Source organism: Acidovorax sp. GW821-FHT11A03 (genome assembly GCF_058809075.1).
Window position 1 is genome coordinate 167,523 of record NZ_JBXASG010000002.1, and the last position, 453,873, is coordinate 621,395.

Genomic DNA, 453,873 nt, shown 5'->3' on the forward strand with positions numbered 1-453,873 from the left:
AGGCAAGCGGGCTTCGCGGGTTGCAGGCCAGGCGGGCCTGCCTGGGGCGGGATCAGCCCTCGCTGGGCTGCACCCACCAGTAGATCAGCACCAGCACACCGATGCCGGTCAGGGTCAGCAACTGCCACCAGCCCGAGCGGCCGATGTCATGCAGGCGGCGCGCGCCCACGGCCAGCCCGGGCAGCACCAGCGCGAGGGAGACGATGCCGGAGATCACGTCGCCCAGGAAGCTGGCGACCACCATCACCGCGACCTGGAACAGAAAGAACCACCAGAACTCGGAGCGCACGGCGCGACCCGAGAAACCCGCGTACTGCGTCAGGCAGCTTTTGACAGCCGAAACAAAATCCATACAGAACTCCCTCTCTTTGAAACGTGAAGCCGTTGTGGCAGGGCCAAGCCCCGCGCCATGATAGGGGCGCACAGGGCATCCAGTCCACACGTCCCACCACCCCATCGGCGGCCCCACGCCCGGCAGCCGGGCCACAGGGCAAATTTTGCTTCTTTTTTTATAGCTTGCAGCGCTTGCCGGATAAGCGCTGACGGCCTATTTGAGCATGAATCCTGGTGCTCACGCGGCCTTGCGCAACGCATGCGTGTCGCGCGCCAGCTGGGTGATGCGCGCCCAGTCGCCCGCACGCACGGCGTCGGCGGGCGTCAGCCACGAGCCGCCCACGCAGCGGACGTTGGGCAGCGCCAGGTAGTTGGACGCGGTGGCCTGGGTGATGCCCCCCGTGGGGCAGAAGCTCACCTGGCCGAACGGGCTGGCCCAGGACTTGAGCAGCGGGATGCCGCCCGCGGCCTCCGCCGGGAACAGCTTGAGGAACGAAAACCCGTCCGCCAAGGCCGCCATGATCTCGCTGGACGTGGCCACGCCCGGCAGCAGTGGCAGGTTGAGCCCCTTGCAGGCGCTGCCCACCTCGGACGTGTAGCCAGGGCTCACGGCAAAACGCGCCCCGGCCTCGCTGGCGCGCCGCGCATCGTCGGCGTTGAGCACCGTGCCCACGCCCACCACCGCTTCGGGCAACTGGCGCGCGATGGCGGCGATGGCGGGCAGGCCGGCGGCGGTGCGCAGCGTCACCTCCAGCACCTTCACGCCACCGGCCAGCAAGGCCTCGGCCAGAGGCAGCGCGTCTTCCACGCGGTCGATCACGATGACGGGAATGACCGGGCCATGGATGGCGATGTCGAGAGGATTCATGGGTTTGTGCTCCTTGGTGTGTTCGGTGTCGGATGCCGCAAGCGGCCTACAAAACTAGCGCGGCGCGATGCCAGTGCACCCGTGGAACGGGCTTTGCCAGGCCACCGGGTGCGTCCCCCTCCCGCGCAGGGAGGGAGGAGGAAGCCGCGCAGCGACTCAGGGGGTGCATCCTGCTACAGCCATGTGCAGGCGCCTTGTTCCGCACCGCCCGCGTGGCGGCGGAAGTTGGTGAAGAGTTCGCGGCCGAAGCCGGTGGCGGGGGGCGCGGTGTAGGGCGCCAGGGGGCGGGCGGCCCAGGTGGCCTCATCGACCAGCACATCCAGCGTGCCGGCCACGGCATCCACCCGCACGATGTCGCCGTCCAGCACCTTGGCCAGCGGGCCGCCGGCCAGCGCCTCGGGCGTGACGTGGATGGCGGCGGGCACCTTGCCCGACGCGCCGCTCATGCGGCCGTCCGTCACCAGCGCCACCTTGAAGCCCTGGTTCTGCAGCACCGCCAGCGGCGGGGTGAGCTTGTGCAGCTCGGGCATGCCGTTGGCCTGCGGGCCCTGAAAGCGCACCACGGCCACCATGTCCTGCTGCACCTCGCCCGCGCTGAACGCGGCCAGCAAGGCCTCCTGCGAATCGAACACGCGCGCGGGCGCCTCGATGACGTGGCGGTCTTCGGGCACGGCCGAGACCTTGATCACCGCGCGGCCCAGGCGCCCCTGCAGCAGGCGCAGGCCGCCCGTGGGGGAAAACGGATGGGACACCGGGCGCAGCACGGTCTCGTCGCCCGACACCGCCGGTGCGCCCTGCCCGCCCGCGGCGATGCCGCCCGCGTTCACACTGCCCACGCCCGGGTGCATGAAGCCCCCTTGCAGCAGTTCGCGCAGGATCCATGCGGGCCCGCCCGCGGCCTGGAACTGGTTCACGTCGGCATCGCCATTGGGGTACACGCGGGCCAGCAGCGGCACGGCGGACGACAGCTCGTCAAAGTCCGACCAGTCGATCAGGATGCCCGCGCTGCGCGCAATGGCCACCCAGTGGATCAGGTGGTTGGTGGAGCCCCCCGTGGCCAGCAAGGCCGCCATGGCATTGACGATGCAGCGCTCGTCCACCATCCGCCCGATGGGCGTGAAGCGCTGGCCGCGCTTGCCGATGTCGAGCACGGTGCGCACGGCCTGGCGCGTGAAGGCTTCGCGCTCCTCGGTGCCGGGCGGTGCAAAGGCCGCGCCGGGCACGTGCAGGCCCATGGCCTCGAGCAGCATCTGGTTGCTGTTGGCCGTGCCGTAGAAAGTGCAGGTGCCAGGGCTGTGGTACGCGGCGGACTCGGCCTTGAGCAGTTCGTCGCGCCCCACCAGCCCTTGCGCGTACTGCTCGCGCACCTTGGACTTGTCCTTGTTCGACAGCCCCGTGCCCATGGGGCCCGCGGGCACGAACACGCAGGGCAGATGCCCGTAGTGCAGCGCGCCGATGAGCAAGCCGGGCACGATCTTGTCGCACACGCCCAGCAGCAGCACGCCGTCGAACACATCGTGGGACAGCGCTACCGCAGTGGCCATGGCAATGGCGTCCCGGGAGAACAGGGACAACTCCATGCCGGGCGTGCCCTGCGTCACGCCATCGCACATGGCGGGCACGCCGCCCGCCACCTGCGCGGTGGCGCCGTGGCGCGCGGCCTCGTCACGCAGGATGGCGGGGTAACTCTGGTACGGCTGGTGGGCCGACAGCATGTCGTTGTAGGCCGTGACGACGCCGATGTTGGGCGCCTTCTCCACGGTGACCTTGAATTTTTCGGCGCCGGGCAGGGCCGCGTAGGCATGGGCCAGGTTGGCGCAGCCCATGCGGTCTTGCGCGGGCTTGCGGGCGATCATGGCCTCGACGCCGGCCAGATAGGCGGCGCGGGTGTCCTTGCTGCGCTCGATGATGCGGGCCGTCACGCGCGCTACGACTGAATGCATGGGATGCTCCATCGGTGGGTTGGGCCTGGGCACCTGTTCCGGGGCAGGCCACTGTTTGAGGCCCTAGAATGTAACTCGATAACCATCCCATTTCAACCCATGACCTTGCAGTGCCTGCCCCTTGCACCCTCCGAACTGGGCGAATCGCCGTTCTGGCACCCCGAGGAAAAATGCCTCTATTGGTGTGACATACAGGGACTGGCGGTGCACGCCTGGACCCCGGGGGACGGCCGCCACCGGCAATGGAAGACCCCCAGCGAACCCGGCTGCTGCGCGCCCGCCGCCGACAAAAAAATAGTAATCGGGTTACGGGACGGCTTTTACCTGCTGGACACCACCACCGGCGCGTTCACCCTGCTGGCCCTGCTGCCCCCCGACCGACACGACACCCGCGTGCTGCGCCTGAACGATGGTCGCTGCGATGCGGCGGGCCGGTTCTGGGCGGGGTCGGTCATCAGCCCGCGCACGGCCCCCGACGCCGCGCTCTGGCGCCTGGAGGTGGCCGAGGGTGGTTACCGCGTGCACTACATGGCGGGCGACAACTTCACCGCCAACGGCCTCGCGTTCAGCCCCGACAACCGGTATCTGTACTGGTCCAACACCCCGGAGCACCGCATCGACCGGTTCGACTTCGATGTGGCGACGGGCGCCATCGCCAACCGACAGCCCTGGGTGCAGTTCGGCCGCAAGGTGGAAGGCCAGCCCTACGGCGGCCGGCCGGATGGCGCGGCGGTGGATGTGGAGGGCAACTACTGGGTGGCGATGTACGAGGGGGCGTGTGTGCTGCAGCTGTCTCCAGCGGGGCAAGTGCTGCAGCGCATTGAAGTGCCAGTGCAGTGCCCGACCATGGTGTGTTTTGGAGGGGCGGATTTGCGGACGCTGTACATCACGTCGGCGCGGGCGGGAAGGCCGGTGGAGGAACAGGAGGCGGCGATTCCTGCGGGGTCGCTCTTGAGCGTACGGGTCACGGTAACCGGTCTTCCGGTGAACCGCTTCAAGGCCTGAACCGGGCAGGCAAAGGCGCGCGGGGCGGGGCCTCGCGGCACATTGCCCATTCAAAGTTGAGCGCAGTAGACGTCGCGGCGGCTGAACTTACCGGGTGAGCACCGGGCGGGGGCCAGCGCGACTTTTCAATCCTTGCTCCCAGTCCGTCCGCCGCGTCCGCATCAGGATCAGCACACCCAGAACCGTTCCGATGGGGAATGCAAAAAGCAGCAGGATTCCGAGAGTTCGCGATAAATTCCGACCCCACAAATGGCCGGAGCGGACACCACGCAATGCGGCGCAATGAAGCACGAAAGGCGTGCCGAAGATGCCCGCAAGAATCAACACTCCGCTTCCACTCGCGTTGTCATCGGCCAAGTAAATGATGCAAAGCAGCGCCGCGCCGATGCCGTAGAAGATTGACAGCCCGAAGTGGATTCGGGCGAGCGACCTGTTCATGAACTGCTCCTTTTGGCGGGATCGTTCCTGTGCACCATAACCGACCCGCCATGCATGCGCCGCCGCAGCCGCGTGCGGTGCCAGCCGAGGCGACGAAGCCCACGGCTCAATCACCCGTTTTCATCGCCCCCAGCACGTCATAACACGCCCCCATGTTGTGATAGTCCACCTTCCCCGCGTTGCTCTTCTCGCGCGTGTGATTGCGGTTGGCGCCGTCGAGGACGCGAAACCACGCGCCGTGTTCGTGGTCCACGAAGTGCTCCCAGCAATACGCCCAGATTCGGTCGTACCAGTCCCAATAGCGCTCGTCGCCCGTGCGCACAGCCAGCACCGCCGCAGCCGCCATGCTCTCGGCCTGCACCCAGTGGTATTTGCCGTCGTCGCAGATGCTGCCGTCGGGCGCCATGCCGTAGACGATGCCGCCGTGCACGGCATCCCAGCCCTTCTCCAGCGCTGTGTCGAAGAGGAAGCGCGCGCAAGGCAGATGCCAGTCCGCCGGCGCCAGGGCGTCCAGTTGCAGCAGCAGCTTGGCCCATTCGGTCTGGTGGCCGATCTGGTAGCCCCAGGGGCGGAAGATGTTGCTGCGGTCGTGGCGGTTGTAGTCCCAGTCCACCGACCAGTCGGCGTGGTAGTGCTCCCACACCCAACCCTCGGCAGCAGGGGCCGAGGTGCGGTCCGACAACGCGGCCTGGCGCTGGCAGATGCCCTGCGCGAGCTGTTCGGCGCGCTGGATATAGCGCTGCTCGCCGGTGGCGCGAAAAGCCGAGATCATGGCCTCACAGGCGTGCATGTTGGCGTTCTGGCCCCGGTAGTCCGCCAGCACCCAGTCGGGCGACGCCTCATCGGCGTACAAGCCCTGCGCGGGCTGCCAGAAGTGCTGCCCGGCGGTGTCGAAGGCATCGGCCAGCCAGCCGCGTGCCTCGGGCACTCCGGCCTCCAATGCCCGTGCATAGGCCAGCATCACGAACGCCATGCCGTAGCAATGCCGCGTGCCATCCAGCACCGTGGCACGGCCGCCCTGCCAGTCGATGAGCCAGGCGTAGCCGCCGGTGGCGGGGTCGAGGAACGCAGTGCGCAGAAACTGCAGCGCGTGCACCATGCCGCTCTGGTAGCGCGCCTCGCCCGTGGTGCGGTAGAGCATGGCATGGGTGACCACAAAACGCGTGGCGCTGACCAGGTGGCGGGTGCGCGCGTCGTACACCGTGCCGTCGTCCAGGAAGAAGTGGTACATGCCGCCGCTCGCGTCGGTGGCCACGGGCTCGTAGAACGCCATGGTCTGGCGGATGTGCGCGCGCAGGAAGTCGGCGGACCGGAAATCCGGCCGGGGTGCGGTCATGGTGTCTCCTCGAAAAATCGCCAGTGCCCGTGGTCGCGCCGCCGCAGGACGGCCGCCACCGGTCTTTGTCAAATGCCGGCGCGCAGCTGGGCGAGCAACCCGGCGGTGGAGCCGTCGAGCCCTGCGGCATCGCCGCTGGCCAGGCGCGCCTCGATGTCCTTGGCCAGCACCTTGCCCAGTTCCACGCCCCACTGGTCGAAGCTGTTGATGCCCCACAGGCTGCCGCTCACGAACACGCGGTGTTCCTGCAGCGCGATCAGCGCGCCCAGCGACGCGGGGGTGAGCGCATCCAGCAGCAGGAAGGTGCTGGGCCGGTTGCCCGGGAAGTGGCGGTGGCCGTCCTCCCCGTCCTTGCCCACCATCAGCGCCTGGGCCTGCGCCAGGGCGTTGGCCAGCAGCTTGTCGTGGTGGCCTTCCAGGGGATGGGTGGGCTGGCGCACGGCGATGAGCTCCAGCGGCAGCACGTCGGTGCCCTGGTGCAGCATCTGGAAGAACGCGTGCTGGCCGTTGGTGCCCGGCTCGCCCCACAGCACGGGCGACGTGGCATAGGGCAGCGGCTGGCCGTCCAGCCCTACGCGCTTGCCGTTGCTTTCCATCTCGAGCTGCTGCAGATAGGCCGGCAGGCGGCGCAATGCCGCGTGGTAGGGCGCGATACAGCGGCTGGTGAAGCCATGGAAGTTGCGGTACCAGATGTCCAGCAGGCCCAGGCGCACCGGCAGGTTCTGCGCCAGGGGCGCCGTGCGAAAGTGCTCGTCCATGGCGTGCGCTCCGGCGAGCAGATCGCGGAAGCCCGCCGAGCCAATCGCGATCGCGATGGGCAGGCCAATGGCCGACCACAGCGAATAGCGCCCGCCCACCCAGTCCCAGAAGCCGAAGGTGGTGGTGATGCCCAGCGCCTTCGCGGCATCGACATTGGTGGTGAGCGCCGCAAAGTGGCGCCCCACATCCTGACCGCCTTGCGCCGCAAACCAGGCCAGCGCCGAGCGCGCGTTGGTCATGGTTTCTGCGGTGGTGAAGGTCTTGGAGGCGATGAGGAACAGCGTTTTCTCGGCCTTGAGCGACTGCAGCACCGTGTGCAGTTCGTGGCCGTCCACGTTGGAGACAAAGTGCAGCCGCTTGCCCCGCGCGCGGAACTGCTCCAGCGCCAGCACCGCCATGTGCGGGCCCAGGTCCGAACCGCCGATGCCGATGTTCACCACATCGGTGATGGCGCCATCCGCACGCACCGTGTCGGCATAGGCCAGCATGGCATCCAGCGTGGTGTGCACCTGGGCCAGCTTCTGCGCGATGTCCGGCCCGTCGCCGGGCAGCGCCAGGCCCCGGGGCCGGCGCAGCAGCGTGTGCAGCACGGCGCGCCCTTCGGTGCTGTTGATGGGCAGGCCGCCGAACATGGCGTCGCGGTGCTGTTCCAGGCCACAGGCACGGGCCATGTCCAGCAGCAGCGTCTCGGTGGCGGCGTCCCACAGGTTCTTGGAAAGATCCGCAAACACCTCGGGCGCGTGCTGGCTGAAGTGCCCAAACCGCTGCGCATCGCTGGCAAAGGCCTCCCGCAGGTCCAGACGGCTGCCATCTGCGGTGAACGCGGCCTGCAACTGAGGCCACTCTAGGGTTTGGTCGCAACGGAGGGAGGGCATGGTGGATTCAGGATATCGGGGAGGTGAAAACCGGCGAGATAGTAACTTGATTACACAATTTTTCTGATACTTTTCTGCGCACGAACTGTCAAAAAACGTTTACAGCCTCTACAGCTACACAACCCAATGTAACGAGATTACAATTTCCAGCCTCAGACGCACAACAACACCCTGATATGGAGACCCCATGAGTTTTGACCTTGTCCTGTTCGGTGGAACAGGTGATCTGGCGTGGCGCAAACTCATGCCGGCGTTGTTCCAGGCGTTCCGGCACGGAACGCTGCCCGAGGGAGGCCGCATCATTGCGGTGGCGCGCGACGAGCTGAGCCATGAACAATACCGCAGCCTGATCCAGTCGCGCTTTGACAGCGTGGATCTGGCCAAGCGCCCCACCCCGGACGAGTTCGAACGCTTCGGCGCCCTGCTGCACTACCTGCGCATGGACCTGTCGCAAACGCAGGACTACGCGCGCCTGGCCACCTTGCTGCACGAGCGCGCCGCCGACACCGTGGTGATGTACGTGGCCACCGCGCCCAGCCTGTTCACCAACGTGTGCGAACAGATCGCCGCCGTGGGCCTGAACGGCCCCGCCACCCGCGTGGTGCTGGAAAAGCCCCTGGGCCACGACCTCAAATCCAACCAGGCCATCAACGACACGCTGCGCCGCGTGCTCAAGGAAGAGCAGGTCTTTCGCATCGACCACTACCTGGGCAAGCCCGCGGTGCAGAACCTGTTTGCGATGCGCTTTGGCAACGCGCTGTTCGAGCCACTGTGGCGGCGCGAGAACATCGCCAACATCCAGATCACCATCGCCGAGGAGCTGGGCGTGGAAACGCGCGGCGCCTTCTACGACCAGACCGGCGCGCTGCGCGACATGGTGCAGAACCACGCGCTGCAGCTGCTGTGCGCCATCGGCATGGAGCCGCCCATCAACTCCAGCGCCAATGCGATCCGCGACGAGAAGCTCAAGGTCCTGCAGTCGCTCAAGCCCTGGAGCATGGAGACCATTGGCCAGCATGTGATCCGCGGCCAGTACGCCGCGGGCAAGACCCACGGGCACAACGTGCCGGGCTACCTGCAGGAAAAAGGCGTGGCCAGCGACAGCACCACCGAGACCTTCGTGGCGCTGCGCACCGAGATCAGCAACTGGCGCTGGGCCGGCGTGCCGTTCTACATCCGCACCGGCAAGCGCCTGGCGGGGCGCGACGCGCACATCGTCGTCAACTTCCGCCCCGTGCCGCACCCCATCTTCAAGATGCCCTCGGGCGCGGTGAACCGGCTGGTGATCAACCTGCAGCCCAGGGACGGCCTGGAGCTGCACCTGCTGGCCCAGGGCGCGGCCCAGCACCAGACCGAACCCGCGCTGTCGCAGGTGGCGCTGAACCTGGACTTCGACCAGCGCTTCGGCACCGAGCGCGTGGGCGCGTACGAGCGCCTGCTGCTGGACGTGATCGCCGGGCGGCTGAACTTGTTCGTGCGCAGCGACGAACAAGAAGAAGCCTGGCGCTGGGTGGAGCCCATCCTGCAGCACTGGAAGAACGACCCCGCGGGCCCGCGGCCGTACGCACCGGGCAGCTGGGGCCCGAGCGCCGCCAGCGCCATGATCGCGCGCGACGGGCATTGCTGGAGCGAAGAGATGTGATGCCATGGAAAAGAAAGGCCCTGCGGGGCCTTTCTTGCTCCCGGCCCCAGCGGTCTAGCGCCTGACGGGCCCCGGCCCCACCAGCTCGATCGGCAGACCGTCCGGATCGGCGAAGAAAGTAAACGACGCGCCCGTGAACGGATCGATGCGCACCGGCTCTGCCGCCACGCCATGCGCGGCCAATGCCGCCAGGCTGGCGTCCATATCCGCCACGCGCAAGGCCAGGTGGCGCAGGCCGCAGGCCTCGGGATACGACGGGCGGGCCGGCGGGTTCGGAAAGGAAAACAGCTCCACCTGCGAACCATCGGGCAATTGCAGGTCCAGCTTGTACGACTCGCGCTCGGCACGGAACACCTCGTTCACCACCGGCAGGCCCAGCACCTCGGTGTAGAAGCGGCGCGAGCGTGCGTAGTCGCTGGCGATGATGGCCACATGGTGCACACCGCTGACCTGCAAGGCGGGGCCGCTCATCCTCCGGAGCCCGCGATGTCCAGCGCGCGCGACGCGCCGTGCAGCGCGGGCGTGGCGCTCGGATCGATGACCCAGCAGGGTATCGACGCGAGGTAGGGCTGAAACCGCCCCTTGGCCTCGAACCGCGCGCGGAAGGAGGATTTGTCGAACCACGCGCCCAGGCGCGGCACCATGCCCCCGCCGATGAAGACGCCCCCGCGTGCCCCCAGGGTGAGTGCCAGGTTGCCCGCCACGCTGCCCAGAAAGCCGCAGAAAAGATCCAGCGCCTCCAGCGCCAGCGCGTCGTGGGACTGCAGGGCCAGCTCGGTCACCTGGGAGGCCGAGCTGACCTCCTTGCCACCCCGCTGCGCGAGGCGGCGCAGCGCGTGGTACAGGTCCACCAGCCCCGCACCACACACAGCGCGCTCGGCCGACACATGGCCGTAGCGCTCCTGCAGGATGGCCAGCACATCGAATTCACGCTGCGTCTGCGCCGCCAGCGACACATGCCCGCCTTCGCCCGACAGCGGCACGCCGCTGCTGGAGCCCGGTGGAAACACCAGCCCCGACACGCCCAGGCCCGTGCCCGGGCCCAGCAGCGCTATCGCGGCGCCCGGCACCGCCTCGCCGCCGCCCACGGGGCGCAGCAGGTCGGGCGTGAGCAGGGGCAGCGCCAGTGCCAGTGCGGTGAAGTCATTGATGACTACCAGCCGCTCGAAACCAAACGCCTCGCGCACCGCGCGCTGCGAAAAGCTCCAGCTGTGGTTGGTCATGCGGATCGCGTCGCCCGTGACGGGGTTGGCGATGCCGAACGCCGCCTCGCGCGGCGCGGGCACGCCCACTTCCTTTAGGTAGGCCGCCAGCGCGGCATCCACGGTGGGGAACTGCGCGCAGGGCAGCACCCGCGTGTCGTTCAAAGGACCGCCCGGCTCGTTCTGCCAGGCCAGCCGGATGTTGGTGCCGCCGATGTCGGCGAGAAGGCGCTGAGGGTGCATAGGAAAAAGATGGAGACCAAAGGTCACACGCCCCCGCTGCCCTGCGGCAGACGGCGGCCCGTGGATCATGAATGCTATTATTTATATAGCTATTCGCGCTTTGTGGACAAGCGCTGGAGCCTCTTTTTACCTGAATTACCTCTCCAGGCAAAGACCAAAGCCCCTTCTTGCGGCGACCCAGCGGCGGGAGGCTCATCCTTCTCAGCCCGTCAATCGCTCTTCGGACTTCGCATCGAACCAGTGGGCGTTGGCCGGTGCCACCGTCAGGCCCACCTGGTCGCCCGGCTGCACCCGGGTTTGTGCGTCGGTGCGCAGCGTGACGCTGCCTGCGGCGGTGTCCACCATCACATAGGTGTCGGGGCCCGTGGGCTCCACCACGCTCACCTGCCCGCGCCAGGGCGCATCGTCCTGCAGTTGCAGGTGCTCGGGGCGCACGCCCAGCAGCATCTCCGCGGCGCCCGTGGGCGGTGCCAGGTCCAGCGCAGCGCCCACGATGCCAAACTGACCGCCGGCCTGCACGCCACCGCGCAGCAGGTTCATGGTGGGCGAGCCGATGAAGGTCGCCACATAGGTGTTGGCCGGGCGGTTGTAGATCTCGTCGGGGGTGCCCAGCTGCTGGACCACGCCGCCCTTCATCACCGCGATGCGCGAGCCCAGGGTCATGGCCTCGACCTGGTCGTGCGTCACGTACACGCTGGTGATGCCGCTGGCCTGGTGCAGGCGCTTGATCTCGGCGCGCATCTCCACGCGCAGCTTGGCATCCAGGTTGGACAGCGGCTCGTCGAACAAAAAGAGCTGCGGCTGGCGCGCCAGCGCCCGGCCCATGGCCACGCGCTGACGCTGGCCGCCCGAGAGCTGGCTGGGGCGGCGGTCCAGCAGGTGGCTGATCTGCAGCATGGTCGCCACTTCGTCGATGCGCTTTTGCCGCTCGGGCCTGGGCATCTTGCGCATCTCCAGCGCAAAGCCGATGTTGTCGGCCACGGAGAGCGTGGGGTACAGCGCGTAGCTCTGGAACACCATGGCGATGTCCCGGTCGCGCGGGGGCATGCCCACCACGTTCTTGCCGGCGATGCGGATCTCGCCCTCGGTGGGCTCGTCCAGGCCCGCAATGATGTTCAGCAGCGTGGACTTTCCGCAGCCCGAGGGGCCGACCAGGATGAGGAACTCGCCTGGCGCGACGTGGATGTCCACCTTGCGCAGCACCTCCACGCTCTTGTCGCCCTTGCCAAAACGCTTGTTGATGCCTGCGATGTCGAGTGATGACGCCATGATCTCTACTTACCTTCTTAACCTTTGACGGCGCCGGCAGTGAGCCCGCGCACAAAAAACTTACCGGCCAGCACATAGATCACCATCGTGGGCAGGCCCGCGATGATGGCGGCCGCCATGTCCACGTTGTAGGCCTTCACGCTTGAGCTGGTGTTGGCCAGGTTGTTCAGGCCCACGGTCACCGGCTTGGAGTCGGTGCCCGAGAACACCACGCCGAACAGGAAGTCGTTCCAGATGTTGGTGAACTGCCAGATCAGCGTGACCATGATGATGGGCGTGGACAGCGGCAGCACGATGCGCCAGAAGATCTGGAAGAAGCTCGCGCCGTCCATGCGCGCGGCGTTCACCAGCTCTTTCGGAATGGCCGCGTAGTAGTTGCGAAAGAAGAGCGTGGTGCCCGCCAGGCCCGCCAGGCAGTGCACCAGCACCAGGCCGGTGATGGAGCTCGACAGCCCCAGCCAGCCGAGCACCTGGCTCATCGGCAGCAGCACCACCTGGAAGGGCATGAACACGCCGAACAGCAGCATGCCGAACAGCGCATCGCTGCCCCGGAACTTCCACAGGCTCAGCACGTAGCCGTTGAGCGCGCCCCACACGGTGGAGATCAGCACCGCCGGCACGGCCATGGCCACCGAGTTCAGGAAGAACGGGCGCAGGCCGTTGCAGTCCACGCCGGTGCAGGCGCTGGACCACGCGGTGCCCCAGGCCGACCAGTTCAGAGCGGCGGGCAAGGCCAGCAGCGACGTGCTGCGGATTTCCTCGGCGTCCTTGAAAGACGTGACCAGCATCGCGTACAGCGGCAACAGGAAAAAGGCGGTGGCCAGGGCCAGCACCGCGTAGACCAGCAGGCGGCCCACGGAAGGAAATACAGAAGGCTTAGCGGTCATGGGGCTTGGTCCGCAGTTCGCTGTAGAGATAAGGAATGACCAGCGCCGCCACGGTGGCCAGCATCATGGTCGCGCTGGCCGCGCCCAGGCCGATCTGGCCGCGCGAGAACGACATGGTGTACATGAACGTTGCGGGCACGTCGGTGGCAAAGCCGGGGCCACCGGCCGTGAGTGCCATCACCAGGTCGAAGCTCTTGATCGCCAGGTGCGACAGCACCATGAGCGTGGAGAAGAACACCGGCCGCAGCGCGGGCAGCACGATGCGCCAGTAGATGCGCGGCAGCGATGCGCCATCGACCTGCGCGGCCTTGATGATGCTGTCGTCGATGCCGCGCAGGCCGGCGAGGAACAGCGCCATCGCAAAGCCCGCGCTCTGCCAGATGCCGGCGATCACCACGCAGTAGATGGCCATCTCGGTATCGACAAGCCAGCCGAATTCAAAGTGAGGAAAGCCCCAGTCGCGCACCATTTTTTCGATGCCCAGGCCCGGGTTCAGCAGCCATTTCCAGGCCGTGCCCGTGACCACGAAGGACAGCGCCATCGGGTACAGGTAGATCGTGCGCAGCGCGCCCTCGGCGCGGATTTTCTGGTCCAGCAGCACGGCCAGCACCACGCCGATGGCCAGGGACCCGCCCACGTAGCCCACGCCGAAGATGCCCAGGTTCTTCAAGGCCACCCACCAGCGGTCCATCTCCCACAGGCGCTCGTACTGCGCCAGGCCCGCCCACTCGTAGTTGGGCAGCATGCGCGAAACAGTCAGGCTCAATACGCCGTTCCACAGCATCAGGCCGTAGATGAACGCAAAACCCAGAACAAAAGCCGGTGTCACGACCAGCTTGGGCAACCATGTCTCGAACGTATTCTTGGTCATCGCCGGGCCACCCCATGGTGAAGAAACATCCCCCTCGGGGGCAGCGACCCGCGCGGCGGCGGAGCGTGGGGGTCATTTTTCATGGCTGCGAAAAAATTTCTGGCATGTGCCTGCATATGAAAAAAAGGGGGGCACGCACAGAGTGCCCCCCAAAGAACAAAGTCACCTCTGACTAACTCGCTAACTCACTTCACCATTCCATGTCCGGGCCACAGGGGCCGCCGCGCCGGGCCAAGCCCCGCGCCGCGCCTCCCTGCGGCCCGAAGTGGAATCACTTACCACCAGACCTCGTACTGCACACCCACCAGCGTGCGCGAAGTCTTGCCGTTGGCACCGAAGGTGGCCGCATTGGCCACGGCGGCGGCCTGGTTCCAGTTGGCCTTGGTCACATACAGGCGCAGCTCGGGGCGCGACCAGAAATCTTCCGACAGGGCCAGGGCACCCGCCAGCGTGACCTTGGACAGGCGCTGGTCGGGGCCCGTGCCCTTGCGCGTGGTGGTGGACAGCTCGGCCAGCATCTTGAAGTTCTGCGTGAACGCGTACGAACCACGGCCGCCCAGCGAGAAGTCCTTGGTCTCCACGCCGGTCAGGTCGGCCTTGTTGGTCTGGTAGCCAATGAGCGCCTGGCCGCCAAAGGGGCCGCTTTGCCAGTTGATGGAGTCGGCGATGCGCGTGGAGCGCCGGCCGGGCCGGCTGCCGTCGATGGCCTCGAACTCCCCGTCGATGCGGGCATGGCCCCGCGAGGTCTGCAGGTACAGGGTATTGCTGATGCTGGGCAGCAGGAATTCCTTTTGCGTGTGCATCAGCGAGACGCCCGAGCCCGAGCCGCCATTGGCCTGGCCCTTGCCGCCCACGGCCGTCAGCAGCACGCGCAGCTTGCCGCCGGGGTTGGTGTTGATTTCCGACAGGTCGGCGTTGATGCGGTGCGCCTTGACGTTGTTGGGCAGGTTGCCGTCGAACTTGTCGCCGGTGAACACGCCCACACCCAGCTTCATGCCGCCGATCGGCACATCGGTCACGCCGGCGCCGATGTTGTCGCCGTAGTTGAGCAGGAAGTAGTCGACGATGTGCACGTCCTGGATCCGCAGGCGGCGCTGGCCGGCCCAGAACTTGGCCTCGGGCGAGAACGAGAAGCCGCTCATTTCCACGTAGGCCTGCTCGGTGCTGATGTCGCCGCTGCCCCACTTGGCGGGCATGTAGTTCACCTTCCACTTGATGCCGTTGGTCTCGAAGCCGCGCGCGAAGTTGACTTCGATGCCGTTGTCGCCCTCGTTGCCCAGGCGGAACTTCTGCAGCTCGCCGCCGAGCGACAGGTTGCCCTTGACGCCGTCGGAGTGGTTGAACACGGGACCACCCCGCGAGTAACCGTTCATCTCGAAGCCGGCAACTTCCAGTGCCATGGCTCCATTCATCGCGCATGCGGCGGCCAAAGCCACCGCCGTGAGGCGGTTTCTTTTCATCATGTTGATTCCCTCAGTGGTGGTGGTTTATTTGGTCTTCGCGGCGGTCGCGATCTTCTTCATGGCGTCGGCGACGCTCACCTTGTCGTCATTCCAGAACTGGCTGACCACGTCCTTGATGGCGCCTTCCGTGGCGGGCGCGATCGCCATGCCATGGGCCACGCTGGGCAGCAGGCTGCCGCTCTTGGCGGTGTCGGCGAAGTCCTTGGCCGAGGCCTTGGCGCAGTCGTCGAACTTGTCCATCTTCTGGCCGGCGCGCACCGGGATGGAGCCCTTGTTGAGGTTGAACACCTCCTGGAATTCGGGGCTCATGATGGAACTGGCCAGGTCGCTCTGCGCCTTCTGGGCAGCGGCATCCTTGAGCTTGAACAGGATGAACGAGTCCACGTTGAAGGTGAACGACGTGGTCGTGCCCGGCGCCGCGGCGCACAGGAAGTCCTTGCCCGGCGCCTTGTTGGCCGCCAGGAACTCGCCCTTGGCCCAGTCACCCATGAGCTGGAAGCCCGCCTTGCCCTGGATCAGCATGGCCGTGGCCAGATTCCAGTCGCGGCCGGGTGCGCCGGGGTCGGTGTATGACTTGATGCGGCGGAAGGTTTCCAGCGACTTCTTCATGGTGTCGCTGTTGATGGCCTTGTCATCGAGCTTCACCAGGGCGTCCTGGTAGAACTTGGGGCCGCCGACGCCCAGCACCACCGATTCGAAGGTGGTGAAATCCTGCCAGTTCTGGCCCCCGTGGGCCACGGGCACCAGGCCCGCGGCCTTGAGCTTGTCGGCGGCGGCGAAGAACTCGTCCCAGGTCTTGGGCATGGCGGCCACGCCGGCCTTCTTCAGGGCCTCGGAGCTGCCCCACATCCAGTTGACGCGGTGTACGTTGACGGGGGCCGCCACGTAGGCGCCCTTGTACTTCATGACATCGGCGACCACCTTGGGCAGCAGCTCGTCCCACTTCTCGGCCTTGGCCAGGGCGTCCATGTTGGCCAGCACGCCTTCGGAGGCCCATTCCTGGATGGCCGGGCCCTTGGTCTGCGCGGCCGAAGGCGGGTTGCCCGAGATCACGCGGCTCTTGAGCACGGTCATGGCGCTGTCGCCGCCGCCGCCAGCCACGGCGAAATCACGCCAGGTGTGCCCCTTGGCCTGCATGATCTTCTTGAGCTCGGCCACCGACTTGGCCTCGCCGCCCGAAGTCCAGTAATGCAGGACCTCGACCTCCCCCGCGCTGGCGGACATCGCTGCCGCCAGGCCCACCGCCACTGCGGCGATCTTTGTCATCTTCCACATACCCTTGTCTCCTCGATGTTTGAATCCGTTTGGTGCGCAGCAGACCGGTGCCGTTCAGCGCAGTCGGTACTTTAATTACAATAATTAATGAACATATCAGGACTTTCCCGGGGTGTGCTTTCTCCGCCAGGGCTCCACCCTGTTACCGGATTACGTGCGGCGCGCAGGCCCCGCCCCCGCGCCACCCCGGGCAGGCGGACCGGCGCGGCCGCGCAGGCCGCTTTGTTATGCTCAATCCCATGGCCACGATACTGATAGTCGAAGATGATGCCCTGTTGCTGGACGCGCTGACCGGGCAGCTGCAGCAGCTGGAGTTCGGCGTCTGCACGGCATCGAGCGTGGCCGAGGCCACCGCCCTTTTGCAGGCGCAGGCGGTGGACGGCATCATCCTGGACCTGGGCCTGCCGGGCGCCGACGGCATGGAGCTGCTGACCTGGGCGCGCACCCACATCGCCGGCCTGCCGGTGCTGATTCTCACCGCGCGCGACGGCGTGGAGGACCGCGTGCTGGGCCTCAACGCCGGGGCCGACGACTACATCACCAAACCCTTCAACATGCAGGAGCTGCAGGCCCGCCTGCAGGCCATGCTGCGCCGCGCGCGGCAACCGGCGTTCACCCAGGCGAGCAGCGCCGGGACCCCCGGCACCACCATCGGCCCCCTGGCGCTGGACCACGCCAGCCACAGCGCGGCCCTCGACGGCGAGCCGCTGGACCTCACCCAGCGCGAATGGGAGCTGCTGGAGCTGCTCGTGAACCGCTGCGGCGAAGTGGTCACGCGCGACGACGTGCTGGCCGCCTGGCGCGCCAGCCCGCCTGAGCCCGGGCAGACCGCCGCGCCGCTGAACTCCAATGCGCTGGAGGTCTACGTGCACCGGCTGCGCAAGAAGCTCGACCCATCGCCGCTGAACATCCGCAACATCCGGGGCCTGGGCTACATGCTGGCGAAACCATGAACAACCCCCTGAGGCGCTGCGCGCCTTCCCCCTTCTCTCGCGCTGCGCGCGGGAAGGGGGGCGCCGCCAGCGCGGCGGGGCGGCCCTTGCGCGGCGGCCCTGGCATCGGCCGCGCCAGTTTCATACGGCCTGCACTGGGCCACCACTGACATGCGGCAGGTCCCGGGGGTCTCCCTGCAGCGCAAGCTGCTGCTGTGGCTGCTGCTGCCCCAGCTCGTGCTGTGGCTCTCGGGCGGTTTCCTGGCGTGGCGCATCGCGCTGCAGAACGGCGAAAAGGGCATCGACCAGACGCTGACCCAGTCAGTGCGCGCGCTGGCGCGGCAGATCAAGCCCATTGGCGACGGGCTGCTGGTGGATTTCCCCAAGGCCGCGCAGGACATCCTGGAGCAGGACCCGGCCGACCGCATCACCTACATGGTGTCGTCCCCGCCCGGCCGCTTCCTGCTGGGCAATGCCCAGCTGCCCGCGCCGCCACCGGTGGAGGTGCGCGTGGGCGATCCGTACCTCTACCACGCGCGGGTGGACGACCGCCCCGTGCGCGTGGCGCTGCTCGACGTGGACTACGGCACGCCCCAGACGCGGCAGACCCTGCGCGTGCAGGTGGCCCAGAGCCTCACGGTGCGCGAACGCATCGCGCAGGAGCTGCTGGAGCAGATGGTGTTCCCGATGGGGCTGATGGGGCTGGCGCTGAGCGCGGTGGTCTACGCGGGCGTGCTGCGCGGCCTGCAGCCGCTCAAGCGCCTGGAGGCCCAGATCGAGCAGGCCGGCGCCCGGCCCCAGGCGGGCACCACGCCCCTGCCGCCCATCGAGCTGACCTCGGCCCCCCAGGAGGTGCATTCGCTGGCCAGCACCATCAACCGGCTGCTGGAGACCGTGGCTCGCGGACAGCAAAAGGAAAAGCGCTTCCTCAACGATGCCGCGCACCAGCTGCGCACGCCGCTGGCGGGGCTCATCGGCCAGACCGAGCTGGCGCTGCACGAGAGCCATGAGCCCGCGGTGCAGGAGCGGCTGCACAAGGTGCTGTCGGCCGCGCAGCGCAGCGCCCACCTGGTGCACCAGCTGCTACAGCTGGCGCGCTCGGAATCGAACGTGGAGATGCAGTCCATCGACCTGGCGGCGCTCGCGCGCGAGGTGGCCCGCGAATGGGCGGCCCGCGCCCTGGCGCAGGGCATGGATCTGGGCTATGAGGGCGACGACCAGCTGGCGGTGCAGGGCCACCCGCTGCTGCTGCGCGAGGCGCTCAACAACCTCATCGACAACGCGCTGCACTACGCGGGCGAAGGCGCCACCGTGACGGTGCGCGTGGGCCGCGAGGAGCCCGGGCGCTGGGCCCTGCTGGTGGTGGAGGACGACGGGCCCGGCGTGCCGGCCGAGCACCTGGGCGATCTGTTCGCGCGGTTCTGGAGGGGGTCGGACAAGGCGGGCGGGTGTGGGCTGGGGCTGTCGATCGTGGAGGAGATCGCGCTGCGGCATGGGGGCCGGACGGTGGCCGAGGGGGTGGTGCCGAGGGGATTGCGGGTGGGGATGCGCTTGCCTGCGGGGTGAATTTTTAGGTGTTTTGGCTCCTGGCGCTTATCTATCAAGCGCTAGCAGCTATTGTTTTTATAGTTCACGCCGTGCCTAAGTGAAGGGCGGAGGCCGGGGTGTGCGCCCGGCGGCGCAGTAACTTTCTCTTGGGTCGCCAAGAGAAAGTCACCAAGGAGAAGGCAACTCTGCTGTCTGCGACCCCTTCGCTGCGCTGCGGGGCAACCCGGGGTGCTCGGTCACGGGGTGCACCGCAGAACTCGCTGCGCGCCCCAGGCGCATCCAGAAGGAAACTCACGAATCGGACATTCCTTCGGGCCATCGCTGCGCTCGGCCTCGCGGTCGCGGCGCGAAGCGCCCGCGCGTTCCGGGCCGAGCGCAGCGATGGCCCGTATGGCTGTTTGGCTGTTTGGCTGTTTGGCTGTTCGCTCCCCACCCCCATCTGGCTGCGCCTGCGGCGGGGCGGTTGCGGGGTGAGCATGGGCGTCGCAGCGCCCATGCCTCGTGCTCTGACTCGCCGTGGTTGTCCGAGCGGCGCGCGCCAGCGCACAGCGAGTTCCACGGCGCACCCCGCAACCGCACCGACGCAGATTTGCCCCGCAGCGCAGCGCAGGGGTCGCAGACTGTGGGTCGCCTTTCTTTTGGGTACTTTTCTTTGGCGAAGCAAAGAACAAGTACCTCGCCCGCCGGGGCGACATCCCGGCCTCCGCCCTCAAACCAGGCACACAGTCAGACCAACACACAAACCCAGGCGCCTACAAGCGCAGCCCGAACGCGCAAAAGCTACAGAGCCATAAAAACCATAGCGGCCGGCACTTGCCACACAAGCGCCGGTCGCCAAAAACACTCAAAGCCGACTTCAAGCCGCCAGGATCAGCTTCTCCAGCTTCACCGCATCCGCCGCAAACGCCCGGATGCCTTCCGCCAGTTTCTCCGTCGCCATGGCATCTTCATTGAGCGCAAACCGGAACCCCGCCTCGTCATAGTTCACCGCGGGCAGGTCCAGCCCCTTCGCCGCGTCCGCATCGAGCGCGCGCTGCAGCGGCGCATCGCTGGCCGCCAGCTGGGCCAGCAGGTCGGGCGCGATGGTGAGCAGGTCGCAACCCGCCAGCGCCGTGATCTGGCCCACGTTGCGAAAGCTCGCGCCCATCACCTCGGTGGCGATGCCGAAGCGCTTGTAGTGGTTGTAGATCTGCGTGACCGACTGCACGCCCGGGTCGTTGGCCCCCGCACGCGCGGCCTCGTCCCAGCTGGCGCCGGCCTGCTTCTTGTACCAGTCGTAGATGCGGCCCACGAACGGCGAGATCAGCTGCACCTTGGCCTGGCCGCAGGCCACGGCCTGGGCGAACGAGAACAGCAGCGTGAGGTTGGTATGGATGCCCTTGCGCTCGAGCTGCTCGGCGGCCTGGATGCCTTCCCAGGTCGAGGCGATCTTGATGAGCACCCGGTCGATGTGGATGCCTTCGGCCTGGTACAGCTCGATGATGCGCTCGGCGCGCGCGACGGTGGCGCTGGTGTCGAAGCTCAGGCGCGCATCCACCTCGGTGGAGACGCGGCCCGGAATCGTGGCCAGGATCTCGCGGCCGAAGCGCACCAGCAGGCGGTCGATGATTTCATGAATCGGGCGGCCCCGGAACTGCGCCACGGTGTCCTGCAGCAGCGGTGCGTACTCCGGCTTTTGCACGGCCTTCAGGATCAGCGAGGGGTTGGTGGTCGCATCCTGGGGCTGGAACTGCGCCAGTTGCTTGAAGTCGCCGGTGTCGGCAACCACGGTGGTGAACTGTTTGAGGGCGTCGAGTTGGTTCGTCATGGTGTCATTATTCCGCATTGGCCAGGGCGCCATCGGTACTACCAACCACCGATACGCCGTGGGTGCCCAGGCTCAGCAACACGTCCTCGCCCACGGCGAGCACGTCGTCCAGGTCGGACGACACCACGAAGATGCCGCCCAGCGCCGTCTCGAAGGTGTATTCGTGCACTGCCCCCAGGTAGGCCGACTTGGCGAGCCGCGCCGGCAACAGGCCATCGCCCTGGCGGTGGATGCGCCAGGCCTCGGGGCGCACCGCCACCTTCACCGAACCGCCGTGCACCGCCATGCGCGGGCGCAGCGCCAGCGGCCCGAGCAAGACCGAGCCATCGGCTTGCGCAGTAGCCGGGAACAACATCGCCTCGCCCATGAAACCCGCCACGAATTCGCTGTGCGGCGTTTCGTACAGCGCGCGCGGCGAGCCCTTCTGCGCAATCAGCCCCTGGTTCATCACGATGATCTGGTCGCTCACGGCCATGGCCTCGGCCTGGTCGTGGGTGACATACGCCACCGTGAGCGACAGGCGCTGCTGCAGCGCGCGGATTTCCTCGCGCATCTCGCGGCGCAGACGGGCGTCCAGGTTGGACAGGGGTTCGTCGAACAGCAGCACCTCGGGCTCCAGCACCAGCGCGCGCGCCAGGGCCACGCGCTGCTGCTGGCCACCCGACAGCTCGCTGGGCAGGCGGTCGTCATAGCCCACCAGGCCCACGCCACGCAGGGCCTCCACGGCCTTGGCGCGGGCCACGTCCTTGGAGAACCCCGACATGCGCAGGCCGTACATCACGTTCTCGGCCACATTCATGTGCGGGAACAGCGCATAGCTCTGGAACATCATGCTCACATTGCGCTGCGCGGGGCCGAGCGTGGTCACGTCCTTGCCGCCGATGAGGATCTCGCCCGCGGTGGGCGACTCCAGCCCCGCGATCATGCGCAAGGTGGTGGTCTTGCCGCAGCCCGAGGGCCCCAGGATGGTGGTGAGCGTGCCGCGCGGCACCTCAAAGCTGATGCCTTTGACCGCCAGGCCCGCGGACGGGTCGCTGCCGTAGCGTTTGGTGATGTTGCGGAACACGATGCCCGCATCGCTGTTGTTCATGGCGTATCTTCTTTTTGAAAGGTGTCAGTGCGCGGCGGCGGGTGCCGTGCGTGCAGCGCCCCGGCGGCCCAGCTTTCGCTCGCCGACGAGCAGTTGGATCAGGCCGATGGAGGCGGACATGAGCAGGATGAGCACCGTGCAGTACGCGAGTGCCACGCCATAGTCGCCATTGCCCACGCGGCCGATGATGTAGGTGGTGGCCAGCTCGTTTTCGGCCGTGACCAGGAAGATCACCGCGCTCACCGTGGTGATGGCGCGCACGAAGCTGTACACCAGCGCCGCGACCAGGGCGGGCTTGAGCAGCGGCAGCACCACGTGACGCAGCGTCTGCACGCTGCCCGCGCGCAGCATGACGGAGGCCTCGTCCAGCGAGCGGTCCAGCTGCTTGAAGGCCGCCGTGCCCGCCCGCACGCCCACCGGCAGGTTGCGGAACATGAAGCACAGCACGATGATGAGCGCCGTGCCCGTGAGCTCGAACGGCGGCACGTTGAACGCCAGGATGTAGCTCACGCCCAGCACCGTGCCCGGGATGGCGAAGGCCAGCAGCGCCGCGAACTCGAATGCGCCCTGCCCCCGGAACTCGGTGCGCGCCAGCAGCCAGGCGATGCCGATGCCCAGCGTGGCCGTGAGCGGCGCCGAGATGGCCGCGAGCTTGACGGTGGTGAAGAAGGAGTTCCACGCCGTGCCCGCCCACACCACGCCGAACTGGCCCCACTCCACGCTGAACGCGGTGCGAAAGTGCGCCAGCGTGATGGTGTAGTCGCGCCCCCAGGTCTGCACGAAGCCGCCGGCTAGCGCGAACAGGTAGACGATGAGCGTGAAGGCCATCCACGGCAGCGCGATGGAATGCACCACGCGGCGCACGCCGGCGGGCAGCGGCATGGCGATGCCCGCGTCGCCCTTGCCCGACACGGTGGTGAAGTTCTGCTTGCCCAGCAGCCCACGCTGGATGGCGAACACGGTGAGCGCAAAGAACGTGAGGATCCAGGCCAGCGACGCCGCACGCCCCTGGTCGTATTGCGCGCCCACGATGGCGAAGAAGATCTCGGTGGAGAGCACCGAGAACTGCCCGCCCACCACGATGGGGTTGCCGAAGTCGGCCATGCTTTCGATGAAGCCCACCAGGAATGCGTTGGCCAGGCCGGGCTTGAGCAGCGGCAGGGTCACGGTCATGAAGGTGCGGTGCGGGCTGGCGCGCAGGGTCTGCGCGGCCTCCTCCAGGCTGGGCGCCACGCCCTGCACCACGCCGCGCATGATCATGAAGGCGATGGGCGTGAAGGCAAAAGTCTGCGCCACCCACACGCCGAGCCAGCCATAGAACCACCGCGACGGGGTGATGCCGAACGCGTATTCGAGAAACTGGTTGAACACCCCGGCGCGGCCGAACAGCAGGATGAGGCCCAGCCCCACCACGAACGGCGGCGTGATGATGGGCAGCAGCGCCACGATGTTCAGCGGCCGCGCATAGCGGCGCGAGGCGCGCTCGGCCATCAGCGCCATGAAGCTGCCCAGGAGCGTGGTGCTGGTGGCTGTCATCAGCCCCAGGAACAGCGTGTTCCAGGCCACGCCGCAGCGCTGGCCACCGGCCAGGCACGACAGGCCGAAGTTGCGTTCGTGCGCGATGCGCTCCCACACCACGGCCAGCGAGAACGGGCCGTCTTCGAGGAAGAACGCGGCCGACAGCGCCTTGAGCACGGGGAACACGATGAACAGCGCCAGCAGGCTGCCGCAGGTGAGCACGGCCGCCGCCACGAACAGGTCGCCCTTGAAGAACCCACGCCGCGCGACGCCAAATGCCAGCAGCACCAGCAGCGCAGAGAGCACCACGAACCCGCCCCAGCCCATGCCGGGCTGGCGCGCGCCCAGCTCGCCCAGGTAGGTGTTCATCCATTCAAACGCCCAGCCGCGCGCACCGATGGTGAAACCGCTCGCCAGCAGCGCCAGCAACCCCAGCGCGCCCCCTGCGGCCAGCACCGCACCCTGGGTGCGGCCGGCAGGAAGGCAGGCGCCCAGCCCGGCCACGGCCAAGCCGACCAGGCCCAGCCAGAGCCACGACCGGCCGAACAGCGCCGCCTGCATCAGCCCGTTGGCCGCCTGTTCGCTGCTGAAGACCTGTCCCACCGCGAGCAGGCCGTTGGCATCCTGCTGCGCATACCAGGGAAATGCCAGATAGCCCAGCACGCCCACGACCCACCAGACCCACAGGGGCCGGTTGACCGAGGCGCTTCGCGCTGAGGTTCGAAAAGTTGCGTGCGCCGCCGCGGCTGCTGCCGACACCACCATCCCTCAGCGCGCAGCGTTCTGCACGTCTTTTTCCCAGCGCGCGATCAGGCGGCGGCGCTCGGCGCTCGCGCCGTACTTGGCGTAGTCGTAGTTGATGAGCTTCATCTTGGCCGGGTCGGTCATGCGCGGGTCCTTGGGCACCTGCGTGTTGCTGGGCAGCTGGAACTGCTTGGCCGCCAGGCCGAACTGCTGCCCCCCGGGCGTGAGCGCCCATTCGTAGAACTTCTTGGCCGCCTCGGTGTTCGGGCCGTTCTTGACGATGCTCATCGAGCCCACCTCGGCGCCCGTGCCTTCCGAGGGCGTGATGGACCCGACGGGAAAGCCGTTGACCGCCTCGGTGGTCACGTCGTGCACGAAGCTGATGGAGACCGTGGTCTCGCCCCGCGCCGCGGCCTTGACCGGCGCAGTGCCCGAGCGCGTGTAGGTGCTCACGTTGGGGTGCAGGGCCTTGAGGTACTCGAACGCCTTTTCCTCGCCCATGATCTGCACCAGCGTGGCGATCATGGTGTAGGCCGTGCCGCTGGAGGCCGGGTTGGCCATCTGCACCTCGCCCTTGAACTCGGGCTTGAGCAGGTCGGCCCACGACTGCGGCGGGTTGAGCTTGCGCTTGGCCAGCAGCTCCTTGTTGTAGCCGAAGCCCAGCGGGCCCAGGTACACGCCCACGGTGCGGTATTTGGAATCGGTGGCCTGCTTCTGCGCCCAGGGGTAGAGCTGAGCGAGCTGCGGCGATTTGTATTCGAGCGTGAGGCCCTGCTCGGCCGCCTGCAGGTGCGGGTCGCCCGTGCCGCCGAACCAGATGTCGGTCTTGGGGTTGGCCTTCTCGGCATTGAGCTGGGCCAGCGCCTCGCCCGATCCCTTGGCCGTCATGTTGACCTTGGTGCCGGTGGTCTTGGCGTACACCGTGGACATCAGGTTGCACCACTCGGCCTGCACCGAACAGATGATGTTGACCTGGCCCTGGGCCCAGCTGCCGCAGGCCGCGGTCGCAAGGGCCGCTCCGGCCAGCAGGTTCTTCAGCAGAGGTTTGCGCATGAAAGGCTCCTAGGTATCGGGATTACGTGATGCAAGGATGCTATTGCCGCGGCCCTGGCCGGGTCAGGGGGGAACCCCGCAGGCATGGTGCAAGCAGGATGAAAGGCAGGGCCAGCCCCCTCCCCGTGGCGTTTGGAACCAAGTTACATTAGGCGAACATGCGGCACCGCCATCCCCGGCGGCGCCGCCGACCACGAGCCCGCCCATGCCCGCCCTGTCTTGCTCCCCGTCGATGCGCCGCCTTGGCCCGCCCGGCTGCCGGCGCCACTGACACGCCTTCACCGACATGCTCGACCGCATCACCGCCTCCCTGCCCTCGCTGGCCCCCGCCGAACAGCGGGTGGCCAAGCTGGTGCTCACCGACCCCCGCGCGTTCGCACGGCTGCCCGTGCGCGAGCTGGCCGAGCGCGCCCACGTGAGCAAGCCCACGGTGGTGCGCTTTTGCCGCAGCATGGGCTATGACGGGCTGGCCGATTTCAAGCTCAAGCTCGCGGGCAGCGTGAGCGAGGGCGTGCCCTTCATCCACCGCAGCGTGGATGCGGATGACAAGACGGGCGACGTGCTGGTGAAGGTCGTCGACAACGCGGTGGCCGCCTTCCTGCAGTACCGCAACGCGGCCAGCACCGTGGCCATCGAACGCGCGGCCGAGGCGATTGCCGCGACCTGGAAGACGGGCAAGCGCATCGAGTTCTACGGCGTGGGCAATTCGGGCATCGTTGCGCAGGACGCCCAGCACAAATTCTTTCGCCTGGGCGTCACCTCCATCGCCAGCAGCGACGGCCACATGCAGGTGATGAGCGCCACCTTGCTGGGCCCGGGCGACTGCGCGGTGATCATCTCCAACTCGGGCCGCACGCGCGACCTGATGGACGCGGCGGACATCGCGCGCAGGAACGGCGCGACCACCATCGTCATCACGGCCAGCGGCTCGCCCCTGGCCAGCACCTGCCAGATCCACCTGGCCGCCGACCACCCCGAGGGTTACGACCGCTACAGCCCGATGGTGTCGCGCCTGATGCACCTGCTGATCATCGACGTGCTGGCGACCTGCGTGGCGCTGCGCATCGGCAGCTCGCTGCAGCCCATCCTGCAGCAGATGAAGGAAAACCTCCGCGCCAAGCGCTACGCGTAGGCGCCCTGCCGCCCGCAGGATCCGCCACCCTCGGGACATCGGCCCCTGCGTGCCCAGAACCGCCGGCCACCGCCGGCCCGGCCGCGCCGACGGCACACCCTCTGTACCGGCCGGTGCCCGGATGGCTGCCGCTACAGCGGCGTGCACATGGCCGAACAGCCCGGAGTGCCATCACAGACCTCCCCGCCGTTGACGACCCCGTCTCCGCAGTACCCGCCCGTCAGGCTCAACGGCGCCGTGCAGGAGGCGTTGCAGGCCATGCAGGAAGCGCTGCCATAGGGGCAGCTGGTCTCCGTCACGTTGTTGCCGTCGTCACAGACCTCGGCGCCGTTGCGTATGCCGTCGCCGCAGAAGGCGCCCGTGAGGCTCAGCGTCGCCGTGCAGGTGGCGTTGCACCTCATGCAGGTGGCCGTGCCGTCCGGGCAACTGGTCTCCGTCACGTTGTTGCCGTCGTCGCAGACCTCGGCGCCGTTGCGTATGCCATCGCCGCAGAAGGCGCCCGTGAGGCTCAGCGTCGCCGTGCAGGTGGCGTTGCACCTCATGCAGGTGGCGGTGCCGTCCGGGCAGCTGGTTTCCGTCACGTTGTTGCCGTCGTCGCAGACCTCGGCGCCGTTGCGTATGCCGTCGCCGCAGAAGGCGCCCGTGAGGTTCAGCGTCGCCGTGCAGGTGGCGTTGCATGCCTGGCAGGTGGCCGTGCCGTCCGGGCAGCTGGTCTCCGTCACGTTGTTGCCGTCGTCGCAGACCTCGGCGCCGTTGCGAGCGCCGTCGCCACAGAACTGGCCGGTCAGGCTCAGCGTTGCCGTGCAGGTGGCGTTGCAGGTGGTGCAGGACACGGTGCCATAGGGACAGCTGGTCTCCGTGACGGCATTGCCGTCATCGCAGACCTCGGCGCCGGTGCGCACCCCGTCGCCGCAGACGTTGGCAGCCGCCACCTCGACCGTCGCCACGCCCCACCCTCCGGGGGTCAGCCGGTTGTGCGCGCGGTACTCGAAGCGGTAGGTGCCGGGGAGCGTGGGCGGCCCCACGGTGAAGCCACCATCCGGCGCCACCGTCAGCGAGTTGCCCGCGAACGCGACCACCCCGCCCGCTGGCGTGTTGGAGACCGCGCCTTGCACGCGGAACTCGCGGACCTGCAACGGCGGGGAACCAGGCGCATCGTTGGACAGCAGGCCCGGTGCGGGCACGGACAGTGGGGCACCCACGGTGGCGGCGAACGGCCCATCGTCCAGCGGCGCGCCGTCCCGCACGCCGAGGTCCAGGTCATAGCGCAGCTGCAGGGTGCGGCCTTCCAGCCGCCCGTAGACGGCCGCGATCTGGTGCGGGCCGGTGGTGGAAGCCGTCGCCACGGGCGGCGTACCGCCCCAGTCCGACGGCGACCCGTCGCGCACGATCGCGGCCCAGGCCAGGCTCACCACGAGCAACAGGCACAAGGTGGCGCCGGTGGCCGCATAGCGGCGAACGCGGGCAAAGCGGTAGGTGGCAAAGACCAGCGCACAGGCCACCAGCAGCAGGCCGGCCCCGCCCAGTGCGGGCACGGCCACGGCAGCTGCCGCCGCCGCGGCCAGATGGATCGGCGAACCGCCGCTGCCATCAGCCGACAACAGGGCGCTGGGCGGCGCGCTGCCGTCGGTGGTGCTGGCGACGAATCCGAGCCGCACGCCGGACGCCGCCGCACTCACCAGCTGTGCATAACTTTCGACAACGTCCGTGTGCATGCCGGCGGCAGCGACACCCAGAGGCCAGTGCAAGGGCGCGCTGGGCACGAAGCTGGGGTCGGCCACCAGCACTCCGCTCTGGCAGACCTCTCGGGCGACATCCCCCACCGGCTCGGCCGCCAGCAGGTCGATGCGGGTGATGGCAGCCTGATCCACGCCCCCGAAGGCCCCGCCCGGAGTGGCGACGGTACAGCCGGTCGCGGGGTTGTTGTCGCTGTCGATCAGCGTGCGGATCTCCGTGGCGGCATGGGCGGGCGCTGCATGCGCCAGGGAGGCAACGGCCAGCACAGCAACCACGGCATGGAGAAGGCCCCGGCCGCCGCGCAACCACGGCGACCGCCAGAGCACGGTCAATTGTTGAAAAACAATGCGGCGCGCAGAGCGCAGGCGCGTCGCAAGCATGAGAGCGAGCATGGATTCAGAAAAGAAAGGGGTGGACGAGGCCGGTTTCCCCAAAGGGACGCGGTAGCGATCCGGCTCTGCAACATCTGGTAATAAGACATCATACGAACCACTTGCCAACCCACCAAGCGCAATTTGGCAAGCGCGGAGCCCGCAGCCACCGACGCCTGGTGCGCACCGCCGGGGCGACCGCGGGTGCCGCCCACAGGTCGCTGCGGGGCCCAGGCCCCGGCAGCCGGCGTCGGGGGTGTTCCATGGCGCCAAGCCAGGTACTCCCGGCAAGGCGCACACCAGCCAGTTTGACAGCCAGATAGGCCCTCAGCGCTTTCCCATCAAGCGCAAGCAGCTATAAATTCAGGAGCAATCTCTCAGATCCGCCCCTCTTCCACCGCATGGCAGGCGATCCGGATGCCGCCAATGCTGAGCAGCTGGGGCCGTTCGGCGCGGCAGCGGTCGTTCACGTGCGGGCAGCGCGGATTGAAGGCGCAGCCGGGGGGCGGGTTCAGCGGGTTGGGCACCTCGCCCTGCACCGGCGTGCGCGCCTTGCCGGTGTCGTGCATCTTGGGGATGGCATCGAGCAGCATGCGCGTGTAGGGGTGGCGTGGCGTATCGAACAGCGTGTGCTTGTCGGCCAGTTCCACCAGGCGGCCCAGGTACATCACGCCGACCTGGTCGCTCACGTGGCGCACCACGGCCAGGTTGTGGCTGATGAACAGGTAGGTGAGCTGCCGCTCGCGCTGCAGGTCCTTCATGATGTTGAGCACCTGCGCCTGCACCGACACGTCGAGCGCCGAGGTGGGCTCGTCGCACACCAGGAACTCGGGCTCGGTGGCCAGGGCGCGCGCGATGGAGATGCGCTGGCGCTGGCCGCCGGAGAACTGGTGCGGGTACTTGACCATGTCCAGCGGGGACAGGCCCACGGACTTGAGCAGCTCGCCCACGCGGGCCTTGAGCTCGACCTTGTCGGTGATGAGGCCGTGCTCGCGCAGCGGCTCGCCGATGATGTCCTCGACCAGCCAGCGCGGGTTCAGGCTGGCATAGGGGTCCTGGAAGATCATCTGGATGCGCCGGCGCATGGCCTGGGCATCGTTGCCCTTGAAGGCGGCGTGCGCGTCCTGGCCGTCGAAGGTGAGGCCGCCGCGTGTCGGCTCGTACAGGCCCACCAGCAAACGGGCCACCGTGCTCTTGCCGCAGCCCGATTCGCCCACCAGGGCGAGTGTCTTGCCCCGTTCGATCTCGAAGCTCACGCCGTCGACCGCATGCAGCAGCGTGCGGGGCTTGCGCTCGATGACGCGGTTGAGCCAGGGGGCGGAGACATCGAAAGTCTTGGCCAGATCGTGCGCCTGCACGAGGGGCCGGCCTTGGGCGGCGACGGGGGCCTTGCCTGCGGCGGCGGTGGTGGCGGTGGTCGTAGTGCTCATGCGGCCACCTCGGCGTTTTTCGTCGTGGCGCCGGCGTGCAGCCAGCAGGCGGCGCGGGTGGAGCCCGCATCCATCAGGTCGGGACGTTCGGTCATGCAGCGGTCAAAGGTCTTGGGGCAGCGCGGGTTGTAGGCACAGCCCTTGGGGATGGCATTCAAGCGGGGCATGGCCCCGTCGATCTGGTTCAGGCGCTCGCGGTCCACCGCCATGTCGGGGATGGAGGCCATCAGGCCGCTGGTGTAGGGGTGCGATGGCTTGTTGATGACGTCGTGCACGGGGCCGATCTCGGCCACGCGGCCGGCATACAGCACGGCCACGCGGTCGCAGGTCTCGGCGATCACGCCCATGTCATGGGTGATCAGCATCACGGCGGCGCCGCGCGATTTGCAGATGTTTTTCAGCAGCGTGATGATCTGCGCCTGGATGGACACGTCGAGCGCCGTGGTGGGCTCGTCGGCCACGATGAGCTTGGGCTCGGCCGCCAGGGCCAGGGCGATCACCACGCGCTGGCGCATGCCGCCGGAGAACTGGTGCGGGTAGTGGTCGATGCGCTCCGCCGCCGCCGGAATGCCGGTGTCCTGCAGCAGCGCGATGGCGCGCTGGCGGGCCTCGGCGGGCGTGACCGGCAGGTGGGCCAGGATGGTCTCGGTGAGCTGGCGGCCCACGGTGTACAGCGGGTTCAGCGAGGTCAGCGGATCCTGGAAGATGGCGCCGATGCGGCGGCCGCGGATGTGGCGCATTTCCTCGTTGCTGAGGTTGTCGATGCGCTGGCCCTCCAGCAGGATCTGGCCGGATGCCACGCGGCCCGGTGGCTCCAGCAGGCCGATGATGGCGGCGCCGGTGAGCGACTTGCCCGCGCCAGATTCACCCACCACACCCAGGATCTCGCCGGGTGCGATGGAGAAGGAAATGTCGTCCAGGGCGCGCAGGGTACCGCGGCGGCCCGGGAATTCGACAACGAGGTTTTTGACTTCTAGAAGGCTCATGGGGATATCGCTTTTCTTGTTCTTGTTCAGCGCAGGCGCGGATTGAGGGCATCACGCAACCAGTCGCCCAATAGATTCACGGAAAGAGCAATCAGCACCAGCATGGCACCGGGGAACACGGTGATCCACCATTCGCCCGAGAACAGGTAGTCGTTGCCGATGCGGATCAGCGTGCCCAGCGACGGCGATGTGGGCGGCGCGCCCACGCCCAGGAAGGACAGCGTGGCCTCGGTGATGATGGCGGTGGCGACCTGGATGGTGGCCAGCACGAGCACCGGGCCCATCACATTGGGCAGCACGTGCTTGCGCATGATGCGCAGCGACGAGACGCCCGTCACGCGCGCGGCCTGCACGTACTCCTTGTTGCGCTCCACCAGCGTGGAGCCGCGCACTGTGCGTGCGTACTGCACCCAGCCCGTCAGCGAGATCGAGATGATGAGCACGCCAAAGGCCAGCGACTCGTGCGCGTTGGGAAACAGCGCGCGGCCCACACCGGCAATCAGCAGGGCGACCAGGATGGCCGGAAACGACAGCATCACGTCGCACAGGCGCATGAGCACCGCGTCGATCCAGCCGCCGCGAAATCCCGCCAGCAGGCCAAACGCCACGCCCACCACCACCGAGAGCAGCACCGACGCGATGCCCACGACGAGGGAGATGCGCGCGCCGTAGATCAGCGCGGAAAGGATGTCGCGGCCCTGGTCATCGGTGCCCAGCGGGTATTTCATGGAGCCTTCGGCGCTCCAGGCCGGGGGCAGCCGCGCATCGCTGAGTTCGAGCGTGGCCAGGTCAAACGGGTTGTGGGGCGCGACCCATCCGGCGAACACCGAACAGAACACGCAGACCAGCGCGATCGCTGCGGCCAGCATGGCCACCGGCGATGTGCGGAAGCTGTAGCCAACATCGCTGTCGAGCCAGCGGGCAAGGGTAGTTTTCATTGTGGGAACCAGTAAACAGGCACCACCGCCAGGCCCGGGTAGCGGCCTCGCGGTGGTGTGGACTTTCAAAAGAACCGGTTGTCGTTTCTCTTGATTCTTTTGCGACGATCTAGGTACGAAATCTTCTGACCGCTTACTTGCCGATGGTCATCCACTTGAAGTACATGAAGTTGTCGGCCATCTGCACGAGCTTCACGTTCTTGTTCACGCCCCAGGCCAGCGCCTGCTGGTGCAGCGGCAGGTGGCCGATGTCGGCGCTGTGCAGGTCGAAGGCTTCCTTGATCATCGCGTCGCGCTTGGCCTTGTCGGTCTCGACCAGCACCTTCTTCGTCAGTTCATCGAGCTTGGGGTTGCAATAGGCGCCCAGGTTGAACTGGCCGGCACCGCCCTTGTCGTCCGGGCAGATCATGAGCGCGTTGAGCGCGTTGTGCGCGTCGTAGGTCGTGGGCGTCCAGCCCAGCATGTAGAAGCTGGTGTCGCGGCGCAGCACCTTGGGGAAGTAGGTACCCTTGGTCTCGGCCTGCAGGTTGATCTTGACGTTGATGCGAGAGAGGTTGGCGGCCACGGTCTGGCAGATGCGGCCGTCGTTCACGTAGCGGTCGTTCGGGCAGTTCATGGACACTTCGAAGCCATTGGGGTAGCCGGCTTCCACCATCAGCTTCTTGGCGGCTTCGACGTCGTACGGCAGGCGCTTGGTCTCGGGCTGGAAGCCGTTGATGCCAGGGCCCACCATCAGCGCGGAAGGGTTGGAGGCGCCGCGCATCACGGTCTTCTTGATGCCGTCGATGTCGATGGCCTGGTAGAAGGCCTGGCGGACGCGCTTGTCCTTGAAGGGGTTCTTGCCCTTCACGTTGGAGTACAGCAGCTCGTCGCGCTTCTGGTCCATGCCCAGGAAGATGGTGCGCAGCTCGGGGCCGGTCACCGCACGCGTGTTGGGGCTGTTGTTGACACGGTCGATGTCCTGCACCGGCACGGGCTCCATCACATCCACTTCGCCCGACAGCAGCGCCGCCACGCGCGTGGCATCGTTGGCGATGGGCGTGAACACCACTTCGGTCACGTTGCCCTCGATCTTGCCCCAGTAGGAGCCGTTGCGCACGAACACCGAGCGCACGTTGGGCTGGCGCTCGCGCAGGCGGAAGGGGCCTGTGCCGTTGGCGCGGAACGAGGCAGCGTTCTCGATGCCCTTGCGGCGGTCGACGGGCATCACGGCCTGGTTGGTCTCGCACCACTTCTTGCTCATGATGTAGGAGGTCGTGATCACGTCGGGCAGGATGGGCTGCGGCGCCATGGTTTCGATCTCGACGGTGTGATCGTCGATCTTGCGCACCTGCTTGATGTCGCTGTTGGTGGCCTTCATGTCCGAGCCCTCGCCCTTCATGCGGCCAAAGCTGAACACCACGTCGTCTGCCGTGAAGGGGGTGCCGTCATGGAATTGCACGCCCTTGCGCAGCTCGAACCGCCACACGGTGGGTGCGGTTTGCTTCCAGGCCGTGGCCAGCGCCGGCGCCAGGCTCAGGTCCTTGTTGCGGCCGACCAGCGGCTCGTACACATTGCTGGTCACGCTCAGCTGGAGCGATTCGTTGAGCGAGTGCGGATCCATGGAGAGCGCATCGCCCTGGTTGGCAATTCGGATGGTCTGCGCATTGGCGACCATGCTGGTTGCGGCCATCGCGGCAAACAGTGCGGCAAGGGCGGCTTTTTTCTGGAATTTCATGGAAATCTCCTCGTAGTGAAAAGGGGTGCGAAAGGTTGTGGATCCAGGGATTGGATGCTGGCGTTGCGCGAAGGGGACGCAGCCCTCAGGGCACCGCCAGGGGCATGGACTGCTCGATCAGGCTCGCATGCAATGCAGAGCCCAGCGGCAGGATGTCGTCGTTGAAGTCGTAGCGGCTGTTGTGCAGCGCACTGCCGCTGGCGCCGGTACCCTGGCCGATGCGCAGGTAGGCGCCCGGGCGGGTCTGGAGCATGAAGGCGAAGTCTTCCGCGCCCATGCTGGGCTCCAGGTCGCGCACCACGTGGTCCGCTCCCAGCAGGGATTCGGCCACGTCGCCCGCGAAGACGGCCTCGCTCTCGCTGTTGATCGTGGCCGGGTAGATGCGCTCGTAGTGCACCGTGGCATTGGCTCCAAAGCCCAGAGCAATCGCGTTGCACAGTTCCTTGAGGCGCTTTTCCACCATCTCCTGCACCACGGGGTCGAACGTGCGCACGGTGCCCACCAGGGTGGCGGAGCCGGGCAGCACGCTGAAGGCGCCCAGATCGCCTGCCTGCGCGGCGCAGATGCTGACCACGGCACTTTCGATGGGGCGCACGTTGCGCGACACGATGCTCTGCGCCGCCGTGATGATGTGCGCGGCCACCACCAGCACGTCCACCGTCTGGTAGGCATGCGCGCCGTGGCCGCCGCGCCCCGTGATCTCGATGGTGAAGCGGTCGGCCGCCGCCATCATGGGGCCCGGGTTGATGCCCACGGTGCCGGGCTTCATGGCCGGCCAGTTGTGCATGGCATAGATGGACTGCACCGGGAACCGGTCGAACAGGCCGTCTTCCATCATCACGCGGGCGCCCGCCAAGCCCTCCTCGCCTGGCTGGAACACGAGCACGGCCGTGCCGTCGAAATTGCGGGTCTCGGCCAGGTAGCGCGCCGCGCCCACCAGCATGGCGGTGTGGCCGTCGTGGCCACAGCCGTGCATGAGGCCGGGCTTGCACGACTTCCAGGAGAAGTCGTTGTGCTCTGCCAAAGGCAGTGCATCCATGTCGGCACGCAGGCCCACCATGGAGCCGCTGGAGGTGCTGCGGCCGCGGATCACCGCAACGATGCCCGTGCGGCCGATGCCGTCGTGGATCTCGTCCACGCCGCACACCTTGAGCGCCTCTTTCACGCGGTTGCCTGTATAGATTTCTTCAAAGCCCAGCTCGGGATGGGCGTGCAGATCGCGGCGCAGGGCGGTCAGCTCCGGATGGAACTGCGCGATGTGCGCAAACGCCCGGCCACCCGCTTTGTATCGGAGCGACTGCATGTCAGACGCCCGGAAAGCTCGTGCAGCGCCAGCAGCCGGCAAAACCGGCGCGGCCCAGGCCAGTGCTGCCGCGCAAGGGCCGCCCCGCCGCGCTGGGAGCATCCCCCCTCCGGGGGGATGGCGCGAAGCGACTCAGGGGGGAGCTCATTCAATGGCCTCCTGCCTTGCCCACGCGCAGACGGGGGTCCACCGCGAAGTACAGCAGATCCACCACCAGGTTGATCACCACGAAGATCAGCGCGATCAGGCAGAGGTACGCCGCCATCACAGGAATGTCCGCAAAGGTCACGGCCTGGATGAACAGCAGGCCCATGCCGGGCCACTGGAACACGGTCTCGGTGATGATCGCAAACGCGATCAGGCCGCCCAGTTGCAGGCCGGTGATGGTCATCACGGGCACCAGCGTGTTCTTGAGCGCGTGCCCAAAATGGATGGCGCGATTGGACAGGCCCCGGGCCCGCGCGAACTTGATGTAGTCCGTGCGCAGCACCTCCAGCATCTCCGCGCGCACCAGCCGCATGATCAGCGTGAGCTGGAAGATGGCCAGCGTGATGGCGGGTAGCGTGATGTGGTGCCAGCCCTTGGCCTTGAGCAGGCCGGTGCTCCACCATCCCAGCTGCACCACTTCCCCGCGGCCAAAGCTCGGGAACCAGCCCAGGGTCACCGCAAACACCAGGATCAGCAGGATGCCGATCAGGAAGGTGGGCAGCGACACGCCGAGCAGCGAAAGCGTCATGAACATCTGGCTGGTGAAGGTGCCGCGCTTGAGCGCCGCATACACGCCCATGGGCACGCCGATCACCAGCGCCAGCACCGCGGCGACCAGCGCCAGCTCCAGCGTGGCGGGGAAACGCTCGGCAATGAGGCGCGAGACCTTGGCACCCTGGCGCAGGCTCAGGCCGAATTCGCCTTGCGCCGCATTCACGAGAAAGTGCCAGAACTGCACGAAGAAGGGTTTGTCCAGGCCGAGGGAGGCACGCAGCTCCCGGATCTGTTCAGGGGTGGCATCCTGTCCCAGCAGAAACACCACGGGATCTCCCACGTACTGGAACAGCATGAAGGAGATGAAGGCCACCGTGACCATGACAATCACAGCCTGTATCAGGCGGCGCAATATAAAGGCAAGCATCGGGAAGTCGAGTGAGTGTTCGATAAAAGCACCGCGGCCACTTTTGATGGCAGGGGCACTGACTGGCAATACGTCGTCGTCAAACTGAATCAAGGAGAGCAAGGGCCTCGAGGCCCTTGCTCTCAGCGTATCGACAATCGATCAGTTCACCTTGACCGTGCGCATGTCCACGCGGTTGTCGGCGCGGTGGACCAGCTCCACGTTCTTCTTCATAGCCCAGGGTATCACCTGGTCATGCAGAGGAAGGTGGGATACGGTGTCATTGGACAGCTGCAGCGCCTCCGTCAGCATGCGCGCGCGCACGGGAGCGTCCGTCTCGGCCTTGATCCGGTCCACCAGGTAGTCCATGCGCTGGTTGCTGTAGCGGCCCACGTTGTAGTTGCCGTCACCCCCCTGGCCCACGGTGCGTACCAGCGACTGCAGGCTGTACAACGCATCGAACGTCGGCACGCCCCAGCCCAGCATGTAGATGCTGGCTTCGTAGCGCTGGATCATGGGGAAATAGTTCACCAGTGGCAGCGTGCGCAGCTTGGCCTTCACGCCCACACGCGACCACATGGCCGTCACGGCCTGGCAGATGGCCTCGTCGTTGATGTAGCGGTTGTTCGGGCAGGCGAAATCCACTTCGAAGCCATCGGGATAACCCGCTTCGGCCAGCAGCTTCTTGGAGGCTTCGACACTGTAGGGGAAACGCTTGCCCACGGCTTCGGTGTATCCGGCCACCTGGGGCGCCACGATGGTGCCCGTAGGCTTGCCCAGGCCGCGCATGATGTTGCGCGAAATCGTGTCGGCATCGATGGCCTGGTACAGGGCCTTGCGCACGCGCACGTCCTTGAGCGGGTTCTTGCCCTTGATGTTGGAGCCTGGCAGCTCATCGCGGAACTGGTCCATGCCCAGGAAGATGGTGCGGTTCTCCACACCGTCGATCACCTTCAGGTCGGGGCTGGCGCGCAGGCGACCCAGATCCTGGGGCGTGGGGTCCAGCACCATGTCCACTTCGCCCGACAGCAGCGCAGCGATGCGCGTGGCGGCGGACTTGATCGGGGTATAGACGATTTCCGTGACGTTGCCGTCCATCTTGCCCCACCAGTTGGGGTTGCGCTTGAAGACCATCTTCACATCGGGCTGCCACGACTCCAGCGTGTAGGGGCCGGTGCCCATGGCATTGCGGTGGGCAAAGTTCTCATCGCTGCCCTTGATGTCCTTGGGCTCCACGGACTTGTTCTTTTCCGCCCAGGCCTTGCTCATCATGCGCAGTTCGGTCATCTGGCGCAGCAGCACGGGATTGGGGGCTGTCAGGATGACGTCGATGGTTTGCGCGTCGACCTTGTTGACCTTGCTGATGCCCTGGATGTAGGGCGTGAAGTTCGACGTCTTCGCCATCGCGCGCTGCAGCGAGTACACGGCGTCATCGGCGGTGAACGCCGACCCATCATGGAACTTCACTCCCTGGCGCAGCGTGAAGCGCACCTGTGTGGGGCTGACCTCTTTCCAGGAGGTCGCCAGGACGGGCTCCACGTCAAATGTCTTGCTGTTGTAGTAGACCAGGCTCTCATACACATTGGCATGAATGCCGTTTTGCAGTGCATTGTTTTGGGAATGGATATCCCAGGTCGCAATCTCCCCCTGGCTCGCCCATTTGAAGGGCTTGGCATGCAGCGCTGGTGCTGCAAGCAGTGCAGCCATGGCAGCTACCGACAAAAGACTGTATTTGAGTTTCATGGAACCCTCTTGATTAAAAGTTTTACTATGCAGTAAAGGTTGCTCTATAGCCAACGGGAAATCCCTGAATCTCCAGCGCCGAGAAGGGCCTCTGAGGGTGGATTTACGTTGCTTTTGCGTCGTTCCAGCACGCAAGGATGGTGCCAAGAATCTGCACCGGGGCAAAGAAGGGAAAGAAACCACGGAGACAGGGCCAACAAGGCCCTCCGGAAGGTGTCAGACATTGCAGCGGCAGAAGGCATGTACCCGGAGTTACATGCCATGCAGCACTGGATTGTTCACTCGGGCAATCCACAATTCAACTCCCGCAATCAACCGCAGACAAACAGTCAGTCGGTCGGTCAAAAAAAAAGCCGCCCGAAGGCGGCTTTTTAGCTTTGATATCGTCAACTGGCCAAAGGCCAGTCTTGATATTAGAAGCTGTGACGGATACCGAAGTCGTAGCCGTTGGAGTTTTCGCCAGCAGCAGTCACGGAACCGTTCAGGGACTGAGCGGAGCCGTTCTTGTTGCTCACGTGAGCGTACGTTGCGTACAGAGCCGTGCGCTTGGACAGGTTGTGCACGTAGCCCAGAGCCAGCTTGTTGGCGCGGGGATCAGCACCGGGGGTTTCGATCTTGTAGGTGGAGTAAGACAGACGGATTTCGCCTGCGCCGACTGGCACCAGACCACCGATCAGGAAGCCCTTGCCTTCGTTGCCGTTCTTGATGTCGTCTTGGTTGTAGTGAGCCATGATCTTGGCCACGCCCAGATCGTATTGACCGCCCACGTTCACAGCCTTGATGTTGCCGCTCAGGAACTTGGTGTCAGAGAAAGCCAGAGCCACGTTGATGGGGCCGTTGGCGTAACCAGCGCGCAGAGCCAGGCCGTTGCCGTCCTTCTTGTTGGCAGCGTTGCTCAGGTTTTCACCCATGTAGTACTGTGCTTGGCCGTAGAAGCCGCCCAGGTTGCCAGGCAGGAAGTAGCCGATGGCGTTCGAAGCGCGGATGGTGGTTGGGCCACCCAGGCTGGAGTTCAGGGTTTGGGTCGTGCCAACACCGTTCGTGCCGAACGGATCGAACACGGTCAGGTTCCAGAATTGGGGCGTGTAGTCACGGCCCAGACGCACTTCACCGAAGCCGCCGTTCAGGCTGACCGTCGAACGACGGTTGAACGTCAGGCCTTGTTGGCCGTTGCCCAGGGCAGCAGCAGCGCCTTGGTTGGTAGCGTTGGTAGCAGCGCCTTGGCCGTTGTCGTTGTTCAGACCAGCTTCCAGCCAGAACGAAGCGGACATGCCGCCACCCAGATCTTCAACGCCGCGGAAACCCAGACGGCTGCTGTTGTAGCCGGAGTTCGTCAGTTGGGACTTGTTAGCGACGCTGCCGGAACCGTAAGCGTAGGTTGCATCAACCACGCCGAACAGGGTCACGGACGATTGAGCCATTGCAGCGCCGGAAGCAGCCAGCACAGCCAGGGCAATCAGGGATTTTTTCATTGCGAGTTACTCCAAGGTTAAACATAGGGCGCCGGTACGGGGGGTCTATGGTGAAAGCACCTGCACAGTCCCGCCGGTTCCCCGGGCCAACCTCCTGGTGGGGAAGTTGCTCTTATTGCACCAGACCCGGCCGGGTTTCGCAAAGGAATTCACCCACAATCGACCCGAAAGGGGAAAATCGTTGCAGTGTTGCAACATTTCACGGAGCGCCAGCAAAATCGGTTTCGGCACCCTTGCGGCCCCCGTCGGCACCTGCCGAATATTTGTATCCAAGTGAAAATTGTGTTTCCTGCCCCTTGCCATCCTGAAAGCTGCCATGGACCCCTTGCTGACCGCCGCTGACAACGCCCTGCGCACGCTTTTCGCGCCCCCCCGGGCCTGCGAGCCCACGCCCGCCCTGGGCATCGCGGAAGCCGACCTCGACCCCGCCCAGAAGAAGCTGGCGGGGGCATTGATGCGGGTCAATCACGTGGGTGAAGTCTGTGCGCAAGCCCTCTACACGGCGCAGGCCGCGGTCACACGCGATGCCGGGCTGCGCGTGCACTTGCTGGAGGCCGCCCGGGAAGAAACAGACCATCTGGCCTGGACGCGCGGGCGCCTGGAGGCCCTGGGAGCACGCCCCAGCCTGCTCAATCCGCTGTGGTTCGCGGGCGCCTTCGCGCTGGGCCTGGTAGCGGCCAAGGTGAGCGACCGGGCCAGCCTGGGGTTCGTGGCGGAGACGGAAAACCAAGTGGCGGCGCATTTGCAGGGCCACCTTGCGCGGCTTCCCGAGCAGGACCTGGCCTCCCGGGCCGTGGTGGCCCGGATGAAGGACGACGAGGAGCGCCACGCGGCGCAGGCGCGGGCCTCCGGTGCGCTGCAGCTGCCGGCACCCGCCCGCGCCGCGATGAGGGCGGCCGCCAAGGTGATGACCACCACGGCGCACTACATCTGACCGTGCCCCCGGAGCCCTGCACCGGGAAAGTGCGTGCTGCCCGGGCGCCCGCCGCGGTTCGGGGCGGCCGTCAGGCCTCGATCACCTCGAAGCCGGTGGTGATCTCGGCGGTCTTGCCGAGCATGATGCTGGCCGAGCAGTATTTGTCGTGGCTCATGGCAATGGCGCGCTCCACCGCCGAGGCGGGAATCCCCTTGCCCGTCACGGTGAAATGCATGTGGATCTTGGTGAACACCTTGGGGTCGGTCTGGGCACGCTCGGTGGTGAGCTTGACGCTGCAGCCGCGCACGTCGTGGCGGCCCCGCTTGAGGATCAGGACCACGTCATAGGCGGTGCAGCCACCCGTTCCTGCCAGCACTGTCTCCATGGGCCGGGGCGCCAGGTTCTGCCCGCCATTGGCGGGGTTGGCGGCATCGGGGGCGCCATCCATGGCCAGGACATGGCCGCTGCCGGTTTCGGCCACAAAGCCCATGCCGGAGCGTGTTCCTGCCCCTCCTGTCCAACTGACTGTGCATTCCATTTGTGTTTCTCCTGTGTGACACGTGGTTTTTTTCGCACGGAAAACCGAAACGAAAAGAATTTGATGCGAATTTTGCTGCATCGCAACAAGACTCGCGCTAAACTTCGCCCATGCGCTGCCGGTTTCGAACAAAAAGGAAACGGCAGGCGGCAAGAAGTCCGGAATCCGGTACTTGCCCCGCACCGATTGTCTCCTCCATCTCCTCAAAGGATGGATTAGCCCCAGGCCTCACGGCCCGGGGCTTTTTTTTGGCCGGTCCGGCCGCGCGCCGCCCGTGTGGCGTCCGGGCCAGGCCGGAAACCGACGCCCTATGATGTGGCCCCCGCCGCTGTCCAGCGGCGGCCCCACCAGCTCCCGCCATGACCCAGCACCTCACCCCCGCCGACTACCTGAAGAAAATCCTGACCGCCCGCGTGTACGACGTGGCGGTGGAGTCGGCCCTGGAGCCCGCCAAGAACCTCAGCCGCCGCCTGCACAACAAGGTGCTCTTGAAGCGCGAGGACCAGCAGGCGGTGTTCAGCTTCAAGCTGCGCGGCGCCTACAACAAGATGGCGCACCTCACGCCCGAGCAGCTCGCGCGCGGAGTGATCTGTGCCTCGGCCGGCAACCACGCGCAGGGCGTGGCCATGAGCGCCCACAAGCTGGGCGCCCGCGCGGTCATCGTGATGCCAACCACCACGCCGCAGCTCAAGATCGATGCCGTGAAGACGCTGGGTGGCGAGGTCGTGCTGTTTGGCGAGAGCTATTCCGACGCCTACGGCCACTCGGTGACGCTTGAAAAGGAACAGGGCCTGACCTTCGTGCACCCGTTCGACGACCCGGACGTGATCGCGGGCCAGGGCACCATCGCCATGGAGATCCTGCGCCAGCTGCAAAGCCTGGGCAGCAACCAGCTCGATGCCGTGTTCGTGGCCATCGGCGGCGGCGGGCTCATCTCTGGCGTGGCCAACTACATCAAGGCCGTGCGGCCCGAGATCAAGGTGATCGGCGTGCAGATGAACGACTCGGACGCGATGATCCAGTCGGTCAACGCGCACCAGCGCGTCACGCTGCCCGATGTGGGCCTGTTCTCGGACGGCACGGCCGTCAAGCTCGTGGGCGAGGAAACCTTCCGCATCACCCACAGCGGCCTGGTGGACGGCTTCATCACCGTGGACACCGACGCCGTCTGCGCCGCCATCAAGGACATCTTCGTGGACACGCGCAGCATCGTCGAGCCCGCGGGGGCCCTGGCCGTGGCCGCCATCAAACAGTACGTGGCCGAGAACAAGACCCGGGGCGAGACCTACGCCGCCATCCTGTGCGGCGCCAACATGAACTTCGACCGCCTGCGCTTCGTGGCCGAGCGCGCCGAGGTGGGCGAGGAGCGCGAGGCGCTGTTCGCCGTGACCATCCCCGAGGAACGCGGCAGTTTCCGGCGCTTTTGCGAGGTGGTGGGCGACCTGCCCGGCGGCGCGCGCAACGTGACCGAGTTCAACTACCGCATCAGCGACGCCGCCCAGGCCCATGTGTTCGTGGGCCTGACCACCAACGGCAAGGGCGAATCGGACAAGATCGCCCGGAACTTCGGCCGCCACGGCTTCGAGGCGCTGGACCTGACCCACGACGAACTGGCCAAGGAACACCTGCGCCACCTGGTGGGCGGCCATTCGGCGCTGGCGCAGGACGAGCGGCTGATGCGCTTCACCTTCCCCGAGCGGCCGGGCGCGCTGCTCAAGTTCCTGAGCCTGATGCAGCCGACCTGGAACATCAGCCTGTTCCACTACCGCAACCAGGGCGCCGACTACGGCCGCATCCTCGTGGGCATGCAGGTGCCGCCCGAGGACACCGCCACGTTCGACGCCTTCCTGGCCACGCTGGGCTACCCATACGTGGAAGAGACGCTGAACCCGGCCTACCGGCTGTTCCTGCGTTCCAAGTGACCAGGATATGGGTCGAACCGGCCTCCAGCGCTTATCCAACCAGCGCTGGCAGCTATCAAATCTGACATAGCCTCCTCCGCCCGTCCATGCAAGCCCTGCGCCACTACCTGCTGGCCGTGCAGTTCTTCACGCGCATCCCGGTGACCGGGCGGCTGGCGCAGTGGGTGGGCTACAGCCCCGCCATGCTGCGCGCCAGCGCGGCGCACTTTCCGGGCATTGGCTGGTTGGCGGCGCTGCTCGCGGCGGGCGTCTATGCCGCGCTGCACTGGGCGCTGGCGCCCAATCCGCTGGCACCGGCCGTGGCCGCCGTGTTCTGCACCATCGCCACGGTGCTGATGACCGGCGGCTTCCACGAGGACGGCCTGGCCGATGTGGCCGACGGCCTGGGCGGCAGTGCCGACCGCGAGCGGGCGCTGGACATCATGAAGGACTCGCGCATCGGCGCGTTCGGTGCCATGGCCCTGGTGCTGGCGCTGCTGGCCAAGCTCAGCGTGCTGGCGCTGCTGGGCTCCCACAGCCTGCTGGCCGCCGTGGCCGCGCTGGCGGGGGCGCATGTGGTGTCGCGTTTCTGGCCCCTGCTCATCGTGCGCAGCCTGCCGCATGTGGGGGACACCGCCCGCTCCAAAAGCAAGCCGCTGGCCGACCAGATCTCGGGCACTGCGCTGGCGACGGCATTTTCATGGTGTTTTGTGCCGCTGGCGCTTGTCTGGAAAGCGCAATCAGCTACATATTTAATAGCAGCCATTGTGCTGAGCGCACTCGCCGCCGCCTGGATGGCCCGCTGGTTTGCGCGCCGGCTGCGGGGGTTCACGGGGGATTGCCTGGGCGCCACGCAGCAGGTCAGCGAAATCGGCTTCTACCTGGGCGCGGCGCTGGCCCTGCGCTGGATGTGAAGCCCGTGGCCCGACCGCAGCGCGGCGCCCGCCTCTGGCTGGTGCGCCATGCCCAGCCGCGGGTGGCGCCCGGCATCTGCTACGGCGCGCTGGACGTCCCCGCCGACCCCGCCGCCACCCGCGCCGCCGCGGAACGCCTGGCCGCCACCCTGCCACCCGGGATCCAGGTGTTCCACTCCACGCTACAAAGATGTGAGCAGCTTGCGATGGAACTGCAAGCGCTGCGGCCTGATTTGATACCCAAACCCGACGCCCGCCTGCGCGAAATGGACTTTGGCAGCTGGGAAGGGCTGGCCTGGGATGCCATCGCCCGCTCCGACATCGACGCCTGGACGGCCGCGTTCGCCAGCTACCGCCCCGGGAATGGTGAAAGCCTGGCGGCCATGCTGGAGCGCGTGGCAGCCGCGCTGCATTCCCTCCCGCCCGCAGAAGAAACCGCACGGGATGTGGCCTGGATCACCCATGCCGGCGTGATCCGCTGCGTGGCCTGGCTGCAGGCACGTGGGGGCGAGCTGCCGCGCTCCGAAGAATGGCCCCTTGCCGCGCCGGGCTGGGGCGAGTGGGACATGGCCCACCGGGGCATCTGAGAATGGAGGCCCTGGCGGGCGCCTGCGCCCGCCACGCGCCGGGTCAGCGCTTCAGGGGCATGTCCAGCGTGAGCGTGGCGGCGCCTCCCACCTCGGCGCCCAGTTGCGCCTGGCGCGGTCCCAGCGCCTGCAGCACCAGCCCCTCGTCCACCGCCGCGCCCACGCGGAAGGGCCTGGCCGGCTTGCCGTCCACCGCGATCAGCGCGGCACCGCCGCCGCTGCTGCGGCCCGAGAGCACCCCGATCAGCGCGAACCGGCTGGCCAGCGTGGGCGCAGCGGGCGCGGGCGCAGCGCCCGCCGGGGACGCCACCGCCCCGAGGAGGCGGGCCAGCGCCTGCGCGTCGGGCGCCACCGGCGCTGGCAACACCGCGGGCGCGACGATGCCGCCCGCCGGCGCCGACAGGCGCAGGCCCCAGAAGACCACGCTGGCGCCCGCCGCGGCCCAGAGCGCCAGGGTCCCCAGGCGCACGCCCCATTTGCTGTGTGAATTGGTCACCATGCGGGGATTATGATTCACGCGATCCGACCATCCGAGAGACCGCCAGCAGTGAACACTTCCCTCCCCTTCCTCTTGCGCTCCGCCCGCCGCAGCCTCTCCCGGGGCTTCACCCTCATCGAGCTGATGGTGGTGCTCGTCATCATCGGCGTGCTGGCCGCCCTCATCGTGCCCAATGTGCTCGAGCGTGCCGACGACGCCCGCGTGACGGCAGCCCGCACCGACATCACCAACATCATGCAGGCGCTCAAGCTGTACCGCCTGGACAACCAGCGCTACCCCACGGCCGAGCAGGGCCTGCCGTCGCTGATCGTCAAGCCCACCTCGGGCCCGGTGCCCAACAACTGGAAGCTGTACCTCGAAAAACTGCCCAACGACCCCTGGGGCCGCCCGTACCAGTACCTGAACCCCGGCATCAAGGGCGAGATCGACGTGATGTCGTTCGGCGCCGATGGCCAGTCCGGCGGCGAAGGCAAGGATGCCGATATTGGCAGTTGGCAATGAGGGCCGGCCCTTCGCCGTGCACCCCCGCCCCATGACACTGGCGCGCCCCAGGCCGGGGATGCCGTGGAACCGGCCTGGCCGGGCCACCGGTGGCCCGGCCCCTCTGCGGGGACGCCGCGCAGCGGCCCAGGGGGGCTTCACGCTGCTGGAGCTGCTGGTGGTCATCAGCATCATCGCGCTCGCCACGGCGGGCGTGGGCGTGGCGATGCGCGACAGCGGGCAGACGCTGATCGAGCGCGAGGCGGCCCGGCTGGCGGCATTGCTGGAATCCGCGCGCGCGCAGTCGCGCGCCGGCGGCATGCCCGTGCGCTGGCGCACCGAGGCACGCGGGTTCCGCTTCGAAGGGCTGCCGCCCAGCGCGCAGCAGGCGCTGCCCAGCCAGTGGCTGGATGCGGGCACCACGGCGCGCGCCCCCACCGTGCTGGTGCTGGGACCGGAGCCGCTCATCGGCCCGCAGCAGGTGCTGATCACCCACCACGCCCATCCCGAACGCGCGCTGCGCGTCGCCACCGATGGCGTGCGCCCCTTCACCGTCGAGCCGGTCCAGTGAGCAGCCGTCCGCGCCCGGATCGACGCAGCGCGCCGCAGCGCGGCTTCACGCTGGTGGAAGTGCTGGTGGCGCTGGGCATCGTCGCCATCGCCCTCATGGCGGGCCTGCAGGCCACCACCGCGCTCACCCGCAACGCGCTGCGCCAGTCGGACATCGTGCTGGCCCAGCTGTGCGCCGAGAACGAGCTCGTGTACACCCGCCTGTCGCGCCAGATGCCCAGCGTGGGCGACAGCACGCTCGCCTGCGAACAGGCGGGGCGCACGCTCACCGTCGCCGTGAGCGTGCGCCCCACGCCCAACCCGAGCTTTCGCCGCGTGGACGCGCAGGTGCTGGATGGCGACAACTCCATCCTGCGCATCTCGACCATCATTGGAAGGTATTGACCAGATGCCCCCCCTGAGTCGCTTCGCGCCTTCCCCCCAGGGGGACGCCACCCGTGGCCTGGCAAAGCCAGTTCCAAGGTGGCACTGGCGTTGGGGCGCGCCAGGTTCCACGGCCTCCGGCGATGCGCGGCCGCATGTCAGAAGGAACCCGTCATGTCGCACTCACGGTGGCTTCACCTTGGTCGAACTGCTGCTGGCGATTGCGGTGATGAGCCTGCTGGCCATCCTGAGCTGGCGCGGGCTCGATGGCATGGTGCGGGCGCAGGAGATCACGCGCCAGCGGGCGGATGAAATGCTGGTGCTGCAGGCGGCGCTGGGCCAATGGGGCACGGACCTGGATGCGCTCACGCCGATCGCCAACACCACGCCGCTCGACTGGGACGGCCAGGTGCTGCGCCTGACGCGGCGCAGCAGCGCCGTGCCCGACGAAGGCGCCCTGGTGGTGGCCTGGACACGCCGGGGCGCCCAGGGCGAGGGCCAGTGGATGCGCTGGCAGTCTCCCCCGGTGCGCACGCGCGCCCAATGGCAGGAGGCCTGGCAGCTGGCGGCGCAATGGGCGCGCACGCCGGGCGAGGCCGAGCGGCGCCACGAGATGACGCTGCTGCCGCTGGCGGACTGGCAGATCTTCTACTACCGGGGCGGCGCCTGGTCCAACCCGCTCTCCAGCAGCGGCGCCAGCGCGAGCGGCGCGGCGGCCATCCCCGACGGCGTGCGCCTGCAGATCACCCTGCCGCCAGGCCAGGCCCTGGTCGGGCGCCTCACGCGCGACTGGGTGAACCCGGTGCTGGGCGGAGGCAGGTCGTGAGGCGCCGCGCACCACGCACCCATGACGCTGGCACGGCCAACGCCAGTGCCCCCGTGGAACCGGCTTTGCCGGGCCACCGGATGCGTCTCCCTCCCGCGCAGCGAGAGAGAGGGAAGGCGCGCAGCGCCTCACGGGGGGCCGCTTTGCTGCTGGCCATGCTCACCGTCACGCTGGTGGCCACCTTCGCGGCCGCGGCCATGTGGCAGCAGTGGCGCGCGGTGGAGGTCGAGACGGCCGAGCGCGGCCGCGTGCAGTCCACCTGGATCCTGGTCGGCGCGCTCGACTGGTCGCGCCTGATCCTGCGCGAGGATGGCCGCTCGGGCGGCGCCGACCACCTGGCCGAGCCCTGGGCCGTGCCGCTGCAGGAGGCGCGGCTGTCGACCTTTCTCGCGGCGGACAAGAACGTGAGCCAGGTGGACGACGCCAGCACCGACACCACCGAGGCCTTCCTGTCGGGGCAGATCTCGGACATGCAAGGCCGCATGAACCTCATGAACCTGGCGGCCACCGGGCCCGAGCAGGCCGTGGCGATGCGGCAGTTCACGCGGCTGTTCGAACGCCTGGGGCTGCCGCAGCAGGAGCTCGGCCTGCTCGCGCAGGCCCTGCGGCAGGCACAGGCCACAACGGGCAGCGACAGCAGTACGGCGCCACTGATGCCACCCACCGTGTCCCAGCTGGGCTGGCTGGGCCTGGCTCCCGCCACCGTCGTCCACCTGACCCCGCACGTGGCGTTGCTGCCCGTGCGCACCCCGGTCAACATCAACACCGCCGACATCGACGTGCTGCTGGCCGCCATCGACGGCCTGGACATGGCCAGCGCCCAGAAGATCCTGCAGGTCCGCGAGGCACGGCATTTCCGCACCCTGAGCGAAGTGCGCGACCTGCTGGGCGCGAACATCGACATCAATGAAGGCGCCCATGCGGTGGCCTCCTCCTACTTCGAGGTGCGGGGCCGCCTGCGCCTGGGCGATGCGATGGTGGACGAGCGGTCGCTGGTGCGCAAACAGGGTATCGAGGTGACCACGCTGTGGCGCGAACGCGGCGCTTTTGACCGCGAAAACACCGGGGCCGCGCCGCAGCCTCCGCGCTGAGACGCAACACATCCGCAACACATCCGCGGGTTGGGCCCTGCACTGTCAAGCCCGCCCCCTAAAATGGCCCGCAAAACCCGTCCATGAGCACCCTCATCCTTTTCCTGCCGCCCGCCCGCCCGGGCCCCGCCACCGAGTACAGCTACACGCTGACGGCGGACGGCCACACCGCCATCCGACATGCCAGCGCCCCGGCGGCGCTGCTGCCCGAGCCCACGCGCCCTGGCGGCGAGGTCGTGGCCGTGGTGCCCGCGCGGGCGCTGTCGTGGCAGAAGGTGCAGCTGCCCCCCGGCCTGCCCCTGGGCGCCGGGCAGCAGACACCGCGCCTGCGGTCCGTTCTGGAGGGGCTGCTCGAAGACCGCGTGCTTGACGATGCCTCCCAGCTGCACTTCGCGATCCAGCCCGCGGCGCACCCCGGCGAACCCGTGTGGGTGGCCGTGTGCGACCGCGCCTGGCTGCGCGAGAACCTGCAGGCGCTGGAGGCCGCGGGCCGCCGCGTGGCGCGCGTGGTGCCCGAGTTCGCCCCCGGCCCGACCGCCAGCGGCCGCCCCGAACTGTGCGTGCTGGGCACGCCCGAGGACGCCTGCGTGGTCCTGACGGGCCAGGGCGCGGACCACGGCGTGGCCGTGCTGCCCCTGTCGAACATGGCCATGGCGCTGGCCCGCGCGGGCATGCCCGCCCAGGCGGCTTCCGGCGAGGACGGCGACGCTCCCGTCGTGCGCGCCGAGCCCGCCGTGGCGGCCCTCGCGGAACGCACCCTGGGCCAGCGCGCGGCGCTGCACACGGCCAGCCAGCGGGCGCTGGAAGCCGCGCGCGGCGACTGGGACCTGGCCCAGTTCGATCTGGCCAGCACGGGACGCACGCGCGCGCTGCGCAAGGCGGGCAGCGTGGCCAGCGCACTGCTGTACGCCCCCCAGTGGCGCGCGGCGCGGTGGGGTGCCGGGCTGCTTGCCGCGGCCCATCTGGTGGGACTCAACGCCTGGGCCTGGCAGGAGCGCCAGGCGCTGGCGGCCAAGCAGGCCGCGGTGCGCGCCACGCTGACCCAGACCTTCCCCAAGGTGCAGGTGGTGGTGGATGCCCCCGTGCAGATGGAGCGCGAGCTGGCGCAGCTGCGGCAGGCCGCCGGCAGCGTCTCGGCGCGCGACCTGGAGCCCCTGCTGGCCGCCGCGGGCACCGCCCTGCCCAGCGGCCGACAGCCCACCGGCATCGAATACACCCCCGGCGAGCTGCGCCTGCGCGGCGTGGCGCTGGCCCCCGACGAGGAACCCGCGCTCAGCGCCCGCCTGGAAGCCGCGGGCTACCGGGTGCGGCTGGAAGACGGCAGCCTGCTGATGAGCGCCGCCGAAGGCGGCCCACGGCCCCATGCGCAAGGCACCCCATGACACGCAACACCACCGCGCTGCGGGACCGCTGGCAGGCGCTGGCACCCCGCGAACAAACACTGGTCCTGGCCGCGGGCGGCCTGATCGCCCTCGCCCTGCTGTGGTGGGTGGCCGTGGCCCCCGCCCTGTCCACGCTGCGGACCGCGCCCGCCCGCCATGCCGCGCTCGACACGCAGCTTCAGCACATGCAGGGCCTGCAGGCCGAGGCCCAGCAGCTGCAATCCGCCCCGCGCACCAGCACCGGCGACGCGGTGGGCGCGCTGCGCACCGCCCTGACCCAGCGCCTGGGCAACACCGCCCAGCTCAATGTGGTGGGCGACCGCGCCACGGTGACGCTCAAGGGCGCGCCCGCCGACGCCCTGGGCCAGTGGCTGGCCCAGGCGCGCAGCAACGCACGGGCCACGCCGGTGGAGGCGCGGCTGGCCCGCAGCGCCCCGGCCGCCCCTCCCCCGGGCACCGCGGCACCCGCCGTCCTGGGCGCTCCGGCCTCGGCCATGCCACGCTGGGACGGCACGCTGGTCCTCGCCCTGCCAGCCCAGCGCTGACACGGCCCGCCAGACAGACCAGCCGACAGACAGACAGACAGACAGATATTCCCTTACCGTGGCCACCAGCACCCGCACCCGCAAGCCTCCCGTCCGTGCCCCGCGCTCCGCCTGGGGCTGGGCGCTGGCGGGCGCCGTGGCCGGCGTGCTGCCCGCCGTGCTGGCCTTCGCGCCAGCGCACTGGCTGGCGCGGGGCCTGGCCCGCGCCACCAATGGCCAGGTGCAACTGCTGCAGGCGCGCGGCACGGTCTGGACCGGCTCGGCCCAGCTGGTGCTGACCGGCGGCGCGGCGAGCCAGGACCGTGCGGCCCTGCCTGGCAGGGTGGAGTGGCGGTTGCGCCCCGGCCTCGCCGGCCTGCGCGCCCAGCTGCATGCGAGCTGCTGCACGCCCGAGCCCCTGCAGCTGCACGCACAGGCCCGCTGGGCCGGCCCCCGGCTGACCCTGGCCGATGGCCAAAGCCAGTGGCCCGCCGCCATCCTGGCCGGGCTCGGGACTCCCTGGAACACCTTGCAGCCCCAAGGCCAGCTCACGCTGCAGACGCGCGGCCTGGCCTTCAGCTGGACCGCGGGCCGCATGGTGCTGGAGGGCCAGGCCCAGATGGATGCGCGGGCCATGTCCTCGCGCCTGTCCACCCTGCGGCCCATGGGCAGCTACCGGCTGCTGCTGGCGGGCGGCGAGGTGCCCGCGCTCACGCTCAGCACGCTCGACGGCCACCTGCAGCTCAGCGGCACCGGCCAGTGGGTGGGCCAGCGCCTGCGGTTTGCGGGCGAGGCCAGCGCCACCCCCGAGCGCGAGGCCGCCCTGTCCAATCTCCTGAACATCATCGGACGGCGCAGCGGCGCGCGCTCCATCATCACCGTGGGTTGAACCTATGACTTCCTTGTTTTCGCACCGCCCGGGTTTTGCTCTCAAAACAATAGCATTCAGCGCTTTACTGACCTGCGCTGGCGGCCAGATCATTGCGCAGACCGCCATTGACACCAGCACCGGCAGCGTGCGCTCTGGCGAACCGGTCACGCTGAACTTCGCCAATGCCGAGATCGAGGCGGTGGCGCGCACCATGGCCACCATCACCGGCCGCAACGTGGTGGTCGATCCCCGCGTCAAGGGCCAGCTCAACCTGGTCACCGAACGGGCCGTGACACCCGCCGCCGCCTTCCAGCAGTTCCTGGCCGCGCTGCGCCTGCAGGGCTTCACGGTGGTGGAGGCCGCAGGCCTGTACAAGGTGGTGCCCGAGGCCGACGCCAAGCTGCAGGGCGGCAGCGTGAGCGTGGTGCAGGGCAACGCCGGCAGCGCGCCCGGGGGCGGGCAGATCGTCACGCAGATCTTCAAGCTCAACTTCGAGAACGCGGCCAACCTCGTGCCCGTGCTGCGCCCGCTGATCAGCCCCAACAACACCATCAACGTGAACCCTGGCAACAACTCGCTGGTGATCACCGACTACGCCGACAACCTGCAGCGCCTGGCGCGCATCGTGGCGGCCATGGATGTCTCCAACGCCAGCGACGTGGAAGTGATCCCTCTGCGCAACGCCGTCGCCACCGACCTCGCGCCGCTGGTGGCGCGCCTGATCGATGGCGGCAGCGGCGCCACCCCCGGCGCGCCAGGCGCACAGGGCCAGACCGACACCTCGTTCAAGACCACGCTGATCGCCGAGCCGCGCAGCAACGCGCTGATCCTGCGCGCGGCCAACCCGGCCCGCGTGGCCCAGGTGCGCGCGCTGGTGGCGCAGCTCGACCAGGCGCCCGCGCCCGGCAGCAGTGCGGCCACCGGCAACATCCACGTGGTCTACCTGAAGAATGCCGACGCCACCAAGCTGGCCACCACCCTGCGCGCCGCCATGGCGGCCATGGGCGGCAGCGGCAACACGGGTGGCGGCGGCGCGGGCGCAAGCGCCGCACCGGCGGCGCCCAGCGCAGGCGTGGGCGGTGGCAACAACAGCGGCAGCATGCTGTCCACGGGCAGCAGCCTGTCCGGGGGCGGCAGCAACTCCGGCCTGGGCTCTGGCAGCTCCAGCATGGGCACCAGCAGCACCAACAACAACCAGCCCTCCACCGGCGGCCAGATCCAGGCCGACCCGACAACCAACTCGCTCATCATCACGGCGCCCGAGCCGCTGTACCGCCAGCTGCGCACCGTCATCGACAAGCTCGACGGCCGCCGCGCGCAGGTGCTGGTGGAAAGTCTGATCGTGGAGGTGTCGGCCAACAAAGTGGCGCAATTCGGCATCCAGTGGCAGGGCATCCTGGGCAAGCAGGGGGACGGCACGGTGGGTGTGATCGGCACCAACTCCGGCGCGGCCGGCGCCAACATCCTGGGGCTGACCGCCGCGCTGGCCTCGGGCAGTGCCAGCAGCATCGCCACCGCCGCGGGCGGCCTGGGCGGGGGCCTGAACCTGGCGCTCGCGCCGCGCATCAACGGCCAGTACTACCTGGGCGCGCTGGCCAACTTCCTGCAGAACAGCGGCGACGCCAACGTGTTGTCCACCCCCAACCTGATGACGCTGGACAACGAGGAGGCGCGCATCCTCATCGGCGACAACGTGCCCTTCGTCACGGGCTCGTATGCGAACACCGGCAACAGCGGCACCGTGAACCCGTTCAACACCGTGGAGCGCAAGGACGTGGGCCTGATGCTCAAGGTGCGCCCGCAGATCGGCGAGAACGGCACCGTGAAAATGGCGATCTACCAGGAGATCTCCAAGATCGACCGCTCCACCCTGTCCAACGCCACCGGCCCCACCACCAGCAAGCGTGCGGTCGAATCGAACGTGGTGGTGGACGACGGCAGCATCATCGTCATCGGCGGCCTGCTGGAGGACACCTACTCGCAGGGCGAAGACAAGGTGCCCGTGATGGGCGACCTGCCCGTGGTGGGCAACCTGTTCAAGAGCGAGAACCGCTCGCGCCGCAAGACCAACCTGATGATCTTCCTGCGCCCCATCGTGGTGCGCGACAACGCGACCAGCGACGCCCTGGTGGTGGACCGCTACGAAGCCATCCGGGCGCTGCAGCACGCCACCCAGCCCGCCCCTAGCCTGATGATGGGTACGGTATCGGGGGCCCCGGTGCTGCCCGCACTGCCCGTGGCACCCGAACGCACCGCCCCCGCCGCCATGCCGGCGCCCCTGCAGCAGCAACAGCAGCAGCAGCTGACCCCGGTGCCCGCGCCCCAGCCAGTCAACCCCGCCACGGCCCCACAAAGCAGCGCCCCGGCCCAGCCCGGCACCGCCGCCACGCCCATGGCCAAGGTGCCGGTGCCCCTGTACTACGTGAACGTCGGCGTGATGGGCCAGGACGCCCAGTCCAGGAGCGCGATGGCCAAGCTGCGCGACTCCGCGCTGCCGCTGTCCCTGCAGGCGGTGGAAACCAACCGGGGCAAAGCCACCCGCGTGCGCGTAGGCCCGTTCGCCACGGAAGACGCCGCCCAGGCGGCTGCGGCCACGGTGCGCAGCCAGACGGCCTTGAACGCCACGGTGGCGGCCCAGGCGCTCTGAGGACCGAGCCCCCATGCGCCACCCCCTACCCTACGCCTTTGCCCGCACGGCCCAGCTGCTGCTGGAGGACGACGGCCACCAGCTGGTGCTGTGGCATGGCCCCAGCCCCGACGCGGGAGCGCTGTCCGAAGTGCTGCGCAAGCACCCTGTGCAGCAGCTGCTGCCGCTGGACGCCCCGGCCCTGGCCCAGCGCATCAGTGCCGTGTATTCGCACAGCGAATCGAGCGCCGCCACGGTGGTGAGCGAGGTCGAGAGCGACGCCGACCTCTCGCGCATGATGCAGGAACTGCCCGCCGTGGAAGACCTGCTGGAATCGGCTGGCGACGCGCCCATCATCCGCATGCTCAACGCCCTGCTCACGCAGGCCGCGCGCGACGGCGCGAGCGACATCCACATCGAGCCCTACGAGCGCCATTCCAGCGTGCGTTTTCGCGTGGACGGCACGCTGCGCGAGGTGGTGCAGCCCAACCGCGCGCTGCACGCCGCCCTGATCTCGCGCCTGAAGATCATGGCCGACCTGGACATCTCTGAGAAACGCCTGCCGCAGGACGGCCGCATCAGCCTGCGCCTGGGTACCCGCGCCATCGACGTGCGCGTGTCCACGCTGCCCAGCGCCCATGGCGAGCGCGCCGTGCTGCGCCTGCTGGACAAGAGCGAGAGCAAGCTGAGCCTGGAAGCCGTGGGCATGCAGGGCGACACCCTGCGCCGCTTTGAGGGCCTCATCAGCCAGCCACACGGCATCATCCTGGTGACGGGCCCCACGGGCTCGGGCAAGACCACCACGCTGTATGCGGCGCTGGGCCGGCTCGATGCCACGCGCAACAACATCATGACGGTGGAAGACCCCATCGAGTACGAGCTGCCCGGCGTGGGCCAGACCCAGGTCAACAGCAAGATCGAGCTGACCTTCGCCAAGGCCCTGCGCGCCATCCTGCGCCAGGACCCGGACATCATCATGATCGGCGAAATCCGCGACTTCGAGACCGCGCAAATCGCCATCCAGGCCTCGCTGACAGGCCATTTGGTGCTGGCCACGCTGCACACCAACGACGCGGCCAGCGCCGTGACGCGCCTGACCGACATGGGCGTGGAGCCGTTCCTGCTGTCGTCCTCGCTGCTGGGCGTGCTGGCCCAGCGCCTGGTGCGCAAATACTGCAGCCATTGCCATGGGGCAGGCTGCGAGCACTGCGGCCAGACGGGCTACACCGGCCGCACCGGCGTGTTCGAGCTGCTGGTGACCACGGACGCGATCCGCGCCCAGATCCACAACCAGGCCTCCGAGGCCGACATCCGCACCGCCGCGCTGGCCGATGGCATGGCGCTGATGCGGGAGGATGGCGAGCGGCTCATCGCGGCGGGCATCACCAGCCGCGAGGAAGTGCTGCGCGTGACGCGGGACTGATCCCACGGGCCGGCGGCCGCGCCACAGGCCCTCTCGGTGACGGTGCACCACCGGGATCATTTTGCTACTTTTTTAATAGCAATCCGCGCTTGACAATCAAGCGCTAGAGGCCCAAAACGCTTGGGATCAGCGGATCTGCAGCGCGGGGCGCCGGCCCGCCGGTGAAACGGCGGGCGCGGGCGAGGCCAGCGGTGCCGATGAAGGCGAGGAGGGCAGCTCCGAGCCCCCCCCTTGCAGCTTGAACTGGCGGACCGCGCTGGTCAGCTGCACCGCCTGTTCGCGCAGCGATTCCGAGGCCGCGGTGGACTGCTCCACCAGGGCCGCGTTCTGCTGCGTCATCTGGTCGAGCTGCGAGACGGCCTGGCTGATCTGGCCGATGTTGTCGCTCTGCTCGGCCGACGAAGCGGTGATCTCGCCAATGATGTCGGACACGCGGCGCACGCTGCTCACGATCTCGGTCATGGTCTGGCCGGCCTGGCTCACGAGGCGCGAGCCGTCCTCGACACGCTCCACCGAGGAGCTGATGAGGCCCTTGATCTCCTTGGCGGCCTCTGCGCTGCGCTGCGCGAGGCTGCGCACCTCGCTCGCCACCACGGCAAAGCCGCGGCCCTGTTCGCCCGCGCGCGCGGCCTCGACCGCGGCATTGAGCGCCAGGATGTTCGTCTGGAAGGCGATGGAGTCGATCACACCCGTGATGTCGGCGATCTTGCGCGAGCTGGTGGTGATCTGGTCCATGGTGGTCACCACCTGCGACACCACGGTGCCGCCGCGCGCGGCCACCTCGGCGGCCGTGGAGGCGAAGTCGCTGGCCTGGCGCGAGGACTGCGCGCTTTGCTGCACGGTGCTGGTCAGCATCTCCATGGACGAAGCGGTTTCCTCCAGATTGGCCGCCGTCTGCTCGGTGCGGTGGCTCAGGTCGTGGTTGCCGCTGGCGATCTCGGAGCTGGCGGTGGAGATGTTGCCCGCCGTGTCCTGCACCTGGCGCACCAGGCCGCGCAGCGCATCCTGCATGCGCCCCATGGCGGCCACCAGCTGGCCCACCTCATCCTGGTTCATGGCCTCCACATCGCGCGACAGGTCGCCGCTGGCGATGCGGTCGGCCAGCTCCTGCGCCTGGCGCAGCGATCCGGTGATGGAGCGCACGCTGAAGAACGTGAGCGGGATCAGCACGGCCAGCCCCAGCAGCAGGCCGATGCCGATGAAGGCCGACATGGTGGAGGTGCGCGACTCCACGCCCGCGCGGGCCTCGTCCATCTGCGCGCGGGCCGTGGTGGCCAGGCTGGAGAACAGCTTGTCGGTGGCCTCCATGTGGACCTTGAGCCGGTCGGCATAGGCGCCGCCGCCGGCACCATCGAGCTGCGCGCCCTCGATCTTCTCGAAGATGGGGGAAATGCCGGTTTCGTACTGCTTGATCTCGGCCAGCGACTTGTCGATGGACTCGACGAAGGCCGCATCGCCCGACTGCACCTGGCGCACGTCGGCCAGGCTCTTGCGCAGCGCGGCCAGTGTCTTGGCCCAGGTCTCGCGCAGCGCGGAGACCTCGACCGAGTTGTTGAAGTTGATGATGATGTCTTTTTCGGTACGGCGCAGGTCGCCCAGCGTGGTGCGCAGCTCCGACATGTCGGTGAGGGTCTGTACGCGCTGCGAGAACAGCACCTGCAGCGTGCCGCGCGTGCGGTCCAGCGCCACGTAGCCCATGGCGCCGATGACAACAAGCAGGATCAGGGAAAAGACGGTTCCGAAGTAAAGGCGCGTGCGGATGGAGAAGCGGCCCAGAGCATTCATGGCTCTTCCTTACAATTTTTAACAGACAATCCAGCATAGCAAATTTGGTGCCACGCCCTCCCCCCGGTCTTCTGAACCGAGTGTGGCCGGACTATATGCCGGGCTGCCGCCCCCGCCGCACAGGGTAAGCACCGCCCCGGGGCCCTTTGCAGGGAATCCCCGGGGTCAGTAGGCGGGCTTATGCCACCGGTGTCACGGGAATGTAGAACTGCCCGCCGCGCTGCTGGAATTCCGCCGCCTTGGTCTGCATGCCCTGGGCCAGCGCCTCGGCCTCCGCCACGCCCTTCTGGGCGGCAAATTCGCGCACTTCCTGCGTGATCTTCATGGAGCAAAACTTGGGGCCGCACATGGAGCAGAAGTGCGCCACCTTGGCGCTGTCCTTGGGCAGCGTTTCGTCGTGGTATTCCTTGGCCGTGTCGGGGTCCAGGCCCAGGTTGAACTGGTCCTGCCAGCGGAAGTCGAAACGCGCCTGGGAGAGCGCGTCGTCGCGCGCGCGGGCCCCCGGGTGGCCCTTGGCCACGTCGGCCGCGTGCGCGGCGATCTTGTACGCGATGATCCCCTGCTTGACGTCGTCGCGGTCGGGCAGGCCCAGGTGCTCCTTGGGCGTCACGTAGCACAGCATGGCCGTGCCCATCCAGCCGATCATGGCCGCACCGATGGCCGATGCGATGTGGTCGTAGCCCGGTGCGATGTCGATGGTCAGCGGGCCCAGGGTGTAGAACGGCGCCTCGTGGCAGGTCTTGAGCTGCTCGGTCATGTTGGCCTGGATCATGTGCATGGGCACGTGGCCGGGGCCTTCGATCATGGTCTGCACGTCGTGCTTCCAGGCCACCTGGGTCAGCTCGCCCAGCGTGTGCAGCTCGGCGAACTGCGCCTCGTCGTTGGCGTCCGATGCGCAGCCGGGGCGCAGGCCGTCGCCCAGGCTGAACGACACGTCGTACGCCTTCATGATGTCGCAGATGTCCTCGAAATGCTCGTACAGGAAGCTCTCGCGGTGGTGCGCCATGCACCACTTGGCCATGATGGAGCCGCCGCGCGAGACGATGCCCGTGCGCCGCTGCGCGGTGAGGTGGATGTAGGCCAGGCGCACGCCCGCGTGGATGGTGAAGTAGTCCACGCCCTGCTCGGCCTGCTCGATGAGCGTGTCGCGGAAGATGGCCCAGGTCAGGTCCTCGGCCACGCCGCCCACCTTTTCGAGCGCCTGGTAGATCGGCACCGTGCCGATGGGCACGGGCGAGTTGCGCACGATCCAGTCGCGCGTGGTGTGGATGTTCTTGCCGGTCGAGAGATCCATCACGTTGTCGGCACCCCAGCGGATGGCCCAGACGAGTTTTTCCACCTCTTCCTCGATGCTCGACGTGACGGCCGAGTTGCCGATGTTGGCGTTGATCTTGACCTTGAAGTTGCGCCCGATGGCCATGGGCTCCACCTCGGGGTGGTTGATGTTGGCGGGAATGATGGCGCGGCCCCGGGCCACTTCGTCGCGCACGAATTCGGGGGTGATGATCTTGGGGATGCTTGCGCCCATGGGGTTGCCCATCAGCCGCTGCTCGCGGCCAGCGTCGGCCATGTACTGCTCCATCCACTCGCGCTTGCCGTTCTCGCGGATGGCCACGTATTCCATCTCGGGCGTGACGATGCCCTTCTTCGCATAGTGCATCTGCGTGACGTTGGCACCCGCCTTGGCGCGCAAGGGCTTGCGCTGCAGGGCCGCGGCCTCGGCGCGCAGCTGGGCCAGACGGGTGGCGTCTTCGCTCTTCTGGCCATCGTCCAGCGCCACGGGCGCGCGGCCTTCGTAGTGCTCCACGTCGCCACGGCCGGTGATCCAGCCGCCGCGCACTCCCGCCAGGCCCTTGCGCACATCGATCGCAGCCTCGGGGTCGGTATACGGGCCGGAGGTGTCGTACACGCTGACCAGTTCGCCGTTGGTCAGCGCAATGTCGCGCACGGGCACGCGCAGATCGGTGTGCAGGTGGCCGGGGAGGTAGGCCTTGCGTGAGGCAGGAAAGGGTTCGCGCGTGCGTGCGAGCAACTCGGCGAACTTCTCGGGGGTGGCCAGCTTGGCGTGGGGGTCGGGGGCGTTCATGGGCAGGTCTCCTGGTTCCGGTGGCGGTGGGTGCTGCTCCGGAATGGACCTGTGCGCCCCTCGGGTGCGGCTGCACCTGAGGCATGGCGTGCCAGCAGGGACTGCGGGCACGGAGACAAGGAGGTCGGCTCTTCTTCCGCCGGTATGAACCGGATCAAGTTCGTCGGGTTCGCAAGGCCTGCCGAATTTCTTCAGCCACCTCGCATCTCAGCGCTTACGCACACCCCGGAGCAGGCGCGAGTATAGGCCAGAGAGAAAAAACCGCGCCGCGGAGCCTCTCGGTCAGGCGAGGCGCCCGATGAGGACCACCGCAAAGAAGAAGACGGCCGCGATCACCGTCCACTTGAGGATGACGAGCCCCAGGCGCTTGTAGCGCGCCTGCCCCGTGCCGGCATAGAAGGCAAACGACACGGCCGCCGCCAGGAGCAGCAGCATGGCCAGCCAGCGAAAGATCAGCATGTCAGGGACTCCCGGCGCCGTGAAAACGGGCGCGGCACTGGCAGGTGGCTCCGGGCTGTGGCCCGGGGATGGTGCTTCATGCTCACCAGGCGCGCGCCGGCTGGGCAAACCCGCCGGGCGCCTGGCGCTCGTCCTCGAACGTGACGACCTCCCAGGCATCGCGCTGGGCCAGCAGCTCGCGCAGCAGCAGGTTGTTCATGGCGTGGCCCGAGCGGAAGGCGCTGTAGGCCGCGAGCAGAGGCTTGCCGATCAGGTACAGGTCGCCCATCGCGTCCAGGATCTTGTGCTTGACGAACTCGTCGTCGTAGCGCAGCCCGTCGCTGTTGAGCACCTTGTAGTCGTCCATCACGATGGCGTTGTCGAGGCCGCCGCCCAGCGCCAGGCCGTTGGAGCGCATCATCTCCACATCGCGCGTGAAGCCGAAGGTGCGCGCGCGGGCGATGTCGCGGCTGTAGTTGCCTTGCCCCATGTCGAACTCCACGCGCTGGCCCGTGGAATCCACGGCGGGGTGGTCGAAGTCGATCTCGAAGCTGAGCTTGTAGCCGTGGTAGGGCGCAAGCCGAGCCCACTTGGCCGCGGCGCCCTCGCCTTCGCGCACTTCCACCGGGCGGGTGACGCGGATGAAGCGCTTGGGGGCGTTCTGCAGCTCGATGCCCGCGCTTTGCAGCAGGAACACGAACGATGCCGAAGAGCCATCCAGGATGGGCACCTCTTCGGCGGTGATGTCCACATAGAGGTTGTCGATGCCCAGCCCCGCGCAGGCCGACATGAGGTGCTCCACGGTGTGTACCTTCGCATTGCCCACGGCGATGGTGGACGCCAGGCGGGTGTCGGTCACGGCCTCCGCCCGGATGGGGATGTCCACCGGCTGCGGCAGGTCCACCCTGCGGAACACGATCCCGGTGTCCGGCTGCGCAGGCCGCAGGGTCAGCTCGACCCGCTGGCCACTGTGCAGGCCCACGCCCACGGCGCGGGTGATCGTCTTGAGGGTGCGTTGCTGGAGCATCCGGGGATTTTAGTGGGGGGACCCCGCAAAAACCATCCGCCGCTTCCTATGACCCTGATAGAAAACGGAGAGTCGCAGGGGCGGCTTACAAGCTGCAGGAGACGCGTGGGTAGCGCCCCGCAGCGACTGCATACGCGCCACGCGCAACCAGACGGCGGTGACTGCGCAGCTGAGGAGCATACGAGCCAAATAGGAAGCGCGGTGGTGGAAACCGTCACGGCCCAATGCCAGAGACACCGCGCAAGGGCCGCCCCGCCGCGCATGTCGAGAAACCCCTTGCCAGAGTCAAGGGGCGCTCGGTCTGTCCCAGCCCGCGCAGGCGGGCTGGGAGCCGCAGACCTCGCCCCCTCCCGCGCAGCGAGAGAGGGGGTGAAGCGGCGTAGCCGCTCAGGGGGAGTACCGAATCAATCCGCCTGCTTGCGCAGGAAGGCCGGAATCTCCAGGTCGTCCATGCCGCCCGAGGACAGCGCGTCCACGCGCGCCGCGGCCTGGGTGCGGTTGGTACGCCACACGCTGGGCACCGACATGCTGCCGTAGTCGGCCTGCGCGCTGCCGGCATGGCCGCCCTGCACGCCCATGGCCGAGCCCAGGGCCCCCGTGCCCGCGATGGGCATCTGGTAGGCCACGTTGTCCGTGCCGGTGCGCAGGCCGCCCTGCACCACCGAAATCGGCTGGCGGCGCGCGTTGGGGCGCGACAGGCCGGTGGCCACCACGGTCACGCGGATCTCGTCGCCCAGGCTGTCGTCATAGGCAGCGCCGTAGATCACGTGCGCGTCGGGCGAGGCGTAGGCATTGATGGTGCTCATGGCCAGGCGCGATTCGGACAGCTTCAGGCTGCCCTTGGCGGCCGTCACCAGCACCAGCACGCCCTTGGCGCCCGACAGGTCGATGCCTTCCAGCAGCGGGCAGGCCACGGCCTGTTCGGCGGCGATGCGGGCGCGGTCCGGGCCGCTGGCGGTGGCCGTGCCCATCATGGCCTTGCCGGGCTCGCCCATCACGGTGCGCACGTCTTCGAAGTCGACGTTCACGTGGCCGTATTCGTTGATGATTTCGGCGATGCCGCCCACGGCGTTCTTGAGCACGTCGTTGGCATGGGCGAAGGCTTCGTCCTGGGTGATGTCATCGCCCAGGACTTCCAGCAGCTTCTCGTTGAGCACCACGATCAGCGAATCCACGTTGGCTTCGAGCTCGGCCAGGCCGTTGTCGGCGTTGGTCATGCGGCGGCCGCCTTCCCAGTCGAAGGGCTTGGTGACCACGCCCACGGTGAGGATGCCCATTTCCTTGGCCACGCGGGCGATCACGGGTGCGGCGCCCGTGCCCGTGCCGCCGCCCATGCCGGCCGTGATGAACAGCATGTGCGCGCCGTCGATGGCCAGGCGGATGTCGTCCACCGCGGCCTCGGCGGCTTCGCGGCCCTTGTCGGGCTTGCTGCCGGCGCCCAGGCCGCTGCCGCCCAGCTGGATGTGGCGATGGGCCGAGCTGCGGGTCAATGCCTGCGCGTCGGTGTTGGCGCAGACAAACTCCACGCCCTGCACGCTGCGGGCAATCATGTGCTCGACGGCGTTGCTGCCGCCGCCGCCCACGCCGATCACCTTGATCTGGGTGCCCTGGTTGAATTCTTCGGCTTCGATCATTTCGATGGTCATGTTGGAGCTCCTGTTTCTTTCACTGAATTCGTTTGCAATCTCGTGTGCAACTGCCAATGGGTTGTTCGGTATGTCATCGTGCGCAGCGGGGATGGCGGTCCGGTACATCGTCGCCATCGCCCACGCGGTATTCGGTGCGGACTGCCTCTCGCCAGCCAAAGAGGAAATTTCATGGTCAGAAATTCCCCACGATGAAGTCCTTGAAACGGCCAAACGCCGTCTTCATGGAACCGCTTTTCTGTGCCACCTTGAAGCCGCGCAGCCGCGCCAGGCGCGCCTCTTCCAGTAGGCCCATGACGGTAGCAGCCCGGGGCTGTGCCACCATGTCAGACAAGGCGCTGGAATACTTCGGAATGCCGCGCCGCACGGGCTTCAGGAAGATGTCCTCGCCCAGCTCGATCATCCCGGGCATGACCGAGCTGCCGCCCGTGAGCACGATGCCCGACGACAGCACTTCTTCATACCCCGACTCGCGCACCACCTGCTGCACGAGCGAGAAGATCTCTTCCACGCGCGGCTCGATCACGCCGGCCAGCGCCTGCTTGCTGAGCATGCGGGGGCTGCGGTCGCCCAGGCCCGGCACTTCCACCTGCGCCTCGGGGTCGGCCAGCAGCTGCTTGGCGTAGCCGCTCTCGACCTTGATGTCCTCGGCGTCCTTCGTGGGCGTGCGCAGCGCCATGGCGATGTCGCTGGTGATGAGGTCGCCCGCGATCGGGATCACCGCCGTGTGGCGGATCGCGCCGCCGGTGAAGATGGCCACGTCGGTCGTGCCCGCGCCGATGTCGACCACCACCACGCCCAGCTCGCGCTCGTCATCCGTCAGCACCGCCTGGCTGCTGGCCAGGGGGTTGAGCATGAGCTGCTCGACCTCCAGGCCGCAGCGGCGCACGCACTTGATGATGTTCTCGGCCGCGCTCTGCGCACCGGTCACGATGTGGATCTTGGCCTCCAGGCGGATGCCGCTCATGCCGATGGGCTCCTTCACATCCTGCCCGTCGATCACGAACTCCTGCGGCTCCACCAGCAGCAGGCGCTGGTCGCTGCTGATGTTGATGGCCTTGGCCGTTTCCACCACACGCGCCACGTCGGCCGAGGTGACCTCCTTGTCCTTCACGGCCACCATGCCGCTGGAATTAAGGCCCCGGATATGGCTGCCCGTGATGCCGGTGTACACGCGCTGGATCTTGCAGTCGGCCATCAGCTCGGCTTCCTTCAGCGCCTGCTGGATGCTCTGCACGGTGGCGTCGATGTTCACCACCACGCCGCGCTTCAAGCCATTGCTCGGGGCCACGCCCAGGCCTGCGAGCTTGAGCTCGCCATTGGGCAGAACCTCGGCCACCACGGCCATGACCTTGGCCGTGCCGATGTCCAGCCCCACCACGACGTCTTTGTATTCTCTTGCCATATCAGTCTCTGCCCTTCTCTGTTCTGTCCCGCCGCACCCCGGCCTCATTCACGAACCGCCCCGCTCTCCACGCCACGCACCGCTGTTGCTGCTGCTGTTGCATGCCGTCACCTCCTGCGCACGCCACCCGCGGCGCCCATGGCATCGGGGATCACGGTGCTCACGCCGCGCATGCGCAGCGCATACCCCCCGGCGTGCCGCAGGTCCGCGGATTCCAGGGACTCCACGCGCCGGCCGTACTGCGCCGCCACCTGGGTCAAGGTGCGCGTGAAGCGCTGCGTGCGCTGCACCACCTCCTGCGGTGCCCCGCCCCCCAGCTCCACCACCGCGTCGCTGTCGAGCCTGGCGCGCCAGCCGCCCCGGCCGGTCAGTTCCAGGGACTCGACCTCCAGCCCCAGGGGCTTGAACACCGGTTGCAGCAGCCCAAACATCTGCAGCACCTCGGGGGAACTGCCCGCGGGGCCCAGCAGGCGGGGCAGGCCGTCCTGCTCCACATCGCCCACGTTGGCCTCGAACACCTCGCCCTGCCGGTTGACCATGGCCGAGCCGCTCTCCGGTCCCCAGTACGCCACGGCCTCGTGTTCCTGCAGCTCCACCTGCAGGCTGCCGGGGTAGACCCGCCGCACCTCGGCGCGGCGCACCCAGGGCACTTGCTCGAACGCCGCGCGCGCGGCGCGCAGGTCCACCGTGAAGAAGTTGCCCGCGAGGTGCGGCGCCACATTGGCCCGCAGGGTGACGGCGTTGTTGTGCACCAGCTCCCCCTGCACCACGATGCGCGCGATCGCGAAGCCCGGATAGCGCAGCATCCACCAGGCACCCGCCGCCAGCACGAGCAGGGCGCAGCCCACGAACAGGACCGACGCGGTCAGGTTCATGAGCTTGACGTCCAGCGGTGCGGGCAGCGCGGAGTTCATTTGGCGGCGGCTCCTTGCGTGTCGAGCACGGCATCGGCCAGGATGCGCAGGCACAGCTCCTCGTAGCTGATGCCCGCAGCGCGCGCGGCCATGGGCACGAGGGAATGGCCCGTCATGCCCGGCGAGGTGTTCATCTCCAGCAGAAAGGGCTTGCGGTCGCTGGCGCGCAGCATCAGGTCGGCGCGGCTCCAGCCCCGGCAGCCCAGGCTGCGGTAGGCGTCCAGCACGATGCGCTGGATCCCGCGCTCTTCCGCTTCGGGCAGGCCGCTCGGGCATTGGTATTTCACGTCGTCGGTGAAATACTTGTTCTGGTAGTCGTAGGCACCGTCGGGCGCCACGATGCGGATCACGGGCAGCGCGCGCGCGCCGGCGCCCTGGCCCAGCACGGCGCAGGTGACTTCCTCGCCGTCGATGAATTCCTCGCAGAGCACATCGGGGTCGTATTTCGCGGAGAGCTGCACGGCCTCCTGCATGTCCGAATAGCCGCGCACCTTGGTCACGCCGATGGACGAGCCCTCGCGCGGCGGCTTGACGATGAGCGGCAGGCCCAGCTCGTCGGGCACGGTGCGCACCACCTCGCGCTGCTGGCGGTCGGGCGCCAGCCACACGTAGCGCGGCGTGGGCAGGCCCTCGGCCAGCCACACCCGCTTGGTCATGACCTTGTCCATCGCGATGGCCGAGGCCATCACGCCCGGGCCCGTGTAGGGGATGCCCAGCAGTTCGAGCGCGCCCTGCACCGTGCCGTCTTCGCCATGGCGGCCGTGCAGCGCGATGAAGCAGCGGGCATAGCCGTCGCGCTTGAGATCGCCCAGCGGGTTCTGCGCGGGGTCGAACGCATGCGCGTCCACGCCGCGCGAGCGCAGGGCCTGCAGCACGCCGCTGCCGGACATCAGCGACACCTCGCGCTCGGCCGAGTCGCCGCCCATCAGCACGGCCACCTTGCCCAGGGACTTCACATCAAAATTCGAATCAAAAAGGGTCATAGCGCGCTCCCCTCCAGCGCCTTAAGCTCATTATTTTGTAGCAAATCAACCACCTTGCCGGGCACGGCGCCGATGGAGCCCGCGCCCATGCACATCACCACGTCGCCGTCCTTCGCGTTGTCGGCGATGGCCTGCGGCAGGTCGGCCACGTTGTCGATGAACACCGGCTCCACGCGGCCGGCCACGCGCAGCGCGCGCGCCAGTGAACGGCCGTCGGCCGCCACCACGGGCGCCTCGCCGGCGGCGTACACCTCGGTCAGCAGCACGGTGTCGGCATGGCCGATGACCTTCACGAAATCCTCGAAACAGTCGCGCGTGCGGCTGTAGCGGTGGGGCTGGAAGGCCAGCACCAGGCGGCGGCCCGGGAAGGCGCCGCGCGCCGCTGCCAACGTGGCGGCCATCTCCACCGGGTGGTGGCCGTAGTCGTCGATCACGGTGAACTGGCCGCCATCCCGGGCGGGAAGGTTGCCGTAGCTCTGGAAGCGCCGCCCCACCCCCTTGAAGCCGGCGAGCGCGCGCTGCACGGCCTCGTCGGGGATGTTCAGCTCCACGGCGATGGCGATGGCCGACAGCGCGTTGAGCACGTTGTGCTCGCCCGCGAGGTTGAGCACGATGTCCAGGTCGGGCAAGGTGACGCCGTTGCGCCGCTGCACGGTGAAGCGCATCTGCCCCGCCTCGGCGCGCACATTGATGGCACGCACCTGGGCATCTTCGGAAAAGCCGTAGCTCGTGATCGGGCAGGTCACGCTTTGCAGGATGTCGCGCACGGCCGGGCTGTCCACGCACAGCACGGCCGTGCCGTAGAACGGCATGCGGTGCAGGAAGTCGACGAACGCGCCCTTGAGCCGGCCGAAGTCGTGCCCGTAGGTGTCCATGTGGTCGGCGTCGATGTTGGTCACCACGGCCATCACGGGCAGCAGGTTCAGGAACGAGGCATCCGACTCGTCGGCCTCGACCACGATGTAGTCGCCGCTGCCCAGCTTGGCGTTGGCCCCCGCGCTGTTCAGTCGCCCGCCGATCACGAAGGTGGGGTCCAGGCCCGCCTCGGCCAGCACGCTGGTCACGAGGCTGGTGGTGGTGGTCTTGCCGTGCGTGCCCGCGATGGCGATGCCCTGCTTCAGGCGCATCAGCTCGGCCAGCATGAGCGCGCGGGGTACGACCGGGATCTTCTTTTCCCGGGCTGCGAGCACCTCGGGGTTGTCGGGCGTGACGGCCGTGGACGTGACCACGGCATCGGCGCCTTCGATGTGCGCCGCCGCGTGGCCCAGGCAGGTCTTGATGCCCAGGCCCTCCAGGCGGCGCAGCGTGGCGCTGTCGGCCAGGTCGGAGCCCGAGATGCGGTAGCCCAGGTTGAACAGCACCTCGGCGATGCCGCTCATGCCGGCGCCGCCCAGGCCGACGAAATGGATATGGCGAATGGCGTGCTTCATGGTGTTGCAAGCTCCTCGCAGGCAGTCACCACCTCGCGGGTGGCGTTGGTTTTTTGCATGTCTTTAGCTTTAAGCGCCACACCCACCAGGGTGGAACGCTGCATATTCAATAGCATCCCGGACAGCCCCTGGGGCGTCAGGTCGCGTTGCTGCACCAGCCAGCCGCCGCCGGCGTTCACCAGGAACTGGGCGTTGGTGGTCTGGTGGTCGTCCACGGCGGAAGGGAATGGCACGAACACGGCCGCCGCGCCCACGGCCGCGATTTCGGTCACGGTGCTCGCCCCCGCGCGGCAGACGATGATGTCGGCCTCCGCAAACGCGCTGGCGGTGTCGTCGATGAATGGCGTCAGCTCCGCATCGACCCCGGCGGCCGCATAGTGGGCGCGCAGCGCGTCGATCTGCGTCGCGCCGCTTTGGTGGACCACGGTGGGGCGTTGTTCGGCGGGCATCAGCGCGACGGCCTGCGGCACGATCTCGTTGAGGGCCCGTGCGCCCAGGCTGCCCCCCACCACCAGCAGGCGCAGCGGGCCGGAGCGGCCCGCAAAACGTTCGGCCGGGCCGGGTTGCCGGGTGAAGGCGGTGCGCAGCGGGTTGCCCACCCACTGGCCCTTCTTGAACACATCGGGGAAGGCCGTGAACACGCGGTCCGCGACACCTGCCAGCACCTTGTTGGCCATGCCGGCCACGGAGTTCTGTTCGTGCAGCACCAGGGGCTTGCCGGCCAGCACGCCCATCATGCCGCCCGGAAAGGTGATGTAGCCGCCCAGGCCCACCACCACATCCGGCTTCACGCGCCGCACCACGGCCAGCGCCTGCCAGAACGCGCGCAGCAGGCGCAGCGGCAGCAAAGCCAGCGTGACAAGTCCCTTGCCGCGCACGCCCGAGAAGTCGATGAGCTCCAGCGCGAAGCCGTGCTGCGGCACGATGCGCGACTCCATGCTGCCCGGCGCGCCCAGCCAGTGCACGCGCCAGCCGCGTGCACGCAGCTCCTCGGCGACGGCCAGTCCGGGGAAGATGTGGCCGCCGGTGCCGCCGGCCATGATGAGGGCGGTTTTTTGCGTCATACGCGCCCTCCCCTCATCAACAATTTGTTTTCATAGTCCACACGCAAGACCACGGCCAATGCCACCAGATTCATCAAGATGGCGGATCCGCCGAAGCTCATCAGCGGCAGCGTGAGCCCCTTGGTGGGCAGCGCGCCCAGGTTCACGCCCATGTTGATGAAGGCCTGGAAGCCGATCCAGATCGCCACGCCCTGCGCCACGAGGCCCGCGAACACGCGGTCGAGGGCGATGGCCTGGCGGCCGATGTGCATGATGCGGCGCGTCATCCACAGGAACAGCACGATGAGCGTGACCACGCCCACCAGGCCGAACTCCTCGCCGATCACGGCCAGCAGGAAGTCGGTGTGGGCCTCGGGCAGCCAGTGCAGCTTTTCCACGCTGCCGCCCAGGCCCACGCCAAAGATCTCGCCGCGCCCGATGGCGATCAGCGAGTGCGAGAGCTGGTAGCCCTTGCCCAGGGCGTGCTCCTCGCTGAACGGATCCAGGTAGGCGAACACGCGCTCGCGCCGCCAGGGGGAGCTGGCGATCATGATGCCGAAGGCCGCCACCAGCACGCCCGCGATCAGGAAGAACATGCGGGCGTTCACGCCGCCCAGGAACAGGATGCCCATGGCGATCACCGCCACCACCATGAAGGCCCCCATGTCCGGTTCGGCCAGCAGCAGCACGCCCACGATGGCCACGGCCGCCCCCATGGGCAGCACGGCGCGGAAGAACCGCTCCTTCACGTCCATCTTGCGCACCATGTAGTCCGCCGCGTAGATGAGCACGGCGAACTTGGCCACCTCGGAGGGCTGAAAGCCGATGGGCCCGAGCGACAGCCAGCGCCGCGCGCCATTGACCACCTTGCCCACGCCGGGAATCAGCACGGCCACCAGCAGCAGCAGCGCCACCACGAAGAGCCAGGGCGCCATGCGCTCCCACAGCGCCATGGGCACCTGGAAGGCCAGCAGCGCCGCGACGAACCCGACCACGAGGTACATCACGTGGCGGGTGAGGAAATGGGTGGAGGCGTAGTTGGCAAAACGCGGGTTGTCCGGCATCGCGATGGAGGCCGAATACACCATCACCAGCCCCCAGGCGAGCAGCGCCACCACCACCCACAGCAGCGCCTGGTCGAACCCGAGCACGCTCGCCGGCGTGCTGGTGGTGCGGGGCCGGTAGTCGGTGCCGCCCACGCGCACCGGCAGCACGTCCACGGCCTTGCCGGGCAGGCCGCCGAACCAGCCCGCCACGCGCTGCAGGAAGCTGCTGGCCGGTGCACTCATGCCGCGCCTCCTGTCGCATCGTCCGCCAGGGCATGCACCGTGTCGCAGAAGACCTGGGCGCGGTGCTCGTAGCCCCTGAACATGTCAAAGCTCGCGCAGGCGGGCGACATCAGCACCGCATCGCCCGCATGGGCGCGCTGCGAGGCCAGTTCCACGGCCTGCGGCAGGGTCTCGGCGTCGACCAGTGCCACGCCGCTGTCCTGCAGCGCGGCGCGGATCTGCGGCGCATCGCGCCCGATCAGCACCACCGCGCGCGCATGGCGCGCCACGGGCGCGGCCAGCGGAGAAAAATCCTGGCCCTTGCCATCGCCGCCCAGGATGACCACGATGCGGCGCTCCGCGCCCAGGCCGGTGAGGGCCGCCACCGTGGCGCCCACGTTCGTGCCCTTGCTGTCGTCGAAGTACTCGACGCCGTGGATGATGGCCACGGGCTCCACGCGGTGCGGCTCGCCCCGGTACTCGCGCAGCCCGTACAGCAGGGGCGCCAGCGTGCAGCCTGCCGCCGATGCCAGCGCCAGTGCGGCCAGCGCGTTCACGGCGTTGTGGCGGCCCCGGATGCGCAGCGCGTCAGCGGGCATCAGGCGCTGGATGTGGAGGTCCTCTGCGGCCTCGTTGCGGCCACGCTTGCGGGTTTCGTCCGCATCCATGGCGCGCACCAGCCAGGGCATGCCGCTCACCACCTCGATGCCGAAGTCGCCGGGGCGCTGGGGCATGTCGGCGCCAAACGTCAGGTGCTCGCGCACCTGGGGCTTTTGCAGCTTGACCTTGACCGGCGGCGGCAACATCTGCATCACGGCCGCGTCCTCGCGGTTCAGGATCATGAGCCCGGCCTGGCCGAAGATGCGCGCCTTGGCCGCCGCATAGGCCGCCATGTCGCCGTGCCAGTCCAGGTGGTCCTGCGTGACGTTGAGCACGGTGGCCGCCGTGGGCTCGAACCCGGTCACGCCGTCGAGCTGGAAGCTTGAGAGTTCCAGCACCCACACCTCGGGCAGCGTGCCCGCGTCGATGTGGCTGGCGAGCGTGTCGAGCAGCGTGGGGCCGATGTTGCCGGCCACGGCGACGCTCTGGCCCGAGCGCTCCACGAGTTGCCCCGTGAGCGAGGTCACCGTGGTCTTGCCGTTGGTGCCCGTGATCGCCAGCACCGCCGGGGCGTAGCCGTGCGAGGCCTTGAGCGCGCCCAGCGCCATGGAATACAAGCTCAATTCACCACCAGCGCTTATTCCACAAGCGCTGGCAGCTACTAAAACAGGAGCAATTGTCTGAGGACTCAAACCCGGTGAGCGGTAGACCGCATGCAGGTCCTGGCCTTCGACCAGGCTGGCGTCGAAGCCACCGGCCACAAAACGCACCTGGGGCAGCTCCTGCTGCAGCACCGCGAGCTGCGGCGGCGCGGCGCGCGTGTCGGCCACGGTGACCTCGGCGCCACAGCGCACGCACCAGCGCGCCATGGCCAGGCCCGAGGCGCCCAGGCCCAGGATGAGGATCTTCTGGCCCAGCAGCGGACGCAGGCCTTCGCCGGGCCGGCCCAGGGGCTCGGCGGGCCCATCGGCTGGAGCGTCCTGCGTGGCTTCTTCTTCATCAGCCACCTGCGGCAGCGCAGACGCGGCCTCGGGGGCCGCCACCTCGGCAAAAATCTGCGCCACGAAATCGGCGGCGGCCTTGGCGGCGGAGACCGCGGGCGGCTTTTCAGGGTCCCAGGCATTGGCCGCCGCGTTGGCTGCGCGTGCGCCTGTGGCGGGCCCGGGAGCCCCGGCCGTGCCATCGGCGCTTGCCGCAGGTTCCGTCGCGCCGGCCGTGGCGTCCACGGGTTCGGCGGCGGACAGCGCGCCGGGCCCGGCCACGTCGGTCACGCCTGGATCGCCCGGCACCACGTCCGCCGTGGACCGCTCTGGTGGCAGCTCCGCCTCCGGCGTTCCGGCAGGCGCATCCATGCCCGTGGCCGCCACGGGAGGATCGGCTGGTGCCGCCGGGATGAGGGGATCGTCCGGGTTCATCGCAGTTTCAATGTGGACAGGCCGATGAGGCACAGCAGCATGGTGATGATCCAGAAGCGCACGACCACCTGGGTCTCCTTCCAGCCGCTCTTTTCAAAATGGTGGTGCAGCGGCGCCATCTTGAGCAGGCGCCGGCCTTCGCCGTAGCGTTTCTTGGTGAACTTGAACCAGGTCACCTGCAGCATCACGGACAGCGCCTCGACCACGAAGATGCCCCCCATGATGGCCAGCACGATCTCCTGGCGCACGATGATGGCGATGGTGCCCAGCGCCGCGCCCAGCGCCAGCGCGCCCACGTCGCCCATGAACACCTGCGCGGGGTGCGCGTTGAACCACAGGAAGGCCAGGCCCGCGCCCGCCATGGCCGCGCAGAAGATCAGCAGCTCCCCCGAGCCCGGGATGTGCGGGAAGAACAGGTACTTGGAATACACCGAGCTGCCGGTGACGTAGGCGAACACGCCCAGCGCCGAGCCCACCATCACCACGGGCATGATGGCCAGGCCGTCCAGCCCGTCGGTCAGGTTCACGGCATTGCTGGAGCCCACGATCACGAGATAGGTCAGGATCACGAAGCCCAGCACTCCGAGCGGGTAGCTGATTTCCTTGAAGAACGGCAGCTGCAGCCCCGCCTTGGGCGGCAAATCGAGCGAGAAGCCCGATTGCACCCAGCCCACGAACAGCTCCCACACCTTGGCGTTGGAGCTTTCCGAGATGCTGAACACGAGGTACAGCGCGGCGATCAGGCCGATGACCGACTGCCAGAAATACTTCTCGCGCGAGCGCATGCCCTCGGGGTCCTTGTTGACCACCTTGCGCCAGTCGTCCACCCAGCCGATCGCGCCAAAGCCCAGCGTGACGATGAGCACGATCCACACGAAGCGGTTGGACAGGTCGAACCACAACAGGGTCGAGATCGCGATCGACAGCAGGATGAGCACGCCGCCCATGGTGGGCGTGCCGCTCTTGGACAGGTGCGTCTGCATGGCATAGCCCCGGATGGGCTGGCCGATCTTGAGCGAGGTGAGCACGCGGATCACCTTGGGCCCCGCGATGAGGCCGATGAGCAGCGCCGTCATGGCCGCCATCACCGCCCGGAACGTGAGGTACTGGAACACGCGGAAAAAGCCGAACTCGGGCGACAGACCCTGCAGCCATTGCGACAGCATCAGCAGCATGCGGCACCTCCCACGGGCGGCCGCGCCGCACGGACGCAGGCTCCGACTGCCGCTTCCAGCACGCTCTCAATGCGTTGCGCCATGGTGTCCCTCCCGTGCCTGCGTCGGCGGTTGTCGCTCTTGTTGTTCCTGGTTGTCCTGCGCTTGCGCGGCAGAGGCGATCGCCTCCACCACCTGTTCCATCTTCATGAATCGAGATCCCTTGACCAGCACGCTGCCCACCGTGGGCAGGGCCTGGCGCACCGCATCCAGCAGCGCGCCCCTATCGTTGAAATGCCGGGCCACACCGCCGTTGCCCTCGCCAAAGGACGTGGTGGCGTGCACCGATTGGTCTCCCAGCGCAAAGAGGCCGGAGATGCGGGCCGCGCGCGCATGCGCACCGGCCTCCGCATGGAACTGCGGCCCCTGGTCGCCCACTTCGCCCATGTCGCCCAGCACCAGCAGCTGCGGGCCGGGCAGTTCGGCCAGCACGTCGATGGCGGCGCGCATGGAGTCGGGGTTGGCGTTGTAGGTGTCGTCCACCACGGTGACCTCGCGGCCCGCGATGCGCACGCTGAAGGCGCGCGAGCGGCCCTTGACCGGCACGAAATCGTTCAGCCCCTGCGCAATGGCGGCCAGCGGTGCGCCCGCCGCCAGCGTGCAGGCCGCGGCCGCCAGCGCGTTGGCCACGTTGTGGCGCCCGGCAATGTGCAGGTGGGTGGCCACATCGCCCCGCGGCGTGGCCAGCGTGACGGCCCAGGCACCCTGGCCCCACGCAGCCTGTGCGCAGGCCACATCGCCGCCTTCGCCAAAGGTGACGGTGCGGCGCCCCGGCGCCATCGAGCGCCAGAGGGCGGTGTAGGCATCCCCCGAAGGAAACACCGCCACGCCGTCGGCGGGCAGGCTGGCCAACACGGAGCCGTTCTCGCGCGCCACCGCCTCCACCGTGTGCATGAACTCCAGGTGCTCGCGTTGCGCGTTGTTGACCAGTGCCACCGTGGGACGCGCCATGGCGGCCAGCGTGGCGATCTCGCCCGGGTGGTTCATGCCCATCTCGATCACGGCCGCCGCATGGCCGGCACGCAGGCGCAGCAGTGTCAAAGGCACGCCGATGTCGTTGTTGAAATTGCCCTGCGTGGCAAACGCGGCCTCGCCTTTCCAGGCGCGCAGGATGGACGCGATCATCTGCGTCACCGTGGTCTTGCCGTTGCTGCCCGTCACGCCGATCAACGGAAGGCCAAACTGCGCGCGCCAGCCCGCGGCCAGCGCGCCCAGCGCGCCCAGCGCGGCCAGGCTGTCCGGCACCTCGATGCCGGGCAGGCCGGCGGCTTGCAGGCCGCCATGGGCGATGGCGGCGGCGGCGCCACCGGCGCGGGCATCGGCCAGGAAGGCGTTGGCGTCAAAGCGTTCGCCCTTGAGCGCCACGAAAAGGTCGCCCGCCTGCAAGCTGCGCGTATCGGTGTGCACGCGGGCCAGCGGCGTGGCCCCATCGCCCACCAGGCGCGCGGCGGGAATGCGCGGCTGCACCAGGGCCAGCGCCTGCTGCAGGGTCATCATCACGGCCGGGGTGGCGCTCATGGGCGTGCTCCGCGGGCCTGCAGCGCGCTCTGCGCATGGGCCATGTCGGAGAACGGCACGCGCACGCCCGCCGTCTCCTGGGTGTCTTCATGGCCCTTGCCGGCGATCAGCACCACATCGGCGGGCGCGGCCTCGGCCACGGCCAGGGCGATGGCGGCGGCACGGTCGGGCTCGGCACGCACCACGTTGCTGGCGATGGTGCCTTGCAGGATCTGGTGCAGGATGGCCGCGGGGTCTTCGCTGCGCGGGTTGTCGCTGGTCACGACCACGAGGTCGGCCTGCTGCTGCGCCACGGCGCCCATCAGGGGGCGCTTGCCCGCATCGCGGTCGCCGCCGCAGCCGAACACGCACCAGAGCCTGCCGCCGCGCTCCCGGGCCACCGGGCGCAGCGCCTGCAGGGCCTTGTCCAGCGCGTCGGGCGTGTGGGCGTAGTCCACGGCCACCAGGGGTTGCCCGGGGTGGTGGATCCGCTCCATGCGGCCGGGCACGGGCGAGAGCTGGGCGCAGGCGTAGAGCGCGTGCTCCAGCGGCACGCCCAAGGCGCGCAGCCCGGCCAGCACACCCAGCAGGTTGGAGACGTTGTACTGCCCGATCACGCGCGTCTGCAGCACATGCGTGTGCACGCCCTCGGCCACCGTGAAGGAGAGGCCACCCTCGCCCATGGCGATGTCACGCGCCGCGAGCCGCGCGGGGCCGGTGATGGAAACACTCCACAGGTCCAGCAGCCGGTCCGCCAGCGAGGCATGCAGCTCGGCACCGCGCGGGTCGTCGATGTTGACCACCGCGGCCTGCAGGCCGGGCCAGTCGAACAGCATGCTCTTGGCCTGCCAGTAGGCGGCCATGCCGGGGTGGTAGTCCAGGTGGTCCTGCGTGAAGTTGGTGAACAGCGCGACGCGGATGCGCGTGCCCGCCATGCGGTGCTCGGCCAGCCCGATGGACGAGGCCTCGATGGCGCAGGCCGTGCGGCCCGCATCGGTGAACTGCTGGAACGCGCGCTGCAGCCGCACCGGGTCGGGTGTGGTCATGCCCGTGCTGGTGAGTGCGGGCGGTGTGCCCATACCCAAAGTGCCTACCAGCGCACATCCACCTTGCGGAATAAGCTCATTTTTTGATAGCACATTGAGCGCTTCGGCCAGCCACCAGCTGGTGCTGGTCTTGCCATTGGTACCCGTCACGGCCAACACATCCAGGCGCTGCGTGGGCTGCCCGAACCAGTCGGCCGCGATGAGGCCGGTGGCCGCCTTCAGGCCATGGAGCGCCGCCACCGGCAAGCCTTCGAGCGCAAATGCCTCCACGCCCTCATGCTCCACTAGGCAGGCCACGGCGCCGCGCGACAGCGCGTCCGCGATGTGGGCGCGGCCGTCGGTCGCGGCGCCGGGCCAGGCGATGAAACCGTCGCCGGGGCGCACCTGCCGGCTGTCGGTCTGCAGCGTGCCGGTGACCCGCTCGCGCAGCCAGGCGACGGCGTCGTGCACCGAGGCGAGCAAAGGCAAGGCCGTTGTCATAGCGATTCCTCCACCTCTTTGGCCACGATCTGCGGCTTGACCGCCATGTCCGGCTGCACGCCCATCATGCGCAGCGTCTGCTGCACGACTTCGCTGAACACGGGCGCGGCCACGGCACCGCCGTAGAACACGCCGTTGCTGGGCTCGTCGATCATCACGGCCACGATGATGCGCGGCTTGTCGATGGGCGCCATGCCGGTGAACCATGCCCGGTACTTGCCCGAGGCGTAGTTCTTGCCCACCTGCTTGCGCGCGGTGCCGGACTTGCCGCCCACCGAGTAGCCCAGGGTCTGCGCCTTCTGGCCGGTGCCGCCGGGGCCCGCGGCCATCTGCAGCATCTTGCGCACCTGGTCGGCGGTGCGTTCGGAGAACACGGGCACGCCCAGGGCGGGCTCGGAGGTCTTGAACATGGTGGCCGGAATCACGCGGCCGCCATTGGCGAACACCGTGTACGAGCGCGCCATCTGGAACAGGCTGGCCGACAGGCCGTAGCCGTAGGACATGGTGGCCTGCTCCACCGGGCGCCAGGTCTTGTAGGGGCGCAGGCGCCCCGTCACCACGCCAGGAAAATGCAGCTGCGGCTTCTGGCCGAAGCCCGCGGCCGAGAAGGTCTCCCACATCTCGCGCGCGGGCATCTGCATGGCAATCTTGGTGGTGCCCACGTTGCTCGACTTCTGGATCACCCCTTCCACCGTGAGCACGCCGTGGTTGCTGGTGTCGGAGATGGTGGAGCCCGTGATGTTGATCCGGCCCGGATTGGTGTCCACGATGGTGTCGGGCCGCACACGCCCCGATTCCAGCGCCAGGCCGATGGTGAACGGCTTCATGGTCGAGCCGGGCTCGAAAACGTCGGTGAGCGCGCGGTTGCGCAGCTGCTCGCCCGTGAGGTTCTGGCGCTTGTCGGGGACGTAGCTCGGGTAGTTGGCCAGCGCCAGCAGCTCGCCCGTGTGGGCATCGAGCACCACCACGCTGCCCGCCTTGGCCTTGTGCAGCGCGACCTGGTCCCGCAGCTTCTGGTAGGCAAAGAACTGCACCTTGCTGTCGATGGACAGCTGCATGTCCTTGCCATCGACCGGAGGCACGGTCTCGCCCACGCCCTCGACCACCCGGCCCAGGCGGTCCTTGATCACGCGGCGCGAGCCCGCCTTGCCCGCCAGCTCCTTGTCGAAGGCCAGCTCCATGCCTTCCTGCCCGTGGTCTTCCACGTTGGTGAAACCCACCACGTGGGCCGCGGCTTCCCCTTCGGGGTACTGGCGCTTGTACTCCTTGCGCTGGTAGATGCCCTTGATGTCCAGTGCCGCGATCTCCCGGCCCACATCCCAGTCGAGCTGGCGCTTGATCCAGACGAAGGTCTTGTCTTCATCGGCCAGCTTGCGCTGCAGCTCGGCCAATGGCATGTCGAGCAGCTTGGCCAGTTGCTTGAGCTTGGCGCGGACCTCGGGCCTGTCCTGCTCCACGTCTTCCGGAATGGCCCAGATGCTGGCCGCCGGCACGCTGGACGCCAGGATCAGCCCATTGCGGTCCACGATCTTGCCGCGGTTGGCCGGCAGCTCCAGCGTGCGCGCGAAGCGCACTTCGCCCTGGCGCTGGAAGAAGGCGTTGCCAAACACCTGCACGTAGGCAGCGCGCCCCGCCAGCCCCATGAAACCCAGCGCGATCGCCGCCACGATGAACTTGCTGCGCCAGACGGGCGTCTTGCTCGCCAGCAGCGGGCTGGAGGTATAGAGCACGCTGCGGCTCATGGCTGCGCTCCTTCGGTCCGGGACGGCGCCGCACTGGCGGCCGCGGAGGCCGTGGCGGCGGCCACTCCTTGGGGGTCGGACACATACTGCGTGATGGCCGGCGTGGCCGTGCGCATGTTGAGCTGCGCGCGCGCGATCTTCTCCACGCGCAGCGGCGTGGCCTGCGCACGCTTTTCCACCTGCAGGCGCTGGTGTTCGGTTTCCAGGCGGCGCGCCTCGGCGGTGGCGCGGTCGAGCTCGGTGAACAGGCGGCGCGACTCGTACTGGGTGTGCACGAGATAGATCGCGCTGGCCAGCACGGCCACCAGCAAGACGACGTTGAGCCTTGTCATGTCAGTTGCCTGCCATGCCGCAGCATGAAACCGCCACGGCCCCACCCAGGGACACCGGGCCAGGGCCGTTGCGCAGCGAGGGCGTCGTCCCCCTGGAGGGGGAAGGCGCGAAGCGGCTCAGGGGGCGCTTCATCACTGCACCTCGGTGCGCTCGGCCACGCGCATGATGGCGCTGCGCGAACGGGGGTTGGCCGCCACTTCGGCGGCACCGGGCTTGATGCGGTCCAGGGCCACGAGCTTCATGGCCTGGGGCGCGGCAAAGGGCGCGCGGCGGTCGTAGACCTCCTTGGAGTGTTTGGCGATGAACTGCTTGACGATGCGGTCTTCGAGCGAATGGAAGCTGATCACCACCAGCCGCCCGCCCGGCTGCAGCACCGAGAGGCTGGCCTCTAGCGCCTGTTGCAGCTCTTCAAGCTCGGCGTTGATGAAAATCCGAAGAGCTTGAAATGTGCGCGTTGCAGGGTTCTGGCCCGCTTCGCGGGTTTTGACCGCGCCAGCCACGAGGTCGGCCAGTTCGGCGGTGGTTGCAAGAGGACCCTGTTCTTCGCGCCGAGCAACAATCGCCTTTGCAATGGGGCCAGCAAACCGTTCTTCACCGTAGTCACGTATCACCTCCGCAATCTGACCGACTTCGGCCGTGGCCAACCAATCGGCCACGCTTTCGCCGCGCGTGGTGTCCATGCGCATGTCCAGCGGGCCGTCAAAACGGAAACTGAAGCCCCGCTCGGGGCTGTCGATCTGGGGCGAGCTCACGCCCAGGTCCATCAGCACGCCCGCCGCACTGGCGGGCGGAAGGTCGGCCAGATGGCGAAAACCCTCGTGCCGAATGGAAAAACGCGCATCGGTGATGCGCGTTGCTTCGGCAATGGCTTCGGGGTCCTTGTCAAAGGCGACAAGGCGCCCCTGCGGCCCCAGGCGAAGCAGGATGAGGCGCGAATGCCCCCCGCGCCCGAAGGTCGCGTCCACCCAGGTGCCCGCGGGCGTGGCGCCGGCGCCGCCCAGCAGGGCATCCACGGCTTCTTCGAGCAGGACGGTGGTGTGTTGCAAGGAGGATGTCACCGCGCGCCTTAGAAGGAGAAGTCCTTGAAGACATCCGGCATCTCGCCCTGCATGGCCTTGGCCTCCTGCTCGTCGTAGGTGGCCTTGTCCCAGAGTTCGAAATGGTTGCCCATGCCCAGCAGCATGGTGTCTTTGGAGATACCGGCCGCCTCGCGCAGCTCGGGCGAAACCAGCACGCGGCCCGTGGCGTCCATCTCCACATCCATGGCATTGCCCAGGAAGATGCGTTTCCACCACTGGGCGGACATGGGCAGCTGGGCGATGCGCTCGCGGAACTTCTCCCACTCCGGGCGGGGGAAGACCATGAGGCAGCCGTGCGGGTGCTTGGTGATGGTGAGCTGGCCGGACGCCGTGGCCGCGAGGACGTCACGATGCCGGGTCGGCACGGACAGCCGACCCTTCGCATCGAGACTCAGCGACGAAGCACCTTGAAACACGGACGGATTTCCCAACTCGGTTTTTGCGCCTCGCCGGTCCGTGCAATGGACCTGGAGGGCACTTTTCACCACTTAATTGCACTTTTTTGCACTGTAGCAGGAAAAGCACACCGAACAAGGGGGTGTCCAACAAACTTTTGCAATGAAATCAACGACTTAGGCGCGACTATGTAGGCACAGGAAAGCCAAAAGTCGTTGAAAAAGAAGCACTTAGAGAGGCCTATGAAAGTGACCTCTCAAGGCTTGACCGAGTGGTCACAGGATGTAGCGCGACAGATCCTCGTCCTGGCTCAGCGTCTGCAGGCGGGCGTCCACGTAGGCGGCGTCCACGGTGACCGTCTGGCCCGACAGGCGCGTGGCATCAAAACTCACCTCGTCCAGCAGGCGCTCCATGACGGTGGACAGGCGGCGCGCGCCGATGTTTTCGGTGCGTTCGTTCACCTCGAACGCGATGTGCGCCAGGCGCGTGATCCCCTCGGGCGCGAACTCGAGCGTGACGCCCTCGGTCGCCAGCAGGGCCTGGTACTGCTTGACCAGGGAGGCATGGGTCTGCGTGAGGATGGCCTCGAAGTCCTTCACCGACAGGGATTCCAGCTCGACCCGGATCGGGAAACGCCCCTGCAGCTCGGGAATGAGGTCGCTGGGCCTGGACAGATGAAAGGCACCGGAGGCGATGAACAGGATGTGGTCCGTCTTGATCATCCCGTACTTGGTGGACACGGTCGTGCCCTCCACCAGCGGCAGCAGGTCGCGCTGCACGCCCTGGCGCGACACGTCGGCGCCGCTGGTCTCCTGGCGGGCGGCCACCTTGTCGATCTCGTCGATGAAGACGATGCCGTTCTGCTCGGCATTGGCGACGGCCCGGGCCTTGATCTCGTCCTCGTTGACGAGTTTGCCAGCCTCTTCGTCGGTGAGCAGCTTCAGGGCCTCGGCGATCCTGAGCTTGCGCGTCTTGCGCTTGTCCTGCCCCATCTGGCTGAACATGCCGCGCAGCTGCTCGGTCATTTCCTCCATGCCCTGGGGCCCCATGATCTCCAGCTGGGGGCGGCCCTCGGCCACGTCGATCTCGATCTCCTTGTCGTCCAGGGCGCCTTCGCGCAGCTTCTTGCGAAACACCTGCCGCGCCGTGTTGTCCGCCGCGGGCTCGCTGCCTGCCGCGGCCCGGGCCGGCGGGATCAGCACGTCGAGGATGCGCTCCTCGGCCGCATCTTCGGCGCGGGTGCGCACCTTCTTCATCTCGGACTCGCGGGTCTGCTTCACCGCCATTTCGGCGAGATCGCGGATGATGGAATCCACGTCCTTGCCCACATAGCCCACCTCGGTGAACTTGGTGGCCTCGACCTTGATGAAGGGCGCGTCGGCCAGCCGGGCCAGGCGGCGCGCGATCTCGGTCTTGCCCACGCCGGTGGGACCGATCATGAGGATGTTCTTGGGCGTGATCTCCTGGCGCAGGCTGCCCTCGACCTGCTGGCGGCGCCATCGGTTGCGCAGCGCGATGGCGACCGCGCGCTTGGCGCTGGCCTGGCCCACGATGTGGTGGTCGAGTTCGGAGACGATTTCCTGGGGGGTCATGGACGACATACAGGTCTTCCTGGTATCAAATGAGGCTCCAGCGCATGCTCAACAAGCGCCAAAAGCTATAAAAAACAGAGCAAACCGCTCCCGGGCATCCCCGGGGGCAGGACCATCCCGCGCGCTCAGAGCGTCTCGATGGTGTGGTTCATGTTGGTGTAGATGCACAGCTCGCCGGCGATTTCGAGCGATTTCTTGACGATGTCCTGCGCGGACAGATCGGTGTTCACCAGCAGCGCCTTGGCGGCCGAGTGCGCATAGGCGCCGCCCGAGCCAATGGCCACGATGCCTTGCTCTGGTTCGAGCACGTCGCCGTTGCCCGTGATGATGAGCGACGCGCTCGCATCGGCCACCGCCAGCATGGCTTCCAGGCGGCGCAGCACGCGGTCGGTGCGCCAGTCCTTGGTGAGCTCGATGGCCGCGCGCGTGAGGTGGCCCTGGTGCTTGTCGAGCTTGGCCTCGAAACGCTCGAACAGCGTGAAGGCATCGGCCGTGGCCCCCGCGAAGCCCGCAAGCACCTTGCCATGGTAGAGCTTGCGCACCTTGCGGGCCGTGCCCTTGACCACGATGTTGCCCAGGGTGACCTGGCCGTCGCCGCCAATGGCCACTTGGATGCCTGCCGGGGTCTCGCGGCGCACGCTCAGGATGGTGGTGCCGTGGAACACCGGGGATTGGTTTGGTGATGAGTCCATAGCAGCCGCAGATGGGGACAGGCCCCCATTTTGCAAGCACACCGCCACCACGGGCGCTGCGCGCGGCCAGCGGACGCCTTCGAACGGGCCTGGCCCGGCCGCCAGCGTCGTCCGCCCTCCCGCGCGCCGCGCGGCAGAAGGGGCGGAGGCCGCGGTTCCAGGCATGCCTGCCCGGGCAGGGCGGTTCCGAAGAGCCGCCGTCTCTGGCGGCCGCACCGAGCGGAGCAGCCGGCCAGGGCGTGGCCCTAGTTCTTGCGGGGCACCACCCAGGCGTGCTCGTTGATGCCGATCACATTGAAGAAGATGGCCACCAGCCGCTGCAGGTTGTGAAACTGGATCACATGGCCCTGGCCCTGCTGCTCGGCCGCCCAGTTGAGCACCGAGCCCGCAGCGGCAAAGTCCACGCGGATGAGCTTGTCGCACGCAATGGTGAGCGGCACGCCGGGCCGCAGGAGGGCCTGGAAGGGCTCCAGCAGCGGCGTGGCATCGCCGTCGATGTGGCCGCTGAGCTGGGCCACGGGCCCCGTCTCCGCGGGCGCGGGCACCGACTCGCCCAGGTCGGACGCCATGAAGTCGCTGTCCACCGACAGCGGCGCGGCCCCGGAAGACACGCCCTCGTTGTCCGAATATCCGCAGCGCGGCGATACCCAGGAGGGCGGCGACACCTCGTAGGTCACGCAGTAGTCGAGCGCGACCAGTTCGAACTCGTCGGGCTTGCCCATGAGCCGCAGCGCCGCCATGCGCAGGCGCCACCACTCAGGGCTGGTGGCACGGTCTCCGGACTGGGTCTTGGCGTCGAGCAGCGCATTGAGCTTCTCGACCCCCGAAAACACCAGTTGCCCGTCACGCTCGGCCCACTGGGTGAACTGGTCGGCCAGCAAAGGCACCGCGGCTTCGTCGATGGCGGCCAGACGCGTCCAGGACAGCGTCCAGGGGGACGCGGCGCGGGCCAGGGAGGCCTGCAGCGCGGCGACGGACGACACCGCCAGAGAGGCCGGGGCATTCCAGCTGAAATCGCGGCGCGCCGCGCCGGCCGTCACGGCGCCCGTGGCACCAGGCCCCGCCGCGGCGGCAGCCGGCGCCATGCCCAGCTGCTGCGGCATGGAGAACCACAGCGGCGCCGAACGGCTGTACTGTGCGGCGAAGTCGATGGCCAGGGTGTCGAACCGGTCGTGCTGACCGGTTGCGCGGTACAGGTCGAAGAGCGTCATCCAGATTTCGAGTTGCTCTTCGGGATCATCCTGCTGGTGCTGGGCCAGCACGTCGAGCAGGCCGGACTCTGCCCCCGCGTGGTCGCCATTGGCGAACCGGATGGCGGCTTCTTCTAGATCGGGTTCGTGCACGAATTCCTCCGGTTCGGATGCCGGCGCTGGCGTTGCCGCTGTAGCCGCCGCAGGGCTGAAGGACGCTTCGCCCGGGCCTGGGCCCGCGAGCATTTGCGCATCGGTGCCGCCAAACCGGCCAATCGCCATGCTGTCATCGGCAAACAGCGGCTGGACACCGGCGGCCTGGTTGTTGTTGTCGCCCAGCGGCGCAGGCAGGCTGCCGGGCGCGGTGGGCGCGTAGGCCCTGGCGTGCGCGGAATCTGTCGTTGCCGCGCTGGGGGGCTCGGGCATGACGCCCGGCTGGGTGGGCGCCTCGGCCCCTTGCTTGCTCTTCCACCACTGCTGCGACATCTGCGCCTCGATCTCGTCGATCTTCTTGAGCGTCACGGCGCGTTCGTCGGGCGACGCCATGCTGCTCTGGAAGAACGACGGCCTGGCGGTGGGGTCCTCGGTGCGCTGCCCCTGCAGCACCTCGCGCTGGCGCAGCTTGCGCAGCTGATCGAACTCGCGGCGCCGCACGAAATCGTTGCGGCGCTTGCGCTCGATCATCTCCTTGAGCATCTGCTTGCTGTACTGGCTCTCCCGGTCATTCTGCGCGGAGTCCAGCTCCGTCCAGTTGACCGTGGGATTGCGCACAAACCGCACCACCTTCGAAAGCAGTCCGCCAGGGGTGGTTTCTTCCTTGCTCATGGCTCAGGGCGCGCGTGGGGATCAGGCCGGGCGGCCAGGTCAATCACCAAACATCTTCTGCTTGAGTTCGCGGCGCTGCTGCGCTTCCAGCGACAGCGTGGCCGTCGGGCGGGCGATCAGGCGGCCCACGCCGATGGGTTCGCCGGTCTCATCGCAGTACCCATAGTCGCCCGCGTCGATGCGGGCAATGGACTGCTCGATCTTCTTGAGCAGCTTGCGCTCGCGGTCGCGGGTGCGCAGCTCCAGGGCATGCTCTTCCTCGATCGTGGCGCGGTCGGCGGGATCGGGCACGACGACGGTGTCTTCGCGCAGATGCTCGGTGGTTTCGCCGGCGCTGTTGTGGATGTCCTGCTTGAGCTGCACGAGCTTCAGGCGGAAGAACGCCATCTGCTTGTCGTTCATGTACTCGCTGTCAGGCATGGCCATGACTTCGGCGTCGGTCAGCTCGGCGGCGGACTTGGTCTTCCAGTTGTTCGCCAGCTTGGGGTCTTTTTTGGCAGCCGTATAGGTGGGCTGCGCTTGCACGGTCGTGGGCATGGTATGTAGATAACTGGCTTTGGCAGCGGTCGAAGCCACTGTCTGTGCCATGGATGGTACGGTCAATTGGGCCAATCGGGAAGAAGGCCGGGTTGTGCGCACGGGTACCTGCGAACCGGCCTGCAGCACGGGTGCTGGAGCGGGAGTCGCCACGGCCGCCGGGCTGGCGGCGACCTTGGGTGCTGCAGCCGGCTTGGCGGCGGCCTTCGCGCCAGCCTTGGTTGCCGCAGGGGCGGCGGCGGTTTTCGCCGCGGCAGGGGTTGCCTTGGTGGCCCCCTTGGATTTGCTGGTGTCGGCTTTCACTTCCTGGTCTCCTCGCAATACGGGCGGGCCCCAGCCGCATTCGCAGCCAAGGGCGGGTGGCAAGCCTTCCGGGGTTTTACCGGGGCGCGATTGTATCGACCTGGGCTGACGCAAACGGAAACGTTGCAGATACAACACAAACCAGCCGCCAACCCCCTGCCCTCGGGCCGCCCCGCCGGGGTCAGACCAGGCTCTGCTCCAGCCCCTGCAGAAAGATGTCCTTGGGCAGGTCGATGCCAATGAAGACCATCTTACTGGTGCGCGGCTCGCCTTCGGCCCACTGGGGGCCCAGGTCGCTGCCCATGAGCTGGTGCACGCCCTGGAAGATCACCTTGCGCTCGGTGCCCTTCATGTTCAGGACGCCCTTGTAGCGCAGCATGCGCGGGCCATAAATGTTGACAATCGCCCCGAGAAAATCCTCCAGCTTGGCCGGATCGAACGGCCGCTCGGAGCGGAAGACGAAGCTTTTCACATCGTCATCGTGGTGATGGTGGTGGCCGTGCCCGTGGTCGTGCTGGTGCGAGGGGTGGCTGCAGTGCTCGCCATGCTCGTGGTCATGGTCGTGGTGGTCATGGCCGTCGCCCTCTTCCTTGAGGAACTCGGGGTCGATGTCCAGCTTGGCATTGAGGTTGAAGCCCCGCAGGTCCAGCACTTCCGACAGCGGCACCTCGCCGAAATGCACGGCCTTGATGGGCGCGCGCGGGTTCATGTGCTTCAGGCGATGGATCAGCGCGTCGGTTTCCTCGGCGCTGACCAGATCGGTCTTGGACAAAAAGATCTGGTCGGCAAAGCCCACCTGGCGGCGCGCTTCCTGGCGGTCGTTGAGTTGCTGGGGCGCGTGCTTGGCGTCCACCAGCGTGATGATGGAATCGATGAGGTAGGTCTCGGCGATCTCCTCGTCCATGAAGAAGGTCTGCGCGACGGGGCCGGGGTCGGCCACGCCGGTGGTCTCGATGACGATGCGGTCGAACTCCAGCAGGTTCTTGCGCTTCTTGGCGGCCAGCAGCTGCAGCGTCTCGCGCAGGTCTTCGCGGATGGTGCAGCAGATGCAGCCGTTGCTCATCTGCACGATCTGCTCCTTGGACTCGGTCACGAGGATGTCGTTGTCGATGTTCTCTTCGCCGAATTCGTTCTCGATCACGGCGATCTTCTGGCCGTGGGCTTCGGAGAGCAGGCGCTTGAGCAAGGTGGTCTTGCCCGAGCCCAGGAAGCCGGTGAGGATGGTGACGGGGATCAATGCCATGTTTCTTGTCCTTCAAGGGATGAACCCATGCGCTGCACCCGGCACTGCGGGCCGGGTGTGCGTGGCGCAAGGGGTTGTTTTCAGTGTACCGACGCTGTCAAGCCCTTGCCGCGCTCAGCCCTTGCGCATCACCACCAGCCCCTTGAGGTACTCGCCTTCGGGGAATTCCAGGGTCATCGGGTGGTCGGGCGCGCCGCCCAGACGCTCCAGGATGAAGCCGTCCACGCCCGCGTCGGCGCCCGCAGATGCCACGATCTTGTGGAACAGGTCGGCGCTGATGCCGCCCGAGCACGAGAAGGTGAACAGCACGCCGCCCGGCGTGAGCAGCTGCAGCGCCAGGCGGTTGATGTCCTTGTACGCGCGTGCAGCGCGCTCGGCGTGGGCCGCCGTGGGCGCGAACTTCGGCGGGTCGAGCACGATGGCGTCGAAGCGCCGGCCTTCCTTGAGAAACTGGCGCAGCGAGGCGTTCACGTCCGCGTCCAGGAAGCTCGCGTGGTTCAGGTCGAACCCGTTGAGCGCCACATGGGCGCGGGCGCGCTCCAGGGCCGGGCCCGAGGAGTCGATGGACGTCACATGCCCGTCCGCCGATGCGCCGCTGGCGCGCATGCCGGCCAGCGCGGCCACGCTGAAGCCGCCGGTGTAGCAAAAGCAGTTGAGCACATCCTTGAAGCCCAGGCGCTGCGCGTAGTCGGCAAAACGCTTGCGGCTGTCGCGCTGGTCCAGGTAGAAGCCGGTCTTGTGGCCTTCGGCGATGTTCAGCGTCAGGTTCCACTGGTGTTCGTGGATGGTGAGCTCGAGCGGCGGGCCTTCGCCGGCGCCCGGCGCGCCCGTGGGGCCGCCGCGCAGCCAGCCGGTGGCGGGCGGGAGGTCTTCCAGCGCGCGCACGCTGGCGTCCGAGCGTTCATACAGCTTGGCCAGGCCCGTCTCGCGCAGCAGGGCATCGGCGATCACGTCCTTCCAGCGCTCGGTCCCGGCGCTGGTGAACTGCGCGACCAGGGTGTCGCCATAGCGGTCCACGATGAGGCCCGGCAGGCCGTCGGACTCGCCGTGCACCAGGCGCACACCGTCGCTTTGTACATCAAAACGGGCTCTGGCGATGATGGATCGTGCGCAAGCAGCTATGAAAAAAGGAGCATCGATGCGCTGCGCCTCGTCAAAGCTCCACACCCGCGCGCGGATGCGCGAGCTGGGGCTGAACGCTGCCCAGGCCAGGAACTGGCCCTCGTGCGATTCCACGCGCACGGTCTCGCCGCTGTCGCCGCCGCCCTTGGCGATGGCCGATTCAAAGATCCAGGGGTGGCGGCGCAAGAGCGAGCGCTCTTTGCCAGGGCGAAGGCGAAGGGTTTTCATGATGGGGCGATTGTCGCGTGAATGCGCCCCACGCCAGCCCCGGGGCTGGCGCCAGCGCGTCAGAGCGCGTGCCCGATGCGGCCCAGGCGCGGCGCCCAGTTTTCCAGGATGTCGGCCGACACCAGCACGCGCCGCGCCTGGCCGATGAGCAGGTGGCGCGGGACGAAGCCGATGTAGCGGGAGTCCGCGCTGTTGTCGCGGTTGTCGCCCAGCACCAGGTACTGGCCCTCGGGCACCGTCACCGGGCCGAAGCTGCGGTGCGCGGTCACACCCTGCAGCCATTGCACCCGGCGCTCGTGGCCCTGCAGGTGCTCCGTCCAGCGGGTGGCGGGCACCTGCGCGCCCAGCTCGGCCAGGTGTTCGGTCACCGCCTCGGGCGCGTCGTAGCGCGCGGCCTCGCCGTTGAGGTACAGCACCTCGTCGCGCATCTCCACCGTGTCGCCCGGCAGCGCCGCGATGCGCTTGATCAGCCGCGTGCCATCGCGCGGCGACGAGAACGTGACCACATCGCCCCGCGCGGGCTCGCCCAGGCGCGCCAGCACCACATCGGTGAGCGGCAGCTTCAGGTCATAGGCCAGCCGGTTGACGAACACCACGTCCCCTTCGAGCAGCGTGGGCCGCATGGACCCCGAAGGAATCGGATTCCAGTCCGCCACCGCCGTGCGAAAGATGCCGAAGCACAGCAGCAGCACGAGGAACCCACGGTTCGATTTGATCCATTTCAGCAGCATGGCGAGACACTCCAAGGCGCCCTACAGCAAGCACCCCTTGCTCGGATGCACGGCGTCACATCTTGGTTCCGTGGCACCGGCCCACGAGACCGGCCGCAGCCCACCGGCATGCCCGATCAGCGCCAGGAGCCGTCCACACGCCACCAACGCCCGCAGCGCGCACCGCCCCCACCAGTGCACCCGTGGAACCGGCTTTGCCGGGCCACCGGGTGCGTCCCCCTCCGGGGGAAGGCGCGCAGCGCCTCAGGGGGGCTTCTTTCTCGCCCGAGGATGCGCCGCGTCATACACCTTGGCCAGGTGCTGGAAATCCAGCCGCGTGTAGACCTGCGTGGTGGTGATGTTGGCGTGGCCCAGTAGCTCCTGCACCGCGCGCAGGTCGCCGCTGCTTTGCAGCAGGTGGCTGGCGAACGAGTGGCGCAGCATGTGCGGGTGCACCGGCGTGGTCAGGCCCGCCTGCTGGCTGCGCTGGCGCAGGCGCAGCCAGATCGACTGCGCCGTGAGCCGCTTGCCGCGCTGGCCGACGAACAGTGCCGTGTCAAGGCGCGCCGAGCCCTCGCCGCCGAAGGGCGTGGCCCGCAGCCGCAGCCAGGCCTGCAGCGCCGCCGTGGCCGCGCGCCCCACGGGCACGCTGCGGCGCTTGCTGCCCTTGCCGAACACATGGGCCTCGCCGGCCTGCAGGTCCACCCAGCCCCGGCCCAGGCGCTGGGTGTCGGCGTTGGGGATGGCGTCGAGCCCCGCGAGTTCGCCCACGCGCAGGCCGCAGCCATACAGCAGCTCCACCATGGCCGCATCGCGCGCCTCCAGCCAGGGGTCGGCGCCGGTGTTGTCGAATTCGGCCAGCCGCACGGCGTCGTCCACACCCAGCGCCTTGGGCAGGGGCTTGGGCGCCTTGGGGGCACGCACGTCCTGCACAGGGTTGTGCGGAATCAGCCCCTGCCGCCCCGCCCAGATGAAAAACCCGCGCCAGCCAGAGAGGATGAGCGCGATGCCCCGCCCGCTGCGCCCGCCGCTGTGCATCTGCGCCACAAAACGGCGGATGTGCGCGGTCTGCAATTGCAGCAGCGGCACGCCCACCCCCGCCGCAAACTGCGCGAGCTTTTCAAGGTCCAGGGTGTAGAGCGTGAGCGTGCGCGCCGCCAGCCGCTTTTCGACGCGCACATGCTCCAGGTAACGCAGGACGTGCGGGTCCGGGGGAATCTGTGTGGCCAGCATGTCGGACACGGGGCATTACCCAGGCAACTGGCGCGCCCCAAGGCCAGCGCCACCGTGGAACCGGCTTTGCCGGGCCGGGGGTGGCGTCCCCCCGCAGGGGGGAAGCGGCGCAGCCGCACAGGGGGGCATCACTTCAGCCGCAGCAGGGCGGCACTGGCGAGTTCTGCCATGCGCGACAGAAATTCCGTGCCCATCGTGGCATCAAACCGCTGGGGGTCTTGCGAGCCCAGCACCAGCAGGCCGAACGCCGGCGTGGCGCTGTCGATGGCGCCTTCGCGCAGCGGCAGCAGGGCCAGCGACTGGGCGGGTTCGCCCGCCTCGGCCGCGAGCCAGCCTGCGGGCTCGAACCCCAGGTTGGGGCCGCAGAACGGCATGGTCAGCGACGAGGCGAACGCGCGGGCGTCTTCGCTGGCACCCTGGGTGAAGTCGGCATCGATGTACGGCGCGGCCACCTCCCACACGCGCACCGCGGCCTGGGGCACCTCGAACAGGGTGCGCACGCCATCGACCACCGCCTGCGGCAGGTCGAACGGGTCGCGCACCTGCAGCAGCGCGCTCGTCCACTGGTGCACCTTGTGGGCGATGGCGGCGTTTTCGGTGCTGTTGCGCACCATTTCCATGATGCGCTGCTCCAGGCCCTTGATCTTCTCGCGCAGCATCTCGGCCTGGCGCTCCTGCAGGCTCACGGCGCGCGCGCCGTGGGGGCTGGTGATCTGCACGCTGGCCAGCACCTCGGCATGGCGCTCGAAGAAGCCCGGCGTGTTGGTGAGGAACTGGGCGATGTCGTCTTCGGTGATCGGGGGGATGTGGGACGTCATAGGAGGGTGTCAGGAATGTCGATCCGGCCTTCGAACACCGTGGTGGCGGGGCCGGTCATGAAAACGGAATCGGCCTCCTGGCCGCTCCAGGCGATGGTGAGGCGGCCGCCGCGCGTGTCCACATGCACCTCTTTATCAAGCAGACCCAGGCGGATGCCGGCCGCCACGGCCGCGCAGGCCCCCGAGCCGCAGGCCAGGGTTTCGCCCACGCCGCGCTCGAACACGCGCAGCCGCACATGGGCGCGGTCCACGATCTGCAAAAAGCCTGCATTCACGCGCTGCGGAAAACGCGCATGGCGCTCGACCAGGGGGCCCGCTTCCAGCACCGGGGCGGTGTCCACGTTGTCCACCAGCTGCACGGCGTGCGGGTTGCCCATGGAGACAACCGCTACCAAAACAGTAGCTGTCAGCGCTTTACCATCCAGCGCCAGCGGCCATTTTTGTCCTGAACCTTGTGCCACGGCGGTCAAACCACTGGCATCAAACGGCACCCGGGCGGGCTCGAACTGCGGTCGGCCCATGTCCACGGTGACGCGGCCATCGGGGGTGAGGCGGGGGGCGATCACGCCGCTTTTGGTCTGCACCCGCAGGGTGTCCTTGCCCGACAGGCCCTTGTCGTGCACAAAGCGCGCGAAGCAGCGGGCGCCGTTGCCACACTGCTCCACCTCGCCGCCATCGGCGTTGTGGATCACGTATTCGAAGTCGATACCGTCCGCTGGCGAAGGCCGCACCGTGAGGATCTGGTCGGCCCCCACACCGAAGTGGCGGTCGGCGAGGAAACGGTATTGGGCGGCGCCGAGCCCCAGGCGGCCCCGGGTTTCGTCGAGCACCACGAAATCGTTGCCCGCGCCCTGCATTTTGGTAAAGGGAATCTGCATGGCCGGATTATCGTCGGTGGGCCGGCGTGCGCGGCACCCCGCCCGGGGCAACTTGTGACAGAACCCCCACCCCGCCAATGAACCCCGGCCTGCACCGGTTTTTCCGCCGGTTTAGGCTGTGCCGTGTGGCGGCCCGCCCGCGCGCCGGCCGCCGCCTCCCCAACCCCCCCATTCGCCAACGAGGACCCGCATGCCCGATCTCGCCAGTTTTCCCATTACCCGCAAATGGCCCGCCCGGCACCCGGAGCGCATCCAGCTGTACTCGCTGCCCACGCCCAACGGCGTGAAGGTGTCGATCGCGCTGGAAGAGCTGGGCCTGCCCTACGAGCCGCACCTCGTGAGCTTCGAGACCAGCGACCAGACCTCGCCCGAGTTCCTGTCGCTCAACCCCAACAACAAGATCCCGGCCATCCTGGACCCGAACGGGCCCGATGGAAAGCCCCTGGCGCTGTTCGAGTCCGGCGCCATCCTGGTGTACCTGGCGAGCAAGACCGGCCAGCTGATCCCGCAGGACACCGCCGGGCGCTACGAGGCCCTGCAGTGGGTGATGTGGCAGATGGGCGGCGTGGGCCCGATGTTCGGCCAGCTCGGTTTCTTCCACAAGTTCGCGGGCAAGGACTACGAGGACAAGCGCCCGCGCGACCGCTATGTGGCGGAATCGAAGCGCCTCTTGAAGGTGCTGGACGAGCGCCTGAAGGGCCGCCAGTGGGTGATGGGCGACACCTACACCATCGCCGACATCGCCATCCTGCCCTGGGTGCGCAACCTCGTGGGCTTCTACGGCGCGGGCGATCTGGTGGAGTTCGGTCAGTTCAAGGAAATAAAGCGCGTGCTGGAAGCCTTCGTGGCGCGCCCGGCCGTGGCCAGGGGGCTGAACATCCCGGCGCGCGGCTGAGCAGGCCCTGGCTGCAGGGGCCGTGGCACCGGTCAGCCCATGCGCTCCTGCAGAAAATCCAGGAAACACGCGATGCGCGCGGCCAGCTGCGTGTTGCGGTAGTACACGGCGCTCACGGGCTGGCGCACGTCCGCCGTGTCCCTGGCCAGCACCTGCACCAGATCGCCGCGCGCGCGGTCGGCGGCGGTCATGAAATCCGACAGGCACACGATGCCCGCGCCCTGCAGCGCGAGCTGGCGCAGCGTCTCGCCGCTGGACGCGGCGATCTCCGGCACGGTGGGCCACTCGTCGCCATGCGCGCCGCGCAGGGGCCAGCGGTTGAGCGATTCCGGCTGCGTGAAGCCCAGCAGGGTGTGCCGCGCCAGGTCTTCCACCGCCCGCGGCCGCCCCCGGGCGGCCAGGTAGGCCGGGCTGGCCAGCACGCGGATGCGGCTGGTGCACAGCGGGCGCGCGTGCAGGGTCGAGTCGCGCAGGTGGCCTATGCGGATGGCCACGTCGGTGCGGCGCTCGAGCAGGTCGATGTTCAGCTCGTCCGTGTCCAGCTCCAGCGTGATCTGCGGGTAGGCCGCGCGGAACGCCGGCACCAGCGGCACCACCGCGTGCAGCATGAAGGGCGTGGCCGCGTTCACGCGCAGGCGGCCCGCGGGCTGCTGGCGGCGCGCGGCCATGTGCTCCTCGGCGTCGTCGATGGACGCCAGGATGGCGCGCGTGCGCAGCAGGAAGGCCTGCCCCTCCTCGGTCAGCGCGGCGCGGCGCGTGGTGCGGCGCAGCAGCGTGGTATCGAGCTTCTTCTCCAGCCGCGCCAGCGCCCGGCTGATGCCCGAGACGGTCTGCCCCAACTGGTCGGCCGCCGCCGTGATGGAGCCGCCGTCCACCACGGCCACAAAGGCCTGCAGTTCTTCGAGCGTGGTTTTCATGGGCCTCCATTGTTGACTTCAGATCAAGTATCTATGGAGCGTAACGGTATTTTTCTGCAAGACTGAAGCGCCCACACTCCTTCCCATGTCCACAGGAGTGTTTCCATGCCCATTGCCTTGCTCGCGCTGACGCTCAGCGCTTTCGCCATCGGCACGACAGAGTTCGTGATCGTTGGCCTGCTGCCCACCGTGGCGGCCGACCTGTCCATCAGCATCCCCTCGGCGGGCCTGCTGGTCAGCCTGTACGCCCTGGGCGTCGCCGTGGGCGCGCCCGTGCTCACCGCCCTCACCGGCCGCGTGCCGCGCAAGGCGCTGCTGCTGTCGCTGATGGCGCTGTTCACCGCCGGCAACCTGCTGGCCTGGCAGGCGCCCAGCTACGAAACGCTGGTGGCCGCGCGCATCCTCACCGGGCTGGCGCACGGCGTGTTCTTCTCGATCGGCTCGACCATCGCCACCGGCCTGGTGCCGCGCGAGAAAGCCGCCAGCGCGATCGCCATCATGTTCACCGGCCTCACCGTGGCGCTGGTCACGGGCGTGCCGCTGGGCACCTTCATCGGCCAGCATTTCGGCTGGCGCGAGACCTTCCTGGCCGTGTCGGCACTGGGCGTGGTGGCCTTCATCGGCAGCGCGATCTTCGTGCCGCGCAACATCGCCCACACCCCGCCCGCCTCGCTGGTGCAGCAGGCCAGGGTGCTGGCCGAGCCGCGCCTGCTGCTGGTGTACGCCAAGACGGCCATCGGCTACGGCGGCACGTTCATCCCGTTCACCTTCCTCGCCCCCATCCTCACCGACATCGCGGGCTTCAGCGCCGGTGCCGTGGGCTGGGTGATGCTGGTCTACGGCGTCTCGGTGGCGGTGGGCAACATCTGGGGGGGCCGCCTGGCCGACCGGCTGGGGCCCATCCCCGCGCTGCGCATCATCTTCGCGCTGCTGGCCGCCGTGCTGCTGCTGCTGCAGTTCACCGCGCCCCACCCCTGGCTGGCCCTGGCCACCGTGCTGCTGTGGGGCGCCGTGGCGTTCGGCAACGTGCCCGGGCTGCAGGTGTATGTGGTCAAGCAGGCCGAGCGTTTCACGCCCCAGGCGGTGGACGTGGCCTCGGGCCTGAACATCGCGGCGTTCAACCTGGGCATCGCCGGCGCCGCCTGGGCCGGGGGCCTAATCGTGACGCACCTGGGCCTGATGCACACGCCCTGGATCGGCGCCCTGGTGGTGCTGGTGTCCCTGGCGCTCACGCACTACAGCGGCGTGCTGGACCGGCGCAGCGGCATCCCGGTGCGCGGCAGCGGGCCGGTGCCCGTGGGGCACTGAGCAGCCCACGCCCCCTCAACTCTTTCTGTCCCACCCCTTTTTTGCTTCGTTTCAGGAATCGCCATGACTTCTTCCCCTTCCCTTCCCGCCTTCGGCCTGGGCACCTTCCGCCTCCAGGGCCAGGTCGTCATCGACTCGGTGCGCAACGCGCTCGACCTGGGCTATCGCGCCATCGACACGGCGCAGATCTATGGCAACGAGGCCGAGGTCGGCCAGGCCATCGCGGACAGCGGCGTGCCGCGCGGCGAGCTCTTCATCACCACGAAGGTCTGGACCGAGCACCTGGCGGGCGACCGGCTCGTCCAGAGCCTGAAGGACAGCCTGGCCAGGCTGCGCACCGACCAGGTGGACCTCACGCTGATCCACTGGCCCTCGCCCGGCAGCGCCGTGCCCGTGGCCGAGTTCATGGGCGCGCTGGCCGAGGCCCAGGCCCGGGGCCTCACGCGCCTGATCGGCGTGTCGAACTTCAATACCGCCCTGCTGCGCGAAGCCATCGCGGCCGTCGGCGCCGACCGCATCGCCACGCACCAGATCGAGCTGCACCCCTATCTGCAGAACCGCGCCGTGGCGGACTTCGCGCGCAGCCAGGGCATCCACACCACCTCGTACATGACCCTGGCCTACGGCAAGGTGCTGGGCGACCCGGTGCTGGCGGACATCGCGCGGGCCCACGGCGCCACCACCGCGCAGGTGGCGCTGGCCTGGGCCATGCAGCTGGGGTATGCCGTGATTCCCTCGTCCACCCGGCGCGACAACCTGGCGAGCAACCTGAAAGCCCGGCCGCTGCGGTTGACAGGCGAGGACATGGCACGCATCGCCGCGCTGGACCGCGGCGAACGGCTGGTGAACCCCGAAGGCCTGGCGCCCGCCTGGGACTGAACCGCCCCGCCCGTGCGGGGCGCGCCGCGCGCCTCGATAATGGCCCGATGCCCCGCACCAACCAACAACTGCACCCCCACCGCGAACCTGTTGCCACCCGCCCGGCCGCCACCGTGCTGCTGCTGCGCGATGCGCAGGGCGAACCGGGCGGACTGGAAGTCCTCATGACCCGGCGCTCGGCCACGGCCAGCTTCGCGCCCGGGGCCTACGTGTTCCCGGGCGGGGGCATCGACGCGCTGGACGCGCAGGTGCACGCCGCCGCCGACCGCCGCCCCACGCAGAGCGACCAGCACCTCACGCAGGCCATCGCCGCGATCCGCGAGAGCTTCGAGGAGCTGGGCATCCTGCTGGCCCGCCATGCCGATGGGCGCATGGCCGACGCACGGGACATCGCCGCCATCGACCGCCACCAGCCGCTGGCCGCCCAGTGCGGCGCGCGCGGTCTGCGCCTGGCGGCCGACAGCGTGTACCTGCTGGCCCACTGGACGGCCGACCGCGACCTGCCGCGCCGTTTCGACGTGCCGTTCCTCGTGGCCCGCATGCCCGAGGGCCAGGAGCCCGTGGCCGACGAAACCGAGCAGTTCGAGCCCGTGTGGGTGCGCCCGGCCGATGCGCTGGCGCGGCACGCGGCGGGGCAGTTCTTCATGATCTTTCCCACCATCCGCACGCTGCAGCGGCTCGCCCTGTTCGCCAGCGCGCAGGCGGTTCTTGACGCTCTGGCCGATGAAAAGCCGCTGTGGGTGAGCTGCCCGCGCGCCGGCACGCTGGCGGGCCAGGAGGCGCGCTACATGGAAGGCGACGCCCCCTTTGGCGAGCTGGCCCTGGTGTGCCCCGACGGCCAGATCGTGCACGCGCTCGACTGGCAGACCGACCGGCCCGTGCCGCTGCTGCGCAACGTGCAGCGCCTGACCGCGCCCAACCCCGGCGTGATGACCGGACCCGGCACCAACAGCTACCTGGTGGGCGACCCGGCCACCGGCTACATCGCCATCGACCCGGGCCCGGCCGACGCGGAGCACCTGGACAGGCTCTGGCGCGCCGCCGGCGGCGACATCCGCACGATCGTGTGCACCCACTCGCACCCCGACCACTCGCCCGGCGCCGCGCCGCTGCAGGCGATGTGCACCCGGGCCGGGCGCAGCGCCCCCCCCATCCTGGGCCTGCCATCGGCCCCCACGGCGCGCGCTGCCAGCGCATTCACGCCCGACCGCTTGCTACAAAACAATGAGCTGCTCACGCTGGAAGGACAAGCGCCAGAGGGCAAAATCACCCACACCCTGCAGGTGATCCACACCCCGGGCCACGCGGCCAACCACCTGTGCCTGCTGCTCGTGGAAGACGCCCTGCTGTTCAGCGGCGACCACATCCTCAACGGCAGCACCACCGTGGTGGACCCACCCGACGGCAACATGGCCGACTACCTCGACTCTCTGGACAAGCTCGATGCGGTCTGCGCCGCACATGGCGTGGAGTTCATCCTGCCCGCGCACGGCTATGTGCTGGGCGACGCGCGCGGCGCGATCGCCAGGCTCAAGGCCCACCGCCTGGCGCGCGAGGCCAAGGTGCTGGCCGCCATGCAGGCGCTGCCCCAGGGCAGCGTGGACGACTGGGTGCAGCATGCGTATGACGACGTGCCCCCGCGCATGTGGCCCGTGGCCCAGCGCTCGCTGCTGGCGCATGTAGAGCGAATAAGAATGCTCGCCCCCTGAGTCGCCTGCGGCGCCTTCCCCCATCCGGGGGACGACGCCCTCGCTGCGGGTCGGCCCTCGCTTGGCGTCCCTGGCGGAGAGAGCGCCCGCTGCACGCGCCACGAACAACAAGAGGCATGCCCACACAATCCATCCAACAAAGAAAGCCGCCCCCACCCATGAATGACAAAAACCCTGACCCCACCCACATCCGCCTGGCCAAACGCGTGGCCGAGCAACTGAACTGCTCGCGCAGCACGGCCGAGCAATTCATCGAAGGCGGCTTTGTGAGCGTGGACGGCCAGGTGGTGGAAGCCCCGGGCGCGCGCGTGCGCCCCGGCCAGGCCGTGGCGGTGGCCAAGGACGCCAGCCTGCTGGAGCTGACCCCGGTGACCTTGCTGCTGCACAAGCCGGTGGGGTTTGAAGCCGGCCTGGGCCTGCCCGCCGGGCCAGCGGCGCACGCCAGCCGCAGCCAGGGCGCCACGGCCGCCAGCACGCTGCTGGGCGCTGCATCCCACCTGGCCGAGGACGCCTCGGGCATCCGCGTGCTGCTGCGCCATTTCAAGCAGCTCGAATGCTTCACGCCGCTGCCCACCGAGGCCAGCGGCCTGGTGGTCTACACCCAGGACAAGCGCATCGCGCGCAAGCTGGCGGAAGACATCGAGTCGCTGGAGCAGGAATGCATCGTCGAGGTGAAGGGCGATATCGCACCGAACGGGCTGCAGCGCCTGTGCCACGGCCTGTCGTTCAACGGCCGCCCGCTGCCGCCCATCAAGGTGAGCTGGCAAAGCGAGACGAAACTGCGCTTTGCGCTCAAGGGCATCCGCCCCGGCCAGATCCCGGCCATGTGCGACGCCGTGGGCCTGGCCGTGGTCGCCTTGAAGCGCATCCGCATCGGCCGCGTGCCGCTGGCCAAGGTGCCCGAGGGGCAGTGGCGCTATCTGCAGCCCTGGGAGAAGTTCTGACTCCCCCTGAGTCGCCTTTGGCGCCATCCCCCTGAGGGGGACGCACCCGGGGCCTGGCAAAGCCAGTTCCACGGGTGCGCTGGCAGGGGTGCGCCAGTTGCCGGCGGCGGGCGGGGCGGGCCGAACCATCATCAGAACGGTTGCTACCAAAAACATAGCTATCAGCGCTTGATGGAAAGGCGCCAGAGGCCCATCTGGCTTGATATTTTTTCCACAGACCGCTGCTACACTGCGCCACAAACAGGAGGGAGTCCATGAGCCAAGTTCCATCAGACAGAGACGGCGCCGCCGGGCCGATGTCCACGTTCATGCCGCAGAACATCGACGCGCATCCGCTCGAATTCACCGGCAGCGGCGGCGAGTATTTCCGGGTGTGGATCGTCAACGTGCTGCTGTCCATCGTCACGCTGGGCATCTACACCCCCTGGGCCCGGCGCCGCACCGCGCAGTACTTCTACAGCCACACGCTGGTGGCGGGCAGCCCCCTGGAATTCACCGCGCAGCAGCGCAAGATGGTGATGGGCTTCGTGCTGCTGGTGCTGCTCACGCTGGCCTACAACATCGCCGCCAATACCGGACAGGACGCGGCCGTGGGCGTGTTCCTGCTGACCGGCGCCGTGCTCTCGCCCCTGATCTGGGGCAGCGCCATGCGCTTTCGGCTCGGGGCCACGCGCTGGCGCGGCCTGCGCCTGCAGTTCACCGCCAGCTGGAAAGAGGTCTACATCGCCAGCTGGCCCATGTTCGCGCTGGCGCTGGTGTGGTTCGGCGTGTTCTTCGGCATGCAGGTGCTGTCGCCCGGACTGGCCGAGGCGCTCCAGGCCGCCGAGGAAGAAACCACCAAGCGGTCCCTGCCCGCCTTCACCCCCGCCATGGGCGGCCTGCTGCTGCTGGGCCTGGTGCTGACGGTGCTGTGCTTCATCCGCCTCGAATACAACTACAAGAGCCTGCTGGTGCTCAAGGCCCAGGTGGGCGCAGAAAAAGGCCGCTGGAAGCCGGTGTACATGGATTTCGTGAAGGTGTGGCTGGCCACGGTGGCCGTGTTCATCCTGTGCGTGGTCGGCATTTCGGCGCTGATCGGCATCCTGGCGGGCAGCTCCATCGCGCTGGTGGCCAGCCAGAGCGACCGCATGGGTCTGTGGCTGTTCGTGGTGATCATCGTGTCCATCGTGGCGGGCATCTTCATGCTGATCCTGGCCTCGGCCCCCGCCCGCGCGTACCGCGAGGCGCGCATGTTCCAGCTGATGTGGAACAACACCGGCGTGAGCCACGTGGCACGGTTCAAGTGCCACCTGAAGAGCGGGCGCTACGTGTGGCTGCGCATCAAGAACATGCTGCTCACCCTGCTCACGCTGGGGCTGTACCGTCCGTTTGCGCGGGTGAGCGAATACCGCATGAAATGCGAATCCGTCACCCTGCATGTCAAGGGCGGCGTGGAACAGGTGGCGGGCGCCATGGTGCGCCAGCAGCAAGGCGGCCTGGGCGATGCGCTGGCCGATGCGGCGGGCCTGGACCTGATTGGATAGCGGGTAGAGGGCATCCCCCTGAGGCGCTTCGCGCCCCGGTGCGTCCGGCCAGGGCGGCCGCTCGCCCGTGCCGCCGCCAGTTTCACCGGCCCCGGGCCACCTACAACGTGATGGATGACTGACATGAACGACCCCCTTCACGCTGCATCCCTCGTGCCTGGCCGCTGGTTCGACGGCCAGAGCAGCAGAGCCCGCCCCGTGATGGTGGGCCTGCGCCCCACGCCGCGGGGCCCGTCGCTGGTGCTACACCCGCTCTCGCAGCCAGGCGCCGCGCCGGCCGTGTTCGCCTGCAAGGATGTGGGCTGGCCGGAGGCCTGGAACGAGCGCAAGCCCCAGCCCCGCGTGGTCGTGGACCTGCGGGACCACGGCAGCCTGGAGATCGATGCCGTGAACGACTGGCGCGCCGCCCTGGCCGCCGCTGGCGAACGCCCGGGCCTGGCCCAGCGCATGCAGACCCGCTGGCCCGTGCTGCTGGGCGTGGTGGCGGTGGCGGCCATCGGCCTCACGCTGTTCTACCGCTACGGCACCCCCTGGGCCGCCACGCAGCTCACGCGCTTTGTGCCCCTGTCCTGGGAAACCAGCGTGGCCGAGAACGTGCTGCGCCAGATGGACAGCGGCACGCTCAAGCCCAGCAAGCTCCCCAGGGAGCGGCAGGAGCAGCTCAAGGCGCGCTTTGACGCCCTGGTGCAGCACACACCCCCCGGCCTGCGGCGCTACCCCGGCTACCAGCCTCCCCTGAGCCTGGAATTCCGCTCGGGCATGGGCGCCAACGCCTTTGCGCTGCCGGGCGGCAAGGTGGTGATGACCGACGGCATCGTGAAGGCGGCCGCCGACAAGGGACTGGACGACAACGCGCTGGTGGGCGTGCTGGCGCACGAAATCGGCCATGTGGTGCAGCGGCACACCACGCGCATGGTGGTGCAGCAGGGCGTGCTCAGCATGGGCCTGGGGCTGGCGCTGGGCGATGTGTCCGGCATTGTCTCCACCGGTGCCTCGGTGCTCACGGGGCTGGCCTACAGCCGCAGCCACGAGCGCGAAGCCGACTGCTACGCCATCGCGGTGATGGGCCAGGCAGCCCTGCCCACGGCGCCCATGGGCCAGCTGCTGCTGGCCATCGCGAAGGATGAAGAAGAAGCAGAAGAGGAAGAAGACAACAAGAAGAAGGAGAAAGCAGGCCAGGACCAGGCGGCCACAGCGGCCGAACCCGGCGCCAGCAGCCCGGAGCGCTCGCGCAAGCGCAAGATGGCGGAAGACATGGCGTCGCACCCGGTCTGGTCGCTGCTCAGCAGCCACCCCGACACCGTGGAGCGGGCCACGGAGCTGGAGAAGGGGCATGCGCCCCACTGCGCGAAAGGCTGAGCGCGCCGTGGCGTGCTCCGCGCCGGGCACGACCGGCACATCAGCGCCTACACCAGGCTGAGGCTGGGGGAAATAAAGTGTGAAGCGCGCCGATAAGCCGGATTCTGTGCACCACGGTTGCCCGCAGTGTGACCGCCATTAATCTGGGCCGGGTGTCGCCACCACGGCTCGGTGCTACCTACCCGCCAGCTCTGCGGAACCACATCAACGCTGGCCTACTTGGTATTGCTGCGCGTAGAGATTGCCCGTTTCACCCCGAGCGGGCTTGCCCGCTCGGGGTGGCTGTTCGGACCCGGCTTGCGCCGGGTTCGGACAGCTCTCGCTGTCCTCTCGCCAGCTTGCGCTGGCGCCTCACAGAACACTCCGTGGCAGGTAGTTTCCACCCGGACTCGTCTCTGTTGCTCTGATCCTCACCTCACGGTGGGCAGCCGTTAGCTGCTACGCTGTCCTGTGCAGTCCGGACGTTCCTCCAGTGCCTGGTTTCCCAGATTGCACCAGCGGCGGTCTGGCGCGCTTCACGGGGTGGATTATCCTAGAAACGGCAGTTGAATGCGCCCGTCAGTGCCGTGATCGGTGCGTCAGGCAAGGCGAGACGACGCTCCAGGCTCTTGCCTGCAAGGAGGAGCAACGCCGCATGGCACGCCGAGCGCGGTGCTGGCGGGTGTATAGCGTGCCCATCCAACCAGTGAACGCCATCGAAGCAGCACATACCTGACTTCAGATGGCAAGTTGAAGGAAACCAATCGGTCAACTGCCGTTTCTAGGATTACTGCCCAGCGGCAGCGGCGCGCTCCCAGTCCAGGCCGAACCGCGCCAGGTACTTGCGCAGCCGGTCCGCATCGTTGACCACCGTGCGCTGCGTGCGCGAGGCCTGGAACAGCTGGCGCCCCGCGTCCGACAGGGTGCGGGCCTGGCGGCACACCTGCAGCACGGCCGCCAGTTGCAGCTGGTCGAACAGGTCCAGGGCGTGCACCGCTTCCTCGCCCAGCAGGTCCGCCAGATCGCCGCGGCCCACCGCGCCGGGCATGGACGCCAGACCGCTGCGCGCATCGCTGGCGGGCTGCCACAGCCAGCGCAGGCGCGCGATCTCGGCCTCGACCAGGGGCAGGCCGATGCGGCCGCTGTCGGCCAGCGTGGCCAGGCGCGTGACGCTGGCCGAGAGGTCGCGGAAGTTGCCCGTCCACAGCGCCTCGGGCGACTGGGCATAGCGCAGGTAGGCCGCGCGCGCCTCGTTGGAAAAGCGCACGCCGCGGCCCAGCTCGGCGCCTGCGCGGGCCAGCTGGTGGTCCACATTGGGCTCGATGTCCTCGGGCCGCTGCGCCAGGCCCGGCAGCACATAGCTCCAGAGGTTGATGCGCGCATACAGGTCTTCGCGAAAACGCCCCGCCGCCACCTCGGTGCGCAGGTCGCGGTTGGTACCCGCGATGAGCTCGAAGTCGCTGGCCACCTCGCGGTCGCTGCCCAGGGGGTAGAAGCGCTTTTCCTCCACCGCCTTGAGCAGCATGGCCTGCTCATCGAGGCCCAGTTCGCCGATCTCGTCGAGGAACAGCACGCCCTTGTGCGCCGTGCGCAGCAGGCCCGCGCGGTCGGCCGCCGCACCGGTGAAGGCGCCTTTCTTGTGGCCGAACAGCGTGGACGCCGCGCCGTCGCCATGCAGCGTGGCGCAGTTCACTTCCACGAACTCGCCCTCCACCTGGTGGCGCGACTTCTTCAGCTCGAACATGCGCCGCGCCAGGTGCGACTTGCCCGCGCCCGTGGGTCCGGTGAACAGGATGGGCGCACGCGAGCGCACCGCCACGCGCTCCACCTCGTCGATCAGCGCGTTGAAGCGCGCGTTGCGCGTGGCGATGCCGCTCTTGAGGAACTGCACCGCGTCCTGCTGCTCGGCGCCGAAGCGCTGGGCGATCCCGTCGTAGCGCGACAGGTCCAGGTCGATCAGCGTGTAGCTGCCCGGGTCGCCCATCTGCTGGCGTTTGGGCGGCGAGGTCTGCGCCAGCACGCCTGGAATGCGGCGCGATTCCACCAGCAGGAACAGGCAGATCTGGGCCACGTGGGTGCCGGTGGTGATGTGCGTCCAGTACTCCTCGCGCCCGGTGTCGAAGCGGTAGGCCTGCGCCCAGTCAAACAGCCTGGCATACACCTCGCCAAAGTCCCACGGGTCGGCAATGGGCAGGGGCGCCAGATTCACCGTGGTCTCGGGGGACGCAACAGCCATGTCGGCGCGCACCTGCTGCGCCAGGTCCTGATGGGGCGGCGTGTAGAGCAGCTCCAGCCGCTCGATCACCACATCCTCATGCTGCACCAGCGACACCGTGGGGCGCCACTTTTCCCACCGCCCCGCGCCCCTGCCGGCGTCGAGCTGGGTGCCCAGGAAACCGATGACGACTTTGTTTTTGCGCATTCCATTTATCTATTCAACTAGCTTTCATTCTAGTTACTTTATGCACCTCGAATAGACCAAAAAAACAATCGAAGAAATTTCCCCTTACAAATCAACGACTTGAAAGAAATCAAACCACAAGCCACAGGCTGGCACGCATCTGGCAATAAAGAAGACATCCAGCGCAAGCGGTGACCGCTCACAGGCCGGGGTTAGGACACACGTTCGCCCCGCCGGTGCAGGGAATCCGGAGCCTCAGGGCTCTTGTCGATTCCCCGCATGCCGCACGCCGCAAACGCTGGGTAACGGCACGGCCGTGGTAGCCATCCCGCAAGGGATGCCTGGTTCGACTCCAGGCGTGCCTCCATTGGTAGCTCATTGGTAGAGCAACCCCGCAAGGGGTCTGTTGCAGGTTCGATTCCTGCCCAAGGCCGCAAGGCCAGCACTTGGAAGTACCGGTCGAAAGACCACCCGCCGAACGCGGGGAGTTGCCCCAGGGTGGCGTTTTTTGGGAACGCCACCGCAAGGCAAGGCCCCGTCAGCCGGTGGCGGTTTGTGCCAGCACCCGGCACGGCCCGCGCCCGCAGCCAGCCACGCTGCCGCCCTGCTTGCAGGGCAGCCGCCACGGCGCACTGCAAGGCCCGAGGTTGTGCCCCCTGGCACCCCGCCATCGCTGTAACGGCACCCTGATTGCAATGACAGCGAAGTAACGACAACGACAGAACAAGGAGAAGAAAAAATGACGAAGTTGATCCAACGCACCACCGTGAAGAAGAACGAACGCGCCCTGCTGCTGCGCAACGGCAGCTTTGACCGCGTGCTCCACAGTGGCACGCACTGGCTGTTTGCCGGCATGGACCAGCTGCGCGTGGAGACCTTCGCCCTGGAGCAACCCGCCTTCACCCACGGCCTGGCCGACTACCTGATGGCGCAGGAACCCGCCGTGGTGGCGGCAGAGTTTGTGCAAGTGAACCTGTCGGAACAGCAAGTGGGCCTGCGCAGCGAAAACGGCGTGCTGGTCGAGGTGCTGCCCCCCGGCACGCGCCGCCTCTATTGGAAAGGCCTGGTGGAGGTGAGCGTGCAGGTGATCGACCTGCAGGCAGGCCCCGAGCTGCCCGCCGCCCTGGTGGCGCGCCTGACGCAAACGCAACTGCGCCAGCGCAGCGTGGCCGGATTGACCGGCGTGCTGCAGGTGCAGGTGCCCGAGGGCCAGTGCGCGCTGCTCACGGTGGACGGCAAGGTCGAACGCCTGCTGGCGGCCGGCGCCTACGCGTTCTGGAAGTACGGCCGCACCATCGCCGTGGAACTGGTGGACCTGCGCCTGCAGGCCGTGGAGGTCTCGGGCCAGGACATCATGACCCGCGACAAGGTGAGCCTGCGGCTGAACCTGTCTGCCACCTTTCGCACCACCGATGTGCTGCGCGCCTTTGCCCAGCTGCAAAAGCCCGCCGACTACCTGTACCGCGAGCTGCAGTTCGCGCTGCGCGCCGCCGTGGGCACCCGCACGCTCGATGAGCTGCTGGAGAGCAAGACGGTGATCGACGACGTGGTGACCGCGCACATGGCCGCCAAATTGCAGCCCTTCGGCATGCAGCTGGAGAGCGTGGGCGTGAAGGACATCGTGCTGCCCGGCGAGATGAAGGCCATCCTGACCCAGGTGGTGCAGGCCCAGAAGCAGGCCGAGGCCAACGTGATACGCCGCCGCGAGGAAACGGCTGCCACGCGCTCGCTGCTCAACACGGCGAAGGTGATGGAGGACAACCCCGTCGCCCTGCGCATGAAAGAACTGGAGACGCTGGAGCGCGTGGCCGAGCGCATCGACAAGATCTCGGTGTTCGGAGGCCTGGACCAGGTGCTGAACGGCCTCGTGAAGATGCGCTGAGAAAAATGGAAAAAATGGAAAAGCAGGAACTGCCATGAAAAACAAGAAACTGACAGCGAGAGCAAAGCGCCTGCAGCGGGACACCGCATCCGCCACCTGCGCATCCGTCGGCCTGGACCCGGCGGTGTACAGCGCGGCCTTGCGCTACCTCTTCGACCGCCCCGTGCCCGACAAGAGCGGGCAGGAGTGGTATTGGCTGATCGACGAGCCGGAGTTCGACGCCACGCCACTGCAATGGACACACATCCAGACCGTGCTGTTCGCCAACGCGGGCACCGACCTGGCGCCCTACAGCGACGAGCAGGTGGGCATGGGCCTGAACCATGTGATGAGCAACAACGCGGGCGACATCCCGCACATGGCGAACGACCCCTCGGTGCCCTTGGCCGACGCGATGCGCATGATGCGGGCCCTGCCCACCTTGTGGCGCGACTGCCTCGGCCCGCGCCTGGACACCGGGACGAGCCCCATCGGGAGCCGAAGCGACCGCCTCTGCTTCGTGAGCTACATGTGGTTTGACGTGTGGCCCACGTTCTGGAACGCCAAGGACATCCCTGAATGGCGCGACGCGATGTGGCAGGTGTTCTGCGAGATGCTGGCGATGCCGTTCAGGGCCGCACAGGAGTCCGCATTGCACGGGATCGGCCACGAGGGCGTGCGCCTGAAGCGGCCCAAGGAACTGCAGGCGCACATGGACGCCTTCATCCGCCAGGTGAAGAACGACGACGAACTGAAGAACTACGCCCAGGCCGCAGCGCGCGGAATGGTGCAATGAACAACAAAATGCGAAAGAACAATATGACCAACAACAACTACGAACAATACGAAGTGCCGAACGGCGTGCCCGTGAAGATGTGGACGAACGGTGTGCCCGTGGAAGAAGAAGCCCGGAACCAGCTGCGCAACATCGCGCGCCTGCCCATCGTGTTCAAGCACGTGGCGGTGATGCCCGACGTGCACCTGGGAATCGGTGCCACCATCGGCTCGGTGGTGCCCACGCTCAAGGCCATCATTCCCGCCGCGGTGGGGGTGGACCTGGGGTGCGGAATGATGGCGTGCAAGACCACGCTGACCGCCAGCGACCTGCCCGACAACCTGGCCGGTGTGCGCGCCGCCATCGAACGCGCCGTGCCGGTGGGGATGACGCCCAAGCGCTTCGGCCGCGATAAAGGAAGCTGGGACACCCCGCCGGCCGAGACCGACCGCGCATGGTCGGCCCTGGTGGACGAGTTCAAGGAGATCTGCGAGGCGCATCCGCGCATCGAGAAGACCAACAACTACAAGCACCTGGGAACGCTGGGAACGGGCAACCACTTCATCGAGATCTGCCTGGACGAACACCAATCCGTGTGGGTGATGCTGCACTCGGGCTCGCGCGGGGTGGGGAACGCCATCGGCACCCACTTCATCGAGCTGGCCAAGAAGGATGCCGAGATGAACCAGCGCAACCTGCCCGACAAGGACCTGGCGTACTTCGAGGAAGGCGCGCGGTACTTCGGCGACTACGTGAAGGCCGTGGGGTGGGCGCAGAAGTTCGCCGCCGCCAACCGCGAAGTGATGATGGGCCGCGTGATCGCCGCGCTGCGCAAGGTGATCACCAAGCCGTTCGAGACGCACGTGGAAGCCGTGAACTGCCACCACAACTACGTGCAGCGCGAAACGCACTTCGGGCAGGACGTGTTCGTGACCCGCAAGGGCGCAGTGAGTGCCGAGCGAGGCAAGCTGGGGATCATCCCGGGGAGCATGGGGGCCAAGAGCTTCATCGTGCGCGGAAAAGGCCACCCCGAGAGCTTCAACAGCTGCAGCCACGGCGCGGGCCGCACCATGAGCCGCACCAAGGCCAGGAAGATGTACACCGTGGCCGACCAGATTGCCGCCACCGAGGGCGTGGAATGCCGCAAGGACGCCGACGTGATCGACGAGATCCCGATGGCCTACAAGGATATCGACGCGGTGATGGCGGCGCAGCAGGACCTGGTGGAGGTGGTGTACACGCTCAAGCAGGTGGTGTGTGTGAAGGGGTAAAGGGATGAACTGCTACGAACTAAGCATGCTGGACGACGTAATCGACTCTACAGCTCAAGCGGCAGAGCAAGCACAGCGCCTAGGGAAGGGAACTTGCTCGCCCAAGTGGCTTGTCGTGGCAGCGCACTCCGCAGCACAAGCCGCGATGACCTGCTACTTAAATCAGGGCAATGGAATAGCCTCATGGCACAAGAAGGATGCGCAGGCATAGCTGAAAGCACATGAGAAACAGCAAACTGAATCAACGCCGTTTCAAGGCTATCCCGATGTGCGCTTGAACTTTTTCATGGAACTGTATGCAGACGTCAAAGACACGGCGCAAATGAAGCGAGAGGACGACATCACGTTATCCCTAAGCAGGGATATGGATCGTTGGATGAGTGAGTTGAACCAGCTGCGAAATAGCCTCACCCACTTCCAGGCGAATCATCATTTGGTCTTCAAGCAGCACGTTGTAAGCGTAGCTCAGGCCGCATCGAAAACAGTCAATGCGTTGAGTGAAAGTCAGTCCTTTCCGTGGTGGTGGAGCGATGAAGCGGAGCATTCCCGGTCGCTATTGAAACAGCATCTCAGAACGCTTGATACCGCTCTATCTACTATTACCTCCACCTAGACAAACGTATAGACCGAGGCCGGACAACAGAGAGATCTTGTGCTGCATCTGCAGCGTAGAGAGGCCCATTGCCACAGTAGGCAACTATATTTTTTATAGCTGCTAGCGCTTATCCCTAAAGCGCTACAGCCCATTTTCATGCATACAACAGAACAAAAAGAAATGCTGCGCTCCGTCCAGCCGGTGGAGCCCCACATGCGCGCGCAGGTGCTGGAGGCTCTGCGCGACATCGAAGCCCGGCACGATGTGACCGTGCTATTCGCCTGCGAGTCCGGCAGCCGGGGCTGGGGCTTTGCCTCGCCCGACAGCTACTACGACGTGCGCTTCATCTACGTGAACCGGCCGCCCTGGTACCTCACGGTGGCGCCGGGGCGCGATGTGATCGAGGTGCCGATCAGCGGCGACCTGGATATCAACGGCTGGGACCTGCGCAAGGCGCTGGGCCTGATGCGCGAGTCGAACCCCACGCTGCTCGAATGGCTGGGCTCGCCCATCGTGTACCGCGAAGAGGCGGGCACCATGGCGCAGTTTCGCGCGCTGGCGGCGCAGGTGTTCTCCAACGCCAAGGGCTGGCACCACTACGCCTCCATGGCCAAGAAGAACTTTCTCGAGCACCTGCAGGCCGATAAGGTGCGCTACAAGAAGTACCTCTACGTGCTGCGCCCGCTGCTGGCCGCGCGGTGGATACGCACGCAGCCCGGTGTGCCGCCCATGCGCTTTGCCGAGCTGGCCCAGCACACGCTGGACGCCGCGCGGGACGCGGTACTGATCACGGAAATCAACGCACTGCTGGGGGTGAAAATGCGCGCAGGCGAGGCCGCCACCAGCCCACGTTGGCCCGGCATCCATGCGTTCATCGAGGCAGAGCTGGCGCGCAACGCGGCCGAGCCTGTGCAAGCCTTGCCGGTGCCGGGTAATGCCGCGCTGGATGCGCTGCTGCATGACACGGTGTTGCGTTATGACGCCGCACACGCCGCACACGCGGCACACGCGGCACACGCGGCACACGCGGCATACAACTCAGTGTGAAAACAAATGATCGACGCCCTCGTCATCTATGAAACTGAGGCTGAAATGAACCGACTGCACGCTGCTTGCCGCGCTGCAGCCATGCGCCAACGCTCGAACACGGAATCGCGCAAGGAGTACCGGCAGGCTGCCGAGGAGTTTCGGACTTACCAAAGCCCGCTGTGGGAACTTTGGAGTGCACAGGCACAACGCGACATCGTGACTGGAAGCGGGGTGTGGCGTGACGCAGCGATCCTGTACTTGCAGATCAGTCCGAGATTCTTTCGCTCCGGCTATTTGCGCGATGTGGTTTGTACCAAGCTCAAACAGGCGGAATTACAACACCGGGAGCGCACGGACACACAAGAGGCTCTGCTGCGATCCATCGTCCGTCGTCCTTCCACGGGCAGTTTCCGATACGACTGTCGGCTGGCCATTAAGGTGGCAGACAAGCCTTTTATGCAACAGCTGCGAGCCCTATGCAGCAACCGAAACCCATGGATTAGCGGACGAGCGCTGCGCATGGAAAAAGCAATCCAGCGTCACGCATCGTGCGCTTCCGAAACAGATATTTGAGGTCATGTTGAGCGAGAAATACGTTATTCATCCACCGGGCCAGGCAATGCAGAACCCCCTCACCCTCGACGGCACCACCGGCGAAGGCGGCGGCCAGATCCTGCGCACCGGCCTGGCCCTTTCCATGGCCACCGGCCGGCCGCTGCACATCACGCGCATCCGGGCCGGGCGGCCCAAGCCGGGACTGATGCGCCAGCACCTGGCCTGCGTGCAGGCGGCCACCGCCGTGTGCGGCGGGCAGGCCGAGGGGGCGGAGCTGGGCTCCCAGACGCTGCGGTTCACGCCGGGCGCGGTTCGTTCTGGCGACTACCGCTTTCAGATCGCCACGGCGGGCAGCTGCCTGCTGGTGCTGCAAACGGTCTTGCCCGCGCTGATGCTGGCCGACGGCGAGAGCCGTGTGCAGCTGTCGGGCGGCACGCACAACCCGATGGCGCCGCCGTTTGACTTTCTGGAACGGGCGTTTGCGCCGCTGGTGCGGCGGCTGGGGGTGGGGCTGGATCTGCAGTTGCAGCGGCGGGGCTTCTACCCCGCCGGGGGCGGCGAGGTGCTGGCGCACATCACGCCCCCAGCCCAGACCCTGGCCCCGGTGGACGTGCTGGAGCGCGGCACGCTGAAGACCGGGTGGGCCGATGCGCTGGCGCCCGGCCTGGCCCGCAACATCCCCTACCGGGAGCTGGAGACCCTGGGCCAGCGGATGGGCTGGACCTTTGAAGCAGGCCAGTTGCGCCAGCCGCCCACGCGCCAGAACGAGGGGCCGGGCAATGCGCTGATCGCCACGCTGGAGTACGAGCACGTCACCGAGGTGTTCTGCCAGCTGGGCGCGCGCAGCCTGTCGGCCGAGCAGGTCGCCAAGCGGCTGGTGGACGAGGTGCGCGCCTACCAGCGCAGCGGGGGCGCCCTGGGCCCGCACCTGGCGGACCAGTGGATGCTGCCGCTGGCCCTGGCGGTGTGGCGCAGCGGGCAAGCCGCGCGCTACACCTGCACCGAGGTGACGCAGCACACGGCCACCAATGCGCAGACCATCGCGCTGGGCCTGCCGGTGCGGGTGCAGACCACGCCGGTGGACGGGGCCATGCGGGTCGAGATCACACCGGCGTAGCCCGCCCCCCGGGCCCGCCGCGCGGCCGGGGCCGGGGACAACCCCTGCCGGCCGGCCCGCAACCCACAGGCCCCGGCATATCCATATCACCCAGACAGCAGAACAAGTGGTTCAGAATGCGCGTCACACCCCTCTTTGCACCTCACAGGAGACGCCATGAAAGTTGACAACATTCTGCAAACCATCGGCCACACGCCCCACGTGCGCATCAACCGCCTGTTTGGCCCGGCGGCCAACGTGTGGGTGAAGTCCGAGCGCAGCAACCCCGGCGGCTCCATCAAGGACCGCATCGCGCTGTCGATGGTGGAAGACGCCGAGAAGTCCGGCGCCCTGCAGCCCGGCGGCACCATCATCGAGCCCACCTCGGGCAATACCGGCATCGGCCTGGCGCTGGTGGCGGCCGTCAAGGGCTACAAGCTCATCCTGGTGATGCCCGACAGCATGAGCATCGAGCGCCGCCGCCTGATGCTGGCCTACGGCGCGCAGTTCGACCTGACCCCGCGCGAAAAGGGCATGAAGGGCGCGATCGCCCGCGCACAGGAGCTGCAGGCGCAGACGCCGGGCTCGTGGATTCCCCAGCAGTTCGAGAACCCCGCCAACATCGACGTGCATGTGCGCACCACCGCGCAGGAGATCCTGGCGGACTTCCCCGACGGCATCGACGTGCTGATCACGGGCGTGGGCACGGGCGGCCACATCACGGGCGTGGCGCGGGTGCTCAAGGCCAGGTTTCCGAACCTCAAGGTGTTCGCGGTGGAGCCCACGGCATCGCCGGTGATCTCGGGCGGCGCGCCGGCGCCCCACCCCATCCAGGGCATTGGCGCGGGTTTCATCCCCAAGAACCTCGACACCAGCCTGCTCGACGGCGTGATCCAGGTCGATGCCGAACCCGCCCGCGAATACGCACGCCGCTGCGCGCGTGAAGAAGGCATCCTGGTGGGCATTTCGTCGGGCGCCACGCTCGCCGCCATTGCGCAGAAGCTGCCCGAGCTGCCTGCGGGCGCCAAGGTGCTGGGCTTCAACTACGACACGGGCGAGCGTTATCTGTCGGTGGAGGGGTTCCTGCCTGCATAAATTGCCCCCCTGAGGCGCAACCGCTTGGTGCCACCGCCAGAGGCGGTGCCTCTTCGATGCCGTCCAAGCCTGCGCAGGCAGGCTTGGAGCCGCGGCGTCTCAGCCCCCAGGGGGACGCACCCGGTGGCCTGGCAGAGCCAGTTCCACGGGTGCACCGGCCTGGGGCGCGCCAGTTTCCAAGGTGCTGCGGGGGCGGCCGGCCCCTGGTGCCAGCCCCCAGCACGTAGCCAAGGCACGGGTTCAGGGCCGAAAGCCTTTTTCGGCCAGCGCAGCACACACCCACGGCCAGCCGTCCTACAGCGGCGGCGCACTGCGGCCCCAACAATCGTTTCACCCTTCGGCCCGCCCCTGGCGGCGCCCCGCGCCGGAGGGCCCCACAACGATTGTTTGCCCATGGACACCCTCCCCTCACAACCCATCGCGTTCAAGGTGCTCACCGTGAACGTGCACAAGGGCTTCACCACCTTCAACCGGCGCTTCATGCTGCACGAGCTGCGCGAGGCGGTGCGCAGCGTGGCGGCGGACCTGGTCTTTCTGCAGGAGGTCCAGGGCACGCACCACCGCCATGCCAGCCGGCTCGCCAACTTTCCGCAGGTGCCGCACTACGAGTTCCTGGCCGACACCATCTGGTCGCAGTACGCCTATGGGCGCAATGCCGTGTATGACAACGGCGACCACGGCAACGCCCTGCTGTCCAAGTTCCCCATCACGCATTACGAGAACCATGACATCTCGATCAGCGGGCCCGAGCGGCGCGGCATGCTGCACTGTGTGCTGCAGCCGCCCGGCCACCACCTGCCCGTGCATGCCGTGTGCGTGCACCTGGGGCTGCAGGAGGCCCACCGCCAGCGCCAGCTGCAGCGGGTGTGCGAGCTGCTCAAGACCTTCCCGCCCGGCGAGCCCGTGGTGCTGGCCGGCGACTTCAATGACTGGCGCCACCGCGCGCACGCCATCCTGCAGCGGGGGGCGGGCCTGCAGGAGGTGTTCGTGCAGGCCTTCGGCCGGGCGGTGCGCACCTTCCCCGCGTCCATGCCGCTGCTCGCGCTGGACCGCATCTACGTGCGCAACGCGGCCGTGCATGCGCCCCTGTCGCTGCCGCGCAAGCCCTGGGACAAGCTTTCGGACCACGCACCCCTGGCGGCGGAGATCCTGCTATGAGCCTATCTTCCCGCTCGTTTCGCGCACCACGCTCATCCCGCTGGGTGCCGGGCAACCACTTCGATCTGCTGGAAAACGGCGAGGAGTTTTTCCCCCGGGTGTTCGGCGCGATTGAAAAGGCACGGCGCGAAGTGCTGCTGGAGACCTTCATCCTGTTCGAGGACAAGATCGGCCAGGAACTGCACGCCGCCCTGCTCGCGGCCGCCCGGCGCGGAGTGGAAGTGCATGTGCTGGTGGACGGGTTCGGCTCGCCCGACCTGTCCGACGGCTTCGTGGGCAGCCTGGTCGAGGCGGGCGTGCGCTTTCGCATCTTCGACCCGGGCCGCCGCTTCATGGGCCAGCGCCTGAACATGCTGCGCCGCATGCACCGCAAGATGGTGGTGGTGGACGGCGAGCTGGGGTTCATCGGCGGCATCAACTACTCGGCCGACCACGTGGCGGATTTCGGCCCCGAGGCCAAGCAGGACTACGCCGTGCAGGTGCGCGGCCCCATCGTGGCGCAGATGCACCATTTCCTGCGCGAGGCCGTGCAGGAGGGCGCGCAGCGCCGGCGCCCGGGCGGCGCGGCCGCCACGGGGCGGCCCCACGCGGGCACCGCCCATGCCATTTTCGTGACCCGCGACAACCACGACCACCGCAGCGACATCGAACGCCACTACCGCGTGGCCCTGCGGTCGGCACGCCACCGCGTGGTGATCGCCAATGCGTATTTCTTCCCGGGCTACCGCTTCATCCGCGAGATGCGGCGCGCCGCCAAACGCGGGGTCGATGTGCGGCTCATCCTGCAGGGCCAGCCCGACATGGCCATCGTGCGCACGGCGGCCAGCATGCTCTACGACCACCTGCTGCGCGCGGGCGTGCAGGTGTATGAATACTGCGAGCGGCCCCTGCACGGCAAGGTGGCGCTGGTGGACGACGAATGGTCCACCGTCGGCTCCAGCAACCTCGACCCGCTGAGCCTGTCGCTCAACCTCGAGGCCAACGTGATCATCCAGGACCGCGGCTTCAACGCCCAGCTCCATCGCCGCCTGGCGCGGCTGATGGAGAACAACTGCCGGCAGATCGAGGCCCCGCCGCCGGGGCGGCTGGACGGCCTGCGCCTGCTGCGCAGCTACGTGGTCTTCCACCTGATGCGGTGGTTTCCCACCTGGGCCGGCTGGCTGCCCCGCCACGAGCCCACCATCACCATGGTCCGCAAGGCGCCGGCCCCCGCGCAGCCCGCGGGCGATGCCGCCGGCAACGGCAACGGCACCAACAACAACAGCAGCGCGGGCGTGGCCGCCTAGGCGGCCCCGGCATCCCATGGCAGCCACCACCACGACCCCGCGCCACCCGGCCCTGCCGCCCCTGGCCGCGGGCAGGCAGGCCCCCGGTGCCCCTTCCGGCTGGCGCGGCCTCACCCAGCGCCCCTGGTGGCCGTGGCTCACGCGCGGCCTCGCGGCGGCGTTCTTCGGGGGGGTGGCCTGGCTCATCTTCCGGCAGGCGCGCCTGGTGGACTGGCCCGCCGTGTTGCGCGCCCTGCAGGCGTTGCCCGCCAGCGCGCTCGCCGTGGCGGGAGCGCTGGCCCTGGCCAGCCATTTCACCTACGGCAGCTTCGACTGGGTGGGCCGCCACTGCAGCGGCCACCGGCTCACGCGCCGCGCGACGCTGGGCATCGCGATGACCAGCTATCCCTTCACGCTCAACCTGGGCTCGCTGATCGGCGGCGTGGGCGTGCGCTACCGGCTGTACGCGCGGCGCGGGGTGGACGCGGGCACCATCGGGCAGGTGGTGGGCACCAGCGTGCTGACCAACTGGGTGGGCTACCTGCTGCTCGCGGCGGTCCTCCCCTGGCTGTGGCAGCCCCCGCTGCTGGCCGGCTGGGCCGCCACGCCATGGCAATGGCGGCTGGGCGGCGCGGTGCTGGGCTGCCTGCCCGTGGCGTACGTGGCGCTGTGCGCCGCGCGCGGCGGACGGGCCCTCACGCTGCGCGGCCACGCCTTTCCGCTGCCCCGGTGGCCCGTGGCCTTGTGGCAGGTGGCGGCGTCGGCCACGAACTGGATGCTCATGGGCGCGGCGCTGTGGGCCGTGCTGCAGGGCGCGGTGAGCTACCCCGCCGCGCTCGCCACCGTGCAGCTGGGAGCGGTGGCCGGGCTGGTCCTGCGGGTGCCCGCGGGCCTGGGCGTGCTGGAGGCCGTGGGCGTCGCGCTGCTGGCCCACGGCGCGCTGGGCCAGGACAAGGTGCTGGCGGCCCTGCTGGCGTACCGGGCGCTGTACTACTTCCTGCCCCTGCTGCTGGCCGCGTTGGGCTTTGGCGTGGCCGAGCTGCGCTGGCGCAGGGGCGAGGCCACCGGCGACGGAAGATCCGCATAAAAACCGGTTGCAGCGCTTATCCATCAAGCGGTAGCAGCTATCATTTTTGAAAAATCGCCTACCCCACGCCAAGGGCGCCCACGGCAGGCACGGGGCCGCGCGCCAGCGGCCCGGTAAAATCACGGCCCCACGACTTTGCACCCCGCCCGATCGACACGGGCCCGCAAGACCATGATCCGCCTCTCCGAAATCCGGCTGCCCTTCACGGCGGCCGAAGACCCCGACGCGCTGCTGCGCGCCGCCGCCGCCAGGCTGCTGGGCCTGGCCCCGGCCGACATCACCTACCTGCACGTCTTCAAGCGCAGCTTCGACGCGCGCAAGGTGGAGCTGCTGGCGGTGTACATCATCGACATCACCCTCGCCCAGCCAGAGCGCGAGGCCGCGCTGCTCGCGCAGTTCGCGGGCAACCCGCACATCCAGCCCACGCCCGACATGGCCTGGCACCCCGTGGGCCAGGCCCCGGCCGACCTGCCCCTGCGCCCCGTGGTGGTGGGCTTTGGCCCCTGCGGCATCTTCGCGGCGCTGGTGCTGGCGCAAATGGGCTTCAAGCCCATCGTGCTCGAGCGCGGCAAGCCCGTGCGCGAGCGCACCAAGGACACCTGGGGCCTGTGGCGCAAGCGCGAGCTGCATGCCGAAAGCAACGTGCAGTTCGGCGAGGGCGGCGCGGGCACCTTCAGCGACGGCAAGCTCTACAGCCAGATCAAGGACCCGCGCCACCTGGGCCGCAAGGTGATGAACGAGTTCGTGAAGGCCGGCGCGCCCGAGGAAATCCTGTACGTGGCCCACCCGCACATCGGCACCTTCAAGCTGGTGAAGGTGGTGGAGAACCTGCGCGAGCAGATCATCGCGCTGGGCGGCGAGATCCGCTTCGAGCAGCGCGTGACGGACGTGGTCGTCGAAGGCGCCGGGGAGGGCCGCCACCTGCGCGGCCTGAAGGTGCTGAACCAGGCCACGGGCGAGACCACCGACCTGCGCGCCGACCATGTGGTGATGGCCCTGGGCCACAGCTCGCGCGACACCTTTGCCATGCTGTACGACCGCGGCGTCGCCATGGAGGCCAAGCCGTTTTCCATCGGCTTTCGCATCGAGCACCCGCAGGGCATCATCGACCGCGCCCGCTGGGGCCGCCACGCCGGCCACCCGCTCCTGGGCGCGGCCGACTACAAGCTGGTGCACCATGCGCAGAACGGCCGGGCGGTGTACAGCTTCTGCATGTGCCCCGGCGGCACCGTGGTGGCCGCCACCAGCGAGCCGAGCCGCGTGGTCACCAACGGCATGAGCCAGTACTCCCGCAACGAGCGCAACGCCAACGCGGGAATGGTGGTGGGGATCGATCCGAGCGACTACCCTACCGACGCTGCCGCCTTCGACACCCATCTGGGCCACACCCACGGCATCGAAGCTCTGCCGCAGGGCCAGTTCCACCCGCTGGCGGGCATCGTGCTGCAGCGCCAGCTCGAATCCAACGCCTTCGTGCTCGGCGGGCGCGACTACAGCGCGCCGGGGCAGCTGGTGGGCGACTTCATCCAGGGCACTCCATCGAAGCACCTGGGCGATGTGGAGCCTTCGTACAAGCCCGGCGTGGCCCTGGGCGACCTGCACGCCGCCCTGCCCGGCTACGCCATCGCGGCACTGCGCGAGGCGCTGCCCGTGTTCGGCCGCAAGATCAAGGGCTTCGACATGCACGACGCGGTGCTGACCGGCGTGGAGACCCGCACCTCGTCGCCGCTCAAGATCGGGCGCAATGAAAACCTGCAGAGCCTGAACACCGCCGGCCTGTACCCGGCGGGCGAAGGCGCCAGCTATGCGGGCGGCATCCTGTCCGCGGGGGTGGACGGGATCAAGGTGGGCGAGGCGGTTGCGCGTGCTCTGCTGGGCCGTGCCTGACCTGGTGGTGGCATGCCTGCTGCGCTGACGCTCCCGACCCGCGCGCAGTTCGCTGCCGCTGCCCTGGCCATGGCCGCCGTGGTGCTGGCCTCCAACATCCTGGTGCAGTTCCCGATCAACGACTGGCTCACCTGGGGCGCGATCACCTACCCGGTCGCCTTCCTGGTGAGTGAGCTGGTCAACCGCGCCCACGGCCCGCAGCAGGCGCGCCGTGTGGCCTGGGTGGGCTTTGCCGTGGCGGTGGCCGCGTCGCTGGTGCTGGCACCTGCGCGCATTGCCATCGCGTCCGGCACGGCGTTTTTGCTGTCGCAATGGCTGGACATCGCCGTGTTCGACCGGCTGCGCCACGGGACCTGGTGGCGCGCGCCGCTGGTGGCCACGCTGATGGCTGCGGTGCTGGACACGGCAGTGTTCTGGAGCATCGCCTTTGCCGGTAGCAGCGACCCTTGGGTGACGTGGGCGCTGGGGGACCTGGGGGTGAAGCTGGTGCTGGGTGTGGCGCTGCTGCTGCCGTTTAGGCTGCTGGTGGGCCGGGGCGCTGCGCTCTATACGCGGTTGGGTTGAGCCTGTCGAAAACTGGGCGCATCGACCCCCATCCGTTCGGGTTGAGCTTGTCGAAACCGGGGTGCGCTCGCAGGCTCGCTGGTTTGCACCGCGTGCCTGGTTCAAGGGCGGAGGCCGGGAGTCGCCCGGCGTGCGAGTAACTTTCTTTCGCGTCGCCGAAAGAAAGTCACCAAAGAAAGGGCGACCCTACAGCCTGCGTCCCCACTCGCCCTGCGGGCGAGTGGGGCAACCTGCGGTGCTCGGTCGTGGGGTGCGCTGCGGAACTCGCTGCGCGCTGCCGCGCTACGCTCAGACAACCGCAGCGAGTCAGTTCACGATGCGTGTGTCCTTCGGCACACGCTCACCCCACGCCCTGCGCTCCTCGGCGCATCCTGAAGGGATGGGGGAGAGAACATCCACACGGGCCATCGCTGCGCTCGGCCTGGCGGTCGCGGCGCAAAGCGCCTGCGCGTTCGGGGCCGAGCAACGCGATGACCCGTGTGGCTGTTCGGATGTTCGGCTGTCCACCCCCTGCTGGCTGCGCCTGCGGCGGGGCGGTTGCGGGGTGGCATGCGCGTCGGAGCGCGCATGCTTCGTGCACTGACTCGCCGCAGTTGTTTGAACGGAGCGCCAAAGGCGCGCAGTGAGTTCTGCGGCGCACCCCGCAACCGCCCCGACGCAGGTTTGCCCCTTCGCACCGCGAAGGGGTCGCAGACTGGGGGTCGCCTTCTCTTTGGTAACTTTCTCTTGGCGAACCAAGAGAAAGTTACCGCGCCGCCGGGCGCGCACCCCGGCTCCCGCCCTCAACACAGGCATGTCGCATCCATCAGCCAAAGAGCCAACCCAGGTTTCGACAAGCTCAGCCCGCGCAACCTGAAGAGCCCCAACCCCATGCGGCGCCGTCGGCACCAGACCCAGCGCCAAGGCCCACGCCTTACTTGCGCTGCAAGAAATCCACCGCCAGCGCCGCCAGCGTGCGCGCACCCACCGGCAGCTGGTCTTCATCGATGTCGAACAGCGGCGAGTGGTTGGATGGAGCCTTGTTGAAGTCCGCGCCCTTGGGCGGCGCGCCCAGGAAGTAGAAGAAGCCGGGCGCGACCTTCTGGAACTCCGAGAAGTCTTCCGAACCGCTCACCTTGGGGATGATCATCGCCTTGCCCCCCGTGGCCAGCTTGAGCGCGGGCAGCGAGGCGGCCGTCAGCTCGGCCGGGTTGGTGGTCACCGGGTAGGCCACGGGGCCGAAGCGCACCTTGGCCTTGGCGCCGCTCGACGCCGCGATCTGCTCGGCGGTGGTGGTGATGCGCTTCAAGGCCTCCTGGCGCATGCCCTCGTCGAAGGTGCGCAGGGTGCCCAGCAGCTCCACGTTGTCCGGAATGATGTTGTAGCGCGTGCCGCCGTGGATGGAGCCGATGGTGACCACCGCGGGCTCCTGGCTGATGTTGAGCTGGCGGCTCACCACGGTCTGCAGGCCCAGCACCACCTGGCTGGCCGCCACCACCGGGTCCACTGCGTTCCAGGGCGACGAGCCATGGCCGCCGCGCCCTTCCACCTGGATGCTGATGTTGTCCGATCCGGCCATGAGCGGGCCGCTGCGGTAGCCCACCACGCCGGACGGCAGGTTGGCCGTGATGTGCAGGCCGTAGATGGCCTGCACATCCTTCAAGGCGCCCTCTTCCACCATGGCCTTGGCCCCGAAGCTGGGCACCTTGCCGTTGGCGTCGGCCTCCACGGGCGCGCCTTCCTCGGCGGGCTGGAAGATGAACTTGATGGTGCCGGGCAGCTGGGCCTTCATGCCGGCCAGCGCCTCGGCCGCGCCCATGAGCATGGCCACGTGGGCGTCGTGGCCGCAGGCGTGCATCACCGGCACTTCCTTGCCCAGGTAGTTGGCCTTCATCTTCGAGGCAAAGGGCAGGCCGGTGTTCTCGGGCACGGGCAATGCGTCCATGTCGGCGCGCAGCGCCACCACCTTGCCCGGCAGCCCGCCGCGCAGGGTGCCCACCACGCCGGTGCCGCCCACGTTGGTCTGCACCTCCATGCCCAGTTTCTTCAGGTGCTCGGCCACGAGCTTGGCGGTGCGCACCTCCTGGCCCGAGAGCTCGGGGTGGGCATGGATGTCGCGGCGCCAATTGACCATCTTGGGCGCCACCTTGTTCACGGCGGTGTCGATGGCCTGCAGGCCGGCGGCATCGAGCGCCTGGGCGTGGGCCGAAGAGGCGGCGATCAGCCCGCTGGCGGCGAGGCCGGCGGCAAGCGCGATGGCGGAAAGGGGTTTGTGCATGGGCAGATCCATAGGGTGGGTGACAGCTTGCAAGGCTGGAGCAGGGAGCAAAAAGCACGTTCATGCTAAAAGCCGGCACCCTCTTCATGACAAGCGAAAATGGCCATCCAACGAGCCAATACCGCCATGCCGCAGTCACCTTCGTCCTTGCCCCCGAGTCCCGCCAGGCCGCCGGTCTTTCGCGTGGACATTCCGCTGCTGCCCGAGTCCGCCGTGGGCAATGCGCTGCAGTTCATCGACCTGCTGCGCGGCGCCAACCTGCTGGCGGGCCTGCGCATGGGCGCGCAGGCGCCGCGCATGGCCTGGCGGCTGCTCGATGCCGGGGGGCTGCTGCCCCTCGCTTCCCTGCCAGGGCCGCTGGCGGCCTACACGCCGGCCGGGGACACGGCGGCGCCCTCCGCCCCGGCCCACGCGTTGTTCATCCCCTCGTTCCATGCCGCGGACATTCCGGCCATCCGCGCGGTGGCGGCCCGCCACCGCGCGCTGTCGCGGCAGCTGGGCATCGCGCTCGATGCCAGGCAGAAACTGCTCACGGTGGGCAATGGTGCCTGGCTGGCGGCGCAAAGCGGCCGCCTGAACGGGCGCCAGGCCAGCCTGCCCTGGTTCTACATCGCGGGCTTCGAACGGGACTTCCCGGGCATCGGCCACAGCCTGGGCCGGGACCTGTCGGACGACGGCCCCTGGCTCAGCTGCGCGCTGCCGCACAGCGTGAACCTGCTGGCGATCGCCCTGGTGCGCCACGCGCTGGGAGAGGAACTGGCCGCCGCCTGCGAGACCGTGATGGCGCCGGACCACCAGCGTGCGCGCGCGGCCCTGCAGGCCAACGCGCAGCAGCACATCCCGGCCACGCGCGACAGCACCCTGGCGCGCGCCATCGCCTGGATGGAGGCCCACCTGGACCAGCCGTACTCCCTGGCCCGGCTGGCCGAGGCCGCGTCGGTGAGCACCCGCACGCTGCTGCGGCACTTCCAGCAGGAGCTGTCGCAGTCGCCGCTCGACTACCTGCACGGCCTGCGCTGCCACCGCGCCAAGGTGCTGCTGGAAGTGACGCTGGAGAGCGTGCCCAGTGTCGCCGTGGCCTGCGGCTACGCCGACCCGGCGGCTTTCAGGCGCATCTTCGCGCGCTACACCGGCATGGCGCCGGCGGAGTACCGCAAGCGCCATGCGCTGCGCGCGCCGCGCAGGCGCTGGCGGGTGGAAATATCGTGACCGCCCTGTGGCGCCGGCTTGGCCGCGCCAGCCTTGGACGCCGCGCTTCACTCCAGGGAAGACGCCCTTGTCTAGCGCGGCAGCGCGTTGCCAGCCGGCAGGCGGAACGCCTCCACCAGTTCGGCCAACTGCTGCGCCTGCGCGCGCAGGCCCTGCGCGGCGGCGGAGGACTCTTCCACCAGCGCGGCGTTCTGCTGCGTCATCTGGTCGAGCTGCGAGACCGCCTCGCCCACCTGGCTCAGGCCCGTGGTCTGCTCGCGCGCGGCGGTGCTGATCTCGCCAATGATGGTGGCCACCTGCTGCACGGAGCTCACGATCTCGCCCATGGTGCTGCCCGCCGCGTGCACGAGCTTGGCGCCCTCGTCCACCTGGCGCACGCTGTCGCTGATCAGGCCGCCGATCTCCTTGGCCGCCGTGGCCGACCGCTGGGCCAGGCTGCGCACCTCGCCGGCCACCACCGCGAAGCCCCGGCCCTGCTCTCCGGCCCGGGCCGCTTCCACGGCGGCGTTGAGCGCGAGGATGTTGGTCTGGAACGCGATGCCGTCGATCACGCTGGTGATGTCGGCGATGCGGCGGGACGACAGCGCGATGCCATCCATGGTGCCCACCACGCGGTCCACGGCCTCGCGCCCGCGCTGCGCCACGCCGCTGGCGCCCGTGGCCAGGCTGCTGGCCTGCGCGGCGGCGTCGGCGCTGTGGCGCACGGTGGCCAGCAGTTCCTCCATGCTCGCGGCGATTTCTTCGAGGTTGGAGGCCGTGTGCTCGGTGCGGGCCGACAGGTCGCTGTTGCCCGCCGCGATCTCGCTGCTGGCCCCGGCCACGGAAGTGCTGGCCTGGCGCATGCCCACCACCAGAGCGGCCAGGCGTGCCTGCATGCCGCCCAGGCGCGCGAGCAGCGCCTGCAGCTCGTCGCGGTTGCCCGCGCCCGGGGCCGGCACGGCCGAGGTCAGGTCACCTTCGGCGATGCGGTCGGTGACTTCGGACGCACGGGCCAGCGGCCGCAGGATGGAGCGCGACAGCAGCCAGGCACAGGCCAGGCTCAGCAGCAGCCCCACCACGGAACCCGCCGCCAGCAGGGTGATGCCCTGCCGTTCGCTGCGGGCGGCGGCATCGCGGGCCTCGGCCACGCGCTGGCGCTGGAAGTCGGCCAGCTGGTTCACGGCCGCCGCATAGGCGTCAGCCGCCGGGCGCAGGCGCGTGGCGATGGCGTCGGGCGGCAGGGCCTCGCCGTCCTTGCGGCGCTTGACGAGGTCGTCGCGCACGGTGCGAAAACCATTGCCCGCCTTGTCGATGGCATCGAACAGGGCCTGAGAGTCCGGGTCCGCCGCCAGTTCGTCCAGCCGCTTGCGCACGTCGGCGGACCGGGCAGAGGTGACCTTGCGGTCGGCATCGATGCGCGCCGCGTAGGCGGGGTTGTCGATTTCCAGCAGGGTTTCGGCCCGCACGGAGCTGAGCACCACGATGGCGTGCAGCTCGCGCGCCAGCAGTGCGCGCTCGGACGAGGCGCCGCCCAGGTCGTCGGCGATGTCCTGCAGCCCCGCCAGCCGCCAGATGCCGACGGCGGCCGACAGCGACATGACCAGGCAGACAACGCCAAAGGCCAGGGCCAGGCGGACCGCAACACGTGCGTGGGAAATGGACATGGAGTGCTCTCGTGGGAATGAAGGTCAATGATGCAACCGCGCGCCGCACGGCATGCGGGCCTGGGTCGCCACCACCTTATCGACACAAGGTGACAAGCCCTTGAGCCTTGCCACGAGGCGGCCTGCCCACCCCACCAACAAAAAGGCCGCCGCGGGGGCTCCCGCGGCGGCCTGCAGGGGCCGAGGCCCGAGCCGGATCAGCCCTGCTACTGCTGCTGCGCGTTCTGCAGCGCGGCAATGCGCTCTTCAATGGGCGGGTGCGTGCTGAACAGCTTGCCGATGCCGCCGGCGATGCCCATGGCGGCCATGCTCTTGGGCAGCTCGGCCGGGTGCATGCCACCCAGGCGGGCCAGGGCGTTGATCATGGGCTGGCGGCGGCCCATGAGCTGGGCGGCCCCCGCGTCGGCGCGGAATTCGCGCTGGCGGCTGAACCAGGCCACGATCATGGCGGCCACAAAGCCCAGCAGGATGTCGAGCACGATGGTGGTCACGTAGTAGCCGATGCCGGGGCCCGAGCTGCTCTCGTCGTTCTTGCGCAGGAAGCTGTCCACGGCGTAGCCGATGACACGCGACAGGAACACCACGAAGGTGTTCATCACGCCCTGGATCAGCGTCATGGTGACCATGTCGCCGTTGGCGATGTGGGCCACCTCGTGGCCGATCACGGCCTCGACCTCTTCACGCGTCATGCCCTGCAGCAGGCCGGTGGACACCGCCACCAGCGCCGAGTTCTTGAACGCGCCCGTGGCGAACGCATTGGGGTCGCCCTCGAAGATGCCGACTTCGGGCATGCCGATCTTGGCTTCGGTGGCGAACTTGCGCACGGTTTCGACGATCCAGCGCTCGTCGGGCGAGCCGGAGCCGTCGATCACGCGCACGCCCGAGGTCCACTTGGCCATGGGCTTGCTGATGAGCAGCGAGATGATCGCGCCGCCAAAGCCCATGACGAGCGCGAAGCCCAGCAGCGCGCCCAGGTTCAGCCCGTTGGCCGTGAGATAGCGGTTCACGCCCAGCAGGCTGGCCACCACCCCCAGCACGACAACGACGGCCAGGTTGGTCATCACAAATAACAGGATCCGCTTCATGGAATGAATTCTCCGTGGGGTCAACAACAACAGTGTCCGCTGGTCCAGATGGGGGCCGGGGACCGCGCTTCAAGCGGTACGCCCTCGGGCGTGGCGGGCCGCTGCAGCCCCCGCGCCCGCCGCCCATGGCCGCGATTTCATCGCGCTATGGTAGGTGCAAACCTGTGGCGCGGCCTTATCACACAAGCCTTGACGGGAATTAGGGAGCGGGTGCAGCGCGCGGCGGACGGAACACCTGGGCGTCGGCATAGAAGCCCGGCACCTCATTCGCCCGCCACCAGCCGGGCACGCCCAGTACCGGCAGGGGGGTGAAAGGCTTGGCGTCCCAGGTGGGAGATTGCACCCGCCGCGCGAGCCAGGCATCCAAATTCGCTATGGATTCAATAGCTTCAGACGCTGGATAGACATGCGCCACCATGGGTTTTCGGGGTGCCACCAGCTTCTCCAGCAGCGCATGGCCGAACAGCACCAGCCGGGCTTCGCGCCACAGCGGGCGCAGGTCGACGAACAGGCGCTGCCAGTCGCGCGCCCGGAGCGCATCCCACAGTGCGTCGGGCGCCTGCAGCAGCGCGCCGTTTTCATCGAACACCGTGAGCGCATCGCGCAGCGGCCCGCGCACCGCCTGCACGCCGTCGGCGGCGATGGCCTGGGCCTGCAGTTCGTTCAGGCGGCGCTTGGTGAGCGGGAAATGCAGCCACACCAGGCCGTTGAAGAAGTCGTGCAGGTTGTCGCGCGTGGGCACGCGGCGGGTGTCCCAGATGTACTGCTCGTAGGCCACGCCGTCGGGCAGCGCGGCCTGCGGCGCGAACAGCATGGGCACCGCGCCGGGCGCCGCGGACTGCAATGCCTCGTGCACCGCGCCGCCGCCCTGCACCTGCCGCGCGATGGGCTGGCCCAGGCCGCGCCACGGCGCCAGCCAGGGAGCGCTCCAGTCGATGGTGTCGAAGGAGGGGCTTACACCAGCCGCCACGGCAGCGCTTCACCGGAGCGCAGGGGCTTGAGGTTGGCCTCGCCGAAGACGAAGCTCTCGGGCGGCGTCCAGGATTCGCGGCGCAGGGTGATGGTGCCGGTGTTGCGCGGCAGGCTGTAGAAGTCGGGGCCGTGGAAGCTGGCAAAGCCTTCGAGCTTGTCGAGCGCACCGGCGTTGTCGAACGCCTCGGCGTACATCTCCATGGCGGCATGCGCGGTGTAGCAGCCTGCGCAGCCGGTGGAGTGCTCCTTGAGGTGCGCGGGGTGTGGCGCGCTGTCGGTGCCCAGGAAGAACTTGGCCGAGCCGCTGGTGGCCGCTTGCACCAGGGCCACGCGGTGCGTCTCGCGCTTGAGCACGGGCAGGCAGTAGTAGTGCGGGCGCACGCCGCCGACGAAGATCGCGTTGCGGTTGTACAGAAGGTGGTGCGCCGTGATGGTCGCCGCGGTGAAGCGGTCGGACGCCTGCACGTAGTCGGCCGCGTCCTTGGTGGTGATGTGCTCGAAGACGATCTTGAGCTCGGGGAAGTCGCGGCGCAGCGGGATGAGCTGCTGGTCGATGAAGACGGCCTCGCGGTCGAACAGGTCGATGTCGCTACTGGTGACTTCGCCGTGCACCAGCAGCAGCATGCCGGCCTTCTGCATGGCCTCGAGCGTCTTGTAGGTCTTGCGGATGTCGGTCACGCCCGCGTCGCTGTTGGTGGTGGCGCCCGCGGGATAGAGCTTGCAGGCCACCACGCCCGCATCCTTGGCGCGCACGATCTCGTCGGCGGGCAGGTTGTCGGTGAGGTACAGCGTCATCAGCGGCTCGAACTGCACGCCGGCGGGCACGGCGGCCAGGATGCGCTGCTTGTAGGCCAGGGCCTGCTCGGCCGTGGTCACGGGCGGGCGCAGGTTGGGCATGATGATCGCGCGGCCGAACTGCGCGGCCGTGTGCGGCACCACGGTGGAAAGCGGCTCGCCGTCGCGCACATGCAGGTGCCAGTCGTCGGGCCGGGTGATGGTGAGGGAGTCGATGGGGGGGTGGAGGGCGGCGGTCATGGGCAGCATTGTCCCATCGGCTTTGGAACTATCAATTTCATAGCTGCCGGCGCTTGAAAAACAAGGACCAGCAGCCAAAAACAATCACGAACAGCAGGCCAGCACGACCTCATTCAGCCGTGATGCCCGCCTTGCGCACCACCTCGCCGAATTTCACGAGGCGCTCGGACATCATCTTCTCGAAGGCGGCGGGCGCCATCTCCTCGGGGGCGATCACGCCGCGCTCCTTGAGGTTGGCCAGCATCGCGGGCGAGGTGGCGACCTGGCGCACGGCCTTGTACAGCGTCTGCACGATGGCATCGGGCGTGCCGCCGGGGGCCGCCAGGCCTGTCCACGAGGTGAGGTTGAGCTCCGGGTAGCCCACCTCGGCCATGGTGGGCACATCGGGCAGCTGGGCCAGCCGCTGGTCGGCCGCCACGGCCAGGGCACGCACCTTGCCGGCCTGCACGTGCGGCAGCATGATCACCAGGTTGTCGAGGATGAACTGCACTTCGTTGGCCAGCACGGCCGTGATCAGCGGCGTGCCGCCACGGTAGGGAATGTGGGTGGTGAAGGCGCCGGTGGCGGCCTTGAACATCTCGACGTTGAGCTGGCCCATGCTGCCCACGCCGCCGCTGCCGTAGTTGAGCTTGCCGGGGTTCTTCTTGGCGTAGGCCACGAACTCGGCGAACGTCTTGAACGGCAGACTGCTGTGCACCACCAGCGCGTTGGGCTGGCGGCCCAGGATGGCGATGTTCTCGAAATCCTTGACCGGGTCGTAGCCCACCTTGGGCTGGGTGAGCGGGTTGGCCAGGTGGCTGCTTTGCGACGACACGACCAGCGTGTAGCCGTCGGGCTTGGCGCGCGCCACGTACAACGCGCCCACCGAGCCGCCCGCGCCCGCGCGGTTTTCCACGATGATGGGCACGCCCAGCACGCGCGAGAGCGGCTCGGAATACTGGCGGGCCATGATGTCCACCGACCCGCCGGGCGGGAACGGCACCACCAGGGTGATGGGGCGCGAGGGGAATTTCTCGTCCGCCTGGGCTGCTACCGGCGCCAGGCCCGCAAGGCCCAGCCCCAGGCCGGCGGAAAGAACATGGCGGCGGTTGGGTTGTGTGGAATGCATGGGGTCTTCTCTCGAAAAGGAATGGGGAGGGATCAGGGATGGTCCAGGATGGCCAGCGCCACGGCCTGGGCGCGCGGCACGAAGGTGGACAGCTCGCAGTACTCGCGCTCGGTGTGCGGGTGGCCGCCCACGGGGCCGGTGCCGCACAGCGTGGGCGCGCCCACGGAGGCGGTGAGGCCGCTGTCGGCCGCGCCCCCGGTGAATTCGCCCTGCACCTCGAAGCCCAACGACTGGGCGCCGCGCTGGTACAGCGCCAGCAGCGCGTCGGGCGTGGGCTTCATGGGCAGCGTGCGGCGCGATTCGGTGATGCGGCCTTTGGTGCGTGGCACGGATTCCTCCTCCACGATGGCGCGCACCCTGGCGAGCAGTTCCTCGGGGTCGGTGTCCGAGGTGAAGCGCAGGTCCACCGCGGCCTTGGCGTGCGGCGCCACCATGTTGGGCACGATGCCGCCCTGCACCACGCCCACGTTGGCGGTGGTGCCCGTGGCGGGGTCGGTGAGTGCGTGCAGCGCCAGCGTCTTGCGGGCCAGGGCCTCGACGGCGCTCGCGCCCGCCGCGTGGTTGATGCCGGCGTGGGCGGCGACGCCCTCCACCTCGAACTCCACCACCATCGAGCCCTTGCGGCTCGTCACCAGGTTGCCGCTGACGCGGCCGGGCTCGGCATTGAGCACCGCCTTGACGCCGCGCGCCTGGGCCATGATGCGCTCGCGCGTGGCGGGCGAGCCGATCTCCTCGTCGCACGAGAAGAACAGCTGCAGCGGCCCCTGGAGCCCGCCGCAGCGCGCGAAGGCCTCGGCCACGAACACGTTCATCACCAGGCCGGATTTCATGTCGGCCACGCCCGGGCCGTAGGCACGGCCGTCCTCCACGCGGAAAGGGCGCCGCGCCACGGTGCCCGAGGGGAACACGGTGTCCATGTGGCCCATGAGCACGATGGGCGGGCCGTCGGCGGCGCCGGGAACGTGGGCATGCAGCAGCACGCCGTAACCCGGTACGGGCTCGAACCGCACGGCCACACCGGCGGCCTCGAGCCGCTCGCGCAGGACGGTGGCCACGGCCGTCACCCCCGCCTCGTCGCGGCTGCCGCTGTCGATGTTCACGACTTTCTGCAACAGGTCTTGCATGGCCTGCGACTGGCCAGCGAGCCAGTCCAGGATGCGACGGCGCACCTGGGAGCCGCTTGTTTCAAGGGTATCCTGCATCTGTGTCCTTGGGTCCTGCCCCTGAACGCGGGGCGAAAATTGGGCCGAAGTGTTGCACGCGCTGCCTCTGCTTGCAATACATTTTTCATAAAAGAGACATTCATGAAATCATCATTGCAAAAATCCGCCGGCTTGCTGACCGAGCGCCTGGCCCGCCAGGGCGCCGAACTCACGACCAGCGAGCGCGCGCTGGCCGAGGCGCTGGGGCGCGACTACCCGCACGCGCTGCTGGAGTCCGCCACGGCGCTGGCGGCGCGCAACGGCACGAGCGCATCGACGGTGGTGAGGCTGTTCGCCAAGCTGGGCTATGAAAGCTATGCCCAGGCGCAGCGCGAGGCGCGCGGCGAAGTCACGGCGCTGCTGCAAACGGCCGGCCAGCGCGCACCGGTGACCATCGGCACGGAGCGCAGCCTGCAGCAGTGCCTGGACGATGCGCTGCTGCACGACCAGCACAACATCGCCGCCACGCGCGACAGCCTGGACATGGCGGCCTTTGAGGCCATCGCCCGGCGCATCGCCCAGGCCCGGGGCCGCCTGTTCGTGCTGGCCCAGATCAACAGCGCGCCCGTGGCCGCGTGGCTGGCACTGCACCTGAACATGTGCCGCCCCGGGGTGCATGAGCTGGGCGTGGGCGCCGTGGCCACCACCGACCAGCTGCTGTGGGTGCAGCCCGAGGACACGCTGCTGGTCTTCAGCATCCGCCGCTATGCGAGCGGCCCGGTGAAGGTGGCCCAGCGCTTTCGCGACGCGGGCGCACAGGTGCTGGCCATCACCGACAGCGCGGCCGCGCCGCTGGCGCGGCTGGCCCAGCACCGGCTTCAGGTGCGCACCTCCAACGCATCGCCGTTCGACTCGTACACCGCGGCCTTCTTCCTGTGCAACGCCCTGGTGTCGGCCGTGGCCCAGCTGCGCCACAAGGCCGTGTCCGAGGCCCTGAAGCATCGCGACGACCTGTGGACGGATTTTGAGTCGCAGCTCATCGTGGAGGGCAGCCCGCCGGCCGGCCGGCGGGGCAAGCGTTAGCCTGGGCTCCTTGGCATTGCATGCGCCCATAAAAAAAGCGCTCCGAAGAGCGCTTTTTGCTTTTAATCCTGAACACCTGCACGCCACTCGCCGCATGAAACTGGCGCGGCCCAAGCCAGTGCCACCGGGGAACTGGCTTTGCCAGGCCACCGGTGGCGTCCCCCTGAGGGAAGGCGCCGCAGGCGACTCAGGGGGAGCCATCAGTGCTGCAGGATCTTGTTGAGGAAGTCCTTGGTGCGCGGCTGGCGGGCGTCGGGGTTGTTGAAGAAGTCGTCCTTGGAGCAGTCTTCCAGGATCTTGCCGCCCACGTCCATGAAGATCACGCGGTTGCTGACCTTGCGGGCGAAGCCCATTTCGTGGGTCACGCACATCATGGTCATGCCTTCGTTGGCCAGGCCCACCATCACGTCCAGCACCTCACCGACCATTTCGGGGTCGAGCGCGGACGTGGGTTCGTCGAACAGCATCACGATGGGGTCCATCGACAGCGCACGGGCAATCGCCACGCGCTGCTGCTGGCCGCCCGAGAGCTGGCCCGGAAACTTGTCCTTGTGCGCCATCAGGCCCACGCGTTCGAGCATCTTCAGGCCACGCTTCTTGGCGTCGTCCGCGCTGCGGCCCAGCACCTTGATCTGCGCGATCGTCAGGTTCTCCGTCACCGACAGGTGGGGGAACAGCTCGAAATGCTGGAACACCATGCCCACGCGGCTGCGCAGCTTGGGCAGGTCGGTCTTGGGATCGTGCAGGCGGATGCCGTCCACGGTGATCTCGCCCTTCTGGAAGGGCTCCAGCGCGTTGATGGTCTTGATCAGCGTGGATTTGCCCGAGCCCGAGGGCCCGCACACCACCACCACTTCACCCTTGTTGATGGTGGCCGAGCATTCGTTGAGCACCTGCACGGGGCCATACCACTTGGATACGTTCTTGAGTTCGATCATTTCTTTCTCCAATCTCTTCTCTCGTCACTTGTTCAGGGCGCTGCGCATGAGACCGATCCGGCCCCATGCGAGGACGCCGTGGAACTGGCTTTGCCAGGCCACTGGCGCCGTCCCTCTCGGGGGAAGGCGCCGAAGGCGACTCAGGGGGGCTACCGAATAATTGCGATCTTCTGGTGCAGGCGCTTGACCATCCAGGACAGCGCGTAGCACATCACAAAGTACAGGACGGCGGCCGCCAGGTAGGCCTCGATGGGCCGGCCGAAGTTCTTGCCTGCCACTTCGAAGCCCTTGAGCATGTCGTAGGCGCCGATGGCGTAGACCAGCGACGTGTCCTGGAACAGGATGATGGTCTGCGTGAGCAGCACCGGCAGCATGTTGCGGAACGCCTGCGGCAGCACCACGAGCTTCATGTTCTGGCCATACGTCATGCCCAGCGCCTGGCCGGCATGCACCTGTCCGCGCGGGATGGACTGGATGCCGGCGCGCATGATCTCGCTGAAATAGGCGGCCTCGAACGCGATGAAGGTCACCACGGCCGACACTTCCGCGCCGATGGGCCGCCCGATGATGGCGGGCACCAGCAGGAAGAACCACAGGATCACCATCACCAGCGGAATGCTGCGCATGCCGTTGACGTAGATGGTGGCGGGCACGTCGAGCCATTTCTTGCCCGACAGGCGCATGAGCGCGAGCACGGTGCCGAAGATCACCCCGCCAATGGTGGCCACGAAGGTGAGCAGCAGGCTGAAGTACAGCCCCTTGAGCACGAAATTGGAGATGAGATCCCAGTTGTAGAAGGAGAAGTCGAGATTCATATCAATGACCTCCGCCTGCGCTGCTGGCCACGACCATGCCCGGGATGCGCACGCGCTTCTCGATGAACGCCATGATCCGGTTGATGGCAAAGGCCGAGATGATGTAGAGCGCCGTCACGGCCAGGTACACCTCGATGCCGCGCGAGGTTTCTTCCTGCGCCTGCATGGCGAACATGGTGAGTTCGGCCACCGACACGGCAAACGCCACCGACGAGTTCTTGAAGATGTTCATCGTCTCGCTGGTCAGCGGCGGGATGATGATGCGAAACGCCATGGGCAGCAGCACATAGCGGTAGGTCTGGAACGTGGTGAACCCCACCGCCAGGCCGGCATAGCGCTGGCCGCGTGGCAGCGTCTGGATGCCCGAACGCACCTGCTCGGCGATACGCGCCGAGGTGAAGAAGCCCAGGGCCAGCACGACCAGTGCAAACCCCGGAACGCCCTTGAGCACCGGGAACAGGCTCGGCAGGACGTGGTACCAGAGGAAGATCTGGACCAGCAGCGGAATATTGCGGAATAGCTCGACCCAGGCATTGCCCAGCCGAACGATCACCGGCCGGTCCTGCAGAGTGCGCAGCGTGCCGATGAAAGAGCCCAAAACAAGTGCCAGCACAAGTGCCAGCAGAGAAACAGACACCGTCCAGCCCCAGGCCGACAGCATCCAGTCCAGGTACGTGATGTCGCCGCCCTTGCCAAAGCAGCTTTGCACGACTTCCCGGTCCATGGTGTCCTGGCAGAACACCTGCCAATCCCAACTCATAGGAGCACCCCTTTAATTCTTGGTGTTGCGTTGGCCGCTACCGCTCGCGAGCCCAACAAAAAAGCCCCTTCAAACCGGCTGGCCGAAGGGGCACAAGCGCTCAGAAGATCACTTCTTTGCGTAGTCTTCCATGGGCTTGTCGTTAGGCGATGCCCAGGCGGCCTTGGTGGCATCGGAGATCGGCAGGCCGATCTTGGTGTTGGTCGGCGGCACGGGCTGCATGAACCACTTGTCGTACAGCTTGGCCAGCGAACCGTCCGCGATCTGGCGCTTGATGGAGTCGTCCACGGCCTTCTTGAAGGCTGCATCGTCCTTGCGCAGCATGCAGGCGATGGGCTCCACGCTCAGGACTTCACCGACGATCTTGTAGTCGGCGGGGTTCTTGGACTTGGAGATGTTGGCCGCCAGGATGGAGGCGTCCATCACGAAAGCGTCAGCGCGGCCCGTTTCCAGCATCAGGAAGCTGTCAGCGTGGTCCTTGCCGAAGACTTCCTTGAAGTCGATGCCGCCAGCGCGCTCGTGCTTGCGCAGGGTCTGCACCGACGTGGTGCCCGTGGTGGTGGCAATGGTCTTGCCGTTCAAGTCCTTGATCGACGTGATGCCCGAGCTGGACTTCACGGCGGTGCGCACTTCTTCCACATAGGTGGTCACGGCAAACGCCACGTCCTTCTGGCGCGCTGCGTTGTTGGTGGTGGAGCCGCACTCCAGGTCCACGGTGCCGTTGGTCACCAGGGGGATGCGGTTTTGCGAGGTGACGGGCTGGTACTTGACGTCCAGCTTGGGCAGGCCCAGCTGCTTCTGGATGTCGGCCAGGACGACTTCGCCCATTTCGGTGTGGAAGCCCACGAACTTGCCGTTGCCCAGTGTGTAGGAAAGACCCGAAGACTCGCGCACACCCAGCGTCACGCTGCCCGAGGCCTTGATCTTGGCCAGGGTGTCGGTGGCCTGAGCGAAAGCGCTACCTGCAGCCAGGGCGGTCACGGCAACCGCGAGCAAATGCTTCTTCATTGGTATCTCCTTGTGTGTGAAGCGAAAAAAGGGATGGATTCTAGAGATTCGACCCTGCCGGGGGTACCGGCAGACCGCATTCTCCAAAAATGGAAACCTCGACCAGGGATATTAGTCAGAACGGGACCTGGTCGGTAGGGTATTTCCAGAAGTCCCGCAACAAGTAGCTGACCGGAAGGTTCAGCACCGTGTTGTTCGGGGGGATGGGCTTGTTGAACCATTTGTCATAGATCGGATAGATGTCGCGGCTGGTGATCAGGCGGCGCATCTCCTCGTCGATGAGCTTCTTGAACTCGGGGTCGTTCCTGGGCAGCATGATGGCCAGGGGCTCGGTGGTCATGAAGCGGCCCACCACCTTGAGCGCCTTGGGGTCGGGCCGCCCGGCCGCCAGGCCGTACAGCAGCACGTCGTCCATCACGAAGGCGTCGGCCTCGCCCTTTTCCACCATTTCGACGGCCTTGGCATGGTCGGGCGCCTCCACGATGGTGATGCCCATCAGGCGTTCGCGGTTGGCCTGGTCGGCCGCCTTCAGCGGCGTCGTGCCCTTGGTGGACACCAGTTTCTTGCCGTTGAGGTCTTCCACGCGGTCGATGGGGCTGGCGGACTTCACCAGCAGCCGCGCGCCGGTAATGAAGTGGGGGATCGTGAAGGCCACTTTCTGGCGCCGCTCGGCGTTGTTGGTGGTGGAGCCGCACTCCATGTCGGCCTTGCCCTGCTCGATCACCGCGATGCGGTTGGCCGGCGTGACCGCCACGAACTCGACCTCCATGTCCTTCTTGCCGGTCTTCTTGCGCACCACCTCGGCCAGGCGCAGGCACAGATCCATCGCGTAGCCCACCGGCTTGCCGGACTGGGTGTCGATGTACGAGAAAGGCACCGACGATTCCCGGTGGGCGATCACCAGCTTGCCGCCAGCGCCGATGCGCTCGAGCACCGAGGCCTGCGCAGAAGTCGCAAAAGCGCTGCACAGGGCGGCAAGGCCCCAGGCAATTCCCCAATGCTGAACGTTCATACGGTGTCTCGGTGAGTGGATGGATCGGATTTGCAATGTTCGTGCCACCGTGGGGCCTTCAGAGGGCGCGCGCTGCGGTAACCGACCCGTCGATGGCGCAGACTGTACGTGTCGTTACCGTGAAATTCCAATGCCGTTTGCGCGCGCAACTATGCAAAGTGTTTATATCCGTATTTACCCTTAGCATGACCCTGCCTGGGATTGCAGGTAAGTCCACAGGGCCTGCGCCGTGCCCTTGGGGGCTTCCTTGCCCGCGGGCTTTTCGCGGTAGGCGCGCACGTCCATGGTCATCTGCAGTCCTTCGGTATCGGGCGGCGCCGCACTGACCAGGCGGCGCGAGCGCAGCTCCTTCTTCACCGCGCTGTGCGGCAGGAAGGCCACGCCATGGCCCTCGAGCGCCATGGCCTTGAGGCCCTCGGCCATGTCCGTCTCGTACACCCGCTCCAGATGGATGGGCGTGCCGGACTCCTTGAGGATCAGCTCCGTCACGCGCCCCAGGTAGGCACCGGGCGCGTAACCCAGGTAGGGCAGCGGCTGCCCGGCGCGGCCCGGCAGGCGGTGCAGCGGCTGGCCTTCCGCGTCGGCCTTGCTGTAAGGGGAGAGCACCTCCTGCCCCAGGCTCACCATCTCGTAGCGGTCGGCATCGAGCTGGAACGGCTGCGAAGGGTGGTGGTAGGCGATCAGCAGGTCGCAGCCGCCCTCCACCAGCCGCATCACGGCGTCGTGCACGTTCAGGGCGATGAGGCGGCTCTTGAACGGGCCGAACTTGTCGTGCAGGCTGGACACCCAGGCGGGGAAGAAGGTGAACGCGAGCGTGTGCGGCACCGCGAACTCGATCATGTCCTTGCCGGCGCTGGTGTGCGCGCGCAGCATGGCGCGCGTGTTCTGCAGTGCCTGCAGCATTTCCAGCGCCTGGTCGTACAGGGTCTTGCCGGCGGGCGTGAGGCGGGTGGGGTAGGAGCTCCGGTCCACCAGATCGGTGCCCGCCCAGGCTTCCAGGGCCTGGATGCGCCGGGAGAAGGCGGGCTGCGTCACGTGGCGTAACTGGGCGGAGCGGCTGAAGCTGCGCGTTTCCGCAAGACTGACAAAATCCTCTAGCCACTTGGTTTCCATGGGCGCATTATCCGCGCGCGCCCGCGGACGTGCTTCGTAAAGATATGAGGGTTTTCACAGCCCGCCCCAGGCGCACCAATGGTGTGCATGCATAGCAACCATCGCATAATAGAAAGCAGCGCTTACCGCGCTTTTTTTGCGCTCGGGGCGGGATTCGCCCCAGCCCCCGGTGCACAACACCGCCGGGCAGGGCGGCCGGCATTCGCATATGTTTGTTCCCCTCCACCCCTGCTCCCATGTCCTCCTCTCCCCCCCCCGGGCCCGCGGCCGATGCATCGCCCGGCGCTGCCAGCCCCGACGCCGAGCCCCGCTCGCTGCGCCTTGAAGACTGGCTCACCGTCCTCGTGATGGCGGCGCTCGCGCTCATCACGTTCGCCAATGTGCTGGTGCGCTATTTCACCAACTCCTCCTTCGCCTGGACGGAGGAAATCTCCGTGTTCCTGATGATCGTGCTGGCCCTGGTGGCGGGCTCCGCCGCCGTGGCGCGCGACCAGCACATCCGCATCGAGTATTTCGCCGAAGGTGGCTCGGCCCTGCGCAGCAGGCGCCTGGCGCAGCTGGGAGCCATCACCGTGGCCCTGCTGTTCGGGCTGATCGCGGTGCTGAGCGTGCGCGTGGTGTGGGACGACTACCGCTTCGGCGAGACCTCGCCCGGAATCGGCGTGCCGCAGTGGTGGTATTCAATCTGGCTGCCCGTGCTGTCCACGCTGATCGCGGCGCGGGCCGTCGGCCTGCTGGTGCGGCGCACGCGCGCGGCGCCCGGGGCCACCGATGAATCTGCCGAGGACGCCCGGCCATGATCGCCACGCTCCTGTTCGTGGCCTTCCTGGGCCTGATGTTCGTGGGCGTGCCGATCGGCGCCGCGCTGGGCCTGGCGGGCGCCGCCGCCATCGCGCTGGCCAATGCCGACAGCCAGTGGTTCGGCCTGCTGGCCGTGCCGCAGAACTTCTACGCCGGGCTGGGCAAGTACCCGCTGCTGGCCATCCCCATGTTCGTGCTGGTCGGCTCCATCTTCGACCGCTCGGGCGTGGCGCTGCGCCTGGTCAACTTCGCCGTGGCCATCGTCGGACGCGGCCCGGGCATGCTGCCGCTGGTGGCGATCGCCGTGGCCATGTTCCTCGGGGGCATCTCGGGTTCGGGCCCGGCCAACGCCGCCGCCGTGGGCGGCGTGATGATCGCGGCCATGTCGCGCGCGGGCTACCCGCCCTCGTTCTCGGCCAGCGTGGTGGGCGCGGCAGCGGCCACGGACATCCTGATCCCGCCCTCGGTCGCGTTCATCATCTACTCGGTGCTGGTGCCCGGCGCCTCGGTGCCGGCGCTGTTCGCCGCCGGCATGATCCCCGGCATCCTGGCAGGCATCGCGCTGATCGTGCCGGCCGTGTGGATGGCCCGCAAGCACAAGATGGGCGCGCTGGAAGCCACGATGCCCCGCCCCCCGTTCTGGAAGAGCCTGCGCGAGGCCACCTGGGGCCTGGCCGCGCCGGTGCTGATCCTGGGCGGCATGCGCGCCGGCTGGTTCACCCCCACCGAGGCCGCCGTGGTGGCCGTGTTCTACGGCCTGTTCGTGGGCATGGTGATCCACCGCACGATCAAGGTGCGCGACCTGTTCCCCATCCTGCGCGAATCGGGCGAGCTGTCGGCCGTGATCCTCATCGTGGTGTCGCTCGCGGGCATCTTTGCGTATTCGCTGTCCACGCTGGGCGTGATCGACCCGGTGGCCAACGCCATCGTGAACTCCGGCCTGGGCGAGTACGGCGTGCTGGCGCTGCTCATCGTGCTGCTCATCACCGTGGGCATGTTCCTCGACGGCATCTCGATCTTCCTGATCTTCGTGCCGCTGCTGCTGCCCATCATGCAGTTCTACAAATGGGACCCTGTCTGGTTCGGCGTGATCCTGACCCTGAAGGTGGCCCTGGGCCAGTTCACACCGCCGCTGGCCGTGAACCTCATGGTCTCGTGCCGCATCGCCGGCGTGCGCATGGAATCCACCGTGCGCTGGGTGGGCTGGATGCTGTTCGCCATGTTCCTCGTGATGGTGCTCGTGATCGCCTTCCCGCAACTGGCCCTGTGGCTGCCCGCCAAACTCGGTTATTGATTCACACATTGACCCCTGATTTCTACAAGGAGACTGAAACAATGAAACTGCGCACTTTCCTCACTTCCGCCGTCGCCACTGCGGCCGCCCTCGCCTTCACCGCCCCCGCCGCCATTGCCCAGACGGCCTACAAGAGCGAGTACCGCATGTCGCTGGTGCTGGGCACCGCCTTCCCCTGGGGCAAGGGCGGCGAACTCTGGGCCAACAAGGTCCGCGAGCGCACCAGCGGCCGCATCAACATCAAGCTGTACCCCGGCGTCTCGCTGATCCAGGGCGACCAGACGCGCGAGTTCAGCGCGCTGCGCCAGGGCGTGATCGACATGGCTGTGGGCTCCACCATCAACTGGTCGCCCCAGGTCAAGCAGCTCAACCTGTTCTCGCTGCCCTTCCTGTTCCCCGACTACGCGGCGGTGGACGCGGTGACGCAGGGCGACGTGGGCAAGCAGATCTTCCAGACCCTGGACAAGGCGGGCGTGATGCCCCTGGCCTGGGGCGAGAACGGCTACCGCGAGATCTCCAATTCCAAGAAGGCGATCAAGACCCCCGAGGACCTGAAGGGCCTGAAGATCCGCGTGGTGGGCTCGCCCCTGTTCCTGGACACCTTCACCGCGCTGGGCGCCAACCCCACCCAGATGAGCTGGGCCGATGCACAGCCCGCGTTTGCCAGCGGCGCCGTGGACGGCCAGGAGAACCCGATTGCCGTGTACATGGCCGCCAAGCTGCACACCGTGGCGCAAAAGCACGTGACGATGTGGGGCTACGTGAACGACCCGCTGATCTTCGTGGTCAACAAGGACATCTGGGCGTCCTGGACACCCGCCGACCGCGAGATCGTCAAGCAGGCCGCCATCGATGCCGGCAAGGAGGAGATCGCCATTGCCCGCAAGGGCATGGTCGAGGCCGACAAGCCCCTGCTCAAGGACATCGCCGCCAATGGCGTGACCGTCACGCAGCTCTCCACCGCCGAGCGCGATGCCTTCGTGAAGGCCACGCGCCCCGTGTACGAAAAGTGGAAGGGCCAGATCGGCGCCGACCTGGTGGGCTCGGCCGAGAAGGCGATCGCCGCGCGCAAGAAGTGAGCAATGCCATCACCGGCGCACGAAAGTAAGCCGGTGCGTGCAGCATGAAAAAGCCCCGCCAGGGCGGGGCTTTTTCATGGGCGTCCCGTCACTGCCAAATGGAGAGCACCCGGCATGCAACACCGGTGCAGGCGCCCCCCGTTCACTCCAGGTTTTCTGGTGCGGGGTGCTTGACGGCGTTCTTGCGCAGCTTGTGCTCCACCGCTTCGGCCAGGTCCACGCCCGCATGGTCGGCCAGCTGCAGCAGGTACAGCAGCACATCGGCCACTTCATCGGCGATGGGCTCCTTGAACGCCGGGTCGTCGCGCACCAACCGCGACTGCTCGGGCGTCATCCACTGGAAGATCTCGGCCAGCTCGGCCGCCTCCACCATCAGCGCCATGGCCAGGTTCTTGGGGGTGTGGAACGGCTGCCACTGCCGTTCGGCCGCAAACACACGCAGCCGGGCCTGCAGCGCATTCAAATCGACGGACATGAGTCGCTCCTGATGGAATAACTGCCAGCGCTTGTCCAGCAAGCGCCAGCAGCCGATATCACTATTGAACCTTCTGTCACACCACCGTGACGGGCGCCTCGCCCGCCAGATGGCGCCGGGCGTTTTCCATGAACCGGTCCACCGAGGCCTGCACCGCCTCGGGCGACCAGCCCGCCACGTGGGGCGTGAGCACCACGTTGTCCAGGTCCAGCAGCTCGGCCGGGGGCGCGGGCTCGCTTTCGTACACATCGAGGCCCGCCGCCGCGATGCGGCCTTCGCGCAGCGCGGCGGCCAGGGCGGCCGTGTCGATCACGCTGCCGCGCGCGATGTTGACCACCACGCCGCGTGCGCCCAGGGCATCCAGCACAGCGGCATTGACGAGGTGCCTGGTGCCTGCACCACCCGGCGTGGCGACCACGAGGAAGTCCGCCCATCCGGCCAGCGCCGCCACGTCTGCGAAGTAGCGATAGGGCACATCGGTGCGCGCGCTGCGGTTGTGGTAGCCCACCTCGATCTCGAAGCCCAGCGCGCGCTGCGCGATCTTCTTGCCAATGGTGCCCAGCCCGATGATGCCCAGGCGCTTGTGCGACACGTTGGGCGGCAGCGGCAGCGCCGTGCGCCAGATGCCCGCACGCGTGGCCTTGTCCAGCGCCAGGATGCGGCGCTGCGCCGCGATCAGCAGGCCCCAGGTGTGGTCGGCCACGCAGTCGTCGTTGGTGCCCGCGCCCGTGGCCACCACGATGCCGCGCGCCTTGGCGTGCGCAACGGCCACGTTCTCATAGCCTGCGCCCAGCACGCAGATGAGGGTGAGCGCGGGCAATGCGTCGATCTGCGCGGGGCTCAGGCCCACGGCACCGATGGTGAGCACCACGCGCACGCGCCCGCCCTGCTGCGCAATGGCAGCCGCGGCCTGGGGCGCGTCGGGGGCGTAGACCACCTCGAAGGTCTGAGCCATCTGGGTGATGTGCTCTTCGGACAGGAACATGAGGGCAAGCAGGACAGGCTTCATGGGTCAATGCAATGTCAATGGAAAAAACTGCGAGAACAAGAGCCGTGCGGCGTGCATCGTCTCCTTGCGCGCAGAGCGTACAAAAACCGGCGCGGCCCGCGCGAGAGGCACCCGGCAAGGGCCGCCCCCGTGGCAGGGGTGCCGCCCCTCAGGGGGAAAGCGCCGCAGGCGACTCGGGGGGGCTTTCCTGTTGCAAGGACCACATGCCCGCGTAGCGGCCTCCCAGGGCCAGCAGCTGGGCATGCGTGCCGCGCTCGATGATGCGTCCCGCGTCCATGACCAGGATCTCGTGCGCTTCCACCACCGTGGAGAGGCGGTGGGCGATCACCAGGGTGGTCTTGTTCTGCGAGACGTTCTGCAGCTCGGCCTGGATCGCGCGCTCGTTGGCCGAGTCCAGCGCCGAGGTCGCCTCGTCGAAGATCAGGATGGGCGGGTTCTTGAGCAGGGTGCGCGCAATGGCCACGCGCTGCTTCTCGCCGCCCGAGAGCTTGAGCCCGCGCTCGCCCACCATGGTGCCGTAGCCCTTGGGGGTGCTGGCGATGAAGTCGTGGATGCGGGCGGAGCGCGCGGCCGCTTCCACCTCGGCCTGGCTGGCGCCGGGGCGGCCGTAGGCGATGTTGTAGGCCACCGTGTCGTTGAACAGCACCGTGTCCTGCGGCACGATGCCGATCGCCTGGCGCACGCTGGCCTGCGTCACGGCGCGGATTTCCTGCCCGGCGATGGTGATGCGGCCCTGCTGGATGTCGTAGAAGCGGAACAGCAGCCGCGCCAGCGTGCTCTTGCCCGAGCCCGAGGGCCCGACCACCGCCACCGTCTTGCCCGCGGGGATCTCGAAGCTGATGCCCTGCAGGATGGGGCGGCCGCTGCCAAGGTCGCCGCCCTTGCGCACCTCGTAGGCGAAATGCACGTCCTCGAAGCGCACGGCGGGCTGGTCCAGCCCGGCCAGGGGCAATGCGCCGGGGCGGTCGGCCACCTCGCGCTCCTTGTCCATCAGCGTGAACATCTTGTCCAGGTCGGTCAGGCTCTGCTTGATCTCGCGGTAGATCACGCCCAGGAAGTTGAGCGGGATGTACAGCTGGATCATGAAGGCATTGACCATGACGAGGTCGCCCAGCGTCATGCGGCCATCGACCACGCCCTGCGTGGCGCGCCAGAGCATGGCCACCAGCCCGGCGGCGATGATGAGCTGCTGCCCCGTGTTGAGCAGGGACAGCGTCGTCTGGCTCTTGAGCCGCGCGCGGCGCAGGCGCTCCAGGCTTTCGTCGTAGCGGCGGGCCTCGAAGCCTTCGTTGTTGAAGTACTTGACCGTCTCGTAGTTGAGCAGCGAATCCACGGCCTTGGTGTGCGCGGCCGAATCGAACTCGTTGGCCTCGCGCCGGAACTGGGTGCGCCACTCGGTCACCAGCACCGTGAAGACGATGTAGAACGCCAGCGCCGCCAGCGTGATCCAGGCAAACCAGGCGTCGAACTTCACGGCCAGCACGGACAGCACCAGCACCACCTCGACCAGCGTGGCCACCACGTTGAACAGCGTGAAGGAGATCAGCGACTCGATGCCGCGCACGCCGCGTTCGATGTCGCGCGTCATGCCGCCGGTCTGCCGCTCCAGGTGAAAGCGCAGGCTCAGGGCATGCAGGTGCTCGAAGGTCTGCAGCGCGATGGAGCGCGCCGCCCCCTGCGTGGCCTTGGCGAACACCAGTTCGCGCAGCTCGGTGAACAGCGACGTGGACAGCCGCAGCGCGCCGTAGGCCACCAGCAGCCCCACGGGCACCACCAGCAGCGCCGCCGGGTCTCCGGGCTTGAAGCTCATCGCATCGACCAGCGTCTTGAGCAGAAGGGGCACGCCCACGTTGGCCACCTTGGCGCCCACCATGAACACGATGGCGGCGATCACGCGCCACTTGTACTGCCACAGGTAGGGCAGCAGGCGGTTCAGGGTGCTCCAGTCGGACTGTGCAGGCGGTGCAATGGTGGCGGTGGCGGAAGGGGCGGTTTCGCCGTGGTGGCGCATGGGGGACAATTCCAGTTGTTGTTTTTACCGACCCGGCTGATGCCCAGGTGGTTTTTTGCAGGGCGCGAGCCTGTGATGAAACCCCTGGTTCCCCAAGGATTGGCTCAGCCCCAACCGAGATTGTGCCCATGTCTGCCGTTTTCAGCCCGCCCCCCGCCGCATTGCCCTCCGACAAGGAACTGGTGCTCAAGGTGATCCCCATGCCCGCCGACACCAATGGCAACGGCGACATCTTCGGGGGCTGGGTGATGGCACAGGTCGACCTCGCCGGCTCGGTGCTGCCCGCGCGCTACATGCAGGGCCGCATGGCCACCGTGGCAGTGAACGAGTTCATCTTCAAGCAGCCCGTGCGCGTGGGCGACATCCTGTCGTTCTTCTCGTCCATCACGCGCGTGGGCAACACCTCGGTCACCGTGGAGGTGGAGGTGTATGCCGAGCGTTTTGCCGAGCAGGGCCGGTACGTGAAGGTGACGGAGGCGCGGCTCACCTACGTGGCCATCGACGAGCAGGGACGCCCGCGCCCCGTGCCCAAGCTGGCGCCGAATCCGTCGTAGGGGAGAAACGGCCCCGCACGGCCCGGCCTTTGCGCAGGCTTTCCGGGAAGGCCCGGACCGGCATGCGGCCTAGGGCTGCCCGAGCCCCACCAGCCGCATCAGCGTGCCCCGCGCCACCTGCTGGCGCGCGCCAGGCGACAGCTGGGCCAGGAAGCCCTGCACGCTCGCGTACTTCATGTCGTCGCTCGCGGCCGAGCGGTGGCTCGCATCCGTTCCCACCAGAAAGCGCCCGGGCTGCTCCTCGATGAGCGCCAGCCACTCGGGCCAGACGCGCGTGCCATCGCGCAGGATGGTGTAGTCCGGCGAACGGGGATGGTGCGGCCAGGTGCGCGCACTCAGTTCGTAGTAGAGGTTGGGATGCCGCTCCAGCATACGCCGCGCCAGGAACAGCGGCGTATAGCCCCCGTGCGCCCAGATCACGGGCACATCCGGGAACCGCTGCAAGAGCTGTGAAAGCTCCGCCATGCGCGTGCTTTCGACATGCACCATCACCGGCACCTTGTGCTTGCGGGCCAGCTCCAGGATGCCCGCCATCATCGGGCCGGCCACGCCGAAGTCCGTCTCCGCGAAGCCGGCCGAGGGAAAGTGCGCCACCGAGATCTCGCCGATGCCCTTGTAGAGGCCGGTCGCCAGCATGGCGTCGAGCTGTGTGAGCAGCTCGACGCCGTTGTGCTCCCAGTGCGGCCGGTACGCCGTGCGTTCGGGCGATATCGAGGCGAACGGAATCAGCACGCCGGGGTGCTGGCGCGCGGCCTCGGCCACGGACTCATTGCTGCTGCGCCCGCCCCAGAACACCACCGCGTGGCTGGCCCCCCAGCGCGCCATGAGCTCCAGCTGCATCGGCAGGCTGTTGAGGTGCACATGGGCATCCACGAAGGGCGTGAGGACGCCGGCCGGTGTGGGTGCCTGCGCGGGGCCGGGCGCGGCATCGCGCTGCACCGGCTGCCGCGTGGCGCGCCGCACGGGCTCGGACGGCTCGGCCTGCGGCCAGGCGTTGAGCGCAGCCAGGGCAAGGCACGTGGCAAATAGAACTCGTGTCATGGTGGCAATGGCGCGAAGAAAGCGCGCCCGGAGTGCAGGACGACGTGGAAATTCTACAAAGCCATTCCCATGCTGCCTTCTCCGCGCCCGCGCCCCACCACCACCGGCGCGCCGGACGGCACTAGGCACCCGTGAGGGCTCCAGCCAGGCCGGGCTGCCGCGGGTGCCTGAATGCCCTGGTTTATCTGTGTGCCGCGATGCGGATCAGGCCGCCATCGCCGTGGGCTCGGCCCGCAGCGGTGCAGACGCCGTGCGCTGCGCGCCGGACGACGACGCGCCGCTGGCAAAGCCCGCCTCGATCTCGCCCGCGAGCTGCCCGCCCTCCTCCACCACCAGCTTGCCGTAGCGGATCTTGCCGTTGACCTTGCCGGTGCTGTAGATCACGAGCTTCTGGCGCACGGTGAGCGTGCCGTTGAACTCGCCATGGATTTCGGCGATGTCGATCTCGGCCGAGCCGCGGAAGGCGCCGTTTTCAGAGATCTGGATGACGCGCGAATCCATGGTGGCCTCGACCGTGCCTTCGACCACGAGCGTGTCGCAATCGGTGATCTCCACGCCCTTGAGCTTGATGTTGGGGCCCACCGTGAGCTTGCTGCCCGAGGAGTCGCTGGAAGACCGGTTGGCGGCGGTGCCGGCCACGGACTGCGCCGTGGCCGCGCTGCTGGCCGCCGTGCCACTCAGGCTGGAGGCGGCAGATGAGGATGATGAAGTGGTGGCGCCATGGCGGGGTTGGAACGACTCAGGTTCACGCTTGCCAAAGAAGGGGTTTTGCACGGCCATCAGATCTCCTTGAAAAGAAGTCATCGTAGGTTTGGGACCCTGTGAAAGATGCCTTCGTTACGCAAGAACGGTAACCAAACGGTTCGTCCGTAGCATGCGCTTGCAAGGCTTGCGGGATCACACATCCACGCGATGGGGCGCGGCAACGGCCGTGACCTCGCCCCCGTGTCCGAAGAGGGTGCGCGCGCAGCGCGTTGGCGATGAAGCCGCTCAGGGCGCTACGACACGATGTACGCCGCGGCCCCCGCCGACATGATCTCCCCGTCCGGGCCGAGGAATTCCATGCGCGTGCTGGCCACGCGCGAGCCCAGCCGCAGCACGTTGGCGCGCAGCTCGAAGTGGCTGCCGATGCCGGGGCGCAGGTAGTCGATACGCAGGTCGATGGTGCCCAGCTTGGCAAAGCGGTGCAGGCGCTGCTCGGGCGCCTCGTCCATGTGCTTGGCGCCGATGGCCGCCATCACGGCCAGCCCGCCCATGGCGTCCAGCCCCGCGCTGATCACGCCGCCGTGGATGCGGTTGTACGCATAGTGGCCCACCAGGTCCGGCTTCATGTCGATGCGGCCCACCACGCCATCGGGCTTGAGGGAGGTGATCTTGAGGCCCAGCACCTGGTTGAACACGATCTTCTCTTCAAAGATGGCCTTGAGCCCGGCAATGAAGTCGGGCTCGAAGGCTTGCGGGGGCGGTGTGGTGGATTTGCTCATGGGTTTCCTGGGGGAGTGCGCGCGGGCAGCTCGGGCCCACGAACGTCATTTGCTATATTTTATATAGCGCACCGCGCTTTCACGATAAGCGCTGGCGGCCATTTTCACTCAAAACTCACCATGGCGTCCCTTCCCGTCGGCGAACCGCGCCGCTCCCCGCAGGGCGTCGGCCAGGCACGCCCGGCCCCCCGCCCACTCGCGCAGCAGGGCCTCCTGCAGCGGCAGCCCTTCGGCCGCGAGCGCGCTGGCCCGGTCGGCGCGCAGCGTGGCCTGCGGGAATGCTGCGATCTCCCGCGCCAGCGCGAGCGACGCCTGCAGCGCCTGCCCCGGGGGCACCACGCGGTTGCACAGCCCCATGCGCAAGGCCTCCGCCGACCCGACCTTGCGGCCGGTGAGGATGAGGTCCAGCGCGTGCGACAGGCCCACCAGGCGGGGCAGGCGCACGGTTCCGCCATCGATCAGCGGCACGCCGAAGCGGCGGCAAAAGACACCGAAGTACGCGTCCTCCTCCATCACGCGCAGGTCGCACCACAGCGCCAGCTCCATGCCACCGGCCACGGCCGCGCCGCTGACCGCGGCGATCACCGGCTTGGTGAGGTGCAACCGGCTGGGGCCCATCGGCCCCAGCGGCAACGGGGTGTCGGCCGTGAAATCGAGCGATCCGGCCAGCGCCTCGGGCGCCACGCCCTGCGCCTGCAGCCGCGCCCCCGACTGCAGGTCCCAGCCCGCGCAGAAATGCCCGCCAGCGCCATGGAACACCGCCACGTCGGCCGCGCCGTCCTGCTCGAACGCCAGGAACGCGGCGTGGAGCGCTCGCGCGGTCGCCGCGTCCACGGCATTGCGCACGTCGGGGCGGTGCAGTGTCACCAGCGTGACACGGTCCTCGGTCTCTATTTGTACGGACATGGCGTTCTCTCAGAGGGTTTTGCGCGCCTTCCCCGGCCCTGCCGGAGGGCGCCCCGGGGTGCGCCTATCGGACGCAACCCTTATTGCGCCCCGCCGCGCACTGCGTCAATATGCGCCGGGACCGATCAGGGTTAGCCCCGAGTGCGGGATGCGTCCGGCACAGGCACCATTATTTATGCAAAGCAATCGCTTTGTAAAAATATTCTGGAGCGCCAGGGTGCAATTCTTGCAACTGTTGATCAGCGGTATCTCCCAGGGGTGCATCTACGGCCTGATAGCGCTGGGCTTCGTGCTCATCTACAAGGCCACGGAGACCGTGAGCTTCGCCCAGGGCGAGCTGATGATGCTGGGCGCGTTCTGCGGCCTGGCGCTCATGACGGTGCTGGGCTTTCCCTTCTGGGTGGCGGTGCTCGCCAGCATCCTGGCCATGGGCCTTTTCGGCGTGGTGCTCGAACGCGCGGTGATCCGCCCCATCCTCGGTCAGCCCGCGTTCTCCATCGTCATGCTCACCATCGGCATCGGCTACGTGCTGCGCGGGCTGGTCACCATGATTCCCAACATCGGCACCGACACGCACACGCTGCCCGTGCCCTACAAGGACCTGTCGTTCCGCCTGGGCGCGCTGGTGCTCAACGCCGAGCAGCTGGTGGTGATCGGCGCCACGGCCGCACTGTGCGTGCTGCTGTTCGCGATGTTCCGCTACAGCAAGCTGGGCATCGCGATGCAGGCCTCGTCGCAGAACCAGCTGGCCGCGTACTACATGGGCATCCCCGTGCAGCGGCTCAACGGCCTGGCCTGGGGCCTGGCCGCCGCCGTGGCCGCCGTGGCGGGGCTGCTGCTGGCGCCCATCACCTTCGTGCACGCCAACATGGGACTGATCGGGCTGAAGGCGTTTCCCGCCGCCGTAGTGGGCGGCTTTGGCAGCCTGCCGGGCGCCATCGTGGGCGGGCTGGTGATCGGCATCGTCGAATCGCTCTCGGGTTTTTATCTGCCCGACGGCTTCAAGGACACGGCGGCGTACATCGTGGTGCTGATCATGTTGATGGTCAAACCGAATGGGCTGTTCGGCGAAAAGCTGCGCAAGAAGGTGTGACCCCATGAGATTCATCTTCAAGACCAGCTACGAACAAGACCTGCGCCTCGCCAAACATGGCGGGCATGTCTTCTGGTACAGCCTGCTGGCCGTAGGGCTGGTCGCAGCACCCTGGGTGGCGCCAGAGTATTGGCTGGCCCAGCTCACCTTTGTGCTGATCTACGCCATCGTGGGCCTGGGGCTCATGCTGCTGGCCGGGTTCACGGGCCTGTTCTCGCTGGGGCATGCGGCGTTCCTCGGCGTGGGGGCGTACACGCAGGCCGTGCTCACGGGCATGGGCTGGCCGTTCGGGCTGTCGCTGGCCTGCGCGGCGGGGCTGTCGGCCGCCGTGGGCGTGGTGGTGGGGCTGCCCGCGCTGCGCGTGAAGGGCATCTATCTGGGCATGGCCACGCTGTCGTTCGGCTTCATCGTCGAGGAGGTGTTCGCGCGGTGGGAGTCGGTCACCGGGGGCAACTCCGGCAAGCACCTGGTGCCGCCCGAGATCTGGGGCTTCAAGTTCGAATCCACGGAGTCCTTCTACTTCCTGTGCCTCGTGATCGCCGTGGTCAGCACCCTGGCCATCCTGAACCTGCTGCGCTCGCCCACGGGCCGGGCCTTCGTGGCGATCCGTGATTCGGAGATCTCGGCGCAGAGCATGGGCATCCACCTCGCGCGCTACAAGACGCTGTCATTCTCGATCTCGGCGGCCCTGGCCGGCATCGGCGGCGCGCTGTATGCGCACAAGCTGCAGTTCATCTCGCCGGACCAGTTCAACATCCTGCAGTCCATCGACCTGCTGCTGATGATCGTGATCGGCGGCCTGGGCTCGGTGCACGGCGCGTTCCTGGGCGCGATCTTCCTGATCTCGATGCCCCAGCTGATCTCGCTGAGCAAGGACTGGCTGCCCGCCGCCGTGGGCCAGGCGCCGGGCCTGCAGGCGGTGGTCTATGGCGCGGTCCTGATCGCCTTCGTGCTGTTCGAGCCCATGGGGCTGTACGGCCGCTGGCTCAAGGTGCGCACCTGGCTGCAGATGTTCCCGTTCTACCGCAAGGGCCTGTTCAAGCGGCAGAAGTCCTTCCAGAAGTCGGACAGGCTGAGATGAAGCACCCCCTGAGTCGCCTCGCGCCTTCCCCCTCTCTCGACCCGCTGCGCGATTCGGGAGGGGAACGCCCCCAGCGCGGTGGGGCGGCCCTTGCGCGGGGGCACTGGCCTCGGTCACACCAGTCGCAAAGGCAGCGAGCGGCATTCAGCGCAATGGACCAGTGAAATGACCCCAATTGCTGTACCTATGACTGACGACATCTTGCTCAGCGCCCAGAACCTCAGCGTGCGCTTTGGCGGCGTGCTGGCGGTCAACAACGTGAGCTTCGACGTGCGCCGGGGCGAGGTGTTCACCCTCATCGGCCCGAACGGCGCGGGCAAGACCACGGTGTTCAACCTCATCAGCCGCATCTACACGCCCACCACCGGCACCATCACCTACGCGGGCCCGGGCGGCGCGATGCTGCCGCTCACCGACCAGCCGCCGCACAAGGTGGCGGGCCTGGGGATAGCGCGCACCTTCCAGAACATCGAGCTCTTCGAGCACGCGAGCGTGCTGCACAACCTGCTGATCGGCCGCCACACGCGGCGCGAGACCGGCCTGTGGGCCGACATGCTGTTCACCCGCAAGGTGCGCAACGCCGAGGTGCGAGCCCGCGAAAAGGCCGAGCAGGTCATCGACTTTCTCGACCTGCAGCACTACCGCGACACGCTGGTGGCCGGCCTGCCCTACGGCGTGCGCAAGGTGGTGGAGCTGGCCCGCGCGCTGTGCACCGAGCCGCAGCTGCTGCTGCTCGACGAACCCTCGTCGGGCCTGAACGTGGAGGAGACCGACGACATGGCCTTCTGGATCCAGGACATCCAGCACGAGCTGGGCATCACCGTGCTGATGGTGGAGCACGACATGTCGCTGGTCTCCAAGGTGTCCGACCGCGTGCTGGCGATGAACCAGGGCGAGGTCGTGGCCATGGGCACGCCGCGCGAGGTGCAGTCGCACCCCGGCGTGATCGAGGCCTACCTGGGCACCATCGACGATGTGAGCAACCTGCGCCGCCCGGCGGGTTCCCACCTGGGGGTCCGGGCATGAGCGCCGCGCCGGGCCGCCCCCAGCAAGCTCGCACCGCAGTGCGCAGCACGGAGGTTTCCGAATGAGCGCCGTACTTGCCGCCGCCAACACACCAGCCGCCGCGGCGGCCGACCAACCTCTGCTGCGCCTTCAGAATGTGGAAAGCGCCTACGGCCCCATCAAGGCCATCCGGGGCGTGAGCCTGCAGGTGCGGCGCGGCGAGATCGCCGCCGTGCTGGGCAGCAACGGCGCGGGCAAGACCACCATCCTGAAGACCATCAGCGGCATCATCGACCCGCGCAAGGGCTCCATCGAGTTCCAGGGCGCCGACATCACCGCCAACGACCCGGCGGCCATCGTGCGCCGGGGCCTCATGCATGTGCCCGAGGGGCGCGAGGTGTTCGCGCTGCTGTCGGTGCGCGACAACCTGCTCATGGGCGCCTACACCCGCGGCGACGCCGACGCCGTGGCGCGCGACATCGAAACCGTGTACGGCTACTTCCCCATCCTGAAGGAACGCGCCGCGCAGGACGCGGGCCTGCTCTCGGGCGGGCAGCAGCAGATGCTGGCCATCTCGCGCGCGCTCATGGCCAACCCCGAACTCATCCTGCTCGACGAGCCCAGCCTGGGCCTGTCCCCGAAGCTCACCAAGGAGATCTTCGAGATCGTGGTGCGCATCAACCGCGAGCGCGGCACCACCATCCTGCTGGTCGAGCAGAACGCCAACATGGCGCTCAACGCATCGGACTACGGCTACGTGCTGGAGAACGGCCGCATCGTGATGGAGGACAGCTGCGAGCGCCTGCGCGAGAAGGACGACATCAAGGAGTTCTACCTGGGCATGAAGGATGTCGGCGTGCGGGGTGAGCGGCGGTGGAAGAAGAAAAAGACTTGGCGGTGAGGACTACATGAGCAATCTCTGGGACCTCGATCACATCCAGCCCGCCGGCACCGACGTGCTGGCCGGCAGCACCATCTCGGCCATGTTCTGGAACGCCGTGGCCGAGCGCGGCCCGCGCGTGTGGATGCGCCAGAAGGAAATGGGGATCTGGAAGAGCTGGACCTGGGACCAGACCGCCGAGGCCGTGCGCGAGATCGCGGGCGGACTCATGTCGCTGGGGTTTGCGCGCGGCGACTGCGCCTCCATCCTGTCGAGCACCAACATCGAATGGGTGCTGGCCGACCTGGCCGTGCTCAGCTGCGGCGGCGTGTCCAACGGCATCTACCCCACCGACGCGGCCGCCCAGGTGCACTACCTGAGCGAAGACTCCAGCACCAGCGTGCTGTTCGTCGAAGACGATGAGCAGCTCGACAAGGCACTGGAGGTGCGCGCCAACCTGCCGCTGCTGCGCAAGATCGTCGTGTTCGACATGGAGGGCCTGCGGGGCCTTCAGGACCCGGGCGTCATCAGCCTGGATGCGCTGCGCGACATGGGCCGCGCCTGGAACCAGCAGAACCCCGACGCGCTCATGCGCCGGGTACAGGCCTGCCAGCCCGAGGACGTGGCCATCCTCGTCTACACCTCGGGCACCACCGGCAAGCCCAAGGGCGCGATGCACACGCACGCCGCGCTCACCTACACGGTGCGCGGCTACAACACGCTGATATCGCGCACCGAAGACGACGAGGCCATGTGCTTCCTGCCGCTGTGCCACATCGCCGAGCGCATGGGCGGCGAGTACTTCTCGCTGTACACCGGCTCGCGCCTGAACTTTGTCGAGAACCCCGACACCGTGCCCGAGAACGTGCGCGAGATCGCGCCCACGGTGTTCACCGCCGTGCCGCGCGTGTGGGAGAAGTTCTATTCGGGCGTGATGATCGCGCTCAAGGAATCCACGCGCCTGCAGCAGGCGGCCTATGCCTGGTCGATTGGCGTGGGCACCCGCATTGCAGACCGCGTGCTGGCGGGCCAGCCGGTAGGGGGACTGCTGAAGGCGCAGTTCATGCTGGCGCGCTTTCTGGCGCTGAACAACGTGCGCAAGCTCATCGGCATCCACCGCGCGCGCTTCCTCGTCACGGGCGCAGCGCCCATCTCGCCCGAACTGGTGAAGTGGTACCTGGCCCTGGGCGTGCCCATGCTGGAGGTGTGGGGCATGACGGAGACCTGCGGCGCCGCCACCGGCGTGCCCGCCAGCCGCATCAAGCCCGGCTCCATCGGCCCGGCGGCCAGCTACAACGAGGTGCGCATCGACCCCGCCACGGGCGAGATCCTGGTGCGCGGCCCCAATGTGTTCAAGGGCTACCTCAACCTGCCAGAAAAGACGGCCGAGACCATCGACGCCGACGGCTGGCTGCACACGGGCGACGTGGGCACCATCGACGCCGACGGCTACCTGCGCATCACCGACCGCATGAAGGACATCATCATCACGGCCGGGGGCAAGAACATCACGCCCAGCGAGCTGGAGAACGAGCTCAAGTTCAGCCCCTACGTGACGGACGCCGTCGTCATCGGCGACAAGCTCCCCTACCTCACGGTGATCATCATGATCGACCAGGAGAACGTGGAGAAATATGCGCAGGACAACGACGTGCCCTTCAGCAACTACGCCAGCCTGACCCGCGCCCGCGAGGTGCAGGACCTGATCCAGGCCGAGATCGACCGCGTGAACACCCGGTTCGCCCGCGTGGAGCAGATCAAGAAGTTCTTCCTGCTCGACACGCAGCTCACCGCCGAGGACGAGGAGCTCACGCCCACCATGAAGCTCAAGCGCAAGCTGGTGCAGCAGAAGTACGCGCCCCAGATTGACGCCATGTACCGCTAGGCAGCCTGCGCCAGGTGGCGCGCGGCATAGGGAAAGTGCTGGTGCCCCACCCTGGGCATCGTTCTATAACGACTGATCCATTCAAGGAGACGTGCCATGAAACTTCATCACATTGCCGCGCTGGCCATCGTGGCCATGGCCGCAGGTGCTGCGCAGGCGCAGCCCAGCCAGGGCGTGAGCAAGGACACCATCACCCTGGGCTCCATCCAGGACCTGTCCGGCCCGCTGGCGGGCTTTGGCAAGCAGGTGCGGCTGGGCATGATGCTGCGCGTGGACGAGGCCAACGAGCAAGGCGGCGTCAACGGCCGCAAGCTCGACCTGAAGGTGGAAGACTCGGGCTACGACCCGAAGAAAGCCGTGCTGGCCGCGCAGAAGCTCGTGAACCAGGACAAGATCTTCATGATGGTGGCGCACATCGGCACGGCACAGAACCTGGCCGCCATGCCCGTCCAGTTCAGCAAGAACGTGATCAACTTCTTCCCGGTCACCGCCGCGCGCGAAATGTACGAGCCCTTCCACAAGCTCAAGTATTCGTTCGCCGCCACCTACTACGACCAGATCCGCCTGGCCGCACCCAAGCTCATCAAGGAAAAAGGCGCCAAGAAGGTCTGCACCATCTACCAGGACGATGAATTCGGCCTGGAGGTGATGCGTGGCGGCGAGGCGGCGCTCAAGTCCCTGGGCATGGAATTCACCGAGAAGACGTCGTACAAACGCGGCGCCACCGACTTCTCGTCGCAGGTCGCCAAGATGAAGTCGTCGGACTGCGACTTCGTGATCCTGGGCACCATCATCCGCGAGACCATCGGCACCATCGGCGAGTCGCGCAAAACGGGCTTCAACCCCACGTTCCTGGGCTCCAGCGCCGCGTACACCGACCTCATCCACAAGCTGGGCGGCAAGCCCATGGACGGGCTGTACGCCACCATGACGGTGCAGCACCCCTACCTGGACGAGGCCAGCCAGCCCATCCGCTTCTGGGCCAACAAGTACAAGACCAAGTTCAACGAAGACCCCACGGTGTTCTCGGTCTACGGCTACGGGGCGGTGGATGCCTTCATCAAGGCAGCCCAGAAGGCGGGCACCAGCCTTACCACCGACAGCTTCATCAAGGCCATGGACACCATGGTGATCCCGCCCGACATGTTCGGCAGCGCCGAGGCCACCTACGGCCCGCAAAAGCGCCTGGGCAGCGATCTTTCTCGCCTGTCGCAGATCACCGATGGCAAGTGGAAGGTGGTGTCCGACTACGTCAAGCCATGAGGGTCTGACCACCCGCTCCCAAGCCGCCTTCGGGCGGCTTTTGTGTTTCAGGGGGTGCGCTCGGCCCCAGTCGGTGGCAGAATTTAACCAAGCAGTAACTTTGCATAAATAGACCGAATCCACCGCCATGATCGAACGCACCCTCTTCCAGCCCGACCACCAGGCCTTTGCCGACAGCTTTCGCCGCTTCATCGACAAGGAGGTAACGCCCCACCACGCCGACTGGGAAGACCAGGGCTACGTGGCGCGCGAGGTGTGGAGCCAAGCGGGCGCCAACGGCTTTCTGTGCATGAGCCTGCCCGAGGAATACGGCGGCGCCGGGGCCGACAAGCTCTACTCCGTGGCGCAGATGGAAGAGCTGGCGCGCGCCGGCACCACGGGCATCGGCTTTGGTCTGCACAGCGAGATCGTGGCGCCGTACATCCTGCACTACGGCACCGAGGAGCAAAAGCGCCGCTACCTACCGCAGATGGCCAGCGGCGCCATGGTAGGCGCCATCGCCATGAGCGAGCCCGCCGCGGGCAGCGACCTGCAGGGCATCAAGACCACCGCCATGAAAAGCGCAGATGGATCGCACTACGTGCTCAACGGCAGCAAGACCTTCATCACCAACGGCTGGCATGCCGATGTGGTGATCGTGGTCGCCAAGACCGACCCGGCGGCCGGGGCCAAGGGCACCAGCCTCTTTCTGGTGGAGCGCGGCATGCCCGGTTTTGAAAAAGGCCAGCGCCTCAAGAAGATGGGCATGAAGGCGCAGGACACCTCCGAGCTGTTCTTCACCGACGTGAAGGTGCCCGCCGCCAACCTGCTGGGCGGCCCCGCCATGGAAGGGCGCGGCTTCATCTGCCTGATGGAGCAGCTGCCATGGGAGCGCCTGCAGATCGCCATCACCGCCGTGGCGTCCGCGCAGGCCGCCATCGACTGGACGGTGGACTATGTCAAGCAGCGCAAGGTCTTCGGCCAGAGCGTGGCCTCGTTCCAGAACACCCGCCACACCCTGGCCGAGCTGCAGACCCAGGTGCAGGTGGCCCGCGTGTTCGTGGACAAGTGCTGCGAGCTGATCACGCGCGACCAGCTCGACACCGATACCGCCAGCATGGCCAAGTACTGGACCACCGACCTGCAGTGCAAGGTGATGGACGAATGCGTGCAGCTCTTCGGCGGCTACGGCTACATGTGGGAATACCCCATCACCCGCGCCTACGCCGATGCGCGCGTGCAGCGCATCTACGGCGGCACGAACGAGATCATGAAAGAAGTGATTGCGCGCGCCATGGGCCTGGGCAAATAGCACCATGACCAGCGCCACGGACTGCGCCGCGACGGGCGCCCAACACCGTCACAGGTACCAGGCGGCGCGGGCTTCCTCGGGGCTGAGCGGCGCGCCGGGGCGGCGGTCGGTGACATTCAACCAGGAGCGGACACCTTGGCTGCCGCTCAGGGCACGCATCAGCAGCAAACCCGCGCCGATGCCCCGAATCGCCGCCGAGCTGCGGCTGGGTGCCATGAAGGCCGCCACCGCCAGCGCGCTGGATGCGGCCAGTACCACATGGTGTTCCAGCGCAAACCCATCGCGCGTGTCGTCGTATTCCACAGCGCCACGGACCATGCGCTGCAATGCAGAGGATGTATTTCGTTTCATAGCCAAAAATGAGAGAGCAACCGCAGAAAGATAGTGCAAAAACCACCGCACGCGCGTCAGAAAGCGCGCTGTTGTGGTGTGCGCCGCCGAGGCACCGCTCGCTGCCGACCCGCATGGGGCGCGCCTCCCAAGCGCCTGCCCGATCACCCAGCGAGCTTCCAGTTTAAAGACCACCGGAGACCATTCATGACCGAAGCCTATGTATTCGATGCGCTGCGCACCCCGCGCGGCAAGGGCAAGAAGGACGGCACCCTGCACGAGGTCAAGCCCATCGACCTGCTCACCGGCTTATTGATCGAGCTGCAGGCGCGCCACCGCTTTGACACCGCCGCGGTGGACGACGTGGTCATGGGCATCGTCTCGCCCGTGGGCGAGCAGGGTTCGGTGCTGCCCAAAGTGGCCGCGCTCAAGGCCGGGTGGGACTTCCGATGCGCGGGTGTGCAGGTCAACCGTTTCTGCGCATCGGGCCTCGAAGCGGTGAACCTGGCCGCGCAAAAGGTGCGCAGCGGCTGGGAAGACCTGGTGGTGGCGGGCGGCGTGGAGAGCATGAGCCGCGTGCCCATCGGCTCCGACGGCGGCGCCTGGGCGCAAGACCCCGCCACCAATTCGGAAACCCTGTTCGTGCCCCAGGGCATCGGCGCCGACCTGATCGCCACGCTGGATGGCTACACCCGCGCCGACGTGGATGCCTTCGCCCTCGAATCGCAGCGCCGCGCCACCGCCGCGCGCGCAGCGGGCTACTTCAAGAATTCGGTCGTGCCCGTGCGCGACTTCATCGGCCAGACCATCCTGGCGGAAGACGAATTCATCAAGCCCAAGACGACACTCGAAGGCTTGGGTGCGCTCAAGGCATCGTTCGAGCAACTGGGCGGCATGGGCTTTGACGCCGTGGCGCTGCAACGCTACCCGCAGGTGGAGCGCATCCACCACGTGCACCACGCGGGCAACTCGTCGGGCATCGTGGATGGCGCCGCCGCCGTGCTCATCGGCAACGAGGCTGCCGCCAAGGCCCATGGCCTGACGCCCCGCGCGCGCATCGTGGCCACGGCGCTGAGCGGCGCCGACCCCACCATCATGCTCACCGGCCCCGTGCCCGCCGCCAAGAAGGCGCTGGCCCGCGCGGGCATGACCATCGACCAGATCGACCTGTTCGAAGTGAACGAGGCCTTCGCCGCCGTGCCCATGCGCTTCATGCGCGAGCTGGGCGTGCCGCACGACAAGGTCAACGTGAACGGCGGTGCCATCGCCATGGGCCACCCCCTGGGCGCCACGGGCGCCATGATCCTCGGCACCCTGATTGACGAACTGCACCGCCGGGGCCAGCGCTATGGCCTGGCCACGCTGTGCGTGGGCGGAGGCATGGGCATTGCCACCATCGTTGAACGCGTATGAGGAACAACCCCCTGAGCAGCTGCGCCGCTTCCCCCTTCTCTCATCGCTGCGCGATGGGAAGGGGGACGACGCCACTGGCCTGGCAAAGCCAGTTCCACGGCGTCCGCTGGCCTCGGCCACGCTTCATCCAAGGCCGCGCCCCATAGCTGCGCCATGGCGCATTACCGATTCGGAGACATCAGCATGCAAACCATCCGCTACGAACTCATCCCCGCCCAGGACACCGAAGGCCAGGTCGCCGTCATCACGTTTGACGAAACCAACTCCCCCGTTAACACCATGTGCCGCCAGTGGCAGCAAGAGCTGGGCGAGGTCACGGCCCAGGTGCTGGGCGACCGCGAACGCCTGGGCGCCGCGCTCAAGGGCATCGTGCTGGCATCCGCCAAGACCAGCTTCTTTGCGGGTGCCGACCTCAAGGCCACCATGCGCCTGACGCCCGCCGATGCGCCCAACGCGTTTGGCGAAATCGAGCGCATGAAGAAGCACTTCCGCACGCTCGAAACCTTGGGGCTGCCGGTGGTGGCCTGCCTCAACGGCGCCGCGCTGGGCGGCGGGTGGGAGGTGGCCCTGATCGCCCACTACCGCATCGCCGTGGCCGACCCCAAGATCCAGTTCGGCCTGCCCGAGGTCACGCTGGGCCTGATGCCCGGCGCCACCGGCGTGACCAAGATGACGCGCCTGCTGGGCCTGATGGGCGCGCAGCCCTTCATCCTGGAGGGCAAGCTCTTCAACCCCGCCGAGGCGCTGGACCTGCAACTGGTGCACGAGCTGGTGGCTGCGCGCGAACAACTGCTGCCCGCCGCCCTGGCCCACATCGCCACCCACCCGCACGCGGTGCAGCCGTGGGACGACAAGAACTACAAGATGCCCGGCGGCACGCCCGCCAACCCCAAGATTGCAGGCGCCCTCACCGTCGCGCCCGCCATGCTCAAGAAGACCACGCGCGGCCGCTACCCCGCGCCCGAGGCCGCGCTGGCCGCCATGGTCGAAGGCGCGATGGTGGACTACGACACGGCCCTGCGCATTGAAAGCCGCTACCTTGCCCGCCTGATGACCGGCCCCGTGGCACGCAACATGATCAACACGTTCTTCTTCGACATGAACGCGATCAAGAGCGGCAAGTCGCGCCCGGGCTCAGCCCCACGTTACAAGCCGCAAAAGGTCGGCATCCTGGGCGCCGGCATGATGGGCGCGGGCATCGCCTGGGCCCAGGCCAGTCGGGGCATCGCCACCGTGCTCAAGGACGTGAGCGCGGAGCAGGCCGAGGCCGGCAAGGCCTACAGCGCCAAGCTCACGCAGGCCCGCGTGGACAAAGGCCGCATGACCGCCGAGGCGCAGCAGGCCCTACTGGCCCGCATCACGCCCACCGCCAGCGCGGCCGACCTGGCGGGCTGCGACCTCATCATCGAAGCCGTGTTCGAAAGCCGCGACCTCAAAGCCAAGGTCACGCAAGAGGCCGAGCCGCACTTGGCCCCCGGCGGCTTCTTTGCCAGCAACACCTCCACCCTGCCCATCAGCGGCCTGGCCACGGCCAGCAGCAAGCCCGAGAAGTTTGTCGGCATCCACTTCTTCAGCCCCGTGGACAAGATGAAACTGGTGGAGATCATTCGCGGCAAACAGACGGACGACGAGACCGTAGCCCGCGCGTTCGACTACGTGCAGGCCCTTGGCAAGGTGCCCATCGTCGTCAACGACTCCCGCGGCTTCTACACCAGCCGCACCTTCGGCACCTTTGTGATGGAAGGCGCCGCCATGCTGGGCGAAGGCATCCCCGCCGCTGCGATTGAAAACGCCGCCATGCAGGCCGGCCTGCCCGTGGGCCCACTGGCCGTGCTGGACGAAACCGCGCTGACCCTGAGCGTGCACGTGCTGGACCAGACCCGCGCCGACTACGCCGCCGAAGGCAAAACCTACACCGCCACGCCCGGCGAGCTGCTGGTGGAACGCATGGTCAAGGAGCTGAAGCGCCCCGGTCGCGCGGGTGGCGGCGGCTTTTACGACTACCCCGCAGGCGCCAAGAAGCACCTGTGGCCGGAGTTGAAAACGCTGTTCGAAAAGCCCGGCTTGGAATGGAGCGTGCAGGAGATCCAGGACCGGCTGCTCTACCGTCAGGCCATCGAGACCGCGCGCTGCCTGGCCGAGGGCGTGTTGACCAGCGTGCATGACGCGAACATTGGGTCGATTTTTGGGATTGGGTTTCCGGCTTGGACGGGGGGAGCGATGCAGTTCGTTTATGGAACGGGTGTTGAGGCGTTCCTGAAGCGTGCGGATGAACTGGCGGCGAAGTATGGGGCTCAATTTTCGGTGGATACAAAAACGCGCGTTTCAATCGAAGGATCTCGGCCAACATATTGATCAAATGAAGTCGCCTTCCGCGCCAAGGGCAGCAGTTCAGCGCTATGTTCCACTTTCATAGACCCACCGCCATGCAAGGCGTTGCCGAAAAGTTTCCCTTTAGATCACATGAGCCTTAACGCAGCATTCACTTTGTTCCTCGATGAGTATCCGAAAGCCATGGAACGCAAGTTCGCAGGCGACGCGGTGGCTTACTTCATTCGAAACGAAGTACCGAGGGTTTTAAGCGAAGCAGTTGGGCCAAATCCTCGCTATGTGACCCACGGGAGTCCTGGACAAGGAAACTGGGCCCGCGCACCTTGGGCCGCCGTATACGACCGGTTCATCACTGAGAGCGCGCAAGACAGCTACTACATCGTCTACCTAGTGCGCGAAGATTTCAGAGGCATTCATCTCTCGATCAACCAGGGGGTAACAAGCGCTCGGAAGCAGTACGGGGCAGAAGCAAAAAGGGCGCTAAGAGTGAGAGCTGCCGACTTTCTCGCTCGACTGGGCCCTCTAGCTGACGGACTATTGACTGGCGATCTCGATCTTGCTTCTGGAGGCTCGGCCAATCTCAGCTCTTACTACGAGGCGGGTAACGTTTGCTCCATCTACTACCCCAGAGAAGAGCTGCCTAACGACAACGTTCTTGAAGCGGATCTCCGGCGCTTTGTTGATCTCTATTTCGTACTGGTATCGAGAGCGCCAGAGCTTTTCGAACGTGCTGAAGCCGAGGAGGATGAAAGCAACTTAGGGGAAGAAGATCTCAGAAAATTGCGTGAGCACAAAAGGGTTGAGCGAAACCGAAAACTAGCTCATCGAGCCAAGCTAGCCCATGGCTATACGTGCAAAGCATGCGGTTTCGACTTTGAAGCAAAGTACGGGAGCCTTGGGCGAAACTTCATCGAAGCCCATCACCTGCTACCGATCGCCGACTTCAAAGGGCAAAAACTAACTCTGGATGCCAAAAGCGACTTCACGGTACTGTGCGCAAACTGCCACCGAATGATTCACCGCACAGCTCTTGTTCATAGCGCTGAAGAGTTTCGAGCAAAGTACATCATCTAGAAAAGTCGAGCTTAGTCCGGTAGGGGGACAGCGTTGGGTAACTCGGCACCAGCGCCAATCGCTATAGCGGCGTGCCCGCAGCCTTCAACCCCAATATCCCCCGCGCCTCCTGCGGCGAAGCCACCTCCCGCCCCGCATTGCGCGCGTATTGCGCCAACTGTTCAATCAACGGTCCATTTGAATCCGCCTTCGCCCCATCCGGCAGATAGAACGTATCCTCCAGCCCGCTGCGCAAATGCCCGCCCAGCTCGGCCACGCGCTGGTGCACGGGCCAGATCTCGCTGCGGCCGATGACGGTGGCTTGCCAGGGGGCATCCTTGATTTTTAGCTTGAGCAAGATGGGCAGCAGGTCCGGGTCGGCGGGCATGCCGGATTCGACGCCCATCACAAAGTTGTATTCGGGCAGGCGCTCGGTGTACATGCCGGTCTGCACATACATCTCCACGCAGCGCACGATGCCTACGTCGAAGCATTCGAACTCGGGCAGCGTGCCGGTCTCCAGCATCACGTCGATGAAGTCCTTGACCTTGGCGGGCTGGTTGTCGAACAGCATGGGCGGCCAGGCCCAGGTGCCGTTGCTGCGCACCTTCAGGTAGTTGAGCGAGCCCGCGTTGCAAGCGGCCATCTCGGGGCGGGTGGCGCGCAGGCAGTCGAGCGGACCCTGGTAGTGGGGGCCGACCACGCCGGTGGTCTGGTTGATGATCAAACCGGGGCAGGCCTCGCGCATGGCTTGCACGCAGTCGCGCGCTACCTGCGGGTCCCAGCTGGGTAGGTGGCCCTTGCCGGGCTCCTGGTTGCGAAAGTGCACGTGGACGACGGCGGCTCCTGCGTCGTAGGCGCGGCGGGCTTCTTTTGCCAGTTGCTCGGGCGTGACGGGCACATGGTGCTGGCCGGGGTCGGTCAGCACGCCGGTGATCGCGCAGGTGATGATGGCTTTGTTGCCGTGGTCGGTGCTGTGCATGGGGCCTGTCTCCTTCAATCTCTCAAATGCCGAGCTGTCGTGCAGCCAGGTCTTTCATGATTTCTTCCGCACCGCCGCCGATCATCATGACCTTGACCTCGCGGTAGATGCGCTCGCTGACGGTGCCACGCATGAAGCCCATGCCGCCCAGGATCTGCACGGCCTGGTCGGCGCAGAACTGCATGGTTTGGGTGGCGTGGTTCTTGAGCAGGCACACCTGCGCCACCCACTCGGGGCCGGTGCGGCCCACGTCGGCCTGCGCGGCCACGGACTCGCACCACGCGGCGGTGGACTGGATGCGCATCTGCATGTCCACCAGCTTGTGGCGGATGACCTGGTACTCCACCAGCGCGGCGCCAAAGGTCTTGCGCTGGCGGGCCCAGGCCAGGGCTTCGTCGTAGCAGGCCTCGGCAAAGCCAAGGGCCGATGCAGCCAGGCCAAAGCGCTCACCGTTGAAGTTGGCCATGATGATGCGAAAGCCCGCGCCCTCTTCGCCCAGCAGGTAGCGGGCGGGCACGCGCACGTTGTCAAAGCGCAGATGGGCGGTGTCGGAGCACAGCCAGCCCATCTTGTCGAGCTTGCTGCGCGACAGGCCTGCACTGTGGCCGGGGATGAGCAGCATGGAGATGCCGCCAGAGCCCTTGCTGCCGGCATCACCGGTGCGGACGGCCACGGTAATCCAGTCCGCGCGCATGCCGGAAGTGATGAACACCTTTTCGCCGTTGACGATGTAGTCATCACCCTCGCGCCGCGCTGTGGTCTTGAGTTGGGCCACGTCGGACCCGCCACCGGGTTCGGTGATCGCCAGTGCGGCAATCTGCTCGCCCGCCAGCACCGGTGGAATGACCTCGGCACGCACAGCATCGCTGCCATGCGCCAGCACGGGCGGCAAACCGATGTTGTGCGACAGCAGGCTGGCCAGCACACCGCCGCTGGCACCGTGGCGACTGAGCGCGCGCCACAGCGGCAGGCGCAAGGCGTAGCTGGCAGGCGTGCCGCCGTACTGCTCTGGGTAGCCCAGGCCCAGCAGGCCCAGGTCGGCCGCGCGGCGGTACAGGCTGCGGGGGAATTCACCGGCCGCGTCCCATGCGTCCACATGCGGGGCGATCTCGGTGCGGGCAAAGCGGGTGACGGTGTCGGCGAGGGCGGTGCGGTCTTCGTCGCTCACAGGGGCGGCATCGGATGAGGCGGTCATGCGGGCGCTCCTTGCGTGGCAGGTGCAAAGCGGGCCAGCACCTGGCCGGGCGACACCTGCTGGCCGGGGGCCACCAGCAGCTCGGCCACGGTGGCGGCTGCGGGGCTGGACAGGCTGTGTTCGAGCTTCATGGATTCGATGACTACCACCGTGTCGCCCGCCGCCAGCGCCTGGCCTGCAGCCACGGGCAGCCCGACCACCTTGCCGTTGAAGGGCGCGCGCAGCTCGGCCGCGCCGCCCGCCGCATCGGCGCGCGCTGCGGGCTCCCACGATGCGTCCTCCACCCAGCCATCCACACCGCACGACTGCCAGTGCCAGCGCAACGGTCCCACAGCCGCGTAATGCACGCCATGCTGGGACAGTTGCAGCGTGAAGTCGGTGGGCTCAGCCCCGCTCTGCTCTACCTGCAGCCGCCCACCGCCCAGCTCGCGCACGGCGACGGCATGTACCTGGCCCTGGTGGCGCAGGCGCATCGGGCGGGCGAGCGCACAGGGCAATTCAGACGACATTTTTGAAGCAAAAATGGCCTCTACCGCGCAGTGAATAAGCGCTTTCAGCTCCTTTTTTAATAGCGAATTCTGCACATCTGCGGCGTGTTCAGCCAAGAACGGCACCAGCGCCTGCCCACTGGCAAACACCGGGTGCTGCAAGCAGGCAGCCAAAAACGCGCGGTTGGTCGGCAGGCCCAGCACGCGGGTGCCGTGCAGCGCACGCACCAGCACGGCAATGGCCTCGGCCCGGGTAGGCGCGTGCACGATGAGCTTGCCCAGCATGGCGTCGTAGTGAGGCGTGACCTCTGCCCCCTCCTCCAGCGCATGGTCAAAACGCAGCGCGCCCGGCGCGGCCCGTTCAAACGCGGTGGCGGGCGGCGCGCTGAACTGCAGCACGCGGCCGGTGTGAGGGCGGAAGTGCGCGTCTTCGGCACACAGGCGCACCTCGATGGCGTGGCCTTGGAGGCGCACATGGTCTTGCGCGAGTGGCAGCGGTTCGCCCCGTGCCACGCGGATTTGCCATTCCACCAGGTCCAGCCCGGTGAGCGCTTCGGTCACCGGGTGCTCCACCTGCAGGCGGGTGTTCATCTCCATCAAGTAGAAACTGGCCCCCACGCTCCCCGCGTCGCGTGGTTCGCTGCCCCCCGAGGGGGCCTTCGCGACTTGGGGCGGCCCGGCGTCGCTCAAGCCACTGCCATCCAGCAAAAACTCCACCGTGCCCGCCCCCACATAGCCAGCAGACTGTGCCAGCGCCACGGCACAGGCGCCCATGCGTTCGCGCAGCGCGGCGTCCACGGCCGGGCTGGGGGACTCTTCGATGATCTTCTGGTGGCGGCGCTGCACCGAGCAATCGCGCTCGCCCAGGTGGATACATCCGCCGTGGGCGTCGGCAAAGATCTGCACCTCCACATGGCGCGGCTGCAGCAGCGCGCGCTCGATCAGCAGGTCACCACAGCCAAAGCCCGCCAGCGCCTCCGACCGGGCACTGGCCAGCGCGGCAGGCAACTGCGCCAGGTCGGTGACCAGGCGCATGCCACGCCCTCCCCCGCCTGCCACGGCCTTGACCATGAGGGGCGTGCCGATGCGCGCTGCCTCGGCGGCAAAGCGTTCGTCGCTCTGGTCATCCCCCGCGTAGCCGGGCAGGCAGGGCACGCCATGCGCCTGGGCCAGCGCCTTGGCACCGGCTTTGCTGCCGAGTGCACGGATGGCGCCGGGCGGCGGGCCGATCCAGGTCAGGCCCGCATCCACCACGGCCTGGGCGAAGTCGGCGTTCTCGCTGAGGAAGCCATAGCCGGGGTGCACGGCATCGGCCCCGGCGGCGCGGGCGGCGGCCAGCAGTTTGTCGGTGCGCAGGTAGGTGTCGGCGCTGGTCTCGCCACCCAGCGTCACGGCTTGGGTGGCTTCGCGCACATGCAGGGCGTTGGCATCGGGGTCGGAGTAGACGGCAACCGTTTCGATGCCCATACGGTGGGCGGTGTGAATCACCCGGCGGGCGATTTCGCCGCGATTGGCGATAAGGATTTTTTTCATCAGGTCGCACTCCACGGCGGCGCCTTGCGCGCAGCAAACGCCGCCAGCCCTTGCGGCGCCTCGGGGCCACGCAGCGCTTGCGAAAAAGCAATTGCTGCTTCGTCCAGCAGCGCGGGCAACGGCGTTTCGGGCTGGGCCAGCAACAAACGTTTGGTAGCGGCCACGGCTTGCGGCGCTGCGGCAGCGTGGCGTGCAATGGCTGCCTGCAAAGCGACATTCATGTCGCCCTCCACCAGGTCATCGACCAGGCCCAAGCGCTGGGCGGCAGCAGCATCCCAGCGCTCGCCTGTCAGCAAACACCGCCGTGCAGCAGACGGGCCAAGGCGCCGCACCACAAAGGGCGCGATCTGCGCAGGCACGATGCCCAGCGTGACCTCGGGCGTGGCGAACTGCGCGCCGCTGTGTGCCAGCACCTGATCAGCGCAGCACACCAGACCAAAGCCGCCACCCATGGCCGCGCCCTCCACCGCCACGATGAGCCACTGGGGCAACTCACACAGGGCCTGCAGCAGGGCACCAAAGCGGCGGTTCAGGGGCACCAGCGGGTCGGCTTCGCCCGCAGCCAGCGGCTGGCCAATCGTCTTGGCAAAACCGCCCAGACTGCCACCCGCGCAGAAGTGCCCACCGGCACCGCGCAGCACCACGCCGCGCAGATCGGAATCGGCCGCAGCCCGCTCACACGCGGACAGCAGGGCGTCCACCATCGCCTCGGACAGCGCATTGCGGCTGGCCGGGTCGTTGAGCGTCCAGGTTTCCACACAGCCGCTGGCCAGCGGCGCGCGGGTTATCTGTAAAGGCATGTCAGGTCTCCACCGTGCTGCGCGCTACGCACGACATACGAAACTGGCGCGGCCCAGTGCCAGGGCAGCCGAGCAAGGGCCGCCCCGCAGCGAGGGCTGCGTCCCCCTGCCCGCATTGCGCAGCAATGCGGGCAGGGGGAAGCGACGAAGTCGCTCAGGGGGGTGTTGCTCATCTCTTGGCGATGCCCATCAGCTTGGCGAGGATGCCCAGCATCACCTCGTCCGCACCGCCGCCAATCGACGCCAGCCGCCCGTCGCGGTACATGCGCGAGACCTTGTTCTCCAGCGTGTAGCCCATGCCGCCCCAGAACTGCAGGCAGGTGTCGGGCACCTCGCGGTTCAGGCGGCCGGCCTTGAGCTTGGCCATGCTGGCCAGCTCCAGCACGTCCTGCCCGTTCACATACAGGTCGCACGCGCGGTAGGTGAGCGCGCGCAGGGCCTCGACCTCGGTCTTGAGTTCGGCCAGCTTGAACTGCACCCACTGCTGGTCGGCCAGCGTGCTGCCAAAGAGCTTGCGCTCCTGCGCATAGTCGATGGTCCACTGGATGCAGTGGTTCAGCGATTCGAGCGTGCTGGCGGCACACCACAGGCGCTCCTCCTGGAACTGCTGCATCTGGTAGATGAAGCCCTGCCCTTCTGCGCCGATGCGATAGCGCTGCGGCACACGCACCTCGTCAAAGTAGATCAGGCCGGTGTCGCTGCTGTGCATGCCGATCTTGCGGATCTTTTGCGCCACCTCGATGCCCTTGGTGAGCTTGCCGCCGGGGCCATCGCGCAGGGGCACCATCACCAGGCTCTTGTTCTTGTGCACGGGGCCTTCGCCCGTGTTGACCAGCATGCACATCCAGTCGGCCTGCAGGCTGTTGGTGATCCACATCTTCTGGCCGGTGATCACGTAGTCATCACCATCCTTGCGGGCCACGCTCTTGATGCCCGACACATCGCTGCCCGCCGCAGGCTCGCTCACGCCGATGCAGCCCACCATGTCGCCCGCAATCGCAGGGGCCAGAAAGTTGCGCTTGAGTTCTTCGCTGCCGTAGCGCGCCAGCGCGGGCGTGCACATGTCGGTCTGCACGCCAATGGCCATGGGCACGCCGCCGCAGTGGATGTAGCCCAGCGTCTCGGCCATGGCCAGGCTGTACGAATAGTCCAGCCCGGCGCCGCCGTATTCCTCGGGCTTGCACAGACCCAGCAGGCCCAGGTTGCCCATCTTCTTGAAGACCTCGTGCGCGGGGAAGATCTCGGCCGCCTCCCACTCGTCCACGTGGGGGTTGATCTCTTCATCGATGAAGCGCTTGAGGGTCTTCTGGATCTCGCGGTGCTCGTGCGTGAACTGCATGGTGTTTGTCTCCGGTGTTTTGTTTGTGTGGATCTCGATCACGACAACTGGAACTGCCCCAGCGGCTGCGGCCGCCCGTTGAGTACCAGTTCCACCTGGTGCGCGCCGGGGTAGTGGGTGCGCGTGGTCATCTGCTGCAGCGACAGCGTCTTGCCCACGGCCACCGTGGCACCGGGGGCGATGTCCAGCGTTTGCAGCTTGAACACCTTGGGCGCGGCACCGCCGTGGGCCTTGACGTAGTGCACCTTCAGGTCGGCCAGCACGCGCTGGGGCCGGGACGTGGGGTTGTGCAGCTCGGCCTCGATGCGCACCTTGTCTCCGATGCGTGCGCTGGCAGGCAGCACGCGCGCGGCCCGCACGTCCAACGCCACGGCATGCCCCACGCCCAGGGCATCGAGCGCACCAGCGTCGCCACGCTTGATGAGAAAACGCAGGCCGTGGCGCACCAGGGCTTCACGCGGTGCGGATGCGCCCTGCAGCCAGGTGCGGGCGGTGCCTACGGCCAGGTCGGGGTGATCCTTGGCGATGTCGCCCAGGTGGTTGGCCACCGAGCGGCGCACATAGGACGACGGGTCGTCCTTGAGCGCATCGAGCAACGGCAGGGCCAGCTGCGGGTCCTTCTGGAATGCGGGCAGGCGCGGTGCCCAGGGCAGGCGGGGCCGCGTGCCTTCGCTCACCAGGCGGCGCACGTGGGCGTTGTCGTCCTGGGCCCAGTCCCGCAGCCGCGCGAGCGTGGCGCCCTGGTGGTGCAGCAGGTAGGGGCGGATGCAGAACTCGGCGGTAAAGCGCTGGGTCAGCGCGTGCTGCGCGGCCATGGCCGCCTCGAAATGCGGCAGGCCGTGCGTGCCGATGTAGATGCTGTGCGGCAAGTACAGGAAGGCGCTGTAGGGCCGGTCACCCGCATCGGGTTCGCCAGCGGCATCGAGGCCCATGGGTGGGTCCATCGAATCGACCAGCACACCCAGCGCGCGTGGCACGTCTTGCGGCAGGTGCGCCTGCAGGGATTGCGCGATGCGCTGGCCGCGTGCCATCAGCTCCAGCGATTCATAGCCGGGCTCTACTTGCTGCAGAAACGCGGTGGTGTCGAACTTGCGCCACGCGCGCTGCACCATCGCGGCAATGCGCGGCGGCACGGTGTCGTTCAGCAGGTATTTGAGAGGCTCGGCCATCGGGGTGATTGCGTGCTTTGGCGTGGCTCTTACATCCGCGCCACGCCAAAGCTCAGGGGCCGCAGCGTGCGGGCCTGTGCCTCGGCGCAGGTGTCCAGGCAAAACGCCAACACGGCGCGCGTGTCGCGCGGGTCGATCACGCCGTCGTCCAGCAACAGGCCACTGGTGTAGAACGCATCGGCCTGGGCCTCGAACATGGCGACGATCTTGTCGAACTGGGCCTGCGATTCGGCGGGGTCGGGCGTGATGCCTTTGCGCGCGAGCGCCGCCTCGGTCACGATCTGCATGGTGCGCGCAGCCTGCTCGCCGCCCATGACCGCTGTCTTGGCCCCCGGCCAGCTGAACAGGAAGCGCGGCGCATAGCCCCGCCCGCACATGCCGTAGTTGCCCGCGCCAAAGCTGGCGCCGCACTGGATGGTGATCTGCGGCACGGTGGCGTTGGTCACGGCCTGGATCATCTTGCTGCCGTGCTTGATCATGCCGCCCTGCTCGCTGTCCTTGCCCACCATGTAGCCGGTAGTGTTCTGCAGGTAGATGATGGGGTGGCCCAGCTGGCACATCCACTGGATGAAGTGCGTGGCCTTGTTCGCGCCCGCCACGTCGATGGGGCCGTTGTTGCTGATGAAGCCCACCGCGTGGCCGCCAATGCGGCCCTGGGCGCACAGGGTGGCCATGCCGTAGCGCGCCTTGAACTCGAGCAGCTCGGACCCATCCACCAGCCGCGCGATCACCTCGCGCATGTCCACGGGCTGGCGCAGGTCGGCGGGCATCAGCGCCAGCAGGTCGTCGGCCGGCAGTGTGGGCGCAGGTGCTGCGGCGCGCGGCAGCGCGGCCCAGCCGGTCTGCGCGATCACGTCGCGCGCCATGCCGATGGCCTCGCGGTCGTCCAGCGCCAGGTATTCGCCCAGGCCCGAGACGGCGGTGTGCATCTCGGCGCCACCCAGTTCTTCTTCCGTCGCGATCTCGCCCGTCGCAGCCATGAGCAGCGGCGGCCCGGCCAGGAAGGCGCGCGAGCGGCCCTGCACCATGATGACCACGTCCGACAGCCCCGGCATGTAGGCCCCGCCCGCCGTGCCCGAGCCGTGCTGCACCGTGATCACCGGAATGCCCGCCGCCGACAGCCGCGCGAGGTTGCGGAACAATGTGCCGCCGTGCACGAAGCCTTCGACCCGGTAGCGCATGAGGTTGGCGCCCGCACTCTCGACCAGGTGCACGAAGGGCAGGCGCTCGCGCAGCGCGATCTCCTGCACGCGCAGGATCTTTTCCAGGCCCATGGGCTGGATGGCCCCCGCCTCGATGCCGGAGTCGCTGGCCACCACCATGCAGCGCACGCCGCTGACCAACCCGATGCCGGCGATCATCCCGCCGCCGGGCACGGACTTTGCCGGGTCCTTCACATCCTGCAGGTAGCCCGCCAGGGTGCACAGCGGCAGCCAGGGCGCGCCCGCATCCAGCAGCAGCGCCACGCGCTGGCGCGGCAGCAGCTGGCCGCGTTTGTCGAACTGGGGCTGCGACCGGGCCGAGGCGGCGGCGGCACGTTCTTCCAATGCGCGCAGGGCATCGAGGCGCGCGGCCAGGGCAGCGCGGCGCTGTTGCGCATCGGGTGCGCCGGAGTGAAAGCGCGAAGCAAAGGCGGTGGTCATTCAGAGTCCTTGGACGCACTGGAAGCCTGCTCGGCAGACGCTGCAAACACGCGCGGCACCTGTGCGCGGTGAAAGCCCCCGTAGGGCTTCACGGCGGCGCGCTGCTGCGTGGCGGCATCGGGCACGCGCAGCGGCCAGCCCAGGCGCACCTGCGGCCGTGCGCCGTCCACACGCAGCGTGCTGCCGCTGATGAAGCTGGCGGCCGGGCTGAGCAGGAAGACGATGGCCGCCGACACCTCGGCCTCGTTGCCGAAGCGGCCCAGCGGCACGGTCTGCGGCATGGCGCGCAGCGTGTGCGCGGCGGCGGGCGGGTAGTTGTCCATGCCGCTCGATGCGATGTAGCCCGGCGCGACGGCATTCACGCGCACGCCGCTGCAGGCCCATTCGAGCGCGGCGGTTTCGGTGAAGCTGACCATGCCCGCGCGCGCCGCGCCGCTGTGCCCCATGCCCGGCATGGAGCCCCACATGTCGGCCACGATGTTGACGATGGAGCCGCCGTTGGGCGCCATCCACTGCCGGTAGCACTCGCGCGCCACCAGGAAACCGCCGGTGAGGTTGGTGTGCAGCACCGCCTCCCAGCCCTTGGCGCTGATGGATTCGAGCGGCGACATGAACTGCCCGCCCGCGTTGTTCACCAGTCCATCGACGCGCCCGTGCGCGGCCAGCACCTGCTGCACCAGCACTACCACCGCGTCTTCGGAGCGGATGTCGCACGCGTGCCAGGACGCTGCGCCGCCATCCGCGGCGATCTCATCGGCTACGGCCTGCAGCTTCTCTGGCTTGCGGCCCACCAGCACCACCCGCGCGCCCAGGTGCGCCAGCTCGTGCGCTGTGCAGCGGCCGATGCCCGAGCCGCCGCCCGTCACGACGACCACCTGGCCGGCGAACAGGCCCGGGGCAAACACAGACTGATAAACATTCGGAACCGTGGGGGCCATGGTGGTCCAGCCTTTTTTGTATTTTTTTGTTTATGCGCGGATGAAAAGGGCCAGGGCCTCGTCGGTCAGCGCATCGAGCGACTTGCCCTTCTTGGGCGAGAACCACTGCACGGCCCAGTTGAGCGCGCCAAAGATGAACAGCCGCGCCACGCCAGGATTTGCCTGCAGCGCGCCCTGCTGCGCGAGGGCATCGAGCGCGGGCATCCACGCGGCCTCGTAGCTGTCCTTGATGCGCGCAATGCCCTTGCGCTGCGCGGGCGTGAGCGAGCGCCATTCGTAGAGCATCACCGGGATGAAGCTGCTGCGCGGGCCGAGCAGGATCTCGAAGTGGTGGCGGATCAGCGTGCGCAGCTGCGCGCGTGGCGCTGCGCCAGCAGGCAAGGCCTCCAGCGCCTGCTGCTGGCTCTGCGTGGCCATGGTCATGCCCTCGCTCATCACGGCGTAAAGCAGCGCGCTTTTGCTTTCGAAGTGGTAGAAGGGCGAGCCGCTGTGCATGCCTGCGGCGGCGGCAATATCGCGCGTGCTGGTGGCCGCGAAGCCCTGCGTGCGGAACAGTTTGGCGGCGCCGTCCATGAGCTTGCGGCGGCGGTTGCCATCGTCGAGTTCTTCGGCGGTCTTGCGCGGGCGGCCGCGGGGGCGGCGTGGGGGGTCTTCGGCTGCCGTGGTTTCTGTGGGGATGGGGTTGGCGACGAGGGACGCTGCGGCCTTGCCACGGGGGCGGGCCGGGGTTTTCTTTTGCGGGGGGGTGATGGCGCGGGTGCGCGGCACGGGTGAGTCCATGCAGGCACGATAGCAAAACTGTTTATTTTTAGCAAGCAAGTGCTTGGTAAAAATAGGTGCTGCGATTGCGGGTTGTTTTGCCTGGCGGGATTTTGGGTGTTTTTTTGCCTTTAGCGCTTATCCATCAAGCGCTAGAAGCTATTGTTTTTATAGTATGCAGCGTGCCTGAACGAAGGGCGGAGGCCGGGGTGTGCGCCCGGCGGCGCAGTAACTTTCCCTTGGGTCGCCAAGAGAAAGTCACCAAGGAGAAGGCGACCCTGCTGTCTGCGACCCCTTCGCTGCGCTACGGGGCAAACTGGGGTGCTCGGTCACGGGGTGCACCGCAGAACTCGCTGTGCGCCCCAGGCGCATCCAGAAGGGAACCCGCAGCCGGACATCCATTCGGGCCGTCGCTGCGCTCGGCCCAGCCTGCGCAGCGCGTGGCGCGTGGCGCTTGCGCCCGCGAGATGGGGCCGAGCGAAGCAAAGGCCCGTGTGGCTATTCGGCTGTCTGGATATTTGGCGGTCCACCCCCCTGCTGGCTGCGCCTGCGGCGGGGCGGTTGCGGGGTGAGCATGGGCGTCGCAGCGCCCATGCCTCGTGCTCTGACTCGCCGTGGTTGTCCGAGCGGCGCTGCGCAGCAGCAAAGCGAGTTCCAAGGCGCACCCAGCAACCGCCCCGACGCAGGTGGCCCCTTCGCACTGCGAAGGGGTCGCAGACTGGGGGGCGCCCTTTCTTTGGTGACTTTCTTTCGGCGACGCGAAAGAAAGTTACTCGCATGCCGGGCGACTCCCGGCCTCTGCCCTCAAACCAAGCATGCTTTTCAAACCAGCACGCCCTGGCTTCGATGGGCTCAGCCCGAACGGTAGGCAGAAACTCGATAACTATAAAAACGATAGCTGCTAGCGCTTGATAGAAAAGCGCTAGCAGCCAAAACGACCAAGAACCGGGGACCCAGAGTGCGCCGAAATCCAGCCGGCGCTTTTGGCAAAAGATCGTTCAGCCCGCTACGCGGTCTGCACCGCTATCGCGGCGGCCAGATTTCAGCTCTTGCTGAAATCTGGCTTTCTCTTTTCCATAAACGCCGAGAACGCTTCCCGCGCTGCCGGCTCGCGCAGCATGCGACCAAAGCTCGCGCCCTCTTCCGCCATCACCGCCAGCACCTTCCCCGTCTGCCCCCCCTTCATCAGCCGCTTGGTCTCGATCAGCGCCGACAGCGGCTTGGCCGCCAGCTTGCGCGCCTGCGCCTGCGCCACGCCATTGCACTCGGTCGGCGGCACCACGCGGTTGACCAGGCCCACCTCCAGGGCGGCCTCGGCCATGAACGGCTCGCCCAACAGCAAGGCTTCCGCAGCGCGGTGATACCCCAGCATCTGCGGCACCAGCAGGCTCGATGCGGCCTCGGGGCACAACCCCAGGTTCACGAAGGGCATGGAGAACGCCGCGTTGTCGCCCGCATAGACCAGGTCGCAATGGAACAGCATGGTCGTGCCGATGCCCACGGCGGGGCCACACACCGAGGCGATGATGGGCTTGGGAAAGGCCGCGATGCCGTGCAGGAAGCGGAACACGGGCGAATCCTGCGTGGCGGGCGGCTGCTTCAAAAAGTCGCCGATGTCATTGCCCGCGCTGAAGATCGCCACGTCGCCCTGGAACACCACCACGCGCACGCTGGCATCGGCCTCGGCAGCGGCCAGGGCATCGGCCATGGCGGCATACATGGTGGTGGTGATGGAGTTCTTCTTGTCCACACGGTTGAAGGTGATGGTGGCCACACCGGCTTCGGTGTGGACGAGGATGTCTTGGGTGGCGTCGGTCATGGTGGTGAAGGTTCCGGGGTCGGATGGATGAGGACGGGAGGAATGCACGGTGCAGAGCAACAGGCCGACTTCCTATTCCTTGTAGTAAACGATCTGGTGGCTCGTGGCCAGCATGGTGCCAGCCTCGTTCCACAGCTGCACGGTCTGGTCGAAGAAACCGTTGCGAAACTCCTGCCCGCGCGCCTGGCCGAGCAGGTAGCCGGAGCCCGTGGCCTGCAACTGCTCTGCCGTGGCATGGAAGTACACGGTGATGGACACCGTGCCCGCAGGCACCTGGCGCGCACGGCGCAGCCACACGCGGGGGAAGAACACGTCGGCCAGTGCCGCCAGCGAGGTGAAGTCGAGCGGGCGCGGCGGCGCGTCGCGCATCCACAGCTGCGTGAGGCTGTGGTCGCCGCTGCCGTCCCAGGTGCGCGGGATGAAACCCGCGATGGGGCGCATCTCATAGCGGCTGAGCCATTCCACCGCCCCCTTGGGCGCGACGATGGCCTTGTGCTCCGCGGGGGGAGGCACCTCGGGCATGGGCACATCGCCCACGCTCCAGGTCTCACGGCGCACCGCCGTGACGGCCGTGGCGGTGGTGGTGACCACCTGCGCGCCGTCAGCACCGGCCTGCAGGATCGACAGCGTCCAGTGCTGGGTAGAGCGGTTGGTGCGCACGGGCGTTGCCTGCACGGTGAACGCACCGGCTGTCAGTGCGCCCGCGTAGTTGACGGTGAGCGACAACGGGTCGCCGAGCCGGTCAGTGTGCTGCAGGATGGCCTGTAGCAGCGTGGCGGCGGTGATGCCACCAAACGGGCCCACCATGTTCCAGTAGCCGGGGTGGGTTTGCCCTTCGTACTGGCCGGTCGGAGCGGACGAGGCCGTCAGTTGCAGCGCCTCGTCCAGCGGGTGGGCTGCGGAGGACGAAGAAGTGGATGAAGAGGAAGTCATGCTGCGAGTGTGCCGCGAAACGACCGCTCAGGCCGTCGTACCGGAGACTTCGCCGTGGTGCACGCCGCCACCCAGGGCGGCCAGCGCCGCCGCCGCGCGCGGCCACAGGCTCTGGCGAAACTGGTCGCGAAAGAAACCGAAGTGCCCGATGCGGCGCACCTGCAGATCGGCCGGCGTGATGCTCTCCACGCGGCGCTCGGTGTTGGCGTACAAATTCACCAGGTTGTGCGTGCCCCGCAAGGTCATCAGCTCATCGTCGGCCATCGACAGCGCCAGCACCGGGAACCGCACCGCGCCATAACTCTGCGCCACCGCAGGCCCCTCGGCACCCACGCTGTAGGCAGGATGCAAGCACCAGCGCCGCCACTGCAGGATCACCCCCGCAGGCAGGTCGCCCACCTTCTTGAGCGTGCGCCCCGGAAAGTACCCGCACAGCCGCGTGGCCAGCGGCACCAGCACCCACCAGAAATACGGAACGATGCGCTTGAGCTGCGGTGCGTTGTCGCGCCAGTAGCCGCTGCCCGCGGCCACGCTCAGCAAGCCATCCACCTGCTCGGGCTTTTTCAACAGGCCCGGCAACTGCGCCCCCAGGCTGTGGCCCAGCAAGTACAGCGGCTGCGACGGCAGCGCGGCCTTGGCGGCTGTGATCACCGCCTCGTAGTCCTGTGCCCAGTCGAACAGGTCCGCCTTCACATCGCGCATGGCGCCCTGCAACGAATCGCCATGGCCCCGGTAGTCGAACGTGGTGACCCGAAACCCTTGCTGCGCCATCCACAGCGCAAAGGCCTCGTAGAACGACTGCCGCACCCCCATCGCGCCGCCGATCACGACACTGGCGCGCGGAGCGCCCTCGGGTTCGTAGACACGCAGCGCCAATGACACTGCCCCGTTGACCTGCAAAGTTTGCTTGTCCATGTCTGTCTCCTGGGTTCGAAACCGATCTGCGCCGGCTTGAAAAGAAAACTATCGCTGAGGGCAGAACCCTGGCTTCGACAGGCTCAGCCCGAACGGTTTGGGTGAGAGCAATCAAGTCTTACCCCGCCCATTCACCTGCCTTCACACCCCGCCCTCAAGGGCGTAGCGAGCGGGATCAGCTGCTAGGCGGACGGAGCACAGGAACCGGAACGTACTTGCCTAGTACGTGAGGATTCCGAGCACCGCCCAACGACGCAGATGGCCCGCGCAGTAGCCAGCTAACTCAAAGAGCTTCGATGATGCCGGCGGCGCCTTGTCCCGTGCCCACGCACATCGTGACCATGCCGTACTTCAGCTTGTGCCGACGCAGCGCATGCACCACCGTCGCCGCACGGATGGCACCAGTAGCGCCCAGCGGATGCCCCAGCGCAATGGCGCCGCCCATGGGGTTCACGTTCGCAGGGTTCAGGCCCAGCGTATTGATCACCGCCAGCGACTGGGCCGCAAACGCTTCGTTCAACTCGTACCAGCCAATGTCGTCACTCTTCAAGCCCGCATAACGCAGCGCCGCAGGAATCGCCTCGATGGGACCAATGCCCATGATCTCCGGCGGCACGCCACGCGCTGCGTAGCTCACAAAGCGGGCCAGGGGCGTCAGGCCGAATTGCTTCACCGCCTTTTCGCTGGCCACGATCAGCGCACCGGCGCCATCGCTGGTCTGCGAGCTGTTGCCCGCCGTGACGCTGCCGCGCGCGGCGAACACGGGCTTGAGCTTGGCCAGACCTTCGAGGGACGTGTCGGGCCGAGGGCCTTCGTCCAGGTTCACGGTGCGGCGCTTTTCCACCACTTCGCCGGTGGCCAGGTTGGGCGAACGCTCCACGACCTCGAAGGGCGTGATTTCGTCGCTGAACTCACCGGCCTTTTGCGCCTTGATGGCGCGCAGGTGCGATTCCAGTGCGAAGGCATCCTGCGCCTCGCGGCTGATCTTCCACTGCTGCGCGACTTTCTCGGCCGTGAGGCCCATGCCGTAGGCGATGCCCACGTTCTCGTCACGCGCAAAAATTTCTGCGTTGAATGATGGCTTGTTGCCGCCCATGGGCACGAGGCTCATGGACTCGGCGCCACCGGCGATCAGCACGTCGGCCTCGCCCACGCGGATGCGGTCGGCCGCCATCTGCAGCGCGGTGATGCCCGATGCGCAGAAGCGGTTCACGGTCACGCCGCCCACGGGGTGGTCGAACGCCAGGCCCACGGCGATGCGGGCCATGTTCATGCCCTGCTCGCCTTCAGGGAAGGAGCAGCCGATGATGGCGTCCTCGATCGCCTTGGGGTCCAGCGTGGGGACCTGCAGCATGGCGCTCTTGATGGCGGCGACCAGCAGGTCATCGGGGCGGGTGTTCTTGAAATAGCCGCGGCCCGAGCGCCCGATGGGGGTGCGCGTGGCGGCAACGATGTAGGCGTCCTGGACTTGTTTTTGAGCCATGGTGTTGAAACTCCTTCAATGCTTGGCGGGGCGGCTGGAAGGAATCCAGGCCCACGTAAATACACATTCGACCGGCTCCACGCCGGCTTCGTCGGTCACGGTGACGGTGACCTGCACCTCGCCCTTGTCGCTGGCCAACATGGCGGCGCGCTGCTCGGCGGTCAGCGTGGCCACGGCCTTCAAGCCACCCGTGGCGCGCTTCTTGAACGCCATGGACAGCTCCTTGGCCAGCGGTATGCAGTCATCGCGCACGTTCATGCCCACCACCATGCCGGTGGCCGTCTCGGCCAACAGGTTCATGGCCGAGGCGTGCACGCCGCCGATGTGGTTCTGCACGCGGTGCTCATTGGGCAGGCGCACTTCCACACGCTCGGGCGTGAGCGACACGAACTTCACCCCGGCCGTGCCGGTGAAAGGCACGGCCCGGCGCAGGATGATGTTCTGCACGAAGCCGCGCATGAAGGCGGGTGCCTCGTCCAGGCGCATCAGCGAGCGCTGGAGTTTGTTGGGGGCGTGGTCCGTCATGGCGATGGCGGTCAGTTGCGAACAGGCTTGCCTGTCGAGAGCATGCCCAGGATGCGCTCGTGCGTCTTGGGCTGTGCGATCAGGTGGCAGAACACCTTGCGCTCCAGCGTGAGCAAATATTCCTCGCTCACCAGCGCGCCGGCGTCCACGTCGCCGCCACAGACCACCTCGGCGATCATGGTGCTGACCTTGAAGTCGTAGGCGCTGATGAAGCCGCCGTCGCGCATGTTCACGAGCTGCGCCTTGATGGTGGCCAGGCCGCTGCGGCCGGCCACGGGGAACAGGCGCTTGTGCGGCGCGCGCCAGCCACTGGCGGCCATGGACTTGGCTTCGTTGATGGCCACGAACAGCAGCTCATCCTTGTGCGGGACGATGATGTCGGACTCCAGCAGGTAGCCGAGCTTGCGCGATTCGAGCGCGCTGGTGCCCACCTTGGCCATCGCGGCGGCGGTGAAGCCTTCGGTCAGGAAGGGCAGGATGTCCTTGCCGGTAGAGGCCGCCATGTTCTCGGCCGCGCGGCGCGCGATGTAGGTCAGGCCGCCCGCGCCGGGCACCAGGCCCACGCCCACTTCGACCAGGCCGATGTAGCTTTCCATGTGGGCCACGCGCTTGGCGGAATACACGGCCAGCTCGCAGCCGCCGCCCAGCGCCATGCCGTGGATGGCCGCGACGACGGGCACCTGCGCGTAGCGGATGCGCATCATCAGGTTCTGCAGTTCCTGCTCGATGCTTTCGACCGCATCGGCGCCGCCGACCATGAAGGCCGGCATGGTGGCTTCCAGGTCGGCGCCCACGCTGAACGGGGCGTCGCCGGACCAGATGACCATACCCTGGTACTCGGCCTCGGCCAGCTCCAACGCTTCCATCAAGCCTTCCATCACTTCGGGGCTGATGGCGTGCATCTTGTTCTTGATGCTGGCGATGAGTACCTGGCCATCCAGCGTCCAGGTGCGCAGGGCTTTGGACTCTGCAATGGTCGTGCCGGCGGTGCGCCAGTCGGGCAGGTTGGTCTCGCCCAGCAGCGACTCAGGGAAAATCTGGCGCTCGTACACCGGCAGCTGGCGGCGGGGCACGAACTTGTTCTGCGATGCGCTCCACGAGCCTTGCGCGGTGTGCACGCCACCGGCTTCGGCCACGGGGCCCTTGAAGACCCACTCGGGCAGCGGTGCCTTGCACAGCGCTTTACCCGCGTCGATGTCTTCCTGGATCATCTTCGCCACGTCGAGCCAGCCGGCTTCCTGCCACAGCTCGAAGGGGCCCTGCTTCATGCCGAAGCCCCAGCGCATGGCCTGGTCCACGTCGCGCGCGTTGTCGGCGATAGTGCCCAGGTGCACGGCGGCGTAGTGGAAGCCGTTGCGCAGGATGGCCCAGAGGAACTGGCCGGGCGCGCCTTCGGCGTTGCGCAGCAGGCGCAGGCGTTCGGCGGCGGGCTTCTTGAGCATGCGGGCGTACACCTCGTCGGCCTTCTGGCCGGCGGGCACGTACTCTTCGCTGTCCAGCTCGAAGCGCATCACGTCGCGGCCGACCTTCTTGAAGAAACCGGCCTTGGCCTTCTGGCCCAGGTTGCCCAGCTCCAGCAGCTTCTTCAGCACCGCGGGCGTGCCAAAGCTTTCGTAGAAGGGGTCGGTCTCGATGCTCAGGTTGTCCTGCAGCGTCTTGATCACATGGGCCATGGTGTCCAGGCCCACCACGTCGGCGGTGCGAAAGGTGCCGCTCGATGCGCGGCCGAGCTTCTTGCCCGTGAGGTCGTCCACCACGTCGAAGGTCAGGCCGAAGTTCTCGACCTCCTTCATGGTGGCCAGCATGCCGGCGATGCCCACGCGGTTGGCGACGAAGTTGGGGGTGTCGTGCGCGCGCACCACGCCCTTGCCCAGGCCGCTGGTGACGAAGGCTTCGAGCTGGTCGAGCACTTCAGGCTGCGTGGTGGGCGTGTTGATCAGCTCCACCAGCGTCATGTAGCGCGGTGGGTTGAAGAAGTGGATGCCGCAGAAACGCGGCTTGATGCTCTCGGGCAGCACTTCGGAGAGCTTGGTGATCGACAGGCCCGAGGTGTTGGACGCCAGGATGGCGTGCTTGGCCACGTGGGGTGCGATCTTGGTGTAGAGGTCGAGCTTCCAGTCCATGCGCTCGGCAATGGCCTCGATCACGAGGTCGCATTCCTTGAGCAGGTGCATGTGCTCTTCGTAGTTGGCCTGCTGGATCAGCGCCGCGTCGTCGGCCACGCCCAGGGGCGAGGGCTTGAGCTTCTTGAGGCCTTCGACGGCCTTGGTGACGATGCCGTTCTTCGGGCCTTCCTTGGCGGGCAGGTCGAACAGCACCACGGGCACCTTCACGTTGACGAGGTGGGCGGCAATCTGCGCGCCCATCACGCCTGCGCCGAGCACGGCGACTTTCTTCACTTGAAATCGGGACATGGGTTGGTTCCTTGTTGGTGGCCTGGCGCCGCCGCGCGCCGGGCACGGCGCAGGCAGACGGGCAGGCAGGCCACGGGCGTTGGGTTTACTGGACGCGGATCCAGGTCTGCGAGCGGCCGAAGGGGCCGATGGAGCCCCGCACTTCGAGCTTCTTGCCGCCGTCGATGGGGGTCATGCGCAGGGTGTAGTTGCGGCCGTTCTCGGGATCGAGGATCTTGCCGCCTTCCCACACTTCCTTGCCCTCGGCCTTCTTGGCGCCACGGATGATCTCCAGCCCCAGGAGGGGCTTGCCCTTGCGGTCGTCCGAGCATTCGTCGCAGACATCGTCGGGCTTGGCGTCCTTGGACAGGCGCTTTTCCAGCGCCCCGTGCAGCACGCCGCCGCCGATGTCGCGGATGCGGATCTCCGCCTTGGCCTCGCCGGTCTTGTCGTCGATGTTGCGCCACAGGCCTTCAGGCGTCATCTGCGCCCAAGCCGGCAATGCACCCGCTACCAAAACAATAGCTACTACCGCTTTGTACATAAGCGCTCCGTGGCAAAAAGGCTTGAAATCCGCATGATGCACCGATCAGGCCAGGGCCAGATCGGTGTCCATCAGCACCTTGCTGCCGGCACGGGCCGTGCGCATCAGCGTCGCCGTTTCAGGGAACAGCTTGGCGAAGTAGAAACGCGCGGTCTGCAGCTTGGCGCCGTAGAACGGGTCGGTGTTGCCGGCGGCGATCTCGCGCAGCGCGACCTGGGCCATGCGGGCGAACAGGTAGCCAAACACCAGGTGGCCGGCCACGCGCAGGTAGTCCACGGCGGCGGCGCCCACTTCGTCGGGGTTTTGCATGCCCTTGAAGCCGATTTCGGTGGTGAATTTGGTCATCTGGTCACCCAGCATCGCGACGGGGTTGATGAACTCGGCCATCTTCTCGTTCACGCCTTCTTCTTCCACCAGCTTACCGATCAGCTTGCCCAGCTTCTTGAGCGTGGCGCCGTTGTTGCCCAGGATCTTGCGGCCCAGCAGGTCCAGCGACTGCACGGTGTTCGTGCCTTCGTAGATCATGTTGATGCGGTTGTCGCGCACGTACTGCTCCATGCCCCATTCCTTGATGAAGCCGTGGCCGCCGAAGACCTGCATGCAGGCGTTGGTGCTGATGTGGCCGTTGTCGGTGATGAAGGCCTTCACGATGGGGGTGAGCAGCGCCACCATCTCTTCGGATTCGGCACGCACCTTTTCATCAGGGTGGCTGTGCACCTTGTCCAGCAGCAGCGTGCAGAAGATCTGCAGCGCGCGACCGCCTTCGGCGTACGCCTTGGCGGTGAGCAGCATCTTGCGCACGTCGGGGTGCACGATGATGGGGTCGGCGTCCTTGTCCTTGGCCTTCACGCCCGACAGGCTGCGCATCTGGATGCGGTCCTTGGCGTAGGCCAGCGCGTTCTGGTAGGCCACTTCGGTCAGGCCCAGCGACTGGTTGCCCACGCCCAGGCGCGCGGCGTTCATCATCACGAACATGGCGGCCAGGCCCTTGTTGGGCTGGCCCACCAGGGTGCCGATGGCGCCATCGATGGCGATCTGCGCGGTGGCGTTGCCGTGGATGCCCATCTTGTGCTCCAGGCCCGTGCAGAAGATCGGGTTGCGTTCGCCCAGCGAGCCATCGGCCTTCACGTTGAACTTGGGCACGACGAACAGGCTGATGCCCTTGCTGCCCTTGGGCGCATCGGGCAGGCGGGCCAGCACCAGGTGCACGATGTTGGCGGTCATGTCGTGTTCGCCGGCGCTAATGAAGATCTTGTTGCCGGTGATCTTATAGGTGCCGTCGGCCTGCGGTTCGGCCTTGGTGCGCAACAGGCCCAGGTCGGTGCCGCAATGGGGTTCGGTCAGGCACATGGTGCCGGTCCACTCGCCGCTGGTGAGCTTGGGCAGGTAGATCTTCTTTTGCTCGTCGGTGCCGTGGGCGTGCAGGGCTTCGTACGCGCCGTGCGACAGGCCGGGGTACATGGTCCACGCCTGGTTGGCCGAGTTCATCATCTCGTACAGGCACTGGTTCAGCACGAAGGGCAGGCCCTGGCCGCCATAGGCGGGGTCGCACGACAGCGCCGCCCAGCCGCCTTCGACGTACTTGGCGTAGGCGTCCTTGAAGCCCGACGGGGGCTTGACTTCGTGCGTGGCCTTGTCCAGCACGCAGCCTTCGGTATCGCCGCTGATGTTGAGCGGGAAGGTCACTTCGGCGGCGAACTTGCCGGCTTCTTCCAGCACGGCATTGATGGTGTCCACATCCACCTCGGCGTGGGGCGGCATTGCCTTGAATTCATCGCTGACCTTGAGCACTTCGTGCATGACGAATTGCATGTCGCGCAGGGGCGGCGTGTAGGTAGGCATGGGTTTACTCCTTGGAGGTGGTGGTTTGGTTGGAAACTTTGCGGCGCTTGGCGGCAGCAGGGGTGGCTGGCGCGGCGGCGGCCGGCGTGTCGGCGCTGTAGCGCGCCAGGATGTTGTGAAAGCCCTGCACGGCCCGGCCCATGGAGCCGGGGGTTTGCAGGAAGCGCGCTTCGTAATGCAGCGCGAGGATGAGGCCGTGGATCTCGAACAGCATCTGCTCGGCATTGGTGTCCGCGCGCAGCTCTGCGAGGCCCTTGCACTGCTCGATGGCGCGGCGCATGGCGGCGTGCCAGGTCAGCACCGAGCTGGCCAGCGCGTCGCGCACGGGGCCGGTGCGGTCGTCGAACTCGACCGCGCCGCTGATGTAGATGCAGCCCGAGTCGATTTCGATGGAGGTGCGCTTCATCCAGTTGTCGAACATGGCCGACAGGCGCGCCACGCCGCGCGGCGCGGACATCGCGGGGTAGAACACCTCCTGCTCGAAGCGGGTGTGGTATTCGCGGATGACGGAGATCTGCAGCTCTTCGCGCGAGCCGAAGTGGGCGAACACGCCCGACTTGCTCATGCCCGTGACATCGGCCAGCGCCCCGATGGACAAGCCTTCCAGCCCGATGTGCGTGGCCAGGCCCAGCGCCGCCTCGACAATGGCCGCCTTGGTTTGCTGGCCCTTTTGCAGGGCGCGGCCGGTACCGCTGCGGGCGCGCGGGATGCGGGTGACCTGGCTGGATGAAGAGGTGGCGGACATGCTGGCAAATAAAAACGAACGTTCGTTCTATTCTGCAGCAAATTCAGCGACCGGCCAAAACCCCGGGAAAAAATAGGGAGCGGCCCCCAAATCACCCGTTGCGGCGGCGCCACCGCCTGGCGGGCCCGCTCTCCAGCGTGCCGGGGCCCCGCCGGCGGCACCGCCAGCGTGGCGGTGCTAGAGAATCAGCGCGAGGCTGGCTTCCAGGTGCTCGGAAGGCGGGCGCTTGAAACCCGAGCGCGCATAGCGCTGCAGGCGACCCACCGCAAACGCCGTGAGCACGCTGGCCGCCACCTGGGCATCGACCGTGGGCGTCGCGGAGCCCGCCGCGGCCGGGCGCAGGCACTGGCGCAGGGTGGACTCGATGCGGTCAAAGAACTGGTTCATGCGCTGCTGCAGGCGCTCGTGCTCGAACACCAGGGCGTCGCCCACCATCACCCGCACCATGCCGGGGTTGCGCTCGCCAAACTGCAGCAGCACAGCCACGATGCGCGCCGCCTGCCGCTGGCCCACGTCGGGCGGCTGGGCGGGGTCGGGCACCTCGCGGCCGGTGATCTGCTGCACGAGGGTGAACACGGACTGCTCGATGAAGTCGATCAGCCCCTCGAACATCTGCGCCTTGCTCGCGAAGTGGCGGTACAGCGCCGCCTCGCTCACCGACAGGCGCGCCGCCAGCGCGGCGGTGGTGATGCGCTCCGCGCCCGGCTGCTCCAGCATGGCCGCCAGCGCCTGCAGGATCTGCACGCGGCGCTCGCCCGGCTTGGGCCGCTTGCGCGCGGCCGGCGTTTCACCCGCGTCGTCGGTGCTGGCGGGCTCTGGAAGGGGAGAAAGTTCGGACATGCAGGACAGGGGCTCTGGTAGGGCCATGCGGCCAGTGGCACCCGGCGCCCGGTTCACATGCCGGATGGGCATGCACGGGCCAGCGGCAGGCGTAAATCATGTATGGAAATGATTCTCGCACAGGCTTTTGCCCGGCCCGCACACGGACACGCGCAAGGAGCGCGCGGGGGCGGATCTACAGCGGAAACACCACAGCCACCAGCAGCCCGTGCCCCTGGGGGCCCGTCCCGAGCGTCAGGGAGGCGCGGTGCACGCGCGCGATCTCGTCGGCGATGGCCAGCCCCAGGCCCGTGCCCTCCCCCACCGTGCCAGGCACGCGGTAAAAGCGCTGCATGACGCGGGCGCGCTCCGCCTCGGGCACGCCCGGGCCGTCGTCCTCGACCTCCAGGTACACGCGGGGTGGCCCGGTGCGCCCCTGGCGCATGCCGCAGCGGATGGTGACAATGCCCCCCGCCGGCGTGTACTTGATGGCGTTGTCCACCAGGTTGGACAGCAGTTCGCGCAGCAGCCAGCCATGGCCGGTGACATGCACGGGCTGCACGTCGAGCCCCAGGTCCAGCCCCTTGCCGGTGGCCGGATCGAGAAAGGTCTCGAGCAGCGCCTCGCACAGGTCCTTCAGGTCCACGCGCTGCGGCGGCTGCGCATCCAGGCTGCGCGCGTCGGCGCGCGACAGGGCCAGCAGCTGGTGCGCGAGCTGCGAGGTCCGGCGCGTGGCATTGCGCAGCTTCTCGATCTGATCAACTCCTAAAACAATAGCGCCTTTCGCTTGACCATCCTGCGCCAGCGGCATTTGTCGATCAAAATCCGGCAGCGATACCCGCGGGCCGGCGGCCTTGGCCATCATCGCCCAGGCCTCGACCTGCGCCTGCAGGCCCGCCAGCGGGGTGCGCAGCTGGTGCGCCGCGTCGGCCACGAAGCGGCGCTGCCCTTCCGCCTGCGCATTGACCAACGCGAACAGCCGGTTGAGCGAATGCACGAGCGGGCGCACCTCGGCGGGCGACGAGGCCTCGTCGATGGGGCTGAGATCGCGCGGCGAGCGGTGTTCCACCGCTTCGGCCAGATCCACCAGCGGCTTGAACGCACGCCCCACGGCCCAGTGGATGGCCAGCGCGGCGGCGGCCACGAGCACCAGGTTGGGCAGCAGCACGCGCAGCAGAAGCTGCTGCGCCCACTGCTGGCGCGGGTCCGACCCGTCGGCCAGCGCCACCACCAGCTCGCCGGCCCCCGTGCGGCCGCGCTGCACGGCCACCCGGTAGGTCACGCCGCCAAATTCGACGCTGTGGAATTCGGGGGCCTGCGTGGTCGGCACGGCGCTGTGCACCCAGTCGTCCCCCAGCAGCAGGCGGCCGGAGGCGTCGCGCACGCTGTACCCGGCAAACCCGGCGTTCTGGCGCAGGAAGTCCTCGACCGGCGGCGCCAGCAGCAGCAGGGGCGGCTCGTTGTCACGGATCGCGGGGGCCAGTACCGAATCGGCCAGCGCCGGAAGCAGCCGCAGCAGGCGCTGGTCATGCCGTCCGGCGGCCTCATCGGCCGAGCGGTAGTCCAGCCACACGCCCGCGAGCGCGAGCAGGCACAAGGGCAGCACCAGCAAAAGCAGCAGCCGGTTGCGCAGGTCGGAGGTCATGGCGCGCAGGCCAAGCCGCTGGGAAGGAGGGGCCCGGTCCGGCATCGTCATGGTGGGCCTTCACCGGCGCGGGCGCTGAGCCAGACCGATTCCGCTCAGGCGGCCTGGAGTTCCAGCCGGTAGCCGAACCCGCGGATCGAGCGCAGCGCCACGCCATGCGGCTCGAGCTTGCCGCGCAGGCGCGAGACGTAGACCTCCACCGCATTGGGCGTGATCTCCTTGTCCCACCCCGTCAGGGCCTGCAGGAGCTTGTCCTTGCTCGCAGGCTTGGGGGCGTTGATGAGCAGGTATTCGAGCACGGTCCATTCACGGGGACCCAGTTCGATCACCTGCTCCCCTTCGCCGGTGCGGATGCTCGCGCGGCGGCCTGCCGTGTCCAGCTCCAGCGGCCCGAAGCTGAGCACCGCCGTCGTGGCGGCCTGCGAGCGGCGCAGCAGGGCCCGCAGGCGGGCCAGCAGCTCGGGCAGCTCGAAGGGCTTGACCATGTAGTCGTCCGCCCCCAGGTCCAGCCCCTGCACGCGGTCATGCAGGGCATCGCGCGCGGTCAGGATCAGCACGGGCATGGCGGGGCTGATCATGTCGGGACGGCGCAGGCGGCGGGTGAGCTCCAGCCCATCCATGGCAGGCAGGCCGATGTCGATGATAGCCGCATCGAAAGACTCCGTGCGCAGCACCTCTTCGGCGCGCTCCCCGCTGCCGACCCAATCCACGGCGTATCCGGCGTCGGTCAGGCCCAACTTGATGCCGCTGGCCACCATGACATCGTCTTCAACCAACAGCAGGCGCATAGCAGGCTACGAAAAGGGTCAGTGCGAGCGGATCATGGTCCCGTAGGCCTGGTCGGTCAGGATTTCGAGCAGCATGGCATGCGGCACACGGCCATCGATGATGTGCACGGCGTGCACGCCGGCCTTGGCGGCATCGAGCGCGCCCGCGATCTTGGGCAGCATGCCGCCGGAGATGGTGCCATCGGCGAACAGCGCGTCGATCTCGCGGGCCGTGAGGTCGGTGAGCAGGTTGCCCGCCTTGTCCAGCACGCCGGGCGTGTTGGTCAGGAGCATGAGTTTTTCAGCTTGCAGCACCGTGGCCAGCTTGCTGGCCACCACGTCGGCGTTGATGTTGTAGCTCTCGTTGTTTTCGCCGAAGCCGATGGGGCTGATGACGGGGATGAAGGCATCGTCCTGCAGCGCCTTGACCACGCTCGGGTCGATGGCCACGATGTCCCCCACCTGGCCCACGTCGTGCTCGATGCTCGGGTTCTTGTTGTCCACCATCTTGAGCTTCTGCGCGCGGATCATGCCGCCGTCGCGGCCCGTGAGCCCCACGGCCTTGCCACCGGCCTGGTTGATCAGGCCCACGATGTCCTGCTGCACTTCGCCGGCCAGCACCCACTCGACCACTTCCATGGTCTCGGCGTCCGTCACGCGCATGCCCTGGATGAACTCGCCCTTCTTGCCCAGGCGGTTCAGGGCCGTCTCGATCTGCGGGCCGCCGCCGTGGACCACCACGGGGTTCATCCCCACGAGCTTGAGCAGCACCACGTCTTCGGCAAAGTCGGCCTGCAGCGCGGGGTCCGTCATGGCGTTGCCACCGTATTTGATGACCATGGTCTTGCCATGGAACTTGCGGATGTAGGGCAGCGCCTGGGCCAGGATTTCAGCCTTGTCGCGCGGAGCAATCGAAAGAAGGTCGGTCATGGAGGCGGGCCATCCAGAGAAAACGGTGAGGCGCAAATTGTGCCGCATTCGCGCGGCACGCTGGGGTGGCCTGCGCAACAGCCCTCAGTGGCGCAGCCAGTGCGGCACCTTGAACCGCACGATGGCAAGGTACGCCATCACATAGCTGATGACGAACAAGCCGCAAAACGCCATCAGCAGCGGGGTATTGCTCCAGAACAGCACCGCCGGCACCACCGTGAGCAAGGTGAAGCCCCAGAGGTAGGGCGACGTGCGGTTGTTGCGCATCAGCACCCTGCGGGATTCGTCGTCGTGGAAAACGCCCCGCACGATGCGCCGGTAGATCAGCTGGTGAAAATGCAGTGCATCGGCCACGCCGGGGGACACGCCCCGCACCGTCTTGCGATAGATCGAGAAGACCGTTTCCCAGACGGGGTAGATCAGCAAAAGCATGGGGAACCACGGCGACACGTCGGCGTTGCGCTGCACCAGCGAAATGCTGGCCAGGGCGATGACCACGCCCCAGATATACGCCCCGCCATCGCCGGCAAACAGCATTCCCCGCGGGTAGTTCCACACCAGGAATCCCCCGGTGGCGGCGGCGGTGGACACCAGCAGCGCCGCCAGGGCGCGATCCCCCACCTGCAATGCCACGTGCGCCAAGGCCAGGCACACGATCAGTGCGACCATGCCCGCCAGGCCGTTGTAGCCGTCGATGATGTTGAACGCGTGGGGCAGCCCCGCAACGGCAAGTACAACGATGGCGATGCCCAGCCACGGGGCAGCGGCCAGCACGGAGTCCAGCCAGGGCCACCCCATGCGGGGCAGGGACAGGTCCAGCAAGACCACCGCCAGGGCACCGGATGCGCCCGTCAGGCTTAACCGATACCGGACGGACAGGCGCTGGGTCATGTCCTCCGCGATCCCCCCCAGAGCAGCCGGCAGCATGACCACCAGCCAGCCGCCGACCCATGCCCCCAACCTGAGGGAACCAGGATCTCCCCAATGGGACGACTGCAGCATGCCCAGGCTCCAGCTGCACGCGATACCCAACAGCAGCGCGGCCCCGCCCAGGCGGGGAATATCCCCGAGGTGAAACCGCTGCGGCATGCTGCTGCCATACACGGAAGCGTGGCTGCGCATCCACCGCACGATGAACCCTGCCGCCAACGCTGCAACGATGAATGCCACCACAGATAACCAGATCATGAGCGGCCGATGGTACCCGTACTCTGCGCGGATGCCTGTAAGAAAGCGCTAGCTGGCGCCACCCGCACCGGCAGCCCCATGCGGTTGGCTTGGAATACGGCCCCCCACTGCAGGAAGCCGGAAGTGGCGCCCTGGGTGCCCACGCACGGACCCCACCCAGCAGGCCAACGCAGGCACCGACGGATCACGGAAAAGCCCACGCTGCCCGATCCAGGGCCACTACCGGGCCAGACCGCGGTAAAAGCGCATCACCTTTTCCACGTACTGCTGTGTTTCGGGATATGGCGGAATCCGGCGGCCATGCTTGATCACGGCTCCTTCCCCGGCGTTGTAGGCCGCCAGCGCCAGCTCCTTGTCGCCATCGAACATGCGCAGCAGGTCCGCCAGATAGCGTGTGCCGATCTGCGCATTCACCTTGGGCTCCATGGCGGCATGTTCTCCCTCTGAAGGCGGACGGGCCGCGACCCCATAGCGCTCGGCGGTCGCGGGCATCACCTGCATCAAGCCCAGGGCGCCCTTGCGCGAAACGGCCTTCACATTGAAGGCCGATTCCGCAGCGGCAACGGCGATCACGAATGCCGGATCCAGCGACTGCGCCTCCGCCGCCGCCGCCAGGTGCTGCTTGACATCGTCGTAGCCAGGAAACTGCAGTGCGGAGGTGCCGCGCTCCTTGCTCCTCATCACGGAGGCAGGAGGCACACGTTGGAGCCAGACCAGCCCCCGCGACGCGGCCGCCCCCGGCGCCACGTTGCCAATGTGGGTCACTCCATCCTTGTCCACGAACTCCCACACCTGGTCGGCCCAGGAAGAGGCAGGGAGCCCCATCAGGAAGATCATTGTGAGCGCCGCCCTGCGCAGGCTTTCCACCATGTTCGATCCCCATCCGCGCCCGTCGGAGCTTCTGCGAAATTCACTCTTGCTTGTCATTTGGCACCGCGTCCCTGGTACAAGAAGCTCTTCAGCCGGACCCCGACCCGTTCAAACCAGGGGGATGGCACGGGGGCCTGTGCCGCCGGCCATGCATCCCCACGGCGCGAGCGCAGCAGCCGAGCGGGCATTCCCGCCGCCACCATCCCCGCGGGGACATCCTGCCGCACAAGCGCGCCGGCGGCCACCACCGCGCCGCGCCCGATGGTAACCCCCTCGAGCACGATGGCTCCGGCCCCTATCCAGGCGCCGTCCTCCACGACGATCTTTGCGCGGGTGATGCGGTTGCGCGCGATGACCGCATCCCCTTCGTCTATGGCGTGGCCGGCCGACAGCAACTTGACGTGGGGGCCGATCAAAACGTCCTCGCCAATCTCCAAGCCCCCTTCGCCAGACAGATAGCCGCCCACGTTGACAATGGTGCGGGCGCCGATGCGGATCCCCACGCAAGGGTCCGCGACCACATCCCCCAGCACCAGCCTTGTCTGCGCGTAGATGCTGACCCCGTCCGACAGGCACAGCACGCCAGGGCGCTGCCCAAACCGCATGACGGAAACGGACGGATCGATCCGGCAATCCGCACCGATGCTGTCCACGCCGTCATGCGATGCCGTGAAATCAGGAACCCCGAGCAACATGTCCGTTCCGCAATCCGTCACGCGCCGTCCGCGCGGCCCAGGAGTCTGCGCTGCAGCCGCAGCCATGGGCCTGCCGGAGGAGGAGGTTCGGGCTGGGGTTGCGCTTGCAGCGCGGAGAGTTCGGCCTCCACCGCGGTCTTTTCCGTCCGCAGCAGGTCCAGGTCGGCGCGCAGATCCTTGATCTCCAGCTGCATCTTCGCGATGATTTCCTTGGCTTCCGAAAAGGCTTTCTGGTGCTCCAGCAATGATGCGCGCTCACGCTGGTGCACCACCGTGAGTGCCTGCAACTCGTCGCGCAGCCTGTCCGCTGTGCCACGTGCCTCGGCCAACTCCCAGGCGGAAGCGTCGATGGAGGGCGTGACCACCACCATCCACTGGTACACATCGAAATCCTGCCACCCCGCCAGCAAGGCCTGGCGCTGCTCGCCGGGCAGGGCGCTCCAGTACCAGGCGAATTCGCTGCATTCGACAGGCACCCTGTTGGCCTCCCAGATCCGGGGAGCCCACCCGTAGTCCAGCAGTACTTTTTCAATGCTGCGCTTGGTAAAGAACCGGACATGGGTCCTGTCCAGCTGGCCCTTGTCCGAGTAGTCGAAGATGCCATTGCGCATCGCCGCCAGCACCCCGGCATAGGCAATGTTCGGGACGGAGATCAGCAGGCGGCCCATGGGGGCCACAAATTCGCTCAACCGCTGCAGCACGTCCTCCGGTTTTCTGAGGTGCTCCAGCACATCGCAGGCCATCACCGCATCAAACCGCCTGCCCGCGATCGCATCCAGCCAGTCCGTGCCATCCAGATTTCCGGGAATGACCTCCACGCCCAGCGTCTTGAGCACCTCCAGTGCCTCGGGGTCGTTTTCAACCACCGTGACGCGATGGCCCCGCGCCAGCAGGACACGGGTCATGGCCCCGGGCCCGGGGCCCAGCTCCAGCACCGAGCCTCCGTCGGACGGAATACGGCGCAGCAACCGGGCGGCCCACTCCTCGCCGTCCGGATCGAATGCGTAGTCGTATCGCTCAATATTGGTCATGGTTTTCCTTCCGCCTCCGAGGCCGGCTGCCACATCTGATCCCACAGTCCCCACTGCCACCACGCCCAAGGGCGGGCAAGAACGTCCTGTTCCAGTCGCTGGATGACTGTGTCAATCGCGTGGCCGGGATCTGCGGGCAATGGCTCGACGACAACCTTCAGACGGTCTGGACAGTGCGAATAGGTCACGGCATGCAGCAACGGAACGCCCGTGGATTGCGCCAAGCGCTCAATCCCCGTGGGCAGGTTCAGGCACCCACCCAGGAAGGGCCTGCCACGCAAACGGCCAAACTCGGGCCGCCAGGCATCGGCCAGAATCACCCACCCCTGCCCCGCCCTGAGGCTTTCATGCACCGGGCGCAGTCCATCGCTGGTGGTATGCCATTTTCCACCAGTCACCTCGGTATAGCCTTGAATTTTTCGCAGCAAGAAACGGCGCTGCGAGGCCCCAAGCTCCGGGTTGTCCAAGACCGGCATGGTCAGGACGTTGGTGGAGACTCCTTCTCTCGCCAAGGCAACCGGTGCCGTCAGGAGCCGGTCATAGTGGTTGAGGACAAGGATGAAGCCCTTGCCCTGGCGGGCCAGATTCCTGGCGAACTCCACCCCCTGGAGTTCAATCGTCGGCCCTCCGGGTCGGCCCAGCCGGTTGAAGGCCATCGCATCCACCATCTCCTGCGCCAGCATGGCCAGATGGGCCCGCGCCCATTGGGCATGCTCCATCTGAGTGGCCTTTGGGAAAACCCGCGCAAACAGCCCCTCCAGCCAGCCCAGCAGGTGCTCACGCTCTGCCGCAGATTCACGCCCTATCCGCCCAGCCAGCCTCCAGGGAAGGGTCGTGGGCAATCGGGCAATGGAAGGGAAAAGCAGGTCGAGAGACCAGGCACGCGTCATTCCACCAGCACCCACTCGTGCTCCAGCCAGGCCACACCGAACTCGCGGTGCCGCTGGTTCAGCACGGTAAAGGGCTGAATGAGCTCGGCCATGTCCAGCACCTGGATACCCGAATCGTCCAGCACATACACACTCCACAGGTATTCGCCGGACAGCAGCGGCAATCGCGGGAACCGGGCGCGAATACGGTGGCTGCCGATGCCCTGCAGCGGTGTACCGCCGGCGCGGAACTGGGTACTGGTGCCGAAAACATTGTCCTTGTCCGGGCGGACTATCGCAAACAGCACATGGAACGGCGCATCCGCATAGGACTCGATCTCGATCTCCACCGACAGATCCTGGAATGAATCCACCTGCGCAGGGTTGATACCGTCCCCTGTCTCGATCAGCAGGCCCGCAATCTTCACCAAAGGTGCGCCCGAGGCAGCGGCGGCTGCAGGCTGCGCCGCCGCATCGTCCTTCTTTGCGGCCTCATGCGACTCGACGCGCAAATGGGCATACCTGCGCCGCTCGTGCGATTCATAGGCGGTCACCACATCCTCGGTCGACCCGATGGCCTGTATGCGGCCACCGTGAATCCACGCCGCCCGCTGGCACAGGCTGCGCACCTGGTACAGGTTGTGGGAACAGAAAAGCACGGTGGCGCCACGCTCGCGCAGCTCCAGGATGCGGTTCAGGCTCTTCTTCTGAAAATGCAGATCCCCCACCGACAAGGCCTCGTCCACGATCAGCACATCGGGATCGATGGCCGTCGCTGCGGCAAATGCAAGCCGCATGAACATGCCTGAAGAGTAGGTCTTCACCGGCCGTTCGAGTGTCTCCCCGGTCAACTCGGAGAACGCGGTGGCCCGGATGATGAAATCCTCCATGGCACCGCCTTCCAGGCCATGCAGGGCAGCCATGAAGCGGATATTGTCGTAGCCCGACTCCTCCGGGTGGAATCCGGCACCCAGTTCCAGCAGCGCGGCAACACGGCCTTCCTGCGACACCTGGCCATGGGTAGGCCGAATGGTGCCCGCGGCAATCTTCAGCAAGGTGCTCTTGCCCGCGCCGTTTTCACCGATCAGCCCAAACGTTTCTCCTGCCTGGACTTCAAAGTCCACGCCGGTCAGCGCCACGTGCACGCGGTGGCGCTGCCTGCGGGTCACCCACTCCCACAGCCTGTCCTGGGGGCGGCCGTACACCATGTAGGTTTTTTCTATGCCCTCAAAGCGTATGGTCATGGCGTTACAAGGCCTCGCCCAATGCCGACTTCATGGAACGGAAAAACCACCATCCGCCCCCCGCCAGCAGCACGACCCAGACGGCCAGGGCCACCGGAGTTCCCGGCGGGACAGGCATGTGCAGCACCGTGCTTTGCACCATCAGCACCAGGCACGCCAAGGGATTGAAGAGGAACCAGCCATGGAACTTCTCGGGCACCTGGGACAGCGGGTAAACAATGGGCGTCACATAGAACCAAAGCTGCAACGCGAAAGCCACCATCGAACCCACATCACGCCAGAGAAAGTGGGCCATGCTCAACAACAGGGTAAGGCCAAAGGTCAGGGCAATCTGTGCCAGCACCAGCACAGGCAGCCACGCCATCGATGCGTAGGGCCCCACGCCCTGCGCCACGGACAGCACCAGCAGCAACCCATAGCCGATCCCGAGAACCAGCAGGCTCCCGCCCACCGATACCGCAGGCAGGATTTCGGCCGGCATGGGCTGCTTGCGCAGAAAATCCTCATAGGCGGCCAGGCTTCCCACGCCCCGTCCAATCGCATCGGTGAAGGGGAGCCAAACAGCCAGCCCGGCGAGCAAGTGCAGCAGGTAGCCGTTGCCCACATCCAGACCCGGAACGCGCACGGCCAGAACCAGCCCAAACAGGACGTAAAAGATGGCCAGGGTGGCAAGGGGTTGGACGAACGCCCACGCAAAGCCCAGTACCGAGCCCGCATAGCGGGTCTTGAACTCGCGCATCATCCAGTACCGCCACAGCACCCACAACTGGCGCGGATTGCGTGGCGCGGCCGAAGACACGGCGGACGAAGAAGATACAGGACTCGTCATGCCACCGTCCGCAGCCATTCGACCGACTTGGATACCCCTTCATCGAAAGCCATGGCCGGCTTCCAGTGCAGTTCGTCCTGGGCGCGCTGAATGTCCAGCACATTGACGGGCGGATCAAACGGGCGTGCCGGGAATACACGCCGTTCCACAGGGTGACCGATCAATTGTTCCAGCGTGCGCACGATGTCATTGACACTGTGCCCCGCGCCGCCACCAATGTTGAAGACCCGGGCCTCCCCCTCATGGCGCGAGGCGGCCACGAAAGCCCGCCCCACATCGGCGGCATAGACAAAGTCGCGCACCACGGAACCATCCCCCCATACATCCACAGGCAGGGCCTTGAGCGCGCGGTGCGCAAAAACAGCGATCACCCCCTGGACGCCGTGGGGCTGTTGCCATTCCCCATACGGATTGCTCAAACGCAGTATCCGGCACGGCAGGCCGTGTTGCGCCTCCTCGATGCGCAAATGGTGCTCGATCGCCAGCTTGGTGGCCCCATAGGCACCCATGGGCATGGTGGGGTGTGTCTCTGCCAGCGGTACCGACTGCGGCCGGCCATAGACGGCGCCTCCCGAGGATGCGAACAGCAACCTGGGACGTGCAGCCTTCTGACGCAGAGCCTGCAGCAGGCGCAAGGTGCCCACCAGATTGGTCTGCACGTCCTGGATCGGATCTTGACTGGCCGTGGCTGGCACCGTGGAGGAAGCAAGGTGAACGATGACGTCCGCCCCTCCCACCGCATCCCACCAGGAGGGCAAGTCAAAACAGTCCGCCTGCACCGCGCCAGTCAACCAGGGGGCGCTGCCCGACGCGGGCAATGCGCGGTCGACCGACCACACATGTGCTCCTTCGGCCGCCATGGCCCGGCCAATGTGGCGCCCCAGGAAACCCGCTCCTCCGAGAATCGCGCAACGCATCAGGATTCGCCCCGCGGATTCTGGGCCCGGGCATGCAACAGGGCCGACTCGAAGTCCTTCGCCACCATGTCCCAGGTCTGCGCCCGGGCAAACACTTCGGCGCGCTCGCTCAGGGCATGGCGCCGCGCATCGTCCTGCAGCAGCGCGCAAACCGCATTGGTCAAACCCTCCGGAGAAGAATCGGCGAGCATGGCTACGTCGCCGTTGAGCAGCCATTCCACATTGGGGCCCCGGTTGGACACCACGGCGCAGCCGGAGGCCATCAGCTCCAGGGGCAGCAACGAGGCATTCGTCAGCGAGAGCACCAGCGCCACGTCGCACTGGCTGTACAGATCGGGCAAGTCATCCAGCGCCACGGTGCCGCAGGCAAGGTGGGGGAACGGGATATGGTAGCCGGCGGTGTCCCAGCCTGCGAGCACGAACTGCGTATTGGGCATGCGCTCCCACACGGCATTCAGCACCAGCAGGCCGATTTCAAATGCCCGCCGGGGCGTGGGGGGACGCGCATAGAAGAAAACCCGGCGTATCTCGGGCTCCCTGCGCGGCAGGCGCCGGTAGCGCTCCAGTTCCACGCCGAAACCCACAGGATGTGTGACCATCCCATACTCCTGCGCCAGCTTGGTGGCCAGCCAACCCCCTGCCGTGATGCCGAAGAAACCGAAGTGGTAGGTATTCTGCGCCAGCACCGACTCGGACCCCACCGGGTAGAAATGCGGCTCGTAATCCTGCACAAAATACAGCTTGTGCGTGGCACCGGTGAATGCGCGGACCGCGTACGCCGTGTCCCAGCCTGTGGCAACCGCAAATTCGCATGGCGGCAAGTTCTCCAGCCCCAGAAGCACCTGCGCCTGCAGGGGAAAGAAGTGCTCGCGAATGGCATCGCGGGCCTCTTGCGCATCCTGGTGCATGACGGGCGCACCGATCACGATGCTGGACGTGTATCCCATCTGCTCCAGATGCCAGATGGTGCGGAAAATATTCAGATGACCGCCGGAGCCGAGATTGAAGTCCGGGATGAACCACAGCAGCGCCCCCTTTGCGGGCTCGCCCGGCTGGGCCGGCAGGACATAGGGCAACGCAAAGCCGTAGTGCCGAAAGACATCGACATACCGCCCAGGCCCCTGGCGCAGGCGGCGCACCACGGCCCGCAAGGCGGCGAACACCCCTTCCTTGCGCGCCATCTCCTTCACGCGCCAGAGCTTCTTTGACAGGTTCAACGCCATGGTCAGGCCGCCCCCGCGCGCTGCAATTGCTCATCGCGCGACACCGAGCGCAATAGCCATGCCGGCAAGCGGTCGTGCCGGGTGCCCAGGTACTGCCCTGCGACCCGCGCCATTTCCACAAGACTCATGTAGCCCGCGTTCTTGAAGAGCCGCCAGCCGCGCAATCCGCCGCTGCGCAGCCAGCCCAGATCACGCTTTGCAAGGTGCACGCCGGATTTCAAGGCCTGTACCAGGCTGTCCTGAATGCGGTAGCCAAAATAGAGGTTGAAGGAGCGCGCTTCGTCAAAATTGCGCTGCAAAGTCTCCCAGACACCGAAGTCGTGCGAATGGTAAACAACTGCGTCAGGCACAAAGGCCTTCGCGTGCCCGGCCTCGATAGCGCGCAAAGCCCATGTTTGATCTTCTGCAAAAGCCACCTCTGGCAAAGGCAGCTGCTCCCAGACCGCACGGCGAATGCATGAATTGTTGCTGGAGAAAAAGTGAAGCCATTGGCGGTAACCAGGGTCACTGGCGAACCGCACACGGTCTTCCAGACGGACCACTGAGAGCTTGTCCCCAAACCCTGCAAAGTGTTGGTTCAATTCGCAGTGGGTGACATGCCGCGCATGCGGATGCGCGCGATGAGGGCCGAAAGCACCGGCCACACCAGGCTCCGCATCACAGCCTTGGACCATGTTGACAAGCCATTGTGGACTCGCGGGCCGCGCGTCTTGCGTAATGAACACAAGGAATTGCCCCCTTGCCATGGAGGCGAGCAAATTGCGGGTGCGCCCGTGCCCAAATTCTGCAGCTGGAATGCTCTCCACGCGAACACCGCGCTGCCGGGCGCACTTCACGGAGTCATCGGAGGAGCCGGAATCCACCACAATGACCTCAAAGGGCCATGGCGCTTTCTGGGCCAGCACGGCATCCAGCACATCACCCAACAAAGGCCCTCCGTTCTTGACGGGGATCAACACGGAGGCGCGTATTTCAGTCATTGGCAGAACTGCAGGGTCTCACTAGAAAGAGGGCGCTATGCGCCTGATCGTCAGATTGCGCCTTCTAGCAACGATGCCATCGCAATCCGCAAAACCGATCATTGTACTGCGCCCCCTACACAGGACGACTGCCTTGCCCTGCCCGCTGGCTGGCTTTGGCCGCAGTTATTTTGCAGCAGACTGCTTCAAGAACAGCGCACGGATCGCCGCGTTATCCAACTCAACGCCGTACTTCGTGAACAGATCGTTCCGAACTTTCTTTACCCCCTCCTGGCGGCAGAAAGACACTGCCCGGGTCGGCACGGAAACCGCCACCTCCTCCCACGCAAGCTGACGCCCCTCCCGCTTTTCATTCACCTTGAAGAGGTATGTGAAATCACCTTCACGCAGCGGCCCCACCATCTCTCCTTGTTTGGTCGTGGCGAGCACACGCAACACACTGGCATCCTCGTCAAAGAGAGTGATCCAGCCCAAATCCCCTTGAGGGTCAAGCCTGTAAACCGCCTCCGCTTGCTTGACCAGGTCGTCAAACGACTGCTTGCCAGAAGCAACAGCCTCGGCCTTTTTCATAAGCCAAGCCGCAGCAGGCTCCCCCTCCAGATTTTCAGTAGCGGGAAGAATCACACGGCTCAGACGCGCCATGGGAGGCACCCGGAACGCCTGCGGATGATCCTTGAAGAATTGACGCGACGCCGCCTCGTCGGCAGGAGGCGTACACACAGGCACCAGCTTGGAATAGACAGCTTGCGCATAAACGTCGTCAAAGCGCTGGCCTTCCTTCCCCTCCTGGCGTGGCTCGCCCATCCGGGCACCCTCCAGCGACAACACCCGCACCATGGCCATTTCACGCAAGGTGGTTTGCACGCCCCAGACATTGCGGCTGGAAGAACGGAGATCCACCCGTCGCTCCAGGTAAGTCGAGAAATCATCTTGACTGATGGTTTCACCGTTAGAAAGCCGAACCAGTGTCTCCGACGCACCTGCGAGCGAAGCGGTAGCCGCCAAAACACACACCGTAAGGACTCGAATCCAGCCCAGATTACGCAAAGAAAGGGTCATAGCAATATTTACAAGAAAAACACACTCTCACAGGCGCTCTGCAGCGCCATCCCACAGCGGACCGTAGATCACATCTACCACCGCATCAACGGAGTTAAGCACCACCAGGTCGCGCTCGCCATCACCATCGAGATCGATAAGCTGCAAACCGGTGGAGAATCCGCTGGTCTTTATCCAGCGCGTTTCCAACACCTTGGCGTCCGAATCAAGGCGTTGAAGATACATCTTGCCGTCTTCAGCCCATACCACCAGATCATCAGATAGTGGAGCAACTGCAACACTGCCCGTCAGAGGAGACTGGATGTATTGGAGTTCCCCGCTTTGCATGTTGATACGGGCGTTGCGCGACCCCGTCTCCAAAGACACATACAACCATTGACCAGAAGGCGACGGCCGCGCTTGGCGAGCAATTGCACCAAAGGTGGCGAGCACGCGGGGCGCCGCCAAGAGATCTGCGTCAGAAACTGCGACCACTTTACGGTCATCCAGACAAGCTACGGCAAACCCGCCGCTTTGAGTGCCAGGAATTTTGCTCACGCGAACAGGGTGCCATGGCGCCTCGCACCACCGTGTTTTTTTCAATGCAGCAGCTTGACGGTTGTCCTCATGCCAGTCGATCCATGCCACCTCCTTGCCACTGTAAGGTGTTGCCAACAGCTTGTATTGGCCTTGCGACGCACTGGCCACGATGACATCACGCGGAGCGAAACCCACAGGCGCTTGATGGACCCGCACCAGGCGCGCCCCCTCAACCCGAAAAATGTCGAGACTGCCAGTAGCCTCGACGGCAGCCGCCACCAGAGTGTCCGACAACCAGACCGCAGAGTCAGGGTGATAAGCCACAGGCTGGCGATCCAGGAGACGGGAAGTTCTACCATTGATTTGGTGCAATGCCACTTTGCCTTCTTCGTGTTCGACCAACACGAAGCGACATTCGCCACCTGCAAAACAACGCGCCTCTCCACCCCACACCATGGGAGCCTCAAGGACTATTCGTGAGGGAGTCCTTTGAGACATCGGTGCTTTCCCGACAGGCGCAACCGCCCCGTCTACCGACACAGGCTGCATCTGGCATCCCGCCAGCATCAAGGCACCCAGCAAACCCAGTGCGCCTAAAAATGGAAAAGAAACAGAGCAAGACAATTTCATGAGACCCCACACAGACAAAAAAAATGGCGCCAGATGGCGCCATTTTTTATGACAACACCCTTGCAGGTGCCGCCAGATTTTGTTTTTCCTTTTTGCATACAGCGAGGGCGCTGTATGCATTAGGAAAAATTAGTTGTGCGTACCAAGGATGGACTGCACAGCACCGAAGGCAGGCATAGTGATCAGGCTGTACGTGAACACGGAACCACCCAGGTTGTACAGAGCGCCGCTGGCAGCCGATGCAGGCAGGTCAGAAGGCAGGGCAGCTACAGGGCTCCACTCGATGAAACCATCGATGAAGTTAGCAGGACGGCCTGGGATCGTTTCTGGATTGAAGAACGACAGTTCGGCTTCAGCCAGAGAGAAGTTCACAGACTTACGGTTCTGAGCAGAGTCATACATGTTGACCGTGTGGGTACCACGGTGGTCACCAGTCGACCAGACCACGATGCGGGTTTCCAGACCAGCGTTCGCTGCGCTGTCCACTGCATAGCGCATGCTGAAAGCAGGCGTAATGTTAGGACCGGTTGGCACCGTACGGGCACCAGCAACAGACACCAGGCTCAGAGGGCCAAGGGTGGTCAGATTGGAGCCTGAGGCGAAATTCAGAGGACCGTCGATCACAGGAACGTAAGCCACGTCTTGAGTAGCAGTGTTCACGTGGAACGCGCTAGCACCGATACTGCCAACGAAGCCAGGTGCAGCAGGAACAACGGCATTGCCAACCGCGCAAGCGGCAGCAGCAGTCGTGGAACCAGTGTTAGCGCCCACGGCGAACACCAAGTAGCCGCGCGTACCAGCCAAGCCGCTGCCGGACTGTTGCGACCAGATGAAGGGCTCGAAGTCCTTGTTGGTCAGGGGGAAGCAGCCGTCGGTGACGTGGTTGGAGTTCGCGTCGAAGAACGTCCAGAACACAGGCACAACATTGCCAGTTTGATTGACGATACCAACAGCAGTGGTATCGGCATCGCCATTGTGGATCACGTTAGGAACCACGAAACCATTGCTGTACGTACCCACGGTGTACGCCTGCGCCACACCTGCACTCAGCGCAGCGGCTGCAACGGCTGCCATTGCAAATTTTTTCATCTTCTCAGTCCTTAGATAATTGAAGGAAGCTTTCCCACCCTGTGCGGGATCTGCAACCCATCCGTACTCCGTTTGGGTTGATGCAATCTTATACTGATACCTTCGATTTTTTCAACCTATTTCGGCCAGAAAACCACTGTGCGTGCGTTTGTTGCACCCAAACAACGAACCATGACTATTGTGTTGGGAACATGGCACTGCGGCGCTGCACATGGTGCCACGCACCATCAATCCGGCGCCATTCGTCTTCTACAACGACTTCCTGTTTTTTAACACGTAACAGTGGCAGAGAGTAACGCATCCACACATTGACGATAGCGCGATCTCCGTCAATGCTGCGCACGCCACGGACCTCCACCGCGTCGTATGTGATCCCTCCACGCTTGAGATACGCTTCCAGCGTAGCGCTTGAATCTTTGGAGAGTTCCTCGTACGCCCAGGCTCCCACCCGATCATTGGCACGAACGAGCGTCCAGTATGCCTGAGCGCGCTTTAGAAGAGCCGCCTGATCGCCCTCCCCAGCCACCATCGCGCCGCCGGCGGCAGCACAGCCGCCCAGGACAGCCAAGGAGGCGGAAGCAGCCAAGGTCACAACCAATTGACGACGGGTAACAGCTTTTTTCATGTAAAGAATCTCCTAATTGGCTATCTATACTTAGATCTATATATATGCGCCCTGCTTGCTAGGCACAACCCCCCGAGCAGTTCAGCGCGAGGGCTGCAGCGGTGCCTCTGCTGGACGGAAGCTCATTGGCTGCGCCTGCAATGACAAGGAGCGCATGCGTTCGCGCATCTCCGCACTGGCCGAACGCAGCTGATCATCGTCTTCCAAGGCACGGGGCGTCATTAACACCAACAGCTCCGTGCGGTTACGCAGGTTTGACGTATTGGAGAACAGGGCTCCCAACAATGGGACGCTTGCAAGCCCCGGCAAACCGCTACGGGTGTTGCTGTCATTTTCACGGATCAATCCGCCCAGAACGATGGACTCACCGGAACGCACTGCGACACGCGTTTGTATTTGCCGGGTCTGAAAGGACCGCTGTTTCGTCACATCGTCCTCCTCACCCACATCGGTGACTTGCTGAGAGATATCCATGGATATCAACCCCCCCGCATTGACGGATGGCGTGACGGAGAGCAGCACCCCAGTGTCTTTGTATGTAATGGACTGACTGATAAAATTACCGCCAGTAGCGGCCGAAGTTGAACTCAGGATAGGTTGTTGCTGGCCGACCTGAATGTTGGCGGTGTGGTTGTTCAGAACCAAGATAGACGGACTGGACAACAACCGCACCTGGGATTTAGTGGCAACGGCGTTCAGCGCGGCGCGAACTACGTTCGCCTTACTGATGGTGTACGAAAAACCAGGCACTTTGGGGCCTATGCCGCTGGTGCCGAGGTCCAACAGCGCCCCACCTTGGCGGTCCCTGCTAAGACCGTTCTGCAAGTACCACTCAACGCCATATTCCAGGTTACCCGTGAGGCTCACCTCTACGATACTGGCCTCGATCAACACTTGCATTGGGGCCTTGTCAAGTTCGCGCAAGGCCTGTTCAATCCGGCGATATTCAGTTCGCGGCGCCCGGATCAGCAGCGCATTGCGCTTCTCATCGGCAACCACGCGCACGTTACCGTCCAATTGGCTGGTCGACGTCTGTGAGGTGTTGTTGGAAGAGGTTTTGTTACCTCCCGCACCGAGGCCTGCACCGAGCGGACTACTGCCCGTTCCACCATTGCCAGAAAGCCCGGTATTGCCAGAACTGGCCGTACCCAGCCCTCCTCCCAGACCCGCACCCTGCGAGAACTGCGTCGGTGCTGAGCCCGCCGCAACACCGCTCGACTTGGCTTGCCCGGACTGGCCGCCAAACAAACCATTGAGCATTTCCGCCAGTTGCAAGGCAGACCCGTTCTGCACCGGATACACAAAAAGGCTGGCCTCCAGAGTATCGGTAGGCCGATCCAGACGGCGAATCCAGGTCTCGACCTGGGCCAGCAGATGGCTGCGCGGGGTCACAACAACCAATGCATTGAGTCGTTCCACCGGAAACACGCGGATCAAGCCCCCCAGCGGATTGGCCATCTGTGCTGCGGCACCGCTGGCGCCTACACTGGCGCCGGCTCCACCGCCCGAGGCGCCCGGTGCGCTCCCTTGGGATGCACCAGCCCCGCCGCCATAAGGATCGGATCCTTTATCGCTGCCGCCAAGCAACGCCTGCAGGGAGTCACGCACCACATTGACATTGGCGTTTTCCAGCACGAACACCCCCAGCGACATGCCAGAGAGGAAGTCCACGTCAAACGCCTCCACCATTTCCAGCCAGCCGCCCAGCTGGGCCTTGCTCCCCTGCAGCACCAGCAGGTTGCGCATGGGGTCCACATAGACAATGGCTTCACGTGGTGCGATGGGTGCGAGTATCTTGGCCATCTCGGCCGCAGCGATGTGGTTCAGCGGGACGATGACAGTGCCGGCACCCGACAGGTCCTTGAAACGCGAAGCCCCCACCACCGGGCGCGCACCCAGGGTGACCGTGCGCTTGGTGACGTGATAAACCCCTGCGTTGTCGCGCACAATGGCCAGATCGTGGGGCAGAAGCACCGCATCCAGCACGTCTAGGACCTGGCTGCGCAGCAGTGGCTGGCGGGTATGCAGGCTCACCACCGTCTCTCCCCCGGCGTCAATGGTGTAGTTGAGCTTGAGCAGGTCACCCAGCAGAGCCACCGCCAGATTGCCGACCGTGACATTCTCAAAGTTGAGGGAGACCTTGTCCCCCTTTGCGAGAACGGGGTCTACCTGGGGAGCAACATCGCGCTTGAAGAATTGGTCATTTCCAGGAAAAAGGCGCGTGCTGGAAGGTGCGCTCTTTGGCACCGGCGGCTTGGCGGCCGAGGCGGCCTCCGCAGGGCTTGCCGCCGCTGGCGCAGCCGGTACGGGTGCGGTAGTCGGTGCGGGGTTCAGCGAGGTCGCGGCCACCTCTTTGGCCGGTTCCATTTTCGAATCGGAAGAAGGGGCCGCGGCAGGTCCTCCCTGCGTACTGGCGCAACCGGCAGCCAGCAACGCCAGCAAAAGGATGGATGGCCGAATGTTCATAGAGATATAGCTCCAATATGGGATATGCCGCTGTGGCTTACTGATTTGTGGCGGGCCTGCGCAGGCGGTCGCCGATGGGGCCGGCTTTCGGCGCCGCAACGACGCTACCCGCCTCCAGCGGGCGCTCTACGCGTTGGTCGTCAGCCGACACAAACACCGCCTTGCGACCGTCAAATGATTCCACCCGCCACGGTTTGGTTTCCCCAGTTACCTTGAGGGTCGTGCCGTCAGCGCGCAGCAGGATCGCCACACGCTGCGCACCAGACTCCAGCACGGCGGTGAGGCGAGACTGCGACAGCTCCGTGACCAAACTGCTTTTCTTCTCATCCACCACCACCGGGCGCCGGGATGCCCAGAACAAAGGCCGCTCCACGGCCTGCTTCGCGTGAACCTTGATTGGCTGTGGCATGGGCTCGACCTTGGGCAGATCGGGCTTGCGCGGGGACGGCGGACTCCAACGATCTTTTTCGGCATGCCACCAGTACGCACTGGCTGCCAGGGCGGCAATCGCCAGCACGGGACCAAGATACCAGGGCTTGATCATGGCTTGACCTTTTCTGGAGCCAAGGGAGCTTCCAATTGCAGCGTCAGCCGGGCGGTCTGAGGGCCGGGCCCAGAGCTGGCCCCTTCGCGCATGATGTTGGCCGTGCGCACCCAGAAAGGTGCACGCTGTGTCTGCAGGCTTTCCATGAAACTCACGAGTTTGGCCCATTCGCCACTGACGGTAGCCGTCAGGCGGATGCGCGCCAGCTTGCCATCCCCTCCTGGCTCCAAGGCGACCTGCGAGGAAACCAGCGTGCTGCCAGAGGCCATGATCAACTGGCGAAGTTTCTGCTGAATGTCGTTCTGTGCAGTTTCCCCGGCAGGGTGAAGCAAAGGGGCCACGGTGCTGCTGACAGAACCGAGCAGTGTTTCGATTTCGGAACCTGCATTCACCACCCCTTCCAGCCGCTCACTGCGCGGCTCCAACTGGCGGAGTGCGCCATCGTACCGGACCCAGAGGGATCTATAGATCAGTGCTGCACATGCGAGGACGCCTATGAACAGCACCAGGAGCAAGACCATCGAATGGCGCCGCCAAATATTCATCTTCATGGCTTTGCTCCCTCACCTCGCCACCGTAGCTCGATGGTGAAGCGCTCCTTGTTCAACGTGCTGTCCCGCACGTTCGCGGCGGTGGCCCGCACATCGGCAAATCCAGGCTGCCGCCCAAGGTATCCGATGAGCTCTGTGGCATTGGCGGTCAAACCCGTGATCTTCACCTCGGGGCCGTTGACCTCGATGCGATCCAGCCAGGTATCGGAGGGGATGGCAGATGACAGTCCATCAATCACGCTGGCCAGAGGCATGTCAGTCACGATGTTCTTTCGCAAGTCCTCCGCCATTCCAGCCTGATTGCGCAGTTCATCCATCTTTTGCCGAAGAGGGGCTGCCTTGGGCTCAAGCATGCTGACATGCTCCACGGCGCGGACCACCGCCTGCCGCTTCAGCACCAGCGGCATCACGGCAGGCAGCGACAAGGCGAGCAGCAACAGCAGCAAAAATGCCGCGGCGGCGCCATCTATCCAACGCTGGCGGCTGCTCTGCTTTTGCCATGCCGCACCGTGGACAGGGAGAGCGCGCCCTTGGCGCACCATGTACACCGGGGCGTTCCCCGCAAATCCATGCTGCGCCAGTTGCTGCTCCAGGGCACTGCGCCGGCACATGCCCCACTCGACCACCCATCCGCCCTGGGCCTTCGGCTCGGCACGCCAGGCGGCCACGATTTGCTCTGGAGGCATGGGCGAAACCCGCCAAAGGGCTTCCTCCACCCCCCCGACCAGGGAGCGCTGGGGCATGTCCGGCAACTGCACCGTACCCCATAGGCAGTCAGCTTCTGGCAGCAGCAGGCTGGCCGCCTTGCGGCTGTTGATACGCTTGCGCAGGCGTGTGCCTGCAATGGACCAGCGCCCGCCGTCGGGAGCCACGGCTGGATTCGCGAGCGAGGGCCAAGCCCCATGCTCCACCAGGACACGCTTGAGATCACCGAAACCCCAGGCCAGTCGGTCCAGCGCCTTTTGCGCACGAAGAGATAGTTGCCCCCAACCTGTCATGGCTTGAATTCCTGTTCCGGCTTGTTATAGCGGCGTGTCGGCTCCAGCGAGAGCATTGTCCAGGGCGTCAAATTGCCCGGGCGCTCGCTGAGATCAACCCACGCCTCACGCTGCCACCACCGATCGCCCTCAGTCTGCACAAACGCCTTGAGGCGTACGGTCTGCCCACCGCCCGCACGGGCAGGCGAAAAGAATTCAGCGGCTGCTCCCGTCAGGAGTACCCCAGCTCGCGTTTCTGGAGGAGATTTGTGAATGCGCGCCCCCAAGCCTGGCTGCCCTGTCAGGGCGTCGATCAATGCGGGGGGGGCTGAATCGATTTCGATGCGCTGCTGCCCATTGATGCCCAAATGGGGCGCGATTATCTCATAGAGCTCGGACGTCATACCCAGCACCGATCGCAATTCGGCGAGGTCATCAAGCGCCCCGTTGCGCGGCATCGAAGGCCAGCCAGCCCCACGGTACTGAGCCGCCTCAGCGCCCCCTACGCCGCCAGGCGTATCGTCCGGATCAATGTAGTCTTTCACGCGAGAGGTCAAAATTGCGGCCTCGCCCGATGACAATCCGCCAGCCCGTTGAAACAATGCCTGCATCAAGGCTTCACTGGCGACATTCACGTCGACCAGCCCACCGGAAGGCGTGATTTCAACCCATACCTCCTGCGACCCCAGCGGCAGGCGCTGAATGCGGTACCAACTGTCGGCAGTTTTCTCGGACATCGTTCGCTGCGCTGCCAATTCGATTGCAGCATCCAGCACGGACTCCGCGCGCATGCGTTCCATATCCAGCGCAGCGCGCTGCGTTTGTTGGCGCACGCCGCGGGCACTCGCCATCACGACCAACGACAGCGAAGCAACCAGCCATAGCACCAGAATCAATGCGGCGCCCCGGCTACCACGGATACCCTGGACCATCACCGCGCCCTCACCAACGGAAATACCAACGGGGGCCAATCCCCTTGCGCGTCAGCAATTTCAACCCGGATCCGCGCCGGGTACTGCGCCTTGGCGGAATCCCATTGCTGCGTCCATTCACCCGTCTGCCCATCCTGGTAATGCCATTGAAGTGTTCTCACGTCCGCCAAAAGCGTCTCGCGCAAGGCACGACTCCAATCCAGCGCCATCAATGCGCCATCGTAGGGAACAGCTTCAATCGACAGATCGACCCGTCCGTCCTGATGGCGCAGAGGATTTGTACGGAATACATAGAGTCCACCGGCGTCGCCTCGCTCCGGCAGCGGTGCCACCCATATGACGCCTGCAGCATTCCCGCTGAAGAAGTTCACGAAGGTGTTTTCGTTGCGCCGGCTCAACAAACGCAGGGTGTCAAACTTGCGCCCCAGCCATTGGCTCACCACCATCATCCGATCGGACCGGTCGATCACCCGCTGGTTGCGCTCCGCGGAGCGGCCTATCACGCCGACACCCGCAAACATCAGCGCCACCACGGCTGCCGTGACGGCCAGGGCGATCAGCAGCTCCAGCAAGGTGAACCCGCGAGAGGTTTTTCGAAAGGCCTGGCTCATGGCGCAGACCTGTATGGCTTCCAGGTGGTCCACGTCACCGCGGTCATCCCGTCTCTGCTGACCTCCACCGTGACCCTCGCGGCGCGCACCGGCCCTCCTGGCGCAGGACGACCGCTTTCGTCCATCATGGGAACCTGCTCGGGCACCACCTGGATGCGCCAGCGCCACACGCCCGACTGCCCGGAATCCTGCTTGATCAGATCTTCGGCATAAACCCCGGCGGCCAGTGCCGACCTGGCCACCAAAGAGGCCTCCACGCGAGCCTCCACATCCACGACGTTCTTGGAGCTTTGCCCCACGCTTCGATAGAGGCTTGCCAGTGCGATGGAAGCGATGGCCATGGCAACCAGCGCCTCCAGCAGGCTGAAACCCCGCTGCGGTCGAGGCTCTCGCCTGCATTGCTGAAAAAGCGGGTTCAGAAAAAGGGGCAGGCAGCGTTTCACCGTCATGACGGTGCCACGGTCGTGGCTTGCTCCACCGTTCCCAGCAACCAGTTCACGCGAAAAGTGACACCTTGCCCGCCGCGCAGGACCGCCAACCGCCCGCCTCGAGCACCACCGTCTGCACTGAACACAAAAATCGGCTCTCCCGCTGCGCCTGCTGCAGCCTTGGTGGACTTGGGATTGCGTTCGATGGCTTCCCACTGAACCAGCAATGGTCCAGGCACGTCCAGAGTCAACCGTCCGTCCACTACAAGCCTGCGGATTTCCGGCTGATAGGTCACGGTCACCGGCCGGCCCTCCTGGACACTGAGTGCGCGCGCCTTGTTGAGCTGGCTGGAGACGTCCCGCACCACCTGGCTGTAGCGAGACCGCTCCATGTACGCCTGCCCCCCGGCGCCGACCACCGACACGGTAATGGCGGCCAGCACCAGCACGACCAGCATCTCCAGCAAAGTGAAGCCCTGGACGCGGCGCAATGGCGCCATCAAGAGAGGGCTCATGCGAAAGAAACCACCAGGCGGTGCTGCAAACGGGGGCGCGGCTCAGTTAAAAACGTCCGAGTTTTCGCCATCCCCGCCCTGCTTGGCATCGGCCCCCAGGGAAAACACGTCCGGCCCCCCATTGCGGCCCGGGTTCTTGTAAAGATAGGCGGCACCCCATGGGTCAGAAGGCAGACCCTTCTTCAAGTATGGGCCATTCCAGCCCGGCGCTGTCGCGGGCCGGTCCGCCAGGGCGCGCAGCCCCTCGGCGTCGTTGGGGTAACGGCCCACATCCAGTTTGAAGAGATCCAGGCTTTGTTCGATTTCAGAAATCTGAATACGGGCGGTCTTGGACTTGGCGCCGCCAAGCTGATCCAGCACCTTCGGGCCCACCAGCCCTGCAAGCAGCGTGAGGATCACCAGCACCACCAGCAATTCGATCAGTGTGAAGCCCGACGAACGCTTCGCCCGCGCCATTCCGTTGCTGCCAGAATTCTTTACATTCATATCAAATCTCTTAAACAATCAAAATCAAATTGTGTCGTTAATCGACAAGACACCGCCCAGGATTGCAATAATGATGAATGCAACCAAGGCCCCCAGAATAATAATTATCAAAGGCTCCATGGCCGCCAAAACACGCCCCATGGTCCGGCGGCCCTCATCCTCGTAGCGATCAGCCAAGCCCAGCAGCGTAATATCCAGTTGGCCGGTTTCCTCTGCCACGCGAATGAGCTGCGGAGTGCTGGATTTTGCAAAGTAAGGAGACGAAAAACCCGTGGAAAGCCGCTTGCCGGTTTTCACGATACCGACCAGCGGCTCGATATCCTTGCGCAGCGCGGTATTGGTCAACGTATCCACTGCAATGCGCAAGGCATCCACCATCGGAACGCCCCGCTGCAGCAAAATGCCGAAGGTCCGGAAATAGATGGCGAACTGCAGGTTCCGCAGCACCTTGCCGAACAGGGGAAGGTCCAGCAGCACGCTGTCGAGACGCAACCGCCCCGTGGGCGTTGCGCTCCATCGCGAGCCCAGGAACAGCGCAACCGCCAAGCCTAACAGGATCGCCATCCAGTGGGAGCGGATCAGATCGCTGAGGTCGACCACCAGCCGGGTCGAATAGGGCAGCTTGTCGCCCATGGAGTCGAAGATTTCCCGGAACTGGGGAACCACGAACGCCAGCAGGAGAACGACGGACAAGACAGCGACCACCAGCAAGATGACCGGGTACGTCATGGAAGAAATGACGTAGTTGCGCAGCTTGTCCTCTGCCTCGAGCTGGACCGTGAGTTCCTTCAGGACCACATGCAGCGAACCAGAGGTTTCCCCGGCCCGTATCAGGACCAGATACTGGCGCCCCAGGTCCCGCTCGAAAGGCAGCAGAGACTGGTACAGCGATTTCCCGCCCCGTACCCCCTCCTCCACCTTGGCAATGAATGCTTTCAGCCGCTCCGTGTTCGCCGTCTCCTTGAGCATGACCAGCGCCTTGTCGAGCGGCATGTTGGCCTGCTTGAGGTGTGCCATTTCACGGCTGAACAGCAGTATTTCGCTGCGCTTGAGCTTTGCGCCCCGGCCTTGCGGCTCATCCTGGGAGACCGCACCCGATCCATCCGCGATGCGCACCGGTGTCACGCCCTGCCCGATAAGCCGCAGCCGCGCACTTTCCAGATTCAGCGCGCGGACGGTCCCCTGGCAGGCCTTGCCGTCGGACGTGATGCCATCGTATTGAAATTCAATCATTTTGACGAGCGACGCGCAGGACTTCTTCTGCCGTTGTCAGACCCTTGAAGACCTTGGTGGCGCCATCCTGCAACAAGTTCCCCCCGGCATAGGCGCCGTCTTCGCTGCTGAGCTTGGAGCCCCTTTCAAGGACCACCTTCTTGACGTCTTCCGTGAGGACCAGCAGTTCATGGACGGCGATCCGCCCCCGATAGCCCGTGCCCCGGCAGGCGGCACAACCCACGGATTTGTAAATGACCTGCCCCTCTTGCAAAGGCACCCCCAGGGATGCCGCCGCGGCCTGCGCCTGGTCCGGCAAAAGCGGGGTCTTGCACTCCTCGCACAGCTTGCGCACCAGGCGTTGCGCCAGCACGCCGACCACGGATGCCGTGATCAGATAGGGCTCCACCCCCATGTTGATCAGGCGGACGATGGCGCCGAGCGCACTGTTGGTGTGCAGCGTGGACATGACCAGGTGACCCGTCAGCGCGGCCTGCACGGCGATTTCGGCGGTTTCGCCATCGCGCATTTCGCCGATCATGATGACGTCCGGATCCTGGCGCAGGAAAGAGCGCAGCACCTTGGCAAAGGTCAGTCCGATCTGGGGCTGCACCTGCACCTGGTTGAGCCACTGCAACCGGTACTCCACCGGGTCTTCCACCGTCAGGATCTTGAGGTTTTCGCCCTCCAGCTCCTGCATCGAGGCATACAGCGTGGTGGATTTACCCGACCCCGTGGGCCCTGTCACCAGAAAGATGCCATGCGGCACGCTCAGAAGCTGGCGCATGGTTTTCAGCGTGGGCGGCGTGAAATGCAGGCTTTCCAGTGAAAGCAGGTCGAAGTTCTTTTCCAGCAAACGCATGACGACGGATTCGCCGAACATGGTGGGGATGGTGGACACGCGCGAGTCCATTTCCTTTCCATGCACGCGCAGCTTGGTGCGGCCATCCTGGGGCATCCGGCGTTCCGCAATGTCCAGTTGCGAGAGGATCTTGATGCGGGACACGACCGCGGGGGCATCCTTGTTGTCGATCTCGTCGATGGGATACAGCTCGCCGTCCACCCGAATGCGGACCACCGATTTTTCTTCGTAGGTTTCGATATGGATGTCCGAGGCCTGGGCTGCCACTGCCTGTGAAAGGATGTGGCTCACCCGCTGGATGATGGGGGCCTCCGAGGCCATGTCCCGCAGGTGCTCGATGAATTCGGAGGCCTCGAACTGGTCGCCCCCGGTTTCTTCGTTCTGTTCGGGGTCCTGGACGTACCACTCGTTGAGCTGGCTGGATATTTCGGTTTCGAGGCCAAAGAATATCTTCGGCACATCCCCGAACACCAGGCGCAATGCATCGCGCAATGCAGCGCTTCGGGGGTCCACCGATGCAAACTCCGGCATGGAGTCCGCATCCTCCGCATTGCCCAGGGGAAGCAGGTTGTTGGCCAGCAAGAAGCTGGTATTGAGCCGCGACGTGGCGGGCTTTTCCTTGGGGAAGGCGTCCTGGCGCACCAGAGGCAGGTCAATCTGCCTGGATAGTGCGGCGTACACGTCGACCTCGGAAACCAGTCCCAGGCTGATGAGCAGGCGGCCCAGGCGTCCGCCCATGGAGCGCTGGACCTCCAGCGCCCTCTCCAGGTCGTTGCGCGACAATTTCTGGTCCGCAAGGAGCATCTCCCCGAGCCTGGGCGCAGCGACATCAACGCTTTCCACTTCACCTACTTCAGCCGAGAGCTTCATTACCGACGCCTTTGAACATTCTTTCAACAACCAAAATACCCAGGCATGATTTGCATCACCCGCAGGGGCGAATCACTTGAACCACAACAAACAGCGGCTTAATCGATCCAGCTCGGGACCCACATAATATTGGCGATATCCCACAATCCTCGCCACAAGCGGCCCGTCCCTCCACGCCAGGTATTTTGACACGTAGCCCTCGTCCAGCCCCAGGGCTCGCAACCGCTGCTGCAGCGCCCGGGCCTGCAGATAGGTGCCCTCTCCCAGCGACCTGACGCGCCTGACGACCCCGCGGCCGTTGGTGAAAAAGCGCAGCAAGCGCGTCCCCAGGCTGCGGTCCTTGGCGCCCAGTTGATTGGCGCCATGCTGGCGGTACAGGATCTGCGGGGTGCGAAGGAAGCTCCGACGGCCACTCCCGCTCACCAGCGCACACCACCAGTCATGCATGATGGCATGGGGCGGCATGGGCAAGGCCATCTGCAGCAGGGTGCGGTTCACCATCATCGTGCATCCCGTCACCTCGTTCACGCTGAGCAGGGAGAGCGGGGAACATTGCCGGGGATCCATCCTCTGGTACGCGGCGAACGAATCGGAGATCACATTCAGGCTCTCGTCGACCACGGTCAGATCGCCATGGACCAGGCAGGGCAGGCCACGCCCTCCTTCCTCCTCCATCCGCATCATCTCCTGCAACGAAACCTCTATTTTCCGGGGCAGCCAGACATCGTCCTGGTCCGAGAACACGGCCCATTCCGCCAGCCCGTCACGCAGGCTGGCTGCCATGAGATTCTCGAAATTGCGGACAACCCCATGGCCACGCGACGGATGGGGCAGCACCACAAGCCGCTCGCCAAAGCGCTCCTTGTAGCGCGCCAGGATCGCCAGCGTCGCATCCGAGGAGCCATCGTCGCTGACCAGGAGCCGGAAGTTCCTGTGGGTCTGGGCCCAGATCGAGTCGAGCTGGCCTTCGAGGTACTTGGCCCCGTTGTAGGTTGCCAGCAGCACATCCACCAGCGGCAGCGCCGTGCTGGCAGCCCCGCCGGATCCAGCGGGCAAGGAAATGGGCCCATCCGCGTGGGAGATCACGGCGCCCTCGTGCCTGCCGCCGCGCTGCGAGGGCGGCATTCCGAATCCATCAGCGCCTCATAGGCATCCGTGATGCCATCCCAGGTGTAGTGCTCCGCCACAATGCCCCGCGCGCGCTGGGCGCGCCGGGGCCGCAGGGCGTCCGACTCGCGCACCACCAGATCCAGGCTGCGCGCGAGCTGCTCGGGGGTCGCAAAATAGTCGGCCGCATCGCGCGCAACCTCGCGGTTGAACGGGTTGTCGTGCGCTATCACCCAGCTTCCACAGGCCAGGGCCTCCAGAAGCGAAGGGTTCGTCCCCCCCACCGAATGGCCATGCAGGTAGCAGGCGGCATGCACGCGCAGGCTCGCCAGCTGCCCGCCGTCGTAGATGCCCCCGATGAACCGCACGCGCTCACTCGCGTGCTGCTGCAACTGCCGCTGGTAGGCCGTGGCACCCGAGACATCCCCCACGATGACGAGTGGCCAGTCTCCGCCGTGCATCACATGGCCCTGGATGATCTCGAGGATATGGTTCTCTGGCTCGGGCCGCGCCACCACCAGCATGTACCGATGGGCTTGCAGGCCCCAGAGGGAAAGCACGGCAGGGTCCACTTGCCGCCCCTCGACCAGTTCCGCGCCGTAGGCGATGAAGCTCGACGGCGCCCCCCGGGGATAGGTCTGGCGGAACCGCTGCGCAATGGCCTCGGCGTCGGCGATGAGGCGCGTCGCGGCCTTGGTGGTTACCCATTCCATGCAACGCAAATACAGGCGCGCGCCCCGGCCCCATTTGCTGCGGGCCCATTCGAGCCCATCCACGTTGATCCAGACCGGGACACCGAACACCCGGGGCCACCAGCAGGCCCATGCAGCGCCATAGCCCAGCATGTAGACAAGGTCGTAGCCACGGCAGGCATCCCAGAGGCAAGCACAATCGTAGGCCAGGACCGATGCCGCCCCCCACCGCGGACGGCGCTTGTACCGCACGCGAACACCCTGGTAGAAAGTGTCCTGCACCGACGACTCGCCGGTTTCCGCATACACGGTGACCTCATGGCCCCGCGCCACCAGGCGGGTAGCGAGCTGTTCGGCGAATGTCTCGAACCCCCCATAACTCGCCGGAATGCCCCGGGCTCCGAGGATGGCGATCCGCAGCGCGGCCGGATTTGTGCGGGCGCCGGTCGCAAGCACCTGCGTCGGTGCCAAGCTCAAAGGTCCGCCTCGGCGAACCAGCGTCCCGCCTGGTCCTTCGCGGACAGCTGGATGGCGGCATCGACGGCAGGCCAGGCGATGGCCAGCTGTGGATCGTCCCAGCGGATGCAGCGTTCGTGCTCAGGGCTGTAGTAATCGGTGGTCTTGTAGAGGAAATCAGCCGATTCGGACACCACCAGGAAACCATGGGCAAGCCCCGGCGGCACCCAGAGCTGCCGGTGGTTGTCTTCCGTCAGCAGCGCTCCGACCCACTGGCCAAAGGTGGGCGATCCCTTGCGGATGTCAACGGCGACATCAAACGCCGCGCCCCGCACCACCCGCACCAGCTTGCCCTGGGCCCTGGGAGGCAGCTGGTAGTGCAGGCCACGCAGCACGCCCTGGCTGCTTCGGCTGTGGTTGTCCTGCACGAAGTCGCACTGGACACCGGTAGCCTCCTGGAAGGCCTGCTGGTTGAAGCTCTCGTAGAAGAACCCCCGGCTGTCGCCGAACACCTTGGGCTCGATCAGTACGACATCAGGGATGGATTGGCGGATGGAATGCATGGCGGTTCAATAAACTTTGTCGTTCAGCAGGCGCTGAAGGTACTGGCCGTAACCGTTCTTGGACAGAGGCTGGGCCAGGCGCTCGAGCTGGGCACTGTCGATCCAGTTCGAGCGCCAGGCGATTTCTTCAGGGCACGCGATCTTGAGGCCCTGGCGGTGCTCCAGCGTGGCAATGAACTGGCTGGCCTCCAGCAGGCTCTCGTGGGTGCCCGTGTCCAGCCAGGCGTAGCCACGGCCCATGATCTCGACATTCAGCTGGCCCTGGTCCAGGTACAGGCGGTTCAGGTCGGTGATTTCAAGTTCACCCCGTGGCGACGGCTTGAGGCTCTTGGCCATCTGTGCCACCTGGCAGTCATAGAAGTACAGGCCGGTGACGGCATAGCTGCTCTTGGGCTGGGCGGGCTTTTCCTCCAGGGACAGCACCTTGCCCTGCGCGTCGAATTCAGCCACGCCATAGCGTTCCGGGTCGTGCACATGGTAGGCAAACACGCTGGCACCCACCGTGCGCTGCTGTGCATTGCCGAGCAGCTCATGGAAATCATGGCCGTAGAAGATGTTGTCCCCCAGCACCAGGGCACTGGGCGCGCCGTCCAGGAATGCTTCACCGATGATGAAGGCCTGGGCCAGGCCATCCGGGCTGGGCTGCACGGCATATTGCAGGTTCAGCCCCCACTGGCTGCCATCGCCCAGCAGTTGCTCGAAGCGCGGGGTGTCCTGCGGCGTGCTGATGACCAGGATGTCACGGATGCCCGCGAGCATCAGCGTGCTCAGCGGGTAGTAGATCATGGGCTTGTCGTAGACCGGCAGCAGTTGCTTGCTGATGGCCAGGGTGGCCGGGTGCAGCCGGGTGCCAGAGCCTCCGGCGAGGATGATGCCTTTGCGTTGCGTCATGGTCAGGTGCCGTTCAGAGAGTTTCAGCCAGCATGCGCGCCACGCCAGACTGCCAAGGCGGCATCTGCAGGCCAAAGGTGGCCTGCAGCTTGCCGGTGTTCAAGCGCGAGTTGTGCGGGCGCACCGCAGGGGTGGGGAATGCGCTTGTCGGAACTGGCGCCACTTCTGTTGCTTTGATTTCAATAGCAGGTTGTACAAGCTGTGCTTGCGCAAGAACGTATTTTGCGTATTCGTTCCAGTTCGTCTCGCCGGCCGCCACGCAGTGGTAAAGCCCGGCGTCCTGCGGGCGCTGCTGCAGGTGGCGCAGTGCATGGGCGGTCACATCCGCCAGCAGGTCCGCGCCGGTGGGGGCTCCCCACTGGTCATCGATGACGGTCAGGCGATCGCGCTCCTGGGCCAGGCGCAGCATGGTCTTGGCGAAGTTGCCGCCGCGCGCGGCGTAGACCCAGCTGGTGCGCAGGATCAGGTGCTTGGCACCGGCCTCTGCGATCAGCTGCTCGCCTTCGAGCTTGGTGCGGCCGTAGACGCTCAACGGGGCAGGCGCATCGGTCTCCACCCAGGGGCGGCGGCCGCTGCCGTCGAACACATAGTCGGTGCTGTAGTGCACCAGCCAGGCGCCCAGCCGCGCAGCCTCCTGCGCGATGGCGCCGGGAGTGGTGGCATTGAGCGTGCGCGCAAAGTCGGCCTCGCTCTCGGCCCTGTCCACGGCGGTATGGGCCGCGGCATTGACGATGACGTCGGGGCGCAGGGCGCGCACCGTGTCGACCACCCCTGCCGGGTTGGCAAAGTCGCCGCAGTGGTCGGTGCTGTCATGGTCCAGGGCCGTTACCGTGCCCAGCAAGGACAGGCTGCGCTGCAGCTCCCACCCGACCTGGCCGCCCTTGCCAAAGAGCAGGATGTTCATGCGCTGGCGTCCGCGACGGCAGCGGCTGGTGCCTCCTGCGCGTACTGGGTCTGCACCCAGTCGCGGTAGGCACCGGTCTGCACGCTGGCCACCCAGTCGGCATGCTCCAGGTACCACTGCACCGTCTTGCGGATGCCGGTGTCGAAGGTTTCGGCAGGCTTCCAGCCCAGCTCGCGCTCGATCTTGCGCGCGTCGATGGCGTAGCGGCGGTCGTGGCCGGGGCGGTCCTTCACATAGGTGATCTGGGTGCGGTAGCTCTGGCCGTCGGCACGGGGGCGCAGCTCGTCGAGCAGCGCACACACCATGTTCACGATCTCGATGTTGGGCTTCTCGTTCCAGCCGCCCACGTTGTAGGTCTCGCCAGGGGCGCCGGCTTCCAGCACGCGGCGGATGGCGCTGCAGTGGTCCTTCACGTAGAGCCAGTCGCGCACCTGCATGCCGTCGCCGTACACCGGCAGGTTCTTGCCGGCCAGGGCGTTGACGATCATCAGCGGGATCAGCTTCTCGGGGAAGTGGTAGGGCCCGTAGTTGTTGCTGCAGTTGGTGGTGAGCACCGGCAGGCCGTAGGTGTGGTGCCAGGCGCGCACCAGGTGGTCGCTGGCGGCCTTGCTGGCGCTGTAGGGGCTGTTGGGCTCGAAGCCGCGTGTCTCGGCGAAGGCCGGGTCGGTGGGGGCCAGCGATCCGTACACCTCGTCGGTGGACACATGCAGGAAGCGGAACGCCGCGCGCTCGCACTCGGGCAGCGCGCTCCAGTGGGCGCGCACGGCCTCCAGCAGGCGGAACGATCCCACGATGTTGGTCTGGATGAAGTCTTCCGGCCCGTGGATGGAACGGTCCACATGCGACTCGGCCGCGAAGTTGACCACGGCGCGGGGCTTGTGCTCGGCCAGCAGGCGGGCCACCAGGGCGGTGTCGCCGATATCGCCCTGCACGAAGATGTGGCGCGCATCACCCTGAACACTGTCCAGGTTGTGCAGATTGCCAGCGTAGGTGAGCTTGTCGAGGTTGACCACGGGCTCGCTGGAGACAGCAAGCCAGTCAAGAACGAAGTTGGCGCCAATGAAACCCGCGCCGCCAGTAACCAGAATCATAGGGAGGGCTGTGTGAAATGCCAGCTCGGCAGAACCCGCGATTATCCCACCCTGCCCGGCCACCAGGTAACAGAGTTCAACGCATGGGCATCTGCGCGGGGCGGACGGTCGTCAGAAGTGGATGCCGCGCATCATCTGCTGCAGCGCCACCGCCTCGGCCGACAGCTGCGGCTTGGCGCCCTTGTCACCCTTGGCGGCGGCGGTGGAATCCGGGAACATGCGAAAGCTGGTGTTCATCGTGATCTGCGCCACGCGGGGCACCAGCGCATGCAGCAGCTGGCCGGTGATGCCCAGGCGCGTGGCGATGCGCACCGGCTTGAAGATGCAGGCCTGGGCGATCATGTCGGCCGCCTCCTCGGGGCTCAGCGTGGGCACATTGTTGTAGATCTTGGTGGGCGCGATCATGGGCGTGCGCACCAGCGGCATGTTGATGGTGGTGAAGGTGATGCCCTGGTCGGCGAACTCGCTCGATGCGCAGCGTGTCCAGGCATCCAGCGCCGCCTTGCTGGCCACATAGGCCGAAAAGCGCGGCGCGTTGGTCAGCACGCCGATGGAGCTGATATTGACCACATGGCCCTTGCGCTTGGCCACCATGCCGGGCAGAAAGCCCATGGTCACGCGCAGGCAGCCGAAGTAGTTGAGCTGCATGGTGCGCTCGTAGTCGTGGAAGCGGTCGTAGCTCGACTCGATGGCACGGCGGATGGAGCGGCCGGCGTTGTTGATCAGGAAGTCCACGCCGCCGTGGTTGTCGATCAGCAGCTGCACGAAGCGGTCGCAATCGGCCATGTCGGCGATGTCGGCCGAATACGCGATGAAGGCGTAGCCCTTGGCCTTGGCCTCCGCGCACGCCTCGTCGAGCTTGTCCTGGTCACGCCCGCAAATGATGGTGGTCGCACCCGCCTCGGCGAACTTGTGCGCCGCCGCCAGGCCGATGCCCGAAGACCCCCCGGTGATCAGCACGACCTTGCCCGCCACCGTGCCCTTGAGCGTGCGATCGATGAACAGCTCGGGATCAAGATTGCGCTCCCAGTAGTCCCACAGGCGCCAGGCGTAGTCCTTGAGGTTGGGGCAGGTCACGCCCGAGCCCTTGAGCGCCGCCAGCGTTTCGCGGCAGTCGAAGCGCGTGGGGTAGTTCACGAAGGTGAGCATGTCCTCGGGCAGGCCCAGGTCCTTCATGACGGCATTGCGCACGCGGCGCACGGGCGCCAGGGCCATCAGGCTTTTCTTGATGCTCTTGGGGATGAAGCCGAGCAGCGCGGCGTTGACGAACAGGTTCATGCGCGGCGCATGCGCGGCGCGGCTGAAGATGTCGAGCACATCGCCCACGCGGTAGCCGACCGGGTCCACCAGATGGAAGCACTTCTTGCCGATGTCCTTCTGGTGGCTGATGACGTTGAGCGCGTTCACCACGAAGTCCACCGGCACGATATTCACGCGCCCGCCCTCCAGGCCCACGGTGGGCATCCAGGGCGGCAGCAGCTGGCGCAGGCGCTGGATGAGCTTGAAGAAGTAATACGGGCCGTCGATCTTGTCCATCTCGCCGGTCGTGCTGTCGCCCACCACCATGGCGGGGCGGTACACCGTCCAGGGCACCTTGCAGTCCTGGCGCACGATCTTCTCGCTCTCGTGCTTGGTCTGGAAGTACGGGTGGTCCAGGCCCTCGGCCTCCTCGAACATGTCCTCGCGGAACACGCCTTCATACAGGCCCGCGGCAGCGATGGACGAGACGTGGTGAAAGTGCCCGGCGTCGATGGCCTTGGCCAGATCGACCGTGTTGCGCGTGCCCTCGATGTTCACGGCGACCTGGGTTTCCTCGTCTGCGGAGAGGTCATACACGGCGGCCAGGTGGTAGAAGTGGTCGATCTGCCCCTTGAGCTTCTTGACGTCTTCCGCAGCCACACCCAGCTTCTTCGCGGTGAGGTCGCCAAACACGGGAATGGCGCGCGTGGCACCCACGCCCCAGAAGCTGCGCAGGTCGGCCACCTTGTCCGCGCTTTCCTTGCGAAGCAGGAAATGCACCACCGCGCCCTTGCGCTCCAGCAGCTTCTTGACCAGCCGCTTGCCAATGAAACCCGTTGCCCCCGTCACGAAATACTGCATGGAAAACTCCTGTGAGATAGCTTCATTCTTGCCCAAGGCCTGCGCGCACCGATTCAGCAGAAACCCGCGCCGATCCTAGGGCCCGCAGCCCGGCGCGGGCTAGACGGCACGCTCTACATTTTTAGGAGCGCGCGCCTACACCTTGCGCGCCGCGCGGCGTACAGTGCGGCCATGCGTCAGAGGCAATCCGCCCTGGCAAACCCACCCAACCGCACAACGGAGGCCCCATGGTCAAGAAACTGCAGAAACTCAGCGCCGACAAGAAAAAGAGCAACGCCCAACTGTCCAGCACCGTCAAGGACTCCGCCCAGCAGATCTGGCTGGCGGGCCTGGGCGCCTTCTCCAAGGCGCAGGAAGAAGGCGGCCGGGTGTTCGAAGCCCTGGTCAAGGAAGGCCTGACCATCCAGCGCAAGACCCAGGCCGTGGCCGAGGAAAAGATCACCGAGGCCACCAGCCGCGTGACCACCATGGCCAGCGACATCGGCTCCAAGGCCCAGGGCCAGTGGGACAAGCTCGAGAACATCTTTGAAGACCGCGTCGCCAAGGCCCTGTCCAAGCTGGGCGTGCCATCGGCCCGCGACCTGCAGGCACTGAGCGCCCGCGTGGATGCACTGGCCAAGGGCGGCAAGGCAGCCCCCGCCAAGGCCGCAGCTGCCGCAAAGCCCGCCGCCAAGGCCCCGGCCAAGAAGGCCCCCGCGAAAAAGGCGGCCCCTGCCAAGGCGGCTGCAAAGCCCGCCGCCAAGGCCGCTCCGGCCAAGAAGGCCGCCGCCAAGAAGCCTGCCGCACGCGCGGCAGCCGACACCGGCGCCAACACCCCATCGGGCAGCTGATTGCACATCAGGCAGGCGGCAGGCAACACCACCGTGCCGCCCCTGAAAAAAAGGCGGCCAACGCGCGAGAGCGTGTTGGCCGCTTTTTTTGGCCGGAGCCCACGCCTTCGCGCCAGGCCGCCCACGGCAGGGCTACAGCGGCGCTGATATGCAGGCGCGATGCCGCAGTGCAGCATTTCTGTGTCGGTTAGAGTAACCACCAGAGACATCGAAACAACGACGCAAAACGACGCGAAGGGGCCCGCACACATGGTGAAGAAAGCGCCACGCCGCACCGCAGAACGCATTCTGGAAGTGACGCTGGACCTGTTCAACCGGTTCGGCGAACCCAACGTCTCCACCACCCTGATTTCCGCCGAGCTGCGCATCAGCCCGGGCAACCTCTACTACCACTATCCCGCCAAGGATGAGCTGATCAACGCGCTGTTCGACCGCTACGAACGCTCGCTCACCGAACTCCTCACGGCCAGTGACGGCGTGCGCAATGTGGAGGATGCCTGGTTCTTCATGCACACGCTGTTCGAGCTGATCTGGCAGTACCGCTTCCTGTACCGCGACCTGAACGACCTGCTGTCCAAGAACCGGCGCCTGGAAACCCACTTCCAGGCCATCCTCAAGAACAAGACCCGGGCCGTGCGCGCCATGCTCGATGGCATGGGCCGCGCGGACAGCCTGCACATCGACTCGCGCGAGCTGGAAGCCACTGCCACCAGCATGGTGGTGGTGCTGACCTATTGGCTGAGCTTCGAGTACGTGCGCGACCCGCGCCGCGCGCTGGAGCCTGAAAGCGCCCAGGCCGCGCTCCTGCGCGGCGCCCACCATGTGCTGAACCTGCTCATGCCCTACCTCGAAAGCAGCCAGCGGGCCCATCTGCTGGAGCTGGTGGGCGCTTACGCCGCTGCGCCGGGATAGGCGCAGACAGCAAGCACCCGCCTCACGGCAGCACGACAGGGCACCCCCCCTCCCACAAGAACTTCAGGAGACACACACCATGGCCAAATGGACCCCCTTCCCCCACGCAGGCGACTATGCGTTCGACGCCGCGAGCGTCAAGAAGCACTGGGCCCGGCTGCACAGCGGCGATGCCGAGCCCTGCCCCAAGGACACCGCGGTGCTCGAAGCCTGGGCGATGTTCCACAACGGCGACTTCGAGAAGGCAGCGGCGGCCGGCCTGGCGGCTGGCGGCCCTGGCATCACGGTGGCCAACAAGGCAGCCTCCATCTACGCCAACTACCTGGAGCAAAGGGAAAAGACCCGGCTCGACCTCTTCACCCAGGTGGCGGAGCGCGCCGAGGCGCAGGCCGCGGCGGAGCCCGGCAACGCCAATGCCTGGTACTGGCACGCCTACGCCCTGGGCCGCTACAGCCAGGGCATCAGCGTGGCCAAGGCGCTGGCGCAGGGCCTGGGCGGCAAGGTGAAGGAATCGCTGGAAAAGGCCATCGCGCTGTCGCCCAAGCACGCCGATGCACGCATCGCGCTGGGCGCATTCCATGCCGAGGTGATCGACAAGGTGGGCTCGCTGATTGGCGGCATGACCTACGGCGCGAAGAAGGACACCGGACTCAAGCTGTTCCAGGAGGCCCTCAGGCTCAACCCCGGCTCGGCCATCTGCATGATCGAATACGCCAACGCCCTGGTCATGCTCGAAGGCGACAAGAAGATGACGGAAGCCACCGGGTTCTACGAAAAGGCTGCCGCCAGCGAACCCGCCGATGCGATGGAGCGCCTGGACGTGGAGATGGCGCGCGCCGAACTGGAAGATTGAATTCGGAACACCCCCTGGCCTGGCCGCGCCCGTCCTGAAAATCCAGGACCGCCCGTGGCGCCGCGGAATGCGGCCGGGCCGCGAAGCCCGCGCGCTCCAGGTCAGCCGGCAAAGCGGCGCAAGGCAATCTCCAGCAGGCCGTCGAAGATCAGGTTGTCCACCAGTTCGAAAGGGCGCGTCATGCTGGGCGCCATCTTCCAGCCCGCGCCGCCGGTCATCAGGCACGCCGGCTCCTCGCCGCAGTGCTGGATGACGTGCTGCACCATACGCTCCACGGCCCCCGCGATCGCATAGGTGCCGCCGCTGGTGAGGGCATCGCTGGTGTTGGTGGGAAACATGCGCACCTCGCCCGTGGGCACGTGCAGCCCGGCGGTCCCGGACTCCAGCGCGCGCAGCATGATGCCGTGGCCCGGCAGGATGAGCCCGCCCATGAACCGGCCCTCGGTGTCGATGCACTCCACCGTGACCGCCGTGCCCACCATGACGACCACCAGCGGCCGCGCCGGGCCCTGGCGCAGCACATGGTGGCGCGCACCGACCATGGCGACCCACCGGTCGGAGCCCAGGCGCGAGGGATGGTCGTAGCCGTTGGCAAGGCCTGCCTCCTGCGCCGACGACACCACCCACGAGGGCTCGACGTTCCAGATCTCCATCTGCTCCTCGACCCGGCGCTTGACGGCGTCGCCCGCCACCACGCACCCCAGCATGCGCTGGGGGTGCGGCAAGGGCGCCCAGCTGCCCTCGGCCAGGCGGTCGATGTGGTCCAGAAACTCGGCGCCATGCGCCAGCAGCGCAGCCCCGGGGCGGGGAGCGTCGTACAACGCCCATTTGAGACGGGTGTTGCCGACGTCGATGGCCAGAAATGTCATGCGGGGGATTATCCCGAGTTTTGCGGCGCCCCCGCGTACCCGCGGCGACAGGCGCCGGCGGCGGGATGGCGCGGAAAGAATGTCAAAAATCGTTTCGCGCGCCTGTGCGACACACCAGCGCCACGCTTTGCACGCTACAGTGGTCGTTCCTGTTTCTGCAACTTTAGGAGGTACGACATGGGTCTTTTCAGTTTCATCAAGGAAGCCGGCGAAAAGCTGTTCGGCGGCAAGGAGGCCCAGGCAGCCACGGCCGCTGCGCCCACGCAGGATGAACTCAATGCCAAGGCGGCCAAGGCCATCGAGACCTACATCGCGGCCCAGAACCTGGGCGCCAGCAACGTGCAGGTGGCGTTCGACGGCACGCAGGGCAAGGTCACCGTGAAGGGCACCGCCCCCACGCAAGGCGCCAAGGAAAAAGTCACCCTGTGCTGCGGCAACGTGGCCAGCGTGACCAGCGTCGAGAACCTGATGGAGGTGACCAATCCCGAGCCCGAGGCCCAGTACCACGACGTGGTGCGCGGCGACACGCTCAGCGCCATCGCCAAGAAGTTCTATGGCGACGCCAACAAGTACCCCGCGATCTTCGAGGCCAACAAGCCCATGCTGACCCATCCCGACAAGATCTACCCCGGCCAGAAGCTGCGCATTCCGCCGCTTTGAGCAGGGCAAGACGTCCTGACGGGCAAGCGGGCCACCAGGCCCGCTTTTTTTTGGGCGCGCCCATCGCGCGCACCGGCGGGTCGTCTCTCAGTTCTGCCGCCAGGGCAGCCCGTGAAAGCGCCAGCCGCCCTTCCTGCCGCGCTGGCCCTGGGCGTCGGCATCTCCCTCGAAACCTTCCAGGATGTTGTAGGCCGTGAAGCCCAGTTCGGTGGCGCGCCGCGCCGCGGCGATGGAGCGCACGCCGCTGCGGCACAGCATCACCAGCGTGGCGCCGGCGGGTGCGGCCGCGCGCAGCTGGGTGTCGAATCCAGCGTTCAGGGCCATGCCTGGCCACTGCTTCCAGGCCACGGCGGCGCCCCCGGGCACCTGTCCCACCCATTCGCGTTCGGCGTCGCTGCGCACGTCCACCAGCACGGCCTGGCCGGCCTGCATCCACTGCCAGGCCTGCTGCGGCGTGACATCGCCCGCGTAGCCTTCGGCGGGAGTGATCGTTGGGATGGTCATCAGCTAGCTCCTTTCATCTCGGTTAACCGGTCCACGGGACGGGCCCACGGCCCGCCACAGGGGCGAATGCGTCACTCCCACAACGGAGCGGGTTCATCGCGCAGGCGGCTGCGCAGCACCGCGTAGTCGGGCACCACGGTGGCCACGGTGTCCCAGAAGCGCGGGCTGTGGTCCATCACGCGCAGGTGGGCCAGCTCGTGCGCAACCACATAGTCGATGATGGCCGGGCGGTAGTGCAGCAGGCGCCAGTTCAGGCGGATGGAGCCGTCGGCCTTGGCGCTGCCCCAGCGGGTCTGCGCGCTGGACAGGCGCAGGCTGGCCCAGCGCACCCCCAGCAGCGGGGCGAAGTGGTCCAGCCGCGCGGTGAAGTGACGGCGTGCATCGCGCATGAGCCAGGCCTGCACGGCGTCGCGGATCTGGGCGGCGCTGGCACTGTGAGGCAGGCCGATGTGCAGACTGCGGGCGACGGCGATGCCCTCTTCCCCGGCCGAGGGCGGCGCGGACGGCACCAGCGCCCCGCCCCTGCCGGCAAAGCCATGGCTTGGGTCCAGCACCACCGTGAGGGGCTCGCCCAGGTACGGCAGCACCGCGCCATGGGCCCAGACGATGCGGCCGCCTTCCATGCGCTGCTGGCGCTCGCGGGCCTCCGACAGCTTGCGCAGGATCCAGTCCGACTTGTCGCGCAGCGCGGCGTCCACCGCCGAAAGGGTCACCCAGCTGGGCGCGCGCACCGACAGGCCATCCGCGCCCACGGTGAAGCCGATGGTGCGTCGCCGTGCGCGCTGCAGCGCATAGGCGACCACGGCGTCGCCCAGCAGCACTTCGCGGCTGGCCTGCGGGTGGCGGAACTCGGCCGGGGACAGCAGGGACGGCAAGGGCACCGCCGGTGCCGCAGGCCTGCTTGCTATCGTTCTAGGAGCTACCGGCGCTTGATCATTCTGCGCCAGCGGCGCTCCAGGCTTGAAACCTGAAGCCTGCGCCGCCGATGCCGCAACCGGTGCGGCCGGCGGGTCGAAAAGGTCGAGCGCCAATTGCACAAGCCGGTGCATGGAATCAATAGCTCCCCAGCGGCGAGCAGCCATCCAGAGCATCCGGCACCGGCGCCGCCCAGGCCAGCGGCCGCCGCGCCAGGGCCGCCCCGCCACGCTGGCGGCGCCTTGCCGGCATGCGCTGGTGGCGCCCTCGCGCAGCGCGGCACTTCAGGAGAAGCAGCTCAGGGGGTGTTCTCATAGGCCTCGGGGTCCAGGCGGCGCATCTCGGCCTCGATCCAGGCCTCGACCTCGCGCATCAGCTCGTCGGGCTGGCGGCCCACGCTGGAAATGGGTTTGCCGATGGACACGTCCACCACGCCGGGCCGCTTGATGAAGGCCTTGCGCGGCCAGACCTTGGCCGAGGTCACGGCGATGGGCACCACGGGCGCGCCGGTGTCGATGGCCAGGCGCGTGCCCCCGGTCTTGTAGTTGCCCTTGCGCCCGCGCTCGATGCGCGTGCCCTCGGGGAACATGATGATCCAGATGCCCTTGGCCAGCAGGTCCTTGCCCTGCTGCACCACCTTGTTGAACGCCTGCGTGCGCTGGTTGCGGTCGATGTGGATCATGTCCAGGCGGCCAATCGCCCAGCCAAAGAAGGGAACGTAGAGCAGCTCCTTCTTGAACACGTAGGCCAGCGGGCGCGGCATGATCGTGGGCATGAGGAAGGTTTCGTACGTGGACTGGTGCTTGACCAGCAGCACGGCCCCGGCGTTCTCGCCCTGCGGGAGGTTTTCCATGCCGGTCACATGGGCGCGGACGCCCAGGATCACCCGGGCACCGCTGATGCACAGCGACAGCCATGCCCGTGCGATGCGGTACAGCGGCCCTCCCCGCACGCCCAGCAGGGTGCCCAGCATGATGGCCAGCGCATAGGGCACGACGGTGATGCCCATCCAGAGAAGGTGAATGACGGAACGGATAAAAGCCATTTTTAGGAGTTTTCGGCTGCCAGCGCTTTATCATCAAGCGCTAGCAGCTATTAAATTAATAGCATCAAGACGATGGGGCACTGCCGTGCAGGGGCAGGGGAATGGCCGCCAGCGCTGCCGCCGGCACCTGCACCGCGGGCAGCAGCTGGTCCACGAAATCCCCCAGGCTGGCGTGCACCAGCGTGCCCGCCGGAATGCCCGCCGGCAGCGGCCCGCCGGGGTGCACCTGGGCCGACTGCCCCGTGCACACCAGGTGCAGCTGCGCGCCCAGCGCGGCGCCGGCCTGCAGATGGGCGGCACAGCTGCCCACCACCCGCACGTCCTGCCGCTCCACGCCATAGCGGTCGCTGATCTGCTCCAGCAGGCCCGGGGCGGGCTTGCGGCAGGCGCACTCCTCGTCGGCCGCGTGTGGGCAGTAGAACACCGCGTCGATGCGCCCCCCCACGGCGGCCACCTGCCGGTGCATCTTGGTATGGATGGCATTGAGGGCCACCACGTCGAACAGCCCCCGGCCCAGCCCCGGCTGATTGGTCGCCACCACCACATGCCAGCCGGCATGGTTCAGGCGCGCGATGGCTTCGAGCGCGCCCGGCACGGCGGTCCACTCGTCGGCGGAGGTGATGTAGTCCTCCCCCAGCGGGTTGAGGGTGCCGTCGCGGTCGAGGATGGCGAGTTTCATGGGGCTTGGTTACCTTGTGAGAATCGCCAGCCTATCAGCTTGGGCCATCCGGTCAAACGGCCAGGCGCGAGAGGTCGGCCACGCGGTTCATCGCGTTGTGCAGCATCTTGAGCAGACCCAGGCGGTTCATCCGCACATCCAGCTGCTCGGCGTTGACCATCACGTCGTCGAAGAACGCATCCACCGGCGCGCGCAGCACGGCCAGGGTCTGCAGGCTGGCGGTGTAGTCGCCCGCGTCGAACTGGGCGTTGGCCTCGGGCACGAAGCGCTGCAGCGCGGCGTAAAGGTCCTGCTCGGCCTTTTCCTGCAGCAGGTCGGGGTTGACGTGGGCATCCACCGGGCCCTCGATCTCGGCCTTCTTCAGGATGTTGCCCACGCGTTTGTTCGCCGCGGCCAGGGCCGGGCTTTCGGGCAGTGCGGCAAAGGCGCGCACGGCCGCGAGCTGCTTTTCGACCAGGGCCAGGCGCTGCGGGCGCAGGGCCATGACGGCGTCGACCTCCTGTGCGCGGTAGCCCTGCTCGCGCAGGCTGCCGGCGAGGCGGTCGTAGATGAAGTCGGCCAGGGGCGCCGATGCGTCGGTGATCTTGTCGCCAAAGGCGGGCACGGCACCGGCCAGCAGGTCGTTGAGCTGCAGTGGCAGGTCTTTTTCGACCAGCATGCGGATCACGCCCAGCGCATGGCGGCGCAGCGCGAACGGATCGCGGTCGCCGGTGGGCAGGTTGCCGATGCCGAACATGCCGACCAGGGTTTCCAGCTTGTCGGCCAGCGCCACCACCACGCCGGCGGTGTTGCGCGGCAGCGTGTCGCCCGCAAAGCGGGGCTTGTAGTGGTCTTCGATGGCGTGGGCCACGGTCTCGCCCAGGCCGTCGTTCAGGGCGTAGTAGCCGCCCATGATGCCCTGCAGCTCGGGGAACTCGCCCACCATGTCGGTCACGAGGTCGGTCTTGGCCAATTGCGCGGCTTTGTCGGCATCAGCGACCAGCGCAGCATCGCCCAATTGCGTGGCAATGGCTTTGGCTATTGACCTAACGCGCTCCACGCGCTCGCCCTGTGTGCCCAGCTTGTTGTGATAGACCACCTTGGAGAGGCCCTCGACGCGCGAGGCCAGGGTCTTCTTGCGGTCCTGGTCGAAGAAGAACTTCGCGTCGGCCAGGCGCGGGCGCACCACGCGCTCGTTGCCGCCGGTCACGAAGCTCGTGTCTTCGGGGCTGATGTTGCTGACCACCAGGAACTTGTGGGTGAGCTTGCCCGCGGCGTCCAGCAGCGGAAAGTACTTCTGGTTGGCCTTCATCGTGAGGATGAGGCACTCCTGCGGCACATCGAGGAACTCGGTCTCGAACGAGCAGGTGACCACGTTGGGGCGTTCGACCAGCGCGGTCACTTCGTCGAGCAATGCCTCGTCTTCGATGGGGCGCGCGCCGTTGCCCACCTGGGCGGCGGCCGCGGCCAGTTGGCGGGCGATCTCGGCCTTGCGCTCGGCAAAGGAGGCGATCACGGCGCCGTCCTTCTTGAGCGTGGCGGCGTAGCTGTCGGCGTCTGCCAGCACCACGGGCGACACGGCGGCTTCAAAACGGTGGCCCTGCGTGCTGTTGCCCGCCGACAGGCCCAGCGCCTTCACCGGCACCACGGTGCTGCCGTGCAGCGCGACCAGGCCGTGCGCGGGGCGCACGAAGTTCACGCTGGTCCAGCCGGGCAGTTCGCAGTCGGTCTCGAGCTGGTAGCTCATGACCTTGGGGATGGGCAGCTTGGCAATCGCCTCCTGCAGCGCTTTCTGTAGGCCGTCCTGCAGCGTAGCGCCAGGCACCACGCTGTCGTAGAACAGCGCCTCGGCCTTGCCGTCCTGCGCGCGCTTGAGCGCCGCCACGGCGGCTGCCGGGTCGGACACATCCGCGCCGAGGGCCTGCAGCTTTTTGAGCAGTGCCGGGCTCGCGTTGCCGCTGGCGTCGAGCCCCACGGCCACAGGCATGAGCTTTTGCTGCACGGCCTTGTCGGCGGCCTTGTCGGCCACGCCGGTCACGTGCGCGGCCAGGCGGCGGGGCGAGGCAAAGGGCGTGACCACGGACGCTGCCGTGGCCAGGCCCTGCGCCTTGAGCTGGTCGCCCAGCACGGTGGCAAAGGCATCGCCCAGCTTTTGCAGCGCCTTGGGCGGCAGCTCTTCGACAAACAGTTCTACGAGAAGGTTTTGGGTCGTCGTCATGTTCTTGTTCTCTTTCGTCCGCTCAGGCTGCCTTCTTGGCCATTTGCTCCACCCACTCGCGCGGCGCCATGGGGAAGCCCAGGCGCTCGCGGCTCTCGTAGTAGCTTTGCGCCACGGCACGGGCCAGGTTGCGGATGCGGCCGATGTACGCGGCCCGCTCGGTCACGCTGATCGCGCCGCGCGCGTCCAGCAGGTTGAAGCTGTGCGCGGCCTTGAGCACCTGCTCGTAGGCGGGCAGCGCCAGTTGCTGCTCCATCAGGTACTTGGCCTGCTTTTCGTGCGCGTTGAAGGCGGTGAACAAGAAGTCCGCGTCGCTGTGCTCGAAGTTGTAGGTGGACTGCTCCACCTCGTTTTGCTTGTACACGTCGCCATAGCTCAGCGTGTCGGTCCACTTGAGGTTGTAGACGTTGTCCACGCCCTGCAGGTACATGGCCAGGCGCTCCAGGCCATAGGTGATCTCGCCGGTGGCGGGCTTGCAGTCGATGCCGCCGACCTGCTGGAAGTAGGTGAACTGCGTCACCTCCATGCCGTTGAGCCACACCTCCCAGCCCAGGCCCCAGGCGCCCAGCGTGGGGTTCTCCCAGTCGTCTTCGACAAAGCGGATGTCGTTCTTCTTGAGGTCGAAACCGAGGGCTTCGAGCGAACCCAGGTACAGCTCCAGGATGTTGGCCGGCGCGGGCTTGAGCACCACCTGGTACTGGTAGTAGTGCTGGAGGCGGTTGGGGTTCTCGCCGTAGCGGCCGTCCTTGGGGCGGCGGCTGGGCTGCACATAGGCGGCCTTCCAGGGCTCGGGTCCGATGGCGCGCAGGAAGGTGGCGGTGTGCGAGGTGCCGGCGCCCACTTCCATGTCGTAGGGCTGCAAAAGAGCGCAACCCTGCGCGTCCCAGTAGGACTGCAGCTTCAAGATGATTTGCTGGAATGTCAACATGGCGTCTGTGGCACTGGCAAGCCAGGGCCGGGCAAGTAGGAGGAGAAAAGAAAACGATGCAAGGCGTGGGCGCAAGGCCTGCCGACCACCCCGGGCAGCACGGACGGGCATCGCACACGCGAACCGATCATTTTACGGCGCCGCAGCAAGGCCGCCCTGCAAACACCGCGACGCCACCGCCAGTCGCTGCCAGCAGCCAGAGGTCGAAACCGCCCGCCCCATGAAAAAAGGCCAGAGCCCTCGTGGAGCCCCAGCCTTTCCAACCCATCCGCGCCGCCCATAAGCCACCGCGTGCAGGTGCCGCCCTTGCAGGCAACCATCGGTGCACAGCAGTGCACCAAATCAGTAAAAAATCCGTCGCTCGCCACACCCAGCCCGTACAACAAGGCGCGCCGTTATCGCGAGAGCACCCGTGGATCTGGCTCCGCCAGTCCACCGGGTGCGTCCCCCTCAGGGGGGAAGGCGCGCAGCGCCTCAGGGGGGAGCTCAATACTCCCAGAAGATGCGTTGCAGCTCTTTGCTGTCGTTGGTCTTGGTGAGCGCCACCATGGCAAGGATGCGGGCCTTTTGCGGACGCAGGTCATGCGCCACCACCCAGTCGTACTTGTCGTCGGGCTGCTCGGCGTTGCGCAGCACGAAACCGTCGGGCACGCGGGCCGAGCGCACGATCTGCACGCCCGCCGCACGCAGCGCCTTGAGCGAATCCACCGCCTGCGCGGCCACCGAGCCGTTGCCCGTGCCGGCGTGGATCAGCGCCTTCACGCCGGCCTTGCCGTAGGCCTCGATGCCCGTGGTATTCATGTTGCCGTAGCCGTACACGATGTCCACGGCGGGCAGGGCCTGGATCTCGTCGATGTTGAACTCGGAATTGGCGGTGTGGCGCTTGACGGGCGCGCGGAACCAGTAGTTCTTGCCCTCCACCACCATGCCCAGCGGGCCCCACTGGCTCTTGAAGGCCTCGGTCTTGATGTTGATGGTCTTGCTCACGTCGCGGCCGCTCTGGATCTCGTCGTTCATGGTGACGAGCACGCCCTTGCCGGCGGCGTCCTTGCTGGCCGCCACGCTCACGGCGTCGTACAGGTTCAGCGCGCCGTCGGCCGACAGGGCCGTGCCGGGGCGCATGGAGCCGACCACGACGATGGGCTTGTTCGTTCGCACGACCAGGTTCAGGAAGTACGCGGTTTCTTCCAGGGTGTCGGTGCCGTGGGTGATGACGATGCCGTCCACGTCGGCCTGCTTGGACAGGGCCGAGACACGCTGGCCGAGCGTGAGCAGGTGCTCGTTGGTGAAGCTCTCGGAGGCGATCTGGAACACCTGCTCACCCGAGACCTTGGCGACGCTGGTCAGTTCCGGCAGGCCCGCCAGCAGTTTGTCGACCGGTACCTTGGCCGCGGCGTAGGTGGCGCTGTTGGCGGCCGAGGCGCCCGCACCGGCGATGGTGCCGCCCGTGGCAAGCACCACGACATGGGGCTTGGCGGCCTGGGCCATGGCCACGGCCGAGGCGGCGGACAGCAGCAGGCCGGCCAGCCAGCGGTGCACGGGGGGGGAAATGCGCATGACAGAAATCTCCAGACAGTTGTTATGAAGAGGCGGCCAGCGGAATGCGCTGACAACCCGGCCGCTCGTTGGCGGTGCCGGATCGTATGAGAGAGTCACACACATCGTTAGGGAATAATCAGCCTCTTCTTGTGAATTTCACTCATACCCCTACCACTGGACCCTGGCCATGAACCTGCGGCAACTTGAGGTGTTCCAGGCCGTTCTGCAAACCGGCAACATGAGCGCCGCGGCGCGGCTGCTGTGCATCACCCCCTCGGCCGTGAGCAAGGCCGTGGCGCACACCGAGCTGCAGCTGGGCTACCGGCTGTTCGTGCGCACGCCGGCCGGCCTCACGCCCACGCCCGAGGCGCAGGTGCTGGCCACCGAGTCCACGGGCATCCACCGCCAGCTCGACGCCCTGCGCCGCACGGCGCGCAACCTGGGCACCAGCGACACGGGCGACGTGCGCCTGGCGGCCATCCCCTCGATCACGCACGAGTTCCTGCCCCTGGTGCTGCAGGAGCATGCGCTGCGCTACCCGCAGGTGGGCGTGGAAGTGCGCACCATCCACCAGGACCAGATGACGCAGGCCCTGCTCACGCGCAGCGTGGATTTCTGCCTGGGCTTCTACAAGCACCCGCACCCGCAGATCCGCAGCGATCTGCTGGTCAGCGGGCGCATGTACCTGGCGGTGGCGCAGTCCGTGTGGACGCGCGCGCCGCGCGCCGTGGCGCCCAGCGCCCGGCTGGCGCAGGTGCCGGTGATCCGCCTGGTGGGGGACGACCCCATGCGCCAGTCCATCGACGACCTCGCACAGCGCCTGGGCACGCCCGCGGGGCCGGGCCTGCAGGTGCAGACCTCGCGCCTGGCGCTGGACCTGATGCGCCGGGGCATGGGCTGGACGGTGATCGACTTTCTCACCGCCACCCAGCTCGACCCCGGGACCATGGTGGCGCTGGAGCTGCACGAGCTGCCGCCCATGTCGCTGTACAGCTACCACGCCCGCGCCCTGCCCCAGGGCCTGCCCGCCACGCGCATGCTGGCCATGCTGCCGGGGCTGCTGCACCGAGCCCTTTCGGCAAAGGCGGTATGAAAAAACCCGCCCATCCCTCGCAGGATGGCGGGTTGCGCTGAAAACCTCGCGGCTCAGTTATCCCAGCGGCGCAGCACCAGGCTGGCGTTGGTTCCGCCGAAGCCGAAGCTGTTGGACAGTGCCGTGCGGATGGGCGCATCGCGCGTCTCGCGCACCAGGGGCATGCCCTCGGCGGCGGGCTCCAGCGTCTCGATGTGGGCCGAGCCCGCGATGAAGCCCTGGCGCAGCATCAACAGGCAGTAGATCGCCTCCTGCACGCCCGTGGCGCCCAGCGAGTGGCCGGTGAGCGACTTGGTGGACGAGAACGGCGGAATCGCGTCGCCGAACACCTCGCGGATGGCGCGCAGCTCGGGCACGTCGCCCACGGGCGTGGAGGTGCCGTGGGTGTTGATGTAGTCGATGGGTTCGCTCACGGTGGAGATGGCCTGGCGCATGCAGGCGATCGCGCCGTCGCCCGAAGGGGCCACCATGTCGGCGCCGTCGGACGTGGCGCCGAACCCGATGACCTCGCCCAGGATGGTGGCGCCGCGCGCCTGCGCATGCTCCAGGCTCTCCAGCACCACGGCGCCGCCGCCGCCCGACAGCACGAAGCCGTCGCGGTTGGCGTCATAGGCGCGCGAGGCCTTCTCGGGCGTGGCGTTGTAGGCGCTGGACATGGCGCCCATGGCGTCGAACAGCAGGCCCATGCCCCAGGTGACCTCCTCGCCGCCGCCGGCGAACATCACGTCCTGCATGCCCCAGGCGATCTGCTGGGCGGCCGCGCCGATGCAGTGGGCCGAGGTGCTGCAGGCCGAGGTGATGGAGTAGTTGATGCCCTTGATGCCGAAGTTGGTCGACAGGCAGGCGGACACGGTGGAGCTCATGCAGCGCGTGACCTGGTAGGGCCCCACGCGGCGGATGCCCTTGCTGCGCAGGATGTCCGCCGCCTCGATCTGGTTGGCGGGCGAGCCGCCGCCCGAGCCCATGATGAGGCCGGTGCGCGGGTGCGACACCTGCTCGGGCGTGAGGCCCGATTCGGCGATCGCGTTGGCCAGCGAGATGTGCGCATAGGCTGCCGCATCGCCCATGAAGCGCAGCTGCTTGCGGTCGATCAGCTCTTCGAGGTTGATCTGCGGCACGCCCGCCACCTGGCTGCGCATGCCCAGCTCGGTGAACTGCGGCATGGCACGGATGCCCGAGCGGCTCTCCCGCAGCGACTGCGTGACGGTGCCCATGTCGTTGCCGATGCACGAGACAATTCCCGCGCCCGTGATCACCACGCGTTTCATGCTGCGGCTCCTTGTGCGGCGCCATCTTCCTCGCGTTTGAACAAGCCCACACGCAGGTCGTTGGCCACGTAGATTTCCTTGCCATCGGCCAGCAGCCGGGCATCGCCAATGGCCATGACCAGCTTGCGCTTGATGACGCGCTTGATGTCGATTTCGTAGGTGACGAGCTTCACGTCCGGGCCCACTTCGCCGGTGAACTTGACCTCGCCCGCGCCCAGCGCCCGGCCGCGGCCAGGCAATTGCAGCCAGGTCAGGTAAAAGCCGATGAGCTGCCACATGGCGTCCAGCCCCAGGCAGCCGGGCATGACCGGGTCGCCCTGGAAGTGGCAGGCAAAGAACCAGAGGTCCGGGCGCACGTCAAGTTCGGCGCGGATCTTTCCCAGCCCGTGCGCGCCACCATCGCTGTCGATGTGCGTGATGCGGTCAAACATCAGCATGGGCGGCAGCGGCAGGCGCCCGCTGTCAGCGCCGAACAGCCGGCCCTCGCCCGAGGCGATCAGTTGTTCGTAGGAAAAGGAATCAGCCATCTTCAGTCGTGCTCCAGAACAGCGGTGGGCCCGCTTCAAATCATCGTTGTATGCAAACACAAGCCCCCGCTTGTGGGGCTCCATTATCAAGGCAGAGAAAGACACATCCCGGTTTTGGCCCGGCAAGGCACCGGGACACCCCGGCAGCACATGACCTGGATCAATTCCCGCGCACCGTCTGCCACCGCCTCGCCACCAGGGCAAAAACCAGGGCCAGCCCCCCGAAGATCCATAGGGGCACCAGCCCCCAGCGCGACACCCACCACGCGTACGGCGTGATGTGCCAGCCACTGGCGGCATCCATCCCCCGGCCCCACACCTCGCCCTTGAGCACGCCCCGCGTGTGCCGCGCCAGCTGGTGGGTGACCACGCCCCGGTGGTCGATGATGGCGGTGGCGCCCGTGTTGGTCGCGCGCACCATGGGGCGCTCGAATTCCAGCGAACGCATGCGGCTGATGTGCAGGTGCTGGTCGATGGCCACGGTGTCGCCGAACCAGCCGATGTTGCTGAAATTGACGAACACCGTCGGCGCCTGCGCCGGGTTGGCGAACCGCGCGCCCAGTTCCTCGCCAAAAAGGTCTTCGTAGCAGATGTTGGGGGCAATGCGCTGGCCTGCCCAGGCAAACGGGGCCTGGCCCACGGTTCCGCGGTTGAAATCGCCCAGCGGGATGTCCATCATGGCCGTGAACCATCTGAAGAACGGCGGGATGAATTCGCCGAACGGCACCAGGTGGTGCTTGTCGTAGCGGTACGGCGTCTTCTGGTGGCCGGGGCCCATGCCCAGCACCGAATTGGTGTAGCCCAGCGTTTCGCTGCCCAGCGGAATGCCCAGCAGCGCCGCCTGGGAGCCCTGCGCGTAGCGCTGCTGGATGCCTTCCAGGTAGCCCGGCATGAGCTGCTGGGGCAGCAGCGGGATGGCGGTTTCGGGCGCCACCACCAGGTCGGCCCTGGCGTCGCGCAGCGCGTCGGCATACCACTTGAGCGCCATCGGCACGCCGCTGCCCTGCTGGAACTTCTCGTCCTGCGGGATGTTCCCCTGCAGCAGTTCCAGGGTCATCGGCGGCGCCGCGCGGGCCGACGGCGTATGGCACAGGTTCACCGCGCAATGGCGCTCCAGCGTGGCGCCCGCCAGGCCCGCCGCGAGAACGCCGGCCAGCCCCCACAGGCGCCAGTGGCGCAGGTCCCCCGGGCGCCATTGCACGGCCAGCATCGCCAGCATCGCAGCCACCGCCCCGATGCCGTACACGCCCAGGATGCGCGCCAGCACCGCCAGCGGCCCGTCAACGTGGGCGTAGCCGCCCGCGCCCCACGGGAAACCCGTCCACAGCGTGCCGCGCGCCAGTTCGGCCAGCAGCCAGAACGCTCCGAAAACAATAGCTGTCAGCGCCCTGTTGGCAAGCGCCAGGCGGCAAAAAAGCCCCAGCATCACCGCGTAGTAGCTGCCCAGGAACGCCGCGAGGCCCAGCACCGCCGCCACCGCCAGCGGCGCGGCCAGCCCGCCGTAGGTGTGCATGGAGATGAAAAGCCACCAGAACGTGCCCGCGAGCCAGGCCGTGGCGAACAGGCCGCCGATGGCGGCACCGCGCCGCCAGGCCACGGACGCGGTGGCCTGCGGGCGCACCAGCCAGGCCAGCACCGCCATGGAGGCGATCTGCAGCCACCACAGGGGCTCGCCGCTCCACGGCCAGGCCAGCGAGGCGGCCTGCGCGACGCCGGCAGCCACGGCCAGCAGCGCCTGCAGGGCCAGCGGCAGCCCCGGCGTCGTGCGCGCGCGGGCCATCAGCCGCCGGCGCTGGCGTCTTCGACCCGCGACACCTTGAACCAGCGCACGGCGCCGCCCTTGGTGTGCAGCACGACGAAGTGCAGCCCGCCCAGCTGCAGGTGCTCGCCGCGCTTGGGCACATGGCCCATTTCGTGGGCGATCAGGCCACCGATGGTGTCGAAGGTTTCGTCGGGGTCGCTGCCCTGGACCAGCACGTCGAACGCCTCGGAAACCCGTTCGACCGAGGTGTCGCCGCTCACGCGGTAGGTGCGGTCGGCCAGCCCGAAGATGTCGCCGTCGTCCTCGGGAATGTCGAACTCGTCCTCGATCTCGCCCACGATCTGCTCGAGCACGTCCTCGATGGTGATGAGCCCGGCCACGCGGCCGAACTCGTCGATCACGATCGCTAGGTGGTTGCGGTTGCCGCGGAATTCGCGCAGCAGGTCGTTCAGGCCCTTGCTTTCGGGCACGAAGACGGCGGGGCGCAGCAACGCGCGGATGTTCAGCTCGGGCGCCCGCTGCAGCTTGAGCAGGTCCTTGGCCATGAGGATGCCGATGATGTTCTCGCGCTCGCCCTGGTACACCGGAAACCGCGAATGCGCGGTGTTGATGACAAGGTGCAGCAGCTCGTCGAACGGCGCGTCGATGTTGACGAGGTCCATGCGCGGCGCGGCCACCATCACGTCGCCCGCCGTCATGTCGGCCATGCGGATGACGCGCTCGAGCATCACGCGCGATTCGGCCCCGATGACCTCGTTGTCCTCGGCCTCGGCCAGGGTTTCGATGAGCTCTTCCGTGGAGTCCGGCCCCGGATGGATGAACTCGGCCACTTTCTGCAGGAAGGTGCGCTTGTCTTCCCTCTCGGGCAAGCGCCCGGGGTGCGCAGGGTGCGGGTCAGACACTGAGGACGTGCGGGTAGTGAATCAGGCCCCTAGGATAGCGGATTGTTGTGACAGCGCGCCATGGCGCCCGCGCCTTGCGGCCCGGGCCCGCCGCCGGTCACTCGGCGGACTGGTGGCGCGCGTGCTGCACGCCGCTGCGCACTTCCTGCACGCCCGCCAGGAAATCCCAGAACTGCTTGGCCTGCTTCTTGATCTGGTAGTCCACCTCGGCAAACTGCTGCTCCACAATCTCGGCCATGCGCGTGTCCAGGCTGGCGGGCTGGATCTGGAGGTAGGCCTCGGACTCCGAGCCGTCGCGGCGCACGGTGGCGCCCGCCTTGCGGGCAATCTTGAGCATCGCGGTGTTCTCGGACAGCGCATGGATGAAGACCATGTTCACGCCTTCATTGCGCGCATGCATCACCGCGCGCTCGAACAGGCGTGCGCCGAAACCACGGCCCCGCGCCTGCTTGAGCACGGAAACGCCAAACTCGGCGCAGTGCTTGTGCTCGGGATGCTCCGAGAACGCCAGGTGGGCCATCGCGATGAGTTCCAGGCGGCGGTTGTAGATGCCGAAGATCTCGTCGCGGTTGAAATCGAGGTGCTCGGCATACCGGCGGATCTGCTCGTCATTGGCCGCGTAGCCGAAGCGCAGATAACGGTCCGCCGGTTCGAGCTTCAGCAGATGCTGGGTGATCCGCTCGCGGTAGGACGGGCCCAGGGCGCGGATGGGAACCATCATGGGCACCTCCTGCTTTGCGTGGGTGTCATGGGGAGACGGGCCGCCCGTCACCGGGCGCAGCATGTCCCTGCCTGCGTGCCAGGATGCCTTGAGCCAGTCTTTCGTTGCGAACATGGCTGTAAATATAAGGGTTTTCCCTCATTATTTCCAGTACAAATTGCTGCATTGCAGCAAAGTAGTGAGATGCCTCAAATCAAGGCAGAAAATAGCTCTCGGCGCTTTGTCCATGGGCGCGAGAAGCTACCAAATCCATAGCAATTGCCTTGCGCCAGGGCCCACGGATGTCTTCTGCGCGACCCATCCCGGCCCCCGCAGCGCCGGGTGCCGGCCGCCCGCAAGGGTATAGCGGCGGCCATCGCGCGGCAAGCGTCCCGGGGCGCGAGGGCATCACACCGGCACGGCGGTGGTGGCCTTGACCCGGTCGAGCACGAAACTGGTCTTGCAGTCCTGCACGCTGGGGTGCTTGAGCAGGGTGTCCATGATGAAGCGGCTGTAGTGCGCCATGTCCGCCACCACCACGCGCAGCAGGTAGTCCATCTCGCCCGTGAGCGATGCGCATTCCACCACTTCGGGCCACGTCTGCACGCTGGCGCGGAACAGGTCCATGGGGTTGCGCTTGTGGCTTTCGGTGTGCTTTTCCAGTCGCACATTGAGGTAGGCGGTCAGCCCCAGGCCCACGGCCTCGGGGGGCACCAGCGCCACGTAGCGGTCGATCACCCCGCTTTCCTCAAGGCGCTTGACGCGGCGCAGCACCGCGCTGGGCGACAGGCCCACCTGCTCACCGATGACGTCATACGTCTCCCGGCCATTTTCTTGCAGACGGCGCAATATGGCCCTGTCCAGCTTATCGAGTGCGCTTGAGGCTTGCATAGCGCAGGATTTTATGGAATCCGCGCATTTTTCGCTTGCCAGATTGCATGCTGGGGTATGTCCCGATAGTGACACCACGCCCGGACCAGAAGAATGAATCCCGCAAAAACGCACGGTCGTTCGTTTTTTGCAGGCACAAAAACCATATCCAACGGAGACAACCACATGACCGGATTCCTCAGCCGCTTTCTGCGGCGCCTCGCGCTGGCGGCCAGCGCCGGGCTCTTGCTCCTGGGGGCCAGCGCCCAGGCCCAGAGCGGCTACACCCAGACGCGCTACCCCATCGTGCTGGTGCACGGCCTTTTCGGCTTCGACTCGGCCCTGGGCATCGACTACTTCTATGGCATTCCCGACGCCTTGCGCCAGGGCGGCGCGAAGGTCTACGTGGCGCAGGTGTCCGCCGCGAACAGCACCGAGGTCCGGGGCGAGCAGCTGCTGGCGCAGGTCAAGACCATCCTGGCGATCACCGGAGCGGCCAAGGTCAACCTCGTGGGTCACTCCCATGGCGGACCCACCACGCGCTATGTGGCGGGCGTCGCGCCGCAGCTGGTGGCGTCGGTCACCTCGGTGGGCGGGGTCAACAAGGGATCGCGCGTGGCGGACATCCTGCGGGGCGTGGCCCCCGCCGGTTCGGTGTCGGAGGCCGTGGCCAGCGGCGCGGCCAGGGCGCTGGTCAGCCTGATCAACCTCACGTCCGGGGGTTCGGCCCTGCCCCAGATGCCGACCGCCGCGCTCGATTCGCTGACCACCGCCGGGCTCGCGGACTTCAACCGCCGCTTTCCGCAGGCCCTGCCCAGCGGCTGCGGCAGCGGTGCGGAGCTGGCCAACGGCGTGCGCTACTACTCCTGGACGGGCACGCAGCCCCTGACCAACGTGCTCGATGCCAGCGATGGCCTGCTGAGCGTGCTCAGCCTGGTCTTTGGCGAGGCCAACGACGGCCTGGTCTCCGCCTGCTCGTCGCGCCTGGGCAAACACCTGGGCGACTACCGGCAGAACCACCTGGACGAAGTGAACCAGCTGCTGGGCCTGCGCGACTGGTTCTCCACCGACCCGGTGACGCTGTACCGCCAGCACGCTAACCGGCTCAAGACGCAGGGTCTGTAAGCCGTGGAAAAAAGGTCCCGCGCCTTCGCCGCCGCAGTGGCCCTGGCCGCCGCCACGGCCGCCGTGGTCTGGTGGACGGCCCCGCACGGCCTGCAGGGCGCGGAGGACCCGCATCCAGGCGCCGGCGGCGCCGGCCCGCAGGCCGGCAGCGCGCGCCAGAACCCGTCGGGCTCGGCACGGCCGATGGAGAGCAGCTTCTTCGCCGCCCGCCGCGCCGCCGGCCCGGATCGCCACGAAGACCCCCTGCTGGTGCACGGCCTGCGCGATACGCTGGAGGCGCTGCTGATGGAGGCGCAGGACGGCGGCGCGGCGGACCCCGCCACGCTCAAGCAGCGCCTGGCGGGCCTGATGGGCAAGCACTTCCCGGCGGCACTGGCCACCCGGGCGCTGGCACTGGCCGAGCGCTACGTGGACTACCGCGTGGCGCTGGGCCAGCTGCGCACGCCCCCGGACCCGACCGACCCCGGCGCGCTGCGCGAAGCGCTGGAGGCGCGCCACAAGGTGCGCCAGCAGTTCTTTGACGGCCCCGAGCACGACGCCCTGTTCGCCCGCGAGGCGGACCTGGACCGCTACACGCTGGCGCGCCTGGAGATCGAGCGCAACCCCCGGCTCACCGCCGAACAGCGCACCCAGGCCTTGCGCGATGCAGAGAACGAATTGCCCCAGGCGCGCCGCGCGGAGCGCGCAGCGGCCACCGAACACCTGAGCGCGGCGGCCCAGACCGCCGCGTTCAACGCACAAAACACCGACGAACGCACCCGCCACGCCGCGCGCAGCGCGCAGTACGGCGAGGCCGCGGCCCACGCCATGGCCCAGCTGGACCGGGAGGAGCAAAGCTGGCAGCAGCGCCTGGACCAGTACAGCCAGGCCCGTGCCCAGCCGGGCGACGGCAGGGCACTGGAATCATTGCGCCAGCAGCTGTTCTCACCGCAGGAGCAGCAGCGCCTCGATGCCGCCCTGGCGCTGCGAAAGCTCCCGCCGGCCACGCCGGGCTCCTGAGCGCAGGGCGCCGGTGCCATTCGACGGTGCGCCCGGGTGGCGCGCCTGTCCTGCGCCATTTTTTGACCATTCGCAACATTCCTGCAAATCAAAGGCCAAAGCCTCTTGATTTCGCCAGAAACATGAGGCAGGGCACGCCTACAGTCCATGGCATTCCTCAACGAATGCCGGAGACACCCCATGAACGCCGCCTTGCCCCAAACAACCGCCACCCAGCTGGAAGCCTGGGACAACCCCATGGGCCTGATGGGCTTCGAGTTCGTCGAATTCACCTCGCCCACACCCGGCGTGCTGGAAGCCGTGTTCGAGAAGCTGGGCTTCACCCTGGTGGCCAAGCACCGCTCCAAGGACGTGGTGCTGTACCGCCAGAACGGCATCAACTTCATCCTCAACCGCGAGCCCCACAGCCAGGCGGCCTACTTCGGCGCCGAGCATGGCCCGTCGGCCTGTGGCCTCGCCTTCCGCGTGAAGGATGCGCACAAGGCCTACAACCGCGCGCTGGAGCTGGGCGCCCAGCCCATCGAGATCCCCACCGGCCCCATGGAGCTGCGCCTGCCCGCGATCAAGGGCATCGGCGGCGCGCCGCTGTACCTGATCGACCGCTTTGAGGACGGCAAGTCCATCTACGACATCGACTTCGAATTCATCGAAGGCGTGGACCGCCGCCCCGTGGGCCACGGCCTGAACCTGATCGACCACCTCACGCACAACGTGTACCGGGGCCGCATGGGCTTCTGGGCCAATTTCTACGAGAAGCTGTTCAACTTCCGCGAGATCCGCTACTTCGACATCCAGGGCGAGTACACGGGCCTGACGTCGAAGGCCATGACCGCGCCGGACGGCAAGATCCGCATCCCGCTGAACGAAGAGTCCAAGCAGGGCGGCGGCCAGATCGAGGAATTCCTGATGCAGTTCAACGGCGAAGGCATCCAGCACATCGCGCTGATCTGCGACAACCTGCAGGACGTGGTGGACAAGCTGGGCATGGCCGGCGTCTCGCTGGCCACCGCGCCCAACGACGTCTACTACGAGATGCTGGACACCCGCCTGCCCGGCCACGGCCAGCCGGTGGCAGAGCTGCAGTCGCGCGGCATCCTGCTCGACGGCACCACGGCCGACGGCACGCCGCGCCTCTTGCTGCAGATCTTCTCCACGCCCATGCTGGGCCCGGTGTTCTTCGAGTTCATCCAGCGCGAAGGCGACTACCGCGACGGATTCGGCGAAGGCAACTTCAAGGCACTGTTCGAATCGCTGGAGCGCGACCAGATCCGCCGCGGGGTGCTCAACACCTAAGACATCAGACATCCCGGGTTAACCCTGACCAGATGCCTATACTGCGCGCTCCCCGGAACTCAAAAGGATCCCGATGTCGCTCCGTAGCACCTTGTCCAGTGTTGTTCTCGTCCTGCTCTGCGCCGCCACGGCGGCGCAGGCGCAGAACCCGTCCGCCCCCCTCACCATCGTGGTCCCCTACCCTGCCGGCGGCCCGCTGGACACCTCGGCACGCATCGTGGCCGAAGGCGCCGCAGCCCAGCTGGGCTCCATCACCGTGGAGAACAAGCCTGGCGCAGGCGGGGGCACCGGGGCCGACCAGGTGGCCAAGGCACCCAAGACCAGCAACCAGATCCTGATGGGCGCGGTGGCCACGCATGCGGTCAACCCCTGGCTGTACAAGAAGAACTTCCCGTACAACCCGCTCAAGGATTTCAAGCCCCTCGTGCTGGTGGCGCGCACGCCCAATGTGCTGGTGGTGAACGCGGAGCAGGCCGCCAGGCTGGGCATCAAGACAACGCCGGACCTGGTGCAGTACCTCAAGAAGAACCCGGACCAGGCCAAGTACGGCTCGGGCGGCAACGGCAGCATCGGCCACATCTCGGCCGAGATGTTCAAGTCGCTCACCAACACCCGCATGGGCCACACGCCGTTCCAGGGCTCCAAGCCCGCCCTGGCGGCGCTGGAGTCGGGGCAGGTGCTGATGGTGTTCGACAACCTGGCCTCGGCGCTGCCGCAGATCCAGTCGGGCAAGCTGCTTGCGCTGGGCGTGACCACGCTCAGCCGCAACGAGTCGCTGCCCAGCGTGCCCAGCATCAACGACAGCGTGCAGGGCTTCAACGTGTCCACCTGGTTTGGCCTGTTCGCGCCCGCCTCGCTGCCGGACGCCGACGCGCGCCGCTACGCCAACGCGTTCTCGGCGGCCATGCAGTCGCCCGCTGGCAAGGAGAAGTTCAAGAAGATGGGCATCACGCCCGAAGAGCTGACGCTCGACGGGTTCGCGCAGTTCGTGCGCTCGGAAAACAGCAAGTACGAGTTCCTGATCCGGGCCGCAAAAATCAAGATCGAATAACCGCCGCCCGGGCAGGTGCGCGCCACCCGGCGCGCCGCACCAGGACGGCCAAGGAGCACAAAAATGGGACAAGCCCCCGTCGTCTATGGCCAATCCACCCGCCCACCCCGGGGCGACTACTCGCGCGCCAGCGAGGACTACACCTGCCCGCAGGACTACGCGGCCTATACCGCCGCAGACCACGACACCTACCGCCGCCTGTACGAGCGCCAGCGCGCCCTGCTGCCGGGCCTGGCGAGCCAGGCGTTCATCGACGCCCTGCCCTCGCTGGGCGCCAGCGACCGCATTCCGCGTTTTGAGGAAGTCAACGAGCGCCTTTACAAGGCCACGGGCTGGGAGCTGGTGGGCGTGCCCGGCCTGATCCCCGAGGTGCCCTTCTTCACGCTGCTGGCCCACCGCAAGTTCCCGGTGACGGACTGGATCCGCAAGCCCGAGGAGTTCGAGTACATCGTCGAGCCAGACATTTTTCATGACCTGTTCGGCCACGTGCCGCTGCTGTTCAACCCGGTGTTCGCGGACTATGTGCAGCGCTATGGCCAGGGCGGGCTGAAGGCGCAGGGGCTGGGGTCGTGCGAGATGCTGAGCCGCCTGTACTGGTACACGATCGAGTTCGGGTTGATCCGCGAGGCGGGGCAGTTGCGGGCGTACGGCGCGGGGATTCTGAGTTCTTCGGGCGAACTGGCGTATTCCGTGCAGAGCCCGGAGCCACAGCGCATTGCGCTGCAGCTGGAGCGCACCATGCGCACGCGCTACAAGATCGATACGTACCAGCAGACGTATTTCGTGATCGACAGTTTCGAGCAGCTGTTCGAGATGACGGCGGCGGACTTTGCGCCGATCTATGAGCGGCTGCGGGGGTTGCCGGAGTTTGCGGCGGATGAGCGGGAGGCTGTGGCGGCTTGATTTTTGGTGATATTGGCTGCTAGCGCTAGTGAATCATGCATTGACAGCTACGTCTTTGATAGCACCCCTTTTGCACCCAGCAATACTTGGCCGAGGCTGTCGGAGGTTGTGGATGTATCGGTCTCTGTGCCTGGGTTGAGGGCGGAGGCCGGGAGTCGCCCGGCATGCGAGTAACTTTCTTTCGCGTCGCCGAAAGAAAGTCACCAAAGAAAGGGCGACCCTACTGCGCGCGTCCCTTCGCTACGCTACGGGCAACCTGCGATGCTCGGACAGGGGGTGCGCCGCAGAACTCACTGCGCGCTACGCGCTCCGTTCAAACAACTGCGGCAAGTCAGTACACGAAGTGCGTGTGTCCTTCGGCACACGCACGCACCCCCTGCCCTGCGCTTCTCGGCACGCGCAGAAGGGAACCCAAAAACGGACATCCACACGGGCCATCGCTTCGCTCGGCCCCCTCTCGCGGGCGCAAGCGCCACGCGCTGCGCAAACTGGGCCGAGCGCAGCGATGGCCCGAAGGGATGTCCGGCTGTTCGGTTGTTTGGATGTTCTGCTGTCCACCCCCTGCTGGCTGCGCCTGCGGCGGGGCGGTTGCGGGGTGGCATGGGCGTCGCAGCGCCCATGCTTCGTGCTCTGACTCGCCGTGGCTGTCTGAGCGGCGCGCGCAGCGCAAAGCGAGTTCCACGGCGCACCCCGCAACCGACACGACGCAGGTTTGCCCCGGAGCAAAGCGCAGGGGTCGCAGACTGGGGGTCGCCTTTTCTTTGGTGACTTTCTTTTGGCGAAGCAAAAGAAAGCTACTCGCCTGCCGGGGCGACAACCCGGCTCCCGCCCTCAGCAAAGGCATACGGCCAAATCAGCACACCTAACAAAAACTACAAAATTGATAGCTATCAACGCTTTATAGAAAAGCGCAAGCAGTCAAAAAAACTCACAGAATCACCCTCGACCCATCTCCTCCAGACAAGCCTCCATCACCCCAGGGTCAAACGCCATCTGCACATGCGCGACGCCCTCCACCAACCGGTTGTCCGCCCCTGGCAACGCCGCGGTGCTCGCCGGGAACACGATGTTGTCGCAGTTCGAATACCAGCAAGTAAACAACGCCGCCCGCCCCGCCGGCTCGGCCCGCTGCAGCGCCACCACCCAGTCCCCCGCCAGGCTCATCTGCCGCCCATTCACCGCCCGGCTGAAGCGCCCGAGCCACGTGCCCCCATGCGGCGTGCCCAGCGTCAGCACCCGGTGCACCCGCCCGTCCGCCTGGTGCGCGCGCAGCCAGGCCCGCACCGCCAGCCCGCCCATGCTGTGGCACAGCAACACCGGCGCCTGGCCCGTGGCCGCCGTCACCTTGCGCACGGCCTCTTCGATGATGTCGGCGTACTTGTCAATCGAGCCCATCACCGGCTCCAGGTTCACCGCCACATGGGCATGGCCCCGGGCTTGCAATGGCGCGAACCACGGCAACCACAGGCCCCGGTTGCACATGAAGCCGTGCACCAGCACCACGCCGCGCTTTCCGGTCGGCTGCGCAGGCAGCCAGTCGGGCAACGACTGGTGGCGAAACGGCTGGCGCCAGCCAAAGACCATCAATGCCACCCACACCTCGGCCCACCAGGCGGCCAGCACCTGGGAGAGGCGCGCACGGGGCGCGGCGTCCTGGCGGTTGGTGAGGTGCATCAGCACAAACTCCACCGCCATCACCGCGAGGTATATCCCCAGGGGCAGCAACGCCCCCAGCACGGCACGCAAGGGCGAATGCGGCCACTGCCACACCAGCCAGGCGGCCATGGTCAGCAGGATGAACAGGAGCAGGATTCGTTGCCAGCGCGCGATCATGGTGGTGATGGGCAGATGTTGTAATTGACCAGCCGCATTGTGCGGTCTGGGCCCTGCCCTGGCGCCCCCCGCACGTAGAAAGGACCCCGCCCCATGGATGCCGCCCAGACCATCCGCGACTGCATCGCCGACGTCACGGCCCTGCGCCTGCACCGCACCGGCGATGCCGCACTGGGCGCGGCTGTGGGCCAGGTCAAGACCCTGCAGGCACGGCGCTTCAGGGGCACCTATGCCGACCTCATGGGCTCGCCCTCGTTCGGCCCCGCGGCCCGGTTCTTCCTCGAGGAGCTGTACAGCGACACCGACTACACCGAGCGCGACCTGCAGTTCGGCCGCATCGCGGGCACGCTGCAGACCATGTTCCCCCAGCCCGTGGTGGCCACCGCCGTGGCGCTGGCCGTGCTGCATGCGCAGACCGAGGGGCTCGACCAGGAGATGGGCCGCGCCTGGCTCGACGCCTCCGGCGGGGGCGGCATGCCGGACGCCGCCCGCTACACCGCCGCCTGGCGCGCCGTGGGGCAGCGCCATGCGCGCCAGCAGCAACTGCAGCGCGTGCTGGCCATGGGCACCGACCTCGCCCGCCTGACCCGCACCCCCGGCCTGCGCATGATGCTGCGCATGATGCGCGCGCCCGCCCAGGCGGCCGGCATGGGCGCGCTGCAGCGGTTCCTGGAGGCGGGCTTCGACACCTTTGGCCAGCTCGCGCGCCAGCGCGGCGGGGTCGAGCAGTTCCTGGCCACCATCCAGGAGCGCGAAGGCGCGCTGATGGCGCAGCTGTTCGATGCCGATCCTGTCACCTGCGAGACCCAACTGGCGCGCACCCTAGGACAAGCCCGGTAGCTGACTGCACGCCCGCGCTTCCACAATCTGTGCCCACCCTTTCACTGGCGAGCACAAGGAAACAAGCGCATGGAAAAGATCTGGCTCAAGAGCTACCCCCCGGGCGTACCGCACGATGTGCAGCCCGAGCAATACCGCTCCGTGGCCCACCTGCTGGAGGAATCCTTCCGCAAGCACGCAAAGAGCCCCTTCTCGGTCTGCATGGACCGGTGGATGACCTATGGCGAACTGGAGCGCCGCTCGGCCGCGCTGGGCGCCTACCTGCAGAGCCTGGGCCTGGCCCCCGGCGCGCGCGTGGCCATCATGCTGCCCAACATCCCGCAGTTCGGCGTGACCATGGCGGCCGTGCTGCGCGCGGGCTACACCTGCGTGAACGTGAACCCGCTGTACACGGCGCGCGAGCTGGAGCACCAGCTCAAGGACTCGGGCGCCACGGCCATCGTGATCCTGGAGAACTTCGCGCACACGCTGGCCGAGGTGGTGGACCGCACCGCCATCCAGCACGTGGTGATGACCTCGATGGGCGACCTGCTGGGCGCCGCGTTCGGCGCCTGGATCACCTTCGCGGTGCGCCACCTGGCCAAGATGGTGCCGGCCTACGAGCTGCCCCTGACCGGCGGCCGCAAGCTCGTCACCTTCAAGAAGGCGCTGTCGCTGGGCGAGCACAAGTCCCTGGCCCCGAGCCAGGCCACGCTCGACTCCATCGCCTTCCTGCAGTACACGGGCGGCACCACGGGCCTGTCCAAGGGCGCGGTGCTCACCCACCGCAACATCGTGGCCGCCACGCTGCAGGCCGAGGCCTGGTTCACGCCCGCGCTGTCGAAGGTGGGCGACATCAGCAAGGCCAACTCCATCGCCGCGCTGCCGCTGTACCACATCTTCGCGCTCACGCTGTGCCTGCTGGCCATCCGCCAGGGCTCCAGCCTCACGCTGATCCCCAACCCGCGCGACATTCCCAAGTTCGTGGCCGAGCTCAAGAAGCGCCCCTTCCACATGCTGCCCGCCGTGAACACCTTGTTCAACGCGCTGCTGCAGAACCCGCAGTTCCGCACCCTCGACTTCTCGCACCTGTGCGTGTCGCAGGCCGGCGGCATGGCCGCCAGCGAAGGCACGGCCAAGCAGTGGCAAAAGATCACGGGCAGCACCATGATCGAAGGCTGGGGCATGAGCGAGACCTGCGCCATCGGCACCAACAACCCGGTGAACAACACCACCTTCAGCGGCACCATCGGCCTGCCGCTGCCGGGCATCGACATCGCCATCAAGGACGACGCCGGCCACAGCGTGCCCCAAGGCGACCCGGGCGAGATCTGCATCCGCGGCCCCAACGTGATGACGGGCTACTACAACCAGCCCGAGGAGAACGCCAAGGCTTTCACGCCCGATGGATTCATGCGCACGGGCGACATCGGCATCATGGACAGCGAGGGCTACACGCGCATCATCGACCGCAAGAAGGACATGATCCTGGTGAGCGGCTTCAACGTGTTCCCCAACGAGCTGGAGCAGGTCATCAGCCTGTGCCCCGGCGTGGTGGAATGCGCGGCCATCGGCATCCCCGACGAAAAGCAGGGCGAGGCGATCAAGGTGTTCATCATCAAGAACGACCCCACGCTCAGCGAGGAAGACGTGGCCCGCTACTGCCAGGAGAACCTCACCGGCTACAAGCGGCCCAAGTACATCGAGTTCCGCGACGAGCTGCCCAAGAGCAACGTGGGCAAGATCCTGCGGCGGGAGTTGAGAACCGCCGCCTGAGCGGCTCCGCCCCCTTTCCTCTTCTCCTTCCTTTCCCCCTTCTCCTCACGCGCTTCGCGCCAGGGAAAGGGGGCACAACACCGGCGCGGCGGGGCGGGCCTTGCGCGGTGTTTCTGGCAAGGCAGCGCGCAGGTTTCCACGCCCTGGCGCCACGGCCCGGCCCTTGCTCTTCTCTGCGGGGCCCCTCCTCCCATCCACCCCCTCCAAGCCCCGCGAAGCCAGGGCCGGGCTCCGCGCAGGGCGGCACGGCGGCAGAGCCGTTCCCGGCTTTCTCCCCGGAAGGCCATTGGGTGCTATTTCAGGGTTTTCACCAACTAGCAAACGTTTGCGCAAACGTTTGCTTTCGATATGATTCGCGCCGCGGCATCGCTTCGGCGGGTCGCCCGAAGCGTTTTTGTGGGCGCCGCTGGCGCTTGAAGCCCCATTCCAACAGGAGACACCATGCAGTTCACCCGCCGTTCCGTTCAGACCGCCGCCGCCCTTGCCGTCGTGGGCAGCCTGCTGGCCAGCCCTGCGTTCGCGCAGGACAAGCCCAAGATCGCCCTGGTCATGAAGTCGCTGGCCAACGAGTTCTTCCGCACCATGGAAGACGGCGCCAAGGCGCACCAGAAGGCGCACGCCAGCGAATACACGCTGGTGGCCAACGGCATCAAGAACGAGACCGACACCGCCGCGCAGATCAAGATGATCGAGCAGGCCGTGGCGCAGAAGGTCAGCGCCATCGTGCTGGCCCCGGCCGACTCCAAGGCGCTGGTGCCCGTGGTCAAGTCCGCCATCGACAAGGGCATCCTGGTGGTCAACATCGACAACCAGCTCGATGCCGACGCGCTGAAGGAAAAGAACATCACCGTGCCCTTCGTGGGCCCCGACAACCGCGCGGGCGCCAAGCTGGTGGGCGACCACCTGGCCAAGACACTGAAGGCCGGCGACAAGGTGGGCATCATCGAAGGCGTGTCCACCACCTTCAATGCGCAGCAGCGCACGCTGGGCTACCAGGACGCGATGAAGGCCGCCAACATCACCGTGGTGGGCGTGCAGTCCGGCAACTGGGAAATTGAAAAGGGCAACACCGTGGCCGCCGGCATGATGCGCGAGCACCCCGACCTGGTGGCGCTGCTGGCCGGCAACGACAGCATGGCCCTGGGCGCCGTGGCCGCCGTGAAGGCCGCCGGCAAGACCGGCAAGGTGCAGGTGGTGGGCTACGACAACATCGGCGCCATCAAGCCCATGCTGGCCGACGGCCGCGTGCTGGCCACCGCCGACCAGTACGCCGCCAAGCAGGCCGTGTTCGGCATCGAGCTGGCGCAGAAGGCCCTGGCCGCCAAGACACCCCAGGCGCAGCTGCCCGCCCTGGTGAAGACCGACGTGGTGCTCGTGACCAAGGGCAGCAAGTAAGACGCACCCCGACCCCAGCCGCACCCGCTTCGCCCGCCATGCCCCGCACGAACGCCGCCCCCCCCCTGGCCACTCCCCTGCTCACGATCGACGCCGTGGGCAAGGACTACACGGCCACGGTGCTGGACGGCGTGACGCTGGCGCTGAACGCGGGCGAGGTGCTGGCGCTGACGGGCGAGAACGGCGCGGGCAAGAGCACGCTCTCCAAGATCATCTGCGGGCTGGAGTCGCCCACGCGGGGCGGCATGCGCCTGGCGGGGCAGACCTACACCCCCGGCTCCCGCCGCGACGCCGAACGCCAGGGCGTGCGCATGGTGATGCAGGAGCTGGGCCTGGTGCCCACGCTCACCGTGGCCGAGAATCTGCTGATGGGCCGCCTGCCGCACCGCCTGGGCTGGCTGCGGCGCGATGCGCTGCACGCGGCCGCGCGCGCGCAGCTGGACAAGATTGGCCTGCGCGGCATCGACCCCGCCACGCCGGTGTCGCGGCTGGGCATCGGCCAGCAGCAGATGGTGGAGATCGCGCGCAACCTGCAGGACGACACGCGCATCCTGGTGCTCGACGAGCCCACGGCCATGCTCACGCCGCGCGAGACCAACTACCTGTTCGAGCAGATCGCGCACCTCACCGCGCGCGGCGTGGCCATCATCTACGTGTCGCACCGGCTCGAAGAGCTGCGGCGCATCGCCGACCGCGTGGCCGTGCTGCGCGACGGCCGCCTGGTGGACGCGCGCCCCATGGCCGGGATGAGCGAGGACGACTTGGTGCAGCGCATGGTGGGCCGCGTGGTGAGCGACCTGGACCACCGCCCCCGCCGCCCCGCCGGCCCGGTGGTGATGGGCGCCCGGGGCCTGGGCCGGGGCACCGCCGTGCAGGACGTGAGCCTGGAACTGCGCGCGGGCGAGATTTTCGGCATTGCCGGGCTGGTCGGCTCCGGCCGCACCGAGCTGGTCCGGTTGCTGTTTGGCGCCGACCGGGCAGACCGGGGCAGCATCACGCTGCACCCGGAATTTGAGCAAAAACAGCCCCCAGCGCTTGATGGACAAGCGCAAGCAGCTACACAAAACATAGCAAACCAGGCGACCAAGGCGCCCCTCGCCACACCACACACCATTGCGCGTGGCTTCGCATCCCCCCTGCAGGCCATCGCCGCCGGCGTGGGCCTGGTCACCGAAGACCGCAAATCGCAGGGCCTGCTGCTGGCGCAGCCCATCCGCATCAACGCCACGCTGTCCGACCTGTCGGCCGTCTCGCGCGGCGGCTGGCTGCTGCGCGGGCTCGAAAGCCGGCTGGTGCAGGGCTTTGTGCGCACGCTGGGCATCCGCTGCCGCAGCCCCGAGCAACCCGTGGGGCAGCTGTCGGGCGGCAACCAGCAAAAGGTGGTGTTCGCCCGCTGGCTGCACCGCCAGGGCCGCGTGCTGCTGCTCGACGAACCCACGCGCGGCGTGGACGTGGGCGCACGCGCCGAGCTGTATGGCGAACTCGACCGCATGGCCTCGGAAGGCCGCGCGCTGCTCATGGTGTCGTCCGACCTGCGCGAACTCATGGCCATGGCCGACCGCATCGGCGTGATGAGCGCGGGCCGCCTGGTGGCCGTGTTCGAGCGCGGCGAGTGGTCCGAGCAATCGCTGCTGGCGGCCGCGTTTTCCGAGCCCGGCGGCCGTACCGGCACCACCCCTTCCACCCCTTCTCCTGTCACCGCATGAATGCCCCCGCACACTCTGCCGCCCCCGCGGCGGCACCTTCCGCCTCCTCCGTCTGGCGCAGCCAGCTGGGCACCTACTTGGGCCTGCTGGCCGTGCTGGCGGGCATGGTGGCGCTGTTCTCGTCGCTGTCCGACTACTTCTGGAGCGCCGAGACCTTCATCACCATCGCCAACGAGATCCCGGCCCTGGCCGTGATGGCGGTGGGCATGACCTTCGTGCTCATCATCGCGGGCATCGACCTGTCGGTGGGCTCGGTGATGGCGCTGGCCGCCGCCACCTCGGCCGCCGCCATCCTGCAATGGGGCTGGACGGTGCCCGCCGCCGCAGCCCTGGCGCTGGCCACCGGCCTGGTGTGCGGCACCATCACGGGCGCCATCTCGGTGGCCTGGCGGCTGCCCTCGTTCATCGTCTCGCTGGGCATGCTCGAAGCCGTGCGCGGCAGCGCCTATGTGGTCACCGATTCGCGCACGCAGTACGTGGGCGACGCCATCTCGTGGCTGTCGGCACCCTTCTTTGGCGGCATTTCGTTCGCGTTTCTGCTGGCCGTGGTGCTGGTGGTGGTGGCGCAGCTGGTGCTGTCGCGCACCGTGTTCGGCCGCTGCGTGGTGGGCATCGGCACCAACGAGGAAGCCATGCGCCTGGCGGGCGTGGACCCGCGCCCCATCCGCGTCATCGTGTTTGCCATGACCGGCCTGCTCGCGGGGCTGGCGGGGCTGATGCAGTCGGCCCGGCTCGAAGCCGCCGACCCCAACGCCGGCACCGGCATGGAGCTGCAGGTGATCGCCGCCGTGGTGATTGGCGGCACCAGCCTCATGGGCGGGCGCGGTTCGGTGGTGAACACCGCGTTTGGCGTGCTCATCATCGCGGTGCTGGAGGCGGGCCTGGCCCAGGTGGGCGCGAGCGAGCCCAGCAAGCGCATCATCACGGGGTTCGTGATCGTGGCGGCCGTCATCGTGGACACGCTGCGCCAGCGCCGCGCCGCCGCCTGACACCCCTCCCTCCTTGCCCACCGACTTCCTCCCCTCCCAATTTTTTTCTTCTTCCCATGGCCACTATCAAGGACGTTGCGCGCCACGCCGACGTGTCGGTCACCACGGTGTCGCACGTGGTCAACGGCACGCGCCGCGTGAGCCCCGAGGGGCGCGAGCGCGTCGAAAAAGCCATCCGCGCGCTGGGCTACGTGCCCAGCGCCATCGCGCGCAGCCTCAAGAGCAACAACACGCGCACGCTGGGCATGCTGATCCCCAACAGCTCCAACCCCTACTTCGCCGAGATCGTGCACAGCGTGGAAGACCGGTGCTTCGGCGCGGGCTACAACCTCATCCTGTGCAACACCAACGACGAGGCGCACCGCCAGGGCACCTACCTGCAGGTGCTGGCCGAGCGGCGCATCGACGGACTCATCGTCGTCTCCACCGGGCACGACGCCACGCTGCCCACACAGCTGGCGGGCCTGTCCATCCCCACCGTGCTGGTGGACCGCGAGATCGAGATCGCCGAGCAGCCCTGCGACCTCGTCGAGACCGCGCACATGCAAGGCGGGCAGCTCGCCACGCAGCACCTGCTGGACCTGGGGCACCGCCGCATCGCGTGCATCAGCGGCCCCGAGGGCCTGGTGCCGAGCGAGCAGCGCATCGCGGGCTGGCGCGCCGCCCTGTCCGCGGCAGCGGATGCCCGCGGCGAGGCCCCCATGCTGTGCAACGGCCACTTCACCAGCCAGGGCGGCTACGACGCCATGCACGCCCTGCTGCGCGCGGACACGCCGCCCACCGCCGTCTTCGTCTGCAACGACCTCATGGCCATGGGCGCGCTGTGCGCCGCGCATGAACGGGGCCTGCGCGTGCCCGAGGCGCTGTCCATCGTGGGCTTCGACGACATCGAGCTGGCCGCCTTCACCAGCCCGCCGCTGACCACCGTGGCCCAGCCCAAGCAGCGCATCGGCGCGCTGGCGGTGGACATGCTGCTCGAACGCATCGACGGCAAGCGCCAGGACGCGCGCAAGGTGATGCTGCAGCCCGAGCTGCGCGTGCGCGCCTCCACCGCGCCGCCCGCCCTGGAGACCCGCGCATGAGCGCCTCCGCCGCGCGCGTGCCGCGCATCGCCGTGGTCGGCAGCCTGAACATGGACCTGGTGCTGCAGGTGCAACACGCCCCCGGCCCCGGCGAGACCGTGCTGGCCGACGCCCTGCACCTGGTGCCCGGCGGCAAGGGCGGCAACCAGGCCGTGGCCTGCGCCCGCCAGGGCGCCCGGGTGGCCTTGTTTGGCCGCGTGGGCGACGATGGCTACGGCCACACGCTGCGCGCGGGGCTTGACGCCGACGGCATCGACCACGGCGGTGTGCAAACCGACACAGAAACCACCACCGGCGTGGCCGCCATCACCGTGGAGGCCAGCGGGCAAAACCGCATCGTGGTCGTGCCCGGCGCCAACGGCCGCTTTGTGCTGGATGCCACCGCGCTGGGCACCGCACTGCAAGGCGCAGGCGGCCTGGTGCTGCAGTTTGAAACGCCCCTGCCCCAGGTCCTGGCCGCCGCCGAGATGGCGCATGCCGCTGGTTGCCCTGTGGTGCTCAACCCCTCGCCCATCCAGCCCCTGCCCGAAGCCCTGTGGCCGCTGGTGCACACGCTGGTGGTGAACGAATTGGAAGCCACGGCGCTGGCAGACCAGAACGTGACCACGCCCGTGGAAGCAGCCAAGGCCGCGCAAGCCCTGCGCGCCAAGGGCCCGGCCCAGGTGGTGGTGACGCTGGGCGCGGCAGGCGCCGTGGCCGCCGACGCTGCCGGCAGCCGCCACCACCCCGGCAGGGTGGTGCGGGCCGTGGACACCACGGCGGCGGGCGACACCTTCCTGGGCGCGCTGGCCGTGGCGCTTGCGCGCGGCGAGCCCCTGGATGCCGGCGTGCGCGACGGCATCCGCGCCGCCGCGCTGTGCGTGACGCAGCCGGGCGCCCAGCCCTCCATCCCCACCCGCGCCGCCGTGGCGCACAGCCCCCTGCCTCCCGACTGGATCGCCCTGTGAAACGCACCACCCTGCTGCACGCCGAACTCTCCCACGCCATCGCCAGCCTGGGCCACGGCGACATGCTGGTGATCGGCGACGTGGGCCTGCCCATCCCGCCCGGCCCCCGCCGCATCGACCTGGCACTCACCCCGGGCATCCCGGCCGTGGCCGACGTGCTGCGCGTGGTGCTGTCGGAGATGCAGGTGGAAAAGGCCGTGATCGCCACCGAGGCCGTGGAGCGCGGCGCAGGCCATCTGCCCGGCTGGTGCCAGCTCCCGGTGGAGCCGCAGGCCGTGCCCCACGACGACTTCAAGCGCCTGACCCAGCAGGCCCGCGTGATGGTGCGCACGGGGGAGTGCACGCCGTATGCCAACGTGATCCTGGTGGCGGGTGTGACGTTCTGATACAGCCTGGGCCTGCGGGGCCACCAGGCGGAGAAGCTGTTTGCGGGTTTTGGAGGGCTTCGGGCGGCCCCCACCTGCGGTACGCTGGGCAGCAGCCCACGGCGCGGCACGCATGCCCGCCACCGACGCCATCGAATTCCCGCCCCCATGCCCACCACCGCGCCCCACGACCTCCTGCCCCCCGAAATCACCGTCCTCGAACGCGGCTGGCTGTCTGCCAACAACATTCTCTTCATCGGCCACCACGACACCGCGCTGGTGGACACGGGCTACTGCAGCCATGCCGAGCAGACCGTCGCCCTGGTGCGTGACGCGCTGGCGGGCCGCCCGCTGGACCGCGTGCTCAACACCCACCTGCACAGCGACCACTGCGGCGGCAACGCCGCGCTGCAAAAGGCCTGGCCGGGCCTGCTCACGGCCATCCCGCCCGGCCAGGCGGACCATGTGCGCCAATGGGACGCCTATGCGCTGAGCTACACCCCCACGGGCCAGGAATGCCCGCCCTTTCGGGCCGACACGCTGCTCACGCCCGGCTCCTGCGTGCTGCTGGGCGACAAGCCCTGGCAGGTGCATGCCGCCCCGGGGCACGACCCGCATTCGGTGGTGCTGTTCGAGCCCCAGGGCCGCGTGCTGATCTCGGCCGATGCGCTCTGGGAAAGCGGCTTTGGCGTGGTGTTTCCCGAGCTGGAAGGCGACGATGCCTTTGCCGAGGTGGGCGCCACGCTGGACGTGATCGAGAAACTCTCGCCCCAGGTGGTGATCCCCGGCCACGGGCCGGTGTTTGCCGATGCGCCCCGCGCCATCGACGGCGCGCGCCGGCGCCTGGACGGCTTCGTGCGCAACCCGGCCAAACACGCGCTCTACGCCGCGAAGGTGCTGCTCAAGTACAAGCTGCTGGAGTGGCAGCAGATCAGCATGGCCGACCTCACGGCCTGGGCCGAGGCCACGCCCTATTTCGGGATGCTGCGCGAGCGCCACTTCGCGGAGCAGACGCAGACGGAGTGGCTGCGCAGCCTGGCCGATGACCTGGTGCGCTCCGGCGCCGCGCTGCGCCAGGGCGAGGTGCTGCACAACGTGTAAGCCGCGCGGGGGCGGCTGCAGGCGGCCGCGCCACCGCACGCGGCCCGGCGGCGCCCCCCCTGCGGGAAGGCGCGCGGCGCCTCACGGCAGGCTCAATGCTTGTACTGCTTGTCGCACCCCATCACGTGGTTGTAGCTGCTGGACATGCACTGGTAGAACGACTTCTTGTTGCCCGACGCGCCCTGGCAGTCCGACACGCTGTACTTGCCCTTCGCCTCGCGGATCTTGGGCGCCGTCTTGTCGAAGTCGGCCTGGGCCATGTAGCCATCGCGCACATTCTTCTGCCCCACTTCCAGCATGGAGTCGGCCTGGTCGTGGATGTTGCCCACGGCGGCCTGGCAGTTCAGCGGCACCTGCTTGCTGTCGACCGTGCCCAGGGCCTTCGTGGCCCCCTCGGCAAACTCCTGCACGTCCTTGGGAATCTTCTTGGTGCCGTCCGCGTTGTACTGGACGCTGCCGGGCTTGCCGCCCCCTTTGCCGCTCGCACCGGCGCCACCGGTTCCGTTGGTGCCCTGCAGCTTCAGCGGCTCGGCATCCTGCTTGGACGGCGGCGGCTGGGAGCCATAGTGGGTCTTGCCCTCGGCATCCACCCATTTGTAGACCGGCTGCGCCTGGGCACCGGTGCCCAGGACCATGGCCATCACCGCCACCGCCATGGCGGCACGGGCCGCCATCTTTTTGGCATCTCTCATCTCGCTTCCCTCCGTAGTTTTTGATTCCAATGGGCTCCACCGCTTTTCCCCAAAACGCCGACAGCTCATGTTTTTATAGCAATCCCATGCGGCGGCCACCCCCTCCCCGTGTCAGGGAAGGTCCTTGTTCACCTCGGGCGCGGAGGCATCGCGCGGGCCGATGGTGCCCAGGCGGCTCTTGAGCGACTGGGGCTGGCCGGTGAGCATGGCGGCGTAGTTGGTGGTGTTGGCCAGCACTTTCTTCACGTAGTCGCGCGTTTCGGCAAAGGGCACGTTTTCGGCCCAGATGGCGGCGTCGAGCACCGGGCCGTTGCGCCAGCTGCGCGGGCGCCCCGGGCCGGCGTTGTAGGCAGCCGCCGCCATGGGCATGGAGCCCGCGAAATCGTCCAGCGCGAGCTTGAGGTAGGCCGTGCCGATGGTGATGTTGGTGTCGCGGTCGTTGATCTGGTCGGGCGTGAAGTTGGCGAGGCCGATCTTCTTGGCCGTCCAGCGCGCCGTGGCGGGCATCACCTGCATCAGGCCCGAGGCGCCCACGTGGGAGCGCGCATCCATGATGAAGCGGCTTTCCTGGCGGATCAGGCCGTAGACGTAGGCCGGGTCCAGCCCGATGCCGGTGGCGCGCTCCACCACGGCGCTGCGAAACGGCGTGGGAAAGCGCTGCGTGGTATCCACGACGGCCTTGGTGCGCTCGCTGGTGTTGATGCAGCGGTCCCACACCTCGCGCTGGCACGCGAAGTCGGCGGCGGCCAGCAGCTCGCGGTCGGCCATGCCGCCGCTCTGGTGCAGGTTGGTGGTGTAGTTCCACTCGCGCACGCCCTCGCTGCGCAGGCCGAGCAGGATGGCGTACAGCGCGCGGTTCAGGCCCGGGTTGGCGCGGGCTGCCGCCTTTTCTTCCGGCGTGAGCGGCGCGGGCGCGGGCGGCACGGTGATGCGCTGGCCCAGTTCTTCCAGCGCCAGCTGCTCGTAGAAACCGCGCGTGCTGGCAATGCCTTCGAGCAGCTGGCGCGCCTCGGCGCGCTCCGCGTCGGTCACGCGGCCCGCCAGGAGCGAGCGCGCCTTCCAGTACACCCAGGTGCTTTCCTGGCGCGCCTCGGGGCCCATGGCGTCCACGGCCTTGCCCACTGTCTTCCACTGGCCGGCGCGCAGCGCGGCCCGCACCTTCCAGCCCAGCAGGTCGTCGTTCAGGTCGCTGTCGCGCGTCACGTTGGCGAAGTAGCCGTGGGCGTTGCTGGCCAGCTTCTGCGCGGCGGTCTTGCCGATCACGGCCCAGGCCCAGTTGCGCTCCTCGGACGAGAGGTGCACGCCCCACTTGCTGTCGAGCTGGTGGGCAGCGCCTTCCGGGTCGGTGGTGGCCAGCTTCAGGAGCGCGAGCAGCACCAGTTCCTGCCTGGCCTTGCCGGCGGCCGTGGCGCGCGAGAGCAGGTACTTGGCGGGCGCGTCGAGCACCTCCTTGACCTGCGGCAGCGATTCGGGCGAGACGATCTCGACCGCCGTGCGCACGACGCGGGGGCGGTTGGCCTCCACGCCCAGGCGGGCCTTGCGCCAGATGTCCAGGGCCGACAGCTTCTTGTAGCCATGCAGCTCCCGCGCCGCGTGGGTGCAGCCGTCGTCGCCATCGCGCTGGGCGTACCAGTTGCTGCGCACGTCCTCGGCCACCGTGGGGCTGGCCGTGCCCTTGATCTGGTCGATCAGCAGTGCGTAGCAGCGCACCTCGCGGTCGTCCGACATGCGGTAGCCGGGATGCTGCTCGGCGAACTGGCCCCAGTCGCGCCGCTGGCCCAGCAGCAGCAGCCAGTCGTTGCGCAGGCGGTCTTCCTGGTAGCTGCCCGCGTAGCGCTGCAGGAAGGACTGGATCTCCGATGGCGACGCCTCGCCCAGGCGCAGCTTGAGCTCCCAATAGGCCGCCCAGGGCTCCAGCGCATGGCCGCGTGCGGCGGGCAGGAGCTGCTCGAGTTTCTTGCGGTCTCCCTTGCGGAAGGCCTGCTGCATTTCGAGCAGGGTATCGTCACCACGGTTTTGCGCCATGACAAGGGGCGCGGTGGCGGCCAGCAGGCTGGCCGCGACAAGGGGTGTCAGAATCGCTCTGAGAAATTGCATGGGGGAATTATCTGATGGACAAAGCAGCCCTTCGGCGCGCGTTGATAGAAGAACGCCTCAACCTGCCCGACCGCCTACAGCGGGCCGACCTGTTACAGCAGGTGATGCGCATCTGGCTGGTCAACCGGCCCGACACCGTGATCGGCGCCTACTGGCCCATCAAGGGCGAATTCGACCCCCTGCCCGCCCTGCACCGCTGGAAGGAAGACGGCGAGCTGCTCGATGAACCCCAGCTGCGCCGCATCGGCCTGCCGGTGGTGAACAAGCTGCACAAGACCCTCACCTTCCACGCCTGGTACCCCGGCTGCCCCATGGAGGAAGACGCCTACGGCATCCCCAAGCCCAAGGACACCGAGGTCATCGTGCCCACCCTGCTCTTCGTGCCCTGCGTGGGCTACGCGCCGGGCGGCTACCGGCTGGGCTATGGCGGCGGCTTCTACGACCGCACCCTGGCCACGCTGCAGCCCAAGCCGTTCACCGTGGGCCTGGGCTTCACCCATGGCTACCTGGACGACTTCGAGCCCGAAGCGTTCGACCTGCCGCTCGATGCCATCCTGAACGACAACGGCGTGGTCTGGCCGGTCTGACCCGCCAACAGGGCCGGCACGGCCCGTGATGCGTGCCGTGCATCATTGAGGCCGCGTTTTCGCATCGCTGGCGCGCGCCACTGCCGCTAGCATGGCGGGCTGGCTTTCTTTTCTCTGATTTCCATCGGCAGGTGCCCCATGCTCAAGCTCTATATCGGCAACAAGAACTACTCGTCCTGGTCCATGCGCCCCTGGGTGCTGCTCAAGCAGGCGGGCATCGTGTTCGAGGAAGTGCGCGTGCGCTTCGACAGCTTCGACGCCAATTCAGAATTCAAGCGCGCGATTGGCGCCGTGAACCCCACGGGCAAGGTGCCCGTGCTGGTCGACGGCGACCTGGTGGTGTGGGACACCCTGGCGATTGCCGAATACGTGGCCGAAACCCACCCCGCCCAAAAGCTCTGGCCCGCCGATGCCAAGGCCCGTGCACGCGCCCGCAGCATCTGCGCCGAGATGCACAGCGGCTTCACCGCCCTGCGCAGCCACTGCCCCATGAACATCGAGGCGAACCTGGCCGACACCGGCGCCCTGATCTGGCGCGACCAGGCCGGCGTGCGCGCCGACGTGCAACGCCTGGTGGACATGTGGAGCGCGCTGCTGCAGGAACATGGCGGCCCCATGCTGTTTGGCGAGTTCACAGTGGCCGACGCCTACTTTGCCCCCGTGTGCATGCGCCTGCACACCTACGCCCTGCCCGTGCCACCCCACATCGCCGACTACGTGCAGCGCGTGCGCGCCCTGCCCGGCGTGAAGGCCTGGATCGACGACGCCCTGGCCGAGAAGGACTTCCTGGACTTCGAAGAACCCTATCGCCTGCGCCACACGCAAGGCTGAGCAGCGCCATGGCCGTCACCATCTACCTGCGCTACGTGCTCAACACCAGCAAGTTGAAAGAGTTCGAGCACTACGGAAAACTGTGGATCCCGCTGGTCGAGAGATTCGGCGGTAAACACCACGGCTATTTCATGCCCAGCGAGGGCGCGAACAACATCGCACTGGCATTGTTCACCTTTGACAGCCTTGCGGCGTACGAGGTGTACCGCCAGCAGTCGATGCAGGACGCGGACTGCCAGGCGGCGTTCCGCTACGCCGAGGAAACGGGCTGCATCGTGAGCTACGAGCGGAGTTTTTTCAGGCCGGTGTTCAGCTGAACGGGCGCGGGCAGCCCGGCCACGCTACCGAAACTGCTTGCGCAAAAACGGCTTGTGCCGCGCGATGTGCGCCAACTGCGCCGGGGCGACGGTGCCGCCCAGGTCCTCCTCTTGCGCGTTGAGCACCTGGTTGGCATAGGCCAGCGCACGCGCCACCACCTCTTCGTCGCTCACGCCCTGCTGCGCGGCCAGGTCCAGCGCCACGCGCTTCATGGCGCGCTGCGACAGCATCCACATCGCGCCAAAGGCATCCCACGCGGCCATCGCTTCCTTGAACTTGTCGCGGTCGGCCAGGATTTCATTGAGCGGCTTGGCCAGGATCTCCTGCAGGTCGTCCACCTTGGCTTTCAGGGCTTCGAGCTGCGCCTCGCGCTGCAGGGCTTCGGCGGCCGCGTTGGCGGCCGCGTCGGGCGCCGCGGGTACGGGCACGCTGCCGTCGGGGTTGAGCTGGGCGATGGTGAGGTCGGACGATAGGGACATGGTGGGCTGGAATATACGGCCGGGGGGCCCGGCCTAAACTACGCCGATGCAAATCTACATGGTGGGCGGCGCCGTCCGCGACAAGCTGCTGGGCCGGCCCGTGCATGACCACGACTGGGTGGTGGTGGGCGCCACGCCCGAGCAGATGCTGAAGCTGGGCTATCTGCCCGTGGGGCGCGACTTCCCCGTGTTCCTGCACCCCGAGACGCGCGAGGAATACGCGCTGGCCCGCACCGAACGCAAGAGCGGGCGGGGCTACCGGGGTTTTGTGGTGCAAAGCTCGCCCGACGTAACACTGGAAGAAGACCTGTCGCGCCGCGACCTTACTATCAATGCGATAGCTAGCAGCGCCGATGGGACAAACGCCACAGGCCTATTTGATCCCTATCTGGGAGCCAGAGACATCGCGGCGCGGGTGCTGCGCCACGTGACGGATGCCTTTCGCGAAGACCCGGTGCGCATCCTGCGCGTGGCGCGGTTTGCGGCGCGGTTCACCGACTTCACGGTGGCGCCCGAGACGATGCAGCTGATGCGCGAGATGGTGCAGCATGGCGAGGCGGACCACCTGGTGGCCGAGCGCGTGTGGCAGGAGCTGGCGCGCGGGCTGATGGAAGAAAAGCCGTCGCGCATGTTCGAGGTGCTGCGCGAGTGCGGCGCTCTGCAGGTGCTGCTGCCCGAGGTGGCGCGCCTGTGGGGCGTGCCCCAGCGGGCGGAGTACCACCCCGAGGTGGACACGGGCGTGCACCTGATGATGGTGCTGGACATGGCCGCCCGCCTGCAATCCCCGTTGACGGTGCGCTTTGCCTGCCTGGCGCACGACCTGGGCAAGGGCACCACGCCCGCCGACGTGCTGCCGCGCCACATCGGGCACGAGGAGCGCAGCGCCGCGCTGCTCAAGGACGTGGCCGAGCGTCTGCGCGTGCCCGTGGACTGCCGCGAGACGGCCGAGGTGGTGGCCCGCGAGCACGGCCACATCCACCGCAGCAACGAGCTGTCGGCCGCCGCCCTGGTGCGGTTGCTGGAGCGCTGCGACGCCATTCGCAAGCCTGCGCGCTTTGCCGACATCCTGCTGGCCTGCGAATGCGATGCGCGCGGGCGCCTGGGGTTCGAGGAATCGGCCTACCCGCAACGCCCCCGGCTCCTGGCCGTGCTGGGTGCCGTGCAGTCGGTGGCCACGCGCGACATTGCCGCGCAGGCGGCGGCCAAGGGCCTGAGCGGCCCGCAGGTGGGCACGCTGATCCACCAGGCGCGGGTGGCGGCGGTGGCGCGGTGGCAACACACCCGCAGCGACGCTGACTGACCCTGCGCAAAACGCCGCCACAGCGCGGGCAGAACCCTGCCTACAATCCGCGTCCGCTCGCACCCCCTCCGGGGTGCGCCTCTTGCCAGCCCCGGGGGCGCATTTTCGCGCCCCGCGGCCCTCTCCACGCCTCCATGACCACTGTGCACATCCGCCTGGCCACCCCGGCCGATACCGACACCATCGCCCCGCTGTTTGATGCCTACCGGCAGTTCTACGAGCAGGCGCCGGACCTCGCCGGAGCACGGGCATTCATTGCGGAGCGGCTGGAGCGCGCAGAGTCGGTGATCCTGCTGGCGCAGGACGCGTCCCGGGCGGCAGTGGGCTTTTGCCAGCTGTACCCCACGTTCTGCTCGGTGGAGGCGGCGCCCATCTACACGCTGTACGACCTGTTCGTGGCCCCCACGGCGCGCAAGGCGGGCGCCGGGCGCAGCCTGCTGGTGGCCGCCGAGGCCACGGCCCGCGCCCACGGCAAGGTGCGCATGGACCTGACCACGGCGCACACCAACACCGCCGCGCAGGCGCTGTATGAATCGCTGGGGTGGACGCTGGACACGGTCTTTCGCGCCTACAACAGGCGGGTGGCGGCCTGAGCGGCGGCCACCCGCCGGGCCTGCGCCGATAGCGGCTACCAGCGCAGCAGGCGCGGCCCCAGCACGGCCCCCAGCGCCGTCGGGATGGCCATGCCCGCCAGGTACCAGACCGCCAGGAACGGCGCGGCCATCTCGGGGCAATGCAGGGCATACACCAGCGCGCCCAGCGCGCCCGCGAGCAGGCCGGCACCCGCGCCCGTCCAGGCCAGGCGCGTGGGTGCGGCACCCCTCAGGGCCCAGAAGCCCGCGGCCAGCGCAGGCACCGACAGCGCGGCAATATTGAACGGACAGGTGCGCCAGGTGCTGCCCAGGATGAGCGGCACCCGCTCCGCCGCCGTCACCTGCGACAGGGCCAGCAAGGCCAGGGCCCACAGCAGCAGCGGCGGCACCGCCAGCAGCAGCGCCGCAGGCCGCACCGCCATGCCCGGCCGGGCCATGCGGCGCAGCAGCGCCAGCCCGGCGGCGGCCAGTGCAGCGGCAAACACCAGCTTGCCCCAGAACATGGGCTGCGCCAGGGTCGCCGACAGGTCCGGGCGCAGGCCGAACAGGCCCAGCATCAGCACCCCGGCACCGGCGATGCCCACGGCGGCGGCCACGGCAAACCGTTGCTCTATCGCGGTGGCCCGCACCGGTCCGCCATCAGCGGCCAGCAGGTGGATCAATTCATCGGTTTTCATGCCATTCCTCCTGGGACTTGCGCAAATCAGGACGCGCCAACGACCCGTCGGCCGTGGCGGGCGATTTGCGCAAGCCCTGTTTTGCGTGAGTCATATCCCTGATCCTGGCGGCCAGGGCCTTGAGCCCCCGGTGCACGCCGACCTTGACGGCCGACTCCGACAGCCCCGTGAGGCGCGCCGTCTCGACCACCGACAGACCTTCCAGCTTCACGTACTCGATCGGCAGGCGCTGCTTGTCCGGCAAGGTGCGCAGCAGCTGCCCCAGGTCGCGCCGGGCTTCGGCGGCCTCGCTGTCGCTGCTGGCAAACAGCTCGCTGGCATCGTCCAGCGGGTCGTTGCGCCCTTCCTTCACGGCGTGCGAACGCAGCCAGTCGATGAGCTTGTAGCGCGCAATCGCATGCGCCCAGGCCGTCACCGGCATCTCGGGCCGGTAGGTGTGGCGCTGGTTGTGCACCGCCAGCAGTGTTTCCTGCACCAGGTCCTCCACCTCATCGGGCCGCTGCGCCAGGCGGCGGCGCAGGAAGGCGCGCAGGTGCGCGCTCAGCTCCTTCAGAAAGCGCTGGTAAGCGGCTGCATCGGCATCCAGCCCCTGCAGCAGCAAACCGCGCAGGCGCTCTTCCACAATCTCCATGGCGTCTCCCTGCAGGCAATTCGTATGCCGGGGCCAACGGGTTACAGGCACCGCAAAAAATTTTCTTGCACTGCCACCGCATTTTTTTGCGCAGCGCCGTAACCGGCCCGCCGCACTGCGCGAATTACAACGCAGATCGGGCAGCTGGAATCCACCTTCGTGCAGCGCCCCGGTCGGATGCAACCCTCAACCCTTGGAGATCCCACCATGACCACACGCACCCTCAGCCTCGGCGCCCTGGCCCTTGCCGCCCTGGCCTCTGGCGCCGCCATCGCCCAGACCGCCCCGATGGACGGCGCCAAGCCCGCCATGGAGAAGTGCTACGGCGTCTCGATGGCCGGAAAGAACGATTGCGCCGCCGGCCCCGGCACCACCTGCGCCGGCACCTCGAAGATGGACTACCAGGGCAACGCCTGGAAGTTCGTGCCCACGGGCACCTGCGCATCGATCAAGACGCCCAAGGGCATGGGTTCGCTGACACCCGCCAAGGCCTGAGGCCATGGCGCTTCCCACCGCCGGCCTGGGCCTCAAGCCCCCGCACTACGACGAGGCGCTGCGGTGCACCGCCCCCGGCCTGTGGTGGGAGGTGCACCCCGAGAACTACCTGGCCGACGGCGGCCCGCGCCTGGCCTGGCTGGAAGCCATCCGCGCGCGCCACCCCGTGGCGCTGCATGGCGTGTCCCTGTCGCTCGCTGCCGATGAGCCGCCCGACACAGCGCACCTGGCCCGCCTGGCCGCACTGGCGCGGCGCGTGGAACCCGTCCTGGTGTCCGAACACCTGGCGTGGTCCCGCTGGCGCGGGCAGTACCTGCCCGACCTGCTGCCGTTTCCCCGCACGCACGCGGCGCTGCGCCGCATCGCTGGCAACATCGCCCGCACGCAGGACGTGCTGCAGCGGCCCATCGCCATCGAGAACCCCGCGCACTACCTGCACATCGACGGCCACGACTGGGCCGAAACCGAATTCCTGGCCGAGCTGGTGCGCCGCACCGGCTGCGGCCTGCTGCTGGACGTGAACAACGTCCATGTCAGCGCGAACAACCTGGGCTGGCGCGCGCAGGCCTACCTCGACGCATTCCCTCTGCACGCCGTGGCCGAGATCCACCTGGCGGGCCACCACGCCGACCCGGTGCATGGCAACGCCTTGCTCATCGACAGCCACGACGCCCCGGTGGCGCCCGCCGTGTGGGCGCTGTACCAACGCGTGATCGAGCGCACAGGTCCCATCCCCACCCTCATCGAGCGCGATGGCAACCTGCCCTGTTTCAGTGAACTGCTGGGCGAGCGCGACCAGGCCCACCACGCACTCATGGCCGCGCACGCCGGGAAGGCCGCATGCAGCTGACCGAATTTCAGGACGGTTTCTCGGCCGCCCTGCTCGGAACCGGCCGTGCCCCGGCCACCGCGTGGTCAGCGGCCCTGGAGGCCCAGCCTGGCTTTGCCGTGTACCGCAACACCGTGCTCAAGGGCTGCATCGACGCCCTGCAGGCCAGCTACCCCACGGTGTGCCATCTGGTGGGCGAAGACTGGTTCCGCGCGGCAGCGGGGGTGTATGCCCGCGCGCGGCCGCCCCGTGACGGGCTGCTGATGGACTACGGCGCGGGGTTTGGCGGTTTTCTGGCCGGGTTCGAACCGGCCGCCGGGCTGCCCTACCTGCCCGCAGTGGCGCGCCTGGACCGCTGCTGGACCGAATGCCACCTGGCGGCGGATGCCACCGCCGTGGACCGTGGCTGGTGGGCCCGGCAAGCGCCCGGTGCGCTGCCCTGCATGCGGCTGCGGCCGCACCCCGCAGCGCGCTGGCCCTGGTGCGACGAACACCCCGCCTACGCCCTGTGGCAAAGGCACCGCGATGGCCTGGACATCCCCACGCACCTGGCCTGGGTGGGTGATGGCGGCCTGCTCACCCGGCCCCGGGCCGAAGTGGCATGGCGCCCCCTATCGCGTGCGGGGATGGCCCTGCTGGACGCCTGTGCCGGGGGCCTGCCCCTGGAGGCTGCCGCCACCTGCGCACTGGCCACCGACCCCGCCACCGATCTTGCCGCGCTGATGGGCGCCCTGCTGGACGCGGGCGCCCTGGTCCAGCCCCCTTCACACACAGGCTGAGGAGCCCCCATGGCAACAACCACCCACCTCCCCACCGCCCCCGCCAAGGGCCCCCGCGTGCTGCTGGCACGGCTGGCCGATGCCGCCGCCCGCCTCACCCCGCACGGCCTGCTGGCCCTGGTCAACCGGGTGGCGGTGGCGGGCATCTTCTGGCGGTCGGCGCGCACCAAGGTCGAGGGCTGGTTCACCCTCTCCGACAGCGCCCATGCGCTCTTCCGCGAGGAGTACCGGCTGCCCCTGATCGCGCCGGAGCTGGCTGCGCAGATGGCCACCGTGGCCGAACATGTGTTCCCTGTCCTTCTGGTGCTGGGCCTGTGCACGCGCCTGTCCGCACTGGCCTTGCTCGGCATGACGCTGGTCATCCAGGTGTTTGTCTACCCCGATGCCTGGCCCACGCACCTGTCGTGGGCGGGGTTGCTGCTGTACCTGGCGGGGCGCGGCGCGGGCAAGGTGTCTCTCGACCGGGCGCTCGGAATTCGCTGACGCGTGGGCTTTTTTTAGCCCGCCGCCGTCCGCACCCAGCGCACGATGTCCGCCGCGCCAAGCGCCCCCGAGATGCGCGCCACCTCGCGCCCCTGCTGGAAGAGGATCATGGTCGGAATGCTGCGGATCGCATAGCGCGCCGCGATGGCCTGGTGCTCTTCGGTGTCGAGCTTGGCCAAGCGCACGCGCGGCTCCAGCTCGCGGGCGGCCTGCGCGAACGCCGGGGCCATTTGCCGGCATGGCCCGCACCACGGCGCCCAGAAATCGACCAGCACCGGGATGTGGCTTCGGCCCACATGGCGATCAAAAGTGTCGGCGTCGAGCGCAAGCGGCGCGCCCGCGAACAGGGGCTGGTGGCATTTGCCGCAGTCGGGCGCGCTGGCCAGGTCGGCGCCTTGCACGCGGTTGGTGGTGTGGCAGTGCGGGCAGACGATGTGCAGGGCGTCGGTCATGCGGTGGACGTGGTGGGTGGAGGGGTAAGCGGATCGGTTCCTTCTGCACAGTGCGGCCAAGGCGCGGCATTTCAAGCCGCGGCCGGCAACTCTTCGCCCGGCGCAAACCCGCGCACGGCCAGTGGCAGGAAGTTACGCACGATTACCACGGCCAAAGCCCCCTTCCACGGGAGGCGGTTTAGCGCCATCTGCTAAGGTCGTGCCCCATGCAGCTGCTCCCGCTACTGACAACTGCCCATGCGCTTTTTCTCGATTTCGACGGCACGCTGACCGAGTTGGCACCGCGCCCCGAGGCGGTGCGCGTAGCCTCCGGCCTGGTTCCCACACTGGCGTCCCTGCATGCCCATCTGGGGGGGGCGCTGGCCATCGTGACCGGGCGGCCCGAGTCCGACATCGATGGATTCCTCGCGCCGCTGCGCCTGCCGCTGGCCAGCGAACACGGGGCGCAATACCGCCTGGGCGACACCTCCCACCCCGCCATCGAGCCGCCGGACCTGGCGCCCGTCCTGCAGGCTGCGCGGAACCTCGCGGCGCGGCACCCCGGCCTGCTGGTGGAGGCCAAGCGCGCCAGCGTGGCCCTGCACTACCGCCTGGCCCCCCCGCTGGAAGCGTTGTGCCACGACACCCTGGTGCGCGCGATGCAGCACGTGGACGGCGTGGAACTGCTGCGCGGCAAATGTGTCTTTGAAGTCAAGCCCCGTGGCGTCCACAAGGGCCAGGCCATCGTCGACTTCATGACCCAGCCGCCGTTCGCGGGCCGCACGCCGGTCTTCGTGGGCGACGACGTCACCGACGAGGCCGGCTTTGCCGCCGTGCAGGCGCTGGGGGGATGGGGCATCAAGGTCGGCGAGGGGCCGACCATGGCACAACACCGCTGCATGACATCCGCCGCGCTGCGCGGCTGGCTGTCTTCTGCACGCACCACCTGGGAGCGCGAACGATGAACACGCCAGCCACCGAACCCCAGCCCGGGTCCTTGAACCTGGGCATGATTGGCAACTGCGCCATCAGCGCGCTGATCGACGACCACGCCCGCATGGTGTGGTGCTGCCTGCCCCGGTTCGACGGCGACCCGGTCTTCAACGCCCTGCTGCAGCCCGGCGATGAGGGCAGCCACTTCGCCGTCGAACTGGAAGACCTGGCCTCGGCCCACCAGTGGTACGAGCCCAACACCGCGATCCTGCGCACGCAGCTGTTCGACAAGGCCGGCCACGGCATCGAGATCACCGACTTCGCCCCGCGCTTCTACAGCCGCTCGCGCTACTTCCGGCCCATGACGCTGGTACGCCGGGTGCGCCCCATCCAGGGCGCGCCGCGCATCCGCGTGGCGCTCAAGGTGCGCTACGACTGGGGGCAGACGGAACCCCGGATCACGCGCGGCAGCAACCACATCCGCTATGTAGGCGAGGGCATGACGCTGCGCCTGTCCACCGATGCGCCGGTCTCGCACGTGCTGTCGGGCCAGGCCTTCGTGCTCACGCGCGAACACAACTTCCTGCTGGGAGCCGACGAGACGCTGGTGGAGGGCATCGCCGACACCGCCCGCCTGTTCGAGCAGGAAACCACCTCGTACTGGCGCAACTGGACCCGCGCCTTGGCCGTGCCGCTGGAGTGGCAGGACGCGGTGATCCGCGCGGCCATCACGCTCAAGCTCTCGCTGTACGAGGACACCGGCGCCATCGTGGCCGCCATGACCACCAGCATCCCCGAATCCGCCCACAGCGGGCGCAACTGGGACTACCGCTTCTGCTGGCTGCGCGACGCGTTCTTCGTGGTGCGCGCGCTCAACAGCATCTCCGAGGTCGGCACCATGGAGGACTACCTGCGCTGGCTCAGCAACGTGGTGGTGGAAGGCGGCGACGGCCACATCCAGCCGCTGTACGGCATTGGCCTGGAGCACGACCTGCCCGAAAGCCTCGTGCCCCAGCTGGCGGGCTACCGGGGCATGGGCCCCGTGCGCGTGGGCAACCAAGCGGCCGAGCATTTCCAGCATGACGTGTACGGCAACATCGTGCTGGGCGCGGCCCAGGCCTTCCACGACCACCGCCTGCTGCACCGCGCGGGCCTGGCCGAATTCACGCGACTGGAACAGGTGGGCGAGAACGCGGTGCGCGTCTATGGCCAGCCCGATGCGGGCATGTGGGAGCTGCGCACGCGCGCCCGGGTGCACACCTCGTCCGCGCTGATGAGCTGGGCGGCCTGCGACCGGCTGGCCAAGATCGCCGCCACCCTGCAACTGGCCGACCGCGCCAGCCACTGGCAGCAGCATGCGGACCGCATGCGCGCCGAGATCCTCGACAAATCCTGGTGTGAAGCGCGCCAGGCGTTCGCCGAGAGTTTTGGCGGCCATGAACTCGATGCCAGCGTGTTGCTGATGGCCGAGGTCGGCCTCATCGACCCCAGGGACCCGCGCTTCGTGAGCACCGTGGAGGCCATGGAAAAGAGCCTGTGCGACGGCCCCTACATGCGCCGCTACGAGGCGGCCGACGATTTCGGCAAGCCCGAGACCGCCTTCAACATCTGCACCTTCTGGCGCATCGACGCGCTGGCGCGCATCGGCCGCAAGGCCGAGGCCCGCGCCATCTTCGAGACCATGCTGGCCGCGCGCAACCCGCTGGGCCTGCTGTCCGAAGACACGCACCCCGAAACGCGCGAGATGTGGGGCAACTTCCCGCAGACCTATTCGATGGTGGGCGTGATCAACGCCGCCGTGCGCCTGTCCGCGCCCTGGGACAGCGTGATTTGAGGCCGTGTCCGACAGGCGGCGCCCCCCAACCCCGCCGATGATCGGGGAATGAGCCGCCTCGTCGTCGTATCCAACCGCATCGCAGACCCCCGCAAACCCGCAGCCGGAGGTCTGGCAGTGGCACTGGGCGACACCCTCAACCGCACGGGCGGCCTGTGGTTTGGCTGGAGCGGCAACATCGCGGAGGCGGGCACGCCCGGCGAAGGCGAGCTCCAGACCCGCCAGGCGGGCCCCGTGACGCTCGCCACCGTGGACCTGTGCCGCGAAGACCATGACACGTACTACCACGGCTACAGCAACAGCGTGCTCTGGCCGGTGTTCCACTACCGGCTGGACCTGGCGGACTTCAACACCCGCTACATCGCGGGGTACCGGCGCGTGAACCAGATGTTCGCGCGCAAGCTGCTGCCCCTGCTGCGCGACGACGACATCATCTGGGTGCACGACTACCACCTGATTCCGCTGGCCGCCGAGCTGCGTGCCATGGGCTGCAGGCAGCGCATCGGCTTCTTCCTGCACATCCCCATGCCGCCGCCGCTCATCATGGCGGCCATCCCGCAGCACGAATGGCTGATGCGCTCGCTGTTCGCCTACGACCTCGTGGGCCTGCAGAGCGAAGCCGACGTGTCGCACTTCACGCGCTACGTGCGCAACGAAGGCAGTGCCGAGGAGGTGGATGCCCAGCGCCTGCGCGCCTTTGGCGCCACGGTGCACGTCAAGGCCTTTCCCATCGGCATCGACGTGGACGAGTTCACGCGCCTCACGCAGGCCCCCGACGCGGTGGAAACCTACGAGAACATGCGCGACGAGTACTCGCGCCGGCGCCTGCTGCTGGGCATCGACCGGCTGGACTACTCCAAGGGCATACCGCACCGCGTGCGCGCCTACCGGGAACTGCTCGACCGCTACCCCGAGAACCGCAACAGCGCCACCATGATCATGATCGCCTCGCCCTCGCGCGACGACGTGCATGCCTATGCCGACCTGCGCCAGGAGCTGGAGGGGCTGTGCGGCGCGGTGAACGGCGACTATGGCGAGCTGGACTGGATGCCGGTGCGCTACATCCACCGCATGGTGGCGCGCAAGCGGGTGCCGGGCCTGTGCCGCGCCGCCGCCGTGGGCCTGGTCACGCCGCTGCGCGACGGCATGAACCTGGTGGCCAAGGAATACGTGGTGGCGCAAGACCCGGACGACCCGGGGGTGCTGGTGCTGTCCCGCTTCGCGGGAGCGGCCGAGCAGCTCAAGGAAGCGCTGCTGGTGAACCCCTACGACACCCAGGGCATGGCCGACACCATCCAGCAGGCGCTGCAGATGCCGCTGGCCGAGCGCCAGGCTCGCCACCAAAAGCTCATGGCCCGCATCCGCGAACATGACGTGCACTGGTGGCGCAGGTCGTTCCTGCAGGCGCTCCAGGCGGCAGGCGACTGAAGCCGCCACGCGCGGCGGCACATTCTGCCCCGGTGCGCGTGCCGCAGGGGGTCAGAGCAACTTCGTGAGCAGGCTCACCACAAAGCTCAGGAGCAGCGTCGACGCCAAGGGCACGTCCCAGTCCCGGCCCAGCCAGCGAAAGCGCAGGTCGCCGGGCAGGCGGCCAAACCCCATGCGCCTGAGCAGGGGCGACAGCCAGCTCAGCAACATCAGAGCCAGGAAGATGACGAGAAGCCAGCGGATCATGCCCACAGTGTAGGGCTGCAGGCCCGGTCGCCCCCCACGGCGCGGGCATGCGGCGTGCCCTCACGGCATCCCGCGCCACGAGCGCCGGGCTGGCGCCGACCCCTTCAGCGCTGCACGCCCCAGCGCCGCACCGTCAACCGTTCCAGCGTGTGGAAACCCAGGCTCTCCACCGCCAGGCCGATCAGGATCACCAGCACCAGGCCCGCGAACACCTTGTCGGTGTAGAGCTCGTTGCGGTTCTGAAAGATGTACCAGCCCAGGCCGCCCTTGCCCGACGACGCGCCGAACACCAGCTCGGCCGCGATCAGCGTGCGCCAGGCAAAGGCCCAGCCGATCTTCAGGCCCGACAGGATGGAGGGCAGCGCGGCCGGCACCAAAATCTGCAGCACATAGCGGATGCCGGTCAGGCCGTAGTTTCGGCCCGCCATGCGCAGCGTCTCGGGCACGGACTGGAAACCCGCATAGGTGTTGAGCGCCAGCGGCCACAGCACCGAGTGGATGAGCACGAACACCAGGCTGCCCTGCCCCAGGCCGAACCACAGCAGCGCCAGCGGCAGCAGCGCGATGGCCGGCAAGGGGTTGAACATGGAGGTCAGCGTGGACAGCAGGTCGCGCCCGAACTGGGTGGACACGGCCAGCGTGGTGAGCACGAAGGCCCCGAGGATGCCCGCGAGGTAGCCCTTGAGCAGCACCGACAGCGAGATCGCCGTCTTGCCGATCAGCTCGCCCGACGCCAGGCCCTCGACCAGCGCCTTGGCGGTCTGCAGGAAGGTGGCCAGCAGCAGGTCGTTGTCCTGCCAGCGCGCCACCACCTCCCACAGCACGGCCAGCACCGCCAGGATCACGAGCTTGCGCACCCAGGCCTGCTGCCAGATGCGCGCGGCCAGCGGCAGCGGCTGCACGGGCGCAATGCCGCCCAGCGGCTCCAGGCTGCGCTCGAACTCGGGGCGCACGGGAGGGGTCAGCAGGGAGGCGCTCATACGGAAATCTGGAAGGGCAGCGAACCCGCAGGCCGCTGTGGGGGGATGAGCGGCACACCACCACGGCGGCCGGGCGCCAGGGCTTCGGCATCGGCCTGCACCGATCCTGGCACGGCACCGGCGGCGGGTTCGTCGAACAGCAGCCGGTGGATGCGCTGGGCCGTGGCCTGGAACTCGGTACCGCCCAGGCTGTGCAGCCCGAACTGGTGGCTGTTGACCTCGGCGCGCAGCCGCCCCGGATGCGGCGAGAGGATGGCGATGCGGTTGCCCACCACCAGTGCCTCTTCGATGGAGTGCGTGACGAAGATCAGCGTGAAGCGGAACTCGTCCCACAGCGAGAGCAGTTCTTCCTGCATGCGCCGGCGCGTGAGGGCGTCGAGCGCGGCAAAGGGTTCGTCCATCAGCAGCACCTGGGGCTGCATGGCCAGCGCGCGCGCAATGGCCACGCGCTGCTTCATGCCGCCCGAGAGCTGGTGCGGGTGCACGTCGGCGAATTTCGACAGGCCCACCTTGTCGATGTACAGCGCCGCGCGCTCGGCCGCCTCCTTGCGGCCCACGCTGCGCGAGGCCAGCAGCGGGAACATCACGTTCTCGCGCACGGTCTTCCACGGCGGCAGCTGGTCGAACTCCTGGAACACCACCACGCGGTCGGGCCCGGGCCGCGTGACGGCGCGGCCATCCAGCAGGATCTGGCCCTCGCTGGGCGCGATGAAGCCGGCAATCGACTTGAGCAAGGTGGACTTGCCGCAGCCCGAGGCACCGAGCAGCACGAAGCGGTCGCCCGCAAACACGTCGAAGCCCACGCGGTGCGTGGCGCGCACCACGCGCTCGCGCGTGCGGTAGTCGATGCTCACGCCCTGCACCTGCAGCAAGGCGGCGTTGGGGCGGGTGGGCGCGGCGGAGGCACGGCCCTCGCCCATGGCCCAGCCCAGTGCCTGCGCCTCGTCCTCCAGCGCATTGCGTTCGCTCTGCAGCGGCGGCGAAAAGGGGCCCATGCGGAGGGTGTGCTCGCTCATGCCCGAGACTCTCTCAGTTGCCCGACGCCGTGTGCGCGTCTTCGAAGAAATAGTCCTTGAGCGCGGCCGGCTGGTTCTTGATGGCACCCACGCGGTGCAGGAACTGGCCCATGCCCAGCGTGTTCTCGGGACGCACCTTGAACTGCACCTCGGGGTTCTGGATGATCTTGAGCAGCAGGCCCCGGTCGGTATTGCCGCCCGACACCTTGAGGTAGATGTCGGCCGCCTTCTCGGGGTTGGCGGCGACGAACTTCGCGGCCTCGTCGAGCGCATCGACGAAGGCCTTGTAGGTCTTGGGGCTCTCGGCGCGGAATTTCTCGGTGGCGTAGAGCACGGTGGCCGATGCCGGGCCGCCCAGCACGTCGTACGAGTTGAGGACGATCTTCGCCTTCGGGTTGCCGGCCAGCTCCTGCTCCTGGAAGGGCGGGTTGCCGAAGTGGCCGGTGATCTCGGTGCCGCCCTTGATGATAGCGGCCGCCGCGTCAGGGTGCGGCAGCGCCACCTGGTTCTTGTCCAGGCGGTTGAACTCCTTGTCGCCCCAGAGCCTGGCCGAGGCCATCTGCAGCACGCGCGACTGCACCGAGACACCGACGGCCGGCAGCGCGATGCGATCCTTCTCGGTGAAGTCGGCAATGGTCTTCACGGCCGGGTTGTTGCTCACCAGGTAGTAGGGGAAGTTGCCCAGCGAGGCCACGCCCTTGACGTTCTGGCGGCCCTTGGTGCGGTCCCACAGCGTGAACAGCGGGCCCACGCCGGCACCGGCGATGTCGATGTTGCCCGACAGCAGCGCATCGTTGACGGCCGAACCGCCCGACAGCTGCAGGAACTCGACCTTGATGTCCACGCCCGCGGCCTTGCCATGCTTCTCGATGAGCTTGTTCTCCTGCGCCACGTTGAGCAGCAGGTAGACGATGCCGAACTGCTGTGCGATGCGCAATTGCCCTTCGGCTGCATGGGCCGTGGCGCTCAACCCACCGGCCAGCAGCAGGCCCGTGGCAGCGAGCCACGCGGCGGTCCTGCGGCCGAGGCTTCGGCGGTCACAACGGTGGTGGGTGGAGGTGGTCATGGAAGTCCTTCAAATCAAAAATCAAACAAAATATGGCCCCAGCGCTTATCCAACAAGCGCTGAAAGCTATCAAAAACAGAGCAAACTCAGAAAGGCAGGTCGCCTTCGATCGTGGTTCTGTACAGCTTGCGGCGTTCGGTGTCTGGCGTGCCCGCCGCCAGGTGCATGACAGACCGGTTGTCCCAGAACACCAGGTCGTGCGGCTGCCACGGGTGGCGGTAGGTGAATTCGGGGCGCACGCTGGCGGCGAACAGCTCGGCCAGCAGGGCCTGGCTTTCGTCCTCGGGCAGGCCGACGATGCGGGTGGTGAAGTGCTCGCTCACGAACAGGGCCTTGCGGCCCGTCTCGGGGTGGGTGCGCACCACGGGGTGGATGGAGGGCGCCACCTCGGCGATCTGCGCCTGGGTGAGCTTCGGGCGCCAGGGGCTCCTGGCGCGCAGCTCTTCGTACTTGGCCAGGTAGCTGTGCTCGGCCTGGAGCGGCGCGATGCGCGCCTTCAACGCTTCGGGCAGCGCATCGTAGGCGGCATGCTGGTCGGCGAACAGGGTGTCGCCGCCTTCGCCCGGCAGCTCCTGCGCGTGCAGCAGCGAGCCCAGGCTGGGCTTGTCCTTGTACGACAGGTCCGAATGCCAGTAGTGGCCCGCATCGCCCAGGCCGATGGGCTGGCCCGCAGCGTCCTTGATGTTGGAGACGATCAGGATCTCGGGGTGGTCCGCGAGCTGGAAGTTCTTGAGCACGTGGATCTGCAGCGGCCCGAACAGGCGGCTGAAGTCGATGTGCTGCTGCGGCGTGATGCGCTGGTCGCGGAACACCAGCACATGGTGGTCCAGGTGCGCGCGGTGGATGCGCGCGAAGTCCTCGCGGCCCAGCGGGCGCGACAGGTCCAGGCCCAGCACCTCGGCCCCCAGCGGGCCGGCAGAGCCCGCCACAGTGCGGATCACCAGACCTTGCGGTGGCGCGTCGCCATCGGTGGCGGAAAGGGACGGGAATGACGGAACAGCCGACATGGGAGCCTCGTGGGGAATGGGGACAGGCGTGCCCCCGAGGTCTGCACTCTAGGCCGCGTTGCTTATTCAGGGAACGAAGGTTTTCTCAGTTGTTAACAACCAAAACAGCTAACGTGCCCTGTGGCTCCCACCCGCTATGGCGCTCTGCGGCACGCACATGCCATCATCGCCACCGGGCCCACTTCCATCCTTGCCGATGCCTGCGACCTACCACCACACCGTCAGCGGCCAGCGCTGGTCGTTCTGCGACCTGCGCGAGGTGATGGCCAAGGCCACGCCCGCACGCTCGGGCGACACACTGGCTGGCATCGCGGCCGGCTCGGCGGTGGAGCGCATGGCGGCGCGCATGTGCCTGGCCGACGTGCCGCTGGCGCGCTTCCTGAACGAGGCGCTGGTGCCTTACGAGGTCGATGAGGTCACGCGCCTCATCATCGACACGCACGACGCGGCGGCTTTTGCGCCCATCGCCCACCTCACTGTGGGCGGGTTGCGCGACTGGCTATTGGCAGCTGACACGGCCACCCTGACCGCCGTGGCACCGGGCCTGACGCCCGAGATGGCGGCCGCCGTGAGCAAGCTCATGCGCAACCAGGACCTGATCGCCGTGGCGCGCAAGTGCCGCGTGGTCACGCGCTTTCGCAACACCCTCGGTCTGCCCGGCCACCTGGCCGTGCGCCTGCAGCCCAACCACCCCACGGACGACCTGCGCGGCATCGCGGCGTCGATGGTCGATGGCCTGCTGTACGGCGCGGGCGACGCGGTGATCGGCATCAACCCGGCCACGGACAGCATTGCAGCCCTCACGGGGCTGGTGCACATGCTGGACGAAGTCATCACCAAGCTGCAGATCCCCACGCAGTCGTGTGTGCTCACGCACGTGACGAACACGGTGCAGATGATCGAGCAGGGCGCGCCGGTGGACCTGGTGTTCCAGTCCATCGCCGGCACCGAAAAAGCCAACGCCGGCTTCGGCGTGAACCTGGCCTTGTTGCACGAGGCGCGCGAGGCCGCCCTGTCCCTGAAGCGCGGCACGCTGGGCAACAACGTGATGTATTTCGAGACCGGCCAGGGCAGCGCGCTGTCGGCCAACGCCCACCATGGCGTGGACCAGCAGACCTGCGAGGCCCGGGCCTACGGCGTAGCGCGTGCGTTCTCGCCGCTGCTCACCAACACGGTGGTCGGCTTCATCGGGCCAGAGTACCTGTACGACGGCAAGCAGATCATCCGCGCCGGCCTGGAAGACCATTTCTGCGGCAAGCTGCTGGGCGTGCCGCTGGGCTGCGACGTCTGCTACACCAACCATGCCGAGGCCGATTCGGACGACATGGACACGCTGATGACGCTGCTGGGCGTGGCGGGACTGACCTTCATCATGGGCGTGCCGGGGGCCGACGACATCATGCTCAACTACCAGAGCACTTCCTTCCACGACGCGCTGTACCTGCGCGAGGTGCTGGGTTTGAAACGCGCGCCCGAGTTCGAGGCCTGGCTGCAGCGCATGCACCTGGCCGATGGCACGGGCCGGCTGCTGCCCGCCGCGCAGCAGCATGCGGCCATCGCGCACCTGCGGCAGATCGGGATGCAGAGATGAGCGAGTCAGCCCCTCTCACCGGCCCTCTGCCCGACCCCTGGGACGATCTGCGAGCACACACCGCAGCGCGGCTGGCGCTGGGCCGCGCGGGCACGGCCGTCCCCACGCGCGAGTTGCTCAGCTTTGGCCTGGCCCACGCCCAGGCGCGCGATGCCGTGCACCTGCAGCTCGACGCGGACGCGTTGGCGGCGCAACTCAGGGAGTTGGGCTGCAGCACAATGCAGGTCGCCAGCGCCGCGCCCGACCGCGCCACCTACCTGCTGCGGCCCGACCTCGGCCGACGGCTTGGCGATGCGGATGCGGAGCGGCTGCGCGGTCTGGGAGACGGCCACACACGCTGCGACCTGCTTGTGGTCGTGGCCGACGGGCTCTCGTCCGTGGCCGTCGAGCGCAACGCCGTGCCCCTTGTGGAAACCATCGTGCGCACCGCGCCGCAGGGCTGGCGGATCGGCCCGGTGGTCGTCGCCACCCAGGGCCGCGTGGCGCTGGGCGACGAGGTGGGCGCGCTGCTGGGCGCACGCCTGGTGGCGGTGCTGATCGGCGAACGCCCGGGCCTGAGCTCGCCCGACAGCCTGGGCATCTACCTCACCTGGCACCCGCAGGTGGGCCGCAGCGATGCCGAGCGCAATTGCATCTCCAACGTGCGGGCCGAGGGGCTGGCGCCGTCGGCTGCCGCAGCACGCCTGTGGTGGCTGTGCCAGGAGGCCCGGCGCCTGGCCCTGACGGGCGTGGGCCTGAAGGACCGCAGTGATGGCGTGGTGGTGGGGAGCGCGACAGGCAAGGTGTTGCCCGGCGGGCCCGCCACGGCCTGACTACAGCCGGTGCGACCGGTCCCCGTGCACGAACCCCACGGGCTCCCACGCCTCGCCCGCGCCGAGGGCCAGCACCTTGAACAGCTCGCCCATTTCATGCTCCATGATCAATTTGGCCGCTATCGCCCGCTGTGCTTGCGGTAGTTGCTCCATTTCTTGCAGCAACCCGCAGTTGATGAGGAAGTGCGCCTGCGTGGTGTAGCCCAGCACGTTCAACCCGGCCTCCTGCGCGGCCAGGGCCATGGCGGTGAAGTTGACATGGGCGGTGATGTCCTTGCGCCCCACTTCCACCAACGGGTCGCCATCGGCCTGGTGGCCCTGGTGGCACATCACCGTGCCCATGTGGCGCTGGGGGTGGTAGTACTCGCTCTCGCCAAAACCGTAGTCCAGCAGGAAGGCCGCGCCGCGCGTGAGCCGGTCGGCCAGCGTGCGGATGAAGCCCTCGCCCTGGGCGTGGATCTCGGTCAGGTAGTCCTGCGGGCCGTCGATGTCGACGGGCGGGCGCAGGCCGGTGGGGTGGTCGGCCCAGGCAAAGCTGCCGTCAGCCTGCACCACCACGCCGCGCTCGTGCCACGCCCCATTCTGCTGGCCACCGTGGCGGGCGAGCAGCTGCACGGGCATGGCATCGAGCACTTCGTTGCCCACCACCACGCCGCTGAATTGGTCGGGCAGTGCATCCACCCAGCGCAGCTTGTCGGCATGCGCCACCAGCTTGGCCTGCTGGCGGGCCCGCAGGCTGCCCGACAGATCGACGATGGTGTAGCGCCGCACCTGGTCGCCCAGGGCATCCAGCAGTTGCAGCGCCAGCGCGCCTGAGCCCGCGCCAAACTCCCACACCTCGGAGGTACCAGTCTGCGCCAGGGCCTCGCCCACCTGCACGGCCAGCGCCTGGCCGAACAGCGGGGTCATCTCAGGTGCGGTGACGAAGTCGCTGCCGGACTCGGGCATGGCGCCGAACTTGGTGGAATCGTTGGCGTAATAGCCCAGGCCCGGGGTGTACAGGGCCAGCGCCATGAAGCGGTCAAAACCCAGCCATCCACCCTCGGCGGCAATGGCCTGGGCAATGTGCTGGTGCAGGGCGGTCGTTAAACTGTCGGGTCTTTGGGTCACGGCCCGCATTGTCTCCCACCCCACATGTCTCACCCCGCCCCCGCACGCACCGTTCTGGTCACAGGCGCCGCCAAGCGCCTGGGCCGCAGCATTGCGCTGGCCCTGGCGGCGGGGGGCTGGCAGGTGGCGGTGCACTACCGTTCATCCAAGCAGGATGCTATCGATACCGTAGCTGCTTGCGCACAACTGACAAGCGCCAGCGCCCATTTTGACGCTGATTTCGAGGACGAGGCCGCCGTGCGTGGCCTGCTGCCCCGCGTGGTGGCGCACTTTGGCGGCGTGGATGCGGTGGTCAACAGCGCCTCGCTGTTCGAGCACGACAACGCCGCCACCTTTGGCTTTGCCGCGCTCGAAAAGCACCTGCGCAGCAACACCGCCGCCCCCGTGCTGCTGGCCCAGACGCTGCACCAGCACGTGGCCGACCGCGTTGCCAAGGGCGAGGCCGACGCGCAGGGCGCCGTGGTCAACCTGCTGGACCAGAAGCTCTGGAACCAGAACCCCGACTTCGTGAGCTACACGCTGTCCAAGGCGGCGCTCGAAGCCGCCGGCACCATGCTGGCGCTGGCCCTGGCACCGCGGGTGCGCGTGGTCGGCGTGGCGCCCGGCCTCACGATCACGAGCCACATGCTGGCGCAGGAAAAGTTCCAGCAGCTGCATGCGCTGAGCCCGCTGGGCCGATCGTCCACGGCCGAGGACGTGGCCGCGACCGTGAAATTCGCGCTGGAGAACCGCTCGATCACCGGCACCACGCTGCTGGTCGACGGCGGCCAGCACCTGATGAAGTTCGAGCGCGACTTCTCCATGATGTGAGCACATGCTCACGCAGAAAGCATCCATCCATGAACAACGCCGCTGGCACCCAGATCCTCACGCTCACCGGACTGCGCTTTGACGCCAACCTGGGCATCCTGTCGCATGAGAAGACGACGCCGCAGCCCATCCAGGTGGATGCCGAGCTGAGCCTGGGCGTGCAGCCGCTCACGCCGCGCGACGACGACATCCTGCATGTACTGGACTACCGCAAGGTGCGCCAGATCATCATCGACGAATGCCGGGCCGAACATGTGAACCTGCTCGAGAGCCTGATCGGCAAGCTGGCCCACCGCCTCATGCAGCTGCCCGGCGTGCTGGGCGTGCGCGTGAAGATCGCCAAGCTGGAGATTTTTGATGACTGCGAAGTGGCGATTCGCGTAGAGACAGGACAGTGGTGAGGTGACCCCATGAGCGCAGCAACGATGACGATGACGACAGCAACTCACCCCGGTGCCCAGACCCGGCCGGGTTCCACCTGGGCCATGGCGGACGTGCCCGAGGCCGCCGCGCCCGCGGTGCCAGAGGCCGGCGCTCCGGCACGACTGAAGATCGAGCGCGAAACCCACAAGCTCGAGAAGCGCCTGTGCCGCGAGGTCGGCAAGGCCATCGTCGACTTCAACATGATCGAGGAAGGCGACAAGGTGATGGTCTGCATGTCCGGCGGCAAGGACAGCTATGCCCTGCTCGACATCCTGCTCAAGCTCAAGGCGCGGGCGCCCATCCATTTCGACCTGGTGGCCGTCAACCTCGACCAGAAGCAGCCCGGCTTTCCCGAGCACGTGCTGCCCGAGTACCTCCGGAGCACCGGCGTGCCGTTCCACATCGAGAACGAGGACACGTACAGCATCGTCAAGCGCCTGATCCCCGAGGGCAAGACCACCTGCAGCCTGTGCAGCCGCCTGCGCCGGGGCATCCTGTACCGCGTGGCCGACGAGCTGGGCTGCACCAAGATCGCGCTGGGCCACCACCGCGACGACATCCTGCAGACCCTGCTGCTCAACATGTTCTTTGGCGGCAAGATGAAGAGCATGCCCCCCAAGCTGGTGAGCGACGATGGCAGGCACGTGGTGATCCGCCCGCTGGCCTACGTGGCCGAGAAGGACACCGCCCGCTGGGCCGCGCACCGCGACTTCCCCATCATCCCCTGCAACCTGTGCGGCAGCCAGGAGAACCTGCAGCGCAAGCAGGTGGGCGAGATGCTGCGCGAGTGGGAGAAAAAATTCCCCGGCCGCGTGGAGAACATGTTCAACGCCCTGCAGAACGTGGTGCCCTCGCACCTGCTCGACGGCGGCCTGTACGACTTCAAGAATGCCAAGGCCACGGGCGTGGCGAACGAGGACGGCGACAAGGCCTTCGACAAGGAGGAGTTCTCGGCGCCGTCGCCCTCGCTGCCGGGTGTGCAGGTGGTCCAGCTGTCGTGAACCTCCCGGGTGCCGCAGCACTCTGACGGGAATCCCTTTTCCTTCCGCCCAGGAGGCTTCACCATGACGCGCCGATGGATTTCCACCCTGTTCCTGCATGCGGCCGCGGCCGCCCTGATGGGCTGCAGCAGCGCCCCCCGGATCGTCGAGGGCCAGGTGCAGAGCTTTTCCACCCTGGCGGCCCTGCCCACGCCCGCCACCTACCGCATCGAGCGCCTGCCATCGCAACAGACGCCGTCGTTCGACCCGATCGCCACCCTGGCTGACCAGGCGCTGGCGCGCGCGGGCCTGCAGCGCGACGAGACCGCCCCCCGGCTGCTCGTGCAGATCGGCGCCCACGCCGACGCCGTGCCGCGCCACGACCCCTTCCGTCCGTACGGCCCCTACGGCCCCTATCCCTGGGGTTTTGGCGGCTGGTACGGCCGGGGCTGGGGCATGCAGGGCGCCTGGCGGTTCAGCGAACCCACGCCCCTGCACCGCCGCGCGGTCAGCATCGTGCTGCGCGACGCGGCCACGCAGGCCGTGGTGTACGAGACCTCCGCCGTGCACGAGGACGTGTGGGTGAGCGACCCTGCCGTCTATGGCGTGCTGTTCGATGCCGCGCTCAACGGATTCCCCAAGCCGCCCGGCGGGGTACGCCAGGTGCGGCTGCCGCTGGCGCCGCCCGCGCCCTGAAGAACGCTCACCAACCACTGTTTCGTTTCCGCCCGCCCGCCCACACACACCGCCACCTGCATGCACGCCACCCGCATCGTCGCCATCCGCCACGGCGAAACCGCCTGGAATGTGGACACCCGCATCCAGGGCCACCTGGACATCCCCCTCAACGACACCGGCCTGTGGCAGGCCGACCAGGTCGCCCGCGCCCTGGCGGGCGAGCCGATCGCCGCCATCTATACCAGCGACCTGCAGCGCGCCCACGCCACGGCCCAGGCCGTGGCCCGCGCCACCGGTGCGCCCCTCACGGCGGAGCCCGGCCTGCGCGAGCGCAGTTTCGGGCATTTCCAGGGGCGCACCTTCGCGCAGATCGAGGCCGAGCTGCCCGAAGATGCCCTGCGCTGGCGCAAGCGCGATCCGCACTACACGCCCGAGGGCGGCGAATCGCTGGTGGCGCTGCGCGAGCGCATCGAGCGCACCGTGACGGCCCTGGCCCAGCAGCATGTGGGCGAGCAGGTGGTGATGGTGGCGCACGGCGGTGTGCTGGACGTGCTGTACCGCCTGGCCACCCGCCAGGACATCCAGGCGCCGCGCACCTGGCAACTCTCCAACGCGGCCATCAACCGGCTGCTGTGGACCCCGGATGGCCTGACCCTCGTGGGTTGGGCCGACACCCAGCACCTGGACAACGCAGCGCGCGATGAAACCCATTCCTGACGCCCTCCAGGCCACCGTCGGCCTGCGGGTGGACCTGATCGATACCCCTTCCCTCGTCATCGACCTGGACGCCATGGACCGCAACATCCAGCGGATGGCCGACTTCGCGCGCAAGCACCAGGTGCGCTGGCGCCCCCATGCCAAGCTGCACAAGAGCGCCGAACTTGCGCTGCAGCTGCAGCGCGCGGGCGCCCAGGGGGCGTGCGTGCAGAAGGTCGCCGAGGCCGAGGCCCTGGCGGCGGGCGGCGTGGACGACATCACCATCACCAACCAGGTCATCGCCATGCCCAAGCTGCACCGCGTGGCACGGCTGGCGGCCCTGCTGGCGGCACGGGGGGGCCGCCTGGGCCTGGCGGTGGATCACCTGGAGGGCATCGAACGCCTGAACGAGGCGATGGCGCAATCCGGCAGCGACGCGGGCATCGACGTGCTGGTCGAGATCGACGTCGGCCAGGGCCGCTGCGGCGTGCCGCCGGGCGAGGCCGCCGTGCCGCTGGCACTGGCCGTGGCGCGCAGCCCCCGCCTGCGTTTTGCGGGGCTGCAGGCCTACCACGGACGTGCCCAGCACCTGGCCAGCACGGTGGGCCGCAGGGAGGCCATCGCCGCCGTGGTGCGCGCCGCGGAACACACGCGCCAGCTGATCGAGGCCGCCGGCGTGCCCGTGCCGCTGGTCACGGGCTCGGGCACCGGCACGCTGGTGCACGAGGCGGCCAGCGGGGTGTTCGGCGAGCTTCAGGCGGGATCCTTCCTGTTCATGGACGCCGACTACGCGCGCAACGAACGCGAACCCGCGCAGCCCCCGTTCGAGCACGCGCTTTTCATCAAGACCCAGGTGGTATCGGTGCGCGACACCCATGCGGTGTGCGACGCGGGCCACAAGAGCCACGCCATCGACTCCGGCCTGCCCACCGTGGCCCTGCTGCCCCCGGACCGCGCGCTGCGCTTTTCCAATGGAGGCGACGAACACGGCGTGCTCCACGCCGATGGCCCCAAGGCCCGCCTCCCCGCGCTGGGCCGCATGCTGTGGCTCATCCCGGGGCACTGCGACCCCACGGTGAACCTGCACGACTTCATGACCGGGGTGCGCGGCGGCCTGGCCGCGGGCGTGGTCGAGCGCATCATCAGGGTTGATGCCAGAGGCGCATTGACCTGATTGGGGCAAGAATGCTGCGGCATGAGCGCCGCACCGGGCCGCGCCAGCCAGCTCGCACCGCAATGCGCAGCACCGAGGGAATCCAGTGAGCCCCAGCCAGATCATCGTTCTCGCCACCCCCGTCTTCTTCCTGCTGATCGTCATCGAGCTGGTGGTGGGCTACCGGCGCCGGCGCAATACCTACCGGCTGGCCGACGCGGTCAGCAGCATCAGCCTGGGGATGCTCAGCCAGACGAGCGCCGTGTTCACGCGGCTCTTGCGCATCGGCATCTACACCGCCCTGTTCGAGCACGTGGCCCTGTGGCGCAACGACGCGTTCTGGACCAGCCTGCCCGGCTGGCTGCTGGCGCTGGTGTTCTACGACCTGTGCTACTACTGGCTGCACCGCATGGGGCACGAGTCGGCGGTGCTGTGGGCGGCGCATGCCGTGCACCACCAGAGCCAGGACTACAACCTGTCCACCGCGCTGCGCCAGACCAGCTCGGGCGCGCTGCTGGGCTGGATCTTCTATGTGCCCATGGCGCTGGCGGGCGTGCCGCCGCTGGTGTTTGCGGTGGTGGCGCTCATCGACCTGCTCTACCAGTTCTGGGTGCACACCGAGCAGGTGGGGCGCCTGGGCTGGTTCGACCGCTGGTTCTGCAGCCCCAGCAACCACCGCGTGCACCATGCGGTGAACGACGCCTATCTCGACAAGAACTACGGCGGCATCCTCATCGTGTGGGACCGCCTGTTCGGCACCTTCAAGGACGAAGACGACCAGGACCGCTGCGTGTACGGCACGCGCGGCCTGCTCAACAGCTGGGACCCGCTGTGGGCCAATGCCCAGGTGTACGCGGGCCTGGCGCATGACAGCTGGCATGCGCGCAGTTGGGCCGACAAGCTCCGGGTGTGGTTCAAGCCCCCGGGCTGGCGGCCCGCCGATGTGGCAGAGCGTTTTCCCAAGCCCCCCTTCAGCATGGCGCAGATGCAGCTGTACCACCCGCCGATGGCACGCGCGATGCAGTGGTTCGCGCTGGTGCAGTTCGCGCTGCTGCTCACGGGGGTGGCGGCCTTTCTGTGGCAGGCCGACAGCGCGCCGCTGGCCAGGAACGCCGTCTGGTTCGCCACGCTGTTGGTCGCGCAGTGGGCGCTGGGCGCGGTGATGCAGGGGCGCATCGGCATGCTGATGGCCCTGGTGCTGCAAAGCGGCGCGCTCGCCACGGCCACCAGCGCGCTGGGGTTCGTGCAGTGGCACTGGGTGTTCAAGCCGCTGACCGTGGTGATTGCTATTGTCTTGGTAGCTGCCAGCGCTTACCAGTCAAGCGACAGGGGCAGATTTGGATCAAAAACCCTGGCACTGCTGGGTGCCGCGCTGGCGGGGTCGCTGGCGGGCGATGTGTTTCTGATGTTCGAGGGCTTTTTCATCCCCGGACTGGTGAGCTTCCTGGTGGCCCATCTGTTCTATGTGGCGCTGTTCAAGAACGGCCAGCGGTGGTTTCCGCACCGCGGCGCGCTGGCGGGCACGCTCGGTGTCGGCGTGGCGATGTATGCCTTTCTGTGGATGGGCGGGTTGCCCGCCGCGCTGCGGGGGCCGGTGGCAGCCTATGTGCTGGTGATTGCACTGATGGCCGCGCAGGCCATCGGGCGGGCCAGCGTGCTGCGCGATGGAGCGTCGGTGCTGGTGGCGGTGGGGGCGGTGTTCTTCATGCTCAGCGATTCCCTGCTGGCCACCCACCGCTTCGTGCAGCCCCTGCCGTGGTCGCAGGTGTGGGTGCTGGGCACCTACTACGTGGCGCAGGCGTGCATCGTGGCGGGGGTGCTGAAGGCGTTGCTGGTGCCTGCGCTCGAGGCCACGGCGCCTGACAGCCCGCCGGTCGTTGTTGCTTCTGTTCCTGTCGTGGCTAATGCGACCACGTGCGGGCCAGCGCTGCGGCCGGAATGTACGCCGCACCCGCAATGAACAGCACACCGGCGAGGGTGAACGAGCCGGCGCTCAGCAACCACAGCAGGGTGTCGGCGTTGTACCAGCCAGGCCGCGCCTGCAGCAGGGCGGCCATGGCCGCTTCCTGCACGGCAATCAAGCCCCGCCCAGCGGTGTAGTGGTACACGGCGCCTCCCAGGGCCCAGAAGCCGGTCAGCACCAGCGCCAGGCCATAGAAGGCGTACCCGGTGCGCCACCGCTTGGTGGAGCCTGCCGTGCACCACACCCCCAGGCAACCGGCCAGCACCGCACCGGCCACCAGCCAGGCCTGCAGGCGGTCGCTGGCCACCGGCAGCAGCCAATGCCAAGCCCAGGGCAAGGGCGCCAACAGCCATTCCGATTGCGCGGCCAGCCCCGGCCAGCGCTGCGCAGGCAGGTCCATGGAGAAGCGCGGCCTGTCCACCATCCACAGCACAAAGGTCACCGGCACCAGCACGGCGAACAGGATGTAGGCGCTGGCACGCCACACCAGCAGGCGGTGCGACCACGCGGCGGTCGTCCTGCCCCGCTTGTGGCCGTCGATCAGGTGCAGTGCCAGGCCTGCCACCAGTGCGGCCTCGGCCACCGCCGCGCACACGGCGACGCGGCCGCGCAGGTCGGCAAAGCCTTCCAGCACAAAGATGGACAGCTGACCATAGATGAGCGCGCCCAGCGCATGCAATGCGACCGTGCCCGCCAGCAAGGCCACGGCGCAGGACCGCAGGAACTGTTGCTCGGGCACGGTCACGGGTCCGTCCGACCCCGCCCAGCCCCGCGCAGCGCGCGTCCGGGCCTCGGCGCGCAGCTGGCGGCGTCGGTCGCTCTTCTTGGGATGCTTGCGCGGTGTTGCCATGGCGGTGCTGCGCGGCCTGGGCGGCGGCGGACGTGAAGGTCGGTAAGAGGCTTCTCAGGCGCCAAACAACCCCGGAGCCCCGGCGCTGGGCGGCGCCACCCCCAGGTGCCGGAATGCCGCCAGCGTGGCGATGCGCCCGCGCGGCGTACGCTGCAAAAAACCTTGCTGGATGAGATAGGGCTCGATCACGTCCTCGATGGTGCCGGCCTCTTCGCCAATGCTGGCGGCGATGTTGTCCAGGCCCACGGGACCGCCGTCAAAGCGGTGGATCACGGCTTCGAGCAGCTTGCGGTCCATCACGTCAAAGCCCTGCGGGTCCACGTCCAGCATGGCCAGCGCCTTGTCGGCAATGCCTTTGGTGATGCGGCCGTCACCCTTGACCTCGGCATAGTCGCGCACGCGGCGCAGCAGCCGGTTGGCGATGCGCGGCGTGCCGCGCGAGCGGCGGGCGATCTCGAAACCGCCTTCGTCGTCCATGGGCGCGTTGAGCAAGCCAGCGCTGCGCTTGACGATGCGCGCCAGCTCTTCGGATGTGTAGAACTCCAGCCGCGCCACGATGCCGAAGCGGTCGCGCAGCGGGTTGGTCAACATGCCCGCGCGCGTGGTGGCGCCCACCAGGGTGAAGGGCTGCAGGTCGAGCTTGATGCTGCGCGCCGCGGGCCCTTCGCCGATCATGATGTCGATCTGGTAGTCCTCGAGCGCGGGGTAGAGGATTTCCTCGACCACGGGCGAGAGGCGGTGGATCTCGTCGATGAAGAGAACGTCGTTCTTCTCCAGGTTGGTGAGCAGCGCCGCCAGGTCCTTGGGCTTTTCAAGCACGGGGCCGCTGGTCTGGCGCAGGTTCACGCCCAGTTCGGCCGCGATGATGTGGCTGAGCGTGGTCTTGCCCAGCCCCGGCGGGCCAAACAGCAGGACATGGTCAAGCGCCTCGCCGCGCTTCTTCGCCGCGCCGATGAAGATCTCGAGCTGCTCGCGCGCCTTGGCCTGGCCCACATACTCCTGCAGGAGCTTGGGGCGCAGGGCGCGTTCAATGGCTTCTTCCTGAGGCGATGCGGGCGCGGCGGAGATCACGCGTTTGGAGGGCGCAGGGGCGAAATCGTCGGTCTGGATGGTCATCTTTTTGTGTGCGCTCTCGCCGTCTCCGGCATCAGGAACCGGGCATCAACCAGGTCTTGAGAGCCAGCTTGAAAGGCAGGTCGAAGCGCCCGTAGTGGTCAAGGCCCGTGGGCGCCGCGCAACTGGACGATCCGCCGTAGAGCTGGCCGACCAGGTACCGCCTGGAGCCGATGGTGAAGAACAGGCCGGAGCCGCTGCTGCCGCCCTCTGTCGTGCCCTCCGTCCATCCCACCGCGTAGAACTTTCCGTCCTGCTGCGTTTCGGGGAAGCACCGTTCGCCGCTGCAATAGCTGAACTGGGCCACCGAGCCAGCGCTCGTCTTTTGCAGGTCGCCACGGGGATGGTGGATGCCTACCACGGCGGCGGAGGTGTTCACGGACCCGACGTACGAACCCGCATACACAACGCCCTGCGGCGGCGCGCTGTTCAGGCGCATGAAGGACGTGTCAGTCTGCGAGTCGGCAAACAGCAGCTCTGCGCCGCCCCTGACCTTTTGCGTACCGGGATTTGCGATAGCGTTGTTGCAGGCCGACGAGCGGTAGAACCAGTCGGTGGTGAGGGACGATGCGACCGTCTGGGTGGAAATGCAGTGGTGCGCCGACAGGAAGTGCGGCTTCTTGCTCGACGGGGCGTCGTTGAGCAAGGTGCCCGTGCACAGGAAACTGCCGCCCTCGACGACAAACACCATGCGCGCCACCGATCGGCTTTCGGCGCTGAGTTCGGGCTTGCAAGATACGTCGATGTTGCAGGTGCCGGATTCACCCACCTTGGCAAAGCTTGCGGCCGTGGCCTGGTCGGGCGACACGAAGAAGTGCGAGAGCATGGGCACCGCGATGTCCAGTTCCTGCTCCAGCCGCGCGGCCACGGGAACCTCCAGCTCCAGCGTGGTCTCGGCCCCGCCAAAATCCGGACTCCAATAGGTGCGTGCCGCATCGCCGGTGTCGCCGGCATCCAGGTTGCGCTGGATGCTGCGCAGCACTTCGGCACCCGAAACCTGCAACGAATCGCCGCCGGCCTGGGCGTAAAAACGCAGCACCGTGCCAGCGGGCAGTTGGCGCACCACCAGCCCCAGCCGGACGCCGAGGGCGCCCTCTGCTGTGAAACTGATGGCGGCCCGCTGCAGGCCCGCACCTACCGGCTGCCAATTGAGCTGGCCCATCAGGTCGCGCGCCTTGGCGGTGGCTGCCACCGGGCGGGCCACACCAATCTGCTGGGGATCACCCTTGGTGAGCCCCGCGGGTTGCATGGCCTTCTTCACGAGGGCCTGGGTGTCGCCTTCCAGCGGGCCGAGGCGGATGGACGTCGCCTGCACGGCGGTGCCGCTACGCACTGCCACCTTGGCTCCGGCGCTGCTGGCGGATTTGGGAAGCCCCGTGTCGAGCGGCTCGATACGGTCGGTGCTCACCGGCGTTGGCGTGACGGGAACGGTGGGGGTGGTAGGCTGTTCCGGGCCGGCCGGGGTGGTCGGCACCGGGGGCGCTGCAGGTGAATCCCCCCCGCCGCCGCCACCACAAGCCGCCATGGCCAGCGCGACCAGCAGTCCGGCAAATTTGAACGAAGCGCGATACGTCATCTCGGTTATCCCTCCGGTTGAACCCGTTACTTGGCCAGCGCCTTCAGCGCCAGCTTGATCCCGTCACTTACCCCTACGTCCGACGGCAGCGCCTTGAGCGCCGCCGCGGCTTCCTTGTCGTTGTACCCTAACGCCAGCAATGCCTGGAGGATATCCGCCTGCGCGTCGCTGGTGGCGCCACCGTGCACGGCCCCCATGTCGGCCCCCAGCTTGCCCTTGAGCTCCAGCAGCAGCCGCTCGGCCGTCTTCTTGCCGATGCCCGGCACCTTGACCAGGCGGCCCGCTTCCTGCAGCGTGATGGCCTGCGCCAGGTCGGCCACACCCATGCCGGACAGGATGGACAGCGCGGTGCGCGGCCCCACGCCCGAAATCTTGATCAACTCGCGAAATGCCTGGCGCTCCGGCGCCGTGGCGAAGCCATACAGCAGCTGCGCGTCCTCGCGCACAATGAACTGGGTGAGCAGGCTCACCCGCTCGCCCACGGCGGGCAGGTTGTAGAACGTGCTCATGGGCACATTCACCTCATAGCCCACGCCGTGGCAGTCCAGCAGCACCTCGGGGGGATTCTTCTCCAGCAGGGTGCCGGTCAATTTGCCTATCATTGATGTCCTTTGACGCCGCTGGCATGACACCCTGCGCCGTCGTTCTTGCTGTTTTTCCGTTGCCTGACTGGAATTATCCGCGTGATCCTGCGCCACACCTTCACCCCCCACAACAACACCCGGCTCACGCACCTGTGCGGGCCGGCCGACGCGCACCTGCGCACCATCGAAGTGGCCCTGCAGGTGAGCATTGCGCACCGCCATGAGCAGTTCAAGGTCGATGGCCCCAAGGCCAGGGCGACGCAGGCCATGGAACTGCTGCAGGCCCTGTACGAAATGGCGGAACGCCCCATCACCGAGGACTACCTGCAGCTCATGCTGGCGGGTGATACCGCTCTGGTGGAGGCGCCCGAGGGCGCCATCGTGCTCAACACCCGCCGGGCCGACCTGCGCGGCCGTACGCCCACGCAGAACCTGTACCTTGAAAACATCGCCAGCCACGACATCACCTTCGGCATCGGCCCCGCGGGCACCGGCAAGACCTACCTGGCCGTGGCCTGCGCCGTGGATGCGCTGGAGCGCAGCGCCGTGCAGCGCATCGTGCTCACCCGCCCGGCGGTCGAGGCCGGCGAACGCCTGGGCTTCCTGCCCGGCGACCTGGCGCAGAAGGTGGACCCCTACCTGCGCCCGCTGTACGACGCGCTGTACGAACTGATGGGCTACGACAAGGTGCAAAAGGCCTTCGAGCGCAACGCACTCGAAATCGCGCCGCTGGCCTTCATGCGGGGCCGCACGCTGAACAATGCCTTCGTGATCCTGGACGAGGCACAGAACACCACGCCCGAGCAGATGAAGATGTTCCTCACCCGCATCGGCTTTGGAGCCAAGGCCGTGGTGACGGGCGACGTGAGCCAGATCGACCTGCCCAAGGGCGCGATGAGCGGCCTGATCGACGCCGAGCGCGTGCTCAAGCGGGTGAAGGGCATTTCCGTCACCCGCTTCACCTCCGCCGACGTGGTGCGCCACCCGCTGGTTGCGCGCATCGTGGATGCATACGACGCGCCACGCCGTGCGGCGCCCGCTGCGCGCCGCTGAGCATTTACTCCTGTTTTTATAGCTATCCGCGCTTTCCAATCAAGCGCCTGAGGCCCCAATGCCCTTGAACCACCTCTCCCTGTCGCTGCAATTCGGTGCATTTGACGGCGCGGCGGCACACCGCGCCGTGCTGCCGCGCCACAAGGTCACGCGCTGGATCCGCCACGCGCTGGCCATCAACGCCGAGATCACCGTGCGCATCGTGGGTGAGGACGAGGGCCGCCAGCTCAACCACGCGTACCGCAAGAAGGACTACGCCACCAACGTGCTCACCTTCGACTACACGCAGGAACCCGTGGTGACTGCCGACCTGGTGCTGTGCGCCCCCGTGATCGAGCGCGAGGCCAAAGAGCAGAACAAGAGCCTGGAAGAGCACTACGCCCACATGCTGGTGCACGGCACGCTGCATGCGCAGGGGTGGGACCACGAGACCAGCGAAGAAGATGCGCAGGAGATGGAAGCGTATGAGACGGACATCCTGCGCGAACTGGGGTTTGAAGACCCGTACGCGGCCAGCCCCTAGGCGCGCCCGCGGTGGTGCCCGGCCCGCTTCTCACGCCCTGAACCGAGCACATCGGAAACAAAAAGTATCTTCTGATTTCTTTACCAGATGGTATAAAAGTTTTCTACTTTCAGGGAACCAAGAATGATGCACTTGCCAGGCGAGGGAGCACAGCGCGCGCTGTTGCGAACCATTCAATTCACCGCGACGGGCGTTCTTGTTGTTTTGGCGATCAGCGCCTGTGGGGGAGGCGGGGGTGGCGGCAGCGCATCCCTGGACAAGGCAGCCCCCCCTTCGGGCTTCTCGGTCGGTTACGACGCCAAGGGTTATCTTTTCAATTGGGCCGCCAGCGCAGGCGCCACGCACTACGAACTCTTCGAGGACCCTGATGGCGCTGGCCCGCTGCCTGAGGCGCCGGTGGGCAGTGCAATCACCAGTACCAGCCGCGCCCACAGCCTGGCCGCGCAGCTGCTGCACGAGCGCGTGAATGCCAGCTACCGGCTGCGCGCCTGCGACGCCAGCGGATGCGGCGCACTCACCAATGCCTTGGTACCGGATCTGACCCGGGCCATCGGGTACTTCCGGGCCAGCGCGCCCGCCCCCCGACTGCCCGGTCACCTCGGAAACCATGGCTTCGGCGACGGTGTGGCGCTGTCGGCGGATGGTTCCACCCTGGCAATCGGTGCGCCCGGGGACAGCAGCGCGTCGCATGGCATCAATGGCGATCAATCACCGTCCGTCGAATCCATAGGCAGCGGTGCGATCTACGTGTACGCCAGAGCCAATGACCGGTGGAACCAGCAAGCCTATGTCAAGGCCAGCAACCACGGCGGTGGTTTTGGAGCCACCGTGGCCCTGTCGGCGGATGGCAACACGCTGGTCGCAGGCGCGCCGGCCGAATCCAGCAACGCGTCGGGGGTCAATGGCAATCAGGCCGACACATCCGTATTTGGTGCGGGGGCCGTATATGTGTTCACGCGCACAGCGGACACCTGGGCACAACAGGCCTATATCAAATCCGTGCTGGAGGTCTTGCAACCCAGTACCTATTTTGGGTCGGCCCTGGCAATCTCCGCAGATGGCAAGACTTTGGCCGTGGGGTCGCCCGGCGAAACCAACGGTCTCCATACACCCAGTCAGGTCAACTTTGGGGGGGCGGTCCATGTCTACGCGCGCAACAACGACACGTGGACCGTCCATAGCCGGGTCACTTCCAGCGAAGCCGAAGATGATGACCGTTTTGGCTCCCAATTGGCCGTCTCGGGAGATGGGCAGACGCTGGCCGTCGGCGTCCCCCACAGAAAAGGCTTCCTGGTTCCAGATGCCCTCCACCCGAGTGGGCGGTATGTGAGCAGCATGGGGGCGGCCTATGTCCTGACCCGCAATGGTGCCACCTGGACTCAGCAAGCAGCGTTGAAACCCCCGGTCATCGAATCCACGGCTTTCGGCACCGCGCTCGCACTGTCCACCGACGGAAACACGTTGGCGGTGGGCGCTCCCGGATATACCGACGCCGTCACGCCGCGCCCGGTTCCCGCACCGGAGGCCGCGGCTCCGGGAACCGTGTACACCTTCAGCCGGCAGGCCGGCCAATGGAGCCAGCAGGCGCTCCTGCAAGCCACCGTCTCCGAAAAGCTGGAGGGCTTTGGCCGCACGCTCGCGATGTCGGCGGACGGACGCACGCTGGCCGTGGGCGCCCCTGCGGAAATGAGCAAGGCGGTCGGCATCCAGGGCGACCCGACAGACAACTCGGCCAGGCTTGCGGGCGCTGCCTATGTCTTCACGCAAAACGGCAGTGCCTGGAGCCAGCGCGCGTACCTCAAGCCCAGCAACACGGCCAGCTACATCGACTTCGGCAGGGCCATGGCGTTATCGGCCGATGGCAATACGCTTGCAGCGGCTTCCCGCTCGGAAGCCACCAGCGCAACAGACCCCAACACCGTTCAATCGGGAGCCGGAGGAGCGGTGTACCTGTATTGAAGGCGCGGGCGCTTCCAACGCCGAACCGCGATGGGGGCGCCACCGGGCAACACCACGAAGTGCCTGCGGCATGCCAGGACCACCCCTTCCCTTGCAGACGACCGATTCACAGCAGCGAGGCAATACGACATGACGTCAATTTCCACTCCGCGGCAGAAACGCCCTGCCGCGCCCTGCCCGGGAAACAAGCACCACATGCCAAGCCCCATGCCCTGGTCCACCCGCCGGCTCGGCGCCTGGGTGCTGGCAGCACCGCTGGCGCTGGCACTGACGGCCTGCGGCGGCGGCTCCGACTCTTCCGGTCCCATGCCCTCCGGTCCGGGGGCCCCTGCGGGCTTCACCGTGGACTATGACGCCAAGGCCTACAACTTCAGCTGGAGCGCCAGCGCCACCGCCACACGGTACGAACTGTTCGAGGACCCAGACGGTGCAGCCGGCCCCCTGCCCGAAGCGCAGATCGGCGGCGCGCTCAGCAGCAGCACCTATGCCCACAGCCTGGCATCGCAGCTGCTGCACGAGCGGGTGAATGCCAGCTACCGCCTGCGCGCCTGCAATACCAGCGGCTGCGGTGCCTTCACAGCCGCACTGGTGCCCGACCTGACGAAGGCCATTGGCCAGATCCAGCCCCGCCACACCGGCCTGTCGGCCCAATGGGGTGCCAGCGTGGCCCTCTCCGCCGACGGCAGCACCCTGGCGGTGGGGGCGCCGGGTGATGACAGCGGCGCCACCGGCATCGATGGGGACCCCACGAACTCCGCCGCCTCCGGTTCCGGTGCCGTGGTGGTGTTCGTGCGCGGCAGCGGTGGCGGCTGGAGCCAGCAGGCCTACGTCAAGGCCAGCAATACCGCGCTCGGCATGGCATTTGGCTACAGCGTGGCGCTCTCGGCCGACGGGAATACGCTGGCCGTGGGATCCGTCTGGGAACGTGGTGGCGCCACGGGCATCAATGGCGACCAGACGGACACCTCCAAACCGGGCAGCCCGGGAGCAGCGTATGTCTTCACCCGCAGCAGCAGCCAATGGACTCAGCAGGCCTATGTGAAACCGAGCAATACCGGCGTGGCCCAGTCGTTTGGCTCGAGTGTTGCGCTGGCGGCCGACGGCAACACCCTGGCCGTGGGCGCGGTCGGCGAGTCGAGCAACGCCACCGGCATCCAGGGAGATCAGACCAATTCCACGATGCCAACCGCCGGTGCCGTTTACGTGTTCAGCCGTTTTGGAAGCACCTGGAACCAACAGGCGTATGTCAAGGCCAGCAACACCGAGCCGACGCCTGAATACGTGACGTCCCCGCCCTTGTTCACCCCTGTCATCGCCAACGCACAGCAATTCGGCACCAGCCTGGCCCTCTCGGCCGACGGAAACACGCTGGCAGTGGGAGCACCGGGCGAGCGCAGCGCGGCAATGGGTGTCAATGGCAACCAGTCCGACCGGTCCGCGAACAAGGCGGGGGCCGTGTACCTCTTCACCCGCAGCAGCAACAGCCTCTGGAGCCAGCTGGCCTATGTCAAGGCCAGCAACACCAACGCCAACGACTTCTTCGGCCATCGCCTCGCCCTTTCGGGGGACGGGGCCACGCTGGCCGTGGGCGCGCTGGGCGAAGCCAGCAAGGCCACGGGCATCCAGGGGGCGCAGGGCGACAACCCCGCACCAGGCGCCGGGGCGACCTATGTGTACACGCGTGGCAGCGGTGGCTGGGACCAGCAGGCCTATATCAAGGCCAGCAACACCGACGCCGGGGATGTGTTCGGCAATGCGCTGGCGCTGTCGTTTGACGGCGGCACGCTGGCCGTGGGAGCCCCCCAGGAGGCCAGCAACGCCACCGGCATCAATGGCAACCAGGCCGACAACACCGCCTGGCAGGCAGGCGCCGCGTATGTCTACCGCCGCGATGGCGTCACCTGGAGCCAGCGCGCCTACGTGAAGCCTGTGGGCACCAGGATGTCGCTGGCCTTCGGCCGGACCCTGGCCTTGTCGGCCGACGGGCACACGCTGGCCATCGGTGCGGACAACCAGTTCGACGGCGCACTCTACCTGTACTGACCGCCCGGAAAGGAAGCCAGCGATGCTCTGGCCTCCCCGGCGCCAGCGCCCCTTGTTGCTGGCAGCGCTCCTGGTGCTGACTTTGGCCGCCTGCGGCGATGGCTCCGGCAGCGCCGAAACCTCCGGCCCTGCTGCCCCTGCGGGCTTCACCGTGGGCTACGGCGTCAAGGCCTATCACTTCAGCTGGAACGCCAGCGCCAACGCCACACGCTACGAACTGTTCGAGGCCCCCGATGGCGCGGCGGGGCCGATGCCCGAAATGCATATTGGCAGCGCACTCTGCGGCACCTCGTATATCCACAGCCTGGCTCCACAGATGCTGCATGAACGCGTGAACGCCAGCTACCGCCTGCGCGCGTGCGACGCGAGCGGCTGCGGCGCCTTGACGGCAGCATGGGTGCCCGACCTGACCAAGGCCATTGGCTATTTCAAGGCCAGCAACAGCGGCGACCACGACGGATACGGCGCAAGCGTTGCGCTCTCGGCCGATGGCAGCATCCTCGCGGTGGGAGCCCCCGGAGAATCCAGCAACGCGGCCGGCATCAACGGCGACCAGTCCGACAATTCGGTGGAAGGCGCAGGCGCGGTCTACGTATTCGCCCGCTCGGCCAGCGGCTGGAGCCAGCAGGCCTACGTCAAGGCCAGCAATCCCCGCGTCGCCCCCCTCGAAACGGGCTATCCGCCGAGCCTCGGCTGGGCGCTGTTCGGTGCCAGCCTCTCCCTGTCGGCCGATGGCAGTACATTGGCTGTGGGCGCCCCGGGAGAAGCGAGCAATGCGCGCGGCCTCCATGGCGACCAGAACAACTTCGACGCTCCGGGCGCGGGGGCGGTGTATGTGTTTCAGCGCCGCGGCGGTGTCTGGAGCCAGCAGGCCTACATCAAGGCCGGCACCAGCGCGGAAGGCCATTTTGGAGCCAGCGTTGCTTTGGCAGGGGATGGACGGACGATGGCCGTGGGCGGCTGGAAGGATGTGCACGTGTTCACGGGAGACCGTGGGGGCGGGAACCAGCAAGCCCATCTCGAAGGCAGCAAGATGCCACCACCTGCCGGAACGGAGTATCGCATCGGCTTCTTCGGCACCAGCACGGCCATTGCGGCCGACGGCAACACCCTGGCCGTCAACGCTTTGTTTGAGCCATTCCGCCTCGGAGAAACGGGCGTGTACCCCACCGCTTTCGTATTCGTCCGCAGCAATAGGGCATGGTCCCAACGGGCCCAGCTGGAAGTCGCAAAACAAACGGACTTCTGGGTCAGCGCCACCCTGGCACTGTCGTTCGACGGCCAGACGCTGGCCATGGGCGCCGCCGGCGAAGACAGCCAGGCCGCCGACATTCAGGGTGACCCGTCGGACAACAGCAGCGCCGCCAGCGCGACCAGTGCGTACAAGCCCTATGCCAGCTACGGGGCTGTGTATCTGTATTGATTGACTGATTGGCCCTGTGCGCAAAACACCTGCGCCTTCCGGTGGCCCAATCGGCCACACCGCAGCCCGTAGGATCGAACACTGGAGTGACCCATGTTCGAAACCGCCCTGCTGCTCACCGCCGCCTTCGTCGCCGGCGCCCTCAACGCCGTCGCCGGAGGCGGCAGCTTCCTGACCCTTCCCGCCCTGGTCTTCACCGGCGTGCCGCCCGTGGTGGCCAATGCCACGGGCACGGTCGCGCTGCTGCCCGGCTACATGGCTGGGGCGTGGGGGTTTCGGGAGGACACCGCCCCACCGCCGGGGCTCTCCATGCGGCTGCTAGTGGTGTTGTCGCTCATCGGCGGCGCGGCGGGTGCGGCGCTGCTGCTGGTCACGCCCGACGCCACCTTCCGCCGCGTGGTGCCCTGGCTGCTGCTGGCGGCCACGGCGCTGTTTGCATTCGGGCCTCAGCTGCGCCGGATGCTGGCGGGCGGCAAACCCTCCACCGCCAAGGCCACGGTGGGCGTGCTGGCGGTGGCCGCCTATGGCGGCTACTTCAACGGCGGGCTGGGCATCCTTCTGCTGGCGCTGTTCGGCCTGCTCGGGCAGACGAACCTGAACGCCATGAACGGCCTCAAGAACTGGGTGTCGGCCCTGCTCACAGCCATTGCCGTGCTCATCTATGCGGCGGGTGGCGTGGTGCTGTGGCCGCAGGCGCTGATGATGATGGTGGCCGCCACCGCTGGCGGGTACGGCGGTGCACGCGTAGCGCGCAAGCTGCCTGCCAACGTGCTGCGCTGGGGCATTGTGGCTACCGGGCTGGTCATGGCCGCTCTGTTCTTCTGGCGGCAGTGAGCGGCAATCCCCTGCCGTCCTCATCGGCGCCTCCATCCTTGCCCGCGGGCAGCGGCCGGCCATCACCGCGTGCGCTGTGGGCCATGCTGCTTGCGCTGCTCAGCGGGTTTGCACTGAGCCAGGCCTTTCGCACCACCACGGCCATGGTGGCCCAGGGACTGACGGCGGACTTCGGGCTCTCGCCAGGGTCGCTGGGCGCGTTTGCGGGGCTGTTTGGCCTTTCCTTCGGCGTGGCCCAGTTGCTGATGGGCGTGGGGCTGGACCTGTACGGCCTGCGGCGCACGGTACTCACGGCGTTTCCGCTGGCGGTTGCGGGGTCGGCGCTCTCGGCCACCGCGCCGGCCTACCCCTGGCTGATGGCAGGGCAATTGCTGATCGGCGTGGGCTGCTCGCCCGCGTTTCTGGCCTGCACGCTGTTCATTGCGCGGCATTTTCCGGCAGAGCGGTTTGCCTACCTGTCGGGCGTGGCGATGGGTGTGGGTGGCCTGGGCCTGCTGTTCACCGGCACGCCGCTGGCCTGGTTGGTGCAACACGGCGGCGGCTGGCGCACGGGTTATGCCGTGTTGGCGGTGCTCAGCGCGCTGTCGTGGCTGCTGATCTGGCTGCGCGTGCACGAGCCCACCCCGCTGGTGCAGCCCCCGGCACAGCGCGAAACCTGGGGCCAGGCGCTGCTGGGCTTTGGCCAGTTGCTCACGGTGCCGCACACCTGGGGCATCCTGCTGCTGGGCATGTCGGGCTACGCCGCGTTTCTGTCATTGCGCGGCCTGTGGCTGGCACCGCTGCTGATGGACCGCTACCACCTCTCGCTGGTAGACAGTGGCAACGTTGCGCTGGGTCTCTCGCTGATTGCCCTCTTCGCACCGGGTCTGGGCGGTCGGCTGGACCCGGGCATCGCCCGCCGCAGACGCTGGATCGGCAATGCCTCGCTGCTCATGGCGAGCCTGTTCATCGTGCTGGCATTCCTGCACGGGAACGCTTGGGCCAGCGTGGTGCTGATTTTGCTGATGGGCCTGCTGTCGGGCTACGGCGTGCTGCAGTACGCCGATGTGCGGGCCTCCTATCCGCCCACGCTCACAGGCCGGGCACTGTCGGCCTACACCATGGCAATGTTCCTGGGGGTGGCGCTGATGCAGTGGTTCACGGGCATCGTCGCCACCTGGGCGCAGCGCCACGGGTGGGATGCCTACACGGCCGTCATGCTGGCCATTGCCACCTGGCTGGCGCTGGCGTCGGCAGGGTTCCGGGTGCTGCCGGTGTCGCCCTTGGTTTCCCTCGAAAACAAGAAGAAAACAAGGCCATAGCGCTTATCCACCAAGCGCTGAATGCTATCTTTTTTTGACTACCAAGCCGCTCTAGGAGGTATCCGCAGCGGGATGGTCACCGGGCCGTCATTGATGAGATGCACCTGCATATCGGCGGCAAACTGGCCCGTGGCCACCTCGGGGTGCACCTTGCGCGCCTGGGCAACCACATAGTCGTACAGCCGCCGCCCCTCATCGGGTGCAGCCGCCTGGGTGAAGCTGGGGCGGTTGCCGCCGGTGGTGTCTGCCGCCAGGGTGAACTGGCTGACCAGCAGCAGGCCGCCACCGGTGTCCTGCACGCTCTGGTTCATCTTGCCTGCGGCGTCCGAAAAAATGCGCAGCTTGAGGATCTTGGCCAGCAGCTTGTCGGCCTCCATCTCCGTGTCACCGCGTTCAGCACACACCAGCACCAGCAGGCCTGCGCCGATGGCGCCCACGGTCTGCCCGTCCACATCTACGCGCGCTTCGCGCACACGTTGCAATACGCTGATCACTTCACGGCATCCTTCAAATCGTCACGGGGGTCGTCGAAATGCGCTTCCACGTCGGAGGGCAGCAGCTCGATGGTGGCGCGCAGGCCGGGCACGGCGGCCATCAGCGCGCGCTCGACCTGGCCGCGCAGCTCGGCGGCGTGGCGCAGGGTCCAGTGGGCGGGCATGTGCAGGTGCATGTCCACAAACCGGCGCTGGCCCGCGCGGCGGGTGGAGACATGGTCGAACCGCACGGCGCCGGGCGCCTGCGATTGCACGAACTGCTGCAAGGTGGCGTCGATGGTGGCTTGCACCTCGGGTTCCACCGCCGAATCCATGAGGCCCTGGGACGAGCGCCAGACCAGCTCCAGCCCCTCTTTCAGGATGTTCAGCGCCACCACGATCGCCGCCAGCGCATCCAGCCACAGCCAGCCGGTCAGGGCCGCGCCGGCGATGCCCACCAGCACGCCGGCGGAGGTCCACACATCGGTGACAAGGTGGCGGGCATCGGCCTCCAGCGCGATGGAGCGGTGCTCGCGCGCCGAACGGAACATGAGCCAGGCCAGCAGGCCATTGAGCGCCGAGCTGAGCACCGAAAGGCCCAGGCCCCAGCCGACCTGCTCCAGGGGCTGGGGCGCCACCAGGCGGTGGCCTGCCGCCCACAGGATGCCCACGGACACGCCCACGATCAGGATGCCCTCGAAACCCGACGAGAAGTATTCGGCCTTGTGGTGGCCATAGGGATGGTCGTCGTCGGCCGGGCGCTGCGCCACGGTCACCATCGCCAGCGCGAACATCGCGCTGGCCAGGTTGACGAACGACTCCATCGCATCCGACAGCAGCCCGACCGACCCCGTCACCAGCCAGGCCAGGGTCTTGAGCAGGATGGTGACCACGGCCACCGCCACGGAAGCCCACAGCAGGTTGCGGGGCGAGAACCAGCGATGGACCACGGGGGCAGTTGCAGGCATGAGAGAGGCATCCAGACGCGACAGGGGAAACGGAAACCGGCGAGCGCAGCCGATTACACCAGAGCCAGAGAGGCTGCGCCGCGCAGCCACCGCCAGGGCCCCATGCCAGAATCGGCGCATGACCAGGGCATGGCGCCGCCGTTTCGCGCGGGTTCATTTCACCGGCCTGCTGCTGTGGGCCGTGGTGGCCTGCGCGGGCGCGGGCTGGCTGGTTCACGCGCGCCTGCAGCAACTGCGGGAGGCCTTCGAGACCGATGCCCGCATCGTGCACCGGCTCCTGAGCCAGCGCGTGGTGCAGCACGACGCGGTGATGGCCACCCTGGCCCTGCTGCAGCCTCCGGAGCCAGGCGCCACCCCGGATGCCGCGCGCGCCACCGAAGAGGCCACGGCAGCGTCCCCGCTGCCGCGCCTGCCTTCGGTCTACCCGCAGATCCTTTCCGTGCTGCAGCGGCCTGCGGGGGGCGCATGGCCCACCGCGCTGCAGCCGGCCCTGGCGGCCGCCGAGGCCGCATCGCGCCAGTCAGGCCATGCCGAAATGGCACTGCCCGACCTGCCTGCGGGCCGCTACCACCTGGTGCTGGCCAGCACCCCCGCAAGCTATGCGCTGCAGATCGACCTGCGCATGACCATCCCCCGGGACGAATGGCCGATGGCCATGGACAGTAGCCCGGTGCGCGTCACGCTCGCCCAGGGCGGCACGGCCTTCGTCGTGCAGCCGGGCCGCACGGAACCGGGCCGCTGGGGCCTGGGCTGGTCGTATGGTTTTCACAAGCTGCTCGCGGCGCCGAGCCAGCCCCTGGATGTGGTGGCGCAGCGCCATGTGGGCCTGCGCGAGCTTCCCTGGCTGGGCACGCTGGGCTGGTGCGTGCTGACCGCCGCGCTGTGGGCGACGGGCCGGGCGCTGTGGCGCCAGCGCATTGCGCGCCAGCGGGCGGAAGAGCTGCTGCGGCTCGGCCAGGTCGCCCGCCTGAACACCCTGGGCGAGCTGGCCGCGGGCATGGCCCACGAGCTGAACCAGCCGCTCACGGCGCTGCTGTCCAGCACCCAGGCCGCGCAGCGGCTGCTGGCGGACGACCCGCCGGATCTGGAGACGGCCCAGACGGCCATGGCGCGCGCGGTGGAGCAGGCCCGGCGTGCCTCCACGGTGGTGGGCCGCCTGCGCCGCCTGGTGGAGCGACCCGACCTGTCGGCGCAGGCCCAGCCGCTGCACCTGGCCACGGCGCTGCAGGATGTGCTGCACCTGCTGGAGCCCGAGCTGGCGCAGCGCGCCATCGCGGCCGAGGTGATGGTGGCGCCCGACCTGGCGCCCGTGCTGGCCGAGCCCGTGGCCTTGCAGCAGATCATCCACAACCTGCTGATGAACGCCATGCAGGCCATGGAGCAGGTTCCCCCCGCCGAACGCCGGCTCACGCTGCGGCTGTCGGCGCGGGATGGCACGCGGATCGCCCTGTCGGTTCGCGACCACGGCCCCGGCGTGCCGCCCGAGGCCCGCGAGCATCTGTTCGAGCCCTTCTACACCACGCGCTCGGGCGGCCTGGGGCTGGGCCTGACACTGTGCGAAAGCCTTGCCCAGGCCATGGGCGCCAGCCTGGAACTGGCCCCTGCGGCGCCAGGCAACGCCGCCGCCCAACGCGGCGCCGAGTTCGTGCTGGTGCTGCCCGCGGCGCCTGGCACCCCTGCCGCCGCGCCACCCTCTCCGCAGCCATGAGCGACAGCGCCACGTCCCTTTCCCCCCTCATTCACCTGGTGGACGACGACGCCGCCGTGCGCGACAGCCTGGGCCTGCTCATCAGCACCGTCGGGCTGCGCGTGCAGACCTGGGCCGACCCGCATGCCTTCATGGCCGGGTTTGACCGGGCCAGCATCGGCGCCATCGTGCTGGATGTGCGCATGCCCGGCATCAGCGGCCTCGCGGTGCTGGAGCAGCTGCTGGCGCAGGGCGTGGACCAGCCGGTGGTCCTGCTCACCGGCCACGGCACGGTGGAGATGTGCCGCCGCGCCTTCAAGACAGGCGCGGCGGAGTTCCTGGAAAAACCGGTGGATGACGAGGTGCTGATCGAAGCCCTGCAGAACGCCGTGCGCCAGCATGTGCGTTCGCGCGAACGCCACCAGGCCGACCAGCAGGCCCGCGAGCGCTACGCCCAGCTCTCGGGCCGCGAGCGCGAGGTGCTGGGCCTCATCGTCGAGGGCCTGACCAACAAGGAAATCGGCCGGGTGCTGGCACTCTCGCCCCGCACGGTGGAAACCCACCGCGCCAACCTGTTCGCAAAGCTCGGGGCCGAGTCGCTGGCGCAACTGATCCGGCGCTACGCAGCCCTGGTGCAATAGCCAGCCCGCGGGCTGCGGATGCGGCCTTCATCCCGCCCACCGCCTGGCGGGCACTGCGTAGTTCTACGGAGGCTCTGGCGTAGGCGTACGAATGGCCGGAATCCACGCCGTTTCCTACAGTTCTCCCACGGCGCCACAACGGGTGGCACCGGACCCGAAACCACCGAACGCCCACGGAGAACACCATGCAGAACCCCCTTGCCAAAGCCGCCGCCCTCACCCTGTCCCTGGCCGCCTGCGCCGCTGCCAGCGCCGAAGGCGTGCGCACCGAAAAGAACATCTCGCTGGACCTGGCCAACCAGATCGCCGCCCACACCGTGGCCGCGTGCACGGCCTCCGGCTACAACGTGACCGCCACCGTGGTGGACCGCGCCGGCACCGTGCGCGCCGTGCAGCGTGCCGACAACGCCGGCCCCCACACCCTGGAAGCCAGCCGCCTGAAGGCCTACACCTCGGCATCGGCCAAGAACACCACGCTGGCCATCATGGAAGGCTCGCAGAAGAACCCCGCCGCCGCCAACCTGGGCCAGATCCCCGGCTACCTGCTGCTGGGCGGCGGCGTGCCCCTGAAGGTGGGCAATGAAGTCATCGGCGCCGTGGGCGTGGGCGGCGCGCCCGGCGGCCACCTGGACGAGCAATGCGCCATGGCCGCCATCGCCAAGGTGGCGGACCAGCTGAAGTAAGCCCACAGCGCAGCGCCCCGTCCTGGGGCGCTCGCCCGCTGCGCAGACACCCGCCAAAGCACCACGAACCGCTGAACGGACACGCCATGAACCGACACACCGCAATGCCCCTGGCCCTGGCCGCGGCCCTGCTGCTGGCGCAGCCCACCCAGGCGCAGATGGCGCCCACCGCGGCGCAAACGGCGGCCTACCAGGGCCTGCACGCCGCCGCCGCGCGCGGCGATGTGGGCATGCTGCAAAAGCTCGTGGCGGCACGCGCCGATGTGAATGCCCGCGATGCCCACGGCCGCACGCCGCTGCACGTGGCCACGTTCGCCCGCCAGCGCGATGTGATCCGGCAGCTGGTGCAGGCCCGGGCCGATGTGAATGCGCTGGAGAACGACCGCTACGACGCCGTGACCATCGCGGCGGTGGCGGACGACGAAGACACCCTGCGCCTGCTGCTGGCCCTGGGCGCCCGCGCCGGGCAGGTGACGAGCCGGTACGACGGCACGGCACTGATCGCCGCGGCCCACCTGGGGCACGACGGCGTGGTGCGCCAGCTGATCGCCGCCGGCGCTCCGCTGGACCATGTGAACAACCTGCACTGGACGGCGCTGATCGAGTCCATCGTGCTGGGCGACGGAGGCCCGCGCCACCAGGCCACGCTGCAGGCGCTGCTGCAGGCCGGCGCCAGCCATGCGCTGACCGACCGGCAGGGCAACACGCCACTGCAGCTGGCCCGCCAGCGGGGCTTCAGCGAGATGGTGCGGATGCTGGAAGCATCGGGCGCCAGGTAGGTAGCCAGCGGATGCGGGATGCACCCGTGCGGGCGCACTGCCCCCACTTCAGCGGTACAGCGCTGCGCCCGCCATGCGCACCCTGTCGGCGCGTACCGCGCCCAGGGCATTCACCACCGGCTCCCACACACTCGCGTAGGCGGGCATGGAGTCCGGTGCAAATGCGGTATGCGGCCAGTCCGAACCCCACACCAGCCGCTCCCCCGCCAGCCCGGCCACGCGGCGGATCGCATCGTGCAGTTCGGCGTAGGGCGCCGCGGCCTGCAGGCGGTACCAGCCTGACAGCTTGATCCACGCCCCCAGGCCGGCCAGCCTTGCCAGAGCCTGCCAGGCCGCATCGTCCAGCGCCAGGGCCGCATGCATGCCCGCCAGGTGGTCCAGCACGCAGGGCAGGCCCGTTTGCGCATGCAGCTGGGCGATCTGCGCCAGCTGGGCAGGCGCCGCATACCACTGCACATGCCAGCCCAGCGCCTTCAGGCGGGGCGCCAGCGACTGCATGGCCTGCGCCCCGTTGCCCACCGGGGACACCAGATTGAAACGCACGCCGCGCACGCCCAGCGTGTGCATGGTCTGCAGCGCGTCATCGGCAATGTCGGTATCCACCACGACCACCGCGCGGTGCCGACCCGGCTCGCGCGCCAGGGCCTCGAGCACAAGCCGGTTGTCGGTGCCGTACACGCTGGGCTGCACCAGCACGAGGTGCCCCACGCCCAGCCTCGCGGCTTCGGCCTCAATGCGTTCGAGGGGCTGGTGCGCGGGCTGGTAGTGCCCGGCCTGGACCGGGGCGGCGGCATCAAAGACATGGACGTGCGTGTCCCATCCCTCCGGGACATCCCGCAACGGCGCGGAGGGGGCCAGCGCACTCATGGGTCAGCCCACCACGATCTTGCGCTCGCGGATGACCTTGCCCCATTGCGCTTGCTGGGCCTGGATGAACCTGCCCGCGCTGGCCTGGGTCGCGTCGGGAAAGGCATCGCCGCCCAGCGCGCGGATGCGGCCCAGCACCTCGGGGTCGGCCAGCGCCTTGCGGATGGCGTTGACCAGCTGCGTGCGCACCTCGGGCGCAATGCCCGCCGGGGCCAGCACCGGATTCCATTCCAGCACTTCGTAGTCGGCCACGCCGGCCTGCGCCATGGTGGGCACATCCGGCAGCGATCGGGCGCGCAGCGCACTGGTTACCGCCAGCGGCCGCAGCTTGCCCGCCTGGATGTGGCCCAGGGACGAGGCCACATTGGCAAAGAACAGCGGCACCTGCCCGCCCATCACGTCGTTCATGGCAGGGCCACCTCCACGGTATGGAATGTGGGACAGGCGCACGCCCGTGCGCTCTTCAAACAGCGCCCCGGCCAGATGCTGGGCCGAGCCATTGCCGGACGACGCATAGGCAACATCTTCGGGCTTGGCCTTGGCGCGTGCGATGACCTCCCTGACGGAGTTGACACCGAAGCCCGGGTGGCACACCAGCACGTTCGGAAAGGTCGCCAGCACGGCCAGCGGCACAAAGGCGGTGTTGCTGTCGTAGGGCAGCTTGGGATACAGCGATGGATTGACGGCGAACGACGACGCATCGAGCAGCAGGGTCGTGCCATCCGGCGCGGCGCGGGCCACGGCCGATGCGGCCAGCTGGCCGCTGGCGCCGGGCTTGTTGTCCACCACCACGCCCTGCCCCAGCGCCTCGGCCATGCGGGGCGCGATGATGCGCGCCATCAGGTCCGCGCCGCCGCCTGCGGGGTAGGAGACGACCAGGGTCACGGTGCGCCCGCCCCCCACGCCCGCGGCGTGGGTGCGCACCCAGGGCGCTGCCAGCGTGACACCCACGGCAGCCAGCGCCGCACGGCGCGACAGATCTGGTGAATTCTGAGGATCGGATAGATGGTGCATACGGGTCTCCTTGGTTTCGTCTTCAGTCGTTCATGGGAGTGCGCCGGGAGCGGCGCGCCCCAGGCGGGCAGGCGCAGCGGCACGGGCCTTGCCAGGCCCGTGGCATCGCACAGGGATGCCGTTCATGTAATGGTCACGGTGTAGTGAAAGGCGTGGGCATCGCCGCGCGTGGTGCGCCATTCGATGCAGCGCCCGCCCAGGTCGTAGGCGGCCCGTTGCACCACCACGCCCGGATGGCCTGCGGCCAGCCCCAGGTGGACGGCCTGCGGGGCTGTCAGCATGGCAAAGCCAATGTCGTCCACGGCCCGGTGCACATGCACACCGCAGCGGCGCGCGAACATGGGGTACAGCAGGTCGTCCCACTCGGCGGTGTTTCCTTCTGCCAGGGGCGCAAACACATCCAGCGGCAGCCACAGGTCTTCCAGCAGGCAGGGCTGGTCGGCCAGCAGGCGCAGGCGCTGCAGCCGCAGCACCATCTCGCCCGTCGCCAGGCCCAGCCTGCGGGCCACGGCGGCCGGGGCCGCCATGCGCTGGCGCGACAGGATGCGCGAGCGCGGCATTTCGCCGCCTCCGCTGTCAAACCGGAAAAACCGCAGCATCGAGGCGCCGGCAATGCCCTGGCGCACAAAGGTGCCCCGGCCGTGGATGCGCTCCACCAGCCCTTGCGCCACCAGGAGTTCCAGCGCACGGCGCATGGTGCCCAGCGCCACCTGGTGCTCCGTGGCCAGCAGGCTTTCTGCCGGCAGGGCCGAGCCGGGCGGCCATTCGCCGGCCACCACGCGGGCACGCAGTGCAGCCGCCAGGGCGGCGTACCGGCTCAGGCCCGGGGAGGAATCCAGCGCCACGACTTTTGAATGGGAGATCATGGCAAAGAACTATAGTCCTCTATAGGTCTTTGCACAATAAGTGAATACCACAGGCACGGCGGCGGATGCCCAGGCTTCGGGATGGGGTCCCGTTGCGGACGATCAGCTACCCACAAAAAGGAGCAAAAAAAACCGCCGGACAAGGCCCAGCGGCATTTGCCATCCTGATGGGGGGTGCCCCCACCGGCAAGCCGCCATCAATCCGTCACCAGGCGGGCCTTCACGGCCTTGCCCTTCACCCGGCCCTGGTTCAGGCGCTGCACGGCCTGGGCGCCGATGGCGCGGTCCACCGCCACGTAGGTGGAGAAGTCGTTCACGTTGATCTTGCCGATCTGCTCGCGGGTGTAGCCCATCTCGCCGGTCAGCGCGCCCAGCACATCGCCCGCGCGGATCTTCTCCTTGCGGCCGCCGATGATCTGGATGGTGACCATGGGCGGCACCAGCGGGCCGCTGCCCGCGGGCGTGAGCTCCGCCACCGGGAACCAGCGCGACTCCCGGCCCTGCAGCACCTCGATCTTGCCCACGCTGCCCATCTCGTCCAGGCTGGCCAGGTTCAGCGCCAGGCCCTCGGCGTCGCCCCGGCCCGTGCGGCCGATGCGGTGGATGTGCACCTCGGGGTCGGGCGTCACGTCCACATTGATCACGGCCGCCAGGTTGGCGATATCGAGCCCGCGCGCCGCCACGTCGGTGGCCACCAGCACCGAGCAACTCCTGTTGGCGAACTGCACCAGCACCTGGTCGCGCTCGCGCTGCTCCAGCTCGCCGTACAGCGCCAGCGCGCTGAAGCCCTGCGCCTGCAGCACGCCCACCAGGTCGCGGCACTGCTGCTTGGTGTTGCAAAAGGCGATCGACGATTCGGGCCGGAAGTGGTTGAGCAGCTGGGACACCGCGTGCAGGCGCTCGCTGTGCTTCACCTCGTACCAGCGCTGCTCGATCTTGCCCTCGGCATGCTGGGCCTGCACCGTGATCTGCACCGGCGCCTTCATGAACTGGGCGCTGAGCTTGGCGATGCCCTCGGGGTAGGTGGCCGAGAACAGCAGGGTCTGGCGGGCCGAAGGGCACTGGCGCGCCACGGTGGCGATGTCGTCGAAGAAACCCATGTCGAGCATGCGGTCGGCCTCGTCGAGCACCAGGGTGTTGAGCGCTTCCAGCGAGAGGTGCTGGCGCTCCAGGTGGTCCATCACGCGGCCGGGCGTGCCCACGATGATGTGGGCGCCGTGCTCCAGGCTCAGCGTCTGGGCGCGCAGCGGCACGCCGCCGCACAGGGTCACGACTTTGATGTTCTCTTCCGCGCGCGCCAGGCGCCGGATCTCGGTGGTCACCTGGTCGGCCAGCTCGCGCGTGGGGCACAGCACCAGCGCCTGCACGGCGAAGCGGCGCGGGTTGAGGTTGGCCAGCAGGGCCAGGGCGAAGGCGGCGGTCTTGCCGCTGCCGGTGCTGGCCTGGGCGATCAGATCCTTGCCCAGCAGCGCGGGCGGCAGGCTGGCCGCCTGAATCGGAGTCATTTGCATGTAGCCCAGCTGCTGCAGGTTGGACAGCATGGCAGGGCTCAGGGCCAGCGTGCTGAAGTCAGTGCCGGCTTGGTTTTCTTTGGAGGTCATGGCCCGATTATCCCGCCCGGGGTATCCGGGCAACTACCTTGCACGCGCGCAAGGTCTATCGGCTATAACGGAAGAACGTGCTGGCGATCTCCACGGGGCCGCGTGCAGACCGCCACACCTTCTCAGCACCGGGTGGGACATGCCAGATTCAATCAACGCAGCCAACGCCCCTGGCCAGGGGGGCTCCAGCGACTCGCTGCTGCGCCTGATCGCCGATTCCGTGCCCGCATTGATGGCGTACTTCGACCTGCCCGGCCTGCGCTGCCAGTTCGCCAACCAGGGCTACGCCGCCTACAACGGCCACACGACCGAATCGATCCTGGGGCTCACGGTGCAGGAAGCCATTGGCGACAAGGCCTGGCAGGTGATCCAGCCGCATGTGGAGCGCTCCACGCGCCGCGAGCACGTGAAGTACACGCGCGAGCAGATCCTGCCCAATGGCGAGACGCGCATGATCGAGGTCAACCTGATCCCGCACTTCGGCGCCGGCTCGCAGCAGCTGGGCTCGTTCGTGCTGATCACCGACATCACCGAGCGCTGGCGCGCGGAACGCCAGGTGCGCCAGAGCGAAGAGCGCATGCGCAAGTTCACCGAGGCCACGGACGAGGCCATCGTGTTCCACCGCGACGGCATCATCACGGACGGCAACGAGGCGCTCACCCGCCTGGTGGGCTACGGGCTGCAGGAGGTGCTGGGGGTCTCGATCTTCCACTTCATCAGTCCCGAATGGCGGGCCGTGGCGCTGGACTACACCCGCAGCGGGCGCGAAGACCCCTACGAAGTGACCATCCGCCACAAGGACGGGCATGCCATCCCCGTCGAGGTGGTGGGCAAGACCATGCCGCTGCACCATGCGGACTACCGCATCGTGGTGGTGCGCGACATCACCGCGCGCAAGCAGGCGCAGGAGCGCGAGGCCTTCATCGCGCTGCACGACACCCTCACGCAGTTGCCCAACCGGCATTTCCTGATGGAGCAGCTGTCGCAGGTGCTGTCGCTGGCGCGCAGGCGCCACGGCCGCGCGGCCGTGCTGTTCGTGAACCTGGACCATTTCAAGACGGTGAACGACTCGCTCGGCCACCACGCGGGCGACCAGTTGCTGTGCAACGTGGCCGAGCGGCTGCGCCAGGGCGTGCGCGATGCCGACGTGGTGGCGCGGCTGGGCGGCGATGAGTTCGTGGTGGTCCTGACCGACGTGCAAAGCCCCGATGACGCCGCCAGGGTGGCCGACAAGCTGCTCGACTCCATGCACGGCGTGTTCACGCTCGACCAGGTGCCGCTGACCGTCTCGCCGTCCATCGGCATCAGCCTCTTTCCGGAGCATGCCGCCACCGGCGACGCGCTGCTGCGCTGCGCCGACGCGGCCATGCACCACGCCAAGGAAAGCGGCCGGGGCAACCGCCAGTTCTACGAACCCAGCATGGAGGCCAGCGCCATCGATGTGCTGCAGCACGAGCGGCTGCTGCGCGAGGCCATCGTCCACAACGCCTTCGTGCTGCACTACCAGCCCCAGATCTGCCTGGAAGACGGCTCGCTGCGCGGCTTCGAGGCCCTGGTGCGCTGGCGCCATCCCCAGCGCGGCCTGGTCGGGCCGGATGAGTTCATCACCTTCTCGGAATCCCGCGGCCTCATCACCCCCATTGGCCGCTGGGTGATGCGCGAGGCCTGCCGCCAGCTCCGGGAGTGGCAGGACCAGGGCTTGGCCATGGTGCCGGTGGCGGTGAACCTGTCGGCCCTCGAATTCCGCCAGCGCGACGTGGCGGGCGAGATCGCGGCCATGCTGCACGAGACCGGGCTGGCACCGCAGTACCTGGAGATCGAACTCACCGAATCCGTGCTGATGCACCAGACGGGCCAGGTGCTGGACACCCTCAATGCCCTCAAGGCACTCGGCGTCGGAATCTCCATCGATGATTTCGGCACCGGGTACTCATCGCTGGCCTACCTCAAGCGCTACCCGATCGACAAGCTCAAGATCGACCGCTCCTTCGTGGTCGACACCCCGGACAACGCCGACGACGTGGCCATCGTCACCGCCATCATCCAGATGGGCCGCAGCCTGCAGATCAGGACCGTGGCCGAGGGGGTGGAGACACAGGCGCAGGTGGATCTGCTGGCGGGCCTGGGGTGCGACCTGATCCAGGGCCATGTGGTGTCGGTGCCCCGGGACGCCGCGTCCATCCTGCGCTGGATGCGCGACTTCCACGGCCTGGAGCCCCTGCTGGCGGTCAATTCCTGAGGCCCTCCGCGGCCCCGGCGCCAGCCCGTCACACAAACACGTTCCCGGCTTGTGGACAATAGGGGCATGCCCCTCATTCCCGACTTCATCGCCCCCACCCGCCACACCGACCCGGCCGAAGCGCTGGCCCAGGTGCAGCGCATCTACCAGCAACAGATCGGCCACCTGCGCGATGCCATGCAGCGCTTCGTGGCGGGCGAGACGCCCGAAAGCGCGGTGCGCGCGTTCTATCCCTTCGTGCGGGTGCACACCACCACGGTGGCACGGGCGGACTCCAAGCTGGCCTACGGCTTCGTGGAAGGCCCCGGGCGGTACGAAACCACCCTCACCCGCCCCGACCTGTTCGCCAACTACTACGCCGAGCAGTTCCGCCTGCTGCGGGCCAGCCACAACGTCGAGCTGGAGGTGGGCACCAGCGCGCACCCCATCCCCATCCACTTCTCGTTCGCCGAGCACGACCACATCGAGGGCACGCTCACGGCCGAGCGCCGCATGCTGATGCGCGACGTGTTCGACCTGCCGGACCTGGCGGCCATGGACGACGGCATCGCCAACGGCACCTGGCAGGCGCGCCCGGGCGAGGCACAGCCGCTGTCGCTGTTCACCGCGCCGCGCGTGGACTACTCGCTGCACCGCCTGCGCCACTACACGGGCACCGCGCCCGAATGGTTCCAGAACTTCGTGCTGTTCACCAACTACCAGTTCTACATCGACGAGTTCGTGCGCCTGGGCCACGCCGAGATGGCCAGGGAAGACAGCGAGTACGTGGCCTTCATCGAGCCCGGCAACGTGGTCACTCGCCGCGCGGGCCTGCCCGCGCAGCCGGGCGACGAGCTGGGCATCGCCCCGCCGCGCCTGCCGCAGATGCCCGGCTACCACCTGGTGCGCAAGGACGCGAGCGGCATCAGCATGGTCAACATCGGCGTGGGGCCGGCCAACGCCAAGACCATCACCGACCACATCGCCGTGCTGCGCCCGCACGCGTGGATGATGCTGGGCCATTGCGCGGGCCTGCGCAACAGCCAGCAGCTGGGCGACTATGTGCTGGCCCACGCCTACGTGCGCGAGGACCACGTGCTGGACGAGGAACTGCCGCTGTGGGTACCCATCCCGGCGCTGGCCGAGATCCAGATGGCGCTGCAGCAGGCCGTCGCCGACGTGACGCGGGTGCCGGAGGACCAGCTCAAGCGCATCATGCGCACCGGCACCGTGGCCAGCACCGACAACCGCAACTGGGAACTGCTGCCCGACAACATGCCCCAGCGCCGCTTCAGCCAGAGCCGCGCCGTGGCGCTGGACATGGAAAGCGCCACCATCGCGGCCAACGGCTTTCGCTTCCGCGTGCCGTATGGCACCCTGCTGTGCGTCTCCGACAAGCCGCTGCACGGCGAGATCAAGCTGCCGGGCATGGCCAACCACTTCTACCGCGAGCGCGTGGACCAGCACCTGCGCATCGGCATGCGCGCCATCGAGATCCTGCGCAACGGCGGCGTGGACAGGCTGCACAGCCGCAAGCTGCGCAGCTTTGCCGAAGTCGCCTTCCAGTGACGACAAGAAAGAAGCAGCGCCCCGTCTCCCATGCCCCTGGACTTCCTCACGCTCATGGCGGCGATGGCCGCCAACCTGTTCATGATCTCGGCCGTCCTGCCGCTCATCATGGGGCGGGATGTGAGCCGCGCCGCACGCCACGTGCAGGCCAGCATGCTGCTGCAGGCGCTGGCCTGGGCCGCCATCATCGCGTCGTCCTCGCTATGGGACCGGGCGCTGTCCACGCTGTCCATCGCATGCAACGCCGCTGCCCAGTGGATGCTCTACCGCGCGCTGGAAGAATGGCTGGGCCCTCGCCCCCTGCGGCGTGTGCTGCTGGCGCTGGTGGTGGCCGCGCCGCTGGGCTACACGCTGGGTTTTGACCACTACGCCTGGCGCGTGGGCTGGGCCAACGGGCTGATGGCGGTCATCCTGTGCATCGTGGCGCGGGCCACGCTGTACCCGCTGGTGCTCGCCGACGTGCGCTGGCGCAGCCTGCTCCTGGGCTGCCTGGCCACCTCGGCCGCCTTCACCCTGGCGCGCGGGCTGCTGGGCGCCTTCACCGACGAGTACCCCAGCTTTCGCACGCCGCACCCGGTCAACCTGGCCGCGGCGCTGGCCACCAACGTGAGCCTGGTGCTGGGCACCGTCGCCGTGCTGGTGGCCTGGCGGTACGAGGCAGAGCAGAAGCTGCGCACGCTGGCCATGACCGATGGGCTCACGGGCCTGCTCAACCGCCGAGGTTTCACCACCCAGGGCGAAAACCTGCTTTCGCATGCATGGCGCCACCGGCTGCCGCTCACCGCGCTGATGCTGGACCTGGACCACTTCAAGCAGATCAACGACACCCACGGGCACGACGCGGGCGACCGTGCGCTGCAACTGTTTGCGCGGCTGCTGGGCGACACCTGCCGCAGCGGCGACCTGATTGCGCGGCTCGGGGGCGAGGAGTTCGGCGTGCTGATGCTGCACAACACGGCGTCGGCGGGCGTCTCGTTCGACCGGCGCCTGCGCCACAAGCTGCATGACGCCAGCGCGGCAGAACTGGGCTTCATCCTGGACTACAGCGCCGGCATGGCCGTGCTGCAGCCCGGAGAATCCAGCCTGGCGGCCCTGATGGCACGGGCCGACAGCGCGCTCTACGACGCCAAGGCCACGGGCCGCGGCCGGCTGACCGCCGCCACCTGAAGACCACCTCCTGGCAACGGCAGGCGGTCAGGGAACGATCAGCGCCGCGACATCGTGCGCCGCCCCCTGGCGCTCCAGCGCCAGGTGCGCGACGAGGCTGGACCGGTCCGCGGGTGTGCGCTGCTGGGACAGGAAGCGCTTGCCCTCGAGGCGGGTGACTTCGATCTCGAAGCCCCGCAGATGCAGCGCCGCCTCGTCGATGAAGGCGGGCGAGGCATCGTGCAGGGACCACGGCTGGGCGCGGTGCGCCTCCTGGGACGCCGTGAGCGCGGCAAGGTGGTCCCTCATCCAGCCGCCGTCGTCGACGAAGCGGATGCGCCCCCTGGCTTCCACCGCCACATAGTTCCAGCTGGGGGCCAGGCGCGCGCTGCGCTGGCCGTTCACGTACCAGCGCGGAGAAATATAGGCATTGGGACTCTGGAACACCGCGAGCACCTCCGCGCCCTGCGGGACAGACCGCGCCAGCGTGTGCATGCGCGCCACATGGCCCTGAAGCAGCCCCAGGCCGCCGCCTTCGGCCAGCGGCAGCAGCAGCGGAAGCAGGTGGGCCTCCAGGCCCGCGTGCGCCGCCGCGACCACGGTCGCCAGGGGGTAGGAGCGCACCAGGCCCTGCAGTTCGCGGACATCGTCGATGGAGAAGAGGGATTGGCTGTACATCGCACGGGCTCAAAAAAGAGGGAAGTCTGGCCGTTGCGCACGCGCGCGTCTTGAAGGTTTCGGCCAACGCCGTCAGGGCAAGCAGGGCGCCCGCCGGACCAGCGGCGCCGGTGCCGGCGCGGCGGGCGTGAAGCCCCCGTAGCGGCGGAACTCGCGGGTCATGTGCGCCTGGTCGGCATAGCCCGCCGCCAAGGCGGCCTCGCCCAGCGAAGGGCGGCCGGCCTGCAGCAGGTCCATGGCGCGCTGAAAGCGCAGGATGCCCGCCAGGCTCCGCAGGGGCAAGCCCGCCACCGCCGCCATGTCCCGGCGCAGCGTGCGCGAGGAGGGTACGGCCCAGCCGCCACCGCCTTCCTCCACGGTCTGGCCCTGCCGCACCATCTGCTCGATGGCCGCGAGCGCCCGACCCTGGGCCGCTGCCACCGAGGCCCGGGCCGCCAGCGCGCGGGCGGTGGAGCGCAAGGCCTGCTCCACGCCCCGCAGCGTGCGCGCCTGCAGCAAGGGGTTGGTGGCACAAGAAGGACCCAGCATCCGCGCGGCCTCGGCGCCGAAAACCGTCCGGTTGCGCAGCGCCCCGGGCGCCGTGCCCAGGCAGGCGCCGCCCCAGCCCATGTGAAAACGCACCCCGAGGACGACCGTCGCGGCGCGCAGGCTCACGAACGCGGGCTGGTCGGCGGGGCCCGCGATCACCGGCCAGACGGACGCCACCATGCCATCGGGCCGCAGGGCGCAATGCACCACCAGGTCCATCCTGCCGTCCGGCAGCACCAGTTGCCGGCCTTGGGCCGCCGCGTCGTAGCGCCAGACGGCTTCGATCCGGGTCGCATCCAGGGCGTCCAGTGGCAATTCGACATAGCTGGTATCGGCGGGGCTGGGTTTCATGGTGCAGGCAGGATGGCGCATTTCTCGTTCAAAGGGGCGGGCGCTCTGCGGGGGTGCGGCCATCATCCGCCGCGCGGCCCGGGGTGCCAGCATGGCACACAATCAGGCCATGACCGCACTCTTCGAAGCCCTGCAACTGCGCAAGCGCTATGGCAACACCACCGTGGTGGACGATGTCTCCTTTTCCATCGCTCCCGGCGAATGCCTGGGCGTCATCGGCCCGAACGGCGCGGGCAAGACCACCACCATCCGCATGTGCCTGGGCCTGACCGCGCCCGACGGCGGTGCGGTGCACTTCACACCCGGGCCGGGCGGCGCCCCGCTGCACATGCCGCGCGATGCCCTCGCCATCAAGGCCCAGCTGGGCGTGGTGACCCAGTTCGACACCCTGGACCCCGACTTCACCTGCGCCGAGAACCTGCGCGTGTTCGGCCGCTATTTCGGGCTCAAGGGCCCGGTGATGGACGAGCGCGTGCCGCGCCTGCTCGACTTCGCGGCGCTCACGCACAAGGCGAACGCCAAGCCGGGCGAACTCTCGGGGGGCATGAAGCGGCGCCTGAGCCTGGCCCGCGCACTCGTCAACGACCCGCGCCTGCTGCTGCTGGACGAACCCACCACGGGGTTGGACCCGCAGGCCCGCCACCTCATGTGGGAGCGCCTGCAGTTGCTGCTCCAGCAGGGCAAGTCCATCCTGCTGACCACCCACTTCATGGACGAGGCCGAGCGCCTGTGCTCGCGCCTCCTGGTGCTGGACCACGGCAAGAAGATCGCCGAGGGCCGCCCGCGCGAACTGATCGCGCAGCACCTGGAGCCGGACGTGGTGGAAGTGTTCGGCGTGGGCGCCGTGGCGCTGGCCGAGAATGCCGCCCTGCGGGCCCTGGCGGCGCGCGTGGAGATCAGCGGCGAGACGGTGTTCTTCTACACCCAGAACGCAGGGCCCCTGCTGCAGGCGCTGGGCGCGCACCCGCACCTGCGCACCCTGCACCGGCCGGCCAACCTGGAGGACCTGTTCCTCAAGCTCACGGGGCGGCAGATTCGCGAGGATGGCTGAACTGAAGTCTGGATCAGTGCACTCCGGTGCGCCACGCTTCACGCAACGGCGAAAACTGACGCAGCGCAAGCCGGTGCCACCGTGGAACTGGCTTTGCCAGGCCACGGGTGGCGTCCCCCTCCCGCGAAGCGAGACAGAGGGAAGGCGCGAAGCGGCTCAGGGGGTGCGTGGTTTCACCTTGCTGGCCGCCAGCTTGGCATTGGTGCGCGCCGTTTCCACCTCGGCCGCACGCGCCAGTGCCACGCCCATGCGGCGCTTGGCAAAGCTCTCGGGCTTGCCGAACAGGCGCAGGTCGGTGCCGGGCACGGCGAGGGCCTCGTCCACGCCGTCGAACACGATGCCCTGGGCCTCCACGCCGCCGTAGATGACGGCGCTGGCGCCGGGGTTGCGCAGGCTGGTATCGACTGGCAGGCCCAGGATGGCGCGGGCGTGCAGCTCGAACTCGCTCTGGTGCTGGGTGCACAGCGTGACCAGGCCGGTGTCGTGCGGGCGCGGGCTCACCTCGCTGAACCACACCTGCTCGCCCTTGACGAACAGCTCCACGCCGAACAGGCCCTTGCCACCCAGGTTGTCCGTGACCGCCTTGGCGATCTGGCGCGACTTCTCCAGCGCGGCCGGGTGCATGGGGTGGGGCTGCCAGCTTTCCACGTAGTCACCGCTCACCTGCACATGGCCGATGGGGTCGCAGAAGCTGGTGGCGATCTGGCCGTCAGCCCCCACCGAACGCACCGTGAGCTGGGTGATCTCGTAGTCGAAGTCGATGAAGCCCTCGACGATGACACGGCCGTGGCTCACGCGGCCGCCGGCCATGGCGTAGTCCCAGGCCTTTTGCACGTCGGCCGGGCCGTCGATCTTGCTCTGGCCCTTGCCGGAGCTGCTCATCACGGGCTTGACGATGCAGGGGTAGCCGATTCCGGCATCGATGGCCGCCTGCAGTTCCTCAAGCGAGTTGCAGAACTTGTACGGGCTGGTGGGCAGGCCCAGCGTCTCGGCGGCCAGCACGCGGATGCCTTCACGGTCCATGGTCAGGCGCGCGGCGCGGGCGGTGGGGATCACGCGCACGGTGCCGGCGGCTTCCAGCTCTTCGAGCATGGGCGTGGCGATGGCTTCGATCTCGGGCACCACCAGGTGGGGTTTCTCGGCCTCGATCAGGGCCTTGAGCTGGGCCGGGTCGCTCATCGTGATGGTGCGCTGGTGGTGGGCCACCTGCTGGCCGGGGGCGTTCTCGTACCGGTCCACGGCGATGGTTTCCACACCCAGGCGCTGCAGCGCGATCAGCACCTCCTTGCCCAGCTCGCCCGAGCCCAGCAGCATGACTTTGGTGGCATGGGGCGACAGCGGGGTTCCGAGGGTGGTCATGGGAGGTTTTCCAGAAAAAAGTGAGGACGGGCGGCAGAAAGGGTCGTGAAGCCGCGGCGATCGGCCAACTTTAATGCACGGGTTGCGCGCCCCGCCACCCCGGCCACAGGGCGTGCGGACTATTTTTTGCGCCGGGTGGATCCAGGCGGCGCTGGCGCGCGTACTCCCAGGGGCAGCAGACCGTTCTTGGGATCGCTGCGCTTTTTCAACCCACTGAAGAAAAGGGAAATACCATGCACACCCAGCCATTGCGCTCCCGTTTCGCGGCCCTGACGGGCGCACTTGCCGCCACGGCCCTGCTGGCCGCCTGCGGGGCGATGAAGCAGCCCACCCCCAGCCCCAGCCCCATGTTCTCGCAGGACAGCCTGCCGGACGCCATCAAGGTACCCGCCGGCAACCGGGTCGCCATGGAAACCGTCGGCGTGGGCGACATCACCTATGAGTGCCGCGACAAGGCCAACGCGCCCGGCCAGGCCGAATGGGTGTTCGTGGGCCCCAAGGCGGTACTGAACGACCGCAGCGGCAAGCAAGTGGGCACCTACTACGGCCCACCCGCCACCTGGGAGTCGGCCGATGGCTCCAAGCTGACGGCCACCCAACTGGCCGTGGCGCCATCGGGTGCAGGCAACCTGCCCTACCAGCTGGTCAAGGCCCACCCCGCCATGGGCGGCGGCGCGATGGCAGGTGTGACCTTCATCCAGCGCGTGGCCTTGAAGGGCGGCGTGGCGCCTGCCTCGCCCTGTGCGACCGCCAACAAGGGCGAGCGCCAGAGCGTGAAGTACCAGGCCGACTACATCTTCTGGAAAGCGGCGTAGGCCGCTGCCCGCCGCGCCCCGCTCCGCGCATCCATCCGCATTGCGGGGCCAGCGCGTGGGGGTAGGGATTGATGGCACGCCCTAGTACTGCTTGTACGGCAGGAACTTGCCCGACAGCACCACCTTCACGCGGTCGCCCTTGGGGTCGGCCTCGCGCGTGATGTCCATACTGAAGTCGATGGCGCTCATGATGCCGTCGCCGAACTCCTCGTGGATCAGTTCCTTGATGGTCGTGCCATACACGCTCACGATCTCGTACCAGCGGTAGATCAGCGGGTCGGTGGGCACGGGCGTGGGCAGCGAGCCCTTGTAGGGCACGACCTGCAACCACTTCTGCTCCTCGGCCGTGAGGCCGAAGATCTTGCCCAGCACCTTGGCCTGCACGGGCGATGCGGTCATCTGGCCCAGGCACAGGGCGGTGGTCCACTCCTTGGACTGGCCGACCTTCCTGGCAATGGCATCCCATTGCAGGCCCTTGGCGACCTTGGTGCTGATGATCTTCTCGGTGACGTCGTTGCGGTTCATGGGGGCTCCTTGGGGGCGGGTGTCGGATCAGTGCGCTATGGCACGACCGCAAGCAATGCCCGTGCCCGCCGGCCCCACAGGCCGGTGGGGCGGTGGACACGGCCACCTATCCACCCCCGGCCCGACACAGCACAATAAGCCCATGCAATCCGTATCCCCCTCCACGGCAACCGCTGCCGCCCCGCCCCTTGCCTCCGTCTGGCGCGCGCCCAGCCTCTCGGCGCGCTGGTGGCCCGTGTTCCTGCGAAACCTGCTGGTCTGGCGCAAGCTGGCCATCCCCAGCCTGGTGGGCAACATCGCCGAGCCGCTGATGTGGCTGGTGGCGTTTGGCTACGGCATGGGCGCCCTGGTGGGACAGGTGAACGTGGGGACGGCGGGCGGCGCGACGACGCAGGTGCCGTACATCCTGTTCCTGGCCAGTGGCTCGATCTGCATGAGCGCGATGAACGCCGCCAGTTTCGAGGCGCTGTACTCCGCCTTCTCGCGCATGCATGTGCAAAAGACCTGGGACGGCATCATGAACGCGCCGGTGCGGCTTGACGACGTGGTGCTCGCCGAAATGCTGTGGGCCGCCTTCAAGGCGCTGTTCACGGTGACGGCCATCCTGGGCGTGATGCTCGCGCTCTCCATCAGCCACAGCCCCAAGCTGCTCGTGGCCTGGCCGGTGCTGCTCTTCGTCGGCATCATGTTCTCCAGCATCGCGCTCATCTTCAACGCACTCGCCAAGGGCTACGATTTCTTCACCTACTACTTCACGCTGGTGCTCACGCCCATGATGTTTCTGTCGGGGGTGTTCTTCCCGCGCGAGCAGCTGCCGCCCATCGTGCGCGCCATCTCGGACTGGCTGCCGCTGACCAATGCGGTCGAGCTGGTGCGGCCCCTGTTCATGGACCAGTGGCCTGCCAATGCGCTGCGCCATGGGCTGGTGCTGGTGGTGACCACGGTGGTGGCCTTCTGGGTGGCCCTGGCGCTCACGCGCAGGCGCTTCAAGGCCTGAACCGGCGGCACCGCCATGGCCCTTCCCCCGCTGCTGGATCCGGACCGCATGGCCATGGTCGCCAAGGGCGTGTCGGCCATCGTGGCATCGTGCAACGCCCAGCTGCAGCCGAGCATCATGCGCGCGGTCGGCTCCCACATCAGCGCGGACGGGCATCAGGTCACCGTCTTCCTGCGCCGCAGCCAGTCGCGGCAACTGCTGCAGGACATTGCCGAGACAGGGCAGATCGCCGTCGTCTTCAGCGAGCCGTCCACGCACCGCACGCTGCAGCTCAAGGCCAGCCGGGCGGTGCAGCGCCCGGCCGCCGCCGCCGACGCGCCGCTGCTGGAGGCGTACCTGCGCTCCATGGAACACGAGGTGGGCCTGGTGGGGTACGGTCCGCGCTACGTGGGCGCGATGCTGGCAGCGCCGCTGGCGGACGTGGTCGCCGTCAGCTTCACGCCGGCCAGGGCCTTCGACCAGACACCGGGGCCGCGCGCGGGCGCCGCGCTGCCCGCGCCGCAGCCATGAGCCAGCCCCTCCTGTCCCTGCACACGATCCGCCCCTGCCTGGAAGGAGCGATACCGGCCGTCATGGCCACCTGCGACGCCGATGGAACCCCCAACGTCGCCTACATCTCGCAGGCGGTGTACGTGGACGAAGGGCATGTCGCCCTGTCGTTCCAGTTCTTCAACAAGACGCGCCAGAACATCCTGCGCAACCCCCGCGCCTCGGTTCTGGTCCTGGACCCGCGCACGGCCAGCTTCTACCGCCTGCACCTCGTCTACCAGCGCACGGAAGCCACGGGCCCGGTGTTCGAGAGCATGCGCGCGCAGCTGGCGGGCATTGCCTCGCACGCGGGAATGGCGGGCGTCTTCGAACTCAAGGGGGCCGACATCTACGCGGTGGACCGCATCGAATCCGTGGCGGGCGAGAGCCTGCCCCCGCCAGCGCCGCGCCCCGGCATGCTGCACGCGCTGCGGGCCTGCAGCGAGCGCATGGCCCGCTGCACCGCGCTCGACGAGCTGCTGCAATGCACCCTGGGCGCATTGCGCGAGCAGCTGGACATCGAGCACGCGATGGTGCTCCTGCTCGACGCGCCTTCCAGCCAGCTCTACACGGTGGCCAGCTGTGGCTACGCAACCTCGGGCGTCGGATCGGAGATCCGCCTCGGCCAGGGGGTGATCGGCGTCGCGGCCCAGGAAGGGACACCCGTGCGCATCAGCCATTTCACCAATGCCGCCCGCTACAGCCACGCCATCCGCGAGAGCCTGGATGCCCATGCCGGCACCGGCGATCCCCAGCCCGCCCGCGGCCTGGACATTCCCTACCCGGGCCTGGCCCAGCCGCACAGCCAGGTGGCGGTGCCCCTGATGTCCGCCGGACGCCCGCTGGGCGTGCTGTTTGCCGAAAGCCCCCAGGACATGCGCTTTGGCTTCGAGGATGAAGACCTGCTGGTGGCCATTGCGGGCCAGCTGGCTGCCGCCATCGACCTGCTGCAGGCAGCGCCCGATGCGACGGAGCCCCTGCCCGCCCCCGCTGTAGCAACGCCAGTGAGCGGCAGCGCGCTGCGGGTGCGCCACTTTGCGGCCAATGACAGCGTGTTCATCAACGACGACTATTTGATCAAGGGGGTGGCAGGAGCCATCATCTGGAAGCTGCTGCGCGACCACCTGCACACCGGGCGCGTGGACTTCACCAACCGCGAACTGCGGCTGGATCCCACCCTGCGCCTGCCCGATGTGGCCGACAACCTGGAGGCCCGCCTGCTGTTGCTGCAGCGCCGCCTGCAGGAGAACTGCCCGCACATCCATATCGAAAAAACAGGGCGCGGGCGTTTTCGGCTGTGCGTGCTGCGCCCCGTGGTGCTGGAAGACGCCTGACGCCTCAGTGCACCAGACCAGGCACCACCGGCAGGCCCAGGCTGCGCATCAGCTTGGTCCACTCGGGCTGCGTGAGGTGCGGCTGCACTTGCGCCAGCACTGCGGCCAGCACGGGGGCGGGCGCATGCTGCTGCATGTCCGACAGCATGGCCGTGCGCTCGGCCGGTGACATGTAGGGCACCATCCAGCGGGCTACCACCATCATTTCGTGCGGCGGGATCGAGGCCACCAGCGCATCGTGCACACCCGCCAGTTCCGCGTCGGTGTAGCACTGCCAGAGCACGCGGTTGTGCGCAGTCTCTTCCTCGTGCATGTGCTCGAAGTTGTGTGCCACAAACAGCGCCAGCTGGCGGTACAGGGCCAGGGTGGCCGCAGCCCGTGCGGGCTTGGCACAGGCCATGAGGTGGTTCACCCCGTCTGCCAAGGCCGTGATGGCCTGTTCGTGCTCCACATGCTCACCCCCAATGCTCTGGCTGGAGCCGGGCTGGCGCGCCTCCATGGCGGCGTGCACAAACTGGTTCTCGTGGTGCAGGTGCGCGCGGCACAGGTCCAGCAGCTGCATCACACGGTCGCAGGTGTGGGCGAACTCCAGGTCGTCCTCCACATCCATGCGGCCCAGGCCCAGCAGCGTGTCGGCCATGAAGGCGCGCAGCGCCTTGTGGATGCTGGCGTACATGTCCATGCGGGGGGCGGTGGGCTGGGCTTGGGTCAGTGCGGCAATTTCGCGGGCATCAATCTTCATCTGCTTCTTTCATGGCCTCGTGGGGCCTCTCAACACCCTGCTTCTAGGGGTGCCGGGCCGGGTGCACCATGCACCCGCTTCCATGAAAAGAAGTCTAGAAAAGCGCGGCAGGTTTGCCTGTTAAAAACTCCTTAAGCAGACCTTCTTCGAACCTTAAAAACCGCGTTCAGCGCCGCAAATGTGAATTCCTTCACACCCGCGCACGCAGCAGGTCCACCGCCTTCTCCGCGATCATCACCGTCGGTGCGTTGGTATTGCCGCTCACGATGCGCGGCATGATGGACGCGTCCACCACGCGCAGGCCCGACAGGCCATGCACGCGCAGTTCGGCATCCACCACGTCCATGGGCCCCGTCCCCATGCGGCAGGTTCCCACGGGGTGGTAGATGGTGTCGGCGTACTGGCGGATGAACTGCTCGATCTCCACGTCGGTGCGCGCGTTGGCGGATGCCGCCAGCTCCTTGGCGCCGAACTTCGCCAGCGCAGGCTGCGCGAGGATCTCGCGCGTGCGCTGGAAGCCGCGCACCATGCGCCGCATGTCATCGGGGTCGGCGAGGAACTGCGGGTCCACCAGCGGCAGGGCCATGGGGTCTTTGCTCGCCAGCGTCACCGAGCCCCGGCTGCGCGGCTGCAGCAGGCACACGTGGGCCGAGTAGCCGTGGCCGAACACCGTCTTGCGGCCGTGGTCCACGAGCTTGCCGATCACGAAGTGCAGCTGCAGGTCGGGCACGGGCTCGGACGGATCGCTCTTGATGAAGCCACCGGCCTCGGCGAAGTTGGTGGTCAGCATGCCCGTGCGGCTGCGCCGCCATTCGCGGATGCCGCGCAGGGTCTGCGCCATGCCCGAGAGCGACAGCCCGAACAGGTCCTTGAGCGCGGGCGCATCCATGACCTGCACCACGTCGGGATGGTCGTGCAGGTGCGCGCCCACGCCGGGCAGGCCATGCAGCACCGGGATGCCGTGGCTTTGCAGCTGCGCGCCCGGCCCCACGCCGGAGAGCATGAGCAGCTGCGGCGACAGCAGCGCCCCCGCGCTCAGCAGCACCTCGCGCGAGGCCTTCACCTGCCGCAGCGCGCCGCCCTGGCGGTATTCCACGCCCACGGCGCGCCGGCCGTCAAACAGGATGCGGGTGGCCTGCGCGCCGGTGACGACCTGGAGGTTGGGCCGTGCCAGGTGCGGCGTGAGGTAGCCCTTGGCGGCGCTGTGGCGCTCGCCGTTCTTGTGCGTGACCTGGTACGGCCCCACGCCCTCCTGCGTGGCGCCGTTGAAGTCGGCGTTGTACGGATGCCCGGCCTGCACCCCCGCGTCGGCGAAGTACTGGCTGAAGCGGTTTGGCGCGCGCAGGTCCGCCACGTTGAAGGGGCCGCCCTGGGCATGCCAGGCATCGGCGCCGCGCTCGTTGTTCTCGGCGCGCAGGAAGTAGGGTTTCACATCCTCCCAGCCCCAGCCGGGATTGCCCTGGGCGGCCCAATGGTCGTAGTCGGCATGCTGGCCCCGGATATAGACCATGGCGTTGATGGAGCTGGAGCCCCCGAGCACCTTGCCGCGCGGCTGGTAGCCGCTGCGGTGGTTCAGCGCGGCCTGCGGCGTGGTGTTGAAGCCCCAGCCGTTGAGTTCGAACTTGGCCATCACGGCCAGCCCCGCGGGGCAATGGATGAGCACGCTGCTGTCGGCCGGGCCTGCTTCGAGCAGGCAGACCCGCACGGCGGGGTCTTCGGTCAGCCGGCCCGCCAGGACGGAGCCCGCCGAACCGCCGCCAATGACGATGTAATCGAACATGTTGTGTTGCCTCCTGCGCCGTACATGGCGGCGGTGTGGAGGCACGATAACCGAACGGGCGTTCGATTCGCTTTACCATGCTGCCCGTCTGTTTCACTTTGAAGAGAGCTCTCTATATGACGATTCGAACGGTTGGCATCATCGGCGCGGGCACCATGGGCAATGGCATTGCACAGGCCTGCGCGGTCTCGGGCATCGACGTGGTGATGGTCGACATCTCCGATACCGCGGTGCAAAAAGGCCTGGCCACGGTGTCGGGCAGCCTGGACCGCCTGATCAAGAAGGACAAGATCACGGCGGCCGACAAGGACGTGGCGCTGGCGCGCATCAAGGTCTCCACCAGCTACGACGACCTCAAGGCCGCGCAGCTCGTGATCGAGGCCGCCACCGAGAACTACGAGCTCAAGCTCAAGATCCTCAAGCAGGTGGACGCGCTGGTCGCGCCCGAGGTGCTGATCGCCTCGAACACCTCCTCGATCTCCATCACCAAGCTGGCCGCCGCCACGTCGCGTGCCGACCGCTTCATCGGCATGCACTTCTTCAACCCCGTGCCCATGATGGCGCTGGTGGAAATCATCCGCGGCCTGCAGACCAGCGATGCCACGCACGACGCCGTGAAGGCCCTGGCCGAAGCCCTGGGCAAGAGCCCCATCACCGTGAAGAACGCACCCGGCTTCGTGGTCAACCGCATCCTGGTGCCGATGATCAATGAAGCCTTCTTCGTGCTGGCCGAGGGCCTGGCCACGCCCGAGGACATCGACGCGGGCATGAAGCTCGGCTGCAACCAGCCCATCGGCCCGCTGGCGCTGGCCGACATGATCGGCCTGGACGTGTGCCTGGCCGTGATGGACGTGTACCTGACCGAGTTCGGCGACAGCAAGTACCGCCCCTGCCCGCTGCTCAAGGAAATGGTGGCGGCCGGCCGCCTGGGCCGCAAGACCGGCCAGGGCGTTTACACCTACTGAGGACCCCAGGCGCGCTGTCCCCCCGGGGACGGCGCGCCCATCGCGTTGGGTTTTCAATCATGGGCAAGGAGACATTTGCGCCCATGACCAGCAGCATCACCCCCACCACGCCCCCGGCCGAAGGCTGTATCGACACCCAGGTGCTCGGCCACATCCTGCTGATCGGCATCAACCGCCCGGCCAAGCGCAATGGCTGGACGCCGCCCATGTTCCGCCAGCTGGCCGAGGCCTACACCCGGCTCGACGATGACCCAGAGCTGCGCGTGGGCGTGCTGCATGCCTTTGGCGGCCACTTCACCGCCGGGCTGGACCTGCCCGCCGTGAGCGCCTACATGCAGCGCGGCGAAAAAGCCATCCCCGAAGGCATGGTGGAGCCCCACGACTACGGCCTGCCCGGCTACCGGCGCCGCAGCAAGCCCATGGTGGTGGCGGTCAAGGGCATCTGCTTCACGGTGGGCATCGAACTGATGCTGGGCGCCGACATCGTGGTCGCCGCCGATGACTGCCGTTTCTCGCAGATGGAGGTGCAGCGCGGCATCATGGCCACGGGCGGCGCCACGCTGCGCATGGCCGAACGCGCGGGCACCGGCAATGCGCTGCTGCATTTGCTGACCGCCGACGAGTTCGGAAGCAGCGAGGCGCTGCGCTTGAACTTCGTGCAGAAGGTGGTGCCCGCCGCGCAGGTGCTGGACGAGGCCATCGCCATCGCCCGGCGCATCGAGGCCCAGGCGCCGCGGGCCGTGGTGGCCACGCGGCTCAACGTGCTCAAGGCCATCGAGCAGGGGCAGGCCGCCGCGGTGGCCGATTTCATTCCCGTGCAGAAGCAGCTGGCCAACAGCGAGGATGCGGCCGAGGGCGTGCGCGCCTTCGTTGAAAAGCGGCCCGCGCGTTTCACCGGGCGTTGACGGCCCGCCGCGGCCAGGCCGGGCCGGGCCTCTTGCGCCTTGATGGCACGCGCGCCGCGCGCGGATAGCACCGCGGGCGAAAGGCCGCCGCGTCCGTCCGCAAAAACCAATCCAGCAACAAAAGATTACACAATTCAATTGCACACAATTAAATTGCACCGCACAATCCACCCCATGGCACGCAGCAACACTTCCACCACCCCCAGCCCGGCAGCGCTGCGCCTGGACAACCAGGTGTGTTTCGCGCTGTATTCCGCCTCGCTGGCGATGACCAAGCTGTACAAGCCCCTGCTGGAGGCCGTGGGCCTGACCTACCCCCAGTACCTCGTGATGCTGGTGCTGTGGGAGCAGGACGGCGTGACCGTCTCCGACCTCGGCGAGCGCCTGTTCCTCGACTCGGGCACGCTCACCCCACTGCTCAAGCGCCTGGAGACCTCGGGCCTGATCGCCCGCATCCGCGATGCGCAGGACGAGCGCCGCGTGCGCATCAGCCTCACGGCCCCGGGCCGGGCGCTGCGCGACAAGGCGGAAAGCATTCCGCCCTGCGTGCTCGAAAGCAGCCAGTGCACCCTGCCCGAGCTGACCGCCCTGACCGGCCAGCTCAAGACCTTCCGCGACCGGATCAACCCGCCGCGCTGACCCTTTTCTTTCACCGTTCGTTTCCACCCCCCCGTCCGCATCGCGGACATTCATTGACCCACTGCAAAGGAAGACACCATGACGCAACTCGAAAAAGTCCTCTACACCGCCAAGGCCCACGTGACCGGTGGCCGTGACGGCGCCGCCAAGACCGATGACGGCCGCCTGGACGTCAAGCTGTCCTCGCCCGGCACCTCCGGTACCGGCACCAACCCCGAGCAGCTGTTCGCCTCGGGCTACGCAGCCTGCTTCATCGGCGCGATGAAGGCCGTGGGCGGCAAGATCGGCATCCCCGTGCCGCAGGACGTGTCCATCGACGCCGAAGTGGACCTGGGCCCCATCCCGAACGCCTACGGCATCGCCGCGCGCCTGGCCATCAGCCTGCCCGGCCTGGACAAGGCCACGGCCCAGAAGCTGGTGGACGCAGCCCACCAGGTCTGCCCCTACTCCAACGCCACGCGCGGCAACATCGACGTGACCATCACGCTGGTGTAAGCCATGGGCCGGCTGCTGCTTCCCCGCATCGCGGTGGCCCTCGTGGCCATCGAGCATGTGTACATCCTGGTGCTGGAGATGTTCTTCTGGAACAAGCCCCTGGGCCTGAAGACCTTCAACCTGACCCAGGAGCTGGCCGATGCCACCGTGACGCTGGCGGCCAACCAGGGGCTGTACAACGGCTTCCTGGCCGCCGGGCTGTTCTGGGGGCTGTTCACCGGCAACCGGCTGTTCAAGATCTTCTTCCTGGGCTGCGTGATCGTGGCCGGGGTCTTCGGCGCCGCCACCGCCGTGCCCAAGATCTTCTTCACCCAGGCGCTGCCGGCCATCATCGCCCTGGCCCTGGTGCTGGCCCTGGACAAGCCCGCGCGCCAGCGCAGTCTGTAATAGCTACAAAAATCATAGCTTCCAGCGCTTGCCAGCCAAGCGCTGGAAGCTATTCTCACATGCGGCATGGCGCTCCCCGGCGCCCGGCCCGCGCGCTGCAAGCTGGCATTCAGCCACGCGCGCGATGATGGTGCCCAATACTCGCGCCATGAAGACCGCCCTCCTCTCCGACATCCACGCCAACCGCCAGGCCCTGGACGCCTGCCTGCAGCATGCCCGCGCGCAGGGCGCCCAGCGATTCGCCCTGCTGGGCGACCTCGTGGGCTACGGCGGCGACCCCGTGGCCGTGGCAGACCAGGCCATGGCGCTCGCGCAGAACGGCGCGCTGTGCGTGCTGGGCAACCACGACGCCATGGCGCTCGCGCCGCCCGCGACGCCCCGCAACCGCGCAGAGCTGGGCGCGCGGTGGACACACGACCGCCTCGCGTCGCGGCACCACGCCTTCCTGCAGGCCTTGCCGCTGACCGCGCGGCTGGGCGGCAACGCCCTGCTCGTGCACGCCAGCGCCGACGCACCCGCCCAGTGGCGCTACGTGGACGACTCCAACGCGGCCGAGCGCTGCATGATGGCGGCGCAGGCCATCGACCCCGCCATCCGCTATGTGTTCTGCGGCCATGTGCACGAGCAGGTGCTGTACTTCCTCACGCCCACCGCCAAGCTCATGCGCTTTGCGCCCGAGCCCGGCGTGCCCGTGCCCGTGCCGCCACACCGCCAGTGGCTCGCCATCGTGGGCTCCGTGGGCCAGCCGCGCGACGGCGACGCACGCGCCATGTACGCGCTGTTCGACGACGCGGCGGCGCAGATCACCTTCCATCGCGTGCCGTACGACCACCTGGCCGCCGCGGCCGCCATCCGCGCGGCGGGCCTGCCCGGCTTCTATGCGGACCGCCTGGAAAAAGGCCAGTAGGGATGAAACACCCCCCTGAGCGGCCGCGCCGCTTCTCCCGCCCCCGCATCGCTGGGGGATGCGGGCAGGGGGACGGCGCCAGCGCGGCACGCGGCGCAAGGGAAAATCAACATGAAACTGCTTGAGCCCGGCACCGAGATCGACGGCTTTCGCGTGGCCGAGTGCATCCACGCGGGCGGCATGGCGCATATCTATGCCGTGGAGTACGCGCAGGCAGGCCGCAGCCCCGGCTTTCCGATGGCGATGAAGATCCCGCGCATGACCGCGGGCGACGGCGCGGAGAACATCGTGGGCTTCGAGGTCGAACTGCAGATCCTTCCGGTCCTCACCGGCCCCCACGTGCCGCGCTTCGTCGCCGCCGGCGACCTGGTGCGCCTGCCCTACCTCGTCATGGAATACGTGCCGGGCCAGACGCTGCAGCACTGGCTGGACGGCGCCGCCGGTCCGGGCATGGCGCCCACCCCGCCAGAGACCATTGCGCGGCTGGGCGCGGCCATTGCCCACGCCGCGCACAGCCTGCACCAGCAGAACGTCTGCCACCTCGACCTCAAGCCGGCCAACGTGCTCATCAAGAGCGACGGCGACGCCGTGCTGCTGGACTTCGGGCTCTCGTGCCACGCGCACTACCCCGATCTGCTGGCCGAGGAAATGCGCCAGGCCGTGGGTTCGCCCACCTGGATCGCCCCCGAACAGGTGGTGGGCGTGCGCGGCGACCCGCGCAGCGACATCTTCGCCATCGGCGTGATGCTGTACGAGCTGGCCACCGGCGAGCTGCCCTTTGGCTCGCCCACCACGCAGGGCGGCCTGCGCCAGCGGCTGTGGATGACGCCCGCGCCCCCCCGCAAGCACCGCGCCGACATCCCGCCCTGGCTGCAAGAAGCCATCCTGCGCTGCCTGGAGCCCGAGGCCGCCAGCCGCTACCCCTCGGCCGCCCACCTGGCGTTCGACCTGACCCACCCGGCGCAGGTGCCCATCACCGCGCGCGGCCAGCGCACGCAGGGCACGCCGCTCACCACGCACCTGCGCCGCTGGGTGCGCGCGGCGGGCATGCACTACCAGCCCAGCCCCCTGCCCGCGCAGCAGATCGAGGAGACTCCCATCCTCATGGTGGCCGTGCCACATGCCGACGTGAGCGATGCCACGCTGTATTCGCTGCGCCAGGCGGTCGCGCGCTCGCTGGGCATCCGGCCCGGCGCGCGCCTGGCCTGCGTGACGGTGATCTCGCCCTCGGCCAGCAGCACGAGCGACAGCGAACGCAGCGAGACCACGCTGCACCGCCAGCACATGGCGCGCCTGCGGCAATGGGCGCAGGGGCTGGACCTGTCGGGCCACCACGCGAGCTACCACGTGCTGGAAGCCAGCGACGTGGCCCAGGCGCTGGTGCGCTACGCCGCCAGCAACCACGTGAGCATGATGATCCTGGGCGCGGCCACCCACGGCCTGCACACCCAGCGCTTCATCGCGACGGTGCCCATGCGCGTGGCGCGCGACGCGCCCTGCACCGTCATCCTGGTCAAGCAGTCGCTTCCGTTCGAGCAGCTGGCGCACCCCCTGGGCGGCTGAGCGGCCGTGCCGCGCTGTCGCGCAGGCGGCGCGGGCATCTTGAGCCGGCGGGGGGTTTCGTTTAGCGTCGCGGCATGAGCACCACCACCACCCTCCTCGTGCGCCAGGACCAGCTGGCCACCACCCGCCAGTGGGCCGCAGAAGAACCCGCCCTCGCCGAGGGCCAGGTCCGCGTGCGGGTCGAACAGTTCGCCCTCACGTCCAACAACATCACCTATGCCGCGCTGGGGAACATGCTCAACTACTGGCAGTTCTTCCCCACCAGCGAGCCCGGCTGGGGCATCGTGCCCGTGTGGGGGTTTGGCACGGTGATCGAGTCATCGCACCCCGACGTGGCGGTGGGCGAGCGGCTGTACGGCTACTGGCCCATGGGCACCCAGGCGGTGCTCTCGCCCCAGCGCGCCAACGCGGCCGGCTTCAGCGACGGTGCCCCCCACCGCGCGGGCCTGCACGCCGTCTACAACCACTACCTGCGCACCCGCACCGACCCGCTGTACCGCGCCGACAACGAGGACGTGCAGGCGCTGCTGCGGCCGCTGTTCATCACCTCGTGGCTCATCGACGACTTTCTGGCAGACCAGCAGTTCTTCGGCGCCAGGCGCATGCTGCTGTCCAGCGCGTCGAGCAAAACGGCCTACGGCACCGCGTTCCAGCTGGCGCAACGGGGCGGCATCGAGGTCGTGGGGCTGACGTCGCCGGGCAATGTGGCCTTCTGCGAAAGCCTGGGCTGCTACGACCGCGTGGTCACCTACGACGCGCTGGAATCGCAGCTCGACGGCGCCACGCCCAGCGTGTACATCGACTTCGCGGGCAGCGTGGGCCTGCGCCAGCGCATCCACGCCCACTTCACGGGCCTGGCCTACAGCTGCTCGGTGGGTGCAAGTCATGTGGGCGATCTGGGCGGTGCCGGCCAGCTGCCCGGCCCGCGCCCGGTGATGTTCTTTGCGCCCGCCCAGGTCAAGAAGCGCCACGCCGACTGGGGTGCACAGGGCCTCAACGACCGCCTGGTGGCGGCCTGGAACCAGTTCAGCGCCGCCGTACAGACCGCCTCCAACCCCTGGCTGGTGGTGCACAACCATGAGGGGCCCGAGGCCACGCAGGCGCTGTTTGCCGCCGTGCTGGCCGGCAGCGGCGACCCGCGCGCCGGGCACATCGCCACCATGCTGCCCCGCTGACACGCAACGCGCGGGACATGCCGGGGCGGGCGGCGACAATGGGGCATGACCCCATTGCCTCCCGACACCGCGCCCGACACCCGCCCCCCCGCCGACCAGCACCCCTACGCCCGCCTCACCCCCGACCAGGTGCTGGACGCGCTGGCCGGCGTGGGCCTGTATGGCGATGGGCGCCTCATGGCCCTGTCGTCGTACGAAAACCGGGTGTACCAGGTCACCCTGGAGGATGGCGAGCGCGTGGTGGCCAAGTTCTACCGCCCTGGCCGCTGGAGCGAGGCGCAGATCCTGGAAGAGCACGCCTTTGCCGCCGAGCTGATGGCCGCCGAGGTGCCCGCCGTGGGGCCCCTGGTGCTGAACGGCAGCACCTTGCACCAGCACGACGGGTTTGCGTTTTCGGTCAGCCCCTGGCGCGGCGGCCGCCAGCCCGAGCTGGATGACTTCGAGGTGCTCGAATGGATCGGCCGCTTTCTCGCCCGCATCCATACCGTGGGCGCGGCCCGGCCGTTTGTGCACCGCCCGCTGCTGGACGTGCAGACCTTTGGCACGGCGTCGTACGACTGGCTGCTTGCCCGGGAAATCATCCCGCTCGACATGCAGGCCCAGTGGAAGGCCCAGTGCGAAAAAGCTCTTGAATTGATAGCTGCCAGCGCTTATCCATCAAGCGCTGGAGCTCCATTTAGCTTGAAAGATGCCACCCCCATCCGCCTGCACGGCGACTGCCACCCCGGCAACATCCTCTGGACGCCGCTGGACGAATGGGGCCGGGGCGGCCCGCACTTCGTGGACCTGGACGACGCCCGCATGGGCCCGGCCGTGCAGGATCTGTGGATGCTGCTGTCGGGCGACCGGCGCCAGCGCACCCACCAGCTCGGCGCCCTGATCGACGGCTACGAGCAGTTCCGCGGCTTCGACCGCCGCGAGCTGGCGCTCATCGAGCCGCTGCGCACGCTGCGCCTGATCCACTACAGCGCCTGGCTCGCGCGCCGCTGGCAGGACCCGATCTTCCCGGTCAACTTCCCGTGGTTCGGCACCAGCGACTACTGGCGCGGGCAGGTGGACATGCTGATCGAGCAGATCGAGGCCATGCAGGAAGAGCCCCTGTCCGCCTGAGGCAGCCCCGCGGCCTGCGTGCCGCGCCACGGGGTTCGCGCTGCGGGTGCCGGCGATGTCCTTGGCGCCTCTTCATTGCAAACGATTGTCAACCCGTGTGCACGCGGGTGCGATGTCGCGCACCATCAGAAAAACGACCTTCAAGAAGGGCATTTTTCTGACTTGCGAAGGGCCTCCAGGCCCGAAGACTCACACCACCATGCGCATTGCCGTCCTCAACGACGACCCCCTCCTGCCCGACATGATCAAGGGCGCCCTCGAGCGCCTCCACCACGTGTGCCACTTCTATGCCAGCGGCGCGAGCCTGCTCAAGGACGTGCGCCACGAGACCTTCGATCTGCTGATCGCAGACTGGCATCTTCCCGACATGAACGGGATCGAGGTCATACAGCGCATGCGCGAGATGATCGGGCACCAGCTTCCCATCCTGCTGGTCACCCGGCGCAACGAGGAGCGCGACGTGATCGAGGCCCTCAACCGGGGCGCCGACGACTTCATGACCAAGCCGGTGCGCATGGGCGAGCTGGTGGCACGCGTCTCGGCCCTGCTGCGGCGGGCCTACCCGCAGACCATGGGCGAGGCGCTGGTCTTCGGCCCCTACCGCTTCGACGCGGAGCGGCGGCTGCTGACCCTGCACGGTGCTCCGCTGGCGCTGAAGAACCGCGAGTACGAACTGGCCCTGTTCATGTTCCGCAACGCGGGGCGGCTGCTGTCCCGCGCGCACCTGCGCGAAGTCGTGTGGGGCGAAATCAGCGAGGCGGCTTCGCGCTCGCTCGACACCCATGTATCGCGCCTGCGCGCCAAGCTGCAGCTGACCCCGGGCAACGGCTACACGATCACTGCGATCTACGGCATGGGCTACCGGCTGGACGCCGCGGATTCGCGCGGCTAGACGGCCCCCGCGCCCTCCCCCGCCAGCGTGCGGGCCGGCCCACGCGGCGCACACGCAGCCCGCGGCACACACCCGGCGGACCTCCCGCCCCCCCACACGCATCCCGGAATGAAAAAAGGCCAGCACGCAGACAGCGTGCTGGCCTTGGACCGGGCCGCGAGCAGCAGGCTATCCCGGCGCAATCACCACGATAGCCGCTGCCACGCGCGCACTACCGGCGGCGACCCACGGCAGGGTGCTGCCAGGCCATCAGCCCCAGCAGGACCGCCAGCAGGATCAGGCCCCACTCGGACAGCGTGGGGATGCTGCTGGTGGTGTTGGACACCGTGGTCGTGGCGCTGGCCGTGTTGTTGGGCGGGTTGGTATCGCCCGGCGCATCCACGGTGGCGGAGTTCACCAGCGGACGTGCGCCGCTGTAGGGGGACGACAGCATGGTGCTGATCGTGAAGGTGCGCGAAGCCCCTACCGCCAGTGCGCCGACCGCACAGCGCACGGTGCCCGAGGCATTGACGCACCCGGCAGCGGAGACGAAGTTGACACCCGCCGGCAGCACATCCACCACCTGCGCGCCATCGCTGGCCAGCGGGCCGTTGTTGGTCACCACCAGCGTGTAGTCCAGCGCCGCGCCCGGTGCGATCGGGCCTGCGGGCGCCGTCTTGGTCAGGGCCAGGTCCGTGGCCACGGTGAAGCGGCGCGCGGTCGTGTCATGCGTCACCACGTTGTTGGCCAGCGTGGTCTCGGTTTCTTCCACCACCACGCTCGCCTGGTTGAACGCGGTGCCGCTCGTGGCCCCCGCGACGGTGAGGGTTTCCGCGCGCATCACGTAGGTGATGGTGGCGCTCTGGCCGCTGCTGAGCCCTGGGAAGGAGCAGATCAGCGTGCCGCTGGTCGCACCCACCGCGGGCTCGGTGCAGGAGCCGCCCGCATTCACCGTGAGCGAGCCCCGGTAGCTGAAGGTGGCCGTGGGCGAGGAGCCCGGCGCGGGGAACACGTCGGTCATCACCACGTTGGTGCCGAAGGACGGACCGCTGTTGTTCACCGTGATCGTGTACGTCGTCGACTGCCCCAGGTCCACCGGGTCGGAGCTGTCCACCTTGTTCACCAGGATGTCCAGCTGCGGCGCCGTGACGGGCGTCGTGGTGGTGGCGCTGTTGTTAGCCAGGCTCGACTCGGTGGTGGCGGTGGTCGCGGCGACGCTGTTGACCACGCTGCTGCCTGCCGCGTTGCCCAGGGGACGCATGCGGTAGTTCACCGTCTGCTGCACGCCGGCATTGATGCTGGCCCAGTTGCAGGTGAGCGTTCCGCCCACCGTGCCTGCCGCGACGGGGACGCAGCTGCCGCCCCCGCTCACGCTCACCACGTCGATAAAGGCGGCATTGGACGGCAGGGTGTCCACCATCTGCACGGTCTGTGCGGTGGAAGGCCCCGTGTTGCCGATGGTCGCCACGAAGGTGATGGGCGCACCGGCCGCGACCGTGGAGGGCGTGGCCGTCTTGGCGGCGGTCACGTCCACGATGGCCGTGACCTGGCTGGTCACGCTGCCGCTGTTGTTGGCCTGGTTGGGGTCGCCCACGTCGGCGGAACGCACGGTGGCGGTGTTGGTGCGCGGGCCGGTGACGGCGATGCTGGGGCGCACCACCACGGTCACCGTGGCCTGCGCGCCGGAGTTCAGCGTGCCCAGGTTGCAGCTCAGGTTCTGCGGGGTGCCGTTGGTGACGCCGTTGGGCGTGCAGCTGCCCTGCGAGGCCACGGCGGACTGGAAGCCGCCGGTGGTCACCAGGCTGGCCAGCGTGTCCGACACGATGACATTGCTGGCGGACGCCGGGCCGACGTTGTCGACCGTGATGACGTAGGTCAGGTTCTGGCCCGCGACCACGGGGTCCGGCGCTGCGGTCTTGGACACGACGCGCAGGTCGGCCTGGGTGGCGGTGGCGGTGACGCCCACGCCCACGCAGTTGTTCGTCCCGTTGCTGTCCACTCGCGCACCTCCCCCCAGCGCCACACAGGCATTGTTGGTGACGGTACCCGCGCTGGCCAGCACGGCGGACACCGTGACGGCAGGCGCACTGGAGTTCGCGTTCAGGCCCGTGGAGCGGGTGCAGTTCCAGGCTGCCACGCCGTTGCCGACAAAGGGCAGTGCATCGCAGGTCCAGCCCGTGGCGCTGACAAGGCTGTTGAGCGTCACACCGGCAGGCACCACGTCGGAGATGGTGATCGCCTGGCCGTTGGGTACCGCCAAGGGGCCGGTGTTGCGCGCCGTCAGCGTGTAGTTGAACGCCTGGCCCGGCACTACCGGGTTGATGCTGGCCGTCTTGGTCAGCTGCATGTCCGCATCGTTGCTGGCCGTCACGTTGACCGAGTCCGAGTTGTTCGCGGGCACCGGGTCGGCCAGCGGCGTGTTGACGGCGGCCGTGTTGCCCAGCGTACCCGCGCTGTTGGCCGTGGCGGTCACGGTGATGACGGGCATGTTGGTGAAGTTGGCACCGGTGTACTCCGTGCGCGTGCAGGTGATCGTGGCGTCACAGGTCCAGCCCGTGCCCACGGCGGACACGAAGGTGAGCCCCGCGCCCAGCGTATCGGTCACCGTGACGGGCCGGCCCACCAGCGACTCCCCGCCATTGAGGCGCGGCGTGAGCGTGTACACCACGTTGGTGCCCTGGGCCACATTGGAGCTGGCGGCACTCTTGGTGATGGCCACATCGGCACCGGAGGCGGAAGTCACGTCGGCGGAGGTGGTGTTGTTGGAGGTGTTGCCGTCCGGCATGGCCGAGTTGTCGGGCTTGAGGCCGTCGATGGCGAATGCGGCGGTCACCGTGCCGTTGACGTTGGACACGGCGGGGACCGTCAGCACGGCGGCGGACGCTCCGTTGGCGAGCGTGCCCGCGCGGGTGCAGGTCACCGTGCCGCTGTTCAGCGGGTAACCGCCCGAGGCCGTGCACGACCAGCCCGTGCCCGTGGGCGTCGACGTGATCGAGGCGCCGGCCGGCACGGTGAAGCTGATGCGCTGGCTCCCATCGGCCGCATTCGGGCCGTTGTTCGCAGCCTGCAGCGCATAGCTGTAGGCCTGCCCGGCCACCACGTTGGCCGTGGAAGGCGTGGCCACGAGCGCCAGGTCGGCCGCCTGCGTGGCGGTGGTGTCCTGCACGCTGTTGACGTTGTTGCTGGTGTTGGGATCGGACGTGGCGCTGGAGGCCGTGGCGGTGTTGGTCCACACGCCCGCGGAAGGCAGCCGCACGCGGATCGTCACGGTCTGGTTGGTGTTGAACGCGATGTTGCCCACGGCGCAGTTGACGGTGCCGCCGGCCTCGCTGCACGAGCCCGCCGTGGTGTTCACGTCGATGAACGTGGAGCCCGCGGGAAGGGTGTCCACCAGCGTGACGCCGGTGGCGCCGTTCGGGCCGTTGTTGTCGATGCGCAGCGTGTACGTGAAGATGCCTCCGGCGGGCCCCGGGTCCGGGGAATCCGCATGGTTCACCACCAGGTCGGCGGACTGCGCCAGGGCGGCCCCGGCAAACAACCCGCTGGCCAGCAAGAGCCAGCGGAAGCGGCGCACGGCGCGCTGCGCGGGCGCAGCCGCAGGAACCTCGCGTGCCTGCGCGGTGGCATCGCTGGCAGGCTGCATGGACCCGCTGGATGTCTGCGCGCGCCAGGGAGCGCGGCCGCTCGTCCATAGTCGCGTCAATCGATAGGGCATTGAATTCTCCTGAAGTGGATGGCTCGAACTTCCGGCCACGCCGCGACCTCACCAGGCCCCTCAGGGCTGGCAAAAAATGCGAGGGAGTGCGTGAACGCGCCTGGGCCGCCATGGGCAAAGGCAGGGCCTGAATTTATCGAGCGCGGCAGGCGTAATCCGCGCAGAAACAATCGTTAACGTTCGTGAACCGTATTGCGTATTGTTTCCACCACGCAGGCCGTGGCGCGCAGGCGCCCCCGGGCAGTGGACCGGTTCCACGGCACTGGGCTATGCTGCGCCATTCCAGATCCCCCAGCGAGTTGCCCCGGCCATGAAGGATTTGTTCCGCAACCTCTTTTCCATCCGCCAGCAGCGCCGGCCTGCCCCGGTGGGGCCCTTGCCGGCGGTGGGCACGTTCATCATCCGAGGGCCGGTCAAGATGGCGATCACCTGCCCCGTGCCGCCCGAGCTCTGGGACTGGCTGGTGCTCTCGGGCTGGCGCAACCTGCCCGTCAAGAATGACCGGCGCAAGGGGCTGCTGGCGCCGCAGGGCGCGCTCAAGGAGCTGATCGACGCCGACCCGCAGGAGCGCAACCGCGCGCACGACCGCCTGCTGGAGCAGGCGCGGCCGGAGGATTGAGGCGCACCGCCCCCGCCCGCTGGCGCGGAGGACGCCAGCGCCGGCGCAAAAAAACCCCGTGATGCCGTGGCATCGACGGGGTTTGCTCTATTTTTAATAGCTATCGGCGCTTGATGGCCGGGCGCCAGAAGCCTATTTCATCCCTGTCACACCAGCAGCGCGTTCACCCGCCGCACGTAGGCCGCCGGGTCTTCGGGCAGGCCGCCTTCGGCCAGCAGCGCCTGGTCGAACAGGATGTGCGCGAGGTCGTGGAAATGCACGCTGCCGTCGAGCTTCTTGACCAGCGCATGCTCGGCATTGACCTCCAGCACGGGCTTGGTCTCCGGGGCCTGCTGGCCAGCCTGCTTGAGCATGCGCGCGAGCTGGGTGCTCATGCCGTCGTCCTGCACCACCAGGCACGCGGGTGAATCGACGAGGCGCGTGGTCACGCGCACGTCCTCGGCCTTGTCCTTGAGCGCCTCCTTGAGCTTGGCGAGCACGGGCTTGAAGGTCTCGGCGGCCTCTTCGGCGGCCTTCTTCTCGGCCTCGTCCTGCAGCTTGCCCAGGTCCACCGCGCCCTTGGCCACGCTTTGCAGCGGCGTGCCGTCGAATTCGTGCAGGTAGTTCAGCGCCCACTCGTCCACGCGGTCGGTCATGAGCAGCACCTCGATGCCCTTCTTCTTGAAGACTTCGAGCTGCGGGCTGTTCTTGGCCGCCGCCAGGGTGTCGGCGGTGATGTAGTAGATGGCCTCCTGGCCTTCCTTCATGCGGGCCTTGTAATCGGCAAAGCCCACCGTCACGGCATCGCTGGTGGTGGACGCAAAACGCAGCAGCTTGGCCAGGCGCTCGCGGTTGCCAAAGTCTTCGCCCATGCCTTCCTTGAGCACGGCGCCGAATTCGGCGTAGAACTGGCTGTACTTGCCTTCCTTGGCCTTGTCGTCGGCGTCGACCACGTCCGTCACACCGTCGTCGCCCGCCGTGGCCTCATGCTTGTCGTGCTTGGCCAGGTCTTCCAGCATGCTGAGCACGCGCTTGGTCGAGCCTTCGCGGATGGCGCGCACGTCGCGGCTTTCCTGCAGCAGCTCGCGGCTCACGTTCAGCGGCAGGTCGGCCGAGTCGATCACGCCCTTGACGAAGCGCAGGTAGGTGGGCATCAGCGCCTCGGCGTCGTCCATGATGAACACGCGCTTGACGTACAGCTTCACGCCGGCCTTCTTGTCGCGGTTCCACAGGTCGAACGGCGCCTTGGCGGGGATGTACAGGAGCTGCGTGTACTCGGTGTTGCCCTCGACGCGGTTGTGCGCCCAGGTCAGCGGGGCTTCATGGTCGTGGCTGATGGTCTTGTAGAACTCGGCGTACTGCTCGTCCGTGATGTCCTTCTTAGGGCGGCTCCACAGCGCGCTGGCCTTGTTGATGGTTTCCCACTCGCCGGTCTTGACCATGGCGCCCGGCTGGCGGCCGCCGTTCTCGTCCGAAGGGTTGATCAGCTCGCCGTCTTTCCACTCTTCCTTTTCCATGAGGATGGGCAGGCTGATGTGGTCGGAGTACTTGGCGATGACGGACTTGAGCTTCCAGGCGTTGAGGTATTCCTCGGCGTCGTCGCGCAGGTGCAGGATGATGCTGGTGCCGCGCTGCGGACGGTTGATGGTTTCCACCTCGAAGTCGCCCGTGCCGCCGCTCACCCAGCGCACGCCTTCGCCGGCAGGCAGGCCCGCGCGGCGCGACTCGACCGTGATCTTGTCGGCCACGATGAAGCCCGAATAGAAGCCCACGCCGAACTGGCCGATGAGCTGCGCGTCCTGCTTCTGGTCGCCCGAGAGCTTGCCCATGAAGTCCTTGGTGCCGCTCTTGGCGATGGTGCCCAGATGCTCGATGGCCTCCTGCTGGCTCATGCCGATGCCGTTGTCGGTGATGGTGAGCGTCTTCGCGTCCTTGTCGAAGGTCACGCGCACTTCCAGGTTGGGAGCGTCCTCGAACAGCGCGGAATTGTTCAGGCCTTCGAAGCGCAGCTTGTCGCACGCGTCCGAGGCGTTGGAGATCAGCTCGCGCAGGAAGATCTCCTGGTTGGAGTACAGCGAGTGCGTGACAAGGTGCAGCAGCTGGGCCACTTCGGCCTGGAAAGACAGGGTCTGTTTGGTGCTCATGGTGTCTTGGAGATTGCTGTGTAAGGTGCAAGGGAACGCCTTTCACGGGCCACGGGGGTGGCGAGGAAAGGCGTTCGCGCGTGTTCACCTCGGGGCGGACTGGCTGATTTCAAGGGTGTTTCGCACACGGCGGCCTCCGGCGCGGCCTGCCGTCCGTCCCTGCAGACGGCGGGCAGGCGGGGCCGGGCGCTGAAGATTGTTGACAATTTGCAGGCAACTGGCAGTATTTTTTGTCATTTGCCCCCCATAAGATGCACGCGCCGCCGCTGTTCCGAAGGGAGCAGCCTTCCAGAACCCTGTGCCCTTTTTTCTTTCGGAGCCGTCCTGCCATGCCCACATCCCTTCAAAAATGGTCCGCCGAGTTCCTCGGCACGTTCTGGCTGACCCTGGGCGGCTGCGGCAGCGCCGTGCTGGCCGCGGCCTTTCCTCAGCTGGGCATTGGTTTTGTCGGCGTGTCCCTGGCCTTTGGCCTCACGGTGCTGACGGGGGCCTATGCCCTGGGACCGATCTCGGGCGGGCACTTCAATCCCGCCGTGTCGGTGGGGCTGGCGCTGGGTGGCCGCTTCAAGGCGTCCGAGCTGCCCGGCTACGTGGTGGCCCAGGTGCTGGGCGCCATCGCCGCGGCGGGCGTGCTGTACCTCATCGCCACCGGCAAGCCGGGCGCGGACATCGGGGGTTTCGCCACCAACGGCTATGGCGAACACTCCCCCGGCGGCTATGGCCTGGTGGCCGCCGTGGTGACGGAGGTCGTGCTGACGGCCGTGTTCCTCATCGTGATCCTGGGCGCCACGGCCAAACGCGCGGCCAGCGGCTTTGGCGGGCTGGCGATCGGCCTGTGCCTCACGCTCATCCACCTGATCTCCATCCCGGTGACCAACACCTCGGTCAACCCCGCGCGCAGCACCGGCCCGGCGCTGTTTGGCCCGGCCTATGCGCTGTCGGAACTGTGGGTGTTCTGGGCAGCGCCCATCGCAGGCGCGCTGCTGGGCGCCGCCATCTACCGCGCGCTGCTCAGCGACGACTGAGGGGGCGGGCTTCAGCCCTCGATCGTGATGCGCTGCACCAGCGTCTGCAGGATCTTGTCGGCCTTGTCGTTGGCCACCTGGCAGGTGCCCGCGGCCGCATGCCCGCCGCCGCCAAACTCCAGCATGAGGTTGCCGATGTGCACCTGGCTGCTGCGGTCGAGGATGGACTTGCCCGTGGCGAACACCGTGTTCTGCTTTTGCAGGCCCCACATCACGTGGATGGAGATGTTGCACTGGGGGAACAGCGCGTAGATCATGAAGCGGTTGGTGGCCCAGATGGTTTCTTCCTCGCGCAGGTCCAGCACCACCAGCTTGCCGATGCGGATGGCGCAGCGCTGCAGCTGCTCCTGGGCCTTGGGGGCATGGTCTCGGTACAGCTGCACGCGCTCCTGCACGTCGGGCAGGGCCAGGATGTCGGCGATGTCGTGGTCGCGGCAATACTGGATGAGGTCCATCATCAGCGCATAGTTGCTGATGCGGAAGTCGCGGAAACGCCCCAGTCCCGTGCGCGAATCCATCATGTAGTTCAGCAGAACCCAGCCCTGGGGATCCAGGATGTCTTCGCGGGAGTACTGGGCGGAGTCGGCCTGGTCCACCGCCGCCATCATTTCGTCGGTGATGCGCGGAAAGGCCGCCTTGCCGCCGTAGTGGTTGTAGACCACGCGGGCCGCCGACGGCGCATGGGCCTCGATGATGTGGTTTTCGTCGCGCCGGCCCGAGTTGCGCACGGTTTCCGATTCGTGGTGGTCGAAGACCAGGTGGGCCCCCGGCACATAGGGCAGGTTGGTGGTGATGTCGCGGCTGGTGATGGCGATCTTGCCGTCCTGCATGTCCTTCGGGTGCACGAAGGTGATCTCGTCGATGAGATTGAGCTCATTGAGCAGCACGGCACACACGAGGCCGTCGAAGTCGCTGCGGGTTACCAGCCGGTATTTCACGTCGCTCACTAGTTTCTCCTTGTCACATATTCATGGCCACATGGTAGCCGCGGGCCAAGGCCCCACAAGGCCGTTGGCATGGAAAAGCGGACCACCGGACCGCTTTTCTCCCTTTGCCGCTCACGCGGGCCGAAGCCACTGCTCCAGCTGCCGCGCCACGCCCGCATCGCCCAGCAGCGCCAGATGGCCCATCCGGTGGAACACGGCCTGCCGATCCTTGGCAAAACCCAGGGTCCGCCGCGCATCATCGTGGATGCCCAGGGCACTGTGCAACGGCACCAACCCGTCGCCCACCAGCCGCTCAGCCACCGGACTGCGCCGCGCGGCCAGCGTGGCGGCAATGGCATGGCAGGCCACGCCCTCGGGCAGCGGCACCGGAACGCGCCGGTCAGGCTGGCGGTGAAAGCGGTCGCGCCCCTGCCCGTCGGATTCCAGCACGTGGCCGTGGCGCAGGTCGGTGATGCCCGCGCTGCGCAGCTGCGCCAGCCGTGCGAAGGGGCGCGAATACGGCGTGCTGCCCAGCAGGATGTCCACCCAGTGGCCGGCTTTTTCCAGCGGCGCGCCATGGTGGGGCGTGCCCAGGCACACCAGGTGGCGCAGCAGCGCCGGCCAGCCCAGCCCCTGCGCCACCGCCTGGTGGCACGCACTGCGCGCGACCAGCCCGCCCATGCTGTGGGCCAGCACCGCCACCTCCGTCACGGGCACCGGCCAGTCCCTCACGAGGGATTCCAGCTGCGCCGCGAGCTCCGCGCCATTGGCGCAGGTGTGCAGGCCCGTGTTGTAGCGCAGGTAGACCGGCGTGCAGCCCAGCGCCTGCGCGAGGTAGGCGCCATGGTCATGGCCCTGGTGCAGCCACTGCAGATCGTTCATGCACAGGCCGTGGACCAGCACCAGCACCTTGCCGGTGACCGCGCCGCTGGCGGCCAGGGCGGGCAGGTCGAGCGGCAGCCCCTCCCGGTGGAACCCCATGCGGGTGCACAGCGGGTTGCCGTCGCGCTGGAGGCGGTCCCCCATCACGCCGTTGAGGGCGGCCAGCACGGCCTCGCGCTCCCACTGCACGCCGGTGTGCGGCACGGCAGGCTCGAAAAACGGCTCCAGCCGCGCCAGGCCCGCCTGCAGCCCCGCATCCACGAGCCATGTCACGCCCCGAATGCTCTGGTAGACCAGCCCCGTGAGGCCCCGCGCCTGCCCGGGCTGCGCCCCGCCAGGCAAACCCAGGGTGCCCAGCACCGACTGGTGCACGCCCTCGGCCACGCGGCTGATACCCGTGGTGGCCTGCGTGGCCAGCCGCGCCACGCCGCGCAGGTCGGAAACGCGCAACTGCCGCAGGGGGCCAGGCGTGGAGGGTTCGGCGGGCCGCCTTGCCCCGGGGCCGGCTGCATTGGCGCCGCGGCGCGGTGTTGGGGACATGGGTGGAAAGGCTCCGTTCAGGAATGGTCAAGCGACACAGGAAGAAGCCGGGGCGCCCGGCCTGTCAGAACCGTTCGCCGGGAGAAAGGTAGCGCCACTGCCCGACCGGCAGGTTGCCCAGGGTGACGCGGCCGATGCGAATGCGCTTGAGCCCCACCACCTTGAGCCCCACCAGCTCGCACATGCGGCGGATCTGGCGCTTCTTGCCTTCGGTGAGCACGAAGCGCAGCTGCTCGGGGTTCTGCCAGTCGACCTGGGCGTGCTTGAGCGGCTGGCCGTCGAGCGCCAGGCCGTGGCACAGCCGCGCGAGCTGTTCGCGCGGGAAGGCCGACTGCACGTCGGTGGCGACATCGCCGTACTGCACGCGCACGAGGTACTCCTTGTCCACCGTGGAGTCCTCGCCGATGAGCTGGCGCGCCACGCGGCCGTCCTGGGTGAGAACGAGCAGGCCCACCGAATCGATGTCCAGCCGCCCGGCCGGCGCCAGGCCACGCAGCTGCGGCGGCGAGAACCGGTTGCGGCTGGGGTCGTCGCGCCAGTGCGTGCGGGGGTTGATCAACGCCACGGCGGGCGTGTGGCCGTCCTCGGCCTGCCCGCTCACATAGCCCATGGGCTTGTGCAGCAGGATGGTGACGCGCTGCTCCTGGAACCCCTGGGCGACCTTGTCGACCTCGATGCGGTCGGTGGGCAGCACCTGCACGCCCATCTCCGCGACCTCGCCATTGACCTTGACCCAGCCCTGGGCGATCCAGTCATCCGCCTCGCGCCGGGAGCACATGCCCAGCTCGGCCATGCGCTTGTTCAGGCGGGAGCTGACCAGGCCGTTGGGTGCCACGGTGCGTGCGGCAGGCGGGGGTGCCTGCCGCACCGGCGCGACAAAGCCACCCGACGCCGTGCGGTAGGTGGGCGGTGCGGGCGCGCGGGAGGGCCGGGGCGCCGGCGCGGGACGGGCGGGCGCTGCCTTGGCCGCCTTGGCTTCGATGACGGGACGGCGAAGCACGGGGCGCGGCGCGGGTGCGGACGGGCCGCCGGCATCCGGGGCGGGAGCCGCTGCGGGGCCGGCGGGCGGACGGGAACTGGAAGAGGACATTGCGCGTATTTTCGCCTGTGGGTCGCACGGGCCTTGCGGGCCCGGCGCGGAAAGGCCGGCCGGCGGTGCCTCTGCGGCATCCGCCTCCGGTGAAAAACCGGACAGCTTACCCCTGGCGCGCCTGCCAGGCCAGGAAATCATCGACGGGCAGGGGCCGTGCAATGTGGTAGCCCTGCGCCTCGTCGCACGCCAGTGAGCGCAGCCGCTCCAGGATGTCCGCGGTTTCCACGCCCTCGGCCACCACGCTGAGCCCCAGGTTGTGCGCCAGGTCGATGGTCGAGCGCACGATCATCGCGTCGTCCTCGCCCGCCGCCATGCCCATCACGAACGATTTGTCGATCTTGAGCTCGTCCACCGGCAGGCGCTTGAGGTAGGCCAGCGAGGAGTACCCCGTGCCGAAATCGTCGATGGAGAGCTTGAAGCCCTGCTGGGACAGGCGGTTGAGCATGGCCTCGGCGCGCTGGGGGTCGTCCATGATGGCGCTCTCGGTGATCTCCAGGCAGAAGGCGCTGGCGGACACGCCATGGCGCACCAGGATGTCGGCCAGCCGCGCGCTGAGCTCCGGGTCCAGCAGGTCGCGCGTGGACAGGTTGACCGAGACCCTGAGCGGCAGGCCCTGCGTGCGCGGGTCGGCCAGCAGGCGCGCGACCTCCTCGAACATCCACAGCGTGAGCTGGCGCACAAAGCCCGTCTGCTCGGCGAACGGGATGAACTGCATGGGCGGCACCAGGCCGCGCTGCGGATGCTGCCAGCGCACCAGGGCCTCGGCGGCCAGGCCGGGCTGGCCGCGCAGCGCCACCTTGGGCTGCAGGTACAGGCGCAGTTCGCGGTGTTCGACGGCGCGGCGCAGTTCGGTCAGCAGGGACAGGGTCTGCGTGCTGGCCGAATCGAACGACGCGTCGTACTGCAGCGCCCCGCTGAGCTTGCGCTTGGCGGCGTACATGGCGATCTCGGAACGGCTGAGCAGCGTGTCGGCATCGTCCGCGTCGCCTGGCCAGCAGGCAATGCCGATCCCGGCGCTCAGGTCCACCGTCTGGTCCTCGAAGGCCAGCGGCTCCTCGAACGAGCGCGTGATGCGCAGCGCGGTGTCGTGGGCGGCGGCCGCATCGGCGCCCTGCAGCAGCACGGCGAATTCGTTGCCGCCCAGGCGTGCCACCATGTGGCCGGGCAACGGCACCTGCTGGCGCAGGCGCTCGGCCACGGCCTGCAGCAGGCGGTCGCCGAAGGCATAGCCGAGCACGTCGTTCACATGCTTGAACCGGTCCAGGTCGAGCGTGAGCACGGCCAGCGGCTGCGGTGACCCTGCCGCCACGCCGCCCGCGCCCGCGATCGCCTGCACCACCGCTTCGCGAAAGCGCTCCCGGTTGGGCAGTCCGGTGAGCCGGTCCCAGTAGGCCAGGCGGCGGATTTCCGTTTGCTGCGCGCCGATGTCCACGCGCATATGGTCGAACGAGCGCGCGAGGTTGCCGATCTCGTCGCTGCGGGCGGTGTGCGCCAGCGGCACGTCGTACTCGCCGCGCGAGAGGCGCTGCGTGGCGGCCAGCAGCGAGCGCAGCGGCGTGGTCAGGCGCTGCGCCACCAGCCCCGTGCCCACCGCGAACAGCAGCACGCCGGCGACGGTGATGATGGCCAGCAGCACCTGCAGCTGGCGGTAGGGCGCGAGCACCTCGTCCACCGAGCGCAGCAGCAGCGCCTGCACCTCGCCGCCCACGCTGTGCAGGCGGATGGTGCGCGCCAGCAAGGTGCCTTCCGGCGTCTGCAGCTCACCCGAAGCAATGCCCTGGCGCTGCAGCAGCGCCAGCGGGCCGGGCGGCAGCGTGCTCACGGGCACCTGGACCGAGCCGTCCGCGCCCTGGACGACCAGCGCCACATGCACCGACAGCAATTGCCGCATCTCGTCGGCCAGCGGCTGGTGGATGGGAAAGCCCATCAGCACCCAGCCGATGACCACCGGCGCGCGCAGCGGCACCATCACGAACTGGTAGGGCACGCCGTCCATCACCGCGATCTGGCTGCCCTGGGCCTGCGCGGCCAGCGGCGGCACCAGTTCGCGCAGGGTGGCCGGAAACGCCTCCATGCTGCCCGACAGGCTGACCGCGCGCAGCGTGAGGTCGGTGCCCAGCAGCGCCGTCACGGCGGCGCCGATGCGGCTGCCGTGGTTCTCCAGCACGGACTGGATGGTTTCCTCGTCGCCCGAATTCACGGCGGAGCGAAAGCCGTAGTCGGCCGCGAGCAGGGCCGAGCCCTGGCGCAGCTTGTCGGCGTTCTGTTCGAGGAGCCGGCGCCAGACGTTCTCGTCCAGGTCCAGGGCCTGGGCGATCTGGGCGCGCGCATTGCGCTCGATGGTGGCGCGCACCACCGCAAAACCCGCCGCCTGCACGATGAGCAGCAGCAGCAGCGAGAGTCCCACCAGCCGCAGGATCAGGCTGCGCCGCAGCAGGCGCAGCTGCATCAAGGCTGCAACCCCGCCAAACGCACCGACGCGGCGGCGCCGCCGGCGGCGGGCACCGTCAGCGCCTGCTCCTGCGCGGGGGCGCCCACCGGCAGCCGCGTGTGCCAGGCGCGCAGCGTGTAGGTGCCGGGCGGCACATTGTCGAGCTGCGCCCTGCCCGTGGCGGCGGAGCTGCGCGCGTAGTGCGGGGTGTCCACCACCAGGATCCAGCCCACCATCTGGTCGTGGATGTTGCAGCCGAGCACCACCACGCCCGGCCGGTCGAACAGCACGGGATTGGAGGGCGTACCGGTGTAGAGCTTGAGCTCGAATTTCTTGGCGGGCGAGAACGAATAGACGTGGTGGCGCACCGAGTCATGGTTGGGAAAGCGCACCTCGGTGCCCACCGGCACCACGAGCACGCCGGGCACGAACCTTCGCTTCTCCTGCGCCATCTCCACACCGGCCAGCGGCCGGGCCTGCCGGGCCGCGTCGGCCGAGTCGAGGAACACCACGGCGTCGGCCAGCGGCTTGCCCGCGGTGTCCAGCACGTCCACCTGCACCGTGGCACCCCGCGCCGCCGTGGCCAGGCCCGCCATGCACGCACCGGCCAGCAGGAACGCGGCCACCGGGCGCCCGGTGCGGCGCGCGGGAAAGCAGGCATGCGTCATGGTTCGATGGCCATGCCCAGCAAGGGCGCGCCCTCGCCCACCCTGCCCAGCGCACGGGTGGCGCCAGTGTCCAGGTTCACCAGGTGCAGCCGCGTCTGGCCGTCGGCCGGCGTGCGCACGGCGATCAGCGCGGTGTTGCCGACATCCGAGATGTCGAACGACACATCGGTCAGGGGCCCCAGGCCCAGCGGCCCCACGGTGCGCAGCTGGCCGGTGTTGGGCGACACCACGGGCGTGGCGCCTTCCCGCGAGCCCTGCGTCACCAGCACGCCGAGCGCACGGTCGATGGCGTAGTTGGTGGTGAGCTTGCCGTCCTGCGCGTTGTAGGTATAGGCGGCGCCCGCGATATCGGGCGCGCGGCCGGCGTTCGTGTCGCTCCAGGCATAGCGCAGGGCCGGGTCGGGCTGCACGCCCTCGACGGCCGGGTCGCCGTCCACCACGGCGCCGGTGTCCGGGTGCAGCCGCAGGTTCTGGCCCGCGTTCGAGACGACGCGGATGCGGTCGGCCACGGGGTTGAAATCAAAGCCGAAGGCCGTCCCCCGCAGGGCCAGGACGGCCGGCGTTGGGCCCACGGGGCGCAGGGCGCCGGTGGGGATGTCGAGCGTGTACAGCCGCCCCGCCTGCGAGAGCGCATACAGCACGCCGCGCGCCACGCGAAAGTCCAGGCCCACCAGCCGCTCGCCCGGGGCCAGGCCCGTCACGGAGCGGCGCTCCAGGATGCGCTCCGGCTGGCCGGCATGGAAGGTGATGAGCTCGTGCGACGCCGTGACCGCGACGACCAGTTCGCGCTGGTCCGGCCCAGGCGCGGGTGCCGTGGCGCAGCTGGCGAGCGCGGCGACCACCAGCGCGGCGGCGGCGGCGCGGCACGCCAGGGGGAGGGAAAGCGGGTTCATCCTGAGGCCTCACATCTGTAACGGGTTTATACATGATGGGGTGCGCCACCGGGGGCCACCGGCCAACGAAGCACCCGCCAAATGCTACCAATCAAATAGCAAAAAGCCCAATGCAGTACACCGCTTTGCCGTATTTTCCCTCATTTTCCCACAGCCTCCACCCCGCCTCTTGCCCTGCGGGAGTGGTGCACGCCCTGGAAGGCCATTTGTAACAAACACCCATGCACAACGGGCATGGCGCCATCCGCAAGCCTCATGACACTTCTTGTCAATTCTGCCTACACTGCCCTGGGCCGGCGTGCGGGGCGCGGCCGCCGGCCCGGCTGATGCGGGCCCCGTTATTGCTTTGCCTTGTGCATCCCGATCCATTGCACCCAGAGACCTCAAGGAACACCATGCCGGCCGCTTCATCACTCAAATCCCTGTCGATCTCCAGCCGGCTCGGCCTGGGCTTCGGCTGCATGCTGGTGCTGGTGGTGGCCGTCGCTGCCGTGGGCCAGCTTTCCGTGGGCAAGGTGCATGAGCAGATGCGCCAGGTCACCGGTGCCGGCGCCAGCAAGTCCAAGCTCGTCAACGGCATGCTGGAGAGCGTGAGCGCCATCGGCATCCAGAGCCGCTCGGCGGCCATGCTCAACGACATCGACCCCAAGCAGGCACACGAACAGATCGCTGCCATTTCCGCGACGCTCAAGGAATACGGCCGCCAGGAAACCGCCCTGGGCGAACTCCTCACCCCCGCCGGCGCCACGCGCGCCGAGATCAAGCTGCTGGGCGAGGTGCAGGCGCTGGGCCGCAAGGCTCGCCCCGAGCTCGACAACGCGATCAAATCGGCCGACGACGGCGACACGGTGAGCGCGACCCTGGCGCTGATGACCCGCGTGGCGCCCGTGGAAACCGCGTGGCGCGCCAAGCTGCGCGAACTCATCGAGCTGCAGAACAGCCTCAACGCCGACGCCACGGCCTCGGCCGAGCAGACCCAGAGCAACGCCCGCATGGTGGGCGGCCTGCTGGTGCTGCTGGCCATCGGGCTCGGCGCGCTGATCGCGTGGCGCATCACCGCCAGCATCACCGCCCCCATCGGCCGCGCCGTGGTGGTGGCGGAACGCATCGCGCGCGGCGACCTCACCTCGCAGGTGGAAGTGCGCATCCAGGACGAAACCGGCCGCCTGCTGGAAGCCATCGCCGCCATGCAGGAGCGCCTGCGCACGCTGGTGGGCGAGATCGGCCAGACGGCCGACTCCATCCTCGTGGCCAGTTCGGAAGTCGCCTCGGGCAACCTGGACCTGAGCCAGCGCACCGAGCAGACCTCGCACAATCTGCAGGGCGCGGCCACCGCGCTGGTGGACCTGACCGGCACCGTGTCGCAAAGCGCCGACTCGGCCCGCCAGGCCAACCAGCTCGCGTCCACCGCGTCCGACGCGGCCACGCGCGGGGGCGAGGTGGTGTCGCAGGTCGTGCGCACCATGGACACCATCAGCGCCAGTTCGCGCAAGATCGCCGACATCATCAGCGTGATCGACGGCATCGCCTTCCAGACCAACATCCTGGCCCTCAACGCCGCAGTGGAAGCCGCCCGTGCCGGCGAACAGGGCCGGGGCTTCGCCGTCGTGGCGGGCGAAGTGCGCAGCCTGGCGGGCCGCTCGGCCAATGCCGCGCGCGAGATCAAGGCCCTGATCGGCGCCAGCGTCGATCAGGTGCAGGAGGGCAGCACCCTGGTGAACCACGCGGGCAAGACCATCGAGGAGCTGGTGCTGTCGGTGCGCCGCGTGTCCGACATCATGGGCGAGATCACCGCCGCCACGCAGGAACAGAGCCAGCGCATCGGCCACGTGAGCCATTCGGTGGGCGAACTCGAGGAAATGACGCAGCAGAACGCCGCCCTCGTGGAGGAAGGGGCCGCGGCGGCCGACAGCCTCAAGGACCAGGCGGGCCGCCTCACCCAGATGGTGGGCACCTTCCGCCTCACGCGCGATGGCGGCGGCGAGAACCACTGGAGCGGCGGCGCCGCCTCGCCCGCGCCGGTGCCCGTACCGGCGCCCCCGCAGCGCGCCAGCCTGCAGCCCCCTTCGCGCGGCCAGCAACCCTCGCTGCCGGGCTGAGGCCCGCCGCCGCTCAAACGCCCTGCTGCAGCGGGAAGATGCTCGAGCGCAGCGCCAGCAGATCCAGCACGCGCAGGCCGCCGTATTCCACCCGGATCGCGCCCTGCGCCTCCAGCGCCGCCAGCGCCTCGTTCACGCGCTGGCGCGACAGGCCCACCAGATAGGCCAGCTCCTGCTGCGTGATGCGCAGCACCTCCCCCACGCCGGGGTACAGCACCGGGTTGAACAGCGATGCCAGGCTGCGGGCCACGCGCACGTCGGGGTTGTTCAGGCGGTCGATCTCGCGCGCGGCGATGAACTGGCCCAGCCGCTCGTTGAGCTGGTTCATCACGAAGCGGTTGAAGCCGATGGAGTGGTCCAGCAGCCAGTGGAAGCTGTCGATCGGCAACCCGGCCACCACGCTCTTGCGCAGCGCCTGGATGTTGTAGCGGTAGGGTTCGCGCTTCAAGGCCGTGCCCTCGCCAAACCAGCCCCCGGGCGGCAGGCCGGCGTAGGTCATGGTCTGCCCCTGCGCGTTGTCGCTGCTCATCTTGAGCAGGCCCTCCACCACGCCAAACCAGTAGGTCACCGGCCGCCCCACCCGGCAGACGTAGTCGCCCGCGTTGGCGTCCCCCACCAGCAGCGACGCCACGGCCCGCTCGCGCTCGGCGGGCAGCAGCAGGCTCAGCCAGGGTATGCCGCCGAGCTCGTCCACCGTGGGCGGCCGGCGCCGCTGGTGGAGCGAAAGATCCTGGTTCATGCGTGAGTCCATGGCGGTGCGGGTCCGGGGGAGAGCGACAAAGGGGGCATGCGATGCGGGAATACCACGACCCGGATTGTCGTCAGAACGACAAAAAAATGTCAATTGTGACGGGATGATGTCGCCTCCCCAGCAGCCGATGCGCCCGCCTGGGCCACCCGAGGAGACACGCATGCCCGACAACCACCCGCCCGCAGGCCTGGCACGGCCAGCCATCCGCCCTTCGCCACGCCTTGCCCGGCGCCAGCTGCTGGCCGCGGCCATCAGCCTGCCCTGGCTGGGACTGGGCAGCGCCCGCGCGCAGGAAGGGGCCATCCGGATTGCACAGTCCACCGCCCTCACCGGCCCGCTGGGCGATCTCGGCTCGGCCATGCACCAGGGCGCCAAGGCGGCGTTTGCGGGCATCAATGCACGGGGCGGCATCCACGGCAAGACCATCGAGCTGGTCACCCAGGACGACACCTACGACGTGCCCAAGGCGCTGGCCAACATGACGCAGTTCCTGGCCGATCCGGGCACCTTCGCGCTGTTCAACTGCATGGGCACGCCCATGATCGACGCCATGCTGCCCAAGGTGGTCGAGAGCGGGATCCCGTTCTTCGCGCCGTTCACGGGCGCGCAGCTGAGCCGCACCAAGAGTGCCCGCAACGTGTTCAACATCCGCGCGAGCTACGCCGACGAGGCCGAAAAGCTGGTGCAGCACCTGTCCACCATCGGCATCCAGCGCATCGGCATCGTCTACCAGAACAACTCGTTCGGCAAAGAGGTGTTCACCGCCGCCAAGCAGTCGATGGACCGCCTCAAGCTGCCCGAGGCGCTGACCGTGACGGTGGAGAACAATGCCTCGGACGCGGGCACGGCGGCGGCCAAGCTGGCGGGCGGCAACCTCGAGGCCATCGTGATCGGCCTGGCGGGCAAGCCCACGCTGGAGTTCGTGAAGGCGTTCCGCGCCATCAAGCGCGGCGTGACGCTGTATGCGCTGTCGGTGATGGGCACGCCCGCCACCGTGAAGGCCCTGGGCGCGGACGCCACGGGCATGGCGATCTCGCAGGTCGTGCCGCTGCCCTCCAATGCGGTCATGCCGGTGGTGCGGGACTTTCAGGCGGCCTGGAAGGCGGCGGGCGCCACCGCAGAACCTTCGCACCTGGCGCTGGAGGGCTACATCAACGCCCGCGTGTTCGCCGAGGCACTGCAGCGCGCGGGGCGCAACCCCACGCGCGCCGCCTTCATCGATGCCACCTGGAACCTCAAGAAGTGGGACCTGGGCGGCTTCGAGATCCATGCCACCACCCCGGACCGCAACGCCTCGCGTTTTGTCGAGCTGACGCTGGTCGGGCGCGACGGGCGCTTCCTGCGCTGAGCCCGGGCCTCGGCGGCCTTCGGCCGTTCTGCCCTCCCCCGGCCACCGGACGGGCGCCGCCCGCCCCGTGGCGCGGGCGGAATCAGGGCACCTGAACCACCACCGCGGCGGACAGGGGGCCTTCGTTGCCGGACGCATCCAGCATGCTGACCTGGTAGCTGTGGCTGCCGCTGGGCGCGGTGGTGTCGGTGTAGGCCGGATCGGTGACCGTGGCGATCGCCACGCCGTCGCGGTACACCCGGTAGCTGGCGGCACTGCTTGCAATGAAGGACTTCTTGACCGCCTGCATCTGCGGGTTGGTGCCGGACTGCGGCAGATAGCCGTAGTTGATGGTCCACACCAGCGTGCCGCCCAGGCCCTGCTCGCGCACCCATTTGCCCTTCTCGGCGATGGAGCGCTCATCCTCGAAGCTCAGGTAGGTGACCGGCGTGGAGCCCCGGTACCAGGGCTGCGAGTACGTGATGTACCCCTGCTTGGCCACGTCGTCCCAGCGATACGCGGCGCCGGGCTGCCCGAAGGCGTTTTCCTCCACCAGGCGCTGGTAGTTGTTCATCCAGTCGCCGTTGTCCACCCAGCCCTGCATGCCCGTGAGGTCCTGGCGCGGCCCCGTCACCGGACGGGGGTAGTACACGCCGTAGAGCCCGATGCCAATGCCCAGCTTGGTGCGCGGTACGCCCGCGCTCAGGTAGGCCTGCACCGTGGAGGCGATGGACGTGGGGTGCAGGTCGCCCTCGCCGAACAGGGGGGAGTGGTGCCACGACTTCCAGCCCCAGTCGCCCGCCATGCTGTAGGTCATCAGGTTGTACTGGTCCACCAGCTCGGCCACCTGGGCGTGCCAGGGCGTGATGTCCGGCTGGTTCTTGTTCACCCAGAAGCCGGGCCAGCTCAGTTCCAGCGGCGCGTTCGGCGCCTGGTAGCGGGCACGCAGCGCCGAGGCGGCGCGCAGCTCGCGCAGCAGCGCCAGGGCCTGGGCGCGGCCGGCCTCGGTGTCCAGCTTTTCTTCCCAGTCGATGTCCACGCCGTCGTAGTCTTTCTGCACCGCCTTGTCGAGGATGTTCTTGATGAAGCGTGCGCGCACCGTGGGGTTCGCCGTGGCGGCGATGAACCCCGCGCCATCGCTGTCCCCGCCCACCATCATCACCGCCTTGACGCCCGCCGCATGGGCCTTGGCGATCAGCGCATCCTCCACATGGGCCAGGTGGCCCGTTCCGGCGCCCTCCAGCAGATCGCCCGCCTGTCCGCCGGGCAGCGAGCCCAGCGCGGGCGCATAGCGGCCGAACACGAAATGGGTCATGGTGGTCATGTCCACGGCGTCCGGCGGGAACAGGTTCCAGAACCAGCCCGCGTAGTAGCCATTGACCCACTTGCCGCTCTTGGTCACGGGGTTCCAGCCAACACGCACGCCCTGCTGGGTGGCCGTGGCGGTGACGCCGCCCACCGGGGGCAGCGGGTTGCCTGCGTCCACCGTCACGTTGACGAGCGCGCTGGTGGCCTGGCCCGCGCTGTTGACGCACTCCAGCGTGTAGGCGGCGCTGGCGGCAGGACTGACCTGCTCGCTGCCCTGCACCGGGCGCGCACCGCTCCAGCCACCCGAGGCGGTGCAGCCGGAGGCGTTCTGAGACTGCCAGTCCAGGCGCGCGCTTTCTCCCGGCCGGATGCGGCTGGGCGTCGCGGCGAAGCTGGCGATGGTGGGGGGCACCGGCGGCGGCCTGTTGCGCACGAGGATCACCGTGGAGGCCCCGGTGGCATCTCCCTGCGCGTTGCTGCAGCTCAGGCTGTAGGTGGTCGTCACCACCGGGCTGGCGGGGGCGGTGCCGCTGACGGGGCGGTCGCCGCTCCAGCCGCCGGATGCCGTGCACGTGGCGGCGTTCTCGGTGCTCCACGCCAGGGTGCTCGTGGCGCCAGCGTCAATGGTGCCCGGGTCCGCCCCGAACGACAGGATGCGTGGCGGCGCGGGCGGCGGCGGCTCGGCCCCGCCTTCGATGACGAGCTGGGCCAGGCCTTCTCCGCCGGCCTCGAAATACTCCATGCGCACCGTATGGTTGCCGGCCGCCAGGGGCAGTTCGGCCACGTCCATCGTGATGCCGTGCGGGGTCCAGTTGTCGATCACCCGCTGGCCGTTGACGAACACGCGCACGCCATCGTCGGTAAACGTCACGAACCGGGCGGTGCCGGCCGCAAAGGGCACCGAGGCCGTCCAGCGCGCGGAGAAACCATCCACCGGCAGCCGGGGGTCGGGGCTGTCGGTCATCCAGTAGCGGTCGATCGGCCCCTCTTCGCAGCGGGTCAGCGCCGGTGCGCCGGACAGTCCGGTATTGGGAAAGTACTCCGCCAGCCACTGGCCCGGCGCGCAACTGGCCTGCGCTATCGCGCTGCCGCCGGCCAGCATCCAGGAGGCGGCCAATAGCCGCAGCAGGGTCCCTGCATGGCGGGACCGGATGCGCCAGGAACGCGCTGCGCGCTCCCTCGCCGCTGGTAGATGGGGCATGGTGAAATTTCTCCTGGAAGACAAGGCAAAGGGCAAAAGAAAACAAAAACGCCGCGCGGCAGAACGGTGTGATTCCCGAATCAAATGTGGCTTTGACGCTTGTCCCATATTGATTCTTTGCTATTGGATTCATACCGGCAGCAGGCACGGCGCTTTGGCGGCGGCAGGCAGGAACGCAGGCCTTGCAGGCAGCGCTCCGCCACCGGACCCATTGTCCGAAGGGGTGGGCGGCAAATCCATCCGACTGATGTCCTACGACCTTGTGCGCCGGGTCGTAAGACCCGCTCCACCCACCCACCCCGAACACGGCGCGCGGCAGAAAGGCGTGGCCGCCCCGTGCACCGGCGCGGCCCCCCCGGTGGCGCACCGCGGTCCACCGGCCCGCACGGAACCCAGGCGTTCGCCGCCCTGCGGCGGCGGCCAGCCCCGCAAAAGCGCGCTCAGCGCGGCCCGCGCCAGGAGAGCAAAAGAGTCCACGGCCGCGCCACGGGCGGCCCTGGTGGAGCGGCAGGCGTCATGCAGACGCACCGGCCGGCATCCCAGGGGGTGCCGGCGCCCCGGGGACGCCCTATTGCGCGGCCACCGCGTACCGGTAGCCGCGGAAGGTCCAGACCGTGCGCCCCGGCTCGATCTTCTCCAGCACCAGGCCCGGCGCGGCCTGGTCGCCCTCGTGCAGCACCTGCCCGTTGACGATGGCCATGCGGTACACCGGGTTGCTGGAATGCGTGGCCCCCGTGACCTTGAGCGCGGGCAACTGCGCGCGCAGGGTGTCCGGCAGGTCGGTCTGGGCGAACACCGGGCTCGCGGGCGGCGGCGCGGCGCCGGGGTCCTGCGTGGAGCGCGGGGCAGACCCGTTGGCTGGGAGCGGCGCGCCAAGCGACTCACGCGGGCGCGCCGGATCGGCCACCGGCGCCCGTGCGGCGGGTGGTGCCACCACCACCGCGGCCACAGGCCGCTCGCGCTCACGCGCGGTGCCGCCGCGCTTGTCCGCCGCGCGCTTGCTGTCCGCCGGGCGCGGCTCGGGTGCGGGTGCGGGCGCCGGCGGGGCCGTCCGGGCGAGCGCGGGCTCTGGCGGCGGCGCCGGCGCGGGCACGGAAGAAGCCAAGGGGGGCGGCGGCGCCACTGGAGCTGCCGTTGTGACAGGTGCTGTGGGTGTGGCGGGCGCGGCAGGGGCAGGCGCCACCACGGCGGGCGCGGCCGGGGCCATCGCCGTCGCCACCGGGGCCTGCGGCCGCAGGGCCCACCAGGTACCTCCGGCCGCCAGCACGGCCACGCCCACCACCACCGCCGCCACGGCCCAGAGCGGGGCCGGCGCCGCCCGGTGGACGGCGGGCAATTCCCCGGCCGCGGGCGCGGCCTGGGAGTGCAGGCCCGGCACGGCCCCCCGGCCACGTTCGGCGTCGGCACGCCGCAGCGCATCAAGGATGTAGGACATGGTCAGTCTCCGTTGCGCAGGCGCGGCTCGTTCACGCCCGTGGCGCGGTTGAGCAGCATGAGTGTCAGGGGGCCGGCACGGCCATCGGGCGTCACGCCCTGGGCCAGCTGGAAGCGGTGGATGCGCGACTGGCGCAGCGCGGGCGTCACCGGCCGGCTGCCGGAGCCCGTGCCGCCGGCCGCCTTGCTGGCCAGTTGCTGGTCCAGCCAGGCCGCGCCGGCCGGGGTGTCGCTGATCTCGCCGCGATCGGGCATGCCGGCCGGGGTGCGCCACAGCGTGGCGATGTCGCCGCGCCACGCCTGCGCCAGTTCGGCCACCGGCACCCGCAGCGTGCGGCCGCCGCCTTCCAGCGCGGCGGTCTCGCCGTCCAGGCCGCGCAGTAGCACGGAGACCGGGGCCTCGGCTTCATCCGACGGATACAGCGCGAGCAGCACGGGCCGGTCGATCTGCCGCACCAGGTTCAGGCCCGCGCGGCGGTTGCGGTAGCAGCGCAGCCCCTCGCGCGGCAAGGTGGCGCAAGCGTCCGCCCCCGCGGGCAGCTTCACGCCCCAGGCCGAGGCCAGCGCCTGCCAGGCCGGCGCATCGCTGGCGGGCTGCGCCAGCACGAATTGCTCCAGCGCGGAAGGTTGCGCCCCCGGCGGGATGGCGGCCGCGGCCGCCCCCTGCGCGGCGGACTCGGTGGACGCCGCCGCCAGCACCGCGGGCGCCACCAGGGGCGCGGCTATGGGCGGCGGGGGCGTGGCGGCGGGACGGGAGGCCGCGCGCGATGGAGCGGCGGCTCCGGCGCCCGTGGCCGCCTGCGGCCCCGGCTGCGGCGCGGGCCACAGGCCCAGCGCCCAGCCCGCCGCCGCCACGGCCACGGCACCCGCCACGGCGCCCAGGCCCGTGGACGCCCAGCGCGGCAGCGGTGGCCGCGCGCTGCGCGCCGCGGCGGCCGATGCCGGTGCGTCGAACACTTCGCGCGCGGCGCGGTTGACGATGGCCCTGGTGACCTGGCGCGCCCCCGCCGCGTAGGCGCCGAGCAGCGCCCGGTCGCACAGCAGGTTGATGCGCCGGGGCACGCCGTGGGAGAGCGCATGCACGCGCTGGATGGCGCGCCGCTCGAATGGGATCGGCCCGTTGAGCCCGGCCACGGCGAGGCGGTGCGCGATGTACTGCTGCGTCTCCTGCGGGGTCAGGGCGTCCAGGTGAAAGCGCGCGATCACGCGCTGGGCCAGCTGCTCCATCGAAGGCCGCGCCACCATGGCGCGCAGCTCGGGCTGGCCGATGAGAATGATCTGCAGCAGCTTGCGCTCGCTGGTCTCCAGGTTGGTGAGCAGGCGCAACTGCTCCAGCACGTCGGCCGCGAGGTTCTGTGCCTCGTCGATGATGAGCACGTTGTTGCGCCCCGAGGCGTGCGCGGCCAGCAGCGACGCGTTGAGCGGGTCGATGCAGTCCTTGACCGTCTCCACCCCCGGCACGGCCGGCTTGTGCGGCACGCCGAACTCGTCGCAGATGGAACGCAGCAGCTCGCCCACGGTGAGCTTGGGATTGAAGATGTAGGCCACGTTGCAGTTCGCCGGAATCTGCTCCAGGAAACAGCGGCACACCGTGGTCTTGCCCGTGCCCACCTCGCCGGTGAGCAGCACGAAGCCGCCGCCCGCGTCCAGCCCATACAGGAGGTGCGCCAGCGCCTCGCGGTGCCGCTCGCTCATGAACAGGTAGCGCGGGTCCGGTGCTATGGAAAACGGGGGATGCTGAAGACCGAAAAACGGGGCGTACATGCCGTGAGGATACCGCCCCGCCATGAAACGACCCCCGGCCGTACCCGGGCACAGCGCGGGGCCTGCCCGGACAGGGAGGCAGGGTTTCACCCACCGAGTAGTTTCCCGTAAATTGTCGTCGGCAAGACAAGATGGCGTCAAAGTGGGTCCTAGCATTGGACCCAACGCGCTGCCACAAGGCACCCAGCCGCGCCCCGGCAGCCCCCGGGCCGACACCTCTTACTTTTAGGAACCGGAATGAAGACCACGTTCCCGCAATTGCTGCTCAAGCATGCCGCCGAGCGCCCCGACGCGCCGGCGCTGCGCGAAAAAGAATACGGCATCTGGCAGACCCACAGCTGGGCCGACCTGGTGCGCCTGGTGGAACAGGTGGCGGCCGGCCTGCACCTGGCGGGCCTGCAGCGCCACGAGCACATGGTGGTGATCGGCGCCAACCGCCCCCGCCTGTATGCCACCATGCTCGCGGCGCAATCGCTGGGCGCCATTCCGGTGCCCCTGTACCAGGACGCCGTGGGCGCCGAATGCATCTTCCCCCTGAACAACGCCGAGGTGCGCTTTTGCCTGGTGGAAGACCAGGAACAGGTCGACAAGCTGCTCGAGATCCGCGCGCAGTGCCCGCAGATCTCGAACATCTTCTTTGACGATCCGCGCGGCCTGCGCAACTACGAGGAAGAAGGCCTCGCGTCGCTGGACTCGCTGATCGAGGCGGGCAAGGCGCATGCCGCCAGGAACCCCCAGTGGTTCCGCGCCGAGGTGGCCAAGGCCCAGCCCGACGATGTGGCGGCGATGTTCTTCACCTCGGGCACCACGGGCAACCCCAAGGGCGTGGTGCACACCCACAGCACGCTGCTGGACCGCGCATCCGCGGGCGCCGAGTTCGACAAGCTCACCAGCAGCGAAGAGGTGCTGGCCTACCTGCCCCCGGCCTGGATCGGCCAGAACATCTTCAGCTATGCGCAGTGGCTGGCCTGCGGCTACGTGGTGAACTGCCCCGAGTCGGCCAGCACCGTGACCATCGACCTGAAGGAAGTGGGCCCCACCTACTACTTCGCGCCACCACGCATCTTCGAAGGCCTGCTCACCAGCGTGATGATCCGCATGGAAGACGCGGGCACCCTCAAGCGCAAGATGTTCCAGGCCTGCATGGCCGTGGCCCAGCGCGTGGGCCCCGCGCTCATGGACGGCCTGCCGGTGGGCACGCTCGACCGCATCAAGTACGCCCTGGGCAACCTGCTGGTGTACGGCCCGCTGCGCAACAACCTGGGTTTCAGCCGCGTGCGCGTGGCCTACACGGCGGGCGAGGCCATCGGGCCCGACCTGTTCACCTTCTACCGCTCCATCGGCATCAACTTGAAGCAGCTGTACGGCTCCACCGAGACCGCCGTGTTCGTGTGCCTGCAGCCCGACAACCAGGCGCGCGCCGACACCGTGGGCGTGCCCATCCGGGGCGTGGAGATCAAGGTCGCCGACAACGGCGAGATCCTGGTCAAGTCCGCCGGCCTGCTCAAGGAGTACTACAAGAACCCCAAGGCCACGGCCGAGGTGCTCACGGCCGACGGCTGGTACCACACGAGCGACGCGGGCTTCCTCGACGCGCAGGGCCACTTGAAGATCATCGACCGCGTCAAGGACGTGGGCCGCATCAAGGGCGGCGCCAACGACGGCGCCATGTTCGCGCCCAAGTACGTGGAGAACAAGCTCAAGTTCTTCCCGCACATCAAGGAAGTCGTCGCCCTGGGCGACGGCCGCGAGAAGGTGTGCGTGATGGTCAACATCGACTTCGACGCCGTGGGCAACTGGGCCGAGCGCCGCAACCTGCCCTACGCGGGCTACACCGACCTGGCGCAAAAGCCCGACGTGTACGAGCTGATCCGCGAGTGCATCGAGAAGGTCAACGCCGACCTCGCCACCGATTCCATGCTGGCGGGCAGCCAGGTCAGCCGCTTCCTGGTGCTGCACAAGGAACTCGATGCCGACGACGGCGAGCTCACGCGCACCAACAAGGTCCGCCGCGGCTTCATCGCCGAGAAATACGGCGTGCTCGTGGACGCTCTCTACGCGGGCCGCACCGAGCAATACATCGAGACCCAGGTCAAGTTCGAGGACGGCCGCACCGGCAGCGTGAGCGCCACCCTGAAGCTGTCGGACACCAAGACCTTCGCGCCGGTGAAAAAGGCCGCATGACCCCGCACCCCACCCATTGAGTCCAGGCATTCAATCCATGACCAAAAAGAAGATCGGTGACGTCATCCTCGACGTCAAGAACATCAGCCTGCGGTTTGGCGGTGTGAAGGCGCTGACGGACATCTCGTTCAACGTCAAGGAGCACGAGATCCGCGCCATCATCGGCCCCAACGGCGCGGGCAAGAGCTCCATGCTCAACTGCATCAACGGCGTGTACACGCCGCAGGACGGCTCCATCACCTTCCGCGGCAAGACCTTCTCGCACATGAACTCGCGCCAGGTGGCCGAGATGGGCGTGGCGCGCACGTTCCAGAACCTGGCGCTGTTCAAGGGCATGAGCGTGATCGACAACATCATGACCGGGCGCAACCTCAAGATCAAAAGCAACCTGCTGATGCAGGCGCTGCGCATCGGCCCCGCCGAGCGCGAGGAGATCCGCCACCGCGAATACGTCGAGCACATCATCGACTTCCTGGAAATCCAGGCCTTCCGCAAGACCCCCGTGGGCCAGCTGCCCTACGGCCTGCAAAAGCGCGTGGACCTGGGCCGGGCCCTGGCCATGGAGCCCCAGGTGCTGCTGCTCGACGAGCCCATGGCCGGCATGAACGTGGAAGAGAAGCAGGACATGTGCCGCTTCATCCTCGACGTGAACGACGAGTTCGGCACCACCATCGTGCTCATCGAGCACGACATGGGCGTGGTGATGGACATCAGCGACCGGGTGGTGGTGCTCGACTACGGCAAGAAGATCGGCGACGGCAGCCCCGACGAAGTGCGCAACAACGAAGACGTGATCAGTGCCTATCTGGGCACGAGCCACTAAGGGCGGGAGAAAAAAACAATGGCATTCTTTCTCGAAACACTGATCGGCGGCCTCATGGCCGGCATGCTGTATTCGCTGGTGGCGCTGGGCTTCGTGCTGATCTACAAGGCATCGGGCGTCTTCAACTTCGCGCAGGGCGCGATGGTGCTGTTCGCCGCGCTGGCCATGGCCCGCTTTGCCGAGTGGATTCCCAAGTGGACGGGCATCAGCAGCCCCATCGTGGCCAACCTCGCGGCCTTCGTGATTGCGGGCGCCATCATGTTCGTGGTGGCCTGGCTGATCGAGAAGCTGGTGCTGCGCCACCTGGTGAACCAGGAAGGCGCCACGCTGCTCATGGCCACGCTGGGCATCACCTACTTCATGGAAGGCCTGGGCCAGACGCTGTTTGGCAGCGACATCTACAAGATCGACGTGGGCATGCCCAAGGACCCGATCTTCATGCTGGACAGCCTCTTCCAGGGCGGCATCCTGGTGAACAAGGAAGACGTGATCGCCGCCGCCATCGCCGCCGCACTGGTGGCGCTGCTGTCGGTGTTCTTCCAGAAGACGTCCACCGGCCGCGCCCTGCGCGCCGTGGCGGACGACCACCAGGCCGCGCAATCCATCGGCATTCCGCTCAACCGCATCTGGGTGATCGTATGGTGCGTGGCCGGCGTCGTGGCCCTGGTGGCCGGGATGATCTGGGGCAGCAAGCTCGGGGTGCAGTTCTCGCTGACCACGGTGGCGCTGCGCGCGCTGCCGGTGGTGATCCTGGGGGGCCTCACGTCCGTGCCCGGCGCCATCATCGGCGGGCTGATCATCGGCGTGGGCGAGAAGCTGTCCGAGGTGTACCTGGGCCCGTTCGTGGGCGGGGGCATCGAGATCTGGTTCGCGTATGTGCTGGCGCTGGTGTTCCTTCTGTTCAGACCGCAAGGTTTGTTCGGGGAGAAGATCATCGACCGCGTGTAACCCATAACAACAAGAACAGGAAACTTCCATGCTCTACCGCGAAAACGGCCAGTTCAAGACCAGCTACCGCGCCGACCAGCAGATCTTCCCCATCGCGCAGGACCGCATCGCCATCGCGCTGCTGCTGGCCGTCGCCTTCCTGGTCGTGCCCATGCTGGCCAGCGACTACATCTTCCGCGCCATCCTGATTCCCTTCGTCATCATGGCGCTGGCGGCCCTGGGGGTGAACATCCTCGTGGGCTACTGCGGCCAGATCTCGCTGGGCTCGGGCGCGTTCATGGCGGTGGGGGCCTATGGCGCCTACAACTTCTTCGTGCGCTTTCCAGGCATGCCGCTGATTCCGGCGCTGATCCTGGGCGGCCTGTGCGCCACGTTCTTCGGCATCCTGTTCGGGCTGCCCAGCCTGCGCGTCAAGGGCCTGTACCTGGCGGTGGCCACCCTGGCCGCGCAGTTCTTCTCCGACTGGATGTTCCTGCGCATCAAGTGGTTCACCAACAACTCGGACTCGGGCTCGGTCTCGGTGAACAACCTGCAGGTCTTCGGCCTGCCCATCGAGAGCGCCACCAGCAAGTACCTGTTCTGCCTGGCCCTGCTGGTCGTCGTTGCCCTGCTGGCCAAGAACCTGGTGCGCGGCGCCATCGGCCGCGAATGGATGGCCATCCGCGACATGGACGTGGCGGCGGCCGTGATCGGCATCCGTCCCATGTACGCCAAGCTCAGCGCCTTCGCCGTGAGCTCCTTCATCGTGGGCATGGCCGGCGCGCTGTGGGCCTTCGTGCACCTGGGCGCGTGGGAGCCCGCGGCCTTCTCGGTGGAAATCTCGTTCCGCCTCCTGTTCATGGTGATCATCGGCGGCCTGGGCTCCATCTCCGGGGGGTTCTTTGGCGCCGCCTTCATCGTGGTGCTGCCCATCGTGCTCAACCAGTTCCTGCCAGCCTTCATGGGCCTGTTCGGCATCGAGGTGTCCACCGCCGGTGTCTCGCACGCCGAGCTGATGATCTTCGGCGCGCTGATCGTGTGGTTCCTGATCGTGGAGCCGCATGGCCTGGCCAAGCTGTGGTCCACCGCCAAGCAGAAGCTGCGCCTGTGGCCCTTCCCGCATTGATTGATATGCACCCCCCGAGTCGCTTCGCGCCTTCCCCCTCTCCTTCGGGAGGGGGACGCCACCGGTGGCCTGGCAAAGCCAGTTCCACGGTGGCGCTGGCCTCGTGCATGCCAGTGCAAAGCTCGCAGCCCTTGAATCCGTCGGTTTCTTCCCCGTGCTTCAACACATTCATCCAAAGGAGACATCCATGAAGCTTTCGAAACTCGTGATCGCCGCTGCCGTGGTCGCCGCCGGTGCGTCGACCATCACCACCAGTGCCTTCGCACAAGCCAAGGAGCAGTTCTTCCCGCTGCTGTCGTACCGCACCGGCCCCTACGCTCCGAACGGCGTGCCATGGGCCAACGGCAAGCAGGACTACATCAAGATGATCAACGCCCGCGACGGCGGCATCAACGGCGTGAAGCTCACCTTTGAAGAATGCGAAACCGGCTACGCCACCGACCGTGGCGTGGAGTGCTACGAGCGCCTGAAGGGGCGTCCCGGCGTGTCGCTGTTCGACCCGCAGGCCACCGGCATCACTTTCGCGCTGACCGAGAAGGCCCCCGTGGACAAGATCCCGCTGATGACGCTGGGCTACGGCCTGTCGGTGGCGCAGGACGGCCAGGCGTTCAAGTGGAACTTCCCCTTCATGGGCAGCTACTGGACCGGCGCCGACATCCTGATCCAGCACATCGGCAAGGCCGCGGGCGGCGTGGACAAGCTCAAGGGCAAGAAGATCGCCCTGGTGTACCACGACAGCCCGTTCGGCAAGGAGCCGATCCCGCTGCTGCAGGAACGCTCCAAGATGCATGGCTTCGAGCTGCAGATGCTGCCCGTGACCGCGCCCGGCGTGGAGCAGAAAGCCACCTGGCTGCAGGTGCGCCAGAGCCGCCCCGACTACGTGCTGCTGTGGGGCTGGGGCGTGATGAACTCCACCGCCCTCAAGGAAGCCCAGGCCACCGGCTATCCGCGCGACAAGATGTATGGCGTGTGGTGGGCTGGCGCCGAGCCGGACGTGCGTGACGTGGGCGAAGGCGCCAAGGGCTACAACGCGCTGGCTTTGAACACCTCGGGCCAGCAGCCCAAGGTGATCCAGGACATCCTGAAGAACGTGCACGACAAGGGCCAGGGCACGGGACCCAAGGACGAAGTGGGCTCGGTGCTGTACACCCGTGGCGTGATCATCCAGATGCTGGCCGTGGAATCGGTGCGCCGCGCGCAGGAGCGTTTTGGCAAGGGCAAGGTCATGACTGGCGAACAAGTGCGCTGGGGCATGGAAAACCTGGCCCTGGACCAGAAGAAGCTCGACGCCATGGGCTTTGGCGGCGTGATGCGCCCCCTGTCCACGAGCTGCGCCGACCACATGGGCTCCACCTGGGCCCGCGTGCACACCTGGGATGGCGCCAAGTGGAACTTCTCGTCCGACTGGTACCAGGCCGATGAGCAGATCCTCAAGCCCATGATCAAGGCGGGCGCCGACAAGTACCTGGCCGACAAGAAGATGACGCGCCGGGATGCGGCGGACTGCCAGTCTTGATTCGGACCATCCCCCTGAGGCGCTGACGCGCCTTCCCCCTTCTCTCTTGGCGCTTCGCGCTGCGGGAAGGGGGACGCCACCAGCGCGGCGGGGCGGCCCTTGCGCGGTGGCCCTGGCCTGGGCAGCGACCGTTTCAAGGGCCAGTGAACAGCGGTTGCCTCTTTGGCAGCCGCCAATCCAAAGGGTTGTGCAGCAGCTTTTTGGATTGGCACAGGAAGGCAAGACCATGGACTCCAACAGCAACATCGTTCTCAACGTCAACGGCATCGAGGTCATCTACAACCACGTGATCCTCGTGCTCAAGGGCGTCTCGCTGCAGGTGCGCGAAGGCAGCATCGTGGCCATCCTGGGGGGCAACGGGGCGGGCAAGACAACCACGCTGCGCGCCATCTCCAATTTGCTCAAGGGCGAACGCGGCGAGGTCACCAAGGGCAGCATCGAGCTGCGTGGCGAGCGCATCGAGAACCTCTCGCCCGCCGACCTGGTGCAGCGCGGCGTGGTGCAGGTGATGGAGGGGCGGCACTGCTTCGCCCACCTGACGATCGAAGAGAACCTGATGACGGGCAGCTACACCCGTACCAGCAAGGCCGAGATCGCGGCCAACCTGGAGAAGGTCTACAACTACTTTCCGCGCCTGAAGACGCGCCGCACCTCGCAGGCGGCGTACACGTCGGGCGGCGAGCAGCAGATGTGCGCCATCGGCCGCGCGCTCATGGCCAACCCCAGCATGGTGCTGCTCGACGAGCCCTCCATGGGCCTGGCACCGCAGATCGTGGAAGAGGTGTTCAACATCGTCAAGGACCTGAACACCAAGGAAAAGGTCACCTTCCTGCTGGCCGAGCAGAACACCAACATGGCGCTCAAGTACTCGGACTACGGTTACATCATGGAAAGCGGCCGCGTGGTGATGGACGGCGCCGCCAGCGACCTGGCCAGCAACGAGGACGTCAAGGAGTTCTACCTGGGCGTGGGCGGTGGCGAGCGCAAGAGCTTCAAGGATGTGAAGAGCTACAAGCGGCGCAAGCGCTGGCTGGCTTGACGTGCCCCCTGAGGCGCTGCGCGCCTTCCCCCTCAGGGGGACGCACCCGGTGGCCTGGCGAAGCCAGTTCCACGGGTGCGCTGGCGGGAGCAGCGCACTTTCTGAGACCACGGATGAATCCACTCCCAAATTCATAGCTGATTGCGATTGATGGACAAGCGCTAGAGGCCAATTTCACTTCAAACCACTTCACAAGGAACACCAGGCATGAGCACGTTCTATGACGCCCTGGAAACCCGCAGCCCCGCAGAGCGCGAAGCGGCCCTGATGGCCGCGCTGCCGCGGCAGATCGCCCATGCCCAGCAGGCATCGCCCGCGTTTGCCGGCATCCTGGCGGGCGTGGATGCCGCCGCCGTCACCAGCCGCGCTGCGCTGGCGCAGCTGCCCGTCACGCGCAAGTACGAGCTGCTGGAGCGCCAGCAGGCGGGCCGCGCCGCCAACGTGTTCGGCGGGTTCAGCGCGCTGGGCTTTGGCCCCGGCATGACCCGCGTATTCGCCAGCCCCGGCACCATCTACGAGCCCGAGGGCACGCGCCGCGACTACTGGCGCATGGCGCGGGCCATCCATGCCGTGGGTTTTCGCAGCGGCGAGCTGATCCACAACAGCTTCAGCTACCACTTCGTGCCCGCGGGCTCGATGATGGAAACCGGCGCCCACGCGCTGGGCTGCACCGTGTTTCCGGGCGGCACGGGGCAGACCGAGCAGCAGGTGCAGGCCATGGCCGAACTGCGGCCAGCGGGCTACATCGGCACCCCCAGCTTCCTCAAGATCATTGTCGAGAAGGCCGCGGAAATGGGCATCGCGCTGCCCAGCGTGACCAAGGCGCTGGTCTCGGGCGAGGCGTTCCCCCCCTCGCTGCGCGACTGGTTCGCCGAGCGCGGCATCAGCGGCTACCAGTGCTACGCCACGGCCGACCTGGGGCTGATCGCCTACGAGACCAGCGCGCGCGAGGGCCTGGTGCTCGATGAAGGCGTGATCGTGGAGATCGTGCGCCCCGGCACCGGCGACCCCGTGCCCGAGGGCGAGGTGGGCGAGCTGGTCGTCACCACGCTCAACCCCGACTACCCGCTGATCCGCTTTGGCACCGGCGACCTGTCGGCCGTGCTGCCCGGCGACTGCCCCACGGGCCGGACCAACACCCGCATCAAGGGCTGGATGGGCCGCGCCGACCAGACCACCAAGGTGCGCGGCATGTTCGTGCACCCCGGCCAGGTGGCCACCATCGCGCGGCGCTTTCCGCAGGTGCTGCGCGCGCGGCTGGTGGTCAGCGGCGAGATGGCCAACGACCAGATGGTGCTGCAGGTGGAGACCAGCGAAACCGCCGAGGGCCTGGCGCGCCAGCTGGGCGACGCCATCCGCGAGGTGACCAAGCTGCGCGGCGATGTGCAGATGGTGGCCCCGGGCACCCTGCCCAACGACGGCAAGGTGATCGAGGACGCGCGGAGTTACAAGTAGCCGCCTGCGTCGCCTTCGGCGCCTTCCCCCGAGGGGACGGCCCGCTCGCTGCGGGGCGGCCCTTGCTCGGCGCCTCCCGCCTGGCCTGCGCCGGTATCGAGCGCAGAGGACTGAAGCGGTGCGGTGCAAGCGTGCAGGCAGACACACAGGCACCCGGTCACTGGACCACCTGCAGTTTGCGGCAACGCAAGAAATGCCCACTTGGCACGGCGGGTCACCGCAGTGTTTACCCTAATCAATACTCCTTTTTTTATAGCATTTAGCGCTTTATTGACGGGCGCTGCAGGCCTTTTTCACTTAAAGCCCCTGCCCCGGGCGGGCTACGTAATATCCGCAATGTTCCCGTAAACCCCCCTCGCTATCATGGCCCGTCATTCACAGGAGAGACCATGAAAAAGATGCTGAAACTCGCACTGATCGCTGCCGCCGCAGCCACCGCTTTCGGCGCCAGCGCCCAGGAGTTCCCCGCCAAGGACAAGACGATCACGATCGTGGTCCCCTACGCCGCGGGCGGCCCCACCGACCGCGTGGCGCGCGACCTGGCCGAAGCCATCCGCAAGCCCCTGGGCGGCATCAGCGTGGTGGTGGACAACTCCGCCGGCGCGGGCAGCACCATCGGCTCCGCCAAGGTGGCGCGGGCCGCACCCGATGGCTACACCCTGCTGCTGAACCACGTGAGCATGGCCACCATGCCCACCATGTACCGCAAGCTGGCCTTCAACGTGGCCAATGACTTCGAGTACCTGGGCATCATCAACGACGTGCCCATGACGCTCATCGCGCGTCCCTCGATGCCCGCGAACAACTACAAGGAACTGGCTGGCTGGCTGCAGCAGAACAAGGGCAAGATCAACCTGGGCAATGCAGGCCAGGGCTCGGCCTCGCACCTGTGCGGCCTGATCTTCCAGAGCGCCGTGCAGGTCGACATGACGGCTGTGCCCTACAAGGGCACCGCGCCCGCCATCACCGACCTGATCGGCGGCCAGATCGACCTGCTGTGCGACCAGACGACCAACACCACCTCGCAGATCGAGGCCAAGAAGGTCAAGGCCTACGCCGTGACCACCTCCAAGCGCCTGACGACGCCCGCCCTCAAGGACCTGCCCACGCTGGCCGAATCCGGCGTGAAGGACTTCAACGTGACCATCTGGCACGGCCTGTACGCGCCCAAGGGCACGCCTGCACCGGTGCTGACCAAGATCAACGAAGCCCTCAAGGTGGCCCTGAAGGACCCTGAGTTCATCAAGAAGCAGGAAGGCCTGGGCGCCGTGGTGGCCACCGACAAGCGCGTCGAACCCGCCGAGCACAAGAAGTTCGTGCTGTCCGAAACCGAGAAATTCGGCGCCGCCATCAAGGCCGCGGGCTCCTACGCGGACTGATCGGCACCTGCGCCCCCAGCCCGCGACCCTGCGGGCTGCGGTGCTCAGGATTGCTTGAAGGATTGAAGGAAGCAGGCAAGCCACCACGCCCCCCGGGGCCTGGTGGCTTTTTTCCTGCCCGCGCCGCCACGGGCCGCCGCACGCCGCCGCGCTCCGGGTAATCCATGTGAACCCCGGCATGCCGGCCCGCGTAAAAAGGGGACCACCGTGGCATTCTCTTGCCGGCAGATCCTCCCTCACAACGAAAGCCCGCCCATGGCGCAACATCGACAAGCCCACCACCACCTTGCGCGCAGCACCTCCCAGCCCCGCGCCCCGGCGCGCAGCCGCCGCGAGGCCCTGGCGTTCGCATTCACCCTGAGCGCGCTGGGCGCCATGGCCATCGCGGCGGCCGCCACCCTGCTCGCGCCGGGCTCCGCCCACGCCCAGGCCACGCCCGCCGCGGGGGGCTGGCCCACCAAGCCCGTGCGCATCGTCGTGCCCTTCGCGCCCGGCGGCACCACCGACATCCTGGCCCGCGCAATGGCCCCCGAACTCTCGCGCGCGTTCGGCCAGCAGTTCATCGTGGACAACCGCGCGGGCGCGGGCGGCAACGTGGGCGCCGAGATCGTGGCGAAATCCCCCGGCGACGGCTACACCCTGCTCATGGGCACCGTGGGCACGCACGGCATCAACCGCGCGCTGTACGCCAAGCTGCCGTACGACCCCATCAAGGACTTCGTGCCCATCACTCTGGTGGCCGCCGTGCCCAACGTGATGGTGATGAATGCCGACAAGGCCAAGGCCCAGGGCATCCACAACGTGCAGGACTTCATCCGCGTGGCCAAGGCCAGCCCCGGCAAGATGAACATGGCCTCCAGCGGCAACGGCACGTCCATCCACCTGGCGGGCGAGCTGTTCAAGAGCATGACGGGCACCTTCATGCTGCACCTGCCCTACCGCGGCTCGGGCCCGGCCCTCATGGACATGGTGGCGGGCAATGCGGACGTGATGTTCGACAACCTGCCTTCGTCCATGGCGCAGATCAAGGCGGGCAAGCTCACCGCGCTGGCCGTGACAAGCTCGGAGCGCTCCAGCGCGCTGCCCGACGTGCCCACGGTGGAGCAGGCGGGCGGCCCCGCGCTCAAGGGCTACGAGGCCAGTTCCTGGTTCGGCCTGCTGGCTCCCGCGGGCACGCCCCCCGACATCGTCCACCGCATCCAGCAGGAAGTCGCCAGGTCGCTGGCCACGCCCGCGATGAAGGAACGGCTCGTGGCGCAGGGCGCGATCCCGGGCGGCAACACGCCGGCGGACTTCGCCAGGCACATCGACAGCGAGCACAAGAAGTGGGCGCAGGTGGTGAAGACCTCGGGAGCGAAGGTCGACTGACCCGCCACGCCGGCGGCAGGCCCCCGGCGCAGCCGCCTGTCGGTCAAGTCACGGTGGCGCCGAGGGGGGCGCGGCCAGCAAGCGCTTCTCGCCCTGGGCGAACGAGGCCCGCTGGATCCGCCCCTGGGCCACCTCGTAGACGCAGAGCATCTCCAGGGTGCCCAGCCCCTCCGGGAAATTGCGCGTGATCAGTTCGAGGTCCACCACCACGCCGCCCATCACCGTGCGCGACAGCAGCCGCGCATGCAGGTCGGGCTCGGCAAAACGCGCCAGAAAGCGCGGCCGCATTTCAGCATGCCCGTGCGCGAGCCGTTCTCCATGGAGCACATGCTGCTGCGCATCGGCGGCGTAGGTGGCCAGCAGGGCCTCGATGTCCCTGGCGTTGTAGGCATCGAGTTGCGCCTGCACGACGGCCGGCGGCGAAGGGTCGTGGATCATGATGGATGGTGAAACAAGGAAAGCGCAGGAGGGCATGGCACCCGGCCCGCACAGGGGCCCGGCAGGGCGGACAGCGGGAGCCCGCGCTGGCGCGCCGCCACTCCCGCGCGGCCACGCCGCCATTCATGCGGTGCTACACGCCCCAGACCACGTCCACGTCCGCCGCCGCGCTGCGCTTGAGCATCTCGATGAACGGCGCCACCCGCTGGCGCAGGCGCACCGTGTCGGCGCGCTCCTCGGCCACGGCATCGTCGCTGGCGTCCTCGGGCGGGGGCAGCGTTTCCTCCGCCGCCACGGCGGCCTCGAGCGCTGCGATGGCACCCGGGATCTGCGCCGCCGTCACGATGCCGCTCGCACCGGGTGTCTTGCCCATGATGGTCACGATCTGCCGCCCTTGCGGCTCCAGCATGATCAGATCGGCGGCAGCGCGGGACTTGAATTTGTAGAGCATGGTGAAACGTATTCCTCGGTAGGGCTTGAAGCGGCCGGCAAACCCGGCACGGCGATGGTGGACAGGCGTTTGCGGGCCGCTCAGGTTCAGCGGTTGTACATGTAGTCGCGCGTGAACGGATAGTCCGATTGTGCGCCGGCCAGGGCCCCGGCCGCCATCTGGCCGTCGGGCTTCGTGGCCAGCATCTGGTGCAGCGCCATCCAGCCGCGCTCGAACCCCAGCGCGCTGCCCGCCAGATACAGGCGGTAGGCACGCAGCACCTTGTCGCCCTGCTCGGCGCCGGACTGCGCGGCCAGCACCTCGCGCGCCGCGGGCAGGCGGGCCTCCAGCCCGTCGGACCACGCCCACAGGGTGCGCGCGTAGTGGGGGCGCAGGTTCTCGGTGTCCACCATTTCCAGGCCCGCCCGGGCCATGTCGTGCAGCACGGCGCTCACGTGGATCAGCTCCCCCCCGGGGAAGATGTACTGCTCGATGAAGTCGCCCATGCCCGCGCCGAGCTGCGCGTTGTCCACCGCGCCCGCCGTGATGCCGTGGTTCATCAGCAGGCCCCCCGGGCGCAGCAGCCGGGCCACGGTGGCAAAGTAGCGTTCCATCTGCGCGCGGCCCACATGCTCGAACATGCCCACGGACGCCACCTTGTCGAAGGGCCGGTCCGCCTGCAGCTCGCGGTAGTCGCACAGCTGCATCCGCACACGGCCCTGCAGCCCCCGCGCCTCGATGAGCTGCTGCACATGCGCGTACTGGTTGCGCGACAGCGTGATGCCCGTGGCATCCACGCCGTAGTGCTCCGCGGCCCACAGCAGCAGGCCGCCCCAGCCGGCGCCGATGTCCAGGAACCGCTCGCCGGGCGCCAGGCGCAGCTTGCGGCAGATGTGGTCCAGCTTGGCCTCCTGGGCCTGGGCCAGCGACATGCCCGCATCCCGGAAATAGGCGCACGAATAGACGCGCCGCGGGTCGAGCCAGAGCGCGTAGAAGTCGTCCGAGAGGTCATAGTGGAACTGCACCTGGCGGGCATCGCGGGCCACCGTGTGCGCCGCCATGGACCGTGCCCGCGCCAGCACCCGGCGCCACCAGCCGCTGTGCTGCTCGCGGGCCGGGTCGCGGGTGAGCAGGCCCGCCGCGGCGGCCATCAGGTCGCGCATGCCGCCCTCCAGCGCCACGCGGCCCTCGACGATGGCCGCGCCCACGTTGCCGATCTCGCCCATCGCCAGAGCCACCAGCGCCATGCGGTCGCGAAACCGCAGCGTGACGGCGGGCTCGGACGCGCCCAGCTGCTGCCCGGCGGGCAGCTGGACGGCCATGGGCACTGGCAACGCAGCCAGCCGCCCCTCCAGGGTGTGCAGCAAGTGCTTCATGCCGCCTATTTTTGAATGGGTGCTGCACTGCGTCAACACCTCCCCGCACGCCCCCGCCGGGAAGGCCCCATTGACAGTATTTTGTTTAGGTCTAAACTATTTTCACATGAACATCCTCTGCATTGGCGGCGGGCCCGCAGGCCTCTATTTCGCACTGCTCATGAAGCAGCAAAACCCTGCCCACCGGGTCACGGTGGTCGAGCGCAACCGGCCGTTCGACACCTTTGGCTGGGGCGTGGTGCTGTCGGACCAGACGCTCGAGAACCTGCGCGCGGCCGACGGACCGACGGCCGCGCTGATCGGCGATGCGTTCAACCACTGGGACGACATCGAGGTGTTCTTCAAGGGCCGCAGCGTGCGCTCCTCGGGCCACGGCTTTTGCGGCATCGGGCGCAAGCGGCTGCTCAACATCCTGCAGGACCGCTGCCTCGCGGTCGGCGTGGAGCTGGTGTTCGAGACCGACGTGGCCGACGACCAGGCGCTGGCCGCCCAGTACCAGGCCGACCTGGTGATCGCCAGCGACGGCCTCAACAGCCGCATCCGCACCCGCTACGCCGCCACCTACCAGCCCGACATCGACCTGCGCCAGTGCCGCTTCGTCTGGCTGGGCACTCACAAAAAACTCGATACTTTTACGTTTGCTTTCGAGCAGACCGAGCACGGCTGGTTCCAGGCGCACGCCTACCAGTTCGACGCCGACACCTCCACCTTCATCATCGAGACGCCCGAGGTCGTGTGGAAGGCCCACGGCCTGGACCAGATGGAGCAGCCCGAGGCGATTGCATTCTGCGAGAAGCTGTTTGCCAAATACCTGGACGGCAACGCGCTCATCAGCAACGCTACGCACCTGCGCGGCTCGGCCAACTGGATCCGCTTCCCGCGCGTGATCTGCAACACCTGGGTGCACCGCGAGACCATCGGCAGCAAGCGCGTGCCCATCGTGCTGATGGGCGACGCGGCGCACACCGCGCATTTCTCCATCGGCAGCGGCACCAAGCTCGCGCTGGAAGACGCGATTGACCTGGCGAACGAATTTTCGACGGGCCTGCCTATCGATGAGGTGCTCACCCACTACGAGGCGCGCCGCAGCGTCGAGGTGCTCAAGATCCAGAACGCCGCGCGCAACTCCACCGAGTGGTTCGAGAACGTGGGCCGCTACGCCGGCATGGAGGTGGAGCAGTTCGCGTACTCGCTCCTCACGCGCAGCCAGCGCATCAGCCACGAGAACCTGCGACTGCGCGATGCCGCATGGCTGGAGGGCTACGAGGCGTGGTTGGCAGGCGGCAAAGCTGCTATTCCCCCCATGCTCACACCGTTCACGCTCAACGGCCTCACGCTCAAGAACCGCATCGTCGTCTCGCCCATGGCCACCTACAGCGCGGTCGATGGCGTGCCGCAGGACTTCCACCTGGTGCACCTGGGCGCGCGCGCACTCGGCGGCGCGGCGCTGGTGATGGTGGAGATGACCAGCCCCACGCCCGAGGGCCGCATCACCCCCGCCTGCACCGGGCTGTGGAACGACGCGCAGCAGGCCGCGTTCACGCGCATCGTGCACTTCGTGCACGGCAGCAGCACCGCCAAGATCGGCCTGCAGCTGGGCCACAGCGGCCCCAAGGGCTCCACGCGCGTGGGCTGGGAGGGCACGGACGAGCCGCTGCCCCACGGCAACTGGCCGCTGCTGGCGGCCAGCGCGCTGGCCTACGGCGAGCAGAACCAGGCGCCCGCCGCCATGACCCGCGCCGACATGGACCGGATGACCGCCGCCTTCGTGGACAGCGCCCGCCGCGCCGTGGCCTGCGGCTTCGACTGGCTGGAGCTGCACTGCGCGCACGGCTACCTGCTGGCCAGCTTCATCAGCCCCATCACCAACCAGCGCACGGATGAGTACGGCGGTAGCCTGCAGGGCCGCTGCCGCTACCCGCTCGAAGTGTTCGCTGCCGTGCGCGCCGTGTGGCCGGCCGACAAACCCATGAGCGTGCGCATCTCGGCCCACGACTGGGCGCCGGGCGGCACCACGCCGGACGACGCGGTGGAGATCGCGCGCCTGTTCCAGGCGGCCGGCGCCGACCTGATCGACGTGTCGTCCGGCCAGACCACGCGCGCCGCCAGGCCGGTGTACGGCCGCATGTACCAGACCCCGTTCGCCGACCGCATCCGCAACGAGGTGGGCATCGCCACCATGGCCGTGGGCGCGATCACCGAGGCCGACCACGCCAACAGCATCATTGCCGCAGGCCGTGCGGACCTGTGCGCCATTGCCCGCCCGCACCTGGCCGACCCGGCCTGGACGCTGCACGCGGCCGCGCAGCTGAGCTCCGTGGCCGCCGCGCACACCGACTGGCCCGTGCAGTACGCCAGCGGCCGCGACCAGATGCTGCGCGAGATTTCCAAACAAAAACAGCTTGCAGCGCTTGCCAATCAAGCGCAGGCAGCTACCAAAAGCAGAGCACCCGAGGAAGAAGGCTAGCCATGGACCTTGAAGCCCGCCTGCACGACGCCGCCCCCAGCGAGCACCCCGAGGCCCTGCGCCTGTGGCTGCGCATGCTCACCTGCACCCAGCTCATCGAAAAACAGGTGCGCAGCCACCTGCGCGCGCAGTTCGACACCACGCTGCCGCGCTTTGACCTGATGGCGCAGCTGGAACGCGCGCCCGAGGGCATGAAGATGAAGGACCTCTCGCGCCGCATGATGGTGACCAGCGGCAACATCACCGGCATCACCGACCAGCTCGTGGCCGAAGGGCTGGTGGAGCGCATGGACGTGGAAGGCGACCGCCGCGCGTACCTCGTGCGCCTCACGCCGCAGGGCCGCCAGCAGTTCATCGACATGGCGCGCCAGCACGAGCAATGGATCGTGGAGGCCTTCGCCACGCTGGGCGAGCGCGACATCAGCACCCTGCACCGCCTGCTGGGCAAGGTCAAGGAACACACCCAGAACAACTCTTTGGAGACCACGGAATGAAGCATTTCATCGGCGCGAGCAACCCCATGCGCGAGCAGTTCAACCCCCAGGCCAGCTACGTGGCCGAGCATTTCGCGTGGAGCTTCGACGGTGGCGTGGGCACTGTCACGCTCAACCGGCCGGACCGCAAGAACCCGCTCACCTTCCAGAGCTATTCGGAGCTGCGCGATTTTTTCTACGCGCTGCGGTTTGCCACCGACGTGAAGGCCATCGTCGTCACCGGCGCGGGCGGCAACTTTTGCTCGGGCGGCGACGTGCACGAGATCATCGGCCCGCTGACCACCATGACCATGCCCGAGCTGCTGGAGTTCACGCGCATGACGGGTGACCTGGTCAAGGCCCTGCGCGCCTGCCCGCAGCCCGTGCTGGGCGCCATCGACGGCATCTGCGCCGGTGCGGGCGCCATGATGGCGCTGGCCTGCGACATGCGCTACGGCACCGAGGCCACCAAGACTGCGTTCCTGTTCACCCGCGTGGGCCTGGCCGGTGCCGACATGGGCGCCTGCGCGCTGCTGCCCCGCATGATCGGCCAGGGCCGCGCGAGCGAGCTGCTGTTCACCGGCCGCGCGATGACGGCGCACGAGGGCCTGGCCTGGGGCTTCTTCAACGACCTGTATGAAAGCGCCGACCTGCTGGCCAACGTGCAGGCCACCGCGCGCACGCTGGCGGGCGGCCCCACCTTCGCCCATGGCATGACCAAGACCATGCTCAGCCAGGAGTGGAGCATGACCATCGAGCAGGCCATCGAGGCCGAGGCGCAGGCCCAGGCCATCTGCATGCAGACCGAAGATTTCCGACGCGCCTACGAGGCGTTTGCCGCCAGGCAGAAACCTGTGTTCCAGGGAGATTGAGCCCATGCACGTCGCCACCCCCCCGGCCCCCCGCCCGCCCTCGACGGCGCACCTGGCCCTGCCCTTCTTCGACGACGCCCACCGCGCGCTGGCCGAGGGCCTGGTGCCCTGGGCCGCCGCCCAGCAGGTCGATGAGACCGACGACCGCGCCGCCTGCCGCGACTGGGTGCGGCGCCTGGGCGCGGACGGCTGGCTGCGCTACTGCGTGCCCGCCGCACAGGGCGGCGCGCTGCCCGCGCTCGACTCGCGCGCGCTGGTGCTGCTGCGCGAGACGCTGGCCTACCACTCGCCGCTGGCGGACTTTGCGTTCGCCATGCAGGGCCTGGGCAGCGGCGCCATCACCCTGGCCGGCAGCCCGGCGCAGCAGGCGCACTACCTGCAGGGCGTGGCGCGCGGCGAGCTGATCGCGGCGTTCGCGCTCAGCGAGCCCGAGGCAGGGTCCGACGTGGGCGCTATGCAAACAGTAGCTACCAGCGCTTATCCACCAAGCGCTAGCGGCCAAAAAGACTCATATTCCCTCACCGGCACCAAGACCTGGATCAGCAACGGCGGCATTGCAGACTTCTACTGCGTGTTCGCCAAGACCGACCCCGCCGGCGGCACGCGCGGCATCAGCGCCTTCATCGTCGACGCGGACACGCCGGGCCTGGATGCCTCCGAGCACATCCACGTGATGGCGCCGCACCCGCTGGCCACGCTGCAGTTCGACAACTGCACCGTGCCCGCCACTGCCCTGCTCGGCGAACTGCACGGCGGCTTCAAGCTGGCCATGCGCACGCTCGACATCTTTCGCGCGTCGGTGGCCGCCGCCGCGCTGGGCATGGCGCGCCGCGCGCTGGCCGAGGCCGTGCACCACGCGCGCCAGCGCCGCATGTTCGGCCAGACGCTGGCGGACTTCCAGCTCACGCAGGCCAGGATCGGCGAGATGGCCGCGCTGGTGGACAGCGCCGCGCTGCTCACCTACCGCGCGGCCTGGCTGCGCGACGAGGGCGAAAAACGCGGAGGCACCCGCGTCACTGCCGAAGCCGCCATGGCAAAAATGACCGCCACCGAAAACGCCCAGCGCGTGATCGACATGGCGCTGCAACTGCACGGCGGGCGCGGCGTGGAAGTGGGCAGCAAGGTCGAGTCGCTGTACCGCGACATCCGCTCGCTGCGCATCTACGAAGGCGCCACCGAAGTGCAGCAACTCATCATCGGCAAGGCCGTCCTGCAGGAGTGATCCCATGAAAGCCGCATCCGCCCAGCCCGACCATTTCGTGCACGACCGCCTGCCCCCGCCCGGGGCCTGGCCCACGCTGCGCTACGACCTGCCGGAGCAGCAGATCCCCGACCAGGTCAATCTCGTGCACGCCCTGTTCGATCAGGCCGAGCGCGCGGGCCACATCGACCGGCCCCTGCTGCGCGGCCCGCACCGCACATATACCTACCGCGACGCCTGGACCGAGGCCGCGCGCATCGCCGAGGTGCTCACGCAGGACCACGGCCTCGTGCCCGGCAACCGCGTGCTGCTGCGCGGCGGCAACACGGTGGAGATGGCGCTGGCCTGGCTGGGGACCGTCTACGCCGGGCTGGTGGCGGTGGCCACCATGCCGCTGCTGCGCGCGGGCGAACTGGCCAGCATCATCGAGCGCGCCCAGCCCACGCTGGCGCTGTGCGATGGCCGCCTGTTGGCCGAGCTGCAGGCGGCGCAGGCGCAGCACCCGGTGCTCGCCACCATCGTGCCCTTCCACACCGCGCCCGACGCGGCCGACCTCATCCAGCGCGCCCAGGACAAACCCGGCACCACACCGCACTGCCCCACGGCGGCGGACGACATCGCGCTCATGGCCTTCACCTCCGGCACCACGGGCGCGCCCAAGGCCGCCGTGCACACCCACCGCGATGTGCTGGCCGCCTGCGAGGCCTGGCCGCGCCACGTGCTGCGCGCCACGCCCGACGACATCGTGGCCGGATCGCCGCCGCTGGCCTTCACCTTCGGCCTGGGCGGCCTGCTCGTGTTCCCGATGTGGGCCGGGGCCAGCGTGTACTTCCCGGACCAGCCCTACACGCCCCAGACCATGGTGACGCTGATGCGCGACGCGGGCGTCACCATCTGCTACACCGCGCCCACCTTCTACCGGCAGATGGCGCCGTTCGCCCAACAGATCGGCCTGCCCCAGCTGCGCATCTGCGTGAGCGCCGGCGAGGGCCTGCCCGACGCCACGCGCCAGCTGTGGAAGAACGCCACCGGCATCGACATGACTGACGGCATCGGCGCCACCGAGATGTTCCACATCTTTGTATCGTCGGCGGGCGGCGAAACGCGCCCCGGCGCCATTGGCAAGGTCGTGCCCGGCTACACCGCCAAGGTGGTGGACGACGATGGCCATGAGGTGCCACGGGGCACCGTGGGCAAGCTCGCCGTCATCGGCCCCACGGGCTGCAAGTACCTCGACGACCCGCGCCAGGCCAAGTACGTGAAGGACGGCTGGAACTATCCCGGCGACGCGTTCACGCAGGACGCCGACGGCTACTTCTTCTACCAGGCGCGCGACGACGACATGATCATCACCGCCGGCTACAACGTGGGCGGCCCCGAGGTGGAAGACGCCCTGCTGCGCCACCCCGCCGTGGCCGAGTGCGGCGTGATCGGCGTGCCCGACGAGGAGCGCGGCATGGTGGTCAAGGCCATCTGCGTGCTCAAACCCGGCCACACGGGCGACGCGGCCATGGTCAAGACGCTGCAGGACCATGTGAAAGCGACCATCGCCCCGTTCAAGTACCCGCGCGTGGTGGAGTTCGTCACGGCCCTGCCCCGCACCGAGACCGGCAAGCTGCAGCGCTTCAAGCTGCGCCAGGGCGCCGTCGCCGCCACGACCACCACCCCCTCCTCGACCAAGACACCATGAAGAACACCCTTTTGCAACCCGAAGGCTGGGTGACCCCCAAGGGCTACGCCAACGGCGTGGCCGCGCGCGGCACGATGGTCTTCACCGGCGGCCAGATCGGCTGGAATGCGCAGCAGCAGTTCGAGAGCGATGATTTCATCGACCAGACCCGGCAGACGCTGCTGAACGTGCGTGCGGTGCTGGAGGCCGGCGGCGCGGGGCCCGAGCACCTGGTGCGGCTGACCTGGTACGTGGTGGACCGCACGGAATACAACGCACGGCTGAAGGAGCTGGGCGCGGTGTACCGAGAGGTGCTGGGGAAAAATTTTCCGGCGATGGCGTGTGTGCAGGTGGCGGGGTTGATGGAGGAGCGGGCGAAGGTGGAGATCGAGGCGACGGCGGTGGTGCCGGATGCCGGGTGAGCGATATCTTTGCAACGGGATTGGAAGGCAAATCATCGGTTTGCGCCTGTCCTTCAATGGCTGTTAGCTATTGTTCTTATAGTTCACGCCGTGCCTGAGTGAAGGGCGGAGGCCGGGATGTCGCCCCGGCGGGCGAGGTACTTGTTCTTTGCTTCGCCAAAGAAAAGTACCCAAAAGAAAGGCGACCCACAGTCTGCGACCCCTTCGCGTTGCGAAGGGGCAAACCTGCGTCGGTGCGGTTGCGGGGTGCGCCGTGGAACTCGTTTTGCGCTGGCGCGCGCCACTCGGACAACCACGGCGAGTCAGAGCACGAAGCATGGGCGCTGCGACGCCCATGCTCACCCCGCAACCGCCCCGCCGCAGGCGCAGCCAGATGGGGGTGGGGAGCGAACAGCCAAACAGCCATACGGGCCATCGCTGCGCTTGGCCACGCCTGCGCAGCGCGTGGCGCTTGCGCCCGCGAGATGGGGCCGAGCGCAGCGATGGCCCGAAGGGATGTCCGATTCGTGGGTTCCCCTTCTGGATGCGCCTGGGGCGCGCAGGGCGCGGGGTGGCATGTGTGCCGAAGGACACACATGCTTCGTGAACTGACTCACCGCAGTTGTCCGAGTGGAGCGCCAACGGCGCGCAGCGAGTTCTGCGGTGCACCCCGTGACCGAGCACCCCAGGTTGCCCCGCAGCGAAGCGAAGGGGTCGCAGACAGCAGGGTCGCCTTTTCTTTGGTGACTTTCTTTTGGCGAAGCAAAAGAAAGTCACTGCGCCGCCGGGCGCACACCCCGGCCTCCGCGCTCAACCGAGGCACACCACCAACTACAAACCAACAGGCAACAACCAACCCTTATTACCCAGCCAGCTATCCAGCCCGATACCCCACCCACGACGCCCTCCGCGCCACCCACCACCCCTGCAACGCCTTGCCATACAAAATCAACACCAGCGCCGCCCCAATCAAAGGTAACGCCGCAAACACCCACCCCGTCAGCAACTCCCCCCCCAGCGCCACCCCCACCAGCAACGCCACCGCCGGATTCACGAACGAATAGCTCCCCGCCAGCGCGGCCGACGTATTCTGCAGCAGCCACAGGTATGCATTGAGCGCCACCAGCGTGCCAAAGACCAGCAGGTACACCCACGCCGCCCACGACCGGGCGCTCACCTGCCCCAGCGCGCTCACGGGCTCGAAGCACAACGCGGCCACCAGTCCCATCGCGCCGCCCACCAGCCACTGCGCCGCAGCCGCCATGGCCGGCGCGGGCAGCGACAGCTTGCGCGATGCGTACGAGCCCACGCTCCAGCACAGCGGCGCGCCAAAGGCCAGCACGGCCCCCAGCCAGGTGGCGGAAAAGTCGCCCTCCATCGCCAGCAGCAGTGCGCCCACCACGCCCAGCGCCAGGCCGATCCAGCTGGTGGCCGGCACGCGTTCGCCGCCCCAGTGCGTCCACAGCGCCAGCCACATGGGCATGGTGGTGACCACGGTGGCCATGAGGCCGGAGCCGATGCCCAGCTTCTGCGCAAAGCCCACGAGGTTCATCGCGAGGAAGACCATGAGGGCGCCGACGATGGCCGAATTGCGCCACTGCGCGGCCGTGGGCAGCGCATGCCCTTGCCACAGGGCCACCAGCAGCATCACGCCGCCCGCGCACAGAAAACGGATGGCGCTCATGAACAGCGGCGGCATGGTCTGCAGCGCGATGCCGATGGCGAAATAGGTGGTGCCCCACACCACATAGACCAGCAGCAGGGCCACGGCCACCGCCCAGGTGCGCTGTGGGCGGGCTTGCGCATTGAAAATCGCCGGCATATTCTTCACCTTACCGAATAATTTATGGAAACCGCGAGGTTTTCGGAATTTTTACCAAAATCAGGCGGCTATGCAAGCAAATATTCAGACAGATGACATGGACGCCAGAATTATTTCGGCATTGGGTGCGGATGGCCGACGTTCCTATGCCGATGTGGGCGCCGAGGTGGGGCTGTCCACCGCCGCGGTGCACGAACGGGTGAAGAAGCTGCTGGACAAGGGCGTCATCCGCCGTTTTTCGATCAGCGTGGACCCCGAGCGCGTGGGCCTGAACTTCACGGCGTTCGTGGCCATCCGCAACGATGGCGGCATCCACTGCCGCGACGTGGCGCCGCGCCTGCGCGCGATGCCGCAGGTGGAAGAACTGCACAGCGTGGCGGGCGAGTACGACTTTCTGGCCAAGGTGCGCACCACCCACGCGCGCGCGCTGGAAGACGTGATCTACGAAATCAAGGCCATCGCGGGGGTGGCGCGCACCACCAGCACCGTGGTGCTCAACACCGAGTTCGAGGACCGGCCGCTGGACCTGGGGTGGATGGGCAGCGGCAAGGCCCCGCCCTGACGCGGGACACGGCCCGGCCCACCCGCCAGGTCAGCGCACCCACGCGGCCGAGCAGCGGTACGGGTAGGCCACAGGCTTTGCCTGGGCAGGCGCGTGGGCCACACGGCCCATCAGCGCCACATAGTGCTCCAGGGCCGGCGTCGGCAGGCCAGGCACCTTGGCATGGTCGTCGTAGCGGCGCAGGCGAATGGCCTCCTGGGCAAAAGGCAGGGCTTCGAAGCGCATCGCCTCCTGCGCCGTGAAAGGCCCCCCCTGCAGGGCCAGGCTGTGCCGCGACGCGGGCGAGAGCGTCTCCCGGTAGCCCGGCTCCAGGGTGCACAGGTAGCGCTTGGCGTCCACGTGCAGGCGGATGGGCTCCAGCACCGCATCGGGCAGCAGGCCGCGCAGGAACGGGAGGGCCATGTACTGGTGCAGGTCGTCCTGTGCGGTCGCATCGCCACCGGGCGCCAGCAGGTGCCCCAGGTCATGCAGCAGGGCGGCCACCACCGTGGCGGGGGTCTCGCCGGATTTCTCTGCCCATTGCGCGCACTGCAGCGCGTGCTCCAGCTGGCTGACGGCCTCACGGCCGTACTGATGGATGCCCCGGGTGGCCAGCAGGTGGGCGATGTCTTCAAGGCTCAATGCCACGGTGCGCCCCTGTGTCAGACCAGGGCCTTGCGGATGCGCGCCGACACCACGTCGATCGCGCTCACGGTGACCACGATGATGAGCATCACCGCGCAGGTCTCGGCGTACTGGAAGCCGCGGATGATCTCCCACAGCACCACGCCGATGCCGCCGGCCCCCACCATGCCCACCACCGAGGCAGAACGCACGTTGGCCTCGAAACGGTAGAGCGTGTAGGAAATCCACAGCGGGGTCACCTGGGGGATCACGCCGTAGATGATCTCGTGCAGCGCGCTCGCGCCGGTCGAGCGGATGCCCTCCACGGGCTGCGGGTCGATGGCCTCCACGGCCTCGGAGAACAGCTTGGCCAGCGTGCCCGTGGTGTGGATCCACAGCGCCAGCACCCCCGCGAACGGGCCCAGGCCCACCGCCACCACGAAGAGCATGGCGAACACCATCTCGTTGATGGCACGGAAGGCGTCGAGCACGCGGCGCACCGGCTGGTTCACCCACCACGGCGCGATGTTGGACGAGGCCAGCAGCGCCAGCGGCACGGCGGTGACCACCGCGAGCGCCGTGCCCCACAGCGCGATCTGCAGGGTGACCAGCATCTCCTGCACGTAGATCTGCCACTGCGAGAAATTGGGCGGAAAGAACTCGGCCGCGTACTGGGCCATGTTGCCCGAATCCTTGACGAGGTCGAGCGGGCGCATGTCGGCGCCCTTCCAGGAGGCGGCCAGCACCACCAGCAGGATGCCCCAGGAGAGGTACCAGGCGAGGCTGCGCTTGGGCGCGGCGGTGCTCGCCAGGGTCGCGAGCGAAGGGGTCAATGCGGAAGACATGGTGCGGGCTGGCCGGATGCGTTGCGTGCTGACTGGCTTGTTTACTTCAGGGACGCCAGCTGCTGGTCGATCTCGGCCAGGCGGGTCTTCTTGTCGGCGTCGGCCAGCGTGGCATCGGCCTCGATCTTGTTGCGCTTGCCGAACAGGTCGAGCTGGCGAATGGGCGTGAGCTGCGCATTGGTGGATGGCTTGAAGCCCGAGAGCTTGGAGATCTTCATGACGATCTCCTTCTCGCGCGCATCGGTCTTGGCGTAGTTGTAGAAGAAGTCCTTGATCTTGGCCTTGAGCGGCTCGGGCAGGTCCTTGCGGATCACCATGGGGTCGAGCGGAATCAGGGGCGAGGTCCAGATGACCTTGATGTCCTTGAACTTCTCGGGCTGGCGCTCCTTGAGCTTCTCGAGGTTTTCGCTGTTGTTGGTGGCCACGTCGACCTGCTTGTTGGCCACGGCCAGGGCGTTGGTCTCATGGTTGGCGCTGCGCGCGATCTTGAAGTGCGTCTTGGCGTCGACCTTGTTCTGCGCGAAGGCGTAGTAGCCGGGCACCAGGAAACCCGAGGTGGAGTTGGGGTCGCCGTTGCCGAAGCTCAGCGACTTGCCGTTCTTGAGCACGTCGTCCAGCGAAGCCAGGGGGCTGTCCTTGTGCACGATGAGGTGCGAGTAGTAGCCCTGCGTGCCATCGGCGTTGACCATCTGCGCGAACACTTCACCATTGGCGCGGTCCACCGCCTCCATGGCCGACTTGTTGCCCAGCCATGCCACCTGCATCTTGTTGAAACGCATGGCTTCGATGAGGCCCGCATAGTCAGACGCGAAGAAGGCGTTGATCTTCAGGCCCGTCTGCTTGGCCATGTCGTCCAGCAGGGGCTGCCAGTCGGCCTTGAGGTTTTGCGAGGCTTCGGTCGAGATCATGCCAAAGTTGATGGCGTCCTGGGCGAGGGCGCCCGTGGCCAGGCCCAGGCCAAGGGCCAGGGTTGCGCAGAATTTCTTGATCATGGAAGGCTCCGGAAGGTGAAAGCGGGAGGGGAGAAAGGAAAAAAACGAAGGGCGAAGAGACAGGGGACGGCGGGCAGGCCTCAGGCAGCCTGCGCCAGCGGCTGTGCGGCCCAGCCGGGGGTCGGCGCCTGCGCCGGTGCGGGCACCACGGCCAGGGGCAAGGTGGCGCCCAGGATCTCGTCGGCCTGCACGCCATACAGCTCGCGCAGCAGGGCGGGTGTGAGGGCGGCCGAGGGGCCGTCGTAGACCACACGGCCCTGGTGCAGCGCGACCACGCGGGAGCAGTACTTGATGGCCACGTCCACCTGGTGCAGCGAGACGATGACGGTGCTGCCGTCCTCGCGGTTGATGCGCGCCAGGATGTCCATGACCTTGCGCGAGGATTCGGGGTCCAGCGAAGCGATGGGCTCGTCGGCCAGCACCACCCTTGCGCCCTGCACCAGGGTGCGCGCAATGGCCGCGCGCTGCTGCTGCCCACCCGAGAGAGTGGACGCACGCTGCGCATGGCAGTCGGCGATCCCCACGCGGGCCAGGGCCTCGAGAGCCAGGGCGCGCTCATGCGGGCGGAATACGCGCAACCAGCCGCGCCATGGGGGCGTGCGGTGCAGCAGGCCCACCAGCACGTTCATCATCACCGGCAGGCGGTCCACCAGGTTGAACTGCTGGAACACGAAGCCCACCTGCGAGCGCACCTTGCGGATATCGCGGTGGATGCGCCCGCCCTGCTGCACGCAGCGGCCATCGACCTCGATCAGCGAGCGGCTGTCGCCATCGGCCACCACCAGGCCGGCCACATGGCGCAGCAGCGTGGACTTGCCCGAGCCCGAGGCGCCGATCAGCGCCACCATCTCGCCGGCATGCACCGTGAGGTCGATGTCGCGCAGCGCGTGCTTGCCGTTGGCGAAATGCTTGTTCAGTTGTTCGATGCGCAGGGCAATGGGCATGGCGGATTCCAAGTCGTCTATACAAATGCAGTGTGGAAGGCGGCTGTGACAGTGCCTTGACAGTTGCGGGAAATTTGCATGTCAGGCTACGTTCAGAGCACGCGCTGCCCCTCGCGCCAGACACCGCGCACCACGGCCTGCTGTGAGCCATCGGGCAGCTCGGCCATGTGCACCTGGACCAGGTCGGCGCGCAGGCCCGCAGCCAGCTCGCCCCGGTCCTGCATGCCCGATGCGCGTGCCGGGTTGCGCGTGACGGTGGCCACGGCCTCGGGCAGCGTGAGGATGCCGTCGTGGACGAGGCGCATCACCGCGCTCAGCAGGCTGCCGGGCACGTAGTCCGACGAGAGGATGTCCAGCAGGCCCTGGCGTGCCAGGTCGGCCGCCGCCACGTTGCCCGAATGCGAGCCGCCGCGCACCACGTTGGGCCCGCCCATCACGGTGAGCAGGCCGCGCTCGCGCGCGGCCCTTGCCGCCGCCAGCGTGGTCGGGAACTCGGACATGCCCGCGCCTTCGGCATGGGCCTGCTCGACGTGCGCCACCGTGGTGTCGTCGTGACTGGCCAAGGCGATGCCATGGGTGCGGCAGTAGTCCACGAAGTAGGCACGGTGCGGCTCGGCGTACTGCGCCTGCAGGGTGGCCGCATGCTGCACCTGGCGCTCGAACTTCTCGCTGCTCCAGCCCTTCTTGCCGGTGTAGTAGGTGCGCGCCTGCTCGATGTTCTCCCACTGGCGCTGGCCGGGGGTGTGGTCCATCAGCGAGATCAGCGACAGCCGCGGGTGGCCCTGGAAGGGGCCGAACAGGGCGATGGTGTTGGGCGCGGGCAGCTCGCAGCGCACGTGCAGGTGGTGGTCGGCGCGCAGCAGGTTGCGCTCGGTGCAGGTGTCGATGGTGTCGAGCACGCGGTTCCAGGCGCTGCCGCGCAGGCTGTCCACGTCGGCCTCGCCCACGCCCAGGGCGTCGAGCACGGTGGTGATGCCGGCGGCGGCGATCTCGGCATCGTGCGCGAGCAACGCAGGCATCTCGGCCCACTGCACCTTCGGGCGCGGCATCAGGTGGCGCTCGAAGTTGTCGGTGTGCACCTCCACCAGACCGGGCAGCAGGTAGTCGCCCCCGAGGTCCATGCCCTGCAGCGCGGCGGTGCCGCCCGAGGCCAGGGCGGCTATGCGCCCGTCCTGCACCGAGAGCGAGCCCTGCACCACCTCGCCGGGCAGCACCATGCGAGCGTTGTGAAAGACCGCAGCAGCGCTCATGCGGCCACCCCGCGGAAGTCAGCCACGTTCACGCGGCGCGTGGCGACGGCGGCACCCACGTGCGCGTCGTGGAAGATGCCGACCAGGGCGGCGCCGCGCGCCACCGCCTCGCCGATCAGGGCTATCACCGTGTCGGTGTTGGCGGCGTCGAGCGATGCCGTGGGCTCGTCGAGCAGCAAGAGGGGCTTGGGCTTGATCATGTTGCGCGCGATGTTGATGCGCTGCTGCTCGCCGCCCGAGAAGGTGGCGGGCGGCAGGTGCCACAGCCGCTCGGGGATGCGCAGGCGGGTGAGCCACTGGCGAGCGGTCTCGCGCGCGGCTTCCAGTGCGTGGATGTCGTCGCCCGCGTCTTCGGCCAGGGGCTCGGCCACCACGTCGAGCGCGCTCACGCGAGGGATCACGCGCAGGAACTGGCTCACGTAGCCCACGGTGTCGCGGCGCAGTTGCACCAGCGCGCGCGGGCTGGCCTGGGTCACGTCCACCGCCGGGCCGCTGGCGGGCTGCACGGTGATGCTGCCTGCGTTGGCGCGGTAGTTGGCGTAGATCATTTTCAGCAGCGTGCTCTTGCCCATGCCCGAGGGGCCGTCGAGCACCACGCATTCGCCCGCGCCAACGGTGAGGTCCACGTTGCCGAGCACGGGCAGCTCGATGCCGTTCTGGTGGTGCAGGGTGAAGCGCTTGGCCACGCCCTTGAGCTCCAGGATGGGTGGTTGGGTGTTCATCATCATGGTTGCAGTACCGAGGAAACGAGGAGCTGGGTGTAGGGGTGCTGCGGGTCGTCGAGCACCTGGTCGGTCAGGCCCGACTCGACCACCCGGCCGCGCTGCATCACCACCATGCGGTGCGCCAGCAGGCGGGCCACGGCCAGGTCATGCGTGACCACGATGGCGGCCAGCTGCATCTGCCGCGTGAGCTGGCGCAACAGGTCCAGCAGGCGCGCCTGCACCGAGACATCGAGGCCCGAGGTGGGTTCGTCCATGAACACCAGGCGCGGCTGGGTGACCAGGTTGCGCGCGATCTGCAGGCGCTGGCGCATGCCGCCGGAGAAGGCGCGCGGCGCGTCGTCGATGCGGCTGGCATCGATCTCCACGCGCTGCAGCCATTCGGTGGCGGTGGCGCGCAGGCGGCCGTAGTGGCGCTCGCCCAGGCCCATGAGGCGCTCGCCCACGTTGGCCCCGGCCGACACGTCCATGCGCAGGCCGTCGGCCGCGTTCTGGTGCACGAAGCCCCAGTCCGTGCGGGCCAGCAGGCGCTGCTGCGCCTCGCTCATGCCCAGCACGTCCTGCAGGCTGCCGTCACGCGCCTGGAACTGCACGCTGCCCGCATCGGGCCGGCTGCGCGCGGCCACGGCGTTGAGCAGGGTGGACTTGCCCGAGCCGGACTCGCCGACCACGGCCAGCACCTCGCCGGGCCACAGGTCGAACGAGGCATCCTGCAGCGCGACGCGCTGGCCATAGCGCTTGCCGATGCCGCGCACGCTGAGCAGGGGGGTGGGGGATGAAAGGGTGGCGTCCATGGCGATCAGGGTTCGATGGAGAAGCTCAGGCCGTGCTGCGCAAAGCCCAGGGATTCATAGAAGGCATGCGCATCGCTGCGCTTGCGGTGGGACGACAGGGCCAGCTTGTAGCAACCGGCCTCGCGCGCCTGCTGCACGGCGTGGGCCATCATCTGGCGGCCGATGCCCTGGCCCTTGCGGTCGGCCGCGACCACCACGTCCTCGACCACGGCCGAGGGCGCGCCCCGGTGGGCCAGGTTGTGCATGACCAGCAGGGCGTAGGTGCCGACCACGTCGGCATCTTGCTCGGCGCTCTCGCAGGCCACCCAGAGGCGGTAGCTCGGATAGGCGCGGAACTGCGCAAGCATGGCCTTCGCCTCGGCGAGGCTGAGCACCCGCTCGGGGCTGTCCTCGATGCCCTGGTACAGGGCCAGCACCTCATCCAGATCGGCCTCGGTGGCCTCGCGCAGGGTCACGGTGCTCATGCGGGCGCCCCTTCGGACACAGTTGCCGCCGCCGCGGCAGCCTGGCGCTCCTGGCAGTAGTCCGAGTCGGAACAGACGTGCATGCGCGTGCCCTGGTCGTCGGTGATGACCTCGTCGAGGAAACTGTCGGTGGCGCCGCACAGGGCGCAGGCGCAGTCCCAGCGCTGCACCTCGAAGGGGTGGTCCTCGAAGCCCAGGCTCTCCACCGGCGTGTAGGGCGGCACGGCGTAGATGCGCTTTTCGCGGCCCGCGCCGAAGAGCTGCAGCGCCGGGTTCATGTGCATCTTGGGGTTGTCGAACTTGGGGATGGGCGACGGCGCCATCACGTAGCGGCCGTTGACCAGCACCGGGTAGTCGTAGGTGGTGGCGATGTGGCCGTAGCGCGCGATGTCCTCGTAGAGCTTGACGTGCATGAGCCCGTACTCGGCCAGGCCGTGCAGGGTGCGCGTCTCGGTCTCGCGCGGTTCCAGGCGCTGCATGGGCTCGGGCACCGGCACCTGGTAGACGAGCACCTGGCCCTCGGCCAGCGGCGTCTCGGGGATGCGGTGGCGCGTCTGGATCAGCGTGGCCTCGGTGGTGCGCGTGGTGGTGGCCACGCCCGTGGTGCGCTCGAAGAATCGGCGGATGTTGACCGCGTTGACCGTGTCGTCCGAACCCTGGTCGATGACCTTGAGGAAATCGTCCGGCCCGATGATGGCGGCCGTGACCTGGATGCCGCCCGTGCCCCAGCCATAGGGCAGCGGCATCTCGCGCGAGCCGAAGGGCACCTGGTAGCCCGGGATGGCCACGGCCTTGAGGATGGCCCGGCGGATCATGCGCTTGGTGCGCTCGTCCAGGTAGGCAAAGTTGAAGTGCCCGTCGGTGGGCGCGGCATCGGCGGGCAGGCCCATCAGCGCGGGCTCGTGGGGCGCGTTCATGCATCGTCTCCCAGGGTGGTGTCGTCAGAGGGGTTGGCCGCCGCAGTGGCGCGCATGCGGCGCACCAGCTCCAGCTCGGACTGGAAGTCCACGTAGTGCGGCAGCTTCAGGTGCTGCACGAAGCCCGAGGCCTCCAGGCTGTCGCTGTGCGAGAGCACGAACTCCTGCATCTGCGCGGGCGATTCCACCGGCTCGCCCAGCTCGTCGGCGCGCAGGGCGCGGTCCACCAGGCTCATGGCCATGGCCTTGCGCTCGCTGTGGCCGAAGGCCAGGCCATAGCCGCGCGTGAACTGCGGCGGCTGCTGCTTGCTGCCCGCGAACTGGTTGACCATCTCGCACTCGGTGATCTCCATGTCGCCGATGGAGATGGCAAAGCCCAGCTCTTCAGGAACGATCTCCACCGCCACCGCACCCAGGCGCAGCTCCCCGACGAAGGGGTGCGAATGCGCGTAGCCGCGTTGCGTGGAATACGCCATGGCGAGCAGAAAGCCCTCGTCGCCGCGCGCCAGGTTCTGCAGGCGTGTCGCTCGATTGGCCGGAAAGCGCAGCGGCTCGCGCGTCAGGTCGGCGGGGGCCGGATCGCCTTCGGGGATGGGGCGGGTCTCGATCAGCCCTTCCTGGTTGAGCAGGTCCACCACGCGCGGTGTGGTGGCGGGCGCATCGCTCAAAGGTGCGAGGGCGGCCGCTACGGCAGCCTGTGCATCGCCCCGGGCCAGCAGCGTGAAGTCGAGCAGGCGCTGGGTGTAGTCGTAGGTGGGGCCGAGCACCTGGCCGCCGGGCAGGTCCTTGAAGGTGGCCGAGATGCGCCGGGTGAGCGCCATGCGCGCCGTGTCCAGCGGCACCGTGGTGCCCAGGCGCGGCAGCGTGGCACGGTAGGCACGCAGCAAAAAGATGGCTTCCACCAGGTCGCCCGCGGCCTGCTTGATGGCCAGGGCCGCGAGCTCGGGGTCGTAGACCGAGCCTTCGGTCATCACGCGGTCCACGGCCAGCTTGAGCTGCGCGCGGATCTGCGCCACCGAGAGCTCCGGCTCGGCCGTGTCGCCCCGGCGCTGCTCGGCCAGCAGGCGGTAGCTGTTGAGGATGGCGGTTTCCCCGCCCTTGACGGCAACGTACATGCGGCTCAGGCCTCCACGGTGGATGGTGATTCGATGCGGGTGGTGCGCGGCAGGCCGGCGATGTGCGTGGCCGTGGCCAGCACCACGTCCACCCCGCGCGGGAAGGCACCGTGGTTATCAGCCCACTGCGCGCAGAAGTCCTCTGGCAGCCCCGCGACATGCAGGTGCTGCGCACTGCGGATGCCGGGGCCCGCAAGGCGCCAGGCGCCTGCACCCTCCCCAGCCGGGGCCAGCGCCGCCACGTCGATCACGCAGGTGGCGGACTGGTCGGAGTATTCGTCGCTGCCGCGCTGCAGGCGGGCCAGGTCAGGCATGGCATCGCCCGCAGCCACCCAGGCGAAGCGCGCCTGTTCGGGGGCATCGACCAGCACGCAGCCGGTGTGAAAGCGCAGCCACACACCGGCCTGGCTGGCCGCGAGTTGGGGGGACAGCCACAGCGTGCATTCGCTGTCGAGCAAAGCCAGCAGCACGGCGGCCGACGCGGCGTGGCCGGTGGCGGGCACTTCGGCATCGTGCACGATGGCGACCGGATCACCCGGCTGCGACAGGGCCCGCAGCACCGCGCGGAACACGCCCTGGCTGCCCAGGGCCTCGCTGGAAAAGCCCGCACCCAGTGCGGACAGGGAGATCGTCGGGGTGGCGCTCATTCCTGGTCCTCGTCGCTGTCGTCATTGCCACCGCTTTCGCGGGCCACCGTGAAGAAGTCCACCCGTGTGCTGGCCGTGCGGGCCTGGCGCTCGGACTGCACCTGGGCCAGGTGGCGGCGGATGGGGTCGAGCAGGCTGGTATCCAGCGCAGCCTGGCGCACAGGGTCCTGCAGCAGCGCATCGGCCAGGGCCGCCAGTTGCACCTGGCGGTGCGAGCGGCCGAGCACGTAGGCCACGCCCACGGTGGGCTCGCCGCCATCGGCGCCGTCCACGTCCACGCGCAGTGCGCAGCGGGTGACCGTGACCTCACCCAGGTTGAAACGCTCGCCGGTGCCGCCGGCGCGGCCCTGCACCATCATCAGACCGGTTTCGGGAGCGCGCAGCCAGCGGGCGGGCAGTGCGGCGTGGTCGTGCAGCGCGGGCTCCAGAAGGTCGATGGGCGCGCGGGCCAGCAGCGCCATCCAGTGCGCCCGCGAGAGCGGGCGGCCCGGGCCCGGGTTGTCAAAGGCTTGAAACATGGAGGTGGTACTCTTTAAGTTGTATAGACAAATTGAACAACTGGCGCCAGCTTAGACAGCGCGCATGTAGGTTTCATGACAGCCACCACCAGCACACAAGTTCTTGGCAACCCCGTTCCGGCCACACGCCCGGCACGCGACAGCTTCTGGACCCGCATCGCCGCCGAACTGGCCGAGGCCATCGGCAGCGGCATCTACCCCCCGGGCCAGCGCCTGCCCTCGGAGCACGCACTGGCCGAGCAGTTCGGGGTGAACCGCCACACCATCCGCCGCTCGCTGGCCAGCCTGTGCAGCCAGGGGCTGGTGCGCATCACCCAGGGCAGCGGCACCTACGTGGAGGACTTCGCGGTGGACCTGGCGCTGGGCAAGCGCGTGCGCCACCAGCAGGGCCTGGCGCAGGCCGGCCTGCGCGGCAGCCTGGTGGTGCTGCAGGAACAGACGGTGCGCGCCACGGCCGCGCTGGCCAAGGCCCTGCAGGTGCCGACGCGCAGCCCGCTGCTGCAATTGCGCGTGATCGGCCAGGCCGAGGGCCAGCCGCTGCACGTGAGCGAGCGCTACTTTCCCCTGCCCCGCTTCGCGGGCCTGGCGGCCGTGGTGCGCGAGACCGGCTCCATCACCGCCGGCTTCACCGCGCATGGCGTGGCCGACTACACCCGGCGCGAGAGCCGCATCACCGCCGAGCTGCCCGACGCCGCCGTGGCCGCCGAGCTGCGCCAGCCCGCCGCGCGCCCGGTGCTGCTGGTCGAGAGCCTGAACGTGGACCTGGCCGGCACGCCCATCGAGTGGGCGCGCGCCTGGTTCGCGGGCGACCGCGTCAAACTCACCATCACCCATGACGAATAACCACGCCACGGCCCCCACGGCGGCCCACCGCTATGCGGTGTACTTCGCTCCCCACCCCGGCACCCTGGCCTGGCTGGCCGGCAGCCACTGGCTGGGCCGCTGCGCGGCGCTGCTGCGGCCCCTGCCACAACTGGACATCCACGGCGTGGCCAAGGAAGAACTGGAGCGCCTGACCGCCGCGCCGCGCCGCTATGGCTGGCACGCCACGCTCAAGGCGCCGTTCGCGCTGGCGCCGGGGGTGGACTGGCTCACGCTGCAGCATGCCGTGCAGACGCTGGCCGGCAGCCTGCGCCCCTTCAACATGCCGCCCTTGCAGGTCCAGCGCATCGACGACTTCCTCGCGCTGGTGCCCATGCCCTCGCACCCGGCCAACGCCGAGATCCAGGCCGCAGCCGCCGCCTGCGTGACGCAGCTGCAGCCGCTGGCGGCGCCCCTGTCGGCCAGCAACCTGGCGCGCCGCCGCGCGGCCGGGCTCACGCCCCGGCAGGATGCGCTGTTGCAGCAGTGGGGCTACCCCTTCGTGCTGGAGGAGTTCCGCTTCCACCTGTCACTGACCGGCTCCCTCGCGGGCGAGCGTGAAGACACCGTGGAACTGGTGCTCGATGCGGCCGAGCAGTTCTTCGCCGACCTGCCCCCGCTGCGCTTCAACAGCCTGGCCCTGTTCGCCGAGCCCGCGCCGGGCACCGACTTCGTGCTGCTGGACCACCTGGAGCTGGGCGCATGACGGCCCGGCTGGTGTACTTCATGGGCCCTTCCGGCGCGGGCAAGGACAGCCTTCTCGGCTGGCTGCACGCGCACCTGCCCGCCCCCTGCCCCGTGCACTGGGCACAGCGCACCATCAGCCGCCCCGCTGCGCCCGGCGGCGAGGCGCACGAGAGCGTGTCGCCCGAGGCCTTTGCGGCGCTGCGCGGTGAGCAGGCGTTTGCCCTGCACTGGGAGGCCAACGGCCTGGGCTATGGCATCCGGGCCGCGCAGCTCGCGCCACTGGCCCACGGCCAATGGGTGCTGCTCAACGGTTCGCGCGCCTACCTGGCCGATGCACTGGCGCGGTTCCCCGACCTGGTGGCCGTGCACATCACCGCCAGCCCGCACGTACTGCGCGAGCGGCTGCTTTCGCGCGGCCGCGAGACCCCCGGGGAGGTGGAGGCCCGCGTGCAGCGTGCGGCGGCGTTCATGCCGCCCCCGGGCGCGGCCAGCCTGGAAGTGCGCAACGACGGAGCGCTGAACGACGCCGGCCAGCAACTGCTGCACGCGCTGAAGCGGTTGCCGGGCTGGCCCGCGCACGGTGGCAAACTTTCAGGTCTTCACACCGCCCCTTCGTCAGCAAACCACCACGCCCCACCATGACCGCCATCACCATCTATCACAACCCGAAATGCGGCACGTCCCGCAACACGCTGGCCATGATCCGCAACAGCGGCGCCGAACCGGAAGTCATCGAATACCTCAAGACCCCGCCCGATCGCGCCACGCTGCTGGCGCTGATCGCCGCCACGGGCGAGCCCGTGATCAACGCCGTGCGCACCAAGGAAGCGGTTTTCACCGAACTGCAACTGGATGCGCCCGGCGTCACCGATGACCAGCTCATCGACGCGATGCTGGCCCACCCCATCCTCATCAACCGCCCCCTCGTCGCAACGCCGCTGGGCACGCGGCTGTGCCGTCCCTCGGAAAAGGTGCTGGACATCCTGCCCTCGCCCCAGCAAGGCGCCTTCACCAAGGAAGATGGCGAGGTCGTCGTCAACGCCCAGGGCCAGCGTGTCTGAGACCGTGGCGCCTCGCACGGCATGAGCGCCGCGCCACAGCGCTGGACCGTGGCGCGCCTGGGCACGGCCCAGACCCTGGCCTGGGCCTCGTCCTACTACCTGCCCGCCATGCTGGCCGTGCCCATGGCGCGCGACCTGGGCGTGGCCACGCCCACCGTGTTCGCCGCGTTCTCGCTGGCGCTCATCGTGTCCGCCCTGCTGGGGCCGCTGGCGGGCCGGACCATCGACCGCCATGGCGGCCGGCCGGTGCTGGTGGGCACCAACCTGCTGTTTGCCACCAGCCTGGCGGGCATGGCACTGGCACAGGGCCCGGTGGGCCTGTTTGCCGCCTGGGTGCTGATGGGCGTGGCCATGGGGTCGGGCCTGTACGAAGCGGCCTTTGCCACGCTGGTGCGCCTGTATGGCCAGGGCGCGCGCGGCGCCATCACCGGCATCACGCTGATCGCGGGCTTTGCCAGCACGGTGGGCTGGCCGCTGTCGGCCTGGATGGAGGTGCACTGGGGCTGGCGCGGCGCGTGCGCGGGCTGGGCCGCGCTGCACCTGCTGGTGGGCGTGCCGCTGAATGGCTGGCTGCCCCGCACCGCGCCCGGCGAGCATGCCCCGGCCGCACCAGCGGGCGCCGACCCCGCCGCCACGCCGGTGGCGCCCGCAGTGCCTGCGCCAGGCCACGCTGTGCGCACCACCGTGCTGCTGTCCTTCGTTTTCGCCGTCACCTGGTTCACCAGCACGGCCATGGCCGCCCACCTGCCGCGCCTGCTGCAGGCCAGCGGCACCTCGCTGCAGGCGGCGGTGGCCCTGGCCGCGCTGGTCGGCCCGGCCCAGGTGGCGGCGCGGTTGCTGGAGTTCGGCTTCCTGCGCCGCCTGCACCCCTTGCTGTCTGCGCAGCTGGCGGCCGCGGCCCACCCGGTGGGCGCGGCCTTGCTCATGGTGGTGGGCGGCCCGGCCGCGCTGGTGTTCACCGTGCTGCACGGGGCCGGCAACGGCATCCTGACCATCGCCAAGGGCACGCTGCCGCTGGTGTTGTTCGGGCCCGCCGGCTACGGCGCCCGCCAGGGCCTGATGATGGTGCCCGCCCGCGTGGCGCAGGCCTTCGCGCCGGTGCTGTTCGGCATGCTGCTCGATGGCGTGGGCGCAGCCGCCCTGTGGGCCACCACGCTGCTGGGGCTCGCGGCGCTGGCGGCGCTGTGGGTTCTGCGGCCGGTGGCGCGGCCCTGATCAGCCCCGCGGCGGCACAAACTCCGCGCGCGCCCGCAGCGCCGTGGCGCGCGAATGGCAGCCTTCCAGGTGGTCGTTCACGAGCCCCATGGCCTGCATGAAGGCGTACACCGTGGTGGGGCCCACGAAACTCCAGCCGCGTTTTTTCAGGTCCTTGGACAGGGCGATGGACGCGGGCGAAGTGGACAGGGTGCGCGCCACCTCGCGCGTGAGGCGCCCGGGCCGGTCGGCGGAGGAAGGCTCATAGCGCCAGGCGTAGTGCGCCAGCGATCCGAACTCGCGCCGCAGCTCCAGCACGCGCCGCGCGTTGTTGATGGTGGACTCGATCTTGCCCCGGTGGCGCACGATGGCCGCGTCCTGCACCAGGCGCTCGACGTCGGCCGGGCCGAAGGCGGCGACCTGCTCCGCGTCGAAGTGGGCAAACGCCGCGCGAAAGCCCTCGCGCTTGTTCAGGATGGTGAGCCAGCTCAGGCCCGACTGAAAACCCTCCAGGCAGATCTTCTCGAACAGCCGCCGGTCGTCCGCCACGGGGAACCCCCACTCGTGGTCGTGGTAGTGGCGGTAGAAGGGCGTGGCCTGGCACCAGGCGCAGCGCGGGCAACCGGCCTCGTCGGCGAACAGGCCGGCAGGCAGGTCGGGGGTGGGTTCGGCGGTCATGCGCCGCATTCTAGAAACTGCACCGGCCACGCTGCTGACAACCGTGCGCACGCCCGGCGCGATCTTCTGCCCATAAACTGCCCCCATGCGCCAGTTTCTCCCCCGCCTGCGGGCCGTGTCCGCCCCGTTGCTTTGCCTTGCACTGTCCGGGTGTGCCAGCACGACCGGTTCGCTGGGCTACTACTGGCAGTCCATGGTGGGGCACCTGGAACTCATGCAGTCGGCCGAGCCCATCGACCGCTGGGTGGCACGCACCGACATCGCGCCCGCGCTGCGCGAGCGCCTGTGGCTGGCGCAGCGCGCCCGGGCCTTCGCCGTGGCCGAGCTGGGCCTGCCCGACAACGCAAGCTACCGCCGCTACGCCGACCTGAAACGCCCCGCCGCCGTGTGGAACGTGGTGGCCGCGCCGCCCTACGCGCTCACGCTGCACACCTGGTGCTTTCCGGTCACGGGCTGCATCGGCTACCGCGGCTACTTCGCCCAGGCCGACGCCCAGGCCGAGGCCGACCAGCTCGCCGCGCGGGGGCTGGAGGTGGAGGTGTACGGCGTGCCCGCGTACTCCACGCTGGGCTACATGAACTGGGCGGGGGGCGACCCGCTGCTTTCCACCTTCATCGCCTGGCCCGAGGGCGACTTCGTGCGCCTGCTGTTCCACGAACTGGCGCACCAGGTGGTGTATGCCGAAGGGGACACGCTGTTCAACGAGTCCTTTGCCACGGCGGTCGAACGCATTGGCATGGCGCGGTGGCTGGCCACCCATTCCACCCCCCAGGCGCGCGAGGCCTACGCCACCAGCGAGGCGCGGCGCGGCGCGTTCCGCGCGCTCACGCGCGCCACGCGCGAGCGGCTGGCCGCCATCTATGCACAAAAAGATGCCCTGGCGCTGGAGGATCAAGCGCTGAATGCTATTAAAAATGAAGCAATGCAGGCATTCCGCGGGCGCTACGCCCAACTGCGCGCGCAGTGGCTGGGCACGGCTTCGGGCACCCAGCCTTCGGTCACCACGGCCCAGGTGGCGGGCTACGACCGCTGGGTGGCCAAGGCCAACAACGCGAGCTTTGCCGCCCAGGCGGCCTACGACGAACTCGTGCCCGCGTTCGAGGCCCTGTTCGAACAGCAGGGCCGCGACTGGCCCCGGTTTTATGATGCCGTACGGCAGCTGGCGCAGCAGCCCCAGCCGCAGCGCCGCGAGACCTTGCGTGCCCTGCTGCCCGCGCAGCCCCCACAAAAATCCTCTTAAGGAGACACCCTGTGCCTGACATCCACATCCATCGCGAACACCACCTGGGCCTGAAAGAGGCCCGCAAGATCGCCTTCTCCTGGGCCGAGAAGGCCGAGGAAAAATTCGACATGGAATGTGTCTATGAAGAGGGCGACACAGAAGACACACTCACCTTCACGCGCTCGGGCGTCAAGGGCACGCTGCTCGTGGACGCGCGGCAGTTCGAGATGAAGGCCCAGCTGGGTTTTCTGTTCGGCGCGTTCAAGGACCGCATCGAGGCCGAAATTGGCGAACAGCTCGATGCCCTGCTCAATGCGCCCCACCCCGGCACCAAGAAGCCCGCCGCCGACAAGAAGAAACACGCGGCAGAAGCGGGTGCCGGCAAGCCGGGTACCAAGGCGGCGGCCAAACCTGCGGCCAAGGCCAAGAAGGCGTAGCCGCCAGGGCCCGGACCATGACATCCACCGCCACCGGCACCGCCGCCCACAGCCCGGCGTTCGACACCCTGTCCGCGCTGCTTCACACCCGCTACAGCTGCCGCGCCTTTCTGCCCGGGCAGTTGCCTCGCACCACCATGCAAGCCATCCTGGCCACCGCGCAACGCACGGCCTCGTGGTGCAACGCGCAGCCCTGGCAGCTCACCATTGCCAGCGGCGCCACGCTCGAGCGCCTGCGCGGCGCACTGCAGTCGCACATGGCCGCGGCAGCCCCTGCGCCCGACCTGCCCTGGCCCCGCGAATACCGGGGCGTGTACCAGGAGCGGCGGCGTGAATGCGGCTGGGGACTGTACGAGGCCCTGGGCATCGCCAAGGGCGACCGCGAGGCCTCGGCGCAACAGGCGGCACAGAACTTCACGATGTTCGGCGCGCCGCATGTGGCCATCGTCAGCAGCGACGAGGCGCTGGGCGTCTATGGCGCGGTGGACTGCGGCGCGTACGTGTCAAGCTTCATGCTGGCCGCGCACAGCCTGGGCGTGGGCTCCATCGCGCAGGCCGCGCTGGCCTCGTACCCCGGCGTGCTGCGCGAGGTGCTGGGCATCGGCGCGGACCGCACCATCGTCTGCGGCATCTCGTTCGGCCTGGCCGACCCCGCGCACCCCGCCAACCACTTTCGCACCACGCGGGCAGACCCTGCCGACAGCGTGGTGTGGCACGACTGACGGGGCGGGCACGTCCTCAGGCCGCCGCGCGCAGCAAGGGGCCGCGCGCGTGCAGCACGCCAAACAGGTTCTTGGGGTCGGACAGTTCGGGGATGAGTTCGATCGGCTGGCCCACCCCCAGTTCGGCCGCGGCATGGCGCATGAACCGCAGCGCGGAAAAATCCTCCAGCGCGAAGCCCACCGAGTCGAACACGGTCACCTGCGCATCGCTGCCGCGGCCCGGCAGGCGGCCCGCCAGCACCTCCCACAACTCGGTCACCGCGAAGTCGGACGGCAGTTGCTGGATATCGCCCTCGATGCGCGTCTGCGGCGCATATTCGACGAACACCTGCGCCTGGCGCAACACGTCGGCATGCAGCTCCGTCTTGCCGGGGCAGTCGCCGCCCACCGCATTGATGTGCATGCCGGGCGCCAGCATGTCCGGCGTGAGGATGGTGGCGTTGGTCTTGTCGGCCGTCACCGTGGTCACGATGTCGGCGCCGCGCACGGCCTCGGCCGCGCTGGCGCAGGCCACGGTGCGCAGGCCGCCGCCCTGCAGGTTGGCCTGCAGCTTGGCGGTGGCGGCCGGGTCGGTGTCGAACAGCCGCAGCGTGTCGACGCCCAGCAGGTGGTGGAACGCCAGCGCCTGGAACTCGCTTTGCGCACCGTTGCCGATGAGCGCCATGGTGCGCGCGCCGGGGCGTGCCAGGGCACGTGCGGCCACCGCCGACATGGCGGCCGTGCGCAGCGCCGTGGTGAGAGTGAGCTCGCTCAGCAGCAGGGGCGCCCCCGTGGCCACGTCGGCCAGCACGCCGAACGCCATCACGGTCGACAGGCCCAGCCGGGTGTTGCGCGGGTGGCCGTTGACGTACTTGAAGGCATACGTCTCCCCGTCGGCGATGGGCATGAGCTCGATCACGCCGTCCCGCGAATGGCTGGCCACGCGCGCCGACTTGTCGAACGCCTGCCAGCGCAGGAAATCGGCATGGATGTTGTCGGCGATGCCGCGCAGGCAGGCCTCGATGCCCTTGCGGCGCACCAGGTCGATGACATCGGGCGCGCTGAGGTACAGGGTGGTGAAGGTGTTCTGGGAACGCATGGTGCTTGTCTCCGTAAGGGATGGGACAAGTTTCCCGGAGCGCCGCAGCAATGTGAATCGCCAGAACTGCCGCATATTGCAGGCCGGGTTGGCGAAACGGCAGCGCAAACTGCCCTTCTGCCCAATCCCGCGCACCACCTCTGTCTCAGCCTCTTCTGGCTACACCTGCCCGTTCAGGCGGCGTGCCGCCTCCAGCACCGGCTTCACGTAGCGCTCGTCATAGCGGTGCGCGGGCATGGTCAGCGTGACCGCCGCCGCCAGGCTGCCATCGGCATGGAACACCGGTGCCGAGATTCCGGCGACCTCGTCGAGCCGGTCGCCCACGCTGGCGGCATAGCCATCGGCCCGGATGCGCGCATGCAGCGCGCGGTCCCGCGCGCCCAGCACGCGCCCGGGCGCCGGATCGAACGCCACCAGCACCCGCCCGCCCGTGCCGCGCTCGAGCGGCAGCAGATCGCCCGCGCGGATGTGGTCGCGCACGGGGTGTGGCGAATCCACCCGGAACTGGCACAGGCGCACGTCCCCCTGGCGCACGTGGTAGGCCGCGCTTTCGCCCGTCGCGGCCACCAGATCGCGCAGCACCGGCAGCACCACCCGGTCGAGGGAGAACGCGGCGGCGTACAGCGCATACAGCCGCGCCACCTCGGGGCCCAGGGCGTAGCGGCCGTCCGCGAGCCGCTGCACCCACCGTGCATGCTCCAGCGATGCGAGCAGGCGCAGCGCCGTGCTCTTGTGCAGCTGCGTGCGCGCGGCCAGTTCCGCGAGCGGCAGGGCACCGTCGCCCTGCCGGAACGCACCCAGCAGCGTGAGCGCGCGGTCCACGGCCGCCACGCCGCCCGGGGCGGCATCGGCATCGGCCAGGGATTCATGGGCGGATTTGCGGGGCATGCGGGCGCGGGGTGGAAACAGGACGCAGGGGCGGGGGCTTGACGCGAAAGCGCAAACCGTCAATCATTTCAATAGAAAGAACTTCGTTCCATCTATTAGAACGACAACCCTCCGCAGCGTCAAGCCCCGGCGCTCGGCCAGCCCCGCAGGAATCCGCCCATGCCCGTCCCCGACATCCTCATCAGCGAAGTAGGCCCGCGCGACGGCCTGCAGTCCGTGAAAGCCACCATGCCCACGCAGTACAAGCTGCGCTGGATCGACGCGCTCGTGGCGGCGGGCCTGCGCGAAATTGAAGTCGGCTCCTTCGTGCCCGCGCGGCTGCTGCCGCAGATGGCCGACGTGGCCGAGGTGGTGCGCCACGCGCTCACCCACCCCGGCATCACCGTGATGGCCCTGGTGCCCAACCTGCGCGGCGCGGAGGCCGCGCTGGCCAGCGGCGTGCACAAGATCACGCTGCCCGTGTCGGCCAGCGCGGCGCATTCACTGGCCAACGTGCGCAAGAGCCCGGACGCCATGGTGGACGAGCTGCACGCCATCACCCGCCTGCGCGCCGAGACCGCGCCACAGGTGCTGGTGGAAGTGGGCATTTCCACCGCGTTCGGCTGCACGCTGCAGGGCGAGGTGCCCGAGGACGACGTGATCCGCCTGGCCGCCAGTTGCGTGGCGGCGGGCGTGGACGAGGTCGGCCTGTCGGACACCACCGGCATGGCCAACCCCGCGCAGGTGCGCCGCCTGTTCACGCGGCTGCGCAGCGAGATCGGCCCGCGCGCGGGCGCGGCCCACATGCACAACACGCGCGGCCTGGGCCTGGCCAACTGCCTGGCCGCATACGACGTGGGCGTGCGCACCTTCGACGCATCGCTGGGCGGCCTGGGCGGCTGCCCCTATGCGCCCGGAGCCTCCGGCAACGTGGTCACCGAAGACCTGGTGTTCATGTTCGAGGCCATGGGTCTATCCACGGGTGTGGACCTGCACAAGCTCTTCGCGGCCCGCGTGCCGCTGCAGGCGGGGCTGCCCGGCGAACCGGTCTACGGGATGACGCCCGAAGCGGGCCTGCCCAAGGGCTGGACCCAGGAGACACCACATGCCTGAAAACAACGAGAGCGCCCCAGGCGGCGGCCGGACCGCCCTGCCCTACACCGGCATCCGCGTGGTGGAGTTCACCCACATGGTCATGGGCCCCACCTGCGGCCTGGTGCTGGCCGACCTGGGGGCCGAGGTCATCAAGGTCGAGCCCATCGGCCATGGCCGCGAGGGCGATGCCACGCGCAAGCTGCGCGGCTCGGGCGCGGGATTCTTCCCGCTGTTCAACCGCAACAAGAAGAGCCTGGCGCTGGACCTGGAAACCCCCGAGGGCAAGGAGGCCGTGCTGCGCCTGATCGCGACGGCCGACATCGTGAGCGAGAACTTCAAGCCCGGCACCATGCAGAAGCTGGGACTGGACTACGCGAGCCTGAAGGCCCTGAACCCGCGCCTCATCTACGTGAGCCACAAGGGCTTTCTACCCGGCCCGTACGACCACCGCACCGCCCTGGATGAAGTGGTGCAGATGATGGGCGGCCTGGCCTACATGACCGGCCGGCCCGGCGACCCGCTGCGCGCGGGCACCAGCGTGAACGACATCATGGGCGGCATGTTCGGCGCGATCGGCGCCATGGCCGCGCTCGCACAGCGCGAGAAGACCGGGCGCGGCCAGGAGGTGCAGAGCGCGCTGTTCGAGAACAACGTGTTCCTCGTCGCGCAGCACATCATGCAGTTCGCCGTCACCGGCCAGCCTGCCGCCCCCATGCCCGCGCGCATCTCGGCCTGGGCGATCTACGACGTGTTCCAGGTGAAGGACGGCGAGCAGATCTTCCTGGCCGTGGTGAGCGATGGCGCCTGGGCGGTGTTCTGCGATGCCTTCGGCTTTGCCGACCTGAAGGCCGACCCGCGCCTGGCCAGCAACAACGACCGCGTGCGCGAACGCGCCTGGATGATGCCGCTGCTGCGCGAGCGGCTCGCGCCCTACAGCGCCGCGCACCTGGCCGACGTGTTCGAGCGCCACGCCCTGCCCTTTGCGCCCATCACGCGGCCAGAGGACCTGCTCACCGACTCGCACCTGAACGCCACCGGCGCCCTCGCCCCCATGACCCTGCCCGACGGCCGCGCCACCCAGACGGTGCTGCTGCCGCTGGCCATGGACGGCCAGCGCCCCGGCGTGCGCCTCTCGCCGCCCCGGGTGGGTGAGCACAATGCGGAGCTGCTGGCCGAGCTGGGTTACGACGCTATAAAAATTGAAGCACTTGGCGCTTACCCAGCAAGCGGTAGCGCCTGATTTTTCTCTGGTTGCTGAGGACCTGCCAAAAAACAAGCGGCCGAGGCCGCTTGTTTTTGACTCCGCCAGCCCGCCCACCAAGGGGCAGGGCCCAGACCAGTGTCACCGTGGAACCGGCTTTGCCGGGCCACCGGTGGCGTGTCCCCCCTGAGGGGGAAGGCGCGCAGCCCCTCAGGGGGCTACTGGAGTGACGTGATCAGGTCGACATATTGCTGCTTGGCGGCATCCGCTTCAGTGCCCTTGAGCTTTTCCCACGCGTCCCATTTGGCACGGCCCACCATGTCGGAGAAGCTGGGCTTCTTCTCGGTGTTGTCGCCGGCGGTGGCCTGCTTGTACAGCGCGTAGATCTTGAGCAGCGTGGCGTTGTCGGGGCGCTCGCTGAGGTTCTTGGAATTGGCTACGGCGGCTTCGAAGGTGGCGTTCAGGTCGGCCATGTCGGTTGCTCCTTGGATGGAAAACGAAAGAAGGGGAAGGGGGAGGGAAAGAACGGTGTCGGCAAGGGTTTGCTGCGTTGTATCTTACGGGCTGCGCACCGCGCCAAGCGGTGCCATCCATAGAGGCAAGCCCCCAAAAACAACCACAACAGGTGTACATCTGATGGTGACCCGCATCCCAGCCCCCCGCGCCCCGGCCACCGAAGGCGCCGCCAGCCCCCTGCGCAAGGTGCGCGCCCAGGCCCCCGACGTGGCCCGCCGCGCGGCCCAGGCCCTTCCGCCCGCCGCGCGCAAGGCCGCCGGCGTGGTGCAAAAGAACGTGCGGCGTGCCGCCACCGGCATGCTGGGCCTCTCGGGCGAACGCATGAGCAAGGTCGACACGGCCTGGCTGCGCATGGACTCGGCCAGCAACCTGATGATGATCAACGGCGTGTGGACGCTCTCGCCCGGCATCGGCTGGGACGCGCTGTGCGAGCGCGTGCAGCAGCGCCTGCTGCAGTACCCGCGCTTTCGCCAGCGCGTGGTGGAGGACGCGGCCGGGGCCACCTGGGTGGAAGACCGCCAGTTCGACATCGCCGCCCATGTGCTGCGCGAGACGCTGCCCCGCACCCCCGGACAGAGCATGCAGCGCGCCCTGCAGGACCGCGTGGGCGAGCTGGCCATGCAGCCGCTGGACGCGCGCCGCCCGCTGTGGCAGATGCACCTGATCGAGGACTTCGTGGGCGACGACGGCCAGCCCGGCAGCGCCCTCGTGGTGCGCATCCACCACTGCATCGCGGACGGCATCGCGCTGATCTCGGTGACCATGTCGCTGGTCGATGGCGGTGCCGAGCCCCCCAGGCGCAAGTCCCGTGCGGACAAGGAGGCCGCCACGGCAGAGGACTGGATCGCCGACACGCTCATCAAGCCTTTCACCGGCATGACCGTGAAAGCGCTCGATATGGCCGGCGACAGCGCGGCCAGGTCGCTGCAGATGCTGGGCGACCCCGAGAAGGCGATGCAGAACGGCCTGTCGGGCACCCTGGACATGGCGCGCGTGGCCTACCAGCTGGTGAGCGACGCGGCCGCCCTGGCGCTGATGCCCGACGATTCACCCACGCGCCTGAAGGGCCAGCCCGGCCAGGCCAAGCGCGTGGCGTGGTGCCCGCCCATCCCGCTGGAGGAGGTCAAGGCCATCGGCAAGGCGCTCAACTGCTCGATCAACGACGTGCTGCTGTCCTGCGTGGCCGGCGCCATCGGCGGCTACCTGCGCAGCCAGGGCGACGACCCCACGGGGCAGGAGATCCGCGCCATGATCCCCGTGAACCTGCGCCCCATGGAAGAGGCCTGGAAGCTGGGAAACCGCTTCGGCCTGGTGCCGCTGGTGCTGCCCATCGGCATGGCCAACCCGGTGGAGCGCGTGTACGAGGTGCGCAAGCGCATGAATGCGCTCAAGGGCAGCACCCAGCCCATCCTCGCGTTCGCGATGCTCGCCGTGGCGGGCCTGATGATCAAGCCCGCGCAGGACGCGCTGCTCAACCTGTTCGGCCGCAAGACCACGGCGGTCATGACCAATGTGCCGGGGCCCAAGGAGCAGCTCACGCTGTGCGGCGCGCGCGTCACGCAGTGCATGTTCTGGGTGCCGCAGTCGGGGGACATCGGCCTGGGGGTTTCCATCCTGAGCTATGGCGGCGGCGTGCAGTTCGGCGTGATCACCGACACCACGCTGTGCCCCGAGCCGCAGCGCATCATCGACGCGTTCGCGCCCGAGTTCGACCAGCTCTCGCTGCTCACGCTGATGCTGCCCTGGGGCGAATGAAGCGGCACCCTGTGACGCTGCGCGGCCTGGCGGCCCTGGCACGGCGGCCGCGGATGAAGGCAGCCGCACTGCTGGCGGCGCTGTGGGCCGCTGTGCCCCTGGCGCAGGCCGCCGTGCGCGAGGAGCATGCCGAGCGCCCGTACGCCGTGCATGCGGAGCCTGGGGACACGCTGCGCCAGGCGCTGAACGCGGCCACGCCCATCGTCACGGACGGGCAGCGCTTTCACGGCCACACCCGCTGGAACGTGCGCTGGACCTTCCGCTGGGGGCGCGAGGCCTCGTCGGGCGAATGCCGCATCACCGAGGTCACCACACGGCTGCGCACCGAGGTGCAGCTGCCCGAGCTGCGGCGCGCCACGCCGGCGCAGCGGGCGCTGTTCGACCGCTATCTGCCGGCCCTGTCACGCCACGAGCAAGGCCATGTGCAGTTCGGGCGCGACGCCGCCCGCGCCATCGACCAGGGCATTGCGCAGCTGCCCGCCGCGCCGGACTGCGCCACGCTGGAGCGCCAGGCCAACGCGCTGGGCCACCGCCTGCTGCGCGAACACGCCGAGCGCGAGAAGCAATACGACCACGACACGCGCCACGGCGCATCGCAAGGCGCCAGGCTGGAGTGAGCGGATCATCGCCCGGCCTCGGCCAGGCTAGCCCCGCACCGCGCTGCGGAAAGCCGCGGACAGCGCCGCCAGGGCGTCGCGCGGGCGGCCGTCCCTGATGCGGGTGTGCAGCAGCACGGGCAGGCGGGGCAGTGCGGGCAGCGCAAGGCGCGTGCCGACGTCCACCGCGCCCAGGGGCAGCATGCGCGGGGCCAGCGCCGCCACCCCCAGCCCGGCCATCACGGCCGCGGCCACCGCCGCCACGCCGCCGCCCACAAACACCTCGGCCCAGGCCATGCCGGCGGCATCCAGCGACCGCCCCGCCATCGCGCGCACGCCACAGGGCTCGGCCAGCGTGGCCAGGGGCAGGGGTTCGCCCGCGCGGTGCTGCCAGCCGGGGGCCGCGAGCCAGCCGAACTGCTCTTCGGCCAGCAGCTCGCCGTCGCTGCGGCCCACGTGCATGCGGGCCAGCACCGCATCCAGCTCGCGCCGGTCGTAGGCTTGCAGCAGGTCGCCGGACGAGCCGATGCGGATCTCGATCAGGAGCTGCGGGTCCTGCGCGTTCATGCGGGCGATCAGCGCGGGCAGCTCGGGCCCGGCCACGTGGTCGCTGATGCCGATGGTCAGGCGCTGGCGCGCCTGGGCGAACGTGGCGAGCGCGCGGTCGTGCACGGCCAGGAGTTCACGGGCGTGTTCCAGAAAGGCGGCGCCCCGCGCAGACAGCTGCACATGCCGGGGCGTGCGCTCGATGAGCCGGCAGCCCAGGCGGGCCTCCAGCCGCTGGAGCTTGAGGCTCATCGCGGCCTGCGCCGTGCCCATGGCCTCGGCGGCGCGCGTGAAGCTGCCCAGCTCGGCAATGCGCACGAAGGCCTCGACGGCATCGAGGTCCAGGGATCGCTCAACCATTTGAATTTGATATTTCTGAAATAGATATCCATAGCATATTCATATGGATAGCATTTCGCCAGCTTCTTCTTTTGTTGTTCAAAAAGGATCTTGCGATGCCCCTCATCCACATTGCCATGCGCGCCGGGAAGCCCGCGGCCTACCGCCAGGCGATCTTCGACACGCTGTACCGCGCCCTGCGCGAAACCTTCAACGTGCCCGAGGACGACCAGTTCATGACCATCACCGAGCACGAGGCCGCGAACTTCCGCTACAGCCCCACCTACCTGGGCGTGGTGCGCAGCGACGACGTGGTGTTCATCCAGATCACCGCCAACAACACGCGCACTCTGGAGCAGAAGAAGGCGCTGTTTGCGCGCATCGCGCAGCTGCTCGGGGAAAGCCCGGGCCTCAGGCCCGAGGATGTGTTCGTGAACATCGTGGAGGTCGCCAAGGAGAACTGGTCCTTCGGGCATGGCCTGGCGCAGTACGCGTAGCCATCCCTTCCACGGCGCTGCGTGCCGTGGGCGGCGGTGAAGGCGGGTCGGCACGGCACCTGCGAACCAGCCGCCGGGCGGGGTGAACGGGCCGCCATGGCGGCCCGCCGCGTTCAGGACGCCGAGCAGGTAAAGCTCTCGGCCTTGGCGGGGTCGCCCATGCCGTTGTAGCGCGGGAACTGGGGGTACTCGCACACCGGGCGCTGGGCCAGGGGGGTGCTGGTGCCGGGGGCAAATTTCGTTGCCACCAGCTTGTCGGGGGCCGCGCCTTTTTCCACCCAGGCGTCCATGGCAGCGAGCAGGTCGATGGAACGCGGCTCGGTGCCCGCCCCGTCCAGGTCATGCCCGTTGGAAGGCGAGGTGACCATGCGCGCAAAGCCCTGCACCTTGCTCGCGCCCAGGCGCTGCTTCACCGTGTCGAAGTATTCCGCCGTGCGGTACACCGACACGCAGGTGTCGCCCAGGCCATACCAGATCAGCAGCTTGCCACCGTTGTCGGCAAAGGCGGAGATGTCCGGGTCGGTACCGTCGATCATCTCGGCCAGCCGCAGATATTTCGCCTGGTACTGGGTCGGGTCGTGCGTCAGGATGCTGGCGTTGGGGTTGCCTTCCACCAGGCGCGCGGCTTCCGTCACGGCCATGTGGTTGAACGAGTCGGGGTTCTCAAAACTGGTACCGAACATGTACGACTGCCAGTCCGAGGTGGACGCGCCGCCCCGGCCGTAGCGCGGATAGCCCACGGCACCGCGCGACAGGGTCACGGGCGTCTTGTGGTCGCTGTAGATGAGGCGGATGGATTCGATCTGGCCGGCCGTCAGGCAGCTGTCGTTGTCGGCGCCCTGGCACAGCAGATCGGTGGGCACGTAGTTGCATGCCTCGACGTTGCCGATGATGCCGTCCTTCAGGCCATCGAGACCATCACACGCGGCCGTCTCGGCCTTGGCATACAGCGCGATCTTGGCCGGGCTCATCCAGTTCTCGCGGCTCTTGAAGATGTGGCGCAGCACCGTGGGGCCCAGGTTGACCTGGTGCGCCTGCTGGCTGATGGCGGGCTCCATGGCCACCACGCCGTCGTAGTCCTTGGGGTACTTCTGCGTGGAGATCAGACCCGAGCGCCCGCCGTTGGAGTGGCCCATGTGGTAGCGCCGCACGGGGCGCTTGCCGTAGAACTCCGTGGCGATGGTGGTGCCAATCTCCAGCACGAAGTGGTTGGCATCGAACGCATGGTTGCGCAACGCCACATCGCTGTTGCCCCAGGCAAAGCCGCGCACCTGGTGGCCAGAGTCGGAACTGATCTTCACATAGGGATTGGCCGATGGACCCACGAGCTGCTGGTACCACGGGTCATCGGTCGGAATGAACCCGTCGAACCCACCGCCGCCAATCGTCAGCGTCTTGCCGTTCCACTGCGCCAGTGTGGGCAGCTCCACCGCCCAGTTGATCGTCGACTCGGGCGAGGACACGATCTGGCCGCGCACGATGCAGGCGTCCGGGAGCGTGCCCTCGGCCTTGCGCAACTCGGTGCGCGTGACCTTGGCGCCATGGGGCAAGGCGGTGGAGGTGTAGGCGGCGCAGGCCTCGGCCAGGGGCCTGCTGGCCAGGGGCGCGGGGGCATCGCCGCCGCCGCCGCAGGCCGTCAGCGCCACGGCGGCAAGGGCAGTCAGGGTGCAGGCGGCCCACCGCCCCGGGGAGGCACGGTGGTGGACGCGGCGATGGGGTGCCACGCCGGCAAGGAATGGAATCGGGAACATGCGGGAGTCTCCAGTGATGGTGGTTTTCAGGAGCCCAGGCACTGGCAGCAGCAGCAGGACGGCCGCCACCGCAGCCCTTGTGGCTCCGGTGGGGACGATAGGAAAAGAAGGCACCCTTGCAGCCCCTGCAAATGCAGAGGGCCCGGGAAACTACCGAGCAGGCCTGGCTACCCGTTGCGCAGCGCCGCCACCAGCGCCAGCTTGTTGTTCACCCCCAGCACGGCGTAGGCGGTGCGCAGGTAGGTGCGCACGGTGGCGGGGGTGAGCCCCAGGGTGGCGGCGATGTCCTTGTGGGAACGCCCCTGGGCGTAGAGCATGGCGGCGCTCAGCTCGCGCGGGGCCAGTGGGGACTTCTGGTGGCGCGATGCCATGCTGACAGCCACCAGCGGACCGCAGGGTTCGAGCCGCAAGCGGCAGGACTTGCCCACCAACAGGCTGCAGGGAGCACGTGGCAGGGCCTGCAGAACCTCCAGCGGCACGCGGGTTCCCGTCCAGCCGGGGCACGCCTCGCCCAGCGCCATGCTGATGCGCAGGCCCGCAAACAGCAGCTCTCCCGAGGGCTCCGCCAGCGCAAAGCTGTCCCAGGGACGGCTGGCGGACTCGCTCTGCAGCCGCTGCAGCACGTGGTGCCAGTGCTGCAGCAGATGCACCACAAATTCGCCAAACAACACGGTCTCTTCGTCGGTGAATTCCGAACGCGCCTGCGGGCGGTACACCGAGACAAAAAACATCAGTCCGCTGTGGGGCAGCTCGGCGGTGAGCGCCATGCAGTGGTACAGGCCATGGCGCTGGCTGAACGCCACCACCTCGGGGTGTTCCACGATATCGCCCACCACATCGCGCTCGCGGATCACCACGCCCAGCCGGGTCATGGACTGGCGCGCGAACTCGTCCACCGCGGACAGTTCGTTCCATTCCTGCGCAAAGCTCTGGCTCAGGCCGATGCTGCCATGCAGCCAGTTGCGCGGACCGGTGTGCACATCGCCGGCCGACACCTCGCCCCACCAGGCCGCGTCGAAGGGGACCAGCTCCCGCAGCGTCTGCAAGGCCTGGTGCAGCATGTCCTGCGGCGGCGCTTGCTGCGCCCCCCGCGCCAGCGCGAGCAGGCTGCGGCTGAGCGCCCGCAAGGCATCGGCGGGGCCGCGCCCGCCCGTTGCGGAAGGGGGCATGCTCATCGGCATACCGCCGGGGCGTCTTGCGCTGCGCGAAGCGCGTCGTCTGCGTGGGCCATGGCGCCAGTCTCCTGTTTTTTCAGGCGATGGTAGCGGCCACGCACGGGCCGCCACCCCAAGCCCCCCCCGAGGCGGCGGCAGGTGCGTGCGCAGCCCGCTACGCGGCTGCAGCCCGCGCCGGCGCAAATGCTATCATTTTTATAGCTTTCTGCGCTTATTCACAAAGCGCCAGCGGCCAATTCCATTCCATTCCATTCAGCGGGCCAGCCCATCCACCGCCTGGAACATCGACTGCCGCGCCTGGCTGATGATCTGGCCCTTCCATTCATCGGTGTCGGTGTAGAACGCCGCCAGCATCTGCGCCTTGATCTGCGCGGCCTTGTCGGCGGGGGTGCCGGGGTGCAGGTTGAGCCACTGCTCGGCGCGAATCGCGTTCATCACATCGAGCACGGGTACGGTACCGTATTCCATGGCGATGCCGGTGTACTCGGCATGCGGGCATTCGTCGTAGATCGAGGTCCACATGAGGCCGGTGAGGAAGGCCGAGGTGGACGAGCCGTCATAGATGGAGGTGACCGGCGTGGCGCCGCCGCCATCCCACCAGGCGCGTGCGCGCGCCACGGCCACATCGTCGTCGTTGCCGGCGTAGATGCGCTCGCCATGGCCGCTGGGGCCCAGGCCCGTGTGCAGGTCGATCCACGCGATGTGCGACGCGCCCGCGCCATGCTGGCGCAGCACCTGGCGCAGCGTGCGGTTGCTCCAGGTGGGCTCGGTGCCGCCAAAGAACAGGCCTTGCGGAAACTCGTGCTGGCCCCGCGAGATGGCGGCCTGCCAGGCCGCCTCGCCCTTGGTGTCGATGTACTGCTGCACGGCGGCGGCATTCTCGGGCAACGGGGGCCACGCCTCGGGCAGCAGCAGCGGCTGGACTTCGCGGTAGGCCTCGTTCACGGGCAGGGGCTTTGAAAAGTCCTGGAAGTTGCGGTTCAGGTCCACGTTCTCGTGGGTGAAGCGGCGCACGTGCGAAAAACCATAGGGGTTGAGCGCGTGGATGTAAAGCGTGGCCACGCCGGCCGCGCGCGCCTTGTCGCGCCACTCCTGATCGTGCAGCGCAAACACCTGCACGCCGCTGCCGCAGTAGCCTTCCACGCCGTGGCAGGCGCTGCTCACGATGAGCAGCCTGGTCGCATCGGCCGGGCCGTCGCGCACCACGTCCATGGCCAGGTCTTCGCCGTCGCGCCCTTTGAGCGGGTGGGCGTGCGATTCGATGGGCAGGCCCGCAGCGGCCGCGGCCTCCAGAAATTTCTTGCGGGCCTGGGCGTAGCTGGGCGAAAAGGCGCGGGCGATGCCGATCATGGGCGGTGGCTTTCGTGGGTGGGTTGGAAACAAGAGAAAAGAAAGCCCGGGCACGCAGGGGGCCCGGGGCGTCAGGACAGCCAAGAAGCCGGCGTCAGGCCGCCGTTGGCTGCGCCAGCCACTCCTCGGCCAGCTTGACCCAGTAGGTGGCGCCCAGCGGGATCAGGTCGTCGTTGAAGTCGTAGCTCGGGTTGTGCAGCGTGCAGGGCCCGCCGCCATGGCCCATCTCGCGGTGCGCGCCGTCGCCATTGGCGATGAAGCAGTAGGCACCGGGCTTGGCCTGCAGCATGAAGGCGAAGTCTTCCGCGCCCATGGTGGGCTCCTGCACCAGCACATTGGCCTCACCCACGATGCCGGCCATCACCTTGCGCGCAAAGTCGGCCTCGGCCGGCGAGTTCACGGTGGGCGGGTAGTTGCGGTGGAAGTGGAATTCGCAGGTGGCGTCGTGCGCGGCGCAGGTGTGCTCGGCGACCTGCTTCATGCGCTTTTCGATCAGGTCCAGCACCTCGATGGAGAACGTGCGCACCGTGCCCTGCAGCTCGCAGCTGTCGGGCACCACGTTGGTGGCCTCGCCCGCGTGCACCATCGTCACCGAGATCACGCCCGCGTCCACGGGCTTCTTGTTGCGGCTGATGATGGTCTGGAAGGCCTGCACCATCTGGCAGGCGATCGGCACCGGGTCGATGCCGTTGTGCGGCAGCGCCGCATGGCTGCCCTTGCCGCGGATGGTGATCTTGAATTCGTTGCTGGACGCCATCACCGGGCCGGGGCTCACCGCGAACTGGCCCACGGGCATGCCAGGCCAATTGTGCATGCCGTATACGGCCTGCATGGGGAACTGCTCGAACAGGCCGTCGGTGATCATCTCGCGCGCACCGCCGCCGCCCTCTTCGGCCGGCTGGAAGATCAGGTACACGGTGCCGTCGAAATTGCGGTGCCTGGCGAAATGCTGCGCCGCGGCCAGCAGCATGGCCACATGGCCGTCATGGCCGCAGGCGTGCATCTTGCCCTGGTGCTTGCTGGCGTGGGCAAAGGTGTTGAACTCCTGCATGGGCAGGGCGTCCATGTCGGCGCGCAGGCCGATGGCCCGTCCGCTGGCGCCGCCGTCGCGGCCCTTGACGATGCCGACCACGCCCGTGGTGCCCAGGCCCCGGTGGATGGGAATGCCCCATTCGGTGAGCTTTTGCGCCACCACATCGGCGGTGCGCACCTCTTCGAAGCACAGCTCGGGATGCGCGTGAATGTCCCGGCGCACGGCGGCAATACTGGCCGCCTGCGTGACGATGGAATCAATAACGTTCATGATATGTATCCTTACGATCTCACAGTCTAGCCCGCTGGCCTGCCCTGCGCCACCCGGGGTTTATTTGCACTGCAACATGAAGCTCTCCCCACACGCCCTCGAACTCGCGCAAACCCTGGTGCGCATGAACACCGTCAGCCACAACTCCAACCTGGAGCTGATCCATTTCATCCGCGACCACCTCGCCCGGCTGGGCGTAAAAAGCCGGCTGACCTTCAACGAGGACAAGACCAAGGCCAACCTGTTCGCCACCCTGGGCGAAGGCAAGCCGGCCGGCGTGATCCTTTCGGGCCACACGGACACCGTGCCGTGGGATGGGCAGGAATGGACGATGGACCCGCTGAGCGCGCGCGTCCTGGACGGCCCCGAGGGGCCGAGCCTGTATGGCCGGGGCAGCGCCGACATGAAGGCCTTCATCGGCATCGCCGTGTCGCAGGCCGAGCAGTTCCTCCACAGCAACGCGCCCTTCGCCGTGCACCTGGCCTTCAGCTATGAGGAAGAGATCGGCTGCTTCGGCGTCAAGGAACTGATCGCCGACCTGCGCGAAGCGAACATCAAGCCGCTGGCCTGCATCGTGGGCGAACCCACCAGCATGGTGCCCGCCATCGCCCACAAGGGCGTGTACCGCTACAAGTGCTGCGTGCGCGGCAAGGAGGCGCACTCGTCGCTCACGCCCCATTCGGTCAACGCCATCGAGATGGCGGCCCGCGTGGTCGGCCGCCTGCGCGACATGGGCGAGGGTTTCGAGCGCGAGGAGCCCCGCTTCGAGGGCTTCGACGTGCCGTTCTCGACCACCAGCGTGGGCCAGTTCCACGGCGGCATCGCCGACAACGTGGTGCCGCGCGATGCCGAGTTCCGCTATGAATTCCGCGACCTGCCCACGGCCAACGCCGCGCAGATGCAGTCCGAGGTGGTGGCGTATGCGAAATCTCTGGAGCCGCGCATGAAGCAGGTGGCGCCGGCGGCCGGCTTCTCGTTCGAAACCATCTGCGAGATCCCGAGCTTCCTGGGCAGCAAGGACGACCCGGTGACGCGCCTGGCGCAGACCCTGTCGGGCGAGAAGAGCACCACCCTCGTCGCCTTCGGCACCGAGGCCGGCCTGTTCAAGAACGCCGGCATCTCCACCGTGGTCTGCGGCCCCGGCAGCATCCGCCAGGCGCACCAGCCGGACGAGTATGTGAGCCTGGAACAGCTGGCGCGCTGCGAGGCGTTCATGCAGGGGCTGGCGCGCACCACCTCGATCGACTAGCCAAGTCCTGCAAAGCCTCTGGCCAACGCAATCCCCACGCGGGCTGCAACTGGCGCGCCCCAGACCAGTGCCACCGTGGAACTGGCTCCGCCAGGCCACGGGTGGCGTCCCCCTCTGGGGGAAGACGCGAAGCGGCTCAGGGGGATATCAAGTCCTCACGCGTCCGTCCCCCGTCAGCATCGACATCTCGACAAACTTCGACGCCGCGTGGCTGGTGGCGCTGAACGACACCGGAAACCCCGAGATCACCTGGTTGCCGATCGCCTCGGTGCCAGCGATGAAGCTCTCGCGCGTGAGCTTGCCGCCGCCTTGCGCCTGCCGCAGGCCCTCGGTGAAGATGCGGGCGGCCAGGTAGCCTTCCATGCTGGAATAGTTGGGCTGCACCTTGTCGCCCCCCTTCTTGATGGCCTCCAGGAATTCGCGCGTGATCTGGCGCGAGGGCTGGTAGGGCGAGGGCACGACCTGCGAGACCACCACGCCCGCGCCGTCCTTGCCCAGCTCATCGGCCAGGGCCTGCGTGCCCACGAAAGACACGTTGTAGAACGTGCCGCCGTACCCCGCCTTGCGCGCCGCGCGCACGAAGGCCGCGCTGCCCGCATAGGCGGCGATCTGCACCACGGCGTCGGGCTGGGCCGACACCAGCTTGTCCACGGCGGCCTTCACATCGGTGGAATTGCGCTCCACCGTGGCCGTGGCCACCGCCGCGAGCTTGAGCTCGGCCAGGGCCCGGTTCACGCCGTCGAGCCCGGCCTTGCCGTAGGCGTCGTTCTGGTAGAACACGGCGATCTTCTTGAGCCCGAGGTTGGTGAGCTGGCGCACGATGAGCGCGGTCTCGTCGTAGTAGGACGCGCGCACATGGAAGATGAGCCGGTTGAATGGCTGGCGCAGCGCCTCGGCCCCGGTGAAGGGGCCGAAGAACGGCACCTTCTCCCGGGTGAACAGGGGCAGCGCGGCCAGGCTGGTGGGGGTGCCGATGTAGCCGAACAGGGCGAACACCTCGTCGGCGATGAGTTTCCTGGTGTTTTCGGCGCAGCGGTCGGGCTCGTAGCCATCGTCCATGGTGCGGATCTCCACCATGCGCCGGCCCACGCCGCCCTGGGCGTTGAGCTGGTCGAAAAAGAGCTTGGCCCCCAGGTTGAACTGCACGCCCAGCTGCGCCGCCGGGCCGGTGAAGGCAGCCGACTGGCCCAGCACGATGCGGCCTTCGCCCTGGGCACCCACCCTCTGGAAGCCCCCCAGCGCGGCCGCACCCAGGCCGATGGAAAACTGTCTGCGCCCCAATGCCATTTGCTTCATGGTGAAATCCCTCTTCCTGTCAACACAACGAGGCTGACCCCTCGATGCTGCCGGTGAGCAGCCTGCTGGGGAAGCGATGCGCAATTTGATAGATGTTGGTTAGATATGCACGCCGTTTCCAACCCTCTGGCAGTTTAACGACCACCCCACATATGTCCACGCCTTCCGCCACCATTTCTCCGCCAGCTGTCCCCGTCCAGGTGCGTGGCGCCTGCCCGCACGATTGCCCCGACACCTGCGCCCTGATCACCACCGTGGACGACAACGGCGTGGCCACCCGCGTGCAGGGCAATCCCGACCACCGCCACACCGACGGCGCGCTGTGCGCCAAGGTGAGCAAGTACACCGAGCGCAGCTACCACCCCGAGCGCGTGCTCACTCCGCTCAAGCGCACGGGCCCCAAGGGCAGCGGCCAGTTCGCGCCTGTCAGCTGGGACGAGGCCCTGGACGACATCGCCCATCGCCTGCAGTCCATCGCCGCGCGCGACCCCGAGGCCGTGCTGCCCTACAGCTACGCCGGCACCATGGGCATGGTGCAGGGCGAGAGCATGGACCGCCGCTTCTTCCACAAGCTCGGTGCATCGCTGCTCGACCGCACCATCTGCGCATCCGCCGGGGCCGAAGCGCTGACGCAGACCCTGGGCGGCAAGGTGGGCATGAAGGTGGAGTTCTTCGCCGAATCGCAGCTCATCCTGATCTGGGGCAGCAACTCCATCGGCAGCAACCTGCATTTCTGGCGCTACGCGCAGCAGGCCAAGAGGAATGGCGCCCGGCTGGTGTGCATCGACCCGCGCAAGAGCGAGACAGCCGACAAATGCCACGAGCACATCGCCCTGCGCCCGGGCACCGATGCCGCGCTGGCCCTGGCGCTGATGCACGAGCTGATCGCCCACGACTGGCTGGACCACGACTACATCGCGCGCCACACGCTGGGCTGGGACCCGCTGCGCGAGCGCGCCCTGCAGTGGCCGCCCGAGCGCGCCGCCGAGATCTGCGGCATTCCGGTCGAGCAGATCCGCCAGCTGGCCCGGGACTACGGCACCACGAAGCCCGCCGCCATCCGCCTGAACTACGGCATGCAGCGCGTGCGCGGCGGCGGCAACGCGGTGCGCGCCGTGGCCTGCCTGCCCGCCCTCACCGGCGCCTGGCGCCACCGCGCGGGCGGCGTGCTGCTGTCCAGCTCCGGCCAGTTCCCGGCGCAGCGCGCGGTGCTGCAGCGGCCCGACCTGATGCCCCAGGCGGCCTCAGGGCGCGTGCCCCGCACCATCAACATGACGACCATCGGCGACGACCTGCTGCGCGAGGCATCGCCCGCCTTCGGCCCGAAGGTCGAGGCCGTGGTGGTCTACAACAGCAACCCCGTGGCGGTGGCCCCGGACTCGGGCAAGGTGGTGCGCGGCTTTGCGCGCGAAGACCTGTTCACCGTGGTGCTGGAGCACTTCAAGACCGACACCGCCGACTACGCGGACTACATCCTGCCCGCCACCACGCAGCTCGAACACTGGGACGTGCACCTGTCCTACGGCCACACCGACGTGGTGCTCAACCGCCCCGCCATCCAGCCCTTGGGCGAGGCCCGCAGCAACGCCCAGATCTTCCGCGACCTGGCCGCGCGCATGGGCTTTGCCGATCCCTGCTTTGCCGACACCGACGAGGCGCTGTGCCGCCAGGCGTTTGGGGATGCCGTGGACTACGCGCTGCTCGAATCCCAGGGCTTTGCCACCGTGGCCATCCCGGATGCGCTGTTCGCCGAAGGCAACTTTCCGTCACCGTCGGGCAAGTGCGAGTTCTACAGCGCCCGCCTGGCCGCCCAGGGCCTGGACGGCCTGCCCGACCACCTGCCCAACTACGAACTGCAGGGCACGGATGCACGCTACCCGCTGGCGATGATCTCGCCGCCCGCGCGCAACTTCTTGAACTCCACCTTCGTGAACGTGACGAGCCTGCGCAACATCGAAGGCCGCCCGATCCTGGAGATCCACCCCGACGACGCCGAAGCCCGCGGCATCGCCAACGACGCCGTGGTGCGCGTGTTCAACGACCGTGGCAGCTACCAGTGCCACGCCACCGTCTCCCGCCGCGCACGGCCCGGCGTGGTCAACGGCCTGGGCATCTGGTGGCGCAAGCTGGGGCTCGATGGGACGAACGTGAACGAGGTGACGAGCCAGGCACTGACGGACCTGGGGCGCGCGCCGACGTTTTATGACTGTTTGGTGGAGGTGGAGGCTGTGGAGGCAGCGGCAATAGCAGGCTGACCGCGCTCTGCCAGACACGCAGAATGCTCATTTTTTGATAGCTTCTGGCGCTTATTGGACAGGCGCCAGTAGCCATTTTCACTAAAAACCACCTCTCACTGTGCCTGCATGGCATGGGTGCGGCCTGCGTCCCCCGCAGTCAACGCCAGAAAGTGATGCACCACGGGCCGCTCCGCTCCCTGGTGAAACCGCAGCGCCTCCGCCTGCAGGTCCGCGTCCGCCTTGGACACGCGGTGGTGCTGGCGCAGGTGTTCGGCCCAGGATTCGACCAGGAACCACTCGATCACGCGGCCCGGCTCGCCGGTGTGTTCGGCCACGCCCCAGGCATAGGCACCGTCGCGGCGGCGCTCGACCGACAGGCGGTGCATGGCCTGCAGGAAGGCGGGCAGGTCGGGCTTGGCGATGCGGTATTCGATCTGCACCATCACCGGGCCCCGGTCGTGCGCCACGGGTTCGGCCAGCAGGGGCTCGGGCCAGTGGTTGGAGGGCTGCAGGTCGGCGTCGCCGGTGGGCAGCTTCACGCGGTGAAAGATGAGCGACGCCACCACCAGCCCGGCCGCGCCCATCAGCAGCGTGACCGGCAGGCCAGCCTGCCCCGCGATGAGGCCCCAGCCCAGGCTGCCGGCGGCCATTGCGCCGTTGAAGACCATGAGGTAGATGGCCAGGCCGCGGCCGCGCACCCAGTTGGGCAGCACGGCCTGGGCCACGCCGTTGAGGGTGGTCAGCGCGATGATCCAGCCCAGGCCCAGCACCAGCATCAGCGCCACGGCGGCCCACTGGGGCGGGGCCACGGTCAGCACGCCCATGACGGCGGCGGTGAGCAGGGATGCCAGCAGCACCAGGCCGTCGGTGTCGAGCCGCTGGCGCAAACGGGGCAGCAGCACGGCGCCCAGGATGGCGCCCGCGCCCACGGCGCCCAGCATCACGCCGTAAAAGCCTGCCGAGCCGCCCAGCATGCGGCGCGCCACCAGCGGCAGCAGCGCCCAGACGGAGCTGGCAAACAGAAAGAACACGGCCGCGCGCAGCAGCACCACGTGCAGTTCGCGGCTGGCGCGGGCGTAGCGCACGCCGGCACGGAAGGCACCGAAGAACTGCTCGTTCAGGCCTGAGGCCTCGGCTTGGGGGCGCTTCCACCACAGCAGCGCGGCGATCACGAACACATAGCTCAGCACGTCCAGGCCGTAGGCCATGGCCGCGCCGAAGCTGGCCAGCAGCAGGCCGCCCGCCGCCGGGCCGATGGCGCGTGCGATGTTGATGCCCAGCGAGTTGAGCGCCACGGCGCTCTTGAGTTCGCTGCGCGGTACCAGCTCGGGCACGATGGACTGCCAGGTGGGGCCCATGAGCGCAGCGCCGATGCCGCCCACGAAGGTCAGCGCCACCAGCCACTCGACCGTCAGCGTGTGGGTGTTGGCCAGGATGAGCAGCGTACCGCTGACGGCGGCCAGCAGCACCTGCACGCCGATGAGGAAACGGCGTCGGTCCAGGATGTCCGACAGCACACCCGCGGGAATGGCGAGCAGAAAGACCGGCAGCGTGGCGGCCGTCTGGATCAGCGCGACCGCGGTGGGGCTGGACGAGAGCTCGGTCACCATCCAGGCGCTGGCCACGTCGCGCATGAAGCTGCCGATGTTGCCCAGCACGGTGGCGGCCCACAGCACCGCGAAGACGGGAATGGCCAGCGGCGCGAAGCTGCCCGATGCGGTGGTGGTGTCGGGTTTGGTTGGGCGGTGATCAGACATGGCGGCCTCCGAGGTCGTGCCAGGCGACGAGCAGCATGCCGCCCACCAGGCCCCAGTGTTCAAAAAATGCGTTGGCGCTGCGCTGCCGATCGGCGGGCGGCGCGGCCCAGAAGCGGTCTGCCAGCAAGGCGGCGAGCACGGTGAAGCCCGCCAGGGCCAGCGCCCCCAGCCAGCGGTACCAGCCCGACAGGATGAGCGCCGAGGCCGAAAGCTGCAGCACCAGCGTGGCAGCAGCGATGGGCGCGGCGGGCGCCAGACCAAGCGAGCGCACCTCGGCCACGGCGCCCGCAAAGTTGCGGGCCTTGCCGATGCCGCCCTGCAGGTACGCGGCGCAAAGGCACAGCAGCGCCAGCGTCTGCACCCAGGGAGCGGTGGCGGCGGTGTGCAATGCGTGCTGCACCGTCACACCGCCCAGCAGGCGCAGCCGAGCGCACCCCAGAAGCCCTGCAGGTCGGACACGGGCAGCTTGCTGCTCCAGGCCGTGGCATGGGCGTGGCCGTGCAGGTTGCAGTTGCTGGCACAGCCGCAGTTCGCCGCGGCGTTGCGCAGCACGGCCTGCAGCGGCGCGCCGTCCGGCCCGCCCTGAGCGCCCCAGGCGCCGTAGCCGCCGAAGGTGCGCACGGGCGACCAGTCGGGCATGGCGGGCGGCGGGGCCGCGTCATCGAAGCGCGCGAAGTCGCCCACGCCATAGACCACCTTGCCGCCCACCACAGTGAGCAGGGCCGTGGTGTCGGCGATGTCGGACTCGGGGCAGGCAAAGAAGTCGCGGTCGGGCACGACGAGGTCGGCCAGCTGGCCTGCTTCGATGCGGCCCTTCTTGCCCTGCTCGTTGCTGAACCAGGTGACGTTCTCGGTCCACATGCGCAGGGCCTGGTCGCGGGTGAGGCAGTTGCGCTGCGGCGTGAGCTGCAGGCCGCCCACCGTCTTGCCGGTGACGAGCCAGGACAGCGACACCCAGGGGTTGTAGCTGGCCACGCGGGTGGCGTCGGTGCCGGCGGACACGTGGACGCCCTTCTCCAGCATGCGCTTGACGGGGGGCGTGGCCTCGGCCGCCGCAGCGCCGTAGCGCTCCACGAAGTACTCGCCCTGGTAGGCCATGCGGTGCTGCACGGCCACGCCGCCGCCCAGGGCGGCGATGCGGTCGATGGACTTTTCCGAAATGGTCTCGGCGTGGTCGAAGAACCAGTTCAGGCCGGCCAGCGGTGTGTCCTGGTTGACCTTTTCGAACACGTTGAGCGCGCGCTCGATGGTCTCGTCGTAGGTGGCGTGCATGCGCCAGGGCCAGCGGTTCTGCGCGAGGATGCGCACCACCTCTTCCAGCTCGCCTTCCATGCCGGGCGCGAGCTCGGGCTGGGGCTGGCGGAAGTCCTCGAAGTCGGCGGCGGAGAACACCAGCATCTCGCCCGCGCCGTTGTGGCGAAAGTAGTCCGTGCCCTGCTTGTACTGCGAGGTGGCCGTCCAGTTCAGGAAGTCTTCTTTCTCGTGCTGGGGCTTTTGCGTGAACAGGTTGTAGGCCAGGCGGATGGTGAGCTGGTCGGCATCGGCCAGCTCCTGGATCACGTCGTAGTCATCCGGATAGTTCTGCATGCCGCCGCCCGCGTCGATGGCGCCGGTCACGCCCAGGCGGTTGAGCTCGCGCATGAAGTGGCGCGTGGAGTTGACCTGGTAGTCGTGCGGCAGCTTGGGGCCCTTGGCCAGCGTGGCATACAGGATGGCCGCGTTGGGCTTGGCCAGCAGCAGGCCCGTGGGGTTGCCCGCGCTGTCGCGCACGATCTCGCCACCGGGTGGTGCGGGCGTGTCCTTGCCGTAGCCCACGGCGCGAAGGGCGGCTCCGTTGAGCAGCGCGCGGTCGTACAGGTGCAGGATGAACACCGGGGTGTCGGGCGCCACGGCGTTCAGCTCGGCCAGCGTGGGCAGGCGCCTTTCCACGAACTGGTGTTCGGTGAAGCCGCCCACCACGCGCACCCACTGCGGCGCGGGCGTCACCGCCACCTGGGCTTGGAGCATGGCCATGGCGTCGGCCAGGCTGCGCACCCCGTCCCACCGCAGCTCCATGTTGAAGTTGAGGCCGCCGCGGATGATGTGCAGGTGGTTGTCGATGAGCCCCGGCAGCACGCTGCGCCCGCCCAGGTCGATGACCCGCGTCTGCGGGCCGGCGAGCGCCATCACCTCGCGGTCGTCACCCACCTTGGTGAAGCGCCCTTGCGCAATGGCGACCGCACTGGCCGTGGGGTTGGCGCGGTCCAGCGTGGTGAAGCGGCCGTTGCGCAGGATGAGGTCGGGGGTGATGGCGGGTTGGGTCATGATGTTCAGGCCTTCAAGAATTTCAGCAATGGCAGAGCGCAAAAAGGGTGCAGTGGCCGTAGCGAGCGGCCCTAGCCTGCATCGAGGACCGCAGCCGTACAAGCGTACGGCGAGAACCGCAGGTGCGGGATCGGGTCGCGCAGTAGGCCAATGCACCCTTTTTTTAGGATTCTTGGGCGTTGAACATGGTCTTGGCGTAGGTGATGCCCAGGCCGTAGCCGCCGCCGAACTTCCTGGCGATACCCGTCGTCATGTCGTACGTCTCGCCCCGCGCCCAGTCGCGCTGCAGCTCCAGCAGGTACTGCAATGCCGTGATGGGCCGCGCGCCGGCCTGCACCATGCGCTCCATGGCGCGGTTGTGGGCTTCGGCCGAGATGTCGCCGCTGGCGTCGGCGATCACATACACCTCGAAGCCCTGGTCCAGCGCCGACAGTGCCGGGCCCACGATGCACACGCTGGTCCACAGGCCGGCCAGCACGATGCGCGGCTTGCCGATGGCGTTGACACGGGCGATCACGGCCTCGTCTTCCCAGGTGTTCATGGAGGTGCGGTCCAGCAGCGCCTGGCCGGGGAACGGTGCGGTCACTTCCTCGAACATGGGGCCGCTGAAGCTCTTCTCGGCCACGGTGGTGAGGATGGTGTCCACGCCAAACCCGGCGGCCGCGCTGGCCACCAGGCCGGCGTTGGAGCGCAGCGTGATCGCATCGATGGAGTGTGTGGCAAAGGCCATCTGCGACTGGAAGTCGATCATGACCAGCGTGTGGTCGTCGGCGTTCAGCAGCGTGGCGCCGGGTTTGGCGTAGGCGACGGGACGGGCGGTGGCGTTGGCTGCGGTGGCCGTGTGGGCGTTGGTCATGGTGATCTCCCTGGAAATTGAAGATGAAGTAGATCGAGAAGAAAAAAACGCGAGAAAGGAAATGCGGCGGGCCGGGGCGCGGCGAGAGGCAGGGATGGACGGCATCGCCCACCCATTCCTCAGGCCCCGCGTTCGCTCAGTGCGGCATCGTGGGCAGCTCGTTGGGCCGCAGGTCGAACACCAGCACCTCGGCGTCTTCGCCGTTGGCAAAGCGCAGGGCCCCGGCGTCGCGGATGCGGGCGCCGTCGCCTTCGGACAGCCGCTCGCCGTTCACCTCCAGGCTGCCCCGGGCCACGTGCACATACACGTTGCGGCCTGGGCCCACGTCCAGATCGGCCGCTTCTTCGCTGCCGTCGAACAAGCCGGCATAGACCCGGGCGTCCTGGTGCACGGCCAGCGATCCGTCGGCCCCTTCGGGCGAGATGATCTGGCGCAGGCGGCCGCGCTTGTCGGCCTCGCTGAAGTGCACCTGCTGATAGCGGGGTGCGGCGCCGCGGGCACCGGGCACGATCCAGATCTGCAGGAAGTGCACGGGCTCAACGCCCGAGTGGTTGAACTCGCTGTGGCGCACGCCGGTGCCGGCGCTCATCATCTGCACGTCACCGGGGCGGATGACCGAGCCCGTGCCCATGGAGTCCTTGTGCTCCAGCGCGCCTTCCAGCACGTACGAGAAGATTTCCATGTCGCGGTGCGGATGGGTGCCAAAACCCTTGCCCGGGGCCACGCGGTCGTCGTTGATGACCAGCAGGTCGGAGAAGCCTTGCTGGTTGGCGTCGTGGTAGTGGCCAAAGGAGAAGGTGTGGCGCGAATGGAGCCAGCCGTGGTTGGCGTTGCCGCGGTGTTGGGCCTTGCGGATGTCGAGCATGGTGTCTTCCTTTCAATGTCTGTCGATGAATTTCACACTGGGCGTCCGGTTTGAAATTTGCTGTATTTCATTGGGCTTCAGTGCTGCGATGGATGAAGTATCCGGCGCATGAGAAGGCAGCAGGTTGAAAGGTTTTGCCATTCATCATCGATAATTTCGATGATCGAAATTCCGGGCCTGTTGCCATGCTGAAACTCTCCCTCGAAGCCATCGAATTGGTGGATGCGATTGCCCGCTACGGCTCGTTCGCGGGCGCCTCGGAGCGGCTGCACAAGGTGCCGTCCACCATTTCCTATGCCGTGGGCAAGCTCGAAGAGCAGCTGGGCCTGGCCCTGTTCACCCGCAACGGGCCGCGCGTGGCGCTCACGCCCGCAGGGCACGAGCTGCTCAAGGAGGGCCGCTGGCTGCTGGCCTCGGCGCGTCAGCTCGAATCGCGCCTGCGGCAGATCGCCACCGGGTTCGAGTCCGAGCTGCGGCTGGTGCACGACTCGCTGATACCCACCAGCGCGTTCAACGACGACATCGCGGCCTTTGAGGGGCTGGACTGCGGCACGCGCCTGCGCATCGGCTGCGAGGCGCTGACGGGCACCTGGGAGGCGCTGCGCGACGGGCGCGCCGACATCATCGTGGCGGCGGGCGAAGGCCCCGCCGGCGGCGGCTACAAGGCCGTGGCGGTGGGCAGCCTGGACTTCGTGTTCTGCGTGACTGCGTCGCACCCGCTGGCGCGCATGGGCCGGCCGCTCACGCGCAGCGACCTGCTGGAGCACACGGCCGTGGTGGTGGGCGACGGGGCGCGCACGCTGTCGGACCGCACGGTGGGCCTGCTGTCGGGCCAGCGGCGCATCACCGTGCCGTCGATGCAGGCCAAGATCGCCTGCCAGGCCGCCGGGCTGGGCCACGGCTTCGTGCCGCGCGCCTGCGTGCGGGTGGAGCTGGAAAACGGCATCCTGGTGGAGGTGCCGGTGGAAGAGCCCCGCGCTGATGAAACCTTCTGGCTGGCCTGGAAGCCCGAGCACCGCGGCGAGGCGCTCAAGTGGTGGTGCGAGCGGCTGGCACGGCCGCTGCTGCCGGGAATCTTGCCTTACTAGAGGGCCTGGCGAAAGTAGTCACTACACTTTTGATAGCTGCTTGCGCTCGCCAGACAAGCGGTAGGCAGCTTTTTTATCTCAAAACATCAGACTCAGCGCCACTGCTGCGCGAAGAACTGCACCACCTGCGCCTCCAGCACCGCGTGGTAGGCCACGCGGTCGAAGCCCGCAGGGTTGGCGGCGGCATCGCCCGCGTCGGACGGCAGGCTCTGGCTGGGCTGGGCCATGAAGGCGAAGTGGCCGGCGCCCGGCACGGTGGCGGCCTGGGCGGTGGGCAGATTGGCGGCCACCAGCCCGCCGTGGTACTTGCCCGTCAGCACGGCATCCTGCTCGGCCACGCGCAGCAGCACCGGCACGGTCACGGCTTTGAGGCTCTCGGGGGTGAACACCACGGCCATGGGTGCCAGGGCCACGACGGCGCGGATGCGCGGGTCGGGCACGGAGACCAGGGCGCCGTCCGGCACCACGTTGGCGGGCGTGGCAGTGTTGGCAACGGCCAGCTGCGGCGCCTTGGGGCCCTGGGCCAGGCCGCAGAAGCCGGGGTCGTCCTGCACGCTGCGACAGTGCTGCGCGGCGCGGGCGGGCTCGGCCTGCGCGCCGGCCAGGGCCAGCACGGTGTAGCCACCGGCCGAGTGGCCCAGTGCGCCGATGCGGCCGGCCGGAATGCGGGGGCCCCACTCGGGGCTGGCCAGCAGCGCGTCGAGCACGCGGCTGACCTGGCGCGGGCGCTCGCCGAAGTAGCGGCCCGAGGTGATCATGGAGCGGTCCTGCCAGTTGTCGCCCGGGTGGCGAACGGCGGCCACCAGGTAGCCCTCCGCCGCCAGGCGCGTGGCCAGGTTGTGGTGCGCGAGTTCATTGCCGCCCGTGCCGTGCGACACCAGGAGCAGCCCCTTGAGCGGCTCGCCCGACACGGGCGCGCCCAGGCCGACCACTGGGCGCCAGGGGCCCAGCTGCACCACGCCCGCGCTGCGCACGGTGGGGTAGAACAGTGCCACGTTCACCGGCTCGTCGCCTGGCACGACGAGGGTGCGCAGGCCGGCGTGCTGGGCCGATGCGGCGCCGGGCAGCGTGGCCAGCGCCACGACGGCCGCGGCCATGAAGGGGCGGATATGCCGCGCGGCAAAGCGCAGGGCCAGGAGGAGGAGGATGGTCACGGTGCGCCTTTCGTCGGGTGTGCCAGAAGCCGCCACCGTGCAGGAGTGTGGTGGCGGCATGGCGGCACTGTAGGCGCGGCCCCACTGCACGGGGAGCGGCATGCGACGAAATGCCCGTGGGCGACGCGAAACGGTGGGCAAAAGGCGCGGGCGGTGCCCCGTCAGGGCTGCCGTATCACGCCAGCGCCTGCAGCAGGGCCTGCGCCGCAGGCTCTGACGACGCGGGGTTCTGCCCGGTGATCAGGAGCCCGTCGGTGACCACGTGCGGCTTCCAGTCGGCCTGCTTGGTGTACAGCCCGCCGTGGGCCATGAGCATGTCTTCCACCAGGAAGGGCACCACATGCGTCAGGCCGGCGGCGGCTTCCTCGCTGTTGGTAAAACCCGTGACGTTCTTGCCGCGCACCAGGGGCGTGCCGTCGGGCGCCTTGGCATCGCGCAGCACGCCGGGGGCATGGCACACGGCCGCCAGGGGTTTGCCGGCGGCCAGCGTGGATTCGATGAGGGCGATGGAGCGCGCGTCCTGTGCCAGGTCCCACAGCGGGCCGTGGCCGCCGGGGTAGAACACCGCATCGAACTGGGCGGCATCCAGCTCGGACAGCTTCAAGGTGCTGGCCAGTTGCGCCTGGGCCGCTGCGTCGTCCTTGAAGCGGCGCGTGGCATCGGTCTGCGCATCGGGCGCGTCGCTCTTGGGGTCCAGCGGCGGCTGGCCACCCCGGGGGGACGCGAGGGTGACCGAGGCGCCCGCGTCCTGGAACACGTAGTACGGGGCGGCGAATTCTTCGAGCCAGAAGCCTGTCTTCTTGCCCGTGTCGCCCAATTGGTCGTGCGACGTGAGAACCATGAGGATGCGGGGCATTAGGCGTCTCTTTCCTGGGTGCGGTTGAAAATATCGAGTCTCCCACCCTACCCGCAATCCCCACCGCCGCGCCCCCACCCGGCGCAGTTCGCGGCGTTGGCTTACAGCGCCGCTTCGAGAATCCGCCGGCTCACGGCGGGCGTGATCTCGCGCTGCTCGCCCAGCGTGACCATGCCGTGCGCCTCCAGCTGCGCCACCACGGCGCCCACGGTGTCGGCGCCCAGGCCGTAGCCAGACAGGCGCGTGGCGATGCCCATGGCCTCGAAGAAAGCGCGCGTTCGCCCGATGGCGGCGGTGATGCGTTCGTCGTCGGTGCCGGTGGTGATGCCCCACACGCGCTCGCCGTACTGCAGCAGCTTGGCGCGCTTGGGGCCACGGCGCTCGTGCAGCAGCGCGGGCAGCACGATGGCCAGCGTGCGCGCGTGGTCGATGCCGTGCAGCGCGGTGAGCTCGTGGCCGATCATGTGCGTGGCCCAGTCCTGCGGCACGCCCGCGCCGATCAGGCCGTTGAGCGCCATGGTGGCCGCCCACATGAGGTTGGCGCGGTCGTCGTACACGGGCTCGGGGGCGGTCAAGAGGCGCGGGCCGATCTCGATCAGCGTCTGCAGGATGCCTTCGGCAAAACGGTCCTGCACGGGCGCGTTGACCGGGTAGGTGAGGTACTGCTCCACCGTGTGCACGAAGGCATCGACCACGCCGTTGGCGAGCTGCTGGGGCGGCAGGGTGTAGGTCTTGGTGGGGTCGAGCACCGAGAACACGGGATAGGTGTGCACGCTACCAAAGGCCAGCTTCGCGCCCTTGGCGCGGTGGGTGATCACGCCGCCGTTGTTCATCTCGGAGCCCGTGGCGGGCAGCGTGAGCACGGCGCCGAAGGGCAGCGCGGCGGTGACGTTGCGGCCGTGCTTTTCCAGAATGGCCCAGGGATCGCCGCCCTCGAACTTCACGGCCGCTGCGATGAACTTGACCGCATCGATCACCGAGCCGCCGCCCACGGCGAGCAGGAAGTCGAACCCGCCTTCGCGGATCTGCGCCACGGCCTTCATCGAGGTTTCATAGCTGGGATTGGGCTCGATGCCGCTGAAGGTGGCGTGCTGGCGGCTGGCGAGCGCCGTGCGCACCTCGGCCAGCGTGCCGGTCTTCTCGGCGCTGGCGCCGCCCACGAGGATGAGCACCTTGGCGGCGGCGGGCACGAGCTTGTCCAGGTCGGCGATGCGGCCCTGGCCGAACGCGATGCGGGTGGGGTTGTGGAAGTCGAAATTCAGCATGGCAATCCTTGGGTGGGGTGCGGGCATTGTGTCGTGCCCTGGGCCGGGGCGGGCGTCGCCTGCGCAACACGGCGGGCAGGCACACCGGCCCGCCAGCGCGCCATGCCCCTCCCTGCCCCGCCTACCGCAGCACCACCAGCGCCGCAAACCCGAGCAGCAACACCATCGCCAGCGCCACGATGCCGGCGATGCCCACCGTCAGCACCTTGGCCACGGAGAATCCCCCGCTGCGGCGCAGGGTGCCCAGGCCCCGCAGCAGCAGGACCAGCGCGGCACACAGGGTGCACAGCACCATGCCAAAGGCCGCGGCGATGCAATCGAGCCCGAACGTACCGCATGCCATGGCCTGCCCGAAGCCGGTGAGCAAGGCCAGCGACACGCCAAGGCCCACGGCGAGCACACCAAGTCCCGCCCAGACCGGCACCGGCACGCGCGCCGCCGCCGAAGATGTAGTGGTGGTGGTGGCCATCGATCAGCCCTCGGCCTCTTCTCGTGCCGCCTGCCAGGGCAAGGCCGGGTCGGTGAAGGCGGGTTGCCACAGGTCGGCATAGACCGCAAACGCCTGCCGGCGGGTCTCGTCCGACTCCAGCTCGACCGCGGCATCGTCAAGCCCCCGCACGCTCCAGTCGGCCAGCACGGCGTAGCGCCGCTGCGCCGTGTCGATCAGCACCGAATGCAGGGCGTGGGTCGTGCACGCCACATAGCGCCCACCGGGGCTGACCAGGAAGTAACCCACGTCGCCGGGCCGCAGGGCAGCCATTGGCAGGGCGCGGCGCAAGGCATCGGCCCATTCGGGCGGGGCGGGTACGGGCATGGAAGAAAGAAACTCCTGGTGGGGCGCGGAACGTGCGCGCCGCGGTGGCGCGTCCTGCGTGGACCGACTGTAGCGGCAACGGCCACGGCCACGCTGGCGCCGCCCCTCAGGTGCTGCGGTCCCCGGGAGGCCCCGATCAATCCGGCGCCCCTGCCGCCCCACCCCTGGTTTCGCCCTGGCGACCGGACTCCGCGCCCGCCAACACCTGCAGCCGCTGCGCCATGAAGTCGCGCAGCGCGCGCACCAGCGGCGTGAGCTGGCGGCGGCTGGGCGCCACGAGGAACAGGGGCACGGCCTCGGTGGTCCAGCCCGGGCACAGCGGCACCAGGCGCCCGGCGGCAAGGTCGTCCGCCACATCGAAGTACGACTTGTAGGCGATGCCCCGGCCCCGCACGGCCCAGCGGCGCACGGCGTCGCCGTCGTTGGACACATTGCGGCTGCGCACGCGCACCAGCACCTCCTGGCCCGCCGCATCCCAGAAGCGCCAGCGGTCGTGCACGTCCTCGCCGAGCATGAAACACAGGGCGTCATGGCCGGCCAGCGCATGCGGCGTGGCGGGCGCCCCGCGGGCCTGCAGATAGGCGGGCGCGGCGCACAGCACGCGCCGGTGGTCGGCCGCGAGCGGCAGTGCCACCAGGCTCGAATCCTGCGGCTTGCCGTAGCGAAAGGCCGCGTCCACCGGCTCGCTGTAGACATTGGCCATGCGGTCCGACAGCTGCAGGCGGATGTCGATGCCCGGGTGCTCGGCCTGGAAGGCATCCAGCCACGGCAGCAGCACGTTGCGTCCCAGGTCCGAGGGGGCGGCGAGCAGGAGCGTGCCGCGAAATCCGCGGGCCTGGCCGCCTTGCAACTGGCCCCGCACCTGCTGCAGCGCGGCCAGCGCGGGGCGGCAGTGCTCCAGGAACAGCTCGCCCTCCTGCGTGAGCCGCAGGCTGCGCGTGGAGCGCACGAAGAGCGCCACGCCCAGCTCGGCCTCCAGCCGCTTGAGGGCCGCACTGGCCGCCGCCGGGGTGAGGTCCAGCGCCCGCGCGGTGGCCGACAGGCTGCCGCTGTCCACAGTGCGCACGAAGATGTCGAGGTCCTGCAGGCTTTTCATGGGTGGCGTGGGGAGTTTTAGGGCTGGATTTTCAAATTTTCTTTGAATATTGATTCAACCACCAGCCTATTTAAAACAAAAGACAACAGGATCACCATCACGGCCATGTTCCACACCGCTTGCCAAGGCACAACGCCATGACCTCCACCGCCACCGCGCCCGCTCTCGCGCGCCCCTTGCAACTCGGCCCGCTCACCTTGCCCAACCGCATGGTGATGGCCCCCATGACCCGCGCCCGCAGCAGCCAGCCGGGCGGCGTGCCCAACGCGCTCATGGCCGACTACTACGCCCAGCGCGCCAGCGCCGGGCTCATCGTGAGCGAGGCGAGCCAGGTCTCGCCCCAGGGCCAGGGCTACAGCTTCACGCCCGGCATCCACAGCGACGCGCAGGTGCAGGGCTGGCGCCGGGTGACCGACGCGGTGCATGCCGCCGGCGGCCGCATGGTGCTGCAGCTGTGGCACGTGGGCCGCATGTCGCACGCCAGTTTCCACGCCGACGGCCTGCCCGTGGCGCCCTCGGCCATTGCCCCCGAGGCCCGGGTGTGGGTGGCGGACGGCGACGGCGTGGGCCACATGCTCGACTGCCCGGTGCCGCGCGCGCTGCAAGCGAGCGAAATCGCCGGCGTGGTGGACGACTTCCGCCGCGCCGCCGCCAACGCCATGCGTGCTGGGTTCGACGGCGTGGAGATCCACGGCGCCAACGGCTATCTCATCGACCAATTCCTGCGCACCACTTCCAACCACCGCAGCGATGCCTATGGCGGCCCGGTGGCCCACCGCACCCGCTTCGCCCGCGAGGTGGCCGCCGCCGTGGCCAGCGAGGCCGGGGCCGAGCGCACCGGCATGCGCCTGGCGCCGTTCATCACGCAGCGCGGCATGGACTGCCCGGACATCATCCCCACCATCCTGCACCTGGCACGCGAGCTGGACACCCTGGGCCTGGCCTACCTGCACCTGGCCGAAGCCGACTGGGACGATGCCCCCTCCATTCCCGCCGATTTCCGCCAGGCCCTGCGCGCGGCCTATGGCGGCCGCGTGATCGTGGCGGGCAAGTACACGCCCGAACGCGCGCAGCAGATCCTGGATTCGGGCATGGCCGACCTGGTGGCCTTTGGCCGGCCGTTCATCGCCAACCCCGACCTGCCCGCGCGCTATGCGGCCGGGCTGCCCCTGGCCGGCTACGACCCGGGCACGCTGTTCGGCGGCGCGGCCCAGGGGTATTCCGACTACCGCGCGCACGCGGCCGCGGCGTGACGCCTGGCCGCCACCGCATGGACCGCTCTTTTTCCACCTCACTTTTCTGCAAGGACACACCACCATGAAAGCCATTGGCTACCAGGCCCCCCGCGCCATCGACCACCCCGCATCGCTGCTCGACATCACCCAACCCGACCCCGTGGCCACCGGCCGCGATCTGCTCGTGGAAGTGCATGCCGTTTCCGTGAACCCCGTGGACACCAAGGTGCGCAAGGGCAGCGGCCCCGCCGAGGGCCAGGCGTACAAGGTGCTGGGCTGGGACGCCAGCGGCATCGTGCGCGCCGTGGGCCCCGACGTGACGCTCTTCGCGCCCGGCGACCGCGTCTGGTACGCGGGCTCCATCGCACGCCCTGGCACCAACAGCGAACTGCACCTGGTGGACGAGCGCATCGTGGGCCACGCCCCCCAATCGCTGGACTTTGCCGAGGCCGCCGCGCTGCCGCTGACCACCATCACCGCGTGGGAGCTGCTGTTCGACCGCCTGGGCGTGGTGCCCGGCAAGCAGCCGACGAACAGGACCCTGCTCATCATCGGCGCGAGCGGCGGCGTGGGCTCCATCCTCACGCAACTGGCGGCGCGGCTCACCAGCCTCACGATCATCGGCACCGCATCCCGCCCCGAAACGCAGCAATGGGTGCGCGACCTGGGTGCCCACCACGTGATCGACCACAGCAAGCCCCTGACGCAGGAGCTGGCCCGCATCGGCCACCCCTCGGTGGACACCATCGTGAGCCTCACGCAGACCGACGCGCACTTCGACCAGATCGTCGAGGCCATCGCGCCGCAGGGCCAGTTCGCGCTGATCGACGACCCGGTGTCGCTCGACGTGACGAAGTTCAAGCGCAAGTCGGTGTCGGTGCACTGGGAGCTGATGTTCACCCGCGCGCTCTTCGGCACCGCCGACATGATCGGCCAGCACCGGCTGCTGACCGAGGTGGCGCAGCTGGTGGATGCGGGGCTGATCCGCACCACGCTGGACCAACGGTTTGGCACCATCAATGCCGAGAATCTGAAGCGCGCGCATGCGCTCATCGAGAGCGGCAAGGCGCGGGGCAAGCTGGTGCTGGAGGGATGGGCCTGAAGAACTGCGGGCCACGCAGGGGGGCGCAGCACCATCCGCGCGGCAGATTGTGTGCCAGGCTGAAAAACACTGTATTTACAAACAGTATTTCAGGTATAAAACAGGGCACCACAACCCGAGGAGACCTCCCATGCTGGACCACATGACCTTCCGCGTCACCGACATCGCCCGCACCAAGGCGTTCTACACCGCAGTCCTCACGCCTTTGGGCTACAGCCTGTGTTTTGAAGGCAACTACGGCTCCAACATGCTGGGCTATGCCTACCCGGCTCCCTCCGAGCCCGACGGCAAGAAGGCGGATGTGTGGTTCATCGACGGCCCCTCGCCCTACGGCGGCCCGCCTGCGACTACGGGCTGCCATCTGGCGTGGCGGGCCGCCACGCGGGCCCAGGTCGATGCCTTCTACCGCGCCGCCATCGAAGCCGGGGGCCAAGACAACGGCGCCCCGGGCCTGCGGCCCGACTACCACCCCCACTACTACGGCGCGTTTGTCATCGACCCCGAGGGCAACAACATCGAGGCGGTGTGCCACCTGCCTGAATAGTCGATGGGCCTGCTGGGGCCAGCGGCCTGCCAGGCTGAAGGGGTGGCGAGGCCTGTCAAGGCCAGGCGGCCACCCAGTGCACCGTTCCGTGCACCGAGGTGCTGAGGGATCAGTCCAGCTTCACGCCCGCCGCCTTGATGATCTCGCCCCAGCGCTTGGACTCGGCCCGTGCCATGGCGCGGAACTGCTCGGGCGTACCGGGCAGGGCTTCCATGCCGAAGTCGTTCATGCGCTTGACCACGGCGGGGTTGAGCAGGGCCTTGTTCAGGTCGCCGTTCAGGCGCGCCGTGATCGCAGCGGGCAGACCGGCGGGCGCCAGGATGCCCTGGAACGCGAACACCTCGGTGTTGGGCACACCGGCTTCGGCCAGCGTGGGCACGTCGGGCAGCGCGGCCACGCGCTTGGCCGAGCCGATGGCCAGCGCGCGCACCTTGCCCGAGGTGATCACGGGCAGGCCGGCGGCCAGGTCCAGGAACATGCAGGGCACCTGCCCGCCCATCACGTCCTGCAGCGCGGGCGCCGCGCCCCGGTAGGGGATGTGCGTGAGGAAGGTCTTGGTGCGGTTCTTGAACATCTCCATCGCCAGGTGGTGCGGCGAGCCGTTGCCGGGCGATGCGTAGTTGAGCTTGCCGGGGTTGGCGCGCGCGTAGGCCAGGAATTCCTTCAACGTCTTGGCTTCGAACGCCGGGTGCACCACCAGCGCCAGCGGAAAGCGGCTGATGCCGCCCACGTAGGTGAAGTCCTTCTCGGGATTGAACGGCAGCTTGGTGAACAGGTGCTCGTTGTAGGCCAGCACGGCGTTGTCGGCCGACATGAAGGTGTTGCCGTCGGGCTTGGCCGTGGCCACCAGCTGCGCGCCGATGTTGGTGGACGCGCCGGGACGGTTGTCCACGATGATCTGCTGGCCCAGGGTCTGGCGCATGGCCTCGGCCACGGTGCGCGCCAGCACGTCGGTGCCGCCGCCGGCCGGGTACGGCACCACCCAGCGCAAGGGCTGGTCGGGCCACGCGGACTGGGCGGCGGCCCAGGGGGCGGCGGAGGTGGCGCCTGCGGCGGCCAGGGCGGTCAAGAGGGTTCTGCGGTGCATGGGGCTGTCTCCTTTTACTATTCAATTGATAGCTGCTTGCGCTTATATATCAAGCGCTAGAGGCCATTTTGGCTTAAAAATCTCTATACCACACGTTCAGCGCACGGCGCATGAAACGGGCACATCCTCAGGCCAGTGCCACCGTGGAACTGGCTCCGCCAGGCCACTGGTGGCGTCCCCCTGAAGGGGAAGGCCCCGAAGGCGACTCAGGGGGCTGCAATGGTCTGGTCGATCGCGCCGAAGATGCTGGCGCCGTCCTTGCCCTTGACCTCGATGCGGATGGTGTCGCCGAACTTCATGAACTCGGTGCTGGGTTTGCCGTCCTGGATGGTCTCGATGCAGCGCTTTTCGGCGATGCAACTGTAGCCCTTGGGCCATTCGGTACGGCCGCTGGCGTCGGTCACGCCCTTGTTGCTCACGGTGCCGCTGCCGATGATGGAACCGGCGCGCAGGTTGCGCGTCTTGGCCACGTGGGCGATCAGCTGGCCGAAGTGAAAAGTCATCTCGGGGCCGGCGTCGCACATGCCGACCTTGCGGCCGTTCCAGGTGGACTGCACCGTGAGGTTCACGCGGCCGTGGTCCCAGGCGTCGCCCAGCTCGTCCAGCGTCACGGCCACGGGGCCGAACGCGGTGGCGGGCTTGCTCTGGAAGAAACCAAAACCCTTGGCCAGCTCGGCCGGGATCAGGTTGCGCAGGCTCACGTCGTTGGCGATCATCACCAGGCGGATGCCGTCCAGCGCCTGGTCGGCGGTGGCGCCCATCTTCACGTCGCCGGTCACCACGGCGATCTCGGCCTCGAAGTCGATGCCCATGGCCTCGCTGGGCACCACCACCTCATCGCAGGGGCCGATGAAGTCGTCGCTGCCGCCCTGGTACATCAGCGGGTCGGTGTAGAAGCTTTCGGGCACCTCGGAGTTGCGCGCTTTTCGCACCAGTTCGACGTGGTTGATGTAGGCCGAACCGTCCGCCCACTGGTAGGCGCGGGGCAGCGGGGCCATGCACTGGGCGGGGTCGAAGGGAAAGGCGTGGCGCGCGCGGCCGCTGTTGAGCTGGTCGTACAGGTCCTGCAGCTGGGGCGACAGAAAGCCCCAGTCATCCAGCACCTGCTGGAGCTTGCTGGCAATGCCGGTCGCATAATGGGCTGTGCCCAGGTCGCGGGAGACGACAACCAGTTGGCCGTCGCGCGAGCCGTCTTTGTAGGTAGCGAGTTTCATGGTGGCAGGACCTTTGTCTCAAGGGGTTGAAAGTCTTCACCCAGCACGAATTACGCTTGGGTAAATTGATTTAACTAAACAAAACTCGCAAATTTTAGTGCACATGGACAAAGAACGTGCAGGAATTCAATCGGTCGAGGTGGGTTTTGCCCTGCTGGAGGGGCTGACACGCTCGCGCGGACCGCTGATGCTCAAGGATGTGGCGGCCTCGGCCGGCATGAGCGCGGCCAAGGCGCACCGGTATCTGGTGAGCTTTCAGCGCCTGGGCCTGGTCACGCAGGACAGCCGCACCGCGCGCTACGACCTGGGGCCCGCCGCCCTCAAGCTGGGGCTGGCCTCGCTGGCCCGGCTCGATGCCGTGCGCCTGGCGCGCGAGCGCATGCCCGAACTCATGGAAAGCATCGGCCACACCTTGGCGCTGGCCGTGTGGGGCAACCACGGCCCGACCATCGTGCACTGGGAGGAATCGCCCCAGGCCGTGACCGCCAACCTGCGCCTGGGCGACGTGATGCCGCTGCTCTCGTCCGCCACCGGCCGCTGCTTTGCGGCGCACATGGCGCCCGATGTGGTGGCTCCGCTGCTCAAGGACGAGCTGGCCCGCGCCGTGAAGATGCGGCGCACCGACCTGCCCTCCACCATGGCCGAGGTGAACGCACTGCTGGCGGAGGTGCGCACGCGCGGCGCGGCCCGCGTGGTGGACACCCTTCTGCCCGGCATCGTGGCGTTCTGCGCACCGGTGTTCGACGCGGACGGCCATCTGGAGCTGGGCATCACCACGCTGGGCTCCATCGCCACCTTCGACCCGGAATGGGACGGCGCCATCGACGTTCCGCTGCGCGCGGCCGCCGCCCAGCTGTCGAGCGACCTGGGCGCCGGCAGCGCCTGACGCCCCCCCCTGCACGCATCGCTGTAGATGCCACGGCGCGCCCTGGTTCTCATCACCGCCCTGGTACTGGCCCTGCACTGGCTGGTGCTGACAGGGGTGCCCCTGGCGTGGGACAGCCCCCAGCAGCCAGCGGCGGGCCGCGTCTTCAGCACGCGCAGCGTGGCAGCCCCGCCGCCCGCGCCCGCCCCCACCGCGGCTCCAGTGGCCGCGCCCACGCCAACGCCGCCTGCGGCCAAGCCCGTGGTGCGCAGGAAACCTGCGCCGCCCGTCCCCTCCCCGGCCGCGGCAGATCCGCCGGTTGCGGCGCCCGGGGCCTCCGTGCAGGTGGCGGGTGCAGAGGCCAGCGCAAACGCCACCACCGCCGCGCCAGCCGCCGACGTTGCCACGCCAGACGCGGCCACCCCGGCATCCACCCCCCAGGCCGAGGCACCGGCACCAGCAGCTTCGGCACCGCCTGCGGAAGAAACCACCACCACCAACACCATCGCCGGAATCGACATCGCGCCCCCGGGCTCCGGCACAGCGCGCAGCGCGGGTGCCCCGCCGCCGCCCGTGCGCATTCCGGCCCCCACGCGGCTGGCGTTCGACGTGAGCGGGCAGGCCAAGAAGTTCGCGTACAACGCCCGCGCCGAGCTACTCTGGCAGCACGACGGCACCCGCTACGAAGCGCGCCAGGAGGTCAGCGCCTTCCTGGTGGGCAGCCGCATACAGCGCAGCGTGGGCGCCATCACGGCCCAGGGTCTGCTGCCCGAGAAGTTTTCCGACAAATCCCGCAGCGAGCAGGCCGCGCATTTCGACCATGCCAAGGGCCGGGTGACCTTCAGCGCCAACACACCCGAGGCCGCCGTCGGCCCGGGCGCACAGGACAGGCTGAGCCTGTTCATCCAGCTGGGTGCCATGCTGGCGGCCGACCCGGGCCGCTTCGTGCCCGGCACGCAGGTCACCATCACCACCGTGAGCGCCCGTACCGCAGACCGCTGGACCTTCACCGTCGAAGGCCCCGAAACCCTGGACCTGCCCGCCGGCCCCACCCCCGCGCTGAAGCTGCTGCGCCTGCCCCGCAAGGACTACGACCAGAAGGCCGAGCTCTGGGTCGCCCCCGCCCTCAACTACCTGCCCGTGCGCATCAAGCTGACCCAGGCCAACGGCGACTTCGCCGACCTGCTGCTGCGCAGCAGTGGCGCGCCGTGAGGCGTGGTCGCGGCAGGCCGGTTGAAACTGGTCTGCGCAAGAGGGAAGACGGCACAGCAGGCGGCTGCGGCGCCCACTCCTGCATCAAAGTGTTGCGCCCGAGCGCCACCCGAGCTCCGGACCGGTAAAAAACCCCCGGAAGCCCGGCCGCACCGCTTTTTCATGAAATACTGGAACGCAGCAGAGAGCCAAGCCCAGAGCGGGCTTCCCCCTGATCACCGATCCGTAGGACAAGGCGTTACGACCTTGCCAGCGTTTCCCGGAAGCTGCCTTGGGCCTTGAACTCTGCGAACCCGCTGTCATCTGACATCTATATCGACAAGGGGAACACGATGCACATGCTCTACGACTCAGAATCCTTCGTGGTGGTCCACATGCTGCCCGACGCCGTGGAGAAAAAGAGCACCCAGGCGCTCAACGACACCGCCCCCGCCGTTCCCCAGCTCGCACGCCATGGCTTTGAAATCGTGGACAAGCGTTCGGGCAAAGAGGTGTACCTGGACGGCTCCTGGGCCGAGATGTTCCAGGAGCAGATCCTGGCCTGGCAGCGCGACACCCCCACACAGGAAGAAGTGGAAGACGCGCTGGACCGTTATGCGGGGCTGGCGCAGAACCCGGTGGTGGTGCACTGAACCCCTGGGGCCCTGCCGCCTTCGCAGGTTCGCACTGGCCCGAATTGATCAATACCCGCCCTATGGCCGTCCTGGCACGTCCTAAACCTCGATCACCTCGGGCGGCAGGCCCTTTGTATGCCGCTCGTGCATTGCCACATACGCGGCTTCGATGTCTCGCGCGAATTGTCGGCCGTTGAACAGCGGAGACCGGGCTTTTTGCGACTGGAGCTGGTCGCGCAGCGACGCAAGCCTTGCGGGGTCTGTCGCGAGCTGAATCGCCAAGGTTTCGTACTCTGCGGTGCTTCGCGTCACCAGTTCGGGCAGGCCCACCGCATGCAGCAGGCTTGCCGCCACGCGGGCTGCAAATGACTCCCCAAGGCGTGTGAGCACCGGCACGCCCGCCCACAAGGCATCGCTTGCAGTGGTATGGGCGTTGACCGGCAGCGTATCCAGGAACAAATCGGCCAACCGGTGGCGCGCCAAGTGCAATTCGAGAGGCATGCGTTGCGCAAACACCAGCCTGTCGCCAGCGATTCCCCGGGCCTGCGCCTCGCGCCGCAAGTTGCCCGGGATGATGGAGTTGTCCTCAAAGAGCCACAGCACGCTGCCAGGTGTGGCGTGGAGAATGCGCATCCAGCTGTCGAAGACGGCCGGCATGATCTTGTAGTTGTTGTTGAAACAGCAGAAGACAAATCCGGTGGTGGGAAGCCCCAGCTCGTGCCGCGTGAATACCCGGTCACTGATCGTGCGCTGCGAATCATTGACTTGGTAGCTGTGCGGCATGTACACCAATTTTTCGGTAAAGTGAATTTGTGCCTCTGGCGGCACCACCACTTTGTCCGCAATCACATAGTCCATGTAGCCAGCCCCCGTGGTTCCGGGATAGCCCAGGTAACTGACCTGGACGGGCGCGCACCGGTAGGAAAAAATGCCGAAGCGGGTATCGGTGGTGAAGCCCTTGAGGTCGATCGCAACGTCAACGCCCAGCTCACGCGACAGCCGAGCGATCTCTATGTCGGTTTTTTCACTCACATCGATGAACCGGTCAAAGCTTGCAGCCAAGCGTGCCCGCATGTCATCGTTCGCATGGGTGCCGAACGAAAACGCAATCCACTCGAAGCACTCCCGGTCGTGGGCTTCGAACAGCTCGGCCATCAAGTAGGCGGTAGCATGGGTATGAAAATCCGCAGAATAGTATCCAACGCGAATCTTTTCGCCCGCAGTACGACCCATGCTGGGCCCCAGCACCTCGGACGCGGGAAACTCCTGCTTGACGGACGTTTGCGCGACTTGCTTGTGCAGTTCGGGCGCATCAAACAGCGAAAGGGCAATGAAAGGCGTCACGCCCAATTCGCCGTCCCGAATGCTCCGCTCACACAACGCCAGATCGTCTGACAGGTTCATCCAGTCGCCGGCCTTGAGCCGGCTGTAGGCCAGATAGCCCAGCAGATGCTTGATGTCTGGCCTCAGTTCATACGCCGCCACATAGTCGGCAGTGGCTTGCGGCCATCGGTTGGCCCTGAAGTGCAGAACGGCGCGGTTGTAGTACAGATCGGGATTCTTGGGCGCCAACCGGATCGCATGATCGTAGGCGGCCAGTGCTTCCACGTCGCGCCCCGCGTCCAGCAGCGACAGGGCCACATACGACAGAATTTCCACATCGTCGGGGCTCAGCTGGGCTGCCTTTTGAAAGGACCGCACCGCATTCGGAAACTGAAAGAGACAGCGCTGCGCCAACCCAAGGTTTTTGTGCGCCTGGAACAGCTTGTCATCGGCGCGGATGGCCGCTTCAAAGTGCTTTATCGCGGGGCCCCACTGTTCCCGCTCCGCCAAAATCGCCCCCTTGGCATTGTGCGCCTCCGCATGCTCTGGCCGCAAGAAGATGACCTGATCAAAGCACTGCAATGCCTCGTCCTGCCGACCTGCGTTGGCATGGAGTACGCCCATATTCTGGCAGGCGTCCACGTCCTGCGGGTCCAACGCAAAAGCCTGCTGGTAACACTCCAGCGCATTCTCCAGACGTTCGAGCTGGCGCAGAGCATTGCCTTTGTTGTTGTACGCCGCTGCCAGCTGAGGTTGAAGGGCAATTGCCTGGTCGTAGCTTCCCACCGCCTCCAGCGGGCGGGACAACGTGTTCAGCGTAATACCTCGGTTGACATACGCTGCAGCAAACGCCGGCTGAAGGCCGATGGCCCGCTCAAAGTGCGCCAGCGCCTCGTCATGGCGTTTCAAAGCCCCCAAGGCCAGCCCGCGATTGACATGGGGCGCAGCATCCTCCGGAGCCAGCTTGATCGCCTGGCCGATCAGATCGACCGCCATCTGCAGGTGACCCGCCTGGTACGCCAGCACCCCCTGCATGTGCAGGGCGCCAACGTTTTTTGGATCATTCTTCAAAATGGTGTTGTAGAGCTGGTTGGCCTGCGCAATGCGTCCCTGCTGGTGCGCTTGCATGGCTTGCTCCAGCCAGGCGGCTAGCTGGGCTTTCGTTGCTTGGGGAGGGCGTACGCCGAAGTTGTAATGAATGCTCATGGTCTGGGATGTGCAGCGGATGGAAACGCTCACAGACCGTCGCCAGGACAATCCATCAGCGTCAACAAAGGTGGGATTGTGACGCGCCCGCCGCTGTTCAGGCCACGGTGGCGGGGTAGATCCGCCGGTACAGCGGGTCCACCAGCATCAGCACCGCGATCAGCCGGCACACCTGGAACGCCGTGACGACCGGCACGCCCAGCTGCAGCACCTTGGCGGTGATGGCCATCTCGGTGATGCCTCCGGGCGAGGTCCCCAGCAGCAGGGTGACCCAGGGCAGACCTGTCGCCCAGGCCAGCGAGGCCGCGAACAACGCGCACACCCCCATGAGCACCAGGGTGCCCACCGCCACCGACACGAGCCAGCGCGGCGCCGTGTGCAGAAAATCCGCACGAAAGCGGACCCCCAGGCTCACGCCGATGACCAGTTGCGCCGCATTCACCATCGCCTGGGGCACGGCGGACAGGGTGATGCCTGCCATGGTGAGCCCCATGGACACCAGCATCGCGCCCATGAACCACGGGTTCGCCCGGCCCAGCCTGTCCATCAGCAGGGCTCCGGCCCCCGTCAGCAGCGCCATCAGCGCCAGACCGGGTGCGCTCACCACCCGGGCCGTGGGCGGCAGGATATCCAGGCCATGCAGTCCGCTCCATTGCAGCGCGAAAGGGATCGTGACCGTGACGATCAGCAACCGCAGGCTGTGGCTGGCCGCCACGAGGTCGGTGCGGGCGTTCTCGCGTTCGGACAGCAGGGTCATTTCGGATGCCGCACCGATGGCCCCCGAGAAGTAGCTCGTGGCCCGCAGCATCGGCGCAGGCACCCCGTGCATGCGCGGCGCATGCACCCGGTACAGCCAGGCGCCGAACAGCCAGCCCAGGAACAGCGCCCACACAATGCCCAGCGCGATGGCCCACCAGAGCCCGCCAATCAGTCCCACGACCTGGGGCGTGAAGTACAGGCCCAAGGCGGCGCCAATGGTCCACTGCCCCGCATTGCGCAAGGGCCCCCAGCTTTCCGTGGGCCCGCCAGCGATGGACACCACCGAAGTGGCCAGCAGCGGGCCGATCATCCAGGGCAGCGGGGTGTGAAGGGCTGCGCAGCCGATCGCGCAAGCCAGAGCGAGCAACAGGGTCAGGAGGATACGAAGAAACAGATTCATGGCAACGGGGGCTCGATATCGGCATCGGAAAGGACCAAACCCCGGCGGGCACCATACCCGCACCTCCTGCCCCTCGACATGTTCCAAATGGAACGGGGGGCATCGCGGAATGGCACAGCGGGGGCGGATGCCAGGCACGCGCTGGCTCCGCCTCCCGGGGCTCAGCCGGCGTCCGCCTCCTTGAAATAGGCAATGGTCCGGCGCAAGCCCGCGTCAATGTCGACGCGGGGGGCCCACCCCCCCAGCAGCTGGCGCGCCAGCGAAATGTCGGGCTGCCGCTGCCGGGGATCGTCTCCCGGGAGCGGGTGGTAGGTGATCCGCGCGGACGAGCCCGTCCCTGCGAGGATTTTCTGCGCGAGTTCCAGGACGGTGAACTCCCCTGGATTGCCCAGATTGACCGGTCCCGCCACCTCGTCCGGCGTGGCCATCATGCGCACCAGGGCTTCCACGAGGTCATCCACGTAGCAGAAGCTGCGGGTCTGCGTCCCCGCCCCGTAAACGGTCAGATCCGCCCCACGCAGCGCCTGGACGATGAAGTTGGAGACCACCCGGCCGTCATCCGGACGCATGCGCGGGCCATAGGTATTGAACAACCGCACGACCTTGGTGCGCACGCCATGCTGGCGCCGGTAGTCGAAGAACAGGGTCTCCGCGCAGCGCTTGCCCTCGTCGTAGCAGGCCCGCACCCCGATGGGATTGACGTTGCCCCAATAGGACTCTGGCTGCGGATGCACGCCGGGGTCGCCATACACCTCGCTCGTCGAGGCCTGAAGAATCACGGCATGGCACTTGCGGGCCAGCTCCAGCAGATTCATGGCACCCAGCACGCTGGTGCGCAGGGTCCGCAGCGGATCGGACTGGTAGTGCACGGGCGACGCGGGGCAGGCCAGGTTGTAGATCTCGTCCACTTCGGCATCCAGGGCCTGGACGACGTCGTGGCAAAGCACACGAAACCGCGGCGAGGCCAGGAGGTGGGCGATGTTCTTTTCCAAGCCGGTGGAGAAGTCGTCCACGCACAGCACCGCATGGCCATCCTTCAGCAGGCGCTCGCACAGATGGGAGCCAAGAAAGCCAGCGCCTCCCGTGACCAGGATTTTTTTTTCCGTCGTCATGCTGCCATGGCCCCGAGTGCATCCGCAGCGCTGCGGCCCACGGTCAGATAGTCGAACCCCAGGGCCCGCATGGAGCGCGGCTCGTACAGATTGCGCCCGTCCACGACAAGGGGCTGCCGCAGGGCCGCCCGCAGGGCATCGAAATTGGGACTGCGAAACACCTGCCATTCGGTCACGATCAGCAAGGCGTCTGCACCGCGCGCGGCGTCAATGGGATCCTGGGCATAGCTGATGTGCTCGAGCAGTTCGGGCCGGTCGTGCAGATCCTCCTCCAGGCAACGGCGGGCCTCCTGCATGGCCACCGGATCGAAGACCCGAAGCACCGCCCCACGCTCCAGCAATTCACGGACCAGCACCCGGCTGGAAGCCTCGCGCATGTCATCGGTATTGGGCTTGAAGGCAAGCCCCCACACCGCCAGCCGACGGCCGGAAAGATCCGGTCCGAGCCGCTGGGCGAGCTTGTCCACCAGCAGCCGCTTCTGTCCATCGTTGACCTGTGCCACCGCCGCGAGCAATCGCAGCGGCAGCCCGACCTCCTCGCCCATGCGCTGCAACGCAGTCACATCCTTGGGAAAGCAGCTGCCGCCATAGCCCACGCCCGGGTAAAGAAAGCTCTCACCAATGCGCGGATCCGCGCCGATACCAACGCGCACGGGTTCGATGTCCACACCCAGCCGGTCGGCCAGGTTGGCCATCTCGTTCATGAAACTGATGCGCGTGGCCAGCATGGCGTTCGCCGCATACTTGGTGAACTCGGCACTGCGCCGGTCCATGCAGATGACGCGGTCGTGGCCATGCCCGAACGGGCGGTACAACTCACGCATGAGGTTGCCGGCCCGCAGCTCCTGCGGCGTGTCGCCGCAGCCGAGAATGATGCGGTCGGGCCGCATGAAGTCCTCGATCGCGCTGCCTTCCTTGAGGAATTCTGGATTGGACACCACGGCGTAGCCAGGGGCCGGGTCCGCGCCTTCCCCGCGTCGCGCCAGCGTGGCAGCGACAGCACGGTGCACCGCTTCACCCGTACCGACGGGCACCGTCGACTTGTTGACGATGACCTTGAAGCCCGTCATGTGCGTGGCAATGGCACCAGCCACATCGAATACATGGCGCAGATCCGCACTGCCGTCCCCCGCAGAAGGAGTGCCCACCGCGATGAACTGGACATCACCGTGGGCCACTCCGCGCGCCATGTCGGTGGAGAACCCCAGCCGGCCCGCGCGGGAGTTGCTGACGACCAGCTCCTGCAACCCGGGCTCGTAGATGGGCACTTCTCCGCGCTGAAGGGCTGCAATCTTGTCGGCATCCGTGTCGATGCACAGGACATCATTGCCCAGTTCCGCAAGGCACACCCCGGTGACAAGCCCCACATAACCGGTTCCGAACAGGGTGAGATTCATTTTTCGAGTCAGAGCAAAGTTGTGGAATTGGCACGCGCTGCGTACGCACCCGTGACGGCGCCAGCCACCGGTGCTCGGGGCTGCCAAGGAGGGAGCATCACACCTCGATCACATCAGGAGGCAAACCCTGGCACAAGCGGTCGTACATGGTGGTGTATGCCGACTCCACATGGCGTGCGAAGAGCCTGGCATCGAACAGCGGCGACACAGGGCCCTCCCTGCGCAGTTTGCCGCGAATCCGCCCAAGCTGCGAGGGGTCACGGGCCAGCTCAATCGCTCGCGCCTCGAAATCGGCCTGGGTCTGCGTGATGAGTTCCGGCAGTCCCACGGCACACAAGAGACTGGCAGCCACGCGGCTCGCGAATGACTCGCCCATGCATGTCAACACCGGCAACCCCGCCCACAAAGCATCGCTGGCGGTGGTGTGCGCGTTGTAGGGCAGGGTGTCCAGGAACAGGTCCGCCAGCCGCTGGCGCGCCAGATGCTGTTCCATGGGCATGCGCGGCGCAAACACCAGGCGCTCTGCGGAAATTCCCCGGATCCGCGCCTCGCGCTGCAAGTTCCGCGCGGCAATGGGGTTGTCCTCGAACAACCACAGGACACTACCCTCGGTGGCGTGGAGGATACGCATCCAGCCATCAAAGGTCGACGGCATGATCTTGAAGTTGTTGTTGAAGCAGCAAAAGACAAAGCCCGTGGTCGGCAAGCCCAGTTCCTCCCGCGAGAAGGACGGCGCGGCAATCCTGCGTTGAGAATCGTTGACTTGGTAGCTATGGGGCATATAGACCACCTTCTCGGTAAAGTGGGCCTGGGACTTGGGAGGAACCACTATCTTGTCAGCGATCACATAGTCCATATAGCTCACGCCCGTGGTGCCAGGGTACCCGAGATAGTTGACCTGGACAGGCGCACACCGATAGGAAAAGCAACCGAAACGGCTCTGCTGCGTGAAACCCATCAAATCAATGGCGATGTCGATCCCCAACTCCCGCGACAGGCGAGCGATCTCGATGTCGCTACGCTCCCGCACGTCCAGGAAATGGTCAACGGCACCTTCCACACGCTGGCGCATCTCGTCCTGGACATCGGGGCCTACAGAAAAAGCGAACCACTCGAAGCGATCACGGCTGTGCACTTCAAGCAGCTCCACAATGAGATGTGCGATCGGATGATTGCGAAAATCTGCCGAGTAGTAGCCGACACGAATCTTGCCGTCGCCTGTCCGGGGACCAATGGCACCAAGAAGATCGGCGGCCAGCAAGCTGTGCAGTCCAAAAAGGCTTGCCGCTTCCTTATGAAGAGCGGGATCGTCGCACAGAGAAAGGGCGACAAATGGCGCCAGCGCAGGTCTTTGTGCACGGACTTCCTGCTGAAGCTCGCCAATCTCTTCCTGCAGGTTCTGCCAGATACACCCATGCACCTTGGCGGAGACGATTTCGCAGGAAAGCATCGGTATCGCGCCCACTAAACGCTGGGCCAGGTACAGCTGCTGCAATGCTTCGTCGTACCGCTTGACCTCCCGCAGGAGCCGCCCCATGAGAAACCTGGACTCACCTTGCTGCGGACGAAGCCCGATGGCACGGCTGATATCCCCCATCGCCAGCTCGAAGTCCCGGAGCTGCAGATGTGCCTCTCCACGATTGTTATATGCCTCGGCGGACTGCGGCTTGAGCTCCAGCGCCCTACTGAAGGCTGCGACCGATTCTGCATACCGGTCCAGTCTCAGTAAAGCCGTGCCCCGATTGTGGTGAGCCTCAGGGATATATGGTGCACGCTCGATCACCTGATCCATGCAATCCAGGACTTCTCCAAACTGCTTCATCTGCAGATGCACGCAGCCCAGGTTGAAACGCGCCTGCGCATTCCCGGGCTCCATCGCCAGCACGCGGCGGTAGCTTTCCATGGCCTCCGGCAACCGGCCCAGCGTTTGCAGGACGGTTCCGCGGTTGTAGTGCGCCAGCACCAACCCTGGCGAAAGCGCGATGGCCTGGTCGAATGAGGCCAACGCCTCTTCATCGCGCTGCAGGCGCAGCAGGGCGTTGCCGCGGTTGAAGTACGGATCAACGTAGTCGGGCTTGAGTGCGATGGCCCGGTCGTAGGCACGAATGGCGTCGGCGGTCCGGTTGGACAGCAGCCAGTCATTTCCCCGCGTGTTGCAGGCTGTCGCGTCATCGGGGAGGGCTGGCTCAGCGGCGACTCTATTGCCTGATACCAGGCCCGTGCCGTAGTTGATTCCGAACTTGAAACCAGGCAGTGTGGAAGATAGGGATCCCACCTTGAAGGGCTGGCCAAAATGGGGTTTCTTTGCGTCGGTCAAGTTGCGTCCCGGTGCAGATGAGAGAGTGACATCCCGTGATGGTAAACACCTGCACGGCTCCAGTCCCGGTCCGCCCTCCACCCGGGTGCCATCGGCCTCTGGACCTGAGAGGCTCCGGGGACAAGGCTCCGCGCGCTCCGTCTAGTCAACCGCTCCGGAACACGGGTACTGCGGCACCCGGCTCAATCACGGCACACGGGGGCGCTGCAGAGGGCACCACCGTGTCAGGCAGCACCGCGGCGGCGCGCCATCTCCCGTCCCATCCCGTCCAGCGCAGCGGGCTCCAGCAGGTGCAGCGCCGCCGGGTAGGCTTCCTGCTCCTCGCGGCGGATATGGCCTGCATAGCGGTCCGCAAATCGATCAAGGAGCGCCTCCTCCGATTCCGCGAATCCCTGGATGGCTCCTTGTTCCAGCGCCTGCAGCGCAACCCGTGCTGCAGCCCAGTCCGCCACCATGCGGACATGGTCGTCCTGCAGGCTGCGCACCAGCGCCTGGACCCCGGGCTCGGCCTGGGCGAGCAGCAGCGGGAAGACGTGGAGTTCCTCGTCTTCATGGTGCAGCGGTGCGGCGATGTCGAAATACCGCAGCACGTCGCGCGCCGCCTGGCGGGCTCTCTCGTCGGCACCCTGCAGGCGCACATGGGCGCGCAGGCGGCCCAGCAAGGCCAGCGAACGCTGCACGCGCTCATGGCAGGCCTCCAGCATGGCGAAGGGTTGCTCGAACCCGACGGCCGGCGCGCTGAAACCGGGGATATGGCGGGCGGATGGGGCAGGCGAGGCCATCTGCGCCTCAACCGAACCGGACGGGCTGTCCCTGCCGGTCGAAGGGTATATACGCCCCATGGGCCCCGCCCTTGATCGCATCGACCATGCGTTGCAGGGGCGCCTGGGCATCCGCACTGGTGGGTGCCTTGTCCAGCGTGCCCGACAGGGCTGCTGCGAACACCATGGCCCAGTCATGGCCCGGGGCGCTGAACTGGCTGGCCTCTTCCACCAGCGCACTGAACGAAGGCAGCTCCTGCGGCGCCTTGTCCACGCACATCAGTGGCACCAGGGCTCCGCCCTGCCCCGCTTCGAAGCGGGCACGCTGGGCCGGGCTGGCGTCGTCCGGCAGCTCCACCGCGGCAAACACGAACAGGAGGCGCTGGGGCTCGGGCTGCAGGCGCGCAGCCTGCAGCAGGTCGTCAAAACTGGAAATGTCCATGAAGGTTTCTATGAAATGAAATGAAAGGAATCGCCGGGGGCGCGCCCCGCTTCAGAAGCCGGGCAGCACCACGCCCTGCTGCGCGTCGAGCGTGCTCACATAGCTGTCCGCCGCGGGCCGGGCACGCGCGGCCTTGCGCGACTGCACGGTCCCGATGCTGACAAAACACAGCGCCTGCTCCCAGGCAGCCAGCTGGAACAGCCCCCGCAGCCCGCCCGACGTGAGGGCCTTGCCGCTCGTGAGCGCCGACCCATACCCCTGCGCGGTGGCCATGAGCAGCATGTTCTGCACCGCGCATCCCGCGGAAACCAGGCGCTCAGACAGGTCGATGCCGGGGTCGCCGCATTGCCCGTTCACCACCACCAGCATCAGCACCGGTGCCCGGTAGGCCTTCTCGCGCGCCTGCTCGGCCTGCGCCAGCGTGGCTGCGGGATCGCGCTCGCGCAGGGCCTGGGCAAACACATCGGCCAGCGCCGGGCGCGCTGCCTCGGGCACCAGCACGAAGCGCCACGGCACCAGCTGGCCGTGGTCCGGTGCGTGGGACGCGGCGTTGAGGATCTGCGCCAGTTCCAGGGCACTCGGCCCCGGGGCGGCCAGCCGCTTGGGCAGGATGGTCTGGCGCGACTGGATCAGCGCCGCGGCCATGGCGGCGACATCCTCCGGCGCGGCGGCCGCGCGTGCAGCGCCATGCGCCGCAGGGGGCGCGGGCCGGGGCGTGTGGTTCAAAGGCCAGGGAATGACAGCCATGGAATATCCTTGAAAAGGTGCTTCAGCCCGGACGGCCATCGGCCCGCACCCGGCCATACCACCGGCCCAGCCGGAGGCCCCACATGCCCATGGTGACGGCCCACAGGCACGCTGCCAGCGGCAGCAGCCAGGCCCACGCGATACCGAAAACACCCGGCACCGCCGACGCGATGCGCAGCACCGTGGCCGCCTGCAGCAGCCAGAACAGCGACCACGCGATGCGGTCGGCGACCAGCGCCCGGCCACTGTGCCCGCACGACACCCGCGTCACCATGGCCAGCATCAGCGACGCCAGGCAGCCCATGGTCAGCGCGTGCAGCGCGCCCAGGCCCAGCGTTCCCAGGCCAAAGCCCCAGGCCAGCCACTGCGACAGGCCTCCGAGCACGAAAGCCAGCCCCAGCCACAGAAATCCGATGTGCAGCATCGCCAGCAGCCGGTTTCTGAGGCTTTGCACCAGCCCCCATACGCAGGCCAGCCAGACCAGCACGCCCCCCACCACCAGCTGCAGCGTGCCGTGCACCAGCGTCCAGGCGGGCCCCGCCCGGGTGGCGGGCAGCCCGGCCCACTCCAGCCAGGCGGCGAGCACCTGCAGCAGCGCGGCGGCGAGCATGAGCCACAGCACCCAGAAGGGCCGCCACGCCTGCACCATGGGCATGGCGCTGGAGGTGAAGAAGGGGATCATGCGGTGCGCCACCGTGACGTAGACCACGACGACAAACCCCCACAGGCCGGTGAACACCCAGGCGCGGGCGAGCGCATGTGTTCCCACGGCAAGGCTCAGCCACAGGCCCGCGAGGCTGAGGCAGCCCAGCGCGCAGGCGCCCGCGACGACACGCGCATGCAATTGGTCCTGCGCCTGGCTCTGGCGCACACGGCCCCAGAACAGCGCCGACATCCACACCAGGCCAACGGCCGCCAGCGCCAGCCCCGCGAGGGCCGCGCCAATCCGCCAATGCGCGCCCGCCAGCCACAGCAGCCAGCCCGCGGCCTGCGCCACCAGGGGTGCGCGCAACGCCTGCGCCGGCAGGGGCGCCACCCCGAGCCATTTGGGGCCGGCCGTGAACAGGAAACCCGCAAAGAACAGCGGGATGAAGCCGAATGCCATCACGACCGAATGCACGAGCGTGGGGGACAGCGCATAGTAAAGGCCCCACCAGCCGGTGGACCTGGCCACCTGCACCAGCGCCCACCATCCCCCCGACGCCACCAGCACCACCATGGCCAGGAAGAAACCCAGCCGGTGCGGTGCCAGCATGAGGTAGCGCCAGCGCCACCGCGTGTCCAGCGCGGCCAGCACCTCAGGCGATGGTTTTCCCGCCGCGGGGCGCACGGGAATGACCGGCCGGGAGGTCACCCACAGGTCCCCAGGTGTCCACACTGCGTGCAGTAGTCGCAACCGTCCTTGCGGATCACGGCGTGGGCGCCGCATTCGCTGCACTTCTTGCCCGCCATGGCCTGCGGCACGGCCACCGGCGGCGGCGCGGGTTCGTCCAGGGGCAGCTGCTGCTGCACGGGGTCGGCCACGCGGCGCGCCAGGATGTTCTGGATGGCATAGGCCATGGCCGCCACTTCGGAGTCGTGCCACATGGGCACCAGGGTGCCATCGTCCTTGCGGTGCTGCCCCAGGCGCACCGGGCCCCGGTCCCAGGCCACCTTGCGCATGTCGGACAGCGCCCGCTCCAGGAAGCCGCCGCGCGCCGCCAGCGACAGCATGCGCATGCTGGAGGTGATCCACTGCTGCGATTCACCGCTCTGGCCCACGGGCATGAAGAACTCGATGGCGCGGTCCACCGTACCGTTGCCAACCCCCGTGGGCACGGGCAGGAACGACACGATGAGGTACAGCGTCTTGTGGCCTTCCTGCGTCCAGTATTCGAGCTTTTCGGCCACGGCCGAAAGGCCGCCTTGGGGGCGGCTTTCGATCACGGTACGCATGGGGTCCACCGCAGGTGCGGGGGGTGCTACAGATGCTGGTTCAGGCGCGGCATGGGTTTCCAGCACCGATCCCAGGATGGCATTGGGCCGGTAGGTGGCCAGGCCCTTGAGCCTGGCGCGCCAGGCCTGCAGGTACAGGTCCTTGAAACCTTCGTAGGGATAGTCGGCCGGGATGTTCACCGTCTTCGAAATAGCCGTGTCCACAAAGGGCTGCACGGCCTCCATCATCGCAATGTGGCCTTCAGCCGGCATGGCCAGCGCCGAGACGAAGTAGTCCGGCAACGCCTCCACATCGCCGCCCAGCTCGCGGTACAGCCGCCAGGCGTGGTCCTCGACAGCGTACTCCGAGGTGCTGCCGTCGGACTCGCGCTTCTTGCGCTTGTACATCCACGAGAAAGGAGGCTCGATGCCGTTGGAGGCGTTGTCGGCAAAGGCCAGGCTCACGGTGCCCGTGGGGGCGATGGACAGCAGGTGGCTGTTGCGGATGCCGTGCTGGCGGATGGCGGCCTTGAGCGAATCGGGCAGGCGGCTGGCGAACGTGCCCTCCGACAGGTAGGGCTCGGCCTGGAACTTGGGGAACACCCCTTTCTCGCGCGCCAGGTCTACCGAGGCGGCATAGGCGGCATCGCGCATGCACTCGGCGATGCGCGCGGCCATGGTGCGGCCCTCGGGCAGGTCATAGCGCAGGCACAGCATGGCCAGCGTGTTGCCCATGCCGGTGAAGCCCACGCCGATGCGCCGCTTGTCCATGGCCTCGTCGCGCTGCTGCGGAAGCGGCCAGTAGGTCACATCGAGCACGTTGTCCAGCGCGCGCACCTGCAGCGCCACGGCCTTCGTGAACGCATCGAAATCAAACGCGGCCACGCCCCCGAAACCGAAGGGATGGCGCACAAAGCGGGTCAGGATGATGGGGCCGAGGTCGCAGCACCCGTACGACGGCAGCGGCTGCTCGCCACAGGGGTTGGTGGCCGCGATGTCTTCGCAATAGTGCAGGTTGTTGTCTTCGTTGATGCGGCCCAGGAACAGGATGCCGGGCTCGGCGAAGTCATAGGCCGACTTCATGATCGTGTCCCACAGCTCGCGCGCGGGCACCGTGGCGTAGACCCACTGGCCATCGGCGCGCTGGCGGGCTCCCTGGGCCAGCAGGGCAGTGCCGGGGCGTGCCTTGTGCACCAGCTCCCACGGCGCGCTGTTCTGCACGGCATGGATGAACTCGTCGGACACCCCCACCGACACATTGAAGTTGTTCCAGCGCCCCGGCGTGCGCTTGGCCGTGATGAATTCGTGCACATCCGGGTGGTCGATGCGCAGCACACCCATCTGCGCGCCCCGGCGCGCGCCCGCGCTCTCCACGGTGGAGCACGACTGGTCGAACACGTTCATGTAGCTGCACGGCCCCGAGGCCATGGACGCGGTGCCCTTGACCTGCGCGCCCTTGGGCCGGATGCGCGAGAAGTCGTAGCCCACGCCGCCGCCCCGGCGCATGGTTTCCGCTGCCTCGCGCAGCGCCTCGTAGATGCCCGGGAAACCCTCGTCGTCCACACCCTGGATGCAATCGCCCACGGGCTGCACGAAGCAGTTGATGAGCGTCGCCTGGATGTCGGTGCCCGCCGCGCTCATGATGCGGCCCGCCCCGATGGCGCCCGCCTTCAGGTTGGCCAGGAACAGGGTTTCGTACTTTTCGCGGAGTTCTGGTTTTTCGACCGAGGCCAGGGCCCGCGCCACGCGCTGGTACAGCTCGTCGGCGGTGGTTTCCCCGGGTTTGAGGTATTTCTCGCGCAGCACATCCAGGCTGATGGGCTGCAGGGACGAGGTGGGCTTGAGGGGGGGCTGGGGTTCGCGTTTCATGGGGGCCGATGATTTGGGTTTCACGCCAGTGAGGTCTTGCGTTCCATCAAGAGGGACTCATTCCTCGCGGATCTGCCACGAGCATGCCCGACAAGGTCAAAGCTCGTCCAGAAGAACCTGCCCATCATGCTCCACGTACGGATGGTAAGGACCGGTTCCGCTGTTGTCCGCCCGCGAGGCCGGCACAAAACCGCCCGTCTTGACATCAAACACATGGACTTCTCCTTCCTCGATCACATAGTGCCAGCCGTGCAGGCTGATCTGCCCTGACTGCACGCGGCTGCGCACCATGGGGTACTCCATGAGGCGTTCGAGCTGCAGCACCACCGCGCGCTGCTCGGTGCGGCGCAGCACCTCGGGGCCAGCCTGCATCGGCAGCAGGGCCTCGCGCCCCAGGTCCAGCCAGCGGTTCAGGTTGGGCGCTTCGGGCGAAACCTCACCATACATCGCCTTGATAGCCCCACAGTGACTGTGGCCGCACACCACGATGCGGCGCACCTGCAGGTTGAGCACCGCGAACTCGATGGCCGCCGTGGTGCCATGGTGACCGTGAGATCCGTCATACGGCGGGATGAACGCACCCACGTTGCGCACCAGGAAAAGCTCCCCCGGGCCCGCGCCCGTGAGCAGATAGGGCACCAGGCGCGAGTCGGAGCAGCCGATGAACAGGGTGGTCGGGTGCTGCCCTTCGTCCACCAGCGCCTGGAACTGCTCGCGGTACTGGGGAAAGGCGTCGTTGTGGAAGCGGCGCAGGCGATCAAGCAGCTCGTCGGGCATGGGCAGGCAATCGGGTGGCGTGCGGTGCAACTACTGTACAAGCGGCGAGTCGGCCGCGTCCAGCGACACGCCTTCCACCACGGCCGCGCCCGCCAGCACCTGCAGGTACTGGCGCAGGGCGTTCACCCAGGCCTGCTGGCGCAGCGCGAGGGCGATGGCCCGGCGCACTTCCTCGAACGACGGCTGCTGCCCCGGGTCGCGGGCCACCACCTCCACCACATGCAGGCCAAACCGGCTGTGCACCAGGCGTGCCAGCACGCCGATCTCGGCGCTGCCAAACACCTCGCGGGCGAACTCGGGGGCGCAGTCGGCGCGGGTCAGCCAGCCCAGGTCGCCGCCTTGCTGGCCGCTGGGGCAGTTGGACCACTGCGCAGCCGCCTCGGCAAACTTCGCGCCACCATCGTCCGCGCAGCGCAGGTCGATCAACATGGCCTCGGCACGCAGCCGCAGCTGCTTCACGTCCACGCCCGGCGTCACGGCGAACAGCACGTGGCGCAGCTGGGCCCGCTCGCCATGGGCGTGTGCCGCAGGGTGGGCGTCGTGGTAGCGGCGGCAGGCTTCTTCCGACGGGTCGGGGATGGGCAGCTCGCGCTCCAGCAGCTGCTCGATGGCATTCGAGGCCTCGGTGCTGATGGCGCCTTCGACACCCGGCACGTCGTCCTGCGCCAGCAGGCCGCCTTGCTGGGCCGCCTGTCGCAGCAGCTCGGTGCAGGCACGCTGGCGCAGGGCCTCCTCATCCAGCCACTCGGCCGTTGAATTCAATGCCACGCCGTTGATGCGCGCCACCGGGGCCTGCCCCATGGGCTGAGGGGTTGCCATGGCGGGCGAGTCTGCCATGGCAGTCGCTCCTACCGTGGCGGAGAGCGCCTCGTAGGCGGCCGTCTGCTCCGGGGAGAGCATGCTTTGGGGGGCGCTCTGGCTGGTTGCGCTGGTGCCGCAACCGCAGCTACCGGTTCCACATCCGCTCATGGTGTGCTCCTTTTGTGATGCGAAATCAAGCGCCACGGCGGTCTTGCGACTGCATGTGGCCGGGTGGCAGATTCAGGCGGCGCGCACGCACTACCTGATAGGGGCGCAGCACATAGGCCAGCGTGCCAAAGCCGCTCCACACATGCACCAGGCGGGTGAAGGGGAAGATCAGGAAGATGCTCATGCCCAGGAACATGTGCGTCTTGAAGATCCATCCCGCACCGGCCAGCAGGTCGACCGCGCCACTGCGGAAGGTGACGATGCGTTGGCCCCACTCAGCCAGGCGCATCATCATGGAGCCGTCCAGATGTTGTGCCGACAGTGGAATGGTGGCCAGACCCAGCGCCAGTTGCACCCACAGCAGCACCAGGATCAGGATGTCGCTGGTCTTGGAGGTGGCGCGGATACGCGCATCCGACAGGCGGCGGTGCAGCAGGAGGGACAGGCCCACGAAGCCCATCAGGCCTGCAATGCCCCCCGACACCATGGCCATGAGCTGCTTGGCGCCTGCGCCGATGAAGTGCTCATACAAGAAGTGCGGCGTGAGCATGCCCACGGTATGGCCAAAGAACAGGAACAACACACCCACATGGAACAGGTTGCTGCCCCAGCGCAGGCTGCCGGTGCGCAGCAGCTGGGAGGAATCGCTTTTCCAGGTGTACTGGTCGCGGTCGAACCGCGCCCAGCTGCCGATGAAAAAGACAGCGAGGCAAATATAGGGATAGATGCCAAACAACAGGGTGTCAAGCCAGGCGGTCATACGGAGACTCCTTCTGGTGCCCGCTCGGCGCGGGGGGTACGAACAAAATGCAGAGGCTGCGGCTGGTCGGGCTTGGACTGGCCCTGGGTGCTGCAACCGCCAAACGCTTCGGGCTCGGCCCAGGCCTCGTCCATGGACGGCTCGGGCGTGAGCGCCACCGACTGCACGCGCTGGCCCGACACTTCGAGCACCGCAGCAATCACGCTGGCATAGGGGCTGTTGCGCGCCACCAGCGCGCTGAACAGCGCGTTCAGGATGTGGGCCATTTCGCCCAGGAACTCCCTGGCCACTTCCACCGGCTGGGTGGAGGCGAACTCCAGCACCACGGGCAGGTGGTCGGGCAGCTCTTCGGCTTCGAACTTCAGGCCCGCCTTGTCGTAGGTCTGCAGCAGGTCGATGAGCGCCGGACCCCGGTCGCGCGAGTCGCCGTGCACATGCTCGAACAGGTGCAGCGAGGTCTGGCGGCCCCGGTCGAAGTTGTCCACGTAGCGGGCTTCGGCTTCCAGCGGGTCGATTGCCGCAAGGTGCTGGCACACGGCTTCGAGCTCGGCCATGCGCTCGGGGGTCAGGGCCTGCTCCACCTGCAGCGCGTCGATGAGCTGCGGCATCACGCTGCGCAGTTGCGCATCGGGGTAGCTCAGCAGGTAGCCCAGGGCGCGCAGGGTCAGGCGCACGGAGGTCGGGTTCTTTTTGAACATGGTGATTCCTTTGCCTGTGCTTCAGACCGTGGCTTTGATCGGGATCGTGCGGGGCTTCTTTCCGCCGAACATGCTGGTCTCGGTGGCGCCATCGGAACAGCCATTGCCAAACGAGAAGCCGCAACCACCGCGGATGTCGAACGCGTTTTCGGCATATTCGCGGTGGGCCGATGGGATGACAAAGCGGTCCTCGTAGTTGGCAATCGCCATCACGTGGTACATCTCCTCGACCTCGGCCATCGACAGGCCCGCCTGCTTGAGAACACCAAGGTTCTGGCGCTGCTCCACATGCTTGTCGCGCTGGTAGGTGCGCATGGCCAGCATGCGCTCCAGCGCCCGCACCACGGGGCCTGTGTCGCCTGCAGTCAGCAGGTTCGCCAGGTACTGCACGGGGATGCGCAACTGCGACACATCCGGGATGTCGCCATTCACACCGACATGGCCCGCGTTGGCTGCGGCCGTGATAGGCGAGAGCGGAGGCACATACCAGACCATGGGCAGCGTGCGGTACTCGGGGTGCAGCGGCAGGGCCACCTTCCATTGCACGGCCATCTTGTAGACCGGGCTGTTGCGGGCGGCGTCCATCCAGCTGTCCGGAATGCCGTCGATGCGCGCCTGGCGGATCACATCGGGGTCGTTCGGGTCCAGGAAGATGTCGAGCTGCGCCTGGTACAGGTCGCGGTCGCGCTCCACGCTGGCGGCTTCCTGGATGCGGTCTGCGTCGTACAGCAACACGCCGAGATACCGGATGCGGCCCACGCAGGTTTCCGAGCACACGGTGGGCTGGCCCGCCTCGATGCGCGGGTAGCAGAAGATGCACTTCTCGGCCTTGCCCGATTGCCAGTTGTAGTAGATCTTCTTGTAGGGGCAGCCCGAGACGCACATGCGCCAGCCGCGGCACTTGTCCTGGTCAATCAGCACGATGCCGTCTTCCTCGCGCTTGTAGATCGAGCCCGAGGGGCACGATGCCACGCACGCCGGGTTCAGGCAGTGCTCGCACAGGCGCGGCAGGTACATCATGAAGGTGTTCTCGAACTGACCGTAGATGTCCTTTTGCACATCGTCGAAGTTCTTGTCCTTGCTGCGCTTGCTGAACTCGCCGCCCAGGATTTCTTCCCAGTTCGGGCCCCACTCGATCTTCTCCATGCGCTTGCCAGTGATCAGGCTGCGCGGGCGGGCCGTGGGTGCGGCCTTCGTTTCAGGCGCGGACTGCAGGTGGTCGTAGTCGAACGTGAAAGGTTCGTAGTAGTCGTCGATCTGCGGCAGGTTGGGGTTGGCGAAGATGCGCATGAGCAGCTTCCACTTGCCGCCCTGGCGGGGGGCGATGGAGCCGTCCGGGCTGCGTACCCAGCCGCCGTTCCACTTGTCCTGGTTTTCCCATTCCTTGGGGTAGCCGATGCCGGGCTTGGTCTCGACGTTGTTGAACCAGGCGTACTCCACCCCGGGGCGGCTGGTCCAGACGTTCTTGCAGGTGACGGAGCAGGTGTGGCAACCGATGCACTTGTCCAGGTTCAGCACCATGCCGATTTGTGCGCGAATTTTCATCGTGTTTCTCCTTGACTTCAGGCGTGGGCTGCGGTGCTGGACACAGGCTCGTCGTCGAGCCAGTCCACGCGGTCCATCTTGCGCACCAGCACGAACTCGTCGCGGTTTGTACCAATGGTTCCGTAGTAGTTGAAGCCGTAGCTCAACTGCGCATAGCCGCCAATCATGTGGGTGGGCTTGAGCACAATGCGCGTGACCGAGTTGTGGATGCCGCCGCGCGTTCCGGTGATCTCGGAGCCGGGCGTGTTGATGATCTTCTCTTGCGAGTGGTACATCATCACCATGCCGGGGTTCACACGCTGGCTCACCACCGCACGGGCTGCAATCGCGCCGTTGGCGTTGAAGAGTTCGACCCAGTCGTTGTCCACGATGCCTGCGACCTTCGCGTCGTCCTCGCTCAGCCACACCACCGAGCCACCCCTGTTGAGCGTGAGCATCATCAGGTTGTCGCTGTACGTGCTGTGGATGCCCCACTTCTGGTGCGGCGTGATGAAATTCAGCGCGATCTCGCGGTTGCCGTTGGGCTTCTTGCCTTCCACTTCTTCCAGCGTCTTGAGATGCACGGGTGGGCGGTAGCTCACAAAGCCTTCGCCAAAGTCACGCATCCACGGGTGGTCCTGATAGAACTGCTGGCGGCCCGTGAGGGTGCGCCATGGGATGTACTCGTGCACGTTGGTGTAGCCGGCGTTGTAGCTGACCTTTTCGCTCTCCAGCCCCGACCAGGTGGGCGAGCTGATGATCTTGCGCGGTTGCGCCTGGATGTCGCGGAAGCGGATCTTTTCGTCCTCGCGGTGCAGCGCCAGGTGCACGTGGTCGCGCCCGGTTTGCTTGCCCAGGGCCTCCCAGGCCTTGCAGGCCACGTGGCCGTTGGTTTCGGGCGCCAGCATCATCACCACTTCGGTGGCGTCGATGTCGGTCACGATGCGGGGCATGCCTTGCGTCACGCCCTCTTCCTTCACACGGCCGTTCAGGTCGCCCAATTGGCCGACTTCGGTCTGCGTGTTCCAGCCGATGCCCTTGCCGCCGTTGCCTGCCTTGTCCATCAAGGGGCCCAGGGCGGTGAAGCGCTTGTAGAGGTTAGGGTAGTCGCGCTCGACCACCGTGACCTGCGGCGCGGTCTTGCCGGGGATGAGTTCGCACTCGCCGTTCTTCCAGTCGCGCACGCCATAGGGCTGCGCCATTTCACCGGGGGTGTCGTGCATGATGGGCGTGAGCACCACGTCCTTTTCGACGCCGAGGTGGCCCACGCTGACCTCGCTCACGGCCTTGGCGAAACCTTTGTAGATCTCCCAGTCGCTCTTGGCCTGCCATGCAGGGTCCACTGCGGTGGACAGCGGGTGGATGAAGGGGTGCATGTCGCTGGTGTTGAGGTCGTTCTTCTCATACCAGGTGGCCGTGGGCAGCACGATGTCGGAGTACAGGCAGGTGGTGCTCATACGGAAATCGAGCGTGACCAGCAGGTCCAGCTTGCCCTCGGGCGCGTTGGCGTGCCACTGCACTTCCTCGGGCTTGGCTTCGTCCTTGCCCAAGTCTTTGCCCTGCACGCCGTGGGTAGTGCCCAGCAGGTGCTTGAGGAAGTATTCGTGCCCCTTGCCCGACGAGCCCAGGATGTTGGAGCGCCACACGAACATGTTGCGCGGCCAGTTG

At 67.8% G+C, this 453,873-nt stretch carries 410 protein-coding genes, 1 tRNA gene, 1 other RNA gene and 1 riboswitch (1 of these 413 cut by a window edge); of the genes, 167 read left to right on the forward strand and 245 right to left on the reverse strand.

From position 1 onward, the window contains the following. Positions 1-52 precede the first annotated feature (52 nt). The 3 genes from AC1RVY_RS04545 to edd form a co-directional block, all read right to left on the reverse strand. Entirely contained in the window at positions 53-352 is a 300-nt protein-coding gene (locus AC1RVY_RS04545; RefSeq protein ID WP_218293348.1) for a DUF805 domain-containing protein, read from the reverse strand. A 219-nt stretch (positions 353-571) separates the two neighbouring features. Further along, complete coding sequence (gene eda / locus AC1RVY_RS04550; protein ID WP_492805525.1) at positions 572-1,201, reverse strand: bifunctional 4-hydroxy-2-oxoglutarate aldolase/2-dehydro-3-deoxy-phosphogluconate aldolase; 630 nt, start codon at positions 1,199-1,201, stop codon at positions 572-574. Positions 1,202-1,374: 173 nt separating this feature from the next. Further along, a complete protein-coding gene (edd, locus tag AC1RVY_RS04555) occupies positions 1,375-3,144 on the reverse strand; it encodes a phosphogluconate dehydratase (RefSeq protein WP_218293346.1) in 1,770 nt (589 codons plus the stop codon). 99 nt (positions 3,145-3,243) lie between these two features. Here edd and AC1RVY_RS04560 point away from each other — a divergent pair, with 99 nt between their 5' ends. Further along, on the forward strand, positions 3,244-4,149 hold the full coding sequence (locus AC1RVY_RS04560) for an SMP-30/gluconolactonase/LRE family protein (RefSeq protein WP_218293345.1): 906 nt from the start codon (positions 3,244-3,246) through the stop codon (positions 4,147-4,149). An 87-nt stretch (positions 4,150-4,236) separates the two neighbouring features. On the opposite strand, the gene AC1RVY_RS04565 is transcribed toward AC1RVY_RS04560, so the two are convergent. The 3 genes from AC1RVY_RS04565 to pgi all read right to left on the reverse strand — a co-directional run bounded on the left by AC1RVY_RS04565 (position 4,237) and on the right by pgi (position 7,557). Beyond that, positions 4,237-4,587 (reverse strand): hypothetical protein, encoded by a 351-nt coding sequence (locus AC1RVY_RS04565; protein ID WP_492805527.1) that lies wholly within the window; start codon positions 4,585-4,587, stop codon positions 4,237-4,239. Positions 4,588-4,693: 106 nt separating this feature from the next. Beyond that, positions 4,694-5,923 (reverse strand): AGE family epimerase/isomerase, encoded by a 1,230-nt coding sequence (locus AC1RVY_RS04570; RefSeq protein ID WP_492805529.1) that lies wholly within the window; start codon positions 5,921-5,923, stop codon positions 4,694-4,696. A 68-nt stretch (positions 5,924-5,991) separates the two neighbouring features. Continuing rightward, a complete protein-coding gene (gene pgi, locus AC1RVY_RS04575; RefSeq protein ID WP_492805531.1) occupies positions 5,992-7,557 on the reverse strand; it encodes a glucose-6-phosphate isomerase in 1,566 nt (521 codons plus the stop codon). 187 nt (positions 7,558-7,744) lie between these two features. Here pgi and zwf point away from each other — a divergent pair, with 187 nt between their 5' ends. Continuing rightward, a complete protein-coding gene (gene zwf / locus AC1RVY_RS04580) occupies positions 7,745-9,199 on the forward strand; it encodes a glucose-6-phosphate dehydrogenase (protein WP_218293341.1) in 1,455 nt (484 codons plus the stop codon). Between the two features lie 54 nt (positions 9,200-9,253). Here zwf and gloA2 read toward each other — a convergent pair whose 3' ends face one another. The 7 genes from gloA2 to AC1RVY_RS04615 form a co-directional block, all read right to left on the reverse strand. Beyond that, positions 9,254-9,670 carry an SMU1112c/YaeR family gloxylase I-like metalloprotein gene (gene gloA2, locus AC1RVY_RS04585; protein WP_492244375.1) on the reverse strand — a complete coding sequence of 139 codons (417 nt, stop codon included), beginning with the start codon at positions 9,668-9,670 and terminating at the stop codon, positions 9,254-9,256. Continuing rightward, the gene (gene glk, locus AC1RVY_RS04590; protein WP_492805532.1) at positions 9,667-10,644 is read right to left on the reverse strand and encodes a glucokinase; all 978 of its coding nucleotides are present in this window, start codon (positions 10,642-10,644) and stop codon (positions 9,667-9,669) included. The genes gloA2 and glk overlap by 4 nt, the downstream gene beginning before the upstream one ends. A 201-nt stretch (positions 10,645-10,845) precedes the next feature. Further along, positions 10,846-11,913 (reverse strand): ABC transporter ATP-binding protein, encoded by a 1,068-nt coding sequence (locus AC1RVY_RS04595; RefSeq protein ID WP_492805533.1) that lies wholly within the window; start codon positions 11,911-11,913, stop codon positions 10,846-10,848. A 17-nt stretch (positions 11,914-11,930) separates the two neighbouring features. After that, entirely contained in the window at positions 11,931-12,800 is an 870-nt protein-coding gene (locus AC1RVY_RS04600; protein WP_218340419.1) for a carbohydrate ABC transporter permease, read from the reverse strand. Then, the gene (locus AC1RVY_RS04605; RefSeq protein WP_218293336.1) at positions 12,790-13,671 is read right to left on the reverse strand and encodes a carbohydrate ABC transporter permease; all 882 of its coding nucleotides are present in this window, start codon (positions 13,669-13,671) and stop codon (positions 12,790-12,792) included. The genes AC1RVY_RS04600 and AC1RVY_RS04605 overlap by 11 nt, the downstream gene beginning before the upstream one ends. A 275-nt stretch (positions 13,672-13,946) precedes the next feature. Next, a complete protein-coding gene (locus AC1RVY_RS04610; protein WP_255591227.1) occupies positions 13,947-15,134 on the reverse strand; it encodes a carbohydrate porin in 1,188 nt (395 codons plus the stop codon). Between the two features lie 24 nt (positions 15,135-15,158). Further along, positions 15,159-16,409 carry an ABC transporter substrate-binding protein gene (locus AC1RVY_RS04615; RefSeq protein WP_218293335.1) on the reverse strand — a complete coding sequence of 417 codons (1,251 nt, stop codon included), beginning with the start codon at positions 16,407-16,409 and terminating at the stop codon, positions 15,159-15,161. A 239-nt stretch (positions 16,410-16,648) separates the two neighbouring features. Here AC1RVY_RS04615 and AC1RVY_RS04620 point away from each other — a divergent pair, with 239 nt between their 5' ends. Continuing rightward, on the forward strand, positions 16,649-17,362 hold the full coding sequence (locus tag AC1RVY_RS04620; RefSeq protein WP_369641446.1) for a response regulator transcription factor: 714 nt from the start codon (positions 16,649-16,651) through the stop codon (positions 17,360-17,362). Positions 17,363-17,512: 150 nt separating this feature from the next. Next, a complete protein-coding gene (locus AC1RVY_RS04625) occupies positions 17,513-18,907 on the forward strand; it encodes a sensor histidine kinase (protein WP_218293333.1) in 1,395 nt (464 codons plus the stop codon). An 838-nt stretch (positions 18,908-19,745) separates the two neighbouring features. Here the strand turns inward: AC1RVY_RS04625 and tal are convergent. The 4 genes from tal to AC1RVY_RS04645 are packed head-to-tail and all read right to left on the reverse strand — an operon-like array spanning position 19,746 to position 25,101. Beyond that, entirely contained in the window at positions 19,746-20,696 is a 951-nt protein-coding gene (tal, locus tag AC1RVY_RS04630; protein WP_492805536.1) for a transaldolase, read from the reverse strand. A 7-nt stretch (positions 20,697-20,703) separates the two neighbouring features. Beyond that, positions 20,704-21,786: an ABC transporter ATP-binding protein gene (locus tag AC1RVY_RS04635; RefSeq protein WP_218293331.1), complete on the reverse strand. Its 1,083-nt coding sequence runs from the start codon at positions 21,784-21,786 to the stop codon at positions 20,704-20,706. A 24-nt stretch (positions 21,787-21,810) separates the two neighbouring features. Further along, the gene (locus AC1RVY_RS04640) at positions 21,811-24,069 is read right to left on the reverse strand and encodes an ABC transporter permease (RefSeq protein ID WP_492254641.1); all 2,259 of its coding nucleotides are present in this window, start codon (positions 24,067-24,069) and stop codon (positions 21,811-21,813) included. A 3-nt stretch (positions 24,070-24,072) separates the two neighbouring features. Next, positions 24,073-25,101 carry an ABC transporter substrate-binding protein gene (locus AC1RVY_RS04645; RefSeq protein WP_218340423.1) on the reverse strand — a complete coding sequence of 343 codons (1,029 nt, stop codon included), beginning with the start codon at positions 25,099-25,101 and terminating at the stop codon, positions 24,073-24,075. A gap of 286 nt (positions 25,102-25,387) precedes the next feature. On the opposite strand from AC1RVY_RS04645, the gene AC1RVY_RS04650 reads away from it, so the two are divergent. Further along, positions 25,388-26,233, forward strand: a complete 846-nt coding sequence (locus tag AC1RVY_RS04650; protein ID WP_218293328.1) for a MurR/RpiR family transcriptional regulator — start codon at positions 25,388-25,390, stop codon at positions 26,231-26,233. Positions 26,234-26,364: 131 nt separating this feature from the next. Here AC1RVY_RS04650 and AC1RVY_RS04655 read toward each other — a convergent pair whose 3' ends face one another. The 9 genes from AC1RVY_RS04655 to AC1RVY_RS04695 all read right to left on the reverse strand — a co-directional run bounded on the left by AC1RVY_RS04655 (position 26,365) and on the right by AC1RVY_RS04695 (position 39,038). After that, the gene (locus tag AC1RVY_RS04655; RefSeq protein WP_492805539.1) at positions 26,365-28,362 is read right to left on the reverse strand and encodes a hypothetical protein; all 1,998 of its coding nucleotides are present in this window, start codon (positions 28,360-28,362) and stop codon (positions 26,365-26,367) included. A 356-nt stretch (positions 28,363-28,718) separates the two neighbouring features. Next, the gene (locus AC1RVY_RS04660; RefSeq protein ID WP_218293326.1) at positions 28,719-29,771 is read right to left on the reverse strand and encodes an ABC transporter ATP-binding protein; all 1,053 of its coding nucleotides are present in this window, start codon (positions 29,769-29,771) and stop codon (positions 28,719-28,721) included. Then, positions 29,768-30,757, reverse strand: a complete 990-nt coding sequence (locus AC1RVY_RS04665) for an ABC transporter ATP-binding protein (protein ID WP_218340424.1) — start codon at positions 30,755-30,757, stop codon at positions 29,768-29,770. The genes AC1RVY_RS04660 and AC1RVY_RS04665 overlap by 4 nt, the downstream gene beginning before the upstream one ends. Positions 30,758-30,783: 26 nt before the next feature. Then, entirely contained in the window at positions 30,784-31,695 is a 912-nt protein-coding gene (locus AC1RVY_RS04670) for an ABC transporter permease (RefSeq protein WP_218293324.1), read from the reverse strand. 133 nt (positions 31,696-31,828) lie between these two features. Beyond that, positions 31,829-33,412, reverse strand: coding sequence for an ABC transporter substrate-binding protein (locus AC1RVY_RS04675; RefSeq protein WP_218293323.1), 1,584 nt, complete (start codon positions 33,410-33,412; stop codon positions 31,829-31,831). Positions 33,413-33,497: 85 nt separating this feature from the next. Next, a complete protein-coding gene (locus AC1RVY_RS04680) occupies positions 33,498-34,715 on the reverse strand; it encodes a M20 aminoacylase family protein (RefSeq protein WP_218293322.1) in 1,218 nt (405 codons plus the stop codon). A 148-nt stretch (positions 34,716-34,863) separates the two neighbouring features. Continuing rightward, a complete protein-coding gene (locus tag AC1RVY_RS04685; protein WP_218293321.1) occupies positions 34,864-35,844 on the reverse strand; it encodes an ABC transporter permease in 981 nt (326 codons plus the stop codon). Positions 35,845-35,985: 141 nt separating this feature from the next. After that, the gene (locus AC1RVY_RS04690) at positions 35,986-37,566 is read right to left on the reverse strand and encodes an ABC transporter substrate-binding protein (protein WP_218293320.1); all 1,581 of its coding nucleotides are present in this window, start codon (positions 37,564-37,566) and stop codon (positions 35,986-35,988) included. Positions 37,567-37,979: 413 nt separating this feature from the next. Next, entirely contained in the window at positions 37,980-39,038 is a 1,059-nt protein-coding gene (locus tag AC1RVY_RS04695; protein WP_218293319.1) for a porin, read from the reverse strand. A gap of 316 nt (positions 39,039-39,354) precedes the next feature. On the opposite strand from AC1RVY_RS04695, the gene coq7 reads away from it, so the two are divergent. Continuing rightward, positions 39,355-39,972: a 2-polyprenyl-3-methyl-6-methoxy-1,4-benzoquinone monooxygenase gene (gene coq7, locus AC1RVY_RS04700; protein WP_369641441.1), complete on the forward strand. Its 618-nt coding sequence runs from the start codon at positions 39,355-39,357 to the stop codon at positions 39,970-39,972. Positions 39,973-40,042: 70 nt separating this feature from the next. Here coq7 and AC1RVY_RS04705 read toward each other — a convergent pair whose 3' ends face one another. After that, entirely contained in the window at positions 40,043-40,492 is a 450-nt protein-coding gene (locus tag AC1RVY_RS04705; protein ID WP_369641440.1) for an OsmC family protein, read from the reverse strand. Positions 40,493-40,851: 359 nt separating this feature from the next. Here AC1RVY_RS04705 and ilvA point away from each other — a divergent pair, with 359 nt between their 5' ends. The 3 genes from ilvA (at position 40,852) to AC1RVY_RS04720 (ending at position 43,894) form a co-directional block, all read left to right on the forward strand. After that, complete coding sequence (gene ilvA / locus AC1RVY_RS04710) at positions 40,852-42,414, forward strand: threonine ammonia-lyase, biosynthetic (RefSeq protein ID WP_492805540.1); 1,563 nt, start codon at positions 40,852-40,854, stop codon at positions 42,412-42,414. Between the two features lie 86 nt (positions 42,415-42,500). Next, positions 42,501-43,307, forward strand: coding sequence for an adenosylcobinamide-GDP ribazoletransferase (cobS, locus tag AC1RVY_RS04715; RefSeq protein ID WP_218340428.1), 807 nt, complete (start codon positions 42,501-42,503; stop codon positions 43,305-43,307). Then, positions 43,304-43,894, forward strand: a complete 591-nt coding sequence (locus tag AC1RVY_RS04720) for a histidine phosphatase family protein (RefSeq protein WP_492805541.1) — start codon at positions 43,304-43,306, stop codon at positions 43,892-43,894. Before cobS ends, AC1RVY_RS04720 begins: the two co-directional genes overlap by 4 nt. A 43-nt stretch (positions 43,895-43,937) precedes the next feature. Here the strand turns inward: AC1RVY_RS04720 and AC1RVY_RS04725 are convergent, their stop codons facing one another. Continuing rightward, positions 43,938-44,393 carry a type II secretion system protein N gene (locus tag AC1RVY_RS04725; RefSeq protein ID WP_492805542.1) on the reverse strand — a complete coding sequence of 152 codons (456 nt, stop codon included), beginning with the start codon at positions 44,391-44,393 and terminating at the stop codon, positions 43,938-43,940. Positions 44,394-44,402: 9 nt separating this feature from the next. Between AC1RVY_RS04725 and gspG (AC1RVY_RS04730) the strand changes: the two genes are divergently transcribed. The 10 genes from gspG (AC1RVY_RS04730) (at position 44,403) to AC1RVY_RS04775 (ending at position 54,549) form a co-directional block, all read left to right on the forward strand. After that, the gene (gene gspG, locus AC1RVY_RS04730) at positions 44,403-44,894 is read left to right on the forward strand and encodes a type II secretion system major pseudopilin GspG (protein ID WP_370627810.1); all 492 of its coding nucleotides are present in this window, start codon (positions 44,403-44,405) and stop codon (positions 44,892-44,894) included. A gap of 31 nt (positions 44,895-44,925) precedes the next feature. Next, positions 44,926-45,444 (forward strand): prepilin-type N-terminal cleavage/methylation domain-containing protein, encoded by a 519-nt coding sequence (locus AC1RVY_RS04735; RefSeq protein ID WP_255591235.1) that lies wholly within the window; start codon positions 44,926-44,928, stop codon positions 45,442-45,444. Next, complete coding sequence (gene gspI / locus AC1RVY_RS04740; RefSeq protein ID WP_218293312.1) at positions 45,441-45,827, forward strand: type II secretion system minor pseudopilin GspI; 387 nt, start codon at positions 45,441-45,443, stop codon at positions 45,825-45,827. Before AC1RVY_RS04735 ends, gspI begins: the two co-directional genes overlap by 4 nt. A gap of 178 nt (positions 45,828-46,005) precedes the next feature. After that, entirely contained in the window at positions 46,006-46,632 is a 627-nt protein-coding gene (locus tag AC1RVY_RS04745; protein WP_218293311.1) for a PulJ/GspJ family protein, read from the forward strand. Positions 46,633-46,712: 80 nt separating this feature from the next. Next, positions 46,713-47,723, forward strand: a complete 1,011-nt coding sequence (gene gspK / locus AC1RVY_RS04750) for a type II secretion system minor pseudopilin GspK (RefSeq protein ID WP_492805544.1) — start codon at positions 46,713-46,715, stop codon at positions 47,721-47,723. Between the two features lie 83 nt (positions 47,724-47,806). Next, positions 47,807-49,105, forward strand: coding sequence for a type II secretion system protein GspL (gene gspL, locus AC1RVY_RS04755; RefSeq protein ID WP_218293309.1), 1,299 nt, complete (start codon positions 47,807-47,809; stop codon positions 49,103-49,105). After that, a complete protein-coding gene (locus AC1RVY_RS04760) occupies positions 49,102-49,650 on the forward strand; it encodes a type II secretion system protein M (protein ID WP_218293308.1) in 549 nt (182 codons plus the stop codon). The genes gspL and AC1RVY_RS04760 overlap by 4 nt, the downstream gene beginning before the upstream one ends. A gap of 58 nt (positions 49,651-49,708) precedes the next feature. After that, positions 49,709-50,518 carry a type II secretion system protein N gene (gene gspN, locus AC1RVY_RS04765; RefSeq protein WP_492254634.1) on the forward strand — a complete coding sequence of 270 codons (810 nt, stop codon included), beginning with the start codon at positions 49,709-49,711 and terminating at the stop codon, positions 50,516-50,518. A 4-nt stretch (positions 50,519-50,522) separates the two neighbouring features. Then, positions 50,523-53,147: a type II secretion system secretin GspD gene (gspD, locus tag AC1RVY_RS04770; protein WP_492805545.1), complete on the forward strand. Its 2,625-nt coding sequence runs from the start codon at positions 50,523-50,525 to the stop codon at positions 53,145-53,147. A gap of 13 nt (positions 53,148-53,160) precedes the next feature. After that, on the forward strand, positions 53,161-54,549 hold the full coding sequence (locus tag AC1RVY_RS04775) for a GspE/PulE family protein (protein WP_218340433.1): 1,389 nt from the start codon (positions 53,161-53,163) through the stop codon (positions 54,547-54,549). 126 nt (positions 54,550-54,675) lie between these two features. Here AC1RVY_RS04775 and AC1RVY_RS04780 read toward each other — a convergent pair whose 3' ends face one another. From AC1RVY_RS04780 to dapF, 29 genes are all read right to left on the reverse strand, one after another. Then, the gene (locus tag AC1RVY_RS04780) at positions 54,676-56,334 is read right to left on the reverse strand and encodes a methyl-accepting chemotaxis protein (protein WP_218293305.1); all 1,659 of its coding nucleotides are present in this window, start codon (positions 56,332-56,334) and stop codon (positions 54,676-54,678) included. Positions 56,335-56,512: 178 nt separating this feature from the next. Continuing rightward, positions 56,513-58,393: a phosphomethylpyrimidine synthase ThiC gene (thiC, locus tag AC1RVY_RS04785; RefSeq protein ID WP_218294387.1), complete on the reverse strand. Its 1,881-nt coding sequence runs from the start codon at positions 58,391-58,393 to the stop codon at positions 56,513-56,515. Positions 58,394-58,534: 141 nt separating this feature from the next. Beyond that, positions 58,535-58,658, reverse strand: a riboswitch (TPP riboswitch). 44 nt (positions 58,659-58,702) lie between these two features. Further along, the gene (locus AC1RVY_RS04790) at positions 58,703-58,879 is read right to left on the reverse strand and encodes a hypothetical protein (RefSeq protein WP_218293304.1); all 177 of its coding nucleotides are present in this window, start codon (positions 58,877-58,879) and stop codon (positions 58,703-58,705) included. Between the two features lie 82 nt (positions 58,880-58,961). Further along, complete coding sequence (lpxC, locus tag AC1RVY_RS04795) at positions 58,962-59,885, reverse strand: UDP-3-O-acyl-N-acetylglucosamine deacetylase (protein WP_218340434.1); 924 nt, start codon at positions 59,883-59,885, stop codon at positions 58,962-58,964. A 404-nt stretch (positions 59,886-60,289) separates the two neighbouring features. After that, positions 60,290-61,531 carry a cell division protein FtsZ gene (gene ftsZ / locus AC1RVY_RS04800; protein WP_218293302.1) on the reverse strand — a complete coding sequence of 414 codons (1,242 nt, stop codon included), beginning with the start codon at positions 61,529-61,531 and terminating at the stop codon, positions 60,290-60,292. A 175-nt stretch (positions 61,532-61,706) separates the two neighbouring features. After that, on the reverse strand, positions 61,707-62,936 hold the full coding sequence (gene ftsA / locus AC1RVY_RS04805; RefSeq protein ID WP_008903721.1) for a cell division protein FtsA: 1,230 nt from the start codon (positions 62,934-62,936) through the stop codon (positions 61,707-61,709). Positions 62,937-63,043: 107 nt separating this feature from the next. Beyond that, on the reverse strand, positions 63,044-63,850 hold the full coding sequence (locus AC1RVY_RS04810) for a cell division protein FtsQ/DivIB (RefSeq protein ID WP_218293301.1): 807 nt from the start codon (positions 63,848-63,850) through the stop codon (positions 63,044-63,046). Then, the gene (locus tag AC1RVY_RS04815; RefSeq protein WP_492805546.1) at positions 63,847-64,833 is read right to left on the reverse strand and encodes a D-alanine--D-alanine ligase; all 987 of its coding nucleotides are present in this window, start codon (positions 64,831-64,833) and stop codon (positions 63,847-63,849) included. Before AC1RVY_RS04815 ends, AC1RVY_RS04810 begins: the two co-directional genes overlap by 4 nt. Then, positions 64,830-66,263, reverse strand: a complete 1,434-nt coding sequence (gene murC, locus AC1RVY_RS04820) for a UDP-N-acetylmuramate--L-alanine ligase (protein ID WP_218340435.1) — start codon at positions 66,261-66,263, stop codon at positions 64,830-64,832. The genes AC1RVY_RS04815 and murC overlap by 4 nt, the downstream gene beginning before the upstream one ends. After that, on the reverse strand, positions 66,260-67,327 hold the full coding sequence (gene murG, locus AC1RVY_RS04825) for an undecaprenyldiphospho-muramoylpentapeptide beta-N-acetylglucosaminyltransferase (protein ID WP_492805547.1): 1,068 nt from the start codon (positions 67,325-67,327) through the stop codon (positions 66,260-66,262). Before murG ends, murC begins: the two co-directional genes overlap by 4 nt. Continuing rightward, positions 67,324-68,595, reverse strand: a complete 1,272-nt coding sequence (gene ftsW / locus AC1RVY_RS04830) for a putative lipid II flippase FtsW (RefSeq protein ID WP_218340437.1) — start codon at positions 68,593-68,595, stop codon at positions 67,324-67,326. Before ftsW ends, murG begins: the two co-directional genes overlap by 4 nt. After that, positions 68,592-70,589, reverse strand: coding sequence for a UDP-N-acetylmuramoyl-L-alanine--D-glutamate ligase (murD, locus tag AC1RVY_RS04835; protein WP_492805548.1), 1,998 nt, complete (start codon positions 70,587-70,589; stop codon positions 68,592-68,594). Before murD ends, ftsW begins: the two co-directional genes overlap by 4 nt. Further along, positions 70,586-71,764 (reverse strand): phospho-N-acetylmuramoyl-pentapeptide-transferase, encoded by a 1,179-nt coding sequence (gene mraY, locus AC1RVY_RS04840; protein WP_218293295.1) that lies wholly within the window; start codon positions 71,762-71,764, stop codon positions 70,586-70,588. The genes murD and mraY overlap by 4 nt, the downstream gene beginning before the upstream one ends. 66 nt (positions 71,765-71,830) lie before the next feature. Continuing rightward, positions 71,831-73,321 (reverse strand): UDP-N-acetylmuramoyl-tripeptide--D-alanyl-D-alanine ligase, encoded by a 1,491-nt coding sequence (locus AC1RVY_RS04845; protein WP_492805549.1) that lies wholly within the window; start codon positions 73,319-73,321, stop codon positions 71,831-71,833. Then, positions 73,318-74,826: a UDP-N-acetylmuramoyl-L-alanyl-D-glutamate--2,6-diaminopimelate ligase gene (locus tag AC1RVY_RS04850; RefSeq protein WP_492805550.1), complete on the reverse strand. Its 1,509-nt coding sequence runs from the start codon at positions 74,824-74,826 to the stop codon at positions 73,318-73,320. The genes AC1RVY_RS04845 and AC1RVY_RS04850 overlap by 4 nt, the downstream gene beginning before the upstream one ends. Beyond that, the gene (locus tag AC1RVY_RS04855; protein ID WP_218293292.1) at positions 74,823-76,568 is read right to left on the reverse strand and encodes a peptidoglycan D,D-transpeptidase FtsI family protein; all 1,746 of its coding nucleotides are present in this window, start codon (positions 76,566-76,568) and stop codon (positions 74,823-74,825) included. Before AC1RVY_RS04855 ends, AC1RVY_RS04850 begins: the two co-directional genes overlap by 4 nt. Beyond that, complete coding sequence (ftsL, locus tag AC1RVY_RS04860) at positions 76,565-76,900, reverse strand: cell division protein FtsL (protein WP_492244354.1); 336 nt, start codon at positions 76,898-76,900, stop codon at positions 76,565-76,567. The genes AC1RVY_RS04855 and ftsL overlap by 4 nt, the downstream gene beginning before the upstream one ends. 132 nt (positions 76,901-77,032) lie before the next feature. Then, positions 77,033-77,959 carry a 16S rRNA (cytosine(1402)-N(4))-methyltransferase RsmH gene (rsmH, locus tag AC1RVY_RS04865; protein ID WP_492805553.1) on the reverse strand — a complete coding sequence of 309 codons (927 nt, stop codon included), beginning with the start codon at positions 77,957-77,959 and terminating at the stop codon, positions 77,033-77,035. A gap of 8 nt (positions 77,960-77,967) precedes the next feature. After that, positions 77,968-78,396: a division/cell wall cluster transcriptional repressor MraZ gene (gene mraZ, locus AC1RVY_RS04870; RefSeq protein ID WP_218293289.1), complete on the reverse strand. Its 429-nt coding sequence runs from the start codon at positions 78,394-78,396 to the stop codon at positions 77,968-77,970. A gap of 255 nt (positions 78,397-78,651) precedes the next feature. After that, complete coding sequence (gene hslU / locus AC1RVY_RS04875) at positions 78,652-79,977, reverse strand: ATP-dependent protease ATPase subunit HslU (RefSeq protein ID WP_218340442.1); 1,326 nt, start codon at positions 79,975-79,977, stop codon at positions 78,652-78,654. 116 nt (positions 79,978-80,093) lie between these two features. Further along, a complete protein-coding gene (hslV, locus tag AC1RVY_RS04880) occupies positions 80,094-80,660 on the reverse strand; it encodes an ATP-dependent protease subunit HslV (protein WP_492805555.1) in 567 nt (188 codons plus the stop codon). Positions 80,661-80,905: 245 nt separating this feature from the next. Next, the gene (locus AC1RVY_RS04885) at positions 80,906-82,675 is read right to left on the reverse strand and encodes an STAS domain-containing protein (protein WP_492805556.1); all 1,770 of its coding nucleotides are present in this window, start codon (positions 82,673-82,675) and stop codon (positions 80,906-80,908) included. A gap of 39 nt (positions 82,676-82,714) precedes the next feature. After that, positions 82,715-83,515, reverse strand: a complete 801-nt coding sequence (dksA, locus tag AC1RVY_RS04890; RefSeq protein WP_218293285.1) for an RNA polymerase-binding protein DksA — start codon at positions 83,513-83,515, stop codon at positions 82,715-82,717. A 181-nt stretch (positions 83,516-83,696) separates the two neighbouring features. Then, entirely contained in the window at positions 83,697-84,758 is a 1,062-nt protein-coding gene (locus AC1RVY_RS04895) for a CobW family GTP-binding protein (protein WP_369641423.1), read from the reverse strand. A gap of 114 nt (positions 84,759-84,872) precedes the next feature. Then, positions 84,873-86,108, reverse strand: coding sequence for a class I SAM-dependent rRNA methyltransferase (locus AC1RVY_RS04900; protein ID WP_492805558.1), 1,236 nt, complete (start codon positions 86,106-86,108; stop codon positions 84,873-84,875). A gap of 59 nt (positions 86,109-86,167) precedes the next feature. After that, entirely contained in the window at positions 86,168-86,839 is a 672-nt protein-coding gene (gene lepB, locus AC1RVY_RS04905; protein ID WP_218293282.1) for a signal peptidase I, read from the reverse strand. Positions 86,840-87,082: 243 nt separating this feature from the next. Continuing rightward, complete coding sequence (locus AC1RVY_RS04910; RefSeq protein ID WP_492805963.1) at positions 87,083-88,051, reverse strand: tyrosine recombinase XerC; 969 nt, start codon at positions 88,049-88,051, stop codon at positions 87,083-87,085. Between the two features lie 128 nt (positions 88,052-88,179). Continuing rightward, a complete protein-coding gene (locus AC1RVY_RS04915; RefSeq protein ID WP_369641420.1) occupies positions 88,180-88,869 on the reverse strand; it encodes a DUF484 family protein in 690 nt (229 codons plus the stop codon). Beyond that, the gene (gene dapF, locus AC1RVY_RS04920; RefSeq protein WP_492805559.1) at positions 88,866-89,747 is read right to left on the reverse strand and encodes a diaminopimelate epimerase; all 882 of its coding nucleotides are present in this window, start codon (positions 89,745-89,747) and stop codon (positions 88,866-88,868) included. Before dapF ends, AC1RVY_RS04915 begins: the two co-directional genes overlap by 4 nt. A gap of 190 nt (positions 89,748-89,937) precedes the next feature. On the opposite strand from dapF, the gene AC1RVY_RS04925 reads away from it, so the two are divergent. Continuing rightward, on the forward strand, positions 89,938-90,642 hold the full coding sequence (locus tag AC1RVY_RS04925; RefSeq protein ID WP_492805560.1) for a glutathione S-transferase N-terminal domain-containing protein: 705 nt from the start codon (positions 89,938-89,940) through the stop codon (positions 90,640-90,642). 32 nt (positions 90,643-90,674) lie between these two features. On the opposite strand, the gene AC1RVY_RS04930 is transcribed toward AC1RVY_RS04925, so the two are convergent. Further along, positions 90,675-91,559: a LysR family transcriptional regulator gene (locus AC1RVY_RS04930; RefSeq protein WP_218293278.1), complete on the reverse strand. Its 885-nt coding sequence runs from the start codon at positions 91,557-91,559 to the stop codon at positions 90,675-90,677. Between the two features lie 105 nt (positions 91,560-91,664). Between AC1RVY_RS04930 and AC1RVY_RS04935 the strand changes: the two genes are divergently transcribed. The 6 genes from AC1RVY_RS04935 to AC1RVY_RS04960 all read left to right on the forward strand — a co-directional run bounded on the left by AC1RVY_RS04935 (position 91,665) and on the right by AC1RVY_RS04960 (position 99,281). Beyond that, positions 91,665-92,867 (forward strand): MFS transporter, encoded by a 1,203-nt coding sequence (locus AC1RVY_RS04935; RefSeq protein ID WP_218293277.1) that lies wholly within the window; start codon positions 91,665-91,667, stop codon positions 92,865-92,867. Between the two features lie 63 nt (positions 92,868-92,930). Continuing rightward, positions 92,931-93,746, forward strand: coding sequence for a 2,5-didehydrogluconate reductase DkgB (gene dkgB, locus AC1RVY_RS04940; protein WP_369641416.1), 816 nt, complete (start codon positions 92,931-92,933; stop codon positions 93,744-93,746). A 47-nt stretch (positions 93,747-93,793) separates the two neighbouring features. Then, positions 93,794-95,455: an MBL fold metallo-hydrolase gene (locus tag AC1RVY_RS04945; RefSeq protein ID WP_369641415.1), complete on the forward strand. Its 1,662-nt coding sequence runs from the start codon at positions 93,794-93,796 to the stop codon at positions 95,453-95,455. A 158-nt stretch (positions 95,456-95,613) separates the two neighbouring features. Then, positions 95,614-96,399: an rRNA pseudouridine synthase gene (locus AC1RVY_RS04950; protein ID WP_369641414.1), complete on the forward strand. Its 786-nt coding sequence runs from the start codon at positions 95,614-95,616 to the stop codon at positions 96,397-96,399. Positions 96,400-96,653: 254 nt separating this feature from the next. Next, entirely contained in the window at positions 96,654-97,922 is a 1,269-nt protein-coding gene (locus AC1RVY_RS04955) for a YjgN family protein (RefSeq protein ID WP_370628418.1), read from the forward strand. A gap of 123 nt (positions 97,923-98,045) precedes the next feature. Beyond that, positions 98,046-99,281 (forward strand): M48 family metallopeptidase, encoded by a 1,236-nt coding sequence (locus AC1RVY_RS04960; protein ID WP_369641413.1) that lies wholly within the window; start codon positions 98,046-98,048, stop codon positions 99,279-99,281. Between the two features lie 77 nt (positions 99,282-99,358). Here AC1RVY_RS04960 and rnpB read toward each other — a convergent pair. Together rnpB and rtcR are read right to left on the reverse strand one after the other, a co-directional pair. Continuing rightward, positions 99,359-99,798: RNase P RNA component class A (rnpB, locus tag AC1RVY_RS04965), an RNA gene on the reverse strand. Positions 99,799-100,047: 249 nt separating this feature from the next. Next, positions 100,048-101,682, reverse strand: coding sequence for an RNA repair transcriptional activator RtcR (gene rtcR, locus AC1RVY_RS04970; RefSeq protein ID WP_369641412.1), 1,635 nt, complete (start codon positions 101,680-101,682; stop codon positions 100,048-100,050). Positions 101,683-102,021: 339 nt separating this feature from the next. Between rtcR and AC1RVY_RS04975 the strand changes: the two genes are divergently transcribed. The 14 genes from AC1RVY_RS04975 (at position 102,022) to AC1RVY_RS05040 (ending at position 115,899) form a co-directional block, all read left to right on the forward strand. Continuing rightward, positions 102,022-102,094: transfer RNA gene (locus AC1RVY_RS04975), tRNA-OTHER, on the forward strand. A 306-nt stretch (positions 102,095-102,400) separates the two neighbouring features. Continuing rightward, on the forward strand, positions 102,401-103,543 hold the full coding sequence (locus AC1RVY_RS04980) for a slipin family protein (RefSeq protein WP_369641411.1): 1,143 nt from the start codon (positions 102,401-102,403) through the stop codon (positions 103,541-103,543). Between the two features lie 34 nt (positions 103,544-103,577). Next, positions 103,578-104,318, forward strand: coding sequence for a hypothetical protein (locus AC1RVY_RS04985; RefSeq protein WP_369641410.1), 741 nt, complete (start codon positions 103,578-103,580; stop codon positions 104,316-104,318). Between the two features lie 8 nt (positions 104,319-104,326). Further along, positions 104,327-105,568: an RtcB family protein gene (locus AC1RVY_RS04990; RefSeq protein WP_492805562.1), complete on the forward strand. Its 1,242-nt coding sequence runs from the start codon at positions 104,327-104,329 to the stop codon at positions 105,566-105,568. A gap of 286 nt (positions 105,569-105,854) precedes the next feature. Beyond that, positions 105,855-106,181: a hypothetical protein gene (locus AC1RVY_RS04995; RefSeq protein WP_492805564.1), complete on the forward strand. Its 327-nt coding sequence runs from the start codon at positions 105,855-105,857 to the stop codon at positions 106,179-106,181. Between the two features lie 162 nt (positions 106,182-106,343). After that, a complete protein-coding gene (locus tag AC1RVY_RS05000; RefSeq protein ID WP_492805566.1) occupies positions 106,344-107,210 on the forward strand; it encodes a nucleotidyltransferase domain-containing protein in 867 nt (288 codons plus the stop codon). 6 nt (positions 107,211-107,216) lie between these two features. Then, positions 107,217-107,765 (forward strand): hypothetical protein, encoded by a 549-nt coding sequence (locus AC1RVY_RS05005; protein ID WP_492805567.1) that lies wholly within the window; start codon positions 107,217-107,219, stop codon positions 107,763-107,765. 46 nt (positions 107,766-107,811) lie between these two features. Then, a complete protein-coding gene (gene rtcA, locus AC1RVY_RS05010) occupies positions 107,812-108,864 on the forward strand; it encodes an RNA 3'-terminal phosphate cyclase (RefSeq protein ID WP_492805569.1) in 1,053 nt (350 codons plus the stop codon). Positions 108,865-109,020: 156 nt separating this feature from the next. Further along, positions 109,021-109,938 (forward strand): cysteine synthase A, encoded by a 918-nt coding sequence (gene cysK / locus AC1RVY_RS05015; protein WP_492805570.1) that lies wholly within the window; start codon positions 109,021-109,023, stop codon positions 109,936-109,938. Positions 109,939-110,331: 393 nt separating this feature from the next. After that, complete coding sequence (locus AC1RVY_RS05020; protein WP_218293267.1) at positions 110,332-111,096, forward strand: endonuclease/exonuclease/phosphatase family protein; 765 nt, start codon at positions 110,332-110,334, stop codon at positions 111,094-111,096. After that, entirely contained in the window at positions 111,093-112,382 is a 1,290-nt protein-coding gene (gene clsB / locus AC1RVY_RS05025) for a cardiolipin synthase ClsB (RefSeq protein ID WP_492254619.1), read from the forward strand. The genes AC1RVY_RS05020 and clsB overlap by 4 nt, the downstream gene beginning before the upstream one ends. A 16-nt stretch (positions 112,383-112,398) precedes the next feature. Beyond that, the gene (locus tag AC1RVY_RS05030) at positions 112,399-113,448 is read left to right on the forward strand and encodes a lysylphosphatidylglycerol synthase domain-containing protein (protein ID WP_492805572.1); all 1,050 of its coding nucleotides are present in this window, start codon (positions 112,399-112,401) and stop codon (positions 113,446-113,448) included. A gap of 171 nt (positions 113,449-113,619) precedes the next feature. After that, complete coding sequence (locus AC1RVY_RS05035) at positions 113,620-115,335, forward strand: NAD(P)/FAD-dependent oxidoreductase (protein ID WP_492805574.1); 1,716 nt, start codon at positions 113,620-113,622, stop codon at positions 115,333-115,335. Positions 115,336-115,347: 12 nt separating this feature from the next. Further along, positions 115,348-115,899, forward strand: a complete 552-nt coding sequence (locus AC1RVY_RS05040; RefSeq protein ID WP_492805576.1) for a VUT family protein — start codon at positions 115,348-115,350, stop codon at positions 115,897-115,899. A gap of 913 nt (positions 115,900-116,812) precedes the next feature. Here the strand turns inward: AC1RVY_RS05040 and AC1RVY_RS05045 are convergent. Then, a complete protein-coding gene (locus AC1RVY_RS05045) occupies positions 116,813-118,156 on the reverse strand; it encodes an amidohydrolase (protein WP_218293262.1) in 1,344 nt (447 codons plus the stop codon). A gap of 126 nt (positions 118,157-118,282) precedes the next feature. Here AC1RVY_RS05045 and AC1RVY_RS05050 point away from each other — a divergent pair, with 126 nt between their 5' ends. Further along, the gene (locus AC1RVY_RS05050) at positions 118,283-119,365 is read left to right on the forward strand and encodes a GlxA family transcriptional regulator (protein WP_492805965.1); all 1,083 of its coding nucleotides are present in this window, start codon (positions 118,283-118,285) and stop codon (positions 119,363-119,365) included. A gap of 71 nt (positions 119,366-119,436) precedes the next feature. Here AC1RVY_RS05050 and AC1RVY_RS05055 read toward each other — a convergent pair whose 3' ends face one another. From AC1RVY_RS05055 to AC1RVY_RS05080, 6 genes are all read right to left on the reverse strand, one after another. Next, on the reverse strand, positions 119,437-121,008 hold the full coding sequence (locus tag AC1RVY_RS05055; protein WP_492254614.1) for a methyl-accepting chemotaxis protein: 1,572 nt from the start codon (positions 121,006-121,008) through the stop codon (positions 119,437-119,439). Positions 121,009-121,214: 206 nt separating this feature from the next. Next, entirely contained in the window at positions 121,215-122,093 is an 879-nt protein-coding gene (gene htpX / locus AC1RVY_RS05060) for a protease HtpX (RefSeq protein ID WP_218293259.1), read from the reverse strand. Between the two features lie 199 nt (positions 122,094-122,292). Then, positions 122,293-123,063 carry a DUF3025 domain-containing protein gene (locus AC1RVY_RS05065; RefSeq protein ID WP_492805579.1) on the reverse strand — a complete coding sequence of 257 codons (771 nt, stop codon included), beginning with the start codon at positions 123,061-123,063 and terminating at the stop codon, positions 122,293-122,295. After that, complete coding sequence (gene pyrC, locus AC1RVY_RS05070; protein ID WP_492805581.1) at positions 123,048-124,100, reverse strand: dihydroorotase; 1,053 nt, start codon at positions 124,098-124,100, stop codon at positions 123,048-123,050. Before pyrC ends, AC1RVY_RS05065 begins: the two co-directional genes overlap by 16 nt. 109 nt (positions 124,101-124,209) lie before the next feature. Next, the gene (locus AC1RVY_RS05075) at positions 124,210-125,208 is read right to left on the reverse strand and encodes a Bug family tripartite tricarboxylate transporter substrate binding protein (RefSeq protein WP_218340465.1); all 999 of its coding nucleotides are present in this window, start codon (positions 125,206-125,208) and stop codon (positions 124,210-124,212) included. 32 nt (positions 125,209-125,240) lie between these two features. Continuing rightward, positions 125,241-126,410, reverse strand: a complete 1,170-nt coding sequence (locus AC1RVY_RS05080) for a M20 family metallopeptidase (protein WP_369641401.1) — start codon at positions 126,408-126,410, stop codon at positions 125,241-125,243. Between the two features lie 102 nt (positions 126,411-126,512). Between AC1RVY_RS05080 and AC1RVY_RS05085 the strand changes: the two genes are divergently transcribed. Then, positions 126,513-127,433 carry a MurR/RpiR family transcriptional regulator gene (locus AC1RVY_RS05085; protein ID WP_369641400.1) on the forward strand — a complete coding sequence of 307 codons (921 nt, stop codon included), beginning with the start codon at positions 126,513-126,515 and terminating at the stop codon, positions 127,431-127,433. A 200-nt stretch (positions 127,434-127,633) separates the two neighbouring features. Here AC1RVY_RS05085 and AC1RVY_RS05090 read toward each other — a convergent pair whose 3' ends face one another. From AC1RVY_RS05090 to AC1RVY_RS05115, 6 genes are all read right to left on the reverse strand, one after another. Then, a complete protein-coding gene (locus tag AC1RVY_RS05090) occupies positions 127,634-128,371 on the reverse strand; it encodes an amino acid ABC transporter ATP-binding protein (protein WP_218293253.1) in 738 nt (245 codons plus the stop codon). Positions 128,372-128,520: 149 nt separating this feature from the next. Next, positions 128,521-129,186, reverse strand: a complete 666-nt coding sequence (locus AC1RVY_RS05095; protein ID WP_218293252.1) for an amino acid ABC transporter permease — start codon at positions 129,184-129,186, stop codon at positions 128,521-128,523. Position 129,187: 1 nt separating this feature from the next. Beyond that, positions 129,188-129,946: an amino acid ABC transporter permease gene (locus AC1RVY_RS05100; protein WP_218293251.1), complete on the reverse strand. Its 759-nt coding sequence runs from the start codon at positions 129,944-129,946 to the stop codon at positions 129,188-129,190. A gap of 108 nt (positions 129,947-130,054) precedes the next feature. After that, a complete protein-coding gene (locus AC1RVY_RS05105; RefSeq protein WP_218293250.1) occupies positions 130,055-130,954 on the reverse strand; it encodes an amino acid ABC transporter substrate-binding protein in 900 nt (299 codons plus the stop codon). A 115-nt stretch (positions 130,955-131,069) separates the two neighbouring features. Continuing rightward, positions 131,070-131,966, reverse strand: a complete 897-nt coding sequence (locus tag AC1RVY_RS05110) for an amino acid ABC transporter substrate-binding protein (protein WP_218293249.1) — start codon at positions 131,964-131,966, stop codon at positions 131,070-131,072. Between the two features lie 180 nt (positions 131,967-132,146). Further along, positions 132,147-133,079 (reverse strand): LysR family transcriptional regulator, encoded by a 933-nt coding sequence (locus AC1RVY_RS05115; protein ID WP_218293248.1) that lies wholly within the window; start codon positions 133,077-133,079, stop codon positions 132,147-132,149. Positions 133,080-133,315: 236 nt separating this feature from the next. On the opposite strand from AC1RVY_RS05115, the gene AC1RVY_RS05120 reads away from it, so the two are divergent. The 3 genes from AC1RVY_RS05120 to AC1RVY_RS05130 are packed head-to-tail and all read left to right on the forward strand — an operon-like array spanning position 133,316 to position 136,253. Further along, positions 133,316-133,879: a TRAP transporter small permease gene (locus AC1RVY_RS05120; protein WP_369641399.1), complete on the forward strand. Its 564-nt coding sequence runs from the start codon at positions 133,316-133,318 to the stop codon at positions 133,877-133,879. Then, the gene (locus tag AC1RVY_RS05125; RefSeq protein ID WP_218293246.1) at positions 133,876-135,174 is read left to right on the forward strand and encodes a TRAP transporter large permease; all 1,299 of its coding nucleotides are present in this window, start codon (positions 133,876-133,878) and stop codon (positions 135,172-135,174) included. Before AC1RVY_RS05120 ends, AC1RVY_RS05125 begins: the two co-directional genes overlap by 4 nt. A 41-nt stretch (positions 135,175-135,215) precedes the next feature. Continuing rightward, positions 135,216-136,253, forward strand: coding sequence for a DctP family TRAP transporter solute-binding subunit (locus tag AC1RVY_RS05130; protein WP_218340469.1), 1,038 nt, complete (start codon positions 135,216-135,218; stop codon positions 136,251-136,253). A 142-nt stretch (positions 136,254-136,395) separates the two neighbouring features. Here AC1RVY_RS05130 and AC1RVY_RS05135 read toward each other — a convergent pair whose 3' ends face one another. The 3 genes from AC1RVY_RS05135 to AC1RVY_RS05145 all read right to left on the reverse strand — a co-directional run bounded on the left by AC1RVY_RS05135 (position 136,396) and on the right by AC1RVY_RS05145 (position 139,748). Further along, positions 136,396-136,728 carry a nucleotide pyrophosphohydrolase gene (locus AC1RVY_RS05135; protein ID WP_492805587.1) on the reverse strand — a complete coding sequence of 111 codons (333 nt, stop codon included), beginning with the start codon at positions 136,726-136,728 and terminating at the stop codon, positions 136,396-136,398. A 76-nt stretch (positions 136,729-136,804) separates the two neighbouring features. Beyond that, positions 136,805-137,737: a 2-hydroxyacid dehydrogenase gene (locus AC1RVY_RS05140; protein WP_492805588.1), complete on the reverse strand. Its 933-nt coding sequence runs from the start codon at positions 137,735-137,737 to the stop codon at positions 136,805-136,807. Positions 137,738-137,885: 148 nt separating this feature from the next. After that, entirely contained in the window at positions 137,886-139,748 is a 1,863-nt protein-coding gene (locus tag AC1RVY_RS05145; protein WP_218293242.1) for an ABCB family ABC transporter ATP-binding protein/permease, read from the reverse strand. Positions 139,749-139,876: 128 nt separating this feature from the next. Here AC1RVY_RS05145 and AC1RVY_RS05150 point away from each other — a divergent pair, with 128 nt between their 5' ends. Next, positions 139,877-140,302, forward strand: coding sequence for an acyl-CoA thioesterase (locus AC1RVY_RS05150; protein WP_218293241.1), 426 nt, complete (start codon positions 139,877-139,879; stop codon positions 140,300-140,302). 69 nt (positions 140,303-140,371) lie between these two features. Here the strand turns inward: AC1RVY_RS05150 and AC1RVY_RS05155 are convergent, their stop codons facing one another. From AC1RVY_RS05155 to AC1RVY_RS05170, 4 genes are all read right to left on the reverse strand, one after another. Then, positions 140,372-141,343, reverse strand: a complete 972-nt coding sequence (locus tag AC1RVY_RS05155) for an amidohydrolase family protein (RefSeq protein ID WP_492805590.1) — start codon at positions 141,341-141,343, stop codon at positions 140,372-140,374. Between the two features lie 204 nt (positions 141,344-141,547). Further along, a complete protein-coding gene (locus AC1RVY_RS05160) occupies positions 141,548-142,123 on the reverse strand; it encodes a bactofilin family protein (RefSeq protein ID WP_218293239.1) in 576 nt (191 codons plus the stop codon). A 218-nt stretch (positions 142,124-142,341) separates the two neighbouring features. Further along, complete coding sequence (locus AC1RVY_RS05165) at positions 142,342-142,827, reverse strand: thioesterase family protein (RefSeq protein ID WP_218293238.1); 486 nt, start codon at positions 142,825-142,827, stop codon at positions 142,342-142,344. 108 nt (positions 142,828-142,935) lie between these two features. Further along, positions 142,936-143,733 (reverse strand): crotonase/enoyl-CoA hydratase family protein, encoded by a 798-nt coding sequence (locus tag AC1RVY_RS05170; protein WP_492805592.1) that lies wholly within the window; start codon positions 143,731-143,733, stop codon positions 142,936-142,938. Between the two features lie 217 nt (positions 143,734-143,950). Here AC1RVY_RS05170 and AC1RVY_RS05175 point away from each other — a divergent pair, with 217 nt between their 5' ends. The 7 genes from AC1RVY_RS05175 to AC1RVY_RS05205 all read left to right on the forward strand — a co-directional run bounded on the left by AC1RVY_RS05175 (position 143,951) and on the right by AC1RVY_RS05205 (position 152,231). Then, a complete protein-coding gene (locus AC1RVY_RS05175; protein WP_218293236.1) occupies positions 143,951-144,826 on the forward strand; it encodes a branched-chain amino acid ABC transporter permease in 876 nt (291 codons plus the stop codon). 4 nt (positions 144,827-144,830) lie between these two features. After that, positions 144,831-145,907, forward strand: coding sequence for a branched-chain amino acid ABC transporter permease (locus tag AC1RVY_RS05180; protein WP_492805594.1), 1,077 nt, complete (start codon positions 144,831-144,833; stop codon positions 145,905-145,907). Between the two features lie 186 nt (positions 145,908-146,093). Continuing rightward, positions 146,094-146,933, forward strand: a complete 840-nt coding sequence (locus AC1RVY_RS05185) for an ABC transporter ATP-binding protein (protein ID WP_492805595.1) — start codon at positions 146,094-146,096, stop codon at positions 146,931-146,933. A gap of 61 nt (positions 146,934-146,994) precedes the next feature. Continuing rightward, positions 146,995-147,813: an ABC transporter ATP-binding protein gene (locus tag AC1RVY_RS05190; protein ID WP_492805597.1), complete on the forward strand. Its 819-nt coding sequence runs from the start codon at positions 146,995-146,997 to the stop codon at positions 147,811-147,813. Positions 147,814-147,820: 7 nt separating this feature from the next. Beyond that, on the forward strand, positions 147,821-149,677 hold the full coding sequence (locus AC1RVY_RS05195; RefSeq protein ID WP_218293232.1) for an AMP-dependent synthetase/ligase: 1,857 nt from the start codon (positions 147,821-147,823) through the stop codon (positions 149,675-149,677). Positions 149,678-149,773: 96 nt separating this feature from the next. Beyond that, positions 149,774-150,940 (forward strand): ABC transporter substrate-binding protein, encoded by a 1,167-nt coding sequence (locus tag AC1RVY_RS05200; protein WP_218340479.1) that lies wholly within the window; start codon positions 149,774-149,776, stop codon positions 150,938-150,940. Positions 150,941-151,067: 127 nt separating this feature from the next. After that, positions 151,068-152,231, forward strand: a complete 1,164-nt coding sequence (locus AC1RVY_RS05205; RefSeq protein ID WP_492805600.1) for an acyl-CoA dehydrogenase family protein — start codon at positions 151,068-151,070, stop codon at positions 152,229-152,231. Between the two features lie 48 nt (positions 152,232-152,279). Here the strand turns inward: AC1RVY_RS05205 and AC1RVY_RS05210 are convergent, their stop codons facing one another. Further along, positions 152,280-152,582, reverse strand: a complete 303-nt coding sequence (locus AC1RVY_RS05210) for a hypothetical protein (RefSeq protein ID WP_225584958.1) — start codon at positions 152,580-152,582, stop codon at positions 152,280-152,282. A 186-nt stretch (positions 152,583-152,768) separates the two neighbouring features. Here AC1RVY_RS05210 and AC1RVY_RS05215 point away from each other — a divergent pair, with 186 nt between their 5' ends. From AC1RVY_RS05215 to AC1RVY_RS05225, 3 genes are all read left to right on the forward strand, one after another. Then, positions 152,769-153,974: an acetyl-CoA C-acetyltransferase gene (locus AC1RVY_RS05215; protein WP_492805602.1), complete on the forward strand. Its 1,206-nt coding sequence runs from the start codon at positions 152,769-152,771 to the stop codon at positions 153,972-153,974. A 183-nt stretch (positions 153,975-154,157) separates the two neighbouring features. Continuing rightward, on the forward strand, positions 154,158-156,329 hold the full coding sequence (locus AC1RVY_RS05220) for a 3-hydroxyacyl-CoA dehydrogenase NAD-binding domain-containing protein (RefSeq protein ID WP_492805604.1): 2,172 nt from the start codon (positions 154,158-154,160) through the stop codon (positions 156,327-156,329). A 108-nt stretch (positions 156,330-156,437) separates the two neighbouring features. Next, positions 156,438-157,379, forward strand: coding sequence for an MrcB family domain-containing protein (locus AC1RVY_RS05225; RefSeq protein ID WP_492805605.1), 942 nt, complete (start codon positions 156,438-156,440; stop codon positions 157,377-157,379). Between the two features lie 61 nt (positions 157,380-157,440). Here the strand turns inward: AC1RVY_RS05225 and AC1RVY_RS05230 are convergent, their stop codons facing one another. The 54 genes from AC1RVY_RS05230 to AC1RVY_RS05495 form a co-directional block, all read right to left on the reverse strand. Beyond that, positions 157,441-158,340, reverse strand: a complete 900-nt coding sequence (locus AC1RVY_RS05230) for a beta-keto acid cleavage family enzyme (protein WP_492805606.1) — start codon at positions 158,338-158,340, stop codon at positions 157,441-157,443. A gap of 22 nt (positions 158,341-158,362) precedes the next feature. After that, complete coding sequence (locus AC1RVY_RS05235) at positions 158,363-159,535, reverse strand: acyl-CoA dehydrogenase family protein (protein WP_492805608.1); 1,173 nt, start codon at positions 159,533-159,535, stop codon at positions 158,363-158,365. Continuing rightward, positions 159,532-161,556: an acetyl/propionyl/methylcrotonyl-CoA carboxylase subunit alpha gene (locus tag AC1RVY_RS05240; RefSeq protein WP_492805609.1), complete on the reverse strand. Its 2,025-nt coding sequence runs from the start codon at positions 161,554-161,556 to the stop codon at positions 159,532-159,534. The genes AC1RVY_RS05235 and AC1RVY_RS05240 overlap by 4 nt, the downstream gene beginning before the upstream one ends. Beyond that, positions 161,556-162,356: an enoyl-CoA hydratase/isomerase family protein gene (locus AC1RVY_RS05245; RefSeq protein WP_492805611.1), complete on the reverse strand. Its 801-nt coding sequence runs from the start codon at positions 162,354-162,356 to the stop codon at positions 161,556-161,558. The genes AC1RVY_RS05240 and AC1RVY_RS05245 overlap by 1 nt, the downstream gene beginning before the upstream one ends. Positions 162,357-162,525: 169 nt before the next feature. Then, on the reverse strand, positions 162,526-163,695 hold the full coding sequence (locus AC1RVY_RS05250) for an acyl-CoA dehydrogenase family protein (protein ID WP_492805612.1): 1,170 nt from the start codon (positions 163,693-163,695) through the stop codon (positions 162,526-162,528). 38 nt (positions 163,696-163,733) lie between these two features. Next, positions 163,734-164,864 carry a DNA alkylation repair protein gene (locus tag AC1RVY_RS05255; protein ID WP_492805614.1) on the reverse strand — a complete coding sequence of 377 codons (1,131 nt, stop codon included), beginning with the start codon at positions 164,862-164,864 and terminating at the stop codon, positions 163,734-163,736. Between the two features lie 29 nt (positions 164,865-164,893). Then, complete coding sequence (locus AC1RVY_RS05260; RefSeq protein ID WP_492805616.1) at positions 164,894-166,507, reverse strand: acyl-CoA carboxylase subunit beta; 1,614 nt, start codon at positions 166,505-166,507, stop codon at positions 164,894-164,896. Further along, a complete protein-coding gene (locus AC1RVY_RS05265; RefSeq protein ID WP_492805617.1) occupies positions 166,504-167,445 on the reverse strand; it encodes an SDR family oxidoreductase in 942 nt (313 codons plus the stop codon). Before AC1RVY_RS05265 ends, AC1RVY_RS05260 begins: the two co-directional genes overlap by 4 nt. Before the next feature lie 30 nt (positions 167,446-167,475). Continuing rightward, on the reverse strand, positions 167,476-168,225 hold the full coding sequence (locus AC1RVY_RS05270; protein ID WP_492805619.1) for a TetR/AcrR family transcriptional regulator: 750 nt from the start codon (positions 168,223-168,225) through the stop codon (positions 167,476-167,478). Between the two features lie 1,021 nt (positions 168,226-169,246). After that, positions 169,247-170,023, reverse strand: a complete 777-nt coding sequence (locus AC1RVY_RS05275) for an enoyl-CoA hydratase (protein WP_218293215.1) — start codon at positions 170,021-170,023, stop codon at positions 169,247-169,249. Positions 170,024-170,095: 72 nt separating this feature from the next. Beyond that, complete coding sequence (locus AC1RVY_RS05280; protein ID WP_369641377.1) at positions 170,096-170,956, reverse strand: acyl-CoA thioesterase; 861 nt, start codon at positions 170,954-170,956, stop codon at positions 170,096-170,098. 27 nt (positions 170,957-170,983) lie between these two features. Then, positions 170,984-171,871: an alpha/beta hydrolase family protein gene (locus AC1RVY_RS05285; RefSeq protein ID WP_492805621.1), complete on the reverse strand. Its 888-nt coding sequence runs from the start codon at positions 171,869-171,871 to the stop codon at positions 170,984-170,986. Positions 171,872-172,154: 283 nt separating this feature from the next. Then, entirely contained in the window at positions 172,155-173,354 is a 1,200-nt protein-coding gene (locus AC1RVY_RS05290; RefSeq protein ID WP_492805622.1) for an acetyl-CoA C-acyltransferase, read from the reverse strand. A gap of 15 nt (positions 173,355-173,369) precedes the next feature. Then, on the reverse strand, positions 173,370-173,879 hold the full coding sequence (locus AC1RVY_RS05295) for a DUF4442 domain-containing protein (RefSeq protein ID WP_492805623.1): 510 nt from the start codon (positions 173,877-173,879) through the stop codon (positions 173,370-173,372). A gap of 11 nt (positions 173,880-173,890) precedes the next feature. Then, a complete protein-coding gene (locus AC1RVY_RS05300) occupies positions 173,891-176,293 on the reverse strand; it encodes a 3-hydroxyacyl-CoA dehydrogenase/enoyl-CoA hydratase family protein (protein WP_492805624.1) in 2,403 nt (800 codons plus the stop codon). A gap of 85 nt (positions 176,294-176,378) precedes the next feature. Next, a complete protein-coding gene (locus AC1RVY_RS05305) occupies positions 176,379-176,816 on the reverse strand; it encodes a DUF2147 domain-containing protein (RefSeq protein ID WP_492805626.1) in 438 nt (145 codons plus the stop codon). Positions 176,817-176,861: 45 nt separating this feature from the next. Then, positions 176,862-178,658 carry an acyl-CoA dehydrogenase C-terminal domain-containing protein gene (locus tag AC1RVY_RS05310; RefSeq protein WP_369641372.1) on the reverse strand — a complete coding sequence of 599 codons (1,797 nt, stop codon included), beginning with the start codon at positions 178,656-178,658 and terminating at the stop codon, positions 176,862-176,864. A 4-nt stretch (positions 178,659-178,662) separates the two neighbouring features. Next, positions 178,663-179,403, reverse strand: coding sequence for a TetR/AcrR family transcriptional regulator (locus AC1RVY_RS05315; RefSeq protein WP_218293207.1), 741 nt, complete (start codon positions 179,401-179,403; stop codon positions 178,663-178,665). Positions 179,404-179,580: 177 nt separating this feature from the next. Next, positions 179,581-180,243: a nucleoid occlusion factor SlmA gene (gene slmA / locus AC1RVY_RS05320; protein WP_492244294.1), complete on the reverse strand. Its 663-nt coding sequence runs from the start codon at positions 180,241-180,243 to the stop codon at positions 179,581-179,583. A gap of 175 nt (positions 180,244-180,418) precedes the next feature. Further along, a complete protein-coding gene (locus tag AC1RVY_RS05325; protein WP_218294383.1) occupies positions 180,419-181,867 on the reverse strand; it encodes a sensor histidine kinase in 1,449 nt (482 codons plus the stop codon). A gap of 95 nt (positions 181,868-181,962) precedes the next feature. Continuing rightward, positions 181,963-182,655, reverse strand: a complete 693-nt coding sequence (locus AC1RVY_RS05330; protein ID WP_218293205.1) for a response regulator transcription factor — start codon at positions 182,653-182,655, stop codon at positions 181,963-181,965. A gap of 18 nt (positions 182,656-182,673) precedes the next feature. Then, positions 182,674-183,564, reverse strand: a complete 891-nt coding sequence (argB, locus tag AC1RVY_RS05335) for an acetylglutamate kinase (protein WP_218293204.1) — start codon at positions 183,562-183,564, stop codon at positions 182,674-182,676. An 84-nt stretch (positions 183,565-183,648) separates the two neighbouring features. Beyond that, the gene (locus tag AC1RVY_RS05340) at positions 183,649-184,752 is read right to left on the reverse strand and encodes a glycosyltransferase family 4 protein (protein ID WP_492805630.1); all 1,104 of its coding nucleotides are present in this window, start codon (positions 184,750-184,752) and stop codon (positions 183,649-183,651) included. 219 nt (positions 184,753-184,971) lie between these two features. Continuing rightward, complete coding sequence (locus AC1RVY_RS05345; RefSeq protein ID WP_492805632.1) at positions 184,972-185,577, reverse strand: lytic transglycosylase domain-containing protein; 606 nt, start codon at positions 185,575-185,577, stop codon at positions 184,972-184,974. A 98-nt stretch (positions 185,578-185,675) separates the two neighbouring features. Continuing rightward, entirely contained in the window at positions 185,676-186,317 is a 642-nt protein-coding gene (locus tag AC1RVY_RS05350; protein WP_218293201.1) for an acyltransferase, read from the reverse strand. A 17-nt stretch (positions 186,318-186,334) separates the two neighbouring features. After that, positions 186,335-187,348, reverse strand: a complete 1,014-nt coding sequence (locus AC1RVY_RS05355; protein WP_492805633.1) for a class I SAM-dependent methyltransferase — start codon at positions 187,346-187,348, stop codon at positions 186,335-186,337. Further along, positions 187,345-188,067, reverse strand: a complete 723-nt coding sequence (locus AC1RVY_RS05360; protein WP_492805635.1) for a hypothetical protein — start codon at positions 188,065-188,067, stop codon at positions 187,345-187,347. Before AC1RVY_RS05360 ends, AC1RVY_RS05355 begins: the two co-directional genes overlap by 4 nt. Before the next feature lie 167 nt (positions 188,068-188,234). Then, positions 188,235-189,461, reverse strand: coding sequence for an ABC transporter ATP-binding protein (locus AC1RVY_RS05365; protein WP_492805636.1), 1,227 nt, complete (start codon positions 189,459-189,461; stop codon positions 188,235-188,237). Between the two features lie 4 nt (positions 189,462-189,465). Beyond that, on the reverse strand, positions 189,466-190,290 hold the full coding sequence (locus AC1RVY_RS05370; protein ID WP_492805638.1) for an ABC transporter permease: 825 nt from the start codon (positions 190,288-190,290) through the stop codon (positions 189,466-189,468). After that, entirely contained in the window at positions 190,287-191,207 is a 921-nt protein-coding gene (locus AC1RVY_RS05375) for an NAD-dependent epimerase/dehydratase family protein (RefSeq protein WP_492805640.1), read from the reverse strand. Before AC1RVY_RS05375 ends, AC1RVY_RS05370 begins: the two co-directional genes overlap by 4 nt. Then, positions 191,207-192,430, reverse strand: coding sequence for a glycosyltransferase family 4 protein (locus AC1RVY_RS05380; protein ID WP_492805642.1), 1,224 nt, complete (start codon positions 192,428-192,430; stop codon positions 191,207-191,209). Before AC1RVY_RS05380 ends, AC1RVY_RS05375 begins: the two co-directional genes overlap by 1 nt. A gap of 2 nt (positions 192,431-192,432) precedes the next feature. Beyond that, positions 192,433-193,410: a glycosyltransferase family 2 protein gene (locus tag AC1RVY_RS05385; protein ID WP_492805644.1), complete on the reverse strand. Its 978-nt coding sequence runs from the start codon at positions 193,408-193,410 to the stop codon at positions 192,433-192,435. A 165-nt stretch (positions 193,411-193,575) separates the two neighbouring features. After that, complete coding sequence (locus AC1RVY_RS05390; RefSeq protein ID WP_492805646.1) at positions 193,576-194,469, reverse strand: peptidylprolyl isomerase; 894 nt, start codon at positions 194,467-194,469, stop codon at positions 193,576-193,578. Between the two features lie 27 nt (positions 194,470-194,496). Next, positions 194,497-195,738 (reverse strand): FG-GAP repeat domain-containing protein, encoded by a 1,242-nt coding sequence (locus AC1RVY_RS05395; RefSeq protein WP_492805647.1) that lies wholly within the window; start codon positions 195,736-195,738, stop codon positions 194,497-194,499. A 9-nt stretch (positions 195,739-195,747) separates the two neighbouring features. Next, on the reverse strand, positions 195,748-196,707 hold the full coding sequence (locus AC1RVY_RS05400) for a hypothetical protein (RefSeq protein WP_492805649.1): 960 nt from the start codon (positions 196,705-196,707) through the stop codon (positions 195,748-195,750). Between the two features lie 175 nt (positions 196,708-196,882). After that, positions 196,883-197,332, reverse strand: coding sequence for a hypothetical protein (locus tag AC1RVY_RS05405; protein ID WP_492805651.1), 450 nt, complete (start codon positions 197,330-197,332; stop codon positions 196,883-196,885). Positions 197,333-197,413: 81 nt separating this feature from the next. Further along, complete coding sequence (gene gspD / locus AC1RVY_RS05410) at positions 197,414-199,798, reverse strand: type II secretion system secretin GspD (protein ID WP_492805653.1); 2,385 nt, start codon at positions 199,796-199,798, stop codon at positions 197,414-197,416. 37 nt (positions 199,799-199,835) lie between these two features. Further along, positions 199,836-200,342 carry a hypothetical protein gene (locus tag AC1RVY_RS05415; RefSeq protein WP_492805655.1) on the reverse strand — a complete coding sequence of 169 codons (507 nt, stop codon included), beginning with the start codon at positions 200,340-200,342 and terminating at the stop codon, positions 199,836-199,838. After that, positions 200,339-200,893 (reverse strand): GspMb/PilO family protein, encoded by a 555-nt coding sequence (locus tag AC1RVY_RS05420; protein WP_492805657.1) that lies wholly within the window; start codon positions 200,891-200,893, stop codon positions 200,339-200,341. The genes AC1RVY_RS05415 and AC1RVY_RS05420 overlap by 4 nt, the downstream gene beginning before the upstream one ends. After that, positions 200,890-201,891 (reverse strand): PilN domain-containing protein, encoded by a 1,002-nt coding sequence (locus AC1RVY_RS05425; protein ID WP_492805658.1) that lies wholly within the window; start codon positions 201,889-201,891, stop codon positions 200,890-200,892. Before AC1RVY_RS05425 ends, AC1RVY_RS05420 begins: the two co-directional genes overlap by 4 nt. Beyond that, positions 201,888-202,802, reverse strand: a complete 915-nt coding sequence (locus tag AC1RVY_RS05430) for a type II secretion system minor pseudopilin (protein WP_492805660.1) — start codon at positions 202,800-202,802, stop codon at positions 201,888-201,890. The genes AC1RVY_RS05425 and AC1RVY_RS05430 overlap by 4 nt, the downstream gene beginning before the upstream one ends. Next, positions 202,802-203,413, reverse strand: a complete 612-nt coding sequence (locus tag AC1RVY_RS05435; RefSeq protein ID WP_369641352.1) for a prepilin-type N-terminal cleavage/methylation domain-containing protein — start codon at positions 203,411-203,413, stop codon at positions 202,802-202,804. The genes AC1RVY_RS05430 and AC1RVY_RS05435 overlap by 1 nt, the downstream gene beginning before the upstream one ends. After that, positions 203,410-203,862: a type IV pilus modification PilV family protein gene (locus AC1RVY_RS05440; protein WP_492805662.1), complete on the reverse strand. Its 453-nt coding sequence runs from the start codon at positions 203,860-203,862 to the stop codon at positions 203,410-203,412. Before AC1RVY_RS05440 ends, AC1RVY_RS05435 begins: the two co-directional genes overlap by 4 nt. Further along, positions 203,859-204,356 (reverse strand): GspH/FimT family pseudopilin, encoded by a 498-nt coding sequence (locus tag AC1RVY_RS05445; RefSeq protein ID WP_255591269.1) that lies wholly within the window; start codon positions 204,354-204,356, stop codon positions 203,859-203,861. Before AC1RVY_RS05445 ends, AC1RVY_RS05440 begins: the two co-directional genes overlap by 4 nt. A gap of 42 nt (positions 204,357-204,398) precedes the next feature. Beyond that, positions 204,399-204,842 carry a type II secretion system major pseudopilin GspG gene (gene gspG / locus AC1RVY_RS05450; RefSeq protein ID WP_255591270.1) on the reverse strand — a complete coding sequence of 148 codons (444 nt, stop codon included), beginning with the start codon at positions 204,840-204,842 and terminating at the stop codon, positions 204,399-204,401. A 24-nt stretch (positions 204,843-204,866) separates the two neighbouring features. After that, a complete protein-coding gene (locus AC1RVY_RS05455) occupies positions 204,867-206,075 on the reverse strand; it encodes a type II secretion system F family protein (RefSeq protein ID WP_218293185.1) in 1,209 nt (402 codons plus the stop codon). Beyond that, positions 206,068-207,786 (reverse strand): GspE/PulE family protein, encoded by a 1,719-nt coding sequence (locus tag AC1RVY_RS05460; protein ID WP_218340511.1) that lies wholly within the window; start codon positions 207,784-207,786, stop codon positions 206,068-206,070. Before AC1RVY_RS05460 ends, AC1RVY_RS05455 begins: the two co-directional genes overlap by 8 nt. Positions 207,787-207,858: 72 nt before the next feature. Further along, positions 207,859-208,911 carry a glycosyltransferase family 2 protein gene (locus tag AC1RVY_RS05465; protein ID WP_492805664.1) on the reverse strand — a complete coding sequence of 351 codons (1,053 nt, stop codon included), beginning with the start codon at positions 208,909-208,911 and terminating at the stop codon, positions 207,859-207,861. Further along, complete coding sequence (locus tag AC1RVY_RS05470) at positions 208,869-210,056, reverse strand: DUF1972 domain-containing protein (RefSeq protein WP_492805666.1); 1,188 nt, start codon at positions 210,054-210,056, stop codon at positions 208,869-208,871. Before AC1RVY_RS05470 ends, AC1RVY_RS05465 begins: the two co-directional genes overlap by 43 nt. Positions 210,057-210,058: 2 nt before the next feature. After that, on the reverse strand, positions 210,059-210,604 hold the full coding sequence (gene rfbC, locus AC1RVY_RS05475) for a dTDP-4-dehydrorhamnose 3,5-epimerase (protein ID WP_218293183.1): 546 nt from the start codon (positions 210,602-210,604) through the stop codon (positions 210,059-210,061). Positions 210,605-210,610: 6 nt separating this feature from the next. Further along, a complete protein-coding gene (rfbA, locus tag AC1RVY_RS05480) occupies positions 210,611-211,495 on the reverse strand; it encodes a glucose-1-phosphate thymidylyltransferase RfbA (RefSeq protein WP_492805668.1) in 885 nt (294 codons plus the stop codon). Positions 211,496-211,508: 13 nt separating this feature from the next. Continuing rightward, entirely contained in the window at positions 211,509-212,399 is an 891-nt protein-coding gene (rfbD, locus tag AC1RVY_RS05485) for a dTDP-4-dehydrorhamnose reductase (protein WP_492805670.1), read from the reverse strand. Beyond that, on the reverse strand, positions 212,396-213,490 hold the full coding sequence (rfbB, locus tag AC1RVY_RS05490; protein ID WP_492805671.1) for a dTDP-glucose 4,6-dehydratase: 1,095 nt from the start codon (positions 213,488-213,490) through the stop codon (positions 212,396-212,398). Before rfbB ends, rfbD begins: the two co-directional genes overlap by 4 nt. A 111-nt stretch (positions 213,491-213,601) precedes the next feature. Beyond that, the gene (locus AC1RVY_RS05495; RefSeq protein WP_218293179.1) at positions 213,602-215,590 is read right to left on the reverse strand and encodes an SDR family oxidoreductase; all 1,989 of its coding nucleotides are present in this window, start codon (positions 215,588-215,590) and stop codon (positions 213,602-213,604) included. Positions 215,591-215,817: 227 nt separating this feature from the next. Here AC1RVY_RS05495 and AC1RVY_RS05500 point away from each other — a divergent pair, with 227 nt between their 5' ends. The 3 genes from AC1RVY_RS05500 to AC1RVY_RS05510 all read left to right on the forward strand — a co-directional run bounded on the left by AC1RVY_RS05500 (position 215,818) and on the right by AC1RVY_RS05510 (position 218,185). Beyond that, positions 215,818-216,420, forward strand: coding sequence for a phasin family protein (locus AC1RVY_RS05500; RefSeq protein WP_218293178.1), 603 nt, complete (start codon positions 215,818-215,820; stop codon positions 216,418-216,420). A gap of 249 nt (positions 216,421-216,669) precedes the next feature. Next, the gene (locus AC1RVY_RS05505; protein WP_218293177.1) at positions 216,670-217,332 is read left to right on the forward strand and encodes a TetR/AcrR family transcriptional regulator; all 663 of its coding nucleotides are present in this window, start codon (positions 216,670-216,672) and stop codon (positions 217,330-217,332) included. Positions 217,333-217,411: 79 nt separating this feature from the next. Beyond that, a complete protein-coding gene (locus tag AC1RVY_RS05510) occupies positions 217,412-218,185 on the forward strand; it encodes a tetratricopeptide repeat protein (protein ID WP_492805673.1) in 774 nt (257 codons plus the stop codon). Between the two features lie 101 nt (positions 218,186-218,286). Here the strand turns inward: AC1RVY_RS05510 and AC1RVY_RS05515 are convergent, their stop codons facing one another. Then, positions 218,287-219,054: a type III pantothenate kinase gene (locus AC1RVY_RS05515; protein WP_218293175.1), complete on the reverse strand. Its 768-nt coding sequence runs from the start codon at positions 219,052-219,054 to the stop codon at positions 218,287-218,289. 177 nt (positions 219,055-219,231) lie between these two features. On the opposite strand from AC1RVY_RS05515, the gene lysM reads away from it, so the two are divergent. Then, positions 219,232-219,714, forward strand: a complete 483-nt coding sequence (gene lysM, locus AC1RVY_RS05520) for a peptidoglycan-binding protein LysM (RefSeq protein WP_218293174.1) — start codon at positions 219,232-219,234, stop codon at positions 219,712-219,714. Between the two features lie 87 nt (positions 219,715-219,801). Here lysM and AC1RVY_RS05525 read toward each other — a convergent pair whose 3' ends face one another. The 7 genes from AC1RVY_RS05525 to AC1RVY_RS05555 form a co-directional block, all read right to left on the reverse strand. Continuing rightward, entirely contained in the window at positions 219,802-220,218 is a 417-nt protein-coding gene (locus tag AC1RVY_RS05525) for a rhodanese-like domain-containing protein (protein ID WP_218340516.1), read from the reverse strand. 71 nt (positions 220,219-220,289) lie between these two features. Continuing rightward, positions 220,290-221,267 carry a M48 family metallopeptidase gene (locus tag AC1RVY_RS05530; RefSeq protein ID WP_492805967.1) on the reverse strand — a complete coding sequence of 326 codons (978 nt, stop codon included), beginning with the start codon at positions 221,265-221,267 and terminating at the stop codon, positions 220,290-220,292. A 164-nt stretch (positions 221,268-221,431) separates the two neighbouring features. Further along, positions 221,432-222,178, reverse strand: a complete 747-nt coding sequence (locus AC1RVY_RS05535) for a lysophospholipid acyltransferase family protein (RefSeq protein ID WP_218293171.1) — start codon at positions 222,176-222,178, stop codon at positions 221,432-221,434. A 64-nt stretch (positions 222,179-222,242) separates the two neighbouring features. Further along, entirely contained in the window at positions 222,243-222,857 is a 615-nt protein-coding gene (gene gmhB, locus AC1RVY_RS05540; RefSeq protein WP_218293170.1) for a D-glycero-beta-D-manno-heptose 1,7-bisphosphate 7-phosphatase, read from the reverse strand. Between the two features lie 52 nt (positions 222,858-222,909). Then, entirely contained in the window at positions 222,910-225,054 is a 2,145-nt protein-coding gene (gene glyS, locus AC1RVY_RS05545; protein ID WP_492805676.1) for a glycine--tRNA ligase subunit beta, read from the reverse strand. A gap of 22 nt (positions 225,055-225,076) precedes the next feature. Beyond that, positions 225,077-225,982 carry a glycine--tRNA ligase subunit alpha gene (glyQ, locus tag AC1RVY_RS05550; RefSeq protein WP_056413984.1) on the reverse strand — a complete coding sequence of 302 codons (906 nt, stop codon included), beginning with the start codon at positions 225,980-225,982 and terminating at the stop codon, positions 225,077-225,079. Between the two features lie 486 nt (positions 225,983-226,468). Beyond that, a complete protein-coding gene (locus tag AC1RVY_RS05555; protein ID WP_492805678.1) occupies positions 226,469-227,539 on the reverse strand; it encodes a type II asparaginase in 1,071 nt (356 codons plus the stop codon). A gap of 169 nt (positions 227,540-227,708) precedes the next feature. Between AC1RVY_RS05555 and AC1RVY_RS05560 the strand changes: the two genes are divergently transcribed. Continuing rightward, the gene (locus tag AC1RVY_RS05560; RefSeq protein ID WP_492805680.1) at positions 227,709-228,614 is read left to right on the forward strand and encodes a LysR family transcriptional regulator; all 906 of its coding nucleotides are present in this window, start codon (positions 227,709-227,711) and stop codon (positions 228,612-228,614) included. Between the two features lie 53 nt (positions 228,615-228,667). On the opposite strand, the gene fabB is transcribed toward AC1RVY_RS05560, so the two are convergent. From fabB to AC1RVY_RS05590, 6 genes are all read right to left on the reverse strand, one after another. Then, complete coding sequence (fabB, locus tag AC1RVY_RS05565; RefSeq protein WP_218293166.1) at positions 228,668-229,882, reverse strand: beta-ketoacyl-ACP synthase I; 1,215 nt, start codon at positions 229,880-229,882, stop codon at positions 228,668-228,670. Continuing rightward, the gene (gene fabA, locus AC1RVY_RS05570) at positions 229,879-230,409 is read right to left on the reverse strand and encodes a 3-hydroxyacyl-[acyl-carrier-protein] dehydratase FabA (RefSeq protein WP_218293165.1); all 531 of its coding nucleotides are present in this window, start codon (positions 230,407-230,409) and stop codon (positions 229,879-229,881) included. Before fabA ends, fabB begins: the two co-directional genes overlap by 4 nt. A gap of 160 nt (positions 230,410-230,569) precedes the next feature. Then, the gene (lnt, locus tag AC1RVY_RS05575) at positions 230,570-232,189 is read right to left on the reverse strand and encodes an apolipoprotein N-acyltransferase (protein WP_492805682.1); all 1,620 of its coding nucleotides are present in this window, start codon (positions 232,187-232,189) and stop codon (positions 230,570-230,572) included. After that, positions 232,189-233,073: a CorC family transporter gene (locus tag AC1RVY_RS05580; RefSeq protein ID WP_218293163.1), complete on the reverse strand. Its 885-nt coding sequence runs from the start codon at positions 233,071-233,073 to the stop codon at positions 232,189-232,191. The genes lnt and AC1RVY_RS05580 overlap by 1 nt, the downstream gene beginning before the upstream one ends. 97 nt (positions 233,074-233,170) lie before the next feature. Beyond that, positions 233,171-233,908: a GNAT family N-acetyltransferase gene (locus tag AC1RVY_RS05585; RefSeq protein ID WP_218293162.1), complete on the reverse strand. Its 738-nt coding sequence runs from the start codon at positions 233,906-233,908 to the stop codon at positions 233,171-233,173. 273 nt (positions 233,909-234,181) lie between these two features. Next, a complete protein-coding gene (locus tag AC1RVY_RS05590) occupies positions 234,182-234,664 on the reverse strand; it encodes an Lrp/AsnC family transcriptional regulator (RefSeq protein ID WP_218293161.1) in 483 nt (160 codons plus the stop codon). A 165-nt stretch (positions 234,665-234,829) separates the two neighbouring features. On the opposite strand from AC1RVY_RS05590, the gene AC1RVY_RS05595 reads away from it, so the two are divergent. The 5 genes from AC1RVY_RS05595 (at position 234,830) to phhA (ending at position 240,014) form a co-directional block, all read left to right on the forward strand. Continuing rightward, on the forward strand, positions 234,830-235,768 hold the full coding sequence (locus AC1RVY_RS05595; protein ID WP_492805684.1) for a lipase family alpha/beta hydrolase: 939 nt from the start codon (positions 234,830-234,832) through the stop codon (positions 235,766-235,768). A gap of 3 nt (positions 235,769-235,771) precedes the next feature. Further along, entirely contained in the window at positions 235,772-236,767 is a 996-nt protein-coding gene (locus AC1RVY_RS05600) for a lipase secretion chaperone (RefSeq protein ID WP_492805686.1), read from the forward strand. Between the two features lie 180 nt (positions 236,768-236,947). Next, positions 236,948-238,060, forward strand: a complete 1,113-nt coding sequence (gene hppD / locus AC1RVY_RS05605; RefSeq protein ID WP_218340524.1) for a 4-hydroxyphenylpyruvate dioxygenase — start codon at positions 236,948-236,950, stop codon at positions 238,058-238,060. A gap of 73 nt (positions 238,061-238,133) precedes the next feature. Continuing rightward, positions 238,134-239,111, forward strand: coding sequence for a Bug family tripartite tricarboxylate transporter substrate binding protein (locus tag AC1RVY_RS05610; protein ID WP_218293157.1), 978 nt, complete (start codon positions 238,134-238,136; stop codon positions 239,109-239,111). Between the two features lie 63 nt (positions 239,112-239,174). Further along, a complete protein-coding gene (phhA, locus tag AC1RVY_RS05615; RefSeq protein ID WP_218340525.1) occupies positions 239,175-240,014 on the forward strand; it encodes a phenylalanine 4-monooxygenase in 840 nt (279 codons plus the stop codon). A gap of 936 nt (positions 240,015-240,950) precedes the next feature. On the opposite strand, the gene AC1RVY_RS05620 is transcribed toward phhA, so the two are convergent. After that, entirely contained in the window at positions 240,951-241,847 is an 897-nt protein-coding gene (locus AC1RVY_RS05620) for an esterase/lipase family protein (protein WP_492805688.1), read from the reverse strand. Between the two features lie 93 nt (positions 241,848-241,940). Here AC1RVY_RS05620 and AC1RVY_RS05625 point away from each other — a divergent pair, with 93 nt between their 5' ends. The 9 genes from AC1RVY_RS05625 (at position 241,941) to AC1RVY_RS05665 (ending at position 252,027) form a co-directional block, all read left to right on the forward strand. Next, positions 241,941-242,687, forward strand: coding sequence for an FFLEELY motif protein (locus AC1RVY_RS05625; RefSeq protein WP_218293154.1), 747 nt, complete (start codon positions 241,941-241,943; stop codon positions 242,685-242,687). A 69-nt stretch (positions 242,688-242,756) separates the two neighbouring features. Beyond that, positions 242,757-244,442, forward strand: coding sequence for an AMP-binding protein (locus AC1RVY_RS05630; RefSeq protein ID WP_492805689.1), 1,686 nt, complete (start codon positions 242,757-242,759; stop codon positions 244,440-244,442). A gap of 441 nt (positions 244,443-244,883) precedes the next feature. After that, a complete protein-coding gene (locus tag AC1RVY_RS05635; protein WP_218293152.1) occupies positions 244,884-245,837 on the forward strand; it encodes a sugar ABC transporter substrate-binding protein in 954 nt (317 codons plus the stop codon). Between the two features lie 38 nt (positions 245,838-245,875). Then, on the forward strand, positions 245,876-247,543 hold the full coding sequence (locus AC1RVY_RS05640; protein WP_492805690.1) for a sugar ABC transporter ATP-binding protein: 1,668 nt from the start codon (positions 245,876-245,878) through the stop codon (positions 247,541-247,543). Continuing rightward, positions 247,540-248,532: an ABC transporter permease gene (locus tag AC1RVY_RS05645; protein WP_218293150.1), complete on the forward strand. Its 993-nt coding sequence runs from the start codon at positions 247,540-247,542 to the stop codon at positions 248,530-248,532. The genes AC1RVY_RS05640 and AC1RVY_RS05645 overlap by 4 nt, the downstream gene beginning before the upstream one ends. Positions 248,533-248,588: 56 nt before the next feature. Next, the gene (locus AC1RVY_RS05650; protein WP_218293149.1) at positions 248,589-249,614 is read left to right on the forward strand and encodes a LacI family DNA-binding transcriptional regulator; all 1,026 of its coding nucleotides are present in this window, start codon (positions 248,589-248,591) and stop codon (positions 249,612-249,614) included. Beyond that, entirely contained in the window at positions 249,611-250,561 is a 951-nt protein-coding gene (gene rbsK, locus AC1RVY_RS05655; RefSeq protein ID WP_492805692.1) for a ribokinase, read from the forward strand. The genes AC1RVY_RS05650 and rbsK overlap by 4 nt, the downstream gene beginning before the upstream one ends. Further along, positions 250,558-250,947 carry a D-ribose pyranase gene (gene rbsD / locus AC1RVY_RS05660; protein ID WP_218293147.1) on the forward strand — a complete coding sequence of 130 codons (390 nt, stop codon included), beginning with the start codon at positions 250,558-250,560 and terminating at the stop codon, positions 250,945-250,947. The genes rbsK and rbsD overlap by 4 nt, the downstream gene beginning before the upstream one ends. A gap of 147 nt (positions 250,948-251,094) precedes the next feature. Further along, positions 251,095-252,027: an MBL fold metallo-hydrolase gene (locus AC1RVY_RS05665; protein ID WP_492805694.1), complete on the forward strand. Its 933-nt coding sequence runs from the start codon at positions 251,095-251,097 to the stop codon at positions 252,025-252,027. Between the two features lie 92 nt (positions 252,028-252,119). Here the strand turns inward: AC1RVY_RS05665 and AC1RVY_RS05670 are convergent, their stop codons facing one another. Together AC1RVY_RS05670 and AC1RVY_RS05675 are read right to left on the reverse strand one after the other, a co-directional pair. Continuing rightward, a complete protein-coding gene (locus AC1RVY_RS05670; RefSeq protein ID WP_492805695.1) occupies positions 252,120-252,719 on the reverse strand; it encodes a DUF4124 domain-containing protein in 600 nt (199 codons plus the stop codon). Between the two features lie 111 nt (positions 252,720-252,830). Continuing rightward, entirely contained in the window at positions 252,831-254,816 is a 1,986-nt protein-coding gene (locus AC1RVY_RS05675; protein ID WP_492805697.1) for a lytic transglycosylase domain-containing protein, read from the reverse strand. 14 nt (positions 254,817-254,830) lie between these two features. Between AC1RVY_RS05675 and AC1RVY_RS05680 the strand changes: the two genes are divergently transcribed. The 3 genes from AC1RVY_RS05680 to AC1RVY_RS05690 all read left to right on the forward strand — a co-directional run bounded on the left by AC1RVY_RS05680 (position 254,831) and on the right by AC1RVY_RS05690 (position 256,551). Then, the gene (locus tag AC1RVY_RS05680) at positions 254,831-255,403 is read left to right on the forward strand and encodes a 5-formyltetrahydrofolate cyclo-ligase (protein ID WP_218293142.1); all 573 of its coding nucleotides are present in this window, start codon (positions 254,831-254,833) and stop codon (positions 255,401-255,403) included. Between the two features lie 138 nt (positions 255,404-255,541). After that, positions 255,542-256,234, forward strand: a complete 693-nt coding sequence (locus tag AC1RVY_RS05685) for a glutathione S-transferase family protein (RefSeq protein ID WP_492805699.1) — start codon at positions 255,542-255,544, stop codon at positions 256,232-256,234. 8 nt (positions 256,235-256,242) lie between these two features. Beyond that, positions 256,243-256,551 carry an NIPSNAP family protein gene (locus tag AC1RVY_RS05690; RefSeq protein ID WP_492805701.1) on the forward strand — a complete coding sequence of 103 codons (309 nt, stop codon included), beginning with the start codon at positions 256,243-256,245 and terminating at the stop codon, positions 256,549-256,551. 24 nt (positions 256,552-256,575) lie between these two features. Here the strand turns inward: AC1RVY_RS05690 and AC1RVY_RS05695 are convergent, their stop codons facing one another. Further along, a complete protein-coding gene (locus AC1RVY_RS05695) occupies positions 256,576-257,031 on the reverse strand; it encodes a hypothetical protein (RefSeq protein WP_492805703.1) in 456 nt (151 codons plus the stop codon). Between the two features lie 46 nt (positions 257,032-257,077). Between AC1RVY_RS05695 and AC1RVY_RS05700 the strand changes: the two genes are divergently transcribed. Both AC1RVY_RS05700 and AC1RVY_RS05705 read left to right on the forward strand, forming a co-directional pair. Then, positions 257,078-258,331, forward strand: coding sequence for a multifunctional CCA addition/repair protein (locus AC1RVY_RS05700; RefSeq protein WP_492805705.1), 1,254 nt, complete (start codon positions 257,078-257,080; stop codon positions 258,329-258,331). 134 nt (positions 258,332-258,465) lie between these two features. Further along, positions 258,466-258,924 carry a GNAT family N-acetyltransferase gene (locus AC1RVY_RS05705; RefSeq protein WP_218293137.1) on the forward strand — a complete coding sequence of 153 codons (459 nt, stop codon included), beginning with the start codon at positions 258,466-258,468 and terminating at the stop codon, positions 258,922-258,924. Between the two features lie 35 nt (positions 258,925-258,959). Here the strand turns inward: AC1RVY_RS05705 and AC1RVY_RS05710 are convergent, their stop codons facing one another. Both AC1RVY_RS05710 and AC1RVY_RS05715 read right to left on the reverse strand, forming a co-directional pair. Beyond that, positions 258,960-259,601 (reverse strand): NrsF family protein, encoded by a 642-nt coding sequence (locus AC1RVY_RS05710; RefSeq protein WP_492805707.1) that lies wholly within the window; start codon positions 259,599-259,601, stop codon positions 258,960-258,962. Continuing rightward, positions 259,588-260,232: a sigma-70 family RNA polymerase sigma factor gene (locus AC1RVY_RS05715; RefSeq protein WP_218340541.1), complete on the reverse strand. Its 645-nt coding sequence runs from the start codon at positions 260,230-260,232 to the stop codon at positions 259,588-259,590. The genes AC1RVY_RS05710 and AC1RVY_RS05715 overlap by 14 nt, the downstream gene beginning before the upstream one ends. A gap of 207 nt (positions 260,233-260,439) precedes the next feature. On the opposite strand from AC1RVY_RS05715, the gene AC1RVY_RS05720 reads away from it, so the two are divergent. The 4 genes from AC1RVY_RS05720 to AC1RVY_RS05735 are packed head-to-tail and all read left to right on the forward strand — an operon-like array spanning position 260,440 to position 262,818. Beyond that, entirely contained in the window at positions 260,440-260,727 is a 288-nt protein-coding gene (locus AC1RVY_RS05720) for a BufA1 family periplasmic bufferin-type metallophore (RefSeq protein WP_492805709.1), read from the forward strand. Between the two features lie 4 nt (positions 260,728-260,731). Beyond that, positions 260,732-261,577 carry an MNIO family bufferin maturase gene (gene bufB / locus AC1RVY_RS05725; RefSeq protein ID WP_492805711.1) on the forward strand — a complete coding sequence of 282 codons (846 nt, stop codon included), beginning with the start codon at positions 260,732-260,734 and terminating at the stop codon, positions 261,575-261,577. After that, positions 261,568-262,335 carry an HvfC/BufC N-terminal domain-containing protein gene (locus AC1RVY_RS05730; protein ID WP_492805713.1) on the forward strand — a complete coding sequence of 256 codons (768 nt, stop codon included), beginning with the start codon at positions 261,568-261,570 and terminating at the stop codon, positions 262,333-262,335. The genes bufB and AC1RVY_RS05730 overlap by 10 nt, the downstream gene beginning before the upstream one ends. 9 nt (positions 262,336-262,344) lie before the next feature. Continuing rightward, the gene (locus AC1RVY_RS05735) at positions 262,345-262,818 is read left to right on the forward strand and encodes a DoxX family protein (protein ID WP_218340544.1); all 474 of its coding nucleotides are present in this window, start codon (positions 262,345-262,347) and stop codon (positions 262,816-262,818) included. 14 nt (positions 262,819-262,832) lie between these two features. On the opposite strand, the gene trxC is transcribed toward AC1RVY_RS05735, so the two are convergent. Next, positions 262,833-263,270, reverse strand: coding sequence for a thioredoxin TrxC (gene trxC / locus AC1RVY_RS05740; RefSeq protein WP_218293130.1), 438 nt, complete (start codon positions 263,268-263,270; stop codon positions 262,833-262,835). 206 nt (positions 263,271-263,476) lie between these two features. Here trxC and otsB point away from each other — a divergent pair, with 206 nt between their 5' ends. The 3 genes from otsB to otsA are packed head-to-tail and all read left to right on the forward strand — an operon-like array spanning position 263,477 to position 267,444. After that, on the forward strand, positions 263,477-264,214 hold the full coding sequence (otsB, locus tag AC1RVY_RS05745) for a trehalose-phosphatase (RefSeq protein ID WP_369641323.1): 738 nt from the start codon (positions 263,477-263,479) through the stop codon (positions 264,212-264,214). Beyond that, positions 264,211-266,016 carry a glycoside hydrolase family 15 protein gene (locus AC1RVY_RS05750; RefSeq protein WP_218340545.1) on the forward strand — a complete coding sequence of 602 codons (1,806 nt, stop codon included), beginning with the start codon at positions 264,211-264,213 and terminating at the stop codon, positions 266,014-266,016. Before otsB ends, AC1RVY_RS05750 begins: the two co-directional genes overlap by 4 nt. A 48-nt stretch (positions 266,017-266,064) precedes the next feature. Further along, positions 266,065-267,444, forward strand: a complete 1,380-nt coding sequence (otsA, locus tag AC1RVY_RS05755) for an alpha,alpha-trehalose-phosphate synthase (UDP-forming) (protein ID WP_218293127.1) — start codon at positions 266,065-266,067, stop codon at positions 267,442-267,444. A 51-nt stretch (positions 267,445-267,495) separates the two neighbouring features. Here the strand turns inward: otsA and AC1RVY_RS05760 are convergent, their stop codons facing one another. From AC1RVY_RS05760 to AC1RVY_RS05780, 5 genes are all read right to left on the reverse strand, one after another. Then, entirely contained in the window at positions 267,496-267,690 is a 195-nt protein-coding gene (locus AC1RVY_RS05760) for a DUF2905 domain-containing protein (protein ID WP_056164478.1), read from the reverse strand. A 104-nt stretch (positions 267,691-267,794) separates the two neighbouring features. Next, a complete protein-coding gene (locus AC1RVY_RS05765) occupies positions 267,795-268,670 on the reverse strand; it encodes an ABC transporter permease (RefSeq protein WP_492805716.1) in 876 nt (291 codons plus the stop codon). Then, complete coding sequence (locus AC1RVY_RS05770) at positions 268,667-269,686, reverse strand: ABC transporter ATP-binding protein (protein WP_492805718.1); 1,020 nt, start codon at positions 269,684-269,686, stop codon at positions 268,667-268,669. The genes AC1RVY_RS05765 and AC1RVY_RS05770 overlap by 4 nt, the downstream gene beginning before the upstream one ends. 13 nt (positions 269,687-269,699) lie before the next feature. After that, positions 269,700-270,752, reverse strand: coding sequence for an ABC transporter substrate-binding protein (locus tag AC1RVY_RS05775; protein WP_492805720.1), 1,053 nt, complete (start codon positions 270,750-270,752; stop codon positions 269,700-269,702). Between the two features lie 86 nt (positions 270,753-270,838). Beyond that, positions 270,839-271,759 (reverse strand): TauD/TfdA dioxygenase family protein, encoded by a 921-nt coding sequence (locus AC1RVY_RS05780; RefSeq protein ID WP_218340549.1) that lies wholly within the window; start codon positions 271,757-271,759, stop codon positions 270,839-270,841. A gap of 196 nt (positions 271,760-271,955) precedes the next feature. On the opposite strand from AC1RVY_RS05780, the gene AC1RVY_RS05785 reads away from it, so the two are divergent. Together AC1RVY_RS05785 and eutC are read left to right on the forward strand one after the other, a co-directional pair. After that, positions 271,956-273,350 (forward strand): ethanolamine ammonia-lyase subunit EutB, encoded by a 1,395-nt coding sequence (locus tag AC1RVY_RS05785; protein WP_492805722.1) that lies wholly within the window; start codon positions 271,956-271,958, stop codon positions 273,348-273,350. After that, positions 273,347-274,162: an ethanolamine ammonia-lyase subunit EutC gene (gene eutC, locus AC1RVY_RS05790; protein WP_492805724.1), complete on the forward strand. Its 816-nt coding sequence runs from the start codon at positions 273,347-273,349 to the stop codon at positions 274,160-274,162. The genes AC1RVY_RS05785 and eutC overlap by 4 nt, the downstream gene beginning before the upstream one ends. Here eutC and AC1RVY_RS05795 read toward each other — a convergent pair whose 3' ends face one another. Then, positions 274,163-275,281 carry a class I SAM-dependent methyltransferase gene (locus tag AC1RVY_RS05795; RefSeq protein ID WP_492805725.1) on the reverse strand — a complete coding sequence of 373 codons (1,119 nt, stop codon included), beginning with the start codon at positions 275,279-275,281 and terminating at the stop codon, positions 274,163-274,165. A gap of 15 nt (positions 275,282-275,296) precedes the next feature. Between AC1RVY_RS05795 and AC1RVY_RS05800 the strand changes: the two genes are divergently transcribed. The 7 genes from AC1RVY_RS05800 to AC1RVY_RS05830 all read left to right on the forward strand — a co-directional run bounded on the left by AC1RVY_RS05800 (position 275,297) and on the right by AC1RVY_RS05830 (position 281,972). Then, a complete protein-coding gene (locus tag AC1RVY_RS05800) occupies positions 275,297-276,082 on the forward strand; it encodes an SDR family oxidoreductase (protein WP_492805726.1) in 786 nt (261 codons plus the stop codon). Positions 276,083-276,111: 29 nt separating this feature from the next. Then, positions 276,112-276,483 carry a dihydroneopterin aldolase gene (locus tag AC1RVY_RS05805; RefSeq protein WP_218293118.1) on the forward strand — a complete coding sequence of 124 codons (372 nt, stop codon included), beginning with the start codon at positions 276,112-276,114 and terminating at the stop codon, positions 276,481-276,483. An 84-nt stretch (positions 276,484-276,567) separates the two neighbouring features. After that, on the forward strand, positions 276,568-277,506 hold the full coding sequence (gene ttcA, locus AC1RVY_RS05810; protein WP_218340614.1) for a tRNA 2-thiocytidine(32) synthetase TtcA: 939 nt from the start codon (positions 276,568-276,570) through the stop codon (positions 277,504-277,506). A gap of 63 nt (positions 277,507-277,569) precedes the next feature. After that, a complete protein-coding gene (locus AC1RVY_RS05815; protein WP_369641318.1) occupies positions 277,570-278,181 on the forward strand; it encodes a DUF4136 domain-containing protein in 612 nt (203 codons plus the stop codon). A gap of 60 nt (positions 278,182-278,241) precedes the next feature. Further along, a complete protein-coding gene (locus AC1RVY_RS05820) occupies positions 278,242-278,880 on the forward strand; it encodes a histidine phosphatase family protein (RefSeq protein WP_218340554.1) in 639 nt (212 codons plus the stop codon). Continuing rightward, positions 278,864-280,033, forward strand: a complete 1,170-nt coding sequence (locus AC1RVY_RS05825; RefSeq protein ID WP_218293113.1) for a DSD1 family PLP-dependent enzyme — start codon at positions 278,864-278,866, stop codon at positions 280,031-280,033. Before AC1RVY_RS05820 ends, AC1RVY_RS05825 begins: the two co-directional genes overlap by 17 nt. 85 nt (positions 280,034-280,118) lie before the next feature. Further along, positions 280,119-281,972, forward strand: a complete 1,854-nt coding sequence (locus AC1RVY_RS05830) for a lysoplasmalogenase family protein (RefSeq protein ID WP_492805728.1) — start codon at positions 280,119-280,121, stop codon at positions 281,970-281,972. On the opposite strand, the gene AC1RVY_RS05835 is transcribed toward AC1RVY_RS05830, so the two are convergent. Genes AC1RVY_RS05835 through ruvA form a run of 4 tightly spaced genes read right to left on the reverse strand, consistent with a single transcriptional unit; the run spans position 281,914 to position 286,116 of the window. Then, entirely contained in the window at positions 281,914-282,825 is a 912-nt protein-coding gene (locus tag AC1RVY_RS05835) for a hypothetical protein (protein WP_492805729.1), read from the reverse strand. The two genes, AC1RVY_RS05830 and AC1RVY_RS05835, sit on opposite strands and share 59 nt — an antisense overlap. 54 nt (positions 282,826-282,879) lie before the next feature. Beyond that, the gene (ruvB, locus tag AC1RVY_RS05840; RefSeq protein ID WP_218293110.1) at positions 282,880-283,941 is read right to left on the reverse strand and encodes a Holliday junction branch migration DNA helicase RuvB; all 1,062 of its coding nucleotides are present in this window, start codon (positions 283,939-283,941) and stop codon (positions 282,880-282,882) included. A gap of 31 nt (positions 283,942-283,972) precedes the next feature. Then, a complete protein-coding gene (locus AC1RVY_RS05845) occupies positions 283,973-285,514 on the reverse strand; it encodes a trypsin-like peptidase domain-containing protein (RefSeq protein ID WP_492805730.1) in 1,542 nt (513 codons plus the stop codon). Between the two features lie 26 nt (positions 285,515-285,540). After that, positions 285,541-286,116 (reverse strand): Holliday junction branch migration protein RuvA, encoded by a 576-nt coding sequence (ruvA, locus tag AC1RVY_RS05850; RefSeq protein WP_492805732.1) that lies wholly within the window; start codon positions 286,114-286,116, stop codon positions 285,541-285,543. Positions 286,117-286,197: 81 nt separating this feature from the next. Between ruvA and AC1RVY_RS05855 the strand changes: the two genes are divergently transcribed. From AC1RVY_RS05855 to AC1RVY_RS05885, 7 genes are all read left to right on the forward strand, one after another. Further along, positions 286,198-287,151, forward strand: a complete 954-nt coding sequence (locus AC1RVY_RS05855; RefSeq protein WP_218293107.1) for a PhoH family protein — start codon at positions 286,198-286,200, stop codon at positions 287,149-287,151. Between the two features lie 58 nt (positions 287,152-287,209). Then, entirely contained in the window at positions 287,210-287,674 is a 465-nt protein-coding gene (gene ybeY / locus AC1RVY_RS05860) for an rRNA maturation RNase YbeY (protein WP_492805734.1), read from the forward strand. A 123-nt stretch (positions 287,675-287,797) separates the two neighbouring features. Next, a complete protein-coding gene (locus AC1RVY_RS05865) occupies positions 287,798-289,633 on the forward strand; it encodes a WD40 repeat domain-containing protein (RefSeq protein WP_492805736.1) in 1,836 nt (611 codons plus the stop codon). A 207-nt stretch (positions 289,634-289,840) separates the two neighbouring features. Then, positions 289,841-291,676: an FG-GAP repeat protein gene (locus AC1RVY_RS05870; protein ID WP_492805737.1), complete on the forward strand. Its 1,836-nt coding sequence runs from the start codon at positions 289,841-289,843 to the stop codon at positions 291,674-291,676. Between the two features lie 22 nt (positions 291,677-291,698). Next, complete coding sequence (locus tag AC1RVY_RS05875; RefSeq protein ID WP_492805739.1) at positions 291,699-293,099, forward strand: WD40 repeat domain-containing protein; 1,401 nt, start codon at positions 291,699-291,701, stop codon at positions 293,097-293,099. 93 nt (positions 293,100-293,192) lie between these two features. Continuing rightward, the gene (locus AC1RVY_RS05880) at positions 293,193-293,933 is read left to right on the forward strand and encodes a sulfite exporter TauE/SafE family protein (protein WP_369641312.1); all 741 of its coding nucleotides are present in this window, start codon (positions 293,193-293,195) and stop codon (positions 293,931-293,933) included. A gap of 83 nt (positions 293,934-294,016) precedes the next feature. After that, on the forward strand, positions 294,017-295,234 hold the full coding sequence (locus tag AC1RVY_RS05885) for an MFS transporter (RefSeq protein ID WP_492805741.1): 1,218 nt from the start codon (positions 294,017-294,019) through the stop codon (positions 295,232-295,234). A gap of 38 nt (positions 295,235-295,272) precedes the next feature. Here AC1RVY_RS05885 and dtd read toward each other — a convergent pair whose 3' ends face one another. Both dtd and AC1RVY_RS05895 read right to left on the reverse strand, forming a co-directional pair. After that, a complete protein-coding gene (dtd, locus tag AC1RVY_RS05890; RefSeq protein WP_492805743.1) occupies positions 295,273-295,728 on the reverse strand; it encodes a D-aminoacyl-tRNA deacylase in 456 nt (151 codons plus the stop codon). After that, complete coding sequence (locus tag AC1RVY_RS05895) at positions 295,725-296,675, reverse strand: cation diffusion facilitator family transporter (RefSeq protein WP_492805744.1); 951 nt, start codon at positions 296,673-296,675, stop codon at positions 295,725-295,727. The genes dtd and AC1RVY_RS05895 overlap by 4 nt, the downstream gene beginning before the upstream one ends. Before the next feature lie 118 nt (positions 296,676-296,793). Here AC1RVY_RS05895 and AC1RVY_RS05900 point away from each other — a divergent pair, with 118 nt between their 5' ends. From AC1RVY_RS05900 to AC1RVY_RS05915, 4 genes are all read left to right on the forward strand, one after another. Then, positions 296,794-298,383: an ATP-binding protein gene (locus AC1RVY_RS05900; protein WP_492805745.1), complete on the forward strand. Its 1,590-nt coding sequence runs from the start codon at positions 296,794-296,796 to the stop codon at positions 298,381-298,383. Further along, complete coding sequence (locus tag AC1RVY_RS05905) at positions 298,380-299,003, forward strand: response regulator transcription factor (protein ID WP_218340564.1); 624 nt, start codon at positions 298,380-298,382, stop codon at positions 299,001-299,003. Before AC1RVY_RS05900 ends, AC1RVY_RS05905 begins: the two co-directional genes overlap by 4 nt. A 185-nt stretch (positions 299,004-299,188) precedes the next feature. Next, the gene (locus AC1RVY_RS05910; RefSeq protein ID WP_369641308.1) at positions 299,189-299,686 is read left to right on the forward strand and encodes a GlcG/HbpS family heme-binding protein; all 498 of its coding nucleotides are present in this window, start codon (positions 299,189-299,191) and stop codon (positions 299,684-299,686) included. Positions 299,687-299,772: 86 nt separating this feature from the next. After that, positions 299,773-300,465, forward strand: a complete 693-nt coding sequence (locus AC1RVY_RS05915) for an ankyrin repeat domain-containing protein (protein ID WP_492805747.1) — start codon at positions 299,773-299,775, stop codon at positions 300,463-300,465. Positions 300,466-300,513: 48 nt separating this feature from the next. On the opposite strand, the gene AC1RVY_RS05920 is transcribed toward AC1RVY_RS05915, so the two are convergent. The 4 genes from AC1RVY_RS05920 to dbpA form a co-directional block, all read right to left on the reverse strand. Further along, complete coding sequence (locus tag AC1RVY_RS05920; protein WP_492805749.1) at positions 300,514-301,332, reverse strand: amidohydrolase family protein; 819 nt, start codon at positions 301,330-301,332, stop codon at positions 300,514-300,516. Between the two features lie 3 nt (positions 301,333-301,335). After that, a complete protein-coding gene (locus tag AC1RVY_RS05925) occupies positions 301,336-302,346 on the reverse strand; it encodes a tripartite tricarboxylate transporter substrate binding protein (protein WP_492805750.1) in 1,011 nt (336 codons plus the stop codon). A gap of 122 nt (positions 302,347-302,468) precedes the next feature. Further along, positions 302,469-303,212: a GntR family transcriptional regulator gene (locus AC1RVY_RS05930; RefSeq protein WP_369641304.1), complete on the reverse strand. Its 744-nt coding sequence runs from the start codon at positions 303,210-303,212 to the stop codon at positions 302,469-302,471. 197 nt (positions 303,213-303,409) lie between these two features. Further along, on the reverse strand, positions 303,410-304,813 hold the full coding sequence (gene dbpA / locus AC1RVY_RS05935) for an ATP-dependent RNA helicase DbpA (RefSeq protein ID WP_492246320.1): 1,404 nt from the start codon (positions 304,811-304,813) through the stop codon (positions 303,410-303,412). A gap of 139 nt (positions 304,814-304,952) precedes the next feature. Here dbpA and AC1RVY_RS05940 point away from each other — a divergent pair, with 139 nt between their 5' ends. The 3 genes from AC1RVY_RS05940 to AC1RVY_RS05950 all read left to right on the forward strand — a co-directional run bounded on the left by AC1RVY_RS05940 (position 304,953) and on the right by AC1RVY_RS05950 (position 309,767). Continuing rightward, complete coding sequence (locus tag AC1RVY_RS05940; protein WP_218340570.1) at positions 304,953-307,052, forward strand: putative bifunctional diguanylate cyclase/phosphodiesterase; 2,100 nt, start codon at positions 304,953-304,955, stop codon at positions 307,050-307,052. Positions 307,053-307,118: 66 nt separating this feature from the next. Beyond that, positions 307,119-308,600, forward strand: coding sequence for an AMP nucleosidase (locus AC1RVY_RS05945; RefSeq protein WP_218293092.1), 1,482 nt, complete (start codon positions 307,119-307,121; stop codon positions 308,598-308,600). Positions 308,601-308,630: 30 nt separating this feature from the next. Beyond that, complete coding sequence (locus tag AC1RVY_RS05950) at positions 308,631-309,767, forward strand: GGDEF domain-containing protein (RefSeq protein WP_218293091.1); 1,137 nt, start codon at positions 308,631-308,633, stop codon at positions 309,765-309,767. Between the two features lie 27 nt (positions 309,768-309,794). On the opposite strand, the gene AC1RVY_RS05955 is transcribed toward AC1RVY_RS05950, so the two are convergent. After that, the gene (locus AC1RVY_RS05955) at positions 309,795-310,424 is read right to left on the reverse strand and encodes an FMN-binding negative transcriptional regulator (protein WP_492805754.1); all 630 of its coding nucleotides are present in this window, start codon (positions 310,422-310,424) and stop codon (positions 309,795-309,797) included. Positions 310,425-310,496: 72 nt separating this feature from the next. Beyond that, on the reverse strand, positions 310,497-311,303 hold the full coding sequence (locus AC1RVY_RS05960; protein ID WP_492805756.1) for a helix-turn-helix domain-containing protein: 807 nt from the start codon (positions 311,301-311,303) through the stop codon (positions 310,497-310,499). A 109-nt stretch (positions 311,304-311,412) separates the two neighbouring features. On the opposite strand from AC1RVY_RS05960, the gene AC1RVY_RS05965 reads away from it, so the two are divergent. After that, on the forward strand, positions 311,413-312,354 hold the full coding sequence (locus tag AC1RVY_RS05965; protein ID WP_369641299.1) for an ATP-binding cassette domain-containing protein: 942 nt from the start codon (positions 311,413-311,415) through the stop codon (positions 312,352-312,354). Between the two features lie 156 nt (positions 312,355-312,510). Here AC1RVY_RS05965 and purT read toward each other — a convergent pair whose 3' ends face one another. Then, complete coding sequence (gene purT, locus AC1RVY_RS05970) at positions 312,511-313,713, reverse strand: formate-dependent phosphoribosylglycinamide formyltransferase (protein ID WP_492805758.1); 1,203 nt, start codon at positions 313,711-313,713, stop codon at positions 312,511-312,513. A 233-nt stretch (positions 313,714-313,946) separates the two neighbouring features. On the opposite strand from purT, the gene AC1RVY_RS05975 reads away from it, so the two are divergent. Further along, positions 313,947-314,528 (forward strand): DUF3455 domain-containing protein, encoded by a 582-nt coding sequence (locus tag AC1RVY_RS05975; RefSeq protein ID WP_492805760.1) that lies wholly within the window; start codon positions 313,947-313,949, stop codon positions 314,526-314,528. A gap of 81 nt (positions 314,529-314,609) precedes the next feature. Here the strand turns inward: AC1RVY_RS05975 and cynS are convergent, their stop codons facing one another. Then, on the reverse strand, positions 314,610-315,053 hold the full coding sequence (cynS, locus tag AC1RVY_RS05980; protein ID WP_218340575.1) for a cyanase: 444 nt from the start codon (positions 315,051-315,053) through the stop codon (positions 314,610-314,612). Positions 315,054-315,195: 142 nt separating this feature from the next. Here cynS and AC1RVY_RS05985 point away from each other — a divergent pair, with 142 nt between their 5' ends. Genes AC1RVY_RS05985 through AC1RVY_RS05995 form a run of 3 tightly spaced genes read left to right on the forward strand, consistent with a single transcriptional unit; the run spans position 315,196 to position 317,912 of the window. Next, on the forward strand, positions 315,196-316,050 hold the full coding sequence (locus tag AC1RVY_RS05985; RefSeq protein WP_369641296.1) for an ABC transporter permease: 855 nt from the start codon (positions 315,196-315,198) through the stop codon (positions 316,048-316,050). A gap of 15 nt (positions 316,051-316,065) precedes the next feature. Further along, entirely contained in the window at positions 316,066-316,560 is a 495-nt protein-coding gene (locus AC1RVY_RS05990; RefSeq protein WP_218340577.1) for a hypothetical protein, read from the forward strand. Next, positions 316,557-317,912: a GAF domain-containing protein gene (locus AC1RVY_RS05995; RefSeq protein ID WP_492805762.1), complete on the forward strand. Its 1,356-nt coding sequence runs from the start codon at positions 316,557-316,559 to the stop codon at positions 317,910-317,912. The genes AC1RVY_RS05990 and AC1RVY_RS05995 overlap by 4 nt, the downstream gene beginning before the upstream one ends. Before the next feature lie 4 nt (positions 317,913-317,916). On the opposite strand, the gene AC1RVY_RS06000 is transcribed toward AC1RVY_RS05995, so the two are convergent. Together AC1RVY_RS06000 and AC1RVY_RS06005 are read right to left on the reverse strand one after the other, a co-directional pair. Beyond that, complete coding sequence (locus AC1RVY_RS06000) at positions 317,917-318,654, reverse strand: hemerythrin domain-containing protein (RefSeq protein WP_492805764.1); 738 nt, start codon at positions 318,652-318,654, stop codon at positions 317,917-317,919. A gap of 190 nt (positions 318,655-318,844) precedes the next feature. Then, on the reverse strand, positions 318,845-320,434 hold the full coding sequence (locus AC1RVY_RS06005; RefSeq protein ID WP_492805766.1) for a GMC family oxidoreductase: 1,590 nt from the start codon (positions 320,432-320,434) through the stop codon (positions 318,845-318,847). Positions 320,435-320,550: 116 nt separating this feature from the next. On the opposite strand from AC1RVY_RS06005, the gene AC1RVY_RS06010 reads away from it, so the two are divergent. The 10 genes from AC1RVY_RS06010 (at position 320,551) to AC1RVY_RS06055 (ending at position 329,472) form a co-directional block, all read left to right on the forward strand. Further along, the gene (locus AC1RVY_RS06010) at positions 320,551-321,399 is read left to right on the forward strand and encodes a 3-hydroxybutyryl-CoA dehydrogenase (protein WP_492805767.1); all 849 of its coding nucleotides are present in this window, start codon (positions 320,551-320,553) and stop codon (positions 321,397-321,399) included. An 83-nt stretch (positions 321,400-321,482) separates the two neighbouring features. Next, positions 321,483-322,304, forward strand: coding sequence for a crotonase/enoyl-CoA hydratase family protein (locus tag AC1RVY_RS06015; protein WP_492805769.1), 822 nt, complete (start codon positions 321,483-321,485; stop codon positions 322,302-322,304). Between the two features lie 174 nt (positions 322,305-322,478). Continuing rightward, positions 322,479-322,943, forward strand: a complete 465-nt coding sequence (locus tag AC1RVY_RS06020) for a MarR family winged helix-turn-helix transcriptional regulator (RefSeq protein WP_218293077.1) — start codon at positions 322,479-322,481, stop codon at positions 322,941-322,943. Positions 322,944-323,021: 78 nt separating this feature from the next. Next, positions 323,022-323,438 carry an organic hydroperoxide resistance protein gene (locus AC1RVY_RS06025; protein WP_218293076.1) on the forward strand — a complete coding sequence of 139 codons (417 nt, stop codon included), beginning with the start codon at positions 323,022-323,024 and terminating at the stop codon, positions 323,436-323,438. A gap of 3 nt (positions 323,439-323,441) precedes the next feature. Then, on the forward strand, positions 323,442-323,825 hold the full coding sequence (locus AC1RVY_RS06030) for a DUF1304 domain-containing protein (protein WP_369641293.1): 384 nt from the start codon (positions 323,442-323,444) through the stop codon (positions 323,823-323,825). A gap of 148 nt (positions 323,826-323,973) precedes the next feature. Beyond that, positions 323,974-324,732 (forward strand): metallophosphoesterase family protein, encoded by a 759-nt coding sequence (locus AC1RVY_RS06035; RefSeq protein WP_218293074.1) that lies wholly within the window; start codon positions 323,974-323,976, stop codon positions 324,730-324,732. Positions 324,733-324,843: 111 nt separating this feature from the next. Beyond that, positions 324,844-326,295, forward strand: coding sequence for a bifunctional serine/threonine-protein kinase/universal stress protein (locus tag AC1RVY_RS06040; protein ID WP_218293073.1), 1,452 nt, complete (start codon positions 324,844-324,846; stop codon positions 326,293-326,295). 74 nt (positions 326,296-326,369) lie between these two features. Further along, the gene (locus AC1RVY_RS06045) at positions 326,370-327,470 is read left to right on the forward strand and encodes a DUF2855 family protein (RefSeq protein ID WP_492805772.1); all 1,101 of its coding nucleotides are present in this window, start codon (positions 326,370-326,372) and stop codon (positions 327,468-327,470) included. 45 nt (positions 327,471-327,515) lie between these two features. Then, positions 327,516-328,580, forward strand: a complete 1,065-nt coding sequence (locus tag AC1RVY_RS06050) for a serine/threonine protein kinase (protein WP_218293071.1) — start codon at positions 327,516-327,518, stop codon at positions 328,578-328,580. Positions 328,581-328,779: 199 nt separating this feature from the next. Beyond that, positions 328,780-329,472 carry a response regulator transcription factor gene (locus AC1RVY_RS06055; RefSeq protein ID WP_218293070.1) on the forward strand — a complete coding sequence of 231 codons (693 nt, stop codon included), beginning with the start codon at positions 328,780-328,782 and terminating at the stop codon, positions 329,470-329,472. 211 nt (positions 329,473-329,683) lie between these two features. Here the strand turns inward: AC1RVY_RS06055 and AC1RVY_RS06060 are convergent, their stop codons facing one another. Beyond that, complete coding sequence (locus AC1RVY_RS06060) at positions 329,684-333,166, reverse strand: IPTL-CTERM sorting domain-containing protein (protein ID WP_492805773.1); 3,483 nt, start codon at positions 333,164-333,166, stop codon at positions 329,684-329,686. A gap of 310 nt (positions 333,167-333,476) precedes the next feature. Here AC1RVY_RS06060 and AC1RVY_RS06065 point away from each other — a divergent pair, with 310 nt between their 5' ends. Further along, positions 333,477-333,785, forward strand: coding sequence for a hypothetical protein (locus AC1RVY_RS06065; protein ID WP_218293068.1), 309 nt, complete (start codon positions 333,477-333,479; stop codon positions 333,783-333,785). A gap of 146 nt (positions 333,786-333,931) precedes the next feature. Here the strand turns inward: AC1RVY_RS06065 and htpG are convergent, their stop codons facing one another. Next, a complete protein-coding gene (htpG, locus tag AC1RVY_RS06070; RefSeq protein ID WP_492805775.1) occupies positions 333,932-335,908 on the reverse strand; it encodes a molecular chaperone HtpG in 1,977 nt (658 codons plus the stop codon). A 329-nt stretch (positions 335,909-336,237) separates the two neighbouring features. On the opposite strand from htpG, the gene aqpZ reads away from it, so the two are divergent. Continuing rightward, a complete protein-coding gene (gene aqpZ, locus AC1RVY_RS06075; protein WP_492246303.1) occupies positions 336,238-336,933 on the forward strand; it encodes an aquaporin Z in 696 nt (231 codons plus the stop codon). Positions 336,934-336,944: 11 nt separating this feature from the next. Here aqpZ and AC1RVY_RS06080 read toward each other — a convergent pair whose 3' ends face one another. The 6 genes from AC1RVY_RS06080 to AC1RVY_RS06105 form a co-directional block, all read right to left on the reverse strand. Continuing rightward, entirely contained in the window at positions 336,945-337,880 is a 936-nt protein-coding gene (locus tag AC1RVY_RS06080; protein WP_218293065.1) for an exopolyphosphatase, read from the reverse strand. A 111-nt stretch (positions 337,881-337,991) separates the two neighbouring features. Next, entirely contained in the window at positions 337,992-339,281 is a 1,290-nt protein-coding gene (locus AC1RVY_RS06085) for an esterase/lipase family protein (RefSeq protein ID WP_492805777.1), read from the reverse strand. A 64-nt stretch (positions 339,282-339,345) separates the two neighbouring features. After that, positions 339,346-340,371 (reverse strand): pseudouridine synthase, encoded by a 1,026-nt coding sequence (locus AC1RVY_RS06090; RefSeq protein WP_492805778.1) that lies wholly within the window; start codon positions 340,369-340,371, stop codon positions 339,346-339,348. A 106-nt stretch (positions 340,372-340,477) separates the two neighbouring features. Further along, complete coding sequence (locus AC1RVY_RS06095; protein WP_492805780.1) at positions 340,478-342,823, reverse strand: putative bifunctional diguanylate cyclase/phosphodiesterase; 2,346 nt, start codon at positions 342,821-342,823, stop codon at positions 340,478-340,480. Continuing rightward, on the reverse strand, positions 342,823-343,401 hold the full coding sequence (locus AC1RVY_RS06100) for a methylamine utilization protein (RefSeq protein ID WP_218294373.1): 579 nt from the start codon (positions 343,399-343,401) through the stop codon (positions 342,823-342,825). The genes AC1RVY_RS06095 and AC1RVY_RS06100 overlap by 1 nt, the downstream gene beginning before the upstream one ends. Positions 343,402-343,469: 68 nt before the next feature. After that, a complete protein-coding gene (locus tag AC1RVY_RS06105; protein WP_492246300.1) occupies positions 343,470-344,366 on the reverse strand; it encodes a DUF4394 domain-containing protein in 897 nt (298 codons plus the stop codon). A gap of 395 nt (positions 344,367-344,761) precedes the next feature. Here AC1RVY_RS06105 and AC1RVY_RS06110 point away from each other — a divergent pair, with 395 nt between their 5' ends. Next, a complete protein-coding gene (locus AC1RVY_RS06110) occupies positions 344,762-346,465 on the forward strand; it encodes a methyl-accepting chemotaxis protein (RefSeq protein ID WP_492254526.1) in 1,704 nt (567 codons plus the stop codon). A 13-nt stretch (positions 346,466-346,478) separates the two neighbouring features. Here AC1RVY_RS06110 and AC1RVY_RS06115 read toward each other — a convergent pair whose 3' ends face one another. Further along, the gene (locus AC1RVY_RS06115; protein WP_255591280.1) at positions 346,479-347,204 is read right to left on the reverse strand and encodes a Crp/Fnr family transcriptional regulator; all 726 of its coding nucleotides are present in this window, start codon (positions 347,202-347,204) and stop codon (positions 346,479-346,481) included. Positions 347,205-347,376: 172 nt separating this feature from the next. On the opposite strand from AC1RVY_RS06115, the gene AC1RVY_RS06120 reads away from it, so the two are divergent. Beyond that, positions 347,377-348,564: an ABC transporter substrate-binding protein gene (locus tag AC1RVY_RS06120; RefSeq protein WP_492805782.1), complete on the forward strand. Its 1,188-nt coding sequence runs from the start codon at positions 347,377-347,379 to the stop codon at positions 348,562-348,564. A gap of 82 nt (positions 348,565-348,646) precedes the next feature. Here AC1RVY_RS06120 and AC1RVY_RS06125 read toward each other — a convergent pair whose 3' ends face one another. The 3 genes from AC1RVY_RS06125 to AC1RVY_RS06135 form a co-directional block, all read right to left on the reverse strand. After that, on the reverse strand, positions 348,647-351,052 hold the full coding sequence (locus AC1RVY_RS06125) for a glycosyl hydrolase family 18 protein (protein WP_492805784.1): 2,406 nt from the start codon (positions 351,050-351,052) through the stop codon (positions 348,647-348,649). A gap of 568 nt (positions 351,053-351,620) precedes the next feature. Continuing rightward, positions 351,621-352,487: a general secretion pathway protein GspB gene (locus tag AC1RVY_RS06130; RefSeq protein WP_492246295.1), complete on the reverse strand. Its 867-nt coding sequence runs from the start codon at positions 352,485-352,487 to the stop codon at positions 351,621-351,623. A 2-nt stretch (positions 352,488-352,489) separates the two neighbouring features. Beyond that, positions 352,490-354,250, reverse strand: coding sequence for an ExeA family protein (locus AC1RVY_RS06135; protein WP_492246294.1), 1,761 nt, complete (start codon positions 354,248-354,250; stop codon positions 352,490-352,492). 237 nt (positions 354,251-354,487) lie between these two features. Between AC1RVY_RS06135 and AC1RVY_RS06140 the strand changes: the two genes are divergently transcribed. From AC1RVY_RS06140 to AC1RVY_RS06180, 9 genes are all read left to right on the forward strand, one after another. Beyond that, positions 354,488-356,434 (forward strand): AMP-dependent synthetase/ligase, encoded by a 1,947-nt coding sequence (locus AC1RVY_RS06140; protein ID WP_369641278.1) that lies wholly within the window; start codon positions 354,488-354,490, stop codon positions 356,432-356,434. Positions 356,435-356,471: 37 nt separating this feature from the next. Next, positions 356,472-357,257, forward strand: a complete 786-nt coding sequence (locus AC1RVY_RS06145; protein WP_055400027.1) for an ABC transporter ATP-binding protein — start codon at positions 356,472-356,474, stop codon at positions 357,255-357,257. An 18-nt stretch (positions 357,258-357,275) separates the two neighbouring features. After that, positions 357,276-358,205, forward strand: a complete 930-nt coding sequence (locus AC1RVY_RS06150) for a branched-chain amino acid ABC transporter permease (protein WP_218297233.1) — start codon at positions 357,276-357,278, stop codon at positions 358,203-358,205. A 28-nt stretch (positions 358,206-358,233) separates the two neighbouring features. After that, positions 358,234-359,310: a branched-chain amino acid ABC transporter permease gene (locus AC1RVY_RS06155; protein ID WP_218297234.1), complete on the forward strand. Its 1,077-nt coding sequence runs from the start codon at positions 358,234-358,236 to the stop codon at positions 359,308-359,310. 187 nt (positions 359,311-359,497) lie between these two features. Beyond that, positions 359,498-360,826 (forward strand): ABC transporter substrate-binding protein, encoded by a 1,329-nt coding sequence (locus tag AC1RVY_RS06160; RefSeq protein WP_492805788.1) that lies wholly within the window; start codon positions 359,498-359,500, stop codon positions 360,824-360,826. A gap of 226 nt (positions 360,827-361,052) precedes the next feature. Next, the gene (locus tag AC1RVY_RS06165) at positions 361,053-361,865 is read left to right on the forward strand and encodes an ABC transporter ATP-binding protein (protein WP_218297236.1); all 813 of its coding nucleotides are present in this window, start codon (positions 361,053-361,055) and stop codon (positions 361,863-361,865) included. Positions 361,866-362,072: 207 nt separating this feature from the next. After that, positions 362,073-363,320, forward strand: a complete 1,248-nt coding sequence (locus tag AC1RVY_RS06170) for a phenylacetate--CoA ligase family protein (RefSeq protein ID WP_218297237.1) — start codon at positions 362,073-362,075, stop codon at positions 363,318-363,320. A 389-nt stretch (positions 363,321-363,709) separates the two neighbouring features. Next, positions 363,710-364,699: a tripartite tricarboxylate transporter substrate-binding protein gene (locus tag AC1RVY_RS06175; RefSeq protein WP_218297238.1), complete on the forward strand. Its 990-nt coding sequence runs from the start codon at positions 363,710-363,712 to the stop codon at positions 364,697-364,699. A 375-nt stretch (positions 364,700-365,074) separates the two neighbouring features. Beyond that, a complete protein-coding gene (locus AC1RVY_RS06180) occupies positions 365,075-366,067 on the forward strand; it encodes a Bug family tripartite tricarboxylate transporter substrate binding protein (RefSeq protein WP_218297390.1) in 993 nt (330 codons plus the stop codon). 48 nt (positions 366,068-366,115) lie between these two features. Here AC1RVY_RS06180 and AC1RVY_RS06185 read toward each other — a convergent pair whose 3' ends face one another. The 3 genes from AC1RVY_RS06185 to AC1RVY_RS06195 form a co-directional block, all read right to left on the reverse strand. Further along, complete coding sequence (locus AC1RVY_RS06185) at positions 366,116-366,505, reverse strand: nuclear transport factor 2 family protein (RefSeq protein WP_492805789.1); 390 nt, start codon at positions 366,503-366,505, stop codon at positions 366,116-366,118. Positions 366,506-366,638: 133 nt separating this feature from the next. Continuing rightward, positions 366,639-366,956 carry a DUF1840 domain-containing protein gene (locus AC1RVY_RS06190; protein WP_218297239.1) on the reverse strand — a complete coding sequence of 106 codons (318 nt, stop codon included), beginning with the start codon at positions 366,954-366,956 and terminating at the stop codon, positions 366,639-366,641. An 86-nt stretch (positions 366,957-367,042) separates the two neighbouring features. Further along, on the reverse strand, positions 367,043-368,311 hold the full coding sequence (locus tag AC1RVY_RS06195) for a class I SAM-dependent methyltransferase (RefSeq protein WP_492805791.1): 1,269 nt from the start codon (positions 368,309-368,311) through the stop codon (positions 367,043-367,045). A gap of 106 nt (positions 368,312-368,417) precedes the next feature. Between AC1RVY_RS06195 and AC1RVY_RS06200 the strand changes: the two genes are divergently transcribed. From AC1RVY_RS06200 to AC1RVY_RS06225, 6 genes are read left to right on the forward strand one after another with little or no spacing between them, the layout of a single operon-like run. Beyond that, positions 368,418-370,778 carry a bifunctional salicylyl-CoA 5-hydroxylase/oxidoreductase gene (locus AC1RVY_RS06200; protein ID WP_492805793.1) on the forward strand — a complete coding sequence of 787 codons (2,361 nt, stop codon included), beginning with the start codon at positions 368,418-368,420 and terminating at the stop codon, positions 370,776-370,778. A 2-nt stretch (positions 370,779-370,780) separates the two neighbouring features. Continuing rightward, positions 370,781-371,272: a MarR family winged helix-turn-helix transcriptional regulator gene (locus tag AC1RVY_RS06205; protein ID WP_218297242.1), complete on the forward strand. Its 492-nt coding sequence runs from the start codon at positions 370,781-370,783 to the stop codon at positions 371,270-371,272. Continuing rightward, on the forward strand, positions 371,269-372,123 hold the full coding sequence (locus AC1RVY_RS06210) for an enoyl-CoA hydratase family protein (protein ID WP_369641273.1): 855 nt from the start codon (positions 371,269-371,271) through the stop codon (positions 372,121-372,123). The genes AC1RVY_RS06205 and AC1RVY_RS06210 overlap by 4 nt, the downstream gene beginning before the upstream one ends. Before the next feature lie 4 nt (positions 372,124-372,127). After that, positions 372,128-373,345: an acyl-CoA dehydrogenase family protein gene (locus AC1RVY_RS06215; RefSeq protein WP_492805795.1), complete on the forward strand. Its 1,218-nt coding sequence runs from the start codon at positions 372,128-372,130 to the stop codon at positions 373,343-373,345. Between the two features lie 4 nt (positions 373,346-373,349). Beyond that, positions 373,350-375,014 (forward strand): AMP-binding protein, encoded by a 1,665-nt coding sequence (locus AC1RVY_RS06220; RefSeq protein ID WP_492805796.1) that lies wholly within the window; start codon positions 373,350-373,352, stop codon positions 375,012-375,014. Continuing rightward, positions 375,011-375,415 carry a RidA family protein gene (locus AC1RVY_RS06225; protein WP_492246287.1) on the forward strand — a complete coding sequence of 135 codons (405 nt, stop codon included), beginning with the start codon at positions 375,011-375,013 and terminating at the stop codon, positions 375,413-375,415. Before AC1RVY_RS06220 ends, AC1RVY_RS06225 begins: the two co-directional genes overlap by 4 nt. An 853-nt stretch (positions 375,416-376,268) precedes the next feature. On the opposite strand, the gene AC1RVY_RS06230 is transcribed toward AC1RVY_RS06225, so the two are convergent. Beyond that, entirely contained in the window at positions 376,269-377,216 is a 948-nt protein-coding gene (locus AC1RVY_RS06230; RefSeq protein ID WP_218341420.1) for an EamA family transporter, read from the reverse strand. A 97-nt stretch (positions 377,217-377,313) separates the two neighbouring features. Between AC1RVY_RS06230 and AC1RVY_RS06235 the strand changes: the two genes are divergently transcribed. Continuing rightward, the gene (locus AC1RVY_RS06235; RefSeq protein ID WP_218341419.1) at positions 377,314-377,778 is read left to right on the forward strand and encodes an Lrp/AsnC family transcriptional regulator; all 465 of its coding nucleotides are present in this window, start codon (positions 377,314-377,316) and stop codon (positions 377,776-377,778) included. Between the two features lie 30 nt (positions 377,779-377,808). Here the strand turns inward: AC1RVY_RS06235 and AC1RVY_RS06240 are convergent, their stop codons facing one another. The 12 genes from AC1RVY_RS06240 to phnG form a co-directional block, all read right to left on the reverse strand. After that, a complete protein-coding gene (locus tag AC1RVY_RS06240) occupies positions 377,809-378,405 on the reverse strand; it encodes a phosphonate degradation HD-domain oxygenase (protein ID WP_492805798.1) in 597 nt (198 codons plus the stop codon). Positions 378,406-378,419: 14 nt separating this feature from the next. Next, positions 378,420-379,226 (reverse strand): phosphonate ABC transporter, permease protein PhnE, encoded by an 807-nt coding sequence (phnE, locus tag AC1RVY_RS06245; protein ID WP_218341417.1) that lies wholly within the window; start codon positions 379,224-379,226, stop codon positions 378,420-378,422. Positions 379,227-379,267: 41 nt separating this feature from the next. Continuing rightward, complete coding sequence (phnD, locus tag AC1RVY_RS06250; protein WP_492805801.1) at positions 379,268-380,218, reverse strand: phosphonate ABC transporter substrate-binding protein; 951 nt, start codon at positions 380,216-380,218, stop codon at positions 379,268-379,270. An 80-nt stretch (positions 380,219-380,298) separates the two neighbouring features. Further along, the gene (gene phnC, locus AC1RVY_RS06255; RefSeq protein ID WP_218341415.1) at positions 380,299-381,162 is read right to left on the reverse strand and encodes a phosphonate ABC transporter ATP-binding protein; all 864 of its coding nucleotides are present in this window, start codon (positions 381,160-381,162) and stop codon (positions 380,299-380,301) included. A gap of 92 nt (positions 381,163-381,254) precedes the next feature. Then, complete coding sequence (locus AC1RVY_RS06260) at positions 381,255-382,412, reverse strand: alpha-D-ribose 1-methylphosphonate 5-triphosphate diphosphatase (protein ID WP_492805803.1); 1,158 nt, start codon at positions 382,410-382,412, stop codon at positions 381,255-381,257. Further along, complete coding sequence (gene phnL / locus AC1RVY_RS06265; protein ID WP_370628527.1) at positions 382,409-383,140, reverse strand: phosphonate C-P lyase system protein PhnL; 732 nt, start codon at positions 383,138-383,140, stop codon at positions 382,409-382,411. Before phnL ends, AC1RVY_RS06260 begins: the two co-directional genes overlap by 4 nt. Next, positions 383,137-383,928 (reverse strand): phosphonate C-P lyase system protein PhnK, encoded by a 792-nt coding sequence (gene phnK, locus AC1RVY_RS06270; protein WP_492805804.1) that lies wholly within the window; start codon positions 383,926-383,928, stop codon positions 383,137-383,139. The genes phnL and phnK overlap by 4 nt, the downstream gene beginning before the upstream one ends. 5 nt (positions 383,929-383,933) lie before the next feature. Beyond that, positions 383,934-384,392 (reverse strand): GNAT family N-acetyltransferase, encoded by a 459-nt coding sequence (locus AC1RVY_RS06275; RefSeq protein ID WP_492805806.1) that lies wholly within the window; start codon positions 384,390-384,392, stop codon positions 383,934-383,936. Further along, positions 384,389-385,309 (reverse strand): alpha-D-ribose 1-methylphosphonate 5-phosphate C-P-lyase PhnJ, encoded by a 921-nt coding sequence (locus tag AC1RVY_RS06280; RefSeq protein ID WP_492805808.1) that lies wholly within the window; start codon positions 385,307-385,309, stop codon positions 384,389-384,391. Before AC1RVY_RS06280 ends, AC1RVY_RS06275 begins: the two co-directional genes overlap by 4 nt. Further along, complete coding sequence (locus tag AC1RVY_RS06285; RefSeq protein ID WP_492805810.1) at positions 385,306-386,424, reverse strand: carbon-phosphorus lyase complex subunit; 1,119 nt, start codon at positions 386,422-386,424, stop codon at positions 385,306-385,308. The genes AC1RVY_RS06280 and AC1RVY_RS06285 overlap by 4 nt, the downstream gene beginning before the upstream one ends. 5 nt (positions 386,425-386,429) lie before the next feature. After that, positions 386,430-387,071, reverse strand: coding sequence for a phosphonate C-P lyase system protein PhnH (gene phnH / locus AC1RVY_RS06290; RefSeq protein ID WP_492805812.1), 642 nt, complete (start codon positions 387,069-387,071; stop codon positions 386,430-386,432). Next, positions 387,068-387,589, reverse strand: a complete 522-nt coding sequence (phnG, locus tag AC1RVY_RS06295; RefSeq protein ID WP_369641260.1) for a phosphonate C-P lyase system protein PhnG — start codon at positions 387,587-387,589, stop codon at positions 387,068-387,070. Before phnG ends, phnH begins: the two co-directional genes overlap by 4 nt. Positions 387,590-387,664: 75 nt before the next feature. Here phnG and phnF point away from each other — a divergent pair, with 75 nt between their 5' ends. From phnF to AC1RVY_RS06320, 5 genes are read left to right on the forward strand one after another with little or no spacing between them, the layout of a single operon-like run. Then, on the forward strand, positions 387,665-388,432 hold the full coding sequence (phnF, locus tag AC1RVY_RS06300; protein WP_492805813.1) for a phosphonate metabolism transcriptional regulator PhnF: 768 nt from the start codon (positions 387,665-387,667) through the stop codon (positions 388,430-388,432). Continuing rightward, a complete protein-coding gene (locus tag AC1RVY_RS06305) occupies positions 388,422-389,156 on the forward strand; it encodes a DUF1045 domain-containing protein (RefSeq protein WP_492805815.1) in 735 nt (244 codons plus the stop codon). The genes phnF and AC1RVY_RS06305 overlap by 11 nt, the downstream gene beginning before the upstream one ends. Beyond that, positions 389,153-389,779 (forward strand): phosphonate metabolism protein/1,5-bisphosphokinase (PRPP-forming) PhnN, encoded by a 627-nt coding sequence (gene phnN, locus AC1RVY_RS06310; RefSeq protein WP_492805816.1) that lies wholly within the window; start codon positions 389,153-389,155, stop codon positions 389,777-389,779. The genes AC1RVY_RS06305 and phnN overlap by 4 nt, the downstream gene beginning before the upstream one ends. Then, positions 389,776-390,198: an arsenate reductase (glutaredoxin) gene (arsC, locus tag AC1RVY_RS06315; protein WP_218297262.1), complete on the forward strand. Its 423-nt coding sequence runs from the start codon at positions 389,776-389,778 to the stop codon at positions 390,196-390,198. Before phnN ends, arsC begins: the two co-directional genes overlap by 4 nt. Positions 390,199-390,219: 21 nt before the next feature. After that, on the forward strand, positions 390,220-391,413 hold the full coding sequence (locus AC1RVY_RS06320) for an MFS transporter (protein ID WP_492805819.1): 1,194 nt from the start codon (positions 390,220-390,222) through the stop codon (positions 391,411-391,413). Here AC1RVY_RS06320 and AC1RVY_RS06325 read toward each other — a convergent pair whose 3' ends face one another. After that, positions 391,414-392,070, reverse strand: a complete 657-nt coding sequence (locus AC1RVY_RS06325) for a DNA-3-methyladenine glycosylase I (protein ID WP_218341405.1) — start codon at positions 392,068-392,070, stop codon at positions 391,414-391,416. A gap of 85 nt (positions 392,071-392,155) precedes the next feature. Between AC1RVY_RS06325 and AC1RVY_RS06330 the strand changes: the two genes are divergently transcribed. From AC1RVY_RS06330 to AC1RVY_RS06340, 3 genes are read left to right on the forward strand one after another with little or no spacing between them, the layout of a single operon-like run. Further along, on the forward strand, positions 392,156-393,310 hold the full coding sequence (locus AC1RVY_RS06330) for an aminopeptidase (RefSeq protein WP_492805820.1): 1,155 nt from the start codon (positions 392,156-392,158) through the stop codon (positions 393,308-393,310). A gap of 11 nt (positions 393,311-393,321) precedes the next feature. After that, on the forward strand, positions 393,322-393,729 hold the full coding sequence (locus AC1RVY_RS06335; protein ID WP_218297266.1) for a polyhydroxyalkanoic acid system family protein: 408 nt from the start codon (positions 393,322-393,324) through the stop codon (positions 393,727-393,729). 17 nt (positions 393,730-393,746) lie between these two features. Further along, the gene (locus AC1RVY_RS06340; RefSeq protein ID WP_492805821.1) at positions 393,747-394,451 is read left to right on the forward strand and encodes a nitroreductase; all 705 of its coding nucleotides are present in this window, start codon (positions 393,747-393,749) and stop codon (positions 394,449-394,451) included. Positions 394,452-394,467: 16 nt separating this feature from the next. Here AC1RVY_RS06340 and ocd read toward each other — a convergent pair whose 3' ends face one another. Together ocd and AC1RVY_RS06350 are read right to left on the reverse strand one after the other, a co-directional pair. Continuing rightward, positions 394,468-395,529: an ornithine cyclodeaminase gene (ocd, locus tag AC1RVY_RS06345; protein ID WP_218297268.1), complete on the reverse strand. Its 1,062-nt coding sequence runs from the start codon at positions 395,527-395,529 to the stop codon at positions 394,468-394,470. A gap of 159 nt (positions 395,530-395,688) precedes the next feature. Then, positions 395,689-396,417: an IclR family transcriptional regulator gene (locus tag AC1RVY_RS06350; protein WP_369641251.1), complete on the reverse strand. Its 729-nt coding sequence runs from the start codon at positions 396,415-396,417 to the stop codon at positions 395,689-395,691. Between the two features lie 159 nt (positions 396,418-396,576). On the opposite strand from AC1RVY_RS06350, the gene AC1RVY_RS06355 reads away from it, so the two are divergent. After that, positions 396,577-397,509 (forward strand): hydroxymethylglutaryl-CoA lyase, encoded by a 933-nt coding sequence (locus AC1RVY_RS06355; RefSeq protein WP_492805824.1) that lies wholly within the window; start codon positions 396,577-396,579, stop codon positions 397,507-397,509. Beyond that, positions 397,502-398,731, forward strand: a complete 1,230-nt coding sequence (locus AC1RVY_RS06360; RefSeq protein WP_492805826.1) for a CaiB/BaiF CoA transferase family protein — start codon at positions 397,502-397,504, stop codon at positions 398,729-398,731. The genes AC1RVY_RS06355 and AC1RVY_RS06360 overlap by 8 nt, the downstream gene beginning before the upstream one ends. A 179-nt stretch (positions 398,732-398,910) precedes the next feature. Here AC1RVY_RS06360 and AC1RVY_RS06365 read toward each other — a convergent pair whose 3' ends face one another. Continuing rightward, positions 398,911-399,165 carry an acyl-CoA-binding protein gene (locus AC1RVY_RS06365; protein WP_218297272.1) on the reverse strand — a complete coding sequence of 85 codons (255 nt, stop codon included), beginning with the start codon at positions 399,163-399,165 and terminating at the stop codon, positions 398,911-398,913. A gap of 163 nt (positions 399,166-399,328) precedes the next feature. Between AC1RVY_RS06365 and AC1RVY_RS06370 the strand changes: the two genes are divergently transcribed. Further along, positions 399,329-400,963: a wax ester/triacylglycerol synthase family O-acyltransferase gene (locus tag AC1RVY_RS06370; RefSeq protein ID WP_218297273.1), complete on the forward strand. Its 1,635-nt coding sequence runs from the start codon at positions 399,329-399,331 to the stop codon at positions 400,961-400,963. Positions 400,964-401,016: 53 nt separating this feature from the next. Then, positions 401,017-401,580 carry a DUF922 domain-containing Zn-dependent protease gene (locus AC1RVY_RS06375; RefSeq protein ID WP_492805827.1) on the forward strand — a complete coding sequence of 188 codons (564 nt, stop codon included), beginning with the start codon at positions 401,017-401,019 and terminating at the stop codon, positions 401,578-401,580. A gap of 27 nt (positions 401,581-401,607) precedes the next feature. On the opposite strand, the gene AC1RVY_RS06380 is transcribed toward AC1RVY_RS06375, so the two are convergent. Continuing rightward, a complete protein-coding gene (locus AC1RVY_RS06380; protein ID WP_218341398.1) occupies positions 401,608-402,465 on the reverse strand; it encodes a LysR family transcriptional regulator in 858 nt (285 codons plus the stop codon). Between the two features lie 95 nt (positions 402,466-402,560). On the opposite strand from AC1RVY_RS06380, the gene AC1RVY_RS06385 reads away from it, so the two are divergent. Beyond that, positions 402,561-402,941 (forward strand): tautomerase family protein, encoded by a 381-nt coding sequence (locus AC1RVY_RS06385; RefSeq protein ID WP_218341397.1) that lies wholly within the window; start codon positions 402,561-402,563, stop codon positions 402,939-402,941. Positions 402,942-403,054: 113 nt separating this feature from the next. On the opposite strand, the gene AC1RVY_RS06390 is transcribed toward AC1RVY_RS06385, so the two are convergent. From AC1RVY_RS06390 to AC1RVY_RS06405, 4 genes are all read right to left on the reverse strand, one after another. Then, complete coding sequence (locus AC1RVY_RS06390; protein WP_492805829.1) at positions 403,055-404,692, reverse strand: tannase/feruloyl esterase family alpha/beta hydrolase; 1,638 nt, start codon at positions 404,690-404,692, stop codon at positions 403,055-403,057. A gap of 167 nt (positions 404,693-404,859) precedes the next feature. Next, entirely contained in the window at positions 404,860-405,861 is a 1,002-nt protein-coding gene (locus AC1RVY_RS06395; RefSeq protein ID WP_369641244.1) for a LuxR C-terminal-related transcriptional regulator, read from the reverse strand. Between the two features lie 258 nt (positions 405,862-406,119). Further along, the gene (locus AC1RVY_RS06400) at positions 406,120-407,217 is read right to left on the reverse strand and encodes a M14 family metallopeptidase (RefSeq protein WP_218341395.1); all 1,098 of its coding nucleotides are present in this window, start codon (positions 407,215-407,217) and stop codon (positions 406,120-406,122) included. Between the two features lie 94 nt (positions 407,218-407,311). Further along, a complete protein-coding gene (locus AC1RVY_RS06405; protein ID WP_218297278.1) occupies positions 407,312-408,520 on the reverse strand; it encodes a M20 aminoacylase family protein in 1,209 nt (402 codons plus the stop codon). Positions 408,521-408,596: 76 nt separating this feature from the next. On the opposite strand from AC1RVY_RS06405, the gene argE reads away from it, so the two are divergent. Then, positions 408,597-409,769 carry an acetylornithine deacetylase gene (argE, locus tag AC1RVY_RS06410; protein WP_218297279.1) on the forward strand — a complete coding sequence of 391 codons (1,173 nt, stop codon included), beginning with the start codon at positions 408,597-408,599 and terminating at the stop codon, positions 409,767-409,769. 147 nt (positions 409,770-409,916) lie between these two features. Here argE and AC1RVY_RS06415 read toward each other — a convergent pair whose 3' ends face one another. Then, a complete protein-coding gene (locus AC1RVY_RS06415; protein ID WP_492805832.1) occupies positions 409,917-411,065 on the reverse strand; it encodes an ABC transporter substrate-binding protein in 1,149 nt (382 codons plus the stop codon). A 152-nt stretch (positions 411,066-411,217) separates the two neighbouring features. On the opposite strand from AC1RVY_RS06415, the gene AC1RVY_RS06420 reads away from it, so the two are divergent. Next, the gene (locus AC1RVY_RS06420) at positions 411,218-413,320 is read left to right on the forward strand and encodes a molybdopterin-containing oxidoreductase family protein (protein ID WP_492805833.1); all 2,103 of its coding nucleotides are present in this window, start codon (positions 411,218-411,220) and stop codon (positions 413,318-413,320) included. A 95-nt stretch (positions 413,321-413,415) separates the two neighbouring features. Here the strand turns inward: AC1RVY_RS06420 and AC1RVY_RS06425 are convergent, their stop codons facing one another. The 5 genes from AC1RVY_RS06425 to AC1RVY_RS06445 all read right to left on the reverse strand — a co-directional run bounded on the left by AC1RVY_RS06425 (position 413,416) and on the right by AC1RVY_RS06445 (position 419,084). Further along, positions 413,416-415,059 carry an MFS transporter gene (locus tag AC1RVY_RS06425; protein ID WP_492805835.1) on the reverse strand — a complete coding sequence of 548 codons (1,644 nt, stop codon included), beginning with the start codon at positions 415,057-415,059 and terminating at the stop codon, positions 413,416-413,418. Continuing rightward, positions 415,052-415,459 (reverse strand): DoxX family protein, encoded by a 408-nt coding sequence (locus tag AC1RVY_RS06430; RefSeq protein WP_492805969.1) that lies wholly within the window; start codon positions 415,457-415,459, stop codon positions 415,052-415,054. The genes AC1RVY_RS06425 and AC1RVY_RS06430 overlap by 8 nt, the downstream gene beginning before the upstream one ends. 2 nt (positions 415,460-415,461) lie before the next feature. Next, positions 415,462-417,363: an amidohydrolase gene (locus tag AC1RVY_RS06435; RefSeq protein ID WP_492805836.1), complete on the reverse strand. Its 1,902-nt coding sequence runs from the start codon at positions 417,361-417,363 to the stop codon at positions 415,462-415,464. Positions 417,364-417,526: 163 nt separating this feature from the next. Next, complete coding sequence (locus AC1RVY_RS06440) at positions 417,527-418,219, reverse strand: hydrolase (protein ID WP_492805838.1); 693 nt, start codon at positions 418,217-418,219, stop codon at positions 417,527-417,529. Between the two features lie 136 nt (positions 418,220-418,355). After that, positions 418,356-419,084: a pirin family protein gene (locus tag AC1RVY_RS06445; protein WP_492805839.1), complete on the reverse strand. Its 729-nt coding sequence runs from the start codon at positions 419,082-419,084 to the stop codon at positions 418,356-418,358. 185 nt (positions 419,085-419,269) lie between these two features. Between AC1RVY_RS06445 and AC1RVY_RS06450 the strand changes: the two genes are divergently transcribed. Further along, positions 419,270-420,172 carry a LysR family transcriptional regulator gene (locus AC1RVY_RS06450; RefSeq protein WP_396505138.1) on the forward strand — a complete coding sequence of 301 codons (903 nt, stop codon included), beginning with the start codon at positions 419,270-419,272 and terminating at the stop codon, positions 420,170-420,172. Positions 420,173-420,264: 92 nt separating this feature from the next. On the opposite strand, the gene AC1RVY_RS06455 is transcribed toward AC1RVY_RS06450, so the two are convergent. From AC1RVY_RS06455 to AC1RVY_RS06480, 6 genes are all read right to left on the reverse strand, one after another. After that, positions 420,265-421,326 (reverse strand): alpha/beta hydrolase family protein, encoded by a 1,062-nt coding sequence (locus AC1RVY_RS06455; RefSeq protein WP_492805841.1) that lies wholly within the window; start codon positions 421,324-421,326, stop codon positions 420,265-420,267. A gap of 175 nt (positions 421,327-421,501) precedes the next feature. Then, entirely contained in the window at positions 421,502-422,182 is a 681-nt protein-coding gene (locus AC1RVY_RS06460; RefSeq protein ID WP_369641236.1) for a type 1 glutamine amidotransferase domain-containing protein, read from the reverse strand. 101 nt (positions 422,183-422,283) lie between these two features. Then, complete coding sequence (locus AC1RVY_RS06465) at positions 422,284-423,447, reverse strand: iron-containing alcohol dehydrogenase (protein WP_218341387.1); 1,164 nt, start codon at positions 423,445-423,447, stop codon at positions 422,284-422,286. Positions 423,448-423,568: 121 nt separating this feature from the next. After that, a complete protein-coding gene (locus tag AC1RVY_RS06470) occupies positions 423,569-423,916 on the reverse strand; it encodes a hypothetical protein (protein WP_492805842.1) in 348 nt (115 codons plus the stop codon). 3 nt (positions 423,917-423,919) lie between these two features. Further along, complete coding sequence (locus AC1RVY_RS06475) at positions 423,920-424,261, reverse strand: hypothetical protein (RefSeq protein ID WP_492805844.1); 342 nt, start codon at positions 424,259-424,261, stop codon at positions 423,920-423,922. 136 nt (positions 424,262-424,397) lie between these two features. After that, positions 424,398-425,357, reverse strand: coding sequence for a LysR family transcriptional regulator (locus AC1RVY_RS06480; RefSeq protein WP_255591693.1), 960 nt, complete (start codon positions 425,355-425,357; stop codon positions 424,398-424,400). A 137-nt stretch (positions 425,358-425,494) separates the two neighbouring features. Between AC1RVY_RS06480 and AC1RVY_RS06485 the strand changes: the two genes are divergently transcribed. The 3 genes from AC1RVY_RS06485 (at position 425,495) to AC1RVY_RS06495 (ending at position 428,238) form a co-directional block, all read left to right on the forward strand. Further along, complete coding sequence (locus AC1RVY_RS06485; protein ID WP_218297290.1) at positions 425,495-426,610, forward strand: alkene reductase; 1,116 nt, start codon at positions 425,495-425,497, stop codon at positions 426,608-426,610. A gap of 64 nt (positions 426,611-426,674) precedes the next feature. Further along, entirely contained in the window at positions 426,675-427,694 is a 1,020-nt protein-coding gene (locus tag AC1RVY_RS06490) for a zinc-binding alcohol dehydrogenase family protein (RefSeq protein WP_492805847.1), read from the forward strand. A 130-nt stretch (positions 427,695-427,824) separates the two neighbouring features. Then, positions 427,825-428,238: a VOC family protein gene (locus tag AC1RVY_RS06495; RefSeq protein ID WP_492805848.1), complete on the forward strand. Its 414-nt coding sequence runs from the start codon at positions 427,825-427,827 to the stop codon at positions 428,236-428,238. A gap of 109 nt (positions 428,239-428,347) precedes the next feature. On the opposite strand, the gene AC1RVY_RS06500 is transcribed toward AC1RVY_RS06495, so the two are convergent. Then, entirely contained in the window at positions 428,348-429,325 is a 978-nt protein-coding gene (locus AC1RVY_RS06500; protein WP_218341383.1) for a Bug family tripartite tricarboxylate transporter substrate binding protein, read from the reverse strand. Positions 429,326-429,531: 206 nt separating this feature from the next. Continuing rightward, entirely contained in the window at positions 429,532-430,539 is a 1,008-nt protein-coding gene (locus AC1RVY_RS06505) for a fumarylacetoacetate hydrolase family protein (protein WP_218297294.1), read from the reverse strand. 103 nt (positions 430,540-430,642) lie between these two features. On the opposite strand from AC1RVY_RS06505, the gene AC1RVY_RS06510 reads away from it, so the two are divergent. The 3 genes from AC1RVY_RS06510 to AC1RVY_RS06520 all read left to right on the forward strand — a co-directional run bounded on the left by AC1RVY_RS06510 (position 430,643) and on the right by AC1RVY_RS06520 (position 433,248). Beyond that, positions 430,643-431,425 carry an IclR family transcriptional regulator gene (locus AC1RVY_RS06510; RefSeq protein WP_218297295.1) on the forward strand — a complete coding sequence of 261 codons (783 nt, stop codon included), beginning with the start codon at positions 430,643-430,645 and terminating at the stop codon, positions 431,423-431,425. Positions 431,426-431,452: 27 nt separating this feature from the next. Continuing rightward, complete coding sequence (locus AC1RVY_RS06515) at positions 431,453-432,616, forward strand: DUF3108 domain-containing protein (RefSeq protein ID WP_492805850.1); 1,164 nt, start codon at positions 431,453-431,455, stop codon at positions 432,614-432,616. 332 nt (positions 432,617-432,948) lie between these two features. Beyond that, entirely contained in the window at positions 432,949-433,248 is a 300-nt protein-coding gene (locus AC1RVY_RS06520; RefSeq protein WP_010462989.1) for a BTH_I0359 family protein, read from the forward strand. 81 nt (positions 433,249-433,329) lie between these two features. On the opposite strand, the gene AC1RVY_RS06525 is transcribed toward AC1RVY_RS06520, so the two are convergent. The 16 genes from AC1RVY_RS06525 to AC1RVY_RS06600 form a co-directional block, all read right to left on the reverse strand. Further along, positions 433,330-435,759 carry a tetratricopeptide repeat protein gene (locus AC1RVY_RS06525; protein WP_492805852.1) on the reverse strand — a complete coding sequence of 810 codons (2,430 nt, stop codon included), beginning with the start codon at positions 435,757-435,759 and terminating at the stop codon, positions 433,330-433,332. 97 nt (positions 435,760-435,856) lie between these two features. Further along, a complete protein-coding gene (locus tag AC1RVY_RS06530; RefSeq protein ID WP_492805854.1) occupies positions 435,857-436,918 on the reverse strand; it encodes an AbrB family transcriptional regulator in 1,062 nt (353 codons plus the stop codon). 161 nt (positions 436,919-437,079) lie between these two features. Then, on the reverse strand, positions 437,080-438,030 hold the full coding sequence (locus tag AC1RVY_RS06535; protein ID WP_218297299.1) for a UDP-glucuronic acid decarboxylase family protein: 951 nt from the start codon (positions 438,028-438,030) through the stop codon (positions 437,080-437,082). After that, positions 438,027-439,427: a UDP-glucose dehydrogenase family protein gene (locus AC1RVY_RS06540; RefSeq protein ID WP_492805856.1), complete on the reverse strand. Its 1,401-nt coding sequence runs from the start codon at positions 439,425-439,427 to the stop codon at positions 438,027-438,029. The genes AC1RVY_RS06535 and AC1RVY_RS06540 overlap by 4 nt, the downstream gene beginning before the upstream one ends. A 97-nt stretch (positions 439,428-439,524) precedes the next feature. After that, positions 439,525-441,744: an O-linked N-acetylglucosamine transferase family protein gene (locus AC1RVY_RS06545; protein ID WP_492805858.1), complete on the reverse strand. Its 2,220-nt coding sequence runs from the start codon at positions 441,742-441,744 to the stop codon at positions 439,525-439,527. A 224-nt stretch (positions 441,745-441,968) separates the two neighbouring features. After that, positions 441,969-442,526 (reverse strand): hemerythrin domain-containing protein, encoded by a 558-nt coding sequence (locus AC1RVY_RS06550; protein ID WP_492805859.1) that lies wholly within the window; start codon positions 442,524-442,526, stop codon positions 441,969-441,971. Between the two features lie 7 nt (positions 442,527-442,533). Continuing rightward, a complete protein-coding gene (locus tag AC1RVY_RS06555) occupies positions 442,534-442,947 on the reverse strand; it encodes a ribonucleotide reductase subunit alpha (RefSeq protein WP_218297301.1) in 414 nt (137 codons plus the stop codon). 51 nt (positions 442,948-442,998) lie between these two features. Then, entirely contained in the window at positions 442,999-443,694 is a 696-nt protein-coding gene (locus tag AC1RVY_RS06560) for a nitroreductase family protein (protein WP_492805861.1), read from the reverse strand. A gap of 22 nt (positions 443,695-443,716) precedes the next feature. Beyond that, positions 443,717-445,048 carry an NnrS family protein gene (locus AC1RVY_RS06565; RefSeq protein ID WP_492254475.1) on the reverse strand — a complete coding sequence of 444 codons (1,332 nt, stop codon included), beginning with the start codon at positions 445,046-445,048 and terminating at the stop codon, positions 443,717-443,719. After that, positions 445,045-447,477, reverse strand: a complete 2,433-nt coding sequence (locus tag AC1RVY_RS06570) for an adenosylcobalamin-dependent ribonucleoside-diphosphate reductase (protein ID WP_218297304.1) — start codon at positions 447,475-447,477, stop codon at positions 445,045-445,047. Before AC1RVY_RS06570 ends, AC1RVY_RS06565 begins: the two co-directional genes overlap by 4 nt. Positions 447,478-447,573: 96 nt before the next feature. Beyond that, positions 447,574-448,254 carry a carbonic anhydrase gene (locus AC1RVY_RS06575; RefSeq protein WP_218297305.1) on the reverse strand — a complete coding sequence of 227 codons (681 nt, stop codon included), beginning with the start codon at positions 448,252-448,254 and terminating at the stop codon, positions 447,574-447,576. A 30-nt stretch (positions 448,255-448,284) separates the two neighbouring features. After that, entirely contained in the window at positions 448,285-449,091 is an 807-nt protein-coding gene (locus AC1RVY_RS06580; RefSeq protein WP_492805971.1) for a peptidylprolyl isomerase, read from the reverse strand. A 157-nt stretch (positions 449,092-449,248) separates the two neighbouring features. Beyond that, positions 449,249-449,983: a respiratory nitrate reductase subunit gamma gene (gene narI / locus AC1RVY_RS06585; RefSeq protein WP_218297307.1), complete on the reverse strand. Its 735-nt coding sequence runs from the start codon at positions 449,981-449,983 to the stop codon at positions 449,249-449,251. After that, positions 449,980-450,681: a nitrate reductase molybdenum cofactor assembly chaperone gene (narJ, locus tag AC1RVY_RS06590; RefSeq protein WP_218297308.1), complete on the reverse strand. Its 702-nt coding sequence runs from the start codon at positions 450,679-450,681 to the stop codon at positions 449,980-449,982. Before narJ ends, narI begins: the two co-directional genes overlap by 4 nt. Positions 450,682-450,702: 21 nt before the next feature. Beyond that, entirely contained in the window at positions 450,703-452,226 is a 1,524-nt protein-coding gene (gene narH / locus AC1RVY_RS06595) for a nitrate reductase subunit beta (protein ID WP_492805864.1), read from the reverse strand. Between the two features lie 17 nt (positions 452,227-452,243). Next, positions 452,244-453,873, reverse strand: partial view of a nitrate reductase subunit alpha gene (locus tag AC1RVY_RS06600; protein ID WP_492805865.1) — the 3' end only. It continues 2,174 nt past the right edge of the window; only the last 1,630 of its 3,804 coding nucleotides appear in the window; its start codon lies off the right edge, out of view — the gene reads right to left on this strand; it ends in the stop codon at positions 452,244-452,246.

Coding starts and splice junctions, on each gene's coding strand:
- AC1RVY_RS04545 (WP_218293348.1), bottom strand. CDS start 352: ATGGATTTTGTTTCGGCTGTCAAAAGCTGCCTGACGCAGTACGCGGGT.
- eda (WP_492805525.1), bottom strand. CDS start 1,201: ATGAATCCTCTCGACATCGCCATCCATGGCCCGGTCATTCCCGTCATC.
- edd (WP_218293346.1), bottom strand. CDS start 3,144: ATGCATTCAGTCGTAGCGCGCGTGACGGCCCGCATCATCGAGCGCAGC.
- AC1RVY_RS04560 (WP_218293345.1), top strand. CDS start 3,244: ATGACCTTGCAGTGCCTGCCCCTTGCACCCTCCGAACTGGGCGAATCG.
- AC1RVY_RS04565 (WP_492805527.1), bottom strand. CDS start 4,587: ATGAACAGGTCGCTCGCCCGAATCCACTTCGGGCTGTCAATCTTCTAC.
- AC1RVY_RS04570 (WP_492805529.1), bottom strand. CDS start 5,923: ATGACCGCACCCCGGCCGGATTTCCGGTCCGCCGACTTCCTGCGCGCG.
- pgi (WP_492805531.1), bottom strand. CDS start 7,557: ATGCCCTCCCTCCGTTGCGACCAAACCCTAGAGTGGCCTCAGTTGCAG.
- zwf (WP_218293341.1), top strand. CDS start 7,745: ATGAGTTTTGACCTTGTCCTGTTCGGTGGAACAGGTGATCTGGCGTGG.
- gloA2 (WP_492244375.1), bottom strand. CDS start 9,670: ATGAGCGGCCCCGCCTTGCAGGTCAGCGGTGTGCACCATGTGGCCATC.
- glk (WP_492805532.1), bottom strand. CDS start 10,644: ATGCACCCTCAGCGCCTTCTCGCCGACATCGGCGGCACCAACATCCGG.
- AC1RVY_RS04595 (WP_492805533.1), bottom strand. CDS start 11,913: ATGGCGTCATCACTCGACATCGCAGGCATCAACAAGCGTTTTGGCAAG.
- AC1RVY_RS04600 (WP_218340419.1), bottom strand. CDS start 12,800: ATGACCGCTAAGCCTTCTGTATTTCCTTCCGTGGGCCGCCTGCTGGTC.
- AC1RVY_RS04605 (WP_218293336.1), bottom strand. CDS start 13,671: ATGACCAAGAATACGTTCGAGACATGGTTGCCCAAGCTGGTCGTGACA.
- AC1RVY_RS04610 (WP_255591227.1), bottom strand. CDS start 15,134: ATGATGAAAAGAAACCGCCTCACGGCGGTGGCTTTGGCCGCCGCATGC.
- AC1RVY_RS04615 (WP_218293335.1), bottom strand. CDS start 16,409: ATGTGGAAGATGACAAAGATCGCCGCAGTGGCGGTGGGCCTGGCGGCA.
- AC1RVY_RS04620 (WP_369641446.1), top strand. CDS start 16,649: ATGGCCACGATACTGATAGTCGAAGATGATGCCCTGTTGCTGGACGCG.
- AC1RVY_RS04625 (WP_218293333.1), top strand. CDS start 17,513: ATGCGGCAGGTCCCGGGGGTCTCCCTGCAGCGCAAGCTGCTGCTGTGG.
- tal (WP_492805536.1), bottom strand. CDS start 20,696: ATGACGAACCAACTCGACGCCCTCAAACAGTTCACCACCGTGGTTGCC.
- AC1RVY_RS04635 (WP_218293331.1), bottom strand. CDS start 21,786: ATGAACAACAGCGATGCGGGCATCGTGTTCCGCAACATCACCAAACGC.
- AC1RVY_RS04640 (WP_492254641.1), bottom strand. CDS start 24,069: ATGGTGGTGTCGGCAGCAGCCGCGGCGGCGCACGCAACTTTTCGAACC.
- AC1RVY_RS04645 (WP_218340423.1), bottom strand. CDS start 25,101: ATGCGCAAACCTCTGCTGAAGAACCTGCTGGCCGGAGCGGCCCTTGCG.
- AC1RVY_RS04650 (WP_218293328.1), top strand. CDS start 25,388: ATGCTCGACCGCATCACCGCCTCCCTGCCCTCGCTGGCCCCCGCCGAA.
- AC1RVY_RS04655 (WP_492805539.1), bottom strand. CDS start 28,362: ATGCTCGCTCTCATGCTTGCGACGCGCCTGCGCTCTGCGCGCCGCATT.
- AC1RVY_RS04660 (WP_218293326.1), bottom strand. CDS start 29,771: ATGAGCACTACGACCACCGCCACCACCGCCGCCGCAGGCAAGGCCCCC.
- AC1RVY_RS04665 (WP_218340424.1), bottom strand. CDS start 30,757: ATGAGCCTTCTAGAAGTCAAAAACCTCGTTGTCGAATTCCCGGGCCGC.
- AC1RVY_RS04670 (WP_218293324.1), bottom strand. CDS start 31,695: ATGAAAACTACCCTTGCCCGCTGGCTCGACAGCGATGTTGGCTACAGC.
- AC1RVY_RS04675 (WP_218293323.1), bottom strand. CDS start 33,412: ATGAAATTCCAGAAAAAAGCCGCCCTTGCCGCACTGTTTGCCGCGATG.
- AC1RVY_RS04680 (WP_218293322.1), bottom strand. CDS start 34,715: ATGCAGTCGCTCCGATACAAAGCGGGTGGCCGGGCGTTTGCGCACATC.
- AC1RVY_RS04685 (WP_218293321.1), bottom strand. CDS start 35,844: ATGCTTGCCTTTATATTGCGCCGCCTGATACAGGCTGTGATTGTCATG.
- AC1RVY_RS04690 (WP_218293320.1), bottom strand. CDS start 37,566: ATGAAACTCAAATACAGTCTTTTGTCGGTAGCTGCCATGGCTGCACTG.
- AC1RVY_RS04695 (WP_218293319.1), bottom strand. CDS start 39,038: ATGAAAAAATCCCTGATTGCCCTGGCTGTGCTGGCTGCTTCCGGCGCT.
- coq7 (WP_369641441.1), top strand. CDS start 39,355: ATGGACCCCTTGCTGACCGCCGCTGACAACGCCCTGCGCACGCTTTTC.
- AC1RVY_RS04705 (WP_369641440.1), bottom strand. CDS start 40,492: ATGGAATGCACAGTCAGTTGGACAGGAGGGGCAGGAACACGCTCCGGC.
- ilvA (WP_492805540.1), top strand. CDS start 40,852: ATGACCCAGCACCTCACCCCCGCCGACTACCTGAAGAAAATCCTGACC.
- cobS (WP_218340428.1), top strand. CDS start 42,501: ATGCAAGCCCTGCGCCACTACCTGCTGGCCGTGCAGTTCTTCACGCGC.
- AC1RVY_RS04725 (WP_492805542.1), bottom strand. CDS start 44,393: ATGGTGACCAATTCACACAGCAAATGGGGCGTGCGCCTGGGGACCCTG.
- gspG (WP_370627810.1), top strand. CDS start 44,403: ATGATTCACGCGATCCGACCATCCGAGAGACCGCCAGCAGTGAACACT.
- AC1RVY_RS04735 (WP_255591235.1), top strand. CDS start 44,926: ATGACACTGGCGCGCCCCAGGCCGGGGATGCCGTGGAACCGGCCTGGC.
- gspK (WP_492805544.1), top strand. CDS start 46,713: ATGCGTCTCCCTCCCGCGCAGCGAGAGAGAGGGAAGGCGCGCAGCGCC.
- gspL (WP_218293309.1), top strand. CDS start 47,807: ATGAGCACCCTCATCCTTTTCCTGCCGCCCGCCCGCCCGGGCCCCGCC.
- AC1RVY_RS04760 (WP_218293308.1), top strand. CDS start 49,102: ATGACACGCAACACCACCGCGCTGCGGGACCGCTGGCAGGCGCTGGCA.
- gspD (WP_492805545.1), top strand. CDS start 50,523: ATGACTTCCTTGTTTTCGCACCGCCCGGGTTTTGCTCTCAAAACAATA.
- AC1RVY_RS04775 (WP_218340433.1), top strand. CDS start 53,161: ATGCGCCACCCCCTACCCTACGCCTTTGCCCGCACGGCCCAGCTGCTG.
- AC1RVY_RS04780 (WP_218293305.1), bottom strand. CDS start 56,334: ATGAATGCTCTGGGCCGCTTCTCCATCCGCACGCGCCTTTACTTCGGA.
- AC1RVY_RS04790 (WP_218293304.1), bottom strand. CDS start 58,879: ATGCTGATCTTTCGCTGGCTGGCCATGCTGCTGCTCCTGGCGGCGGCC.
- lpxC (WP_218340434.1), bottom strand. CDS start 59,885: ATGCTCCAGCAACGCACCCTCAAGACGATCACCCGCGCCGTGGGCGTG.
- ftsZ (WP_218293302.1), bottom strand. CDS start 61,531: ATGACCATCGAAATGATCGAAGCCGAAGAATTCAACCAGGGCACCCAG.
- ftsA (WP_008903721.1), bottom strand. CDS start 62,936: ATGGCAAGAGAATACAAAGACGTCGTGGTGGGGCTGGACATCGGCACG.
- AC1RVY_RS04810 (WP_218293301.1), bottom strand. CDS start 63,850: ATGAACTCCGCGCTGCCCGCACCGCTGGACGTCAAGCTCATGAACCTG.
- AC1RVY_RS04815 (WP_492805546.1), bottom strand. CDS start 64,833: ATGACCCTTTTTGATTCGAATTTTGATGTGAAGTCCCTGGGCAAGGTG.
- murC (WP_218340435.1), bottom strand. CDS start 66,263: ATGAAGCACGCCATTCGCCATATCCATTTCGTCGGCCTGGGCGGCGCC.
- murG (WP_492805547.1), bottom strand. CDS start 67,327: ATGACGCAAAAAACCGCCCTCATCATGGCCGGCGGCACCGGCGGCCAC.
- ftsW (WP_218340437.1), bottom strand. CDS start 68,595: ATGAGTGCACCGGCCAGCAGCTTCCTGCAGCGCGTGGCGGGCTGGTTC.
- murD (WP_492805548.1), bottom strand. CDS start 70,589: ATGAACCCGGACGATCCCCTCATCCCGGCGGCACCAGCCGATCCTCCC.
- mraY (WP_218293295.1), bottom strand. CDS start 71,764: ATGCTGCTGATGCTGTCGCAATGGCTGCAGGGTCTGTCGCCCGAGTTC.
- AC1RVY_RS04845 (WP_492805549.1), bottom strand. CDS start 73,321: ATGAGCGCCACCCCGGCCGTGATGATGACCCTGCAGCAGGCGCTGGCC.
- AC1RVY_RS04850 (WP_492805550.1), bottom strand. CDS start 74,826: ATGACAACGGCCTTGCCTTTGCTCGCCTCGGTGCACGACGCCGTCGCC.
- AC1RVY_RS04855 (WP_218293292.1), bottom strand. CDS start 76,568: ATGAGCCGCAGCGTGCTCTATACCTCCAGCCCGCTGCTGGCGAGCAAG.
- ftsL (WP_492244354.1), bottom strand. CDS start 76,900: ATGACAAGGCTCAACGTCGTCTTGCTGGTGGCCGTGCTGGCCAGCGCG.
- hslU (WP_218340442.1), bottom strand. CDS start 79,977: ATGTCGTCCATGACCCCCCAGGAAATCGTCTCCGAACTCGACCACCAC.
- hslV (WP_492805555.1), bottom strand. CDS start 80,660: ATGGACTCATCACCAAACCAATCCCCGGTGTTCCACGGCACCACCATC.
- AC1RVY_RS04885 (WP_492805556.1), bottom strand. CDS start 82,675: ATGAGCAAGGAAGAAACCACCCCTGGCGGACTGCTTTCGAAGGTGGTG.
- AC1RVY_RS04895 (WP_369641423.1), bottom strand. CDS start 84,758: ATGGCATTGATCCCCGTCACCATCCTCACCGGCTTCCTGGGCTCGGGC.
- AC1RVY_RS04900 (WP_492805558.1), bottom strand. CDS start 86,108: ATGAAAACCCTTCGCCTTCGCCCTGGCAAAGAGCGCTCGCTCTTGCGC.
- lepB (WP_218293282.1), bottom strand. CDS start 86,839: ATGCTGCTGAAATGGATCAAATCGAACCGTGGGTTCCTCGTGCTGCTG.
- AC1RVY_RS04910 (WP_492805963.1), bottom strand. CDS start 88,051: ATGCTGGCCACACAGATTCCCCCGGACCCGCACGTCCTGCGTTACCTG.
- AC1RVY_RS04915 (WP_369641420.1), bottom strand. CDS start 88,869: ATGACGTCCCACATCCCCCCGATCACCGAAGACGACATCGCCCAGTTC.
- dapF (WP_492805559.1), bottom strand. CDS start 89,747: ATGCAGATTCCCTTTACCAAAATGCAGGGCGCGGGCAACGATTTCGTG.
- AC1RVY_RS04925 (WP_492805560.1), top strand. CDS start 89,938: ATGCCCGATCTCGCCAGTTTTCCCATTACCCGCAAATGGCCCGCCCGG.
- AC1RVY_RS04930 (WP_218293278.1), bottom strand. CDS start 91,559: ATGAAAACCACGCTCGAAGAACTGCAGGCCTTTGTGGCCGTGGTGGAC.
- AC1RVY_RS04935 (WP_218293277.1), top strand. CDS start 91,665: ATGCCCATTGCCTTGCTCGCGCTGACGCTCAGCGCTTTCGCCATCGGC.
- dkgB (WP_369641416.1), top strand. CDS start 92,931: ATGACTTCTTCCCCTTCCCTTCCCGCCTTCGGCCTGGGCACCTTCCGC.
- AC1RVY_RS04945 (WP_369641415.1), top strand. CDS start 93,794: ATGCCCCGCACCAACCAACAACTGCACCCCCACCGCGAACCTGTTGCC.
- AC1RVY_RS04950 (WP_369641414.1), top strand. CDS start 95,614: ATGAATGACAAAAACCCTGACCCCACCCACATCCGCCTGGCCAAACGC.
- AC1RVY_RS04955 (WP_370628418.1), top strand. CDS start 96,654: ATGAGCCAAGTTCCATCAGACAGAGACGGCGCCGCCGGGCCGATGTCC.
- AC1RVY_RS04960 (WP_369641413.1), top strand. CDS start 98,046: ATGAACGACCCCCTTCACGCTGCATCCCTCGTGCCTGGCCGCTGGTTC.
- rtcR (WP_369641412.1), bottom strand. CDS start 101,682: ATGCGCAAAAACAAAGTCGTCATCGGTTTCCTGGGCACCCAGCTCGAC.
- AC1RVY_RS04980 (WP_369641411.1), top strand. CDS start 102,401: ATGACGAAGTTGATCCAACGCACCACCGTGAAGAAGAACGAACGCGCC.
- AC1RVY_RS04985 (WP_369641410.1), top strand. CDS start 103,578: ATGAAAAACAAGAAACTGACAGCGAGAGCAAAGCGCCTGCAGCGGGAC.
- AC1RVY_RS04990 (WP_492805562.1), top strand. CDS start 104,327: ATGCGAAAGAACAATATGACCAACAACAACTACGAACAATACGAAGTG.
- AC1RVY_RS04995 (WP_492805564.1), top strand. CDS start 105,855: ATGGAACTGTATGCAGACGTCAAAGACACGGCGCAAATGAAGCGAGAG.
- AC1RVY_RS05000 (WP_492805566.1), top strand. CDS start 106,344: ATGCTGCGCTCCGTCCAGCCGGTGGAGCCCCACATGCGCGCGCAGGTG.
- AC1RVY_RS05005 (WP_492805567.1), top strand. CDS start 107,217: ATGATCGACGCCCTCGTCATCTATGAAACTGAGGCTGAAATGAACCGA.
- rtcA (WP_492805569.1), top strand. CDS start 107,812: ATGCAGAACCCCCTCACCCTCGACGGCACCACCGGCGAAGGCGGCGGC.
- cysK (WP_492805570.1), top strand. CDS start 109,021: ATGAAAGTTGACAACATTCTGCAAACCATCGGCCACACGCCCCACGTG.
- AC1RVY_RS05020 (WP_218293267.1), top strand. CDS start 110,332: ATGGACACCCTCCCCTCACAACCCATCGCGTTCAAGGTGCTCACCGTG.
- clsB (WP_492254619.1), top strand. CDS start 111,093: ATGAGCCTATCTTCCCGCTCGTTTCGCGCACCACGCTCATCCCGCTGG.
- AC1RVY_RS05030 (WP_492805572.1), top strand. CDS start 112,399: ATGGCAGCCACCACCACGACCCCGCGCCACCCGGCCCTGCCGCCCCTG.
- AC1RVY_RS05035 (WP_492805574.1), top strand. CDS start 113,620: ATGATCCGCCTCTCCGAAATCCGGCTGCCCTTCACGGCGGCCGAAGAC.
- AC1RVY_RS05040 (WP_492805576.1), top strand. CDS start 115,348: ATGCCTGCTGCGCTGACGCTCCCGACCCGCGCGCAGTTCGCTGCCGCT.
- AC1RVY_RS05045 (WP_218293262.1), bottom strand. CDS start 118,156: ATGCACAAACCCCTTTCCGCCATCGCGCTTGCCGCCGGCCTCGCCGCC.
- AC1RVY_RS05050 (WP_492805965.1), top strand. CDS start 118,283: ATGCCGCAGTCACCTTCGTCCTTGCCCCCGAGTCCCGCCAGGCCGCCG.
- AC1RVY_RS05055 (WP_492254614.1), bottom strand. CDS start 121,008: ATGTCCATTTCCCACGCACGTGTTGCGGTCCGCCTGGCCCTGGCCTTT.
- htpX (WP_218293259.1), bottom strand. CDS start 122,093: ATGAAGCGGATCCTGTTATTTGTGATGACCAACCTGGCCGTCGTTGTC.
- pyrC (WP_492805581.1), bottom strand. CDS start 124,100: ATGACCGCCGCCCTCCACCCCCCCATCGACTCCCTCACCATCACCCGG.
- AC1RVY_RS05075 (WP_218340465.1), bottom strand. CDS start 125,208: ATGCATTCCACACAACCCAACCGCCGCCATGTTCTTTCCGCCGGCCTG.
- AC1RVY_RS05080 (WP_369641401.1), bottom strand. CDS start 126,410: ATGCAGGATACCCTTGAAACAAGCGGCTCCCAGGTGCGCCGTCGCATC.
- AC1RVY_RS05085 (WP_369641400.1), top strand. CDS start 126,513: ATGAAATCATCATTGCAAAAATCCGCCGGCTTGCTGACCGAGCGCCTG.
- AC1RVY_RS05090 (WP_218293253.1), bottom strand. CDS start 128,371: ATGATCGAACTCAAGAACGTATCCAAGTGGTATGGCCCCGTGCAGGTG.
- AC1RVY_RS05095 (WP_218293252.1), bottom strand. CDS start 129,186: ATGAATCTCGACTTCTCCTTCTACAACTGGGATCTCATCTCCAATTTC.
- AC1RVY_RS05100 (WP_218293251.1), bottom strand. CDS start 129,946: ATGAGTTGGGATTGGCAGGTGTTCTGCCAGGACACCATGGACCGGGAA.
- AC1RVY_RS05105 (WP_218293250.1), bottom strand. CDS start 130,954: ATGAAGAAGCATTTGCTCGCGGTTGCCGTGACCGCCCTGGCTGCAGGT.
- AC1RVY_RS05110 (WP_218293249.1), bottom strand. CDS start 131,966: ATGAACGTTCAGCATTGGGGAATTGCCTGGGGCCTTGCCGCCCTGTGC.
- AC1RVY_RS05115 (WP_218293248.1), bottom strand. CDS start 133,079: ATGGAAACCAAGTGGCTAGAGGATTTTGTCAGTCTTGCGGAAACGCGC.
- AC1RVY_RS05120 (WP_369641399.1), top strand. CDS start 133,316: ATGTCCTCCTCTCCCCCCCCCGGGCCCGCGGCCGATGCATCGCCCGGC.
- AC1RVY_RS05125 (WP_218293246.1), top strand. CDS start 133,876: ATGATCGCCACGCTCCTGTTCGTGGCCTTCCTGGGCCTGATGTTCGTG.
- AC1RVY_RS05130 (WP_218340469.1), top strand. CDS start 135,216: ATGAAACTGCGCACTTTCCTCACTTCCGCCGTCGCCACTGCGGCCGCC.
- AC1RVY_RS05135 (WP_492805587.1), bottom strand. CDS start 136,728: ATGTCCGTCGATTTGAATGCGCTGCAGGCCCGGCTGCGTGTGTTTGCG.
- AC1RVY_RS05140 (WP_492805588.1), bottom strand. CDS start 137,737: ATGAAGCCTGTCCTGCTTGCCCTCATGTTCCTGTCCGAAGAGCACATC.
- AC1RVY_RS05145 (WP_218293242.1), bottom strand. CDS start 139,748: ATGCGCCACCACGGCGAAACCGCCCCTTCCGCCACCGCCACCATTGCA.
- AC1RVY_RS05150 (WP_218293241.1), top strand. CDS start 139,877: ATGTCTGCCGTTTTCAGCCCGCCCCCCGCCGCATTGCCCTCCGACAAG.
- AC1RVY_RS05155 (WP_492805590.1), bottom strand. CDS start 141,343: ATGACACGAGTTCTATTTGCCACGTGCCTTGCCCTGGCTGCGCTCAAC.
- AC1RVY_RS05160 (WP_218293239.1), bottom strand. CDS start 142,123: ATGGCCGTGCAAAACCCCTTCTTTGGCAAGCGTGAACCTGAGTCGTTC.
- AC1RVY_RS05165 (WP_218293238.1), bottom strand. CDS start 142,827: ATGAGCAAATCCACCACACCGCCCCCGCAAGCCTTCGAGCCCGACTTC.
- AC1RVY_RS05170 (WP_492805592.1), bottom strand. CDS start 143,733: ATGTCCGTACAAATAGAGACCGAGGACCGTGTCACGCTGGTGACACTG.
- AC1RVY_RS05180 (WP_492805594.1), top strand. CDS start 144,831: ATGAGATTCATCTTCAAGACCAGCTACGAACAAGACCTGCGCCTCGCC.
- AC1RVY_RS05185 (WP_492805595.1), top strand. CDS start 146,094: ATGACTGACGACATCTTGCTCAGCGCCCAGAACCTCAGCGTGCGCTTT.
- AC1RVY_RS05190 (WP_492805597.1), top strand. CDS start 146,995: ATGAGCGCCGTACTTGCCGCCGCCAACACACCAGCCGCCGCGGCGGCC.
- AC1RVY_RS05195 (WP_218293232.1), top strand. CDS start 147,821: ATGAGCAATCTCTGGGACCTCGATCACATCCAGCCCGCCGGCACCGAC.
- AC1RVY_RS05200 (WP_218340479.1), top strand. CDS start 149,774: ATGAAACTTCATCACATTGCCGCGCTGGCCATCGTGGCCATGGCCGCA.
- AC1RVY_RS05205 (WP_492805600.1), top strand. CDS start 151,068: ATGATCGAACGCACCCTCTTCCAGCCCGACCACCAGGCCTTTGCCGAC.
- AC1RVY_RS05210 (WP_225584958.1), bottom strand. CDS start 152,582: ATGAAACGAAATACATCCTCTGCATTGCAGCGCATGGTCCGTGGCGCT.
- AC1RVY_RS05215 (WP_492805602.1), top strand. CDS start 152,769: ATGACCGAAGCCTATGTATTCGATGCGCTGCGCACCCCGCGCGGCAAG.
- AC1RVY_RS05220 (WP_492805604.1), top strand. CDS start 154,158: ATGCAAACCATCCGCTACGAACTCATCCCCGCCCAGGACACCGAAGGC.
- AC1RVY_RS05225 (WP_492805605.1), top strand. CDS start 156,438: ATGAGCCTTAACGCAGCATTCACTTTGTTCCTCGATGAGTATCCGAAA.
- AC1RVY_RS05230 (WP_492805606.1), bottom strand. CDS start 158,340: ATGCACAGCACCGACCACGGCAACAAAGCCATCATCACCTGCGCGATC.
- AC1RVY_RS05235 (WP_492805608.1), bottom strand. CDS start 159,535: ATGACCGCCTCATCCGATGCCGCCCCTGTGAGCGACGAAGACCGCACC.
- AC1RVY_RS05240 (WP_492805609.1), bottom strand. CDS start 161,556: ATGAAAAAAATCCTTATCGCCAATCGCGGCGAAATCGCCCGCCGGGTG.
- AC1RVY_RS05245 (WP_492805611.1), bottom strand. CDS start 162,356: ATGCCTTTACAGATAACCCGCGCGCCGCTGGCCAGCGGCTGTGTGGAA.
- AC1RVY_RS05250 (WP_492805612.1), bottom strand. CDS start 163,695: ATGCAGTTCACGCACGAGCACCGCGAGATCCAGAAGACCCTCAAGCGC.
- AC1RVY_RS05255 (WP_492805614.1), bottom strand. CDS start 164,864: ATGGCCGAGCCTCTCAAATACCTGCTGAACGACACCGTGCCGCCGCGC.
- AC1RVY_RS05260 (WP_492805616.1), bottom strand. CDS start 166,507: ATGACCACCGCCTTTGCTTCGCGCTTTCACTCCGGCGCACCCGATGCG.
- AC1RVY_RS05265 (WP_492805617.1), bottom strand. CDS start 167,445: ATGGCCCCCACGGTTCCGAATGTTTATCAGTCTGTGTTTGCCCCGGGC.
- AC1RVY_RS05270 (WP_492805619.1), bottom strand. CDS start 168,225: ATGGACTCACCCGTGCCGCGCACCCGCGCCATCACCCCCCCGCAAAAG.
- AC1RVY_RS05275 (WP_218293215.1), bottom strand. CDS start 170,023: ATGACCGACGCCACCCAAGACATCCTCGTCCACACCGAAGCCGGTGTG.
- AC1RVY_RS05280 (WP_369641377.1), bottom strand. CDS start 170,956: ATGACTTCCTCTTCATCCACTTCTTCGTCCTCCGCAGCCCACCCGCTG.
- AC1RVY_RS05285 (WP_492805621.1), bottom strand. CDS start 171,871: ATGGACAAGCAAACTTTGCAGGTCAACGGGGCAGTGTCATTGGCGCTG.
- AC1RVY_RS05290 (WP_492805622.1), bottom strand. CDS start 173,354: ATGGCTCAAAAACAAGTCCAGGACGCCTACATCGTTGCCGCCACGCGC.
- AC1RVY_RS05295 (WP_492805623.1), bottom strand. CDS start 173,879: ATGACGGACCACGCCCCCAACAAACTCCAGCGCTCGCTGATGCGCCTG.
- AC1RVY_RS05300 (WP_492805624.1), bottom strand. CDS start 176,293: ATGTCCCGATTTCAAGTGAAGAAAGTCGCCGTGCTCGGCGCAGGCGTG.
- AC1RVY_RS05305 (WP_492805626.1), bottom strand. CDS start 176,816: ATGTACAAAGCGGTAGTAGCTATTGTTTTGGTAGCGGGTGCATTGCCG.
- AC1RVY_RS05310 (WP_369641372.1), bottom strand. CDS start 178,658: ATGCCTACCTACACGCCGCCCCTGCGCGACATGCAATTCGTCATGCAC.
- AC1RVY_RS05315 (WP_218293207.1), bottom strand. CDS start 179,403: ATGTCCGCCACCTCTTCATCCAGCCAGGTCACCCGCATCCCGCGCGCC.
- slmA (WP_492244294.1), bottom strand. CDS start 180,243: ATGTCCGAACTTTCTCCCCTTCCAGAGCCCGCCAGCACCGACGACGCG.
- AC1RVY_RS05325 (WP_218294383.1), bottom strand. CDS start 181,867: ATGACCTCCGACCTGCGCAACCGGCTGCTGCTTTTGCTGGTGCTGCCC.
- AC1RVY_RS05330 (WP_218293205.1), bottom strand. CDS start 182,655: ATGCGCCTGCTGTTGGTTGAAGACGATGTCATGGTGGCCAGCGGCATC.
- argB (WP_218293204.1), bottom strand. CDS start 183,564: ATGACCGACCTTCTTTCGATTGCTCCGCGCGACAAGGCTGAAATCCTG.
- AC1RVY_RS05340 (WP_492805630.1), bottom strand. CDS start 184,752: ATGATCTGGTTATCTGTGGTGGCATTCATCGTTGCAGCGTTGGCGGCA.
- AC1RVY_RS05345 (WP_492805632.1), bottom strand. CDS start 185,577: ATGGGGCTCCCTGCCTCTTCCTGGGCCGACCAGGTGTGGGAGTTCGTG.
- AC1RVY_RS05350 (WP_218293201.1), bottom strand. CDS start 186,317: ATGTTGCTCGGGGTTCCTGATTTCACGGCATCGCATGACGGCGTGGAC.
- AC1RVY_RS05355 (WP_492805633.1), bottom strand. CDS start 187,348: ATGACCAATATTGAGCGATACGACTACGCATTCGATCCGGACGGCGAG.
- AC1RVY_RS05360 (WP_492805635.1), bottom strand. CDS start 188,067: ATGGAGCATGCCCAATGGGCGCGGGCCCATCTGGCCATGCTGGCGCAG.
- AC1RVY_RS05365 (WP_492805636.1), bottom strand. CDS start 189,461: ATGACCATACGCTTTGAGGGCATAGAAAAAACCTACATGGTGTACGGC.
- AC1RVY_RS05370 (WP_492805638.1), bottom strand. CDS start 190,290: ATGACGAGTCCTGTATCTTCTTCGTCCGCCGTGTCTTCGGCCGCGCCA.
- AC1RVY_RS05375 (WP_492805640.1), bottom strand. CDS start 191,207: ATGCGTTGCGCGATTCTCGGAGGAGCGGGTTTCCTGGGGCGCCACATT.
- AC1RVY_RS05380 (WP_492805642.1), bottom strand. CDS start 192,430: ATGGCGTTGAACCTGTCAAAGAAGCTCTGGCGCGTGAAGGAGATGGCG.
- AC1RVY_RS05385 (WP_492805644.1), bottom strand. CDS start 193,410: ATGACTGAAATACGCGCCTCCGTGTTGATCCCCGTCAAGAACGGAGGG.
- AC1RVY_RS05390 (WP_492805646.1), bottom strand. CDS start 194,469: ATGACCCTTTCTTTGCGTAATCTGGGCTGGATTCGAGTCCTTACGGTG.
- AC1RVY_RS05395 (WP_492805647.1), bottom strand. CDS start 195,738: ATGCATACAGCGCCCTCGCTGTATGCAAAAAGGAAAAACAAAATCTGG.
- AC1RVY_RS05400 (WP_492805649.1), bottom strand. CDS start 196,707: ATGAAAAAATTTGCAATGGCAGCCGTTGCAGCCGCTGCGCTGAGTGCA.
- AC1RVY_RS05405 (WP_492805651.1), bottom strand. CDS start 197,332: ATGAAAAAAGCTGTTACCCGTCGTCAATTGGTTGTGACCTTGGCTGCT.
- gspD (WP_492805653.1), bottom strand. CDS start 199,798: ATGAACATTCGGCCATCCATCCTTTTGCTGGCGTTGCTGGCTGCCGGT.
- AC1RVY_RS05415 (WP_492805655.1), bottom strand. CDS start 200,342: ATGATCAAGCCCTGGTATCTTGGTCCCGTGCTGGCGATTGCCGCCCTG.
- AC1RVY_RS05420 (WP_492805657.1), bottom strand. CDS start 200,893: ATGAAGATGAATATTTGGCGGCGCCATTCGATGGTCTTGCTCCTGGTG.
- AC1RVY_RS05425 (WP_492805658.1), bottom strand. CDS start 201,891: ATGACAGGTTGGGGGCAACTATCTCTTCGTGCGCAAAAGGCGCTGGAC.
- AC1RVY_RS05430 (WP_492805660.1), bottom strand. CDS start 202,802: ATGGTCCAGGGTATCCGTGGTAGCCGGGGCGCCGCATTGATTCTGGTG.
- AC1RVY_RS05435 (WP_369641352.1), bottom strand. CDS start 203,413: ATGAGCCAGGCCTTTCGAAAAACCTCTCGCGGGTTCACCTTGCTGGAG.
- AC1RVY_RS05440 (WP_492805662.1), bottom strand. CDS start 203,862: ATGACGGTGAAACGCTGCCTGCCCCTTTTTCTGAACCCGCTTTTTCAG.
- AC1RVY_RS05445 (WP_255591269.1), bottom strand. CDS start 204,356: ATGAGCCCTCTCTTGATGGCGCCATTGCGCCGCGTCCAGGGCTTCACT.
- gspG (WP_255591270.1), bottom strand. CDS start 204,842: ATGAATGTAAAGAATTCTGGCAGCAACGGAATGGCGCGGGCGAAGCGT.
- AC1RVY_RS05455 (WP_218293185.1), bottom strand. CDS start 206,075: ATGATTGAATTTCAATACGATGGCATCACGTCCGACGGCAAGGCCTGC.
- AC1RVY_RS05460 (WP_218340511.1), bottom strand. CDS start 207,786: ATGAAGCTCTCGGCTGAAGTAGGTGAAGTGGAAAGCGTTGATGTCGCT.
- AC1RVY_RS05465 (WP_492805664.1), bottom strand. CDS start 208,911: ATGCCGCCCTCGCAGCGCGGCGGCAGGCACGAGGGCGCCGTGATCTCC.
- rfbC (WP_218293183.1), bottom strand. CDS start 210,604: ATGCATTCCATCCGCCAATCCATCCCTGATGTCGTACTGATCGAGCCC.
- rfbA (WP_492805668.1), bottom strand. CDS start 211,495: ATGACGCAACGCAAAGGCATCATCCTCGCCGGAGGCTCTGGCACCCGG.
- rfbD (WP_492805670.1), bottom strand. CDS start 212,399: ATGAACATCCTGCTCTTTGGCAAGGGCGGCCAGGTCGGGTGGGAGCTG.
- rfbB (WP_492805671.1), bottom strand. CDS start 213,490: ATGATTCTGGTTACTGGCGGCGCGGGTTTCATTGGCGCCAACTTCGTT.
- AC1RVY_RS05495 (WP_218293179.1), bottom strand. CDS start 215,590: ATGCAGTATTTCGTGACGGGGGCAACGGGTTTCATTGGCAAGCGGCTG.
- AC1RVY_RS05500 (WP_218293178.1), top strand. CDS start 215,818: ATGGTCAAGAAACTGCAGAAACTCAGCGCCGACAAGAAAAAGAGCAAC.
- AC1RVY_RS05505 (WP_218293177.1), top strand. CDS start 216,670: ATGGTGAAGAAAGCGCCACGCCGCACCGCAGAACGCATTCTGGAAGTG.
- AC1RVY_RS05510 (WP_492805673.1), top strand. CDS start 217,412: ATGGCCAAATGGACCCCCTTCCCCCACGCAGGCGACTATGCGTTCGAC.
- AC1RVY_RS05515 (WP_218293175.1), bottom strand. CDS start 219,054: ATGACATTTCTGGCCATCGACGTCGGCAACACCCGTCTCAAATGGGCG.
- lysM (WP_218293174.1), top strand. CDS start 219,232: ATGGGTCTTTTCAGTTTCATCAAGGAAGCCGGCGAAAAGCTGTTCGGC.
- AC1RVY_RS05525 (WP_218340516.1), bottom strand. CDS start 220,218: ATGACCATCCCAACGATCACTCCCGCCGAAGGCTACGCGGGCGATGTC.
- AC1RVY_RS05530 (WP_492805967.1), bottom strand. CDS start 221,267: ATGCACCGGCTTGTGCAATTGGCGCTCGACCTTTTCGACCCGCCGGCC.
- AC1RVY_RS05535 (WP_218293171.1), bottom strand. CDS start 222,178: ATGGCTTTTATCCGTTCCGTCATTCACCTTCTCTGGATGGGCATCACC.
- gmhB (WP_218293170.1), bottom strand. CDS start 222,857: ATGAAACTCGCCATCCTCGACCGCGACGGCACCCTCAACCCGCTGGGG.
- glyS (WP_492805676.1), bottom strand. CDS start 225,054: ATGACGACGACCCAAAACCTTCTCGTAGAACTGTTTGTCGAAGAGCTG.
- glyQ (WP_056413984.1), bottom strand. CDS start 225,982: ATGTTGACATTCCAGCAAATCATCTTGAAGCTGCAGTCCTACTGGGAC.
- AC1RVY_RS05555 (WP_492805678.1), bottom strand. CDS start 227,539: ATGCGCATTTCCCCCCCCGTGCACCGCTGGCTGGCCGGCCTGCTGCTG.
- AC1RVY_RS05560 (WP_492805680.1), top strand. CDS start 227,709: ATGAACCTGCGGCAACTTGAGGTGTTCCAGGCCGTTCTGCAAACCGGC.
- fabB (WP_218293166.1), bottom strand. CDS start 229,882: ATGAAACGCGTGGTGATCACGGGCGCGGGAATTGTCTCGTGCATCGGC.
- fabA (WP_218293165.1), bottom strand. CDS start 230,409: ATGGCTGATTCCTTTTCCTACGAACAACTGATCGCCTCGGGCGAGGGC.
- lnt (WP_492805682.1), bottom strand. CDS start 232,189: ATGGCCCGCGCGCGCACGACGCCGGGGCTGCCGCTGGCCCTGCAGGCG.
- AC1RVY_RS05585 (WP_218293162.1), bottom strand. CDS start 233,908: ATGTTCGCAACGAAAGACTGGCTCAAGGCATCCTGGCACGCAGGCAGG.
- AC1RVY_RS05590 (WP_218293161.1), bottom strand. CDS start 234,664: ATGCAAGCCTCAAGCGCACTCGATAAGCTGGACAGGGCCATATTGCGC.
- AC1RVY_RS05595 (WP_492805684.1), top strand. CDS start 234,830: ATGACCGGATTCCTCAGCCGCTTTCTGCGGCGCCTCGCGCTGGCGGCC.
- hppD (WP_218340524.1), top strand. CDS start 236,948: ATGAACGCCGCCTTGCCCCAAACAACCGCCACCCAGCTGGAAGCCTGG.
- AC1RVY_RS05610 (WP_218293157.1), top strand. CDS start 238,134: ATGTCGCTCCGTAGCACCTTGTCCAGTGTTGTTCTCGTCCTGCTCTGC.
- phhA (WP_218340525.1), top strand. CDS start 239,175: ATGGGACAAGCCCCCGTCGTCTATGGCCAATCCACCCGCCCACCCCGG.
- AC1RVY_RS05620 (WP_492805688.1), bottom strand. CDS start 241,847: ATGATCGCGCGCTGGCAACGAATCCTGCTCCTGTTCATCCTGCTGACC.
- AC1RVY_RS05625 (WP_218293154.1), top strand. CDS start 241,941: ATGGATGCCGCCCAGACCATCCGCGACTGCATCGCCGACGTCACGGCC.
- AC1RVY_RS05630 (WP_492805689.1), top strand. CDS start 242,757: ATGGAAAAGATCTGGCTCAAGAGCTACCCCCCGGGCGTACCGCACGAT.
- AC1RVY_RS05635 (WP_218293152.1), top strand. CDS start 244,884: ATGCAGTTCACCCGCCGTTCCGTTCAGACCGCCGCCGCCCTTGCCGTC.
- AC1RVY_RS05640 (WP_492805690.1), top strand. CDS start 245,876: ATGCCCCGCACGAACGCCGCCCCCCCCCTGGCCACTCCCCTGCTCACG.
- AC1RVY_RS05645 (WP_218293150.1), top strand. CDS start 247,540: ATGAATGCCCCCGCACACTCTGCCGCCCCCGCGGCGGCACCTTCCGCC.
- AC1RVY_RS05650 (WP_218293149.1), top strand. CDS start 248,589: ATGGCCACTATCAAGGACGTTGCGCGCCACGCCGACGTGTCGGTCACC.
- rbsK (WP_492805692.1), top strand. CDS start 249,611: ATGAGCGCCTCCGCCGCGCGCGTGCCGCGCATCGCCGTGGTCGGCAGC.
- AC1RVY_RS05665 (WP_492805694.1), top strand. CDS start 251,095: ATGCCCACCACCGCGCCCCACGACCTCCTGCCCCCCGAAATCACCGTC.
- AC1RVY_RS05670 (WP_492805695.1), bottom strand. CDS start 252,719: ATGAGAGATGCCAAAAAGATGGCGGCCCGTGCCGCCATGGCGGTGGCG.
- AC1RVY_RS05675 (WP_492805697.1), bottom strand. CDS start 254,816: ATGCAATTTCTCAGAGCGATTCTGACACCCCTTGTCGCGGCCAGCCTG.
- AC1RVY_RS05680 (WP_218293142.1), top strand. CDS start 254,831: ATGGACAAAGCAGCCCTTCGGCGCGCGTTGATAGAAGAACGCCTCAAC.
- AC1RVY_RS05685 (WP_492805699.1), top strand. CDS start 255,542: ATGCTCAAGCTCTATATCGGCAACAAGAACTACTCGTCCTGGTCCATG.
- AC1RVY_RS05690 (WP_492805701.1), top strand. CDS start 256,243: ATGGCCGTCACCATCTACCTGCGCTACGTGCTCAACACCAGCAAGTTG.
- AC1RVY_RS05695 (WP_492805703.1), bottom strand. CDS start 257,031: ATGTCCCTATCGTCCGACCTCACCATCGCCCAGCTCAACCCCGACGGC.
- AC1RVY_RS05700 (WP_492805705.1), top strand. CDS start 257,078: ATGCAAATCTACATGGTGGGCGGCGCCGTCCGCGACAAGCTGCTGGGC.
- AC1RVY_RS05705 (WP_218293137.1), top strand. CDS start 258,466: ATGACCACTGTGCACATCCGCCTGGCCACCCCGGCCGATACCGACACC.
- AC1RVY_RS05710 (WP_492805707.1), bottom strand. CDS start 259,601: ATGAAAACCGATGAATTGATCCACCTGCTGGCCGCTGATGGCGGACCG.
- AC1RVY_RS05715 (WP_218340541.1), bottom strand. CDS start 260,232: ATGGAGATTGTGGAAGAGCGCCTGCGCGGTTTGCTGCTGCAGGGGCTG.
- AC1RVY_RS05720 (WP_492805709.1), top strand. CDS start 260,440: ATGACCACACGCACCCTCAGCCTCGGCGCCCTGGCCCTTGCCGCCCTG.
- bufB (WP_492805711.1), top strand. CDS start 260,732: ATGGCGCTTCCCACCGCCGGCCTGGGCCTCAAGCCCCCGCACTACGAC.
- AC1RVY_RS05730 (WP_492805713.1), top strand. CDS start 261,568: ATGCAGCTGACCGAATTTCAGGACGGTTTCTCGGCCGCCCTGCTCGGA.
- AC1RVY_RS05735 (WP_218340544.1), top strand. CDS start 262,345: ATGGCAACAACCACCCACCTCCCCACCGCCCCCGCCAAGGGCCCCCGC.
- trxC (WP_218293130.1), bottom strand. CDS start 263,270: ATGACCGACGCCCTGCACATCGTCTGCCCGCACTGCCACACCACCAAC.
- otsB (WP_369641323.1), top strand. CDS start 263,477: ATGCAGCTGCTCCCGCTACTGACAACTGCCCATGCGCTTTTTCTCGAT.
- AC1RVY_RS05750 (WP_218340545.1), top strand. CDS start 264,211: ATGAACACGCCAGCCACCGAACCCCAGCCCGGGTCCTTGAACCTGGGC.
- otsA (WP_218293127.1), top strand. CDS start 266,065: ATGAGCCGCCTCGTCGTCGTATCCAACCGCATCGCAGACCCCCGCAAA.
- AC1RVY_RS05760 (WP_056164478.1), bottom strand. CDS start 267,690: ATGATCCGCTGGCTTCTCGTCATCTTCCTGGCTCTGATGTTGCTGAGC.
- AC1RVY_RS05765 (WP_492805716.1), bottom strand. CDS start 268,670: ATGAGCGCCTCCCTGCTGACCCCTCCCGTGCGCCCCGAGTTCGAGCGC.
- AC1RVY_RS05770 (WP_492805718.1), bottom strand. CDS start 269,686: ATGAGCGAGCACACCCTCCGCATGGGCCCCTTTTCGCCGCCGCTGCAG.
- AC1RVY_RS05775 (WP_492805720.1), bottom strand. CDS start 270,752: ATGACCACCTCCACCCACCACCGTTGTGACCGCCGAAGCCTCGGCCGC.
- AC1RVY_RS05780 (WP_218340549.1), bottom strand. CDS start 271,759: ATGTCGGCTGTTCCGTCATTCCCGTCCCTTTCCGCCACCGATGGCGAC.
- AC1RVY_RS05785 (WP_492805722.1), top strand. CDS start 271,956: ATGCCTGCGACCTACCACCACACCGTCAGCGGCCAGCGCTGGTCGTTC.
- eutC (WP_492805724.1), top strand. CDS start 273,347: ATGAGCGAGTCAGCCCCTCTCACCGGCCCTCTGCCCGACCCCTGGGAC.
- AC1RVY_RS05795 (WP_492805725.1), bottom strand. CDS start 275,281: ATGCGGGCCGTGACCCAAAGACCCGACAGTTTAACGACCGCCCTGCAC.
- AC1RVY_RS05800 (WP_492805726.1), top strand. CDS start 275,297: ATGTCTCACCCCGCCCCCGCACGCACCGTTCTGGTCACAGGCGCCGCC.
- AC1RVY_RS05805 (WP_218293118.1), top strand. CDS start 276,112: ATGAACAACGCCGCTGGCACCCAGATCCTCACGCTCACCGGACTGCGC.
- ttcA (WP_218340614.1), top strand. CDS start 276,568: ATGGCGGACGTGCCCGAGGCCGCCGCGCCCGCGGTGCCAGAGGCCGGC.
- AC1RVY_RS05815 (WP_369641318.1), top strand. CDS start 277,570: ATGACGCGCCGATGGATTTCCACCCTGTTCCTGCATGCGGCCGCGGCC.
- AC1RVY_RS05820 (WP_218340554.1), top strand. CDS start 278,242: ATGCACGCCACCCGCATCGTCGCCATCCGCCACGGCGAAACCGCCTGG.
- AC1RVY_RS05825 (WP_218293113.1), top strand. CDS start 278,864: ATGAAACCCATTCCTGACGCCCTCCAGGCCACCGTCGGCCTGCGGGTG.
- AC1RVY_RS05835 (WP_492805729.1), bottom strand. CDS start 282,825: ATGGCAACACCGCGCAAGCATCCCAAGAAGAGCGACCGACGCCGCCAG.
- ruvB (WP_218293110.1), bottom strand. CDS start 283,941: ATGACCATCCAGACCGACGATTTCGCCCCTGCGCCCTCCAAACGCGTG.
- AC1RVY_RS05845 (WP_492805730.1), bottom strand. CDS start 285,514: ATGACGTATCGCGCTTCGTTCAAATTTGCCGGACTGCTGGTCGCGCTG.
- ruvA (WP_492805732.1), bottom strand. CDS start 286,116: ATGATAGGCAAATTGACCGGCACCCTGCTGGAGAAGAATCCCCCCGAG.
- ybeY (WP_492805734.1), top strand. CDS start 287,210: ATGCCCTTGAACCACCTCTCCCTGTCGCTGCAATTCGGTGCATTTGAC.
- AC1RVY_RS05865 (WP_492805736.1), top strand. CDS start 287,798: ATGATGCACTTGCCAGGCGAGGGAGCACAGCGCGCGCTGTTGCGAACC.
- AC1RVY_RS05870 (WP_492805737.1), top strand. CDS start 289,841: ATGCCCTGGTCCACCCGCCGGCTCGGCGCCTGGGTGCTGGCAGCACCG.
- AC1RVY_RS05875 (WP_492805739.1), top strand. CDS start 291,699: ATGCTCTGGCCTCCCCGGCGCCAGCGCCCCTTGTTGCTGGCAGCGCTC.
- AC1RVY_RS05880 (WP_369641312.1), top strand. CDS start 293,193: ATGTTCGAAACCGCCCTGCTGCTCACCGCCGCCTTCGTCGCCGGCGCC.
- AC1RVY_RS05885 (WP_492805741.1), top strand. CDS start 294,017: ATGCTGCTTGCGCTGCTCAGCGGGTTTGCACTGAGCCAGGCCTTTCGC.
- AC1RVY_RS05895 (WP_492805744.1), bottom strand. CDS start 296,675: ATGCCTGCAACTGCCCCCGTGGTCCATCGCTGGTTCTCGCCCCGCAAC.
- AC1RVY_RS05900 (WP_492805745.1), top strand. CDS start 296,794: ATGACCAGGGCATGGCGCCGCCGTTTCGCGCGGGTTCATTTCACCGGC.
- AC1RVY_RS05905 (WP_218340564.1), top strand. CDS start 298,380: ATGAGCGACAGCGCCACGTCCCTTTCCCCCCTCATTCACCTGGTGGAC.
- AC1RVY_RS05910 (WP_369641308.1), top strand. CDS start 299,189: ATGCAGAACCCCCTTGCCAAAGCCGCCGCCCTCACCCTGTCCCTGGCC.
- AC1RVY_RS05915 (WP_492805747.1), top strand. CDS start 299,773: ATGAACCGACACACCGCAATGCCCCTGGCCCTGGCCGCGGCCCTGCTG.
- AC1RVY_RS05920 (WP_492805749.1), bottom strand. CDS start 301,332: ATGAGTGCGCTGGCCCCCTCCGCGCCGTTGCGGGATGTCCCGGAGGGA.
- AC1RVY_RS05925 (WP_492805750.1), bottom strand. CDS start 302,346: ATGCACCATCTATCCGATCCTCAGAATTCACCAGATCTGTCGCGCCGT.
- AC1RVY_RS05930 (WP_369641304.1), bottom strand. CDS start 303,212: ATGATCTCCCATTCAAAAGTCGTGGCGCTGGATTCCTCCCCGGGCCTG.
- dbpA (WP_492246320.1), bottom strand. CDS start 304,813: ATGACCTCCAAAGAAAACCAAGCCGGCACTGACTTCAGCACGCTGGCC.
- AC1RVY_RS05940 (WP_218340570.1), top strand. CDS start 304,953: ATGCCAGATTCAATCAACGCAGCCAACGCCCCTGGCCAGGGGGGCTCC.
- AC1RVY_RS05945 (WP_218293092.1), top strand. CDS start 307,119: ATGCCCCTCATTCCCGACTTCATCGCCCCCACCCGCCACACCGACCCG.
- AC1RVY_RS05950 (WP_218293091.1), top strand. CDS start 308,631: ATGCCCCTGGACTTCCTCACGCTCATGGCGGCGATGGCCGCCAACCTG.
- AC1RVY_RS05955 (WP_492805754.1), bottom strand. CDS start 310,424: ATGTACAGCCAATCCCTCTTCTCCATCGACGATGTCCGCGAACTGCAG.
- AC1RVY_RS05960 (WP_492805756.1), bottom strand. CDS start 311,303: ATGAAACCCAGCCCCGCCGATACCAGCTATGTCGAATTGCCACTGGAC.
- AC1RVY_RS05965 (WP_369641299.1), top strand. CDS start 311,413: ATGACCGCACTCTTCGAAGCCCTGCAACTGCGCAAGCGCTATGGCAAC.
- purT (WP_492805758.1), bottom strand. CDS start 313,713: ATGACCACCCTCGGAACCCCGCTGTCGCCCCATGCCACCAAAGTCATG.
- AC1RVY_RS05975 (WP_492805760.1), top strand. CDS start 313,947: ATGCACACCCAGCCATTGCGCTCCCGTTTCGCGGCCCTGACGGGCGCA.
- cynS (WP_218340575.1), bottom strand. CDS start 315,053: ATGAACCGCAACGACGTCACCGAGAAGATCATCAGCACCAAGGTCGCC.
- AC1RVY_RS05985 (WP_369641296.1), top strand. CDS start 315,196: ATGCAATCCGTATCCCCCTCCACGGCAACCGCTGCCGCCCCGCCCCTT.
- AC1RVY_RS05990 (WP_218340577.1), top strand. CDS start 316,066: ATGGCCCTTCCCCCGCTGCTGGATCCGGACCGCATGGCCATGGTCGCC.
- AC1RVY_RS05995 (WP_492805762.1), top strand. CDS start 316,557: ATGAGCCAGCCCCTCCTGTCCCTGCACACGATCCGCCCCTGCCTGGAA.
- AC1RVY_RS06000 (WP_492805764.1), bottom strand. CDS start 318,654: ATGAAGATTGATGCCCGCGAAATTGCCGCACTGACCCAAGCCCAGCCC.
- AC1RVY_RS06005 (WP_492805766.1), bottom strand. CDS start 320,434: ATGTTCGATTACATCGTCATTGGCGGCGGTTCGGCGGGCTCCGTCCTG.
- AC1RVY_RS06010 (WP_492805767.1), top strand. CDS start 320,551: ATGACGATTCGAACGGTTGGCATCATCGGCGCGGGCACCATGGGCAAT.
- AC1RVY_RS06015 (WP_492805769.1), top strand. CDS start 321,483: ATGACCAGCAGCATCACCCCCACCACGCCCCCGGCCGAAGGCTGTATC.
- AC1RVY_RS06020 (WP_218293077.1), top strand. CDS start 322,479: ATGGCACGCAGCAACACTTCCACCACCCCCAGCCCGGCAGCGCTGCGC.
- AC1RVY_RS06025 (WP_218293076.1), top strand. CDS start 323,022: ATGACGCAACTCGAAAAAGTCCTCTACACCGCCAAGGCCCACGTGACC.
- AC1RVY_RS06030 (WP_369641293.1), top strand. CDS start 323,442: ATGGGCCGGCTGCTGCTTCCCCGCATCGCGGTGGCCCTCGTGGCCATC.
- AC1RVY_RS06035 (WP_218293074.1), top strand. CDS start 323,974: ATGAAGACCGCCCTCCTCTCCGACATCCACGCCAACCGCCAGGCCCTG.
- AC1RVY_RS06040 (WP_218293073.1), top strand. CDS start 324,844: ATGAAACTGCTTGAGCCCGGCACCGAGATCGACGGCTTTCGCGTGGCC.
- AC1RVY_RS06045 (WP_492805772.1), top strand. CDS start 326,370: ATGAGCACCACCACCACCCTCCTCGTGCGCCAGGACCAGCTGGCCACC.
- AC1RVY_RS06050 (WP_218293071.1), top strand. CDS start 327,516: ATGACCCCATTGCCTCCCGACACCGCGCCCGACACCCGCCCCCCCGCC.
- AC1RVY_RS06055 (WP_218293070.1), top strand. CDS start 328,780: ATGCGCATTGCCGTCCTCAACGACGACCCCCTCCTGCCCGACATGATC.
- AC1RVY_RS06060 (WP_492805773.1), bottom strand. CDS start 333,166: ATGCCCTATCGATTGACGCGACTATGGACGAGCGGCCGCGCTCCCTGG.
- AC1RVY_RS06065 (WP_218293068.1), top strand. CDS start 333,477: ATGAAGGATTTGTTCCGCAACCTCTTTTCCATCCGCCAGCAGCGCCGG.
- htpG (WP_492805775.1), bottom strand. CDS start 335,908: ATGAGCACCAAACAGACCCTGTCTTTCCAGGCCGAAGTGGCCCAGCTG.
- aqpZ (WP_492246303.1), top strand. CDS start 336,238: ATGCCCACATCCCTTCAAAAATGGTCCGCCGAGTTCCTCGGCACGTTC.
- AC1RVY_RS06085 (WP_492805777.1), bottom strand. CDS start 339,281: ATGTCCCCAACACCGCGCCGCGGCGCCAATGCAGCCGGCCCCGGGGCA.
- AC1RVY_RS06090 (WP_492805778.1), bottom strand. CDS start 340,371: ATGTCCTCTTCCAGTTCCCGTCCGCCCGCCGGCCCCGCAGCGGCTCCC.
- AC1RVY_RS06095 (WP_492805780.1), bottom strand. CDS start 342,823: ATGCAGCTGCGCCTGCTGCGGCGCAGCCTGATCCTGCGGCTGGTGGGA.
- AC1RVY_RS06100 (WP_218294373.1), bottom strand. CDS start 343,401: ATGGCGGGCCTGGCCACGGCGGCGCGGGGTGCCACGGTGCAGGTGGAC.
- AC1RVY_RS06105 (WP_492246300.1), bottom strand. CDS start 344,366: ATGAACCCGCTTTCCCTCCCCCTGGCGTGCCGCGCCGCCGCCGCCGCG.
- AC1RVY_RS06110 (WP_492254526.1), top strand. CDS start 344,762: ATGCCGGCCGCTTCATCACTCAAATCCCTGTCGATCTCCAGCCGGCTC.
- AC1RVY_RS06115 (WP_255591280.1), bottom strand. CDS start 347,204: ATGAACCAGGATCTTTCGCTCCACCAGCGGCGCCGGCCGCCCACGGTG.
- AC1RVY_RS06120 (WP_492805782.1), top strand. CDS start 347,377: ATGCCCGACAACCACCCGCCCGCAGGCCTGGCACGGCCAGCCATCCGC.
- AC1RVY_RS06125 (WP_492805784.1), bottom strand. CDS start 351,052: ATGCCCCATCTACCAGCGGCGAGGGAGCGCGCAGCGCGTTCCTGGCGC.
- AC1RVY_RS06130 (WP_492246295.1), bottom strand. CDS start 352,487: ATGTCCTACATCCTTGATGCGCTGCGGCGTGCCGACGCCGAACGTGGC.
- AC1RVY_RS06135 (WP_492246294.1), bottom strand. CDS start 354,250: ATGTACGCCCCGTTTTTCGGTCTTCAGCATCCCCCGTTTTCCATAGCA.
- AC1RVY_RS06140 (WP_369641278.1), top strand. CDS start 354,488: ATGAAGACCACGTTCCCGCAATTGCTGCTCAAGCATGCCGCCGAGCGC.
- AC1RVY_RS06145 (WP_055400027.1), top strand. CDS start 356,472: ATGACCAAAAAGAAGATCGGTGACGTCATCCTCGACGTCAAGAACATC.
- AC1RVY_RS06150 (WP_218297233.1), top strand. CDS start 357,276: ATGGCATTCTTTCTCGAAACACTGATCGGCGGCCTCATGGCCGGCATG.
- AC1RVY_RS06155 (WP_218297234.1), top strand. CDS start 358,234: ATGCTCTACCGCGAAAACGGCCAGTTCAAGACCAGCTACCGCGCCGAC.
- AC1RVY_RS06160 (WP_492805788.1), top strand. CDS start 359,498: ATGAAGCTTTCGAAACTCGTGATCGCCGCTGCCGTGGTCGCCGCCGGT.
- AC1RVY_RS06165 (WP_218297236.1), top strand. CDS start 361,053: ATGGACTCCAACAGCAACATCGTTCTCAACGTCAACGGCATCGAGGTC.
- AC1RVY_RS06170 (WP_218297237.1), top strand. CDS start 362,073: ATGAGCACGTTCTATGACGCCCTGGAAACCCGCAGCCCCGCAGAGCGC.
- AC1RVY_RS06175 (WP_218297238.1), top strand. CDS start 363,710: ATGAAAAAGATGCTGAAACTCGCACTGATCGCTGCCGCCGCAGCCACC.
- AC1RVY_RS06180 (WP_218297390.1), top strand. CDS start 365,075: ATGGCCATCGCGGCGGCCGCCACCCTGCTCGCGCCGGGCTCCGCCCAC.
- AC1RVY_RS06185 (WP_492805789.1), bottom strand. CDS start 366,505: ATGATCCACGACCCTTCGCCGCCGGCCGTCGTGCAGGCGCAACTCGAT.
- AC1RVY_RS06190 (WP_218297239.1), bottom strand. CDS start 366,956: ATGCTCTACAAATTCAAGTCCCGCGCTGCCGCCGATCTGATCATGCTG.
- AC1RVY_RS06195 (WP_492805791.1), bottom strand. CDS start 368,311: ATGAAGCACTTGCTGCACACCCTGGAGGGGCGGCTGGCTGCGTTGCCA.
- AC1RVY_RS06200 (WP_492805793.1), top strand. CDS start 368,418: ATGAACATCCTCTGCATTGGCGGCGGGCCCGCAGGCCTCTATTTCGCA.
- AC1RVY_RS06205 (WP_218297242.1), top strand. CDS start 370,781: ATGGACCTTGAAGCCCGCCTGCACGACGCCGCCCCCAGCGAGCACCCC.
- AC1RVY_RS06210 (WP_369641273.1), top strand. CDS start 371,269: ATGAAGCATTTCATCGGCGCGAGCAACCCCATGCGCGAGCAGTTCAAC.
- AC1RVY_RS06215 (WP_492805795.1), top strand. CDS start 372,128: ATGCACGTCGCCACCCCCCCGGCCCCCCGCCCGCCCTCGACGGCGCAC.
- AC1RVY_RS06220 (WP_492805796.1), top strand. CDS start 373,350: ATGAAAGCCGCATCCGCCCAGCCCGACCATTTCGTGCACGACCGCCTG.
- AC1RVY_RS06225 (WP_492246287.1), top strand. CDS start 375,011: ATGAAGAACACCCTTTTGCAACCCGAAGGCTGGGTGACCCCCAAGGGC.
- AC1RVY_RS06230 (WP_218341420.1), bottom strand. CDS start 377,216: ATGCCGGCGATTTTCAATGCGCAAGCCCGCCCACAGCGCACCTGGGCG.
- AC1RVY_RS06235 (WP_218341419.1), top strand. CDS start 377,314: ATGGACGCCAGAATTATTTCGGCATTGGGTGCGGATGGCCGACGTTCC.
- phnE (WP_218341417.1), bottom strand. CDS start 379,226: ATGTCTTCCGCATTGACCCCTTCGCTCGCGACCCTGGCGAGCACCGCC.
- phnD (WP_492805801.1), bottom strand. CDS start 380,218: ATGATCAAGAAATTCTGCGCAACCCTGGCCCTTGGCCTGGGCCTGGCC.
- phnC (WP_218341415.1), bottom strand. CDS start 381,162: ATGCCCATTGCCCTGCGCATCGAACAACTGAACAAGCATTTCGCCAAC.
- AC1RVY_RS06260 (WP_492805803.1), bottom strand. CDS start 382,412: ATGAGCGCTGCTGCGGTCTTTCACAACGCTCGCATGGTGCTGCCCGGC.
- phnL (WP_370628527.1), bottom strand. CDS start 383,140: ATGATGATGAACACCCAACCACCCATCCTGGAGCTCAAGGGCGTGGCC.
- phnK (WP_492805804.1), bottom strand. CDS start 383,928: ATGGACGCCACCCTTTCATCCCCCACCCCCCTGCTCAGCGTGCGCGGC.
- AC1RVY_RS06275 (WP_492805806.1), bottom strand. CDS start 384,392: ATGAGCACCGTGACCCTGCGCGAGGCCACCGAGGCCGATCTGGATGAG.
- AC1RVY_RS06280 (WP_492805808.1), bottom strand. CDS start 385,309: ATGAACGCGCCCCACGAGCCCGCGCTGATGGGCCTGCCCGCCGATGCC.
- AC1RVY_RS06285 (WP_492805810.1), bottom strand. CDS start 386,424: ATGTACGTTGCCGTCAAGGGCGGGGAAACCGCCATCCTCAACAGCTAC.
- phnH (WP_492805812.1), bottom strand. CDS start 387,071: ATGAGCGCCACCCCGACGATCTCCCTGTCCGCACTGGGTGCGGGCTTT.
- phnG (WP_369641260.1), bottom strand. CDS start 387,589: ATGTTTCAAGCCTTTGACAACCCGGGCCCGGGCCGCCCGCTCTCGCGG.
- phnF (WP_492805813.1), top strand. CDS start 387,665: ATGACAGCCACCACCAGCACACAAGTTCTTGGCAACCCCGTTCCGGCC.
- AC1RVY_RS06305 (WP_492805815.1), top strand. CDS start 388,422: ATGACGAATAACCACGCCACGGCCCCCACGGCGGCCCACCGCTATGCG.
- phnN (WP_492805816.1), top strand. CDS start 389,153: ATGACGGCCCGGCTGGTGTACTTCATGGGCCCTTCCGGCGCGGGCAAG.
- arsC (WP_218297262.1), top strand. CDS start 389,776: ATGACCGCCATCACCATCTATCACAACCCGAAATGCGGCACGTCCCGC.
- AC1RVY_RS06320 (WP_492805819.1), top strand. CDS start 390,220: ATGAGCGCCGCGCCACAGCGCTGGACCGTGGCGCGCCTGGGCACGGCC.
- AC1RVY_RS06325 (WP_218341405.1), bottom strand. CDS start 392,070: ATGACCGCCGAACCCACCCCCGACCTGCCTGCCGGCCTGTTCGCCGAC.
- AC1RVY_RS06330 (WP_492805820.1), top strand. CDS start 392,156: ATGCGCCAGTTTCTCCCCCGCCTGCGGGCCGTGTCCGCCCCGTTGCTT.
- AC1RVY_RS06340 (WP_492805821.1), top strand. CDS start 393,747: ATGACATCCACCGCCACCGGCACCGCCGCCCACAGCCCGGCGTTCGAC.
- ocd (WP_218297268.1), bottom strand. CDS start 395,529: ATGCGTTCCCAGAACACCTTCACCACCCTGTACCTCAGCGCGCCCGAT.
- AC1RVY_RS06350 (WP_369641251.1), bottom strand. CDS start 396,417: ATGCCCCGCAAATCCGCCCATGAATCCCTGGCCGATGCCGATGCCGCC.
- AC1RVY_RS06355 (WP_492805824.1), top strand. CDS start 396,577: ATGCCCGTCCCCGACATCCTCATCAGCGAAGTAGGCCCGCGCGACGGC.
- AC1RVY_RS06360 (WP_492805826.1), top strand. CDS start 397,502: ATGCCTGAAAACAACGAGAGCGCCCCAGGCGGCGGCCGGACCGCCCTG.
- AC1RVY_RS06365 (WP_218297272.1), bottom strand. CDS start 399,165: ATGGCCGACCTGAACGCCACCTTCGAAGCCGCCGTAGCCAATTCCAAG.
- AC1RVY_RS06370 (WP_218297273.1), top strand. CDS start 399,329: ATGGTGACCCGCATCCCAGCCCCCCGCGCCCCGGCCACCGAAGGCGCC.
- AC1RVY_RS06375 (WP_492805827.1), top strand. CDS start 401,017: ATGAAGGCAGCCGCACTGCTGGCGGCGCTGTGGGCCGCTGTGCCCCTG.
- AC1RVY_RS06380 (WP_218341398.1), bottom strand. CDS start 402,465: ATGGTTGAGCGATCCCTGGACCTCGATGCCGTCGAGGCCTTCGTGCGC.
- AC1RVY_RS06385 (WP_218341397.1), top strand. CDS start 402,561: ATGCCCCTCATCCACATTGCCATGCGCGCCGGGAAGCCCGCGGCCTAC.
- AC1RVY_RS06390 (WP_492805829.1), bottom strand. CDS start 404,692: ATGTTCCCGATTCCATTCCTTGCCGGCGTGGCACCCCATCGCCGCGTC.
- AC1RVY_RS06395 (WP_369641244.1), bottom strand. CDS start 405,861: ATGCCCCCTTCCGCAACGGGCGGGCGCGGCCCCGCCGATGCCTTGCGG.
- AC1RVY_RS06400 (WP_218341395.1), bottom strand. CDS start 407,217: ATGATCGGCATCGCCCGCGCCTTTTCGCCCAGCTACGCCCAGGCCCGC.
- AC1RVY_RS06405 (WP_218297278.1), bottom strand. CDS start 408,520: ATGAACGTTATTGATTCCATCGTCACGCAGGCGGCCAGTATTGCCGCC.
- argE (WP_218297279.1), top strand. CDS start 408,597: ATGAAGCTCTCCCCACACGCCCTCGAACTCGCGCAAACCCTGGTGCGC.
- AC1RVY_RS06415 (WP_492805832.1), bottom strand. CDS start 411,065: ATGAAGCAAATGGCATTGGGGCGCAGACAGTTTTCCATCGGCCTGGGT.
- AC1RVY_RS06420 (WP_492805833.1), top strand. CDS start 411,218: ATGTCCACGCCTTCCGCCACCATTTCTCCGCCAGCTGTCCCCGTCCAG.
- AC1RVY_RS06425 (WP_492805835.1), bottom strand. CDS start 415,059: ATGTCTGATCACCGCCCAACCAAACCCGACACCACCACCGCATCGGGC.
- AC1RVY_RS06435 (WP_492805836.1), bottom strand. CDS start 417,363: ATGACCCAACCCGCCATCACCCCCGACCTCATCCTGCGCAACGGCCGC.
- AC1RVY_RS06440 (WP_492805838.1), bottom strand. CDS start 418,219: ATGACCAACGCCCACACGGCCACCGCAGCCAACGCCACCGCCCGTCCC.
- AC1RVY_RS06445 (WP_492805839.1), bottom strand. CDS start 419,084: ATGCTCGACATCCGCAAGGCCCAACACCGCGGCAACGCCAACCACGGC.
- AC1RVY_RS06450 (WP_396505138.1), top strand. CDS start 419,270: ATGCTGAAACTCTCCCTCGAAGCCATCGAATTGGTGGATGCGATTGCC.
- AC1RVY_RS06460 (WP_369641236.1), bottom strand. CDS start 422,182: ATGCCCCGCATCCTCATGGTTCTCACGTCGCACGACCAATTGGGCGAC.
- AC1RVY_RS06465 (WP_218341387.1), bottom strand. CDS start 423,447: ATGCTGAATTTCGACTTCCACAACCCCACCCGCATCGCGTTCGGCCAG.
- AC1RVY_RS06470 (WP_492805842.1), bottom strand. CDS start 423,916: ATGGCCACCACCACCACTACATCTTCGGCGGCGGCGCGCGTGCCGGTG.
- AC1RVY_RS06475 (WP_492805844.1), bottom strand. CDS start 424,261: ATGCCCGTACCCGCCCCGCCCGAATGGGCCGATGCCTTGCGCCGCGCC.
- AC1RVY_RS06480 (WP_255591693.1), bottom strand. CDS start 425,357: ATGAAAAGCCTGCAGGACCTCGACATCTTCGTGCGCACTGTGGACAGC.
- AC1RVY_RS06485 (WP_218297290.1), top strand. CDS start 425,495: ATGACCTCCACCGCCACCGCGCCCGCTCTCGCGCGCCCCTTGCAACTC.
- AC1RVY_RS06490 (WP_492805847.1), top strand. CDS start 426,675: ATGAAAGCCATTGGCTACCAGGCCCCCCGCGCCATCGACCACCCCGCA.
- AC1RVY_RS06495 (WP_492805848.1), top strand. CDS start 427,825: ATGCTGGACCACATGACCTTCCGCGTCACCGACATCGCCCGCACCAAG.
- AC1RVY_RS06500 (WP_218341383.1), bottom strand. CDS start 429,325: ATGCACCGCAGAACCCTCTTGACCGCCCTGGCCGCCGCAGGCGCCACC.
- AC1RVY_RS06505 (WP_218297294.1), bottom strand. CDS start 430,539: ATGAAACTCGCTACCTACAAAGACGGCTCGCGCGACGGCCAACTGGTT.
- AC1RVY_RS06510 (WP_218297295.1), top strand. CDS start 430,643: ATGGACAAAGAACGTGCAGGAATTCAATCGGTCGAGGTGGGTTTTGCC.
- AC1RVY_RS06515 (WP_492805850.1), top strand. CDS start 431,453: ATGCCACGGCGCGCCCTGGTTCTCATCACCGCCCTGGTACTGGCCCTG.
- AC1RVY_RS06520 (WP_010462989.1), top strand. CDS start 432,949: ATGCACATGCTCTACGACTCAGAATCCTTCGTGGTGGTCCACATGCTG.
- AC1RVY_RS06525 (WP_492805852.1), bottom strand. CDS start 435,759: ATGAGCATTCATTACAACTTCGGCGTACGCCCTCCCCAAGCAACGAAA.
- AC1RVY_RS06530 (WP_492805854.1), bottom strand. CDS start 436,918: ATGAATCTGTTTCTTCGTATCCTCCTGACCCTGTTGCTCGCTCTGGCT.
- AC1RVY_RS06535 (WP_218297299.1), bottom strand. CDS start 438,030: ATGACGACGGAAAAAAAAATCCTGGTCACGGGAGGCGCTGGCTTTCTT.
- AC1RVY_RS06540 (WP_492805856.1), bottom strand. CDS start 439,427: ATGAATCTCACCCTGTTCGGAACCGGTTATGTGGGGCTTGTCACCGGG.
- AC1RVY_RS06550 (WP_492805859.1), bottom strand. CDS start 442,526: ATGGCCTCGCCTGCCCCATCCGCCCGCCATATCCCCGGTTTCAGCGCG.
- AC1RVY_RS06555 (WP_218297301.1), bottom strand. CDS start 442,947: ATGGACATTTCCAGTTTTGACGACCTGCTGCAGGCTGCGCGCCTGCAG.
- AC1RVY_RS06560 (WP_492805861.1), bottom strand. CDS start 443,694: ATGGCTGTCATTCCCTGGCCTTTGAACCACACGCCCCGGCCCGCGCCC.
- AC1RVY_RS06570 (WP_218297304.1), bottom strand. CDS start 447,477: ATGAAACGCGAACCCCAGCCCCCCCTCAAGCCCACCTCGTCCCTGCAG.
- AC1RVY_RS06575 (WP_218297305.1), bottom strand. CDS start 448,254: ATGCCCGACGAGCTGCTTGATCGCCTGCGCCGCTTCCACAACGACGCC.
- AC1RVY_RS06580 (WP_492805971.1), bottom strand. CDS start 449,091: ATGGCAGACTCGCCCGCCATGGCAACCCCTCAGCCCATGGGGCAGGCC.
- narI (WP_218297307.1), bottom strand. CDS start 449,983: ATGACCGCCTGGCTTGACACCCTGTTGTTTGGCATCTATCCCTATATT.
- narJ (WP_218297308.1), bottom strand. CDS start 450,681: ATGTTCAAAAAGAACCCGACCTCCGTGCGCCTGACCCTGCGCGCCCTG.
- narH (WP_492805864.1), bottom strand. CDS start 452,226: ATGAAAATTCGCGCACAAATCGGCATGGTGCTGAACCTGGACAAGTGC.